This is a genomic window from Bacillus sp. FSL R5-0659 (assembly GCF_038008785.1).
GTDB classification, from domain to species: Bacteria; Bacillota; Bacilli; order Bacillales; family Bacillaceae; genus Bacillus; species Bacillus safensis.
Map to the genome: position 1 here is coordinate 1,037,437 of NZ_JBBOZU010000001.1, position 460,153 is coordinate 1,497,589.

The 460,153-nt window shown below is 41.2% G+C and carries 481 protein-coding genes, 1 tRNA gene, 4 pseudogenes, 11 riboswitches and 3 other annotated features (2 of these 500 running past the window's edge); of the genes and pseudogenes, 370 read left to right on the plus strand and 116 right to left on the minus strand.

All coding sequences use genetic code 11. The features are described 5' to 3' along the window. The 4 genes in view from addA to NSQ72_RS05155 are tightly spaced (at most 25 nt apart) and all read left to right on the plus strand, a layout consistent with a single transcriptional unit that may run on beyond the window. Window positions 1-571 carry the 3' end of a helicase-exonuclease AddAB subunit AddA gene (gene addA, locus NSQ72_RS05140; RefSeq protein WP_341083455.1) on the plus strand. The gene continues 3,134 nt to the left of window position 1, outside the view, so 571 of the gene's 3,705 nt are visible here — the last part of the coding sequence; its start codon lies off the left edge, out of view; it ends in the stop codon at window positions 569-571. 25 nt (window positions 572-596) lie between these two features. After that, window positions 597-1,772 (plus strand): exonuclease subunit SbcD, encoded by a 1,176-nt coding sequence (gene sbcD, locus NSQ72_RS05145; RefSeq protein WP_341083458.1) that lies wholly within the window; start codon window positions 597-599, stop codon window positions 1,770-1,772. Then, the gene (locus tag NSQ72_RS05150) at window positions 1,769-5,164 is read left to right on the plus strand and encodes an SMC family ATPase (protein WP_341083459.1); all 3,396 of its coding nucleotides are present in this window, start codon (window positions 1,769-1,771) and stop codon (window positions 5,162-5,164) included. Before sbcD ends, NSQ72_RS05150 begins: the two co-directional genes overlap by 4 nt. Before the next feature lie 19 nt (window positions 5,165-5,183). After that, complete coding sequence (locus NSQ72_RS05155; RefSeq protein ID WP_039177660.1) at window positions 5,184-5,483, plus strand: hypothetical protein; 300 nt, start codon at window positions 5,184-5,186, stop codon at window positions 5,481-5,483. A gap of 47 nt (window positions 5,484-5,530) precedes the next feature. Here the strand turns inward: NSQ72_RS05155 and NSQ72_RS05160 are convergent, their stop codons facing one another. From NSQ72_RS05160 to NSQ72_RS05195, 8 genes are all read right to left on the minus strand, one after another. Then, window positions 5,531-5,749 carry a spore germination protein gene (locus NSQ72_RS05160; protein ID WP_003211468.1) on the minus strand — a complete coding sequence of 73 codons (219 nt, stop codon included), beginning with the start codon at window positions 5,747-5,749 and terminating at the stop codon, window positions 5,531-5,533. A 22-nt stretch (window positions 5,750-5,771) separates the two neighbouring features. Then, on the minus strand, window positions 5,772-6,203 hold the full coding sequence (locus NSQ72_RS05165; protein ID WP_024425504.1) for a spore germination protein GerPE: 432 nt from the start codon (window positions 6,201-6,203) through the stop codon (window positions 5,772-5,774). After that, window positions 6,203-6,379 (minus strand): germination protein GerPD, encoded by a 177-nt coding sequence (locus NSQ72_RS05170; RefSeq protein WP_003210893.1) that lies wholly within the window; start codon window positions 6,377-6,379, stop codon window positions 6,203-6,205. Before NSQ72_RS05170 ends, NSQ72_RS05165 begins: the two co-directional genes overlap by 1 nt. Beyond that, the gene (locus NSQ72_RS05175; RefSeq protein ID WP_047202343.1) at window positions 6,376-6,990 is read right to left on the minus strand and encodes a spore germination protein GerPC; all 615 of its coding nucleotides are present in this window, start codon (window positions 6,988-6,990) and stop codon (window positions 6,376-6,378) included. Before NSQ72_RS05175 ends, NSQ72_RS05170 begins: the two co-directional genes overlap by 4 nt. Window positions 6,991-7,020: 30 nt before the next feature. Then, window positions 7,021-7,254 carry a spore germination protein GerPB gene (locus NSQ72_RS05180; RefSeq protein WP_003210877.1) on the minus strand — a complete coding sequence of 78 codons (234 nt, stop codon included), beginning with the start codon at window positions 7,252-7,254 and terminating at the stop codon, window positions 7,021-7,023. 14 nt (window positions 7,255-7,268) lie between these two features. After that, complete coding sequence (locus NSQ72_RS05185; protein WP_024425506.1) at window positions 7,269-7,490, minus strand: spore germination protein; 222 nt, start codon at window positions 7,488-7,490, stop codon at window positions 7,269-7,271. A gap of 126 nt (window positions 7,491-7,616) precedes the next feature. Further along, window positions 7,617-7,778 carry an aspartyl-phosphate phosphatase Spo0E family protein gene (locus NSQ72_RS05190; RefSeq protein ID WP_039177669.1) on the minus strand — a complete coding sequence of 54 codons (162 nt, stop codon included), beginning with the start codon at window positions 7,776-7,778 and terminating at the stop codon, window positions 7,617-7,619. 122 nt (window positions 7,779-7,900) lie between these two features. After that, window positions 7,901-8,995 (minus strand): CotH kinase family protein, encoded by a 1,095-nt coding sequence (locus NSQ72_RS05195; RefSeq protein WP_341083464.1) that lies wholly within the window; start codon window positions 8,993-8,995, stop codon window positions 7,901-7,903. 206 nt (window positions 8,996-9,201) lie between these two features. Here NSQ72_RS05195 and cotG point away from each other — a divergent pair, with 206 nt between their 5' ends. The 3 genes from cotG to NSQ72_RS05210 all read left to right on the plus strand — a co-directional run bounded on the left by cotG (window position 9,202) and on the right by NSQ72_RS05210 (window position 11,357). After that, window positions 9,202-9,864: a spore coat protein CotG gene (cotG, locus tag NSQ72_RS19325; protein ID WP_445285738.1), complete on the plus strand. Its 663-nt coding sequence runs from the start codon at window positions 9,202-9,204 to the stop codon at window positions 9,862-9,864. A gap of 126 nt (window positions 9,865-9,990) precedes the next feature. Further along, complete coding sequence (locus NSQ72_RS05205) at window positions 9,991-10,896, plus strand: fumarylacetoacetate hydrolase family protein (protein ID WP_341083470.1); 906 nt, start codon at window positions 9,991-9,993, stop codon at window positions 10,894-10,896. 92 nt (window positions 10,897-10,988) lie between these two features. Beyond that, window positions 10,989-11,357 (plus strand): YisL family protein, encoded by a 369-nt coding sequence (locus NSQ72_RS05210; protein ID WP_341083475.1) that lies wholly within the window; start codon window positions 10,989-10,991, stop codon window positions 11,355-11,357. Window positions 11,358-11,395: 38 nt separating this feature from the next. Here NSQ72_RS05210 and NSQ72_RS05215 read toward each other — a convergent pair whose 3' ends face one another. Then, window positions 11,396-11,923, minus strand: a complete 528-nt coding sequence (locus NSQ72_RS05215; protein ID WP_126682040.1) for a DUF2777 family protein — start codon at window positions 11,921-11,923, stop codon at window positions 11,396-11,398. Window positions 11,924-12,077: 154 nt separating this feature from the next. Here NSQ72_RS05215 and asnB point away from each other — a divergent pair, with 154 nt between their 5' ends. The 4 genes from asnB (at window position 12,078) to NSQ72_RS05235 (ending at window position 17,888) form a co-directional block, all read left to right on the plus strand. Beyond that, window positions 12,078-13,919, plus strand: a complete 1,842-nt coding sequence (gene asnB, locus NSQ72_RS05220) for an asparagine synthase (glutamine-hydrolyzing) (RefSeq protein ID WP_099663130.1) — start codon at window positions 12,078-12,080, stop codon at window positions 13,917-13,919. A 147-nt stretch (window positions 13,920-14,066) separates the two neighbouring features. Further along, window positions 14,067-15,584 carry a phytoene desaturase family protein gene (locus NSQ72_RS05225; RefSeq protein ID WP_341083478.1) on the plus strand — a complete coding sequence of 506 codons (1,518 nt, stop codon included), beginning with the start codon at window positions 14,067-14,069 and terminating at the stop codon, window positions 15,582-15,584. Beyond that, window positions 15,581-17,056: a phytoene desaturase family protein gene (locus NSQ72_RS05230; protein WP_126682037.1), complete on the plus strand. Its 1,476-nt coding sequence runs from the start codon at window positions 15,581-15,583 to the stop codon at window positions 17,054-17,056. The genes NSQ72_RS05225 and NSQ72_RS05230 overlap by 4 nt, the downstream gene beginning before the upstream one ends. Beyond that, complete coding sequence (locus tag NSQ72_RS05235; protein WP_099663133.1) at window positions 17,049-17,888, plus strand: phytoene/squalene synthase family protein; 840 nt, start codon at window positions 17,049-17,051, stop codon at window positions 17,886-17,888. The genes NSQ72_RS05230 and NSQ72_RS05235 overlap by 8 nt, the downstream gene beginning before the upstream one ends. A 228-nt stretch (window positions 17,889-18,116) precedes the next feature. On the opposite strand, the gene NSQ72_RS05240 is transcribed toward NSQ72_RS05235, so the two are convergent. Next, window positions 18,117-19,493 carry an MATE family efflux transporter gene (locus NSQ72_RS05240; protein ID WP_341083480.1) on the minus strand — a complete coding sequence of 459 codons (1,377 nt, stop codon included), beginning with the start codon at window positions 19,491-19,493 and terminating at the stop codon, window positions 18,117-18,119. A 113-nt stretch (window positions 19,494-19,606) separates the two neighbouring features. Between NSQ72_RS05240 and NSQ72_RS05245 the strand changes: the two genes are divergently transcribed. The 4 genes from NSQ72_RS05245 (at window position 19,607) to NSQ72_RS05260 (ending at window position 21,675) form a co-directional block, all read left to right on the plus strand. Beyond that, a complete protein-coding gene (locus NSQ72_RS05245; protein ID WP_341083481.1) occupies window positions 19,607-20,473 on the plus strand; it encodes an AraC family transcriptional regulator in 867 nt (288 codons plus the stop codon). Between the two features lie 14 nt (window positions 20,474-20,487). Beyond that, window positions 20,488-21,045 (plus strand): GNAT family N-acetyltransferase, encoded by a 558-nt coding sequence (locus NSQ72_RS05250; protein ID WP_339209276.1) that lies wholly within the window; start codon window positions 20,488-20,490, stop codon window positions 21,043-21,045. 62 nt (window positions 21,046-21,107) lie between these two features. After that, on the plus strand, window positions 21,108-21,383 hold the full coding sequence (locus tag NSQ72_RS05255; protein ID WP_059374898.1) for a hypothetical protein: 276 nt from the start codon (window positions 21,108-21,110) through the stop codon (window positions 21,381-21,383). Between the two features lie 34 nt (window positions 21,384-21,417). Continuing rightward, entirely contained in the window at window positions 21,418-21,675 is a 258-nt protein-coding gene (locus tag NSQ72_RS05260) for a hypothetical protein (RefSeq protein WP_339209278.1), read from the plus strand. On the opposite strand, the gene NSQ72_RS05265 is transcribed toward NSQ72_RS05260, so the two are convergent. Then, window positions 21,670-22,206, minus strand: coding sequence for a serine O-acetyltransferase (locus tag NSQ72_RS05265; RefSeq protein WP_339209280.1), 537 nt, complete (start codon window positions 22,204-22,206; stop codon window positions 21,670-21,672). The genes NSQ72_RS05260 and NSQ72_RS05265 overlap by 6 nt on opposite strands. 387 nt (window positions 22,207-22,593) lie before the next feature. Here NSQ72_RS05265 and NSQ72_RS05270 point away from each other — a divergent pair, with 387 nt between their 5' ends. Genes NSQ72_RS05270 through NSQ72_RS05295 form a run of 6 tightly spaced genes read left to right on the plus strand, consistent with a single transcriptional unit; the run spans window position 22,594 to window position 30,895 of the window. After that, window positions 22,594-23,940 (plus strand): aspartate aminotransferase family protein, encoded by a 1,347-nt coding sequence (locus tag NSQ72_RS05270; RefSeq protein WP_039177704.1) that lies wholly within the window; start codon window positions 22,594-22,596, stop codon window positions 23,938-23,940. Then, entirely contained in the window at window positions 23,927-25,414 is a 1,488-nt protein-coding gene (locus NSQ72_RS05275; RefSeq protein ID WP_341083488.1) for a pyridoxal phosphate-dependent decarboxylase family protein, read from the plus strand. The genes NSQ72_RS05270 and NSQ72_RS05275 overlap by 14 nt, the downstream gene beginning before the upstream one ends. After that, window positions 25,411-27,192, plus strand: a complete 1,782-nt coding sequence (locus tag NSQ72_RS05280) for an IucA/IucC family protein (protein ID WP_126682032.1) — start codon at window positions 25,411-25,413, stop codon at window positions 27,190-27,192. The genes NSQ72_RS05275 and NSQ72_RS05280 overlap by 4 nt, the downstream gene beginning before the upstream one ends. Next, complete coding sequence (locus NSQ72_RS05285; protein WP_039177712.1) at window positions 27,189-27,743, plus strand: GNAT family N-acetyltransferase; 555 nt, start codon at window positions 27,189-27,191, stop codon at window positions 27,741-27,743. The genes NSQ72_RS05280 and NSQ72_RS05285 overlap by 4 nt, the downstream gene beginning before the upstream one ends. Then, a complete protein-coding gene (locus NSQ72_RS05290) occupies window positions 27,718-29,067 on the plus strand; it encodes a lysine N(6)-hydroxylase/L-ornithine N(5)-oxygenase family protein (protein WP_064498280.1) in 1,350 nt (449 codons plus the stop codon). The genes NSQ72_RS05285 and NSQ72_RS05290 overlap by 26 nt, the downstream gene beginning before the upstream one ends. Before the next feature lie 13 nt (window positions 29,068-29,080). Continuing rightward, window positions 29,081-30,895, plus strand: a complete 1,815-nt coding sequence (locus NSQ72_RS05295) for an IucA/IucC family protein (RefSeq protein WP_144491068.1) — start codon at window positions 29,081-29,083, stop codon at window positions 30,893-30,895. 43 nt (window positions 30,896-30,938) lie between these two features. On the opposite strand, the gene NSQ72_RS05300 is transcribed toward NSQ72_RS05295, so the two are convergent. The 4 genes from NSQ72_RS05300 to NSQ72_RS05315 all read right to left on the minus strand — a co-directional run bounded on the left by NSQ72_RS05300 (window position 30,939) and on the right by NSQ72_RS05315 (window position 37,954). Further along, window positions 30,939-31,796: a GNAT family N-acetyltransferase gene (locus NSQ72_RS05300; RefSeq protein WP_341083492.1), complete on the minus strand. Its 858-nt coding sequence runs from the start codon at window positions 31,794-31,796 to the stop codon at window positions 30,939-30,941. A 134-nt stretch (window positions 31,797-31,930) separates the two neighbouring features. Next, window positions 31,931-35,359, minus strand: a complete 3,429-nt coding sequence (gene metH / locus NSQ72_RS05305; protein ID WP_341083493.1) for a methionine synthase — start codon at window positions 35,357-35,359, stop codon at window positions 31,931-31,933. After that, window positions 35,343-37,184, minus strand: coding sequence for a bifunctional homocysteine S-methyltransferase/methylenetetrahydrofolate reductase (locus NSQ72_RS05310; protein ID WP_341083494.1), 1,842 nt, complete (start codon window positions 37,182-37,184; stop codon window positions 35,343-35,345). Before NSQ72_RS05310 ends, metH begins: the two co-directional genes overlap by 17 nt. A gap of 78 nt (window positions 37,185-37,262) precedes the next feature. Then, window positions 37,263-37,381: riboswitch (SAM riboswitch) on the minus strand. Window positions 37,382-37,462: 81 nt separating this feature from the next. Continuing rightward, window positions 37,463-37,954: a YajQ family cyclic di-GMP-binding protein gene (locus NSQ72_RS05315; RefSeq protein ID WP_012009527.1), complete on the minus strand. Its 492-nt coding sequence runs from the start codon at window positions 37,952-37,954 to the stop codon at window positions 37,463-37,465. A gap of 237 nt (window positions 37,955-38,191) precedes the next feature. Between NSQ72_RS05315 and NSQ72_RS05320 the strand changes: the two genes are divergently transcribed. The 3 genes from NSQ72_RS05320 (at window position 38,192) to NSQ72_RS05330 (ending at window position 42,007) form a co-directional block, all read left to right on the plus strand. After that, window positions 38,192-39,040, plus strand: coding sequence for a CvfB family protein (locus tag NSQ72_RS05320; RefSeq protein ID WP_041089776.1), 849 nt, complete (start codon window positions 38,192-38,194; stop codon window positions 39,038-39,040). Between the two features lie 343 nt (window positions 39,041-39,383). Then, entirely contained in the window at window positions 39,384-40,361 is a 978-nt protein-coding gene (locus tag NSQ72_RS05325) for a BMP family lipoprotein (RefSeq protein ID WP_039177730.1), read from the plus strand. Next, complete coding sequence (locus NSQ72_RS05330) at window positions 40,358-42,007, plus strand: methyl-accepting chemotaxis protein (protein ID WP_341083497.1); 1,650 nt, start codon at window positions 40,358-40,360, stop codon at window positions 42,005-42,007. The genes NSQ72_RS05325 and NSQ72_RS05330 overlap by 4 nt, the downstream gene beginning before the upstream one ends. 47 nt (window positions 42,008-42,054) lie before the next feature. Here the strand turns inward: NSQ72_RS05330 and NSQ72_RS05335 are convergent, their stop codons facing one another. Then, window positions 42,055-42,906, minus strand: coding sequence for a DegV family protein (locus NSQ72_RS05335; RefSeq protein WP_144491072.1), 852 nt, complete (start codon window positions 42,904-42,906; stop codon window positions 42,055-42,057). A 139-nt stretch (window positions 42,907-43,045) separates the two neighbouring features. Between NSQ72_RS05335 and NSQ72_RS05340 the strand changes: the two genes are divergently transcribed. Next, window positions 43,046-43,888 (plus strand): YitT family protein, encoded by an 843-nt coding sequence (locus NSQ72_RS05340; protein ID WP_039177740.1) that lies wholly within the window; start codon window positions 43,046-43,048, stop codon window positions 43,886-43,888. Window positions 43,889-43,902: 14 nt separating this feature from the next. Then, window positions 43,903-44,358, plus strand: coding sequence for a BsuPI-related putative proteinase inhibitor (locus NSQ72_RS05345; protein WP_039177744.1), 456 nt, complete (start codon window positions 43,903-43,905; stop codon window positions 44,356-44,358). 50 nt (window positions 44,359-44,408) lie between these two features. On the opposite strand, the gene NSQ72_RS05350 is transcribed toward NSQ72_RS05345, so the two are convergent. From NSQ72_RS05350 to NSQ72_RS05360, 3 genes are all read right to left on the minus strand, one after another. Next, window positions 44,409-44,600, minus strand: a complete 192-nt coding sequence (locus NSQ72_RS05350; protein WP_024425070.1) for a DUF3813 domain-containing protein — start codon at window positions 44,598-44,600, stop codon at window positions 44,409-44,411. Continuing rightward, window positions 44,597-44,746, minus strand: a complete 150-nt coding sequence (locus tag NSQ72_RS05355) for a hypothetical protein (protein WP_024425069.1) — start codon at window positions 44,744-44,746, stop codon at window positions 44,597-44,599. Before NSQ72_RS05355 ends, NSQ72_RS05350 begins: the two co-directional genes overlap by 4 nt. An 88-nt stretch (window positions 44,747-44,834) precedes the next feature. Then, window positions 44,835-45,647, minus strand: coding sequence for a Cof-type HAD-IIB family hydrolase (locus NSQ72_RS05360; protein WP_064498287.1), 813 nt, complete (start codon window positions 45,645-45,647; stop codon window positions 44,835-44,837). Between the two features lie 137 nt (window positions 45,648-45,784). Between NSQ72_RS05360 and NSQ72_RS05365 the strand changes: the two genes are divergently transcribed. The 13 genes from NSQ72_RS05365 to NSQ72_RS05425 all read left to right on the plus strand — a co-directional run bounded on the left by NSQ72_RS05365 (window position 45,785) and on the right by NSQ72_RS05425 (window position 60,256). Then, the gene (locus tag NSQ72_RS05365) at window positions 45,785-46,570 is read left to right on the plus strand and encodes an alpha/beta fold hydrolase (RefSeq protein ID WP_024425067.1); all 786 of its coding nucleotides are present in this window, start codon (window positions 45,785-45,787) and stop codon (window positions 46,568-46,570) included. 46 nt (window positions 46,571-46,616) lie between these two features. Next, entirely contained in the window at window positions 46,617-46,925 is a 309-nt protein-coding gene (locus NSQ72_RS05370; RefSeq protein WP_024425066.1) for a metal-sulfur cluster assembly factor, read from the plus strand. Window positions 46,926-47,048: 123 nt separating this feature from the next. Continuing rightward, the gene (locus tag NSQ72_RS05375) at window positions 47,049-48,494 is read left to right on the plus strand and encodes an FAD-binding oxidoreductase (protein WP_106025278.1); all 1,446 of its coding nucleotides are present in this window, start codon (window positions 47,049-47,051) and stop codon (window positions 48,492-48,494) included. Next, the gene (locus NSQ72_RS05380) at window positions 48,491-49,039 is read left to right on the plus strand and encodes an MFS transporter (protein ID WP_064498289.1); all 549 of its coding nucleotides are present in this window, start codon (window positions 48,491-48,493) and stop codon (window positions 49,037-49,039) included. The genes NSQ72_RS05375 and NSQ72_RS05380 overlap by 4 nt, the downstream gene beginning before the upstream one ends. A 137-nt stretch (window positions 49,040-49,176) precedes the next feature. Next, complete coding sequence (gene argC, locus NSQ72_RS05385) at window positions 49,177-50,214, plus strand: N-acetyl-gamma-glutamyl-phosphate reductase (protein WP_064498290.1); 1,038 nt, start codon at window positions 49,177-49,179, stop codon at window positions 50,212-50,214. A gap of 22 nt (window positions 50,215-50,236) precedes the next feature. Beyond that, window positions 50,237-51,457, plus strand: coding sequence for a bifunctional ornithine acetyltransferase/N-acetylglutamate synthase (gene argJ / locus NSQ72_RS05390; RefSeq protein WP_039177764.1), 1,221 nt, complete (start codon window positions 50,237-50,239; stop codon window positions 51,455-51,457). A 14-nt stretch (window positions 51,458-51,471) separates the two neighbouring features. Then, a complete protein-coding gene (gene argB, locus NSQ72_RS05395; protein ID WP_039177767.1) occupies window positions 51,472-52,248 on the plus strand; it encodes an acetylglutamate kinase in 777 nt (258 codons plus the stop codon). Further along, complete coding sequence (locus NSQ72_RS05400; RefSeq protein WP_341083501.1) at window positions 52,245-53,396, plus strand: acetylornithine transaminase; 1,152 nt, start codon at window positions 52,245-52,247, stop codon at window positions 53,394-53,396. The genes argB and NSQ72_RS05400 overlap by 4 nt, the downstream gene beginning before the upstream one ends. A gap of 70 nt (window positions 53,397-53,466) precedes the next feature. Then, the gene (locus NSQ72_RS05405) at window positions 53,467-54,528 is read left to right on the plus strand and encodes a carbamoyl phosphate synthase small subunit (protein ID WP_341083503.1); all 1,062 of its coding nucleotides are present in this window, start codon (window positions 53,467-53,469) and stop codon (window positions 54,526-54,528) included. After that, a complete protein-coding gene (locus NSQ72_RS05410; protein WP_341083505.1) occupies window positions 54,521-57,601 on the plus strand; it encodes a carbamoyl phosphate synthase large subunit in 3,081 nt (1,026 codons plus the stop codon). The genes NSQ72_RS05405 and NSQ72_RS05410 overlap by 8 nt, the downstream gene beginning before the upstream one ends. Beyond that, window positions 57,598-58,548 (plus strand): ornithine carbamoyltransferase, encoded by a 951-nt coding sequence (argF, locus tag NSQ72_RS05415; RefSeq protein ID WP_341083506.1) that lies wholly within the window; start codon window positions 57,598-57,600, stop codon window positions 58,546-58,548. The genes NSQ72_RS05410 and argF overlap by 4 nt, the downstream gene beginning before the upstream one ends. 102 nt (window positions 58,549-58,650) lie before the next feature. Next, window positions 58,651-58,830 carry a YjzC family protein gene (locus tag NSQ72_RS05420; RefSeq protein ID WP_008348517.1) on the plus strand — a complete coding sequence of 60 codons (180 nt, stop codon included), beginning with the start codon at window positions 58,651-58,653 and terminating at the stop codon, window positions 58,828-58,830. Window positions 58,831-58,990: 160 nt separating this feature from the next. Beyond that, window positions 58,991-60,256 (plus strand): MFS transporter, encoded by a 1,266-nt coding sequence (locus tag NSQ72_RS05425; protein ID WP_024426491.1) that lies wholly within the window; start codon window positions 58,991-58,993, stop codon window positions 60,254-60,256. 125 nt (window positions 60,257-60,381) lie between these two features. Here NSQ72_RS05425 and NSQ72_RS05430 read toward each other — a convergent pair whose 3' ends face one another. After that, on the minus strand, window positions 60,382-60,576 hold the full coding sequence (locus NSQ72_RS05430; protein WP_003211779.1) for a YjzD family protein: 195 nt from the start codon (window positions 60,574-60,576) through the stop codon (window positions 60,382-60,384). A 212-nt stretch (window positions 60,577-60,788) separates the two neighbouring features. Here NSQ72_RS05430 and NSQ72_RS05435 point away from each other — a divergent pair, with 212 nt between their 5' ends. From NSQ72_RS05435 to NSQ72_RS05450, 4 genes are all read left to right on the plus strand, one after another. After that, window positions 60,789-61,529, plus strand: coding sequence for a hypothetical protein (locus tag NSQ72_RS05435; protein ID WP_341083507.1), 741 nt, complete (start codon window positions 60,789-60,791; stop codon window positions 61,527-61,529). 73 nt (window positions 61,530-61,602) lie between these two features. Then, window positions 61,603-62,178 carry a hypothetical protein gene (locus tag NSQ72_RS05440; RefSeq protein ID WP_059374928.1) on the plus strand — a complete coding sequence of 192 codons (576 nt, stop codon included), beginning with the start codon at window positions 61,603-61,605 and terminating at the stop codon, window positions 62,176-62,178. Between the two features lie 91 nt (window positions 62,179-62,269). Next, window positions 62,270-63,232: a BMP family ABC transporter substrate-binding protein gene (locus tag NSQ72_RS05445; RefSeq protein ID WP_058838840.1), complete on the plus strand. Its 963-nt coding sequence runs from the start codon at window positions 62,270-62,272 to the stop codon at window positions 63,230-63,232. A 13-nt stretch (window positions 63,233-63,245) separates the two neighbouring features. Continuing rightward, on the plus strand, window positions 63,246-63,443 hold the full coding sequence (locus NSQ72_RS05450) for a ComZ family protein (RefSeq protein ID WP_024425054.1): 198 nt from the start codon (window positions 63,246-63,248) through the stop codon (window positions 63,441-63,443). 10 nt (window positions 63,444-63,453) lie between these two features. Here NSQ72_RS05450 and NSQ72_RS05455 read toward each other — a convergent pair whose 3' ends face one another. After that, window positions 63,454-63,687 (minus strand): hypothetical protein, encoded by a 234-nt coding sequence (locus NSQ72_RS05455; protein WP_058838841.1) that lies wholly within the window; start codon window positions 63,685-63,687, stop codon window positions 63,454-63,456. A 171-nt stretch (window positions 63,688-63,858) separates the two neighbouring features. On the opposite strand from NSQ72_RS05455, the gene NSQ72_RS05460 reads away from it, so the two are divergent. From NSQ72_RS05460 to NSQ72_RS05500, 9 genes are all read left to right on the plus strand, one after another. Continuing rightward, on the plus strand, window positions 63,859-64,797 hold the full coding sequence (locus NSQ72_RS05460; protein ID WP_024425052.1) for a beta-ketoacyl-ACP synthase III: 939 nt from the start codon (window positions 63,859-63,861) through the stop codon (window positions 64,795-64,797). Between the two features lie 21 nt (window positions 64,798-64,818). After that, complete coding sequence (gene fabF, locus NSQ72_RS05465) at window positions 64,819-66,060, plus strand: beta-ketoacyl-ACP synthase II (protein WP_039177794.1); 1,242 nt, start codon at window positions 64,819-64,821, stop codon at window positions 66,058-66,060. A 77-nt stretch (window positions 66,061-66,137) separates the two neighbouring features. Continuing rightward, complete coding sequence (locus tag NSQ72_RS05470; RefSeq protein WP_039177797.1) at window positions 66,138-66,941, plus strand: DUF2268 domain-containing protein; 804 nt, start codon at window positions 66,138-66,140, stop codon at window positions 66,939-66,941. 149 nt (window positions 66,942-67,090) lie between these two features. After that, on the plus strand, window positions 67,091-68,071 hold the full coding sequence (locus NSQ72_RS05475) for an ABC transporter ATP-binding protein (protein WP_039177799.1): 981 nt from the start codon (window positions 67,091-67,093) through the stop codon (window positions 68,069-68,071). Next, window positions 68,068-69,090, plus strand: a complete 1,023-nt coding sequence (locus NSQ72_RS05480) for an ABC transporter ATP-binding protein (RefSeq protein WP_341083509.1) — start codon at window positions 68,068-68,070, stop codon at window positions 69,088-69,090. The genes NSQ72_RS05475 and NSQ72_RS05480 overlap by 4 nt, the downstream gene beginning before the upstream one ends. Before the next feature lie 85 nt (window positions 69,091-69,175). After that, window positions 69,176-70,810, plus strand: a complete 1,635-nt coding sequence (locus tag NSQ72_RS05485; RefSeq protein WP_144464925.1) for a peptide-binding protein — start codon at window positions 69,176-69,178, stop codon at window positions 70,808-70,810. A 216-nt stretch (window positions 70,811-71,026) separates the two neighbouring features. Continuing rightward, window positions 71,027-71,977, plus strand: coding sequence for an ABC transporter permease (locus tag NSQ72_RS05490; RefSeq protein WP_034621771.1), 951 nt, complete (start codon window positions 71,027-71,029; stop codon window positions 71,975-71,977). A gap of 33 nt (window positions 71,978-72,010) precedes the next feature. Continuing rightward, complete coding sequence (opp4C, locus tag NSQ72_RS05495) at window positions 72,011-72,910, plus strand: oligopeptide ABC transporter permease (RefSeq protein ID WP_080772319.1); 900 nt, start codon at window positions 72,011-72,013, stop codon at window positions 72,908-72,910. A gap of 157 nt (window positions 72,911-73,067) precedes the next feature. Then, window positions 73,068-73,820: a YjbA family protein gene (locus NSQ72_RS05500; protein ID WP_039177811.1), complete on the plus strand. Its 753-nt coding sequence runs from the start codon at window positions 73,068-73,070 to the stop codon at window positions 73,818-73,820. 35 nt (window positions 73,821-73,855) lie between these two features. Here the strand turns inward: NSQ72_RS05500 and trpS are convergent, their stop codons facing one another. Beyond that, on the minus strand, window positions 73,856-74,851 hold the full coding sequence (trpS, locus tag NSQ72_RS05505) for a tryptophan--tRNA ligase (protein WP_024425046.1): 996 nt from the start codon (window positions 74,849-74,851) through the stop codon (window positions 73,856-73,858). Between the two features lie 53 nt (window positions 74,852-74,904). Then, window positions 74,905-75,125, minus strand: a binding site (T-box leader). Between the two features lie 482 nt (window positions 75,126-75,607). On the opposite strand from trpS, the gene NSQ72_RS05510 reads away from it, so the two are divergent. From NSQ72_RS05510 to spxA, 8 genes are all read left to right on the plus strand, one after another. After that, window positions 75,608-77,245, plus strand: a complete 1,638-nt coding sequence (locus NSQ72_RS05510) for a peptide ABC transporter substrate-binding protein (RefSeq protein ID WP_330544940.1) — start codon at window positions 75,608-75,610, stop codon at window positions 77,243-77,245. A 116-nt stretch (window positions 77,246-77,361) separates the two neighbouring features. Further along, the gene (locus NSQ72_RS05515; RefSeq protein ID WP_142944506.1) at window positions 77,362-78,306 is read left to right on the plus strand and encodes an ABC transporter permease; all 945 of its coding nucleotides are present in this window, start codon (window positions 77,362-77,364) and stop codon (window positions 78,304-78,306) included. Window positions 78,307-78,309: 3 nt separating this feature from the next. Further along, window positions 78,310-79,227 (plus strand): ABC transporter permease, encoded by a 918-nt coding sequence (locus NSQ72_RS05520; RefSeq protein ID WP_047201796.1) that lies wholly within the window; start codon window positions 78,310-78,312, stop codon window positions 79,225-79,227. Window positions 79,228-79,239: 12 nt separating this feature from the next. Beyond that, complete coding sequence (locus NSQ72_RS05525; RefSeq protein WP_064498299.1) at window positions 79,240-80,319, plus strand: ABC transporter ATP-binding protein; 1,080 nt, start codon at window positions 79,240-79,242, stop codon at window positions 80,317-80,319. 1 nt (window position 80,320) lies between these two features. Continuing rightward, window positions 80,321-81,241 (plus strand): ABC transporter ATP-binding protein, encoded by a 921-nt coding sequence (locus NSQ72_RS05530; RefSeq protein WP_024425041.1) that lies wholly within the window; start codon window positions 80,321-80,323, stop codon window positions 81,239-81,241. Between the two features lie 102 nt (window positions 81,242-81,343). Further along, window positions 81,344-81,631, plus strand: a complete 288-nt coding sequence (locus NSQ72_RS05535) for a hypothetical protein (protein WP_330544941.1) — start codon at window positions 81,344-81,346, stop codon at window positions 81,629-81,631. Window positions 81,632-81,768: 137 nt separating this feature from the next. Then, window positions 81,769-82,347: a GNAT family N-acetyltransferase gene (locus NSQ72_RS05540; RefSeq protein ID WP_024425040.1), complete on the plus strand. Its 579-nt coding sequence runs from the start codon at window positions 81,769-81,771 to the stop codon at window positions 82,345-82,347. 192 nt (window positions 82,348-82,539) lie between these two features. After that, window positions 82,540-82,935, plus strand: a complete 396-nt coding sequence (gene spxA, locus NSQ72_RS05545) for a transcriptional regulator SpxA (RefSeq protein ID WP_003211421.1) — start codon at window positions 82,540-82,542, stop codon at window positions 82,933-82,935. A 39-nt stretch (window positions 82,936-82,974) separates the two neighbouring features. On the opposite strand, the gene NSQ72_RS05550 is transcribed toward spxA, so the two are convergent. Further along, on the minus strand, window positions 82,975-83,640 hold the full coding sequence (locus NSQ72_RS05550) for a TerC family protein (protein ID WP_058838847.1): 666 nt from the start codon (window positions 83,638-83,640) through the stop codon (window positions 82,975-82,977). 264 nt (window positions 83,641-83,904) lie between these two features. On the opposite strand from NSQ72_RS05550, the gene mecA reads away from it, so the two are divergent. The 4 genes from mecA to pepF all read left to right on the plus strand — a co-directional run bounded on the left by mecA (window position 83,905) and on the right by pepF (window position 89,541). Continuing rightward, complete coding sequence (gene mecA / locus NSQ72_RS05555; RefSeq protein ID WP_024425038.1) at window positions 83,905-84,570, plus strand: adaptor protein MecA; 666 nt, start codon at window positions 83,905-83,907, stop codon at window positions 84,568-84,570. An 86-nt stretch (window positions 84,571-84,656) separates the two neighbouring features. Further along, window positions 84,657-86,177, plus strand: coding sequence for a cardiolipin synthase (gene cls, locus NSQ72_RS05560; protein WP_144490913.1), 1,521 nt, complete (start codon window positions 84,657-84,659; stop codon window positions 86,175-86,177). 162 nt (window positions 86,178-86,339) lie between these two features. Continuing rightward, a complete protein-coding gene (locus tag NSQ72_RS05565) occupies window positions 86,340-87,500 on the plus strand; it encodes a competence protein CoiA family protein (protein ID WP_268465350.1) in 1,161 nt (386 codons plus the stop codon). Window positions 87,501-87,714: 214 nt separating this feature from the next. Beyond that, window positions 87,715-89,541: an oligoendopeptidase F gene (gene pepF / locus NSQ72_RS05570; protein WP_282960901.1), complete on the plus strand. Its 1,827-nt coding sequence runs from the start codon at window positions 87,715-87,717 to the stop codon at window positions 89,539-89,541. Window positions 89,542-89,647: 106 nt separating this feature from the next. Here the strand turns inward: pepF and NSQ72_RS05575 are convergent, their stop codons facing one another. The 5 genes from NSQ72_RS05575 to NSQ72_RS05595 form a co-directional block, all read right to left on the minus strand. After that, window positions 89,648-89,821: a hypothetical protein gene (locus NSQ72_RS05575; RefSeq protein WP_039177829.1), complete on the minus strand. Its 174-nt coding sequence runs from the start codon at window positions 89,819-89,821 to the stop codon at window positions 89,648-89,650. 296 nt (window positions 89,822-90,117) lie between these two features. Then, on the minus strand, window positions 90,118-91,029 hold the full coding sequence (locus NSQ72_RS05580; protein WP_041089848.1) for a ClpXP adapter SpxH family protein: 912 nt from the start codon (window positions 91,027-91,029) through the stop codon (window positions 90,118-90,120). Further along, the gene (locus NSQ72_RS05585) at window positions 91,026-91,424 is read right to left on the minus strand and encodes a globin domain-containing protein (RefSeq protein WP_163115280.1); all 399 of its coding nucleotides are present in this window, start codon (window positions 91,422-91,424) and stop codon (window positions 91,026-91,028) included. Before NSQ72_RS05585 ends, NSQ72_RS05580 begins: the two co-directional genes overlap by 4 nt. Window positions 91,425-91,698: 274 nt before the next feature. Beyond that, complete coding sequence (locus NSQ72_RS05590; protein WP_341083517.1) at window positions 91,699-92,466, minus strand: lytic transglycosylase domain-containing protein; 768 nt, start codon at window positions 92,464-92,466, stop codon at window positions 91,699-91,701. Between the two features lie 21 nt (window positions 92,467-92,487). Next, entirely contained in the window at window positions 92,488-93,066 is a 579-nt protein-coding gene (locus NSQ72_RS05595; protein ID WP_341083519.1) for a CYTH domain-containing protein, read from the minus strand. A gap of 236 nt (window positions 93,067-93,302) precedes the next feature. Here NSQ72_RS05595 and NSQ72_RS05600 point away from each other — a divergent pair, with 236 nt between their 5' ends. From NSQ72_RS05600 to NSQ72_RS05615, 4 genes are all read left to right on the plus strand, one after another. Further along, window positions 93,303-93,668, plus strand: coding sequence for a UPF0738 family protein (locus NSQ72_RS05600; RefSeq protein ID WP_024425029.1), 366 nt, complete (start codon window positions 93,303-93,305; stop codon window positions 93,666-93,668). Window positions 93,669-93,701: 33 nt separating this feature from the next. Next, the gene (locus NSQ72_RS05605; protein ID WP_039177834.1) at window positions 93,702-94,331 is read left to right on the plus strand and encodes a GTP pyrophosphokinase; all 630 of its coding nucleotides are present in this window, start codon (window positions 93,702-93,704) and stop codon (window positions 94,329-94,331) included. A gap of 63 nt (window positions 94,332-94,394) precedes the next feature. Then, the gene (locus tag NSQ72_RS05610; protein WP_039177835.1) at window positions 94,395-95,195 is read left to right on the plus strand and encodes an NAD kinase; all 801 of its coding nucleotides are present in this window, start codon (window positions 94,395-94,397) and stop codon (window positions 95,193-95,195) included. Between the two features lie 17 nt (window positions 95,196-95,212). Next, a complete protein-coding gene (locus NSQ72_RS05615; RefSeq protein ID WP_039183058.1) occupies window positions 95,213-96,109 on the plus strand; it encodes an RluA family pseudouridine synthase in 897 nt (298 codons plus the stop codon). 37 nt (window positions 96,110-96,146) lie between these two features. Here NSQ72_RS05615 and prpE read toward each other — a convergent pair whose 3' ends face one another. Next, the gene (gene prpE / locus NSQ72_RS05620; protein WP_058838852.1) at window positions 96,147-96,890 is read right to left on the minus strand and encodes a bis(5'-nucleosyl)-tetraphosphatase PrpE; all 744 of its coding nucleotides are present in this window, start codon (window positions 96,888-96,890) and stop codon (window positions 96,147-96,149) included. Between the two features lie 162 nt (window positions 96,891-97,052). On the opposite strand from prpE, the gene NSQ72_RS05625 reads away from it, so the two are divergent. The 10 genes from NSQ72_RS05625 (at window position 97,053) to NSQ72_RS05670 (ending at window position 106,036) form a co-directional block, all read left to right on the plus strand. Further along, window positions 97,053-98,894 (plus strand): monovalent cation:proton antiporter family protein, encoded by a 1,842-nt coding sequence (locus NSQ72_RS05625; RefSeq protein ID WP_058838853.1) that lies wholly within the window; start codon window positions 97,053-97,055, stop codon window positions 98,892-98,894. Between the two features lie 59 nt (window positions 98,895-98,953). Then, a riboswitch (TPP riboswitch) is annotated at window positions 98,954-99,063 on the plus strand. 78 nt (window positions 99,064-99,141) lie between these two features. Beyond that, entirely contained in the window at window positions 99,142-99,852 is a 711-nt protein-coding gene (gene tenA / locus NSQ72_RS05630) for a thiaminase II (protein WP_144464913.1), read from the plus strand. After that, on the plus strand, window positions 99,827-100,444 hold the full coding sequence (gene tenI, locus NSQ72_RS05635) for a thiazole tautomerase TenI (protein WP_341083522.1): 618 nt from the start codon (window positions 99,827-99,829) through the stop codon (window positions 100,442-100,444). The genes tenA and tenI overlap by 26 nt, the downstream gene beginning before the upstream one ends. Next, a complete protein-coding gene (thiO, locus tag NSQ72_RS05640) occupies window positions 100,428-101,540 on the plus strand; it encodes a glycine oxidase ThiO (RefSeq protein WP_341083524.1) in 1,113 nt (370 codons plus the stop codon). Before tenI ends, thiO begins: the two co-directional genes overlap by 17 nt. After that, window positions 101,537-101,740 (plus strand): sulfur carrier protein ThiS, encoded by a 204-nt coding sequence (gene thiS / locus NSQ72_RS05645; RefSeq protein WP_039177840.1) that lies wholly within the window; start codon window positions 101,537-101,539, stop codon window positions 101,738-101,740. Before thiO ends, thiS begins: the two co-directional genes overlap by 4 nt. 4 nt (window positions 101,741-101,744) lie before the next feature. After that, a complete protein-coding gene (locus tag NSQ72_RS05650; protein ID WP_039177841.1) occupies window positions 101,745-102,512 on the plus strand; it encodes a thiazole synthase in 768 nt (255 codons plus the stop codon). Further along, window positions 102,509-103,522, plus strand: coding sequence for a thiazole biosynthesis adenylyltransferase ThiF (locus NSQ72_RS05655; RefSeq protein ID WP_059374956.1), 1,014 nt, complete (start codon window positions 102,509-102,511; stop codon window positions 103,520-103,522). Before NSQ72_RS05650 ends, NSQ72_RS05655 begins: the two co-directional genes overlap by 4 nt. A gap of 16 nt (window positions 103,523-103,538) precedes the next feature. Continuing rightward, on the plus strand, window positions 103,539-104,345 hold the full coding sequence (gene thiD / locus NSQ72_RS05660; protein WP_058838857.1) for a bifunctional hydroxymethylpyrimidine kinase/phosphomethylpyrimidine kinase: 807 nt from the start codon (window positions 103,539-103,541) through the stop codon (window positions 104,343-104,345). 149 nt (window positions 104,346-104,494) lie between these two features. After that, window positions 104,495-105,271 (plus strand): enoyl-ACP reductase FabI, encoded by a 777-nt coding sequence (gene fabI, locus NSQ72_RS05665; protein WP_059374958.1) that lies wholly within the window; start codon window positions 104,495-104,497, stop codon window positions 105,269-105,271. Between the two features lie 114 nt (window positions 105,272-105,385). Beyond that, window positions 105,386-106,036, plus strand: a complete 651-nt coding sequence (locus NSQ72_RS05670) for a CotO family spore coat protein (protein WP_059374959.1) — start codon at window positions 105,386-105,388, stop codon at window positions 106,034-106,036. Between the two features lie 35 nt (window positions 106,037-106,071). On the opposite strand, the gene NSQ72_RS05675 is transcribed toward NSQ72_RS05670, so the two are convergent. The 5 genes from NSQ72_RS05675 to NSQ72_RS05695 all read right to left on the minus strand — a co-directional run bounded on the left by NSQ72_RS05675 (window position 106,072) and on the right by NSQ72_RS05695 (window position 108,724). Next, the gene (locus NSQ72_RS05675) at window positions 106,072-106,515 is read right to left on the minus strand and encodes a CotY/CotZ family spore coat protein (RefSeq protein ID WP_039177847.1); all 444 of its coding nucleotides are present in this window, start codon (window positions 106,513-106,515) and stop codon (window positions 106,072-106,074) included. Window positions 106,516-106,718: 203 nt separating this feature from the next. Further along, window positions 106,719-107,210, minus strand: a complete 492-nt coding sequence (locus tag NSQ72_RS05680) for a CotY/CotZ family spore coat protein (protein WP_003211658.1) — start codon at window positions 107,208-107,210, stop codon at window positions 106,719-106,721. 146 nt (window positions 107,211-107,356) lie between these two features. Next, window positions 107,357-107,860: a spore coat protein gene (locus NSQ72_RS05685; RefSeq protein WP_039177849.1), complete on the minus strand. Its 504-nt coding sequence runs from the start codon at window positions 107,858-107,860 to the stop codon at window positions 107,357-107,359. A gap of 88 nt (window positions 107,861-107,948) precedes the next feature. Next, window positions 107,949-108,284: a hypothetical protein gene (locus NSQ72_RS05690; RefSeq protein ID WP_024425013.1), complete on the minus strand. Its 336-nt coding sequence runs from the start codon at window positions 108,282-108,284 to the stop codon at window positions 107,949-107,951. A gap of 44 nt (window positions 108,285-108,328) precedes the next feature. Next, window positions 108,329-108,724, minus strand: coding sequence for a spore coat protein (locus NSQ72_RS05695; protein ID WP_341083529.1), 396 nt, complete (start codon window positions 108,722-108,724; stop codon window positions 108,329-108,331). 167 nt (window positions 108,725-108,891) lie between these two features. On the opposite strand from NSQ72_RS05695, the gene NSQ72_RS05700 reads away from it, so the two are divergent. The 5 genes from NSQ72_RS05700 to NSQ72_RS05720 all read left to right on the plus strand — a co-directional run bounded on the left by NSQ72_RS05700 (window position 108,892) and on the right by NSQ72_RS05720 (window position 110,372). Next, the gene (locus NSQ72_RS05700) at window positions 108,892-109,242 is read left to right on the plus strand and encodes a DUF1360 domain-containing protein (protein WP_039177852.1); all 351 of its coding nucleotides are present in this window, start codon (window positions 108,892-108,894) and stop codon (window positions 109,240-109,242) included. 71 nt (window positions 109,243-109,313) lie between these two features. After that, window positions 109,314-109,442 carry a hypothetical protein gene (locus tag NSQ72_RS05705; protein ID WP_254967544.1) on the plus strand — a complete coding sequence of 43 codons (129 nt, stop codon included), beginning with the start codon at window positions 109,314-109,316 and terminating at the stop codon, window positions 109,440-109,442. Between the two features lie 90 nt (window positions 109,443-109,532). Next, window positions 109,533-109,754, plus strand: coding sequence for a hypothetical protein (locus NSQ72_RS05710; RefSeq protein ID WP_025093421.1), 222 nt, complete (start codon window positions 109,533-109,535; stop codon window positions 109,752-109,754). Between the two features lie 84 nt (window positions 109,755-109,838). Then, window positions 109,839-109,976, plus strand: coding sequence for a YjcZ family sporulation protein (locus NSQ72_RS05715; protein WP_024426457.1), 138 nt, complete (start codon window positions 109,839-109,841; stop codon window positions 109,974-109,976). Window positions 109,977-110,114: 138 nt separating this feature from the next. Beyond that, window positions 110,115-110,372, plus strand: a complete 258-nt coding sequence (locus tag NSQ72_RS05720) for a stage VI sporulation protein F (protein ID WP_008348417.1) — start codon at window positions 110,115-110,117, stop codon at window positions 110,370-110,372. Window positions 110,373-110,388: 16 nt separating this feature from the next. Here the strand turns inward: NSQ72_RS05720 and NSQ72_RS05725 are convergent, their stop codons facing one another. Beyond that, the gene (locus tag NSQ72_RS05725) at window positions 110,389-112,701 is read right to left on the minus strand and encodes an ATP-dependent helicase (RefSeq protein ID WP_341083531.1); all 2,313 of its coding nucleotides are present in this window, start codon (window positions 112,699-112,701) and stop codon (window positions 110,389-110,391) included. Between the two features lie 126 nt (window positions 112,702-112,827). Between NSQ72_RS05725 and NSQ72_RS05730 the strand changes: the two genes are divergently transcribed. Further along, window positions 112,828-113,085, plus strand: a complete 258-nt coding sequence (locus tag NSQ72_RS05730) for a hypothetical protein (protein WP_003210759.1) — start codon at window positions 112,828-112,830, stop codon at window positions 113,083-113,085. Between the two features lie 82 nt (window positions 113,086-113,167). On the opposite strand, the gene NSQ72_RS05735 is transcribed toward NSQ72_RS05730, so the two are convergent. Genes NSQ72_RS05735 through NSQ72_RS05745 form a run of 3 tightly spaced genes read right to left on the minus strand, consistent with a single transcriptional unit; the run spans window position 113,168 to window position 114,917 of the window. Then, on the minus strand, window positions 113,168-113,602 hold the full coding sequence (locus NSQ72_RS05735) for a GNAT family N-acetyltransferase (RefSeq protein WP_039177857.1): 435 nt from the start codon (window positions 113,600-113,602) through the stop codon (window positions 113,168-113,170). Between the two features lie 6 nt (window positions 113,603-113,608). Continuing rightward, entirely contained in the window at window positions 113,609-114,124 is a 516-nt protein-coding gene (locus NSQ72_RS05740; protein WP_039177859.1) for a YjcG family protein, read from the minus strand. Between the two features lie 52 nt (window positions 114,125-114,176). Further along, complete coding sequence (locus NSQ72_RS05745; RefSeq protein ID WP_341083534.1) at window positions 114,177-114,917, minus strand: alpha/beta hydrolase; 741 nt, start codon at window positions 114,915-114,917, stop codon at window positions 114,177-114,179. 221 nt (window positions 114,918-115,138) lie between these two features. Beyond that, window positions 115,139-115,260: riboswitch (SAM riboswitch) on the plus strand. A 78-nt stretch (window positions 115,261-115,338) separates the two neighbouring features. Here NSQ72_RS05745 and NSQ72_RS05750 point away from each other — a divergent pair. From NSQ72_RS05750 to NSQ72_RS05760, 3 genes are all read left to right on the plus strand, one after another. Continuing rightward, on the plus strand, window positions 115,339-116,457 hold the full coding sequence (locus NSQ72_RS05750) for a methionine biosynthesis PLP-dependent protein (RefSeq protein WP_041089888.1): 1,119 nt from the start codon (window positions 115,339-115,341) through the stop codon (window positions 116,455-116,457). Further along, window positions 116,454-117,632 (plus strand): cystathionine beta-lyase, encoded by a 1,179-nt coding sequence (metC, locus tag NSQ72_RS05755; RefSeq protein WP_341083537.1) that lies wholly within the window; start codon window positions 116,454-116,456, stop codon window positions 117,630-117,632. The genes NSQ72_RS05750 and metC overlap by 4 nt, the downstream gene beginning before the upstream one ends. Before the next feature lie 132 nt (window positions 117,633-117,764). Next, a tRNA-Val gene (locus NSQ72_RS05760) sits at window positions 117,765-117,837 on the plus strand. Window positions 117,838-117,950: 113 nt separating this feature from the next. Here the strand turns inward: NSQ72_RS05760 and NSQ72_RS05765 are convergent. After that, window positions 117,951-118,346 carry a hypothetical protein gene (locus NSQ72_RS05765; RefSeq protein WP_039177866.1) on the minus strand — a complete coding sequence of 132 codons (396 nt, stop codon included), beginning with the start codon at window positions 118,344-118,346 and terminating at the stop codon, window positions 117,951-117,953. A gap of 441 nt (window positions 118,347-118,787) precedes the next feature. Then, window positions 118,788-119,774 (minus strand): YhdH/YhfP family quinone oxidoreductase, encoded by a 987-nt coding sequence (locus NSQ72_RS05770; protein WP_126681994.1) that lies wholly within the window; start codon window positions 119,772-119,774, stop codon window positions 118,788-118,790. Window positions 119,775-119,886: 112 nt separating this feature from the next. On the opposite strand from NSQ72_RS05770, the gene NSQ72_RS05775 reads away from it, so the two are divergent. Further along, the gene (locus NSQ72_RS05775) at window positions 119,887-120,306 is read left to right on the plus strand and encodes a MarR family winged helix-turn-helix transcriptional regulator (RefSeq protein WP_039177869.1); all 420 of its coding nucleotides are present in this window, start codon (window positions 119,887-119,889) and stop codon (window positions 120,304-120,306) included. A 182-nt stretch (window positions 120,307-120,488) separates the two neighbouring features. Continuing rightward, a pseudogene (locus NSQ72_RS05780) lies at window positions 120,489-120,650 on the plus strand (porphobilinogen synthase); the annotation flags it as partial. 200 nt (window positions 120,651-120,850) lie between these two features. On the opposite strand, the gene NSQ72_RS05785 reads toward NSQ72_RS05780, so the two are convergent. Together NSQ72_RS05785 and NSQ72_RS05790 are read right to left on the minus strand one after the other, a co-directional pair. After that, entirely contained in the window at window positions 120,851-121,792 is a 942-nt protein-coding gene (locus NSQ72_RS05785; protein WP_064498318.1) for an acetyl-CoA carboxylase carboxyltransferase subunit alpha, read from the minus strand. Between the two features lie 23 nt (window positions 121,793-121,815). Then, window positions 121,816-122,262, minus strand: a complete 447-nt coding sequence (locus NSQ72_RS05790; protein WP_341083540.1) for a MarR family winged helix-turn-helix transcriptional regulator — start codon at window positions 122,260-122,262, stop codon at window positions 121,816-121,818. A gap of 632 nt (window positions 122,263-122,894) precedes the next feature. On the opposite strand from NSQ72_RS05790, the pseudogene NSQ72_RS05795 reads away from it, so the two are divergent. The 3 genes and pseudogenes from NSQ72_RS05795 to NSQ72_RS05805 all read left to right on the plus strand — a co-directional run. Beyond that, a pseudogene (locus tag NSQ72_RS05795) lies at window positions 122,895-123,112 on the plus strand (family 1 glycosylhydrolase); the annotation flags it as partial. Between the two features lie 114 nt (window positions 123,113-123,226). Then, window positions 123,227-123,673 (plus strand): universal stress protein, encoded by a 447-nt coding sequence (locus NSQ72_RS05800; RefSeq protein ID WP_039177876.1) that lies wholly within the window; start codon window positions 123,227-123,229, stop codon window positions 123,671-123,673. A gap of 199 nt (window positions 123,674-123,872) precedes the next feature. Then, window positions 123,873-124,375: pseudogene (locus tag NSQ72_RS05805) on the plus strand (DMT family transporter); the annotation flags it as partial. Window positions 124,376-124,581: 206 nt separating this feature from the next. Here NSQ72_RS05805 and NSQ72_RS05810 read toward each other — a convergent pair. Together NSQ72_RS05810 and NSQ72_RS05815 are read right to left on the minus strand one after the other, a co-directional pair. Continuing rightward, complete coding sequence (locus NSQ72_RS05810; protein WP_341083542.1) at window positions 124,582-125,805, minus strand: CynX/NimT family MFS transporter; 1,224 nt, start codon at window positions 125,803-125,805, stop codon at window positions 124,582-124,584. Between the two features lie 87 nt (window positions 125,806-125,892). Further along, entirely contained in the window at window positions 125,893-126,690 is a 798-nt protein-coding gene (locus tag NSQ72_RS05815; RefSeq protein WP_341083545.1) for a dihydrodipicolinate synthase family protein, read from the minus strand. 298 nt (window positions 126,691-126,988) lie between these two features. Here NSQ72_RS05815 and NSQ72_RS05820 point away from each other — a divergent pair, with 298 nt between their 5' ends. Further along, window positions 126,989-127,903 carry a LysR family transcriptional regulator gene (locus NSQ72_RS05820; RefSeq protein ID WP_039177878.1) on the plus strand — a complete coding sequence of 305 codons (915 nt, stop codon included), beginning with the start codon at window positions 126,989-126,991 and terminating at the stop codon, window positions 127,901-127,903. 466 nt (window positions 127,904-128,369) lie between these two features. Here the strand turns inward: NSQ72_RS05820 and NSQ72_RS05825 are convergent, their stop codons facing one another. After that, a complete protein-coding gene (locus NSQ72_RS05825) occupies window positions 128,370-128,789 on the minus strand; it encodes a stress protein (protein ID WP_341083547.1) in 420 nt (139 codons plus the stop codon). Window positions 128,790-128,955: 166 nt separating this feature from the next. On the opposite strand from NSQ72_RS05825, the gene NSQ72_RS05830 reads away from it, so the two are divergent. The 6 genes from NSQ72_RS05830 to NSQ72_RS05855 all read left to right on the plus strand — a co-directional run bounded on the left by NSQ72_RS05830 (window position 128,956) and on the right by NSQ72_RS05855 (window position 133,664). Continuing rightward, window positions 128,956-129,786: a sialate O-acetylesterase gene (locus tag NSQ72_RS05830; protein ID WP_341083548.1), complete on the plus strand. Its 831-nt coding sequence runs from the start codon at window positions 128,956-128,958 to the stop codon at window positions 129,784-129,786. Window positions 129,787-129,898: 112 nt separating this feature from the next. Further along, the gene (gene catA / locus NSQ72_RS05835; protein ID WP_341083550.1) at window positions 129,899-130,558 is read left to right on the plus strand and encodes a type A chloramphenicol O-acetyltransferase; all 660 of its coding nucleotides are present in this window, start codon (window positions 129,899-129,901) and stop codon (window positions 130,556-130,558) included. A gap of 188 nt (window positions 130,559-130,746) precedes the next feature. After that, window positions 130,747-131,865: a Rap family tetratricopeptide repeat protein gene (locus tag NSQ72_RS05840; RefSeq protein ID WP_341083551.1), complete on the plus strand. Its 1,119-nt coding sequence runs from the start codon at window positions 130,747-130,749 to the stop codon at window positions 131,863-131,865. Continuing rightward, a complete protein-coding gene (locus NSQ72_RS05845) occupies window positions 131,855-132,031 on the plus strand; it encodes a hypothetical protein (protein ID WP_034621741.1) in 177 nt (58 codons plus the stop codon). The genes NSQ72_RS05840 and NSQ72_RS05845 overlap by 11 nt, the downstream gene beginning before the upstream one ends. Window positions 132,032-132,140: 109 nt before the next feature. Beyond that, a complete protein-coding gene (locus tag NSQ72_RS05850; protein ID WP_341083553.1) occupies window positions 132,141-132,971 on the plus strand; it encodes an SMI1/KNR4 family protein in 831 nt (276 codons plus the stop codon). A gap of 168 nt (window positions 132,972-133,139) precedes the next feature. Next, window positions 133,140-133,664 (plus strand): DinB family protein, encoded by a 525-nt coding sequence (locus NSQ72_RS05855; protein WP_039177893.1) that lies wholly within the window; start codon window positions 133,140-133,142, stop codon window positions 133,662-133,664. A 4-nt stretch (window positions 133,665-133,668) separates the two neighbouring features. Here the strand turns inward: NSQ72_RS05855 and NSQ72_RS05860 are convergent, their stop codons facing one another. Together NSQ72_RS05860 and NSQ72_RS05865 are read right to left on the minus strand one after the other, a co-directional pair. Further along, window positions 133,669-134,232: a GNAT family N-acetyltransferase gene (locus NSQ72_RS05860; RefSeq protein WP_341083555.1), complete on the minus strand. Its 564-nt coding sequence runs from the start codon at window positions 134,230-134,232 to the stop codon at window positions 133,669-133,671. Window positions 134,233-134,248: 16 nt separating this feature from the next. Next, window positions 134,249-135,139 (minus strand): LysR family transcriptional regulator, encoded by an 891-nt coding sequence (locus NSQ72_RS05865; protein ID WP_445285739.1) that lies wholly within the window; start codon window positions 135,137-135,139, stop codon window positions 134,249-134,251. A gap of 121 nt (window positions 135,140-135,260) precedes the next feature. On the opposite strand from NSQ72_RS05865, the gene NSQ72_RS05870 reads away from it, so the two are divergent. Continuing rightward, window positions 135,261-136,418 carry an MFS transporter gene (locus NSQ72_RS05870; RefSeq protein ID WP_059377839.1) on the plus strand — a complete coding sequence of 386 codons (1,158 nt, stop codon included), beginning with the start codon at window positions 135,261-135,263 and terminating at the stop codon, window positions 136,416-136,418. A gap of 80 nt (window positions 136,419-136,498) precedes the next feature. Here NSQ72_RS05870 and lpdA (NSQ72_RS05875) read toward each other — a convergent pair whose 3' ends face one another. After that, a complete protein-coding gene (lpdA, locus tag NSQ72_RS05875) occupies window positions 136,499-137,893 on the minus strand; it encodes a dihydrolipoyl dehydrogenase (RefSeq protein WP_341083559.1) in 1,395 nt (464 codons plus the stop codon). Window positions 137,894-138,057: 164 nt separating this feature from the next. Here lpdA (NSQ72_RS05875) and NSQ72_RS05880 point away from each other — a divergent pair, with 164 nt between their 5' ends. The 8 genes and pseudogenes from NSQ72_RS05880 to NSQ72_RS05915 all read left to right on the plus strand — a co-directional run bounded on the left by NSQ72_RS05880 (window position 138,058) and on the right by NSQ72_RS05915 (window position 143,703). Further along, the gene (locus NSQ72_RS05880; RefSeq protein ID WP_341083561.1) at window positions 138,058-138,627 is read left to right on the plus strand and encodes a TetR/AcrR family transcriptional regulator; all 570 of its coding nucleotides are present in this window, start codon (window positions 138,058-138,060) and stop codon (window positions 138,625-138,627) included. 31 nt (window positions 138,628-138,658) lie between these two features. Next, entirely contained in the window at window positions 138,659-139,084 is a 426-nt protein-coding gene (locus NSQ72_RS05885) for a GNAT family N-acetyltransferase (RefSeq protein WP_341083564.1), read from the plus strand. 207 nt (window positions 139,085-139,291) lie between these two features. Then, window positions 139,292-139,813 (plus strand): ClbS/DfsB family four-helix bundle protein, encoded by a 522-nt coding sequence (locus tag NSQ72_RS05890; protein ID WP_341083565.1) that lies wholly within the window; start codon window positions 139,292-139,294, stop codon window positions 139,811-139,813. Window positions 139,814-140,050: 237 nt separating this feature from the next. Beyond that, window positions 140,051-140,216: pseudogene (locus NSQ72_RS05895) on the plus strand (response regulator aspartate phosphatase); the annotation flags it as partial. Between the two features lie 113 nt (window positions 140,217-140,329). Next, window positions 140,330-140,716: a hypothetical protein gene (locus NSQ72_RS05900; protein ID WP_341083567.1), complete on the plus strand. Its 387-nt coding sequence runs from the start codon at window positions 140,330-140,332 to the stop codon at window positions 140,714-140,716. Window positions 140,717-140,776: 60 nt separating this feature from the next. Further along, on the plus strand, window positions 140,777-141,646 hold the full coding sequence (locus tag NSQ72_RS05905) for an NADH dehydrogenase FAD-containing subunit (RefSeq protein ID WP_341083568.1): 870 nt from the start codon (window positions 140,777-140,779) through the stop codon (window positions 141,644-141,646). Between the two features lie 712 nt (window positions 141,647-142,358). Further along, a complete protein-coding gene (locus NSQ72_RS05910) occupies window positions 142,359-143,051 on the plus strand; it encodes a hypothetical protein (protein WP_341083569.1) in 693 nt (230 codons plus the stop codon). A 13-nt stretch (window positions 143,052-143,064) separates the two neighbouring features. Beyond that, window positions 143,065-143,703, plus strand: a complete 639-nt coding sequence (locus NSQ72_RS05915) for an ABC transporter ATP-binding protein (RefSeq protein WP_341083570.1) — start codon at window positions 143,065-143,067, stop codon at window positions 143,701-143,703. A gap of 469 nt (window positions 143,704-144,172) precedes the next feature. On the opposite strand, the gene NSQ72_RS05925 is transcribed toward NSQ72_RS05915, so the two are convergent. Further along, window positions 144,173-144,529 carry a YunG family protein gene (locus tag NSQ72_RS05925; RefSeq protein WP_151284247.1) on the minus strand — a complete coding sequence of 119 codons (357 nt, stop codon included), beginning with the start codon at window positions 144,527-144,529 and terminating at the stop codon, window positions 144,173-144,175. Window positions 144,530-144,672: 143 nt separating this feature from the next. Here NSQ72_RS05925 and NSQ72_RS05930 point away from each other — a divergent pair, with 143 nt between their 5' ends. From NSQ72_RS05930 to hag (NSQ72_RS05950), 5 genes are all read left to right on the plus strand, one after another. Further along, window positions 144,673-145,284 carry a GlsB/YeaQ/YmgE family stress response membrane protein gene (locus NSQ72_RS05930; protein WP_341083574.1) on the plus strand — a complete coding sequence of 204 codons (612 nt, stop codon included), beginning with the start codon at window positions 144,673-144,675 and terminating at the stop codon, window positions 145,282-145,284. Window positions 145,285-145,465: 181 nt separating this feature from the next. After that, window positions 145,466-146,647, plus strand: coding sequence for an alanine racemase (gene alr, locus NSQ72_RS05935; RefSeq protein WP_341083576.1), 1,182 nt, complete (start codon window positions 145,466-145,468; stop codon window positions 146,645-146,647). 117 nt (window positions 146,648-146,764) lie between these two features. Then, window positions 146,765-148,288, plus strand: a complete 1,524-nt coding sequence (locus NSQ72_RS05940) for a Kelch repeat-containing protein (protein ID WP_341083578.1) — start codon at window positions 146,765-146,767, stop codon at window positions 148,286-148,288. Window positions 148,289-148,518: 230 nt separating this feature from the next. Beyond that, window positions 148,519-149,358, plus strand: coding sequence for a flagellin Hag (gene hag / locus NSQ72_RS05945; RefSeq protein ID WP_341083579.1), 840 nt, complete (start codon window positions 148,519-148,521; stop codon window positions 149,356-149,358). Window positions 149,359-149,646: 288 nt separating this feature from the next. Further along, entirely contained in the window at window positions 149,647-150,468 is an 822-nt protein-coding gene (hag, locus tag NSQ72_RS05950; RefSeq protein WP_041105914.1) for a flagellin Hag, read from the plus strand. Window positions 150,469-150,501: 33 nt separating this feature from the next. On the opposite strand, the gene NSQ72_RS05955 is transcribed toward hag (NSQ72_RS05950), so the two are convergent. Then, on the minus strand, window positions 150,502-151,974 hold the full coding sequence (locus tag NSQ72_RS05955; protein WP_341083581.1) for an FAD-dependent oxidoreductase: 1,473 nt from the start codon (window positions 151,972-151,974) through the stop codon (window positions 150,502-150,504). A 216-nt stretch (window positions 151,975-152,190) separates the two neighbouring features. Here NSQ72_RS05955 and NSQ72_RS05960 point away from each other — a divergent pair, with 216 nt between their 5' ends. Beyond that, window positions 152,191-153,015 (plus strand): methyl-accepting chemotaxis protein, encoded by an 825-nt coding sequence (locus tag NSQ72_RS05960; protein WP_212042925.1) that lies wholly within the window; start codon window positions 152,191-152,193, stop codon window positions 153,013-153,015. A 36-nt stretch (window positions 153,016-153,051) separates the two neighbouring features. Here the strand turns inward: NSQ72_RS05960 and NSQ72_RS05965 are convergent, their stop codons facing one another. Next, a complete protein-coding gene (locus NSQ72_RS05965; RefSeq protein ID WP_039177928.1) occupies window positions 153,052-153,423 on the minus strand; it encodes a DUF5412 domain-containing protein in 372 nt (123 codons plus the stop codon). Window positions 153,424-153,665: 242 nt separating this feature from the next. Here NSQ72_RS05965 and NSQ72_RS05970 point away from each other — a divergent pair, with 242 nt between their 5' ends. Beyond that, window positions 153,666-154,289 (plus strand): poly-gamma-glutamate hydrolase family protein, encoded by a 624-nt coding sequence (locus tag NSQ72_RS05970; RefSeq protein ID WP_341083584.1) that lies wholly within the window; start codon window positions 153,666-153,668, stop codon window positions 154,287-154,289. Between the two features lie 26 nt (window positions 154,290-154,315). Here the strand turns inward: NSQ72_RS05970 and NSQ72_RS05975 are convergent, their stop codons facing one another. Beyond that, on the minus strand, window positions 154,316-154,864 hold the full coding sequence (locus NSQ72_RS05975) for an ImmA/IrrE family metallo-endopeptidase (RefSeq protein ID WP_341083585.1): 549 nt from the start codon (window positions 154,862-154,864) through the stop codon (window positions 154,316-154,318). Between the two features lie 309 nt (window positions 154,865-155,173). Between NSQ72_RS05975 and NSQ72_RS05980 the strand changes: the two genes are divergently transcribed. Further along, on the plus strand, window positions 155,174-156,073 hold the full coding sequence (locus tag NSQ72_RS05980; protein WP_039177933.1) for an N-acetylmuramoyl-L-alanine amidase: 900 nt from the start codon (window positions 155,174-155,176) through the stop codon (window positions 156,071-156,073). Between the two features lie 218 nt (window positions 156,074-156,291). Here NSQ72_RS05980 and NSQ72_RS05985 read toward each other — a convergent pair whose 3' ends face one another. The 5 genes from NSQ72_RS05985 to NSQ72_RS06005 all read right to left on the minus strand — a co-directional run bounded on the left by NSQ72_RS05985 (window position 156,292) and on the right by NSQ72_RS06005 (window position 159,650). Then, window positions 156,292-156,462 carry a type II toxin-antitoxin system SpoIISB family antitoxin gene (locus NSQ72_RS05985; protein ID WP_024424961.1) on the minus strand — a complete coding sequence of 57 codons (171 nt, stop codon included), beginning with the start codon at window positions 156,460-156,462 and terminating at the stop codon, window positions 156,292-156,294. Further along, complete coding sequence (locus NSQ72_RS05990; protein ID WP_039177934.1) at window positions 156,437-157,207, minus strand: type II toxin-antitoxin system SpoIISA family toxin; 771 nt, start codon at window positions 157,205-157,207, stop codon at window positions 156,437-156,439. The genes NSQ72_RS05985 and NSQ72_RS05990 overlap by 26 nt, the downstream gene beginning before the upstream one ends. 146 nt (window positions 157,208-157,353) lie before the next feature. Then, the gene (locus tag NSQ72_RS05995; protein WP_017359158.1) at window positions 157,354-158,352 is read right to left on the minus strand and encodes an inorganic phosphate transporter; all 999 of its coding nucleotides are present in this window, start codon (window positions 158,350-158,352) and stop codon (window positions 157,354-157,356) included. Between the two features lie 15 nt (window positions 158,353-158,367). After that, window positions 158,368-158,985, minus strand: coding sequence for a DUF47 domain-containing protein (locus tag NSQ72_RS06000; RefSeq protein ID WP_024426775.1), 618 nt, complete (start codon window positions 158,983-158,985; stop codon window positions 158,368-158,370). Between the two features lie 206 nt (window positions 158,986-159,191). Next, window positions 159,192-159,650, minus strand: coding sequence for an ASCH domain-containing protein (locus tag NSQ72_RS06005; RefSeq protein WP_059376836.1), 459 nt, complete (start codon window positions 159,648-159,650; stop codon window positions 159,192-159,194). A 228-nt stretch (window positions 159,651-159,878) separates the two neighbouring features. On the opposite strand from NSQ72_RS06005, the gene ggt reads away from it, so the two are divergent. The 18 genes from ggt (at window position 159,879) to NSQ72_RS06095 (ending at window position 177,223) form a co-directional block, all read left to right on the plus strand. After that, entirely contained in the window at window positions 159,879-161,630 is a 1,752-nt protein-coding gene (ggt, locus tag NSQ72_RS06010; RefSeq protein WP_341083588.1) for a gamma-glutamyltransferase, read from the plus strand. 260 nt (window positions 161,631-161,890) lie between these two features. Continuing rightward, window positions 161,891-162,928, plus strand: a complete 1,038-nt coding sequence (locus NSQ72_RS06015; RefSeq protein WP_106025260.1) for a sulfate ABC transporter substrate-binding protein — start codon at window positions 161,891-161,893, stop codon at window positions 162,926-162,928. Between the two features lie 11 nt (window positions 162,929-162,939). Next, complete coding sequence (gene cysT, locus NSQ72_RS06020; protein WP_106025259.1) at window positions 162,940-163,785, plus strand: sulfate ABC transporter permease subunit CysT; 846 nt, start codon at window positions 162,940-162,942, stop codon at window positions 163,783-163,785. A 5-nt stretch (window positions 163,786-163,790) separates the two neighbouring features. Next, on the plus strand, window positions 163,791-164,660 hold the full coding sequence (gene cysW, locus NSQ72_RS06025) for a sulfate ABC transporter permease subunit CysW (protein ID WP_059376840.1): 870 nt from the start codon (window positions 163,791-163,793) through the stop codon (window positions 164,658-164,660). Between the two features lie 15 nt (window positions 164,661-164,675). Then, window positions 164,676-165,407 carry a sulfate/molybdate ABC transporter ATP-binding protein gene (locus tag NSQ72_RS06030; protein ID WP_185847123.1) on the plus strand — a complete coding sequence of 244 codons (732 nt, stop codon included), beginning with the start codon at window positions 164,676-164,678 and terminating at the stop codon, window positions 165,405-165,407. A 240-nt stretch (window positions 165,408-165,647) separates the two neighbouring features. Continuing rightward, the gene (locus NSQ72_RS06035; RefSeq protein WP_058838933.1) at window positions 165,648-166,115 is read left to right on the plus strand and encodes a PTS sugar transporter subunit IIA; all 468 of its coding nucleotides are present in this window, start codon (window positions 165,648-165,650) and stop codon (window positions 166,113-166,115) included. A gap of 53 nt (window positions 166,116-166,168) precedes the next feature. Then, window positions 166,169-167,542: a PTS galactitol transporter subunit IIC gene (locus NSQ72_RS06040; RefSeq protein WP_025093457.1), complete on the plus strand. Its 1,374-nt coding sequence runs from the start codon at window positions 166,169-166,171 to the stop codon at window positions 167,540-167,542. A 19-nt stretch (window positions 167,543-167,561) separates the two neighbouring features. Continuing rightward, a complete protein-coding gene (locus tag NSQ72_RS06045) occupies window positions 167,562-167,840 on the plus strand; it encodes a PTS sugar transporter subunit IIB (RefSeq protein WP_047203576.1) in 279 nt (92 codons plus the stop codon). Between the two features lie 61 nt (window positions 167,841-167,901). Further along, window positions 167,902-168,348: a hypothetical protein gene (locus NSQ72_RS06050; RefSeq protein ID WP_041085086.1), complete on the plus strand. Its 447-nt coding sequence runs from the start codon at window positions 167,902-167,904 to the stop codon at window positions 168,346-168,348. Further along, window positions 168,345-169,376, plus strand: coding sequence for an alcohol dehydrogenase catalytic domain-containing protein (locus tag NSQ72_RS06055; RefSeq protein ID WP_058838935.1), 1,032 nt, complete (start codon window positions 168,345-168,347; stop codon window positions 169,374-169,376). The genes NSQ72_RS06050 and NSQ72_RS06055 overlap by 4 nt, the downstream gene beginning before the upstream one ends. A 180-nt stretch (window positions 169,377-169,556) precedes the next feature. Continuing rightward, window positions 169,557-170,540 (plus strand): pyruvate dehydrogenase (acetyl-transferring) E1 component subunit alpha, encoded by a 984-nt coding sequence (gene pdhA, locus NSQ72_RS06060; RefSeq protein WP_039177954.1) that lies wholly within the window; start codon window positions 169,557-169,559, stop codon window positions 170,538-170,540. A gap of 31 nt (window positions 170,541-170,571) precedes the next feature. Beyond that, window positions 170,572-171,552, plus strand: coding sequence for an alpha-ketoacid dehydrogenase subunit beta (locus NSQ72_RS06065; protein WP_034281944.1), 981 nt, complete (start codon window positions 170,572-170,574; stop codon window positions 171,550-171,552). Between the two features lie 17 nt (window positions 171,553-171,569). Beyond that, the gene (locus NSQ72_RS06070) at window positions 171,570-172,895 is read left to right on the plus strand and encodes a dihydrolipoamide acetyltransferase family protein (protein ID WP_064498342.1); all 1,326 of its coding nucleotides are present in this window, start codon (window positions 171,570-171,572) and stop codon (window positions 172,893-172,895) included. Between the two features lie 12 nt (window positions 172,896-172,907). After that, a complete protein-coding gene (gene lpdA / locus NSQ72_RS06075) occupies window positions 172,908-174,290 on the plus strand; it encodes a dihydrolipoyl dehydrogenase (RefSeq protein WP_058838937.1) in 1,383 nt (460 codons plus the stop codon). A gap of 31 nt (window positions 174,291-174,321) precedes the next feature. Next, window positions 174,322-175,017 (plus strand): SDR family NAD(P)-dependent oxidoreductase, encoded by a 696-nt coding sequence (locus NSQ72_RS06080; RefSeq protein WP_058838938.1) that lies wholly within the window; start codon window positions 174,322-174,324, stop codon window positions 175,015-175,017. Next, complete coding sequence (locus NSQ72_RS06085; protein ID WP_058838939.1) at window positions 174,995-175,780, plus strand: SDR family NAD(P)-dependent oxidoreductase; 786 nt, start codon at window positions 174,995-174,997, stop codon at window positions 175,778-175,780. Before NSQ72_RS06080 ends, NSQ72_RS06085 begins: the two co-directional genes overlap by 23 nt. A gap of 93 nt (window positions 175,781-175,873) precedes the next feature. Then, a complete protein-coding gene (locus NSQ72_RS06090) occupies window positions 175,874-176,830 on the plus strand; it encodes a sugar-binding transcriptional regulator (protein WP_058838940.1) in 957 nt (318 codons plus the stop codon). A 63-nt stretch (window positions 176,831-176,893) separates the two neighbouring features. Next, window positions 176,894-177,223, plus strand: a complete 330-nt coding sequence (locus tag NSQ72_RS06095) for a hypothetical protein (protein ID WP_024426788.1) — start codon at window positions 176,894-176,896, stop codon at window positions 177,221-177,223. 13 nt (window positions 177,224-177,236) lie between these two features. On the opposite strand, the gene NSQ72_RS06100 is transcribed toward NSQ72_RS06095, so the two are convergent. Beyond that, entirely contained in the window at window positions 177,237-178,562 is a 1,326-nt protein-coding gene (locus NSQ72_RS06100; RefSeq protein ID WP_039177966.1) for an APC family permease, read from the minus strand. A 329-nt stretch (window positions 178,563-178,891) separates the two neighbouring features. On the opposite strand from NSQ72_RS06100, the gene NSQ72_RS06105 reads away from it, so the two are divergent. Beyond that, window positions 178,892-179,848 (plus strand): ring-cleaving dioxygenase, encoded by a 957-nt coding sequence (locus NSQ72_RS06105; RefSeq protein ID WP_047203045.1) that lies wholly within the window; start codon window positions 178,892-178,894, stop codon window positions 179,846-179,848. 31 nt (window positions 179,849-179,879) lie between these two features. Here the strand turns inward: NSQ72_RS06105 and NSQ72_RS06110 are convergent, their stop codons facing one another. Next, a complete protein-coding gene (locus NSQ72_RS06110) occupies window positions 179,880-181,166 on the minus strand; it encodes a S1C family serine protease (protein WP_268474495.1) in 1,287 nt (428 codons plus the stop codon). 168 nt (window positions 181,167-181,334) lie between these two features. On the opposite strand from NSQ72_RS06110, the gene proG reads away from it, so the two are divergent. The 10 genes from proG (at window position 181,335) to NSQ72_RS06160 (ending at window position 191,729) form a co-directional block, all read left to right on the plus strand. Continuing rightward, complete coding sequence (proG, locus tag NSQ72_RS06115) at window positions 181,335-182,159, plus strand: pyrroline-5-carboxylate reductase ProG (RefSeq protein ID WP_341083594.1); 825 nt, start codon at window positions 181,335-181,337, stop codon at window positions 182,157-182,159. Window positions 182,160-182,348: 189 nt separating this feature from the next. Next, a complete protein-coding gene (locus NSQ72_RS06120) occupies window positions 182,349-183,173 on the plus strand; it encodes a M55 family metallopeptidase (RefSeq protein WP_047203042.1) in 825 nt (274 codons plus the stop codon). Window positions 183,174-183,191: 18 nt separating this feature from the next. Next, window positions 183,192-184,127 (plus strand): ABC transporter permease, encoded by a 936-nt coding sequence (locus NSQ72_RS06125; protein ID WP_039177974.1) that lies wholly within the window; start codon window positions 183,192-183,194, stop codon window positions 184,125-184,127. Beyond that, window positions 184,124-185,086, plus strand: coding sequence for an ABC transporter permease (locus NSQ72_RS06130; protein WP_058838943.1), 963 nt, complete (start codon window positions 184,124-184,126; stop codon window positions 185,084-185,086). Before NSQ72_RS06125 ends, NSQ72_RS06130 begins: the two co-directional genes overlap by 4 nt. Window positions 185,087-185,093: 7 nt before the next feature. After that, window positions 185,094-186,104, plus strand: coding sequence for an ABC transporter ATP-binding protein (locus NSQ72_RS06135; protein WP_064498349.1), 1,011 nt, complete (start codon window positions 185,094-185,096; stop codon window positions 186,102-186,104). Continuing rightward, on the plus strand, window positions 186,104-187,726 hold the full coding sequence (locus tag NSQ72_RS06140; RefSeq protein WP_099663192.1) for a peptide ABC transporter substrate-binding protein: 1,623 nt from the start codon (window positions 186,104-186,106) through the stop codon (window positions 187,724-187,726). Before NSQ72_RS06135 ends, NSQ72_RS06140 begins: the two co-directional genes overlap by 1 nt. Window positions 187,727-187,836: 110 nt before the next feature. Then, a complete protein-coding gene (locus tag NSQ72_RS06145; protein ID WP_058838945.1) occupies window positions 187,837-188,778 on the plus strand; it encodes a S66 peptidase family protein in 942 nt (313 codons plus the stop codon). Beyond that, complete coding sequence (locus NSQ72_RS06150; RefSeq protein ID WP_058838946.1) at window positions 188,775-189,854, plus strand: dipeptide epimerase; 1,080 nt, start codon at window positions 188,775-188,777, stop codon at window positions 189,852-189,854. Before NSQ72_RS06145 ends, NSQ72_RS06150 begins: the two co-directional genes overlap by 4 nt. After that, complete coding sequence (locus NSQ72_RS06155; RefSeq protein WP_144464801.1) at window positions 189,854-190,771, plus strand: C40 family peptidase; 918 nt, start codon at window positions 189,854-189,856, stop codon at window positions 190,769-190,771. Before NSQ72_RS06150 ends, NSQ72_RS06155 begins: the two co-directional genes overlap by 1 nt. After that, complete coding sequence (locus tag NSQ72_RS06160; RefSeq protein ID WP_144495115.1) at window positions 190,761-191,729, plus strand: ABC transporter ATP-binding protein; 969 nt, start codon at window positions 190,761-190,763, stop codon at window positions 191,727-191,729. The genes NSQ72_RS06155 and NSQ72_RS06160 overlap by 11 nt, the downstream gene beginning before the upstream one ends. Window positions 191,730-191,768: 39 nt before the next feature. Here the strand turns inward: NSQ72_RS06160 and NSQ72_RS06165 are convergent, their stop codons facing one another. Continuing rightward, window positions 191,769-192,650 (minus strand): dimethylarginine dimethylaminohydrolase family protein, encoded by an 882-nt coding sequence (locus NSQ72_RS06165; RefSeq protein ID WP_341083598.1) that lies wholly within the window; start codon window positions 192,648-192,650, stop codon window positions 191,769-191,771. Window positions 192,651-192,829: 179 nt separating this feature from the next. Between NSQ72_RS06165 and NSQ72_RS06170 the strand changes: the two genes are divergently transcribed. The 5 genes from NSQ72_RS06170 (at window position 192,830) to NSQ72_RS06190 (ending at window position 195,713) form a co-directional block, all read left to right on the plus strand. Further along, window positions 192,830-193,351: an acyl-CoA thioesterase gene (locus NSQ72_RS06170; RefSeq protein ID WP_008346212.1), complete on the plus strand. Its 522-nt coding sequence runs from the start codon at window positions 192,830-192,832 to the stop codon at window positions 193,349-193,351. 114 nt (window positions 193,352-193,465) lie between these two features. Then, on the plus strand, window positions 193,466-193,792 hold the full coding sequence (locus NSQ72_RS06175; protein ID WP_047203033.1) for a PadR family transcriptional regulator: 327 nt from the start codon (window positions 193,466-193,468) through the stop codon (window positions 193,790-193,792). A gap of 4 nt (window positions 193,793-193,796) precedes the next feature. After that, complete coding sequence (locus NSQ72_RS06180; protein WP_341083599.1) at window positions 193,797-194,555, plus strand: HAAS domain-containing protein; 759 nt, start codon at window positions 193,797-193,799, stop codon at window positions 194,553-194,555. A gap of 105 nt (window positions 194,556-194,660) precedes the next feature. Next, entirely contained in the window at window positions 194,661-195,149 is a 489-nt protein-coding gene (locus tag NSQ72_RS06185; protein WP_039177994.1) for a small multi-drug export protein, read from the plus strand. 18 nt (window positions 195,150-195,167) lie between these two features. Beyond that, window positions 195,168-195,713 carry a GNAT family N-acetyltransferase gene (locus NSQ72_RS06190; RefSeq protein ID WP_341083601.1) on the plus strand — a complete coding sequence of 182 codons (546 nt, stop codon included), beginning with the start codon at window positions 195,168-195,170 and terminating at the stop codon, window positions 195,711-195,713. Window positions 195,714-195,731: 18 nt separating this feature from the next. Here NSQ72_RS06190 and NSQ72_RS06195 read toward each other — a convergent pair whose 3' ends face one another. Further along, complete coding sequence (locus NSQ72_RS06195) at window positions 195,732-196,775, minus strand: bifunctional transcriptional activator/DNA repair enzyme AdaA (RefSeq protein ID WP_268465285.1); 1,044 nt, start codon at window positions 196,773-196,775, stop codon at window positions 195,732-195,734. 172 nt (window positions 196,776-196,947) lie between these two features. After that, window positions 196,948-197,082 (minus strand): YrzI family small protein, encoded by a 135-nt coding sequence (locus tag NSQ72_RS06200; protein ID WP_341083603.1) that lies wholly within the window; start codon window positions 197,080-197,082, stop codon window positions 196,948-196,950. A gap of 220 nt (window positions 197,083-197,302) precedes the next feature. Then, window positions 197,303-197,411: riboswitch (guanidine-I (ykkC/yxkD leader) on the plus strand. Between the two features lie 67 nt (window positions 197,412-197,478). Here NSQ72_RS06200 and NSQ72_RS06205 point away from each other — a divergent pair. Together NSQ72_RS06205 and NSQ72_RS06210 are read left to right on the plus strand one after the other, a co-directional pair. Beyond that, on the plus strand, window positions 197,479-197,808 hold the full coding sequence (locus tag NSQ72_RS06205; RefSeq protein WP_075611303.1) for a DMT family transporter: 330 nt from the start codon (window positions 197,479-197,481) through the stop codon (window positions 197,806-197,808). Beyond that, window positions 197,805-198,119, plus strand: coding sequence for a DMT family transporter (locus NSQ72_RS06210; protein WP_024424636.1), 315 nt, complete (start codon window positions 197,805-197,807; stop codon window positions 198,117-198,119). The genes NSQ72_RS06205 and NSQ72_RS06210 overlap by 4 nt, the downstream gene beginning before the upstream one ends. A gap of 35 nt (window positions 198,120-198,154) precedes the next feature. On the opposite strand, the gene NSQ72_RS06215 is transcribed toward NSQ72_RS06210, so the two are convergent. Next, a complete protein-coding gene (locus tag NSQ72_RS06215) occupies window positions 198,155-198,340 on the minus strand; it encodes a hypothetical protein (protein ID WP_024719622.1) in 186 nt (61 codons plus the stop codon). Window positions 198,341-198,501: 161 nt separating this feature from the next. Here NSQ72_RS06215 and purU point away from each other — a divergent pair, with 161 nt between their 5' ends. From purU to NSQ72_RS06245, 6 genes are all read left to right on the plus strand, one after another. Continuing rightward, window positions 198,502-199,404, plus strand: coding sequence for a formyltetrahydrofolate deformylase (gene purU, locus NSQ72_RS06220; protein ID WP_039178002.1), 903 nt, complete (start codon window positions 198,502-198,504; stop codon window positions 199,402-199,404). 43 nt (window positions 199,405-199,447) lie between these two features. Next, window positions 199,448-199,666: a binding site (T-box leader), on the plus strand. A 56-nt stretch (window positions 199,667-199,722) separates the two neighbouring features. Further along, window positions 199,723-200,820 (plus strand): glutamate 5-kinase, encoded by a 1,098-nt coding sequence (gene proB / locus NSQ72_RS06225; protein WP_041085058.1) that lies wholly within the window; start codon window positions 199,723-199,725, stop codon window positions 200,818-200,820. A 12-nt stretch (window positions 200,821-200,832) separates the two neighbouring features. After that, on the plus strand, window positions 200,833-202,080 hold the full coding sequence (locus NSQ72_RS06230; protein WP_341083607.1) for a glutamate-5-semialdehyde dehydrogenase: 1,248 nt from the start codon (window positions 200,833-200,835) through the stop codon (window positions 202,078-202,080). A 124-nt stretch (window positions 202,081-202,204) separates the two neighbouring features. After that, on the plus strand, window positions 202,205-203,341 hold the full coding sequence (locus NSQ72_RS06235) for a Rap family tetratricopeptide repeat protein (protein WP_064498361.1): 1,137 nt from the start codon (window positions 202,205-202,207) through the stop codon (window positions 203,339-203,341). Next, window positions 203,331-203,465 carry a hypothetical protein gene (locus NSQ72_RS06240; RefSeq protein ID WP_024424642.1) on the plus strand — a complete coding sequence of 45 codons (135 nt, stop codon included), beginning with the start codon at window positions 203,331-203,333 and terminating at the stop codon, window positions 203,463-203,465. Before NSQ72_RS06235 ends, NSQ72_RS06240 begins: the two co-directional genes overlap by 11 nt. A gap of 171 nt (window positions 203,466-203,636) precedes the next feature. Further along, on the plus strand, window positions 203,637-204,065 hold the full coding sequence (locus NSQ72_RS06245; RefSeq protein WP_024424643.1) for an organic hydroperoxide resistance protein: 429 nt from the start codon (window positions 203,637-203,639) through the stop codon (window positions 204,063-204,065). A 34-nt stretch (window positions 204,066-204,099) separates the two neighbouring features. Here the strand turns inward: NSQ72_RS06245 and NSQ72_RS06250 are convergent, their stop codons facing one another. After that, window positions 204,100-204,546, minus strand: a complete 447-nt coding sequence (locus tag NSQ72_RS06250; RefSeq protein ID WP_039178012.1) for a MarR family winged helix-turn-helix transcriptional regulator — start codon at window positions 204,544-204,546, stop codon at window positions 204,100-204,102. A 161-nt stretch (window positions 204,547-204,707) separates the two neighbouring features. Here NSQ72_RS06250 and NSQ72_RS06255 point away from each other — a divergent pair, with 161 nt between their 5' ends. Further along, window positions 204,708-205,124, plus strand: a complete 417-nt coding sequence (locus tag NSQ72_RS06255) for an organic hydroperoxide resistance protein (protein ID WP_034281509.1) — start codon at window positions 204,708-204,710, stop codon at window positions 205,122-205,124. A gap of 237 nt (window positions 205,125-205,361) precedes the next feature. Here the strand turns inward: NSQ72_RS06255 and NSQ72_RS06260 are convergent, their stop codons facing one another. The 3 genes from NSQ72_RS06260 to NSQ72_RS06270 all read right to left on the minus strand — a co-directional run bounded on the left by NSQ72_RS06260 (window position 205,362) and on the right by NSQ72_RS06270 (window position 209,674). Continuing rightward, window positions 205,362-205,832 (minus strand): nucleoside deaminase, encoded by a 471-nt coding sequence (locus NSQ72_RS06260; protein ID WP_341083610.1) that lies wholly within the window; start codon window positions 205,830-205,832, stop codon window positions 205,362-205,364. 139 nt (window positions 205,833-205,971) lie between these two features. After that, window positions 205,972-208,260: a 5-methyltetrahydropteroyltriglutamate--homocysteine S-methyltransferase gene (gene metE, locus NSQ72_RS06265; RefSeq protein WP_341083612.1), complete on the minus strand. Its 2,289-nt coding sequence runs from the start codon at window positions 208,258-208,260 to the stop codon at window positions 205,972-205,974. 150 nt (window positions 208,261-208,410) lie between these two features. Further along, window positions 208,411-208,602: riboswitch (cobalamin riboswitch) on the minus strand. Between the two features lie 112 nt (window positions 208,603-208,714). Continuing rightward, window positions 208,715-209,674, minus strand: coding sequence for a S8 family peptidase (locus NSQ72_RS06270; protein ID WP_039178019.1), 960 nt, complete (start codon window positions 209,672-209,674; stop codon window positions 208,715-208,717). Between the two features lie 752 nt (window positions 209,675-210,426). Between NSQ72_RS06270 and NSQ72_RS06275 the strand changes: the two genes are divergently transcribed. The 8 genes from NSQ72_RS06275 to NSQ72_RS06310 all read left to right on the plus strand — a co-directional run bounded on the left by NSQ72_RS06275 (window position 210,427) and on the right by NSQ72_RS06310 (window position 217,020). Beyond that, on the plus strand, window positions 210,427-210,630 hold the full coding sequence (locus tag NSQ72_RS06275; protein ID WP_039178022.1) for a helix-turn-helix transcriptional regulator: 204 nt from the start codon (window positions 210,427-210,429) through the stop codon (window positions 210,628-210,630). A gap of 210 nt (window positions 210,631-210,840) precedes the next feature. Then, window positions 210,841-211,527: a response regulator transcription factor gene (locus NSQ72_RS06280; RefSeq protein ID WP_341083614.1), complete on the plus strand. Its 687-nt coding sequence runs from the start codon at window positions 210,841-210,843 to the stop codon at window positions 211,525-211,527. A 3-nt stretch (window positions 211,528-211,530) separates the two neighbouring features. Continuing rightward, window positions 211,531-212,880, plus strand: a complete 1,350-nt coding sequence (locus NSQ72_RS06285; RefSeq protein WP_341083615.1) for an ATP-binding protein — start codon at window positions 211,531-211,533, stop codon at window positions 212,878-212,880. A gap of 66 nt (window positions 212,881-212,946) precedes the next feature. Next, window positions 212,947-213,636, plus strand: a complete 690-nt coding sequence (locus NSQ72_RS06290; RefSeq protein ID WP_039178029.1) for a PepSY domain-containing protein — start codon at window positions 212,947-212,949, stop codon at window positions 213,634-213,636. A 93-nt stretch (window positions 213,637-213,729) separates the two neighbouring features. After that, the gene (locus NSQ72_RS06295) at window positions 213,730-214,248 is read left to right on the plus strand and encodes a PepSY domain-containing protein (protein WP_039178030.1); all 519 of its coding nucleotides are present in this window, start codon (window positions 213,730-213,732) and stop codon (window positions 214,246-214,248) included. Between the two features lie 76 nt (window positions 214,249-214,324). Continuing rightward, window positions 214,325-214,465, plus strand: coding sequence for a hypothetical protein (locus NSQ72_RS06300; protein ID WP_180272400.1), 141 nt, complete (start codon window positions 214,325-214,327; stop codon window positions 214,463-214,465). A 133-nt stretch (window positions 214,466-214,598) separates the two neighbouring features. Next, a riboswitch (M-box (ykoK) riboswitch) is annotated at window positions 214,599-214,763 on the plus strand. A 208-nt stretch (window positions 214,764-214,971) separates the two neighbouring features. After that, on the plus strand, window positions 214,972-216,330 hold the full coding sequence (gene mgtE / locus NSQ72_RS06305) for a magnesium transporter (RefSeq protein WP_039178033.1): 1,359 nt from the start codon (window positions 214,972-214,974) through the stop codon (window positions 216,328-216,330). 291 nt (window positions 216,331-216,621) lie between these two features. Next, window positions 216,622-217,020, plus strand: a complete 399-nt coding sequence (locus tag NSQ72_RS06310) for a hypothetical protein (protein WP_059376903.1) — start codon at window positions 216,622-216,624, stop codon at window positions 217,018-217,020. Window positions 217,021-217,085: 65 nt separating this feature from the next. Here NSQ72_RS06310 and NSQ72_RS06315 read toward each other — a convergent pair whose 3' ends face one another. Further along, window positions 217,086-217,949: a LysR family transcriptional regulator gene (locus NSQ72_RS06315; protein WP_047202741.1), complete on the minus strand. Its 864-nt coding sequence runs from the start codon at window positions 217,947-217,949 to the stop codon at window positions 217,086-217,088. A gap of 209 nt (window positions 217,950-218,158) precedes the next feature. Between NSQ72_RS06315 and NSQ72_RS06320 the strand changes: the two genes are divergently transcribed. After that, window positions 218,159-218,530, plus strand: coding sequence for a cupin domain-containing protein (locus NSQ72_RS06320; protein WP_341083617.1), 372 nt, complete (start codon window positions 218,159-218,161; stop codon window positions 218,528-218,530). A gap of 127 nt (window positions 218,531-218,657) precedes the next feature. On the opposite strand, the gene NSQ72_RS06325 is transcribed toward NSQ72_RS06320, so the two are convergent. Next, window positions 218,658-218,987, minus strand: a complete 330-nt coding sequence (locus NSQ72_RS06325; RefSeq protein WP_024424656.1) for a MerR family transcriptional regulator — start codon at window positions 218,985-218,987, stop codon at window positions 218,658-218,660. Between the two features lie 192 nt (window positions 218,988-219,179). Between NSQ72_RS06325 and NSQ72_RS06330 the strand changes: the two genes are divergently transcribed. The 3 genes from NSQ72_RS06330 to NSQ72_RS06340 all read left to right on the plus strand — a co-directional run bounded on the left by NSQ72_RS06330 (window position 219,180) and on the right by NSQ72_RS06340 (window position 220,360). Continuing rightward, the gene (locus NSQ72_RS06330) at window positions 219,180-219,335 is read left to right on the plus strand and encodes a hypothetical protein (protein WP_099663201.1); all 156 of its coding nucleotides are present in this window, start codon (window positions 219,180-219,182) and stop codon (window positions 219,333-219,335) included. A 38-nt stretch (window positions 219,336-219,373) separates the two neighbouring features. After that, on the plus strand, window positions 219,374-219,538 hold the full coding sequence (locus NSQ72_RS06335) for a hypothetical protein (RefSeq protein WP_024426818.1): 165 nt from the start codon (window positions 219,374-219,376) through the stop codon (window positions 219,536-219,538). Between the two features lie 357 nt (window positions 219,539-219,895). Next, the gene (locus NSQ72_RS06340) at window positions 219,896-220,360 is read left to right on the plus strand and encodes a MarR family winged helix-turn-helix transcriptional regulator (RefSeq protein ID WP_095408317.1); all 465 of its coding nucleotides are present in this window, start codon (window positions 219,896-219,898) and stop codon (window positions 220,358-220,360) included. Between the two features lie 234 nt (window positions 220,361-220,594). Here NSQ72_RS06340 and NSQ72_RS06345 read toward each other — a convergent pair whose 3' ends face one another. Beyond that, the gene (locus NSQ72_RS06345) at window positions 220,595-223,015 is read right to left on the minus strand and encodes a bifunctional diguanylate cyclase/phosphodiesterase (protein WP_341083620.1); all 2,421 of its coding nucleotides are present in this window, start codon (window positions 223,013-223,015) and stop codon (window positions 220,595-220,597) included. A gap of 246 nt (window positions 223,016-223,261) precedes the next feature. On the opposite strand from NSQ72_RS06345, the gene NSQ72_RS06350 reads away from it, so the two are divergent. From NSQ72_RS06350 to NSQ72_RS06365, 4 genes are all read left to right on the plus strand, one after another. Continuing rightward, window positions 223,262-223,876 (plus strand): DedA family protein, encoded by a 615-nt coding sequence (locus tag NSQ72_RS06350; RefSeq protein WP_039178042.1) that lies wholly within the window; start codon window positions 223,262-223,264, stop codon window positions 223,874-223,876. 77 nt (window positions 223,877-223,953) lie between these two features. Continuing rightward, window positions 223,954-224,124: riboswitch (yybP-ykoY riboswitch) on the plus strand. Window positions 224,125-224,157: 33 nt separating this feature from the next. Further along, window positions 224,158-224,949, plus strand: a complete 792-nt coding sequence (locus NSQ72_RS06355; RefSeq protein WP_064498365.1) for a TerC family protein — start codon at window positions 224,158-224,160, stop codon at window positions 224,947-224,949. Window positions 224,950-225,164: 215 nt separating this feature from the next. Further along, complete coding sequence (gene sigI, locus NSQ72_RS06360; RefSeq protein ID WP_039178045.1) at window positions 225,165-225,920, plus strand: RNA polymerase sigma factor SigI; 756 nt, start codon at window positions 225,165-225,167, stop codon at window positions 225,918-225,920. After that, the gene (locus NSQ72_RS06365; protein ID WP_341083622.1) at window positions 225,917-227,095 is read left to right on the plus strand and encodes an anti-sigma factor domain-containing protein; all 1,179 of its coding nucleotides are present in this window, start codon (window positions 225,917-225,919) and stop codon (window positions 227,093-227,095) included. Before sigI ends, NSQ72_RS06365 begins: the two co-directional genes overlap by 4 nt. A gap of 36 nt (window positions 227,096-227,131) precedes the next feature. Here the strand turns inward: NSQ72_RS06365 and NSQ72_RS06370 are convergent, their stop codons facing one another. Then, window positions 227,132-227,329, minus strand: a complete 198-nt coding sequence (locus tag NSQ72_RS06370; RefSeq protein WP_034281522.1) for an alpha/beta-type small acid-soluble spore protein — start codon at window positions 227,327-227,329, stop codon at window positions 227,132-227,134. Window positions 227,330-227,452: 123 nt separating this feature from the next. Then, the gene (locus NSQ72_RS06375) at window positions 227,453-228,169 is read right to left on the minus strand and encodes a DUF1836 domain-containing protein (RefSeq protein ID WP_144495079.1); all 717 of its coding nucleotides are present in this window, start codon (window positions 228,167-228,169) and stop codon (window positions 227,453-227,455) included. A gap of 279 nt (window positions 228,170-228,448) precedes the next feature. On the opposite strand from NSQ72_RS06375, the gene htpX reads away from it, so the two are divergent. The 5 genes from htpX (at window position 228,449) to NSQ72_RS06400 (ending at window position 231,792) form a co-directional block, all read left to right on the plus strand. Further along, window positions 228,449-229,348, plus strand: coding sequence for a protease HtpX (htpX, locus tag NSQ72_RS06380; protein WP_144464785.1), 900 nt, complete (start codon window positions 228,449-228,451; stop codon window positions 229,346-229,348). Window positions 229,349-229,492: 144 nt separating this feature from the next. Next, window positions 229,493-230,839, plus strand: a complete 1,347-nt coding sequence (locus tag NSQ72_RS06385) for a TrkH family potassium uptake protein (RefSeq protein WP_151284234.1) — start codon at window positions 229,493-229,495, stop codon at window positions 230,837-230,839. Window positions 230,840-230,936: 97 nt separating this feature from the next. After that, window positions 230,937-231,455 carry a DUF421 domain-containing protein gene (locus NSQ72_RS06390; protein ID WP_341083626.1) on the plus strand — a complete coding sequence of 173 codons (519 nt, stop codon included), beginning with the start codon at window positions 230,937-230,939 and terminating at the stop codon, window positions 231,453-231,455. 6 nt (window positions 231,456-231,461) lie between these two features. Continuing rightward, a complete protein-coding gene (locus NSQ72_RS06395; RefSeq protein WP_087975542.1) occupies window positions 231,462-231,626 on the plus strand; it encodes a hypothetical protein in 165 nt (54 codons plus the stop codon). Further along, window positions 231,619-231,792 (plus strand): hypothetical protein, encoded by a 174-nt coding sequence (locus NSQ72_RS06400; RefSeq protein WP_189292461.1) that lies wholly within the window; start codon window positions 231,619-231,621, stop codon window positions 231,790-231,792. Before NSQ72_RS06395 ends, NSQ72_RS06400 begins: the two co-directional genes overlap by 8 nt. A gap of 91 nt (window positions 231,793-231,883) precedes the next feature. Here NSQ72_RS06400 and NSQ72_RS06405 read toward each other — a convergent pair whose 3' ends face one another. Beyond that, entirely contained in the window at window positions 231,884-232,903 is a 1,020-nt protein-coding gene (locus NSQ72_RS06405) for an acyltransferase family protein (protein WP_341083627.1), read from the minus strand. Between the two features lie 293 nt (window positions 232,904-233,196). On the opposite strand from NSQ72_RS06405, the gene NSQ72_RS06410 reads away from it, so the two are divergent. The 3 genes from NSQ72_RS06410 (at window position 233,197) to NSQ72_RS06420 (ending at window position 236,127) form a co-directional block, all read left to right on the plus strand. Next, entirely contained in the window at window positions 233,197-235,407 is a 2,211-nt protein-coding gene (locus tag NSQ72_RS06410) for a PAS domain S-box protein (RefSeq protein WP_341083628.1), read from the plus strand. A 1-nt stretch (window position 235,408) separates the two neighbouring features. Next, the gene (locus NSQ72_RS06415) at window positions 235,409-235,900 is read left to right on the plus strand and encodes a methylated-DNA--[protein]-cysteine S-methyltransferase (RefSeq protein ID WP_126681741.1); all 492 of its coding nucleotides are present in this window, start codon (window positions 235,409-235,411) and stop codon (window positions 235,898-235,900) included. An 89-nt stretch (window positions 235,901-235,989) separates the two neighbouring features. Beyond that, on the plus strand, window positions 235,990-236,127 hold the full coding sequence (locus tag NSQ72_RS06420; RefSeq protein ID WP_180272401.1) for a hypothetical protein: 138 nt from the start codon (window positions 235,990-235,992) through the stop codon (window positions 236,125-236,127). A 24-nt stretch (window positions 236,128-236,151) separates the two neighbouring features. On the opposite strand, the gene mtnA is transcribed toward NSQ72_RS06420, so the two are convergent. Both mtnA and mtnK read right to left on the minus strand, forming a co-directional pair. Beyond that, entirely contained in the window at window positions 236,152-237,213 is a 1,062-nt protein-coding gene (mtnA, locus tag NSQ72_RS06425; RefSeq protein WP_341083630.1) for an S-methyl-5-thioribose-1-phosphate isomerase, read from the minus strand. Window positions 237,214-237,219: 6 nt separating this feature from the next. Next, entirely contained in the window at window positions 237,220-238,413 is a 1,194-nt protein-coding gene (mtnK, locus tag NSQ72_RS06430; protein ID WP_039178063.1) for an S-methyl-5-thioribose kinase, read from the minus strand. 80 nt (window positions 238,414-238,493) lie between these two features. After that, a riboswitch (SAM riboswitch) is annotated at window positions 238,494-238,651 on the minus strand. Between the two features lie 164 nt (window positions 238,652-238,815). Between mtnK and NSQ72_RS06435 the strand changes: the two genes are divergently transcribed. The 6 genes from NSQ72_RS06435 (at window position 238,816) to NSQ72_RS06460 (ending at window position 243,862) form a co-directional block, all read left to right on the plus strand. Then, a complete protein-coding gene (locus tag NSQ72_RS06435) occupies window positions 238,816-240,006 on the plus strand; it encodes a pyridoxal phosphate-dependent aminotransferase (RefSeq protein WP_341083632.1) in 1,191 nt (396 codons plus the stop codon). 44 nt (window positions 240,007-240,050) lie between these two features. After that, a riboswitch (SAM riboswitch) is annotated at window positions 240,051-240,152 on the plus strand. Window positions 240,153-240,254: 102 nt separating this feature from the next. Next, window positions 240,255-241,475 carry a 2,3-diketo-5-methylthiopentyl-1-phosphate enolase gene (mtnW, locus tag NSQ72_RS06440; RefSeq protein WP_341083633.1) on the plus strand — a complete coding sequence of 407 codons (1,221 nt, stop codon included), beginning with the start codon at window positions 240,255-240,257 and terminating at the stop codon, window positions 241,473-241,475. Further along, the gene (locus NSQ72_RS06445) at window positions 241,475-242,170 is read left to right on the plus strand and encodes a 2-hydroxy-3-keto-5-methylthiopentenyl-1-phosphate phosphatase (RefSeq protein ID WP_341040537.1); all 696 of its coding nucleotides are present in this window, start codon (window positions 241,475-241,477) and stop codon (window positions 242,168-242,170) included. Before mtnW ends, NSQ72_RS06445 begins: the two co-directional genes overlap by 1 nt. Then, complete coding sequence (locus NSQ72_RS06450; protein WP_341040538.1) at window positions 242,134-242,772, plus strand: methylthioribulose 1-phosphate dehydratase; 639 nt, start codon at window positions 242,134-242,136, stop codon at window positions 242,770-242,772. The genes NSQ72_RS06445 and NSQ72_RS06450 overlap by 37 nt, the downstream gene beginning before the upstream one ends. A 16-nt stretch (window positions 242,773-242,788) precedes the next feature. Further along, complete coding sequence (locus NSQ72_RS06455; protein ID WP_024426834.1) at window positions 242,789-243,319, plus strand: 1,2-dihydroxy-3-keto-5-methylthiopentene dioxygenase; 531 nt, start codon at window positions 242,789-242,791, stop codon at window positions 243,317-243,319. A gap of 300 nt (window positions 243,320-243,619) precedes the next feature. Next, window positions 243,620-243,862, plus strand: coding sequence for an aspartyl-phosphate phosphatase Spo0E family protein (locus tag NSQ72_RS06460; protein ID WP_039178071.1), 243 nt, complete (start codon window positions 243,620-243,622; stop codon window positions 243,860-243,862). A gap of 46 nt (window positions 243,863-243,908) precedes the next feature. Here the strand turns inward: NSQ72_RS06460 and NSQ72_RS06465 are convergent, their stop codons facing one another. After that, window positions 243,909-245,414, minus strand: a complete 1,506-nt coding sequence (locus NSQ72_RS06465; RefSeq protein ID WP_039178073.1) for an ATP-binding protein — start codon at window positions 245,412-245,414, stop codon at window positions 243,909-243,911. Between the two features lie 204 nt (window positions 245,415-245,618). Here NSQ72_RS06465 and NSQ72_RS06470 point away from each other — a divergent pair, with 204 nt between their 5' ends. Then, a complete protein-coding gene (locus NSQ72_RS06470; protein ID WP_034281539.1) occupies window positions 245,619-246,074 on the plus strand; it encodes a MarR family winged helix-turn-helix transcriptional regulator in 456 nt (151 codons plus the stop codon). A 195-nt stretch (window positions 246,075-246,269) separates the two neighbouring features. Here the strand turns inward: NSQ72_RS06470 and motB are convergent, their stop codons facing one another. From motB to NSQ72_RS06485, 3 genes are all read right to left on the minus strand, one after another. After that, window positions 246,270-247,040, minus strand: a complete 771-nt coding sequence (gene motB / locus NSQ72_RS06475) for a flagellar motor protein MotB (protein ID WP_039178076.1) — start codon at window positions 247,038-247,040, stop codon at window positions 246,270-246,272. After that, window positions 247,033-247,827, minus strand: a complete 795-nt coding sequence (gene motA, locus NSQ72_RS06480) for a flagellar motor stator protein MotA (RefSeq protein ID WP_024424680.1) — start codon at window positions 247,825-247,827, stop codon at window positions 247,033-247,035. The genes motB and motA overlap by 8 nt, the downstream gene beginning before the upstream one ends. A 379-nt stretch (window positions 247,828-248,206) precedes the next feature. Then, window positions 248,207-250,309: an ATP-dependent Clp protease ATP-binding subunit gene (locus NSQ72_RS06485; RefSeq protein ID WP_059376921.1), complete on the minus strand. Its 2,103-nt coding sequence runs from the start codon at window positions 250,307-250,309 to the stop codon at window positions 248,207-248,209. A 244-nt stretch (window positions 250,310-250,553) separates the two neighbouring features. Here NSQ72_RS06485 and NSQ72_RS06490 point away from each other — a divergent pair, with 244 nt between their 5' ends. The 6 genes from NSQ72_RS06490 to NSQ72_RS06515 all read left to right on the plus strand — a co-directional run bounded on the left by NSQ72_RS06490 (window position 250,554) and on the right by NSQ72_RS06515 (window position 254,879). Then, window positions 250,554-251,597 (plus strand): YkvI family membrane protein, encoded by a 1,044-nt coding sequence (locus tag NSQ72_RS06490; RefSeq protein WP_341083634.1) that lies wholly within the window; start codon window positions 250,554-250,556, stop codon window positions 251,595-251,597. Between the two features lie 71 nt (window positions 251,598-251,668). Continuing rightward, window positions 251,669-251,713: riboswitch (PreQ1 riboswitch) on the plus strand. Window positions 251,714-251,872: 159 nt separating this feature from the next. Continuing rightward, window positions 251,873-252,529 carry a 7-cyano-7-deazaguanine synthase QueC gene (queC, locus tag NSQ72_RS06495; RefSeq protein WP_059376926.1) on the plus strand — a complete coding sequence of 219 codons (657 nt, stop codon included), beginning with the start codon at window positions 251,873-251,875 and terminating at the stop codon, window positions 252,527-252,529. Next, a complete protein-coding gene (queD, locus tag NSQ72_RS06500) occupies window positions 252,530-252,970 on the plus strand; it encodes a 6-carboxytetrahydropterin synthase QueD (RefSeq protein ID WP_047202222.1) in 441 nt (146 codons plus the stop codon). Further along, entirely contained in the window at window positions 252,963-253,694 is a 732-nt protein-coding gene (queE, locus tag NSQ72_RS06505; protein WP_047202223.1) for a 7-carboxy-7-deazaguanine synthase QueE, read from the plus strand. The genes queD and queE overlap by 8 nt, the downstream gene beginning before the upstream one ends. Before the next feature lie 15 nt (window positions 253,695-253,709). Further along, window positions 253,710-254,207: a preQ(1) synthase gene (gene queF / locus NSQ72_RS06510; RefSeq protein WP_003211403.1), complete on the plus strand. Its 498-nt coding sequence runs from the start codon at window positions 253,710-253,712 to the stop codon at window positions 254,205-254,207. Window positions 254,208-254,660: 453 nt separating this feature from the next. Continuing rightward, window positions 254,661-254,879 carry a hypothetical protein gene (locus tag NSQ72_RS06515; RefSeq protein WP_039178087.1) on the plus strand — a complete coding sequence of 73 codons (219 nt, stop codon included), beginning with the start codon at window positions 254,661-254,663 and terminating at the stop codon, window positions 254,877-254,879. Window positions 254,880-254,980: 101 nt separating this feature from the next. Here the strand turns inward: NSQ72_RS06515 and NSQ72_RS06520 are convergent, their stop codons facing one another. Together NSQ72_RS06520 and NSQ72_RS06525 are read right to left on the minus strand one after the other, a co-directional pair. Further along, window positions 254,981-255,505 carry a GNAT family N-acetyltransferase gene (locus tag NSQ72_RS06520; protein WP_047203050.1) on the minus strand — a complete coding sequence of 175 codons (525 nt, stop codon included), beginning with the start codon at window positions 255,503-255,505 and terminating at the stop codon, window positions 254,981-254,983. 144 nt (window positions 255,506-255,649) lie between these two features. Continuing rightward, a complete protein-coding gene (locus NSQ72_RS06525) occupies window positions 255,650-255,838 on the minus strand; it encodes a YkvS family protein (RefSeq protein ID WP_003211747.1) in 189 nt (62 codons plus the stop codon). A gap of 167 nt (window positions 255,839-256,005) precedes the next feature. Here NSQ72_RS06525 and NSQ72_RS06530 point away from each other — a divergent pair, with 167 nt between their 5' ends. The 6 genes from NSQ72_RS06530 (at window position 256,006) to NSQ72_RS06555 (ending at window position 262,538) form a co-directional block, all read left to right on the plus strand. After that, window positions 256,006-256,200 (plus strand): hypothetical protein, encoded by a 195-nt coding sequence (locus NSQ72_RS06530; RefSeq protein ID WP_039178090.1) that lies wholly within the window; start codon window positions 256,006-256,008, stop codon window positions 256,198-256,200. A 306-nt stretch (window positions 256,201-256,506) separates the two neighbouring features. Next, complete coding sequence (locus tag NSQ72_RS06535) at window positions 256,507-257,157, plus strand: cell wall hydrolase (RefSeq protein WP_058837793.1); 651 nt, start codon at window positions 256,507-256,509, stop codon at window positions 257,155-257,157. Between the two features lie 113 nt (window positions 257,158-257,270). Further along, window positions 257,271-258,587, plus strand: coding sequence for a polysaccharide biosynthesis protein (locus NSQ72_RS06540; RefSeq protein ID WP_039178095.1), 1,317 nt, complete (start codon window positions 257,271-257,273; stop codon window positions 258,585-258,587). Window positions 258,588-258,641: 54 nt separating this feature from the next. Beyond that, the gene (gene stoA, locus NSQ72_RS06545; protein WP_039178098.1) at window positions 258,642-259,130 is read left to right on the plus strand and encodes an endospore biogenesis thiol-disulfide oxidoreductase StoA; all 489 of its coding nucleotides are present in this window, start codon (window positions 258,642-258,644) and stop codon (window positions 259,128-259,130) included. Between the two features lie 290 nt (window positions 259,131-259,420). Continuing rightward, window positions 259,421-261,340, plus strand: coding sequence for a heavy metal translocating P-type ATPase (locus tag NSQ72_RS06550; protein ID WP_047203057.1), 1,920 nt, complete (start codon window positions 259,421-259,423; stop codon window positions 261,338-261,340). Between the two features lie 103 nt (window positions 261,341-261,443). Continuing rightward, a complete protein-coding gene (locus NSQ72_RS06555) occupies window positions 261,444-262,538 on the plus strand; it encodes a M24 family metallopeptidase (protein WP_058837791.1) in 1,095 nt (364 codons plus the stop codon). Between the two features lie 54 nt (window positions 262,539-262,592). Here NSQ72_RS06555 and NSQ72_RS06560 read toward each other — a convergent pair whose 3' ends face one another. Continuing rightward, window positions 262,593-262,736, minus strand: a complete 144-nt coding sequence (locus tag NSQ72_RS06560) for a hypothetical protein (RefSeq protein WP_162842493.1) — start codon at window positions 262,734-262,736, stop codon at window positions 262,593-262,595. Between the two features lie 93 nt (window positions 262,737-262,829). Here NSQ72_RS06560 and NSQ72_RS06565 point away from each other — a divergent pair, with 93 nt between their 5' ends. From NSQ72_RS06565 to NSQ72_RS06610, 10 genes are all read left to right on the plus strand, one after another. Continuing rightward, window positions 262,830-263,819: a LacI family DNA-binding transcriptional regulator gene (locus tag NSQ72_RS06565; protein ID WP_058837790.1), complete on the plus strand. Its 990-nt coding sequence runs from the start codon at window positions 262,830-262,832 to the stop codon at window positions 263,817-263,819. A 55-nt stretch (window positions 263,820-263,874) separates the two neighbouring features. Further along, window positions 263,875-264,729, plus strand: a complete 855-nt coding sequence (gene glcT, locus NSQ72_RS06570; protein WP_039178106.1) for a glucose PTS transporter transcription antiterminator GlcT — start codon at window positions 263,875-263,877, stop codon at window positions 264,727-264,729. A gap of 201 nt (window positions 264,730-264,930) precedes the next feature. Further along, entirely contained in the window at window positions 264,931-267,030 is a 2,100-nt protein-coding gene (gene ptsG, locus NSQ72_RS06575) for a glucose-specific PTS transporter subunit IIBC (protein ID WP_144464751.1), read from the plus strand. A 93-nt stretch (window positions 267,031-267,123) separates the two neighbouring features. After that, complete coding sequence (locus NSQ72_RS06580) at window positions 267,124-267,390, plus strand: phosphocarrier protein HPr (RefSeq protein ID WP_003211078.1); 267 nt, start codon at window positions 267,124-267,126, stop codon at window positions 267,388-267,390. Beyond that, window positions 267,390-269,108, plus strand: coding sequence for a phosphoenolpyruvate--protein phosphotransferase (ptsP, locus tag NSQ72_RS06585; RefSeq protein WP_039178109.1), 1,719 nt, complete (start codon window positions 267,390-267,392; stop codon window positions 269,106-269,108). The genes NSQ72_RS06580 and ptsP overlap by 1 nt, the downstream gene beginning before the upstream one ends. Before the next feature lie 100 nt (window positions 269,109-269,208). Then, complete coding sequence (locus NSQ72_RS06590) at window positions 269,209-269,451, plus strand: transcriptional regulator SplA domain-containing protein (protein WP_044331928.1); 243 nt, start codon at window positions 269,209-269,211, stop codon at window positions 269,449-269,451. An 82-nt stretch (window positions 269,452-269,533) separates the two neighbouring features. Beyond that, window positions 269,534-270,562 carry a spore photoproduct lyase gene (gene splB, locus NSQ72_RS06595; RefSeq protein WP_039178111.1) on the plus strand — a complete coding sequence of 343 codons (1,029 nt, stop codon included), beginning with the start codon at window positions 269,534-269,536 and terminating at the stop codon, window positions 270,560-270,562. Window positions 270,563-270,678: 116 nt separating this feature from the next. Beyond that, entirely contained in the window at window positions 270,679-272,640 is a 1,962-nt protein-coding gene (locus NSQ72_RS06600; RefSeq protein WP_039178114.1) for a methyl-accepting chemotaxis protein, read from the plus strand. Between the two features lie 73 nt (window positions 272,641-272,713). Next, window positions 272,714-273,499, plus strand: a complete 786-nt coding sequence (locus NSQ72_RS06605; protein WP_058837788.1) for an SDR family oxidoreductase — start codon at window positions 272,714-272,716, stop codon at window positions 273,497-273,499. Between the two features lie 13 nt (window positions 273,500-273,512). Continuing rightward, window positions 273,513-274,385: an NAD(P)-binding domain-containing protein gene (locus tag NSQ72_RS06610; protein WP_064498379.1), complete on the plus strand. Its 873-nt coding sequence runs from the start codon at window positions 273,513-273,515 to the stop codon at window positions 274,383-274,385. A 111-nt stretch (window positions 274,386-274,496) separates the two neighbouring features. On the opposite strand, the gene NSQ72_RS06615 is transcribed toward NSQ72_RS06610, so the two are convergent. Further along, entirely contained in the window at window positions 274,497-275,297 is an 801-nt protein-coding gene (locus tag NSQ72_RS06615; protein ID WP_039178119.1) for a CAP domain-containing protein, read from the minus strand. Between the two features lie 337 nt (window positions 275,298-275,634). Here NSQ72_RS06615 and NSQ72_RS06620 point away from each other — a divergent pair, with 337 nt between their 5' ends. Further along, complete coding sequence (locus NSQ72_RS06620) at window positions 275,635-277,761, plus strand: peptidoglycan D,D-transpeptidase FtsI family protein (protein ID WP_144490626.1); 2,127 nt, start codon at window positions 275,635-275,637, stop codon at window positions 277,759-277,761. A 156-nt stretch (window positions 277,762-277,917) separates the two neighbouring features. Continuing rightward, window positions 277,918-279,747: a PAS domain-containing protein gene (locus NSQ72_RS06625; protein ID WP_341083636.1), complete on the plus strand. Its 1,830-nt coding sequence runs from the start codon at window positions 277,918-277,920 to the stop codon at window positions 279,745-279,747. 25 nt (window positions 279,748-279,772) lie between these two features. On the opposite strand, the gene NSQ72_RS06630 is transcribed toward NSQ72_RS06625, so the two are convergent. Next, window positions 279,773-280,942 (minus strand): aminotransferase A, encoded by a 1,170-nt coding sequence (locus tag NSQ72_RS06630; protein ID WP_064498382.1) that lies wholly within the window; start codon window positions 280,940-280,942, stop codon window positions 279,773-279,775. Between the two features lie 293 nt (window positions 280,943-281,235). Between NSQ72_RS06630 and NSQ72_RS06635 the strand changes: the two genes are divergently transcribed. Then, window positions 281,236-282,120, plus strand: a complete 885-nt coding sequence (locus NSQ72_RS06635; RefSeq protein ID WP_341083637.1) for a cation diffusion facilitator family transporter — start codon at window positions 281,236-281,238, stop codon at window positions 282,118-282,120. A 64-nt stretch (window positions 282,121-282,184) separates the two neighbouring features. Here the strand turns inward: NSQ72_RS06635 and NSQ72_RS06640 are convergent, their stop codons facing one another. After that, entirely contained in the window at window positions 282,185-282,337 is a 153-nt protein-coding gene (locus NSQ72_RS06640) for a hypothetical protein (RefSeq protein ID WP_180272403.1), read from the minus strand. A 301-nt stretch (window positions 282,338-282,638) separates the two neighbouring features. Here NSQ72_RS06640 and NSQ72_RS06645 point away from each other — a divergent pair, with 301 nt between their 5' ends. From NSQ72_RS06645 to NSQ72_RS06655, 3 genes are all read left to right on the plus strand, one after another. After that, the gene (locus NSQ72_RS06645) at window positions 282,639-283,178 is read left to right on the plus strand and encodes an RDD family protein (RefSeq protein WP_341083638.1); all 540 of its coding nucleotides are present in this window, start codon (window positions 282,639-282,641) and stop codon (window positions 283,176-283,178) included. Between the two features lie 123 nt (window positions 283,179-283,301). Then, window positions 283,302-284,612: an MFS transporter gene (locus NSQ72_RS06650; RefSeq protein ID WP_341083639.1), complete on the plus strand. Its 1,311-nt coding sequence runs from the start codon at window positions 283,302-283,304 to the stop codon at window positions 284,610-284,612. 73 nt (window positions 284,613-284,685) lie between these two features. Continuing rightward, on the plus strand, window positions 284,686-285,594 hold the full coding sequence (locus NSQ72_RS06655; protein ID WP_024424709.1) for a chemotaxis protein: 909 nt from the start codon (window positions 284,686-284,688) through the stop codon (window positions 285,592-285,594). A gap of 36 nt (window positions 285,595-285,630) precedes the next feature. Here NSQ72_RS06655 and NSQ72_RS06660 read toward each other — a convergent pair whose 3' ends face one another. Next, the gene (locus NSQ72_RS06660; RefSeq protein ID WP_008356877.1) at window positions 285,631-286,092 is read right to left on the minus strand and encodes a YkyB family protein; all 462 of its coding nucleotides are present in this window, start codon (window positions 286,090-286,092) and stop codon (window positions 285,631-285,633) included. A 234-nt stretch (window positions 286,093-286,326) separates the two neighbouring features. Here NSQ72_RS06660 and NSQ72_RS06665 point away from each other — a divergent pair, with 234 nt between their 5' ends. Next, a complete protein-coding gene (locus NSQ72_RS06665; protein ID WP_341083641.1) occupies window positions 286,327-286,503 on the plus strand; it encodes a hypothetical protein in 177 nt (58 codons plus the stop codon). A 92-nt stretch (window positions 286,504-286,595) separates the two neighbouring features. On the opposite strand, the gene NSQ72_RS06670 is transcribed toward NSQ72_RS06665, so the two are convergent. Beyond that, the gene (locus NSQ72_RS06670; protein ID WP_338594760.1) at window positions 286,596-287,513 is read right to left on the minus strand and encodes an AraC family transcriptional regulator; all 918 of its coding nucleotides are present in this window, start codon (window positions 287,511-287,513) and stop codon (window positions 286,596-286,598) included. Window positions 287,514-287,626: 113 nt separating this feature from the next. Here NSQ72_RS06670 and NSQ72_RS06675 point away from each other — a divergent pair, with 113 nt between their 5' ends. Continuing rightward, on the plus strand, window positions 287,627-288,532 hold the full coding sequence (locus NSQ72_RS06675; protein WP_341083643.1) for a DMT family transporter: 906 nt from the start codon (window positions 287,627-287,629) through the stop codon (window positions 288,530-288,532). A 112-nt stretch (window positions 288,533-288,644) separates the two neighbouring features. On the opposite strand, the gene NSQ72_RS06680 is transcribed toward NSQ72_RS06675, so the two are convergent. The 4 genes from NSQ72_RS06680 to NSQ72_RS06695 form a co-directional block, all read right to left on the minus strand. Continuing rightward, on the minus strand, window positions 288,645-288,860 hold the full coding sequence (locus NSQ72_RS06680) for a hypothetical protein (RefSeq protein WP_047203675.1): 216 nt from the start codon (window positions 288,858-288,860) through the stop codon (window positions 288,645-288,647). Between the two features lie 196 nt (window positions 288,861-289,056). Further along, entirely contained in the window at window positions 289,057-290,334 is a 1,278-nt protein-coding gene (locus tag NSQ72_RS06685) for an MFS transporter (protein ID WP_039178137.1), read from the minus strand. Between the two features lie 73 nt (window positions 290,335-290,407). Further along, window positions 290,408-290,905: a L,D-transpeptidase family protein gene (locus NSQ72_RS06690; protein ID WP_039178139.1), complete on the minus strand. Its 498-nt coding sequence runs from the start codon at window positions 290,903-290,905 to the stop codon at window positions 290,408-290,410. 156 nt (window positions 290,906-291,061) lie between these two features. Further along, entirely contained in the window at window positions 291,062-291,919 is an 858-nt protein-coding gene (locus tag NSQ72_RS06695) for a metallophosphoesterase (protein WP_039178141.1), read from the minus strand. Between the two features lie 138 nt (window positions 291,920-292,057). On the opposite strand from NSQ72_RS06695, the gene fadH reads away from it, so the two are divergent. The 14 genes from fadH (at window position 292,058) to NSQ72_RS06765 (ending at window position 302,717) form a co-directional block, all read left to right on the plus strand. Then, window positions 292,058-292,822 carry a 2,4-dienoyl-CoA reductase gene (gene fadH, locus NSQ72_RS06700; RefSeq protein ID WP_039178144.1) on the plus strand — a complete coding sequence of 255 codons (765 nt, stop codon included), beginning with the start codon at window positions 292,058-292,060 and terminating at the stop codon, window positions 292,820-292,822. A gap of 64 nt (window positions 292,823-292,886) precedes the next feature. Beyond that, window positions 292,887-294,107: an EAL domain-containing protein gene (locus NSQ72_RS06705; protein ID WP_024426863.1), complete on the plus strand. Its 1,221-nt coding sequence runs from the start codon at window positions 292,887-292,889 to the stop codon at window positions 294,105-294,107. A 423-nt stretch (window positions 294,108-294,530) separates the two neighbouring features. Further along, a complete protein-coding gene (locus NSQ72_RS06710; protein WP_024424718.1) occupies window positions 294,531-295,427 on the plus strand; it encodes a manganese catalase family protein in 897 nt (298 codons plus the stop codon). A 184-nt stretch (window positions 295,428-295,611) separates the two neighbouring features. Continuing rightward, a complete protein-coding gene (locus NSQ72_RS06715; RefSeq protein ID WP_003212254.1) occupies window positions 295,612-295,854 on the plus strand; it encodes a YkuJ family protein in 243 nt (80 codons plus the stop codon). Window positions 295,855-296,008: 154 nt separating this feature from the next. Next, the gene (locus NSQ72_RS06720; protein ID WP_039178147.1) at window positions 296,009-296,524 is read left to right on the plus strand and encodes a ribonuclease H-like YkuK family protein; all 516 of its coding nucleotides are present in this window, start codon (window positions 296,009-296,011) and stop codon (window positions 296,522-296,524) included. 149 nt (window positions 296,525-296,673) lie between these two features. Next, entirely contained in the window at window positions 296,674-296,865 is a 192-nt protein-coding gene (gene abbA, locus NSQ72_RS06725; protein ID WP_003210802.1) for an antirepressor AbbA, read from the plus strand. Between the two features lie 146 nt (window positions 296,866-297,011). Beyond that, window positions 297,012-297,455, plus strand: coding sequence for a cyclic-di-AMP-binding protein CbpB (gene cbpB / locus NSQ72_RS06730; RefSeq protein ID WP_039178150.1), 444 nt, complete (start codon window positions 297,012-297,014; stop codon window positions 297,453-297,455). A gap of 96 nt (window positions 297,456-297,551) precedes the next feature. Continuing rightward, on the plus strand, window positions 297,552-298,433 hold the full coding sequence (locus tag NSQ72_RS06735; protein WP_024424721.1) for a LysR family transcriptional regulator: 882 nt from the start codon (window positions 297,552-297,554) through the stop codon (window positions 298,431-298,433). A gap of 123 nt (window positions 298,434-298,556) precedes the next feature. Then, entirely contained in the window at window positions 298,557-299,033 is a 477-nt protein-coding gene (locus NSQ72_RS06740; protein ID WP_039178153.1) for a flavodoxin, read from the plus strand. Next, a complete protein-coding gene (locus NSQ72_RS06745) occupies window positions 299,023-299,916 on the plus strand; it encodes a WD40/YVTN/BNR-like repeat-containing protein (protein ID WP_034281596.1) in 894 nt (297 codons plus the stop codon). Before NSQ72_RS06740 ends, NSQ72_RS06745 begins: the two co-directional genes overlap by 11 nt. Window positions 299,917-299,932: 16 nt before the next feature. Then, complete coding sequence (locus NSQ72_RS06750) at window positions 299,933-300,391, plus strand: flavodoxin (RefSeq protein ID WP_039178158.1); 459 nt, start codon at window positions 299,933-299,935, stop codon at window positions 300,389-300,391. Between the two features lie 109 nt (window positions 300,392-300,500). Further along, window positions 300,501-301,211, plus strand: a complete 711-nt coding sequence (gene dapD / locus NSQ72_RS06755) for a 2,3,4,5-tetrahydropyridine-2,6-dicarboxylate N-acetyltransferase (RefSeq protein WP_039178160.1) — start codon at window positions 300,501-300,503, stop codon at window positions 301,209-301,211. A gap of 82 nt (window positions 301,212-301,293) precedes the next feature. Beyond that, window positions 301,294-302,424, plus strand: coding sequence for an N-acetyldiaminopimelate deacetylase (locus NSQ72_RS06760; RefSeq protein ID WP_341083645.1), 1,131 nt, complete (start codon window positions 301,294-301,296; stop codon window positions 302,422-302,424). A 50-nt stretch (window positions 302,425-302,474) separates the two neighbouring features. Beyond that, a complete protein-coding gene (locus NSQ72_RS06765; RefSeq protein WP_024424725.1) occupies window positions 302,475-302,717 on the plus strand; it encodes a YkuS family protein in 243 nt (80 codons plus the stop codon). 22 nt (window positions 302,718-302,739) lie between these two features. Here the strand turns inward: NSQ72_RS06765 and NSQ72_RS06770 are convergent, their stop codons facing one another. Then, window positions 302,740-303,549 carry a mechanosensitive ion channel family protein gene (locus NSQ72_RS06770; RefSeq protein ID WP_024424726.1) on the minus strand — a complete coding sequence of 270 codons (810 nt, stop codon included), beginning with the start codon at window positions 303,547-303,549 and terminating at the stop codon, window positions 302,740-302,742. 271 nt (window positions 303,550-303,820) lie between these two features. Here NSQ72_RS06770 and ahpA point away from each other — a divergent pair, with 271 nt between their 5' ends. From ahpA to rok, 3 genes are all read left to right on the plus strand, one after another. Further along, entirely contained in the window at window positions 303,821-304,363 is a 543-nt protein-coding gene (gene ahpA / locus NSQ72_RS06775; protein ID WP_003211758.1) for a biofilm-specific peroxidase AhpA, read from the plus strand. An 82-nt stretch (window positions 304,364-304,445) separates the two neighbouring features. Continuing rightward, a complete protein-coding gene (locus NSQ72_RS06780) occupies window positions 304,446-304,904 on the plus strand; it encodes a TlpA family protein disulfide reductase (protein WP_059376979.1) in 459 nt (152 codons plus the stop codon). A gap of 470 nt (window positions 304,905-305,374) precedes the next feature. Then, window positions 305,375-305,947 carry a transcriptional regulator Rok gene (gene rok, locus NSQ72_RS06785; protein WP_024426871.1) on the plus strand — a complete coding sequence of 191 codons (573 nt, stop codon included), beginning with the start codon at window positions 305,375-305,377 and terminating at the stop codon, window positions 305,945-305,947. A gap of 48 nt (window positions 305,948-305,995) precedes the next feature. Here rok and NSQ72_RS06790 read toward each other — a convergent pair whose 3' ends face one another. Next, window positions 305,996-306,913, minus strand: a complete 918-nt coding sequence (locus tag NSQ72_RS06790; protein WP_341083646.1) for a sigmaE regulated sporulation protein — start codon at window positions 306,911-306,913, stop codon at window positions 305,996-305,998. Between the two features lie 84 nt (window positions 306,914-306,997). Here NSQ72_RS06790 and NSQ72_RS06795 point away from each other — a divergent pair, with 84 nt between their 5' ends. The 6 genes from NSQ72_RS06795 to moaD are packed head-to-tail and all read left to right on the plus strand — an operon-like array spanning window position 306,998 to window position 311,133. Next, window positions 306,998-307,579 carry a molybdenum cofactor guanylyltransferase gene (locus NSQ72_RS06795; protein WP_341083647.1) on the plus strand — a complete coding sequence of 194 codons (582 nt, stop codon included), beginning with the start codon at window positions 306,998-307,000 and terminating at the stop codon, window positions 307,577-307,579. 30 nt (window positions 307,580-307,609) lie between these two features. Then, entirely contained in the window at window positions 307,610-308,626 is a 1,017-nt protein-coding gene (locus tag NSQ72_RS06800; protein ID WP_144495018.1) for a thiazole biosynthesis adenylyltransferase ThiF, read from the plus strand. A 9-nt stretch (window positions 308,627-308,635) separates the two neighbouring features. Beyond that, window positions 308,636-309,913, plus strand: a complete 1,278-nt coding sequence (locus tag NSQ72_RS06805) for a molybdopterin molybdotransferase MoeA (RefSeq protein ID WP_341083649.1) — start codon at window positions 308,636-308,638, stop codon at window positions 309,911-309,913. After that, on the plus strand, window positions 309,895-310,419 hold the full coding sequence (gene mobB / locus NSQ72_RS06810) for a molybdopterin-guanine dinucleotide biosynthesis protein B (protein ID WP_039183079.1): 525 nt from the start codon (window positions 309,895-309,897) through the stop codon (window positions 310,417-310,419). Before NSQ72_RS06805 ends, mobB begins: the two co-directional genes overlap by 19 nt. Further along, window positions 310,416-310,907, plus strand: a complete 492-nt coding sequence (locus NSQ72_RS06815) for a molybdenum cofactor biosynthesis protein MoaE (protein WP_151284253.1) — start codon at window positions 310,416-310,418, stop codon at window positions 310,905-310,907. Before mobB ends, NSQ72_RS06815 begins: the two co-directional genes overlap by 4 nt. After that, window positions 310,900-311,133, plus strand: coding sequence for a molybdopterin converting factor subunit 1 (gene moaD / locus NSQ72_RS06820; protein ID WP_039178180.1), 234 nt, complete (start codon window positions 310,900-310,902; stop codon window positions 311,131-311,133). The genes NSQ72_RS06815 and moaD overlap by 8 nt, the downstream gene beginning before the upstream one ends. Window positions 311,134-311,179: 46 nt before the next feature. Here the strand turns inward: moaD and NSQ72_RS06825 are convergent, their stop codons facing one another. Continuing rightward, a complete protein-coding gene (locus NSQ72_RS06825) occupies window positions 311,180-311,557 on the minus strand; it encodes a Rok-like winged helix domain-containing protein (RefSeq protein ID WP_034281609.1) in 378 nt (125 codons plus the stop codon). Window positions 311,558-312,074: 517 nt separating this feature from the next. Here NSQ72_RS06825 and NSQ72_RS06830 point away from each other — a divergent pair. The 8 genes from NSQ72_RS06830 to lepB all read left to right on the plus strand — a co-directional run bounded on the left by NSQ72_RS06830 (window position 312,075) and on the right by lepB (window position 320,358). Beyond that, the gene (locus tag NSQ72_RS06830; protein ID WP_341083650.1) at window positions 312,075-312,701 is read left to right on the plus strand and encodes a YIP1 family protein; all 627 of its coding nucleotides are present in this window, start codon (window positions 312,075-312,077) and stop codon (window positions 312,699-312,701) included. Window positions 312,702-312,710: 9 nt separating this feature from the next. Continuing rightward, window positions 312,711-313,808 (plus strand): efflux RND transporter periplasmic adaptor subunit, encoded by a 1,098-nt coding sequence (locus tag NSQ72_RS06835; RefSeq protein ID WP_341083651.1) that lies wholly within the window; start codon window positions 312,711-312,713, stop codon window positions 313,806-313,808. After that, window positions 313,805-314,506 carry an ABC transporter ATP-binding protein gene (locus NSQ72_RS06840; protein ID WP_341083652.1) on the plus strand — a complete coding sequence of 234 codons (702 nt, stop codon included), beginning with the start codon at window positions 313,805-313,807 and terminating at the stop codon, window positions 314,504-314,506. The genes NSQ72_RS06835 and NSQ72_RS06840 overlap by 4 nt, the downstream gene beginning before the upstream one ends. Then, a complete protein-coding gene (locus tag NSQ72_RS06845; protein ID WP_341083653.1) occupies window positions 314,493-315,686 on the plus strand; it encodes an ABC transporter permease in 1,194 nt (397 codons plus the stop codon). Before NSQ72_RS06840 ends, NSQ72_RS06845 begins: the two co-directional genes overlap by 14 nt. Before the next feature lie 318 nt (window positions 315,687-316,004). Next, window positions 316,005-316,760: a DeoR/GlpR family DNA-binding transcription regulator gene (locus tag NSQ72_RS06850; RefSeq protein ID WP_039178192.1), complete on the plus strand. Its 756-nt coding sequence runs from the start codon at window positions 316,005-316,007 to the stop codon at window positions 316,758-316,760. Further along, window positions 316,757-317,668, plus strand: a complete 912-nt coding sequence (gene pfkB / locus NSQ72_RS06855; protein WP_059376998.1) for a 1-phosphofructokinase — start codon at window positions 316,757-316,759, stop codon at window positions 317,666-317,668. The genes NSQ72_RS06850 and pfkB overlap by 4 nt, the downstream gene beginning before the upstream one ends. A 13-nt stretch (window positions 317,669-317,681) precedes the next feature. Beyond that, entirely contained in the window at window positions 317,682-319,574 is a 1,893-nt protein-coding gene (locus NSQ72_RS06860; RefSeq protein ID WP_058837767.1) for a PTS fructose transporter subunit IIABC, read from the plus strand. Between the two features lie 211 nt (window positions 319,575-319,785). Continuing rightward, window positions 319,786-320,358, plus strand: a complete 573-nt coding sequence (lepB, locus tag NSQ72_RS06865) for a signal peptidase I (protein ID WP_029706712.1) — start codon at window positions 319,786-319,788, stop codon at window positions 320,356-320,358. A gap of 63 nt (window positions 320,359-320,421) precedes the next feature. Here the strand turns inward: lepB and NSQ72_RS06870 are convergent, their stop codons facing one another. Next, on the minus strand, window positions 320,422-320,697 hold the full coding sequence (locus tag NSQ72_RS06870; RefSeq protein WP_039178200.1) for a hypothetical protein: 276 nt from the start codon (window positions 320,695-320,697) through the stop codon (window positions 320,422-320,424). Window positions 320,698-320,840: 143 nt separating this feature from the next. Between NSQ72_RS06870 and NSQ72_RS06875 the strand changes: the two genes are divergently transcribed. Further along, window positions 320,841-322,460, plus strand: coding sequence for an ABC-F family ATP-binding cassette domain-containing protein (locus tag NSQ72_RS06875; RefSeq protein ID WP_039178203.1), 1,620 nt, complete (start codon window positions 320,841-320,843; stop codon window positions 322,458-322,460). Window positions 322,461-322,495: 35 nt separating this feature from the next. Here the strand turns inward: NSQ72_RS06875 and NSQ72_RS06880 are convergent, their stop codons facing one another. The 3 genes from NSQ72_RS06880 to mreBH form a co-directional block, all read right to left on the minus strand. Next, window positions 322,496-323,728, minus strand: coding sequence for an aminopeptidase (locus tag NSQ72_RS06880; RefSeq protein WP_047203700.1), 1,233 nt, complete (start codon window positions 323,726-323,728; stop codon window positions 322,496-322,498). 107 nt (window positions 323,729-323,835) lie between these two features. Further along, window positions 323,836-323,967, minus strand: a complete 132-nt coding sequence (locus NSQ72_RS06885; protein WP_003210922.1) for a protein YkpC — start codon at window positions 323,965-323,967, stop codon at window positions 323,836-323,838. Window positions 323,968-324,041: 74 nt separating this feature from the next. Further along, window positions 324,042-325,049 (minus strand): rod-share determining protein MreBH, encoded by a 1,008-nt coding sequence (gene mreBH, locus NSQ72_RS06890; RefSeq protein WP_024424745.1) that lies wholly within the window; start codon window positions 325,047-325,049, stop codon window positions 324,042-324,044. Window positions 325,050-325,325: 276 nt separating this feature from the next. On the opposite strand from mreBH, the gene NSQ72_RS06895 reads away from it, so the two are divergent. The 5 genes from NSQ72_RS06895 to ade all read left to right on the plus strand — a co-directional run bounded on the left by NSQ72_RS06895 (window position 325,326) and on the right by ade (window position 330,602). After that, complete coding sequence (locus NSQ72_RS06895; protein WP_017359400.1) at window positions 325,326-325,604, plus strand: AbrB/MazE/SpoVT family DNA-binding domain-containing protein; 279 nt, start codon at window positions 325,326-325,328, stop codon at window positions 325,602-325,604. Between the two features lie 146 nt (window positions 325,605-325,750). Beyond that, window positions 325,751-327,061, plus strand: coding sequence for an ATP-binding protein (locus tag NSQ72_RS06900; RefSeq protein ID WP_047203701.1), 1,311 nt, complete (start codon window positions 325,751-325,753; stop codon window positions 327,059-327,061). 4 nt (window positions 327,062-327,065) lie between these two features. Further along, window positions 327,066-327,902 (plus strand): gamma-glutamylcyclotransferase, encoded by an 837-nt coding sequence (locus NSQ72_RS06905; protein ID WP_341083654.1) that lies wholly within the window; start codon window positions 327,066-327,068, stop codon window positions 327,900-327,902. A gap of 37 nt (window positions 327,903-327,939) precedes the next feature. Beyond that, window positions 327,940-328,608 carry a potassium channel family protein gene (locus NSQ72_RS06910; protein ID WP_008345123.1) on the plus strand — a complete coding sequence of 223 codons (669 nt, stop codon included), beginning with the start codon at window positions 327,940-327,942 and terminating at the stop codon, window positions 328,606-328,608. A gap of 263 nt (window positions 328,609-328,871) precedes the next feature. Then, window positions 328,872-330,602 (plus strand): adenine deaminase, encoded by a 1,731-nt coding sequence (ade, locus tag NSQ72_RS06915; protein ID WP_039178214.1) that lies wholly within the window; start codon window positions 328,872-328,874, stop codon window positions 330,600-330,602. 92 nt (window positions 330,603-330,694) lie between these two features. On the opposite strand, the gene rnjA is transcribed toward ade, so the two are convergent. Beyond that, window positions 330,695-332,362 (minus strand): ribonuclease J1, encoded by a 1,668-nt coding sequence (gene rnjA / locus NSQ72_RS06920; protein ID WP_012009818.1) that lies wholly within the window; start codon window positions 332,360-332,362, stop codon window positions 330,695-330,697. Between the two features lie 5 nt (window positions 332,363-332,367). After that, a complete protein-coding gene (locus NSQ72_RS06925) occupies window positions 332,368-332,577 on the minus strand; it encodes a DNA-dependent RNA polymerase subunit epsilon (protein ID WP_008345114.1) in 210 nt (69 codons plus the stop codon). Window positions 332,578-332,975: 398 nt separating this feature from the next. Between NSQ72_RS06925 and NSQ72_RS06930 the strand changes: the two genes are divergently transcribed. Then, window positions 332,976-333,755 (plus strand): Cof-type HAD-IIB family hydrolase, encoded by a 780-nt coding sequence (locus NSQ72_RS06930; protein ID WP_039178215.1) that lies wholly within the window; start codon window positions 332,976-332,978, stop codon window positions 333,753-333,755. Window positions 333,756-333,792: 37 nt separating this feature from the next. On the opposite strand, the gene def (NSQ72_RS06935) is transcribed toward NSQ72_RS06930, so the two are convergent. Continuing rightward, window positions 333,793-334,350: a peptide deformylase gene (def, locus tag NSQ72_RS06935; protein WP_039178217.1), complete on the minus strand. Its 558-nt coding sequence runs from the start codon at window positions 334,348-334,350 to the stop codon at window positions 333,793-333,795. 111 nt (window positions 334,351-334,461) lie between these two features. Then, the gene (locus NSQ72_RS06940) at window positions 334,462-334,641 is read right to left on the minus strand and encodes a YjcZ family sporulation protein (RefSeq protein WP_026050085.1); all 180 of its coding nucleotides are present in this window, start codon (window positions 334,639-334,641) and stop codon (window positions 334,462-334,464) included. 233 nt (window positions 334,642-334,874) lie between these two features. On the opposite strand from NSQ72_RS06940, the gene NSQ72_RS06945 reads away from it, so the two are divergent. The 5 genes from NSQ72_RS06945 to lpdA (NSQ72_RS06965) all read left to right on the plus strand — a co-directional run bounded on the left by NSQ72_RS06945 (window position 334,875) and on the right by lpdA (NSQ72_RS06965) (window position 340,914). Further along, a complete protein-coding gene (locus NSQ72_RS06945; protein ID WP_039178220.1) occupies window positions 334,875-335,543 on the plus strand; it encodes a YkyA family protein in 669 nt (222 codons plus the stop codon). 409 nt (window positions 335,544-335,952) lie between these two features. Continuing rightward, window positions 335,953-337,068, plus strand: coding sequence for a pyruvate dehydrogenase (acetyl-transferring) E1 component subunit alpha (pdhA, locus tag NSQ72_RS06950; protein ID WP_039178223.1), 1,116 nt, complete (start codon window positions 335,953-335,955; stop codon window positions 337,066-337,068). A 3-nt stretch (window positions 337,069-337,071) separates the two neighbouring features. Beyond that, window positions 337,072-338,049, plus strand: a complete 978-nt coding sequence (gene pdhB / locus NSQ72_RS06955; RefSeq protein WP_039178226.1) for a pyruvate dehydrogenase complex E1 component subunit beta — start codon at window positions 337,072-337,074, stop codon at window positions 338,047-338,049. A 107-nt stretch (window positions 338,050-338,156) separates the two neighbouring features. Then, window positions 338,157-339,497, plus strand: a complete 1,341-nt coding sequence (locus NSQ72_RS06960) for a dihydrolipoamide acetyltransferase family protein (protein WP_039178229.1) — start codon at window positions 338,157-338,159, stop codon at window positions 339,495-339,497. Window positions 339,498-339,501: 4 nt separating this feature from the next. Next, window positions 339,502-340,914: a dihydrolipoyl dehydrogenase gene (lpdA, locus tag NSQ72_RS06965; RefSeq protein ID WP_039178233.1), complete on the plus strand. Its 1,413-nt coding sequence runs from the start codon at window positions 339,502-339,504 to the stop codon at window positions 340,912-340,914. Between the two features lie 124 nt (window positions 340,915-341,038). Here the strand turns inward: lpdA (NSQ72_RS06965) and NSQ72_RS06970 are convergent, their stop codons facing one another. Further along, window positions 341,039-341,419 carry a hypothetical protein gene (locus NSQ72_RS06970; RefSeq protein ID WP_224929246.1) on the minus strand — a complete coding sequence of 127 codons (381 nt, stop codon included), beginning with the start codon at window positions 341,417-341,419 and terminating at the stop codon, window positions 341,039-341,041. 316 nt (window positions 341,420-341,735) lie between these two features. Between NSQ72_RS06970 and NSQ72_RS06975 the strand changes: the two genes are divergently transcribed. Next, entirely contained in the window at window positions 341,736-341,855 is a 120-nt protein-coding gene (locus tag NSQ72_RS06975) for a GapA-binding peptide SR1P (RefSeq protein ID WP_003212464.1), read from the plus strand. A gap of 44 nt (window positions 341,856-341,899) precedes the next feature. Here NSQ72_RS06975 and NSQ72_RS06980 read toward each other — a convergent pair whose 3' ends face one another. Further along, complete coding sequence (locus NSQ72_RS06980) at window positions 341,900-343,372, minus strand: aminotransferase class I/II-fold pyridoxal phosphate-dependent enzyme (protein ID WP_106025214.1); 1,473 nt, start codon at window positions 343,370-343,372, stop codon at window positions 341,900-341,902. A gap of 190 nt (window positions 343,373-343,562) precedes the next feature. Between NSQ72_RS06980 and NSQ72_RS06985 the strand changes: the two genes are divergently transcribed. Next, window positions 343,563-343,832 (plus strand): UPF0223 family protein, encoded by a 270-nt coding sequence (locus tag NSQ72_RS06985; protein WP_039178240.1) that lies wholly within the window; start codon window positions 343,563-343,565, stop codon window positions 343,830-343,832. 27 nt (window positions 343,833-343,859) lie between these two features. Here the strand turns inward: NSQ72_RS06985 and NSQ72_RS06990 are convergent, their stop codons facing one another. Then, a complete protein-coding gene (locus NSQ72_RS06990) occupies window positions 343,860-344,495 on the minus strand; it encodes a DUF1054 domain-containing protein (RefSeq protein WP_024426894.1) in 636 nt (211 codons plus the stop codon). 287 nt (window positions 344,496-344,782) lie between these two features. Between NSQ72_RS06990 and NSQ72_RS06995 the strand changes: the two genes are divergently transcribed. The 6 genes from NSQ72_RS06995 to NSQ72_RS07020 all read left to right on the plus strand — a co-directional run bounded on the left by NSQ72_RS06995 (window position 344,783) and on the right by NSQ72_RS07020 (window position 349,012). After that, window positions 344,783-344,971, plus strand: a complete 189-nt coding sequence (locus NSQ72_RS06995; RefSeq protein WP_039178243.1) for a hypothetical protein — start codon at window positions 344,783-344,785, stop codon at window positions 344,969-344,971. A gap of 133 nt (window positions 344,972-345,104) precedes the next feature. Continuing rightward, on the plus strand, window positions 345,105-345,911 hold the full coding sequence (locus tag NSQ72_RS07000) for an inositol monophosphatase family protein (protein WP_039178252.1): 807 nt from the start codon (window positions 345,105-345,107) through the stop codon (window positions 345,909-345,911). A gap of 111 nt (window positions 345,912-346,022) precedes the next feature. Beyond that, window positions 346,023-347,948, plus strand: coding sequence for a hypothetical protein (locus NSQ72_RS07005; RefSeq protein ID WP_341083657.1), 1,926 nt, complete (start codon window positions 346,023-346,025; stop codon window positions 347,946-347,948). Next, the gene (locus NSQ72_RS07010; RefSeq protein ID WP_058837754.1) at window positions 347,938-348,201 is read left to right on the plus strand and encodes a hypothetical protein; all 264 of its coding nucleotides are present in this window, start codon (window positions 347,938-347,940) and stop codon (window positions 348,199-348,201) included. The genes NSQ72_RS07005 and NSQ72_RS07010 overlap by 11 nt, the downstream gene beginning before the upstream one ends. Next, window positions 348,201-348,719, plus strand: coding sequence for a sigma-70 family RNA polymerase sigma factor (locus tag NSQ72_RS07015; protein WP_039183084.1), 519 nt, complete (start codon window positions 348,201-348,203; stop codon window positions 348,717-348,719). Before NSQ72_RS07010 ends, NSQ72_RS07015 begins: the two co-directional genes overlap by 1 nt. Further along, window positions 348,716-349,012: an anti-sigma factor family protein gene (locus NSQ72_RS07020; protein ID WP_341083658.1), complete on the plus strand. Its 297-nt coding sequence runs from the start codon at window positions 348,716-348,718 to the stop codon at window positions 349,010-349,012. Before NSQ72_RS07015 ends, NSQ72_RS07020 begins: the two co-directional genes overlap by 4 nt. Window positions 349,013-349,054: 42 nt before the next feature. Here NSQ72_RS07020 and NSQ72_RS07025 read toward each other — a convergent pair whose 3' ends face one another. Together NSQ72_RS07025 and NSQ72_RS07030 are read right to left on the minus strand one after the other, a co-directional pair. Beyond that, window positions 349,055-349,690 carry a hypothetical protein gene (locus tag NSQ72_RS07025; protein ID WP_024424766.1) on the minus strand — a complete coding sequence of 212 codons (636 nt, stop codon included), beginning with the start codon at window positions 349,688-349,690 and terminating at the stop codon, window positions 349,055-349,057. A 268-nt stretch (window positions 349,691-349,958) separates the two neighbouring features. Beyond that, the gene (locus tag NSQ72_RS07030; protein WP_024426900.1) at window positions 349,959-350,138 is read right to left on the minus strand and encodes a DUF5325 family protein; all 180 of its coding nucleotides are present in this window, start codon (window positions 350,136-350,138) and stop codon (window positions 349,959-349,961) included. A 113-nt stretch (window positions 350,139-350,251) separates the two neighbouring features. Between NSQ72_RS07030 and typA the strand changes: the two genes are divergently transcribed. Both typA and NSQ72_RS07040 read left to right on the plus strand, forming a co-directional pair. Then, entirely contained in the window at window positions 350,252-352,090 is a 1,839-nt protein-coding gene (gene typA / locus NSQ72_RS07035; protein ID WP_341083659.1) for a translational GTPase TypA, read from the plus strand. A 96-nt stretch (window positions 352,091-352,186) separates the two neighbouring features. Next, window positions 352,187-352,468, plus strand: coding sequence for a YlaH-like family protein (locus NSQ72_RS07040; RefSeq protein ID WP_044334035.1), 282 nt, complete (start codon window positions 352,187-352,189; stop codon window positions 352,466-352,468). Window positions 352,469-352,499: 31 nt separating this feature from the next. On the opposite strand, the gene NSQ72_RS07045 is transcribed toward NSQ72_RS07040, so the two are convergent. After that, on the minus strand, window positions 352,500-352,730 hold the full coding sequence (locus NSQ72_RS07045; RefSeq protein ID WP_024424769.1) for a YlaI family protein: 231 nt from the start codon (window positions 352,728-352,730) through the stop codon (window positions 352,500-352,502). 102 nt (window positions 352,731-352,832) lie between these two features. Continuing rightward, window positions 352,833-353,450, minus strand: coding sequence for a YhcN/YlaJ family sporulation lipoprotein (locus NSQ72_RS07050; RefSeq protein ID WP_268474422.1), 618 nt, complete (start codon window positions 353,448-353,450; stop codon window positions 352,833-352,835). Window positions 353,451-353,590: 140 nt separating this feature from the next. Here NSQ72_RS07050 and NSQ72_RS07055 point away from each other — a divergent pair, with 140 nt between their 5' ends. Beyond that, entirely contained in the window at window positions 353,591-354,913 is a 1,323-nt protein-coding gene (locus NSQ72_RS07055; protein WP_039178271.1) for a PhoH family protein, read from the plus strand. 15 nt (window positions 354,914-354,928) lie between these two features. Here the strand turns inward: NSQ72_RS07055 and NSQ72_RS07060 are convergent, their stop codons facing one another. Further along, window positions 354,929-355,411 (minus strand): peptidyl-prolyl cis-trans isomerase, encoded by a 483-nt coding sequence (locus NSQ72_RS07060; protein WP_341083663.1) that lies wholly within the window; start codon window positions 355,409-355,411, stop codon window positions 354,929-354,931. Between the two features lie 120 nt (window positions 355,412-355,531). Between NSQ72_RS07060 and glsA the strand changes: the two genes are divergently transcribed. The 5 genes from glsA to NSQ72_RS07085 all read left to right on the plus strand — a co-directional run bounded on the left by glsA (window position 355,532) and on the right by NSQ72_RS07085 (window position 363,346). Beyond that, a complete protein-coding gene (gene glsA / locus NSQ72_RS07065) occupies window positions 355,532-356,461 on the plus strand; it encodes a glutaminase A (RefSeq protein ID WP_341083664.1) in 930 nt (309 codons plus the stop codon). Window positions 356,462-356,583: 122 nt separating this feature from the next. Continuing rightward, the gene (locus tag NSQ72_RS07070; RefSeq protein WP_003212509.1) at window positions 356,584-356,865 is read left to right on the plus strand and encodes a YlaN family protein; all 282 of its coding nucleotides are present in this window, start codon (window positions 356,584-356,586) and stop codon (window positions 356,863-356,865) included. Window positions 356,866-357,074: 209 nt separating this feature from the next. Then, window positions 357,075-358,286 (plus strand): putative lipid II flippase FtsW, encoded by a 1,212-nt coding sequence (gene ftsW / locus NSQ72_RS07075; RefSeq protein ID WP_039178273.1) that lies wholly within the window; start codon window positions 357,075-357,077, stop codon window positions 358,284-358,286. 79 nt (window positions 358,287-358,365) lie between these two features. Then, entirely contained in the window at window positions 358,366-361,812 is a 3,447-nt protein-coding gene (pyc, locus tag NSQ72_RS07080) for a pyruvate carboxylase (RefSeq protein ID WP_341083665.1), read from the plus strand. A gap of 100 nt (window positions 361,813-361,912) precedes the next feature. Then, complete coding sequence (locus NSQ72_RS07085) at window positions 361,913-363,346, plus strand: cryptochrome/photolyase family protein (RefSeq protein ID WP_341083668.1); 1,434 nt, start codon at window positions 361,913-361,915, stop codon at window positions 363,344-363,346. Window positions 363,347-363,388: 42 nt separating this feature from the next. Here the strand turns inward: NSQ72_RS07085 and NSQ72_RS07090 are convergent, their stop codons facing one another. Beyond that, window positions 363,389-364,309, minus strand: coding sequence for a COX15/CtaA family protein (locus NSQ72_RS07090; RefSeq protein ID WP_341083669.1), 921 nt, complete (start codon window positions 364,307-364,309; stop codon window positions 363,389-363,391). A 393-nt stretch (window positions 364,310-364,702) separates the two neighbouring features. Between NSQ72_RS07090 and cyoE the strand changes: the two genes are divergently transcribed. The 6 genes from cyoE to ctaG all read left to right on the plus strand — a co-directional run bounded on the left by cyoE (window position 364,703) and on the right by ctaG (window position 370,876). Continuing rightward, the gene (gene cyoE / locus NSQ72_RS07095; RefSeq protein ID WP_003211774.1) at window positions 364,703-365,620 is read left to right on the plus strand and encodes a heme o synthase; all 918 of its coding nucleotides are present in this window, start codon (window positions 364,703-364,705) and stop codon (window positions 365,618-365,620) included. Window positions 365,621-365,899: 279 nt separating this feature from the next. Further along, the gene (gene coxB / locus NSQ72_RS07100) at window positions 365,900-366,967 is read left to right on the plus strand and encodes a cytochrome c oxidase subunit II (protein WP_039178282.1); all 1,068 of its coding nucleotides are present in this window, start codon (window positions 365,900-365,902) and stop codon (window positions 366,965-366,967) included. 176 nt (window positions 366,968-367,143) lie between these two features. Further along, window positions 367,144-369,015, plus strand: coding sequence for a cytochrome c oxidase subunit I (ctaD, locus tag NSQ72_RS07105; protein WP_039178285.1), 1,872 nt, complete (start codon window positions 367,144-367,146; stop codon window positions 369,013-369,015). Further along, on the plus strand, window positions 369,015-369,635 hold the full coding sequence (gene ctaE, locus NSQ72_RS07110) for a cytochrome c oxidase subunit III (protein ID WP_024424780.1): 621 nt from the start codon (window positions 369,015-369,017) through the stop codon (window positions 369,633-369,635). Before ctaD ends, ctaE begins: the two co-directional genes overlap by 1 nt. Window positions 369,636-369,637: 2 nt before the next feature. After that, window positions 369,638-369,967: a cytochrome c oxidase subunit IVB gene (ctaF, locus tag NSQ72_RS07115; protein WP_024426910.1), complete on the plus strand. Its 330-nt coding sequence runs from the start codon at window positions 369,638-369,640 to the stop codon at window positions 369,965-369,967. 30 nt (window positions 369,968-369,997) lie between these two features. Further along, the gene (gene ctaG, locus NSQ72_RS07120; protein WP_330545050.1) at window positions 369,998-370,876 is read left to right on the plus strand and encodes a cytochrome c oxidase assembly factor CtaG; all 879 of its coding nucleotides are present in this window, start codon (window positions 369,998-370,000) and stop codon (window positions 370,874-370,876) included. A gap of 67 nt (window positions 370,877-370,943) precedes the next feature. Here the strand turns inward: ctaG and NSQ72_RS07125 are convergent, their stop codons facing one another. After that, window positions 370,944-371,309, minus strand: coding sequence for a YugN family protein (locus tag NSQ72_RS07125; RefSeq protein WP_330545051.1), 366 nt, complete (start codon window positions 371,307-371,309; stop codon window positions 370,944-370,946). A gap of 161 nt (window positions 371,310-371,470) precedes the next feature. Between NSQ72_RS07125 and NSQ72_RS07130 the strand changes: the two genes are divergently transcribed. The 9 genes from NSQ72_RS07130 (at window position 371,471) to coaD (ending at window position 376,529) form a co-directional block, all read left to right on the plus strand. Beyond that, window positions 371,471-371,893: a CBS domain-containing protein gene (locus NSQ72_RS07130; RefSeq protein WP_260776087.1), complete on the plus strand. Its 423-nt coding sequence runs from the start codon at window positions 371,471-371,473 to the stop codon at window positions 371,891-371,893. Window positions 371,894-372,015: 122 nt separating this feature from the next. Then, window positions 372,016-373,059, plus strand: a complete 1,044-nt coding sequence (locus NSQ72_RS07135) for a CAP domain-containing protein (protein WP_047201767.1) — start codon at window positions 372,016-372,018, stop codon at window positions 373,057-373,059. A 111-nt stretch (window positions 373,060-373,170) separates the two neighbouring features. Next, a complete protein-coding gene (locus NSQ72_RS07140; protein ID WP_024424279.1) occupies window positions 373,171-373,584 on the plus strand; it encodes a YlbD family protein in 414 nt (137 codons plus the stop codon). Window positions 373,585-373,603: 19 nt separating this feature from the next. Further along, the gene (locus NSQ72_RS07145) at window positions 373,604-373,852 is read left to right on the plus strand and encodes a YlbE-like family protein (RefSeq protein WP_039178297.1); all 249 of its coding nucleotides are present in this window, start codon (window positions 373,604-373,606) and stop codon (window positions 373,850-373,852) included. A 69-nt stretch (window positions 373,853-373,921) separates the two neighbouring features. Beyond that, window positions 373,922-374,332, plus strand: a complete 411-nt coding sequence (locus NSQ72_RS07150; RefSeq protein WP_341083672.1) for a hypothetical protein — start codon at window positions 373,922-373,924, stop codon at window positions 374,330-374,332. 57 nt (window positions 374,333-374,389) lie between these two features. Continuing rightward, the gene (locus tag NSQ72_RS07155) at window positions 374,390-374,839 is read left to right on the plus strand and encodes a YlbF family regulator (protein WP_007499807.1); all 450 of its coding nucleotides are present in this window, start codon (window positions 374,390-374,392) and stop codon (window positions 374,837-374,839) included. Between the two features lie 65 nt (window positions 374,840-374,904). Further along, a complete protein-coding gene (locus NSQ72_RS07160; protein WP_003212137.1) occupies window positions 374,905-375,177 on the plus strand; it encodes a YlbG family protein in 273 nt (90 codons plus the stop codon). A 280-nt stretch (window positions 375,178-375,457) separates the two neighbouring features. Further along, on the plus strand, window positions 375,458-376,045 hold the full coding sequence (rsmD, locus tag NSQ72_RS07165; protein WP_257218367.1) for a 16S rRNA (guanine(966)-N(2))-methyltransferase RsmD: 588 nt from the start codon (window positions 375,458-375,460) through the stop codon (window positions 376,043-376,045). A gap of 1 nt (window position 376,046) precedes the next feature. Then, a complete protein-coding gene (gene coaD / locus NSQ72_RS07170) occupies window positions 376,047-376,529 on the plus strand; it encodes a pantetheine-phosphate adenylyltransferase (RefSeq protein ID WP_024426917.1) in 483 nt (160 codons plus the stop codon). A gap of 13 nt (window positions 376,530-376,542) precedes the next feature. On the opposite strand, the gene ylbJ is transcribed toward coaD, so the two are convergent. Beyond that, window positions 376,543-377,751 (minus strand): sporulation integral membrane protein YlbJ, encoded by a 1,209-nt coding sequence (ylbJ, locus tag NSQ72_RS07175; protein WP_059377052.1) that lies wholly within the window; start codon window positions 377,749-377,751, stop codon window positions 376,543-376,545. A 148-nt stretch (window positions 377,752-377,899) separates the two neighbouring features. Here ylbJ and NSQ72_RS07180 point away from each other — a divergent pair, with 148 nt between their 5' ends. Together NSQ72_RS07180 and NSQ72_RS07185 are read left to right on the plus strand one after the other, a co-directional pair. Beyond that, on the plus strand, window positions 377,900-378,679 hold the full coding sequence (locus tag NSQ72_RS07180) for a patatin-like phospholipase family protein (protein WP_041084940.1): 780 nt from the start codon (window positions 377,900-377,902) through the stop codon (window positions 378,677-378,679). Between the two features lie 4 nt (window positions 378,680-378,683). Then, entirely contained in the window at window positions 378,684-379,712 is a 1,029-nt protein-coding gene (locus NSQ72_RS07185; RefSeq protein WP_039178313.1) for a SepM family pheromone-processing serine protease, read from the plus strand. Window positions 379,713-379,748: 36 nt separating this feature from the next. Here the strand turns inward: NSQ72_RS07185 and NSQ72_RS07190 are convergent, their stop codons facing one another. Further along, window positions 379,749-380,996 carry a nucleotidyltransferase gene (locus tag NSQ72_RS07190; RefSeq protein WP_341083675.1) on the minus strand — a complete coding sequence of 416 codons (1,248 nt, stop codon included), beginning with the start codon at window positions 380,994-380,996 and terminating at the stop codon, window positions 379,749-379,751. 193 nt (window positions 380,997-381,189) lie between these two features. Between NSQ72_RS07190 and NSQ72_RS07195 the strand changes: the two genes are divergently transcribed. The 3 genes from NSQ72_RS07195 to gerR all read left to right on the plus strand — a co-directional run bounded on the left by NSQ72_RS07195 (window position 381,190) and on the right by gerR (window position 382,581). Next, window positions 381,190-381,708 carry a YceD family protein gene (locus tag NSQ72_RS07195; RefSeq protein WP_019743276.1) on the plus strand — a complete coding sequence of 173 codons (519 nt, stop codon included), beginning with the start codon at window positions 381,190-381,192 and terminating at the stop codon, window positions 381,706-381,708. A 21-nt stretch (window positions 381,709-381,729) separates the two neighbouring features. Further along, complete coding sequence (gene rpmF / locus NSQ72_RS07200; protein ID WP_008354700.1) at window positions 381,730-381,903, plus strand: 50S ribosomal protein L32; 174 nt, start codon at window positions 381,730-381,732, stop codon at window positions 381,901-381,903. A 138-nt stretch (window positions 381,904-382,041) separates the two neighbouring features. Continuing rightward, entirely contained in the window at window positions 382,042-382,581 is a 540-nt protein-coding gene (gene gerR, locus NSQ72_RS07205; protein ID WP_341083677.1) for a sporulation-specific transcriptional regulator GerR, read from the plus strand. Between the two features lie 45 nt (window positions 382,582-382,626). Here gerR and NSQ72_RS07210 read toward each other — a convergent pair whose 3' ends face one another. Continuing rightward, on the minus strand, window positions 382,627-383,106 hold the full coding sequence (locus NSQ72_RS07210) for an N-acetyltransferase (RefSeq protein WP_007499784.1): 480 nt from the start codon (window positions 383,104-383,106) through the stop codon (window positions 382,627-382,629). Between the two features lie 210 nt (window positions 383,107-383,316). Here NSQ72_RS07210 and NSQ72_RS07215 point away from each other — a divergent pair, with 210 nt between their 5' ends. The 59 genes from NSQ72_RS07215 (at window position 383,317) to NSQ72_RS07505 (ending at window position 445,749) form a co-directional block, all read left to right on the plus strand. Then, a complete protein-coding gene (locus NSQ72_RS07215; RefSeq protein WP_341083679.1) occupies window positions 383,317-384,216 on the plus strand; it encodes a 2-dehydropantoate 2-reductase in 900 nt (299 codons plus the stop codon). Window positions 384,217-384,281: 65 nt separating this feature from the next. Then, entirely contained in the window at window positions 384,282-385,901 is a 1,620-nt protein-coding gene (gene bshC, locus NSQ72_RS07220) for a bacillithiol biosynthesis cysteine-adding enzyme BshC (protein WP_341083681.1), read from the plus strand. Between the two features lie 128 nt (window positions 385,902-386,029). Further along, entirely contained in the window at window positions 386,030-386,461 is a 432-nt protein-coding gene (gene mraZ, locus NSQ72_RS07225; protein ID WP_003211163.1) for a division/cell wall cluster transcriptional repressor MraZ, read from the plus strand. 66 nt (window positions 386,462-386,527) lie between these two features. Next, a complete protein-coding gene (gene rsmH, locus NSQ72_RS07230; protein WP_341083682.1) occupies window positions 386,528-387,460 on the plus strand; it encodes a 16S rRNA (cytosine(1402)-N(4))-methyltransferase RsmH in 933 nt (310 codons plus the stop codon). 37 nt (window positions 387,461-387,497) lie between these two features. Continuing rightward, a complete protein-coding gene (ftsL, locus tag NSQ72_RS07235) occupies window positions 387,498-387,845 on the plus strand; it encodes a cell division protein FtsL (protein WP_039178324.1) in 348 nt (115 codons plus the stop codon). 7 nt (window positions 387,846-387,852) lie between these two features. After that, a complete protein-coding gene (locus NSQ72_RS07240) occupies window positions 387,853-390,003 on the plus strand; it encodes a penicillin-binding protein (RefSeq protein ID WP_059377115.1) in 2,151 nt (716 codons plus the stop codon). Window positions 390,004-390,131: 128 nt separating this feature from the next. After that, window positions 390,132-392,051, plus strand: coding sequence for a stage V sporulation protein D (locus tag NSQ72_RS07245; protein WP_039178327.1), 1,920 nt, complete (start codon window positions 390,132-390,134; stop codon window positions 392,049-392,051). Between the two features lie 211 nt (window positions 392,052-392,262). After that, window positions 392,263-393,738 carry a UDP-N-acetylmuramoyl-L-alanyl-D-glutamate--2,6-diaminopimelate ligase gene (locus NSQ72_RS07250; protein WP_341083685.1) on the plus strand — a complete coding sequence of 492 codons (1,476 nt, stop codon included), beginning with the start codon at window positions 392,263-392,265 and terminating at the stop codon, window positions 393,736-393,738. Window positions 393,739-393,873: 135 nt separating this feature from the next. Next, complete coding sequence (gene mraY, locus NSQ72_RS07255; RefSeq protein WP_003211854.1) at window positions 393,874-394,848, plus strand: phospho-N-acetylmuramoyl-pentapeptide-transferase; 975 nt, start codon at window positions 393,874-393,876, stop codon at window positions 394,846-394,848. Window positions 394,849-394,857: 9 nt separating this feature from the next. Further along, window positions 394,858-396,204 (plus strand): UDP-N-acetylmuramoyl-L-alanine--D-glutamate ligase, encoded by a 1,347-nt coding sequence (gene murD, locus NSQ72_RS07260; protein WP_052196550.1) that lies wholly within the window; start codon window positions 394,858-394,860, stop codon window positions 396,202-396,204. A gap of 59 nt (window positions 396,205-396,263) precedes the next feature. After that, on the plus strand, window positions 396,264-397,364 hold the full coding sequence (spoVE, locus tag NSQ72_RS07265; RefSeq protein ID WP_024424259.1) for a stage V sporulation protein E: 1,101 nt from the start codon (window positions 396,264-396,266) through the stop codon (window positions 397,362-397,364). A 199-nt stretch (window positions 397,365-397,563) separates the two neighbouring features. Continuing rightward, on the plus strand, window positions 397,564-398,658 hold the full coding sequence (murG, locus tag NSQ72_RS07270; protein WP_039178340.1) for an undecaprenyldiphospho-muramoylpentapeptide beta-N-acetylglucosaminyltransferase: 1,095 nt from the start codon (window positions 397,564-397,566) through the stop codon (window positions 398,656-398,658). A 31-nt stretch (window positions 398,659-398,689) separates the two neighbouring features. Next, window positions 398,690-399,601 (plus strand): UDP-N-acetylmuramate dehydrogenase, encoded by a 912-nt coding sequence (murB, locus tag NSQ72_RS07275; protein ID WP_047202109.1) that lies wholly within the window; start codon window positions 398,690-398,692, stop codon window positions 399,599-399,601. Window positions 399,602-399,728: 127 nt separating this feature from the next. After that, window positions 399,729-400,508, plus strand: a complete 780-nt coding sequence (locus NSQ72_RS07280) for a cell division protein FtsQ/DivIB (protein WP_341083688.1) — start codon at window positions 399,729-399,731, stop codon at window positions 400,506-400,508. Further along, window positions 400,505-401,194 carry a DUF881 domain-containing protein gene (locus NSQ72_RS07285; RefSeq protein WP_039178348.1) on the plus strand — a complete coding sequence of 230 codons (690 nt, stop codon included), beginning with the start codon at window positions 400,505-400,507 and terminating at the stop codon, window positions 401,192-401,194. Before NSQ72_RS07280 ends, NSQ72_RS07285 begins: the two co-directional genes overlap by 4 nt. Window positions 401,195-401,214: 20 nt before the next feature. After that, window positions 401,215-401,940 carry a DUF881 domain-containing protein gene (locus NSQ72_RS07290; RefSeq protein WP_039178351.1) on the plus strand — a complete coding sequence of 242 codons (726 nt, stop codon included), beginning with the start codon at window positions 401,215-401,217 and terminating at the stop codon, window positions 401,938-401,940. Continuing rightward, the gene (locus NSQ72_RS07295) at window positions 401,940-402,308 is read left to right on the plus strand and encodes a small basic family protein (protein ID WP_341083691.1); all 369 of its coding nucleotides are present in this window, start codon (window positions 401,940-401,942) and stop codon (window positions 402,306-402,308) included. The genes NSQ72_RS07290 and NSQ72_RS07295 overlap by 1 nt, the downstream gene beginning before the upstream one ends. Window positions 402,309-402,467: 159 nt before the next feature. Further along, window positions 402,468-403,790, plus strand: a complete 1,323-nt coding sequence (ftsA, locus tag NSQ72_RS07300) for a cell division protein FtsA (RefSeq protein WP_024424253.1) — start codon at window positions 402,468-402,470, stop codon at window positions 403,788-403,790. A 33-nt stretch (window positions 403,791-403,823) separates the two neighbouring features. Continuing rightward, window positions 403,824-404,969 carry a cell division protein FtsZ gene (gene ftsZ, locus NSQ72_RS07305; protein WP_024424252.1) on the plus strand — a complete coding sequence of 382 codons (1,146 nt, stop codon included), beginning with the start codon at window positions 403,824-403,826 and terminating at the stop codon, window positions 404,967-404,969. Between the two features lie 303 nt (window positions 404,970-405,272). After that, on the plus strand, window positions 405,273-409,589 hold the full coding sequence (locus NSQ72_RS07310; RefSeq protein ID WP_445285740.1) for a S8 family serine peptidase: 4,317 nt from the start codon (window positions 405,273-405,275) through the stop codon (window positions 409,587-409,589). A 250-nt stretch (window positions 409,590-409,839) separates the two neighbouring features. Next, window positions 409,840-410,769: a sigma-E processing peptidase SpoIIGA gene (gene spoIIGA, locus NSQ72_RS07315; RefSeq protein WP_039178359.1), complete on the plus strand. Its 930-nt coding sequence runs from the start codon at window positions 409,840-409,842 to the stop codon at window positions 410,767-410,769. Between the two features lie 58 nt (window positions 410,770-410,827). Continuing rightward, on the plus strand, window positions 410,828-411,547 hold the full coding sequence (sigE, locus tag NSQ72_RS07320; protein WP_007499746.1) for an RNA polymerase sporulation sigma factor SigE: 720 nt from the start codon (window positions 410,828-410,830) through the stop codon (window positions 411,545-411,547). A gap of 143 nt (window positions 411,548-411,690) precedes the next feature. Beyond that, window positions 411,691-412,470 (plus strand): RNA polymerase sporulation sigma factor SigG, encoded by a 780-nt coding sequence (sigG, locus tag NSQ72_RS07325; protein WP_024424250.1) that lies wholly within the window; start codon window positions 411,691-411,693, stop codon window positions 412,468-412,470. Between the two features lie 151 nt (window positions 412,471-412,621). Next, on the plus strand, window positions 412,622-413,560 hold the full coding sequence (locus NSQ72_RS07330) for a sugar-binding transcriptional regulator (protein ID WP_039178363.1): 939 nt from the start codon (window positions 412,622-412,624) through the stop codon (window positions 413,558-413,560). A 244-nt stretch (window positions 413,561-413,804) separates the two neighbouring features. Then, window positions 413,805-415,049, plus strand: a complete 1,245-nt coding sequence (locus NSQ72_RS07335; protein ID WP_039178366.1) for an NAD(P)H-dependent oxidoreductase — start codon at window positions 413,805-413,807, stop codon at window positions 415,047-415,049. Window positions 415,050-415,061: 12 nt separating this feature from the next. Then, a complete protein-coding gene (locus NSQ72_RS07340) occupies window positions 415,062-415,493 on the plus strand; it encodes a transcriptional regulator GutM (RefSeq protein WP_041084924.1) in 432 nt (143 codons plus the stop codon). An 18-nt stretch (window positions 415,494-415,511) separates the two neighbouring features. Continuing rightward, entirely contained in the window at window positions 415,512-416,039 is a 528-nt protein-coding gene (gene srlA / locus NSQ72_RS07345; RefSeq protein WP_047202115.1) for a PTS glucitol/sorbitol transporter subunit IIC, read from the plus strand. Between the two features lie 16 nt (window positions 416,040-416,055). Beyond that, a complete protein-coding gene (gene srlE / locus NSQ72_RS07350; protein ID WP_024426936.1) occupies window positions 416,056-417,066 on the plus strand; it encodes a PTS glucitol/sorbitol transporter subunit IIB in 1,011 nt (336 codons plus the stop codon). 26 nt (window positions 417,067-417,092) lie between these two features. Further along, on the plus strand, window positions 417,093-417,449 hold the full coding sequence (locus NSQ72_RS07355; RefSeq protein WP_007499733.1) for a PTS glucitol/sorbitol transporter subunit IIA: 357 nt from the start codon (window positions 417,093-417,095) through the stop codon (window positions 417,447-417,449). Between the two features lie 128 nt (window positions 417,450-417,577). After that, a complete protein-coding gene (locus NSQ72_RS07360) occupies window positions 417,578-418,354 on the plus strand; it encodes an ABC transporter ATP-binding protein (RefSeq protein ID WP_039178373.1) in 777 nt (258 codons plus the stop codon). Window positions 418,355-418,433: 79 nt separating this feature from the next. Further along, the gene (locus NSQ72_RS07365; RefSeq protein WP_008344958.1) at window positions 418,434-418,670 is read left to right on the plus strand and encodes a YlmC/YmxH family sporulation protein; all 237 of its coding nucleotides are present in this window, start codon (window positions 418,434-418,436) and stop codon (window positions 418,668-418,670) included. A 211-nt stretch (window positions 418,671-418,881) separates the two neighbouring features. After that, window positions 418,882-419,745, plus strand: coding sequence for a peptidoglycan editing factor PgeF (gene pgeF, locus NSQ72_RS07370; protein ID WP_039178375.1), 864 nt, complete (start codon window positions 418,882-418,884; stop codon window positions 419,743-419,745). 6 nt (window positions 419,746-419,751) lie between these two features. Then, window positions 419,752-420,441 (plus strand): YggS family pyridoxal phosphate-dependent enzyme, encoded by a 690-nt coding sequence (locus NSQ72_RS07375; RefSeq protein WP_039183105.1) that lies wholly within the window; start codon window positions 419,752-419,754, stop codon window positions 420,439-420,441. Between the two features lies 1 nt (window position 420,442). Beyond that, window positions 420,443-420,901: a cell division protein SepF gene (gene sepF, locus NSQ72_RS07380; RefSeq protein ID WP_003212271.1), complete on the plus strand. Its 459-nt coding sequence runs from the start codon at window positions 420,443-420,445 to the stop codon at window positions 420,899-420,901. 6 nt (window positions 420,902-420,907) lie between these two features. Next, window positions 420,908-421,189 carry a YggT family protein gene (locus tag NSQ72_RS07385; RefSeq protein ID WP_024424240.1) on the plus strand — a complete coding sequence of 94 codons (282 nt, stop codon included), beginning with the start codon at window positions 420,908-420,910 and terminating at the stop codon, window positions 421,187-421,189. 53 nt (window positions 421,190-421,242) lie between these two features. Further along, on the plus strand, window positions 421,243-422,019 hold the full coding sequence (locus NSQ72_RS07390; protein WP_039178378.1) for a YlmH family RNA-binding protein: 777 nt from the start codon (window positions 421,243-421,245) through the stop codon (window positions 422,017-422,019). A gap of 26 nt (window positions 422,020-422,045) precedes the next feature. Then, window positions 422,046-422,540: a DivIVA domain-containing protein gene (locus NSQ72_RS07395; protein WP_008344947.1), complete on the plus strand. Its 495-nt coding sequence runs from the start codon at window positions 422,046-422,048 to the stop codon at window positions 422,538-422,540. Window positions 422,541-422,599: 59 nt separating this feature from the next. Beyond that, window positions 422,600-422,837: a binding site (T-box leader), on the plus strand. Between the two features lie 59 nt (window positions 422,838-422,896). Continuing rightward, window positions 422,897-425,662, plus strand: a complete 2,766-nt coding sequence (gene ileS / locus NSQ72_RS07400) for an isoleucine--tRNA ligase (protein ID WP_144494979.1) — start codon at window positions 422,897-422,899, stop codon at window positions 425,660-425,662. Between the two features lie 161 nt (window positions 425,663-425,823). Next, window positions 425,824-426,198, plus strand: a complete 375-nt coding sequence (locus tag NSQ72_RS07405; RefSeq protein ID WP_039178384.1) for a TraR/DksA family transcriptional regulator — start codon at window positions 425,824-425,826, stop codon at window positions 426,196-426,198. Between the two features lie 94 nt (window positions 426,199-426,292). Next, window positions 426,293-426,760: a signal peptidase II gene (lspA, locus tag NSQ72_RS07410; protein ID WP_024424236.1), complete on the plus strand. Its 468-nt coding sequence runs from the start codon at window positions 426,293-426,295 to the stop codon at window positions 426,758-426,760. Further along, a complete protein-coding gene (locus tag NSQ72_RS07415; protein ID WP_039178386.1) occupies window positions 426,757-427,671 on the plus strand; it encodes an RluA family pseudouridine synthase in 915 nt (304 codons plus the stop codon). The genes lspA and NSQ72_RS07415 overlap by 4 nt, the downstream gene beginning before the upstream one ends. 170 nt (window positions 427,672-427,841) lie before the next feature. Continuing rightward, a complete protein-coding gene (gene pyrR / locus NSQ72_RS07420; RefSeq protein ID WP_024424234.1) occupies window positions 427,842-428,384 on the plus strand; it encodes a bifunctional pyr operon transcriptional regulator/uracil phosphoribosyltransferase PyrR in 543 nt (180 codons plus the stop codon). Window positions 428,385-428,539: 155 nt separating this feature from the next. Further along, the gene (locus NSQ72_RS07425; protein ID WP_039178389.1) at window positions 428,540-429,868 is read left to right on the plus strand and encodes a solute carrier family 23 protein; all 1,329 of its coding nucleotides are present in this window, start codon (window positions 428,540-428,542) and stop codon (window positions 429,866-429,868) included. Window positions 429,869-429,998: 130 nt separating this feature from the next. Further along, on the plus strand, window positions 429,999-430,922 hold the full coding sequence (locus NSQ72_RS07430; RefSeq protein WP_339209465.1) for an aspartate carbamoyltransferase catalytic subunit: 924 nt from the start codon (window positions 429,999-430,001) through the stop codon (window positions 430,920-430,922). After that, complete coding sequence (locus NSQ72_RS07435) at window positions 430,906-432,192, plus strand: dihydroorotase (protein ID WP_341083699.1); 1,287 nt, start codon at window positions 430,906-430,908, stop codon at window positions 432,190-432,192. Before NSQ72_RS07430 ends, NSQ72_RS07435 begins: the two co-directional genes overlap by 17 nt. After that, the gene (locus NSQ72_RS07440; protein WP_024424230.1) at window positions 432,189-433,283 is read left to right on the plus strand and encodes a carbamoyl phosphate synthase small subunit; all 1,095 of its coding nucleotides are present in this window, start codon (window positions 432,189-432,191) and stop codon (window positions 433,281-433,283) included. Before NSQ72_RS07435 ends, NSQ72_RS07440 begins: the two co-directional genes overlap by 4 nt. Continuing rightward, a complete protein-coding gene (carB, locus tag NSQ72_RS07445) occupies window positions 433,268-436,483 on the plus strand; it encodes a carbamoyl-phosphate synthase (glutamine-hydrolyzing) large subunit (protein ID WP_126681787.1) in 3,216 nt (1,071 codons plus the stop codon). The genes NSQ72_RS07440 and carB overlap by 16 nt, the downstream gene beginning before the upstream one ends. Continuing rightward, a complete protein-coding gene (locus NSQ72_RS07450) occupies window positions 436,480-437,256 on the plus strand; it encodes a dihydroorotate dehydrogenase electron transfer subunit (RefSeq protein ID WP_341083702.1) in 777 nt (258 codons plus the stop codon). Before carB ends, NSQ72_RS07450 begins: the two co-directional genes overlap by 4 nt. Further along, complete coding sequence (locus NSQ72_RS07455) at window positions 437,250-438,182, plus strand: dihydroorotate dehydrogenase (RefSeq protein WP_047202127.1); 933 nt, start codon at window positions 437,250-437,252, stop codon at window positions 438,180-438,182. The genes NSQ72_RS07450 and NSQ72_RS07455 overlap by 7 nt, the downstream gene beginning before the upstream one ends. Then, entirely contained in the window at window positions 438,154-438,858 is a 705-nt protein-coding gene (gene pyrF / locus NSQ72_RS07460) for an orotidine-5'-phosphate decarboxylase (protein WP_341083705.1), read from the plus strand. Before NSQ72_RS07455 ends, pyrF begins: the two co-directional genes overlap by 29 nt. A 7-nt stretch (window positions 438,859-438,865) precedes the next feature. Continuing rightward, on the plus strand, window positions 438,866-439,504 hold the full coding sequence (pyrE, locus tag NSQ72_RS07465; protein WP_341083708.1) for an orotate phosphoribosyltransferase: 639 nt from the start codon (window positions 438,866-438,868) through the stop codon (window positions 439,502-439,504). A gap of 162 nt (window positions 439,505-439,666) precedes the next feature. Continuing rightward, a riboswitch (SAM riboswitch) is annotated at window positions 439,667-439,769 on the plus strand. Between the two features lie 116 nt (window positions 439,770-439,885). Continuing rightward, complete coding sequence (locus NSQ72_RS07470; protein WP_369810469.1) at window positions 439,886-439,990, plus strand: DUF2292 domain-containing protein; 105 nt, start codon at window positions 439,886-439,888, stop codon at window positions 439,988-439,990. Between the two features lie 45 nt (window positions 439,991-440,035). Then, window positions 440,036-440,737 (plus strand): phosphoadenylyl-sulfate reductase, encoded by a 702-nt coding sequence (locus NSQ72_RS07475; protein WP_039178411.1) that lies wholly within the window; start codon window positions 440,036-440,038, stop codon window positions 440,735-440,737. 13 nt (window positions 440,738-440,750) lie between these two features. Further along, window positions 440,751-441,815, plus strand: coding sequence for an inorganic phosphate transporter (locus NSQ72_RS07480; protein WP_047202130.1), 1,065 nt, complete (start codon window positions 440,751-440,753; stop codon window positions 441,813-441,815). Between the two features lie 57 nt (window positions 441,816-441,872). Continuing rightward, window positions 441,873-443,009, plus strand: a complete 1,137-nt coding sequence (sat, locus tag NSQ72_RS07485) for a sulfate adenylyltransferase (RefSeq protein WP_039178416.1) — start codon at window positions 441,873-441,875, stop codon at window positions 443,007-443,009. A 14-nt stretch (window positions 443,010-443,023) separates the two neighbouring features. After that, window positions 443,024-443,617, plus strand: a complete 594-nt coding sequence (gene cysC, locus NSQ72_RS07490) for an adenylyl-sulfate kinase (protein WP_059377086.1) — start codon at window positions 443,024-443,026, stop codon at window positions 443,615-443,617. 29 nt (window positions 443,618-443,646) lie between these two features. Then, complete coding sequence (gene cobA, locus NSQ72_RS07495) at window positions 443,647-444,402, plus strand: uroporphyrinogen-III C-methyltransferase (protein ID WP_047202132.1); 756 nt, start codon at window positions 443,647-443,649, stop codon at window positions 444,400-444,402. A gap of 77 nt (window positions 444,403-444,479) precedes the next feature. Then, window positions 444,480-445,265, plus strand: a complete 786-nt coding sequence (locus NSQ72_RS07500; RefSeq protein ID WP_126681791.1) for a sirohydrochlorin chelatase — start codon at window positions 444,480-444,482, stop codon at window positions 445,263-445,265. Beyond that, complete coding sequence (locus NSQ72_RS07505) at window positions 445,246-445,749, plus strand: precorrin-2 dehydrogenase/sirohydrochlorin ferrochelatase family protein (RefSeq protein WP_047202134.1); 504 nt, start codon at window positions 445,246-445,248, stop codon at window positions 445,747-445,749. The genes NSQ72_RS07500 and NSQ72_RS07505 overlap by 20 nt, the downstream gene beginning before the upstream one ends. Before the next feature lie 34 nt (window positions 445,750-445,783). Here the strand turns inward: NSQ72_RS07505 and NSQ72_RS07510 are convergent, their stop codons facing one another. Next, window positions 445,784-447,493, minus strand: a complete 1,710-nt coding sequence (locus NSQ72_RS07510; protein WP_341083712.1) for an Rqc2 family fibronectin-binding protein — start codon at window positions 447,491-447,493, stop codon at window positions 445,784-445,786. A 165-nt stretch (window positions 447,494-447,658) separates the two neighbouring features. Here NSQ72_RS07510 and NSQ72_RS07515 point away from each other — a divergent pair, with 165 nt between their 5' ends. The 12 genes from NSQ72_RS07515 to NSQ72_RS07570 all read left to right on the plus strand — a co-directional run. Then, a complete protein-coding gene (locus NSQ72_RS07515) occupies window positions 447,659-450,334 on the plus strand; it encodes a calcium-translocating P-type ATPase, SERCA-type (RefSeq protein ID WP_151284272.1) in 2,676 nt (891 codons plus the stop codon). Window positions 450,335-450,417: 83 nt separating this feature from the next. Next, on the plus strand, window positions 450,418-451,293 hold the full coding sequence (locus tag NSQ72_RS07520; RefSeq protein ID WP_039178436.1) for a YicC/YloC family endoribonuclease: 876 nt from the start codon (window positions 450,418-450,420) through the stop codon (window positions 451,291-451,293). A gap of 76 nt (window positions 451,294-451,369) precedes the next feature. After that, window positions 451,370-451,639, plus strand: coding sequence for an extracellular matrix/biofilm regulator RemA (gene remA / locus NSQ72_RS07525; protein WP_008344898.1), 270 nt, complete (start codon window positions 451,370-451,372; stop codon window positions 451,637-451,639). Window positions 451,640-451,648: 9 nt separating this feature from the next. Further along, the gene (gmk, locus tag NSQ72_RS07530) at window positions 451,649-452,263 is read left to right on the plus strand and encodes a guanylate kinase (RefSeq protein WP_024424214.1); all 615 of its coding nucleotides are present in this window, start codon (window positions 451,649-451,651) and stop codon (window positions 452,261-452,263) included. A gap of 3 nt (window positions 452,264-452,266) precedes the next feature. After that, window positions 452,267-452,470, plus strand: a complete 204-nt coding sequence (rpoZ, locus tag NSQ72_RS07535; protein WP_003211647.1) for a DNA-directed RNA polymerase subunit omega — start codon at window positions 452,267-452,269, stop codon at window positions 452,468-452,470. 117 nt (window positions 452,471-452,587) lie between these two features. Next, a complete protein-coding gene (gene coaBC, locus NSQ72_RS07540) occupies window positions 452,588-453,805 on the plus strand; it encodes a bifunctional phosphopantothenoylcysteine decarboxylase/phosphopantothenate--cysteine ligase CoaBC (RefSeq protein WP_126681794.1) in 1,218 nt (405 codons plus the stop codon). After that, a complete protein-coding gene (priA, locus tag NSQ72_RS07545; RefSeq protein WP_341083713.1) occupies window positions 453,802-456,210 on the plus strand; it encodes a primosomal protein N' in 2,409 nt (802 codons plus the stop codon). Before coaBC ends, priA begins: the two co-directional genes overlap by 4 nt. Window positions 456,211-456,225: 15 nt before the next feature. Next, entirely contained in the window at window positions 456,226-456,708 is a 483-nt protein-coding gene (gene def / locus NSQ72_RS07550; RefSeq protein WP_039178446.1) for a peptide deformylase, read from the plus strand. Between the two features lie 5 nt (window positions 456,709-456,713). Then, a complete protein-coding gene (gene fmt / locus NSQ72_RS07555) occupies window positions 456,714-457,667 on the plus strand; it encodes a methionyl-tRNA formyltransferase (protein WP_039178449.1) in 954 nt (317 codons plus the stop codon). Continuing rightward, entirely contained in the window at window positions 457,654-458,997 is a 1,344-nt protein-coding gene (gene rsmB / locus NSQ72_RS07560; RefSeq protein WP_341083715.1) for a 16S rRNA (cytosine(967)-C(5))-methyltransferase RsmB, read from the plus strand. Before fmt ends, rsmB begins: the two co-directional genes overlap by 14 nt. A gap of 3 nt (window positions 458,998-459,000) precedes the next feature. After that, window positions 459,001-460,083: a 23S rRNA (adenine(2503)-C(2))-methyltransferase RlmN gene (gene rlmN, locus NSQ72_RS07565; RefSeq protein WP_024424208.1), complete on the plus strand. Its 1,083-nt coding sequence runs from the start codon at window positions 459,001-459,003 to the stop codon at window positions 460,081-460,083. Window positions 460,084-460,086: 3 nt separating this feature from the next. Beyond that, window positions 460,087-460,153: the 5' end (the start) of a Stp1/IreP family PP2C-type Ser/Thr phosphatase gene (locus NSQ72_RS07570; protein ID WP_029706534.1), read on the plus strand. It continues 704 nt past the right edge of the window; only the first 67 of its 771 coding nucleotides appear in the window; its start codon is at window positions 460,087-460,089; the stop codon falls past the right edge of the window.

Genomic DNA, 460,153 nt, shown 5'->3' on the forward strand with positions numbered 1-460,153 from the left:
CCGGCCGGCTTTCATGAAGAAAAAAGCACTCACTGCCGCAGAGCAAGGCACCGCAATGCACACAGTCATGCAGCATATTGTGCTTCCTTCTGACGAGCCCTACGATGATTCACGTATACAGCAGCTGCTCGATTCCTTACAGCAGCGAGACTTGCTAACAAATGAGCAAGTCCAGTCAATTGATCAAGAAGGAATTGCAGCCTTCTTCTCTACTTCTATTGGTCAAAAGCTGCGAAAAGCGGACTGGGTAAAACGAGAAGTGTCATTTAGTATGGTATTACCTGTTAAAGAGGTATACAGCCATATTGATGCAGAGGGGGAGCCTGTCCTTATTCAAGGGATGATTGACTGTTTATTTGAAACGGACGGAAAGCTATATTTACTAGATTATAAAACCGATAGAGTGCAAGGCAGATTTACAGACGGCCTTGAAGCAGCTGTGCCTATATTGAAAAAACGCTATGAAACTCAAATAGCGTTATATGCAAAAGCAGTAGAACGTTTAACAAACAGAACATTAGAGGAGAAAATTCTTTATTTCTTTGATGGGAATATAGAAATTTCATTATAAATGTTTCGAATGAGAGGTGAATCACATGAGGATTCTGCATACGGCGGATTGGCATTTAGGAAAAACCCTTGAAGGCCGAAGCCGGCTTGATGAGCAAGCACAGTTTTTAGATGAGCTGTATCAAATCGTAAAAGACGAACACATTGATGTCATTGTCATGGCTGGAGACGCCTTTGATACAGTGAATCCGCCTGCTAGAGCAGAGCAGCTTTTTTATGAAAGTCTATCCGCCTTATCTGATAAAGGAAAACGTCAGGTCGTGGTCATCTCAGGCAACCATGATAATCCGGATCGACTATCCGCCGCATCTCCTTTAACAAATGATCAGGGGATTCATTTAATTGGATATCCGACAAATGATATCATCCGCGTCGATGTTCCTTCTTCGAGTGAGCGTTTATCCATTGCAGCACTCGCTTATCCGTCTGAAGCGAGACTAAACGAGGTACTGGCTGAAACATTTGAAGAGAAAGTGCTTCGTGATCATTACAATTTAAAAATACAACAAGCATTCCAGCATTTAAGCACTCAATTTCAAGCCGATACGGTCAATATCGCGACGAGCCATATTTATGTGGCAGGAGGAAGTCAAACAGATTCAGAAAGACCGATTGAAGTAGGCGGTGCATATACCGTTGCGGCTGAAAGTCTGCCAGAAGCAGCCTGCTATGTGGCCCTTGGTCATTTGCACCGGCCGCAAACCATCAAGCGTGCCAAAACGATCGCCCGCTATTCCGGGTCACCTCTTGCTTACAGCTTTTCTGAATCAGGATATGCCAAATCAGTCACGATTGTTGAAGCAAAACCTAATGAAAAAGCAAGCTGGAAAGAAGTGTTGTTATCAAGCGGAAAACCACTTGTGAAATGGAAGGCGACTGAGGGACTTAGTCAAGTACACGAGTGGCTGGATGAAAAACGGGATCTTCAGGCATGGATTGATTTAGAGATTCATTTAACAGATCAGCTCTCTATAGAAGATATCCATCAGCTCCGAAAGCAGCATAGCGGGTTTGTTCATATTAGACCAAAATTTAAAGAACTGCAGCAATTGGAAGAACAAAAGCAAGTTGAAAAGCTCTCGATCGAAGAGCGGTTCGTGAAATTTTATGAGCGCCAGACAGGCGGCGGACTTCCTGATGAAAAAACAGTCAAGCTGTTTTTGGAGCTCGCCAATGAAATGCAAGAGGAGGAAGCGACTTGAAGCCGATTACGCTAACCATTAAAGGACTTCATAGCTTCAGAGAAGAGCAAACAATTGACTTTAGCTCATTATGTGATGCAGGTGTGTTTGGCATTTTTGGACCGACAGGAAGCGGAAAATCGTCCATATTAGACGCGATGACCCTGGCACTCTATGGCAAAGTGGAACGGGCATTAAATAATACACATGGTATTTTGAACCAAGCGGAAGAGAAACTGTCAGTTTCCTTTACGTTCGCTTTGCAGAAGGAACACCATATTTCTTATAAAGTCGAACGTGCTTTTAAGCGGGCGGATGAAATGAAAGTCAGAACGACACTATGCCGTCTGATTGAAATTGGTGATACGCAGACAGTCCTTGCAGATAAAGCGAGTGAGGTCAATCGTAAAATAGAGGAATTACTCGGGTTAACCATTGATGATTTTACGCGTGCGGTCGTCTTGCCCCAAGGGAAGTTTGCAGAATTCCTTTCCTTAAAAGGAGCCGATAGACGACAAATGCTTCAGCGTTTGTTTAACCTGGAAAAGTATGGGGATCAGCTCGTCAAACGTTTGCGTGCAAAGGCGCAGAATCAGTATGGACAAAAAAATGAACTGCTTGCTGAGCTGAATGGTTTAGGTGAAGCTGGTCCAGAGGCGCTCGCAAAGGCAAAGGAAGCGGCAGAGCAGGCAAAGGCTATTTTTCATGAGAAAAAACAAGCGCGGGATGAAGCGTTCACTGTTTTTACAAAGGCGCAAACAATTTGGCAGTATCAAAAGGAACAAGAAGCTTATGAGACGGAACTAAACCATCTGAATCAACTGGCACCATCAATGGAAGAAAAAAGGGCCAAGCTTCATATTGCTGAGCAGGCAGAGGCATTAAAGCCCTATGCGGATGCATTAACAAAGGCTGAAAATCAGCTTTCTCAAGCATTAAAAGAGAAGCAGGAAGCAGAAAATCAGCTTCTGCATCAACGAACGATCTATGATCAAATGACGCAGAACTATGAGCAAGCCAGACAAAAGAAAATAGAAACTGAGCCGGAACTTCTCCAAAAGAAAGAGCAGCTGATTCAGCTAAAGGAAATTGAACGAAAAAAAGAGGCGGCTCTTCAGGAAAAGACGGCAATCGAACAGAGAAAAAATAATACAGCGCAGCAATTATTACAAAAAAAAGAAGAAGCAGACAATCTCCAATCATTGTTAGAACGTGCACTGGCAAAACAAACACAGCTGAAGCGTGAGCTGGAGCCATTACAAGTCTCTGTAAAAGAACGGAAAAGTGTACAGGATGCTTTGCGATTAAGCGAAAATGTTCAAAGAATACATCAAAGCATACACAAGGAAGAACAAAAGATGGAGGAGCTCAAAAAGCGATCAACACAGACCGCAGCAGCATTTGAAAAGCTTCAAAAACAGCAAAAAGACCATCATGAAAAAATAGACCAATCGTTTCAAGCGATTGAACAGCTCTATTTCTATGTATGTGAATTCGAACGGGCTTTTACAGAATGGAGTAAAAGAGAACAAAGTCAGAAGCTCGAAAAATTAAAACAGCGTGATGCTGTTAGGGCGGCGGAATTAAGAAAAGAATTAGCGGCAGAGCTTGTAGATGGTGAGCCATGTCCTGTTTGTGGATCGGTTCATCATGACTCAAAGGCATTGGAAAACAATGACCATGAAGAAACAGTGGCACAAATCGATGAAGTGATTCAACGGATGGACACAGAGCTTAAGCAGGCAGAGGAATACACAAGAGACATGTATGCCGCCAAGCAGCTATTGGAAACGCACGCTAATCAATTAGTAAAACAATTTGCCTTTTTATCTCAGAAAGCTCCAGGTGCGGAAGTTGCGGCAGCAGTAGAAGCAGTGCAAAATCCGGAGTCCTTGCAGTATCTCATGCAAGAATGGAAAGGCTTGAAACAAGATATTCAAGAAGTTGATCGTAAACGAGCTCGTTTAATGGATGAAACACATGATCAAACAGCAGAGATAAACAAGATAAAAGATCAGATGACATTTGAACAGCAGCGTATCGAAGAATTAGACGGGCTGATCAAGGAGCTTCAATCTGAGCTTTCAGAGCAAACATCTCAATTTGAACAGGCCTTCCCGCACTTTACTTTGCATCAAGTACAAGAGATGCAAAAGCAAATAGATGAAAAGGACCAGCAAGCGGAAGGCTATAAAGAGCGGATTGAGAAAAGCATTTCATTTTTAGAAGAAAAACAGCAGGCAAAAGAACAGCTGCAAACAGTCATATACGATGTGGAGAAGGAACTTGATAAACTAGCGCATCAGCTGGAAAGTCAGCAAAAGCTCATTCATCAATATGAAACAGATTTAGGGCGATATCCATTAAAAGCTGTCTCCATTTCTGAAGAACTGATCGAGGTTGAACACACGCTTGCTCGTCTCAATGAAATGGAACAGCAATCGTACAAGCAATTACAGCATGCGCAGGAGCTCTTTAGTCAGGCACAAAGCTATTTTTCAAGCAGTGAGCGTCAGCTTCAAGAGGCTGAACGAAGAAAACAAGAAGCACGAGCAGCATGGGATAAAGAATCGGGGTCTTCTCCTTTTGATAAGCCTCAAGAGATTGAATTTGCTTTCCTGAATCAGGCAGTACGTCAATCAGTTAAACAAGAAATTGATGAATTTGAGGATAAAAGAAAGCAATGTGCTGCAAACTTAAAGCGAATTTCTGAACTGCTGAAAGATGAGTCACTAGATGAAGAGCAGTGGACTGATATTCAACTGAGGAAAGAAGCGGCAGAAAAGGCATTAGAAGAAGCAACAGTGATGAGCGGCTCTGCTTATGAACATCTGCGTGTGATGGAAGAAAATCACCAGCGATTTGCAAGTATTCATGAACGCTTAGCGGAGCTGCAACAAGAAATTGATCGGCTCGATAAGCTGCAAACCGTGTTTAAAGGAAATACATTTGTTGAGTTCTTAGCAGAAGAACAGCTGGAAAGTGTCAGTCGTGATGCATCTGCCCGTCTTGGTATTTTGACAAGACAAAGATATGCGATTGAGGTGGATTCAGAAGGCGGCTTTGTCATGCGCGATGATGCAAATGGCGGTGTCAGACGTCCAGTGTCCAGCTTGTCCGGCGGGGAAACCTTCCTGACGTCGCTTGCGCTTGCACTAGCTCTTTCAGCGCAGATTCAGCTGAGAGGTGAGTTTCCGCTGCAATTCTTTTTCCTTGATGAAGGCTTTGGTACCCTTGATCAAGACTTGCTTGATACGGTCATTACCGCATTAGAGAAATTACAATCCCAAAACTTAGCTGTTGGTGTCATCAGCCATGTGGAAGAATTGAAAATGCGGCTGCCGAAGAAACTGATTGTCCATCCAGCAGATCCAAGCGGGAAAGGGACAACAGTCTCAATGGAATTAATGTAAATATTGAGGTGATGACACGGTGGCAAAGCAAACAATTGGATTATGTGAGCTGTGCGGAAGACAAGATGTCCTGCTCACAGAACATCACTTAACGCCAAGAGAAGAGGGTGGTGCTTTTTTACCGACTGCCTTCTTGTGCATCCCTTGTCATAAACAAGTACATGCCCTTTTTACAAACCAGGAGCTTGCCGCACGTTTGAACACAATTGATGCACTGAGGCAGGATGAAAAGCTTGCTTCGTACATCAAATGGATTCGGAAACAGCCGGCAAGCAAGCTGGTTAAAACAAAAAAATCGAGACAGCGCAGAAAGAAATAAGCATAAAAAAGCGCTCCTCTATTTGAAATGGGTGTAGAGGAGCTGCTTCATGCATTGCCTACCATATTCTGATCGTTTAAGTCAGGATCCACATAGTTGGTGGCGCTAATGCCATTATTTAATATCAAGAAATCTCCGGTATTCCCCGCTCCAGAGCCTAAAGCAGATTTTGACGAACTTTTAGGCGACAGGTAGAATGAGTCACCGACGTTTACGACGCCTCCAGAAATAGAGTTAATGTAAATGGGTCCGACAATTGCTGGCATAATCGACATCCTTTATTCGAAGTCATATCACCATCATATGCGCAGGTAGGTCCATTTGTGAGTTTTGCGGACTTTCATCATTGCTAAATAGCTCCCTAATATGCTTCACTCGCGCAACGCCATTCATTCGACAAGTAGAGCCGATTTGATAGACAGAGGACGATGATACCCCTTCTACATGGATGGAAGACACTTTAATCACAGGCTTTTCATGGTAAAAGGCTGTTCTCACTGATCGTTCTGGCAGCATCAATGGAATAGGCTCATAATACACTTCAAATTCTTTCGCATCTAGATTTTCTGCTTCATAGCCATAAAACAAACTAATGGTTCGTTGAACAGCTAACACTTTGACTTTCGGACATAGCTCCTGAGTATCACCGATTTGAACCACACTCGAAATCCCGACAGAATTCACCTTTGAGAACTTCACTTGAGATGTGCGCTTGATCATTATCGAGGTGCTAGAGGAACAAACGGGCCAATAATCAGAGATTCTGGCGGTGTATCGAAAATTGAGGATAATTGTACATGATCTGTGTCCCCGATGATAAATAATGAAGAAGACGATACCCCGACTACTTTAATGCTTCCAGTCTCAATATTGCGGTTGACAACTGTGAAATTCATCCGTTTTCCTCTCCTTTCGTTTCACTTGGAATATGGGCTAAAAAGTGCTCAATCGCCCGCTTAACATCATGCTTCACATATTCAGCAATTTGCTCTGAACGCTGCAACGGTGTCATATCTTCCCGGTGAGGCAGCTGTCCCGCATAGTATTTGATCCTGCTGTCAATTTGCTTGCGAATGTCCTCAATGATATGGTGTTTGTTGCTTTCATCGAGGGACCCTTCATATCGCTGCTCTAGTTCTTCAAGAAGTTCTGGAGCTTCTTCATTTAAAAATGCATCGACAAGCTGCCGTGTTTGATTGAAAAATTGATCAGCCATTTCTTGTTGCATCATTCCAATTCCCGGGGTTGTTGTTTGGCCCACTTCAAAGTTTTGAACACTGTTTGGATCAGATGGGTTGAGGCCGATATTCAGCGTCCCTTCCAGCCGTTCGATTTTCAGTTGATCAAATTGATAATCAATCCGTTCTATATTCGTTGTCGGTTTATCTTTGATCATTTGCATTTCCTGCTGAAGCTCGTTAAGCCTTTTTTCAAGCATCATGATTTGTTGCGATTGTTTTTGAATGATGCCATATACTTGTGAAGCGTTGCTCTGATAATCGTACATTTACCTACACCTCCGGGGATTGCAGATGACTTAAGTTGTTGGTGACTGAAGCGGTACAAAAGGTGCTGTGCTTGCGCCTTGAGATTCTTCAATTCCTTGTGTACCTGCTGCGGCAGGCGCTGCTTCTACGTAGCTTCCCGTGTTATACAGGTTGGAAAGGGCTTTGATGGATCCAGCACTCCCAATTTGCAGAACAGAGGAGTTACTCACAGACTCCACACGTAAATAATTAATTTGTATCGCTTGATTAATATAGAAGTTCAACGGATCCTCACTCCTTACAAGTTACCAACAAGCGGTTGATCTATGACATCACTGTCGTACGTATTTGTCACACTTTTGTAGTTGCTAATTTGCAATTGATCACCTGTATTAAAACTGCCTGCGCCAGCAAACGTTTTAACCTGACTATTTGGAGAAATGGTGATACAGTCTCCAACATGAACGACTCCGCTCGTTCCGACGGCATTTACTTTAAAGGCTCCCACAATAGCCGGCATAGCGGTGCACATCCTTTATAAAATTAGGGCACTTTGTTTTGGGCGTTTCACCATAGCTTATGATGGGTCTTTTAATGTGTGATTGTCTTTTTGAAAGCTTTTCATGAGAGGAATTAGATGTATGGCTTACCCTTTTTTTGAGCAATCTTTAGAGGTGGATTTGATGCCTTTATTTAAGAGCATGTCAAGCTCTTGACTGCATCTGATGGTTTCTTCGGCATTCATCCCAAATTTTTTTGCAGTCTCAATTAAATGTAATCTTTTTTGTTCAATTTCATAATTGATCATAACGGACGCCAACTCTCACATTTTTTATCAAATAGAAGGATATGGTTAGTATACCCTATTTTTCTATAAAAAAAGCTGTTTCGTCAATATGAGTAATAAAGTGACAAAATTCGAAAGTGTTCTTACGTGCCAAATTTCTCTTTTCTGATCTCAGCCTGTAAATAACGTCGTCTTTTGTTGATATACTGCCGGATTAAGTCTCGTTCAGATGGCAGGATGTCTTTTCGATCTTTCGTATATGGATCATCTCCAATTCGGTCCGCAATCGATTCATGCCATTTCTCGATGATTGGGCAGAGCCGGTCTTCTATAAAATATGTGTCAATTACATGCTGGAAAAGTGTGTAATAGGCTCTTTTAAACGAAGGGATATCTAGTAATCTAGCAGTTAATGTATTAAAGCCGTTTACTGGGATATAATCAAACGCCATTTCTTCTCCATGAATGTCACGACCCCATGTTGCATCATAATCCCAAGGAAGTACTTGAAAACGCCCTTGTTCATTCACATAAAGAGCGTAGTTATGAACAAAACCATCAAAGTTTTGTGTGCATACCACACCGATGAGCCAGCGGAAATATTGTGTCACATCTAGGTATTGTTCAATTTTTTCTGCAAAAGTGTCATCTCTTGCTGTGTTGAGAAAGTAAATAAATTCACTCAGCTGCTGATCATGTTGAGACGTCCCCGTTTTTTTCTCGTATCCGAGAAGAAGGTGCTTTTTTGGCTTTTTATCAAAAGAACTCAAAAGGGAGAAGTTCGCGTCGTCATCAACCGCATAATAAATGCCGCCTCCTGAAAGCTGCCGTTTTTGAAGAAAGAACTCATCGACGGATTCTATTTTCAAATAAATTCCTTCTTTTCTTCCGTTTATGGTGAGAAACACATGAGAAGCGGCTGGACTAAGCACCCCCATCTGCTCAAAGAAATAAAAAGATAGTCTGTTTCGGATAAACGAAGGGTCATTGTACTCTGCATTTAAATGAAAGATGGATTCGCCTTGTCTTTGTTTTGGCTTTCGGTATTCAATTTGATAGGATTTTTTCTTAAGTTTTCTAATGTGTGAACCGCGGTATGAAGCATAAATATGTGATTTGGTTTGGCCTGTTTTCAGAATAGCTTCAACAGGTTCATCGTTCCAAATGTCTTTTTTTAGTTCAATCAGGTCCTTTGGATGAATCCACATATCAAGTTGTTTTAAAGATTCCGTGTTCATACGTTCATCAGCCTCCTATATGCTCTTCTTTACAATATGAAAGTGAAGGAATGTCCTGTACCAGCTGGTAGGTATTCATGGAGTTTTAAAGGAAAGAGGCATTCGTCACGAACACTTGTCTACCGAGTCTCGTAACATAAAGCAGAGAAGATAAACAGCTTTGTCTGTTTGTTTTGTCGCAGCATAGACTGGGAGGGGAATTGTTCGTGAGTACATTTGATCATTCACACATTGAACATGCAGTGGCTTCACTTCGAAGTGAGGGACGTGATCATCACTTAGATCGTGAACCAGAATCGAGACGTTCGCATAAGTCAGCTCGTTCTCGTCATTCAAATCGCGGTCATTGGTTCTTTGGTGGTGGACGCCGTAAATCACACCGCAGTAAAAAAAGCTACAGAAGCTATCGTTCAAAGAAAAGTTATCGCTCTAAGAAAAGCTATCGTTCGAAGAAAAGCATGAAGAGTAAAAAGTCATATAAAAGCAAGAAATCTTACAGAAGCAAAAAGAGCGAACCGAAAAAGTCATGTCGCAGCAAACACAGATCGCATCATAAGAAAAGCTGCCGCAAGTCACACCGCAGCAAGCACAGATCGCATCATAAGAAGAGCTGCCGCAAATCACATCGCAGCAAATGCAGATCGCATCATAAGAAAAGCTGCCGCAAGTCACATCGCAGCAAGCACAGATCCCATCATAAGAAGAGCCGCAAGTCACGCTGCAGCCATCGATCTAAACGTTCTCATCACCATAAACGCAGCCGATCTTGCCATAGATGTGGAAAGAAGAAGCATCGTTCTCAAAGAACAGGAAATGTTGAGCGTAAATGGGATCAAGGAAATATGTGGGAATACCGCCGTTTCCGCTAGGTATTCAATCATCATTTTTGAAACCCTTTTTAAAAGAGAGTATGATAAAAAAGGGTTTTTTTTATTTCATAGAGAAATAAAATGAGACATCATAACTTAGCGAAATGAAGATTGTGAGGGGAAGACATGAAGTTTTTTACAGGTGAGATACATAGCAGCATGTTTATTGGGGTAGTCATTGATGATGAATGGGTGATGGACGTCAAAAAGGCAGAAGCCAAATTATTTGAGCTTGAGACTCTGCCAAACTCTTTATCTGAGTGCATCAAAATGGGGGACAAGTTTGTAGAACATGTGGGGCAGCTTCTTGATTGGGCTGAGAAAAAAGAAGAAGACCGCGGTTCTTATGTATATCCGCTTTCGGACGTGAAACTCCATGCCCCGATTCCAAAGCCGTCTAAAAACATCATGTGTGTCGGTAAGAATTATCAAGATCATGTAATGGAGATGGGAAGTGCGGCGGATATTCCTAAAGACGTGATGATTTTTACAAAGGCACCTACTTCTGTCATTGGACACAAAGATGAGATTCTTCTTCATGAAGATGTGACAAGTGAATTGGATTATGAAGGAGAGCTTGCTATCGTGATGGGCAAATCAGGGAAAAACATTGCTCCTGAAGAGGTCCGAGATTATATATTCGGTTACACCATTTTAAATGATGTGACGGCAAGAGATTTGCAGAAAAAACATAAACAATTTTTCATTGGCAAAAGCTTAGATACAACCTGCCCGATAGGACCATATATCGTTCATAAATCAATGATCGAGGATCATGGTGCGCTCCATGTGGAAACAAAGGTAAACGGAGAGGTTCGTCAGTCTGCCAGTACGGAATTAATGATCTTCACAATTGAGAACATCGTCTCCACTCTTTCAAAAGGGATGACGCTAGAAGCAGGTGACATCATTGCAACAGGTACACCTTCTGGGGTAGGGAAGGGCTTTGAACCGCCTAAGTTTTTAGCTTCTGGAGATCGAATTGACATCACGATTGAACCGATTGGGACGCTGACAAATCACGTCAAATAAAGCTCGTGATGACACAGGATTGTCGCTTTGTGTTCGACTTATTTCGTGGTACGATGAGAAGGTACTTGTTCTGATAAAGGGGGAAATCACAAATGGGAACACATTTACATATCACAGCATGGGTGCTGGGGATTATTTTATTCTTCGTAGCCTTTGCTCTAGCAGGTAAAAACGACAAAGGCGCTAAAATTGTGCACATGATCGTTCGCTTATTCTACTTGGTCATTATCGCAACAGGCGTAGAGCTGTATGTTCGCACAGGAATGAAAATTCCAGGTTTCGGGGGCGAGTATATCGGAAAAATGATTCTCGGTATCCTAGTGATCGGTTTCATGGAAATGGTCCTAGTGCGCAAGAAAAAAGGAAAATCGGTGACTGGTGTGTTGATTGGTTTTATCGTATTTGCGATTGTGACCATTCTTCTCGGTTTACGTCTGCCGATCGGTTTCCATATCTTTTAATATAAAAAGGACATTGCTTATACGAAGCAGTGTCCTTTTTATGTGGCATCAAATTGTGAAACGATCCGTTGTCCATCTGAAGTGGTCCATTCAAAACGAATGTGACTGGAGGCAGGGTCATGGTGACATTGAAGTGCAAGTGATTGCGTATCTGCCGAAAACTGAAAGAAAGAGACGCGCTGCAATGAATGAAAGGAAGAGAAGACACAATCATAGACGGAAAAACCAAGCTGCTCTACCTGCTCAAGGATGTGATCAAAGACGTTCTCCGGTACGAACATGAGAAGATCGAGCCAGCCTTTGGCAAGGGACGCCGTATATTGAATTTTTTCTCCTCCTTGTACTTCTATTAGCTGCCCGTTTTCATGAAGAACCATGGAACCAAGCAATTCTCCTTTTGTCCATCGGTCATTTTCCTTCAAACAGATCATTGTGCTTTGAAGACTTTCTGGCAGCATGATCTCTCCTTCTTCATCTTCAATCAGACAATGCCCGTTTTCAATGAGCAAATACCCGTTACACCATCTTCTGCTACAGCGTTCAAGCTGCTTCATTCGATTCTCCATTTGCAAAAGCTCCTTTCCTCTTTCTTTTCTTACCAAATCAAGCCTGTCCTATACGCCGGGAAAAAAGGACAAATCAACTATCAAGGAGACGATGCATAAACTAAGAAAGGCTGAATGAGAACACTTGAGGAAAAACGGATGGGAGCTGATGATGATGTGTGGAATTACAGGCTGGGCAGACTTTAAAAAGCAGCTCATCCAACAGGATCATGTAATCAATCAAATGACAGATACATTATCTAAAAGAGGGCCAGATGATACAAATACGTGGAAAAGTGAGCATGTTCTTTTCGGGCATAAAAGGTTAGCGGTGGTAGATGTAGAAGGCGGAAAGCAGCCGATGACATATACACATCAAAACCATGCTTATACGATTGTATACAATGGAGAGCTCTATAACACGGAGGATATAAGAAAAGAATTGTTAAAAAGGGGGCACCGCTTTCTTGGGCATTCTGATACAGAAGTTCTTCTTCATGCCTATACAGAATGGAAGGAAGAGTGTGTCTCCCATTTTAATGGCATTTTTGCATTTGTGATCTGGGATAGTGAGCGTGAATTGTTATTTGCAGGGAGAGATCGGCTCGGTGTCAAGCCATTTTTCTATACAGAACGTCATCATTCCTTCTTATTTGGTTCAGAGATTAAAGCACTTCTTGCTCACCCTGATATCAAAGCAAAAGTCGATCATGAAGGGCTGTCGGAGATCTTTGGCTTAGGGCCGTCAAGAACACCAGGCCAAGGAGTGTTTAAAGGGGTAAAAGAGCTGAGACCTGCACATGCCTTGACCTTTTCAAAAGACGGCCTGCGCGTGTGGAGATACTGGAATGTCAAAAGCAAGGAGCATACTGACTCACTTGATGACACCGCACAGCACATTAAGCATCTCTTTACAGATGCTGTGACAAGACAGCTTGTCTCTGATGTGCCTGTATGTACATTTTTATCTGGCGGCGTCGATTCTAGTGCCATTACTGCCATTGCCGCTAAGCACTTTGAGAAAATAGGGAAAGCACCGCTTCATACGTATTCCATTGACTACGAAGAAAATGATCAATTCTTTGAAGCAAGTCAATTCCAGCCAAATGCTGACGGCCCATGGATTGATCAAATGACCAAAGCGTTTCAAACGAATCATCACAACTGTATCATCGGTCAAAAAGAGCTGGCTGCGTATTTGAAGGAAGCGGTTGAGGTTCGAGATTTACCAGGGATGGCAGATATCGATTCTTCTTTACTTATATTCTGCCGAGAAATTAAAAAGGATTTCGTTGTCGGTTTGTCAGGTGAGTGTGCTGATGAGATTTTTGGCGGCTATCCTTGGTTTCACATGGCAAATGAAACAAATAGTTTCCCTTGGATGAGATCGACAGAAGCGAGAACTCAGCTCCTGCAAGACTCGTGGCAAAAAAAGCTGTCACTTAAGGAATATGCGCAAAGCAAATATGAAGAAACGGTGGCAGAAACGCCTCTTTTAGATGGAGAAACTGGAGTCGATAAAGCCCGGAGAGAACTTTTTTACTTAAATATGATCTGGTTTATGACAACACTGCTTGATCGAAAAGATCGAATGAGTATGGGTGCTAGTCTTGAGGTACGTGTGCCATTTGCAGATCATCGCCTTGTCGAATATGTGTGGAATATTCCTTGGGAAATGAAAATGCATGGAAATCGTGAAAAAGGGGTTTTACGAAAAGCATTAGAGGGAATTTTACCGAATGAAGTGCTTTATCGAAAGAAGAGTCCTTACCCAAAAACACATCATCCAGCCTATACTCAGGCTGTGAAAGAGATGCTAACAAACTGTCTCGCACAAAAAGATTCTGTCCTACACGAATTTTTAGATCCGCATCAATTAAAGCAACTGATTGAAACGGAAGGAGCTTCCTTTCATGTGCCTTGGTATGGCCAGCTCATGAAGGGCCCACAGTTGATTGCCCATCTAGCACAGATTCATCATTGGTTTGAAACGTATCGAATTGATATAGAAGCGTAATACAGGGTCGGCTTTCTTGCAATTGTTGAAAGGAAGCCGGCTTTTTTGATACATAACTTGAGACTTTTTGAGCACATCAAAAGTTGATCTAGTCTTTCTAATTTGTATAATTAACTTAAAGTGAATTAATTTGGAGGAAAAAGGATAATGAAAATCATTGTGATCGGAGCGGGACCAGGGGGACTTGCGGCAGCTATGATGCTTCAAAGCAAAGGACATGAAGTTCATGTATACGAAAAACAGTCCTTTGTCGGCGGACGTAATGCTAAGTTTCAGCTTGGTGATTTCACGTTTGATACAGGTCCTACCTTTCTCAGCATGATTCATATTGCAGAGGAGCTGTTCACCTTTGCTGGTAAAAATCTTTATGACTATATCGATGTGATTGAATTAAAAGAGATGTATAGATTAATTTTTCAAGACAATCAGCTGGATATGATTCGAGATCGCGATGAAATGTACAAACGATTAGAAGCCTTTGCACCTGGTGAGGGCGAAGGATATCTAAGATTTATGAAGGATACAAAGCGCAAAATGGATCGGCTCACACCAATTTTACAAAGTAAAATGGACCGCTTTCATCATTACCTTCGCCCGAAGGTGATCAAAGCACTTCCACAGCTTTCGCTAAATAAAAGTTTGTATGATGTACTGTCAGACTATTTCTCGAATGAATCAGTGAAATATGCCTTTACATTTCAATCAAAGTACTTAGGAATGTCGCCGTGGGAATGCCCTGGTGCGTTCTCAATCCTTTCGTTTATGGAGCATGATACAGGTGTATTCCATCCGAAGGGCGGTGTCAATCAGCTGTCAGAAGCGATGGCAAAGGCGGCGGTTGAAGCTGGAGCAGAGATTCATCTGTCAGCTGGCGTCGAAAAGCTGCTCACGGAGGGAAGGAAAGTAAAAGGCATTCGTTTAGAATCTGGGGAAGAAATACAAGCAGATGAGGTTGTCGTCAATGGAGACTTTGCACATGTGATGACAAGGCTTGTTGAGCCAGATCTTTTAAAGAAATACAGTGAGAAAAAACTAAAAAAGAAAAAATTCTCATGCTCTACCTTTATGCTCTATTTAGGATTGGATACCATGTATGATGAGCCGCATCATACCATTGTTTTTTCCGATGATTATGCTAGATTCGTCAAAGGCATTACGAAAACATATGAGCTGCCAGATGATCCGTCTATTTATATACAAAATGCAAGCGTAACTGATGGCTCACTTGCTCCAAAAGGAAAATCAGCTCTTTATGTGCTTGCTCCAGTTGCCAATAACCAAAGCGGTATTGACTGGGAAGCGCATCAAGATGAATTTAGAGAGCTTGTGCTGGATACATTGGAGCGGAAAACCGGCTTTCAGAATGTCAGGCAGCATATAGAAGTTGAGCGGATGATCACACCGAAGCAATGGGAGGAAGACCTTTACGTATATGAAGGAGCTACATTTAACCTTGGCCACCAGCTGACGCAGATGATGGTCCTAAGGCCGCACAATGAATTTGATGAATTAAAGCACTGCTGGCTCGTTGGAGGAGGAACACATCCAGGAAGCGGACTGCCAACCATTTTAGAATCAGCGCGTATCACGACAAATGCCATTCTTTCAAAAGAGAAACATTCACACAAAACAATGCGGCATCAAGAAAAGGGGAGCGCCTCATGAAACAACATATATTGATTGCAGGTGGCGGTATTGGCGGAATGATCTCAGCGCTTTATTTGAAAAAAGCGGGACATGATGTCACCCTTGTCGAAAAAAATGAACGGCTTGGCGGGAGACTTGCTTTTGTACGTGAGAAAGGATATAAAGTAGATGAAGGTCCGACCATTGTCCTACTTCCTGACATGTTAAAAGGCATTTTACATGAGGTAGGAATTGACGAATCATCTCTTGATCTGCTGCAGCTTGATCCGCTGTACACAATTCAATATCAAGATGGAACCTCCTATACGAAATACTCTGATGCACGTCGTCAGCTAGATGAAATCAGACGTGTATTTCCAAAAGAAGATCAAGGGTTCCAGAGGTTTATGGAAGAAATGACGGACCGGTTTCAAGAAGGGCAGAAAGCTTTTCTAGAAAAATCATTTCACGAAAAACGTACATTTTTTACAAAAGCCAATATGAAGATTTTAATGAAATTAAAGGCGTATCGAACGGTACAAAGCGCTCTGAAAAAATATTTCTCAGACGAACGCCTGCGAGATGCATACGCACTTCAAACCCTCTATGTTGGGGGAAACCCGTATGAAGCATCGGCCATTTATTCGCTTGTTTCATATAGTGAGCACGCACATGGTATTTACTATTTAAAAGGCGGTTATGCAAGTTTAGTAGATATATTGGAAGGGCAGCTTATCAAAATGGGTGTGCATGTAAGAAAAAATGAAGAAGTCACGCAATTTGAGTTTGAGGGAAAACGGGCAGTCAAAGCAAAAGTGAATGATGAACATGTAGCCGCTGATGCATTTGTGATCAATGGAGATTATCCAGCTGCGTTAAAACAGTTTGGTTTAGACGAACAAGATCGCCGAAAATACGTGCCGTCCTCTGGCTGTATGATGGTGTATCTTGGTTTAAACAAGATGTATCAGGAAGCACCTGTTCATCAATTTTTTATGGGAGAACACTTTGATCAGCATATGAAAGAGGTTTTTCAAACGAAAACGATTCCTCAAGACCCGTCATTTTATACATTTAATCCATCGATCATTGATCCATCTCTTGCCCCAGATGGCTGCAGTGTTCTATACATGCTCGTTCCCGTTCCTTCAGGAGATCATATCAACTGGGAAGAGGAGACAGATTTTGTCGAGAACATGGTGGGTGTCCTTGAAAAAAGAGGTTTTCCGGGATTGCGAGAGTCGATTGTCTGGCAAAAGGTCAGGACACCAAATGATTCCCTGCGAGAAGGATTGTTTGAAGGCGGCAGCTTTGGACTTGCGCCTAATTTGTTTCAATCAGGTGTCTTCCGCCCGCAAGTGAAGGTCAGTGAGACAGACAATCTTTATGCGGCAGGTGCTTCCATCCATCCGGGCGGCGGGGTGCCGATCGTGATGCAAAGTGCGAAGCTCATGGCTTCTGTACTACTAAAAGATTTGAATGATAGAAAGGAAGTGAAGTTAAGTGGTTGATGTACAAACAGCATTAAAAGTGTGTGAGGAAACCATTCAAACCCATTCAAAAACGTTTTACCGGGCCTTTTCCATGCTGCCTAAAAAGAAAAGACAGGCCGTCTGGGCCGTGTATTCCTTTTGCCGGAGAGCAGATGACATTGTAGATGAGTCGCCTTCGCCACAAGAGGACCTTGCATCCTTTCGGAAGACGTTTGATCAATTTTTACAAGGTGAGGTAGACCGGAATGATCCGATATGGGTGGCGCTAGAGCATACATTTCAAGAGTTTCGGATGGATGAAGCCCCGTTTCGTGACCTGCTCCAAGGACAGGAGATGGATTTAGAGCAGCAGCGATACGAAACGTTAGATGAACTGCTCATCTATTCCTATCATGTTGCTAGTACCGTTGGACTCATGCTCCTTCCCATTATTGCACCGCGTAAAAAAGAGCAGCTAAAAGAAGCAGCCATTTCGTTAGGGATCGCTATGCAGCTAACCAACATTCTTCGAGATATCGGCGAAGATCAGGCTGAAAGAGACCGTATTTATTTGCCAAAGCAAGTGATGGATCAATTCGGGTACACAGAGCAAGAATTGAAGGAAGGGATTGTCAATCAAGCTTTTCAGCACGTCTGGGAGTACATTGCTTTTGAGGCAGAGGCATACTATGAGGAGTTTTTTGACCATCTTCATGAATTCCCGTTATATTCACGTATACCGGTGAAAGCAGCAGCCCACTTTTATAAAGCCATCTTAGATAAAACAAGAGAAAACGAATACCGCGTCTTTACAGAGCGAGCATTTATTTCAAAACAGGAAAAAGCACTTATTTTAGAAGATATTACGTAAAAAAGGACTGCACCCCGCAGTCCTTTCAGCGTGTAGACAAACCCTCGCATTCGTTGTCAGGTCTGCGCTCCGGTGCTCACGAATGTCAAATTCGCTCCACTCCGGTACTCGCCCTTCCTAGGGCTGCAAAGGTTTTCTATCACGCTGAAAAGAAGACAAAGGGCTAAAATTAAAATCATTTTAGCCCTTTGTCAACAATCTAAAAAGGACTGCACCCCGCAGTCCTTTTTATGTGGAAGAAAAACGATACTCCGTCCATACTCTGGAACGCCAGCGCCTATACATAAAGATGCCTCTGACCCATTCATCCACGATAAAAGAAATCCAAATCCCGATGAGCCCCATTTCAAGCTGAATGCCTAACAAGTAAGCGATCGGAAGCCCAATTCCCCACATTGAAATCATCGCCATATACACTGGAAACTTCGCGTCACCAGCAGCCCGCAATGAATTAATAATGACCATATTAAAAGAGCGTCCCGGCTCTAAAATGATCGTCAATAGGAGAAGTGTGGCGGCGATTTGAATGATTTCATGATTGCTAGTGAAAAACGTAAGCAAATGCGTCGATGATAAAGATAAAGCAGTGGAAGAAAGAAGAGAGATCGCAATGGCCCAGTATAAGCTTTTCATACATCTGCGGTAGGCCGCATCGAATTCTTTCGCTCCAATATGGCGCCCAATTAAAATCTGTGTCCCTTGGCTAATCGCTGCACCAAATAACATAATGAACATCATCAAATTTTGAGTGTAGACCTTTGCTGCTAAAGCCTGCGTCCCCATAAATGTAATAAACAATGTAATGATCATTTGAGAGCCGTTATAAGAAAGCTGCTCTCCAGCAGATGGAATGCCAATTTTCAGCAGCTTTTTTAAATGCGTCCGCTGGATGTGAAACATGCTCTTCAGCGAAAAACGCAATCCAATTCGGCGTCGGACAATGAGAATCATCGCCATCAATCCGATCAATCGAGCCAGCGAGGTTGAAAAGGCAACACCCATGACACCTAATACCGGAAAGCCAAACGGACCAAAGATGACCAAATAATTGCCGGCAACGTTTAGCAAATTCATTCCGATGGTGACATACATCGTGTCTCTTGTATATCCGTAGCTTTTTAAAATAGCACTATACGTCATAATAAGTGCTTGAATAAAAGAAAGCAGCCCGACAATTTGTAAAAAGACCGCCGCATCCGGCATGAGTTCACTTGATAAGCCCATCATGTGCAGAATTGGAACAGCTAACATAAACATGAGGAGACTAATGACAAAGCTGATCAAGAAGTTGGTCCCTAGTGAGACATAGGCGACTTGAGTCGCTTCCTGCTTGCGGTCAGCTCCTAGAAGCTGTGCAATGACAATGGTCGTTCCTGTTGTAATGAAGCTGAACATGACAATTAATAAATTCAGGAGCTGGTTGCTTACACCTACTGCGGCCACACTGTTATCAGAGTATTGGCTGAGCATAAGTGTATCAGCGCTTCCCATGAGCATATATAAAGAGATTTCGATAAAAATAGGCCAAGTTAATGCAAATAATGAAGGGTGCGTTTTCTCATCTTTGGCTTGAACCTTTTCATATGACAGGGTTTGAGATTTCATCACATAGCCCCCTTTCGTATAAATCCGATTTATAGTGTACCTTGCATCGACTATAATAAGAAGAGATGAAACCGAAACTTATTGGAGAAATACGACTTCATAAGGGGATGAATATGAATCGATTTATTACATTTACTGTACCGCCGTTTCCTATTTATATAGCTTCAGGTAAAGGGATATTTCATCAAGGAGAAAGACATATCTCAAGAACCTTCGCTGTATTTGATCTTCTCTATGTCAGAAAAGGTGAACTATGGATGACAGAGGACGAGGAGGCTTTTCACGTAAAAGAAGGTGAATATATGATTCTCTCACCGGGCCTGTCTCATGGCGGACATCTGCCATGTGAAGAGGATACCTACTATGAGTGGCTGCATTTCTCAATTGATCGATTTGAGCTGACGAACCGGCCGAGAGAACACTGGATTGATATGAAACAAAACCAAGCCACCTTCGAAAAGCCGGCAACATATGAATTTAGCCTGCCTCGTTTAGGAAAAGTGAAGGGACGAAGTGTGTTAGAAAAACACCTTTCAGCGATGAGCGCACTAAATCATCATGCATCTGAACTTCCGCTGAAAAAACAGCTTCTATTTGAGGAACTGCTCATTCACCTGCAAAAGGAAGCATTCCATATTCCAAGTGCAAAGGAGACTGTCGCATCAGAAGTGGTTCACTATCTTGAGCATCACTTTATGGAGAAATTGCATATGGAGCAGCTTTCAGAGAAGCTGCACTATCATCCTGACTACATGACAAGGTGTATGCAGACGGTGTATGGATTGACGCCAAACCAGTACAGCCATCGTCTCAAGATCGAAAAAGCTAAAAGCATGCTCGCCTCAACAAATGAAAAAATCGCAGCCATTGCAGAGCATGTAGGCATTGACGACCCTACTTATTTTTCTAAGCTGTTTCGGCAAAATGAAGGCATGACGCCGATTGAGTACCGTCATCTAGCAAAAAGAACGACAAAGTAAAGGAACGTGAACAGATGAAAAGAGAAAAGGAAGAGCTTGTGAACATACGTCCATTAACCGAAACGGACTTAGAGGCGGTGTGGCATTTAAAATTTAAAGCACCAGACCAGTCCTATCGAAATTGGAATGCCCCTTATTTTTATGAACACGAAATCCCGCTTTCTGCATTTAAGAAACGTTACTTACAGGATGAATCTATTCCCCAAAAGCTATATGGCATTGAAATAGACGGTGATATCAAAGGTACCGTATCATATTATTGGGAGAATGAACGTACACGGTGGCTTGAATGCGGCATTGTCATTTATGACTCACGCTTTTGGAGCGGGGGCATTGGGACAAAAGCATTAAATCTATGGATTGATGTATTATTTACGCATATTGATATCCCTCGAATTGGTCTAACCACTTGGTCAGGGAATGAACGGATGATGCGGTGCGCAGAGAAATGCGGATTTGTCCTTGAGGGGAGACTGAGAAAGGTTCGTTATTATCAAGGAGAGTATTATGATTCGATGCGCTACGGAATGCTGAGAGAAGAATGGCGAAGCCTCCCGCGCAATATCCTCTGAATCATTATTTTTTAGGAAAAAAGTATCATATAACGGAATAAACTGAAGAAGCAGGGTGGCAGATGAATGTGGGCTGGATAACTGGATGGTTTGTTTCTATTTTAGTCGCAATCTATCTATTGATAGATGCACCAAAACATGGGAAAAATAAATGGTTATGGTCTATTTTAGGTCTTTTATTCGGGCTCTTTGCATTTGGGATATACCTCATCAAAACAGGAAGAAAAGGATTGGGCTGGACAGTTCTGATCGTGTCCATCATCATCTATTCTATTGTTATGCTAGTCTATGTCTTTTACTTCCTGTTGCTGATCATCGGATACTCAAACGCATCATAGAGAGCGCGTATACATAATAAGGGGGAGTTTAATCTTGAGAATAACGGGTCTATTCGTTTCACTTGCTGTTGCTATCTATTTATGGTTTGATGCGCCAAAGCATCACAAAGACAAATGGCTGTGGGCCATTTTAGGCATGCTTTTTAGTACCATCGTACTCGGTATTTATTTGATCAAGACAGAGAGGAAGGGGCTGGGCTGGACGATCTTGATTTTAACCATCTTGTTTTATCTCATGCTGCTCATCTCTGTTTTGATCGGTGTTATTCTTTTTTATCAGGCGCCTTCATGAAGAAGAGCCTTTTTCTTTTACCTTTTGAGCCGGTACACCAGCAATGACGATCTGCTCTTCATGAAAGGAATGATTCACCACGGCATTTGCTCCAATTGAGATATGATTTGCGATATAAATGTCTCCAAACAGCTTAGCACCGGGTCCAATCCATACGTGATCTCCAATGGTTGGTACATCCTTTTCGGAATGGTTTTGACCAATATTCACCCCTTGATGAATATCACAAAATGCCCCAATTTTTGCGTGCTTATTTACAATTAAGAGGCCAGTATGATTGATTCTAAGGCCGGGGCCAAAGACGCCAATCGGGATATCAAAGCCAAGCTGCATCCCTTTCTTTTTATGTAAATAGCGGTAAAACCATTTGCGCAATGTAGCGCCGCTATTAGAATAGTATTCATATTTTCGTAAATACCTTTGATATTTCCATATATCGTCCCCAAACCATTTTGGCCTTCTGCGCGTGATAGCTAATGCTTTCTTATCCTGCGTTAAGTAATGGTGAAGATCGTGCTTTGTTAAAATCATCAAAATTCCCCTCTCCATCCCCTTATGTTTCAGAGAAATTATACCACCCAAACCATTTATATCAAGAAAAAACAGTGTGATTTCTTCAATTTTCTACCTTCATTTCATCCAAATTTCTGCATAAAATGAGCGCTTTGAATTGAATAGAACAAATGAACCAGGAAAAATGATTTGTAATTTTTTTCAATGTCAATCCGTCTCATGCGTTCCATCTCCTTATGGCAGTAAGGTTTGTAAAAATTACTCGAAAATACTCATTAAAAAGAGAATATTGTATTCATATGCTTTTCGAATCATCTTTTTGAATACAATTGACTTTCCTATCTCACATCCTCTAGGCTAGTAAATGAAAATGATAATCTTTATCAATTGGAGGAGTGTTTTATTATGTCCATCAAAACCGTTTCTAAAAATCAGCAATTTTTAGAGCAGCAAAGTCAAAGAGAATCTAATGCAAGGTCTTACCCGAGACGGTTCCCATTAGCCATGCAAAAAGCCGAGGGCATGATCGTGACAGATGCGGATGGCAGAGAGTTTTATGACTGTCTAGCAGGCGCAGGAACACTTGCACTTGGCCACAATCATCCGGTTGTGATAGAAGCGATTGAACGTATGCTTCATGAAAAAAGGCCATTGCATACGTTGGACATAACCTCAGAAATTAAAGAAGAGTTTGTGAATGAAATTTTTTCTCACCTGCCAGAAGAGTTTGCAAAGAGAGCAAAAATTCAATTTTGTGGACCAACTGGCGGTGATGCCATAGAAGCTGCGATTAAATTAGTCAAGACTGCGACAGGAAATCGTTCCATTCTTTCTTTCCACGGTGCTTATCACGGTGCGACACATGGCACGATGTCATTAAGCGGGAATTTGTCTCCAAAGGAAAGAGTGCAAGGGTTAATCCCAGATGTGCATTTCATGCCTTATCCATATGAATATCGCTGCCCATTCGGAATTGGCGGGAAAGATTCACACCGCATTTCCAGCTCTTATATTGAGCGTGTATTAAATGATCCTGAAAGTGGTATTCTTCCGCCAGCAGGTATGATCTTTGAAGCAGTACAAGGTGAGGGAGGCTCAATTCCAGCATCTATTGAATGGATGCAAGAAATGAGAAGAATCACAAATGAAAAAGGCATTCCGCTCATCATCGATGAGGTTCAATCAGGCATTGGCCGAACAGGTAAGATGTTTGCTTTTGAACATGCAGGAATTGTGCCGGACGTCATTGTATTATCTAAAGCCATTGGTGGCAGTCTGCCGCTTTCAGTTGTGATTTATGATAAAGATTTGGATCAATGGAATCCAGGGGCACACATTGGCACATTTAGAGGAAATCAAATGGCAATGGCTGCAGGAACCGCTACGCTTAAATTTATAAAAGAAACGAATCTGCTTGATCATGTTGACCAGTTAGGGAATCGCATGCAGGCTCATCTAAAAGACATTCAAAAAAATGTACCTGCTATCGGTGATGTTCGAGGAAGAGGATTAATGATTGGTGCTGAAATAGTTAATCCAAATGAGAAGCAGGATGTGGATGGAAGTTATCCAGCAAATCCTGAGCTAGCCAGTCTCATTCAAAAGAATTGCTTCGATAAAGGCTTAATTGTAGAGACAGGAGGCCGTTTCGGCAGCGTCATTCGATTCTTACCGCCATTGATCATGACTGAAGAACAGCTTGAACAAGTTATTGCTATTTTCAAAGAGGCCGTTTACGATGCAATCAACTAAAGCTTCTGTGGATTCATTATTTATCAATCAAAGCCAGCTTGGAAAAGAGTCCTTCCAAGCGGCTCTTCATACATCTATCGACAGCTTACTGGACCAGTGGCAAAAAGACCAAGGCCCATACAGTGGAATATTGCCTGGGAAATTAGCGGCTAGTGTCGAATCATTATTTCAGTTTCAACCGTCTGGCGAATCAATTGAATCTGTCTTTCAAGATATAAAGCAGCACCTTTTGCCACATCTGGTTGATGTATCGCATCCTAAATGCTTGGCACATTTGCATTGCCCGCCGCTTATACCTGCGCTTGCCGCAGAGGTGATAGTAAGTTCATTTAACCAATCAATGGATTCCTTTGATCAAAGCGGTATTGCATCTTTGGTTGAGGAGGAAATTTTAAAGTGGCTATGTGCGAAGTTTTCTTATGGAAATTTAGCAGATGGGACATTTACGAGCGGTGGAACCCAATCTAACTACATGGGGCTGCTTCTTGCAAGAGATGCTTTTTGTGAGAACACATGGCAATGGAATGTTCAGCAGAAAGGCTTGCCGAGTGAGGCTCACCGTATGAGAATTCTTTGCTCTAAGAATGCTCACTTCACTGTGAAAAAATCTGCATCCCAGCTAGGCTTAGGGGAGCAGGCGGTTGTTCTGATAGAGACAGATGAGCATCACCGCATGGACCTCAACGATTTGAAGAAGAAACTAGTTGAGTTAAAGGAACAGGATCTCCTGCCTTTTGCGCTAGTGGCGACTTGCGGGACAACTGATTTTGGCAGTATTGACTCGGTTCGAGATGTGTATGACATCGTCAAACCATGCGGTCTGTGGATACACGCAGATGCTGCCTATGGTGGAGCGCTTGTATTAAGTGAAAACTACCGAGATAAATTAGATGGTGTTGAGCTGGCTGATTCCATCACGATCGACTTTCATAAACAATTTTATCAGCCGATCTCCTGCGGAGCATTTTTGCTGAAGGATAAAAGGCATTTCGGCTTGATCAATTATCATGCAGATTATCTTAATCCAAAAGAAGATGAACTGGATGGAATACTACATCTCGTCAATAAATCTGTCCAAACGACGCGCCGTTTTGATGCACTGAAATTGCTTCTTTCTCTTCGTCTGATTGGGGAGGAAGGGTTTGGTGACATGATTGACCATACCATTGATTTTGCGAAGGATGTGGCTGCGCTTATCGAGAGCAATGATCACCTTGAAGTGATCAATCCTGAGCCAGAAATCAATGCAGTAGTGTTTCGATTTAAGGGTGCGGATGACATCAATAAAATCATCCATCGAACGCTATTCACATCAGGAACTGCTGTCATTGCAAAAACAGTGGTGGATGGTCAAACATGCTTGAAATTCACTTTGTTAAATCCGAGAACGACAATTACACATATTGAGGAAATCCTTTCTGACATCGTTGATATCGGGATCGCTCATATTCAATCCGGGAGGGTACTACGTTGAGTCAATATAAACAAATGGCTGAAAATGCAACTATGCAAAGTTTTTTAAACTGTTTTTTACGTGAAACAGGAATCGATCGATCTGCAAAAAAAGAGACGAAAGCAGATGGTTCGCTTGTATTCGTGGCAAAACTAGCAAAGCAAGACCTTGAGCTTGTGATTCCGATCCGATACTTTTCATCTGTAGGCCGCCATCTCTTTGATTTTCCGATTCGCTTTCGTCCGAGTGGAAGCGAGCAAGAGGGGACGATCGTCGATTACACGACACTTGTTGCTTTATGTTCAAAGGAGCTTCTCATTGCATATGGCCGCACAGATGCAGAGGATGAATTCATGCTTCGCATCATTTTAAGCTGCAGAAATATTGAACGATTCTTAAGGGAGAGAGAAATTGATCGAGCTGCTTTATCTCAAGCTGATTTTGAGTACATCGAGGCTGAACAGTCACTTCTCCTTGGGCATTTAACACATCCAACACCAAAAAGCAGACAAGGGATGACAGAAGAGGAGGAAGCCGTCTATTCTCCTGAGCTGAAAGGGGCTTTCCAGCTTCATTACTTTAAAGCGCACCATTCGATTGTGCTTCAGGATTCATCTATTTCACAACCTGCGGCAAGTCTCATGTTAGAAGAGCTTTCGCGTCAAGTGCCAGAAGAAACAGAGAGACTGAATAGGTTAACAGAAAACGGAGAATATGTGTTCATTCCAATTCATCCGCTGCAAGTCAAAGTGGTCATGGAGAAGGCATTCGTGAAGCGTTATATAGAGGAGGGGAAACTGACTTATTTAGGACCGCTAGGGTCTGAATACACAGCGACCTCATCCTTTAGAACGGTCTATCAAAAGGATTCTGCTTACATGCTCAAATTCTCTGTTCCTGTGAAAATTACGAACTCGTTACGCATCAATAAACAAAAGGAACTGGATCGAGGAGTAGAGATGTCCCGCATCTTAAAAACAGAATTAGGCGTTTCTTTATATGAAAAATTCTCTGGATTCCGGGTCATTGAAGATCCTGCATATCTATCTATTCGAGGAGATGAAGCGGAATCTGGCTTTGAAGTGGTCATTCGTCAAAATCCATTCTTGCATCGTGAAAAAGGCGCAAGCTTAATTGCTGGGCTATGTCAGGATCATGCGTACGGAGGAAAATCAAGATTAGCAGGAATTATTCATAAACTTGCAGATGCAGAAGGTCGGTCAACAGAAGCGGTCAGCCAAGATTGGTTTAAACAATACTTAACCATTTCGTTAAAGCCGATGCTCTGGCTATTTGAAACGTATGGTCTTGCACTCGAGGCCCATCAGCAAAATGCTGTTGTGCAAATGAAGGATGGTTATCCAGACACCTTCTATTATCGTGACAATCAAGGCTACTATTATAGTGAATCAAAAAAAGATAAGCTCGCAAATCTAGTTCAAAACTTGAGCGTAAGAAGTGAAACCATTTGTGCGGATGATGTAGCCGTTGAGAGACTCCGTTATTATTTCTTCTTTAATCATTTATTTGGTCTCATTAATGGCTTTGGCACAGAAGGTCTAGCAAAGGAAGAAGACTTGCTGGCACTCGTGAGAGATACATTGCTTGCTCATGAGGAGATGTACGGAGCTTCTGATCTGACAAACAGCCTTCTCCGTTCAAAAGAACTTCCTTCAAAAGCGAATTTGCTGACACGATTTGAAGATATGGATGAGCTGACAGGGTCTCTGGAAACACAGTCTCGTTACACAGCTGTCTTGAATCCGCTCTTTTTACATAAGGAGGCGCTGATTGGATGAGGCATCGTATTAGGTTTATTCGTGCTGAATATGAAAGAGACGTCCAGCTTGTTCATAAGTGGATGCAAGAAGAGTATGTTCACCCATTTTGGCATTTGAATATTCCTTTTCCTGATTTTGAAAAGCATTTTTATCAGGCAATACATGATCCGCATCAAACCCTTTATTTAGGCACGATTGATGGGACGCCAATGAGTTATTTTGAGGCTTACAACGTGAAAGGGGATGTCATTGAATCCTACTATGAGCCTTCTCCGCATGATCAAGGCATTCACCTGTTAATAGGGGAGCCGGATTATGTGGGAAAAGGATTTGCTGCGCCGCTCCTTCAGGCAATGACAGCATTTCAATTTGAGCAGAACAAACGAACAGAAAAAATCGTCGCTGAGCCGGATATTCGCAATGAAAAAATGATTCATGTATTTGAAAAATGCGGCTTTGAACGTGTAAAACCAGTCACTTTACCGGATAAAACAGGTCTTTTGATGTTTTGTGATCGAGAACGATTCGAAAGGAAGTATAACCATGACGCGGTTCAACAAGCAAAATAATATAGTGGATGTAATTGGGATCGGCATTGGCCCGTTTAACCTTGGACTTGCCGCATTATCTGAAGAGGTAAATGAAATCGACGCTTTGTTTTTTGAAAGAAGTGAAGCCTTTCACTGGCACCCAGGGATGCTCATTGAAGGAACGACACTGCAAGTCCCATTTTTAGCGGACCTTGTCAGCATGGCAGATGTGAAAAGCAAATATAGCTTTCTCAACTATTTGCAGGAACAAAACCGTTTGTATTCATTTTACTTTCTAGAGGACTTCCATATCCCGCGCAAGGAATACAGTCATTATTGCCGCTGGGTCGCTGATCAGTTAGACTCTTGCCGATTTGGCATGAACGTCGAATCTGTCTCACTGATTGAAAAGGCAGGGGAAAAGCGGTATGAAGTGCATGTCCGTCATGTGAATGACCAAACTGTAGAGGTGTTTGAAAGCAAACATCTTGTCTTAGGAATTGGCACGCAGCCGGCGGTGCCAGCATCGCTCCAGCCAGCTTTAGGAGAGAAGGTTTTTCACTCAGCTGACTATTTAAAACGAAAGAAAGAAGGCTGTTTCAAAGGGAAATCTGTCACAGTTATCGGCTCTGGTCAAAGTGCAGCAGAAGTGTTTTATGACATTTTATCAGATGATGAAGCGAAGGATATTCACTGGTTCACACGGTCAAAAGGATTTTTCCCAATGGAATATTCAAACCTAGGGCTGGAGTATTTCTCCCCTGACTATATTGATTTCTTTTATGAGCTTCCGCAAACAAAAAAGGATGCGTTATTAAAACAGCAAGACTTGCTGTATAAAGGCATCAGTTCGGCGATGATTCGTGATATTTATCATTTGCTTTATGAACGTTCTGCCTGCGGAACGCAGCTGAACACAGTGCTTCAAGCCATGACGGAGGTCAACTTGATTGAGGAAACAGCGGGCGGATTATCACTTTCCTGCACGCAATGGGTCAAGGAAGAATCCTTTACGCATGAGACGGATATTGTTGTATTGGCGACTGGCTATCAATCCGTTCTGCCGCCATTTATCAACCCTATTTCTCACCACATTCAATGGGATGATCAAGGACGTTTCCAAGTGGAACGTGAATATCGTTTGAAAACAAATACGATGGGTGAAAATGATATTTTTGTACAAAATGCAGAGCTTCATACACATGGGGTCGGCGCTCCAGATTTGGGGCTGGGGGCTTATCGAAACAGTGTGATCATCAATGAACTTGCTCGTCAAACCGTGTATCCACTTTATCAAAAGCACGTCTTCCAGACATTTGGTACACACAAGAACGCACACACATTTGAAGAAATCAAAGGTTAAGGAGGATGAAGCGATGAGTGTACAAGACGAATTGAAAAAAGCGGTGAATCCTGCTGCTTGGAAAAAGGCAAACCAGAGAATGGTGGCAAAAATGCTGTCCGAATACATGTATGAGGACATGCTTCATCCTGTCGAGTTAGATCGTAAGGATGGCATTGCCCAGTATGAATTAATCATTCATGAACATAAGAAATATCGTTATCTGGCAAAACCTCGGTTGTTTGATAGTTTTGATACAATCGCTGAATCAATTGAGTACTGTCAGGATGGAAAGTGGTCAAAGGATGTCAGTGCCATTGTGTTTTTACTAGACATTCAGCCGATCATTCCAATGTCCTCTGACACAACAGGCCATCTTATCAAAGAGCTTCACCATACTTTGTTAGCCGATGTCCATTTGCTGTCGAAAAAAGCACTTCGTGCGGATGAGCTGACAGATACGGATTATGCATGGATTGAAGGAGAAATGACAGGCCATCCTTGGATTGTGTATAACAAAGGGCGTATAGGATTCAGCTACGATGATTACTTAGCCTATGCACCAGAACGTCAAGAATGTGTGCAGCTGTCTTGGATTGCTGTTCACAGGGAGCTTGCGACATTCCATGCAGTCGATCATGAAAACTATGAACAGGTAATCGCCAAAGAATTAGATGAAGTCACGATTCGTCAATTTCAACGTGTGTTAAAGGATGAAGGACTGAATGCAGCTGACTATTATATGATGCCTGTTCATCAGTGGCAATGGACGCATATGATTATTCAGCATTTTCCGGAAGATTTGGCCTTGCGCCGGATTGTGTATTTAGGAGAGGGGCTGGATCAATATATCCCGCAGCAGTCGATCAGAACCTTTACAAATATCTCAAATAAAGGCAAGCATCATATTAAACTGCCAATGAGTATTTTAAATACACTTGTGTACCGTGGACTCCCATCAGAACGTACGGTCATTGCCCCGCGCATTACAGCACATATTAAAGGGATTGCGGATCAAGACTCATTTTTATCTGATGTGTGCCGCGTCATTTTACCAGGTGAGAATGCAAGTATCAATGTCGATCATCCATACTACAGCAAACTGCCTGGTGCGCCGTATCAATATCTCGAGATGCTCGGTGTCATTTTTAGAGAAAGCATTTATACGTACTTAGAAGAAGGGGAAAGCCCTGTTACACTTGCGGCACTCACATATGAGGATCATGAAGGAGAGCCGTATATCAAGCAGCTGATTGAAAAATCAGGTCTCTCCGCAAAAGAATGGATGGCGAAGTTTTTCCATGTCGTGATGCCTCCGCTTTTGCACTTTATGTATCAATACGGCACAGTCTTTTCACCGCATGGTCAAAATACGATTCTTGTGTTAAAAAATCATCAGCCGCATCGTTTAGCGATCAAAGATTTCGTGGATGATGTGAATATAAGTGACCAGCCGCTGCCTGAATTAGCTTCACTAGAAGAAGATTTAAAAGAAGTGCTGCGCAGTGAGCCGCCAGAAGGTCTAGTACAATTTATCTTTACAGGATTATTTATTTGCAATCTGCGCTATGTATCCAACGTATTAGACAATCACGATCTGTTAGATGAAACGACTCTTTGGCGTTTGCTTGCTGATGAAATTCAGCAGTATCAAAATCAATTCCCACAGCTAAAAGACCGTTTTGAATTATTTGATCTATTCCAGCCGAAGCTGACAAAGCTTTGCTTAAATCGTAATCGAATGATTGATTATGGCTATGGAGATGGAGATGACCGCCCGCATGCATCAGAGCATGGGAAGGTCACAAATGCACTCGCTCATGTTCTTTCGTCAGTTGGAGAGAAGTAATAAAAAAGCTGTAGACATCAAGTGTCTACAGCTTGTTTGTTTTTTAAGAAAATGCTTGAGAGGCAAGGAAATAGAAAAGGGCGGGATCATTTAGTTTTTCTTTTCCGCGAATCATCATGAAATGGGCTACGTTTGTTTTCGTAAATCCTGCTTCAACAAGTGGTTCATGAAGGCGTTCAGCAGTTTCTTGCTGCATATCTAAACGAATTGCCCCTGAATAAGACGAGATGAGTGATTGGATGAGCGAGAGAGCGGTTTGTTCATCGTTTGCTGCAAGCGGCCCAATCATGAGATTAGCAGGGGTTTCGATGCCAAATGCAAAGCCAGTTGTTTCATGATGCTCATTCTGTGCGATCAGCCGGAACGATGCTCGATCCATTCGCTTTCTTATAAAGCTAGATCGATTGGTGCCTGCACCTTTTTCGTCAAGTGCTTCAATAGTCGGAAGGTCCGCTTCATCAGCAGGAGAAAGGTGAATCCCGCCTGACACACGAAAAGCCGATGGATTCGTGGTCTGTGCTTTGTATGTATGAATGTAGCCGGCCGTTTGAAATCCGATTTTTTTGTAAACGGGCTGTCCTTGTACAGTAGCGGTTAAAACGACAGGAACGCTTTGATTGCTCCGGCGAAGCAGGGTGTCAATCATTTTCCGTGCAAGGCCTAAGCCGCGATGCGTCTCAGATACAATCACAGCACCAATTGATGCTGCTTTTTCATATTGGAAAAGTCCCGCACATGAGATGACTTGTCCATCCGTTGTTGAAAAACCAGTAAAATATCCGTTTGTTAAAAGAGATGTAAGCTCATCCGCATTGTAATCAGGCCAGTCGACCTCTTTTGACAATGCGATAAGATCGGGTATGTCATCGAGTGTTAATGTTCGTTGTACAACGTTTTCCAATACACGCAACTCCTTCTTAGCTGATTTCATCTATATGTATCGTACCATAAGAAAGCATAAGAAAAAGGAAAAGGGAGATCCTTTTCCTCTCAGCGTGTATCAAAAAAGAACCCCCAATCACGGAGGTTCTAATCTTAATGAACATTAAAATATCGAGCTTCAGGGTGGGAGACGACGATCGCTGAAACAGATGCTTCAGGTTCCATCATGAATCCTTCTGTCAGGTGGATGCCGATTTTTTCAGGCTGAAGCAGCTTGAACAGCTTTTCTTGGTCCTCAAGATTTGGACACGCTGGATAACCAAAGGAATAGCGCTGCCCTTGATATTTCGCTTGAAATCGTTTTTCCATTGTAAAATCGACTGGGTCAGGGAAGCCCCATTTGTCACGAATCAATTGGTGGGTTCTTTCAGCTAATCCTTCTGCAAGCTCAAGTGCCAGAGCTTGGACAGCATGCATTTTTAAATAATCTCCTTCCTGCTTAAATTGCTGCGCGACTTCACGTATACGCGCGCCGGCTGTGACGGCGAATAAGGCAATATAATCTTTCTCGTTTTCATCACTTTTCCATACATAATCAGAAATGGAGCGGTACGGGAGCTTCTCCTGCCTTGGAAATTGGAACGTTTCAATGATGCGGTCAGGCTTTTCGGGTTCATAAATATGCAAATCATTTCCGTCTGAACCGGCAGGGAAGAATTGATACACAAATGCTGGCGCAAACCAGTTTTTCTCTCTGCCTTCGTTTAGAAGATCTGTGACAAGCTGTTTTAATTCCAATGCTTTTGGGTGCTGTTCAGCTAATAAGGTTTTGACCTTTCCCTTTAAGCCGAGATGATGACCAATGAGCATTTGTTCATTCACATAAGGCATAATATGATGCAAATCGATGTCCCTCACATAATGGCGTGCGGTATCTTCTGGCGTAAATACCGGTGCCTGAGGAAGGGCTGCGCGTTTTTCTAGTAATTCAATGACAGCTTTCGGCTGCTTTCCTTCTTTCTCCTTGAAAGGTGCCACTGGCTCCTCTTCGGGCTTCGTTTGAAATTGCAGTGGATTCGCTTTTAACTCATTAGCTAATGACAGACCGTCCATGGCATCTTTTGCATAAAGAACAGGTCCATCATAATGAGGCGAAATTTTCATTTTCGTAAATTTGCGAGAAAGGGCAGCACCGCCGACCAAAATAGGAACAGAAATATTGGCCTTTTGTAAATCCTGAGCGGTTAATACCATTTGCTGTGCGGACTTTACAAGTAAGCCTGATAATCCGATCATATCTGGTTTTTCCTTTTGCACAGCTTCAATCAATGTTTGAGGTGTCACCTTGATGCCGAGGTCGACTACTTGAAAGCCGTTATTGCTCAAAATGATGTCGACAAGGTTTTTTCCGATATCATGGACGTCTCCTTTTACGGTTGCAAGAAGAATCTTTCCTTTCCCGCTCGCATGTTGCTTTTCCATATATTGCTCAAGGAAAGAAACAGATGCTTTCATGACCTCTGCCGATTGAAGCACCTCGGCGACAATCAGTTCGTTTTGATTAAAAAGACGACCAACCTCAGCCATTCCCTGCATTAACGGACCATTGATAATATGAAGCGGCGATTCATATTGCTCCAAAGCAAGGGATAGATCATCGATGAGACCTTCTTTCGTTCCTTCGACGACGTAGAGCGCCAGCCTTTCATCAAGTGATAAGGAGACCTTTGGTTTTTTCTCCGTTTTCTTTTTGCCGCGGTAAAATTGGGTGAATTCAGCCAGTGTTTGGTCATTTGTTTCATAAAGTAAGGTTTCAGCTAGTTTGATTTCTTCCTTTGGAATGGATGCGAAGCGCTCAAGCTTTTCCGTATTCACGATGGCATAGTCAAGCCCTGCTTGCACGCAGTGATACAAATAGACGGCGTTTAAGATTTCTCTGCCAACAGGCGGAAGTCCGAAAGATACGTTGCTGATGCCTAAAATGGTGAGGCATTCAGGCAGGGTTTCCTTGATCATTTTAATGCCTTTGATCGTTTCTTCAGCGGCGCCAATATATTGCTCGTCTCCAGTGCCTACGGGAAAGACAAGCGGATCAAAAATAATGTCACTTGCAGGAATTCTATATTTCTTCGTTAACAAATCATGCGAACGTATAGCAATTTCAAGCTTTCGTTCTGCTGTCACAGCCATTCCTATTTCATCAATTGTGCCAACAACAAGTGCACCGCCATATAGCTTCACAAGAGGTAGAATCTCTTCAAAACGTTCCACGCCATCCTCAAGATTAATAGAATTGATGATGGCTTTCCCTTGAGAATAGGTGAGTGCCTTTTCAATCACGTGTTTATCCGTTGAATCAATGACAAAAGGAGCTTTCACCTTTTTCATGGCTTCTTGTAAAAAGCCTTCCATGTCTGCTGCCTCATCACGGTCTGGATCAGCCAGACACACATCAACGACGTGAGCGCCATTTTTCACCTGAGCACGAGCAATTTCTGCTGCTTCTTCAAACTTTTGTTCCGCAATGAGCCGTTTGAATTTGCGAGAACCAATGACATTGGTCCGTTCACCTACAAAAAGAGGACGCATTGAATCCTCATAAATAAGGGGCTCAATTCCTGATACGGTATGCTGCGGTGATTCGCGAGTGATATGACGCGGCTGAATCGTGCGTACTTCATCTGACAATGCTTGAATATGTGCAGGTGTCGTTCCGCAACAGCCGCCGACAATATTTAACCAGCCTTCCTTAGCAAAGGCGGCAATTTTTTTAGCAAGAGAAGCAGGGGATTCATGATATTGGCCTTCTTCATCTGGGAGACCAGCATTCGGATAGCAGCTCACCGCTGACTTTGCGATGGAGGAGAGCGTGCGGATGTGGTCTGTCATAAATTCTGGACCAGTCGCACAGTTCAGGCCCACACTGATGGGTTTCATATGCTCAAGAGAGATATAAAAGGCTTCGATATCCTGACCAGCAAGGGTGGTGCCCATCGGTTCAATCGTTCCTGATACCATGAGTGGTAATTGAATGCCCGTCTGCTGAAAGGCTTCCTGAATTCCTTTGAATCCAGCTTTTACATTCAGCATGTCTTGGCTTGTTTCTAAAAGAAGGGCATCACACTTTCCGTCAATTAGAGCGCGGGCCTGTTCTTCATAGTTTCTGACGAGCTCACTGAAGGTTGTGCCGCCTGTTACAGATAATGTTTTCGTTGTTGGGCCCATTGCGCCTACAACAAAACGTGGCTTATCCGGTGTGGAGAAACGGTCTGCTTCAGCCTTTGCCAGCTGTGCAGCTCGAACATTGAGTTCATAGGCAAGGTGGCCAAGCCCATATTCATCAAGGACGAGCTTTGTCGCGCCGAACGTATTTGTTTCAATGAGATCGGCACTTGCTTCGAGGTATTCCCTATGGATCGCACGGATGATGTGAGGGGCTGTCACATTCAAATACTCGTTACAGCCCTCATACTCTTCTCCGCCAAAGTCCTCTGCTGTCAGGTTGGCGTTTTGAATCATTGTGCCCATTGCACCATCAAGGACGAGGATGCGTTTTTTGAGCTGTTCAGTGATAGTTGACATGGACGTTAGACTCCTTTTCTTTCTGATGGATGTAGGTGGTCAGTTCTGCTGTTAAATCTGATCGAAGGAAAGGAGTAATTAAATAAATGCCATTAAACAATTCGCAGGCTGTATCTAATAAAGAGCGGGCAATCGCTAAACCTTCTGCTCGCTGCTTTTCTTTATCCTCGCCAGCCTTAGCCATAATGTCACGAATAGAATCAGATAATTTGATGCCGGGAATTTCGTGATGAATAAACTCTGCATTTCGGCTGCTTGTTAACGGCATAATGCCGATGTAAATCGGTTTATCCAAGTGGCGGCTTTCCTCATGAATTTTCACAAGCTGTTCCTCAGAATAAACAGGCTGTGAAATAAAATAATCAGCACCATATTCGATTTTTTTCTCAAGACGTTTGACTGCTTTATCAATATGACGCACATTTGGGTTAAACGCGCCAGCCACTGAAAAATTGGTCTTTTTGCCAAGAGGCTTTCCTGAGAAAGAAAGGCCTTCATTAAATTGTTTGATGAGACGAATCAAATCAAAGGAGGTTAAATCATAGACAGATGTTGCACCTGGGAAGTCTCCAATTTTAGATGGATCGCCTGTGATCGCTAAAATATCGGTTAATCCAAGGGTGTCGAGCCCCATTAAATGGGATTGTAGCCCAATCAAATTACGGTCGCGGCATGTGATATGAACAAGAGAACGCATATCAAGCTGCTGCTTTAATAATGCGCCGCAAGCGACATTGCTAATGCGCGGAGTCGCAAGAGAATTATCGGCTAATGTTAACGCATCAATGCCAGCATTTTTTAATTCATTTGCAGCGACGAGAAATCTTTCGAAGTTCAGCTTCTTCGGTGGATCGAGCTCTACGATAATCGATCGTTTTTTCACAGCCAGCTCATCAAGACCTGGTTCAGTGCGCTGATCTTGGATGGAAATGATTTCTTCTTTTAACACTTTCACTTCTTTTTCAGTGATAGGTGCTAAACCTTTGACCGCTTCAGCCATTGCGCTAATATGCTGAGGTGTTGTTCCACAGCAGCCTCCGATAATGCGTGCGCCCTGATTTCTAAATTCAAGTGCACTTTTTCGGAAATAATCGTTATCTGTATCATAGACGAGTCTGCCTTCTTCAAGAGAGGGGAGACTGCTGTTAGGATAGACAGATAAATGCGAATTTTCTAAAAGTGGAACGCCTTCGAGTGCCTGAATCATGTGATAAGGGCCCAGCCTGCAGTTGATGCCGACAACATCTGCACCAAGAGATGATAACTCAGATAAACCACCCTTCAGCGGGGTACCATCCTGCAAAACGCCTTGTTCATGCATAGAGACATTCATGACAATCGGGAGAGTCGTTTCTTTGCGAGCAATTTGGAGAACAGCCTTTGCTTCTTCTATGTCATAATACGTTTCAAGCAATAATCCGTCAGGCTCTTCATTTAATAGGATGTACAGCTGCTCTCTAAAGCTTCGTTTGATTTCTTCTATAGAGTAGGCATTTTTGTTAAACGTTCGAATGCCGCCAATTGTTCCGAGTACATAGGCAGAGCCAGCGGCTGCTTTTGCAATTTGTACCGCTTTTGTATTGATGCGTTTCGTTTCTTCCTCTAAGCCGTAGCGGGACAGTTTAATATAATTCGCACCGTATGTGTTCGTTTGGATGATGTCAGCGCCTGCCTGCACATATGCTTCGTGCACGCGTTTCACTTCATCCTCTTTCGATAAATTTAATTCTTCAAAACAGCGGTCAATGCCGTAAGAGTATAAAAGTGTTCCCATCGCTCCGTCAGCTATTAGTACACGGTTTTGTAAGTCTTGTAATAGGCCCATTGTATTCCTCCTTATTTCTATGTAACAAAAAAAGCCTTCTGATAAGAAGAAGACTTTTTGGCTGTATCGTAATTCTTCTCCTTATCTTCCAAGCAGTTGCTTGCTGGATTTAGCACCTTGGTCATAGAAAATATATTTCTACTACACCGGTTGCTGAGGCTTCACAGGGCCAGTCCCTCTGCCTCTCTTGATAAGAAAGCAATATGAACATGTCAATGAATTGAACTTCCATCAACTGTAACGAAAAATACAGAATTAATCAATGGAAAATTTGAAATTTATCGAAAATTTATAAATTGGACATCAATCGGCAAATCAGCCTTGCGCATAAGAGAAATAACCTCTTGTAAATCATCTTTATTTTTCCCTGTCACACGCACTTGGTCATCCTGAAATTGTGATTTCACTTTGATGCCAGACTGCTTGATGAGTGCGTTAATCTTTTTGGCGTTGTCTTGATCAATCCCGCTGATCAGCTTCGCACGCTGGCGTACTGTACCGCCAAGAGCATGCTCGGTTTTTCCGTAATCGATGTTTTTAGTTGGCACATTTCGTTTGATCAGCTTTGTCACAAGTACATCTTTTAGCTGCTCAAGCTTGAAGTCATCATCAGAAATGAGAACAAGTTCTTCTTTCTCGAGAGAAATGTCACTTTTACTTCCTTTAAAATCATAACGGTTTTTAATTTCTTTTAGCGCTGCTTGAACAGCGTTTTGCACCTCAGGCAGTTCGACCTTTGATACAATGTCAAATGAGCTTTCTTTTGCCATCACACATGACCTCCAAGTATTGATATTGCGTCTATTTTATCATGCCAATAGCCGAAGAAGAAACTTTATCGAAGAGATGAGGCAAAGAGTTCAGCCGGCTGCGGTATAAATCGTGTCCAGTTTGTCCACTTTAGCTAACAGAACTAGAGATGTTCATGCGGGAAGAAGTATAGTAGAATAAAGTGAATCAAAAGTTGAACGAACGCTCTTTTATGGGCAGATAGGAAGGAAGAGAACATGAGACCAGGTGAGCAACTGACCTTGCAAATAGAGAACGAAATGGAATACGGCTACTTTTTGACAGATGGTGAAGATTCGGTCCTCTTACACCGCAGTGAAATGACAGAGGATCTTGATGACCGAGATGAAGTAGAGGTCTATTTATATGTAGATCATGAAGAAAGACTCGCTGCCACAATGAAAATTCCTACAATTAACGCACATACATATGGCTGGGTAGAAGTTGTAGACGTGGTAGAAGACATGGGCGCATTTGTCGATGTTGGACTGTCAAAGGATGCACTTGTGGCAACAGAACACCTTCCGCCATTTGAGGAAGCATGGCCGAAAAAAGGAGACAAACTCTACTGTATGCTGAAAGTCACAAGCTACGGCAGAATGTTCGCAAAACCAGCCACAGAAGACGTGATCAGTGAATTGTTTACTGAGGCACCAGAAACCTTAATGAACAAAGAAATTACTGGAACAATCTATCGTTTAATTGCGACAGGTTCTTTTATGCTGACAGATACAGGCGTGCGAGGGTTTATTCACCGCACGGAACGAAAGGAAGAGCCAAGACTAGGTTCGACCGTTACAGGACGCGTTATTGCAGTGAAAGAGGATGGAACCGTGAACGTTTCTCTGCTTCCTAGAAAACAGGATGCATTATCTGTCGATGCAGAAGAAATTTTAACCTATATGAGAACAAGAAACGGCGCTATGCCTTATGGAGACAAAAGTGATCCAGAGGATATCCGTGAAAGATTTCAAATGAGCAAAGCAGCCTTTAAACGAGCACTAGGTCATCTGATGAAAAATGATCTCGTTTACCAAAAAGAAGGCTGGACATACGAGAAAAAGTGAGCATTTGCTCACTTCAGCGTGCAGACAAACCCTCGCATTCGGTGTCAGTCCTGCGTGCCGGTGCTCACGAATGTCAAATTCGCTCCGCTCCGGTACTCGTCCTTCCTAGGGCTGCAAAGGTTTTCAGGTCACGCTGAAAAGAAGACAAAGTTCTAAAATAAAGTTCATTTTAGCCCTTTGTCAATGATCTAAAAGTGAGCATTTGCTCACTTTTTTATTTTTGTCTTAAATAATGGATTTTTTCTATGAAAAAAGTCATGAAAACCTTCACTATAGCATTGAAACAACGCCCCTCAAATCCGATAAAAAAGGAGTAAGGATGATAAAAGGAGTGTGTTTTTGGATGAAAGTGAAGATTTCATTACTTCTGATGGCAGCCATGCTTATGGTGCTCGCCGCATGCGGTAATCAACAGGAGGGGTCGCCAAAATCAACTGCGAAGCATATTGGCGTTATGCTCACAGATGATGGTCTTGGTGATCAATCATTTAACGATTCATCATTTAAAGGATTAGAAAAAGCACGTGATGAGCTTGGCATTGAATTTGATTATAGAGAAATTGCAGAAACTGATACATATGAAAAAGGGCTGACAGAACTCGTAAAAGATGGTAATGATCTCATTATCGGTGTAGGTTTTAGTATGCAAGAAGACCTAGAAAAAGTCGCAAAGAAATATCCGAAGAAGCAGTTTCTTCTGATCGATGCCGTATCTGAGCTGAAAAATGTGACCTCTGTGACGTTTAAAGAAGAGGAAGGCAGCTATTTAGCAGGTGCACTTGCTGCGATGACAACGAAAAGCGATGTCATTGGATTTGTTGGCGGTGTTGATGCGGACGTCATTCATCGTTTTGAAAAAGGGTTTCAAAAAGGCGCCAAATCAGTCAATCCAAAAATCAAAATCTTATCTACCTATGCCGGTACATTTAGTGATGCAGGCAAGGGCGGTAAAATAGCCAAAGATATGATCAAAAAGAAAGCAGACGTTTTATATGCCGCAGCCGGTTATTCAGGTGTTGGTGTATTAAAAGAAGCGCAATCGCAAGGCAAATATGCCATTGGTGTTGACAGCGATCAGTACTATACTGCAGAAAAAGCTGTGATTTCATCTATGGTAAAAAAAGTCGATGAAGTGGTCTATCAATTCAGCGAACAGGTCGTCAAGAACAATCAAATTAAAAGCGGACATGTTGTCTATGACTTAAGCAATGATGGAATCGATATGGCAAAAATCCGGATCTTGAAAAATGCTGAGACACTGACCAAAAAATTAAATGGTCTGAAGCAGACGCTTCTAAAAGAAGAGGGGGGCGCATCATGAGTTTACGCGTCAAAATTTTACTCAACTCACTTATCTCACTTCTTTTAGCAGTTGGCGTCATCGCCTTTATCATTGTCAGCATGACAAAGATTCAATCATCAAATGAAGCAGATGTCCAAACCTTATTAAACGTACAAAAAACGAAGGCAAGCTTTGAAAGTGTCGAGCAAGCGATGACCAATTATTCGATGACACTTTCAGATGAACAGCTAGAGATCGTTCAAAACGATATTTCTACAGCAAAAAAACAGCTGCAAACGTTAAACAAGCATGCAGGAAATTTGAACAAAGAGGCATTAACAAGGTTAAATTCAAAATATGACACATGGACCAAAGAAGCCAACAATGCCATTGGTGAAAAAAACGCCTCGGATGCAAGACGTGTGGCAGCAAGAATTGATGGCGTTTTAAACGATGTGCATACGATGAATAAAAGAGCAGAAGAAGCGTATAAACAAAATCTAGAGGATGCAGCAAACAATGTACAATGGATTATTACAAGTGCACTCGTCTCAGCCCTCACACTGATTGTCATTGCCGTCTTTTTGAATATTGGACTAACGCGATCCATCGTGACACCTATCAAATCACTTTCCTACAGAGCAAAGCAGATCGCAGAAGGGAATCTTGCTGTGGAGCGGACAGATATTCAGCGTAAGGATGAAATCGGCGGCTTGAATGAATCCTTTAATCAAATGACAGATCAGTTGATTAGTTTGATTAAAGAAATCAGCCATGTCTCAAGCCGAGTAGAGACATTCTCGATCCACCTGAATGATGAAAATAAAAAGATGATGGAATCTGCCAATCAAGTATCTGTCTCAACAGACGAAATGGCCAATGGGGCACAAGCGATTTCAGAAGATCTCCAGCATGGCGTCAGCTTGATTGAAAAAATGGATCAGCATGGACGTAAAAATTCCGAACGCTCACAAACGGTCATCCGCAGTACAGAGGATGCCATCGAAGCCGTAGAAAGCGGAAAGCACACGTTAACAGAAACAAAATCAGCGATTGAAAAAAATACACATGCCACGAGACAAATCGAAGAATCAGCAGGAGAATTCACGCAATACGCCAGCGGAATCTCGGCCATGGCCAAAACGGTTTCTGACATTGCGGACCAAACAAACTTACTTTCCTTAAACGCAGCCATTGAAGCGGCAAGGGCAGGCGAAGCTGGAAAAGGCTTTGCCGTTGTAGCAGATGAAATTCGCAAGCTTGCCGATGAATCGTCTAATGCAACAAGACAAATTTTTGACATGGTCAGTCATATTGAAAGAGGGATTCAATCCATTAGTCAAACGGTTCAAGAAGGGGTCAAGCTTTCACTTCAGCAGCAGGATGCGATGGACAAAACCTCACACTCCTTTGAAGATATAGAAACAAAAGCGCAGCATATTAAACAAGAAATGGCGGTCTTAAATGACCAAATTATCCAATCAACAGAACTTGGCGGACAAGTACTGCACTCGATTGAAAATATTAGTGCAGTAGTAGAAGAAACAGCAGCTGGCAGCGAAGAAATTTCTGCCTCAGCCAATGAACAGCTGCAATCGTTCCATCAAATGAACAAACAAGTCGAAGAATTGATGAGTATGACGGCAAGGTTAAATGAAACCGTCCAGCGATTTAAACTTTCATAAGAAAAGCACCCTTCCCGTGTTGTGTCAGGGAAGGGTGCTTTTTATGATCATTTGCCTGTAAAAAAGATCGCAAGCGTGCTAGGTCCTGAATGGGACCCCACAGCGGCGCCGATGATATGAACATCAATTTCTTTAGGATGAAATTCGTCTTCAATCAGTTGTTTCATGTCTTCTGCAAGTGCAGGATCATCACCATGACTAATGCCAACCGTTTGATTAGGCCAATCCGTTCCGCGTTCTTTCATTAGTTCAATAATACGTTTCAGCAGCTTTTTACGTCCGCGGATTTTTTCTAGTGGGATGAGTTTTCCATCTTCGACATGTAAAATGGGTTTAATGCTTAACAAACCGCCAACAAATGCGGACGCTTTACTGATCCTTCCGCCTCTTGCTAAATACGTTAAATCGTCTACAGTAAAAATATGTTGTAAAGATTCACAAAAATGCTTTACAGACGTTTCAATTTCTTGTATTGTATTTCCGTCAATGGCAAGTGATTGAGCGTGTTTGACAGCAAGCCCATAGCCGAGTGAAGCGCATTTAGAATCAATGATTCGTAAATCAAAATCAGGATATTCTTCCTTCACTTCATTTGCCATCATCATAGCTGTCTGATATGTACCTGAAAGCTCTGATGAAAAAGCGACATAGATGGCAGATGTATGGGTTTGAGCGGCAGAGACAAAGGCTTCCTTGATTCGGTTTGGTGAAGCCTGTGACGTTTTTGGACTGGCTCCTTGTCTCATCGCATCAAATACTTGTTTTGGTTCAATGGTGATCAAATCCTCAAATTCCTGCTCGCCAAGCAACACGCGGAGCGGAATGAGTGTTATGTTATGTTCATCATAATAAGAAAGAGGCAGATCAGCAGCACTGTCTGCTATGATATGAACAGTCATATAAATCCCTTCTTTCTAAAAAATAAGCCATATTTTACATCTTTTTAGCCTAACTATATCATAGAAATCATCTTTTCGTGTTCAAATTCTAAATTTTAGGGAAAACCATAGAGAGAATGGTAAGTGGAGGAATGACAACATGTTCATTGGAGAAGCAAAAAAACTCATTGTCGTCGTTATTGGTGCATTACTCAATGCGATTGGACTGAATTTATTCTTAATCCCAGCTGACGTATATGCGAGCGGTTTTACAGGGGTAGCCCAGCTGCTATCCAGCTTAATCGATCAATATGCGCCATTTTATGTATCAACAGGGATTCTATTATTTATTTTAAACATTCCAGTCGGCATTTTAGGCTGGATGAAAGTTGGCCGTTCCTTTACTTTGTACAGCATCATCAGTGTTGCACTAACAACCATTTTCCTTGGCGTTTTACCAGAAACGAGTGTTTCCCATGATATTTTATTAAATGCTGTGTTTGGCGGTGTCATATCCGCCGTAGGGATTGGGATCACGCTCAAATACGGGGCATCGACAGGTGGACTCGACATCGTTGCTATGGTATTAGCAAAATGGAAAGACAAACCAGTTGGCACGTATTTCTTCATTTTAAATGGAATCATCATTTTTACAGCAGGATTATTACAAGGTTGGGAGAAAGCATTATATACACTTGTCACATTATATGTGACCACAAGGGTCATTGATGCCATCCATACAAGACATGAGAAGCTGACCGCGATGATTGTGACGAAAAAAGCAGATGAAATAAAAGAAGCCATTTACGGAAAAATGGTCAGAGGTATTACGACTGTACCTGCAAAAGGTGCATTCACCAACGAGCAAAAGGAAATGATGGTGATCGTCATTACAAGGTATGAGCTGTATGAACTTGAACAAATTATTAAAGAAGTCGATCCAAAAGCCTTTACAAATATTGTGCAGACAACCAATATTCTTGGATTTTTCAGACGAGATTAAAAGGTGGGTAGCAGATGAAAAAAGGGTTGGTACTTCTTCTCATTCTATTGTTTTTAGCCGCTTGTGGACAACAAAAAAAGGATGAACCAGACAAGGAGGTTTCCGGTCAAATGGGAGAAAAAACGGTTGTACTCACAGTAGACCCCGTCCAGAAAGGTTCTTCAGTTCAATTTAACATGTCACTGAAAAATGAATCAGATCGAGATATTGAATTTACCTTTAACACAAGCCAAAAATTCGAGCTCAGTGTGTATGACGAAAACGGGAACGAACAATATCGCTATTCGAAAGACCGTATGTTCACACAGGCCATCCAAACTTTTGTGCTGAAAAAAGGCGAGGCCTATGATTTTCAAGACACGTGGTCAAACGGTGTAAAGCCCGGAACGTACGAAGCGGTTGTAACGTTTAAAGGAAAAGCAGAAGGGCTGAAACAAATCACGGAGAAGAAAACATTCCAAGTCAAATAAGCAAGGGAATTAGAAAAAGCTGTCCATCAAATGTGGACAGCTTTTTTATGTCAGAGATCATCAAGCAAGTCTTGGAAGGTATGCAGCTGGTTTCTTTCTGCATCTGTCGAATTGGCAAATGCAGAGGATACGGCATTTTTCGCTCGTTTGACTGCCTGTTGACGCTCTAACCCAGATGAAAATGAAGAAGTAAGAGCTTCTTCAGTAAATGATTTGGCTTGATCAAAAAGTTCGTTTCTCACAATGAACCTCCAGAAGCATCAGTCTTCATATTTCCTCTGTCTGACGCTTCTTCAAGTGTCGAACGGTAAGGAAAACGTGCATCATGAAGACTGACTGAATCTTTACCTTGTTGTATAAAGCGTTTCGATTTGCTTCTTTTACCCATTCGGAATCCGCCCCTTTACACAAGCTGACAGGACAACCTGTCTAACGGTAGTATGCCCGTTTCCATCTGCTATGTATGAATGGAAAAATTAAAGCGAGAAGTAATTCGTTAGAAACTTTGCAATCCCGTCTTGTTCATTCGTATCAGTGACTTCATTTGAAACACGTTTCACGGCATCAATTCCGTTGCCCATTGCCACACCGCATCCAGCAAATTCAAGCATTTCTAAATCGTTGTCTTCATCTCCGAATGCCACAATCCGCTCCTTAGGAACACCGTAATAATCACTGATCTTTTGCAATCCAACAGCTTTGTTCATGCCTGTTTTAATGATTTCAATCACGTGCCACGGGGCAGCCCAGCGTCTGTGATCAATCACTTCTGCATGAACATCTGATAAATAGCTTCGAATAGCTCCGACGTCCTCTTCTTTTGCATGAATTAACACGCTCGTCACATTCTCTCCAAGGTTGTCCCTTAGGTCCCCAACAGTGACTTTGTTTGCATTCATATTAAAGACATCAATGAGTTTTTCATCATGATAATGGAAATACAAATCGTCTAACACTTCAGCTAACACATTGTGCACTTTATACTCTTCACTAATGTCTACAAGCTGTTTGACCACTTGAAGATCAAGTGACGTATGAAATCTGCCCCATTTCTCATCAAGAGGATGATGGACAAACGCTCCGTTAAAATTCACAATTGGTGAATCAAGCTGTAATTGCTGATAATAAGGAGAGCTGGATCGAAATGGCCGGCCTGTTGATATACAGACGTGATGCCCGCTGTCTCTCACTTTTTGAATGACGTCAAGTGTGTGCGCAGAAATGGTTTTATCATCTTTTAATAATGTGCCATCCAGGTCAAGTGCGATTAGATAAGGTTTAGTCTCCATAAAATCTCCTTTGATCTGTAAGTGATAGGAGGCAATTCATGTTAGCGCCTCTTTCTATAGTGTATCTTTATCACATCTTTGTTGTCTACATGTTAAAATAAACAAAGACGGGAATGATAAAGGAGGATTCATAGGCTGTGATCACCATTGATGAGCAAATTACGCGCGATATTCCATTTTTACATATCGTAAAAGCTGAAAATAAAGACAAACCGCTGCCGCTTGTATTTTTTATTCACGGATTTACAAGTGCACGAGAGCATAATTTACACTTCGCCTTCCATCTGGCGGAAAAAGGCATGAGAGTCATTTTGCCTGACTGTGCTTATCATGGTGTAAGATCAGAAAACCTCAGCTTAGAGGAACTGGCATCAAAGTTCTGGGAAATTGTCCTGAACGAAATTCGTGAAATCGATATACTCAAAACATACTTTCAAGAAAAACAATTGATTGAAGCCGATTTGATAGGCGTTGCAGGTACTTCCATGGGCGGCATCACCACCTTTGGTGCACTTGCCAAGCATGATTGGATCAAAGCCGCTGTCAGCCTGATGGGGAGTCCGAACTATACGACGTTTCTAAAAGCACAGATCATGGACATGCGTCACAAAGGGTTGATGAAAGACATTACAGACGAAGAGGTTCATCTGCAATTAGACGCCCTGCGCCCATATGATTTAACGCTGCAAACGGATCGATTAAACAAAAGACCGCTGTTATTCTGGCATGCAGAAAATGATCCTGTGGTCCCGTACAGGCACGCAAAATCCCTATACGATGAGTTAGCGGCCACACAATATAAGCAGGATCCGCACCTGATTCGCTTTATCACTGATGGACAAGCTGGCCATAAGGTCTCAAGACAAGCGATGTTTGAAACGATTGACTGGTTTGTGACTCATCTGAAAAGCACAAACGTTTAGTCATAAGAAAAAGTACGTTATACTAATGGAAAAAGGAGTGGATATCATGGATGAAGCATTGAAAGAAAATATTTTAGGCGCCCTAGAACAGGTGATTGACCCTGAGCTGAATGTCGACATCGTCAACCTTGGACTTGTCTATGATGTCGATCTTGATGAGAATGGAAAAGCGGATATCACCATGACCTTAACATCAATGGGTTGTCCTCTTGCACCAATTATCGTGGATGAAGTCAAAAAAGCATTAAGTGATCTTCCAGAAGTAAAAGAAACAGAAGTTCACATCGTATGGAATCCGCCTTGGACACGAGACAAAATGTCAAGATACGCAAAAATCGCGCTCGGTATTCAATAAGCACAAAATGAAAAATGCCTGGTATGAGATAAACTCATGCCAGGTTTTTTTATGAAAAATTAAGGTGGAGGAAGAGAATGGCTTGATATAATGGATGTAATTTTATAGAACGGAGTACCTATCATGAAACGAAAATGGCTATGGGTCGTTCTTTTGATCGTATATGCTGCTGCATTTTTTGTATCAATCACTATACGAGAAGGCCAAACACACAAAAAACAGGATCTTGAGGCTTTTACTGATGTTAGTCATCTCATGCCTGTCAAAATCAAAAAAGTTGTTCAAGGGAAAGAAATAGACACGTTAAAAGAAGTATTGAAAGAAGCAAAAGCAAAACACCTGCCGATTTCTATTGCCGGTAAACAGCATAGTATGGGCGGTCACACATATTATGAAAACGGCATCGTGCTCGATATGACGGAATTCCGCCAGATTTTAGCGTTTGATCCTAAAAAGAAAACGATTCGGGTTCAAAGCGGCGCTACATGGGATGATATACAAAAATATGTGAATCCATATGGTCTTGCTGTGAAGGTAATGCAATCGCAGAATATCTTTACAATTGGCGGATCTTTAAGTGCAAATGCACATGGACGTGACATTCGTTACGGGTCACTCATTGACACAGTTCGCTCATTCAGGCTGTTAAAAGCAGACGGTGAGATTGTCACAGTAAAGCCAGGCGATGATTTATTTACTGCCGTCATTGGGGGATACGGTTTGTTCGGTGTCATTTTAGATGTGGAGCTTTCTTTAACAAAAGATGAACTATATAAAATGGAGACAACCTCTCTGGGTTACGATGAGTATACGGATTATTTTCAAAAGCATGTCAAACACAATAAAGAAGTACGCATGCATCTTGCCAGAATCTCAACAGCGAAAACAAACTTTTTGAAAGAGATGTATGTGACGAATTATTCACTTACTTCACAACAAGGGATTGAATCATATCAAGAACTGAAAGAAGATCAACTCGTCATGCCTTTGAAATTTATGCTCGGCCTTTCAAGAAGATTTGATATGGGAAAAGATCTGCTCTGGAATTTGCAAAAAAAGTATTTCTTAAGTCAAAATGATCAGCTGATCACAAGAAACAATGTGATGCGTTCTGACTCTGCCTTTTTAGAATATGAAAATGAATCTGACACAGATGTGCTGCAGGAATATTTTGTCCCAGTTGACCGTTTTCGTGCGTACATTGATGACATGAGATCCTTTTTACAACAAGAAGATTTGAATCTAATGAATATCACAATACGTTATGTACAAAAAAATGAAAAAGCGGATCTTTCATATGCGAAACAAGATATGTTTGCACTTGTGCTTTTAGTGAATTACGGGTTCGAAAAAGAAGAGAAGGCGGAAGCCGAGCGAATCATTCGAAAAATGACAGATATCACGCTGCAGCACGATGGAAGCTATTACTTACCGTACATGCCCTATCAAACGAAGGCACAAATGAAGCGGGCGTACCCTAAAACCGATGTATTCTTCCAAAAGAAAAAACAAGCAGATCCAGATGGCACGTTCACCAACTACTTTTATGAGAGGTACAATACACAATGAATGCAAAAGCAATGAAATGGTTCGTCTACTCACAAAGTCTGCTGTTTTTCGCCAGCAGTTTGATTTTCCCTTTTTACATTCTTTTTATTAAAAATATAGGGTCAAGCTATTCACAGTTTGGTCTTGCCTACGGCCTGTTTGGTTTAAGCGGAGCATTCATTCATTTACTTTTAGGAAAACTGCCCGAAACCACCGACAGGCGGATCTTTTTAATCATTCATTCGTTCGGTATGGCGATTCTTTTGCTGCTTTTTCCGCATATAACAGAAGTGGAGCAAGTGTATATGATTCAGCTGGCACTTGGTGCGCTAGGCGGCTTTCAAAAGCATGGGGAAAAACTGCTCGTCACTGATCTGACAACAGAGAACAAAAGAATGAAAGAAGTCGGTCACTATCATTTTTGGACAGCCCTTTTTTCATCCATCGCTATTATGCTTGGAGGCCTGTTTGCTGATTTCTTTACCGTTTACTTCATTTTTTATGCAAGCTCTATATTATATTTATGCAGTGCGCTCATGGTCATCTATATCAAAAACGAAAGATAAATCCGCATGTCTCATGAAGATATGCGGTTTTTTTGTTGAAAAAAAATGAAAACAAATATTAAATATACAATTGAATTAATTTTTATACATGTTATAATGTTAAATAATTTCACAAAGATCAAGAGGGTGTATTGACGTTGAAAATAGGTATTATAGGTGCTACAGGGTACGGTGGTGCGGAATTGGTTCGTATCTTCAAACATCATCCGCATGTGGAGGAATGTATATTGTATTCATCAAGTGGTGATGGGCAATCATACAGTCAATCTTATCCGCATCTAACAACGATTACTGACCAAACATTAAAAGCCATTGACCCGGCTGCTATTGTGCAAGAGACAGATGCTGTGTTTTTAGCGACTCCAGCAGGCGTATCAAGTGAACTGACGCCAAAGCTTATGAATCAAGGAGTGCCGATCATTGATTTATCAGGTGATTTGCGCATTCAAGATGGAGACACCTATGAAGCTTGGTATAAACGAAGGGCAGCGGATGAAGCATCTGTTCAACAAGCGGTGTACGGTTTATCCGAACTGAATCGAGACAAAATTCAACAAGCTGAAGTGATTGCCAATCCGGGCTGCTTTCCTACCGCAGTTCTTCTCGGTTTAGCACCGCTCATCAAACAGAATGTCATCGATGAATCTATGATTATAATAGATGCAAAAACAGGGGTGTCCGGTGCCGGACGATCTGCCTCACTTGGAACGCATTTTTCAGAACTAAACGATAACTTTAAAATTTATAAGGTGAATGAGCATCAGCATACGCCAGAAATAGAGCAAATATTAAGAGAATGGAATCCGCAGACGGCGAACGTCACATTTTCTACGCATCTTGTCCCGATGACAAGAGGGATTATGGCGACGATGTATACACAGTTAAAAACGGATGTCACAAAAGAAGAATTGATGAAGCGAATGAAAGGCTTTTACGAAGATTCCTATTTTGTCAGAGTGAGAGATCACGGCGTTTATCCACAAACGAAAGAAGTATATGGCAGTAACTTCTGTGACATTGGCTTTCATTTAGATGAGCGAACAGGGAGACTTACAATCGTGTCGGTCATAGACAATCTCATGAAAGGCGCGGCCGGCCAAGCGGTTCAAAACTTCAACATCATCAAAGGCTTACATGAAGAGGCGGGCCTCACAATGACACCTCTTTATCCATAAGAGAACAGGGGAGACAACAAACATGATCGAATTGAATGAAAAAAGCATTGTCAAAATAGACGGTGACGTATCATCACCAAAAGGCTTTGAAGCGAAGGGGATTCACATTGGCTTGCGCTATTCAAAAAAAGACCTTGGCCTCATCGTCAGCGAAGTACCAGCAGCAAGTGCAGCGGTCTACACACAAAGTCACTTTCAAGCTGCGCCTCTCAAAGTCACACAACAAAGCTTAAAAAAGACAGGACAATTAAAAGGTGTCATTGTCAATAGTGCCATCGCCAATGCATGTACTGGTGAGCAGGGATTAAAAGACGCATACGACATGCAGGCAGCCTGTGCAGATATGTTAGGTGTAGCACCTGATTACATTGCTGTTTCTTCTACTGGTGTCATTGGGGAATGTCTGGAGATGGATAAAATCAAAAAGGGCATCGCCGAGTTAAAAGAAGCAAAAGCCGAAAAAGGCCATTTTGAAGAAGCGATCTTAACGACAGATACTGTCATTAAAAATACAACATACACCCTTACGATAGACGGAAAAGAGATCATCATTTCAGGCGCAGCAAAAGGCTCTGGCATGATTCACCCGAACATGGCGACAATGCTTGGCTTTGTCACAACAGATGCAAATGTCGAACAGGAAGCGTTACAGCAAGCGCTTCGTGACATTACGGATGTAACCTTTAATCAAATTACCGTCGATGGAGAAACGTCGACAAACGATATGGTGCTCGTGATGGCAAATGGCATGGCAGAAAACGATGTACTCAATGAAGAGCATCCAGAATGGCCATTGTTTAAAGAAGGATTAAAACTAGCTTGTGAGGATTTAGCCAAAGAGATTGCGAGAGATGGAGAAGGTGCAACGAAATTAATTGAAGCGAAAGTCGCTGGTGCTAAAAATAATTTGGAAGCCGGCATCATTGCGAAAAAAATCGTTGGTTCAAGTCTTGTCAAAACCGCCGTATATGGTACGGATGCTAACTGGGGCCGAATCGTTGGAGCCATTGGTCATAGCGCAGCTTCCGTCACTCCGGAAGAGGTAGAAGTTTATTTAGGCGGACAATGTTTATTCAAACACAATGAACCGCAGCCATTCTCAGAAGAGGAAGCAAAAGCATATCTAGAGCAGGATGAGATTACGATTTTCATTCAAATGAGTGAGGGAAATGGTGAAGCAGCAGCTTGGGGCTGTGATCTCACCTATGATTATGTGAAAATTAACGCGAGCTATCGCACATAAAGAAGGAGATAGACATGGATAAAACGATCGTGTTCAAGTGTGGAGGCAGTGTCATTCGAGAACTTTCAGATACCTTCTATGAAAATGTCCGCTCACTTCAAGCTGCTGGGTTTAAGCTGGCTATCGTGCATGGCGGAGGACCTGAAATCACCGACATGCTGCAAAAATTAGAAGTGAAAACAGAATTTGTTGACGGTCAGCGTAAAACAACGAAGCCTGTGTTAGAGGTAGCCGAAATGGTTCTCTCGGGAACAGTCAATAAATACTTTGTGTCAGAGCTCGCAAAGCATGATATACCATCTGTCGGCGTATCCGGTAAAGATGGGCAGATGCTTGTCGCCGATTTCCTTGATCAAGACGTTTATGGGTACGTTGGCGAAATCAAAGAAGTTCATCCAGAAATGGCGGAAGCACTCATGGAGAAACAATTCATTCCTGTAATTGCGCCGCTGTCTATGACGGAAGAATGCCAAACCTTAAATGTGAATGCTGATTTAGCAGCATCAGCTGTCGCCGGAGCCATGAAAGCTGATAAGCTCATGTTTGTCACAGATGTTGAAGGCATTTTAAAAAATGGTGAACTATTAGATGTCGTCACCGAACAAGAAGCCCTTTCACTCATTGATGAAGGCATTATTTCCGGGGGAATGATTCCAAAAGTACAATCCGCTTTGAGTGCTTTATCAGGTGATGTAGATGAAGTGATGATCGTAAATGGCAAAGGCAGTATCTTTACAGGAGAAACCTTTAAAGGCACAAGAATCGTAAAACAAAAGGAGGCGGTCCTGTGAGTCATCTTTTTCAAAATTATGGACGGTGGAATGTTGAAATTAAAGAGGCAGCAGGTTCTTGGGCAGTCGATACAAATGGGAAAAAATATTTAGACTTTATCCAAGGCATTGCAGTAACAAATTTAGGCCACAATCATCCAAAGGTCAATCAAGCCATTAAGGAACAGCTTGATCACGTCTGGCATGTGTCGAATCTGTTTGAAAATGGTCTGCAAGAAAAAGCAGCAGAAAAGCTGGCAGCAAACAGTTCAGGGGATCTCGTATTTTTCTGCAATAGCGGAGCTGAGGCAAATGAAGGTGCCATTAAATTAGCACGTAAAGCGACAGGGAAAACAAATATCATCACATTTTTGCACTCTTTCCATGGGCGCACGTATGCTGGTATGGCTGCCACAGGTCAAGATAAAATCAAAACTGGCTTTGGTCCTATGCTAGAAGGCTTTCACTATGTACCGTTTAATGAACCAGACGCTATGTCAGCCTGTGCAGTCGATGATGTGGCAGCGGTGATGCTGGAGGTTGTGCAAGGTGAAGGTGGAGTGAATCCAGCGACACCAGAATTTCTAGAAGCAGTTCAAGCATTTTGTGAAAAGCATGAAGCACTGCTGATTGTAGATGAAATTCAAACGGGCATTGGTCGTACAGGAACAGCATTTGCGTACGAAGAGACGTGTCTTGATCCTGATATTATCTCAGCAGCAAAAGGGTTAGGAAACGGCTTTCCAGTTGGTGCAGTTATAGGGAAAAAAGCTCTAGGAGATGCATTTTCCCCAGGTTCACATGGTACAACATTTGGTGGAAATATGCTTGCCATGGCCGCTGTGAATGCGACACTCGATCTAATTTTCAAAGAAGAGTTTCTTTCAGAAGTGAAAGAAAAGGGTAATTACTTGTTAGAAAAGCTGCAAAATGTCAAACAGCTGAATATCGTAAAAGAAGTGCGGGGAAAAGGATTGATGGCAGGTATTGAATGTGATCAGCCAGTCGGTGACTATATCTCAGCTCTTAGAGAACAAGGGTTGCTGGTGCTTCCAGCTGGTCCTAATGTCATTCGTTTATTACCTCCGCTGAATGTGAAGAAAGCAGAGCTGGATCAAGCGATCGAAGCAATTGTTCAAGTATTAGCCAATAAAACAGTTTCGGTGTAAATTTTTTTACAAAGAAACGTATAAAAATACATTTATATCATTAATTATTCAATTTTGGGGTGACATAAGCATGAAAGGTTATTTAAATTTAGAAGATGGAGCCTCTTTTGAAGGAGATCTGACAGGAGAAGCTGGCATCACAGGTGAAGTGGTCTTTTTTACAGGTATGACAGGTTATCAAGAGGTGCTCACAGATCCTTCCTATAAAGGTCAGATCATTGTTTTCACATATCCGCTGATCGGAAATTACGGCATTAATCATGAAGACTTTGAGAGCAAAAAGCCTCAAGTAAAAGCGGTGGTTGTTTACGAGGCAGCAGAGCATTTTTCACATCATCTTGCAGCGGTCAGCTTAAAAGATTATTTACAAAAGTGGAATATTCCGCTTCTGACACATACAGATACGCGCGCAGTCGTGCAAAACATCCGGGCAAATGGAACGATGAACGCTGTGCTCAGTGTAGACGAAAACGAAACGCCGCCTGCAATGAAACAAGACAATGTCGTCGCACAGGTGACAGATAGCGAGATCTACACACAAGGCAGCGGTGAGGAACATGTGGCGCTCATTGATTTTGGCTTTAAAAAATCCATTGCAGATTCGCTTGCAGCGCGCGGCTGTAAAGTAACCATCATTCCATATAAACAAATGGAAAAGGTGTTTGAGATCAAACCAGATGCGATCCTGCTGTCAAACGGACCTGGAGATCCGAAAACCATGACACCGTATTTAAAAACGATTCATGACATCATGATGACATTTCCGACACTTGGAATCTGCTTAGGTCACCAATTAATCGCTCTTGCACTTGGCGGAGATACGTATAAGCTGCCATTTGGCCACAGGGGAGCGAATCATCCTGTACAGGATACAGAATCCAAACGTGTCTTTATGACAAGTCAGAACCACAGCTATGTGGTGAATGAAAAAAGCATGAATGACAAAGAAGTGGATGTGAAATTCCTTCATGTCAATGATGGATCTGTAGAAGGGTTCATTCATAAAGAAAAGCTGATTATGTCAGTTCAATTTCATCCAGAAGCACACCCAGGGCCTGCTGAAAGTGAATGGGTATTCGATGATTTTATTGAGAAAGTGAAACAAGCAAGGAGAGAAGTCGCACATGCCTAAAGATCAAAGCATACAAACCATTCTAGTCATCGGGTCTGGTCCAATCATCATTGGTCAGGCAGCAGAATTTGATTACTCAGGAACACAAGGATGTATGGCCTTAAAAGAAGAAGGCTACAAAGTCATCTTAGTGAATAATAACCCAGCAACCATTATGACAGACGAGTCATTTGCTGATGAAATCTATTTTGAACCGCTTTCAGTTGATTCAGTGACAAGAATCATTGAAAAGGAAAAACCAGATGGTCTTTTAGCCAACCTTGGCGGACAGACGGCTTTAAACCTTGCTGTCGAGCTAGAAAAAGCCGGTGTGCTGAAAAAGCATGGGGTAACTCTGCTCGGAACGTCAGTTGAAACAATTGAAAACGGTGAAGATCGAGAGAAATTCCGTGCTCTCATGAAGCATTTGAACGAACCTGTGCCAGATAGTGAAATTGTGGATAATGCGGAAGATGCCCTTCAATTTGCAAAAGAAGTCGGCTTCCCAGTCATCCTAAGACCAGCATACACACTTGGCGGTAAAGGCGGCGGAATCGCTCTAACAGAAGAGGCATTTAAGCCGCTCATTGAAGGAGCTCTTTTAGCGAGTCCGATTCACCAGTGTTTAGTTGAAAAAAGCATAGCTGGCTTTAAAGAAGTCGAATATGAGGTCATGAGAGACCGTCAAAATACGTGTATCACGGTATGCAACATGGAAAATATTGATCCAGTTGGTGTGCATACAGGAGACTCAATTGTCGTTGCACCTTCCCAAACATTAACGGATCAGGATTATCAAATGCTCCGTTCAGCGAGCCTGAAAATCATTTCAGCGCTGGATGTAGTCGGCGGCTGTAACATCCAATTTGCCCTTGATCCACTCAGTAAAGAATACTTTGTCATTGAGGTGAATCCTCGGGTCAGCCGTTCATCCGCTCTTGCATCAAAAGCAACAGGCTACCCGATTGCGAAAATGGCAGCTAAGCTTGCGGTGGGGTATACGCTAGACGAATTGAAAAACCCGCTCACAGGCACAACCTATGCTAGTTTTGAGCCGGCACTCGATTATGTTGTCGTGAAATTCCCGCGCTGGCCGTTTGATAAATTTAAACAGGCAGACCGTCAATTAGGCACAAAAATGAAGGCTACTGGCGAAGTCATGGCGATTGATCGGAATTTAGAATCAGCCATCCAAAAAGCAGTTGCATCCCTTGAAATTAAAACGAAGGGCTTCCACCTGCCAGAACTGAAAGAGCAATCGACAGAACAATTATTTGAACTCATCAAAACACCAGACGATCGCCGGTTTTTCGCTGTTATGGAGCTTCTTTCAAGACAAGAAACGGTTGAAACGATTCATCAAACGACGAAAATCGATCGATTCTTCTTACATGTGTTCCAGAATATGATCACGCTCGAACAAGAATTGAAAGATCATAAGGGGACGCTATCAAAAGATACCTTGAAAAAGGTAAAAGAAAAAGGCTTCCTTGATGAAACGATTGCTCTTCTTACGGGTCAAACGGAAGAGTCAATCAGGCAGCTCCGTCAAGAGTACGGGATTGCTGCTTCATTTAAAATTGTCGACACATGTGCGGCGGAATTTGATGCAAAAACGAATTACTTCTATTCCACCTACTTTGGCAAAAGTGATGGTGAGCATCAAGAAAAAACAAAGCAGCGTGCTCTTATCATTGGCTCAGGTCCGATTCGAATCGGGCAGGGGGTCGAGTTTGATTATAGTGCTGTTCATGGCGTTCTTACTTTGCAAAAGCTTGGATTTGAAACCATCATGATGAACAACAATCCAGAAACAGTCAGTACTGATTATGAGATTGCAGATCGTTTATATTTTGAACCGATTACATTAGAGCACATCCTAAACGTTGTGGAAGCAGAACAAATTGATTTTGTCATTGTCCAATTTGGCGGACAGACTGCGATCAACGTCGCAGAAGGCTTAGAAAAAGCCGGTGTCACGTTGTTAGGTACGTCCTTTGCTACGCTGGATGCACTTGAAGACCGTGATTTATTCTATCAGCTTCTTGATGAACTGAACCTTCCTCACGCAAAAGGAGATACGGCTCATTCAAAAGAAGAAGCACTTGTACATGCGAAAAGCATCGGTTACCCTGTATTAATTCGCCCATCGTATGTCATTGGCGGAATGGGAATGATCGTTGTTCAGTCAGAAGCACATTTGGCGTCACTGCTGGATCAGCCAGATCATTTGCCATACCCAATCTTAATTGATGAGTACGTCACTGGAAAAGAAGTTGAAGTGGATCTTATTTCTGACGGAAAAACAGCCTTCATTCCAACGATCGTAGAACATATTGAGAAAGCGGGCGTGCACTCAGGTGACAGCTTTGCCATTTTACCAAGCATCTCGATCAGTGAAGATATCAAACAGCAGGTGCATACCGCGTCTGAACAAATAGCGAAGAAATTAGTGTTCAAGGGCATTATGAATATCCAATTTGTCATCAAAGGTGATCAGGCGCTTGTATTAGAGGTGAATCCGCGGGCAAGCCGGACTGTTCCAGTCGTCAGTAAGGTAATGGGCATTGATATGATCCCAATGGCCACTCAATTATTAGCTGGTGCGGCGCTTGAAGAGCTAAACCCTGCAACGAAAAACAAAGGGGGGACAGCGGTCAAATTCCCAGTGTTCTCATCCCATGCCATTCAAGATATCGACCTCAAGCTGACACCTGAAATGAAAGCGACAGGAGAAGGAATGTGTGTAGGCAAGAACGCCGAAAGCGCCTTGAAAAAAGTGTTTGCACCGATCTGGAAGAAACAAGGAAGCCTCTTTATACAAGGCAGTGAGCAATTGATCGATGAAGCGAAACATGCAGGCTTTGACGTCTGGACTGGCAGCTTTGAATCCTGGCTGCAGAATGAAGATAAATCCCTTCATATTCATTTAGGAGAAGATGAAGAGGCAAAAGAGCAGCGTGTAAAAGCACTCACACACGGCGTTCAAGTCCTAACCGAATATGAAACTGTTCAAGCATTCCTGCAAGGGAAAAATGGAGATGTGTCACCAGTATCGCTCCATGAATTATATAAAAAGGAAGTGACGGCATGAGTCAAATCGACGTGCAACCGGCATTATACGGAAAAGACTTTTTATCATTAAAAGATTTCTCAATCCATGAGATTGCTTATTTAATTGAAAAAGCGGAAGAAATGAAACAAAACCCATATCAAGATTTATTCAAAGGGAAAACGTTAGCAATGATTTTTGAAAAATCTTCGACTAGAACCCGTGTCTCGTTTGAAGCGGGAATGACGCAGCTAGGAGGACATGCGCTCTTCCTCAGTTCAAATGATTTGCAAATTGGCAGAGGGGAAACCATCAGTGATACAGCGCAGGTGCTGTCTGGCTATGTCAACGGTATTATGATTCGAACCTTTGAGCATGAGAACGTTGAAGAGCTTGCACAATACGCGTCTATTCCAGTCATTAATGGATTAACTGACTACTCACATCCATGTCAGGCCCTTGCTGATTTATTAACGATTAAAGAAACAAAAGGCACGTTAAAAGGAATCAAAGTCGCCTATATCGGTGACGGAAATAACGTGGCGCACTCCTTGATGGTCGGCTGTGCGCAGCTAGGCTGTGACATTGCGGTTGCATCACCAAAAGGCTATGAACCACTTCAAGAAGTAACAGACACTGCCCGTGAGTTTGCGAAACAATCAGGCGCAGAAGTGACCGTGACGACAGATCCTGTCGCAGCTGTAAAAGATGCAGATGTTATTTATTCAGATGTGTTTACAAGCATGGGACAGGAAGCAGAAACAGAGAAACGTCTTGCTGAATTTAAAGAATATCAAATCAATGACGAACTGATAAGTCATGCTGCAAAGGACTATATTTTCCTTCATTGTCTCCCGGCACATCGCGGCGAAGAAGTGACGGCAGATATTATTGACGGGCCGCACTCAAAAGTATTTCAGCAGGCAGAAAACCGCCTGCATGTGCAAAAAGCGTTAATGAAAGAACTTATGTATCAACCATCCAAATAAATCAAAGTGTCCCTGACTCGTATGAGCAGGGACTTTTTGCATAAAGGATTGGAGAGGCAAGGGACGGGACATAATAACATCAATCGAGAAAGGAGGATGAAAATGGGTCAGCAGCATCAATTTAAATCAGGGAATAAAGCACCAAATAATGGTGTGTATATCGAGATCGGTGAAACTGGCAGTATGGTGAAAGATCCTTTAAAGATTAAGCTTAAAGCAGGCGATGTCTTTCCTGATAACTCGAACCATAATCGTGTTTGGACTTACCAAAGAAAGCCGTAAGCAATTGACTAAGAGTCATAAGGAATAAGTCTTTAGAGGCATGTGTCATGCCTCTTTTTTCTTTATAATAAAAAGCAATTAAGTTCCAATTTTCAAATAAATAGTATGGAAATTAAACTAAAATGTGTAATTGGAAAATATTGTTGAAAGGATTTGTGTGATGGAAAAGATGAATCTCAGTGAAAGTGTTTGGAATAAACGCTTCACCTCATTATTCATATCAAGACTCATTAAAAACACAGGGGAAAGTTTTGCTTTTACATCCGTCCTTTGGCTATTGATTTTAAGAGGGGATGGAGCGCTCGGTACAGGACTTCTTCTAGCAGTAACTGTTCTCCCTTCATCTTTGTTAGCCCCAATATTAGGACCTCTTATGAAAAAGCATCATTTGTCTAAATGGATGTTCGCTTCAGATGTTGTTCGAGCAACAATTGTACTCATTATTCCACTTCTGCACTTTTCGCATCTATTGCCTCTATGGTTATTGATCTCATTAATGGTTATTCAATCGGCAACAGGTGCAGCATATAATCCAGCTTCGGTGGCCATCTTACCGCAGATTGTTCCAAAGCATCTCATTCAAAAAGCTAATGCGATCCTGCAATCTTCTTTTGAGATTGTTGCACTTGCAGCAGTCATGGTGGCTGGTCTTTTGGTTAAATTAATTGGACCTGCTGATACCCTGCTGATCACCACTGCTTTATTTGTTATTTCTGGTCTGTTTATTATCGGGGTTAAGCTGAAGAAAACCGATGAAGAAAAAGCAGCAGGCATTAAACAAGCGAAGAATACATATTTGTATAACTTAAAAAGAGGGTTTCTCGTTGTCAAAAACCATCACATTTTATTTGCACTCACACTTTATTGTATCTTAATGAATGTCGCAGCAGCTCCGTGGCAGGCGCTCTCAGCGGTATACGTAGCAGAAGCGCTGCAAAGCGACTCCATGGTGTATTCCATTTTAAGAGGCGTTGCTGCAGTTGGCGCGTTTATGATGGGCTTTGCTCTAGCGAAGGTCAAAATTAAGAGATTTGGTTTGTTCTTTATTGTCGCTGGCATGATTGAAGGGGCTGCGTTCTTTATTACAGGAATGAGTACATGGCTGCCGGTCGTTCTCCTTGCTTCCTTTATTTTTGGAGCTGCTGTCAGTGCGATCAATGTACCGGAAATGGTCATTATTCAAACGTCTGTTGACCAAGAGGATCAGCCGCAAGTATATGCTGTGATCAATGCGTCATCAAATGTCTTTCTCCCGCTTGCAGCTGTCGTATCAGGCGTTCTGGCAGAAAGATTTGGAGCGGGACCTGTCATTGCTGGCGGAGGAATCCTTGAAATTTTATCAGGTATCGCGATCTTCCTGTTTACAGGGCTTGCGAAAAGCCATTTGACAGCGGACAAACAAAAGTCCGAAACTGTCGAGGTGTGAACAATAAAAACCCCCTGTATGTTATAGACAGGGGGTTTTAGCATGCCGCTTTTCAATCACGCAGAAAAAAAGAAAAAGAGCTAAACATCATTTTAGCTCTTTTTCACAAATCGATTTCTTGCATATTAAGAGTGTTTTGTTGAACTTTCCGTTTCTTTCATTGGACTTACTTCAGCAAAGATGAATAAAATAACCGTAAACACAACTGCAAGAATGGAAGTGAGCGTAAAATCATAAGCAGCTCCATTCATAGAGGCAACGATGTAACCGGCCATATGTGTCAGCAGAAAAGTCCAAATGAGGGTGATAATATAATGCATAATCCCACCGTCCTTTATGTAACAATCTATTGATTATCATACCATAGATGCAAGTGAAGGGAAAAGAGTGTTTTCCGCCTTTATGTGACCATTTTTAGACCTTCTGCTATAAAAATAAAAAGAATTCTTCTGTCTTTAGGGGATTTCCTTATTCCTACAAGAGTTGTTGTTCATATCATAGAAAGCAGAATCACTGAAAGGAGGCTGGCCATATGGGTGTAAGCGAACGTTTTTTCCAGCTTGGTTCCCAGTGGAACATCATTCACCTTCCTCAAAAACCAAATGGCTTTGGCATTCTAATCCTCGGTGACCGAAATCACTTTGTGCAGGAAGATACATCATTCTGGCTTCAGCATTATGGAAGAAACCAGCTTTTAACTGCCTTAAAGGATGAAGGATATACATTGTTTAATAGTCAACTTCATGGGAATCACTGGGGATGCGAAGATGCTGTTTTTAGTGCCAAGCAGCTCGTGCATCACACATTAAAACAAGAAATATTAAACCGGGAAATTCATGTGCTCGCAGAGGGAATGGGCGTACTTGTTGCCATGAGCCTTGCTGAGGAGATGCCTGAAGTGTTAAGGTCCATTGCGATGATGAATCCATGTCTGAATTTGGATGCACAACGAGAAAGAGAAAAGGAACACAAATTCTTTTACAAGCAGCTGATCAAAGAGTTAGCAGAGAGCTATGGCTGTTCTGAAAAGGAAGCTGAAACGTATGCACTGCCTTCTTGCCCTGTTCATTCTGCTCATGTGCCGATTCATATATGGCAAAGACTAAACGGCGCACCTTATGCATATGAACTTCACGCAAAGCCTTTTATTGATCAGCATATGAAAAATCCAGAACATTGTCAGATCGATCTCACACTGCATATGTTTGATCATCCGAGAAGAATCTTTCAATCCATTCACAAGTTTTATAAATCGCATGAAAGAGAATTGTGATGAATAGGATGATAACAGCCCTTCATAGAAAGGGCTCTTCTTTTTATTCGATATTAAAAAAGGGGACATGAACATGGAAACAGGACTGATCATAGGGGCAGATGAGTTTTTTGGCCTGACACTTTGTGAATATATGATGAAAGAGGGCATTCAAGTGGATATCACGCGTCCTCATGATCTTAAAGAAGAACAAAAAGGACTGTTAGAAGAGCGGATGATGTGGCTGGGCAGAAATGATCTCGTTCGTGTCATTGACCTTCAGGATAGCAAAGACACGTATGATCTCATTTTTATTCAATCAGAGGAACCGCATAACAGGCAGGAAGACATCAAAGCAAAGCATGGCATGTACCGGATTCTTTTTGATAAACCTGAAAACGAATCAGCAAAACAGAATGTGCCGGCAGTGATTCTTCCTCACATGTTCGGACCATGGACACTCAATGAAGATCAAACAAAGCGTGCAGATTCATTTTTTGTAGAAGATGTGGCGAAGAACTTGTTACAATGGGCATCAGACACAGGTCAAAGACAGGACATGACGTATGAATTGAAGGTAGAAAGCGAAACAGATGACAAAAAAGCAGAAGATATGATAGCTGAATGGAAAAGACAAAACTCAACATTTTTCGACAAAAAGCAAGAATGATCTTCCATCTTATCTTTTTTCAGTATAAAATAAACCTATATTTAACATACAGGTTCATCACTGCATGTTGCAAAAGGGAGTTGAACATGGCATGAAGTACCAGCGGCTTGTCATGATCTTTTCGTTCCTTCTTCTATTATCTGCCTGCTCGCAGGCGCCTTTAAAAGGAAAAATTGAGAAGGTGGGTTTACTCGTCCCCGATACGATCAATGATCAAGTTTGGGGAACGAAAGGTTATAAAGGCTTATTAAGTATCCAATCAACATTTGGTGTAGATGTTTATTATAAGGAAGGAATGGTCGACAAGGAGAAAATCGTTGATGCCATTGAAGAATTCCATAAAAAAGGAGTCAATTTGATTATTGGCCATGGCAATGAATACAGTGAAATTTTCAACTTGATCAGTGAAGATTATCCAAACATACAATTTATTACGGTCAATGGAAACAAGCCTCAGGCGGACAATGTCACAAACGTGACATTTAAAGGTGAAGCGATGGGCTTTTTCGGAGGCATGACAGCTGCACATATGTCTAAAACAAAAAAGATTGGTATTCTTGCTACATATGATTGGCAAAGTGAGGTAGACGGCTTTATCAAAGGGGCAAAATATCAAGATGAACATGTACAAGTGTTAGCAGAGTTTGTCGAAAACTGGGATGATGCTGACAAAGCGGTGGAGCTCTATCAAAAATTAAAAAAGCAGGGCGTAGATGTTGTGTATCCCGCAGGTGATGGTTATAATATCCCTGTCATTGAACAAATCAAAGCCGATAATTTATCAGCGATCGGGTACGTGACCGATCAATCCAACCTCGGAAGTCATACGGTTTTAACGAGCACTGTCCAGCATGTTGATAAAGCGTACAGCATCATTGCAAAGAAATTTAATGAAGGCAAGCTAAATGAACAAGGTGAGTACTCCTTTGATTTTAAAGAAGGAGTGATCGAGATGGGGAAATTTAGCACCACCATTGACGACGCTTTTGTGAAAGACATTGAAAGTGATATTGCGTCTTACAAAAAAACTGGCAAACTGCCAAATGAAAAGTGAGGAGACGACGATCATGCAGCACGAAAAATCGATGGAATTTTTACAAATTGCCATGAAGTATTTTCCGCAGGCAAAGGAAGAATTAGATAAAGCAGGGATTCAGCTTGAGCCTGAAGCGCTTCAGCCGCTGCTAACATTATTTACATCTGTCATGCAGGAAGCATACGAGCTTGGAAAAGCAGATGCAGAATCAGAAAAAGCCACAGAATAGTGGCTTTTTTTTATGATAATTTTTTCTTGAAGGCACTAATCATAGGACCAACATCTTTAAACACAGGCTTCAGCTCATCGATGGAGTTCATAATGTTCCCAATTTGATTCATGACATGCATGTAGTCAATTGAGTCATCACTTGAAGATGTCTCCGCACGTTCCTCCTTTGCCTCTGACTTGGTTTTCTCCTTTTCAATCGGCTGTCCAAACATCATTGCTGAGAAAATATCTTTTTGCGCCATATCACATGTTCCTTTCTACTATTGGTATATATCATTAATCTATGAAAAAAGTGAGAGGAAAGGTTAGACGTTTGTATTGCCAAGAAGAAAAAAATAAGGTAAAATTAGTACCAGATACTAATATAAGATCACAATATCACATGCTCGTATGAGTAAAAGGAGTCTTATTCAATGAATGCTGGAATTATTGGCCTTGGCCGCTATATACCTGAAAAAGTATTAACAAATCATGATTTAGAAAAAATGGTTGAAACTTCTGACGAGTGGATTCGTACTAGAACAGGTATAGAAGAAAGAAGAATTGCATCTGATGATGTCAATACATCTCATATGGCGCTTGCTGCTGCAAAAAAAGCATTAGCTGACGCAGATGTGGCTGCAGAAGATATCGATATGATTCTTGTAGCGACAGTCACGCCAGATCAAGCATTTCCGACAGTCGCTTGTATGATTCAAGAGCAGCTCGGTGCACATAAAGCATGTGCAATGGATATTAGCGCTGCGTGTGCTGGCTTTATGTATGGGCTTGTTACTGGAAAACAATTTATCGAATCAGGAACTTACAAACACGTGCTTGTCGTCGGTGTTGAAAAACTTTCTCGCATTACCGACTGGGATGACCGCAATACAGCTGTTTTGTTTGGAGATGGAGCTGGAGCTGCTGTGCTGGGAGAAGTCAGCGAAGGCAAAGGAATTCTATCATTTGAACTCGGAGCAGATGGAAGCGGCGGGAAGCACTTGTACTTAGATGAAAAAGATCATACAATCATGAATGGACGAGAAGTATTTAAATTTGCTGTAAGACAAATGGGCGAGTCAAGTGTAAACGTCATTGAAAAAGCTGGACTATCAAAAGAAGACGTTGACTTCTTGATCCCGCATCAAGCAAATATTCGCATTATGGAAGCAGCACGCGAACGATTAGAGCTGCCAGTTGAAAAAATGTCGAAGACTGTCCATAAATATGGAAACACATCAGCAGCTTCTATTCCAATTTCACTATGTGAAGAAATCGAAGCCGGAAAAATTCATGACGGCGATGTGATTGTAATGGTTGGTTTTGGCGGCGGATTAACTTGGGGCGCAATCGCTATGCGATGGGGCCGATAAAAGAGTGGGGTGCACAAATTAATGGATAAGAAACGAGTAGTTGTTACAGGATTAGGTGCTTTGACACCACTTGGCAACGATGTAGAGTCAACATGGAAAAATGCTTTAGCGGGTGTATCAGGGGTTGGACCGATTACACGTGTCGATTCAAGTGAATATACCGCAAAAGTAGCAGCAGAACTAAAAGATTTTAACATTGAAGATTACATGGAGAAAAAAGAAGCGCGAAAAATGGCACGCTTTACGCAATATGCAGTCGTTGCTGCTCAAAAGGCGCTCGAAGATTCACGTCTTGAAATCACAGATGAAATCGCACCGCGTGTTGGTGTATGGGTTGGGTCTGGTATTGGCGGACTTGAAACATTTGAAGAGCAGTTCGAAGTGTATTCAAATAAAGGGGCAAGACGCGTAAGTCCATTCTTCGTCCCAATGATGATTCCTGATATGGCGACAGGTCAAATCTCTATTGCACTTGGTGCAAAAGGAGTTAACTCTTGTACAGTGACAGCATGTGCAACAGGTACAAACTCAATTGGTGATGCATTTAAAGTCATTCAGCGCGGAGATGCAGATGCAATGATCACAGGCGGAACAGAAGCGCCGTTAACAAAAATGTCGTTTGCGGGTTTCTGTGCGAACAAAGCCCTTTCGACAAATCCTGATCCAAAGACAGCAAGCCGTCCGTTCGACAAAAACCGTGACGGATTTGTCATGGGTGAAGGTGCAGGGATTATTGTTCTTGAAGAACTTGAGCATGCGTTAAAACGTGGTGCGACCATTTATGCTGAAATCGTTGGTTATGGTTCAACTGGAGATGCCTACCATATTACGGCGCCAGCTCCAAACGGTGAAGGCGGCGTCCGTGCAATGCAAGAAGCGATTCGAGATGCAGGTTTGTCTGTGGAAGACATTGATTATATCAATGCCCACGGAACAAGCACACCTTACAATGATAAATTTGAAACAATGGCGATTAAAGAAGTGTTCGGAGAGCATGCGAACCAGCTTGCAATCAGTTCAACAAAATCAATGACAGGTCACTTACTTGGCGCAGCGGGCGGAGTAGAAGCTATTTTCTCTGTTCTTGCGATTAAAGACAGCGTCATTCCTCCGACCATTAATCTTGAAACACCGGATGAAGAATGTGATCTTGATTATGTAGCAAATGAAGCACGTTCAAAAGAAGTACAAGTTGCTTTAAGTAACTCACTTGGTTTTGGCGGGCATAATGCGACAATAATTTTCAAAAAATACGAAGCGTAATACTTCCTGAGAAAGCGGCGGTCGATAAACAGATCGCCGCTTTTTTGCATATGATGAAAATGGAGGTGTTCAGCGGTATGGGTCTGATCAATACACAATATCTCATTCATCAATCATCATCATTTCAGGAGCTTGCGGCGCGCTTTATTCCTTATTTTAAAGGGGCAGAGGAAAAAGAATGGTCGTCTATCCTCGCTCACCTGCAGCATCACGGGATGGTTCGGTCTTGGAGCTCGTGTAAAAACATGATCGACAAGCTCAAAGAAAAAGGGTACTTCAAGCTTGTCATGAAAGAATACCAAACGCTTCAAAAAGAGTGGGAAGGTCCTGACATCCCTGTGTTTATTTTACCTGTCAACGAGAGCAGCAGAGAAATCAGAGAGCAATTTTATTATCAATCCGGCATGGCATTTGATGACAAGGTCTTTCTTTTTTTGTCTCCAAATACCCCGAAGGAGCGAATCGGTACATTGCTGACTCACGAGTATCACCATGTATGCAGGCTGCATTTTCTCTCAAAAGAAGAAAAAGACTTTACATTCCTCGATACAATCATGATGGAGGGGCTCGCTGAATATGCTGTGTATCATAGATATGGTGAAAGCTATACAGCGAAATGGACCACCTTCTATAGCGAATCCCAGCTTCAGCGCATGTACAAGAAATGGGTATCCAGTCATCTTGATCAAAAAGTCCAGGACGACGAAAGGCTGATACAGAATCTTCTTTATGGAAAAGGGAACTACCCTAAAATGCTTGGTTACGCCACCGGGTTTTATATCGTGAAAAAATATTTTAATGAGCACCGAATCAGCGAGGAGTCTATGATTGCAGAGCCGTCAGAAACTTTTTTAAAAGCGATAGAATCAAAAAGTGAGTAATTCACATAAAAAGAGACATATTACAAATTTACTAAATACTTCTTGATTTCGTCATAGCGATGTAATAATATACAAATAATTCTTTTTATTTTAAAAAGACGGAATATTCAGGTTCGATTCTATTGATCTATGGAGAAAGGGGCGAATGAATGAGCACGCTGCTTGAAGTGCAAAACTTAAAAACATATTTTTTTCGAAAAAAGGAACCGATACCTGCTGTTGATGGCGTTGATTTCAGCATCAACAGAGGAGAAACTGTCGCATTAGTCGGTGAGTCTGGATCTGGCAAAAGCATTACGTCCTTATCCATTATGGGTCTGATTCATGGAACTGGTGGGAAAATTATGGACGGTTCTATCAAACTTGATGGAAAGGACCTTGTTACATATAGTGAAAAGGAATTATGCAGCATCCGTGGTAATGAAGTATCTATGATCTTTCAGGAACCCATGACCTCACTTAATCCCGTCTTAACCATCGGAGAACAAATAACAGAAATCCTCATCTATCACAAAAAATTTTCAAAAAAAGAAGCGGTCAAAAAAGCGGTTGATCTGCTGAAGCTTGTTGGTTTTTCCCGTCCGGAGCAAATCATGAAAGATTATCCGCATCGATTATCAGGCGGCATGCGGCAAAGAGTAATGATTGCCATAGCGCTCAGCTGTGATCCGAAGCTTCTCATTGCAGATGAACCGACAACAGCCCTGGATGTGACCATTCAAGCACAGGTCCTCACATTAATGAAAGATTTATGCTCTACCTTTGGTACTTCTATTCTTCTTATCACACATGATTTAGGTGTCGTGTCTGAAGTAGCAGATCGAGTGATTGTCATGTACTGCGGACAGGTTGTTGAAAATGGAACCGTGGAAGAGTTGTTTGAACAGCCGCTTCATCCTTACACAGAAGGGCTGCTTGAATCAATTCCTGTCATTGACGGAGACATCCAGCCGTTAACAGCTATCAAAGGAAATGTTCCTGCGCCAGATCAGCTTCCAGCCGGCTGCCGCTTTGCTCCTAGATGTCCGCAAGTGAAGGAACGCTGCCTGGGTGAACTGCCTAAGCTGAGAACATTTGAAGATGGCAGAAGCGTCAGATGTTTCTTATATGAGGAGGCAGATCAAACATGACCCTTGCTCAAAATCAAACACAAATAACGGAATTACCAGAGAAAGAAACGATTCTTGAACTGAATCAGATTCGAAAACATTTTCCGATTAAAGCGGGTGTCTTTCAGAAAAAAGTCGGTGCAGTAAAAGCTGTTGACGGCATAGACTTGAAGATTTATAAAGGTGAAACGTTAGGTATTGTCGGGGAGTCAGGATGCGGTAAATCCACATTAGGACGGACGATGATTCGTCTATATGAACCAACTGACGGTCAAATCTTTTTTAAAGGGCAAGACATCACGCGCGTATCAGAATCAAAGCTAAGACAATCTACACGAAAAAACATCCAAATGGTTTTTCAAGATCCCTTTGCATCACTCAACCCTAGAAAAACACTTCGAAGCATCATCAAAGAACCCTACAAAACACATCACTTATATTCCTTAAAAGAAAGAAATGAAAAAGTAGAACAGCTTTTATCAAAGGTAGGTCTACATCCAAGCTTTGCGAACCGCTATCCCCATGAATTTTCAGGCGGGCAGAGGCAGCGAATCGGCATCGCTCGTGCGCTTGCCATGAATCCCGACATGATCATCGCAGATGAGCCTGTATCGGCACTTGATGTATCCATTCAGGCGCAGGTCATTAATCTAATGGAGGAGCTTCAGGAGGAATTTGACCTTACCTATCTATTTATCTCTCACGATTTAAGTGTGGTCAGGCATATTAGCGATAGAGTCGGCGTCATGTATCTCGGCAAAATGATGGAGCTTGCCGATAAACATAGTCTGTACGATGAACCGCTCCATCCATATACACAGGCTCTGCTTTCTTCCGTTCCTGTCACCCGTAAAAAAGGGCAGGTGAAAAGAGAACGCATTATGCTGCAAGGCGACCTGCCGAGTCCTGCAAATCCGCCAAAAGGCTGCGTATTTCACACAAGATGCCCGCATGCGAAAGAAATCTGTAAAGAAAAAGTACCAGCATTTCAGGAGTTAAAAACGAACCACTTTGTTGCCTGCCACCTCTACAACGCTTGATCAAGCTTGTATGATCTCATCTTTGAGAGGGGGGATGACACAGGATTCTGTCATTATTTTCAAAAAAGAATAGGGGGAATTGTCTATGAAAGTTAGAAATAGAAAGTCCATATTGGTCAGTTTACTGCTGATTTTCACATTAATCCTAGCTGCTTGTTCTGGTGGAAATAAGACGTCAGGAGACAGCGAAAAGAAATCCACAGGTAAACCGGTACAAGGCGGAGATCTTGTCATCGGTTCAATTGCAGAGCCAACATTATTTAACTCTCTGTATTCTACAGATGTGGCAAGCTCTGATATTGAAGAAAGAATCTACAGCTTCTTACTTCAAACAGACGGAAAGCTGAACCCTCAGCTATCGCTGGCAGAGGATATTAAAGAATCGGATGACGGCAAGCAGTTTGATGTCACCATTAAAAAAGGTGTGAAGTTTCATGATGGTGAAGAACTGACTGCTGATGATGTTGTGTTTACATACAGCATTCCAATCAATAAGGACTACAATGGGGAGCGCGGATCAGGCTTTGAAGTATTAGAGTCTGTTAAAAAGACAGGGGATTACTCGATCGAATTCAAACTCAATAAAAAAGATCCCTATTTTTATAATGTCACACTAGGAAGCTACGGTATTTTACCTAAGCATATTTTAGGTGATGTGCCTATAAAGGACCTCGGTGAAAACGAATTTAACAGAAAAAAACCAATCGGTTCAGGTCCATTTAAATTTGCAGAGTGGAAAGAAGGAGACTACGTCAAACTAGAAGCCTTTGACGATTATTGGGATGGACGTCCATACCTTGATACCGTCACGATTAAAACGATTCCTGACCAAAATGCAGCCATTGCTCAGCTGTCGGCAGGCGATATTGATTTCTTTGCTGTACCAGGAGCGGAGCTGCAAACAGCTGAAAAAGTGAGCAACATTAAAATTGAATCTGACTTAGGCCTGAATTATTCATACATTGGCTGGAACCAGAAAAATGATCTTTTTAAAAGTAAAAAGGTCCGCCAAGCGCTGACACATGCCATTGATCGTCAAACGATTGTTGACCAAGTGTTAGATGGAGACGGCAAAGTAGCTAACATTCCAGAAAGTCCGCTGTCCTGGAACTATCCAAAGGATGAAAGTGTTCCAGTATTTGAATTTGATCAAGAAAAAGCCAAAAAGATGCTGAAAGAAGAGGGATGGGAGGATACAGATGGAGACGGCTATCTTGATAAGGATGGCAAGAAATTCTCCTTTGTCATAAAGACCAACCAAGGAAATAAAGTTCGTGAAGATATCGCTGTCGTTGTCCAGCAGCAGCTCAAAGAAATTGGTGTGGAAGCGAAGCCGCAAATTGTGGAATTCAGTGCACTCATTGAGCAGACGACACCGCCTAAATGGGATTATGATGCACTGCTGCTCGGCTGGAGCCTTGCGACATTCCCTGATCAATTCAGCATCTTCCACTCAAGCCAGTCAGAAAAAGGCTTAAATAACATCTGGTATAAAAATAAAGAGGTCGATAAGCTGTTAGTCGATGCTAAAAAATTAAGCGATCGAAAAGATTATTCAAAGGCATATGAAAAAATTTATAAACTGATCGCAGAGGATCAGCCATATACGTTCCTTTACTATGCTAACTCACATCGCGCTATGCCATCTAATCTTCAAGGCTATTCTTACCACCCGAAAGATGAGTATTACAAAATCGAAAAATGGTGGCTTGAACAGTAGGCTGATAGTGAAGAGGGGGAGGATTCTCCCCATTCACCGTGAGAACAATTCCTTGCATTTGGTGTCCGGTCTTTGCGTGGTGCTAATCGCGCTCTGCATCAGCACGAGAATTCAAGGGGGGTTATATCACGCTGAAAAGAAGACAAAGGGCTAAAATAACTTCATTTTAGCCTTTTTTTCACAGAATGGCGATCCGATGAAAAAGGAGTTGTGCATATGGTTACATATATCATTAGAAGGACATTGCTCTCTATTCCTATTTTATTAGGGATTACCATTTTGTCCTTTGCCATTATGAAAGCAGCACCAGGCGATCCGATGTCACTCATGATGGACCCTACCATTAGTGCGGCAGACCGGGAAGCATTTATTGATAAGTACGGCTTGAATGATCCGGAATATGTGCAATATATGAAATGGCTTGGCAATATGCTTCAAGGTGACTTTGGCACATCCATTGTCAAAAAGGGAACGCCCGTGGCTGATTTGATTTTTGCCCGGCTGCCAAATACCCTCATCCTCATGATTTTTTCTACATTAGTTGCCCTGCTGATCGCCATCCCATTTGGTGTTCTTTCAGCAAAACGTCCGTATACAAAGCTTGACTATGGGATTACGGTTACATCTTTTATCGGACTGGCTATTCCAAACTTTTGGTTTGGTCTCATCCTCATTATGGTTTTATCCGTGAACCTAGGGTGGTTCCCGACTGGCGGAGTCTCTACCTTGAATGCTGATTTTAATGTGTTTGATCGGCTCCATCACATTATTTTACCTGCCTTTGTTTTAGCAACGGCTGATATGGCAGGGCTGACCCGGTACACAAGGTCGAGTATGCTTGATGTCATGAGGCAGGATTACATTCGCACCGCAAGAGCGAAAGGCTTTAGAGAAAACAAAGTTATTTTTAAACATGGTTTACGAAACGGTCTTATGCCTGTCATAACGATTTTCGGATTGATGATACCATCCTTTATTGGCGGCGCGGTTGTGGTGGAACAAATCTTCACCTGGCCTGGACTTGGAAAGCTGTTCATTGATTCTGCCTTTTCGAGAGATTATCCGGTCATTATGGCGATGACCGTTATTTCCGCAGTGCTCGTGGTGGTGGGAAATTTAATAGCGGATATTTTATATGCGATCGTTGACCCGCGTATTGAATATTAGAAGGGAGCTGAAGGACAATTGGCACAGCCTAATATGGGAACACCTCCTGTTGATATCAAATTAAAGGAGGGCCTTCCGCCAAAGCCAGAGACAATGCTGCGTTTATTTTGCGAGAAATTTTTCAAAAATAAATTGGCAGTTGCCGGCTCCGTGATCTTATTGGTCATTATTTTTTCTGCCATTTTTGCTCCAGTGATCGCTCCATATGCACCAGAGCATCAAGATTTATTGAAGCGGCTCCAGCCGCCAAGTGCTGAGCATTTTATGGGCACAGACAAGTTTGGCCGCGATATTTTCTCAAGGGTACTATATGGCGCGCGCGTTTCTTTATTGGTCGGTTTCGTCTCGGTGGTTGGTGCAATCACTATTGGAACTGTCGTTGGCGCGGTCGCGGGGTATTTCAAAGGGTTTGTTGATTCCTTGTTAATGAGGTTTGTGGATGTCGTGTTGTCGATTCCAGACATTTTTTTATTGATCACGCTCGTCACCATTTTCAAACCGGGCATTGATAAATTAATTTTAATCTTTGCTTTGACAGGCTGGACAACAACCGCCAGGCTCATTCGCAGTGAATTCTTATCACTTCGAACAAGAGAATTCGTACTCGCGGCAAGAACCATTGGAACGAAAAATCATGTCATCATCTTTTCGCATATTTTACCGAACTGTATCGGTCCTATTATTGTGTCAGCTACATTAAAAGTAGGCTCTGTCATTTTAGCTGAATCAACGCTCAGCTACCTTGGCTTTGGTATTCAGCCGCCAACGGCAAGCTGGGGCAACATGCTGCAAGATGCACAAAATTTCTCGATTATGGTGCAAGCGTGGTGGTACCCGCTTTTCCCAGGCTTACTCATTTTGCTGACTGTTTTATGCTTTAATTTTTTAGGAGATGGGCTGAGAGATGCGCTTGATCCTAAAAAGCTGAAGTAAGGTTTAAAGGGGCTCTGCGTGCGCTCTCCGTTTCCTGAATGAAATAAAGACACGAAGCCGTCATTCATCCAGCTTGAAGTTTTGATAAAGTTGGAATAATTTCTCTATCCCTTGCCCATACTGTGGACAACAGTTTTTATAAAGTGAGGGATTGGTTATGTTATTTCTTCATGACGTATGGGTGAATTGGTTTGAAGGGGAAGAAAATGGCTACAATGTGTGTCATTTTCATGAGTGGCGTAAGGAGGACAGCGTTGAGCTGTTAGATCAAGTGCCTTTACTTAAGGTGCAGAGTCCTTTGTTTGATTACATAGAGAATGATCTTTCAGAGCTGCCAAAGACGCTGCTAGAGTCTGTATTTGAGAAATCATATATTCGAAAAAATCATGAGCGCCGTAAATTAGAGTATTGCTTTGTAGTCACAGATGGCATACGAATCATTGCCGTGGATACGATTGGGTATTCCATTCCTGTGAGAAAAAGCCGCTTGATCCCAAGGCAGGAGCAATTGGTCTATGAAATGGTGAAAGATGTGAAAGCAGAAGAATATGAATTCTCTAAGGACAGTCTTGAATCGACGAAGGAGTACCACATTCTATCACTGCCGCCGCAGCATATCAGCGGATTAACGAGAAAAGAAAGACAGCTGAAGCAGCTGATGTTTATGGCGCTCGATCAATTAAAGGGGCTCCAAAACAGGGCGGAGATTGCGTATTGGTATACGGAATGGAACCCGCGCATGTACAACCAAATCAAACGAATGTCATTCGAAGAGATTTGGAACATGCTTTACAATGAAACGATTGATGGGTGGTCAGAGAATCATTTAGCCTTCTGTGAAAAAATGATTAAAGGACAGCCATTTTTCGAAAAGCTTTGGGAAATGGAAAACGAATCAAAAGTAAATTAGAAAAAGCTTGCAGCGGGTAGTGCTGCAAGCTTTTTTTATTTGCGTTTTCTGCCAAGACCCATCGCATTCTCCATTTTTTTCAGCATTTTGTTTGCTGCGCGGTTTGCTTTTTCAGCACCTTCGTCTAGAATACGGTCAAGCTCGTCTGATTCAATCAGTTCATAGTAACGATCTTGAATTGGTTTTAAAGCATCAACGACAACGTTCGCAAGATCTCCTTTAAACTCACCATATCCTTTGCCTTCGTACTTTTGCTCCAGCTCTGCAATCGATATGTTGCCTAATACAGAATAAATCGTCAGCAAGTTGGCAATTCCAGGCTTGTTCTCTTTGTCATACTTGACGATGCCTTCTGAATCCGTCACAGCACTTTTGATTTTCTTTTCAAGCTGCTTTGGTTCATCTAATAAGGTAATGAAGGATTTTTGGTTCGGATCGGATTTGCTCATTTTTTTCGTTGGATCTGTTAAAGACATTATCCGAGCGCCTTCTTTTGGAATTTTCACTTCAGGCACAGTGAAGATGTCATTGTATTTTCGGTTAAAGCGTTCAGCAAGCGTTCTAGTCAATTCAAGATGCTGCTTTTGGTCTTCTCCAACAGGGACTAAATCAGTACCATATAATAAGATATCGCCTGCCATTAATGGGGGATACGTTAATAGGCCTGAAACAACGGCTTCCTTACCAGCGGATTTGTCCTTAAATTGGGTCATTCTTTCTAATTCTCCAATATAAGCAACACATTGCAGCATCCATCCTGCCTGGGCGTGAGCAGGTACCTCTGATTGGATAAACAATGTTGCCTTCTCTGGATCAAGTCCAACGGCTAAATAAAGAGCTGCTAAGCTTCTAATATTTTGGCGGAGAGCTAATCGGTCCTGACTCACTGTAATCGCATGCTGATCTACGACACAAAAATAGCCATTATAGTCATGCTGCAAATCGACAAATTGCTTCATTGCTCCAATATAGTTCCCTAATGTGACAGAACCGCTCGGCTGAATGCCTGAAAAAATTGTCTTCTTTGTCATACTAAAACCTCTTTTCTTCAATATAAAAAGGCCCACCCATCACTTTTCAACAGAAAAGGGACGAATGAACCGTGGTACCACCCTTGTTATTTCACATAGAAATCACTCAAGACGTTGATAACGGAGACTGCTCCGTCTAAGCCTACTCACTTTTTTAGAAGTGTTCGGTTAGCTGCTCCAAAGCCCATTCCATAAATGCCATTATCTGCTCACACCGGCCGCAGACTCTCTGTAAATGGTGAATATATGTACTCTTCTTTTTCATCGCAACAATATGTCTATCTATTATAAAGGATGCCCATGAAAAAGTCACGAAGCCATTATGTGACCTTCTCATCATGCCTATTGACACTTAAAATTTTAGATAAAATAACAAATATCTGTCAGAATTTTTTAAAAAAGGATGATTAATTATATGTATAAAACATTATTCCTGCTGAATTTGTTAAATTATTTTAATCAATTTACGCTTTAATTTGTTGAAGTGATTGAGACTTTAGTTTATAAAAATCCCTCTTTATCCCCATTTACGTTTTTAAAAAATATATGAAATTGATATTGCAATAAATTATTCTATTCATTATAATGAATTTGTTCACACGTTTGTGCTAGGCTCTTTACATAGTGAAAATTCAGAAAAAACAAAAGAAATAGAAAGTAAGCTATTCAGGGACTTTTTTACGCTATTTCTTAAATCTGAATCTCATCTTCTATCGAGACCTTTGAACTAAAAACATATTATAAGGGGGAATACAGTTGAAAAAGCGTTGGTCTGTTGTTACTTTAATGCTTATTTTCACACTTGTATTAAGCGCTTGTGGTTTCAGCGGAAACAAATCAGGCGACAGCACGAGCAGTTCTGGAGAGGCTAAAACAACATTAAATGTGAATATCTCCACTGAGCCTTTTTCTCTACATCCGGGATTGGCAAATGATTCAACTTCAGGTAGTGTCATCCGTCAGACTTTTGAAGGATTAACACGAATTAACGCTGAAGGAAAGCCAGAAAATGCAATGGCTTCTGATATCAAAACAAGTGCTGATGGTAAAACATACACATTCACACTTCGTGATGCAAAATGGTCTAATGGTGACCCTGTTACAGCTAAAGATTTCGAATATGCTTGGAAATGGGCATTAGATCCTAAAAATGAATCTCAATATGCTTACCAGCTTTACTATATTAAAGGTGCTGAAGCAGCGAACAAAGGGAAAGCGAAAGTTGCTGATGTTGGCATTAAAGCTAAAGACGACAAAACGCTTGTAGTTGAGTTAGAGAACCCAACACCGTTCTTTACTGAACTAACTGCATTCTATACGTATATGCCAGTCAACAAAAAAGTGGCTGAAAAGAATAAAAACTGGTACACAAATGCTGGTGAAAACTACGTATCTAACGGACCATTCGTTCTTTCTAAATGGAAACATGGCGGTTCTATCACGCTTGAAAAGAACAATGAATACTGGGATAAAGATACTGTGAAATTGAAAAAAATCAACATGTCTATGATCAAAGATACAAACACTGAGCTTAGCATGTTCAAAAAAGGCGAGCTTGACTGGGCTGGTATGCCAACTGGAAGCCTTCCAACTGAGTCTTTAAAAACATTGAAAAAAGAAGGCGGTCTGAAAATCCAAACGATCGCTGGTATCTATAACTACAAATTCAATACAAAAGTAAAACCTTTAAACAATGCAAACATCCGTAAGGCCCTGACATACTCAATCAACCGTCAAGCGATCGTTGACAAAATTACGCAAGGTGAACAAGTTCCAGCAATGGCAATTGTTCCACCAACAATGGATGGTTTCGAGGGCAACAAAACTGGCTACTTCAAAGATCATGATGTAGACACAGCTAAAAAACTTCTTGAAAAAGGTGCGAAAGAATTAGGTTATAAATCTGTTTCTGATCTTCCAACATTGAAACTTTCTTACAACACTGATGAAGGCCACCAAAAGATTGCACAAGCAATTCAAGAAATGTGGAAAAAAGATTTAGGTGTGAAAGTTGAACTTGATAACTCTGAGTGGAACGTATACATCGACAAAATCCACAGCGGAGACTACCAAATCGGACGTATGGGCTGGTTAGGTGACTTCAACGATCCAGTGAACTTCCTTGAGCTTTACAAAGATAAAGACGGTGGAAACAACGATACTGGATGGGAAAGCAAAGAGTACAAACAATTGTTGAATGATTCTGCAAAAGAAACAGATAAAACAAAGCGTGAAGAAATGCTGAAAAAAGCAGAAGAAATTCTCATCAATGATATGCCTGTAGCACCAATTTACTTCTACACTCAGCCTTGGGTACAAGATCCAAAACTTAAAGGTGTAGTTGTATCTGGACTAGGTGATGTTCAATACAAATGGGCACATTTCGAAAAGTAAGAGTTATAGTGTAAGAGATCTACGGCAAGGATCTTAAGGTATATGGAGGATGTCTCTCCATATACCTTTCTTGCTGATTAGAGAATTTGTTGTAAAATCATGGAGGTGCAATTCCGTTGCTTAAATATATCGGTAAGCGATTAATATATATTTTAATCACACTGTTTGTTATTGTAACTGCAACTTTCTTTCTCATGCAGGCAGCACCTGGTGGTCCATTCTCTGGTGAGAAGAAACTTCCTGCTGAAATTGAAGCAAACCTAAACGAGCACTATGGATTGGACAAGCCCTTATTTGTTCAATATGTAAGCTACCTAGGTTCAGTTGCAAAATTAGATTTTGGTCCCTCATTTAAATATAAAGGACAAACCGTAAATGACTTAATCAGTTCTGGATTCCCCGTTTCCTTTACCCTCGGAATTGAGGCAATTCTCCTCGCATTAGCATTTGGTGTATTGTTTGGGGTCCTTGCAGCGCTCTATCATAACAAGTGGCAAGACTATACGATTGCCATTTTAACGATCTTTGGAATCTCAGTTCCAAGTTTTATTTTAGCGGCGCTACTACAATATGTATTTGCATCTGAGGCAAGCATTATAGCGATCTTCCCAGTTGCAGGATGGGAGTCTTGGGCCAGCACCGTACTACCTTCTATTGCACTTTCCTTCATGCCAATGGCATTTATCGCTAGACTTGCACGGTCAAGTATGCTTGAAGTACTAAACAGTGACTACATTAGAACGGCTAGAGCAAAAGGATTAACAAAATCAGCTGTGACGATCAAACACGCGATCCGAAACGCATTGTTACCTGTTATCACATACATGGGACCAATGGCTGCTTCAGTTTTAACAGGTAGTTTTGTCGTTGAGAAGATTTTTGGTATCCCTGGCTTAGGCTCTCACTTTGTCACAAGCATTACAAACCGTGATTACACCGTCATTATGGGTGTAACAGTCTTCTACAGTATTATTCTATTAATCAGTATTCTAGTCGTTGACGTCCTTTACGGTATTATCGATCCTAGAATTAAACTGACGAAGGCGAAGAAAGGGGTCTAACACATGGAAGAGATGAGAAAAGATTTATTTGTGCCTGCGACAGCTGACGCAGCAGAATCTGAAAAAATTTCTAAACCTAGTCTATCTTTATGGAAGGATGCTATGCTTCGCTTCCGTGCCAATAAACTTGCAATGGTTGGACTCACAATCATTTTTATTATTGTGATGCTGGCCATCTTTGTTCCGATTTTTTCTAAATATGATTACTCTACGACCGATTTATTGAATGCTGACCAGCCGCCTTCAAAAGAGCACTGGTTTGGTACAGATGATTTAGGACGTGACATGTTTGTCCGTACATGGGTAGGGGCAAGAATTTCGATCTTCATCGGTCTTGCTGCAGCGCTCCTTGACGTAATCATCGGTATTATCTGGGGAAGTATTGCTGCGTTCAAAGGCGGCCGTACAGATGAAGTGATGATGCGTATTGCAGACGTTTTATGGGCAATTCCAACACTATTAATGGTTATCTTAATGATGGTTGTTCTGCCAAAAGGATTATTAACGATTATCCTCGCCATGACAGTCGTAGGCTGGATTAACATGGCACGTATTGTTCGGGGACAGGTTTTACAATTAAAGAGTCAAGAATACGTTCTTGCAGCACAAACATTAGGTGCGAAAACATCTAGACTTTTATTTAAACACTTAATTCCAAACTCAATGGGACCAATTCTTGTGACGATGACATTAACGATTCCTTCTGCTATCTTCACAGAGGCGTTCCTAAGCTATCTAGGGCTTGGTGTACCTCAGCCATTAGCGAGCTGGGGAACAATGGCATCTGACGGAATTCCAGCCATGACGTACTACCCTTGGAGATTATGGTTCCCAGCCGCATTTATCTGTATTACAATGTTTGGTTTTAACGTGGTTGGAGACGGACTAAGAGACGCTTTAGATCCGAAGTTGCGTAAATAAGGAGTGATTAGGATGGAACGTGAACGTATTCTAGAGGTGAAAGACCTTGCAATCTCATTTAAAACATATGGTGGAGAAGTTCAAGCCATTCGTGGTGTGAACTTCCACTTAAATAAAGGCGAGACACTTGCTATTGTAGGTGAATCTGGCTCTGGTAAAAGTGTGACATCACAAGCTATCATGAGACTAATTCCGATGCCGCCGGGTTATTTCAAGCGCGGACAGATCCTGTTTGATGGCCAAGATATTGTCAAGAAAACCGAGAAACAAATGCAAACCATTCGAGGAAAAGACATCTCAATGATCTTCCAAGATCCGATGACGTCTTTGAATCCAACGATGAAAGTCGGGAAGCAAATTACAGAAGTGCTGTTCAAGCATGAACAAATTTCAAAAGAAGCGGCTGAAAAAAGAGCCATTGAACTATTGGAGCTTGTAGGAATTCCAATGCCTGAAAAAAGAATTAAACAATATCCGCACGAATTTAGTGGCGGGATGAGACAAAGGGTTGTCATCGCCATGGCGCTTGCAGCAGATCCAAAGCTGTTGATTGCTGATGAGCCGACGACTGCGCTTGATGTAACAATTCAAGCACAAATTTTAGAATTAATGAAAGAAATTCAGAAAAAGGTTGACACTTCGATTATCTTTATTACGCATGATCTAGGTGTTGTGGCCAACGTCGCTGATCGTGTAGCTGTTATGTATGCAGGACAGATTGTGGAGACAGGGACTGTTGATGAAATTTTCTACAATCCAAAGCATCCGTATACATGGGGACTTTTAGCATCAATGCCGAGTCTTGACACTGATGGCGGAGAAGAAGGAAAGCTGACTGCCATTCCAGGAACACCACCAGATCTGACAAACCCGCCGAAAGGAGATGCATTTGCACTCCGCAGCGATTATGCAATGAAAATTGACTTCGAACAAGAACCGCCAATGTTCAAAGTATCAGATACGCATTATGTGAAATCATGGCTACTTCATCCAAATGCACCTAAAGTTGAACCGCCTGCTTCTGTAAAGGCGAGAATGCGTGAACTAGAAGGTAGCTACGAAAAACCTGTATTAGTAAAAGAGGGTGAATAGCATGGCAGAAAAACTGTTAGAAATCAAAAATTTGAAGCAGCATTTCCATACAGCAAGAGGAACTGTGAAAGCAGTTGATGGGGTTTCATTTGATATTTACAAAGGTGAAACGCTTGGTCTTGTAGGTGAGTCTGGTTGTGGTAAATCCACTACGGGTCGTTCAATCATTAGACTTTATGATGCGACAGATGGTGAAGTTCTTTATAAAGGGGAAAATGTACACGGGAAGAAATCAAGACAAAAAATGCTTGAGTTCAACCGTCAAATGCAGATGATCTTCCAAGATCCATATGCTTCACTCAATCCTAGAATGACAGTGCTTGATATCATTGCAGAGGGCATCGATATTCATGGTCTTGCGAAAACAAAACAGGCGCGTAAAGAGCGTGTGTATCAATTACTTGAAACTGTTGGATTGAACAAAGAGCATGCGAACAGATACCCGCATGAATTCTCAGGCGGTCAAAGACAGCGTATCGGAATTGCACGTGCATTAGCAGTAGAGCCTGATTTCATCATCGCCGATGAACCAATCTCTGCATTAGACGTGTCGATCCAAGCGCAGGTCGTCAACTTATTGAAAGAGCTTCAAGAGGAAAAAGGTTTAACGTACTTATTTATTGCCCATGACCTGTCCATGGTAAAATACATCAGCGATCGTATCGGCGTGATGTATTTCGGAAAATTGGTTGAGCTGGCACCAGCGAATGAATTATACGAAAACCCGCTTCATCCATACACAAAATCATTGTTGTCTGCGATTCCGCTTCCAGATCCTGATTATGAGCGTAACCGTAAACGAATCAAGTATGATCCATCTGTTCACAAAGGAACAAATACGGAGTTCCGTGAAGTGAAGCCAGGTCACTTTGTGAGCTGCACAGAGGAAGAATTCAAAGAACTTCAGGCGAAACAATCATAAGAAGAGAGAAGCACTGCTAATGCAGTGCTTTTTTTTTATTTTACAAAAAAACAAGATGATGGTAATTTTTAGTTAAGTACAAGCAGAACCGGAGGAAATCAAATGTCCAATTGGAAAACCTATCGTTATTCATTGCTTCATGTTCTCATTGTATTCATACTATTTTCAACGTCTTTTTTCAGGAAACCAAACGGAGGAAAGTGGATGCTCTTGTTTATGGTGCTCATTGGGATTGTGTCTTTTTTAGTGGAATATATGCTTAACCGAAAGACAAGGGGGCAGAAACAAGAAGCACGGCGTGTAAAATATCTTTATTTCATCATGTTGCAAATCACGATGACACTGATCTTGTTTGTCTGTATTCAACTCGTCATGAATCGTTCGTTATAAAACTTTTTTTACGTTAATTGAAAAAAAGTGAAACTACTGAAGACTTTGCTGCGTCTTACTAGTACAGGCGTTTAAATAGCAGGAAATCGGGAATATCTAAGGAAGTGGTTCTTAACTATAGCATAAGGAGCAGATCCATGAATTGGTATGAAAAGCTCAGTGAATACTTCCCGATAGAAGAAATGAAGTCAAAAGAGCATATGGAAGCTTTATTAAAGGAAAGAAGTGATATTTATCATAAGGAGGAAGGACCTCATCATGTGATGATGTACGCCGAATTTGATTCTTTCATCTTTATTGATTATTTATTTGTTTCCAAAGATGCAAGAGGTGAAGGCCTCGGATCAAAGCTGATCCATAAGCTGAAGGAAAAAAAGAAACCGATCTTGCTTGAAGTCGAGCCTGTAGATGAAGATGATGCAGATACTGCAAAACGCCTAAAGTTTTACCAAAGAGAGCACTTCAAGCATGCAGAATCAATCGGTTATAAACGCAGGTCACTTGCAACAAATGAAGTGAACCGCATGGAAATTCTTTATTGGTCGCCTCTTACAAATCATGAGGAAGAGATCATGGAAGCCATGAGGAAGACCTATGAACGAATCCATACGTATAAAGATGAAGAATGGTATGGACAATCGTATGAGGATGTTGATGATGTATTGAAGATCATTGAAAATAGAAAGCAAAAAAATATTTTCGATCATCTCGACTAAATGAGAATGTTCTGACATCAAGCAGCACACAAAATGAATGAAATTGTCTAGTTTTTGTCACAAAAATTGCAAGAAAATCTGTTCACACTTACTTTTTTATAGTATAATCACTATAAAGATTACTTATTTAGAACAATTTTAATTTAAGAATACAGATCAATATTCATTCTACAAATTGAGGAGTGAAGATTTATGGTAACATTATACACATCACCAAGCTGTACATCATGTAGAAAAGCAAGAGCGTGGTTAGAAGAGCACAATATCCCGTATCAAGAGAGAAACATTTTTTCTGAGCCTCTTTCAATCGATGAAATCAAAGAAATTCTTCGAATGACAGAAGACGGTACAGACGAAATTATCTCAACACGTTCAAAAGTATTCCAAAAACTAAATGTCAATGTTGAGACAATGCCGCTTCAACAATTGTATAAACTAATCAATGAGCATCCAGGTCTTTTACGTCGTCCAATTATCTTGGATGAAAAAAGATTACAAGTTGGGTACAATGAAGATGAAATTAGACGTTTCTTGCCAAGAACGGTTCGTACATTCCAACTAAGAGAAGCTCAGCGACTTGCTAACTAATAAAAACACGAAAAGCTGCCGATCATTTGGCAGCTTTTTTTATTTGTTTTCAGCCGTTTGTTCGTAAAAGAGGCTGGCTAATATGACCACTATGACTGTTAAAAACGGAAGCAACAATTCAAGCGTGGCATGCTGTGACATAAATTCAGTCAATTTCACATCACGCACAATCATTTCTCCGCCAGTAAAGGCCAAAAGCGCACTTCCTCCGTATAAAAGAAACGGAAATTTGGTCAAAGCTGCATGAATCAGCTTGCTTCCCCAAATAATAATCGGTACAGAAATCATGAGGCCAAAAGCGGTCAGAAGCATGTTGCCTTTTGCCGCACCTGCAACTGCGATGACATTATCAAGTGACATAAAGAGGTCGGCAATCACAATGGTTTGCACCGCACGCCAAAGGGAGCCGCTGCTCTTAATCCGAATCGATTCCTTCTTTTGTTCAATTAACAGATTGTATCCTATATAAAGGAGAAAAAGACCGCCAATAAACTGCAAATAAGGGATAGTCAATAAATAAACGGCGGCACCAGTCATTGTAATTCTCATCAGCACGGCTAAAAGTGTGCCGATCCAAATGGCTTTATTGCGTTTATCATGTGATAAATTTCGACTGGCCATTGCAATGATGAGCGCATTATCTCCGCCTAAAATCAGGTCTATGCCAATAATCATCAGTAAGGATACGATCCACTCTGTTTCCATCCATTTCACCTCATGTCCCAAATAGAGCTCGTACAACCAATATATGAAGACAATTCAAATATATGTTTCTGCAAGTTTTCTCTGCAAAAAATGCGTTTTTATTTCTTTTATTCATGTTTTATCATAAAATAGACAGTACGAAGCAATACCTCAATTCTTTAAACGGTTAACATGTAGACGGAACGGGTAAAGTGTAGTAAAGTACTATTAATTGGGAGCTTGTATGTCCCTTCAACATCTTATATAGAAGGGAAGGTTGGCAAAATGGAAATCGAAAGAATAAATGAACATACAGTAAAATTTTATATTTCCTACGGTGATATTGAAGATCGCGGATTTGACCGTGAAGAGATTTGGTATAATCGTGAGCGCAGTGAAGAGCTGTTTTGGGAAGTAATGGACGAAGTGCACGAAGAAGAAGAATTTGCAGTAGAGGGACCGCTTTGGATTCAAGTACAGGCACTTGACAAAGGTCTTGAAATTGTCGTGACAAAAGCCCAACTTTCTAAAGATGGACAAAAGCTCGAATTGCCGATTCCAGAAGATAAAAAAGATCAAACAGATGAAGAAAGCTTAGACGCACTGCTTGATGATTTTCATAAAGAAGAGCAAGATCAAGAAGACCATAATGAGAAGGACAAAAAGCTTCAACTTCAATTCGTGTTGAAAATGGATGATTTTGAAGATTTGATTGCACTTTCTCAATTAAATATGCAGGATTTTACCACAAGTTTATATTCGTTTGAAAACCGTTATTATCTATATGTTGACTTCCACGAGGATTTGTCAGATGAGCAAGTGGAGAATAAGCTCAGCATTTTGCTTGAATATGCTCATGAATCAGTTGTCAGCATCTACAGACTGAAAGAATACGGTCAGCTGATTATCGAAGGGAATGCCCTTGAAACGATTCAACAGCACTTCTCGTAACTAACAAAAAGTCGATTTCTATAGAGGAATCGGCTTTTTTATCTGAATGAATAGGTAAATAAAGAGATCGGCAAGGAGAAAATGAAATGAGAAATTTAGTCAAAGTTCTATTTTTTCTAATCATTACGATAGGTGCTTATTTAATCGTCCAATTGATTGCCGGTGATTTAGCGGTAAGTGTATTAAGTTCAGTCAGTGTTCTATTTACTTTATCGATTATTTTCATCGGATTTGTTATTTTCTTGGAGAACCGGAATCCGTCTCACACGATTACATGGCTTGTCCTGCTGGGCAGCTTTCCGTTATTCGGCTTTTTGTTCTACATTTTCTTTGGACGCAATATCAAAAAGCGCCGGCTGTTTGAAAAGAAAGCGGTATTGGATGAGCAGTTAATCCAGGAAGATGAACGTATTCATAGAGAAGCAATTGAAAAAATGACGCATATGGGTGATCATCAGCAGCTCTTATTTAAGCTGGCCCACAGACTTGGACATACTCCTATTACATATCGCACGTCCTCTAAAGTCTTAACCAATGGTGAAGAGACATTCTCTCATATTTTTGAAGAGATCAAAAAAGCAACACATCACATTCATTTAGAATATTACATTCTCCGCCACGATGACCTTGGCCAAGAATTAAAGGACATTCTAATTGAAAAAGCGAAAAATGGCGTAATTGTCCGCTTTTTATATGACGATGTAGGGAGCTTAAAGCTTTCTCGTCAATATATTGCTGACCTAGAAAAGGCTGGCGTTCAGATCGTTCCATTTTTACCAGTAAGGCTCCCTCTTTTAAATAATAAAATTAACTTCCGAAATCATAGAAAAATTGTTGTTATTGATGGAGAAGTGGGGTTTGTCGGCGGGCTTAATATCGGAGACGAATACATGGGCAGAAGTAGACAATATGGATTCTGGCGTGATACACATCTGATGATTAAGGGCGAAGCTGTTCGTGACCTCCAGCAGATTTTCATGCAGGATTGGTATTATATGACGAATGAAAGATGCTCAGGTGTGGACTATTTCAAAGATTTCAGTCACCTTGAGAGTACAACAGAAGGCGTACAAATGATTGCTGGCGGGCCTGACAAGCAGTGGGAGGTCATTAAAAATCTCTTTTTCTCTATGATCATCTCCGCTAAAAAGTCCATCTGGATCGCTTCACCGTATTTTGTCCCGGATGATGATATTTTGTCCGCATTGAAAATTGCCGCATTGAGCGGAGTAGATGTCCGGATTATTGCTCCAAAGAATCCAGATAAACGGATTGTGTTCCATGCGTCTCGTTCATACTTCCCAGAGCTTCTTGATGCAGGGGCGAAGGTGTACGAGTATGATCAAGGCTTTATGCATAGTAAATTTATTATTGTGGATAATGAACTGGCTTCAATTGGAACGGCAAACATGGATATGAGAAGCTTTCATTTGAACTTTGAAGTGAATGCCTTCCTCTATAAAACGAAAAGCACAGAGAAGCTTGTCAACGATTTCTTAGGTGATTTAGAGCAGTCACATGAAATTGTGTCAGAAGAGTTCGCAAAGAGACCTTTGAGGGTCAGACTGTTTGAATCAACTGCAAGATTATTATCACCACTTTTATAAAGATTGTATTTTCCCTCTTTTCTATAAGGGGGATTTTTTATTTTACGGAAGTTATGATCGGTAAAATCATTTTTTGACACGGTAAAAATTCATTTTCCCTTTTCGCTTTCTTATAGACGAACAAGCTATAATACGGGCATCAAAGAGCGAGGGGCGAACTGAATGAATGCAGCAATGATGGATAACGGTAAGCTTATCCGAATTACACATCATCTATCGAAAAGCCGGCTGGAGCATGTAAGAACGACGTGCAAATTTTATTGTCCTGAATGTAGGGAGGAGGTGCAATTAAAGCTAGGGGAGCATCGTGTCTATCATTTTGCGCATAAACAGCTGACAGCATGTTCGTTAGCCTCAGGCGAAACGGCTTATCATCAGGCGGGAAAGGAAGCCATTATGAATTGGCTGAAGCGGCTTGGACATAAACCTGCGCTGGAAAAGTATTTGTCAAAGGTTCATCAGCGTCCTGATGTGACCGTCTCTATAGGAAATGAAACCTATGCAATCGAATTTCAATGTGCTAATATTTCCCGGCAGGAGCTGCGCAGAAGAACAGCAGGTCTCCGTGAAGCAGGTCTCTTTCCAATATGGATGATAGGGGCAAATCGTTTGAAACGAAAATCTGCCCAGCTTTTTTCTTTCTCCTCCATTCATTGGGGAATTTTAAGGGAATCAGAGAAAAGGCGGTTGATTTTTTTCTGCCCGCTTCAAAATAAGTTCATCCATCTTGATCAATTTCTCGTGTTTCAACCAACGAAAATATGTGCGGCAATGACTGTCAGACCACCTTCCGCATACAGCAAAATTCCTGCACTCCTATCTCCGCCCTCAAGCAAGTGTCAAGTAAACCAACAATGGCTTAAATGTATACAGCAATTTAGGCAGCGTCCTCCTCGCATTTTATCAAATGAAAGCAAACGTTTGAGAGATGTTTTTTATGAGCATCATCAAACGGCATTCCCTTTTTTGCCGACTGCATTATTTATCCCGGTGCAAGAAGCGTATATCTTTACAAGTCCCGTATATGTTTGGCAAGGTTGCCTCTATGATTGGATGATGAGGAAAAAGGGAAGCAGGCGAGTAACGATTCAACAGCTCATGAAAGAAATCAACCGGTGTGTGCAGATGAAAGAAGTGAAACTCCGATATAGTGATGTGTCAAGAGAAGAAATAAAAGGGGTGGTCACTGCATATGTAAAGGCGCTTGTAAGACAAGGGTTTTTACATATGACGAAAGAGGGTAATTATGAAGTATCGTCGAATCAAATGCCAATACAAACACTTGATGAAGTGCTAAAACGAGATGCTTTCTTATTTCATTAGCATGTTTCATGACCACTTTGATCATGATAAGAAAAAGGTGGTGCTGCTATTGAATCGAAAGAAACGCTTTTTTCTCATTTTTTTAGTCTGTTTGGTATTTATTTCTGCATATGATTTGACAAATATAGTTCAAAACAAAGAAGATAAATACAACACCAATTTCTTTCACTTTCCGAAAGGTTGGTTCAACACAACTCATGCAAGGGGGATTCATATGACTTCACAAAACAAAAACAATCATCTACCAGACAGAAGCGAAGTAAAAGAAGAAAACAAATGGCGCCTTGAAGATATTTTTGAAAGCGTCGATGCATGGAACAAGGAATTCGAAGCGGTCAAAAAAGAAATTCCGAAGCTGGCACAATTTAAAGGCAAGCTGGCCCATTCTGCTGATGTCCTGTATGAAGCCCTAACCTTTCAGGATCAACTTTCTGAAAAGCTTGGCAAGCTTTATACATATGCGCACATGAAATACGATGAAGATACAACGAACTCATCCTTTCAGGCGTTAAATGATAAAGCCTCGAATCTATTTACACAGCTGTCTAGTACATCTGCTTATATTGTTCCAGAGATTTTATCAATTCAAGAAGATAAATTGCAGCAATTTATTCTGGAAAAAGAAGAATTAAAACTGTATTCTCATGCTCTCGAAGAAATTAATAAAGAGCGTCCACATATTTTAAGTGAGGAACAAGAAGCTTTATTAGCTGAGGCCTCTGAACCACTTTCATCTGCATCTACTACTTTTAGTATGTTTAACAACGCCGATATTTCGTTCCCTTCTGTAAAGGATGAGAATGGGGAGGAAAAGAAAATTACCCACGGCAACTTTATCACATTTTTGAATAGTGATGATCGTGAAGTGAGAAAGAATGCCTTTAAAGCTGTGTATAAAACGTATGATCAGTATAAGAACACACTTGCTTCTACACTAAGCGGTTCAATTAAAAAGGATAATTTTTATGCAAAAGTACGAAATTACAAATCGGCAAGAGAAGCAGCACTATCACGAAACAGCATCCCAGAAGAAGTGTATGACAATCTAATTGATACAGTTCATCAATATTTACCGTTGTTACACCGCTATATTGAATTACGCAAAAAGGTATTAAAGCTTGATGAAGTGCACAATTACGACTTGTATACACCACTTGTGAAAGATGCTGGCATGAAGCTCACCTACGATGAAGCAAAGGATTATATGCTGAAAGGGTTAGCGCCATTAGGAGAAGAATATGTGTCCGTGTTAAAAGAAGGACTCGAAAATCGCTGGGTAGACGTTTATGAGAATAAAGGGAAACGAAGCGGTGCTTATTCATCAGGAAGCTATGGTACAAATCCATATATCCTCATGAACTGGCAGAATAACATTGATAATTTGTTTACGCTGGCTCATGAATTTGGGCACTCTGTACACAGCTACTACACGAGAAAACACCAGCCATATCCGTATGGAAACTATAGTATCTTTGTAGCTGAAGTGGCTTCCACTACAAATGAAGCGTTACTAGGCGAATACCTGCTTAATCATTTAGACGATAAAAAACAGCGCTTGTATGTATTAAACCACTTGTTAGAAGGATTTAGAGGAACAGTATTCAGACAAACGATGTTTGCTGAGTTTGAGCATCTTATTCATGTGAAAGCACAAGAAGGAGAGGCTTTAACGCCAGAATTTATGACGAACCTTTATTATGACCTGAACAAGAAGTATTTTGGTGACGGCATGGTGGTTGATAAGGAAATTGGATTAGAGTGGACGAGAATTCCTCATTTCTATTACAACTATTATGTGTATCAATACGCGACAGGCTATAGTGCGGCGCAGGCATTAAGCAAGCAAATCTTACAAGAAGGAAAACCAGCGGTAGAGCGCTATACAGATTTCCTTAAAGCAGGAAGCTCTGATTATCCAATCAATGTGCTGAAAAAAGCTGGTGTTGATATGGCTTCTAAAGAACCAATTGAAGCAGCATGCCAATTGTTTGAAGAAAAACTAAAAGAAATGGAAGAGCTCATCTCCAAAACAGGTGAGTAATGAAAAGACTTCTGTCAGACGTGTGAGTGCCAGCTCATCTTTTGACAGGAGTTTTTTTCTCATAAAAAAGACCTCTTCAGATGTAGAGGCCAATCCTTTTTAATGATCAACCTTTAAAACCTCTAAAGGTCTTACGGTGATTCATTCGATAAAGCGTAAAAAGAATCGCAGCAAATAAGAGTGGAGACGTCAAATAAAGAGGAAGCATTTTCATTAAGCCTAATATATTTAAAAAGAAACATAAGCCAATGGCAACAAGTCCAATAGTTGTGCTGCGCATGCAGATCCCCCCATTTTTTTGTTACTTTTACTATATGAAAGTGACAACCCTCTTATGTTTTGTGACAAAAATATGAACATATAGTATATCTGTTGTCATAAGTCGACAAAATTTGATATACTACAGATGTGAAATTAATCACATACAAACATTACCCCTTTGTTTGACCGTGAAAAATTTCTCCCATCCCCTTTGTTGTCGTTAAGACATAGTGAAACCGCGCTTATCCCGGCGCGGTTTCTTCGTGTCTATAAATAGAACAAATGTTCCTTTTTGAATTAAAGAAAAAACATGGGTCAGCACCCATGTTCATTTTCACAGCGATATACATCAAGATCTGTATGGTGGTCATTCTCTTTATAGCGCCAAAACATTTCTTGCTGCACTTGTACACGTTCTACCTTTTGAGCGAAAGCTAGCTTCTTCATTTCTCGTTCAACTTCTTCAAGCGTCAGGTCATAAACAACGGCTATCTCTTTTGCGGATGCAAATTGAAAGTATGCAATAAACCATTCAATTGGAGGCCGTTCAGATGGTGTTGGTTTTTCACCAATCATTTCAAAAAGAATTTCCTCGTATATATCATAAGAGTAGGCACCTGAAATTTTTAATCCTTCATCTCCATTTACGGTATTAAAAAAGGCGAAGGTCGGAAGCTCAGATACGTCCATTTCAGCTGCAATTTTCATATCACATTGCAGTGCTTTCACCGCACTTTGAGAATGAATGTCGCGCTGGAATTCCTCGATGTCCAGACCAGCACTTTTTGCATTTTCTATCAGCACCTGCTCACTTGTGACATCTTGCTGATGGCAAAAAAGCGATTCTTGAATGAGACGCAAAAATTTCATTCCGCATTTTCTTCCTTGAAGCTCCGCTGCTTTTAATGCGAGTGAGGCGAGGTAGGGTGATGTCACAATTTGTTCAGACAGCATTTGTTCTTTTTTGGTCTGCGTTTTAGTGGCAAATTTCCCCCATGCTTCAGTCAGTAAATGTTTCTTTCTTTTCCGATTCAATGCATTAATACTAGAACTTGTTACCGTTCGTAAAGTGAAAAAACGGCCATATTTCATTTTTAATTTTTTAATGGATGGCTCTAATAACCAGCAGTCTGGGCTTAGAGGATCAATGAATACATAGATTTCAATCGGCTTTTGAGGATGTCCGTGACAGTGTGAGAAATATTGATCGTGCGAATTGCAGCTCAAGATCGTCCATCCTTTTCAGGTGTTTGGTTGACCATATGACGAGCCGTCAGAGAAAGCCGTTCAAATAAAAAGTCACGAATATCGCCGGTTAGTCCTACTTGATTCATTGCATCCTCCATGCATTCAAGCCATGCGTCCGCCCGCTCCTCAGTAATCGGAAAAGGGAGATGTCTCGCCCGCAGCATTGGGTGGCCATGCTCCTCTGTATAAAGCGGTGGTCCGCCTAAATATTGCGTTAAAAACTGTTTTTGTTTTCTTGCTGTTTCTTTTAAGTCATCCGGAAAAATAGGATGAAGCAAAGGATGACACTTTACATTTTCATAAAAAGTATCAACAAGTTGCGATAGAAGTTCCTCTCCAACCGCTTCGTAAGGTGCGTTAAACGATTGTACCATGTTGACTACTCCTTTTACTCGTAGTTAATAGGATGACTCACCCTATTGCGCATTTCATTTATTTCAAAAGTGATATTCAGTTTGTTCTATTTTATTGTTTCTATTCTTGTACTTATTTTAACAACCTCATCTCAATTCCACAAACAAACAGCTTTGGTCTGCTCGAAATAAAGAGTGGGTTGGTTCCGTGATCAATTGACCATATCATAACACATTCAGTCAAAAAAGGGGGAAAAGCGACATACAAAAAACCGAAGAGGTTATTCTCTTCGGTTTAAGCGAAATATTGAGCTGTGATTTTCTTTACATAATTTTGTGTTTCTTTAAATGGAGGAATGCCCCCGTATTTATCTACATTTCCTGAACCTGCATTATAGGCAGCTAAGGCGAGTGAGATATTTCCGTTATATTTCTGAAGCATTTGTTTTATATACTTCGTACCGCCTTCAATGTTTTGTGCAGCATCAAAGGCATTGTTGACGCCAAGTGATTTAGCTGTAGATGGCATGAGCTGCATGAGACCAAGCGCACCTGCATGGCTGACAGCATTCGTGCGATAGCCGGATTCCTGCTTAATGACTGCGTGAATCAGCTTTTCGGGAACCCCATGCTTTTGAGCCATTTGTGACACGATTTGATTAATCTCTTTTGATGATGAGCCGCTGGAGACAGCTTTTTGAAGCGGCGGTGTGTAGCTGTTGTTTAAGACATTTCCAATGCCATTCGCTGTATTTAATTGATTGTCATTTGCATACAAAGATTGAGCCTCAAGCCGATCACTGCCGGCAATCGCAGATAAATATGGGTTTGTACGCGCATATTGCGTGTTCGGAGCCGTTGATGGGTCCGTGCCCATAAAAGCAGAAATGGATAGCGGGAGACGTGATAATTCTGATCCGCCTAAAAAATCTTGCAGCAGCGACTGAAATGAAGCTTGGGCATTCGATTCTTGACCCGCAGACATTTGCGTTTGTGCTGGATCTGTTTGTAACGTTTTAAGCGCTTGAAGCTGCATAAAGGATTGAAGTTGATTAACGTTCATCATGTTCCTCCTTCAAGGAATTCATCTATTCTGTGTTTTCATTTTTTCTTCATAAAAACGAACGACTTTGTTTTTCGTGTTTCGTACTGGGATATGAAATTTGCGGAGCAATGCGGAGAAAGCGGCTTGTCCGATTTCCAGGTCGCTCACTTCAAATTCAAGTTCATAGTCCTCTACTGTTAAATATCGGCTGTGATCCAAAACAATTAAGCCTTCTTGGATCATTTTTTCTGCTCTTGACGTTTCAAGTGAACCAAAGTACACAATTTGATCCTTTTGAATGTTCAGGTGGTCTAATCTGTCCGCAACTTCACCTTCTGGCAGCTCAAAATCGTTAAGTTGTGATGGGGGAGCGATCGTTTGGTGGGTTTCAAGCAAGCCTATCTCGTGCGGTTCCTTTAATGTGAGCACCCATTGACCGTTTTTTTCTCTCATTCTTAATGCAGCCAATTGAGATTTTATATCAAATTGAGGTGTATCAAAATAATAGTTGGTTTGCGTGTGGAAATCCGCATCCTTCAATTGAAAATGCAGTTTCAGCTGTTCAAATTCTTCTTTCATTAATAATTGTTTTAGTTCTATTTCAATTTCCTGTGCCATTTTGACATCAACCTTTCATTTAGAGGAAATATGATTATTGTACATGAAGTGTGTTCACCATGTAAAAGACTGTTTTTTTCTCTTTATTTTCTTTAGGTGTGGACCAAAATGAATGAAGAATCGTGTGAAAGGATCATTTAAAAGAGAAAAACAGGATTTTCTCCAAAAGTTCGGTTTATCAATATTGAACTTGATATGATAAAATAAAGCTGTACTTTGTTGTAAAGGAGATCATGATGCAAAACAGAATTGAAATCACAGAAGCAACTTTAAAAGAAGACAGGCTGATTTTGACAATCCAGTCAGAAGAGCAAATCCAAAAAGCAAAAGCATCAGGACAAATGCTTGTTGATTCTGATCACTTTGCGTTCGTTTACATACTTGAAACCGAGGAGTCCTTTTCGTATCTTATTTTAGGGGAACATACATGGGCTCCATTAAAAGAAGCAATGAATCGTGACATCCCTGTCTATTTGGCATCGGATGAATATTCGCTGGAACTCATTCAGCTTCAACAGGAATTACATTATTTAATCGACAATATTAAAGACAATGCCAATTACGGAGATATGGAAGAGAAAGTGAAAAGCACATTCCTCTGAAATAATTAGGTATATGGAATTGGGGGAAGTTTCATGGACAAAAAACAATGGGATCAATTCCTCGCACCGTATAAACAAGCAGTCGAAGAATTAAAAGTGAAACTAAAAGGCATTCGAAAGCTGTATGAATTCGAGGATGACCATTCACCAGTAGAATTTGTCACAGGCCGAGTGAAACCCGTTGCCAGCATATTAGAAAAGGCAAAGCGTAAAAACATCCCGATGCATGAGATTGAAACGATGCAGGATATTGCTGGGCTTCGCATTATGTGCCAGTTTGTAGAAGATATACAAGTCGTGAAAAAAATGCTCCAGTCACGTAAAGATTTTGTGGTTGTAGATAAACGCGACTATATTGCAGAACATAAAGAAAGCGGATACCGCTCTTACCACCTTGTTGTGTTATATCCGCTGCAAACGATCAACGGAGAGAAGCAGCTCCTTGTCGAAATCCAAATTCGTACGCTTGCGATGAACTTTTGGGCGACCATTGAGCATTCTCTGAATTATAAATATAGCGGGAATATCCCGGAGAAGGTCAAGCTGCGCCTTCAAAGAGCATCTGAGGCAGCATCTCGTCTCGATGAAGAAATGTCCGAAATTAGAGGGGAAATTCAAGAAGCACAAGTGGCATTTTCCCGGAAAAAGAAAAACGACAGCTGAGCCAGTTTGATCAAATATGATGCTGCCCTCTCATAGCAGCAAGGTGAAAAAGGAGAAGAATTCATGAAATTTGCAGTTTCTTCAAAAGGGAATTCTGTATCTGACACGCTCAAAAGTAAAATTCAGACCTACTTATTGGATTTTGGCATGGAACTAAATGAAGAGGAACCGGATCTTGTCATTACGGTTGGTGGAGACGGCACCCTTCTTTATGCCTTTCACCGCTACAGCAACCGTCTGAATGAAACAGCCTTTGTCGGTGTTCATACAGGTCATCTTGGCTTCTATGCTGACTGGGTGCCGAGTGAGATTGAAAAACTCGTCTTAGCCATTGCGAAAACGCCTTATCATATTGTGGAATATCCGATCTTAGAGGTCATTGTCAGATACAACGACGGCGGCAGAGAAGAGAAATATTTAGCAATGAATGAATGTACGATTAAAAGCATGGAAGGGACACTTGTGGCAGATGTTGAAATCAGAGGCCAGCTGTTTGAAACATTCAGAGGTGACGGCCTTTGTTTGTCTACTCCATCAGGCAGTACGGCCTATAATAAGGCACTTGGAGGCGCCATTATTCATCCTTCCATTAGAGCCATTCAGCTGGCAGAAATGGCTTCAATCAACAACAGAGTGTTTCGGACGGTCGGTTCACCGCTTATTTTGCCTGACCACCATACTTGTGTGATTAAGCCGAGGAATGATGTCGATTTTCAGGTGACGATTGATCATTTGACGCTGCTTCATAAAGACGTCAAATCCATTCAATGCCGGGTGGCAGATGAGAATGTCCGTTTTGCTAGATTTAGACCGTTTCCGTTTTGGAAAAGGGTGCAAGATTCCTTTATCGGAAAAGGAGAATAAGAAAGAGGTTGTTCTCGCTGGAATACTTTACGTTAAACAAAACCATGACAGCCAAAGAAGAAGGGCTGTTTTTAAAGGAATATTTAATTGATCTTGGTATTTCGAAAAGAATGCTGACGGATATTAAGTTTGATGGCGGTGACCTCCTCATTAATGGAGAGCATGTTACCGTGAGATATGAGCTGCATGAAGGGGACAGGCTCACCATTTTATTTCCCGAGGAAAAAGTGAGTGAAGGGCTGAAGCCTGCACCGATTCCGCTTGATATTATATTTGAGGACGAGCATGTCCTTGTGCTGAATAAAAGGCCGTATATTCCTTCGATCCCTTCTCGGGAGCACCCCGAGCACAGTATTGCGAATGGATTACTGCACCATTATGCCAAGCAGTCTGTTCGGCATACGGTTCATTTAGTGAACCGTCTTGATCGTGATACATCTGGCGTTATGCTTGTGGCGAAGCATCGTTTTGCCCATAGCCTTTTATCTAAGGCACAAAAGAGTGGAGCGGTTAAGCGAACATACAGAGCGTTTACACATGGCATGATCACAGAAAAACATGGAACCATCGCTGCAAAAATTGCCCGAAAAGGGGATAGTATCATCGAGCGGATGGTTGATGATACTGGGCAGGAGGCAGTGACGCATTATACCGTGCGAGCAGTAATCGCTGAGTTAAATATGTCGGATGTGTCTCTCTCGCTTGAAACCGGGAGAACACATCAAATTCGTGTGCATATGCAATTTCTTGGGCATCCGCTCATCGGAGATACGCTGTATGGCGGAAGGGCCGAGCGGATAGACAGGCAGGCACTGCATAGTGAAACCCTTGTGTTTCCTCATCCGATGACAGGTGAGCAAATGACATTTTCAGCTCCGCTTCCTGATGATATGAAATCCTTGCTTTTTAATTAGAGAAACCCGGTCACCTGCATCGCAGGGCCGGGTTTTTTTATAATGTGAAATGCTGAAATCTTGAATCGTCATAAGGCATAGATGAGGGAACGGAGACCGTTTTAAGCTCAGGGTATGTGAGGGCAGACAGTTTGTTGCCAAATACGCAGCCTGTATCAATATTGACGGTTCTGCCAACGAATCGAGGCTCTTTCACAGGTGTATGGCCGTACACAATCCACGGTTTTCCGTGATATTCCTTTGCCCAGTCCTTGCGAACAGGCCGTCCATCTGGCCATGTTTCTCCTGTGACGGCACCAAATAATAAATAGGACCGCATCTGTTTATTCGGCTTTTTTCCAATATCCTTTTCCTTCATCGCTGCGTGTGCAATGATCAGCTCATCAGGAATGAGTACATCATAAAGTGGAGCCTTCTCGAATAACTGCTTAAATTCATGTGACAATTTGTTTTGTTCATGAGTTGGCAGTTTTTTTATTTCGTTCACTGTCGTTTCGATGCCATGAAGCAATTTGACGGGATTTCCTTTTAAATAGCGATAAAGCTTAAAGCAATGGTTGCCAGGTACATAGCGGATTGCGCCGTGTGAATAGGCATGAATGACAAATCGCATGACGTCTACTGACTGAGGCCCTCGGTCTGTTAAATCACCAACAAGGGCCAGCGTTCTCTTATCAGGATGGACGGGTAATCCATGTTTGAGTTCGTATCCTAGTTTGTGTATGAGGGTAAGCAGCTCTTCGTAGCAGCCGTGGATATCGCCAATGATATCGAATTTCATAAGGTTTCCTCCTGATTTTTTTCATCCATTCGTCGGATATAAAGAAGTTTGAATTTTAGAAAATATAACGAATGGCTTTCATTTCATTTAGGCAATTGTTAGAATCAATCCTTTAACGTAAGACTTATAAAATTAAACATGAATGTTAGGAGGCTTTAGCCAATGGAGCATACATCTGTTTCATCACTCGTTGTCGTTATTATTGTCGCCTTTTTCACCCCTATTTTATTGCACCGATTTAAGCTGACCATTCCGGTCGTTGTAGCTGAAATCATTATGGGGCTCATCATTGGGAAAAGCGGTCTTCAACTGGTTGTCGAACATGATGCGTGGTTAGATACATTATCCATGCTCGGTTTTATTTTTCTGATGTTTTTAAGTGGACTTGAAATAGATTTTTCTTCTTTTGAGTCAAAGAAGAAAGCACGAGAACTTCCAAATGGTTTAAAAGAACCAAATACATTTAAAGCGGCCACCATTATTTTTCTTGGGGTATTTTGTATTTCTTTTATCCTGTCCTATGCGTTTGTACTCGCAGGGTTTATCCAAAATGCCTTTTTAATGACGCTCATTATCTCTACCATCTCATTAGGCGTAGTGGTGCCAACCTTAAAAGAGGAAAAGTTGATGCAGACGAATATCGGTCAAATCATTCTGCTTGTAGCTGTCATTGCTGATTTGGTCACGATGATTTTACTTGCTGTGTTTTCCTCCATTTATGGAGATGGAACAGGGAACATGTGGCTTCTGCTCTTATTATTTGCTGCAGGCATTCTTCTTTATTTATTTGGCCGCGTATTTAAAACAAAGTCAATTTTTCAGTCGATGTCAAAAGGAACTGTGCAAATTGGGACAAGGGCAATCTTTACTCTCATTATAGTCTTAGTTGCCTTATCTGAATCACTCGGGGCTGAAAATATTCTTGGGGCGTTTTTAGCTGGCGTACTTGTGTCCCTTCTTTCGCCAAATAAAGAGCTCGTTCAGCAGCTGGACTCATTTGGCTACGGATTTTTAATCCCGATCTTTTTTGTGATGGTCGGAGTGGATCTGAATATATGGGCACTGTTTAAGGATCCAACCATCATGATCATGATTCCGCTGCTGTTTATTGCGTTGCTTATAAGTAAGCTCATCCCAATTCTTTATTTGAAAAAATGGTATGACATGAATAAGGTCATCGGCTCAGGCTTTTTATTAACTTCAACATTATCTCTCGTCATTGCAGCTGCGACGATTGGTGAGCGGCTCGGTGTCATTGATCATAAAATGTCTGGAGCGCTGATTTTAGTTGCTGTGCTAACGAGTATTTTAACACCTGTTTGGTTTAAAGCGCTCTTTAAAAAAGAACAAGCGGCGAGCCATAAGAAGCGTGTGACCTTTATTGGTGCAAATCAGCTGACCTTACCCGTCACACTTGATTTGCATCAGGATGAATATGACATTCGGATTTTGCATGTGTTTCAAGAAAATAAGGAAGCGCTGCTGGCAGACTCTATCTTTGAAGTCGAATCAATTGAACAATACGACGATGAGACGCTGAGAAAGGCAGGCGTCGGCCAAGAAGATGTCCTTGTCGTCGCAACAGGCAGTGAGACAAAAAATAAGGAAATTGCTTTATTTGCAAAAGAAGAAGGAGCAAAACAAGTCATTGCAAGTGTCAACAAAGCTGAGGCAGAGCTGACATTGAAGGAAGCGGGCATTGATACGTTTTCTACTTTCCTTTCATCTAAAACGGTGCTAAGAGCTTTGATTGAAGCACCTGATGCGATTCGTTTGTTAACAAATGAGGATTCTTCTTTGTATCAAATTCAAATGAACAATCATCGTTATCATAATGTCATGCTGAGAGAATTTCCTTTCACCGGTGATTTGGTATTTGTCCGCATTTTCAGAGGGGTAGACAGCTTAGTACCGCATGGAGATACGACACTTAGAAGCGGCGACCGTGTGCTTGTATCGGGCTCCCGGGAGTATGTAGCAGGACTAAGAGCCCAATTAGAATGACAATGAACCCTTGACCAATGAACAATTCCTGATTAAGATAGAGGTACAACATCATATATTTGATCCACTAGGGGAGTCCTTTAAAAGGGCTGAGATAAAAGTGTCGACTTTTAGACCCTCATTACCTGAACAGGTTCATACCTGCGTAGGGAAGTGGTGCGGTTTTTGACTATGCTTTTTACAAATTCCAAGCCACTTTCCACGCGGAAAGTGGCTTTTTTATATGGAAAAACAGGAGGAGAGGAACATGACGTTTTCAACAGAATGTAAAGAGGCTGCAGCAACATGGTGGAATGGAAGCTTTACGCATCCTTTTGTCAAAGGGATTGGGGATGGCACACTTTCACTCGATCGTTTCACCTATTACGTGATGCAGGATTCGTATTATTTAACTCATTTTGCAAAGGTGCAGGCATATGGAGCGGCGATTAGTGAGGACTTACATACGACGGGCAGAATGGCGTATCATGCCCAGGGCACGTACGAAGCAGAGCTGTCGCTGCATAGGAAATTTACAGAGCTTCTGCAAATTTCTGATGAAGCCATTGAGAACTTTAAGCCTTCCCCGACTGCTTATGCGTATACCTCTCATATGTATCGATCTGTAAAAAGCGGACGGTTTGAAGAGATTTTAGCCGCGTTATTACCGTGTTACTGGCTCTATTATGAGGTAGGTGAAAAGCTAAAACAAACAACACCTGACCATCCAATTTACCAAGAATGGATTTTGACATATGGAGGCGATTGGTTTAAGGAACTCGTTTTCGAACAGGTGAACCGCTTTGATGAACTAGCAGAAATAGCACCAGAACATGTACGCGCCAATATGAAAGAAAATTTTGTGATTTCAAGCTACTACGAATATCACTTTTGGGAGATGGCGTATCAAAAAGAATTGTGGCAAACAGCATGCTTAGATGGGGTTGGTGCAAATGGAACTCCACGCAGTGACAAATGATTCGCTTCCTGCGGGTGAACTGATCAAACAAATAAAAGCCATTGCGTCTGAAGTGGATTTTATTCATATTCGGGAACGGTCTAAAACAGCAAGTGAGCTTGTTGATCTCGTGAAGAATCTCCTTTTAGAAGGTGTGCCGAAAGAAAAGCTCGTGATCAATGACCGAGTAGACGTGGCGCTGCTAACCAATATTCACAGGGTGCATCTTCCGGGCCATAGCTTTTCGCCGAAGGAGCTGCGAAGAAAATTCCCTCACCTTCATGCAGGGGTGTCTGTCCATTCGATAGAAGAAGCGAAAGCAGCAGAGAAAAATGGAGCGGAGTATGTCATGTTTGGGCACGTATATGACACCTCTTGTAAACCAGGACTCCAGGCAAGAGGTGTACAGCTTGTGAAAGAACTGACTTCTGCACTAACAATTCCAGTGGTGGCCATCGGCGGGATGACCCCAGAACGAGTTCCAGAATTGAAACACGCTCATGTGAAAGGAATCGCTGTCATGTCTGGGATATTTACTCATCATCAGCCGCGTATGATGGTACAAGCATTTTCTGAAAAGGTAAAGGAGAATCCTTATGAAAAAGCATTATGACGTTGCAATCATTGGTGGTGGAATCATAGGGATGTCAATCGCCTATCACCTTGCAAAAGCAGGAAAACAGGTGGTCTTATTTGAAGCGAATGAGATAGGGAAGCAAACGACAAGTGCGGCTGCCGGGATGCTCGGGGCACATGCTGAAGGAGAGGGGCATGAGGATATTTTCTTTCAGGCAGGCAGAGCAAGCCAGGCATTATACGAAAAATTAAAGGTCGATCTTTTGCATGAATCAGGCATTGATATTCGGACTTCAGCAGGCGGCATCATGAAGGTCGCCTTTACTGAAGAAGAGAAGCAGGCCCTTTGCCGGATGCAGCATTTGTCTACATTTAAGTGGCTTAATGCAAGCAGCGTAAAAAAATGCATGCCTCAAGTCACAGATCACATGCTGGGAGCAGGTTTGATTGCAGAGGATGTGCATGTGGAGCCTTACGCTGTATGCAGGGCTTTGTGGCAGGCAGCGGTCCGCTACGGAGCAGATGTGAAAGAGTGTACACCTGTGATCGAAGTGAAGCGGGAGAAAGAAGTGTTAACTGTCAGAACAACGAAGGGCACATTCACATGTGATGACCTGACAGTTGCAAGTGGTGTATGGTCTGGCCGTTTTTTTGAAGAGCTCGGATTATCTCATTCTCTTTATCCAGTAAAAGGAGAATGTGTGTCTGTATGGAATAACGGTCCAGCGCTCGCACACACCATTTATCATGATCATTGTTATATCGTTCAGCGAGATAGTGGAAAGCTTGTTATCGGTGCAACGATGAAGCCAAACGAGTGGCAGGCTGTTCCAACGCTTGGCGGCATGGAAGCTGTGATTCAAAAGGCGTCTCAGCTTATGCCTTCTATTAAAGAGATGCCGATTGAAGAGTGCTGGGCAGGCCTTCGTCCGGCGACAAACGACCGGCATCCCTATATCGGAAGACATCCAGAAGACAAGCGTATTCTTTTTGCTGCAGGGCATTACAGGAATGGCATTTTACTTGCGCCGATTACTGGAGAAATCATTCGTGACCTCATATTAGACAAACCGGTCAAAGAGGAATGGCTTCACGCATTTCGTATTGGACGAAAGGAGGCACTATTCGTATGAAGATTCAATTGAATGGCAGAATCGTTGACTTCGATCAAGAGAATGGAACGATCTATGATCTGCTATCAGCCTATCAGCTTGAAAACCGTGTGGTGATCGTTGAAAAGAACCAAGAAATCATTGATAAAGAAGCGTTTCAACAAGTAGTGATTCAACCAAATGACACGATTGAAATCGTTCATTTTGTAGGAGGAGGATGATCCAATGCTGCACATTGGCGGAAAAACATTCACATCAAGACTATTACTCGGAACAGGGAAGTACCCATCATTTGAGGTTCAAAAAGAAGCGGTGAACGTATCGGAAGCCGAAATTTTAACCTTTGCTGTCAGAAGGATGAACATATTCGAAGCATCTCAGCCTAATTTTCTAGAGCAGCTTGATTTATCAAGATATACGCTGCTTCCGAATACAGCTGGTGCAAGTACAGCAGAAGAGGCAGTGCGTATTGCCCGTTTAGCAAGGGCTTCTGGGCTGTGTGACATGATCAAGGTAGAAGTCATTGGCTGTTCAAGGTCTCTTTTGCCAGATCCAGTTGAAACATTAAAAGCATCTGAAATGCTGCTCGAAGAAGGATTTATCGTGCTGCCATATACATCTGATGATGTGGTGCTCGCAAGAAAATTAGAAGAACTCGGTGTCCACGCCATCATGCCAGGTGCTTCTCCGATTGGTTCAGGCCAAGGCTTACTAAATCCTCTGAATCTCTCATTTATTATCGAGCAGGCGAAGGTGCCGGTCATTATTGATGCTGGCGTAGGTTCTCCGAAGGATGCAGCTTATGCGATGGAGCTTGGAGCTGACGCAGTATTACTAAATACCGCTGTCTCTGGTGCAAAGGATCCTGTGAAAATGGCAAAAGCAATGAAACTGGCGATTGAATCAGGAAGACTAGGCTATGAGGCAGGACGTATTCCCCTGAAAAACTATGGGACAGCGAGCAGTCCACAGGAAGGAATGCCGTCATTTTGAGCACTCGTTATTCACGCCAAGAGCTTTTTCAGCCAATTGGAACAGAGGGACAAAAGCGGCTAAATGACTCAAAGGCGGTCATTATTGGAGCGGGGGCACTTGGAACGGCTAGTGCAGAAATGCTCGTTCGTGCCGGCGTTGGATCTGTCACCATTTTGGACCGAGATTATATTGAATGGAGCAACCTTCAGCGCCAGCAGCTTTACACGGAGCAAGACGTGAAGGATCGGCTGCCAAAGGCTGTGGCGGCTGAAAAAAGACTCAAGCAAGTAAACAGTGACGTTTACGTCAAAGGCATCGTGATTGATGTGACTGCTCACAATATTGACGAACTGGTCAGCGGGGCTTCGATCATTGTCGATGCAGCGGATAATTTTGAGGTAAGAATGATTGCAAATGATGCTGCTGTCAAACATCAAATTCCGTTCCTTTATGGGGCCTGTGTAGCCAGTTATGGTATTCAATTTACTGTGATTCCTGGTGAGACGCCGTGTTTACACTGTCTGCTTGAACATTTACCTGCACAAGGCATGACATGTGATACAGCAGGTATCATTAGTCCAGTTGTGCAGCAGGTGGCCGCATATCAAGTGGCAGATGCACTTAAATATTTAACAGGACATCAAGTGACGCCAATATTAAAATCCTTCGATTTATGGAAAAATGAACGGTCTGACATTCGGTCGGTCGCGTCTTTAAAGAAGCAGCAATGTCCAAGCTGTGGACTTAAGACGTATCCATTTCTTTCATATGAGAAGAGTGCGAAGGCAGATGTACTATGCGGCCGTAATACGGTACAAATCCGCAGTGCAGCAGAAACACCGCCACCTTTACATGAAGTAGCTCTTCGGTTAAAGAAAGCAGGGATGGATGTGCTTGAAAATCCATATTTGCTTTCATGTCAAAAGGATGAATTTAAGCTTGTCTTATTTAAAGATGGCAGAGCGCTTGTTCATGGAACCAATGATATTGCCAAAGCAAGAACTATTTATCATCAATGGATTGGCTAATGAGAGGTGTGAAGAAATGACGATCAAAAAAGCATTCACAATCGCGGGTTCTGATTCTGGCGGCGGAGCAGGCATTCAGGCAGATTTGAAAACTTTTCAGGAGCTCGGTGTGTATGGAATGTCTGCAATCACAGCGATTACTGCGCAAAACACACTAGGTGTTCATGGGATATATCCGCTTTCAATTGAGGCGTTAGAGCGTCAAATAGATGCAGTGGCAGAAGATTTACTGCCAGATGCCGTCAAAACAGGGATGCTGTGGAGTGCAGACATGATCAAGATCGTAGCTGAAAAAACGGTTCAATATGATATGAAGCTGATTGTAGATCCAGTCATGATCGCAAAAGGGGGAGCCTCTTTATTAAATGAAGATGCGGTCGCTGCGATGAAAACACACTTGCTGCCTGTGAGCTATGCTGTAACGCCGAATCTTCCTGAGGCAGAAGTACTGTCAGGTTTACGTATTCAGACGAAAGAGGATCGCTATCTGGCAGCAGAGCGCCTTTATGAGCTCGGTACGAAACATGTCGTGATCAAAGGCGGCCATGGTCCATCTGATGGGATGATTACAGACCTGCTGTATGATGGAAAAGGCTTTATTGAAATCACAAATGAACATATTGATACACCACATACACATGGCACAGGCTGCACGTTTGCAGCAGCATTAACAGCTGAAATTGCGAAAGGTTATTCGATAAAGGAAGCCTTTGAAACAGCAGAAACCTTTGTCCATGAAGCGATCAAATTCCCTTTACGAATTGGATCTGGACACGGGCCTACGAACCATTTTGCTTATCAGCAAAACAGAATCAAACGTTAAGGGAATCGAACCGCCTTCCTTGTGAGGGCGGTTTTTTTGCGAAAATGAAACTTTCTTTCAGAGGAAATTGTCATTCTCTTATGATCTGTGATAATATTATGATCAGGTACTAATACTATGTCTTGAAAAAATAGGAGGCTTTATTACATATGAACTTTTCTTTAGAAGGCCGTAATATCGTGGTGATGGGTGTTGCCAATAAACGAAGCATCGCTTGGGGAATTGCCCGTTCACTTCATGAAGCTGGAGCTCGTTTGATTTTTACTTATGTTGGAGATCGTCTTGCTGAATCGGTAAAAGAGCTTGCAAGCACACTTGAGCGTGATGATTCAATTATTCTTCCGTGTGATGTGACAAGTGATGAAGAAATCGAGAAATGTTTTGCTGAAATTAAAGAAAAAGTACAAGTCATTCATGGCGTTGCGCATGCCATTGCATTTGCAAATAAGGAAGAGCTTGTTGGCGAATACTTGAACACGAATCGTGAAGGTTTCCTTTTGGCGCACAACATTAGTTCATACTCATTAACTGCTGTAGCAAAAGCAGCACGTCCATTAATGACAGAGGGTGGAAGCATTGTGACGCTTACATACCTAGGCGGAGAACGTGTTGTATCTAACTACAACGTAATGGGTGTAGCGAAAGCATCACTTGAAGCAAGTGTGAAATATTTAGCAGCTGATTTAGGCGCAGAAGGCATCCGCGTGAACAGTATTTCTGCTGGTCCAATTCGTACGTTATCTGCAAAAGGCATCAGCGGCTTTAATACCATTCTGAAGGATATTGAAGAGCGTGCACCACTTCGCCGTACAACAACTCCTGAAGAGGTTGGCGATACAGCTCTATTCTTATTCAGTGATCTATCTCGCGGCATGACAGGTGAGAATCTGCATGTTGATTCTGGCTTCCATATCATTGCCCGCTAAACGAATACATGACTTGCAGCATACCGATGAAAGGTATGCTGTTTTTTTATTTTTCTTCTGATTTGAGGCCTCCGTTCATATATATAAGGAATGAATCATTCGGGAGGGATTAGTATGTCAAATAAAGGTGATGAGAATCAAAAGCCGCTGATGTATATTGTTCAGCCGAGCTATCAAGAATCAAAGCCGGCCATGCAAAATATTGTGAGAAAGCGAAAAAAATCAGAAAAACAGCCAGAAAGTGATCATAATGCAAAAGGCGAGATCGAAGAAAGCACGCAGCAGGAGCCTGCGATTCAAGAAATAGAGCAGAAAAAAGAAGCCGAGCCACCTGCACACCAGCAAGATCGAGATATAAAACAAGAAGCCGAATTTACAAAAGAACAAGATATCGCACAAGAGGCTGAGCTTGCACAGGAACAAGAGAACATACAAGAACCAGAGCTCATACAAAAGCAAGAGCCTCAGCAAGAAGAAGGAAACCAGCCAGAAGGTGTCTTTCATGAAACAAAAGAAGAACCAAGAAGAAAACGAGTGAAAAAGCCTTTAAGTCAGATGAGTATTGATGAAAAAGTCGATTTTCTCACAAGACTGCCTCATAATATGCCAAGGGCTCTTTGTCTGATTGAAGCTGATGGTAAAACATATAGAGGAATCATCATGGATCGAAAAGATGATACTGTGATCATTCGTACAGCAGGCGGGGGAAATCCAGTCGAATTAGCGATTGCTGAGATTTCTTCCATCCACCCGCTTGGTTTTTAACAAAGAAAAAAAGTCCCATATAGGGACTTTTTTTGTTAGCAGTTACGGTTGATGAGTCTTGGATTTAGGCATTCGATTGCGCAGAAGCAGTCAAGGTCTACTTCAATGCAATATTTTGATTTTTCTAATCGGAACACATCACATAAGGAATCTTTATCTGTAAAATCTAAAATATGACGGTCTTTGTCAAATGCGATAAGCAAGCTGAGAGTTGCGCAGTGATCAGAGATGTGTTCGACTCTGAAAAATGCAGTGCTGAAGCAAGGGCCTGGATCTACTTCTCCGACATTTCCGAATGCGACGAATGGTTTTGATTTGGATGTAAAGAGAACAAATGGGACAGTGTCACCTAAAGAATGTGATGGAGAAAGGAGATTGCTGTAACAGCTGGTCGGGCAATCTTCTTCGACGGCATTTTGTAAGTCGTGAATGTTTTCAACAGCCTCTGCTACACAGTTCCATGAATGTTTGCGGCTCATATTCAACCCTCCTATACTAGGAAATTTGTTTGAGTGTTTGAGCACTGTTATCATCTACAAGCTATTTTTGCCGGTTCGTGCATCTACTTTTAACCAATGCGGAAGCGGCCGCTACTTATGCCGACTGCTCCGCATAATTGGCTGTCATTCGTAAGGAAGGGGATGCTTTGACTCATGACAAGTTAGATGATCGGCCTGTTGATTTAGCCGTGGTGATGATGCTTTTTATCTTTCGATGGCATGACTCTGTCGACAAGCTCTGGGTTTAAGCATTGGATTGCGCAGAAGCAGTTTAAATCAACCTCAATACAAAAGTCCGTTTTTTCTAGACCAAAGAAGTCAGGGTCACAAGGGTGACACACGCTTAGCGTATGTCCGTGTACATCAACAGGTCTTAATACAGATAACGTAGCACAGCAGTCGTGTAATTTTTCAACCCGGAAGAAAATAGATTCGAAGCATTGGCAATCGTCAACGAATCCTCCAATATTTCCGAAAGTAGAGAACAACCCGCCCTTTTTATCAAAAAGTAAAAACGGAATCGTATCTTTTCCAGAAACTGTTGGGCTTAATAAATTACTGTAGCAGCTCGTAGGACATTTATCTTCTACAGCTTCCTGCTCTGCTAAAATCTTATCAACCGCATCGCATACACAGTTTTCATCATGTCGGCCATGGTGTTTTCCGCAGCTCATGGATTTCAGCTCCTTTAACAAGGTATTTGACTTTAGTCCTTAACAACATATGTATGCGCCCTCTAGTTGGTGTGGGTAAATGACCATTTATATTTGTTGTATTTTTATAAAAGGAAAAGCAGAGCTTTTCGCTCTGCTTTTGGACATTAGAGGATGCCGATTGCAACGATTGTCGCAACAAGAGTTTGTGTAAGTGTTTGGATTGCGATAGAGATGTCCGCATCGATTGTAGATACTGTAACGTTTCTTGAATTTTCGATGACAAGTTTTTGGCGGTTTGTTTGTTTGTGAGTAGCAGCTTGTAAGAGATCCTGCGTGACGCGGTCTGCCAAATCACCGTCTGCGATTGAGATGTTTGTAATGGTGATGATCGCTGTTTGAATCGCTACTTGGATAGATGCTGCAACCTGTGCATCGACAGAAGATACGTTAATGTCACAAGAGTCCCTAACGATAATGACCTCTTCAGATGTCTGCTTTGTGAAGCTTACTTGATCCAAATCTTGTAAGACATCTTCGTCATCATAATAATCGTCACAAAGTGCTTTTCTTTCATAGTTGCAATCGTCGTGGTGTTCGTGGTATCTGTGGTGTCCGTGGTGTGAACAGTTACGATCTAGAGCGACCCAAGAATATGGTTTAGAATCCATTTCTATTCCTCCTTCCGTTTACTTTATTAAATGCTGGAATGCGTTGTTTTGTCTCGGGCATTTACCCTAGCAGGCAACCCATTTTTATTTAATCGTTATTACGCTGAGCATTACGACGCTGCTGAATACGATTTCGAAGTGAATTTCGATTTGGACGTACTTTTGGTTCAGGCACTACTTCTTCTGGCTGTTTTGCTGCCTCAGCCTGCCTTTTTTTCTCCTGCTGCTGTTCTACGAAATCATTTGCTTTCTTTTGTAAGTCCTCGACTAATTTCAAAATCATTCTTCTTTGATCATCTGAAATTTTTGCTTTCTGATCATCAGTGATATTGTTTTTGTTTAACACATCACTGACAAGAAGACTTGTTAATGGATCAATATCCGTATTGATTTGAAATTCCTTTTTTTCGTTCTCTTCAGCCACGATGATTTCACCTCTTTCATACGTCATGTTAGAAAAAGAAAGGGTCAAAGAATGCCGGATTCAACTAAGAGCACATTCAATGTTTGAGTGAGAATTTGGACGGAGTTCATAATGGATGCATCTGATAATGTAATCGTAATGTTATAGCAGTTGATGATTTGAATCACAGTTTTCTTTTGTACTTCCACTTGTTGCACAGCTAAAAGCTGATCTGTGATGTCAGCAGCCACTTCATCGTCTGGTACAAGAATTTGGATTAAAAGAGTAATGATTGTCGTTACGGTCGCTTGAAGGGAGAGTGCAGCTGTTACATCTGTTTTATGAATTGTGACATTTTCCGAATCTTTGATCTCAATGAAATCATCATAATTGCTGATTAATTCGTTTAACAGTTGTGTATATAATATTTCAGCACTTTCTTCAATAGACAATACTTTCACTCCTTTCTTATCTATACATTATTTAATGCAGCAACGACTCAAGGTGGAATCGGAAAGTGTGAAAAAGTACAACCCAATTTTATTTCCACTCGATTCATCATGACAGTCTTTTTTCTTGCATATATAAAGAAAGGACGGAAAAAGAAGAAAGAAGGAGGTGGAGGCTTCTGAGCGGTGCTTTGTCATTTGTCGTGTTTGCCCTCGCATCCTTTAGACTGACGAGACTGATTGTGTTTGATACCATTACTGCCCCTTTCCGCCGTCTATTTCATGAAGAACAGGAAGAGGTAAATGAACAAGGTGAAGTCGAAACATATATCATCATTAAAGGGGAAGGACTGCGGTCCTGGGTTGGAGAACTGTTAAGCTGTTATTGGTGTACTGGCATGTGGTGCACTGCTGCCTTACTTCTGATATACATACTTTTTCCTGTCATCAGCATGTGGCTTAATTTACTATTAGCGATTGCCGCAGCAGCAGGCATCATTGAAGCGGTCGTCTCGAAGCTTGTGAAATAAACAGGCATTCTGATCAGACACGCTTTCAATAAATGCATATACTATCATGGAACAGGAAAGGAAGGGTTGCGATGAAACCAACTGAAACGCCGTCACATATGCTTCAAGGTTATCCAGCGCAGTCAAATCAACAATCTGTATATACGAAAAAAATCAAGAAAACTGGCTGCGGCTGTGGAAACAAAAAGAAACCTCAATAATAGAAGAGAAAAACAAAAGCCGGATTTATCCGGTTTTTTTGTTGCCCTTTTTTTGAGTGGTGCATATGTAAGAGAGAAGGGGTGACCAGAATGGATGCATTCGAACAATTAATCGGTTCCTTGTTCACTAAACCCCATGATGGGAAAGAACAAGCGCACGAAAAGGCTGAAATGGATCTATCGGATAAAGCGCATGATCTTGAGGAGCACTTAAAAGCATTTGGCGTGAAGATGGAGGCTTTTGCAAAAGAAACAGAAGCATTCATGATGCGTCATACAGAGGCAGATTACGTCTTTAAACAGCAGAAATAAAAATTCCGCACTTTTTTATGTGATCGTCCAAACCATTTCTTGCATTTTTCATACTTTGTAAGGGAGAAGAGGAGGTGCTTAAATATGAGTTACGGTTACGGTGGCGGTTCTTGCGGCGGCTACGGTGGAGGCTACGGCGGCGGATATGGATCAACATTTGTTCTTGTTGTCGTGCTTTTCATCCTTCTAATCATCGTTGGTGCTTCTTTCTTTAACTACTAAAAAGTAAGAAGGTGAGGGAAGCAAGGGGGAAGCCTTTTGCTTTCCTTTCTCTTTGGTCAAACAAGGTTTTAGGATAGGCACATATCCCGCCTATTTTCATATAGTAAGGTGATTACTCCACAAAGAGGAGGCAAATGAATGGATAATAAATTCTTTAAAAGCGTAGAAAACAAAACCGGTGTGAATATGAATGATGTGTTTAAACTTGCAGGTTCTTTGCAAAATGCCAACTTTAAAGATGAGAATACCGTTCGAGGTGTCATTAAAAAAGTAGCGCAGCTTGCGAACAAACGTGTACCTAAAGAAATGGAAGACAAAATCGTTCAATCGATTACTAGTGGAAAAGAAAAGCTTGATTTCAATACAATCGCTAAAATGATGAATAACAAAAAATAAACAACAGGCTCTCCGTTTAAAGGGGGGCCTGTTGTTTTTTTGTAAATAATTCACGGTTTTTCTTTAGAAGAGGATACAAAAAGCGAGAACGATGAGCCGTTTTGCCTCGTCTAAATGAAGGAACAGACAGATAAAGAGATTGTTCAGCTCTTGTCATGGCCACGTATAATAAACGGCGCTCTTCTTCCAGCGCTTCTTCATCACCGTTTCTGAGTTCATCCAGTGAGAAATCATGAGGCAGTGCCCCGTCGACCACACAAGTGATGTATACTGTCTGGAATTCAAGACCCTTTGCGCGGTGGATCGTCATGAGCTGAACACCGGGTTCATCTGTTTTTTCCTTTTCGGCAGATTTCATATGTTCGGCATGTGCGAGAAAGGCTTCAATCGTTTCAAAGCGTCTGGCAGCTGTTTTCACATCACGTACATCATCTGTCCCTTTTTCAAGTACATTCGTATCGTTCACCCGTTTTTTTAAGTAATCACCGAGTCCCATCTTTTGTTCAATAAATGTCACCGCGTCCGATGGCTTTAATGTTCGTAACGTTCGGAACAAAGGAACGATTGATTGCAGCTTTTTCCGTTGAAACGGCTGTATATCTGTCAGCTTTCCGAGCGCATCTACCATTGAACAATCCTCTGTGATGGTCAGTGCCTTTAGTGTATTCAGCGTTTGCTGCTTTAAAAAGAAAACCGGCAGCAGCTGTTTCATGGCGGCCACATCATCTGCATCCTGACTTAAGGAAAGAAAGGCGAGGAGTACCCGAACAATTCGTCTGCTGTAGAAGGCTTTGACGCCAGCATCCGTTTCATACGGAATGGCCGACTGATGCAGCCGTTCATAAATCGCACGGCCGCCTGTATTCGTACGAAACAGCACGCAGAAGTCATTCGGCTTTGCGCCGTTTTTAATTTTCTCCTGAATATCTGCGACAATCATCGTCGCTTCCTCTTCTTCATCATATGGATAAAAGAGCGTCGGCGGAATTTTCTCCGCTCGAACGGCTTTTAACGTCTTCTCATAACGATGCTGATTTTTCTTAATAATCGCATCTGCACTTGCGACAATTGTATGATGAGAGCGGTAATTCGCATGTAAATGGACGATCTGAGCCGAAGGATAATCCTGTTTGAATTCAAGGATGAAAGCAGGATTGCTACCCCTAAATGCGTAAATGGCTTGATCATCGTCCCCTACACAAAATAACTGCTCTGATTCTCCGGCTAAAAGTTGAATCAAGCGATATTGCACTGGATTAATATCCTGAAATTCATCCACTAAAATATAATGGAATCGTTCTTGATACCGTTTTAACAGTTTAGGCTGTTCTGTCAGCATATGTAAGCAGGCCATCGCCATATCATCAAAGTCAAATTGCTGATGATCTCGTTTTTGCTGTTCATATGATTGATAGATCGTCCACATGTGTTTTTCCTTTTCATCCTTCAAATCAGGAATTTCATCTGGCAAAAAGGCATTTTTCCAATAGCCGATGGATTGCAGCACTTGATCAGTAGGGTAGTCTTTCTCATCAAGTCCTTCATTCATTATGGCTTTTCGAATGTATTGCTCCTTTTGCCAGTCAAACTTGATCAGATGCTGGCCGTTCCATTTATTTGCGTCATCGTGAAGCAGCATTTTATAAAAAAGACTGTGGAAGGTGCCTGTCACCACTTGGCTGGCTTGTGAAGGATGAAGCTGGTATTGCTTGCGCAGTCTTTCTTTCATCTCACTGCTCGCTTTTGTAGTAAAAGTTACGAGTAAAATATGGTGAGCAGGAATATGATGATGGGACATGAGATAAGCCGCTCTAGCCGTCAGGACTCTTGTTTTTCCGCTGCCGGCACCAGCCAGCACAAGCATCGGACCATCTAAATGTGTGACAGCTTGAAGCTGCGGTGTGCTAAAGGTGATATGCGGGAAGAGGTCGATCGTATGAACTTGTTCATTCTCTTCTAAATGTAAGGCGTCGCTAAATTGAATCGACTTTGGTTCCTGCCAGTCATATGATTCGCTAGTTTGCGAGATGATCTGTTTGCCGGTTGGAAAACGGAAGCCGCCAAGTTCTTTATAGGAAGTCTTTTCCTCTTGTTCAGCCGTTTGATTATGATCTGCTTGATCTTCAGCTTGTTCACAAATCTCTTGCTGAGACATGTGCTTATGAATAAAGGCAGGTTCATCATGTATATTTAATCTAAAAAAGACCGGTTGTCCGCAATATGGGCAGAATAATTGTCCTTTTTTTCCCTCGTCATGGAGGAATTGATAATGTTCTCTCGAATACGTATGTAATGAGATCGTTCGATCATGTCGTCGTGCGCATTTCAAAGCTAGTCCTCCAATAGTCAATCAATCTTAAAATGAAACACATCTAATCATATCAAATGAGGCGTGTTTCAAACAGTCATAATTAGGGAATAGTAGAGTAAGAGAGAAGCAAAGGAGGCGTTCTTGATGGGATATATAGCCCCGATTCAGCCGGATCTGTATTTTCAATATATCAATCGTCCAGCTCCTCAGGATAAAGAAGACTATGCGAAAGTAACAAAGGTTACTCGCACCTTTCATGACAAGATTTACAGAGAGCTGGAGAAAAAAGAGGACTTAGTGACAGAAGCGGAAACGAAAGTACAGCAAAAAAAGCGGGAACGCTTTGTACGAGATATGTTTATGGAGGAAGGTAAGGGCGTTCATATCAATACGTATATATAAATGATTGCGCTTTCTTCCATTGGCGAACGATAATGAAAAAGAAAAAGCCAGGGCATCTTGAATGCTCTGGCTTCTCTTTTGGTCAAACAGACAGTGTTTTTGTCATTTTGACATGTGTGATTCCCGCTTCTTCAAACGGTTCAGAAACCGCTTTGTAGCCTTTCTTTTCGTAGAAAGGAAGCGCATGGACTTGGGCATGCATCACCGCTTCTTTTGCTCCATTAGCAATTGCTTCTGTTTCTAGCGCCTCTAATAGCTTAAGGCCAAGGCCGAAGGAGCGCGCCTCTTTTAACACACAAATTCTTTCTAGCTTTGCCTTTGATCCCTCAATGATCCGCAGTCTAGCGGCCGCCTGAGGCTTTTTGTCATCATTGTAAATGACAAAATGGGTGGCTTTGTCCTCTAGTTCATCTATTTCGATCTCTACTGGAACTTCTTGTTCTTTGACGAATACTTCTTTTCGAACGTAATATGCATCTTCTCGTTGTGTTTGTTCTGTTGCGATGACTGTTTTCAAATGTCTTTAACCCTCTTCTCCTAAAATAAATGTTTCATAGACGGTCCAAGATCCGTTTTCTAATTGATATAAAAGGTGGAAGCGATCCACTGTTTCTTCATGGTCAATCTTTCTCAGCTTTAATGTGCCAAGTACGTCTGAATGCTCATCATCTGATAGTTTTTGAGCCACTGTGACATGCGGAACAAAGGCATATTCAGGTGTACCAGCCAGTGGCTCTGCGTACAATCTTTCATTGAGCGCCATGATGTCCTCGTTCGGTTCTACTTTCATATAAATGACGTTGTTTACAGGAGCGAATGAACTGAATTTTTTAATACGTAACGTAATAGGAGAAGCATTTTTTGCATAATCTCTTAACGTTGAGACGACCTCAGCCGCTTCTAGATCCGTTAATTCAAAAGGTGTTCTTAATGTTAAATGAGGCGGTATGAGTGCATAGTTCGGATCATAACGCTTCCGGTAAGAGTTCGCAATATCTTGCAATTTTTTCGATGGAAATATAACAACTCCGTATTTCATCATGTTCCCTCCTGAATAAGAAAGTATTTATTATTGTTTATTATAACAAAATTCAGTTGATTAACGAATATGGGAGCATTCTTTTTAACGAAGGCGCAATGAGCGGCTGCCAAAACGTCCATTTATGATCCCCTTCGAATGTCTCAAATAAATAATCCGCTCCAGATTGTTCAAGAAGGGCCTTTAAATCATCATTCGGTTGAACAAAATCAAGCACCTGGCCATCTGTTGTTTTCACAGCGGTTTCCTCAAGCCCAATTTGATGGATAATAGCATAATGAGAAAGGGCTGTCGATTGTTTGACGGCTTCTAGAACCGACTCGTCAACATAAGGGGACTGCAAAATCAGCCCGCCAAATAAAGAAGGATAATCAATGGCTGTCATGAGGGAAATCGTCGCACCCAGTGAATCACCAATAAACGTACGCCCTGATCCAATTTGATAGGTTGGATAGTGTTCATCAATATAAGGAACCAGTTCATTAGCTAAAAAGCGTTTATACGCTTCAAACTTTGTGCCGTCTGGATGATACGTGTTCCGTCTTTCCGTAACATTTTCATAAGGGACACCAATGATAATCGAGCGTTCCATTTTTTTGTTCTGCATCAATTCTTCTGCCTGTCTGCCTATTTTGCCTAGGCGGAAATAATCATGACCATCCTGGGCAATGATGACATGATATGTATAAAGGGGGGAATAATTGACTGGCAAATAGATCAAAATGGTCATGTCCGCCCCAAGTTCTTTTGACTGTAAGGTTTCTTCTTGAATGATTCCTGTTTTCTTCACCATAATCCATTCCTCCAGCTAACCAAATTCATCATAAAGTGAAACGTTTCCATTCATTGTAACACGAAAAACAGCGTTGTTCCTATATGCTAACATGCAATCAAACCGTATAACATCGATTCTGTTATAAAATACAGAAAATTTTAATTAATCATGACATTCCCCCTTGAAAAATGAGATTTAATGGGTTACAGTATTAAAAATTAGAACAGACAGACAACACATTCTTATCGTGAGAGGTGGAGGGACTGGCCCTTTGAAACCTCAGCAACCGGTATGCATCACTTCATGTGATGTACCAAGGTGCTAAATCCAGCAAGCAGCTTTTTTGCTTGGAAGATAAGAGGAAGCGATTAAACCCCTTCTTCTTATGAAGAAGGGGTTTTCTGTTTTGAAATCAGATTTTTACTTAGGATGGTGTCAAATGACAGAACATGTGGAAACGAAATTAGCGCAGATTGGAAACCGTAGCGAAGAGGTGACTGGCACTGTCAGTCCTCCCGTTTACCTTTCGACAGCATACAGACATAGAGGTATAGGGGAATCTACAGGATTTGATTATATTCGAACGAAAAACCCAACAAGACAGCTCGTAGAGGATGCAATTGCTTCACTCGAAGAAGGGACGGCCGGTTTTGCCTTCAGTTCGGGAATGGCTGCGATTCAAACGATCATGGCTCTATTTGAAAGCGGAGATGAACTCATCGTCTCATCAGACCTATATGGCGGTACATACCGTTTGTTTGAAAACGAATGGAAAAAGTACGGCTTACGTTTTCTTTATGATGATTTTGCAGATGAAGACTGTTTACGCTCTAAAATCACGCCAAACACAAAAGCGGTCTTTATTGAAACACCGACAAATCCATTGATGCAGGAAGCAGATATTCAAAAAATAGCGAAGATTGCAAAAGAATATGGCGCTTTGGTCATTGTCGATAACACCTTTTACACACCAGTCTTGCAAAAGCCAATTACGCTTGGAGCAGACATTGTCATTCATAGCGCAACCAAATATTTAGGCGGACATAATGATGTTCTTGCAGGGCTTGTGGTGACAAAAGGAGAGCAGCTGTCTGAAGACATGTTCCAGCATCAAAACGCGATTGGAGCGGTTCTATCACCATTTGACTCATGGCTTTTAATGAGAGGAATGAAAACACTGGCTCTTAGAATGCGCCAGCACGAGGCAAATGCGAAGGAGCTGGCTGAGTTTTTAAAGAAACAGCCAGAAATTCAAGATGTGCTTTATCCAGGAAAGGGAGGCATGCTGTCATTTCGAGTAGCTAAAGAGGACTGGGTCAATCCATTTTTAAAGCAGCTAAAAACGATTTGTTTTGCTGAAAGCCTTGGCGGAGTCGAAAGCTTCATTACGTATCCTGCAACGCAAACGCACATGGATATCCCAGAAGAAATTCGCATTGCAAACGGTGTATGTAACAAGCTGCTCCGTTTCTCTGTTGGCATCGAGCATGTAGATGACCTGAAAGCAGACCTGAAACAGGCACTATCACAAGTAAAAGAGGAGGTACACGCCAAATGACCACACATGATTGGACACTCGAAACACAACTCGTTCATAATGCGTTTAAAACAGACCGTTCAACAGGTGCAGTCAGTGTACCGATTCAGCATGCATCCACCTTTCATCAAAGCAGCTTCGATGAATTTGGTCAATATGACTACTCGAGATCGGGGACTCCGACACGTCAAGCATTAGAGGATACGATTGCAGCGCTGGAAGGAGGAACGAGAGGGCTTGCCTTTGCATCAGGCATGGCAGCCATTTCAACTGCTTTTCTTCTATTATCTAAGGGAGATCACGTGCTTGTCACAAGAGATGTGTATGGTGGGACTTTCCGAATGATCACTCAAGTTCTGTCGAGATTTGGAATTGAGCATACCTTTGTGGATATGACGGATTTGAATGAAGTCAAAAGAGGTATTCAATCGAATACAAAGGTCATTTACATGGAAACACCGTCAAATCCAACACTAGGCATTACAGATATTGAAGGTATCGTACAAATTGCGAAAGAGCATGACTGTTTGACATTCTTAGATAATACGTTTTTAACGCCTGCTCTTCAGCGCCCGCTGGACCTTGGTGTGGATGTTGTTCTGCACAGCGCAACGAAATTTTTAAGCGGCCATAGTGATGTGCTGTCAGGCTTAGCCGTGGTAAAAGATGAGAAGCTGGGAGAGGAACTCTATTCACTGCAAAACTCCTTCGGTGCGGTCCTTGGCGTGCAGGATTGCTGGCTCGTGTTAAGAGGGTTAAAAACCCTTCAGGTCAGATTAGAGAAAGCTAGTCAAACGGCCTTCGAGCTAGCTTCATTTCTTAAAGAACATCCTGCGGTCAAAAAAGTATACTATCCAGGCTTAGATGATCACCCGGGTGCAGATATTCAGCGAAAGCAAGCGAGCGGAGCAGGGGCTGTTCTCTCATTTGAACTAGAAAACCAAGCGGCAGTCAAAGAATTAGTGGATGCCGTCACATTACCTGTATTCGCCGTCAGCCTCGGCGCCGTCGAATCCATTTTGTCCTACCCAGCCAAAATGTCACATGCCGCTATGCCAAAAGAAGAAAGAGAAAAAAGAGGGATTACAGATGGGCTGCTTCGATTAAGTGTAGGAGTCGAAAACGGAGAAGACCTAAAACGCGACTTCAAACAAGCACTCGATCAACTAAAGCCCGTTCTTGTGAACCAATCATAAAGAAGGAGAGAAAAAAGCCGGCACGGCCGCCGGCTTTTTGACCTTTTTTAAACAAAACCATTGACGGCTTAATATGATGGTTATATAATAGAGACTGTCAGTAATAGAAAGCCCAGAACTGATACATAACCCGATTCCGTAGCTCAGCTGGGAGAGCGCTACCTTGACAGGGTAGAGGTCGCTGGTTCGAGCCCAGTCGGAATCATCGTTGAAACCCTTGCGTAGCAAGGGTTTTTTGTTTTTATCTTTCTTCATGAAAACGTATGAAATTTGTATCGCAACGCCTTTTGAGTCACCTAATAAATGGATCAGTAACTTTTAAATCCTATATGATTTTATTTCCTTTATCTTTCCAGACTTTGCAGCACTACTAAAAATATATACATCACAGAAATCAATTTTTAAACCATTCGCTAGTAACATCACACCATTTATTGAAGCAAATTTCCCGTGTGTGATTACTTGGCAAATTTCAAGTTCGCTAACGATTTCTCTGTCCTCTTTGTACAAAGTGGAGATTAAGGCATTTCGTCCTTCAAGCTTTGTATTATCCTTTAACTGATACCAGATAATAGATTCATCCGCATATTCCTTAATAACTTCAGTCTGCCGCGTTAATATAGCTACTGTAAAATCAATGACTATTTGCTTCCTAGGAGCATTGTCACATCCTGTTGGAATGATAAGCTTTATTTCATTGAGGGAACTGTCCACTAATGTTAACCTCCTAAAAATACGTTTTATAAAAGCTTTTTGTGATGTAATTTGGATCGTCTGTTAAAGTTCAAAAAAGGCATTTTTAAACTGATATTGAATTATATCATAAAGAATTTATAGTTCATTATCTAAGATGGGAGAGATTAATTTAGAAAAACAATTAAATCCTCCCTTAAAAAGGTAGAGTAATCCACATTTTCAGGATAGAGGTCGCTGGTTCGAGCCAGTCGGAATCATCGTTGAAACCCTTGCCTAGTGTTCTGCAGTGTTAAATTCTAATTTGTTTGTGACATGACTATAAATACCTGAGGTTGTTTTAGCACTAGCATGTCCCGCTCTTTTTTGAATAGATGTACCCCACCTGTTTGGGATGGGGTATCTGCATCAATACATTCAATATTTGTCTGGTGTAATTTAAATAAATAAAGTTCGTTTATCTTAATATTTAATAATGGTTCTTCCTAAATGTTGGCCATTTTTAATGGCTTCAATTTTTTCAGGTAACGTATCGAGCGTAATCTCATTGACTAGAGTCGTTTGGGAGATATTCCATTCGTTTGCTATCTCGTTCCAAATTACTTTGCGTTTATTGATTGGTACATTTACAGAATCAATCCCTAGAAGGTTGATCCCTCTTAGAATAAAAGGTAACACAGTTGTTGTTAATTTAATTCCGCCTGCATTCCCGCACATGCTCATGCTTCCACCATAAGAAATTTGAGGAATGATCACAGAAGCCACATCTCCTCCTACGGTATCTAAGACGAAGTCAAATTTTTGCTTGTTTAATGGTTTTTTTAGCTCTCCTAATTCGTTTGCAAAAATGACATCAGTTGCTCCTAAAGATTTTGCTATATCAACTTGATTATCTTTACGCACTAAAGCAAAAATATTGTTGTACCCAATTTTAGATAATAATTGTATAGCAATGCTACCAACTCCACCAGTTGACCCTGTAACGAGTATATTAGGTTGATTTTTCGTACTCATACCATTTTCCTGTAAAGCCATGATAGAAAGAGCTGCGGTAAAGCCTGCTGTTCCAAAAATCATTGCTTCTTTTAAAGTCAAGTTATTTGGCAAAGGAACAATCCAATCCGCAGGTACTCTAGCATATTCAGAAAAACCTCCAGTGTGGCTCATGCCCATAGCGAAACCTGTGACAATCACTTGTTGACCCTCTACGAAACGATGATCTGTTGTATGAACGATAGTCCCACTTAGATCAATTCCAGGAATCATTGGATAGTTACGAATAACACCTCCATTTTTTTGAACAGCCAGCATATCTTTATAATTGATTGAAGAATATGCTACTTTAATTAATACTTCTCCTTCGGATAAATCATTAACACTTACATTTTGAAGATCATAACTAACTTGATCATTTTTTTCTGTAACTAGAATCGCTTTAAATGAATCCATTGTGTATCTTCCTCTCTAAAAATATATTACAACAAAATATTTCTGTTACAAAAGTATTTCAATTAAAAAACTACCATGATATTATAGGTGAAGTCAATGTGGGGGAGATAAAATGGAATTATCAGAGTGCATAAATTTTTTACTAAGTGTTAGTCAAAATAAAGTGTTCAAGTACTTTAGTAAACTTTTAGAGGAAAGTGATTTGACACCCGCTCAATATGGTGTGTTGAACTGTCTATGGAGAGAGGGTCAGTTATCTCCTAAACAAATTGGAGAACTTGTATATTTAGAAGCCTCAACCGTTTCTGGAATATTAGATAAAATGCAAAAAGCTGACTTAATTGAACGCACAATAGATCCAAACAATCGAAGAAATATATTAGTAGAGGCTACTCAAAAATCTTTAGTCATTAGAGATCAAGTTGAAGCAGCAACAATTGAGCTGAACAAGACAGCGCTTCAAAACTTGTCAAATGATGATAAGGTTGTACTAAAGAAAGCATTAAGTACCATTATAAATAATTTTCAATGATGTACTTTTATAAACAAGTTTCATATTAAATCGATAACTATCACAAGGCTCCTTTACAGGAGCTTTTTTCAGTTTCTTTTCGGTGCTTTGTAAATCCTTGGATGTGATAATAAATATAATATTAAGTTTTTTATGGAAATTAGGTAAGGAATGGACAAAATTCTTTCTTCAGTGGAGAAGATTCAATGTTGATGGCAGCTATTCAGAATGGTTGGCTTGATGTAAATGTTGTAATTGAAGAATTATTAATGTCGTTCAAACGCGCCGGATGCGCTGGCATTTTGACTTATTTTGCTTTAGATATGGCTCCGCGACTGAGAGATGGAGAATCTCAAAACATATAGGCAAAATGAAAACAGACCATGCAGGGTCTGTTTTTTTATGAGGAATTATTTGAGGACCTTCAGAAAAAGTATTGATGGAAGAAATCCTTTTTCATACCGATCACACATCTTTTAATAGTATCAGCATATTCAGTTTAAGAGGTTACTTACAAAATATTTAGAACTATCTTGTAAGAATCCTCCTAAATGTAATACGGACTTTACATATTTTCTATTTGTCTATACCTTTCATATCTCTGTTTGATAAGCTCTTCTGAGGATAATGGTGTCAATTTTTTTAGAGATGATTCGATCACAGATTCAATCATTTGTGCCTGTGATTTTATATCATTTTGTGCTCCACCTTTTATTTCAGGGATGATTTCATCAATAATTCCTAAATGCTTTAAATCTTTTGCTGAAATTTTCATATGTTCCGCAGCTTCTGGAGCATACTTAGCGTCCTTCCATAGGATAGATGCTGCTCCTTCTGGTGAAATTACCGAGTACCATGAATACTCTAACATATGGATATGGTTACCGACACTAATGCCAAGAGCTCCACCACTTGATGCCTCTCCAATTACAATACAAACAATTGGCACTTTAAGCGTAGCCATTTCCAATAGATTTCGAGCTATCGCTTCAGAAATTCCACGTTCTTCAGACCCTTTCCCTGGATAGGCGCCTATAGTATCAATAAATGTAATAATAGGGCGATTAAATTTATCAGCTTGTTTCATCAGTCTTAGCGCTTTTCTATATCCTTCTGGATGAGCCATTCCAAAATTTCTTTCTATATTTTCCTTTGTACTTCTACCTCTTTGATGACCTATAACCGTAACGGGCATTCCTTTAAATTTTGCAATACCACCTATCATTGCTTTATCATCACCATATAATCGATCACCATGAAGTTCGAAAAAATTTGTAAACAATAAAGGTATATAATCCAATGTCGTGGGCCGGTTACGTAGCCTTGCAATTTGAACTCGTTGAAAAGCTGTAAGATTAGAATAAACTTCATCTTGCATTTTATTTAAACGTTTTTCTAATAAATGAATTTCTGACGATAAATCTACATTATTTTCTTTCATCATTTTCTTTAATTCATCAAATTTCTCTTTTAGTTCAATAATAGGACGTTCAAAATCCAAACTCATTTTATCCTCCAAAGGTTATGACCTCATTCAAAAGACTTAGAAATAGAATCATTAAATAATTCAAAACCATCCACAACTATTTTTTGTTCTGATTCTGATAAATTATTGAGGATACGTTGATAAAATGTAAGGGATTGTTCTCTTAAGCGATTAACAGTAATGTGCCCTTTTTCTGTGAGGTGCAGAAAAAGTTCTCTTCTATTTTTTTCATTTACTTCACGATAAACAAGCCCCATTTTTACTAACTTATCTATCAACCTACTTACAGTTGAAGTCTCTAATCTAAGTTTATTGGATAGTTGCCAAACAGTTAATTTTTCCATCTCTAGTTCCTCTAACGCCATCATTTGAGAAGTTGGTAGAGGTTTTTCAAATGGTCCATTCGGCAAATTTTGAGATTCGAAAACCCCAGTTAATATAATCATTTTCTTAATATCTGTTCTTAGTTTTAAGGCATCTTCTCTTTTCAAAAGGTCAACCTCCTACAATTCATGCATCATACATCAATTGTATTATACATCAATATGATTTTTTCACAAGCTTAACATAAGCCAATAAGACAACATGGACGAGATATTTCTTCTTGTTAAAATGGTTTAGGTGGATTGTTTTCTACAAATGGCAGAACATCAATTATGTATCAGGGACCTTTATGGGGTACCGCTCATCGCAATCAAGCTAAGAAAATGAAAGTATCTCAAAAGGTCGATTTGAAGAAGCTACAGCTGCTTATTAAAAGATATTAGAAACACAACTCAAAATTTAGAGAGAGGATTGTTTGTATGATTTTTAAGAAGGATTTTACGATGATCGCTCTTACAGTGATTTCAGCTGCAGGAATGTACAGTATTGCAGCTGATCGAAACACGACGATGATTGATCCAAACTCAACATTTTAAAAAGGGGACGAACCCTTTCAGTTTTCTTTAGAAATGCACATTTTTTATCAGAAAGGCTCATCATAGAACCTTATTTAAATCAGTCTTGTTCAGGGAAGGTCTGTTTGCTTCGGATGAAGTCATTCACCTTGACAGGGTAGAGGTCGCTGGTTCGAGCCTAGTCGGAATTATCGTTAAAACCCTTGCGTAGCAAAGGTCATCTTGTAGACAAAGTTGAAAAGGACGGTATCATTGCGGACGGCGTTGACTTAATCGGCTACATATCATGGGGACCAATTGACCTTGTCAGCGTATCCACTGAGGAAATGAAAAAACGCTACGGCTTCATTTATGTAGATCGAGACAATGAAGGAAACGGGACGTTAAAGCGCATCAAGAAAAAAGCTTCAACTGATATCAGCTAGTCATCGCCACAAACTGAGAGAGTATCTGACAACTTTTTGAAAACTGACGTACTTCAATTGACAATAATCGGAAGCAGGAGGACAATAAAAGAGAAAGATGAACCAGCCACATTCCGAAAGGCGGGAAGAGCATGTTTAACAAAATGTTAGTTGCGATTGATGGATCAGACATGAGTGAAAAAGCGTTTGATGCCGCAGTGCATTTGGCTAAAGAACAGCAGGCCGAACTAAGCATCCTTCATGTGGGGAGAGAAGCCGTCGTCGCGACTTCTTCTCTGACGGGAATTGTCTATGTGCCCAAACATTTTATTGATGAAATTAGGGACCAGGTTAAAAAAGAAGGCCTGAAAATCCTTGAGAACGCAAAAGAAAAAGCAGCCGAGAACGGTGTTCAAGCTGAAATCATTTATGCGAATGGCGAGCCGGCACATGAGATATTAAATCATGCAAAAGAGAAAGGCATCAGCTTGATCGTAGTCGGAAGCCGGGGCATCAGCGGCCTGAAAGAAATGATGCTTGGAAGCGTCAGCCATAAAGTGTCGCAATTATCACCTTGCCCGGTTTTGATTGTTCGATAGATTTGTAAAAAAGCGCCCTCGGGCGCTATTTTTATCTGTTAGAAAAGGTAACTAATAAGATATCTCGATGTGCCCCATCTGCATTGGCAGTGTCGACCGGTGTTACCGCATGAAAAACCTGTTTCAAGCGGTTAATTTTCAATAATCTGAATACTACAGTTTGACAATCAATGCAGCAGGAATAAGGGAAAAATCACCCCTGTCCGGGATTAACGGCAGCACCTCATTGACACAGCTGATGGGATCTGGCATCATTTGGGCAGTTCTCGCTGCACTGTTTTATGCGTTAACAACTTTAGTGGGAAAAGGCATTCAAAACCTCAGCCCTTACACGACCAACTTCCTGCAAACTGGTTTAGGGGTTATTATCCTGATTCCGTTTATTCACTTCGGCGCTTTTACCAACCTGTCTCAAGGAAACTGGATCATGGTGGTATCTACTGGTATCATCCATACAGGTATGTGTATTTGCTGTTTTTTGATAGTTTGCGATTTTTATCAACGAAGTTTATTTCAATCATTGTCTTCCTAGACCCGGCTGTCGCGATCGTGCTGGATACCGTCTTCACAGGCTTCCGCCCAGACCTCTATCAAACACTGGGTATCGTAATGATCTTTGCAGGTATGACTTTGACGCTTGTCAGGAGTCGGGGAAAGGCAGATATGGTTGCTGAGGATAAGGATATTGAGCAAATTCACTAATAAAAAAATGTAAAAAGGCCTAAGCGGCCTTTTTTTTGATTCTTAAAATAAAATAAACATTCCAGAAAACATATTGTAATCATATTTTAATGACGATAACATGTTAAATCAATAATACACTTATTTCAAATTGCGAGGTGAATCATTGAATCACTTGTTAAGGATTTGATGCAAGTATCATAAAGGTTTTTATTGGATTTTACCATTTATTTAGCAGAAGTAACATATACGTTCTTACCAGAATTCACACCAGTAATTAAAATAATGACTGAAATGAAGATTAGCATTAACAGAGGCACAGTCCAATGATAAGTAACGTCATGTAACCAACCGAATAAAATAGGACCTATAGCTGCTAATAGATAGCCTAAAGACTGTGCCATACCAGATAATTCTGCTGCTTCTTGTATATTTTTGGTGCGTAAACTAAAAAACATCATGGCTAAGCTAAAGGCCATTCCAATGCCAATCCCAATCATTATAATCCACAGAGGTATAAAGAAAGACACTCCAAATAAAATTCCCAATAAACCAACAACAAGCAAGAGAAAAGAAATCAATACTAATATCTGTTGCTTGCTAAAATGTCCAGCTAAAATAGGTACAATAAATGTAGCAGGAAGCATTGAAAGTTGCATTAATGAAAGCATCCATCCACCTTCATTAGTATTTAGCCCTTTAGTTTCAAGAATTTCAGGAAGCCATGAAATTACTGTGAAAAATATGAAGGACTGAGTCCCCATAAACAACGTAACATTCCATGCTATCTTTGAACGCCAAAGGCTGATAGAATTTTTCTTATTTTCTTTTTGAAAAAAATCCACAGATTCTGGGTTGTTCTTTAATTGTGGTATCCAAAATATCATGGTAAGAAGAGTTAAGAATCCCCAACAACTCAGGGAGCCTGACCACTCGAAACCTAATGATGAAGAAATAGGGACGCTAATCCCTGAACCAATAGCTCCAAATAAATTCATAGAAACTGCATATACGCCAGTCATCAAACCTAATTTTTTTGCAAATTGATGTTTAATGAAGCTAGGTAATAAAACATTACAAACCGCGATAGATGAACCTATTATGATGGTACCTAAAAATAACGTGTCCACTCTACCAACAGAGCGTATTCCAATTCCAACTAATAATAATGTTATTGCTATAAACAGTGTTGATTCTATGCTGAAATGACGAGTGATCTTAGGGGCAAAAGGAGAAAACAATGCGAATGTGAATAAAACGGCTGTAGGAATTGTACCAGCTAATGTGTTAGAGATCTCAAGATTATCACGAATGGAAGATAATACTGGACCAACTGCTGTAATTGGAGCCCTAAGATTTGCTGCAATTAGAATAACACCAACAACAGTTAATATCCTCTTTTTTGTCTGCATACTCGATCTTTGCTCTTGCTCTGTTTGTGGAATTCTCATGACAGCTAAGGCCCCCCTCCAAATCTCTTATGGTTAATTGGGACAAGCAGGATTAAATGATTTGAACCTGCTTGCAAGAAATAATAACTATCGAATTGGAGAACGACAACTACCTACTTTTATTCCTAAAGCATTGTAATGATTTTTAATATTTACAACTGCGTGTCCACGTGTAACTTTATCGATTAATTTATTTATTTTTTGAAGGTTCACAGGCTTTTTTGCAACTAAGTCAGTAAAAAATTTTTGAATCTCTTTTGGATAAACATTTCCTACCATACTAGAAAGCCCATTACATCCGTTTAATATTTTTTCAGTGATATTTACATCTCCTCCAGCGAACATGATAAAGTCATCTGGTAAAGTTGTATTTTTATGGCGTCTAACATCACTCTCTTCTTTCATACCAACCAATGTAGCGTGTTTTTGATTAATAAGAGTCTGAAATGAGTCAGCACTCAATTCAAACCCTGTGCGAGAAGGAGTGTTATAAAGAACAATGTTTTTTGAGGTTTGCTCTAATAATTCATTAATGTAAGACATTGCTTGTTCTTGAGTTGGTTGAATATAAGGAGGAAATTGAATTAGAATGGAGTCGAAAACTGAATCCTCGAGACGTTCAATTAATTTTATTGCATTTTTTGTCGTTGTAGCTGATACACCAAACATTAGTTCAACATTTTTAAAATCTTGCTGATTGAAAAAATCAATAATGTGTATCCTTTCTTCAATACTCATTGAGTTTTGTTCACCTGTAGTTGCAGATACGAGTAGTGAGTCAATACCATTTTCAGCTAAATATTCAACAATTGGTTTAAATCCATCCAAGTATAGACTTTCATCTTCGTGAAACGGGGTTGGAATTGCTACATTTAAATTCTTCACTTGATTTAACCTCCTACAATAAAATTTCTATAACTTATAAAAAATGTTACTTGTTCTTGTTATATCTACTGACCTCCTTTACACGATCTGAAGGATTTCTTTGTATAAGAATTTTGCATTTAAGTCTGGCCTTCATGTAATAGTCTAGGACACTTTTTTTAATAGAACAATTCAATTATTTATATAATAACTATAGTTTGTAACTATGGTATAATTTGTATAATGATGTATATTAGATGACAATATTTAAAAATCATAAGGTTTGTACTTATAAAAAATATAATTGGGAGTCGAAAGAATGGAATTAAGACAATTGGAGTATTTTTATGCAATGTGTCAGGAACTGCATTTTACAAAAGCTGCAGAAAAGGTTGGAATATCTCAACCATCTTTAAGTCAGCAAATCAAACTTTTAGAGTATGAAATAGGAACACCTTTGTTTGATCGTATTGGTAAGAAAACGACTCTTACTGAGTCTGGAAATCTTCTGTTAAAATATACTCGCAATATTTTTCACGAAATTGAACAGGCGAAAATATCGATCAATGAATTGAATGGACTTCAAAGAGGATCAATCTCTATTGGGACATTACTAACAGTAGAGAATTATCTTATTCCACCAGCATTATTTAAATTTCATCAGCAATACCCAGCTGTTAAAATTTCTGTACTAGGTCTGCGTACTGGGGATATTCAAAAACACTTAATAGAAAATAAAGTGGACTTAGGGATTGTCTTTTTACCAATGAAAGGGGATGAATTTGAAACAATCTCTCTATACACTGAAGATATGGCTTTTGCAGTACCTGTTAAACACCCCCTAGCACAAAGCGAAATGCTGGGGCTAGAAGTATTAAAGGAAACCGCTTCAATTTTGTTTCCTGAGCAATTTTTCATCAGACAATTTATAAACAAAAATTGTAAGGATATCGGTTTTGCACCGAATCCTATTTTTGAAGTAACAACTATGCAGTCATTAATTAATATGGTGGTAGATGGCATAGGGATAACGGTCTTACCGACCCCTTATCTTGAATATCTAAGCGAACCTCAATTAAAGATTATTCCTATAAAGAACGCTCATCTTATTAGAAGTGTAGGAATCGTTTATAGGAAGGACAAACATCTAGGAGCAGCCATTCATATTTTCATTGATATATTAAAAGAGATTGCTTTTGGTTTGAACTATGTTTATGAGTCGAGAAAGAAGTAATGGATTTTTTTGGAAGTAAAAAGACTCTTAGAGAAAAAAACAGCTCTTAAGGGTCTATTTTTATATGAGGACGAGCTGATATTTGCCAGAAAAAACGATGACTAAGATTGATGATTAGGAAATCATCACCTGAAAATATACTGACAAGTCTATGTACCGTAATGTTAGAAGAGCAACTCCTATGCAGAAGTTGCCCCGTATGTCATTCACTAATTCAATGACTCAAGGTGCTAGTCATAATTTAAGTCACTGCTGTTGCAACTGATTGTGCCGATTTCTAGTTATTCCTATATCAATAAGAAAACCTTATTAGCAATAGATAATACTTAAGAGCATGAAAATAGCTGAAAATCCATACTGTAAAGGTGCAATTTTTCTCTTGAAGATTAGAGAAACACTCATATAATGCAAACTGTCAGTAGCCAGTATGGCATTGTTTACTTCTTTGTAGAAAAGAAATAAGAAATTATTTTATTTCCTCATCCATCACTTTCTTATATTTTTCAAACTCAGAATCCTTCATTTCTCCGTTCATTTGAAGCAGGAAGTTCCCTTTTGAATATGTGTGAGAGAAGAACATAGATCCAGCATTGCCCAACTCATCATAATAAGATTTTGCCTGGTTAAGGTCAGTTTCATTTCCAAATTTAAAAATCCTTCCACCAGCATTTTCGCCTAAAGAAGGAATGAGAATCCTTTTTCCTTCTTTTCTTATATTTCCAAACTCTTTTTGTTCAAGATCAGTTGGTTTTTCTGCTTCAAGTCCAGCACTTTTGAAAGCTTCAATCACGTTGTCTGTTGTGAGCTGTTTTTTAGTAGATGCTGCATTGCTACAAGCTGTTAAAAATAATAAACATGTAAAAAATAATACAAAATATTTCTTCATAGTCGATCCTCCTGATTGATAGATGCATAAGGATCTTACACTAAGTAATTTCTGTTTACTATCCTTTCGACAAAAGTAGACAAATGTGAAAAAATAAAGGAAGGGTAAAATGATAACGTTCAGGTGAATATATATTTGATAAAATATTTAGCGAGGGTAGAAAGATATGAAGTCATTTTTACTAATTGGACAATCAAATATGGCGGGGCGCGGCTTCAAACATGAAGTGCCTCCGATTTATAATGAAAGAATTATGATGCTGCGAAATGGTAGATGGCAAATGATGACTGAGCCCATTCATTTTGATAGGCCGGTAGCTGGCGTAGGACTAGCGGCTTCCTTTGCGGAGGCTTGGTGTAAGGATCATGAAGGAGAGAAGATTGGCCTTATTCCTTGTGCAGAGGGTGGAAGTTCCATTGATGAGTGGTCGCTGGATGGAGCATTATTTCGTCATGCTATAAGTGAAGCTAAATTTGCAAAGGAAAATAGCGAATTGGCAGGGATATTATGGCATCAAGGAGAAAGCGACAGCCAAGATGGGAAATACAAAGAATACTATGAAAAAATAATAAGATTATTTCATGAACTAAGAACTGAATTATCTGTGCCTAACATTCCGCTTGTAATAGGAGGTTTGGGCGATTTTTTGGGAAAAGCGGCATTTGGCGCAGGGTGTGTGGAATATCAACTGATTAATGAGGAACTACAAAAATATGCACATCATCATGAAAATTGTTATTATGTTACTGCGAAAGGTCTTATACCTAATCCGGATGGAATTCACATCAATGCGATGTCCCAGAGAATATTTGGTATAAGATACTATGAAGCATTTCGAAAAAAAGAACATATACATAAGCCATTACCAAATGAACATGAGTTAGTGTATGAATGTCATAATAGAATGAATACCTCAGCGGAGAAAACATATATAGCACTAGAAAAATTCACGTTGGGCAAGATGACTTACGAAGAGTTGTTGAAGGTTTTATCGTAGGCTAAGTGATAGACTGAAACATAATATATCTCTTGAAAGGATGATTGTGGTGGTGAAAACAGATAAAGTCTCCTCCTGAATACAGTAAATCACATTCAGGAGGAGATAAAAAATGTTTAAAAAAATAGATGGAAATTATCCGAGAAAAGAGCACTTTCATCATTATATGAAGGTAACCCGATGCTCATATAGCCTAGTTATCGATTTAGATATCACGAAATTGCATTCAATATTAAAAGAAAAAAAGCTAAAAGTATATCCTGTGCAAATTTATTTGTTAGCAAGGGCTGTGCAAAAAATACCGGAGTTTCGGATGGATCTAGTGAATGATGAACTTGGTCACTGGGATCTTCTCCATCCTAGTTATACGATTCTAAATAAAGAAACAAAGACATTTTCAAGTATTTGGACGCCTTATGACGAAAATTTTGCTCGGTTTTATAAAAGCTGTGTAGCTGATATTGAAGCTTATAGCGAAAGTAACAAACTATTTCCGAAACCTCATATGCCAGAAAATATGTTCAATATTTCAAGCCTGCCTTGGATTGATTTTACTTCTTTTAACCTTAATGTATCTACAGATGAAACTTATTTACTGCCGATATTTACGTTAGGCAAATTTAAGGTGGAAGAAGAAAAAATCATCTTGCCAGTCGCCATTCAAGTACATCATGCTGTTTGTGACGGCTATCATGCCGGTCAATATGTGGAATATTTGAGATGGCTGATAGAACATTGTGAAGAGTGGTTAAGCGATTCATTGTATACTTAATTTTCAAAGGTATAGTCATTTGATAGAAAAAGGCAGACTTAGTAGAGTCTGCTTTTTCTGTTGTGAGCAGAAATGTGTAAAGTCACGTTATGAACTGTTCTTTTTGCGGTTTCTTTTCGGTGCTTTGTCATCTCTTACATGTGATAATAAATGTAATATAAGGGAAATTAGTGGAAGGGGAATGAGGGATGGAGAAAGTGATTTCTTCACATGTTGGTGTGAAAATTAATGAATGGTATAAAATGATTCGGCAATTCAGTGTACCCGATGCAGAGATTTTGAAAGCTGAGGTAGAACAAGAAATTGAACGGATGGAAGAAGATCAGGATTTACTGATTTACTATCAACTAATGTGTTTTCGCCATCAGCTTATGCTTGATTATATTAAACCTTCGGAAAAACGATCACCTTCTGTTTCTGATTTGGTTGATAAAATCGAAAATTCAAATCATCAACTTTCTGGTATGTTGCAATACTATAATGCTTTTTTTAGAGGAATGTATGAGTTTAGTAAGAAAGAATACATACAGGCTATTCAATATTATAAGATCGCTGAAAGGCAGCTCGCACTGGTTGTCGATGATATTGAGCAAGCGGAGTTTCACTTCAAGGTAGCTGAAGCCTACTATATTATGAAACAAACTCATGTTTCTATGCATCACATCATAAAGGCCTTAGACATCTATAAGCAGCATGAACAATATAAAGTTCGCCAAATACAAAGCTTGATTGTTATTGCAGGAAATTATGATGATTTCAAGCGATATGACAAGTCATTAGAGCACCTAAATACAGCTTTTTCTATAGCAGAAAAGCTCGCCGATAATATGTTAATTGCTAAAATTCTATTGAACATAGCGAATACATATGATCGACAACAAAAGTACACTGAAGCAATCATACGCTACAGAGAAGTTTTAGACATTATTACACCACGAAGTATTGATATAAAACCAATCACCCTATTTAGTTTAAGTTGGTCGTTGTATAAGTCTAGTCACCATGAAGAAGCCGCTTCACTCGTAGAAGATGGTCTTAAGTGCTCCTTAGAGAGAAATGATTCGTTGTGTTTGATGTTATTTAAAGCTTTAAAAGCGATTTATATAAATGCTAATGAGAAAGCAATTCAGGAAGTGCTAGATTATTTTGAGGAAAAGCAACTATATGTCTATGTCGAGGCATTTGCTCAAAGTATCGGATTATCTTCTGAAAAAAAGGGGGAATTTGAAAAAGCTGCCGAATATTATAGAAAGGCTCTTAAAGCTCAAAATGATATTCAAAAAGGAGAGTGTCTGTATGATTATTAAAAAATTACTAGTCATTGTATCCATTGTATTGTTAAGTGTTTCAACAGCAGAAACTTTGAAAATCATTGGAACAAAATCAATTCGGAATACAACAATGGAGGAACAACAAAAATCAAATCGAAATACGACTATAATTGATCGAAATACAACCTCTGAAAACGTATAGACAAGATTAAAACAGACTTTAATAGTCTGTTTTTTTATGAAGTAGAATGAGCAATTGAACAGTTTGTCAATGTTATACTAACCTCAATAGATATAGGGAGGTATCCACTTTGAAATCATTCTGGGAGAAAAAAGAAGAGAGTCCTTTCACGTTAGAAAAGGTAGATGAGGAAAAAATTCGTGAAGCAGAGGGGACACTTGGTGTCACTTTACCTGCTACATACAAAAAGCTCATTTTAGATTGGAACGGTGGTTTTACAGTGCGTAATGCTTTTCCAACCGAAAAACCGAACTCATGGGCAGATGATCATGTTCAATTTGACCATCTAAGAGGAATCGCCAAAGGTAATGGAATTATGACTAGCCCTCAGTTAAGTGATGAATTGGAGTTGCCGGAGGGGCTTGTGATCATCAGCGGAGAGGAAGATACATGGATCGCAATGGATTATCGAGAAACGAAGGAACACCCGCCTATTCACTATTTTGATTTAGAGATGGGAGTCGATTTTAAACTGGCGGATATTTTCGATGATTTCATTGAGCAGTTATATACAGCTGAAGATGCGATGATCGAGATTGTAGAGATTGATGAGGAATCTTCGGATTTGTATGTCAGTAAAGAAGAGCTTGAACAAATTTTTGAGAGACAAGACCTTCGTCAGCAGAACCTCTTTAAAATGGCACATTATCCAATGGAAGACATTGAAGAGATTGAATGGTTTTTCGATCGCATGAAACAAAGCATCAAACATATAAAAGATCAGAATGTTTTGTATGAGGCGGCCACGACGGTTCACTCCATTCTTTTGTTAAATCCAGATATGCCGAGGAATGACCGTATCAATCAAGAGCTGAAAGAAATTGCTGAGTTTCTAGAAAAGAGTGGAGAGTCTCTTACCGTCCTTTTGGGAGAAGACATTCATCCAGTGAAAAAACGATAGTGAAAGAATAAAAGCCCTTAAAAGGCAATTAGCCAGCATTATAGAAAAGTTCTATTTGAAGGTTGATCAAAAACGCTTTTTATTTTCTTCTTTATCTGTCTTGAGGTATGAGTTACAATCTATCCAAAATCCATTAAAATAAAGAAAAACTGATAAAGGAGCAACCACATGAATTTTAATTTAAATGAAGCTTTGGATATGTTGAGTCGAACTCCTCACACGTTAGAAAGTCTTTTGTCGGGTTTATCGAAGGATTGGCTTCACAGCCGTGAAGGGGAGGGGACGTGGAATCCAGTTGAAGTCATTGAACATTTGATTGAAGCAGAGAAATTCAACTGGATTCCTCGATTAAATGTGATTCTAGCTGATGGAGAGAATACACCATTTCCTGCGTTTGACCGCTACTCTCATTTGAACCAATCTGAAAGACAGATAGAACAAGCATTATCTGAGTTTCATCATATGCGGATGGAGAATGTGGCATACATTCAGCGTATGACACATTCAGGCCTTGATTTAGAAAAAAAGGGCGTTCACCCGGAGTTTGGGGTCGTGAAAGTGAGCGAATTACTTTCTGCGTGGGTTGTCCATGATTTCACACATATGTCCCAGATTGTTCGGGTCATGGCGGAACGATATCGAACCGATGTGGGCCCATGGAGCGCTTATTTAGGGATTTTGAATAGGAAATAAATGTTTAATGGTGCTTGGCGGCCCACTCAGATTGAAGCATGGCATATTGATATTCATCGACCCAATGTCCCTTCGACATATAATTTTGCAGCAAATGTCCTTCGCGTCTCATATCTAAACGTTCCATCACTCGAATGGATTTTTCGTTGCGCACATCTGTAAAGGCAATGATTTTATGTTTGTTTAGTGTTATAAAAATATATTCGAAAATTGCACTCAGAGCTTCATGAATATAGCCCATTCCTTGGTATTCAGGCGCGAGTGTAAAACCTATTTCAACAATTCTCGGCTCACTGTCAAGTGTATGAATGGCGCAATCTCCTATCAGCTGATTGGATTCAGATAAGGCAATAGCGTATTGAAACCACGTCCCCGGTTGATTAGGTTTTTGTGTCATTTGATGTTGAACAAATGATTCAGCATCTTCGTACGTGTAGTTTTCCCAAGATTGAAATTTTGCAATAGAGGGATTTGCTCGGTATTGATAAAATGCTTCAATATCCTGCCTGTCAAATTGGCGAATAACAACCCGGTTTGTTCTTGTAAATATGCTGTTTGCATTCTTCATGTGTTAACCTCACTTTTTAGTTTGTTCTTGATTTGAAAAAGTCTATCAGCCATTCAGATAGCTGCTGTTGTGCTTTGCTGACAAATCGATCTGCATAATAAATTAATTCCAAGTGCCGGACAGGTGCTGGCTCAGCAATAGGAATTGAAACAATATTGGACCACGTCGAATGTTGTTTTAGTAATCCTCTTGGCTGAATGGTTGCACCGATCCCGGCTTCAACCAGCTGCAATAGCGAAAATGCGGATCCAACCTCCATGGCAGTGTCTAGTTCAACACCCTGTTCTTTACATACGTCATCTACTAAATCCCTTCCTAGATATCCCTTCGGATACATGACCAACGTATGCTGAGTCAGCTCTTCCAATGTCACTTCACTCTTTTGGGCTAAATCACTTTTTGAATGAACAAATAATTCGTATGGCTCACTCCCAAGTGGAATTTGAACGAGACGCTTATCTGCAGGCCCTCGCAGCCCGATGCCGAGATCCACTTTATGCGAAAGGACTTCTTCACGCACGAAGATATTTGAATATGCCTTCAGATTGGTTTCGGGATAAAGGGTTTTAAATTCTACAAAAAGTGGAACCAGCTGAAAATCAAGATCGGATGGGAGTACTGCGAGACGAACGGTTCCTCGTTTTTCCGATAATAGTTCTTTCATCGCATTTTTTGCATCTCTTTCAGCTTGAAGCATTTTCATGCCATATTGATAAAGCAGCGAACCGGCTTCGGTAGCCACGACTTTTTTGCCGATTCGATCAAAGAGCGGCATCCCAACTTCTGCTTCAAGCAGTCGAATTTGCTGGCTAAGTGTCGGCTGTGAAATGCCTAGCTCCTCAGCAGCCTTTGTAAAATGCAAATGATGATATACAGCCATAAAATAGGTAATATGCCGGGTATCCATTTGTCCTCCTTTCATAAATGATAGCCTTTTCCTATCATCATAATACGATTTATTGTATTGATCAATGGATGCAGCAGTTTTATACTCAAAGTAACCTTAACGAGAGGAAAGAAGGGTATTGATGAAAAAAATATATTATTTAGCCGCTTTATTTTTAGCAGCATTAAACTTACGTCCCATCATTACGTCCGTGGCTTCCATGATGAGCATGATTCAATCAGAGCTTGGTGTAAACGCACTGACAGCAAGTCTTTTGACCACTTTGCCTGTCCTTTGTATGGGGGTATTTGCTCCTGTTGCGACGATACTCAGCCGGCGTTTTGGTTTAGAAAGAACGCTGTTTTTCTCAATTCTTCTTATCACGATTGCCACCGCACTGCGTGGTACAAGCCAATCGGTTGCTATCCTGCTCATGACTGCGTTCGCAGGAGGGGTAGGGATTAGCTTTGCGGGTCCTTTATTGTCTAGTTTTATTAAAAAATATTTCCCGAGAAATCCTGGTATTGTTAGTGTGTATTCAATTTCGATGACAATAGGTGCAGCGCTCGCTTCCGGCTTCACCATTCCGATTTATCTACGCAGTCAGCATCACCTTACGTTAGCTTTGTCCTGCTGGGCGATTCTAGGGGTGATTGCCCTTATTCTATGGGTCGGTTTAGTTCGCAAAAATGAGCAAAGTGATCATGTAACCTTGCCGTTAAAATTGCCGCTGAGAAACAAAAAGGCAATTCAATTCACCTTGTTCTTTGGCTTTATGTCTAGTATGTTTTATTCTTTGACGGCATGGATTTCACCGATTGCTCTTAGCTTTGGAAACAGTCCGCAATATGCTGCCATGCTGCTGACCATATTTACACTCATTCAGATTCCAGTGGCACTACTCGTTCCAGCGGTCGTTACTCGATTAGGAAAACCGAAATTATTTCTCATCTTATGCAGTCTGTCTGAACTCATTGGCCTTATCTTTCTTCTTCTGCCAATGCCGATCTTGCCAGCCGTCATTTTCCTAGGTATGGGTGCAGGTGGATTATTTCCTTTAGCGCTTATGCTCCCGATTATGGAGACGAATACTCCAGAGGAAGCCGGAACCTGGTCAGCGATGTCGCAGATGGGCGGGTACATTGTAGGTGGATTCGGTCCATTTTTCATTGGCTTGGTTTTCGATCTAAGCGGACATTTTTATGCTTCTATTGTGGCAATGGTTGTCATCGTCATGCTGATGATTGGCGTTCAGTTATCCATGAACCTTGGTAAAAAACGCGAAGTGGGATCCAATTAAAGATAAATTGAAATCGCCATAGCCTATTCCTAAATAAATAGGCTATGGCGATTATTTTTTAGAAGCTGCACCTGAATCATTTATCGTGCAAGATATTTTTCAACTTTACGGGTGGCCATTTCTGCAGCTTCCATGATCATTTCACCTAATGTTGGGTGAGGATGAATCGTCATTGCTAAATCTTCTGCTGTAGCGCCAATTTCAATAGAGAGAGCTAGTTCTGATATAAGAGTAGATGCTTCAGCCCCTACGATTTGTGCCCCTAGAATAAGACCAGATTCAGCATGGGCTACAATCTTCACAAAACCCTCTGGTTCTTTTAATGCCAGCGCTCGACCATTTATGGAGAACATTGCTTTCCCAATGACAGTCGGAATGGATTTTTGCTTGCAATCCGTTTCGCTTAGTCCAACACTCGTCAATTCTGGGCTGGAAAAAACAACAAGTGGGATCGCTTTATAGTCTATCATCGAAGGTTTACCAGCGATTGCTTCTGCTGCAACTTTTGCTTCATAAGAAGCTTTATGAGCCAAAGCAGGCCCCTCTGTGATATCACCAATCGCATATATGTGCGGGATGGATGTTCTGCATTGTTCATCAATTTCAATTCGTCCGTGAGAAGGGATCGACAACCCGATAGAATCAAGTCCTAAAGTTCCATCTGTATTCGGTTTTCTTCCGACAGTAACCAATGCATATTCCGCTTTCACCGTGTAGCTTTCTTTCTGTTTCTCATAATGAAGATCAATTCCGCTCATACGCTGCTCGGCATCTGTGACGTTTGCTCCTGTAATCAGCGTGATTTTATCTTCTTTCAATTGACGAACGACAGGCGAGACAAGCTCACTTTCAAAGCCAGGCAATACTTGATTGCCGCCTTCCAAGATGGTGACATTTGTTCCAAACCTAGCAAACATCTGTCCTAATTCAACCCCAATATAACCACCCCCAACTACGACAAGGCTTTTAGGGATCCCGGGAAGGGATAGTGCTTCAGTGGAAGACAATATACGACCGCCGAAAGGGAGTGATTTAATTTCAATTGGACGGGAGCCGGTTGCTAGTATAAGGTGTTTGAAGTTGATTTGCTTTTCACCTTTTTCTGCATGTTGAATGACCGCTGTATGCTGATCGATCAAGCTTGCATCGCCTTCCAGTATGGTAACTCCCGCTGACTTTAATAAAAATTGTACGCCTCCCGCTTGTTTGTCCACAACCGCTTTTTTGAACGCTTGAGCTTCCTTGAAAGAACCGCCTTCTTGAAAACCACCCCATTGTGTGCGGAGCTTGAACCGCTCTGCTTCTGCTATTAGCGCCTTAGAAGGGATACAGCCTACATGGGTGCATACTCCACCTAACTGATCACGCTCTACAATCGCTGTCTTCATGCCGAGATGAGCTGAACGTAATGCCGCCACATAGCCTCCCGGACCTGATCCAATTACTAATGTATCTACTGTGTCTAAATGAATCATTTCTTGCACCTCCAACTTCAAAATATGATGATCATAATATATTATAGTCATCATATTTTAATGAAGTCAATCCCATCTGAGTGTGGAAAGATGGATTTCAGTCAATTGACACAAGATAATATGATGAATATAATATTTTGATAAGAAGGAGGTTAGGTAGAGGGATGCCTTATCCAAAAGGTCATAAGTCAAAAGTGAGAGAGCAGATCATTGCAAGTGCTGCACGAGCATTTCGAACAAATGGCGTTCGTAATATCAGTTTGCCATTCATTATGAAAGGAGCAGGCCTAACTCATGGAGGGTTTTATGCTCACTTTAAGAACAAGGATCAGTTGGTGATAGAGACTTTTCATTTTGCTATCACTGATACGATCAAGCTGCTGCAAAGTGTTGCAGACAAGAAAGCAGACCAGCCTCGAATTCAGACGATCATTGAATTCTATTTAAGTTCGGTTCACCGTGATCAGACGGAGGTCGGCTGTATACTGCCTGCGCTGGCAGGAGAAATTGCTCAATTATCGCAAGAGGTACGGAATGCTTATACCGATGAATTGAAACGATTTATGGAGTTTATAGCTGATGCTGGAAACATAGATCTCTTTACGAGTTACGCACTAGTTAGCAGCATGATTGGTACAATTGCTCTTGCACGTGCTGTCAATGATTCGCAGTTCAGTGATCAATTGTTACTGGTAGGCTTAATACAGGCAAAACGCGTTCTAGAGGCGAATTAACATTCAAATAAAAAACATAGGGGATGTTGCGATGTTGATTAGAGAAGCAAGCATAGAAGATTATCCAGAATTAAGACAAATCTATTTAGAATCCCGGCGCCAAAGCTTTCACTGGCTCAATCCAGAAGAACTCAATCTGCAAGATTTTGATCAAGATACGCAGGAAGAGAAAATTTTCTTAGCTGAGGAGAACAATAAAATCCTCGGATTCATTTCTCTATATGTACCCGATCGATTTATTCATCTCTTGTTTGTACATCCAGAAGCTGCGGGCCAAGGGGCTGGAGATCTGCTGCTCAAACAAGCGATCAACGTTTTGGGAACACCGGTCACCCTCAAATGTGTCTCCGAAAATCACAAAGCTTTATCTTTTTATCAAAAAAGAGGCTGGAAGGCTGTTGTAGAAGAAGGAGAACCTGGGGAGAGATACTGGGTGCTTGTTTATGATGGAACGTAAACCGTAAAGAGTGTCTTCATTTTTCGTATCCGCTTTTATGGCTTTAATTTATTGAGCTATTGCTTTTTCTAAGTGTTTGATTTTCATAGAGACTGTAAAACACAAAGCAATAGAATCATTCAATATCATGAGCTCCACTTCCTTTTTTGTACTTTTCAAGATATGTTCCGAGAAAAATTTGCACAAAAAGAACTTGAGGTGAATCATATGATAAGTTATAAGTCTAAAGCCGTTTTAAAGCAAGCTATCATGAAATCGTATAATCAATACGATGAAGAATTCGATATAATTCCAGAAGAAATGAAAGATGATCAAATAGAGGATGTAAGCCGAACTCCTGCAGAAAATTTGGCCTATCAAGTTGGTTGGACAACCCTGCTACTTCAATGGGAGCAAGCCGAATCTGAAGGAAAGGTTGTCCATACGCCAGCAGAAGGTTATAAATGGAATCAGCTTGGCGTATTATATTCTCTTTTTAATGAGAAGTATGCTTGTCAATCACTAGCCGCATTAAGAGCTCAGCTCAAAGAGAATGTGTTAACTATTTGTAATATGTTAGATCGTATGAGTGAGGAAGATGTGTTTGAACCTCATCAACGAAAATGGGCGGATGACGCTACAGCAAAGGCTGTTTGGCCCGTTTATAAATTTATTCATGTGAATACCGTTGCCCCTTTTAAAAATTTCCGTACTCAAATTCGTAAATGGAAACGATTAAAACAAGTATGACGTGAAGGATATACTAGATACATATATTTCGGTAGACCTGAAGTTATCATCATATTTCAGAGAGTACAGAGGGCACTGATTCGAGCTCAGTTATTCCTCCTTCTCAAAATTATGATCACTCACATGGCTTCTTTCAAGAAGCTTTTTTTTCTTTTGCGGTTTCTTTTCGGTGTCGAAAGGTTCATAAAATGATAATATATGTCATTATAGGGAAAATAGAGGAAGTAGTAAGGGCTGATGGAGAAATTGCTTTCTTCTCACGTCGGTTTGAAAATCAATGAATGGTATTATCATATTCAAAGATTTAACGTACCGGACGCCGAAGCATATAAAGAGGAAATCAATGCTTGATCGTATGGAAGAAAATCAAGATTTATTATTGTATTTCTCACTCATGGAGTTTTAAGTATAATACAAAAATAGCCTTAATTAAGAAAAAGATGTTGACTAAGAATAATTTACCACTTATAATCTATTTGTACCATAATTTGAGATAATAGGAGATGAAGACAAAAAATGAAAAAAATTCTTGCAGGAGTCTTAGCACTTAGCTTAATAGTTGGTATCGGTGGAATAGCACAAGCAAAGAACTATAATTTTTCAAGAGTTTTACCTAAACTTCAAAACTGGGGAGATGTAGCGAAAGGTGTAAAAAGCACCAGTAAAAAAGCTAGCATTAACTTCTCTGTAATTGCAAGTGATTATAAGGTAAATGTAGGTCATTGGAAAGGTAATACACAAGTTTCAGCAAAAGCATATAATCTTAAAAAAAATGATAGACGCAATTTTACTGTTGATTCCAGTGCAGAAAAAAAGACTATTAAAGCGGGAGCACAAACGTCTAATTGGACGATACATGGTGTGGAAGTTTCAGGAAAGTGGAATCCAGATTATAAATATTAATCTAAAAAAACAATACGACTATAGTCGTATTGTTTTTCATAATTAAGAGGGAGAAAACTTATGCGTGAGATAAGAAAACTTATAAAAAACAAATTGTTATATATTGTATTATTGATATCAATTTTGATCACTGTAGCTAATGCAATTATGGGCTCCATACAATATCATACGGATTACGCACTTTATAGTCGATTATATAGTGAATTTCCAGACGCTATTGCAATGGTATCAGCCCATCAATATTGGATGGGCTTATCAGATTCTTTCTTTTCTTCATTTTTTTATTTTATATTTCCTTTACTTATTGGCATACCAATTGTCGATTCCATCTTTAGAGAAAAGAGTTCAGGGAATGTAGAATATATCTTAGTAAAAGAAAGTAGATTAAGCTATTATAGCAGGAAATTTATATTTACATATTTTTCTGGTGTTATTTTATTTGCACTCCCCTTACTAATCGGAATTTTAATATCTAATTTAATTAGCGGACAATGGGATTTTGCAGCATATACGGATGTGTATAAGAAAATGATTAACGGTACGGCTTCTTTTGCTGATAATGTATTTGACGGTCAAAAGAAAGAAATGTTCTCTGATATACTAGCTAAATCTCCTTATCTGTATATTTTTATATATTACTTAATAGGTTCATTATATGCAGGAATGTATGCTTGTTTTGGTTTAGCAATTTCTTTATTTTTAAAAAATAGATATCTTGTTATTCTTTCTCCTTTAATGCTCTATCTAGGATTTTGGCTTCTTTGTAGTTTAATAGGGAAAGTATCTATTGATCCATTTAATTTCTTAGATCCAAGACAACCAGTAAACAATCTATCTTATTCTTCTTTTTATATTAATTTTATTATTGGAATGTTGACAATAGTGATCATTTATATATTAGGAGTGAAAAAAAATTCGGACACAATTTAAGTATGTTCTTATAGATTTAAAAAAAGATTTTATGAAGTTATTAATTTTTATGAGTTTGCTTCTGTTCATATTAAGTATATCTGTAACTCCAATATCCTCATACAGCATTGGGGGATTTTCTAATTTTATAGAAATACTTACTTTTTTCAGATATGATTTTATATTTGGACCGATTTTTCTATTCTTACTGGCAATGTCTAAATCATATCAATTGAACGCTTGGATAATTTTAAGGAGGTTTTCTTCTAGGAAAGAAATTATTTCTTTTAAGGTTACAACAGTTATCGTTTATTCGTTTTTATATACTCTGTTAATCAGTACATGGGCAATTATTGTTACTAAGTTGGCTAGTTATCTACACATCAAAGGGATAAGCTACACAGCTTTGTTAAATTATATTCCTTCAGTAGAAAGCGATAATATCTTTAGTGGGGTTTTCTTCTTCATCATATTTTTTCTTATTACCCAATTAATGGGATTGGTGTATGTTTTTTTTCAAGAGCTATTTAATAATAAGTCACTAGTTACTCTTTTTTGTATTTTTTTAATGATAATAGATAGAACACTAACTGGCTTTGTCTCATTTTATCTTGTGTATGGTTATAAACAAATTCCTTTTCAATCTGTCTTAGAGCTTTTAGTCCTCATCTTTATATTTTTCTTATTAACAAGATGGATGTCTAATTCATCAGACTTTGGGGGCCTCAATTAAATGAGAATACTAAAGCTTGAATATTTCAGACTGAAAAATACCATACTTAAAAGTTTAGTCATTGTACTAGTGTTACATGCTATAAATACAATGATTTTCATCAATAATATTAAAGGTTTGGAAAGCTCTAAAGATTTCTTCACTTTGCTTTTTAGTTCTTCAAATGGAACTTTTATTAGTTGGATGTATTGGCTGTCATTTTCTGTAGGATATATTGTTTTTCTTCAAATGCTTTGGAAAAATCCTATATATATGTTTGAAATGCAAATGATTTTAAGGTTGCGTCAGTGGAGGATTCTGTGGATAGCTAGATTTATTATTGGTATATTATTTACCTTTTATTATGTGATAACTGCACTCAGTGTTGCTATAATTTTATTTAGTTTTCTTCATGTAAGCATTCAATTTGATTTGGGCTGGATTTTTATTTTTATCTATATCACTATCAATCTATTATTGCATGGAACAATATGGTTAATTTTGAAAAATCACTTAACTGTTGAAGTGGCTAACATTTGTGTGCTGGGTATGTTTTTTGCTGGTATTAAAATAGAAAATAAATATGTTCCCCTATACTATGGTATGTATGAGCATGTCCAAGGACAACCGCTTTTTATTCTTTTTGAACTTACAATCATTGCATGTCTCATGATATATGTTGTATATCATTCTTTTAAAAACGATTATTTATAAAAGGAGCTTTATCATGTCTATAATTGAATTGAATGCAGTTACGAAAATAATTAGAAAGCAAACTGTATTGGAAGATATAAATTTGTCATTAGAAAAAGGAAAAATCATTGGCTTTGTTGGGCATAATGGATCTGGAAAAACGATGCTTTTTCGAGTGATAGCTGGTTTGGTGAAACCAAGTGCTGGTGAGGTTATAGTATCTGATCAAATTTTGCATAAACAAATTTCGTTTCCTAAAAGTATTAGCGTGCTTTTAGAGAAACCCGCTTTTTTAGAACAATACAGTGGTTTTGATAATCTCAAGTTTCTTGCAGATATTCAAAAGAGAATAGATGATCAACAAATTAGACAGGTTATTGAAAGTGTCGGACTGAATCCTGATGATAAAAGAAGTGTTAAAACATATTCTTTAGGTATGAAACAAAAATTAGCAATTGCTCAAGCTATTATGGAAAAACCAGATATTATCTTATTAGATGAACCGATGAATGGACTGGACGAAGATTCAGTGGAAAATGTATATCATTTGATTAAAGCAGAAAATGAAAGAGGTGCAACTGTTTTATTAACTTCTCACCATAAAAAAGATATAGAGGAATTATGTCATGTTGTTTTTAAAATGAATGCTGGAAAAATACAACCTACTGATTAATGTCTTTTTATAAATATTCTCTCAGATTCTAGACAAACCCTACTTTTACTTCAAGTAAAAGTAGGGTTTTCCTTTATTTTATAAAATAGTTCAGTTCCACTATGCTTAATAGAATGCTGGTGATCTTAGTTTTCTAGATTCATGTCAGCTAAAGTTGAGCATCATCTTTTGAAACTCTTTTTAATCCAATAAATATTGTCAAACGTATACCTGTCTTTCTTTTTGCATAGATATTCTAATTCATCTAAGTGAGGAAAGTATGCTGTGTTTACAGTGACACATACAACCGAAAAAGTGAGTTTGTTTTGGAGACAATTGCCTCAAATGATCCAACACAATCAATTGAACACGCGTCAGGCACCTATTATGGAGAGATATAGAGAAGAAGAAGGCGTGTGTGAGTTCTTACTACCTATCTTTTAAACACTTTATCAAACTTCAATGAAAACAGACCTCTTATGGTCTGTTTTCATGAATATGATATGTGTAAATATTCTACGACTCGTTCCTTTAAATATCGATACTGATCCTCATTCGTATCTTGAAATGCTTCTTCTCGATTTGAAGGTACATCCATATAAACGATTTCCTCAGAGAATTGTGAAGAAGTAAAGTCGATTCTTGTTCCATTCACTACGTTATAAAAGTGCCATCCGTTGGGTAACGCGGTCTTGTTTATTTTCCCGCCTAAAAGATCATGGACGACTAAAGAAGTAACGCCACATTGTCCATTGGCTGGGTTGTCTTTACTCCATTTTGAACTAGATTGAGAGGACCAGGCTTTATAAAGAGCATCAATGATTCTGTCTGTCGTGTAGAGGTTCATCATAAAAATCCTTTCTATTTTAAAAGTGAAATGAATGTAGTATCTGTTTAGTCTATAGTAGATTTTTTTTCGATCAAAATCCAGATGCTATACTATGGCTAAACCAATATAACAATGAAGGTTTATGACAGGAGGAGCATAGAGTGATATTCATCATAGGCATTGTAATCGCTTTAATTGTTGCTATTTTAGGCTTTACTGTTTTCGTAGATATAGGTAATGGATTGGGAACAGTTTTTAGCATCATTGGCGCGATGGTTATTTTATGGATAGCGGGAAGGCTGCAAAGACAAAAAGAAAAGAATGATCCAAACATATTATTAGATAAAATGATGATGCTTTTTCAAGAAGACGGATTTCAGGCTTCAACATACATCTTTTCGCAAAATGTGGATAAAGGCTTTGCGATTGATGATGTGCGAAAGGTCATGCGGTTTATTACCCATCAACCTGACGGCTCATCTCGAAAATTCAGGTTTGAGGTTACTGAGCTTTCCTTGAAAGAGTTGAAACAAGTTGACATGTTAGAAGATGGTGTGCCGGTTGAACAATCTGTTGAGAGTGATAATAATGAAGAGATCTCGACACTTGAATTGAGATTAACTATGAATGATCAGGAATCATCAACGATCACGCTCACCTTTCTAAAATTTGATGTGCCTGTTCGTAAGAGCACCGCCGAATATTTGACTGAACGAGAAAATCTGGAGGAGATTTATCATGAAATTGATTCAATGATGAAATCTGCGGATTAATGAAATGACTGTTCATAAAGAAGAAATCACAGTTTGAGGTGGTTTCTTTTTTTATGTCAATCAAGTCAAAGCTGGTCCAGTCATTGCGGTTGAATGTTTTTCTCAAAAATGAATAAAGATAGACTAGATAAGAAACGAACATTGATATCGAAATGACTCATGTGATGAGGAGGAAACATACATGCAAAAGCTTTGCAGGGAAGTCTGGATCGAGGTCAATCTTGACGCGATTAAAAGAAATATCGAAGCCATTCAAGCGCATATTCCAAAGAAAAGTAAGATCATGGCTGTCGTGAAGGCGAATGCATATGGGCACGGTTTCGTGGAGGTTGCGCGGCAGGCATTAGAAAGCGGTGCGACAGAGCTTGCAGTTGCCAGCTTGGAAGAAGGCATTGTATTGCGGAGAGCAAAAATTGAAGCACCGATTCTCGTCCTTGGATTTACCCCGCTCGACTGTGTGAAAAGGGCTGCAACCTGGAGAATTGACCTCTCCGGCCTTCGTGAAGACTGGATTGTTCAAGCAAATGAGATCTTAGCGGAAGAAGAAAGTCTGCCCCGGCTTGGGATTCATGTCAATGTCGATACGGGGATGGGACGATTAGGTGTACGGACAAAGGAAGAGCTGTTAGCAGTAGTGGAGGCGCTTGAAAAAAGCGAAAACCTGAGATGGGATGGAATATTTACGCATTTCTCCACTGCGGATGAGCCTGACCCTGATTTCACACTGCTTCAGCACAGCATTTTTATTGATTTTCTTCGTTTCTTAAAAAAACAAGGCATTACATTGCCTACGGTACATATGAACAATACAGCAGCTGCCATCGCATTTCCTGAATTTAGTGCAGATATGATTCGGCTAGGCATCGGGCTATATGGATTGTACCCCTCGCAATACATTGAGAGTTTAGACGCTGTTAAGCTAGAGCCCGCTCTCAGTTTAAAAGCAAGGATTGCGTTCGTGAAAGAAATGGTGACGAAGCCAAGAACCGTCAGTTATGGGGCAACCTATGTAGCAAAGCCTGATGAAGTCATTGCGACCATACCGATTGGTTATGCAGATGGGTATTCACGTGCTTTATCCAATAGAGGATTTATGCTTTTCCGCGGAAAACGAATGCCGATTGCTGGCCGCGTCACCATGGATATGACGATGATCAGTTTAGGAGATATAAAAGCAAAACAAGGCGAGGAAGTCGTTATTTACGGCCGTCAAAAAGGCGGAGAAATTTCTGTCGATGAAATCGCCGAAATGCTCAATACGATCAACTACGAGGTTGTTGCCACCTTAAGCCGCCGCGTTCCTAGGTTTTATCGTCGGGGCGGGAAGATTATTAAAATATCGACGCCGGTGATGTATGTGTGAGGGTAAATAACAGTGCAATTTGAGGATATTTGTTCTGGCGTACAATGATAAAAATTAAATTTTATTACAAATATGTCGATAAAAGGAGGGATATTTAAGATATGGAGGAAAGAAACGATGAAAAAAAGTTTATGTTTAGTGCTTTTGACTATTTTTATGATGGTCACAATTCATCCGTTAAAAGCTCATGCAGCTGAGACAAATGGGTGGACGAAGCGAGCAGACTTACCGGAAGAGCGTATCGGAGCAAGTGTAGGAGTAGTTGATGGGAAAATATATGTATTCGGTGGAGCAAGTCAACAGTCTAAATTCAATGATTCAACATATATGTATGATCCTAATACTGATTTGTGGACAGAAAAAGCAAGTATGCCTAGAGAAAGAACGGGCGCTGCTTACGCGACAGTAGGAAAAAAAATCTATGTCATTGGCGGCCTTACTGATACAACTAAAACAGTTCACAAAACCATTGATGTTTATGATACGGAACTAGATCAATGGACAGAAGAACCGATTAAGATTCCTGAGAAATTTATATATAAATCCTATATAAATGGTTCCTTAAGAGCAATTACGGTTGGAGAAAAAATTTATATAGTAGCATCTTTATCAAGCTCTCAAGTAAATTCCTATAATACGGTAAGTGGAGAGTGGGAAAGTTTAGATAATTCTCAATTAGCTTCTCGTCAGGGAAGAAGTATTTCAGAGATAAATGGAAAGTTATATATTGCTGGTGGTGAGGCTAATGTTAGCCGAGCGAAAGATAAAGACATTTTAGAATATGATATGACGTTAGGTAAGTGGCAACGCTTAAAGGATATTCAATTAAATTCTTTTGCTTATGAAGCTGCTTATGCGACATACAATCATAAATTTTTTATGATTGGCGGTCAGCAAATTGGAGATAGATCTAGCAAATTACTAAAACAAGTTCAAATATTTGATCCACAAACTAGTCAAGTCAAAGATTCCTTATATGAAATTCCTGAAGGTAGAGTTGGATCTGTAGCAGCTATTGCTGATGATCAATTATATGTGATTGGTGGAAGAGATTATGCTGAAACAATTGGTAGTCATTCTGTCAAAAATAATTTTAAATCTGTAATCTCTATTTCATTAAAAGATCTGCAAAAAGTGTCAAAGGATCAGGATGAAACAAAGCCAGATGATGGAACAAGCGAAGAACCGAAAGATCAAGACGGAACAAAGCCAGGTGACGGCACAACCGAAGAACCGAAAGATCAGGACGGGACAAAGCCAGGGGACAGCACAACTGAAGAACCGAAAGATCAGGACGGAACGAAGCCTGGTGACGGCACAACAGAAGAACCAAAAGATCAAGACGGAACAAAACCTGGTGATGGCACAACCGAAGAACCGAAAGATCAAGACGGGACAAAACCTGGTGAAGAATCAACAAAAGGTATACTTTCAATTACCATGATAAACGGGCTGCAAAAGGATTATTTGCTTTCAATGAAAGAAATCAACGATTTTCTTAACTGGTACAAAGAAAGAAGTTTTGGAATTGGCATGAACTTCTATGAAATCAATGATGAACACAATAAAGGACCTTTCACAAGTAAGAAGGATTACGTGGTGTACCAAAATATATTAATGTTTGATATCAAGCAATACTGATATTCATAAATTGTAAAGCTGCTGATAAGAGATCAGCAGCTTTATTTTTATAGAATTCTCAAAGTTAGGATTAACGTCATGATAAAAATGCGATATTTTTTTAAAAATCTGCTAAACATCCTATAATCACGTCCGATAATAGAATTGTCAGGGTTGATAAGCCCTAGAATAAAGGACTTTTTTCAGACAAGGACGTCTGTCAGGTCCCACATACATGGAGGTAATAGGAAATGAGAATTAACCACAATATCGCAGCACTTAACACATTAAACCGTTTGTCTGCAAACAATGCTTCAAGTCAAAAGAACATGGAGAAACTTTCTTCTGGTCTTAAAATTAACCGTGCAGGGGATGACGCAGCTGGTCTTGCGATTTCTGAAAAAATGCGTGGACAAATCCGCGGATTAGAAATGGCATCTAAAAACGCACAAGACGGTATCTCTCTTATCCAAACAGCTGAAGGTGCATTGACTGAAACTCACTCAATCCTTCAACGTGTTCGTGAACTAACTGTTCAAGCGGGTAACACTGGTACACAAGATGCAACTACAGATCTTAAAGCGATCCAAGATGAGATCGACAACCTTTTAGATGAAGTAGATGGTATCTCTAATCGTACAGCATTCAACGGTAAAAAATTACTTGATGGTACAGCAACAGATGGATTTACTTTCCAAATTGGTGCTAACAAAACTCAACAATTAAAAGTTGATATTGGTAATATGAGTACTGCTGCTGCTGGTCTTGATATGTTAAAAGCAGATTATGATGTAACAACTGCTACAGCTGCTAACACAGATGCTTTGTTAGACAAAGTAGATGCTGCAATCAATAAAGTATCTTCAGAGCGTGGTAAACTTGGTGCAGTCCAAAACCGTCTAGAGCACACAATCAACAACCTTGGTGCTTCTGGTGAAAACCTAACAGCTGCTGAGTCTCGTATCCGTGACGTTGACATGGCGAAAGAAATGAGTGAGTTCACGAAGAACAACATTCTTTCTCAAGCGTCTCAAGCAATGCTTGCACAAGCGAACCAACAGCCACAAAACGTACTTCAATTACTACGTTAATGAAAGGCCCCTTTATGGGGCTTTTTTTTATGTTGTTTTTTCTTCGAATTTCCTCCACTCTTATGATTCTTAAATCCCTATGATAAATCATGAAAAATGACCTTTAAATTTGGCATACTCTAGCGAAACGATCATATTGAATGAGACTTTATCCTTATTTATCCCTTTTTTGTTAAACATATTCCAGTTAAGTTCGATAAATGGATTGTAAGGCTTACAAAAAAATTCTAATTTAGAACTTTTGGATAAGGACGTCCAATTGGTTCAAACACACGGAGGTCATTTAACATGAGAATTAACCACAATATCGCAGCACTTAACACACTGAACCGTTTGTCCGCCAACAATGGTGCAGGGCAAAAGAACATGGAAAAGCTTTCTTCTGGACTTCGTATCAACCGTGCAGGAGATGACGCAGCAGGTCTTGCTATCTCTGAAAAAATGCGTGGACAAATCCGCGGATTAGAAATGGCATCTAAAAACGCACAAGATGGTATTTCTCTTATTCAAACTGCTGAAGGTGCATTAACTGAAACTCATGCGATTCTTCAACGTATGCGTGAATTGACAGTTCAAGCGGGTAACGTTGGGACTCAACAAACAGAAGATTTAACAGCTATTCAAGAAGAACTCACTGCTTTGGTTGATGAAATTGATGGTATTTCTCAACGTACAGCATTTAACGGAAAGAATCTGTTGGATGGTAGCGTTGAGGAAGGATTCCAATTCCAAATTGGAGCGAACATTACGCAAAATATCAACGTAAAGATCGGCAAAATGGACGCTGAAACATTGACTGTCAAAGATATTTCAGTAAATGAAGATGGTTTTGACTTTGACGTCGAAGTAGCGAAAATTGATGAAGCAATCGGCGCCGTATCTAAACAGCGTTCTGCGCTTGGTGCAGTCCAAAACCGTCTAGAGCACACAATCAACAACCTTGGTGCTTCTGCTGAAAACTTAACAGCTGCTGAGTCTCGTATCCGTGACGTTGACATGGCGAAAGAAATGAGTGAGTTCACAAAGAACAACATTCTTTCTCAAGCATCTCAAGCAATGTTAGCACAAGCAAACCAACAGCCACAAAACGTACTTCAATTATTACGTTAATGAAAAAGCCCCTTTAAAGGGGCTTTTTTTAGTTCAATTAAATGACAGCAAGTGCTCTAGACGAAAGTCAGGAACCGCTTCATGGAAAAAAGCTCGGTTGCCTTCATCGTTCTTTTGATCCCATTGCTTCCACCATTCGGCTGTTTCTCCAGAGGGGTCAGCTTGAATCATGTCGTGCAGCTGTTCTAAGTTGATGATGTCTCTCGGTTCTGTTAAGAAAGAATGCATCCGGTGATACGCCTCAAGACATTCAGGCTGTTTTGTGACAATGGCGTATTGTACGTAGCGATTTAAAAATTCCTGTACGAATGTCAAGTGGGGAATGGTTGTTTCTCCTTTTAACTCGACGCCGTCCCACGCCATATCAGCAATGGCACAAAGCCACCATCCAAGTTCACTCGCTTGCTGCATTTGTTGTAATGTGTCCTTTTCAAAAGATAGCCGCTCATTTTTTTGTGCTTGTTTGAGCATACGGTCAAGTGTTTGTGCTTCAAGAGCGGCCTTGGTCATGCCCTGCCCATGAATGGGATCTAACGTACACAAGGCATCGCCCATCACCAATAATCCACTTGGCCAATCCTGCATGTGTTCATAGTGATGTCTTACGCAAGAAGGGACTCTAAATCCTTTTGGTTTTGTATAGGGCGTTAAATGGGTGATGGCTTCTGCTATTGCGGGATGGGTCAGTGCAGTGGTTTCTGAATCGAATTGAGCATCATCCGTTGTTGGATAATGTGAACCGCCAGCTGCAGAAAGAAGAACAGCCACTAAATCATGATCTACCCGTTCAAACAGACCTGTTGGGATTTGTTTATGAGGCTGTCCAACTACGACCATTGATTGCATGTATGGCGCACCTGGTGGTATTTGGTAGTATCTTGTACTGTAGCCTAGAAACACACGTAACTCATCAGTCTGTGGTAAGGTGAGTCCAGCGTCCTTCAGCCATTTTGGCAATTTAGACATTCTTCCAGACGTATCAATTACTAAGTCTGCTTTCATTTCGTGAATGCTTCCAGGCTTTACTTGCCGGTCCTTCACGATGAGCCCGATGACTTGATTTGTTCCTTCTTTAAACTGAAGCGAGATGGCTTCATGTTTTTCTAAAAACTGCACACGGTCCTCTTTTACCATTCTTTGCATCAGCACCCACTCTAGCATCGCGCGTCTTGTGACGGCGGTTTCTTCTGTATCAGTGAGCGTTAATTCGCCATCTTTTGTGATAAATCGAGAGGTTTGATCCCTTGTATTAAATCCGCCCATTGCCAGTAATTCTTTTGTATAACCAGGGAATAGACGTTCAACGATTTGCTTGCCAAGTGGCAGCATTCTATGTGGATGAAAGGCTTGAGGAGTGCCGAGACGATTCTCAGGAGAGTCTGGCAGTTCATCCTTTTCAATAATTAAGACTTGATCATAAAACGTTGATAAAACTTTTGCAGCGAGCATTCCGGTGATGCCTCCGCCAATGACGATTGCCCGCTCATATTTCATGGGTTGTGTCACAACATGCGCCTCCAATAATATATAAAATGGCTACATGACCATTTCATCATATGTCGATTCATTAATTATATCAAATTTACGTTTGAATATATAAAGTAAATGCACTACTTATTGCTCGTAAATATGAAGAATTTCTTCAATTATCATCATTATTTTTAAAAAGTAACTATTAATTTAAGAAGAACGACCGATAAACTATATAAGGGGGTAGAGAAATTGGATATACTACAGAGTATTGTGACAGCAGCACCTTATATGATGCAGATTTTAAAAAACGAAGTGACGATGGGTGTCATTGATCGAGAGAAATTCTTGCTGTATTTGCCATCGAAAGATGTAGATTTTCAAATTCGTGCTGGAGAACTTATTAAACCAGATGATTTAAATATGAAAAAAGCGCTCAGAGGTGAAACATCAAGTACGTTTGTACCTGAATCGGTCTATGGAATACCGTTAAATGCAATGGGTTTGCCAATTTTTGATGAAAATCAACAGGTTATTGGTGCACTCGCTTTAGGTTTTCCGCTTAAAAATCAATTAGAGCTTGAAGCATATATGGAGTCATTAAATGACATCATTCATAGTATTCAAGAAAAGGTGCATGTGGTGGCGGCGCATTCAGAAGAGCTTTCTGCGACAAGTGAGGAAATGACCTTACAAACGCAGCAAACACTTGAAAGCTCGAAAAAAACATCCGATATTACAAAAATGATTAAAGGGATTTCGAAACAAACGAGTTTGCTAGGATTGAATGCGTCAATTGAAGCAGCCCGGGCAGGAAAAGAAGGGGCTGGCTTTAGTGTTGTAGCCAGTGAGGTTCAAAAGCTTTCAAGTGAAACTTCACGTGCAACAGAAAATATCGAAAGCTCTTTGCAAGGAATTTCCTCGAATATACATACATTACTTGAGAGTATGGGTCATATGAAAGGTTCATCAGCAGAGCAAGCTTTACTTGTGACAGAGTTTAGCGAAATCGTGGAACGATTGACGATTGTAAGTAAAGAAATGAAAGAATTTATGCAGCATGTGATGTCAACGTAAAAAACGAATCCAAGAGGGATTCGTTTTTTTAATACGCTATTTTCTTTTGTTCCGATCAAAGCGATAATCGTATGTTTCACCCTTTACCACATTTAAAAATTCATGCCCGATTTGAACAAGTTGTCCATTTTTCCATTTGATGAGGGGGTCTTTATCAGGGTATTTCCAGTAAATCGTTTTTTTTCGGTGGGTGAGTTTGTTTTCAATTTCTGCTCTAACTGCGTTCTCCTTTAGTTTCCCTCCGCTATGTCGATAGGTGTTGATGATATATGTTCCGTCAGGTGATGTCATCGAGCGGATAAAGGTTCCGTGAGATACGCCTTGAAGAGAAAAGCATTTCCAGTAAATGATGCCAGCGAAGCTAAGGAATAAGATGACAAGGGTGATGGTGGTTTTCTTTTTTAACATGAATTCCTCCAGATGTAGATCACAATATTTCTAATTTATGAGAGAGAATGCAAAAAGATTCATATAGTCCAAAAGTTCTATTCATTTCAATTATCGGTCATTTTTTCTCAAAATTCAACAGATAGCCGTAAAGATAAGGAAAATTTAAGGATGTTTCATGTCGATAGGTCATTCGAAATCCCTTTACAAAAGAATTTAAGATCAGTAGACTTATGCTCATATAGAGAAATGGGGAAGATGGAATGACGCAAATCATTGATACATATCAAAGTTATGAAGAGCTTTCCGCTCATGAAAGAGAAGGAATCGATTATCAAATTCTTCACAAGCGGAAAGGTGACCAGCTTTTGGTTTTATCCCCTCATGCCGGAGGAATTGAATCTGGCGTGAGTGAGCTCATTCATGAAATCGCAAGTAATTATTCTATGTATTTATTTGAAGGCCTTAAGGTGAAAGGCAATCATGTGCTTCACATTACAAGCACACGTTTCGATGAGCCGGTCTGCCTTTCTCTAGTGCATACCCATCATTACACGTTTGCGCTCCATGGCTACGGGGAAACGGAGAGGCTTCAAACATTAGTGGGCGGGACAGACAGAGAAAGAGCGGCAGAAACAGTGAAACGTTTAACGCTTAATGGCTTCCAAGCAGTGCTGCTATCTGAATCTGATCGTTATTCTGGAACACATCCTCACAATATTAATAATCAATGTCTGACGGGAAAAAGTGTACAACTTGAAATCAGTCAGGCGCAAAGAAGAGCATTCTTTCAAGACTTCAGACGGCGCTATCGCCGTGAAACGCAAAATGAGCAATTTTATCGGTACACAAATGTACTCAAGCAAGTATTACACCTGTATGAATAAACGCCTGCTCTCCTATGCAGAAAGGCTTACGTTTGATAAACAGCTTCTTTTTCCGCGACCTTTTCAGCTTTCATTAAATAAGATGTAAACTCTTGTTGAAAGCGTATGCCTGCTTTCCGCTGTTCGAATAAGGCAAGCCGCTTTTCAGCGAAAGCCCAGGTGACGTGAAATGTTTGCGCAATCTGCAAAATGGCTTGCTGCCGAAGGTTTGGAAGCTTCATTTGCATCAGCATAAAGGTCGGTACACAAAAGTGATACATGAATTGTTTAGCCTGAAACTCTTGCAGTTCTCGAAAGAGTTTGTTCATCTTGAAATGATTGCCTGCATGCTTCAGCACATGACAAAGCTCGTGGGCAAAATCCTGCCATTGTTCCTCTGATGATAGAGATCTGTTTAATATAATACTGTAAAGACCTTGATGTTTGATCATCATGCTGCCAGTATCCTCATAGTGGACCCATACATGAAATTCAGAAGCGATCCTTTGCATGTCTCTATAAGCAGGACCGCTTATTTGTAATTTGGCATATAACCGCTTAATCTCTTCTTCTAAATGGGTTAAAAATCCAGTCATTTAAAAACCTCCAAGCAAACGTATGTTCTGTTTTTGGCGTAAAAGAAAAGTCCATATAGGACTAAATAGCTAATTGAGCCATTGCTTACTTTTAATATCGGCTTATTTTTAACAATTTTAACATAAAATCAAGGAAAAATGGAATTAATTCCTGTTTTTTTCTGCATTTTTACGTTTTCCACTACTAAAAAGAGTGGATTGAATTCAAATTTTACCATAGTCTTATCACTAAAACAAACTCATGTGTCTTACGAACGCCACCAATTGATGAGAAAGATCAATTCAATCTAGCAAAAGGGAGTGCAGAACATGGTAGAAATTTATCAAGATTTTATTCCAGTTGGAAACGGAAACCGCCCAGGATACGCCATGACACCGATGTATGTGACGGTGCATAACACAGCAAACACATCAAAAGGAGCGGATGCGAAAAGTCATGCGGCATATGTGAAACGCCCAACGACAGAGGTGAGCTGGCACTTTACAGTGGATGATCATGAAATCTTTCAGCATCTGCCGTTAAATGAAAATGGCTGGCATGCAGGGGACGGACAAGGCAATGGTAACCGAAAGTCGATCGGCATTGAAATTTGTGAAAATGAAGATGGGAATTTCCAGCAAGCGGTCAAACATGCGCAATGGCTCATCCAAAAGCTGTTGAAAGAACATAACATTCCACTAGCTAACGTGGTTACACATCAGCACTGGTCTGGAAAAGCATGTCCGCGCCTGCTTCTTGCTACATGGGATGAATTTAAAAAAGGAATTGAAACGGCAGGAGACCCTGAGACGGTCATCACGTATGTCGTCAAAAGCGGGGATACGTTAACGAGTATTGCTAAAGCTCATGACGTCACAGTTCAGGATCTACAGAAGTGGAATAACATTAGCGACCCGAACAAGATTCAAATTGGACAGGTTCTTAAAATTTATCGAAATGATGGAAAAATGATGTATGAGCTGCCGGATGGGATTTTAAAGGTGACTTCGCCTCTAACGAAGGGAGAGCACGTACGCCTCGTCCAAAAAGCGCTTGCTGCCGTTTATTTTTATCCTGATAAATCGGCTGCAGATAAAGGCATCGATGGTGTTTACGGGGAAAAAACGGCGAATGCCGTGGCACGCTTTCAGCTGGTGAACGGTCTGACAAGTGATGGGGTATACGGTCCTAAAACGAAGGAGAAGCTGCTTAAACTGTTAAATCAGTGAGTGTTTCTGTTTGTATGATTGGATGGCTGTTTCACTTTTTTCAATTAATCGCCTAGTATATGGGGATGGCTGATATTCGGCAAACTGAACATACCTTAGTTGTTTGATTTTCTTTTTCATTTTGGCACCTCAATCGTTGCAGCGTATAGCATATTGTATGCAAGTCTATGTAAAAATGGAATCAGGACGCGGATTTCGTTCCGCGTCCTTTAGTGTAATCAAGCCTTTTTATTTTTATACTCATCCAGAAGCTGTTCATTCTTTTTAAAAATTCGCTCAGTATGGGGGCTTACCTTATAATCGGCCATACTGATATGGCGTTTTTTCTTTAAAATCTTAAAAGGGTTTTTCTTAGGATTGTTGTTATCCCCTTGAAGTGCGTGGTCCATCTTCATCACCTTCCTCTTCGTCAGGCAAGATTAGGTCATAAATTGTTGTAAGTGATGTCATTAATAAATAGTCGAACTCCGTGACAATCTCATCGGAGGTGAGCTTAATGACAAAATGAGCATCTGCTACAGAAAATGGGATGAGCACCAAATGACCGAAATCATCATAATATACTTCCTGCCTGTCAAGCTTCGCCTGAATGAGAGCCCGCTGGTCAAGTGTCCGAAGCAGGTCATCTTTTTGTTCCTGCGTATCGTATGGACAAAGCACCGCTTGAATATTCATCTTGTCGGCAAAAGAATAAATTAGCCGCTCAATTCCCTCTATATATGCCTCTACACTTCCATAATATACATGGATCGGTTCATTTTTCAATAGGTATTGGTACGTTTTTAGTTTATTAAGGTAAGAATGAAGCAGATCGTTATTTTGTTCAAGGAGTTGATGGGTGTCGGTTTCCAGCTCATGATTTCCGAGTTTCTTAATATAGGAGCTAAGAAAGATGAAAGCATCGGTTAATGCGAAAAAAACGGCAATGATCAAGTAGTGCATCCAATCAGTGAAGATAGAAGAAGGATCATTTGTCCAGTACACGACAGCACCCGCTACATAAATCCAATACCACGTTTTACGAATGGCAAACATCTTTTCTTTTACTTTTTGTTCAAAGCGCCATACCGCAAATACATACACAGCAAGAGCACCTAGCAATAACCATACAGTCAATTGAAAAAATAATAGCATGTTCTTCTCTCCCATAGACAGATGAATACTTGTTTATTTCTATGGATATGATTGGAAACCCTGCTTCATGAAAAAATGTCCTGCGGGGAAAGGATATTTAAGTGTGCAGACAAATAAAAAAAGACCTGTCAGACAGGTCTTTGAAATTAGAGAATCGCATTTAACACAAAGTATATAAGAGCTCCTAGAGTGCCTGAAATCGGTAATGTAATCACCCAAGTGACAAGCATACGTTTTGCCGTACCCCAGTTTACCCCTTTGACTCTGTGTGCAGAACCTACACCTAGAATAGAAGATGAGATCACGTGAGTGGTACTAACAGGTAAGTGAATAAACGTCGCACCGAAGATAATAGCTGCACCTGTTAAGTCGGCAGATACTCCGTTTACTGGACGAATTTTCATAATTTTACCGCCGACTGTTTTGATAATCTTCCAGCCGCCAATAGAAGTACCGAGTCCCATTGCAAGCGCACAAGAGAATTGTACCCAGAAAGGAATATCGTCTGTTGTATGCAAATTACCTGCAATTAAAGCCATCGTAATAATACCCATCGCTTTTTGCGCATCGTTTGTTCCATGGGTATACGATTGCAGTGCAGCCGTTAAAATTTGAACACGTCGGAATTGTTTATTCGTTTTTGCGAGATTGTTGTTTCTAAATATAATTTTGATAATGGTATACACGATATATCCCAATACGAAAGCTAGGATAGGTGAAAGCAAAAGGGCTTGAATGATTTTAATGAATCCCGAATAGTTTAAAGCGCCAAAACCGGCAGAGGCAATAACCGCTCCTGCAATTGATCCGATTAGTGCATGTGAAGAACTACTCGGAATCCCGTAATACCAAGTAAGCAAGTTCCATGTGATGGCGGCAATTAAAGCAGCCAAGATCACAACAGAGCCGTTTTGAAGTGTAAATGGATCTGCGATATCTTTTGTAATGGATTTTGCCACACCTGTAAATGTCATTGCTCCTAAGAAGTTCATGAACGCTGCCATGATAATCGCATGTCTAGGCTTTAATGCCTTCGTTGAAACTGAAGTCGCAATGGCATTTGCTGTATCGTGGAACCCGTTAATGAAATCAAAAGCAAGTGCACAAATGACAATAAGTATGGTAAGGATGAGTAATGTGTCCATGTTTAACTAACCCCGTTACGCATTCTTCATAATGATTGTTTCTAGATTGTTGGCAACACTTTGACAGGAATCAGCGATTTCTTCAAGTGTTTCGTAAATTTCTTTGTATTGAATCACCTTAATTGGATCTGTTTCTTTTCCAAACAAGTTCTTTAATGATTTACGATGAAGATTGTCACAATTATGTTCAATCTCTTTAATCTTGATTGCGTGCGGATGAATATCTTTCAAGCGATTTTCAGCTAGTAAATCAATTGTGATTAAAATTTCTTTCGCACACTCTCTGATGTAGTGGCTGAATTTGTCGATATGTTCGTCAGAGCTTGTGATTGAGTAAATTTCTAATGTTGCGGAAAAATGCTCAATTCCATCTAAAACATCATCGAGGCTATTCGTTAATTGAAGAATGTCTTCACGTTCAATCGGTGTAATAAAGGCTTTGTTCAGCTCTTTAATCATGGTATGAACATGATTATCACCTTTTGTCTCATATTCCTTCAATGTGTCAGAAAATTCTTTCAGAGTGGTTTGATTTGTTACTTTATAGCTAACAAAATACTCAGCAGTTTCATCTAAATTTTTAGCAATTTCCGTTAACAAGACGGAAAACTTGTCTTTTTTCCTTTTTAACATGTAAAAACCCTCCATTGTATAAATGAGACAATGCACACATCAAATAATTATATATTCTTTTGTCGAAAAAAAACAGGTGTAGTCGAAAATTTCTTCACTTTTTCTATTTGATCTTATTCTGACCTAAAGATGTGATCTCAACACACCTTTTTCTAAAAGGGGAAAAGCAACGAAAAAAGCGGGCCATTTTTGGCACCGCTTATAGGCTAAGAAGCCGAATGAATCAGCTTAAACCTTTCACAAACAAGAAGCATATCCTCTTTGAAATCTAATCCGTATGATTGGAGTGCTTCTGTGAAAAATTCTTTATGTTCTCTATACCAATAGTCATAAGATAAATCGCCTTCACCTTCTGCTTTTGCAAATGATTCGGGGACTTCATTCATTGGCATGACATCTACATCTGTAATTTCAATGATGGCTTTTGGCTCTTCCTGGCTATCCAAAATGACCGCATATTGTCCGGGTTTTGGAAGCGGCTCATGTTCCTTTTCATAAAACAGGTGACCAGAACAAGTGGCTGTTTTCTTTCCTTGCTTGACAAGATCAAGTAAATGATCTGGATCTGATCCGAATGCCCACGCCGATACAAATGCGTCAGCGGGTGCTTGTTCTGATTTCTCTTTCCAATAGTCTTCCCAAAATAATCTGCTTTTGTTGTTCACCGTTTTTTCCCCCTCTTTGTTGTATTTATTATACCTTGAACCCGAATCGTTGGAAATGCTGTGTCTTTATTCCTAATGATCGAGTGCGTCATATGTTTTGAAAAACAATGTCCGATTTGGGAAATGTAGGATGATAGGATGAAAATTTTAGAAATTTTAGAATAATCTATTGTATTCTGGTCAAGAAGTCGGTAAGGTCAAAGTAAGAATATGGAAGGGGTGTTGTTCATGAAACGCATTTCTCTAACTGTTTTGTCCATATGTCTGTTTGTTTTCTCGTTTTTTCTGCCTGTCAGCCAAGTCAATGCGAACGAATCTCATGGGAGTAAAGTAGCTGTTGGTAAAGATGGCATGGTTGCTACTGCTCACCCGCTGGCATCAGAAGTAGGTGCTGATGTATTGAAGAAAGGTGGAAACGCAGTGGATGCTGCTGTTGCCATCCAGTACGCACTGAATGTGACAGAGCCAATGATGTCTGGAATTGGCGGCGGTGGTTTTATGATGGTTTATGATGGAAAGACAAAAGAAACGTCCATCATCAATAGTAGAGAACGAGCACCACAGGGCGCAACACCTGACATGTTTTTAACGGACGAAGGAAAAGTCATCCCATTTGCTGAGCGGTCTACACACGGTAATGCGGTTGGTGTTCCAGGGACAGTAAAAGGTCTCGAGGCAGCATTGGATAAGTGGGGGACCCGTTCGATGAAGGAATTGATTGAGCCTTCCATTCAGCTTGCAGAGGATGGATTTGAAATCGATTCTGTTCTGGCACAAGCCATTGAAGATCATCAAGGGAAGCTGAAAAAAACGGCTGCAGCGCCAATCTTTCTTCCAGATGATCAGCCGCTCAAAGAAGGCGATCTGCTTGTACAGCCAGGTCTTGCCAAAACATTTAAGCTCATTGCGAAAAAAGGAAGTAAAGCATTTTATGAAGGAAAAGTAGCAAAGGCACTTGCAAATACAGTCAAAGATTTTGGCGGAACGATGACAACTGATGACATTGGTCGTTATGAGGTCAAGACTGACAAGCCTATCTGGGGGGACTATAAAGGATACCAGCTTGCAAGTATGCCTCCACCAAGCTCAGGCGGTGTGTTTATGCTGCAAATACTCAAAATACTAGATCACTTCAATCTATCACAATATGACCCCAAATCATTCGAAAAATATCAGCTGCTTGCTGAAACAATGCATCTCTCCTATGCTGACCGTGCTGCATATGCAGGCGACCCCGAATTCGTAGATGTTCCACTAAAAGGACTACTAGACGATGATTACATTTCAAAAAGAGCTTCTCTCATTCAATTAGATCAAATGAACAAAAACCCGAAAGAAGGAGATCCATGGGCTTATGAGGATGAAAAAAATCCATCCCCGATTGTCCCGCAGCCAGAAGATAAAACCATTGGTGAGACCACTCATTTTACTGTTGCCGATCAGTGGGGAAATGTCGTGTCATTCACAACAACCATTGAACAGTTATTTGGTACAGGGATTCTTGTTCCGGAATATGGCTTTTTCTTAAACAATGAACTAACAGATTTTGACGCAAGACCAGGCGGAGCAAATGAAGTCCAGCCGAATAAACGTCCATTATCCAGTATGACCCCGACGATCATATTCAAAGATAACGAGCCGGTCATGACTGTTGGCTCACCTGGAGGAACGACCATTATTGCTTCTGTTTCACAAACCATCCTAAACTTGCTTGAATACGATATGGAGCTTCAAGATGCAGTGGAAGAGCCGCGGATATATACAAACAGTCCAACTTCTTACCGTTACGAAGTAGGAGTTCCCCTTGATGTGAGAACGAAGCTAAATGATATGGGTCACCGTTTTGGCAGTTCGCCTATTGATATAGGAAATGTGCAAGCCTTACTCATTGATCGAAAAGCAGGGACTTTTACTGGAGTTGCTGACTCCTCGAGAAACGGAACCGCTGTTGGTGTCAATTTAAAGCTATCTGCCGATTAAAACCATTTCCCGGGAAAAGAAGCGCCTCTGCAAGATGGCGTTTCTTTTTTTGTTTAATTAAAAAACATAGTTGACACCTGTGAATAGTTTGAATAATATATAGACTAACATCAATCATACATAGCTGATCGGACAACCGAAGGCTCTTGGCAATTTGAAGTACAGGACTGTAATGTATTTCAAGTGGCTAAGGGTCTTTTTTGCGTATGAAACGGCAAGGTTGGTGTCACTATTATTTGATAACAGGGGAGCGGGATAACGTGAAAAAGTGGAAATGGGTCTCGGTTGTAACCATCGTAGTGGTCTTGGCTGTGACGAGTGCTGCGTGCTCAAACGCAAACGAATCCTCAAAGCAAAAGGGGAAGGTTGAGCTGTTAAATGTTTCGTATGATCCTACACGTGAATTGTATCAGGAATACAATCAAGCCTTTCAGACGTATTGGAAAGACAAAACAGGTGAGGATGTCACGATCAAGCAGTCTCACGGTGGATCAGGAAAGCAGGGAAGATCGATTATTGATGGACTCGAGGCAGATGTGGCAACGCTGGCTTTAGGGTATGACATTGATGCGATTGCAGATCGCGGACTGCTTTCGAAAGATTGGCAAAAAGAATTTCCAAATCAGTCAACTCCGTATACATCGACCATTGTGTTTCTTGTGAAGAAAGGGAACCCCAAAAATATTAAAGACTGGGACGACTTGATTAAACCAGGTGTGTCCATCATTACACCAAATCCGAAAACGTCCGGCGGTGCGAGATGGAATTACTTAGCTGCATGGGCATATGCCGATAAAACATTTCATGGGAATGAAGACAAAACAAAGGATTTTGTCAAAAAGCTATATGAACATGTCGAAGTCCTTGATTCAGGTGCACGCGGGGCCACAACGACCTTTGTTGAACGCGGTCTTGGAGATGTGTTAATTGCATGGGAAAATGAAGCCTATTTAACACAGCACGAACTAGGCAAAGACAAATTTGAGATTGTCACCCCATCGATTAGTATTCTAGCAGAGCCGCCTGTTGCGGTCGTCGATCAAAATGTGAAACGTAAAGGAACAGAGAAAGTGGCAAAGGCTTATTTAGATTATTTATATTCTAAAAAAGGGCAGGAAATTGCGGCGAAAAACTATTATCGTCCTAGAAATCAAGAAGTCTTAAACAAATATAAAGACCAGTTTAAAAAGATTGATATGGTGACGATTGATCAAGCATTTGGCGGGTGGAGAAAGGCGCAGAAAAGATTTTTTGATGATGGCGGCTTATTTGATCAAATATACAGCGGACAAAAATAGGGGGCGATGTGATGAAGAAAACACATGCAGCCGCCAATAAAAGAAAACGTATATTGCCTGGATTTGGGCTGAGCCTTGGGGTGACGCTCGTTTATGTAAGTGCGATTGTCGTCATTCCTTTATCCATGGTATTTATTTGGACGGCTTCATTAGGAGCAGAGGGGATCTGGAAGGTGTTTACCGATGCAAGAGTATTGAAGTCGCTCCAGCTGACCGTGACGACTTCCTTTGCAGCTGCTCTCATCAATGCAGGGTTTGGTGTACTGATTGCCTGGGTTCTCGCCAGGTACACATTTCCCGGAAAGAAAATTTTAGATGCTCTCATCGATTTGCCTTTTGCGCTCCCAACGGCTGTTGCGGGTATCGCTCTCACCACCCTTTATTCTCCAAATGGGTGGATTGGTCAATTTCTGCATTTAAAGGTGGCATACACACCGATTGGGATTATTTTGGCACTTATTTTTATCGGCATACCATTCGTTATCCGAACCGTTCAGCCTGTGATAGAAGGGCTGCAGCAGGAAGTGGAAGAGGCTGCGGCGATTCTTGGTGCGACAAGGAGACAGACCTTTTTTCACGTGCTGCTACCAGCCTTGTTTCCTGCGGTGATGACTGGATTTTCACTTGCGTTTGCAAGAGCACTAGGGGAATATGGCTCTGTTGTGTTTATTGCTGGAAATATTCCGTTTAAAACAGAAATTACACCGCTGATGATCATGTCCAAGCTTGAACAATATGATTATCATGGTGCAGCAGCGATTGCATGCTTGATGCTGATTCTTTCGTTTTTCATCCTGTTATTGATTCACGGCATTCAGTGGTATGTTGAGCGGAAAAAACAAGTATACGTGAGGTGAAACCATTGGAGAGAGAGCTTAGTCATCGGCATCATGTTCAGTATAAAAGTCCTGTAACCGAATCTAAAGCGGTGAAAATCCTATTAATTACGGTGGTGTATGCTTTTTTGATTTTATTTTTACTCATACCGCTGATCGCCGTGTTTTCAAAGGCCTTTGAGAAAGGGTGGAGTTCATACCTTCTGGCCATCTCACATCCAGATACACTAGCGGCAATCAAATTGACCGTTTTCATTGTCGTCGTCACCTTGCCGCTTCAAATGATCTTCGGGGTGAGTGCTGCATGGCTTATCACAAAATTTAACTTCCGCGGCAAACGTTTGTTAACGACTGTAATTGACCTCCCGTTTGCCGTTTCGCCTGTGATTGCTGGACTTGTATTTGTGCTTTTATTTGGTTCAAACGGGCTTTTAGGACCTTGGCTTATGGAGAATGGATGGAAAGTCATTTATTCTGTACCAGGCATGATTCTAGCAACCATATTCGTGACATTTCCGTTTATTGCTAGAGAATTAATCCCGTTTATGCAGCATGAAGGCATTCATGAGGAGGAAGCATCACTCACACTTGGTGCAAACGGATGGAAGACTTTTTTTCTTGTGACACTCCCAAATATCAAATGGGCTCTTTTTTACGGCGTTATTTTAGCCGGGGCAAGAGCGATTGGTGAATTTGGTGCTGTGTCGGTTGTATCAGGTCATATTCGAGGGATGACCAATACGATGCCGCTTCATATCGAAATTTTATACAATGAGTACCAATTTCAAGCCGCTTTTGCTGTGGCGTCTCTTATGGCATTTGTGGCAGTCATTACTTTAATCATTAAACAAATCATTCAGCAGAGGGATCACCGGCTTGGCAAGCGGTCAACATAAATGGAGGGATCGGCCTTGGGGATTACAGCAAAACAAATATCAAAACAATTTGGTCAGACAAAGGTTTTGCAAAACGTGGATTTATCGATAAGAAATGGTGAATTGATTTCTTTATTAGGACCATCTGGCTCTGGAAAGACGACGTTATTAAGAATCATTGCAGGTCTTGATTACGCCAATAACGGGCAAGTTTTATTCGGAGATCAGGATTACACACACATTCCAGTACGAAAACGGCAAATCGGTTTTGTGTTTCAGCAATATGCGCTTTTTCGAAATATGACGGTTTTTGATAATGTGGCATATGGGCTGAAAATTAAACCTAGAGGAGAAAGACTGCCTAAAAAAGACATCAAAGAGCGGGTGCATGAGCTTTTAGAGGTTGTTCAGCTCACGCAGTATGAGCAGCGTTATCCAGAGCAGCTGTCAGGCGGACAAAAGCAGCGTGTAGCACTGGCACGAGCACTTGCCGTTCAGCCGAAGGCACTCCTCTTAGATGAACCCTTTGGCGCTCTTGATACAAAGGTGAGGAAAGAATTAAGGCATTGGCTGAAAAAAGTTCATCGTGACTTTCAAATGACCACTATTTTTGTGACACATGATCAAGAAGAAGCATTCGATATTGCTGATCGTGTCGTGGTGATGAATGAAGGAAGAATCGAAAAAATTGGCACAAAGGAAGAAATGGCAGTACAGACAGACAATCTATTTGTATCTGAATTTTTAGATATAGGAAGCCACATTTAACAAGAAGTATAGAAGGCGAGTAGAGAAAGACGCAGTGATCACTGCGTCTTTTTTTTATAAAAATTTCCCTAGGAACATTGACTTATAATTTTGAATATTATAATATCTTTACAAAGGTAACAACATTGAACATTTTTCAGAACGCATAATTGTAAGCGCTTTATAAAAGGTTCTTTTCTAAAATGTTCATTCTTTTTGTTACATGTGTTCATATTTATACCAAATGAAAGGGGTGGTTGTTTGAATAACTTGTTTGAGTTAAATGAACAACTGATTACGCTGCAGTTCGAAGCATCTTCGAGAGAGGAGGTGACGACATACTTAGCAGACAGGTTAGAAGCTGGAGGGTACATTAAATCGAGCTATTTACCTGCAGTGCTTGAAAGAGAAAAAACATATCCTACAGGTCTCCCGCTTGCAACTTTTGGGGTAGCGATTCCGCATACAGATCCTGAGCATGTGAACAAACCGGCGATTAGTGTTGCTACATTAAAGGAACCTGTCGTGTTTCATAAGATGGGGAGCCCCGATGAAACAGTGCAAGCCAAAATTGTGTTTGTCCTAGCAATCTCTGAGCCTAGTAAGCAGCTTGTGATGCTCGAGAAGCTGATGACACTTTTTAGAAAAGAAGAAGTGATGACAAAGCTGTCTCACATGACCTCTTATGAAGAAGCGGCTCACTTGCTTCAACAAGAGCTAAACCAATAATCATTCATGAAATAATGTAAGCGCTTTATCTGAAAAATTCAGGAGGTGGATGTATGATCAAGCAAGCCGTCGATTTTATATTAGACCTTGGACCAACTATTATGCTCCCGATTATTATGACGCTTTTCGGTATGATTTTAAGGCAGGGCTTTAAGAAATCTTTCCGAGCCGGTATTACGATCGGAATTGGATTTGTCGGTGTCAATCTTGTCATTAATTTGCTCGTGAGCGGTCTTGGGCCAGCAGCGAAAGCTATGGTTAATTCCCTTGGGCTAAAGCTCGACATTTTGGATGTTGGATGGCCGATTGGCGCTGCCATATCCTTTGGTACACCTGTTGCCCCGCTCATGATTCCTCTTGTGCTTTTGTTAAATGTGATTTTATTGTCCGTAAACTTCACGAAAACACTGAATGTGGATATTTGGAACTTCTGGCATTTAATTTTCGCAGCCTCTGTTACTTACTACGCTTATCATAATATGTTCTTGGCTCTTGCTGTTGGCTTGATTGTTTCTGCGATCACGCTTAAATTAGCCGATTGGACAGCGCCGACAATCGAACACCATTTTGGATTAAAAGGCGTATCGATGGCTCATGCTGAAACGGTCAACTTCGCACCGCTGATGTATGCGTCCAACCGCGTCATTGATAAAATTCCTGGTTTAAACAAAATTCATGCTGATCCAGAAACATTAAAGAAACGCTTTGGCATCTTTGGTGAACCGCTTGTGATGGGTCTCATACTTGGTATCATTATTGGTCTTCTCGGCGGCTATGATGCAAAAGGCGTGATGACACTCGGGATTCAAATGGCAGCAGTTCTTGTCTTAATGCCAAGAATGGTTGCGTTATTAATGGAAGGACTGATTCCAATCTCTGAGGGCGCTCGTTCTTATATTCAAAAGCGTTTCCCAGGGAAAAATGTCTATATTGGTTTAGATACAGCAATTGTCATTGGTCATCCAGCGAATATGGCGGTAGCCCTTTTAATGGTGCCGATTACGATTTTGCTCGCTGTTGTTCTGCCTTACAATGGCATGCTTCCGTTTGCTGACTTATCGGTTCTGCCATTTACAGTTGTCTGGGCAGTAGCAGCCGCTCGTGGAAATATTATTCGCGGCCTTATTAACAGTATTTTTACATTAATGATTGTCTTCTTTATCGCAACGAACCTTGCACCGCTTGCAACGACCATGGGGAAAGCCGTCGGCTTTGATTTCCCAGAAGGGGCAAACATGATTTCAGGTATTGACCTTGGTTCTCACGTCATTCCTTGGATCATGGTGAGACTTCTTGATCCGAGCAACCCTTACTTTATTGCAGCGATTATCTGTGCTCTGGCTTATGCGCTTCTATGGTACTGGGTGCGAAATGATATTAAAAAGCAGTATGCAAAAGAAATGGGTTTAGATCAGAAAGAACAATAAATGAGCTGGAGGGATTCTAATGGCGAAGAAAATATTAGTATCATGCGGAACGGCAGTTGCAACATCAACGGTTGTGGCTAAAAAGGTAGAAGAGACATTAAAGGAAAAAGGATATGATGTCGTGGTGGAACAATGTAAGGCATCTGAAGTCCCGCAAAAAGCAGAGGGCGCCGATTTAATTGTGACAACAACGCCTGTGAGTGATACAAAAGGGACACCTGTGATTCAAACATTATCCTTTTTAACTGGATTTGGCATTGAAGATGATATCGAGAAAATCATAGAGCATATCAAGTAGAGGGCTATTTTCTGAAGGAGCTTTCGCGGCTCCTTCTAGTGATTTGAAAGGAGGAAGTCTCATGCAGCATCATGCTTATAGCCGAACGTCGGCAGTGTTGTCTATTTTTCTTCCGGCTGTGCTCATCTGTCTGTTTTTTCTCTGGTCTCTTTATACGTTATGGTCAGCAGGACCTGAGCCGTTAGCTGTGCTGGGCGTTTATACACTGCCGATTCTCATGCTGTCTAGTATCACAGGACTGAACCAGCCGACAAATGTCGTCATTAGTGAAGATCAACTGAAGATAGGGGCTTTTGGCAGATGGCACACATATGCTGTGTCTGATATTAAAGGAAAGCTTTTTTTAAAGCCATATCCTCATATCGGGAAAGTCTATGTCAGGGTGGGACCAGCCCGGATATTCGGAGGGCGTTACTGGATATCAAGTGAGATGAGTGAGTACAAACAGCTTGTGCAAACGTTACAGGATTTTGCGAAGGGTGATGAAAAGGAGGATGCAGCTACATGAAATCAGCTGTCTTTTATTCTTCAGAGGACATTCGGTATGAGGAGCGGAACCGGCCAGTCATCGGTGATGATGAAGTTCTGTTAAAGCTGCGAGCCTGCGGCTTATGCGGAACGGATATTTATAAAGCAACGCATGAGACAGTACCTCCTGGGACCGTGCTGGGACATGAAATCGCTGGTGATGTTGTCGAGACCGGCACACGCGTGACAAATGTCCAGACGGGAGACAGGGTCTATGTGGCGCATCATGTGCCTTGTTTCACCTGTGACTTTTGTCAAAAGGGATTCTATACGATGTGTCCGCAGTTTACAGCCACAAATGTAGAGCCAGGAGGGTTTTCAGAATATATCCGTATACCTGCTTTGCATGTCAAGCACACGATGGGCAAGCTTCCAAAAGACGTATCCTATGAGCAAGGGGCGATGGTAGAACCCGTTGCCTGCTGCCTGCACGGGTTTGAACGAGCACCTGTTCATCCAGGAGATTCCGTCTTGATCCTTGGAGCGGGGCAAATTGGCTGTATTCAATTGCAGCTTGCCAAATATTATTTAGCTGGAAAAGTGATGATAACAGATGTGAATGAGAATAGACTGCTGCGTGCGAGAAGTTTAGGTGCAGATGCCGCTTTTCATCCAGCAGCTGAGCCAGTGGAAAACCGGGTGATGAAAGAAACAGATGGTAAGGGAGCAGACCTCGTTATTATTTCTGTTGGGAGCAGTGCGCTTTTAAAAGAGGCGTTTCAAGCTGTAGCGCGAGGCGGGACGATTTTGGTGTTTGCTCATTTTCCAAAGGGAGATGTGGCCATTCCTGCTGAACGATTTTTCAATGATGAAGTGAAGGTAGTAGGAGCCTATTCATCGCATCCATATCATTATCGTGAAGCCCTTGAGCTTCTGAAAGCAAAAGTGGTCAACACTGAAAAGATGGTGACGCACCGTTATCCGTTAAGCCAGCTGCTTCAGGCGATAGAATGTGCAAGGAATCCTGAGGGTGAGAGCGTCAAAATCATGATGTATCCAGATGAATGAGTGTAGGAGATTAAAAGAGAAAGAGAAGTTCTTTGGAAAAGGGCTTTGCCTTTCTCTTTTTTTCTGACAAAAGATGAAAACGCTTAAAAATGAGAGAGAATTGCTTGACTTCGTTGACACTTAAACGTATGATAATTACAAATGTAACATACAAGAACAAATGTAAAGGGGAGAGAAGAAATGCAAAAACAAATCACTTTGCCTGAACAGATTAGTCATGAGAAATTAGCAGATTTATATAAACAAATGTGGTTAGTGAGATATTTTGATGAAAAGGTCGATCAATTCTTTGCAAAAGGACTTATCCATGGCACCACTCATTTATGTGTTGGACAGGAAGCATCAGCTGTTGGATCGATTGCCGTATTAAAAGATAAAGATAAGATCGTCAGCACACACCGAGGACATGGTCACTGTATTGCAAAAGGGGCCGAGGTCAATAAAATGATGGCTGAATTGTTTGGACGTGAAACCGGTTATTGTAAAGGAAAAGGCGGCTCCATGCATATCGCGGACTTAGAAAAAGGAAATCTTGGGGCAAATGGAATTGTTGGCGGCGGTATCCCGCTGGCAACAGGTGCAGCGCTCACATCTAAAATGAAGCAGGAAGGCTTTGTTGTTCTTTGTTTCTTCGGAGATGGTGCCACAAATGAAGGCAGCTTCCATGAAGCTTTAAACCTCGCATCCATTTGGGATTTACCGGTTGTGTTTATTTGTGAAAACAACCAGTACGGTATGTCTGGTCCTGTGAAAGAAATGATCAACATTGAAGATATTTCAACAAGAGCAGAAAGCTACGGAATGCCAGGGAAAACAGTTGATGGAAATGACATGGTTGAAATTATGAACACAGTTGATGAAGCAGTCAGCCGTGCGAGAGCGGGAGAAGGCCCATCACTTATTGAAATGAAAACGTACCGCTGGAAGGGTCACTCTAAGAGTGATGCGAAAAAATACCGTACACGTGAAGAAGAGACAGAGTGGAGACAAAAAGACGGCATCAAACGCTTTAAGTCTCTCTTGATTGAACTGAATGTTTTGACAGAAGAGCAGGCAGCAAGCTTACAGGAAGAAGCGAAGCAGGAAATTGAAGCGTCTGTAGAATTCGCCAAAAACAGTAAAGAACCGTCAATTGACACACTATTAGAGGATGTATACGCCTAATTAGGAGGGGAATCACGTGACAAAAACAACAGTGAGAGAGATTTCATATTTAGAAGCTGTTCGAGAGGCTATGAGTCAGGAAATGAGAGAAAACCAAGATGTCTTCATTTTAGGTGAAGATATTGGCGTATATGGAGGTGCTTTTGGGGTCACGCGCGGCATGATTGAAGAATTTGGTCCAGAGCGCGTTCGCAATACACCTATCTCAGAGGCTGCCATCGCAGGTGGGGCAGTCGGAGCGGCTTTAACCGGTATGCGTCCGATTTTAGAACTTCAATTCTCTGACTTTATTACAATCGCAATGGATCAGCTTGTGAACCAAGCAGCCAAAACACGATACATGTTTGGCGGAAAAGGGAAGGTGCCGCTTGTTGTAAGAACGCCAGCAGGATCGGGAACGGGTGCAGCGGCGCAGCACTCACAAAGCTTAGAAGCGTGGATGGCACATATTCCAGGACTCAAAGTGGTTCAGCCTTCAACAGCCTATGATGCAAAAGGTCTTTTAAAAGCAGCGATGGATGATGACAACCCTGTCATTTTCTACGAGCACAAGCTTTTATATAAAACAATCGGTGAAGTGCCTGAAGAGCAATATTCAATTCCTCTAGGAAAAGCAGATGTGAAAAGAAGCGGGAAAGACGTCACGATTGTAGCAACAGCGATTATGGTTCACAAAGCGTTAGAAGCGGCGAAGGAACTAGAAGCAGAGGGAATCGATGTTGAAATCATTGACCCAAGAACACTTGTCCCATTAGATGAAGAAACGATTATCGAATCTGTGAAGAAAACAGGTAAATGTATCGTGGTTCATGAAGCGGTAAAACGAGGCGGCTATGGCGGAGAGATTGCAAGTATGATAGCGGAAAGTGAAGCCTTTGACTACTTAGATGCTCCAATTAAACGACTTGGCGGTCTTGCGGTTCCAATACCATACAACCCGACGCTGGAAAAAGCGGTCATTCCACAAGTGCCAGATATTATTGAAGCAGCAAAAGAGCTTGTGCGCTCTTAAGTAAAGGGGAGAAGATCATGCCAAAAGAGATATTTATGCCGAAGCTAAGCAGTACGATGGAAGTCGGCACCTTGCTTCAATGGTTTAAAGAAGAAGGAGATTCGGTTGAAATCGGTGAGCCTCTTTTTGAAATTATGACAGACAAGATCAATATCGAAGTGGAAGCCTATGATGATGGTATTTTTCTAAAGAAATATTATGAAGCCGATGATCAAATTCCAGTCAATGCTGTCATTGGATATATCGGAGAGGCAAATGAACAGGTGCCAAGCGAACCGCCAGCACAATCAGATGAAGATTCATCCGGGAGCAGCGAATCGGCTTCATCAGACACGGCTTCATCCAGTTCTACTGAAGCCCCAAAAACACCTAATGAAAAAGTGCGTGCCACTCCTGCGGCGAGAAAAACGGCAAAGGATCATCATGTGGCGATTCATGAGGTATCTGGCACAGGACCTAAAGGCAGAGTTCAAAAGCGGGACGTCGAGGCGGCTGTCCACTCTAATGAGAAAGATCAACGCGTGTCACCTCTAGCAGAGAAAGTGGCTGCTCGTGAAGGAATCGATTTAGCGAATGTTGCTGGATCTGGTGCGCACGGAAAAATTATGAAGAGTGATGTAACGGCAGCAGCTGCACAAACAGCTGAGTCTTCTCCAGTCAAAACACAAAAACTAGCTGGCATGAGAAAAGTGATCGCTGATCGCATGTCACAAAGTGCCTTTACAGCACCGCACGTGACATTAACAAGTGAAATCGATATGACAAAAGCAAAAGAAGTACGCAAACAGCTATTGCCAGCGATTGAAAAAGAGACAGGCTACAGACTGTCGTTCACAGAAATTATCATTCATGCGGTTAGCAATGTACTCACGAGACACCCGCATATCAATATGACGTTTGAACAAAATGAGCTCCATTTCCATGATGATGTGCACATTGGTCTCGCTGTCGCTGTAAAAGATGGCTTAATGGTTCCAGTCATTTCTCATGCGAACCAAAAAGGATTAAAACAGCTGACAAAAGAGGCGAAAGAAATCGGCCGAAACGCACGTGACCAAAAACTGCTGCCAGACCAGCTGAAAGGGTCCACTTTTACCATTAGTAACTTAGGTATGTATGCCATTGATACCTTTACCCCGATTATCAATCAGCCAGAAGTGGCGATCTTAGGCGTTGGGCGCATTCAAGAAAAACCTGTTGTGGTAGATGGAGAAATTCAGGTGCGGCCGATGATGGGCGTTAGTTTATCGTTTGATCACCGAGTGGTAGATGGCGCACCAGCGGCTGCCTTTTTAACAGACCTTAAAAAAGTGCTTGAACAACCATTTGAATTGCTAATGTAGGAGATGAATCGGATGACGAAAACGTATGATCTGACAGTCATTGGCGGAGGGCCTGGCGGGTATACTGCCGCCCTTCAAGCAGCTGAGCGTGGACGGAAGGTCGCATTGATTGAAGAGGATTTTCTTGGCGGTACTTGTTTAAATCGGGGCTGCATTCCTTCAAAGACACTGCTCAAACATGCAGAAGTCATTGAATCAATTGAGAAGGCGAAAAGCTGGGGAATTGAAACAGGTGATTTGGTCCTTTCCTTCGATAAAATGAGAAAGCGCAAAGATGACGTCATTGAAAAGCTCAGAGGCGGAATTGCCTTTTTATTAAAGCAAGGAAAGATTGATGTATATAACGGCAGAGGTACAGCTGTGACAAGACACCAGATTGAGATTGAAAAACAAGATGGTTCAGAATTGATTGAAACGAAAGAGCTTATGATTGCCACTGGATCTTCACCCGCTATTCCGCCAATACCGGGCCTTAAAGACATTCAATTTGACACAAGTGATACGATCTTTGACATCCCAGATATTCCTGCTTCTGTCGTCATCATTGGCGGCGGTGTCATTGGACTTGAGCTGGCTTGTATCTTCCAGAGCCTTCAATCAAAAGTCACGATTATTGAAGCAGCTCCGTCCATTATTCCGCAAGAAGACGAGGAAGCATCTAAGCTGCTAGAAAGAGAATTAAAGAAAAAAGGCATCCATATCGCGAAGAAAACCACTGTGACAGAGGTAACGGAAAGCGAAGGAGTCAAAGCGGTTCATGCATCAGACGATAAAGGGGAGACGCATATCTTTACGGCTGAAAGACTGCTTGTTTGTGTAGGAAGAAGACCTGCTGTTTCTGCTGTCAGCCAGCTTGATCTTCAGCTGGATGGTCCTTTTATCAAGGTGAACGACAAGATGCAGACAAGCGTTGAAGGTGTCTATGCAGTTGGGGATGTTGCGGGCGGCTATCAACTGGCTCATGCAGCGATGGCAGAGGCCGCTGTTGCGGTCAGTAATATTTGCGGTGTGTCTGAAAAAATGAATGCTGATATCATGCCTAGATGTATTTATACATTACCAGAGGTAGCAAGTGTCGGTCTGACTGAGAAAGAGGCAAAAGCCAAAGGACTTAACGTGCGGGCAGAACGATTTGATTTAGCGGCAAGCGGTAAAGCACTAGCGGCAGGTGAGCAAACAGGCTTTATTAAATTGGTATACGATACAGCCTATGGTGAAGTGATTGGCGCGACGATGGTTGGCCCGCACGTCACAGAGATGATTTCAGAAGCTTCCTCCTTTATGTATTTAGAAGGAACAGCAGAAGAGATGGCGAAAATGATTCATCCGCATCCGACCATCTCAGAAGGTTTTTATGAAGCAGCACTTGATATCGTGAGTAAGCTGAGAAAATAATGGCCAAACAAGGGATAGGGAGGAGATACGTGTGCACGTCCAGCTTCATCAGAAAGCGGCACTTGTGACAGGTAGCACAGATGGATTTGGAGAAGCCATCTGCCTGGCTTTAGCCCGGGCAGGTGCACATGTTTTTTTACACACGTTTCATGATGAATCAAAGGCTAAAACCATTCGTGAAGACATTCAAAAAATGGGCGGTCAAGCGAGTATTATTCAGAACCCGCTGGAAACGCCGCATGATGCGACACGGATGCTGAGGCAAGTGATTGATACATGCGGTAAACTGGATATTCTGGTCAATCAAGCAGAGCAAGGAGCGTGCGCAGAGCTTGATGACGTGAGCCCTGATGGATGGGTAGATGAAGTGGAATCGGCTGTGAATACCGTCTTTCTTTCCAGTCAGGCTGCCGTATGGCATATGGTTGATCAGAAGCAAGGCTGCATCATTAATATATCGTCATCAGGCAGTATCACAGGAGATGGCGGGATCTCGCATGCTACTTCGAATTCTATGCTGAATGCCATGACAAAAGGGTTAGCGAGAGAATTTAAAGACAAAGGCATTCGGGTGCTTGCGCTGCTGCCTCCGCCTCTCGATTTGGTTCCTGATACAGAGCAAATCAAGGAGACTGTGGCACATATGACGGTGTTCCTCAGTACATCCTATGGTGCATTTACAGATGGCGTGGCGATTATGCTTGATGGGGGTGAGAGCGCTGGCTAATGATCAAAAACCAGTTCTCATCGTTGGCGGAGCACAAGGGATCGGAAAAGAAATAGCTGAGCGTTTTTTAAAAGAAGGACAGCCAGTTGCTGTGTCAGATATAGATGAAAAGGGACTTTCGCTCTTAAAGACACAGTATCCTCAGCTGCTGATATTTCAAGCTGACGTTTCATCGTGGGAAAGTGTTCAGCAAATGATATCAGCAGCTGAAAGGGAGCTGGGCGGTATTGCTCATCTTGTGTATTCAGCAGGAATGACAAAATCTCTGCCTTTTTTAGAAGTCGATTTTTCACTTTGGAAGAAGACACTGGCTGTGAACTTATATGGTCTTTACTATTGCATCAAAGCGTTGGCACCCTATATGTGTGAGCGGCAGGAAGGCAGTGTTGTCATTATTGGATCGGGATCGGCCATCACCGGCTCAGGCGGCGGTATTCAATATTATGCATCAAAAGCAGGTGCTTTTGGATTGATGCGATCGCTCGTAAAGGAACTAGGCTCCCATCATATACGCATCAATGTGATTGCTCCCCGCGTGATTGAGTCTCAAATGCTTGATACACTCTATCCGACTGTTGAGGAGAAAAGGCAGCTGCAATCACTCATTCCCATCGGAAGGTTAGGAAAGCCTGATGATATTGCAGGACTCACTTTATTTCTCACACGTGATGAGGGGAGTTATTTGCACGGACAAATTATCTTGTTAGACGGTGGGAGAACGTATCAGCCGAAATATACTGAGGGAAAAAGAGCGGAGAGTTAATCGCTCTTTTTGTCATTTTCATAACAATTGTTCCAATTGGAAACGAATGTTTGATATACTGGTAATCATAGTATATTAAAAGGATGATGTCACATGCTGAATTGGGAAGAAAGACGACAGCTCGTCAAAGTTGCTCATCTTTATTATACAGACGGGTGGACGCAGCAAGAAATTGCAAAAAAGCTCAATGTCTCAAGACCAGTCATTTCAAAGCTCTTACAAAAAGCAAAAGATGTGGGAATCGTTGAAGTGTACATTAAAGACGAAAGCATTCATACAGTGGAACTTGAGAAGCAGCTGGAAACAACCTTTCAATTAACAGATGCGGTCGTTGTCCCAAGTGTTGGGACAATGTCCGAGATGGTGAAGCGGGCAGTCGGTCAAGCAGGCGCCTATTATTTGTCTAAAAACATGAAAAATGCGGAGAAAATCGGTATTTCATGGGGGACGACGCTTGCTGAGCTTGTCAAAGAATATCCGTTTGAACGAAGAAACGATGTGAAGGTCATTCCTTTAGAGGGCGGAATGGGCAGGCAGGCAGTCGATATTCATGCCAATCAGCTGGCATATGAGCTGGCAAAGAAAATGAACGGCACGTGTTCCTATTTATATGCCCCTGCGATTTTAGAAACAGAAGAATTAAAAGAACGGCTAATGGCGATGCAGGACATAGAAGCTGTGCTTGAAGAAGGCAGAAATGTGGATATTGCCCTCATCGGTATTGGCAACCCGCATAAAGGGTCGACTTTAAAAACAGTCGGTTATTTAAAAGAAGAGGATTTATCTGGTTTAAGGCAATCAGGGGCTGTTGGTGATATTGGTTTTCGTTTCTTTGATGGAGCAGGAAAACCTGTCCAAGATGAACTGAATCAAAAGGTCATAGGCTTATCGCTGGAACAATTAAAGAGCGTCAAAACGGTCATCGCTGTTGTAGAAGGAACCCATAAAGCTGAAAGTATTTTAGGGGCTTTAAATGGTGGGTTCATCCAAGTACTGGTGACAGACGAACTAACGGCGGCAGCCATTTTAAAGGAAGCATCCGTGCAATAAAAGGCTTGCAGCGTTCGAATGGTATAACAAGAGCAACATCAAACGAGAAAGGAGCTGTGTATCTTGAAGAAAACCGAAATGGAAGCAAACCTACATTGTACTCGGTGCCAAGAAGAGACCCTCCACAGCATCGTTTATGTGAATGATCAGATGAAAAGCGTTGAGTGTACAGAGTGTCATCAAAAGATCAGTGTGCAAGTCGACATCATGAAGGAATTTTACAAAGAAGTATATGAAAAAATAGCGACAAAGCCAAAGCGGATCACGCAGGAATATAAGTCGAACCTGAATGGATTTATCTCAAGGCTCCCAATCCGCGTGCTTAGTAAGCCATACCGGCTCATGAGATATTTAAACGAATCATACAAAGTAATCAAACAATATAAAAAATGAAGCAGAGCACTGATTAGTGCTCTGCTTTATTTTGTGTTTTTTTCATATAATAATAAATAGGCAGTCCAGCCATCCCGATCAGCATGGAGATCAGGCAGCTTTTCCAATCGGTGATCATGGTGCTGATTAAGACGAATAATGAACCGATAATCGCAATGATTGGTGTCAGCGGGTAAAGTGGTACACTGTACGCACGCTTCATTCCGCTGTTTTGTTTTCTCAGCTTAAAGACGGCGAAAAAGGCCATGACATAAAAGATGTAAATCATGAAAATCGATACTTCAGAGAGCTTCTCGGGATTACTGACGATCATAAACACAATGGCGATCAAAATTTGCACAAATACAGCGATCCAAGGTGTTTTAAACGTTGGGTGAATACGGGAAATCGCGTTGGCGAAAGGAATCTGCTTTCGTTCTGCCATTGCAAAAATCACACGTGGGAATGAAAGAACCTTTCCGTTCAAACAGCCAAAGATGCTGATGATGATCCCAATACTAATGATTTTCCCGCCAATTGGTCCAAAGAGCATGGTAGCAGCAGTGCTCGTCGCATTTTCACCTAGCTGGACGATTTGATCAGCTGGGAGCACGTGCAAAAGTGCGACATTAATAAAGAGATAACAAGCCGTCACAATTAAAATTCCGCCTGCCATCGCGCGAGGAAGCAGTTTCTCAGGGTTTTTCATTTCTCCACCAAGCGCAGCAAGTAAAATCCAGCCATCATAAGCAAATAACGTAGCCAAAATCGCTGCACCGAAGTTCATTTGAGCGATACTATCGTTGACAGCCATGAAGATGTTTTCGTTACCCTTCCATATGCCAAACACAATAATAGCGGCAATCGGGACAAGCTTTCCAATAGTGGTCAGCCCCTGAACAAATCCGCCGTATTTTGTTCCCATGATGTTGATGATACATAAAAATAAAACGGTGATAATGCCGATCGTTGTAGACCATAAAGTCGAAAGCGAAAATAAATTGGCTAATAATGAACCAAAATAAAGACCAAGTGCACCAATGATGGCGGGTCCGTAAATAATAATCTGTACCCAGCCGCATAAGTAGCCCCAAAATTCACCATACACTTCTTCAAGATAGGCGTATAAACCGCCGGTTCTCGGGATTTGTGTACCAATTTCAGCGACAGTCAGTCCGCCTGCAAGGGTTAAGATTCCACCTAACAGCCAAGCGAATAATGCGATGTCTGAGCTCCCTGAATAGGAAAGGACGTTGCCTGGCTTCATAAAGACGCCTGACCCGATAATGGTCCCGATGACAAGAGATAGGGCGAAAAATAAGCCGATGTCTTGTTTTAACGCTGGTTGTTCTTTGTTCATTACACACGACCTCCTGCATCACTTTCGTACGTTACTGTGACATGTATTTTGTTCATTGTAATACGATTTTAGGAAAACAAGAATTAAAAAAATTTTCTGATTTTCGTATTTGTGATTGAAAGTGTTCGTTTATTGGAGATATTAGGGTGAATGTTGTGTTAAAAACGAACAATAAAAGATTATTTTCGATTTAATGTTAATTTAATGTCCAGAAACCGAACATCCAGTAAACGTACAGTTAAATGGTTGACTTTTCTTGAAAAATGAACTATTTTATTCATAAGGATATTATCTCGAATTCGAGATAATTAAAAATAGGAGTGAAAATAATGAAAATCAATGGGATTCACCACGTATCTGCGTTAACAGCCAATGCTCAGAAGAATGTTGATTTCTATCGCCAAATTCTTGGCTTGAAACTTGTAAAGAAAACAGTCAATCAAGATGACCCGTCTATGTATCACTTGTTTTATGGAGATGAGGTTGCTTCACCAGGAACAGAGCTTACATTCTTTGAGATTCCAATGCTTGCCCGCCGTTTGGAAGGGACAAATGCGATCACAAGCACAGGCCTTCTCGTTTCTTCTGAAGAGGCACTCACGTTTTGGGAAAAGCGGTTTGAAGATAAAGGCGTACAGCAAGAAACAGCTTCCTTGAGAGGCGGAAGACCTGCCTTGCGTTTTAAAGATCCAGAAGGGCAGCAGCTGTTTTTAACAGTAGAACCGAACGCACAAGAAGAAGGCTCACCGCCAGTGCATGACGATATCCCTGCAGAGTATGCGATTAGAGGTTTAGGTCCAGTTGAATTAACTGTTGCAGAAGCTGATAAGACGATCCGTGTTTTAACAGACATCCTTGGTTTCACCGAAAGAGCACGTGAACAATCAAATGATGGTGAGATCGTGACCATTTTTGAGTCAGGAAATGGCGGTGCTGGAACAGAAATTCATGTGATTGAAAAAACAGAAGGGCCTTCTGAACGTTCCGGCAGAGGAAGTGTGCATCATGTCGCATTCCGCGTGAAGGATGCAGAAGAGCTTGAAAAATGGTATGAAAAAATATCAAAAGCAGGCTTTACGAACTCTGGTGTTGTAGAACGCTTTTACTTTAAAGCTCTTTACTTTAGAGAGCCAAATGGTATTTTATTTGAAATTTCAACAGATGGTCCTGGGTTTACAGTTGATGAAGGGGTGGATGTACTTGGCGATCAATTAGCCCTTCCGCCATTCCTAGAGCATAAACGAGCAGAAATTGAACAAAGATTAACGCCAATTCAATCGTCATAAAAAAACAGCTCATAACTGAGCTGTTTTTTCATTAGGAACTGACTTGCTTAGATTCAGATTGTGTTAATGTGACCTGTTTCGTTTCTTGTTTTCCGTTTCGAATGAGGGTGATGCTCACGGTGTCTCCTACTTTTGTATTCGTGTATAGCTCGTGACGTAATTCGCTGCCAGTTTTGATTTGTTTTCCATTGATGGCGGTAATGACATCCTCTGACTTTAAGCCTGCTTTGGCGGCAGGTGAGCCAGCGGCGATTTCTTTGACATACACGCCTTGATCGAGCTGACTGCTTTTAAGTCCGAGTGTTTCTTTCTGATACACATCTGGAACTTGTTCGAGATCCAGCATGCTGATGCCGATATATGGACGTTCAATTTTTCCTTTTGCGAGAAGCTGATCAGCGATTGGTTTGACATCATTGATTGGCAGCGCGAATCCAATGCCTTCCACACCTGTTTCAGAGATTTTCATACTCGTGATCCCCACAACCTTTCCGTCTGTCGTCAGAAGCGGGCCGCCGCTGTTACCTGGATTAATGGCTGCATCTGTTTGAATGACATTAATGCTGCTTTCGCCTGCTGATGTGTTCATAGAGACTGTTCGATCGACACCGCTGACAATTCCTTGTGTCACCGTTCTTGAAAGGTCTTCACCAAGCGGGTTTCCGATTGCGATGACAGTTTCTCCAGCACGCAGTGAGGAGGAATTGCCTAATGCCGCCACCTTGGTCACATGACTGCTGCTAATTTCCACAACAGCTAGGTCAGTGAGCGGATCAGCTCCGACCAGTTTTCCTTCAATGGTTTTGCCATCGTGTAAGGATACGGTTAGTTTGTTTGCCCCTTCAATGACGTGGTTGTTTGTTAAGATATAGGCTTTATTGCCTGATTTTTTGAAAATCACTCCTGAGCCTGTACCGGTTTTTTCCTCTTGACTGCTTTTGTTTTGCTGTGATTCATCGAAAGGGTTACTGAAATCGCCAAAGCTCGTGTCTGTTTGAGTTTGTGCTTGGTAGTTTGTAATGCCGACAATTGCTGGTGATACATTTTCGACCATGCTGGAAATGCTGCTTGATGAATTTGATGTTTGGACGGCTGTTGTTTTTGACAAATTCGTGTGATTTGTCGATACTGCTTCTGTTTTCGCTGCCGAATCATTTGCAGTGCTGTCTGATGAATGCTGAGCATATGGCGTAAGAACATAGACACCTAACGCTAATATACCGCCCACAACACCGCTGACGAATGGTTTAAACCAGCCATTTGGCTTCTTCTGTTTTTGAGGTTGTTCAATAGTTTGTTTGTCATCTTTGTGAGTCATCCGAATCACTCTCTTTCATTTATTTTTTCATGTATGTGTTCAAGGTGTTTTACCGTATGTGGTGGTGACTGATTTTATCGTAAGAAAAAAGTGTGGGATAAAAATGAAAACATTGTGGGAAATTGTTAAAATAAGTAGTGAATCTTAGCAAATAGAGGAGTTTAAACTGTGGAGACAATCGGAATTATTGGATATGGAAGTATGGCTGATATGATGGTGCAAAAGTGGTTGGAAAATGGGGTGCTAGATGCTCATCAAATCATGATCCATACAAGAAGTGAAACGGAACGCCTGCATCAGCTTCAAGAAAAGCATCAAGAAATCAGCATTTGTTCATTAGATGAACTTTCTGCGTCATGTGATATATTGTTTGTCTGCGTGCCGCCGCTTGCTGTACTAGATGTTCTAGATCAGCTGCCATCTAAAGCGAAAGCGGTACATATTGTGTCAGTAGCAGCAGCTGTGACATTAGAAAAGTTACAAGCGCATACAACACAGCCAGTGTCTAGATACATCCCAACACTCACGTCAGCTGTTGGCACAGGCGTATCCCTTGTTGCGCATGGTGCAGCCGCAGGGCGTGAGAACAAGGAGCGTTTACACCGTCTGCTTTCAGCTTTTAGCATCGTCAGGGAGGTAGAGGAAGACCGGTTTGATGCGGCGAGCAATTTGACAAGCTCATCTCCTGGTTTTATCGCCGCTCTGTTTGAAGAAATGGCGAAAGCGGCTGTGAGAAATAGTGATCTTTCCTTAGAGGAAGCGAATGAATTTTTAACGTATGCCCTTTTAGGGACAGGCCAGATCCTTGTAGATCGAGGTCTCACCTTTGCTGAAACTGTCGATAGAGTGGCGACAAAAGGGGGAATTACAGGAGAAGGTGCTGAGGTCATTCAACAGCAGGCACCTCAGATGTTTGATGATTTATTTACACAAACCATGAAGAAATATGAACAGCTGAAATCGCAGATTAATGAAGCGGATAAACACCACTAAAGACATAGTTAGTGGTGTTTTATTTGTTAAAAAAATCCTTTCTGAAATAGTCTTTTGACCTGTATTATCTGAGTCTAAATTCCTTATTTTCAGACATTGTATTGAAAAATCAATCAAGTTCTCATATAATTTTTTAGAAAATTTAGAAAAATATACACAAATTTTATGTTTAATTAAAGGGGGATGGGAATGAAGCTCTATCTATCTGTCGATATGGAGGGAATTACTGGTCTAGCTGATCATACATTTGTTGATTCACGCCAGCATAACTATGAGCGGGGCAGACGTATTATGACAGGTGAAGTGAATGCCTGTGTAGAGGCGCTTATTCAGCATGGTGCCACCGACATTTTGGTGAATGACAGTCATTCTAAAATGAATAATCTTTTGATCGAAGAACTGCATGAAGAGGCAGTTCTCATATCAGGTGATGTAAAGCCTTATTCAATGGTGCAAGGGTTGGATCAAACCTATGATGCCGCTGTTTTTTTAGGCTATCATGCAAGAGCATCAATGAAAGGTGTGATGTCGCACAGTATGATTTTTGGGGTCAGACATTTTTACATAAATGATCATCCAATTGGTGAAATGGGCTTTAATGCGTATGTTGCAGGCTACTATGGTGTTCCAGTGATTCTTGTTTGCGGGGATGATCAAGCAGCACTAGAGGCAGAAAAGCTGATGCCTGGTGTGAAAACAGTAGCGGTGAAAGAGACCATCTCAAGATCTGCTGTGAAATGCTTACCCCCTGCCAAAGTCAATAAACAAATCTCGCAGCAAGTGGAAGCCGCGATGAAACAGATTGATCAAATGAAGCCGCTGACGCCTCCTGATCAGCCGCTGCTTAAGATTGAGTTTGCCAACTATGGACAAGCTGAATGGGCGAATTTAATGCCGGGTACTGCCATCATAGAAGGAACAACAATGGTGACGTACCAAGCAGAGAATATATTAGAAGCCTATCAAGCGATGCTTGTCATGACAGAGCTTGCCGCACGTACAACATTTTGTTAAGCGAGGGGGAGACAGTAGATGGCCAGCTTTTTGCTCAAGCGTTTTATTGCGATGATTGCCACGATCTTAACGATTACGACTTTAACGTTTATTTTAATGAAGGTCATCCCAGGATCGCCTTTCAATGAAGAACGAAATACAAACGAAACCGTCCAGCGAAACCTCGAAAGCTACTATCACTTAGACGAACCACTCTATGTTCAATATGTCATCTATTTAAAATCCATTGTTACCTTTGATTTTGGTCCTTCCATTAAAAAGCCTTCTGAAAGTGTCAATGATCTATTGGCGAGAGGCTTCCCAGTCTCATTAGAACTTGGTCTTATCTCAATATTGATTGCTGTCATCTCTGGCATTCTGCTAGGGGTCATGGCTGCCCTCCGGCATAATGGTTTGATTGATTACATCGCTATGACCATTGCTGTTTTCGGTATATCCATTCCAAACTTTATCTTTGCTACCTTATTAATTCAGCAGCTTGCTGTCAATTTGAAGCTCTTTCCTACAGCGATGTGGACAAGTCCAATGCATATGGTGCTGCCTACAATCGCCCTTGCTGTCGGGCCAATGGCCATTATCGCCAGGTTAACGAGATCGAGCATGATTGAAGTGCTGTCGCAAGACTATATCCGTACTGCCAAAGCAAAAGGACTTTCTCCCTTAAAAATTGTATTTAAGCATGCGCTTCGGAATGCACTTTTACCCGTTGTGACCATTCTTGGAACACTTGTCGCAAGTATTTTAACAGGAAGTTTTGTCATTGAAAAAATATTTGCCATTCCTGGAATGGGAAAATACTTTGTCGAGAGCATTAACAATCGTGATTATCCTGTCATCATGGGAACCACTGTTTTTTACAGCATTATTTTAATCACACTTCTCTTCATTGTCGATGTGGCGTATCGTCTCCTTGATCCAAGGATTCAGCTGCATCAGAAAGGAGGAAAGGCATGAGTATACACCTTCAGCATGATCCACCGAACAGGCATCCTGAAGTCCCGGACGAATGGTTTTCTCCTCGAGAGCAAAAGAAAACGGAAGCCCATGCCATTAAAAGACCCTCTCTTTCCTATTGGGCTGATACATGGAGGCGGCTGAAGCAAAATAAGCTTGCGATGTTTAGTCTATCGGTCCTGATTTTTCTTTTTGTCATGGCAATCTTAGGCCCATTGCTTGCGCCAAACAGTGTGACAGAGCAGCGTCTTTCGATGCAAAATCTGCCGCCCTCTGCTGCTCACTGGTTCGGAACAGATGAGCTTGGGCGAGATGTGTTTACACGTACTTGGTACGGAGCACGCATTTCGTTATTTGTGGGTGTCATGGCAGCCCTGATTGATTTTGCCATCGGTGTGATTTATGGGGGCATAGCCGGCTATAAAGGCGGACGCTATGACCATATCATGATGCGGATTGTCGAGGTGCTCTATGGACTTCCTTATTTACTTGTCGTCATTTTATTGATGGTGCTCATGGGACCAGGGCTTGTCACCATTATTGTAGCGCTCACTGTCACCGGATGGATTGGAATGGCAAGAATTGTGAGAGGTCAGGTTCTTCAGCTGAAAGGCCAGGAATATGTCCTTGCCTCAAAAACCTTTGGTGCCAAAAGCCTGCGGATCATTCGCCGCAACCTTCTGCCGAATACGATGGGGCCGATTATCGTCCAGATGACCCTCACTGTGCCGACCGCGATATTTGCTGAAGCGTTCCTAAGCTTTCTCGGTTTAGGTATTCAAGCGCCGTTTGCAAGCTGGGGCGTGATGGCCAATGATGCTTTGCCGACTGTGCTGTCAGACAATGGACATTGGTGGCGTTTATTTTTCCCGGCATTTTTTATTTCACTCACGATGTTTTGCTTTAACAATTTAGGTGATGGCTTGCAAGATGCGCTTGATCCAAAGATGAAGAGGTGATGGTGCTGTGAAAAAAGTTCTGCAAATTATCGATCTGCACGTCAGCTTTCGAACATACGGCGGTTCAGTTCAAGCAGTACGCGGAGTGAATGTCGATGTTTATGAAAAAGAAACCTTAGCCATTGTAGGAGAATCAGGCTGCGGAAAAAGTGTGACATCACAAAGTATTATGAGGCTTCTGCCTGCATACAGCGCGCATGTTGATCAGGGAGAAATCTGGTTTCAAGACCGCAACTTGCTGTCATTATCTGAAAAAGAAATGCGCGCCATACGAGGTGTCGATATCTCGATGATCTTCCAAGATCCGATGACGGCACTCAACCCAACCTTGACAATAGGAGATCAGCTGATGGAAGCAGCGAAGGAACATCAAAAGCTGACGAAAAAAGAAGTGAAAGAAGCCGCCGTACAGATGCTTGATTTGGTTGGTATTCCGCAGCCGAAGGAGAGGTTAAAGCAATACCCGCACCAATTCAGCGGAGGAATGAGGCAGCGGCTCATGATTGCAATGGCACTGATTTGTGAGCCAAAGGTGCTGATCGCAGATGAACCGACGACCGCGCTGGACGTGACCATACAGGCACAAATTTTAGAGCTGTTTAAAGAGATTCAGAGGAAAACAGGTGTCACCATTATTTTAATCACACACGACTTAGGGGTCGTAGCCCAAGTTGCCGACCGAGTAGCAGTCATGTACGGAGGGAAAATGGTTGAAGTCGGAACAAGACGAGATATTTTTTACAGTCCGCAGCATCCTTATACTAAAGGGCTCCTGCAATCCGTTCCAAGACTTGATATGAAAGATGAACTGATTCCGATCGAAGGAAGCCCGCCTGATTTATTTGCGCCGCCAAAGGGCTGTCCGTATACCGATCGCTGCCCGGTGGCCATGAAAGTGTGTGATCATATCATGCCGCATGAAACGCGGCGATCACCTACTCATACAGTGCATTGCTGGCTCCAGGATGAGCGAGCGAACCAAGCGATGTTATCTTCAACACAAAGGGGGAGTTTTTGATGAGAAAAAAAGGGTGGATCATCAGTGTTTGTTTGTTCATCATCATGCTGCTCGCAGGATGTACAGCGAATGAGCAAGCAGGTAAAGGATCATCAAGTAGTAAAGGTGAAAAGAAAATATTAACCTTAAATAACGAAAACGAACCGACGTCATTTGACCCGCCGATTGGTTTTAATAATGTATCGTGGCAAGGGCTGAATAACTTAATGGAAGGATTAACGAGACTGAATGAAAAGCACGAACCATCTCCTGCAATGGCTGAAAAATGGGAGATTTCAGAGGATGGAAAAACGTACACGTTTCATTTAAGAGATGGTATCAAGTGGTCGAATGGTGATCCAGTGAAAGCGAGTGACTTTGAATATGCGTGGAAGCGTCTGCTCGATCCGAAAACAGGCTCCTCTGCATCGTTCTTAGCTTACATGATTGAAGGCGGAGAGGCATTTAACAGCGGAAAGGGAAAGAAAGAGGACGTAAAAGTCAGTGCTGAAAATGACAAAACGCTAAAAGTCACACTGGCATACCCGCAGAAGTCATTCTTAAATATGACCGCAAACCCTGCCTTTTTCCCTGTCAATGAGAAGGTAGCTGAGAAGGACCCAAACTGGGCAAAGGATGCCAAAACCTTTGTTGGGAATGGACCGTTTCAGCTGACAGAATGGAAGCATGATGAGAGCTTCACTATGGAAAAAAGTGAGACGTATTGGGACAAAAAATCAGTTAAGCTGGATCAGGTAAAGTGGCTGATGATCAGTGATCGCAACACTGATTATCAAATGTATCAATCGGGAGATTTAGATACTGCCTTCGTCCCAGCAGAACAAAGTGAAAATTTGCTGAAAAATAAAGATGTGCATATTGAAGATCAGGCAGGACTGTTCTTTTATCGTCTGAATGTGAACATGGAACCTTTTCAAAATAAGAACATTCGCAAAGCCTTTCAAATGGCGATCAATCCGCAAGATATCGTGGATTATGTAACAAAGAATAAAGAGAAGCCTGCCCGCGCCTTCGTTTCACCGGGAATTCTAGATTCAAAGGGTGAAGATTTCAGAGAAGCTGGCGGCGATCTTGTCAAACAAGATACGAGTGAAGCTGCGAAGCTATTAGAAAAAGGGCTGAAAGAAGAGAACTATTCGAAGCTGCCGCCCGTCACATTAACATATAGTACAAAGCCTGAGAACAAGAAAAAAGCTGAAGCCATCCAGCAGCAATTAAAAGAAGCGCTGGGTGTAGACGTGAAGCTTGCGAACATGGAAGCCAATGTATTTGCAGAAGATCAAAAGGCACTGAAATTCCAATTCTCGCAAAGTTCATTTTTAGCAGACTATGCAGATCCGATCAATTTCCTCGAGAGCTTTCAAACAGGGAATGCGATGAACCGGACGGGATGGTCAAACGACACCTATGATCAGCTGATTAAAAAGGCGAGCCAGGAAGCAGATGAACAAAAGAGAAACAGCATCCTTCATGAGGCAGAGGCACTTCTCATGGAAGAAGCACCGATCATTCCAATTCATTTTTATAACCAAGTCCATTTACAAAAAGAGGGCGTAAAGGGGATTGTCCGCCATCCTGTTGGGTATATCGATTTGAAATGGGCACAAGTAGATGGAGAGTAGTAAATGAGAAACACGGACGCTTTGGAAAAAAGCGTCTGTTCCTTTATTCGTTCATGTTATGGAGAAGATGCCCATAGATTGAAAGAAACAAAGAGAAAGAGGGGATTGGCATGAACCAGCTGCCAGCAGCGCTTCAAACAGGGGATACGGTGGGGATTATTGCACCAGCAAGCCCGCCTGATGAATTGAAATTAGCAAAAGGAATTGCCTTTTTAGAAAGCCTCGGGCTGAAGGTGAAAAAAGGGAAGTATCTCGATTCTCGGTACGGGTATTTAGCGGGGCGTGATCATGAAAGAGTGGAAGATCTTCATGGCATGTTTCAAGATCCAGAAGTCAAAGCAGTTATTTGTGCCTGCGGAGGGTACGGAACTGGAAGACTTGCGGAAGCCATTGACTATGATCTCATTCGCCGGAATCCGAAAATCTTTTGGGGTTATAGTGACATTACGTTTTTACATACGGCCATCCAGCAGCAGACCGGCCTTGTGACCTTTCATGGTCCAATGCTTTCCTCTGATGTAGGACTTGAAGAGGTTCATCCGTATACGAAGGATACCTTTTTGCAGCTGTTTGCCCCGAAGGCCTTTACGTATACGCATCACTTGTCACCTCTTCATACCTTCTACCCCGGCACTGCTTCAGGTGACATCATAGGAGGGAATCTTGCCCTCATCGTGACAACACTTGGTACACCTTTTGAAATTGATACGAAGGGAAAGCTGTTGTTCATTGAAGATATTGACGAAGAGCCGTATAAAATCGATCGCATGATGCAGCACCTCACCTCTGCTGGAAAACTGGATGATGCGGCTGGATTTATCATTGGAGATTTTCATCAATGTGAACCAAAAAAGAAAGACCAGTCCTTAACCTTGGAACAGCTGTGGGAAACCTATATTGTGCCGCAAAAGAAACCTGCACTCGGCGGCTTTCGGATCGGTCATTCATCACCGAACTTTGCCATTCCAATGGGCGTGCAGGCTGCACTAGATGCGGAGGGGAAAAAACTGCACATTTCTCCAGGCGTTGCTGCGAAAGAGGCGATCAAATGAAAATCGTGGATGTTCATACATGCAGAACGAGTGTACCGCTAAAAAAGCCTTTCAAAACCGCTTTAAGAACGGTGTATGACGCAGCATCTCTAATCGTCATCATCACATATGATCAAGGTGACGTCAGCTACGGAGAGGCAGTTCCCACGGCGGTGATTACAGGAGAAACGCTGGAAAGCATCGACTATGCTATCTGTGAAGTGATCAGACCCATTTTGCTCGGGGCTTCCTTGGCAGAGTATGAACAAATCTTTTCTGCTATGAACCGTGTGCTCGCAAGCAACACAAGCGCAAAGGCTGCAATCGATATGGCCATTTATGATGGGTTAGCAAAGCAGGCAGGACTTCCGCTTTATCAATATCTTGGCGGATATCGTCATCAGCTCGAAACCGACTATACGGTCAGTGTAAACCGTCCGCTCGAGATGGCAGAAGATGCGAAACAATACGCAGCCGAAGGCTTTCAGACGTTAAAGGTGAAAGTGGGGAAAGATGACATACACACGGATATTCAGCGGATCAAGCGGATTCGAGAAAAAGTCGGACCGGACATTCAGATCAGGCTCGACGCAAACCAAGGATGGACGTGGAAGGAAGCGATCACAGCCATTCGAAAAATGGAAGCACTGAATATTGAATTAGTAGAACAGCCAGTGCCGAAAGAAGATATCGAAGGTCTGCGCCGTGTGACAGAAGCAACTGATACATTGATTATGGCAGACGAAAGCATTTTTAGTTTTCATGATGCAATCAAAGTGCTTGAAACGAGAAGCTGTGATCTGATCAATTTAAAACTAATGAAATCGGGCGGCATAAAAGAAGCACTAAAAATCAATGCCCTAGCTGAAGCATACGGTGTTCAGTGCATGGTTGGCAGTATGATTGAGTCAAAGCTTGGCATTACAGCAGCGGCACATTTCGCCGCAAGTCAGCCGAATATCACCCGCTGCGATTTTGATGCGCCGCTTATGCTGAAAGAAGACATGATAGACGGAGGAATCGTGTACAAAGGAAAAGACATATTTTTACCGCTCGATCATGGGTTAGGCATTCAAGGGGTGAAAGGAGTCTCGTGATGATATATGAATCAAAGGTTCCAGTCGCTAACGTATGGACAGCGCCGCAGTCTCCGAGAGAAATCGATCGAAATGTACTTCAGGACTCCATCAACATCAAAGAGTGGATTGACCAGCAAACATATGAAGAAAAGTTGGCTTTATGTGAAGAAAATTTGATTCAATCTCAAGTACTGCTCGGCGGGCGAGTGATTGGATTAGAAGAGGCAGATGGCTGGATGAAAGTTGTCATACCGCAGCAGGCCAGCCGGAAACATCCGCAAGGCTATCCAGGCTATATACCTGTTGAGCAATTAAACCAAGTAACAGAGGGAAGTGCGTCAGCAGCATCTCTGATTGTTTGTCAGAAAAAAGCCACGCTCTATCAAAACGGGGAACCCGATATGGAGATTAGTTTTTTAACAGAGCTGGCAGCAGCCAAAGAAACAGATGATCAATTTTATGTTGTCACCCCAGTAGGAATAAGAGAAATCAACAAAGCGGATGTACGCCCAGTTTCACATGCTTACTCTTTGACCGGCAAAGATGTCGTAGACACAGGAAAACAATTTATTGGACTTTCGTATTTATGGGGAGGCATGAGCAGCTTTGGCTATGATTGTTCAGGCTTTGCTTACAGCATGTACAAAGCGTGCGGATATCTTTTGCCGAGAGACGCAAGTGACCAAGCAGTTCAAGGAACGCCGGTGACATCAAGCCATTTAGAACCAGGCGACTTGTTGTTTTTTGCAAATGAAAACGGAAAGGGAGCGGTCCGCCATGTAGGGATCTACGCTGGGGACGGGAAGATGCTTCATTCGCCTAAAACCGGCAGACAAATTGAACTGCTCTCCCTTTCTGGCACTTCATATGAAAAGGAATGGGCAGGTGCAAGGCGGTATTTACCAAGCGAGAGGAGGAGCGATCATGACAGTTGAACCACTTTTACAAGTAAACAACCTCAAAAAACATTTTCACCTATCAAAAGGGAGAACGTTAAAAGCGCTGGATGGTGTCTCTTTTCAGCTGAAACAAGGTGAAACCTTTGGTCTCGTTGGTGAATCTGGCTGCGGCAAATCCACACTTGGAAAAGTGCTCATGCGTCTTTATGAACCAACAGATGGTGAAGCCTTATATGAAGGGAAAAGCCTTCACCGCCTTTCTAAAAAAGAATCATTTGATTTCAACCGGCAAATGCAAATGGTCTTTCAAGATCCGTATTCCTCCTTAAATCCGAGACTGTCAGTAAAAGATATTATGCTGGAGCCAATGGAGATTCATCAGCTTTATGGCAGTCAAAAGAAAAGGATTGCCCGCGTAAAAGAACTGCTCGAAGCGGTAGGGTTAAGCTATGATTTTGCCACCCGGTATCCGCACGAATTTAGCGGAGGACAGAGGCAGAGAATCGGCATTGCAAGAGCACTTGCCTTAGCGCCAAAGTTTATTGTGGCAGATGAGCCAATTTCTGCACTAGACGTCTCCGTTCAAGCGCAGGTCGTGAATCTGCTGAAGAAACTGCAAAAAGACGAAGGATTAACTTTTCTTTTTATTGCACATGACTTGTCGATGGTGAAATATATTAGCGACCGAATCGGTGTCATGTATTTAGGCCATCTCGTTGAATTGACGACGAGTGATGCATTATATCAAACACCGCTTCACCCATATACACAAGCCTTGCTGTCTGCCATCCCCATTCCAGATCCTGACGTAGAGGACAAGCGCAAAAGGTTTATTTTAAAAGGAGAAATTCCAAGTCCAGTGAACCCGCCAAGCGGCTGTGTATTTCGAACAAGATGTCCTGCCGCGATGGATGTGTGTGCTGAAAAAAAGCCAGTATTACAAGCAGTGGAAGAAGGACATGAAGTCGCCTGTCATTTATATAATAGAAAATAGGACAAGCCAGATAAAAAGCCAGCAAGTAGACAGGCTGTTCTACACGCTGGCTTTTTTAATAGATGAACGCCGAATAGGTAATGTGCAGCATCTGAACGAGCCGCCAGATTTAATAATTTCAGAAAAGTCCACTTCAATAACGGTGTACCCGTGAGAGATTAATGCAGCATTTGTTTCTTGGTTGCTTGGCAAGCTGATCACTTTTTTCTGCCCAATGGATAAAACATTTGGTCCAAGTGTGAATTGCTCTTGTTCACTGATTTCAACAAAATGATAATACGTTTTGAGCAGCTGGAGATCCTTTTGCTTGAACGCTTCAGGATAAATGATTATCTCGTCATGAGACAGAATATTCATCACACAATCGAGATGCAAAATGTGAGGAGGAAGGTGAATTGGGATGATGTCGTGATCCGGCAGTTCCTTTTTGAGCTGGTAGATAGCGGCTGGACTAGTTCTTTTGCTCGTGCCAACAAACACACGGTTCTGATCCACAAGCACATCGCCGCCTTCAATCGTTCCGTCTGTCAAGGTGACAGCTGATAACCCGTTTGCCTGTGCCCACTCTTTTAGACATTGTTCTTCTCCTTGCCGAACCGGAGCAGCCATCTTTGAAACAAACAGTGTATGTCCAATCGTAAACCCAATATCCCGAGTGAAGACTTGCTCAGGGAAGCGGTCATTCGCTGGGAGCAGGATGGGCCGTACTTGATGATCTTTAAGTGTTTGGATCAATTGCTTATGCTGAGCGACTGCTTTCATTTGAGAAATATTTTCTTTCGCAAAATGTTTCTGTGTTTCGTTGATAATTTGTTTGATTTCCATATAAATAGGACTGCATAAAAGAACTTCTTCTAAATCGTCGTATTCACTCATGCATTGCGGCATTTTGTATAATTGCTCTGCTCTCATCGAATCCATCAAATGGCCTCCTTGTTCGTTCATAGTTCTATTATTCCTTCTTCTTGTCATGGTTGAAACATTTCCGAAAGAAAATCTCTCACATAAGACTAAAGCAAAAAGTTTAGACAAACCTAAAAGAATAGTGTTTAATAAAAGTCGTTCCGCATCTACGAAAACAGCAAGAAGGAGCTATGATGATGAGTGAAGAAAATTTCAAATACTGCAAGGAATCGAAAGTTGTTAAAACCAGCAGGGTATTCCCTCTCGATACGAATAACCACCAAACGTTATTTGGCGGGAAATTAATGAGCTATATAGATGACATTGCCTCTATCTCGGCAGCAAGACACAGCCGCAGTGAAACGGTCACAGCTTCAATGGATTCTGTTGACTTTTTAGAGCCGATTGGACAAAAGGAGTCCGTATGCTTGGAATCCTATGTCACATGGGTCGGCACGTCTTCTATGGAAGTGTTCGTCAAAGTCATTAAAGAAAACTTGATGTCTGGAGAACGCAGGCTCGCAGCGACTTCATTTCTGACATTTGTCTCATTAGATGAAAACGGAAAGCCTAAACGAGTCCCGCAGGTGATGCCGGAAACAGAAGAAGAGATCATGCTTCATCAAACAGCGAAGCAGCGGGCAGAGGAAAGAAAAAGCCGCCGAAAACATAGTAAGGCGCTTGCTGACGCACTTGGGACAGATAAACCTTGGGCGTAAAAATCACCCTTTAAGCGGTGATTTTTTTCTAGTACGGTATCTTGCATGGCAAGATAGTGTATGGTAAGATGAAGCTATCTTGTGATGCAAGGTACTGGAATCGGAGGAACTATCATGACAACATCCACACAAATGCTAAAAGGGATTTTAGAAGGCTGTCTGCTGTCGATTATTTCTGAGGGTGAAATTTATGGGTATGAAATGACGAAGAAGCTCGCGCATTATGGGTTTGATCAAATAAGTGAAGGCAGTATCTATCCAATTTTGCTGCGAATGCAAAAGGAACAGCTGGTGACCACTGTCACAAAAGCGTCAGCAAGCGGGCCGAAAAGGAAATACTATACGCTCACACAAGCGGGGGAACAAGCGCTCACACAGTTTATTGCCCGCTGGAATGAGCTTTCGAAAAATGTAAACTGCTTATTACTAAAAGGGAAGTGAGATTATGGTATCAAAAGAAACACGACACATTCTACTAGAGCTGCAACTTTATCTCATATCAAAGGGAAAAAATCAGGATGAGATTGATGAGCTGATGGACGAATTGACCACACATGCAGTTGAGGCTGAAAAAGACGGCAAAACAGGAGAGGATGTGTTCGGCGGAGATCCGCGGAGCTATGCTGATGAACTCTCAAAAGAGCTGTCAGGAAATCATAAAGACTGGGTGCCGTTTGTCAGTGCTTTTTTAATTGGGTCACTTTTTTACATGATGTTAGCAGATGCCATCAGTCAAAGTTTATCGTATTCTTGGTTTGCTTTGATTGGATATCCAATCGTTTTAGTGGCCAATGTTATCATGATCATTGTGATGTTTAGAGCGACCGCTTTTCAAACAAGCCGCAGGGCATTTCTCTATTTTTGGATATTAGGAATTTTCCAGCTGACAGCAATGGTGACAATCAAACTTTTGGATCAAAAACTTGGCACGCCATTACTTGTACTTACTTCAGGACAAAGATGGGGCGTCATTCTGCTCATGCTGCTATGTATCGTTGTATTCAATGCAATCTTAAAGGCGAATGTCGTTTCATTGATTCCGCTCATCTTTTTCGGACCGCAGCTCATATTCGAATGGATTGGCTGGACGTCACCAAGTGTGATTTTACTGCAAAGTCTGCTGTCTATTGTGATTTTAATAGGGCTTATGCTCATTGTCCTGCGCCGGGCAAATAAGAAAAATGAAAATACGAATGTAAACTGAGCACATCCGATCAGATGTGCTTTTCTTTTTCTAAAAAAATGTAGAAATGGAATTGTGTTTTTCATTACAATGGGGAGAGGACAAAAATGAAAAGGGGTTCTGTTTTTGGATATCGTATGGGGGTATGTACTCGTTTTTGTATTGGCTGCTTTGCCTTTTTTTGAAGTGATTGGTGTCGTTCCATTCGCAATCTTAAGTGGACTGCATCCTGTGACAACAGCTGTGATTGGATTCATCGGCAACTTTCTCACAGTCTTGTTTCTCATTGTGTTTGTGGACCGGTTTAAAGCATGGTGGTTAAAGAGAAAGGAAGAGAAAGGTGATGAAAAAGGAGAGAAAAAGCAGCTGCGGGCGAGAAAAATTTGGGAACGATACGGTCTGCCTGGATTAGCGCTCATTGGTCCTTTTATCATCGGCAGTCATTTAGCGGCCCTGATGTGCATGAGCTTTGGAACGAAAAGAAAGCAAGTCGCTGTGTGGATGACCGTCAGCTTAATGATGTGGACAGCGCTGGCTGCTAGTTTAACTGGTGCGGGCTTCCATTACTTTGCCCCAGATTCAAATGGGTTGTTCGGAGATATTTTTAGCAAGTAAAAAAAGGGAGGATCATCAATGGCATATCAAACAAGAACAGTACTAGAAACAGAGCGCCTGAAACTGAGAACGATGAATGAACATGATGCGTCATTTTTATATGACGAGCTGTTTCAAGACGAAGAAGTGATGAAGTATTATCCTTCTTTGAAGGATGAACAGCAGACAAAAGAGTGGATTGCATGGAATCAAAAAAATGACCGCACGTACCACACCTCGCTATGGATCATTGAAGATAAAGAAACAAATGAACGACTTGGACAAAGTGGAATTGTTCTGCAAAACATTGAAGGGCAAACCGAACTTGAGATCGGCTATATGCTAAAGAAAGCGGCGTGGGGGAATGGCTATGCTGCGGAGGCTGCAAAAGGCTGTCTTACCTATGGATTTGAAGAAATGAAGGTCAGACGGATGGTCAGCCTAATTCGTCCTGAGAATGAAGCATCGGTGAAGGTCGCTTTAAAAATGGGCATGAAAAAAGAAAAAACCATTTCAAAATGGGACCAAATCATTGATGTATACAGCATCACCCGTAACGAAGAAAACGGCTCGCTTACCGAATAAGCAGAGCCGTTTTCTCTTTTATTCGCGTTGTTCTAACTGAAGCAGATATTTCTTCCGTTCAATCCCACCGCCGTAGCCTCCAAGTTCACCACTTGTTTGAATCACGCGGTGGCAGGGAATGATAATCGCCAATTGATTCGCACCATTTGCATTACCAACGGCACGAACCAAATGCGGATCGCCCAGTATTGTGGCTAGATCACGATAGGATCTCGTTTCGCCTGCTGGAATGAGTGAAAGTTGCTCCCACACCTTCATTTGAAAAGGGGTGCCATGTAAGGAAAGGGGTACAGTAAACTTGGTCAGCTTTTTCTCAAAATATAAGGCCAATTCCTTTGCTAATTGCTGATGGACGTTTGTTTCTCCAACTAAAATACGGGCATGATGCTTCTTTCTTAATGTTTCAATTTCTTTTTCGAGTCCCCGCCTGTCCATAAACTCCAGTAAATACACATGTGTGGCATCTGTCACGCTGATCATCCGCCCGATCGGTGTGGAAATAAAATTAGCATAGAGAATGTGAATCTGCGCTTTTTTAGGGGGATTTCCCATGATTTTCGTAAATGCATCATTGAAGGCGCTTGAAGATTCATAGCCGAAGGTGACCTGCTGATCGATTACTTTTTTTCCGTTCAAAATTTCTTTAAAGGCAAGTCCCATTCGGCGTGATCTTGCATATTGAACAAAGGTCATGCCGTAAATGTCTTTAAACTTTCTTCGAGCTGTGGCAGAGTGAATCCCTAATTGACGGAAGTCCTCTTCCTTCCAGCGTTTCTCAGGATTTTTTTCTACTGCTGAAACGAGTGTTTTGACTTCTTCAGGAATACTGTTAGGGTATGTTAATGGTGTGCAGCGTTTGCATGGGCGATACCCTGCCAGCAGTGCCTCCTCCGCTGTAAAGAAAAACTCACAGTTTTCATATTTTGGCTTTCTGGCCGTACATGTGGCATGACAGAAGATGCCGGTTGTCTTAATACAGGCAAAGAATGTGCCGTCATATTGCGGATTCTTGTCAACAAGTGCTTGATAAAATTCATGTTTTTGTTCATCGGTCATCATCATATGAATCCACCTCTTGATTTTCTATAAAATGTTTTTCAGCATTCTAAAGTTGATCGTTCATCACATCAATCTTATTTCATTATATCAGCGATGTGATCGTTGCCGTACCCGCGCTTTAAGGAAATTTCTTTCTCGTATGCAAGCATGATAAATATGTCGATCTCCTCCTGTTTTAGTTCATATACTTTAGCTGCTTCTGTTTCATTTCTTCATAAAATGCTTCAACTTCTTGTTCGTAAAGTACGGTCTCCATGTCCTTGTATTTACGCTTGATCGTCAATGTCATAAAAAATAAATTGATTGTCATATACGCTCATTTCCCTTCAGTCCGCAGCACGCGAAACAGCCTGTAAATCTTCTTGATCAGTTAACCTGTTTCTAACACTTAGTATACGGCGGTCCCATAAAAATTCTTTCGAAAAATGAACAAGTATATTTGCCTGAGGAAAGCAAAGTGATAGACCAGTATTTAGGGGTGTGATACAATTTTGACACAGAATCTGCTCTAAGTCAGATCTGCTTATCATGAATTGGTTTTCTAGGGTTCCGTGCGGGTGGCGCAGTCTGGACCGAGAGAAAACACATAGGGTCTAGACAATAGACCATATGACACGGAGGGATAAAAGCCCGGGAGATTTGATCAAACGATCGATTTCCAGGCTTTTTTTTGTTGGTTGGAATCGTTCAGAAAGGAAGGGATCTAATGAAATGGGGAAATGTCTTGATTGCGGCGGTCTTTGAAGTCGGCTGGGTGATGGGATTGAAATATGCTGACTCTTTATTGGAATGGGCCGCAACCATCGTTTGTATTGTCGTCAGCTTTTATTTACTACTGAAAGCTACGACTGTACTGCCAGTTGGCACACTTTATGCCGTTTTTACCGGACTTGGGACAGCAGGTACTGTCATAGTAGGTATGGTCATGGGGGAGCCGGTACAGCTAGTGAAATTACTTTTAATCATGGTGCTTTTAAGCGGTGTATTAGGGCTCAAACTGACCACAGGAGAAAAGAAAGGAGAGACTGAATCATGAGCTGGCTTTTACTCATTGGGGCAGGCATTTTAGAAATGCTTTGTGTCACCATGATGAATCAATTCCAGAAAGACCGGCATGTCAAATGGATTTTATTTATTGCAGCTGGATTTTCGCTGTCCTTTCTCATGCTCTCTCTTGCGATGAATACAATTCCGATGGGAACGGCGTACGCCATTTGGACAGGTATTGGAGCTGCTGGAGGAGCCATTGTCGGCATGCTGTTTTATGGTGAGTCGAAAGACGCAAAACGTATTTTCTTTATCGCATTGATTTTATCTGCGGCGGTCGGGTTAAAGATTATTGAATAAGAAAAGGGCTGGCATCTGTCTGCCAGCCTTTTTTATTACATCGAATGATGATTGGAATCGTTTTCATTTTTGCGGTAAAGCTGACTCACTAGCAGAAAACAGACACCAAATGTGAGCAAAGGAATGAGTCTCTCACCGGTCATAAATAGATAAATACCTGTGATCAGACATACGATGCCGAGCCAAAAGCTCACTTTACCAAACAAAGTCATGCTTTTCATCTCCATCACTCCTTTTGTGATAAAAGGTCTACTCACATTATATCATGCTAGGTGCAGAATTGAATGAATATTCAATAAAAAATGGACTCTTCATTGCTTTTTCTCTTTCCAGTCCAGTATAATATTTCATTAGAATGAAAACGTAAATGAGGTCATGATACATGAGAACATTGATTACAGAGAAACTTGAATTACACAGACAAAAGCACGAGCAAAAAGGCAGACTGCTTGTCAGTTGCCCGGATCAGCCTGGTATTGTATCAGCTGTTTCTTCCTTTTTATTTGAGCACGGAGCGAACATCATTGAATCCAGCCAATATACAACAGATCATGAAAGCGGCCGGTTCTTTTTAAGAATTGAATTTGATTGGAAAGACATTTCGGCCAACTTAGATCAGTTGAAAAATAGCTTTGAGCCAATTGCCGCATCATTTCAAATGACATGGAGCATGTCACGTGCAAGTGATCTGAAAAAGCTGGCGATCTTTGTATCGAAAGAGCTTCATTGTTTAAATGAACTACTATGGGAATGGCAAAGCGGAAATTTAATGGCTGAAATCGCAGTTGTGATTAGCAATCATGAAACGGCAAAGGATACGGTCGAAGCACTCGGCATCCCATTCCATTTTGTGAAGGCGAATAAAGACATTCGTCAAGAGGCAGAAAAACAGCAGCTTGCTCTATTAGAAAAGTACGACATTGATGCCGTTGTGCTTGCTCGATACATGCAAATTTTAACGCCTAAATTTATTGAAGAGCATCCGAATAAAATCATTAATATTCATCATTCCTTCCTGCCAGCGTTTATTGGTGCAAACCCATACAAGCGGGCATATGAACGAGGCGTCAAATTAATTGGTGCGACTTCTCATTATGTGACCAATGATTTAGACGAAGGACCGATCATTGAACAAGATATTGAGCGTGTAGATCACCGGGATGATGCGGAAGCCCTAAAAAATATTGGCCGGACAATTGAGCGCAGTGTGCTTGCACGTGCTGTCAAATGGCACTTGGAAGATCGAATTATTGTTCATGAGAATAAAACGATTGTCTTTAATTGACCGCTTGACTTTTCTTTAGCAATTGGTGATAATATAAAAAAATTAACGAGCGTTGAAAAGGAATAGTAAGCAGGAACTGATGCGTAAAGAGAGCAAATGATATGCTGAAACATTTGCCGCAGACAGCTGCTGAACCTGCCCTTTGAGCCTTAGAGGAAAAATCTAAGCGCGTGCCTGGCGTTACAGGAGTTGAGTGGAATAAGCATTTCGCATGCTTATTCAATGAAGGTGGTACCACGGAAAATCCCTTTTCGTCCTTTACATAAGGAGAAAAAGGGATTTTTTTTGTGCCTAAAGGTATAGCGGAGGGAATCAAGGATGAAAAAGCAAAGGATCGTCATAAAAATTGGCAGCAGTTCATTAACAGAGCAAAAAGGAGCCATTGATGAACAAAAGATGCAGGATCATGTAAGAGCCATAGCAAAGCTCAAAGAAGCAGGGCATGAAATCATTTTAATTTCATCAGGAGCCGTTGCGGCAGGATTTGGCAGCTTAGGCTATCCATCAAGACCTGTGACCTTAAAGGGGAAACAGGCAGCCGCTGCCGTTGGTCAGGGCTTGTTAATGCAAAAATATACAGAGCTTTTTTCACAGTTTCACATGACACCTGCTCAAATGCTTTTAACACGTAATGACTTTTCAGATCGAACAAGATATCGAAATGCTTACGCAACGATGATGGAGCTGCTGGAAAGAAAGATTTTGCCGATCATAAACGAAAATGATTCAGTTTCCATCGAGGAGCTTACCTTTGGGGATAATGACATGCTGTCAGCTCTTGTCAGTGGATTAATCCATGCAGACCAATTGATCATATTAACAGACATCAATGGCATTTATGATGCAAATCCAAATGAGCATCCTGAGGCGAAGCGGTTTGATGTCCTGACTCACATTTCAGAAGAATTGTTTTCATATGCAAAGAGCACTGGTTCAAAGGTTGGAACAGGCGGAATGAAATCGAAGCTGTCTGCTGCACAAACGGCACTTTCACTTGGTGTGAAAGTCTTCATTGGTACAGGCACTGGGGAAGACAAACTGCTTCGCATTCTTGCGGGTCAAGGTGACGGAACGTATATCGGTGAACAGGATTTATCAGCCGTGAACAACCGCCGTCAATGGATTCAATTCCACTCACCGGTCTCTGGAAAGATCATGATTGATGCAGGAGCGGAAGCGGCGATTTTGCATAATGGCAGAAGTCTTCTTCCGGCAGGAGTCATTGATGTCGCTGGTGACTTTTCTAAAGGAGAGGTTGTAGAAGTCGTCGGGCCAAACGGATTAGTTGGTAAGGGACAAACCTTGTACGCATCCGATGAGCTTCTTGGCATTAAAGGAATGCGAAGTGACGAGCTTTCAAAAGAGAAGCCTGAGGTCATACACCGAGATCACTGGGTACAGCATGTACAAAACTGAGGAGGGAATACGATGAATGAAGTTCTTGAAAAAGCAAAAAAAGCAAGTGTAGCTAAAGATCAGCTGCTTCTAAAAACGACGGAACAAAAAAATGCTGCCTTGCACGCCATTGCAAGTGCACTAAAAGCATCTTCAGCTTATTTAATAGAGGAGAACCAAAAGGATGTTCAAGCGGCTGAGGAAAAGCAGTTCACGCCATCTGTCATTGACCGGATCACACTCACGGAAGAGAGAATTGAAGCCATTGCAGACGCGACCCTTCAACTCATTCAGCTAAAAGACCCAATTGGTGAAACGTTAGAAACCATTCAAAAAGAAAACGGTCTATTCATCGAAAAGGTCCGTGTACCGCTTGGAACGGTTGGCATGATTTATGAAGCAAGACCAAATGTGACAGTCGATGCTGCGACCCTTTGCTTGAAAACTGGGAATGCTGTGATTCTGCGCGGAAGCTCATCTGCTATTCATAGTAATAAAGCGATTGTAAAGGTGATTCATGAAGCGCTCCATACGACGGATATTCCAGTAGACAGTGTGCAATTGATTGAAGATACTGGCCGTGAAACGGCGAAAACGCTGTTCACCTTAAATGAATACCTCGATGTCCTCATTCCGCGCGGCGGGAAGAATTTAATTGATCTTGTAGTGAGAGAGTCAACTGTGCCGGTGCTTGAGACAGGTGCAGGAAATTGTCATATCTACATTGATGAAACAGCGAAAAACGAAATGACTGAGCGGATTGTGCTGAATGCCAAAACACAAAGACCATCTGTTTGTAATGCGATTGAGAGCATTGTCATTCATGAAACATGGGCAAAAACATACGGCGCTTCGTTATTTGAAGCCCTTCAATCAAATGGGGTAGAAATACGCGGTGATGAAGCTGTTTGCGCGCTTGCTCCTAGTGCTGCATTAGCGACAACTGAGGACTATGCAACGGAGTTTTTAGCACCGATTGTCAGCATTAAAATAGTAAAAAACATAGAAGAAGCGATTCAGCATATTCAAACTTATAGCTCTAAGCACTCTGAAGCGATCATTACGGAAAATGATGAACATGCAGCCCTTTTCTTAACAGCTGTCGATGCTGCCGCTGTTTATCATAATGCTTCTACTCGTTTCACAGATGGATTTGAATTTGGTTATGGAGCGGAAATAGGTATTAGTACACAAAAACTTCATGCAAGAGGACCAATGGGTCTGCCAGCCTTAACGTCTGAAAAATTTGTCATTCGTGGTCAAGGACAAATAAGAGAATAACGAATTCAAAAGAGAGTCTTGTGACAACAGGCTCTCTTTTTCCTTTCATTTTTGTATTTCTCCGGTCAAGTATGATAAAATATGGTAATGTTTTATATTTTGAGAAGATTGGAGAAGGCAACGTATGGCGAAAATCATTCCCTCTTCGGATATTGGAGTGAAAATCAACAAGTGGTATGAATTAATCCGCAGATTTGATTCAGAACAAGCAGAACAGTTAAAACAGGAAATTCGCACCTCTCTTGATTCAATGGAAGAAGATCAGAATTTGCTTCTCTATTTTTCTTTAATGGAATTTCGGCATGAGGTCATGCTCGATTATTTAAAGCCATTAAAGGAAGGAAAGCTTCGCGCCAACTTTTCCGAGCTTTCGAAAGAAATAGATGAGCATCAAACGCATGTCACAGGCATGCTTGAATACTACTATCATTTTTTCAGAGGCATGTATGAATTCGGACGGAGGGAGTATATTGCTGCCATATCGTCTTATCAAAAGGCAGAGCACAAGCTTTCTTTTGTATCAGATGATATTGAACGTGCGGAATTTCATTTTAAAATGTCAGAAATATATTACCACATGAAACAAACGCATATCTCGATGCACCATGCTAAACTAGCGCTGGATGTTTATGTTCAGCATGAACTGTATGCGCTTCGCACCATTCAGTGTCAATTTATTGTGGCCGGTAACTACGATGATATGAGAAGGCATGAAAAAGCATTACCACATCTCGAAAGAGCACTTGCGAGATCAAGAGAGTTTCAGAATGTGCGTTTTATTGCCTCCTCTTTATTTAATATGGGCAACAGTTATTACCGAATGGGAGACTTAGGCCGCGCACTCGAATTAATGAAAGAATCCATCTCGTTATTTGATCAAAATCAATCCGATCATCTTCGTCGATCTATAGACCCTCTTTATACAGCCGCTCAGATATTATACAAACAAGGAAAACACGAAGAAGCATTACACTACAGAGAAGAATGTATGAAGCGAGCAGAAGCTCTTCAAGATGACATTCATATTCAGAAAACCATATTTCTAGAAGCTTTGTATTTAAGACAAGATGCGGAGCATATGAAACGAATTTTCCATTTTTTAGAGTCTGCCTATGCATATCCTGATATAGAGGAGCTGGCATTAGATACCGCAAAGTATTATAATGAAATGGGGGATTATGAAAAATCTTCCATGTTCTATGGGGAAGCGGAACATGCGCGAATCTATATTCAGAGAGGGGATTGTTTATATGAATTTTAAAAAATGGGCAGTCGTCTGTACAAGCATCACCATCATGGCATTGTGGCTGGCAGCAGCAAATGCCGATCCAGATAACAGAAACCATACGCTAGAACAACCGAATCCACAGCATGACACGATCTAAAAGCCCTTGTTAAAGGGCTTTTTTTTTATGTCTAACAATTTTGGGACATGCTCATAAAAAGGGTTCAGGGAGGAAAACTTAAAAAAGAGTATTTATTGATTGACTCCGCAATTTAAATTGTGTACAATTCAATTGTAGAAAATATTATTGGAGAGAAAGAGGGTTATATTCATGTCAGACGTTTTATTTACAGCAACGGTATCAGCTGTCGGAGGAAGAGAAGGAAAGGTTGTTTCAACAGATGGTGTACTAGAGCATGATGTAGCAATGCCTGGAACACCAAGAGCAAAAAAACTTGAAAAAGCAACAAATCCAGAGCAATTATTCGCAGCAGGCTACTCTGCATGTTTTGATTCAGCCCTTCAAATGGTAGCAAGACAAGAGCGTATCCGTTTTGAAAGTGAAGTAACAGCACATGTCAGCTTATTAAAAGACAGTTCAGATGGCGGCTTCAAACTAGGCGTTCAATTAGAAGTAAAGGGAACTGGCATTGAGCAGTCAGCATTAGAAGAACTTGTTCATAAAGCACACGGTGTATGTCCATATTCAAAAGCAACTCAAGGAAATATCGAAGTAGAACTAGTAGCAGTCGCACAATAATTAGACATCAATAAAAGGCTGAGGGAATGTTCCCTCAGCCTTTTGGTTGTGTTAAATTTTGCAAAAGCTCATGTAAAGAGGCGCGCAGTATTTTTAGCTCTTCTTCTGATCTGCCTGTCCCAGTCAGCATGTGAGATGGAATCGCAGTGGCCTTTTCTTTTAGCTGTTCTCCATATTCCGTTAAACGAATTTGCACAGACCGCTCATCCTCTTTCGAGCGTTCTCGGATAATGAGTCCGTTTTGCTCCATTCGTTTCAGCATGGGTGTGAGTGTACCGGAGTCTAAATAGAGAAGTTCTCCCATCGTTTTCACATTTAATGTTCCATGCTCCCACAATAAAAGCAGTGCCAAATATTGCGGATACGTAATGTTTAATTCTTCTAATAACGGTTTATACTGCTTCGTCATCTCTCGTGAACTTGCATATAACAAGAAACAAAGCTGATTTTCCAGCTTCATATGTTCAAATTCATTTGTCATGTCAGTCACCAACTATTTTTTGTCATACTTATCATTGTATAAGATTTTCTTCCTTTTTAAAATAAATACAGACGAAAAATAAAAAATTCTTCAATGTGCGATAAATGTTTGAGAAATGAATAGAACGTGAAAAGGATCAATAGATAAAGGAGGAGATGAAGATGAAACCATTATTCACAGCAAAAGTAAAGGCGCAGCATGGAAGAGCTGGACATGTTCGTTCAGAAGATGGTGTGCTCGATCATAACATAGTCATGCCTAACGCAAAGAAAGATGGAGAGACTGGTACAAACCCAGAGCAATTATTTGCAGCAGGCTATGCAGCTTGTTTCGGAGGAGCACTTGAACAGGTAGCCAAGAAGCAAGGGATAGAAATTGAATCGGAAGTAGAAGGACATGTCAGTCTTTTAAAAGATGAAAGCGACGGCGGCTTTAAGCTTGGCGTAAAGCTGATTGTGTCTGCGAAAGGTCATGATCATGACAAAGTGAAAGAGCTTGTCCATGCTGCACATGAATTCTGTCCATATTCAAAAGCAACAAGAGGGAACATTGAAGTAGAGCTTGAAGTGGCGGAGTAATAGTAGAAGACACCTGCTTACGAGCAGGTGTCTCAGCGTGTAGACAAACCCTCGCATTCTTTGTCAGGTCTGCGCTCCGGTGCTCATGAATGTCGAATTCGCTCCGCTCCGGTGCTCGCCCTTCCTAGACTTCAAAGGTTTTCTATCACGCTGAATAGAAGACAAAGGGCTAAAATAAAAAATATTTTAGCCCTTTGTCAACAATTCGCAACACCTGCTTACGAGCAGGTGTCTTTTTTAATATTCTTTCTTTTTATCGTATGTTTCCCATGCTTCAAATGGCGCAAGGGTTTTTTGAGGTGTCAGCTTGTAAAATGGTATATTTCTTGATTCGTATTCTTTGTTGATTTCTTCATAAATAAACGAGTCATCAAAACCAGCATCCGCTGCATCCCGATGTCCAGCAGCAAAATACACCGCCTTTGGTCTAGCCCAGTAAATAGCGCCAAGGCACATCGGACAAGGCTCGCAGCTTGTGTATAGAGTGCAATCTTCTAATTGGTATGTATGTAGAGTTTGGCATGCATTTCGAATGGCTGTGACTTCTGCATGTGCGGTAGGGTCATTACTCGTTGTCACATTGTTGCTTCCCTCTGCAATAATCTGACCATCCTTGACAATGACTGCTCCAAAAGGGCCGCCAGTTCCACTATTGACTCCTTCTACTGCAAGATCAATTGCGCGTTGTAAAAAATCTTCGTGATTCATTGTCTTCCTCCCTTTGTTCGACTGACTTCTCTAGTATAAACGAATCATGCTAGAAAAGAAATCGTCATAGAAGAAGATCGAACAGGCCAATTTGCACATAAAAAACCCCTGCCACGTTCAGCAGGGGAGAGGCATTCGATTATGCGTGCTGCGCCAGCTTTTTACGAGCGACTTCAGCAGCTGTGACCATGTTTTTCAAAGCAGCAATGGTTTCAGGCTCTTGTCTAGTTTTTAGCCCACAATCCGGATTCACCCAGAAACGATCTGTTGGACAAACGTTTAGCGCATCATCAATGATTTCGCTCATTTCTTCAACAGATGGAACGCGCGGGCTATGGATGTCATAAACGCCTAGTCCAAGTCCTTTCAAATACGGGTGCTTTTCTAAGTAATCGAGGAATCCGCCATGACTGCGTGAATGTTCAATTGTAATCACGTCAGCATCCAAGTCTTCGATCGTATCGACAATATCCTCGAAGTTACTGTAGCACATATGTGTATGAATTTGTGTGTCATTTTGAACGGATGATGTGGATAAACGGAATGACTCTGCTGCCCAGTTTAAATATTCTGCCCAATCACTTTCTTTGAGCGGAAGTCCTTCTCTTAGCGCAGGCTCATCCACTTGGATCACTTGAATACCAGCTGCCTCTAAAGCTTCTACCTCTTTACGCAAAGCGAAAGCGATTTGGAAAGCAATGTCTTTTCGAGAGATATCCGTTCTTGGGAAAGACCAGTTTAAGATGGTAACAGGTCCTGTCAGCATTCCTTTAACTTTTTTCTCTGTTAAACTTTGTGCGTAAACTGTCTCTTTCACTGTCATTGGCTCTGTAAACTCTACATCTCCATAAATGATTGGCGGTTTCACGCAGCGTGATCCATAGGATTGTACCCAAGCAAATTTTGTAAAGGCAAATCCGGCTAGCTTTTCACCGAAGTATTCAACCATGTCTGTCCGTTCAAATTCTCCATGTACGAGCACATCCAGGCCAATTTCTTCTTGAATATCAATCCATCGTTTTGTTTCTTTCTTAATAAATTCATCATACTCTGCATCTGTCCACTCATTTTTGCGCCACTTTTGACGAGCACTGCGCACTTCGGCAGATTGCGGGAAGCTGCCAATCGTTGTGGTTGGAAGAAGCGGGAGCTCAAGAGATTCGTTTTGGATACGCAGGCGTTCTTCAAAGGCAACTGGACGTTTAAAATCTTTCGATGAAAGATTGTTGCGTTCCGCTGTGAGATCCGCATTTGTTCCTTTTGCGAACTCTTTTAAGGTAAGAAGTGCTTGTGCTGCTTCGTTAATGTCGGCATCAATGGCAGCTGCTCCTTTTGTTAAACCTTCTTTTAATAATGTCAATTCAGCCAGCTTTTCAGTGGCATAAGACAGTCCGTTTAATAGTTTTTCTTCAAGCTGTTCACTTGGGTGTTTGGCAACTGGTACATGCAGTAAGCTGCTTGATGGCTGCAGCCACACTTCTTTCGGCTGAACGTCAGCAATGACTTCAGAAATAAAGGATAATCTTTCCCCAAGATCTGATCTCCAAATATTTCTTCCATCAATGATGCCAGCTGCTAAAATTTTATCTTTCGGGAAGCCGTGCTTTTTCACTTGATCCAGGTTGCGCCCTTGATCATGGACAAAATCAAGACCGATTGCTTCAACAGGATATGTGACAAGCTCTTCATACGCATCTACTGAATCAAAGTAGGTTTGAAGAAGAATGTTCAAGCCAGGTACGGCTTCTTTGATCGTTTGATAAATTTCTTTTACAGATTTTACGTCTTCACTTGAAGCTGTGACAAGTGCAGGTTCATCAATTTGAACCCATTTGACGCCGGCTTCTTCAAGTTCTTTTAAAAGCTGCGTATAAAGCGGTACTAGTCGCTGCTGAATTTCTTTCACTTCATTTGCTTCATAACCTTTAGAAAGTGAGACAAATGTATAAAGACCGAGTACAACTGGTTTTGTTTCAACACCAAATGCCTTTTTCACCTTTTCGTAAGCTTCAAGCGGTTTGTTGTGTGTGAGTTTAAATTCTGTGCTTTTTTCGTATTCTGGAACGATGTAGTGATAGTTTGTATTAAACCATTTTGTCATTTCACTTGAGACGGCATCTTTTGTTCCTCTTGCCATCGCGAAGTATGTATCTAGCGGGTCTTTTAAGCTGCGGAAGCGCTCTGGAATCCAATTGAACATAACAGCAGTATCCAGCACGTGATCATAGAAGGTAAAGTCTCCAGAAGGTACAACATCAATTTGTTGATCGATTTGTGTTTTAATGGCAGTTAAAAATTGTTCATCCAGTGTGCCTAAGAGGGTTTCGCGGTCTGTTTGACCTTTCCAGTAAGACTCAAGTGCTTTTTTCCATTCTCTGTTTAAACCAATTCGCGGAAAGCCTAGATTACTTGTTTTAACAATTGTCAATTCCAATTCCTCCTCTAAATATAAAAAGACATTTACGCTCATGATCAAGATTGATGAGGTAAATGTCTGGTTTAAAAGACAAAATGTGTGTGCGAAATAAGGCGTGAGTATCACTGACGCTTTTCCGACATCTCCTATCAACCGTAGGGGGTTTGATGTGATAGAGCGGCTGGTATCCTGGCTGGTGAATCTGCAAGCTTTTCATCCTTCCCATCTTAATGACAGTGGATTACAGAGAAAAGCTCTCCTCACTCACAGTGGCGGGACCGCGCCGGATTTTCACCGGTCTTCCCAATTAAAATTCGACGTGTAATCGAATTACCGACTCTCAAACTATGAATTTATTGTGTTCGATTATATAACGTTCACTTCATTTCGTCAAAGTAAATTTTGAATAATTTTAATTAAAAAAATCCTGAGAAAATTCTTACTTTTCTCAGGACCTCTATTTAAGCTATAGAGATAAAAGATCTGCTTCCAATGTTTTTTCTAAAAGGACATCAGGCGCAGTTAAATATAAAAATCCATTCCCTACAAGGGCTTTCGACTGTTTTAATGGAAGGGTTCTTCTGACAAGCTGAGCATAGATCTCAGGCTCTGTCAGCTTGCGCTGGAACGCTTCTTCTTCGGCATTTTTAATAATGGCTAGTGCACCGCTTACGTGAGGGGCAGCCATTGAAGTCCCTGTGAGCCTGCCATATTTATGATTAGGGAGAGTGGATAAAATGTCTTCTCCTGGAGCGACGAGGTCGATTTCTTTATTGGCATTAGAAAATTCAGAGGATTCTCTAGCAAGGGAAACAGAACCGACGGCAATGACCTCATTGTATGCTGCTGGGTAGGAGAACTCTTCCGTACGCTCGTCCCCGTCCCCTTCATTTCCTGCTGCGCAAACAACAAGCACACCGCTTTTCACCGCATTTTGAATGGCTTCCTGCAGGGCTGGCTCATTGCTTGGACCACCGAGAGACATGGAGATAATATCAACCTTCTGCTCTGCAGCATAGTTGATGCCATCAATGATCCATTCATATTTTCCGCTGCCATTTTCACCGCCAAGAACTTTCACGATGAGCAGCTTGGCTTCAGGGGCAACCCCTAAAATTCCGCCATTTTGATCTGTTGCGGCAATCGTTCCTGCTACATGGGTACCATGCCCATTGTAGTCTTTGACATTTTCAGCATCTCCATCGTCATCATCGGTAAAGTTCTTTCCTCCGATAATCTGATCTTTTAAGTCGGGATGCTCTGTGTCACAGCCTGTATCAAGGACAGCAATGGTTATGCCTTTTCCTTTGAAGCCACTTGACCAAAGTTCGGGTGCTTTAATCTCCTGAATACTTTCCGGCGTCTCTTTCGCTTCCATCACATTGGCTTTTACTTCATACGGAATTAAGCGAATTTCACCTTTCATAAGAAAGCCCTCCTTATTTTGTTTTCAAAGTAGATTCAGGCTGCGTAATGTTATTGTATAAAAGAAACTTTTGATCGGAAAGGGTCAATTGTAATAATTTTTCAAATAATCAATCTATTATCAAAAGTGCAGTTCTCCTCACTTATTGACGAAAGAGCTCACCTTTTGAAGAAAACTCTTGATATCATATGAAAAAGAAGGAAATGCTGCATAGTGAGGTTGCACCTGTACAGATGAAAATGGGTGAATAGAACTAAAATAGGCAGATTGTAAAAGAATCAATAGATGAAAGAAGAGAAGAAAATAGATAAACCATGAGAGCAGATTATTGCTTTTCAATGATAACTTTATAAAGAATAAGAAATGTAAAAAGTATTTGACATTTAAGGGACTAATGCTATGATTATAAATGTAAAGACTATTTGACATTTTATTTGAAAGGGGACTAAAGATTGGATTATGTAAAGGTTGTCTATTCAGTTATAATATTATTGATCGGATTGTTCATTTTGATCACTTCGATGATTCAAAAGGGTGATGAACGAAAGAGATTTATTTACTCGAAAGCTCAATCTTATGCGTTTATTGTGGTTTTCGGTATGCTTTTATTAGAAGTCGCACAAAATATCTTTCTAACGATTCAAGGGAACTCAAATCAGGGTATTGGGATTTCACCTATCGCGTTCCTGTCTGTGGTTTCAATAATATATGTATTCACATTCCTCATTTACAGAAAAAAATATGGTGATTAAATGCAGAATCATATTAGAGAGCTAAGAAAATCTAATAAATTGTCTCAAGAAGAATTAGCTAAACTTTGTAAGGTGTCGAGACAAACCATTAATGCGATCGAAAATGATAAATATGACCCCACTTTGCAATTAGCTTTTGACATAGCTTTTGTTTTAGGAACTTCAGTAGATCAGCTCTTTGTCAGCAGACCTATAAAAAAGTAAACAGGCCTCAAGATGAGGTCTTTTTTTGAGTGGTTAGCCGTTTTATTTTCCTTTCAATTGATGTGCGGTTACTGTGTTAAAAAACAACTTCATTCAATATATTTCTTCTTTTATGAAAAAACAGATGTGAAGATTGTGACTGTTCCAAATGAGAAAGGCAACATATAATAATGGAAAGACAAGCTTGCCTTTCAGATAGGAGAGATAGAGATGAACAAAGGGAAGATACTCGTAGTCGAAGATGAAAAGAAAATCGCAAGGGTGCTGTCACTTGAACTTGAATATGAAGGATATGAGGTGACAGTCAAAGAGACAGGAATGGCCGGCCTTCAGGCTCTTGAAGAAGACAGCTTTGATTTGGTGCTGCTTGACGTCATGCTTCCAGAGTTAAGTGGTCTTGAAGTGCTGAGAAGGGTTCGAAAGACAAATACAGCGACACCTATTATTTTGATTACAGCAAGGGGGAGTGTCCCTGATAAGGTAAGCGGGCTCGATCTTGGGGCGAATGATTATATAACAAAACCTTTTGACATAGAAGAATTATTAGCACGAATTCGCGCGCAGCTAAGGTTGAATATACATGCACAAGAAGAAAAGGAGACAGAGCTGAGCATAGCAGATTTAACGGTCAACGAGAAAACAAGAGAAATACAAAGGGGTGGGCAAATGCTTGAACTCACGCCGAGAGAATATGATCTGCTTGTCCACTTACTGAACCATCAGCAGCAAGTGCTCACAAGAGATCAGCTTTTAACAGCGGTTTGGGGTTTTGATTATTTTGGTGATACAAACGTGGTAGATGTCTATATCCGTTATTTAAGGAAAAAAATCGATTACCCATTCGAAAAACAGCTGATTCACACAGTGAGAGGTGTGGGTTATGTGATGAAAGGATAAAGAATGAGATTAAAAAATAAGATTCAGCTTTATACGTCGTTGTCTTTGTTTTTAATGGTGCTCTTGTTTCATACAGCCATTTATTTTATTTTTTCGATGACCTTGACGCAAAAAGATATGTCCCGTTTGTCTGAGGTGGCTGAAAATATTGCCATTGCTTTAAAAAAATCAGAGGAAGAGGGTCTTCCGTCCTCGGAGCTGCTGAAGGCGTACCTGCCTCAAAATGGCATGATCCGTGTCGTGACAGAATCGGGAGAGTCAAAACTGACTGTCACAAAGGAATCAACGTTTAGCTCACTGCCTTTTACATACGAATCTGGCCAGACGGCTGAAATCAAAGAATACAATAAGCATATGATTGCGTTCGCTGCTATTCCGGTCATTTGGACAAATGGTGAGATTATGTCGCTTCAAGTATATGAAGAAATCGAAAATACGGAAGAGAACTTAGCGTTATTAAAAATGATTTTAATCACAACCGGCGTTTTGTTTATTGTGCTTTCCTATTTTGCAGGCCACGTGTTAACAAAGCAAATTGTCCGGCCGATTAGCAGAATAACGAGTACCATGAAGGCAAGTATGAAAGAGAAGGCGTTTAAACGAATTGAATTAACAGGCGATTCAAAGGATGAACTATATCAAATGGGACAAACCTTTAATGAAATGTCCGAGATTCTCGAGAAGCATTATGAAAAAGAACAGCAATTTTTGCATGATGCCTCTCATGAATTAAAGACTCCGATTACCGTCATTATGAGCTACAGCAATTTACTAAAACGCTGGGGGCAAACACGTCCAGAGGTTGTAGAAGAATCTTCCCAAGCGATTCATGATGAAGCGAAAAAAATGAAAAGACTGACAGATCAATTACTGACATTGGCGAAAAACGGTCAGCCGTTATACTTGGATATGAAGCCGGTTGATCTTGGTCATTTGTGCAAGCAGCTATGTCATACACTTGAAGTGGCCACCAATCGAACGATCCAATTCCATGTGCAGACAGATCAGCCGCTGATCGCAGAAGGAGACGAAGAGAAAATCAAACAGCTTTTGACCATCTTAATTGATAATGCGGTCAAATATAGTAGAGAGCCAGTTGATGTGACCTGCGGATGGGCAGGAGACAAGCCGTTTATTTCAGTGATTGATCAAGGAATCGGTATAAAAGAAGAGGATCTGCCGAAAATCTTTGACCGCTTTTTCCGTGTGGATGAAGCGAGAAACAGCGAGACGGGCGGAACCGGTCTTGGTCTTTCAATTGCGAAGCAAATTGCAGAAGAACATGGGGCCGAGCTGAAGGTAGACAGCCGTATCGGCGAAGGGACAGCCATGACCATTCTTTTTCAGAAATGAATGGGTCTTTTCTCATCAATTTCTCATTTCCTCCTTATAAAATAGGAAATAGGAAGGAGGCGCTGCATGTCTAGAAAAACGAAAATGGTGCTTGCGCTCGCAGGATGTCTTGCAATTCTTGCGGCCTTTGCAATGCTCATGATCCAAACCATTGATCATAAAATATTAAGTGAAGCAGAAATGAAAAAAATGATCTCAAAAGACTACAATGGAAACATTACACATATTGATCTAATCAACCATAAACAGGACTATACATTGACGCTGGAAAATGCAAATGGCATCTACCAAATCATTGCATCTTCTTCAAGCGGTCAAATGAAAGAAATTAGACAGTTAAAAAGCTATCAGAAGCCGAATGAAAAAAATGCTGAGCTCCAGGCAGAAGAGGCGGCTGTTAAAAAGGTGAGCGGAACCGTCATTCAAAAAAAAGAGACGACAGATCGTTTTATTTTTACCATCCAATCAAAAAAAGAATTGTATCAAGTCGAGGTCGACAAACAGTCATTCAAGGTGCTTGAAGCAGAAAAGAAAAAACCAACCTCTAAAGAAAAGAAGCTCACAAAAATCACTGTCGAGGAAGCCATCCAAATTGCCGTCAAAGAAGTTGGCGGAACAGTGGATGATGCCGATCTTGAAACATTCAGCGGTATGCTCGTTTTTGAGGTGGAGCTGGATTTGCCTGACGGCAGAGAGGCAGAGGTGCTTGTGAACGCCTATACAGGAGACATTGAGGGCATTACGTACGAAAACTAATCCTTTTCTCATGATATTCTCATGTTTCTTTCCTTCCTTTATCATCTTGTTTTCTTAAGATATAGAAGAAATCAAAAAGAGGAGGAAATGAACATGATGAAAAAAGTACTAGTAGCTACTGCATTAACGGGAACTCTTGTCGCAGGTGGTTTCACACTTCAAGCGCAAAATACAAATCAAACAGCAAACGCCGAGCAAGTCGTGCAAAAGAAATCGTCTTTTGTTTCAAAGAAACAAGCTGAAAAAGCAGCCTTAAAAGTGGTGAAAGGCTATGTAGACGATGTGGATCTTGAGCGTAAAAAAGGAAAATGGGTGTATGAGGTCGAGATTAAAAAAGGCGGCTTTGAATATAAAGTATATGTCGATGCAAAAACTGGAAAAGCGCTGAATGATCCAGTCAAAGAAAAGAAACAGAATGTGAAGATCACGAAAAAACAAGCTGAAAAAATTGCTCTTGCAAAAGTAAAAGGCACAGTCACCGATTCTGATCTAGATAAAGAAAATGGTGTGTACATCTATGAAGTTGAAATCACAACACCTAGCGGCGAAGAAGTTGATTTTGAGATTTCCGCTAAAACGGGCAAAATCCTGAAGCAAGAATGGGATGATTAAGCCATCACCAAACCTTACACTTTCATGTGTAAGGTTTTTTCATTGGGACAAACTACGGGAAAGGAGGCGAGAGAATATGAAGAAAAAAGAAGAAGAGCAGACAATGGATTATGCGGAATACGTTCCGCATCCTGATGGAGAAGGATATGCTTTGTTTTTGCATGATTCCTTTCATCTCCTCTCCCAAGAGGATATGAATCAGCCGGAAGAGGAATAAAAAGACAGGAAAGGGCGATGGCAAGAGCTGTCCATCGCTCTTTTTTTAAAAAGTAAGCGAATACATAAGAATACTTGGCATCTTGCTTATTGACATCATTCCGCTTTTTCTGTAATCTCAGTGTGTTAACAATATGAGACTTCGTTAGGTGAGGCTCCTGTATGGAGATACGCTGCTGCCCAAAAATGTCCAAAGACGCCAATGGGTCAACAGAAATCATCGACATAAGGTGATTTTTAATGCAGCTGGATTTTATCCTATGCCATACAGTGCTAAAGCTCTACGATTGAAGGAGCAAGTGTTTATTTTGTCATGCTTACAAAGCGCCTTCATTCGGTTGAAGGTGCTTTTTTATGAGAAAAGGAGGTGTGGGGATGGATCATCCCGATTCGAGACACATAGAGAGTATGTCAGAAGATCAGATTGACGCATCAGACAGAGGAGATCCTGACCCCCGCACATTCTAAGGGATTCGGGTATCTCCTGATTTTGGGGAGGTAACAGCGATGATACAGAACATTACGTACGATGAACTCATTTTAAGAATCATTATTTTGTTAAGAGATGGCAAACGCAAAGAATTCAAAAACATTATGGAAGAACTTCAGCCATATGATATGGCCTATTTATTTAAAGAACTTCCAGAAAAACACCGCGGCCGCTTCCTTAGCTTTTTAACAGTCGATGATGTGACGGAAATGATGGGTGAGCTTGAGCGCGAGTACCAAGAAATTGTGCTTGAAAAAGTAGGGAAAGACAAAGCCACCTTCGTCACAAACAAAATGGATAACGATGACCTAGCCAACTTGTTTGATGAAATGGATGATGAGCTGAAAGATCAGCTTTTATCAAACATGGAGGCAGAGGAATCAAAGGCCGTCCAGCTTCTCATGAATTATCCTGCTGAGACAGCAGGCCGGATTATGACCAACCGGTACGTATGGATTCCTCAGCACTATACGGTTCAGGACGCAGTTGTGAAGCTGAAAAGCTTTGCTGAAATTGCAGAATCGATCAACTATTTATATGTTATTAACGATCAAAAGCAGCTTGTAGGGGTTCTGTCGTACCGCGATCTCATTTTAGGTGAACCAGATGAAAAAGTGCAGGATCTTATGTTTACAAGAGTCATTGCCGTTGGGGCCTTTCAGGATCAGGAAGAAATCGCCAAGCTGATTGAACGGTATGATTTTCTTGCCATTCCTGTTGTGGAAGAGAACAATGTCCTCGTCGGAATCGTCACAGTCGATGATATCATTGATGTCGTCATCCAAGAGGCAGGAGAAGACTATGAGAAGTTCGCAGCCTCCGGTAAAGATATTACATTCGACACGCCCGCTTTTGTTGCAGCATACCGCCGTCTCCCGTGGCTCATTTTACTTTTATTCATTGGGCTGATTTCAGGCAGTATTTTAAATTACTTTGAAGATACCCTTCAGCAAGTCGTCGCCTTAGCTTTCTTCATGCCAATGATTGCTGGGATGACAGGGAATACAGGGACACAGTCGCTAGCGGTCGTCATTAGAGGACTTTCAAAAGAAGAATTAACAAAAAAAACCATTATGCGCCTAATTTTTAGAGAGCTCCGGACCAGTATTTACATTGGGATTGTCTGTTCCATCATTATTACAGTCGTCGCAATGGTGTGGCAGGGCAATATGATTTTAGGTTTTGTTGTCGGGTCCTCACTACTTGCCACACTGATTATTGGAACGATGGCAGGTACGATCGTGCCTATTATTTTACACAGATTAAACGTCGACCCTGCTATTGCATCTGGGCCGCTCATTACAACATTGAATGATATTTTATCACTGCTCATCTATTTTGGAATTGCGACAGCATTCCTCCATACACTTATGTAGCAAGAAGACTGTAAAACATGACGTTTTTACAGTCTCAGCGCGCTGACAAACCCTTGCATTCGGTGTCAGTCCTTGCGTGCCGGTGCTCACGAATGTTCAATTCGCTCCGCTCCGGTACTCGTCCTTCCTAGACTTCAAAGGTTTTCAGATCGCGCTGAACGGTAGACAAAGGACCATCCTTTGTCCACAATCTAAGACTGTAAAACATGACGTTTTACAGTCTTTTTTTGTATAAAGATTGCATATAGCGCTTCCATCCTTTACATTTTAAGGAGAAGGTGGGAGAGAAACATGAAGAAGTTTTTATTCATTTTGATGTGTTTGCTTTTGCTGAATGCATGTCAAAGGGAAGACGAGGGGAAAGACCGGAGGCTAGTGGCTGCAGAGCATATGCTTGAAGCCATCACTGAAGGAAATAAAAGAAAAATGGAAGACGTCTACGTCGAAGGTGCGGTCCCGAGCCCAAATGACATTCTGAAATTGAAAAAAGAATGGGGCATAGACACACTTTCTTATGAGGACTTTCAATTAGAAGAAGCCAGCATTCATGTGTTCCATGCGAATTATGAAGATGCAAAAACCGGGAAGAAAAAGGCACTTGCCCTGCGGGTGAAAGAAGATCCAGAAAGAGGCGGTGTGCGAATTGACTTTGTAGGGGTTGTTGAAGGGTCTGAGGCATCCTCTAAATAAAAGTCAAGGTATATTTAAAAGGATAGAAGAGCCGACAAAAATTAGCTCTCCTATCCTCTTTTTTATCACAAATCAGTTATACCCATTAACTCCATAAAGTGTGAGAGGGCACTGGTCATGTAAGAATCGCGGCGCCTTATAAACACAGTGGGTACTATTCTATGTGGCTCCGGTAATGGATGACAGGTAAAGCCGCCTTGCACCCGGGATTCAACCATAGATTTTGGTAATACGGTAACTCCCAGACCGTTTTCAACGCATTTAAGCACGCCCTCTAAAGTACCATATTCCATTACCTTCATAGGAGGATAGCCACTGCTCTCTAGCCATTGCTGCCAACGGCCTAAATAGATGCAATGAGCGAATGACGAGAGCAATGGTTCGTGTAAAATTGATTCTACCTGGAATTGCTCCGAGGAGTAGCTTGTAATCAGGACCAGGGATTCGTCCAATACAGGATACTCCATAATTTCCGGATGAAGAATGGGCCCATCTACCAATGCGCCGTCTACCTTGTAGTTGAGAATAGCATTAACTTGATCTACTGTAGGTGCCATATACATACTCAATTCTACTTGTGGAAAATTCTTATGATATTCGGCAAAAATTTTTGGCAATCTTGTAGAAGCGGTTGACTCTATAGATCCAATGTGTAAAGTTCCCCGCGGAGTAGAGGAAAGCTTTACTGCCTCTATCGCTTCTTCGAAATCGTAGAGTAATTTGTTTACATAGGGCAATAGTTCGCGTCCTGCAGGTGTTAAAGATATCTTCTTATGATATCGATAGAGAAGAGGAACTCCTAATTCTTGTTCAAGACGTTGGATTCGTGCAGTAACATTGGACTGCACATAATTCAATTTCTGTGCCGCTTTTGTGATGCTTTGTTCAATTGCAACGGCTTTAAACACTTCCAAAGATTTAATATCCAAAATAACTCTCCTTTTTGCATCACAAATTGTGATCAACTATACATTATTTTTTGATTTTACGTGATCCAATGGAATAAGTAAACTTAAAGATATAAGAGGTTGATGCTAATTGTGTCCCTTGGTATCTGATCATGAGGAGGATGGTGAGGTAGGGAATTTTATCTAGGAAAAGAAAAACAAACGTTTCCAATGAATGAGGAGGGAATCTATTGATTTCAAAGACGAATGTCCAAGAGAAATTTTTGCAAATAAATGATTATTGGAATCCTAGAATAAGCGGAGAATTGAACGATTCATACATTAAAATGGTAAAAGTTAAAGGTGAATTCATTTGGCATCACCATGATGACGAGGATGAAATGTTTTTTGTATGTAAAGGGAAGCTGGTCATCCGTTTCAGGGATAAAGAAATAGCTCTTAATGAAGGGGAGTTTATTGTGATTCCTAAAGGAATTGAACATCAGCCAATTGCTGAAGAAGAAGTTCATTTGTTATTAATTGAACCTAAAACAACTCTAAACACTGGGAATGTGGTCAATGAACGAACCGTTTCGATTCCTGAGCGAATCGATGAACACTAACTCGTTGCACTTAACAGGTGCGTTAGTTAAAAAAGAGGCAGCAATCGCTGTCTCTTTTTCATTCAGCAATTGCAACAATCAATACGAACAAAGCTTTGATTTTAAAGAATAAGCGATTCTTTTTTGTTTAACGATTTTTATACCGAAAGTGTGCATTAATCTGGCCTTCCAGCATTTTTTTCTTAAATTGTCCGCTTTTTAGCGCTTGTTCTTTTTTCTTCATGTCTTTTAAAATTTCAGCTGTCTGCACACCGTCTTCTCGTTTATTGGCGATGTCCATTAAACGTTCAACATCTGCAAAAGAATATTTCCGTGTGCCTCTTGTTGAGCGCTGGGGGTAAATGAGTTTGCGTTCCTCATAATATCGGATTTGCCTGACGGAAAGCCCTGTTAACTCACTGACAATCCCGATTGAAATGACTTTTTTATCTTTATAAGATACATCTTCCTGCGTCATATACTCACCCCTGCAAGTCTTTTCTTCATATTATATAGAACGAGAAGTAAAAAAACCTATCGTTTGTTAGAAAATATAACACAAAAACGAAAAAAATGAAAAAACTATGGAAGGAAAGATAACAGGAAATGTGCAATGCATCTTACGTCGGCATATAATCATGGTGAGTTGACATAGGAGGAGGAGCATATAATGGAGCAAGCACAGATCATTCGTATGGCAAAAGAAATCATCGCATTAGATGTGAAGAGGGATGAATTGCTCGAGCAATTCATGCAGGCTGCGGGTCAGAATGCACATGCGCTTCTAAGAGCCATGCAAAATGATTTGTATAAGAGGTCTTCATAAGCACCCGATCCAAATCACTTGATAGGAGGGGATAATCGGTGCGGCGTATATTAAAGGAAGCTTTAGCAAAAGAAAGACATTATTATACGAAGCAGCTATGTTCATTAGGGGTTTACAGCCCTGATGCGGCCAAGAACATGACAATTAGTGACTTAAAAAAAGAGTATCATTTCTTTTTCAACAAAACAGAGCGCTGTTTGTAAAAATCCCTTGAAATGTGCGTATGTCACATAAAGGGTTCTTTTTTTGTGTTTAATATTATAGCAATATTGAATTTTGTAGAAATTTGGCGAATGAAGTGCGAGAAACCATAGATTCTTTACAGATTATGTTAAAGTGTGTCGCATCTTGATGGTTTGCTGAAAAAGCTTTTTTTCGAGATGATTGTGAAAAATAAGAAGGATTTTAAAAGTTTATATCGAAAACTTATACATAACACGAATGGAGTCACTTATGTGGTTGAAAGGGTTTTCAAAAACGTACTTCTATTTTTTACGAAAGGCTCCAACTGCACCGCAAGACAGCCTTGAAGTTAAAAAAATATTATAAGAGGTAGATATGTGATGAGACTATCGTTTAATGAAGAAGAAGTAGAACGCTCAATGACGCTTTACAAGGTTTTTGCAAGAGCATTTAAAAGCGTTTCAGAACACAGTATTAGAGACAGCAAAGAGCATGGGTTTAATCCAACTGAATTTGCCGTACTTGAATTACTGTACACGAGAGGTGCTCAAAAGCTTCAGCAAATCGGCTCAAGACTCCTGCTTGTCAGCGGGAATGTGACGTACGTAATTGACAAATTAGAACGAAATGGTTTCATTGAAAGAGAACAGGACCCTAAGGATAAACGTTCGGTTTATGCCCATTTAACGGATAAAGGGCGAAGTTATCTTGACAAGATTTATCCGATCCACTCTCTTCGGATTGCGCGTGCATTCTCTGGTCTGACGCGTGAAGAACAAGAGCAATTGATTAGTCTATTGAAAAAAGCAGGTATTCACAGTCAGCATTTATTATTTAGATAAAACGAAAAGGTGCCATGATTGGCACCTTTTCAATTGTGGACAAAGGGCTAAAGTGATCTTTATTTTAGCCCTTTGTCTTCTTCTCAGCTCAGCGTGACAGAAAACCTTTGAAGTCTAGGAAGGACGAGTACCGGAGCGGAGCGAATTGAGCATTCGTGAGCACCGGCACGCAGGACTGACACCGAATGCGAGGGTTTGTCTGCACACTGGAAGGTGCCATGATTGGTACCTTTTTTATGTATCAAGATGCGCCGGATAGGCGATGAATTTTTCAATATCGCTTGCTGGCAGCGGCTTGGCATAATAGAACCCTTGCAGGTCGTCACAGCCCTGGGCAGATAATAGCTGGGCCTGTGCAAATGTTTCAACACCTTCTGCTATCACTTCGAGAGATAATTGGTGTCCCATCGCTATAATAGCCCCTGTAATCTGTTCTGACTTTGAATCACTTAAAATATCCTCAATAAAGGATTTATCAATTTTCAGTCGATGAATAGGTAAGTCCTTTAAATAGCTTAATGAGCTGTGGCCTGTACCGAAATCATCAATACTAATGCGGACGCCAAGCTCTTTTAGCGATGTTAGCACTTGTTTTGATTGCTTGATATTGTCCATTGTCATACTTTCTGTGACTTCAAGCTCCAAAAGGGACGGTTTCAGGTCGTATTTTTTCAGTGTCAGCTTGATCAAATCAATTAAGTCTTCAGAATTGAATTGTTTCGCAGATAAATTCACAGCCACAGGGATCTTTAGCCCATCGTCATACCACCTTTTTGCCTGCTTGCCAGCCGTATCAATGACCCATCTGCCAATATCGATGATCAGTCCTGATTCCTCTGCCAGCTCAATAAAAGCCTCAGGTGACTTTAAGGAACCATCTGGTGCCTTCATTCTTAAAAGGGCTTCAACCCCAGTCATCTTTCTTGTTTTGGCACTGACTTGCGGCTGGTAGTGAAGGACAAATTGTTCTCTTTGAATGGCATCCCTCAGTTCCAGCTCCCGGTTTAACCTGTCCTCACTCAATCTTTCCATGGATTCGGTAAAGAACTCATAACGGCTTTGCTTATGTTTTTTGGATAAATACATGGCCATATCGGCTTTTCTCATCAGCTCCATTCCGTCTTTGCCATTTTGCGGAGAGATAGCGATCCCAATGCTGATCGATGTAATGAGTTGATGGTTCTGGATGAAAAAAGGACGTTCAAATTGATGAATGATATTTTTAGAAAATTGTTCGACTTTATATGTATCATGATCCATGTGAGGAAAGATCATTAAAAATTCATCGCCGCCAAGTCTTGCGATAAAGCCATTGTCCGGTAAACATTGCGTCAGTCTATTTGCGGCAGCTTTCAGCAGTAAGTCTCCGATGTTATGCCCAAGTGCATCATTAATAATTTTAAAACGATTTAAGTCAAGAAACAGAACCGCTGTTGATGTTTTTGACTTTTCTTGAGCGGAGAGAACATCATTTAAATGATTAATGCCGTGGCGGCGGTTAGGAAGCTCTGTTAATGCATCATAATGTGCCATCACATGAATTTCTTTTTCTGCTATCCGCTGCTGCGTTAAATCTTTTAAAACAAGATAAATGCTGTCGAGTGAATTGTTTACATGGACAGGTATGTAAGTGACATGATAATAATAAAAACGATCTGCTGCTTTCAGTTCTGCTTCGCGTGTAATGGCTTTTTTTGACTGAGAAATAAATTCTTCCCACAATTCAGTAGGCATCACATATTGGCTGACATCATCACCAATCTTAGAATTGCACAACTCTAAGATTTGTTTACCTGAGTCATTTGCAGAAAGCACCTTTCGATGGACAGATAACACGATAATACCGTCTATATTATGCTTGATCAGCGATTGAAACCGCTGTTCATTTTCCTTCAGCTGATCTGACTGTGTCATGATCCGGTGATCAATATAGGCACCAAAGATCATCAGCGTTTGGACAATCAGTGTCATCAATCCGATGAAAAGCGACAGGCTGAATGGCGACATTTCAAAAAAACCACCTTCAGCGGTCTGTCCATTTGTATGATAAAACATGGTAGAGGCAGCCATACCAGTATAATGCATACCTGCTATAGCACCGCCCATCAACATTGAACCAAGACCCTTTAAAAGATAATTCTCCCGTTTACTTTTAGTGCGGTCAACACGAAAGAAGAGCTTCAGTGAGAAGTAGGAGGTAATGGCAGCAATGAAAAACGAAAGAAAAAAGAGGACTGGATCATAGCTGATTGAGACATTGGCCATTGATTCCATTCCAAGATAATGCATGCTGCAAATAGCTGAACCCATGGTGATTGAACTAATGAGCAGCCGTCTTCTAGAGAGCTGCTTTTGAATGCATATTGAAAAAGCGATCAAGGATCCGATAAATGAGGCCAAAATCGATAAAATCAGTAAGTATGTATCATATGTGATGCCAACACGCATTTGAAATGCCATCATGCCAATAAAATGCATCGACCATATCCCCATTCCCATGATCATTGCACCAATGAGCAGCCATACCTTTTTCTTTGCACCGCTTGATTGTGCTACCCTGCTGGCTATATGAAGAGCTGAGTAGGAGGCAACAGCGGCGACAGCGATTGACAGAAAGACAAGCCATCCATTGTAGCTTCCTGTTAAATGGGTCATGTAAGAAAACCTCCAGTACTTTAAAACAGACATATACTTAATATATCGGATCGAATGGCTTCTGTGTTCACCTTTCCTTCACTTAAATACAATAATCAACGTTTTTTTCACCCTTCTTTTATAGTAAAATCAAATTTAATGTAAAAAAACGACGAAAAGCGAATCGTTTCTTCGGTTTTATTCGTTTAATATATGGTGTGATTCTAAAAGAGATAGAATCAGTCAAATGATTATGTTTGAAAGGGATTGATAAACATCGAAGATTTTATTATTTCTTTAGCTGATGCCTTTAAGAACTTGTCATACTTTGGCATCTTCCTCGCATTATGCATTGAATTTGTACCTGCTGAAGTGGTTTTGCCCCTTGCGGGTTACTGGGTCTCAGAAGGGGACATGGCTTTTATCGGTGTTGTGGCGGCCGGCTCCATTGGCGGCGTGGCTGGTCCTTTGACCTTGTACTGGTTAGGACGTTATGGCGGCAGACCCTTTTTAAATAAATATGGAAAGTACTTTTTTATAAAACCTGAGTCGCTTGATAAATCGGATGCTTTCTTTGAAAAGCATGGCGGATTCGTCGCATTCAGCGGCCGGTTCATACCAGGAGTCAGAACACTTATCTCCATCCCGTGCGGTATTGCCAAGATGAATGTGTGGGTCTTTTGCCTGTATACGTTTTTGGCAATTACACCAATTACGTTTGTGTATGTGTATCTTGGATTTATGCTCGGAGAGAACTGGAAAGAGGTTGGCGCCATCTTAGATCCATATCTTTTACCAATTGGGATCGGTGTGGTGTTATTGTTTGTTCTCTACTTATTGCTAAAACGAAGAAAAAGAAAAACAGAAACGCCAACTGCCTAATCAATGGATCGAAGTGAATTTCACCTGTTGACAATCCAGTGTCTATTGATTAAGATATAAGTAATCTAAATATTCTAAATCCCGCCAAAGGGGAGTAGCGTCCGGTTTTTACCGGAAACAAAGTCGTCATTACATGGACTGATGTTCATCGGCTTTGTTGGCATGATTCTACATATCACATGTCTAGCAAGACCTTTGCCATTACAGGCAAAGGTCTTTTTTGCATTCATAAGCCTTTGTCTGTTGTGGGACAATAGATAAAAAAACAAGGAGGAATGATGATGGATGCAGCCATTATTTTAGAGTACGGGTGGGTTCTGCTCGTACTTATTGGATTAGAAGGGATTTTAGCAGCTGATAACGCGCTGGTCATGGCCGTGATGGTCAAACACCTTCCTGAAAAACAAAGAAAAAAGGCACTGTTTTACGGACTTGCAGGTGCGTTTGTCATGCGGTTTGGTTCTCTGTTTCTTATTTCGTTTTTAGTGGATGTATGGCAAGTTCAAGCCATTGGTGCAATTTATCTTCTTTATATTTCCATTCACCATATTTTAAAATCGCACGTATTTAAGAAAAAGGAAACTGAAACAAATATGAAGCAAAGCGGTTTCTGGGCAACAGTCGTGAAAGTAGAGCTTGCCGATATTGCTTTTGCTGTTGATTCCATTTTAGCAGCCGTTGCTTTAGCTGTGACATTGCCGAAAACAAGTCTTCCGCAAATCGGTGGACTCGATGGCGGTCAATTTATTGTCATTCTTTTAGGTGGTATTATTGGTCTTGTCATTATGCGATTTGCAGCAACGGTCTTTGTGAAACTGCTCAAAACAAGACCGAGCCTAGAAACAGCAGCATTTGTCATTGTCGGATGGGTGGGTGTGAAGCTCACGCTTTATACACTGTCACATCCAGCTATTGGAGTCGTATCATCTCATTTTATCCATTCAGCATTATGGAAAATCATTTTCTGGACCGTGCTTCTCGCAATTGCAGCATTTGGCTGGTTTTTATCAAGTCCATCAAGAAAAGGCGGGCAGGAAAACGAGGAGAAACAAGAGGCGCGCCTGGGAGAGTAGTTTTTTTGAAAGAAATATCATTTCATTTTCATAACACGTATATTACAAATAAGGGGGAGATACCCCCTTATTTCTTTGCTTTTAGACGAAACATTGTAAAGTAGATGATGACATACATGTCATAATTGAGTAACAGGAAATGAATTCCTCATTTCTTCCTTTGCGCTTCCCTCATAAATTAGCTATCATAAATGAGTAATATAGGGAGAACTGAGGTGAAACCATTGCTTAGCCTTTTGTTTAAAAAAGGAAAGAAAAAGCAAACATTAGAGCAGTCGGCTATCAGTATTCAACAAGGTGATAGCGAACTGCAAAATGCATTAATAGAGCAATACAAACCATTTGTCGCTAAGACGGTTTCATCCGTTTGTAAACGATATATAGATGAAAAAGATGATGAATTCAGCATAGGCTTAATTGCCTTTAATGAAGCGATAGAAAAATACTCTGCCGAAAAAGGAAACTCACTGCTTGCTTTCGCAGAATTAATTATTAAAAGAAAAGTGATTGACTATATTCGTAAAGAAGCAAGAAATGCGCCAACGGTTCAAATGGACCTGCAAGAAAGTGAGAATGGCGAATACTCTCAAAGCATGATTGAAGCAGAGCTCTCTGCAAATGAATATAGGCGTTTAATTGAACAAGAACATAGAAGAGAAGAGATTGAACATTTTAAAGAACGACTGAAAGTATACGGTCTCACGTTTCAAGAGCTGCTTGAGCATTCACCAAAGCATGCCGATGCCAGGCAAAATGCGATTAAAGTAGCCCATACACTCGTTGAACACGATGAGCTGAGAACGATTTTATTTCAGAAAAAACAATTGCCGGTCAAACAGCTGGAAAAGCTAGTGGAAGTCAGCCGCAAAACGATTGAGAGAAATAGAAAATATATCATTGCGATGGCGATCATTATGACAGGTGATTATGTGTATTTGAAAGATTACCTTAAAGGGGTGCTTAATTCATGAGAAGAGGCATTATAGTAGAGAAAAACAAAAAATATGTCACGCTGCTGACCCCTGATGGACAATTTCTGCGGACAAAATATGAAGAGCAAAACTATGAAATCGGCCAAGAAGTGACATTTCCAAATGAATCACGTCTTGAAAGAAAAAGAGCCGGTTTTTTTGACCTGCTTCGTTTACGTCCTTTAAATGCAGGAATCCTATCAATAGCAGCGATTATTGTCGTAATTTTTACTATGATGCCATCTTTCTCAAGTCAAAAAGCATATGCGTATATGACAATTGACATTAACCCAAGCTTTGAGCTGAAGCTTGATCACAATTATCAAGTGATCGGTGTCACACCGCTGAATAAAGATGCGAAGCAAGTACTGGCGAGTATGAAGGATTTAGAAAAAAACGACATGACCAAAGTCGTGCAGGAAATTATAGATGACTGTGACAAAAAAGGATATGTGAACGACTCTAAAAGTATTTATATTTCAACCGTTTATGAAAACAAGCAGGACAATACATATAAAACAAACGTAAAAAGCAAAATTAACACCATTTCTGGTGAATATCAAAAACGCAATTATAAGCTGGAAACTGTGGAAAGTGACCTGGAAACAAGAGAAAAAGCTCAAAAGGCAGGCATTTCAACAGGAACATATATTAGAAATCAAGAATTGCAAGACAAAGAACATGAAGATATCAAAAAGGATGAAGACGCAGCAGAGAACGATGCTGTGAAGGAAGAAGATCCTAAGAAACATGATGAAGAACAAGCAGATCAAGACAAACAAGAAGACGTAAAAATAGACGATAGCAAAGAGATGCAGCCAGATCAAGAGGCTCCAGAAGCTGAGGACAAAGAGCAGAAGGAAGCAGAGAGGGAAGAGCAAGGATCTGTTCAAAAGCCTCAAAAACCTGAGGATGAAAGCAAAGACAACAAAATAAAGGAAGAAAAGGTTCCTTCTTTTGATAAAGAGCAAAAAAAAAATCACTCAACTGATCGTGATGAAAGAAGACACTGGAACGGTCCATCACGTGGTGATGCGGAAAAACACGCAAAAAAAAACGGCAGGGATCTGAACAATCCTTCCGCTGAACAAAAAAGAGAACATGCAAAGCAAAAAGGGAAAGGTGCACCGTTTCCTTATCGCGAGAACCGGCATGAGCACACATATGAACAATAAAAAAACGCCAGAATAGCTCCGGCGTATTTCACCATGTCATGATTTAGATTGATTGCCCATTTGTGATTGAGCTTGTTGAACGAGTCTTTTTGTGATTTCACCACCAACAGAACCGTTAGCACGTGAGACTGTATCTGAACCGAGAGTGACGCCAAATTCTTGCGCGATCTCGTATTTAAATTGATCTAAAGCTTGTTCTACTCCAGGAACAAGAAGTTGATTTCGATTTGCCATGTCATATTCCTCCTTTCACCTCATGTTTGTTGCGCCTTCTTATTTTGAAAAAAACGGCGTGCAATTATGCTGGCAATTGCTGTACAAAAAAGCCGAGGTGATGGAAGTCACCTCGGTTGTTATTTATCCCTTATTCAGCTGCAGCGTATTATACATCATTTCTTGAGCTGTGCTTTGCAAATGAGAAGTAAAGACAGAGAAGACGGTAGAACTGATAATCCCTTTAATCAAATGCCATTGGCTCTTCGTCAATTCTGTAAACTCGTCATGGAGCTTGTCTGTCTGCTCTTCGGTTATTTCTCGTAAATTTGTTTCCTTTAATGGAAATTGTGTATGGTGATAAATAAAATCAAGGACGTGCGCATATGCTTCATAAAAACGGATTGGACTAATAATATCATCTGTTCGATCTGTGATGGTGTTAAATAAGGCAGATAAGATCATACGAATGGTATCGAAGTCAAAAACTGATTTTAAATCCCTGACAATTAATAAAATAACGACCTGATCAATAGAGTATTTTTTGCCAAGCTCTGGATGGCCAATCATATCTTTAATATCACGTTTGATCCAATTTTGAATCGCCGTCGATTTAAGAGAAGTCAGCTCACACAAGTTGCCAAGCTCAACAATTTCATTTGTAGAAAGACCATGCTCTGATTTTTGCTTCCGCCGTTCAAGCTTCTCAAAAAAAGACGGGATCTTTAATTCATCATAGTCATGATCCTTGCCATTTTTTACAGATAGTTTCAAAAGCTGAAGCGGAGTCAGATCTCCCTCTCCTTTTAGAGAATACAGAAGTCTTGTCATGTCAATTCTCGTTAATTTAAAAGTAACCATGTTCCACCTCATTTGTACGTCAAAACGTGATTATTGATCTAATTCAACATCATAGTCTCTTTTTGATGAAAATGCAAAATAAACTCAAAATCAAAGCCGGCGCGTCACAATTTGTTCACTTTTATGCTGGGGAAAATGTCGTAAATATTGATGTGACGGGGCTTTAGCCGTTATGATAAACAGAGAAAGTGATTCCTTTTTCCTTGCAATTTGAGACGTTTATTTTTATAATTTTATTAATAAGTTCATTTGAACTTAATATGACAGCGGAGGTTATGTATGGGTAAGAGAATATTTCTGTTTATATTAACGAACATTCTTGTTATCACTACGATTGGTATTGTACTGTCGGTTATTAGTGCAGCAACTGGTGTTGGTTCTTATATAGGAGCAGACGGAAGACTTGATATCCTTTATCTTCTTGTATTCAGTGCAGTTGTTGGTTTTGTTGGCTCGTTTATGTCACTTGCAATGTCTCGTTGGATGGCAAAAATGATGATGGGTGTACGTGTGTTAAATCCAGAAAAGGATTCATTAACATATGATGAGCAGCAGCTTGTTGACCGCGTGCACAGACTTTCAAGAGCAGCAGGCCTTTCTAAAATGCCTGAGGTTGGTATTTATCAATCATCTGAAGTAAATGCATTTGCAACAGGTCCTTCTAAGAGAAGATCACTTGTTGCGGTATCAACTGGATTGCTTCATGAAATGGATGATGCAGCAGTTGAAGGTGTAATCGCCCACGAAGTTGCTCACGTTGCTAATGGTGACATGGTGACGATGACGCTGCTTCAAGGAATCGTCAACACGTTCGTTGTCTTCCTTTCAAGAATTGCGGCATGGATCGCAAGCCGTTTTGTTTCACGTGAAGAACTTGTGCCGATTGTTCACTTTATCGCTGTGATTGTTTTCCAAATCATTTTCTCTATCCTAGGAAGCCTTGTCGTGTTTGCATATTCTAGACACCGTGAATTCCATGCAGACCGCGGCGGAGCCGACCTTGCAGGTAAAGATAAAATGATTCATGCGCTTCGTTCACTTGAGGCGTACACGTCAAGAATCAAAGATGATGATCAAACAGCAGTCGCTACGCTGAAAATCAGCGGTAAACGAAAAGCTTCTCTTTTCTCAACACACCCTGATTTAAACGAAAGAATCAGAAGACTAGAAGCAAAATAAGAAGGACGAAAAGACATTCTTTTACAGGATGTCTTTTTCTTTTTGATGAAAAAGAAAATAAAGCATAAAATAGCTTTAAAATCATGTCTCTTTTCATTAAAATGATAAAGGTATTCGAAAAGATAGATAAAAGAAGGAATGACGATGAATCCTATAAAAAAGCTAATTGACCGGCTGTCAGCGTTTCAGTTGATTGCCCTTTATTATTTTCTTGCTGTAACCGTGTCGCTTATTCTTCTCAGCCTTCCAGTGGCTCATCAAGAGGGAGTCAAATGGACATTCATTGATGCCTTATTCACAGCGGTGAGCGCTGTAAGTGTCACAGGACTGACTGTTGTCGACACCTCACAAACATTTAGTGTGACAGGGATGTGGATCCTTGCGTTTGTTCTGCAAATCGGAGGCATTGGCATTATGACGCTCGGTACCTTCGTATGGCTTGTCATGCGAAAAAGAATTGGAATTAAAGAAAGAAAACTTATCATGGCAGATCAAAACCAGAGCAATTTATCTGGAATTGTGAAACTAATGAAGCAGGTCTTATATTTAATTTTACTGATTGAGTTTGTCGGCGGGCTGATATTAAGCATGTATTTTCTCAAATATTATGATGTGCAAGGAGCTTTCTTACATGGCTTCTTCTCGAGTATTAGTGCGACAACCAATGGGGGCTTCGATATTACGGGGAGCTCGCTTATCCCTTACAAAGATGATTATTTCGTCCAGTTTATTACAATGCTGCTGATCATCTTTGGAGCGATTGGTTTTCCTGTGCTCGTGGAAGTGAAGGATTATTTGTTCAATCAGGACCGAAAGCACGCATCGTTCTCATTGTTTACAAAAATCACAACGCTCACGTTTGGCGGTCTTGTCGTTGTTGGAGCGCTTGGAATCTATGCACTTGAAGCCGGGTTTAGCTTCGTAGGGAAAAGCTGGCACGAAATCTTGTTTTACTCTTTGTTTCAATCGACTGCAACAAGAAGCGGGGGGCTGACAACGTTAGATATTACGCAGCTGACCGAACCGACGCTTTTATTTTTATGTATGCTCATGTTTATAGGGGCTTCCCCAAGCTCTGTGGGGGGCGGAATTCGGACAACTACGTTTGCCCTTAATTTACTCGCATTGTTTCATTATGCTAGGGGAAATAAGTCCATAAAAATCTTCAAGAGGGAGCTTCATCAAGCGGATATTAATAAATCCCTTATGGTGACCATGATGGCCTTTATTTTGGTTTTTGGCGCTACGTTCCTGTTATCCTTAACAGAGCATAATACACTTCTTGAAAATTTATTTGAAGTTTGCTCTGCTTTCGGAACAACGGGACTGTCGCTTGGGATTACCTCAGATCTCACTGTGTTTGGTAAATGTATCATCATGATTGTCATGTTTATTGGACGGATCGGTATTCCAAGCTTTTTATATTTAATCGGCCGAAGAGAAAGCGAAGCGAATTATCATTATCCGAAAGAGCGCGTCATCATTGGCTAAACAGCATTCAATTTGAATGCTGTTTTTTTATTTCCATTATCTAACTGGCTAAATCACATGGGATGTTCGCAATCTATAGGTAAGAGGTGAACGAGACGTGCTGGATGTGTTATGGAAAGCAATTGTCATGCTGCTAGTTGGTACCTTGCTGCTGAGAATAGCAGGACCTAAATCCATTAGTCAATTAACTGTACAACAAACAGTCATTATGATTTCAATCGGATCGATTATTATCCAACCCTTTATTGAGCATAGTTTACTTGAAACCATTTATGCAGCTACCATCTTTATTGTGGCACTTGTCATTATGGAAAAGCTGTCGATTCAATCTGATTTCTTTGAAAAGTTACTTTCTGGAAAATCAGTCGTGATTTTACAGGATGGCGAAATGCTTGATCATAAGCTGAAGAAAATAAGGCTCACAAGGGATCAATTTAAAATGCGTTTAAAGCAGCAAGGCATCACTGACATCAGCTGTCTCAAAAAAGCCACGCTAGAAGCCAATGGACAAATTGGCTTTGAGTTAAAACCTGAGGAAAAGCCAGTGACGGTCAAGCAAATGAAGGAACTCCTTGACCAATTAAGAGAAGAAATAAACCTGACAAAAAAGGAATGAATTCAGATGAAAAGAAAAGCAGCGAAAAATGAAGCATTAACAAATAATATGACGCCGACAGAAAGCATGGCGCATGATCAAGGTCAAACCCAATTTGACGAACAATCAAGAGATCGTCAGGCAAACCGAAATTCTCATAAAGGGAAACAAGGGGGAGCCTCCCGTGACTAAGAAGCATGTGAAGAGCAAAGAGATGAAGGATCATAAAAAGCCGATGGACCCAGATATTTTAGAAGAGGAATTTGGCAGTGAGCTTGGAGATATCAACAGCAGCAAATGGATTGATACGTTGATGAAGCCAAAGAAAGATGCTGCATGTAAGCAGAATAAGAAATAGAAAAAACGATCCAATAAGGATCGTTTTCAGCATGTAGACAAACCCTCGCATTCTTTGTCAACAATCTGAAACGATCCATTAGGATCGTTTTTTATTTGATATAACTCCCCTGCCTGCCGGTGATCGTTCGCATGAAGTTGTTCATTTTGAGCTCAATCACTGGCTGTGCAACGGTTTTAACAAAAGTACTAGACAGGATAAAGGTTAACAGAATGGTCAGCAGCAATAAAATAAGAACACTTGCTGCATTTAGCGCCCAGTCATCAAACCAAGTGGTTCTTAGCAGCTTGATCACAAAGCCATGTAATAAATAAACATATAACGTTCTTGTTCCCCATTTTGTAAAGAAGAAACGGCGTGTTGGAACTAATGCAAAGAAGCTGAATGTAGCACCAAATGCAAGCAAATACCATGCCATTCGTTTCATCGCCGCAATCATTCCTTCATCTCCTAGTGAAGCATACGACTTTGAGCCAAATAAGAAGGAATAATCAAATTCATAGAAGTAGCAAAACAGGAAGACAGCCATTAATACAAAAAGTGCTGCCAGTTTTCCTTTGCTTGTACGAATGAATTCAAAATGCTGCTTTTTTAAATAAAATCCAGCTAAAAACATAGGCAAAAAGACAAACGTACGTGATAAGCTGAGTGTATTGCTGATGCTGTCCACATAACCGACAAGTAATGCAATCGATAAACTGACGATCATTGCCCAGTGGAACGGTAGTTTTGAAAAAGGAATAAGCAGCAAATTCCAAAAGAATAAACTAATTAAAAACCATAAGGACCATTGCGGATCAATTGGATTTAAATTGGTTATGCTTTGATCCTGTAATAGGTAATAGTAAACCGAATAGATCACCTGAAAGATTAAATATGGGATGATCAGCTTAACGGCGACTTTTTTCATAAAGCCCGGTTTTCTAAACCCCTTTGCAAAAAAGCCAGAAACTAAAATAAAGGCGGGCATGTGAAAGGTATAAATAAACTTGTATAAATAGAGCATCCAGTCATTATCGTGAATGAATGATCGTAACAAATGACCAAAAACAACTAGAAAAATCAGAAGGAATTTTGCATTATCAAAATAACTATCTCGTGAAGATGCCATAACATCACCTTTCCTGCTCGATTTCAAACATAAATGTTCTAAGTGCACTGTTCCCTTATTTGCCCCATTCTAAAATACATTTTCGCTTAATTCGCTATTTGATGTGAAATTGTAGAACGGTTGTAAAAGAAGCGTAAGAAAAGTGAATTGTTATACAATCCTGTCATCCAAATGAAATAAATGAGACAGTCTTCGTGTAAAAAGTTATCTTTTTTTATGAGTCGAATGAAGGAACAATGAAAATATTGTAGAAATATTGTAGAGGAATGAGGCTGGAAAAGGAGTGTAAGAGAATGACTGAAACGCTCGATGGCAATAGATTAACCCCTGCAGGAGATATCAGAAAATTAGAAAAAGAGAACGAATATTTGCGAACTGAGTTGATGCAGCAAAAAATGCTGTTAAATAAGACGCTAGATGCCATTTTTATATTTGATCAACACCTCAACATCATCCAAGCCAACGAAGCAACATGCAGGCTTGTACAGACACCGAAAGAAGACCTCCTCAATAAATCCGTTCTAGATTTCCTATACGGCATCCCGAAAGATAAAGTTGAATGCTCACTCGATCAATTTTTTCGAAAAGGTACGTTAAAAAGAGAAATCTCCATTCAGCTTGAAAGTGGTGAAACAAAATACATTGAATTTGTTGCAGAGCATGACACCATGAATCAGCAATATATAGTGGTCATGCGAGACATTTCTTCAAAGAAAATATTAGAACGAGAACGCTCCATGAATGAGCAGCTGTTCAAAGATTTGTTTGACCGAGCCATTGACGGGATGGTCATATTTGATCAGGATGGCTGCATGATTGATGCGAATCATTCTTTTTGTCAGAGCTTTGAACTGCAAAAGACGGATTTAACCGATCGCTATTTACATGAATTTGTTGAAGGAGATAATCTTCCAGCTTTGCAGCATCTTTTAACGTCACTTAAAGAAACAGGGAAAGCAAAAGGGGAGCTTCCTGTTACCCTTCAATCTGGCCAGCAAAAATTATTCGAACTCACCATTACATCAAATGTGATGAGTGGTTTTTATATGTCCATCATGCGGGATATTACAGAAAAAAGACTGATGGAAGAGAAGCTGTTAAAAAGTGAAGAACGCTTTAGAGAAATTTTCGAAAATGCAATGGATGCCATCATTATATGGGCGGACGATGGAGAGATTGTGAGAGCCAATGAATCAGCCTGCCGAATTTTTGAATTACCGATGCACTCGCTGATTGGCAAAAAGCTCACCGACTTTCTCGTCAAATCTGATAAGAGATATAGACCAACAAGAAGACGTTATATCCGCAATCATGAAATAAGGGAAGAGCTATTGTTCAAAATGGCAAATGGGCAGTATAAAGAGCTTGAGTTTACATCAAAGCATGCGGTATTAGAAGGACAGCACTTAACCATTTTACGTAATGTAAGTGATCGAAAAAGAATGGAGCAGGAGCTGCGCGAAAGTGAGCTCAAATTCCGTAAAGTATTTAATGGGTCAATGGACGGCATTGTTCTTTTTGATAATCAATACCGAATCATTGAAGTCAATCCATCTGCAAGCGAGCTGCTTCAATTGAAGGACGATCATTTAACAGAAATGAATCTTTTCCACATCCTTGCCCCTTATCAAATTGAAAATTTGGCTCAACCAGCCGAGGCGATGTCATTAGATGAAATGGACAATGAGGTTCCATTTGTACTGAACCATCCAGATCAGCGTATACTGGAATTCTCTTTTAAACGCAACATTATCCATAATATGAATTTGGCGATCTTTAGAGATGTGACAGAGCGGAAGGAATTAGAAGAGCGGGTGAGAAAATCAGATACCCTTCATGTGGTCGGAGAGCTTGCTGCTGGAATTGCTCATGAAATTAGAAACCCGATGACAGCCTTAAAAGGCTTCATTCAGCTGTTAAAAGGAAATATAGAAGGAGAGTATTCGCTCTATTTTAATGTCATCACATCAGAGCTGAAAAGAATTGAATCCATCATCACCGAATTTTTGATTTTAGCGAAACCGCAAGCTATTGTATATGAAGAGAAAAATGTGGTGCAAATTGTGAAGGATACGATGGATCTTCTGCACGCACAGGCTAATCTTGGCAATGTTCAAATGCATCTCAATGTGCTGGACGAGATACCACTGATATATTGTGAACAAAACCAATTAAAGCAGGTCTTTATTAACATTTTAAAAAATGCAATTGAAGTCATGCCGCGCAAAGGAAATGTCTATGTGAGCATTCAGCGAAAGGGCGAGGAGCATATTGTCATTTCCTTGCGTGATGAAGGCTGCGGAATGGCGGAGGATAAGCTAAAGCGTCTAGGTGAGCCTTTTTATACAACGAAAGAAAGAGGAACTGGACTTGGGTTAATGGTTAGTTATAAAATTATTGAAGAGCATCAAGGAACCATTGAGGTAGAAAGTGAGGAAGGCGTAGGAACCGTCTTCCATCTCACGCTTCCACTAAGGCAGCAGAAACAAGAAGGAGAGCAGTAACGTGTATTATACCGTCTATCACGCACCCATTGGGGCATTATACATACTAGAAAAGGACGATGCCATCATCGAGGTGATGTTTGATGATGAGCCGTTTTTAGCAAAAAAGCAGGCAGTGAATTTAAAGCAAGCAGATACGCCTGTCTTACAAGAAGCGAAAAAGCAGCTGGATGAATATTTCAAGGGAGAGCGTCAAGTATTCGATCTCCCGCTCAAGCAAACAGGTTCTCCGTTCCAAGAGCAGGTGTGGGGAGCATTGTCGGCCATTCCATATGGTGAATCAAAAAGCTATGCAGACATTGCAGAGGCGATAGGCAATCCCAAGGCTGTAAGAGCCATCGGACAAGCTAACAGACGAAATGCATTACCTATTTTTATTCCGTGTCACAGGGTGATTGGAAAAGACCGGTCTCTGACGGGCTATGCAGGATCGAAGACAGACATGAAAGCGGTCCTCCTTGAATTAGAAGGCATCCCATTTGTTCAAAAATAAATCGATTGACCTGTTCCGAATTTTTCCTGAGCAACATATCCTTTTATTAAGCTAAAAAAGTTGGTTGAGGGAAAAAGGAGGGCGCTGGCATGTTTTGGGGCAAAAAAGGTAAAGTGTATGCAGTTACGTCACTATGTGTCAAAATGAACGTTTTGACGGAAGAACAGAAAGAAGAAATCTTAACAAAAACGAATCAAGAAACAAAAAAGCGCGGTGCTCTTAAATGACAAGAACACGGCGCTTTTTTGCGATCATTGGGAGATGCTTTCGGCGAAAAGAGCATCAATCTCTTCTGCATAGTTCGATGTGATAATTCCCTTTTCTGTAATGATGCCTGAAATGAGATGATGAGGAGTGACATCAAAGGCGGGATTGAATACTTGAACATCGGGCGGTGCAATGGGGACACCGTTTAATTCCTTTACTTCCAGCGGGTCGCGCTCTTCAATTGGGATATCTGACCCGTCATGGGTGGATACATCAAAAGTGGAAAGCGGTGCTGCTACAAAAAACGGAATGTGAAAATGCTTGGCTAGAACGGCAAGACCCAACGTTCCAATCTTATTCGCTGTATCTCCATTACGAGCGATACGGTCAGCTCCAACAATGACAGCAGAAATTTGCTTTTCTTTCATCGTATGGGCGGCCATGTTATCTGTAATGAGTGTCACATCCACGCCGCCTTGCATGAGCTCCCATGTTGTCAGACGAGCGCCTTGAAGAACAGGGCGTGTTTCACATGCATAAATGTGAAGGTCAAGATTTTTCTTTTTGGCTAAATAAAAAGGAGCAAGGGCTGTTCCGTACCGGCTCGTTGCGATGGAACCTGCATTACAAATGGTTATGATACGGTCACCTGATTTAAAGAGCTGGAGTGCATTTTGACCGATTTGCCTGCATGTTTCTTCATCTTCAATTTGAATTTGAATGGCTTCATGGACAAGATCTGTTTTAGCTGCATTCACTGACGCTGCACGCTGAATGCGCTGCAGCAGCCGGTCTAAAGCCCAGGCAAGGTTCACAGCGGTTGGACGAGCACTGTTTAAATATTCTTTGATTCGAATCACTTCTTGTTTAAAAACATCGATTTCTTCTGTCTCAATGGCTTGCGCACTAAGCGCCAATCCAAATGCTGCTGTAATGCCAATCGCAGGTGCTCCGCGTACTTTTAATGTCACAATTGCATCATACACATCTTCTTTCGTATATAAATGCTCAAAGACGGTTTCGGTCGGTAATTTTTGCTGATTTAAAATGTTAATACGGTTTTCTTCCCATTCGACAGAACGGGGGACTTCAAATTCTTTTGACAAAACCCGTCACTCCTTTACAGATGGCTGGAATAATGCGACGAGGTCAGACGCTGTTTCCACTGCATGATATTGTTTGATAAATGTTTTTCCAAGTGTCAGTGCTGCTTTTTTCTGCTGAATCCGTCTAGTTGGTGATGGAATCGCATCAAGATCAGCGGCATGAGCAAGACCAATTGTTCGGCGGACAAGCTCACAGCCGGCAAAGCCTGTCGCTTCTTTTAAAATCCGGTCAAACGTTGTTTCTAAAAAGCTGTCCGATACACTAAATGCTTCAATGCTGTCCTCTTTCCAAGCTTTTGTGAACACTTCTTTGAATGTTGCCCATACATTGACGACATGGTCAAAAAGGTGCTGCTGCTCGTGTTCATTCTCGCGAGATAAAGCATTCAGGAACAGATTGGCGATAAAGTGGCCGATATCGAATCCAAAGGGACCGTAAAACGCGAATTCTGGATCAATGATTTTCGTTTCAGTCTCATTTGCAAAAATACTGCCTGTATGAAGATCTCCATGAACCAATGTTTCAGCTGATGTCAGGAATATACGCTTCAATTCTGCTGCTTTGGCCTGCACTTCAAGATCTGCCCAAAGCGCTTCTGCTGATTCTCTTAATTCTTCTTCGAAGTCATTTGTTTCACTATCAAAGAAAGGGTCTGTGAAGACGAGTTTTTCTGTGATATCACACAGGTCAGGGTTCGTAAATTGCTTCACAAATTGTTTTTTGATTTTAGGATTTGTCGCAAAGTCAGACGTGTAAAAAAGTGTTTTTCCTAAAAATTCTCCAACATGATCAGATAAATGCGGATATTGTTTTCCGGCAATTAGCCCTTTTCTGACGATTTCTAAGTGTGAGAGATCCTCCATGGCTGTCACTGCAAGAGCTGTATCCGAGTAATAGACCGCTGGTACGAGATGCGGAGCATATTCTGACTGTTTGATCAGGGCAGCACTTTCAATTCTTGCCCGGTCTAATGTAAGAGGCCAGCTCTCACCAACCACCTTTGCATAAGGTAGCGCCTGCTTGATGATCAATCCTTTTTCTTGTTTGTGATCATAAATATGAAAGACGTAATTTAAATTCCCGTCGCCGATTTCAGTACAAGTCAAATGACTGCTTTCTTGGATTAAGCCAAGTCTAATTGCGAGTGCAACTGCCGAGCTTTCTGTTAGTTCTTCATATGATGCCGTAAGTGTAACCAATTGCTTCCCCTCCAAATCATATAAAAAAGCCTCTTTCTCCTGAGAGAAAGAGGCTTGATGGTGTGTATGCTCAAAGCCTCTCTTATCTCTCAGCACATACGTCTGATGGAATTAGCACCGTGCCCTATAAGACAATTGTCTTGGCGCGTTACTTGCTGCGCCCCACTTCACAGTGGTATTAACGGTCGGTTGCTGTTGGGGTCAAAAGGCCAAATCCCTCGCCCAACTCTCGATAAGAGAAATCAATATGTAATTGTTTCGTGTCTGTTTGCATTTCTTAATTCAAGATATTATCAGAGCTGCGCTTTACATGTCAATCTTTTTTCAAAATTGCTTTACAATTCATAAAACAATCCATTACAGTGATTGTATTGTCACGTAACTTGAATAGAAGGTGAAGAAATGGAATTCCAGCAATCAGATGTGTTGAAACAATTACCGAAACAATTTTTTGCGTCTCTTGTCCAAAAGGTGCAGAAAAAAGTGCAGGAAGGGGCAGATATCATTAATTTGGGGCAGGGAAATCCTGATCAGCCAACTCCTCCGCACATTGTAAAAGCCATGCAGGAAGCGGTAGCAAAACCTGAAAATCATCGATACTCCTCATTCCGTGGAACAGCGAAATTAAAAAAGGCCGCTGCCGCTTTTTATGAAAGAGAATATGGCGTTACGCTTGATCCAAAGACGGAAATTGCGATTTTATTTGGCGGGAAAGCAGGGCTTGTTGAACTGCCGCAATGCCTGCTGAATCCGGGTGATACGCTTTTAGTCCCTGACCCTGGTTATCCTGATTATTGGTCAGGTGCTGTACTTGCTGGAGCGCATATGGTGACCATGCCACTTCTTGAAAAAAATGATTTTTTACCTGACTACGATTTGCTGCCTGAGGATGATAAGAAAAAGGCAAAATTAATGTATTTAAATTACCCCAACAATCCGACGGGGGCTACGGCAAGTCGTTCATTTTTTGAAAAAACCGTTACATTTGCGAAAGATCACAAGCTTTGTGTTGTTCATGATTTTGCATATGGCGGCATTGGATTTGATGGGGAAAAGCCGATCAGCTTTCTGCAAGTAGATGGAGCGAAAGAGGCGGGAATAGAAATTTACACATTGTCTAAAACGTACAATATGGCAGGGTGGAGAGTAGGATTTGCGGCAGGGAATCCGTCTGTTATTGAAGCGATTGAGCTTTATCAGGATCATTTGTTTGTGTCGTTGTTTAAAGCCACGCAGGATGCAGCAGCGGAAGCCCTATTAAGCGATCAAACGTGCGTACGGGTGCAAAATGACCGATATGAGAAAAGGCGGAATGTGTGGATAACTGCCTGCAAAGAAATTGGCTGGGAAGTCAGTGCACCAAAGGGATCATTTTTTGCTTGGTTAAAGGTGCCAGAAGGATATTCATCTGAAGCCTTTTCTGATTTATTATTAGAAAAAGCGCATGTTGTTGTAGCGCCAGGTAATGGCTTTGGTGCTCACGGTGAAGGGTACGTGAGAGTAGGGCTTCTAACAAGCGAGGAGCGGTTACAAGAAGCTGCTCAGCGCATCGCTGCCTTGAAGTTGTTTGAAAAAAAGCCATTGACAACATAAAAAAATGGTGCGATAATTCAGGCAATATTTAAGAAAATTGAATATTCTTATCAAGAGTAGGCAGAGGGACTAGCCCAATGAAGCCCGGCAACCGACTTCCATGAAGCACGGTGCTAATTCTTGCAGCAAGCGCTGAGAGATAAGATTCGGATGAATGACACGAAACAACCTCTTTAAGGCGCTCAAGAAGCACTTGAAGAGGTTTTTTTATTGAACATATGCATGACGCAATCGAAAGGGGATTCCTAGTGAGTGAATTACTGGCAACATACGTATTAACACATCGAGAGGATGAACAAATAAATCGAAAAGCGGAGCAGATCGCGCTTGGTTTAACAGTTGGATCATGGACGGATTTGCCGCAGCTCAAAAAGGAGCAGCTTCAAAAGCATAAAGGCCGAGTTGAAAAAGTATTAGAAAAGGCTGCTCCAGTCGAAAATGGCCTTTATCAATCAGAGGTGACCATTGCTTATCCTGAGGCAAACTTTTCAGCAGATTTACCTGCTGTTTTCACGACGATTTTTGGAAAGCTTTCACTAGACGGAAAAGTGAAGCTAGTCGATATCCAATTTTCTGAAGAATTTAAAAAAAGCCTGCCAGGACCGGTATTTGGAATTGATGGCATACGAAATAAGGTAAATGTATTTGATCGTCCATTATTGATGAGTATTTTTAAAGGTGTTATCGGCCGTGATATGCAGGATTTAAAAGAGCAGCTCCGTTTACAGGCATTAGGCGGGGTTGACCTCATCAAAGACGATGAAATTTTATTTGAAAGTCCATTAGCTCCTTTTGAAGAGCGAATCAAAGAAGGAAAAGAGATTTTAAAAGAAACCTATGAAGAGACAGGACACCGCACGCTGTATGCTGTCAATTTAACGGGCAGAACCTTTGACCTGAGGGATCGAGCGAGAAAGGCCGCTGAACTTGGAGCAGATGCGCTCTTATTCAATGTCTTTGCTTACGGTCTTGATGTCATGCAAAGCTTAGCTGAGGATCCAGATATTCCACTGCCTATTATGGCGCATCCCGCAGTGAGTGGTGCATTGACATCCTCTACTGAATATGGATTCTCGCATTCTCTTCTTTTAGGCAAATTAAACCGATATGCTGGCGCTGATTTGAGCCTCTTTCCCTCACCTTATGGATCGGTTGCACTTCCGAAAAAGGATGCCCTTGGAATCTATGAAGCTTGCGTGAAAGAGGATACGGTTCAAAAAACATTCCCTGTCCCGTCAGCAGGCATTCATCCAGGAATGGTTCCAGTATTGATCAAAGATTTTGGAATTGATCATGTGATTAACGCAGGTGGAGGCATTCACGGACATCCGCGGGGAGCCATCGGCGGAGGGAAGGCATTTCGTTCGATCATTGATGCCGTTATACAGGAAGAGTCTATCCAAGATAAGGCGGCTTCCTGCCAAGACTTAAAAGCGGCACTTGATCTTTGGGGAAGGGTAGCAGAATAATGAAAAAACCAATTGTGTGTTGTGATTTTGATGGAACAATTACAAAAAATGATAATATCATCCGCATCATGAAACAGTTTGCACCGAGTGAATGGACGACACTGAAGGATGGTGTCCTGTCAAAGGAAATTACCATTCAAGAAGGCGTCGGGCAGATGTTTCAATTACTGACAAGTGATCAGAAGGAAGCCATTCAATCATTTATTTTAGAGGATACAGAGATTCGAGAAGGATTTAAGGAATTTGTGGATGAGGTAAAAAAAGCAGACATTCCTTTCTATGTACTTAGTGGGGGGATGGACTTTTTTGTCTACCCCATCCTCGAAGGCATTGTCGATCGAGACGATATTTATTGCAATCATGCATCATTTGGGGAAGAGCATATTCAGATTGAATGGCCGCATGCCTGCGATACGCAATGTCAAAATGGATGCGGATGCTGCAAGCCCTCAATCATTCGAAACCTGACTCATGAGGATGATTTCATCATCATGATCGGAGATTCAGTGACTGATGTGGAGGCGGCGAAACATGCAGATCTTACGTTTGCGCGCGACTACTTGCTCAATGAATGTCAAGAGCTCGGGCTCGTACATAAGGAGTTTGACACATTTGTTGATCTACACGCGCAATTTGTTCAAATAAAGGAAGTGAAGGAATGGCAGACGCAAAGAGCAAACGCTGGCAGGAGCTAGCAGACGTTAAACGTGAACTGGCCCAAAGAGACTGGTTTTTCGGAACAAGCGGTAATTTATCGATCAAGGTGTCGGATGATCCAACCACGTTTTTGGTGACGGCAAGCGGCAAAGATAAACGAAAAGAAACAAATGAAGATTTTGTGCTAGTAAATGCGGCAGGCCAGCCCCATGATCCGAACGAGACGCTTAGGCCATCAGCTGAAACACTGCTTCACACGTACGTGTATGAACGGACGAAAGCAGGCTGCTGTCTCCATGTCCACACCATTGATAATAATGTGATGTCAGAGCTGTATGGGGATAAGGGAGAGATTCGTTTTAAAGGCAACGAAATCATCAAAGCGCTTGGTTATTGGGAAGAGGATGCAGAAGTGTCGATTCCGATTATTGAAAATCCAGCTCATATTCCGCATCTTGCAGAGCAATTTGCCAAACATCTGACACTAGAGGCGTCATCTGGTGCTGTACTCATTCGCAATCATGGCATCACGGTCTGGGGAAAAACAGCCTTTGAAGCAAAACGAGTATTAGAAGCATATGAATTTTTATTTAGCTATCACTTAAAATTAGCGCTGTATCAACAGCAGCTTGTAAGATAAAAAGGAGGAAAAGCACATGGCGACGATTTTGATTCACAATGAAGAGAACACATTACTTGAGAACGAGCAAGAGGTTGCATCATATTTAGAAAACCAAGGGGTTATTTATGAGCATTGGGATATTGAAAAGCTGCCAAACCGTTTATCAGAAAAGTATGATTTAACCGATGAGGAAAAGGAAGAGATTTTGACTGTTTTCCAAAAGGAAATCCAAAGTATTTCTGAAAAAAGAGGGTACAAAGCGCAGGATGTGATTTCATTATCTGATGCCACGCCAAATCTTGATGAGCTGCTCCAAAACTTTAAACGTGAGCATCACCATACAGATGATGAAGTACGCTTTATTGTGAGCGGGCACGGAATCTTTGCTATTCAAGGCAAGGATGGCGTCTTTTTTGATGTGAGATTGAACCCAGGTGATTTAATTTCTGTTCCGCCAAACATCCGTCATTACTTTACACTTCAAGAGGATCGCAAAGTGGTCGCAGTTCGCATATTTGTCACAACTGAGGGCTGGGTGCCAATTTACGAGGAAGAAACGGTTTAATGATAGAGCTGATCATTCCGCATGAGGCGGAAGATCAGCTTTTTTTTAGGAAATTAGACATAAAATGTGAAAGAAAATAGTTGATTTTGATCTTCTGTATAGGATAAAATTCTGTTTAATCAATGTGACAGTCCTGTCCAAATTTGAAGTTTACCCCCAAATTTGATTGGGTAAAAGGTCTTTAGGCTGTAAAAAATTAAATAAAATAAGCATATTTAATTTAATTTACAAATAAAGTATAATTTTGGTGTCGGATCATTTTGAGCATAGACAGTCGAAATCATTGCGGGAGCTGAGATCATGAATATTTATGTAAGGAAAGAACAATTGCTGATGTCCATTGATGAGAAGAGAAAACAGATGGTAGAAGCTGCTCAAGTGGAAGGGTACACTGGTGAGATGACAATTAAATATAGTCAAGAACTGGACAACCTGATGAATGAGTATCAGCATCTTCTTTTTCATGAGAAACAATCTGCCCCCTCCTTTCATGATCTTGTGTCTCAAATGAGTCTTTTATCTGTGAACCGCCCCTCTTATTGACATGAAAAACCGGTCTTGCATAAGCAAAACCGGCTGACATCTTCAGCTATGCTGAGTGAGCAGAAGGAAGCATGATCATAACAGTCGTTCCTTTATTCACTTCGCTATGAATATCAATTGTTCCGCCATACATCGAAATGATTCGTTTACACACGACAAGCCCGAGACCCGTGCCTTTTTCCTTCGACGTAATAAAGGGGAGGAAGATGTGCTTTAACATCTCTTCTGGTATGCCTTCACCTGTATCCGCTACTTTAATGATGACATGTTCTTTTTCAGCTTCGATCACAATCTTCAAATGACCGCCGTTTGGCATCGCTTCTAAAGAGTTCTTTGCTACATTTAAAACGACTTGTTTAATATGATCCTTCGTGCAATACACGCCCACATCTTGAATCGTATTGATTTGCAAATCCACTTCGACATTATAAAGGTTTGCCTCAGAGAAAACGATCGGCATAATCTCACTTACAATTTCTTTTACAGAGTTATTCTGCCATTTTTCTGCCGTTGGTTTTCCTAATACAAGAAATTCACTGACGATTTGGTTTATCCGTTTAATTTCTTCCTCGATGACAGAAAAATAGAGCTGATCTTCTTCTGAATGATACTTCTTTTGCAATAGCTGGATAAAGCCGCTAATCCCTGTTAATGGGTTACGAATTTCGTGTGCTGTACTTGCTGCGAGTGTTCCGATCAATTCAAGCTTTTGCGCTTCGTTTTGATGACGCTCCTGCTGAGTTTGCCGCCTTAACACGATATATTGGACTAGTGTGAATAAAATATTTAATAAAATAAACGCACTGGATAAAGGAATGAGCATCACAGACAGCACTTCACTTGTTGAAGCACGCTGCGGAAAGACCTCTAGCTTCCAGCTGTTTTCGTCTAAATATGTAGACACGGTGCTGCCGCCCTCGGATATTGGCTGTGGACCACTTGTAAACACGACATGTCCATTTTGATTCAGCATTTTAAAATGAAGATCAGGATTCAATACATTCATAATATTTCTTAAATAATCAATTTGAATGGCTGCAATCAGCACATTGGTGACCTCTTCATTTTCATCGAGAACAGGCACACAAATGGAGAGAATCCGCTGTTTTGTAATTCGGCTCACATAGTTGTCTGTGATCACGGTCTGCTTGGTCACTTGAATGCGTTTAAAGTAATCTCTGAATGATAGGTTGATTTTTTCCTTTAACGGGGTGGTGCTTGCTGTTACATTTCCTTTTTTGTCTAGGAGATACAGACCTGAAAAACGAGGTTCTTGTTTATAGATTTTCTCTAGGATGTTTTGTACTTTTTTCGTCTCAAGTGGCTGGTCAAATCCCATGGCAAGGGAAGTTAATCTCGCTTCTGTTTCACTTATTAAATAATTCATTTGGTTTTTGTGAATATTTAACATAAGTGTAGCGGTTTGTTTGTTCTTTAAATCGATTTTTTCAGTTTCTTTTTCGTAGATAAAATAACTAATGATTAGGGTTGGAAGCATGACCAAAATAAGGTAAAGTCTGATCTTCTTCCAAAACCCTTTGAGTATACTCATCATTCATCGCTCCAACGTATTACCTAATAGACTTATTATAGCATTGAACCTATCTTTATTACGATGACTTGTGTGATTTTTAAAAAATTAGGTGATTCGTTCTGGTCTCATTTTCGTGCTAAAGATGGATCAAAATGTTGACATTTTACTTATTGTTTATTAATGTCACATTAGTGGGTTGCATTTCATAAAGGATGATAAAAAATGGAAAATCATAATGTTGAAAAATCATTGAAATTATTTATTGTATTATCACGTGCCTATCGCTCAATTAATCATCACATGAACAAACATATTGTGAAGCACGGGCTGAATCCAACTGAATTTGCTGTGCTAGAATTGCTGTATCATAAAGGTGATCAGCCGCTTCAGCAAATCGGTGATAAGATCTTACTTGCAAGCGGCAGCATCACGTATGTGGTCGATAAATTGGAGAAGAAAGAACTCCTCAGCCGGAAGGCTTGTGCAGAAGACCGCAGGGTGACATTTGCGCATATTACAAAGCAGGGACGAGCTTTGCTTGATGACATCTTCCCAGATCATGCGAAAGAAATTCATGAGATGATCAGTGTCCTGAGCGAAGAAGAGAAAGATGCCTGCATCGATATGCTCAAACATGTAGGGCTGCGTGCAAAGCATTTATATGATCATCAAGAATAAATAAAAAGGAAGTGCTGGCTTCCTTTTCAGCGTGCAGGCAAACCCTCGCATTCGGTGTCAGTCCTGCGCTCCGGTGCTCGTCCTTCCTAGGGCTGCAAAGGTTTTCTATCACGCTGAAAAGAAGACAAAGGGCTAAAATAAAGATCATTTTAGCCCTTTGTCAACAATCTGAAAGGAAGCCGCTGGCTTCCTTTTTTATTTCGCTTTTTTCTCAATCGGTAAAATGAGTACTTCTACACGCCGGTTTTTACTTCTGCCTTCTGCTGTATCGTTTGAGGCAATCGGTTTGAATTCGCCGTATCCTTTTGTACTAAAGTTCTCTTGGTCTAGGTTGCTGTTTTCAAGAAGAATATTTAAAAAGTTCACAGCACGAATGGCGCTTAAATACCAGTTTGATTCAAATTCTGAATTTCTGATCGGTACATTATCTGTATGTCCGCTAATGACGATGTCACGAGCGGGATTAATGACGAGCAGCTTTGAGATTTCTTTTGCTAACGGGACATCCTGAGAGCGAATAACTGCCCGTCCGGAATCAAAGAAGATACTGTCCTCAATCGTAATGAGAAGTCCTTCATCCGTAAGCTTTGTTTCGAGCTTGGAACCAAGTTTTTTATTTGCAATGAATGAATCGACCTGCTGTTTGACCTTTGTGAGAACCGCTTGGTCTCGAGCCTTTGCTTTGGCTTCTTCATCTTTCTCTTCCTCGGCTGCTTTCTTGACTTGGTTGCTATGTTCAGTTTCTTCCGTGCTTTGCATGCTGGATTGATCCATGACACCAGTACCGCCAGTAAAAACAACATTAAAAGACTTAGCCATCTGTTCATATTTTGCCGCATCAATCGAACTAGATGCAAAAAGCACAATGAAGAGGGCGAGAAGAAGCGTCAGAAGATCGGCATAAGGGATAAGCCAAGATTCATCTACATGGTCTTCATGATCATGGTTTTTACGTTTCCTAGCCATTTTGATTTTCTCCTTCTTCAATGACAAGATTTGCACGTTCTTTTGCTGGTAAGTACATAAGAAGTTTTTGTTCAATGACTTTTGGAGATTGACCTTCAAGAACAGAAAGAATACCTTCGATCATAATCAGACGAAGCTTTACTTCTTCCTTTGATTTACGCTTCAATTTGTTGGCAAATGGGTGCCATAATACATACCCGGTAAAAATCCCAAGCAGTGTGGCGACGAAGGCAGCACTGATTGCATGTCCAAGTGCTTCAATATCTCCCATGTTGGCTAGTGCTGCAATAAGTCCGACAACGGCGCCAAGTACCCCTAGCGTCGGAGCGTATGTACCAGCTTGTGTAAAGATTAATGCGCCTGACTGATGTCGTTCAGACATGGCATCAACTTCTTCTGTTAAAACGTCTCGAATAAATTCAGCACTTTGGCCGTCAACTGCCATGCTTAACCCGTTCTTTAGAAAATCATCATCGACTTCCTCAAGACTTGCTTCTAATGCCAAAAGGCCTTCACGACGCGCAATTTGTGCCCAGTTGGAAAATAGAGGGATCATTTCTTGAATCGTTGGAAGCTGGCTGTCTTTGAAAATTTTGCCGAACAATTTTGGTGTTTTCTTAATTTCACTAGAAGGGAATGCGATGACAACAGCTGCAACCGTCCCAACAATGATGATTAATATAGCCGCCGGGTTGAGAAGAGCAGTTAGACTCACACCTTTCAAAACCATACCGACACCTAGTGCAATAAATGCTAAAATAATACCAATTAACGATGTTTTGTCCATTATCTCACCAAATCCTTTAACTATCTTTTTCTATAGTTAATATCGGTGTGTTCCAGAAGGGTTTTAGTCAGAATATAAAATTAAGACAGTTTCTGTGAAGAATTTTTGACGAAAGCGCTTTCTGTATATGTAAAAAGAAGAAACTCCCTCTCATATAAAGGGAGTCTCCATTTAATCATTTTGTGCTGGTTCATCTAAATGAAGCAGCTCTTTTAATTTTTCTTCATACATGATTTTGACAAGATCGTAGCTCCAATTCATCATGTGATCCACCTCTTTTTCTTTTATCGTAAAGGAAAAGAGGCGGGGGAGCGTCAGCGTTCAGATGGAACTTAGCCGCCGCAACATGATGGAGGTGCATATCATCCTGAAGGTGTAGTTATCCTTTTTTTACGACGATTTCGTCATGTTCAACATCCACAGTAAATCCAGAAAGCTGCTCCTCTTCAAGCAGGATCTCTGTCATTTGATCTTCAACGTGCTCTTGGATGGTTCTTCGAAGTGGACGAGCACCAAATGCAGGGTGATATCCAAGCTCTGCGATTTTTTCTTTCGCTTCATTTGTGACATGGACTGTTAAATTCTGCTCTTTTAATTGCTCTGACAGCTCATTAAGCAGAAGATCAACAATCTTCACTAAGTCCTCTCTGTCTAGTGAATCAAATTGAATGATGCTATCAAAACGGTTCAAAAATTCTGGTTTGAAGTAGCTGCTGAGCGAATCAATGAGTGATTGTTCCTCAATCGCTTCGTCCTGATCAGACTGGAAGCCGACCTTGACCGTTTTATCTGCGCTGCCTGCGTTACTTGTCATGATGATGACTGTATCTTTAAAGCTGACAGTTCTGCCTTGGCTGTCTGTTAAACGCCCATCTTCCATGATTTGAAGGAACATATGCTGTACATCTGGATGTGCTTTTTCGATTTCATCCAGCAAAATGATGCTGTAAGGTTTTCTGCGCACTTTTTCAGTCAGCTGGCCAGCTTCATCATGTCCAACATAACCAGGAGGAGAACCGATGAGTTTGGACACAGAGTGTTTTTCCATGTACTCACTCATATCTAAACGAATGATCGCATCTCTGGAACCGAATAATTCTTCAGCCAGCGTTTTAGACAATTCGGTTTTCCCGACACCTGTTGGTCCAACGAAAAGGAAGGAGCCTGTCGGTCTATGTTTCGATTTTAATCCAGCTCTGCTTCTTTTCACGGCTTTCGCCACTTTATCAACCGCATGCTCCTGCCCAATTACTCGTGCTTTTAGACGGACATCAATTTCTTTCATTTTGGTTTGTTCGTCTGCTTGTAGTTTGCCGACAGGAATGCCTGTTTTTTGTTCCACAATGGCCTGAATGTCCTCTGCTGTGACGATATGCTCTTTGTCAGTTGTTTTGTTTTGAAGTCTTGCTTCAATGGCTTCTTCTTCATCGCGAAGCTTCGCTGCTTTTTCATATTGTTCTTCTTTTAGCGCAGCCTGTTTTTCTGCGGCAATTTGCGCAAGTCGGTTTGTCAGTTCATCTTCACTTGCAGCATCAATGGAGAGGTTCGCTTTTGAACCAGCTTCATCCATTAGATCAATGGCTTTATCCGGCAAATGACGGTCTTGAATATACCGGGAAGATAATTGAACGCACGCTTTGATGGCTTCATCTGAATAGGTGACACCATGATAGGCCTCGTACTTATCTTGAATACCTTTTAAGATGTCGATCGCTTCATCTGGTGTTGGCTCATCCACGATAACGGGCTGGAAGCGTCGTTCGAGTGCAGCATCTTTTTCAATTTGGCGATATTCTTTTAATGTCGTCGCACCTACTAGCTGCAGTTCGCCTCTTGCAAGGGCTGGTTTTAAAATGTTTCCAGCATCCATTGATCCTTCTGCAGATCCTGCGCCCACAAGAAGGTGGATTTCATCTACAAACAAGATGATATTTTTACGGCTTTGCAGTTCTTTGATTAACTGCTTCATTCTTTCCTCAAATTGACCGCGTACACCTGTGTTTGCGACAAGTGAAGAAACATCTAATAAATAGATTTGTTTGTTCTTTAATTTATTTGGTACATCGCCGCTCGCAATTTTCAGTGCGAGTCCTTCTGCGATCGCTGTTTTCCCAACACCTGGTTCACCAATAAGAACAGGGTTATTTTTATTTCTTCTATTTAAAATCTCAATGACTCTTGCGACTTCTTCATCACGGCCAATGACTGGATCAATTAAGCCAGCATTTGCTCCATCTGTTAAGTTACGGCCAAGCTCATCGAGTAAGCCTTTTTGTTTTGGCTGCTCCATGTTTGGGGCATGACCTGCCTGTTGAGAGAAGAATGAACTTCCTCCAAAAAGCTGAGGTCCCATTTTCATTTTTGACTGCTCCATCAAAGAGGTATAGCAGTCTTCACATAAAACCATTTGGCTCCGGGACGAATTTACTTGCATATTCAGGCGAATAGTTGCTTCATTTACTTGACAATGTTGACAACGCATTTGCCATGACCTCCTTAAAATAAAGTTTGACTTTATTTGACCAATGAATGTTAAAGAAAATGGTCTGTTGTTTGACCATCTTTGACTATAGTATACTCTGACCTATTTTGACTTTCAACTGTTTTGCTCAAAGACGGATAAAAATCCTTTTTTGCATTTAATCATGGTTTGTCCTTCTTTTCAAGGAACTTGTCTCATAGGATAAAAAAGAGACAATCGAAAGTGATGGGTGCGGAGGGGTCACATGAAACGTTCAAATGAATCCGCTTTTCAGCTTGCCTTTGTATATGTAGGAACAGTGGTTGGAGCTGGGTTTGCGACAGGAAAAGAAATCGTAGAATTTTTTGTTCGTTTTGGCTGGGTTGGACTATTAGGAATCCTGATTAGCGGTGTTATTTTTACTGGCCTTGGTGCAAAAATGATGCTGATTTCGAAACGAATCAAAGCAGAATCTTATCAAGATATGAACCGGTTTTTATTTGGCGCAGCTGCGAGTCGATATATTAATATTGTGATGTTTTTTATTTTACTCGGTGTTACCTCAGTCATGATTTCAGGCGCAGGGGCTATTTTTGAAGAACAGCTTGGCATTTCGAAGGAGTATGGGATCTTTTTGACGATCATTCTGAGCGTCATTGTACTCTTTAAAGGTTCAAAAGGACTATTTGGTGTTAACGTCCTTGTCGTTCCAATGCTGATTTTCTTTTCATTGATTGTGTTTCTTGATTCATTTGTTTTTAGCAGCAGTGAAAGTTATGTTCTTGCGCTGCAAATGGGTGAGGGCGAGTGGATACTATCAGCAGTGTCCTATGGTGCCTTTAATTTAGCACTGTCACAGGCAGTGTTAGTACCCGTTGCAAATGAAATGACCTCTGAAGCAGTCATTAAAAAGGGAGCGGTGCTTGGGGGCGTCATGCTGACACTCATTTTGCTTGCTTGCTTTTTATCTCTTTCTTCATTAGATATGCTGGAGGCGTTTGATATTCCAATGGCCCAGGTGGTGTATCAAGTTGCAAACTCCATTCATCTCATTTATTTATTTGTCATCTTCGGTGAAGTTTTTACATCCGTCATAGGCAATTTATACGGGCTGGAGAGACAAGTAAGGGCATATATCCGAATGAACAGCATCTTTACGATATCCCTTATTCTCATATGCTGCTATGTGATTAGTAAAATTGGTTACGGTACACTGATTTCAACGGTTTACCCGGTTTTTGGCTATGTCAGCATCTTTTTTATCCTCTTTCTTTGTCTAAAAAAAGTGCCTGCACCGCTAGATAAGTAAAGAAAGGATAGCCTGCATGAAAAATATGTGGTACACTATCCTCTGTGAAAATTGAACAAAAATCCGTGAAGACGGGAGAGGTTCTAGCAAAACCCTCTATAAAAAACTAAGGACTTGCCGTATCCTTGGATGTGGCATTTTTTATTTTTTATGGCTGGGACACCTCATACACATGTAAAGGTGTCTTTTCTTTTGAGAAAAATAGGGGTTTTCAGGAGCCTTTCAGATGCAGTGTTGTACGGTTGTACGCATCTGCAAAAGGAGGAGAACAGAAAATGAAAAATGAAAAAGCAGTCGTTGTCTTTAGCGGGGGACAGGACAGTACGACATGTTTATTATGGGCACTTCAACAATTTGAAGAGGTAGAAACAGTGACCTTTCATTATAATCAGCGTCATCAAGAAGAAATTGATGTCGCCAAAAGAATTGCTGACAAGTTAGGTGTAAAGAATCATCTATTAGATATGTCACTTTTAAATCAGCTGGCACCTAATGCTTTAACAAGAGATGACATTGACATTGAGGAAAAAGAAGGAGAGCTTCCTTCCACATTTGTGCCAGGAAGAAACTTAGTGTTCTTATCCTTTGCCTCTATTCTGGCGTATCAAATTGGAGCAAGACATATTATCACAGGTGTTTGTGAAACAGACTTTAGCGGCTATCCAGATTGCCGTGACGAGTTTGTGAAATCTTGCAACGTCACAGTGAACTTAGCAATGGAAAAACCATTTGTGATTCATACACCACTGATGTGGTTGAATAAAGCAGAAACATGGAAGCTGGCAGATGAGCTCAATGCACTGGAATTTGTGAAAAATGAAACGCTCACTTGCTATAACGGCATCATCTCTGATGGCTGCGGAGAATGTCCTGCGTGTAAGCTGCGGAAAAACGGCTATGACACTTATATGGAAATGAAGGAGGCAAAATAAATGCTTTCTCAAATCTATCCACAAACCGATCATCCATTTTCATTTGAATTGAACAAAGACATGCATGTATCGGCTGCCCATTTCATCCCGCGAGAAGATGCGGGCGCATGCAGCCGTGTTCATGGTCATACGTACACCATCAATATCACAATTGCGGGCGACGACCTAGATGAATCGGGTTTCCTTGTCAATTTCAGTACATTGAAGAAACTCATTCATGGGCAGTACGATCACACGCTACTCAATGATCATGAGGAATTCTCATCAAACGATCGATACGCGATGCCAACCACTGAGGTGGTGGCAAAGACCGTATATGACAAAGTCGCAGCGTATTTATCGACTTTAGCGAACAAGCCAACATGTGTTCAAGTCTTTGTCAGAGAAACACCAACAAGCTACTGCATTTACCGTCCGAAACGAGTTGAGATCAATGGCTAAAGCGATTCCTGTATTAGAAATCTTTGGTCCAACCATTCAAGGAGAAGGAATGGTGATTGGACAAAAAACGATGTTTGTCAGAACGGCTGGCTGTGACTACTCTTGCAGCTGGTGTGATTCATCCTTTACATGGGACGGCTCAGCGAAGCATGATATTCAGTGGCTTGAGGCAGAAGACATTGTCAAAGAATTAAAAAGAATAGGCGGACAGGCTTTTTCTCATGTCACCATTTCAGGAGGAAATCCTGCGCTTTTAAAACAAATGGAATCCCTCATTGATTTGCTGCATGAAGAAGGGATTGATACAGCGCTTGAAACACAAGGGACGATGTATCAGGAATGGTTTTTGAAAATTGATGACTTAACCATTTCCCCTAAGCCGCCAAGCTCGAATATGAAAACAGATTTTACGAAACTAACACGTATCATAGATGAGCTGAAAAACGGAAATAGATTGCAGCATGCAAGCCTGAAGGTCGTGATCTTTGACGATCGTGATCTAGCGTATGCGAAGGATGTTCATGCGAAATACCCTGAGCTTCCTTTTTATTTGCAGGTAGGAAATGATGATACGACGACAGGTGATGATGCGTACTTATTGACGCATTTATTAAAGAAATATGAAGCGCTTGTAGATCAAGTTGCACAAGATCCAGACTTAAACCGCGTAAGAGTGCTGCCTCAGCTGCACACGTTATTGTGGGGAAATAAACGAGGCGTATAGAAAGGAAGAGATGTCATGACGACAAGAAAACCAGAAGAATTAGAAGGTGTCACGTTACTAGGAAACCAAGGAACCAATTATTTGTTTGATTACGCACCACAAGTGCTTGAAACGTTCCCAAATAAACATACAAATAGAGATTACTTTGTGAAATTCAACTGCCCAGAATTTACATCACTATGTCCGCAAACAGGACAACCGGATTTTGCAACAGTTTATATCAGCTATATCCCAAATGAAATCATGGTCGAAAGTAAATCCCTAAAATTATATTTGTTCAGCTTCCGTAACCACGGTGACTTCCATGAGGATTGTATGAACATTATTATGAACGACTTAATCGAATTGATGGACCCAAGATATATTGAAGTTTGGGGCAAATTTACGCCAAGAGGCGGTATTTCAATTGATCCGTATACGAACTATGGGAAACCTGGGACAAAGTATGAAGAAATGGCATCGTATCGTATGATGAACCATGATATGTATCCAGAAACGATTGATAATCGCTAATAAATAGGAAAAGACATTCCGGATGCATGTTTCAGCGTGTAGACAAACCCTCGCATTCGCCCGCAGTCCTGCGCTCCGGTGCTCACGAATGTCAAATTCGCTCCGCTCCGGTTCTCGTTCTTCCTAGACTGCAAAGGTTTTCTATCACGCTGAAATGAAGACAAAGGGCTAAAATCAAGCATTTTAGCCCTTTGTCAACAATCTGAGACATGACGGATGCATGTCTTTTTTTTATGGGATTGTAGCGATTCAATCATAAAAAAGAGAAGAGTCATGTCACTCTTCTCATACGAATGGGAATAGAACTTGCTAGGACGGCTGGGGGCTACCAGCTCGTAAATATATTATACATGACAGAACGTATGTTTGTAAAGGTGAATCATGCTTTTTTTGCTTATCACATTTGATTTAAGATAAAATAGGGGTATTGAATGGTAAATGGAGGCGTTGGATTTGGCAAACAAAGAAGAGCGGGCAGAGCAGCTGCTAATGGAGCTTAGAGAAGAGCTTCAAATGCTTGAACATCAAAACAAAGAACGGTATAAATGGAGTGCCTCCACATTGCTTGGAGTGATTGCCCTCTTGATTGATAAAGGAGTGATCACCCCTGAGGAAGTCGAGATGTACAAGACGAAGGCGGAAATGCAAACCTTTCATACGCAAAAAGACTGATGCTTACTGATATGATGTATGGTGAGAAAAAGAAAAGGACATAACAAATTGATGACTCAATTGATATTATGTCCTTACTTCTGCAATTCGTTTTCACAGCATTAAACCAGCTTATACATTAAAACATCATCCCAGTATTCATGATCATTTATTTTAAATTCTTTTATTTTACGTCCTTCTTCTATAAACCCCATCTTTTTGTACAAAGAAATGGCCTTTTGATTTGTAGAGAAAACGGCTAAACTAACCTTTTCAATTGAAGGATTCTTTTCTGCCCAATGTAATAAAGCTGTTAGTAACTTTTCCCCTACGCCTAAACCTCTATAGCTCTTATGCACCATCAGCCCGAATGATCCCGTATGAGAAGTTCTTTTTCTATTTGATGAATGTTCAAAGGCTAACCATCCAATGACTTTCTCATCAGTTTGAGCAACTATGTACGTCTCGTTTTCATTTTCAATTCTTTTCTGTATCCATTTCCTGTGTTCTATGAGGGTTTTTTTGTTTTCTTCAGGTGATGTAAGTAGATAATCTGATTCAGCAATAACTGATTTCTGTATTTCTAAAGTCATTTCAGCATCTTCCATTTTTCCAAAACGTACAATGATATCATTGGAATTTTGCATATTAGTTTCTCCTGTCTAGAGCTAATACGGCATCTTATCATTTTTTAAAAAATGAAAAAGAAGGGTATTGAAATAGAAATCACCATTTGGTCAAATCGTGATATATATACGTATGTACCGAGCGTCTGTATTGAGGATTGCAAATTAATGTACGGAGTCTTTGATGATTTTATAGTTTTTATGATTAACGACTGTTAGTGAATCCAGTTCTAAATCTCTATAGTTGTCCATAATGGTGACATCCACAATGACAGAGTTTTCATTCACTTTTTCAACTACACCTGTTAAACCATTTCTAAATTCGATCACATTTCCAATTTTTGCAATCTTCAACCGATCCCTCTCCTTTAAAAACAGATTTCATTCCCTATTAAAAAGTATTTTGCAATATTTTCATACCAATGTAAAGGATAAAGACGTTTTTGTTTTGTTTTCGTTGTATGCTCTTCTAACGAATGGTATATTTAATATTTGATCATGGCTGAAAAGGAGCGGTTTTTTTGACTGAAGAACAAATCCTCACAATCATCGAATCTTTACGGAATGGGACGGAAAAACAGGTGACCATCCAAAAAGATGACTTTTTAACGTTTCGTTCTGTATTGGTGAATCAAGATGATTTTAAACATTTTCGCGGAATCGCCAAACATGGTGGAGATGTTATTTTTGAATATCTTACAGAAGCAAGAAGCTAAAGCTTTTTCTCATTGATGAGAGAAAGCTTTTTTATTTTCGTTCTTTTGTCACACTTCAAACCACTTTGATACATATGAAAAGAAAATGTAATAACCCATAAACAGGAGCATAAGGATGATGATAGGTGAAAAAGGGACCTTTTTAAGCGCTAACAATTCCATTTTATGTGCACAAAACTAGGACATGCCATTTAATGACGGAATTTGGACAGGCATGTAAATCTTTGTGCGTGAAAATAGAATGAGGTCTTGTTAGAGTGGACAAGTATCTTACAGCCTACTTTAATTAAAGGAGGAAAAAGGCGAATGATTAAAATTCATACAGCTCTTTTTGTCATCCTTATGCTGGTTGCAGCAATGAAGATGGACAATATACAAGAGCAGCAAGGCACATTAAGTCACGAACTTTCACAAGCACCTGTTAAACATCAGCTTTCATATATAGATCAAGGTCACGATCAAGTCATCCCAGCATTTTCTGAAGAGAAGCGTCAGCCAAAAGTGAAAATGCTAAGTACGTCAACAGAAGAAAAGTCTTCAAAACCGAAGCAAAAGAAAAAAGTAAAATCTGAAACGACGAATAAGGCAAGTGGTAAACAGTATTCTAATGAAGAAATGGACTTGCTTTCTCGATTGGTTCACGCTGAAGCGAAAGGTGAATCTTACGAAGGGAAAAAAGCGGTAGCAAGCGTTGTTTTAAACAGAGTAGAGCATCGTTCTTTTCCTGACAGCGTGAAAGGTGTGATCTATCAGCGAAATGCTTTCCAGCCAGTATCGAATGGAAGTATTCATGATAAGGCAGATCAAGATTCCATTAAAGCTGTGAAGCAGGTAGTAAAAGAGCATGACAGAACAACAAAGGCTATTTATTTTTATAATCCAAAAACGGCAACAGATCATTGGATTCGTTCCCGCAAAATTGTAGAACGCATCGGACGTCACGTATTTGCCGTATAAAGAAAAAGAGCGATCAATGAGATTGCTCTTTTTTTGTCTTCAATTATTAAAATATTTTTTGGACTTGTCTCATAGAATGTGAAAAGAATTTGCTTTAGACAAGGGGAGGCTACATGAATCGATTTGTAAAAGGGGTCATTCTGCTATCTGTCGCAGCTTTTATTGCGGAGTGTATCGAGTTTTTAGTCAATATGATTTTAGCGAGAGAGCTTGGAGAACATGGAATGGGTTTATATATGAGTATCCTTCCAATCATCATGCTTGTCCTTGTGATCGCCAGCTTAGAGCTGCCAGTCTCCATTTCTAAATTCATTGCAGAATCACATGAGCGTCTCCACAAAAGTATGCTCCGTCATGCCTTTAAAATGACGCTTGTGGTGACAAGTACAACAACAGGTATAGCAGCCATTGTACTGCCTTTCATTCCAGTGTTTCAGTCGTATCATCCGCTTATGAAGGGCCTAGTGCTGTCACTTATCCCGATTATTGCGTTTACCTCCATTGCCCGCGGCTACTTTATGGGAAAGCAGCAAATGGGCAGAATCGCTCTAGCCAATATGATGAAGAAAACAATCCAGCTGATCTGCTTATTTTTGTTTTTTCATTGGTATTCGTTTGATATTGAAACAGCAGTACTCATCGCCATCGGTGTCATTGTTGCGAGTGATCTTGTCGTCTTTATTTATTTATACTCCCAATACGTCATGGCGAAAAATGCTGTGAATGTCAGGTCTGTTGAATTAAGAGGGATTGATGTGCGAAAGCGCCTATTAGCCGTTTCTATACCGACAACGGGCATGCGCATCTTTCATGCGATCGCTAATGCGGTTGAACCATTTTTAATCAAAGGAGCGCTCGTTGCAGCAGGCATCTCTGGAACACTTGCTGTTGATCATTACGGCATGCTGGCTGGTGTCGCGATGTCGATCGGTTTTTTCCCAGCGTTTATCGCTCATTCGATCATGATTGTGATGATTCCGAGTGTCTCTGAAGCCTATGCTTTAGGTCAGTATGATCTTGTGAAAAAACGGGTCAGACAGGCGATTCTCATAACGTTTGGATACGGGGTGCCGGCAGTGATGGTCATGTATTATTTTGCTTACCCGCTCACACAGCTCTTTTTTGATTCACCGCAAGCTGCTGTCTATTTACAGCTGCTTTGGCCATACTTTTTATGCCACCTGTTTGTGATGCCGTTTCAAGCGTGTTTAATCGGTATGGGGCTCATCAAAGATGTGTTCCTACATAATATATGGGTGCATGTCGTTTCTTTTTCTATGGTGTATTTCCTCGGTTCAATGGAAAGCTTGAATATGATGGGGGTCATTTTAGGGATGAACACAGGCATGCTGCTTTTGACTGCCCTGCATTATGCGACGATTTGTAAGGAGCTCGGCGTTTCAATGTTTCTTACATTGAAAAAAGCTTGAATGTCATCGCCATCGAGAGGGCAAGCTATAAGAAAACTGGGAAGGAAGATCCTGATGAATCGTAAACATCTACCCGCCAGTCTTCTAATGATGACCATGCTGCTATTTCTAATGAGCGCAGCAGCGGAAGCAAAAGAGCCTGTGATGGCGCCAAGAATAGAGGCACCGACATTAACTGGTGAAATGCAGATGGTTCCCGCAAAAGGGAAAAAGACCATTTTGCATTTTTGGACAACATGGTGTCCGTCCTGCAAAATGGAGCTGCCCGAATTTGAACAGATTGTGAAAGAAAATCAGAGTGATGTTGACATATTGACCGTGAATTTACTAGGTGCTGAACAAAGTAAACATGCTGTTGCCCAATTTGTGAAAGACAGAAGGTTTACATTTCCGATCATACTAGATGAACACGGAGAAATGATGAAGAAATATCAAATTATCACCATTCCAACGACCTTTTTGATTAATGAAAAAGGAGAAGTGGTGAAAAATCATGTAGGTCCACTGACGAAAAAACAAATTAAAGAGTGGACGAATTCTTAGAAAGAATCCTTTCTGTTAAAGAACCAATTCTGTTGGTTCTTTTTTTGTGTTCATTTGCTTTTCATCTGAATACACTGTGCTCAGAAGAAGAAGGAACGGTCTATATCAATAATGATAATTATTATCAAAAAGAAATTATAATAATTATTAATTGAAAATTGTTCAGAACCTGTTATAATGAGTTACAGACCAATAAAAAGCTTGAAATAGCAGAAAATATAGATGGAATAAGAAACGGGCAACGATTGATAATGTGAAAACGATTATCAATTAGAGAGGAGAAAACAATCATGAATGAGAATACAGCACTTTACCAAACGACAAATCAAAAGGAATCGAAATGGTCCTTACATAAATGGGCTCAGCACGGAGAATTAATTGCAGCAGGGATATCGGGGATTCTCATTTTAATTGGATGGATTCTAAAGGATGAGAGCATGTGGAGCATTCCTCTTTTCATCCTGGCATTTGTCATTGGTGGTTTTGCAAAGGCGAAAGAAGGAATTGAAGAAACGATTTCGTCTAAGACCTTGAATGTGGAACTTTTAATGATTTTCGCAGCAATAGGCTCAGCTCTGATCGGCTATTGGGCAGAAGGCGCTATTTTAATTTTTATTTTCTCACTGAGTGGTGCGCTAGAAACGTATACGTCAAATAAAAGCAAGAAAGATTTAACAGCATTAATGAGCATTGCACCAGATGAAGCAACTTTAATTGAAGAAGATGGTACGACCATTCAAATCGCCGCTTCATCATTAACACCAGGTGACCGTATTATGATCAAAGCCGGGGAACGCATTGCGGCAGATGGTGTGATTTTAAGCGGGAGAACAAGTGTGGACGAATCTGCACTTACAGGCGAATCTGTTCCACAGGAAAAAGGGCAGGGGGAAGACGTCTTTGCAGGAACAGTGAACTTAAATGGTTCCTTAACAGTGGAAGTCACTAAACATAATGAAGAAACGCTTTTCCATAAAATTATTAAACTTGTCGAATCCGCTCAAGAAAGTGTTTCGCCAAGCCAGGCATTTATTGAAAAATTCGAGGGTGCCTATGTAAAAGGTGTGCTGATCACCGTTGCGATTTTAATGGTTCTGCCTCATTTTGTACTCGGCTGGAGTATGAGTGAAACCTTCTACCGAGCAATGGTGTTTATGGTCGTTGCTTCACCTTGTGCTCTAGTTGCATCCATAATGCCGGCAGCACTGTCATTGATCTCAAATGGCGCGAGAAATGGAATGCTTGTCAAAGGTAGTGTCTTTTTAGAAAAACTAGGCACAAGCAGTATGATTGCTTTTGATAAAACGGGGACAATTACAAGCGGGAAGCCAGCCGTAGAACAAGTCGTCATCGCTAAAGGGCAGGATGAATCTGCTTTTTATCAGGCACTCTATCAAATTGAGAGCCAATCAAACCACCCATTAGCGAAAGCAATTTCTGATATGGCAAAAGAGCACCAAACAGAAAGATCAGTCCATGTCACCATTGAAGAAACCTCTGGATTTGGTGTGAAAGCACAATTAAATGGGGAAACGTGGCGGATTGGGAAGAAAGACTTCGCTGGTAAGGCGTCAATCGACCGCGAGATGGAAGAGACCGGTGATGACCTTTCAGCGCAAGGATACACAGTGGTCTACGTTCAAAAGGGTGAAGAAGTTGTTGGCTGTCTTGGTCTTAAGGATCAAATCAGACCTGAAGCCAAAAAAATGATTCAAGAACTAAATGATTTAGGCATCCAAACCGTCATGCTGACAGGAGATCAGCAAAAAACGGCTGAAGCGATTGCGCAGGAAGCCGGTATCCAAGCTGTCGTGGCTGAATGTCTTCCAGATGAAAAGGTACATGAGGTCAATCAATTAAAAAAACAAGGTAATTCAATCATCATGGTAGGAGACGGAATCAATGATGCGCCAGCACTCGCCACAGCAGATGTTGGGGTTGCGATGGGCGGAGGTACAGACGTTGCTTTAGAGACTGCGGATCTCATCTTAATGAAGAACAATTTAAATAACCTAACAAAGATGATCCGTCTTTCAAGAAAAATGAATCGAATCATTAAGCAAAACATTGTTTTCTCATTAACGGTGATCTGTCTGTTAATTTGTGCGAATTTCTTACAAGTGCTTGATTTGCCTTTTGGCGTCATCGGGCATGAAGGAAGTACGATTTTGGTCATTTTAAATGGTCTGCGTCTGCTTCGTGCATCTTAATTAATCATCAAGGCGCACTGGATCCATGCCAGTGCGCTTTTGTGCGAAATACAGGAAAAACTGATACAATGGATCAGTAGTAAAACGTGTGAGGAGGATCATGATGAACCGAATGAAGAGCTTGTCTTCTTGGCTTAAGAAAGAAGACATTCAAGGTGCATTTATACATACAAAGGAAAATGTGTTTTATCTATCTGGATACTTCACAGAGCCGCATGAAAGAGTGATGGGGCTGTTTGTGTTTCAAGAGGCAGAACCATTTTTTATTTTGCCTAAAATGGAAGTCGAGCAGGCAAAAAATGCAGGATGGTCCGGCGATATCATTGGATATGAAGATCATGAGAATCCATTTGATTTCATTCAATCAGCGATAGAAAAACGAGGTGTTCATGCCGCGCGTCTTGCGATTGAAAAAGAATCGATACCGCTTCAAAGAGCAGAGCAGCTCCAAGCTGTCACGGGGGCAGAAATGTTCGTCCGGGCTGAAGGTGAGCTCAATCAGCTCAGACTGATTAAAGATGAATCTGAAATTGCTACACTCAAAAAAGCGGCACAATTAGCAGATGAAGGTGTAAAAATTGGAGTTAACGCCTTAAAAGAAGGAATCACGGAAACAGAAGTTCTCGCTGTCATTGAATATGAACTAAAGAAAAAAGGCATTCAAGGCATGTCCTTTTCAACCATGGTTCTCTTTGGTGAAAAATCAGGCGAGCCTCATGGAAATCCTGGGCAGGCAGCCTTAAAAAAAGGCGATTTTGTGTTATTTGACCTTGGTGTCATTGTCGATGGATATTGCTCAGACATCACAAGAACATTCATCTATCAGGAAGCTTCTGAAAAACAAAAGGACATTTATCAAACCGTCTTAAATGCAGAAATGGCAGCACTTGAAATGAGTAAGCCTGGCGTTAGAATCGGTGATCTTGACTTAAAAGCCCGCGGGCTCATCACAGAAGCGGGATATGGTGAATATTTCCCGCATCGCCTCGGACATGGGTTGGGGGTTTCTGTTCATGAGTTTCCTTCAATGAGTCAGGCAAATGACGACCTTCTGCAAGAAGGTATGGTGTATACGATTGAACCAGGAATTTATGTCCCGGGAGTCGGCGGCGTAAGAATTGAAGATGATGTTCTCATTACGGCAGATGGTCCAGTCACTTTAACCAATTATCCGAAAGAGCTGACAATCATTAAGTAATGAAAAAAATCACGATGAACGTCCAGGTCTTGGAAGCGTCATCGTGATTTTTTATCACTCTTCTCGATCCTTATCAACAAAAAAATCATCAATTGATTGAAACGGTTTGATTTTATGTTCTTTTCCTAAAGGATGTAATGCAAAACGAGCAGAAAACAAAACAGTCATACATAATATAATCCATATGATGAAACCCATCTTGAATTCCCCTTTCCATCCAGTGATTTGTTCAGCTCACATACATCTTAAAGTATGAAACGCTTACCATATCAAGAGAAAGTAGGAGAAAAAATGGCAAACATAAGGGAGATTGCGAAAAGAGCGGGCGTATCTGTGACAACCGTATCACGTGTGTTGAATGAGCATCCTTATGTTAAAGAAGAAAAAAGGGAACGTGTTCTACAAGCGATGGAGGAGCTCAAGTATACGAGAAACATCCAGGCGGTCCATTTAGCGAAGGGCTATTCGAATATGCTTGGCATCGTCCTTCCAAACATTGAACACTCTTATTTCAGCGCACTCGTCACAGGTATTGCAGAAAAAGCACAGGCGCGCGGCATGCATTTTGCTTTATTTCAAACAGGATACGATCCATTAAAAGAAAAAGAAGCGTTAATGAGTTTAAAAGAGCGCCGTGTGGATGGTTTAATATTTTGTTCAAATGCGTTAAGTGATAGGCACATTTTAAAGTGGCAGGAATCAGGACCGATTATATTTTGTCATCCTGCGCCGCACGATCAATGCTCAACCGTGTCGATTGCGCATGACCAAGCATTTAAGGAGGGCCTGCATCATTTGGCGGCATGCGGACATCAACGAATTGCGATCGTTCTTGCGAGAACAGAAGGAGCGAATAGCGAGTCGCGCCTTCAGGCCTATCAAGACATGATGCAATCCCTCGGGCAGACCATTGATGAGGAATGGATCATCGAAGGGAAGTTATCACTGCTTGATGGGAAGCACTTATTTGCAGAATGGCAGAAAATGAAAAATCGTCCTACAGCTTTATTCATTACAAATGACGAAGTCTCTGCAGGCTTTTTATTAGAGGCGCAGCGTCATGACATAAAAGTAGGAGAATCACCAGCCATACTCAGCTTTCAAAATAACCAATTGAGTGAGGCGCTAGGGATTTCCAGCATTCATATTCCCCTCAAACAAATGGGGCAGGAAGCGTTTGACTTGTTTGACCGAGCATTAAAAGGAGAGAAATCAGAGAAAAGAATGCTGCCATTTCGTCTGATTGAGCGAACAACTACCGTTTTGAAAAACAATCGTTGACGCACGTTTCATCTGTTTTGTACGATAAGAGGGATTGAATAAGAAGGAGGTGGGGATGTTCATGGAATCCTTCACCGTTGATAAAGCGTTAAATAATAATGTCATCATCGCAAGGCACCCTTCTTTGGGCGAAGTAGTTCTGATTGGGAAAGGGATTGGCTTCGGTAAAAAATCGGGGGATGTTCTCGATCAAGACGTGTTTGAAAAAATGTTTGTGTTAAAAAACACGAAAGAACAAACAGAATATAAACAACTGCTTCATCATATTGATGAGAACATGATCGAGCTTGCCAATGACGTCATTTATCATATACGAGAAAAAATGGGACAACGCTTGAATGAGCATATTCATGTTGCACTGACCGACCATATTGCGTTTAGTTTTAAACGGGTGCAGCAAGGCTATGATATCACGAACCCTTTTATGCTTGAGACGCAATCGCTATACCCGAAAGAATACGAGGTCGCAAAGGAAGTCGTTGAACTGATTAACGAGCGGCCAGATGTTAAAACGAAGCTGCCAGAAGGAGAAATTGGCTTTATAGCGCTCCATATCCATTCAGCTTTGACGAATCGGCCTTTATCTGAGGTGAACCGTCATTCGCAGCTGATTACACAAATGGTCCAAGTTATAGAAGATTCATTTCATATGAAAGTAGACAGAGAAAGTATTCATTATTTACGCTTATTACGCCATATTACGTTTTCAATTGAGCGTATTAAACGGGGAGAATCTTTAGAGGAGCCAGAAAAATTGCTTCATCTATTGAAAAATGAATATCCTTTATGCTACAATACTGCTTGGAAAATGATCAAAATTTTGCAGCATGCATTGAAAAAGCCTGTACAGGATGCTGAGGCTGTCTACTTGACACTTCATCTGTACAGATTGACAAATAAAATTTCATAGTTTCCTTGAAACGTGTAACTGATTCGATCAGGCATGAGTGACTTAAGGTAAATACAGGATAAGATCCTGTTATTTGCGCAACCTTATATCACCATGCCTTTTTTGCATTTGAAAGTGAAATGTAAACGGTTAATTATGAAATGTACGTCAGGGAGCAGCCCAAATGTATGTTGTAAGCGAAAACAAAAGGAGGTTCAACCAGTGTTTAAATCACTTTTTGGTGTGTTGCAAAAAATTGGACGAGCTCTTATGCTTCCAGTTGCGATCCTTCCTGCTGCCGGTATTTTACTAGCACTTGGGAATGCGATGCAAAATCCGCAGCTGATTGATGTAGCTCAATTTTTAAGCAATGATACAATTCAGCTTGTTGCAAGTGTCATGGAGAATGCGGGGAACATCGTCTTCTCGAATCTTCCGCTATTATTTGCTGTAGGGGTTGCCATCGGTCTTGCTAATGGAGACGGAGTGGCAGGGATTGCCGCTATCATCGGTTACCTTGTCATGAACGTAACGATGAGTGCCGTATTAATGGCTAACGGATCTATTCCATCCGATTCGATCAAATTGGCTAAGTTCTTTAAGGAAAGCCATCCAGCATATGTGAATATGCTCGGTATACCGACCTTGTCTACCGGCGTTTTTGGCGGGATTATCGTCGGGGTATTAGCCGCTTATATGTTTAATAAATTTTACAAAATTGAGCTCCCGCAATACCTTGGTTTCTTTGCTGGTAAGCGTTTTGTTCCAATCGTCACTTCTATTTCAGCACTTATTTTAGGGCTTTTGATGCTAGTCATTTGGCCGCCAATCCAAGGTGCATTGAACTCATTTTCAACAGGACTGCTTGCAGCAAATGAGCCGCTGGCTGCCTTTGTATTCGGAGTCATTGAACGCTCATTAATTCCGTTTGGTCTACACCACATATTCTACGCACCATTCTGGTATGAATTTTTTAGCTATAAGAGCTTATCAGGAGATATTATCCGTGGTGACCAGCGTATTTTCATGGCGCAAATCAAAGATGGTGTTCAGCTGACAGCTGGTACATTCATGACAGGGAAATATCCGTTCATGATGTTCGGTCTTCCAGCAGCAGCTCTTGCGATTTACCATGAAGCAAAACCAAAGAATAAAAAGCTTGTAGCAGGAATTATGGGATCAGCAGCCCTTACTTCTTTCCTAACAGGGATCACTGAACCGCTTGAATTCTCATTCTTGTTTGTAGCACCGATATTATTTGCGATTCACTGTGTATTTGCTGGATTATCCTTTATGATAATGGATATTCTAAATGTGAAAATCGGGATGACCTTCTCAGGAGGGTTAATCGACTTCTTCCTATTTGGTATCCTGCCGAATAGAACCGCTTGGTGGCTTGTCATTCCAGTAGGTCTCGTACTTGCTGTCATTTACTACTTCGGATTTAGATTCGCCATTCGCAAATTTAATCTGAAAACGCCAGGCCGCGAGGATGAAGCAGCAGACGGAGCAAGTGAGGCGAAGTCTGAAAAAGGGAATGACTTGCCTTATGAAATCCTTGAAGCAATGGGTGATCAAGAAAACATTAAGCACCTTGATGCTTGTATCACGCGTTTACGTGTTACTGTCAATGATCAGAAGAAAGTGGACAAAGACCGCTTGAAAAAGCTTGGCGCTTCTGGTGTTCTCGAAGTAGGGAACAACATCCAGGCAATTTTCGGCCCGCGTTCTGATAATTTAAAAACACAAATGCAGGACATCATTGCAGGCCGCACGCCTCGTCCAGCGAAAGACCCTTCTGCAAAAGAAGAAGTCAGCCAGCAGGTCGAAGAAGTCATTGCAAAGCCGCTTCAAAATGAACAAGGGGAAGAAATTTTTGCTTCACCAATTACAGGGGAGCTTCATCCAATTACAGATGTACCAGATCAAGTATTCTCAGGGAAAATGATGGGTGACGGTTTCGCTATCTTGCCAACAGATGGAACGGTTGTTTCACCGGTAAGAGGGAAGATCTTAAATGTGTTTCCGACGAAACACGCCATTGGCCTGCAATCTGACGGTGGACTTGAAATTTTAATCCACTTCGGAATTGATACGGTCGGCCTCAAAGGAGAAGGATTTGAAGCATTTGTACAAGAGGGAGATCAAGTAGAAATCGGTCAAAAACTTTTAGAGGTTGATATTGATAAAATTAAGTCTGAAGTACCATCTTTGATGACACCAATTGTATTTACCAACTTAAGTGAAGGACAATTTATTGACCTTCTAGAATCCGGTGAAATCAAAGCTGGACAAGAAAACATCATGAAAATTTCAAAATAATTTTCATAACTGCCGTTCTTGTTAGATGACAAGCTCGGCAGTATGATATAATATTGTGGATGTATTAATTGTATAAAAAGGAGATTGATAAAAATGGCTCAACAAACATTCAAAGTAACTGCAGATTCTGGAATTCACGCACGTCCTGCAACAGTTCTTGTACAAACTGCTAGTAAATATGATGCTGATATCAACTTAGAATATAATGGTAAAACAGTGAACCTGAAATCTATTATGGGTGTAATGTCTCTAGGAATTGCGAAAGGTGCTACAATCACAATCTCTGCTTCTGGTTCTGATGAAAATGATGCACTTGCTGCGCTTAAAGACACAATGAAAAGTGAAGGCCTAGGCGAGTAATGCAACAACTGAAAGGAATCGGTGCTTCAGCAGGCGTTGCAATTGCAAAAGCATATCGTCTGGAAGAACCAGATTTAACAGTTCACCAAAAAGACATCAACGATCCAGAGACAGAAGTGAAGCGTTTTGAAGAAGCAATTCATGTTTCTAAACAAGAACTTGAAGCAATTAAAGAACATGCGCTAAAAGAACTTGGCCAAGACAAAGCAGATATCTTTTCTGCCCACCTTCTTGTGTTAAGTGATCCTGAACTGCTTAACCCAGTAAAGGATAAAATTAGTGCTGACAAAGTAAATGCTGAATTTGCTTTAAAAGAAACAGCGACAATGTTTGTCACAATGTTCGAAGCAATGGACAATGAATACATGAAGGAACGTGCAGCGGATATTCGCGACGTCACAAAACGTGTTATTGGGCATTTGCTAGGCGTTGACATTCCAAATCCAAGCATGATTTCTGAAGAAGTCATCATCATAGCTGAAGATTTAACACCTTCTGATACTGCTCAGCTGAACAGACAATTTGTTAAAGGCTTTGCGACAGATATCGGCGGTCGTACTTCTCACTCAGCGATCATGGCGAGATCTATGGAGATTCCAGCAGTTGTTGGGACAAAAGAAGCAACAAAAACGGTGAAAAACGATGATCTGATCATTGTGGATGGTATTACTGGAGACGTCATCATTCAGCCTTCTGAAGATGAAGTGAAAGCGTATCAAAAAAAGCATGAAGACTACTTAGCTCAAAAAGCGGAATGGGCGAAACTTGTTGACCAGCCAACGGTAACAAAAGACGGCGTTCACGTAGAGCTAGCTGCAAATATCGGAACACCTGAAGATGTAAAAGGTGTACTTGAAAATGGCGGCGAAGCAGTCGGATTGTACCGTACTGAATTTTTATACATGGGCAGAGACCAGCTTCCTACAGAAGAAGAGCAGTTCGATGCGTATAAAACCGTTTTAGAGAAGATGGAAGGGAAAGCAGTGGTTGTTCGCACACTAGATATTGGTGGCGATAAAGAACTTCCTTACTTGCAGCTTCCAAAAGAAATGAACCCGTTCCTTGGCTATAGAGCTATTCGCCTTTGCCTGGAAGAGCAGGAGATTTTCAGAACTCAACTACGCGCCTTACTTCGTGCAAGTACATATGGAAACTTGAAAATCATGTTCCCTATGATCGCGACATTATCAGAATTTAGAGAAGCAAAAGCCATTTTACTTGAAGAAAAAGAAGCATTGGTTGCCGCTGGTACAGACGTTTCTGATTCCATTGAAATCGGAATGATGGTAGAAATTCCATCAACGGCTGTCATCGCAGACCAATTTGCAAAAGAAGTAGATTTCTTCAGTATTGGAACGAATGATTTGATTCAATACACAATGGCTGCTGATCGAATGAACGAACGAGTGTCTTATCTTTACCAGCCTTACAACCCAGCGATTTTACGTCTCATTACGCTTGTGATTGAAGCAGCGCATAAAGAGGGTAAATGGGTCGGCATGTGCGGTGAGATGGCAGGAGATGAAATCGCAATCCCGCTTCTACTCGGATTAGGATTAGATGAATTCTCAATGAGTGCAACATCCATTCTTCCAGCTAGAACACAGCTAAGCAAGCTATCTAAGGAAGAAGCTGCATCATTTAAAGAGCATATTTTATCACTTAGCACAACAGAAGAAGTGGTTGATTTCGTCAAGAAAACATTTCAACAGAACTAAGTGAATGAAAACCAGACAGGTGAAACTGTCTGGTTTTTTTGTCGAATTTTATCATATTGAGTCATATTGGGCAGTGAGAAGGGCACCCTATTATTAAAAAATGGAGGTGACCAGATTGCCTTTCTCAGACTATAAACCAGGTGATCAAGTATATGTCATTTATCGAAATCCACATGCTGCAAACGTAGCACAAATTAAAGAAGCAGAAATTGTTTCACATCCATACAACGAAGAAGAGCTTGCCCTCTTTTTACTTGAAACGTATCATCCACTAGCACCTGATGATGCTGTTTTTCCAACATATGAAGAAGCAGAAGCACTTTATCAAGACTTATTTGAATAAGGGAGATTTTAGAAAGGATAAAAGCCATCCTGTGCGGTTAAAGTAACGGTATAAAAACGTTAAAGGTAAGGATGTGCTTAATATGATCAAACCTTTCGTCCCCCAGCTTGTTTACATTGAACCCCGGGCGTTAGAGTACCCGTTAGGACGAGAGCTGAAGGAAAAGTTCGAGGGTATGGGAATCGAAATAAGAGAAACGACCTCACACAATCAGGTAAGAAATATTCCGGGAAAAAATGACCTGCAAAAATATCGTAACGCGAAGTCAACGCTTGTCATTGGTGTGAGAAAGACATTGAAGTTTGACTCCTCTAAACCATCTGCAGAGTATGCGATCCCATTTGCAACAGGATGTATGGGACATTGTCATTATTGCTATTTGCAAACAACAATGGGAAGTAAGCCTTACATTCGAACGTACGTCAATGTAGAAGAAATATTAGATCAAGCTGAGCAGTACATGAACGAGCGAGCACCAGATATCACAAGATTTGAAGCATCATGTACTTCAGACATCGTAGGAATTGACCATTTGACACATACACTCAAACGAGCGATTGAATACTTTGGGCAAACCGACTTAGGAAAGCTTCGATTTGTCACGAAATTCCATCATGTTGATCATCTGTTAGATGCAAAGCATAATGGCCGGACAAGATTCCGTTTTAGTATTAATGCCGATTATGTCATTAAATATTTCGAGCCTGGCACATCACCGCTTGATCAGCGGATTGAAGCGGCTGTTAAGGTCGCAAAGGCAGGCTATCCTCTTGGCTTTATTATTGCTCCCATCTACATCCATGAAGGCTGGCAGGAAGGATATAAAGTTTTATTTGAAAAGCTCGATGCAGCTCTTTCTGATGATGTGAGAGACGATATCACCTTTGAAATGATTCAGCATCGCTTTACAAAACCAGCAAAGCGTGTGATTCAAAAAAACTACCCGAAATCTAAATTAGAATTAGATGAAGAAAAAAGACGATACAAGTGGGGGAGATATGGGATTGGGAAATATATCTACCAAAAAGATGAGGAACAAGAACTAAGAGAGACGTTAGAATCATATATTGATCAGTACTTTCCGTCTGCAAAGATTGAATATTTTACTTAAAGCAAGCCTATAGGGCTTGTTTTTTCTATTTAAATTTTCTTACAACTATTGAATGCTTTACCCATTTTGCCGATATATAAAATAAGGTGTGAAAGTAGATGTAGGGGTGTGAGGAGATGTTTAAGAAACTTCAAGTGAGAATAGCTGTTTTCATCTCAGTTATTTTAATTTTAACCGTCGTGGCTGTTCAAGTGGGTTCTAACTTAGTGTTAAGACCACTTATTGAACGAGATGCAAAAACCACCGCAGCAGCAACGGCAGAAAGCCTGAAAGACATTATTACAGAAAAGCTTGATAATTACGGCAATACCATTAACAAAGTGGCAACAAGTACAATGACTGAAGAATTTGCGCAAAAACAAACAAAACAAACATTAGCTTATGAAACAGATGCACTAAAAAAATTGCAGGAACAGGATAAACTCATTTCGTTTACCTATATTGGAACAATTGATGGCAAAATGCTCGGCTTCCCAGAGTTCGATCTTGGCGAAGGCTATGATCCATCTAAACAAGGCTGGTTTAAACAAGCAGCCGAAAAGCCTGATCAGGTCGTTTGGACAGATCCATATGTAGATGAAGCAACGAAAAAAGTGATTGTCTCAGCCACGAAGGCGATTGTCAAAGATGGAAAGGTCATTGGGGTCGCTGGACTTGATTTGAAGCTGTCCTCGATTCAGTCCTATATCAATGAACAAGAGATTCCTTATAAGGGGACCGCTTTCTTAGTTGATGGCACAGGCACCCTTTTGGCGCATCCAACAGAGCAAGGAAAAAATATATCAAAGGTCGCTTCTGTGAAAAAAGCGATCGACAACTCAGGTATTGATGACAGTAAAGAACTGACGGTCACATCTAAAATCAAAGAAGCCGATTGGACGGTTGGTGTCAGCTTTGAGAAAAAGCAACTGCTTTGGATTACAGAAAAAATGAATCAGACAAGCATCATTATATCCGTCATTGCCATTATTCTTGCGATGATCCTCAGCTTCTTATTGGCAAGAAGCATAACTACGCCAATCAAGCGTCTAATAGAGCACGCTCGTAAGGTGTCAGAAGGCGATTTAACAAGCACGCTTGAAACGAAGTCTCAAGATGAAATTGGTTTCCTTACGAAAAGCTTTAATCAAATGACCGAGGACATCAGGGAGTTAATTGAAAAAGTGAAAGGGGCTTCAGATCAAGTTGTGGAATCAGCGGATGAAGTGACCCAAATTTCAAATGAGACCTTGCTGTCTAGCGAACAGATTGCAACCGCGATTCAAGAGGTGGCAACAGGGGCGACTAAGCAGGCGTCGGATGCAGAAACGATTAATGAGAAATCAGAGCAATTGTATGAGAAAGTGCGCCATATGGGTGAACTCGCCACACAAATGCAAACCAACTCAAAATCATCTGAAGATGCAAGCTATAAAGGGCTTGATGCACTTGGTGTGCTCGTCCAAAAATCAACACAAGCGAGCGATGAATCGAAAAAGGTTGAGCAAATGCTGCTAGATCTTGAGCATAAAACGAAAAATATTGAAAACGTCGTGACTGCTATCTCTGAAATCTCTGATCAAACGAATTTACTTGCACTGAATGCAAGTATTGAAGCGGCGAGAGCAGGAGAAAGTGGACGAGGATTTGCTGTAGTTGCAGAAGAAGTCAGAAAGCTTGCTGAACAATCTGCACAGTCAACAAAACACATTAGTGAAACCGTCAAACTCATTCAAGATGAATCGAAGAAAGCGGCGGAAGCGATGACAGCAGCAAGTAGAATGAATGAGGAACAAGGTGATGCCATTAATGCAACAGGTGAGGCACTCAGCAGCATCACAATGGAAATGCAGGCACTTGTCGGTTCAATCGATAGCATTCATACACAGATCAATGAAATGACAGAAGAACAGCAGAAGATGAGTGAATCCATTCAAAGTATTGCTGCTATTTCAGAAGAATCTGCTGCCTCAGCTGAGGAAGTGCATGCGTCTACAGATGAACAAGTTCAAGCGTTAGAAAGAACGAAAACCTCAACTGAAATGCTAAACGAATCAAGCCAGGCACTGCGTCAGGCGGTTGACCGATTTAAGGTGTGATTCGCGGAAAGGAACCTTGCGACGTGAGCAAGGTTCTTTTTGTATGATAAAATGAACGAGAGGAGGTGCTTACATGGATGTCAAACTAACTGGAAAAAAAGCATTGGTCGCTGCAAGCAGTCAAGGTATCGGAAAAGCGATTGCCTTTGCTCTAGCAAAAGAGGGAGCGGATGTAATGCTCTCGGGAAGACATGAACAAACGCTGAAAGAAACAGTCAATGAGCTGTCTCCATTTGCCAAAGGACAGCTGACTTATCAAGTATGTGACGTATCTGACGCCAGGCAAATCAAGGCGCTTGTTCAAGCGGCGGCTGGCGATGAGCAACGTCTAGACATTCTTGTGAACAATACAGGCGGACCTAAAACAGGAACGCTTGACACCTTAACAGATGAAGATTGGATCGAATCATTTCAGCTTCATTTACTCAGCTATATTCGATTATTAAAAGAGGCATTACCTTATTTGAAAAAACGTGGTGCACGTGTGTTAAACATTGCGTCAATGTCAGTGAAAGAACCGATCCCAGGCTTGATGCTGTCGAATACATTTAGACCAGCTATAGCCGGCTGGACAAAAACAGTCGCTCAGGAGCTTGCAAAGGATGGTATTTTGATCAATACGTTAGCACCCGGAAAAATTGAAACAGACCGCGTCAAACAGCTGGAAAAGCACCGCGCACAAAGAGAGAATCGAACGGTTGAAGAAATCAAAGCACAGGCTGAACAAGCGATCCCGCTTGGCCGCTATGGACAGCCAGAGGAATTTGCAGCATATGCAGCTTTTCTTTTATCTGAAGCCAATACATATATGACAGGTCAAACACTGATCATTGATGGTGGCTTGACAAAGTCTCTTTAAGGAGGAACAAGTGATGGCACAAATCAAAACGGTTGGTTTTATAGGAATCGGTGTAATGGGGCGCAGTATGGCAGGACATTTAATGGATGCAGGCTATGAAGTTCTCGTTTATACAAGAACGAAAGCAAAAGCAGACGCATTGATTCAAAAAGGGGCGTCATGGAAGCCGGCAGTAAAGGACATTGCAGAAAATGCAGATGCTGTCATCACAATGGTGGGATATCCATCTGATGTAGAAGAGATCTATTTAGGTGAAGATGGGCTTGTGGCACATGCCGCACCTGGAACATATCTCATTGATATGACGACCTCGAAGCCTCAGCTTGCAAAAGAAATTGAGTTGAAAGCGAAGGAAAGAGGTGTATTTGCATTAGATGCACCTGTATCAGGGGGAGACATAGGAGCTCAAAATGGCACGCTGGCCATTATGATCGGCGGAGAAAGGTCTGCCTATGAAGCCTGCCTGCCGGTATTTGAGCAAATGGGTAAAAATATTCAATATCAAGGACCGGCAGGAAGCGGTCAGCATACAAAAATGTGTAACCAAATTGCCATCGCAGCGGGGATGGTCGGTGTCGCAGAGGCAATGGCCTATGCCGAAAAATCAGGGCTTGATCCAGAGCAGGTGCTCAAAAGCATCACAACAGGTGCAGCCGGCAGCTGGTCATTGTCAAACCTTGCACCAAGAATGCTGAAAGGCGATTTCGAGCCAGGGTTTTATGTAAAGCATTTTATCAAGGATATGGGCATTGCACTTGAAGAAGCAGAGCTGATGGGAGAAGAAATGCCAGGGCTCTCACTTGCGAAGTCACTTTATGAAAAGCTGAGTGAACAGGGCGAAGAAAACAGCGGGACACAGAGCATCTATAAATTATGGGTCAAATAAAAAACTGCCCGCCTATGTGGAACAGTTTGCAGCGTGTAAACAAGCCCTCGCATTGCTGAAAAAGTAGACAAATTAAAAACCTGTCCCAAATAGGGACAGGTTTTTTTGATATTATTTTCCGATGAATTGCTGCGTCCAGTAGTTTCCAGATTTCACATAACCAACACCGATATGTGTATAGCTTTTGTTTAAAATGTTCGCTCTGTGGCCTTCACTGTTCATCCATGCTGTCACAACTTCTTGAGGAGATCTTTGACCTTGGGCAATGTTTTCACCTGCTGATTTGTAAGTGATACCGAATTGCTTCATTTGATCAAATGGAGATCCATAAGTTGGGCTTGTATGAGAGAAATAGTTTTTATCTTTCATATCTTGAGATTTTGCGCGAGCAGATTTGCTTAATTTAGAATCCACAGAAAGTGCCTTTAAGCCCTGTTTTGCACGCTCTTTATTTGTAAGCTCAACCACTTCTTTTTCAAATGCATTTAAGCTGCTGTCTGCTTTTGATGCATTTGTGTCTTTTTGGTCAGCTTTTGTGTTGCTATTGCTGTTTGTGTTTTCTTTTGCTGGAGTGCTTGGTTTAGAAGCAGTTGGTTTTTTCACTGATTCTTGTTTTTGTTCTTGTTTTGCTTTGTTTACTTCTTTCACTACTTTTGTTCCAGTAACAGGTTGACCGCTTTTGATCAGCTTGTTTAATAGAGCTTCGATCTCTTTTTGATTTGACTTGCTTAGCTTGTTTACATCTGAAGAGATATGTAATTTTGCTGCTAATGTATGAAGATCAATGGCTTGATGCTGTACGTTTATCACTTGTTTCAGGTTAAGCTCCTTCGCATCAGCCGAATGTCCCCCAGTGAATGTGATGAGTGCAGCAGCTGTCAGCGCTGAAAAAAAGAATGATTTCTTCTTCATATTGTAACTCCTCCTAAAATCTTTGTTTTGTTTTCTCACAAAAAATCATACCATGGACTTTTTGTTATAAACGTACCAGCATCCTCCATTGACAATGCCAGTTTGTCATTTTTGTTAAAGTCATAGTAAGAGCCGCTTCATATCAAAGGATAGGGAATTCTTCCATTTAAAGAAAACGACATAAACATACCAATATTTTAAAGTGTTAGTATATTTTTTTGCAGATTAGGGATTGACAGCTTTTTTTCACTCGTTTCGCTGTAACAACTATTACAAAAGTGTTACAATAATGAGTGGTAATTGTAAAAGATTGAAAAGGATGAGAGGAGCTACATAAGTGGGAGAGAAACAGCATCAAGGTGCTGCCGAGCAGAAAAAAATGAAGCGCCGGAACGCCTGGAGGATTAATCTCTTTTTCTTCGCTGTATTTAGTTTATTTGCTGGACTTGTGATCAAGCTTGGTGTGCTGCAAATCGTCAATGGTGAAGATTATAAAAAGCAAGCCAACCGAACAGAGGTCAAAACGGCATCATACCCGTCTCCAAGAGGAAAAATGTATGACGCGAGAGGAAGAGTCGTCGTTGATAACGAAAGTGTACCTGCCATCGTTTATACATCAGAAAGCGGTGTGAAAGCGAAGGATAAAATTAAGGTAGCAAGAAAGCTTGCGACTTATATAAAAATGGATACTGATTTTTTGAGAGAGCGTGACATTCGGGATTTTTGGCTGGCGAGCCATCCGAAAGAAGCGGATAATCTCATTTCAAAAGCGGAGAAAAAGGATATCGATGCAAAGGATGTCTATCCGCTTCAAGTAGAGCGTGTCCCAAAGAAAGAAGTCAAAGCGATCGAAAAGGATGCGGAGGAAAAAGCTGTTGCAGCGATCTACCGTAGATTTACAGGCGGATATGCCTTTGAACCTCAAATCGTGAAGGCAATGGACCCAAACGAAGAGAAAAAAGGGGACGAAAAAGTTGCTTTACTCGATGAAACAAAAGAATCAAAACAGACTTCATCCGTGAGTTTGACATATGAAGAGATTTCACTTGTCTCAGAGCATCTTGATGAACTGCCAGGTGTGAACGTCATCAATGACTGGACAAGAAAATATCCGTATGAAAAGACCCTTTATAATGTACTTGGCGGTGTGACCACACCAGAGCAAGGAATCATTAAAGAGCGCGAAGATTACTATATGGCAAGAGGCTATTCGCGAAATGACCGTGTAGGGAAGAGCTATTTAGAATATCAATATGAGGATTTTCTGAACCCAGAGAAAGCAACCGTTCAATATACACAGGTTGGCGGGAAGCTGCTTGATGAAATCAAGCGGACAGAAGGACGAAGAGGACTTGATCTTGCGCTGACATTTGATATGGAGCTGCAAAAGGAAGTCGACAAAATCGTCGAATCAGAGCTTAGATCGGCCAGTGCGAGAAACTATATGATGGATCGTGCCTTTGTCGTCATGATGGATCCTCACACAGGGGATGTTCTCGCCATGTCGGGCAAGAAAATGGACGGCAGAGACGTCACAGATTATGCGATCGGAACATTTACGACTCAGTATGAAATGGGCTCTGTTGTCAAAGGAGCCACAGTACTTGGCGGTTATCAGGACGGGATGTCACACAACCAAGCCTATATGGATACACCGCTCTTTTTTGCAGGAAGTAATGGAAAGCCGAAACAGTCTTACAAAGTTCTTGGATGGGTTAACGACATTCAGGCACTCCAAAAAAGTTCCAACGTCTACATGTTCCAAGTAGCGATGAGAATGGCGGGCATCACCTATCAAAAGGATGGTCCGTTACCTGCAAGGCCTGAGCACTTACAAAAAATGAGAAACTACTATGCGCAATTCGGTCTTGGCGTAAAAACAGGGATCGATCTGCCGCAGGAATCAAGCGGGATGCAGACGCATCCAAAGACGGTCGGCGGACTCTTGCTTGATGAAGCAATTGGTCAGTATGACACGTATACACCGCTCCAAGTGGCGCAATACATGTCGACGATCGCCAACGGAGGCAGCCGTATTCAGCCAAGAGTAGTGAAAAGTGTTCATCTTCCAACGAAGAAGGATGAAGTAGGCCCAGTCGTAAAAAAATATGAGCCGAAGGTGCTGAATACGATTAACAACTCGAAAGCAGATATTGACCGCGTAAAAACGGGACTGAAAATGGTCACATCAACAGGCGGAACTGCCGCTGGCCGATTTGGTCAGCATGATGTCGCGGGAAAAACGGGTACAGCGCAAACCTTCTACTATGGCGCCAACCGCAGCTGGTGGGGAAATGCCACGTACAATTTAACCTTTGGAGGATATTATCCTTCTTCTAATCCAGAGGTAGCGTTTAGTGTCGTGACACCTTATGTCTCAGATAAAGATCCTGTCATTAAAAATATCCCAAGTAAAATTGTGGATAAGTACGTAGAATTACAAAAGAAATATGAAAAACAATAAACCGCAGGGAGCACAGCAGCAGAAAGTGCTCCCTTTTTGCTGAAAATATGGACGTTTCCCTCGATGACAGAAGGAAAATACGGGTTTTCTAGCGAATCTTTTTTATACATCAATCTAAGGACAACCCTAAAAAATGAAAAGGAGGGTCGGACGACGATGGAACAACAAATGAAAGATTCGAATCAATTGTATTCGAACATCGATTTACATGCCGTTCTTTCTTCTAATGGCCGCTTTCTCTACATTTCTTCCAACTGTAAGCAGCTTTTGCTCTATGAACAAAAGGATTTACTAGGGTGTTTTTTGAAAGACTTTGTTCATACCGAAGATCAATTTCTCGTCGAAAGTTATTTTTACAATCAGCACATGCTAGAGGTTTGCCACTTTAGACTGCTAAGAAGTGATCTGACAGCTGTATGGGTCGAAGCAAGCATTGATTTTGTTGCTTGTGATGGGTTAGACAACGAAGTAAGTAGAGAAATGATCCTGAAAATGAGGGTGCTGGATACTAAGCCCCAAAAAGCAGCATTTCAAGAAGCATCAAAAGTAGCAGAACAGTCGCTAGGCAGTCTGCCGGCTTTCCAAAATGTTAGTGAAGCTGAACAATTGATTGCCATGCTGCCAAATCCGTTATGTATTACGACTTTAGGGAAAATTGTGTATGCGAATGATGCGATGCTGCAATTAATGGGGGTAAGTGCAAGAGATGACATGATCGGCAAGTCCGCGTTTGATTTTATTGCTGAAGAGTACCATGATATTGTCAGAAGCCGCATAACAAGGCTGCAGCAAGGCCTTCCAGTCGGAATGATTGAACAGATATGGAAGCGTCAAGATGGGAGCAGTATTCATATTGAGGTAAAGTCATCACCGACGATTTATCAAAATCAGCGGGCAGAGCTTTTGCTGCTCGTGGACATCTCATCCCGTAAAAAATTCCAAACTGTTCTTCAAAAAAGCCGGGAAAGGTATCAGCTGCTCATTCAAAACTCCATTGACACGATTGCGGTCATCCATGATCACAAATGGGTGTTTATGAATGAATCAGGTATTAAATTATTTGAAGCCGAGCATTACGATAAATTAATAGGAAAGGATATCTTTCATCAAATTCATTCCTGTGATCAGCAGAAGGTCAAAAACAGCTTATCTCGTATTATTGAAAGAGCATCAGATTCCGAGATTGTCACGATGAGCTGTCATACATTTAAGCATAAGCTGATTTATACAGAAATGGTCTGTATCCCAACTACATTCTTTGGAGAAACAGCGGTTCAAATTATTTTAAGAGATATATCCGAACGTAAGCAGACAGAAGAGCTCATGCTCCGCTCAGAAAAATTATCGATCGCAGGTCAATTGGCGGCTGGCATTGCACATGAAATCAGAAACCCATTAACCGCCATCAAAGGCTTTTTACAGCTCATTAAACCGAAAACAAAAGATCGCGATCAATACTTCGAGATTGTTTTCTCTGAGCTGAGCCGAATAGAAATTATTTTGAGTGAGTTGCTAATGCTGGCGAAACCGCAGCAAACGTCCTCAATGCAGACGCTTGATTTGAAAAAAATCATCAGCGAAGTTACGGCTTTGTTAGAAACACAAGCGAACTTAAATGGCATTTTAATGAACACAAGTGAGATAGAGGAAGGTCTCCTGATGAACGGGGATCAAAATCAGCTCAAGCAAGTGTTTATCAATTTAATCAAAAATGCCGTAGAATCCATGCCGGACGGAGGAAAGGTAGACATCACAGCTAAAGCAGAAAGTGATGGAATACTTGTCACCATTCGTGATGAAGGGGTCGGCATTCCTGAAGCGGTGATGAAGCGGATTGGAGAGCCCTTTTTAACCACAAAGGAAAAAGGAACTGGACTTGGCCTTATGGTCACATTTAATATTTTAGAAAATCATAATGGGACGATCCGTGTGGATAGTCAGCCTGAAAAGGGCACCGTATTTCACATCATGTTTCCTGCAAAATAAAAACAACGGCAAGAGAGCCGTTGTTTCAATCTAGCGAATGAATGGAACGTTTTTCAAGTACAAATTGTTCTAGCCGGTCAAGTCCTTCTTTCAGCGTTTCAAGTGAATAAGCATAAGACAGGCGCACATACCCTTCGCCGAGTGGAGAGAAAGCAGAGCCTGGGACGACCGCAAGTCTTGTACTTTCTAACAGCTCCATGCAAAAATCAAAGGAACTCATCCCAAACGATTCAATGGATGGAAAAATATAAAAAGCGCCAGAAGGTTTAATCACCGGAAGCCCCATAGAAATGAGCCGATCATATACATAATCGAGTCTTTTCTTATATTGCTCTCTCATGATCAGTGCATCATCCACACCATTTGTCACAGCTTCAAGTGCCGCCTTTTGTGAGACAGCCGAGGCACAAGACACGTTATATTGATGTACTTTTAATACATGTTTAGCAATTGGAGCTGAAGCAAATAAAAAGCCAATTCTCCATCCAGTCATGCTATGAGATTTAGACAGTCCATTGATGACAATGGTCTGTTCTTTTAAGAAAGAGGCAATTGAATGATGCGGCCGGTCAAATGTCAGCTCACTGTAAATTTCATCGGATAAAATAAAGATGTCTTTTCCTTCAAGGAGCTGGGCAATTTCTTTCAATTCTTCTTCTGAAAGCGTGACACCAGTCGGGTTTGAAGGGTAAGGAAGAACCACACACTTTGTCTTTTCCGTTAACGCATCCTCAATCAGCTTGGCATTCAATTTAAAGCCGGCATTCGTTGTGTCAATATGTACAGGTACTGCACCGCACATTCGAATGATCGGTTCATATCCGGGGTATACAGGTCCAGGTAAAATGACCTCGTCTCCTTCTGTTAAAATGGTTCGAAACGCAGCATCAATTGCTTGACTTGCACCTGTTGTCACAATGATTTCTGACTCTGCATCATAATCAAGATTCACTTTCTTCTTGATATAATGCTGGATCGCTTGTCTTAGCTCTAAGAAACCAGCATTGTGAGTGTATGAGGTGAAATTCTCGTCAATGGCTGCTTTGGCAGCTGTTTTGACATGATGCGGCGTATAAAAATCGGGCTGGCCTATCGTCAATGAAACGACATCCTCATATGACGATACGAGATTTGAAAATGTTCGAATGCCTGAAATTTCAATATCCTTTACTCTTGGATTCAGCAAATGCTCCATTTCTCATCACCTTAAAAATTTATGTTTTTATCCTATTTTACCATTCACTGCATAAATGTCACCTGCGAAAGGCACTGGATAGCGTTATATGTAGTCTATTCTCCTATCCATCACCGCATGAGTGATATATTGAAGAAAGAGCAACATTTATTATAGCGTAACCTCAAGAGAAAATACAGGCTGTGATGAGAATGATTAGAAAACGGCAAAACTGCGTAAACTGAAAGAACGTGAGAATCATGGTCATGGGAATGGCTTTCATAGACATACGATCTCCTAAAGGAGGACGATAGATGGAACAATCAGCGAAGACATCGAAAATCGCGTTTCTATCCGTGCTGAGCAACACATTTGTTGTGATCTTAAAAATCATTGTAGGTCTCTTAACCGGATCTGTTGCGGTTTTATCAGAAGCTATTCATTCGTTTCTCGATTTAATGGCGTCGTTTATTGCATTTATTTCTGTTCGTATTTCAAGAAAGCCAGCAGATTCTAAACATCCTTATGGACATGGAAAAGTCGAAAATATTTCTGGAACGATTGAGACCCTGCTGATTTTCGTTGCTGGCATTTGGATTATATACGAATGTGTTCACAAATTAATGCATCCAGAGCCAGTTAAGCTGCCCGTGCTTGGCATTGTGGTCATGTTGCTAGGCGCGCTCATCAATTTTGTTGTATCGAGAATTGTGAACAAAGAGGCTGAGCGAGTACATTCAGTCGCCATGAAATCAAATGCATTGCACCTTTTAACGGATGTGTATACGTCACTAGGGGTGGCATTCAGTTTATTGCTTGTAGCATTAACCGACTGGTATTTCCTAGATCCGATCATTGGAATGATTCTTGCCCTCTTTATTATGCGTGAAGCGTTTAAACTCATGAAGGAAGCCTTCCCGCCGCTTGTTGATGCTCGTTTAACACCAGAGGAAGAACAATCAATTGAATCGATCATTCAAGGATTCAGTCAAGAATTTATTGAATATCATGACTTTCGAACAAGGCGGTCTGGTGCAGAGGAATATATTGATTTCCATTTGATTGTAAATGGAAAGACAACCATTGAAGATGTTCACCAATTATGTGATCGAATTGAAGAGAAGATTCAGCTCGAATTTCCGCATGCGCAAATCTTTATTCATGTGGAACCTGAAAGTGAAAGAAGCTCACAAACGTAAAAAAGGCGATCAACCTATTCTCAGGTTGTATCGCCTTTTTTTACGCTTCATCTATGAAATGAAATCAATATCCATAAGCAGTATCGTAGTCTTCGTACCAAGAGATATAAGCTGTGTCATCGTTTGACAAACCATGCTTCATATCTAAATAATCAGCTTCGCAAATATCTTCAATTACAGTCATTTCGTTGTTCTTTAATAATACGACAGTTCCCATCATGAACACCTTTCTTTAAAAAATCCTTGACTATTGTACCATTTGAAGAATCATTGTCAACAGAAGAATGGAAACAAGACGAAAATATCACAAAATGTTAAAAAATCAGGAGGTAAAAGAACTAGAAGTGCCATGATTTTGACAAATTTTCAGTATTTATTCACATAAATCATTTAGATCAAACTGATCTAAAATGTATGTAAAAGTGTAAAGCTGCATTGATCTTGCTATATTCATAGGATATAATAACGAATGATTATAAGAAATTTATAGAAAACATACATAATAAAGGAGAAATAGGATGGAAACCAACATAACAGAATCACACATTCAAGAAAAGAAGCATCCTGAGCTAGCAGGCGTAGGCTATCGTTTTCTTGCACATCTTTTGGACGGTATCATTATTAGTGTACCATTTTCATTCATTGTATTTATTCTGGCAACACTCTTTTTTGTCTCAAGCCCTGAGGCGGCATTTTTAATGTATGATGATAGCTATTACTATTCTTCAACGGTGATTACGGATGAAGAATGGGCAGTCATTATGGGCCTTATCTTTTTCTATGGCGTAACGATCTTAGTCGGTATCGCGGTGACTTGGCTGTATTATGCGATCATGGAATCATCAAAGCTGCAAGGAACTCTTGGCAAGATGGCTCTTGGAATTAAAGTGACAAAAGTAACGGGTGAAAAAATAACATTCGGGCGCGCGACAGGCCGATTTTTTGCAAAAGGCTTTTTGTCTCCAATCTTATGTATTGGCTACATCATTGCGTTTTTCACAGAAAAAAAACAAGCACTTCACGATTTGATTGCAAGTACCATTGTTGTAAAGAAATAATGAAAAGAAGCACCTCTGCTATATAGTAAGGGGTGCTTTTTGTATAGATGCTTGTATGGAAGAGGGAAACGTCACATAAAGTAGAATGATAGTGAAAATAAAGCAGAGAAGGGAGTCAATCTATTGAAAAGAGGGAAAATGACTGTTCAGAAAAAAGGGGCAGGCTTCGGGCTGTTTTTGACAGCACCTGTGCTGGCCTGGGCTTTGTATGATTTTGCAAATACGATCTTTTCATCAAATATGATCACCATTTTCTTCCCGTTTTACTTGCAGGAAACGATCGGGGACAGTGCGAGAATGGACCAGATCGCAAGTACCTTTATTTCTTATGCAAACGCATTAGCCAGCTTTTTTCTCGTCATTTTTACACCTTTATACGGAGTGCTGATTGATCGTACAGGAAAAAAGAAACGCTACATTACGGTGTTTACGTTCATATGTATTGCTTGTACGGTGTTGATGGGGATTTTTGCTGGGATTGATTTCTCAAGTGAATGGTTTGGGCTGCCTGTTTCTTTATTGGTCGTGGTTACCTTGTTTGTGATCGCAAAGTTTTTCTATCATTCTAGTCTTGTTTTCTATGACACCATTTTGCCCGATCTTGGGACAAAGGATGAAATCCCGCTTATTTCTGGATTTGGTATCGCCGTTGGCTATTTAGGAACACTTGTGGGTCTCTCTGTTTATTTACTTGTCGGCAATGACCAGTTTCATGAAGCATTTATCCCAACAGCCCTTTTATTTCTTCTCTTTTTCCTACCTTTTCTCTTTTTTGTAAAAGATCCTCATCCGCTGCCTCAGCAAGAGAAAAAGGCATCTTTTTTCAGCGGGTATAAAGAGATTGTTCACACGTTTAAAGAGATGAAAAGGTACAAGCCAGCTTTTATTTTTATGATCGCCTTCTTTTTTATGAATGATGCCTTACAAACAGCAATTGCGATGATGGCTGTTTATGCCAAAATCATTATTGGCTTTACAGCTGGGCAATTTATTTTACTCTATCTTGTGTCGACCATTTCAAGTATCATTGGCTCCTTTCTGTTTGGTTATATCACAAAAGCGATAGGGGCAAAACGCTCGATTACCGTCGTGTATGTCATTTTAATTGTGGCGCTCATTCTAGCTGTGACAGCGGCAACCGAATGGGTCTTCTGGGTAGCTGGCAGTTTATTTGGGATTTCACTTGGCGCAAGCTGGGGGGCATCACGAATCTTGATTATTGAACTGACCCCGAAGGAAAAACGAGGACAGTTTTTTGGCCTCTTTGCCTTCTCAGGAAAGGTGTCTTCCATTATTGGGCCCATTATTTATGGCTCAGTTACCCTGCTGTTTGCAGACTACGGAAATCTCGCAAGCCGCCTTGCACTAGGGTCTTTGCTCATCCTTGCAGCGATAGGACTTGTGATTCATCAATTCGTTCGAGAGAAAGCGTAAAGAAACGTCAACTTTTTACCTATGCTGCCGATATAAAAAGTACAATCTAATATTGAAGAATAGAGGGATTTCCGTGGCTTTAAATAAACAAGAAATTTTACTTGACTCTGGTACCAATGAATTGGAAATTGTGAAGTTTGAAATTGGTGCAAATCAATTCGGCATTAACGTCATGAAAGTAAGAGAAATCATTCAGCCGGTTGAGGTGACGGTTGTACCGCACTCTCACCAAGATGTAGAAGGGATGATTAGTTTACGAGGCGAGATTTTACCAGTCATCAATCTATTTTCCTTTTTTAATGTCGAGTCAGATCAGTCGGAACAAGAGAAATATATTGTGACTGAATTCAACCAACGGAAATTTGTGTTCCACACAGGAACAGTATCACAAATTCACCGCGTCAGCTGGGAAGAGATTGAGAAGCCGACTGCACTGAATCAAGGGATGGACCGTCATTTAACTGGCATCATTAAGCTTGATGAAAAAATGATTTTCCTTCCAGATTACGAAAAAATCATTTATGATATTGAATCCGCTTCAGGTGTTGATACGTATCATATGTTTGACGGTGAGAAAGACGAGAGAAGAACAGGGAAGAAGCTGTATGTCGTTGAAGATTCTCCGCTTCTCATGCGTTTATTAACAAATGAATTAACCGAAGCAGGCTATAAAAACATTGTGACCTTTGAAGATGGCAAACAGGCATATGATCATGTCATGGATCTTGTCAGCAAAGGAATCAGTGTGACAGAAGAAATTGATATGATTATTACGGATATTGAAATGCCTAAAATGGATGGCCACCGGCTAACAAAATTGCTCAAGGACAATCCTTTAACAAATTCCATCCCGATTCTTATCTTCTCTTCATTAATCACTGAAGATTTGCGTCATAAAGGGGAAACGATCGGTGCAGATGATCAAATCAGTAAACCAGAAATTCATCAGCTGATTGAAAAAGTCGATCATTTTATTATCTAAACAAAAAACCACTCGGCATGAGTGGTTTTTTTCTGTTTAAAAATAACTTTCCCCGAGTCGTTTGAAGACGGGCTTTGTGTAATGTGATTTTTGTTTTGTGGCGGCAGGTTTTTCTTTTAAACCGACATACGTTTGAAGTATTTGCTTTGCTCGGTTTAATGACATATTCGCTTTCGGATTGCGATATGATTGATTTAAATTTCCTAAGTGTGGCAAAAATTCGAAGTCTTCTTTCGTTGGTGGCAGGTGAAAATAATAATCTCCAATTTCAATCAGCACGTCGGACTGTTGTTGACTATACTTGGGATTGTTAGAGAAATGTAGGCCCACTTTTCTTCCTTTACCTTCTTGCAATAGTTTTTGCAGCGCGCGTTTTTTCAAAAGATAAAGAAACTTTGGGTTTGGTGCGGTTTTAGCATGGCGGTTAACAGTATAAATGGCTTTTGCGATGTTTTCTGCTGTAGGTTCTATGTCTTTAGTATGAGCATAATCGTCCATTTTTTCTCTCCTTTGTCTTTCGTCTTCCTGTGCTTAGTATAAATTATACGTTTTTATTAGTAAATTGCAAATAGAGATATTGTAAAAAGAAAACCTTTGGTATAAAGGGATTATGGAGGGTTAAAAATTTTGTGTGTTCGAATCCCCCAATCTCCCCCAAAAAAACTTCAACTGATTCTATTTCTGTTGATTATATAGTATGTATATAAATTATTAATGAAAGGAGGTAATATCATGACATTCAAAAAAGCATTCAATATAGGTTATCTTGTGTTGCTTTTCTCTTTTGTTGTCGTATATTTCTTGCTTCCAGCCGATCAATTATTTACAGCAATTATGATCCTCACCGTACTATTCGGAGTATATCAATTTGTGATTTTTAAGAAACTAAAAGAACAAAAACAGCAATAAAAAACGCCCTTGTCTGCATTAGGCGAGGGCGATTGAAATGTAGCCATTCTCATCGTTTGTATTTACAAAAGCCATTTAAGACGCCTTCTGCATTATTTTTCTTCTATCCATTTTATCTGGAGAGAATCCAGCTGTTTTAATTTTCTATATGCTAAAGGTGTCGTATTTTTTATTCTTTTAAACAAATTGATAAAATAACTTGTGCTGTTAAAGCCTACTTGGTAGGCGATTTCTGTAATATTGAAATCCGTTTCTTGGAGCAGGACGAGGCTTTGCTGAATTCTATATTCATTTACATAATGCATGGGTGATTTCTTTAAAATGTCTTTGAAAGATCTGCAGCATTCTGAGCGACTTAACTGTCCTGCACGAGCAATATCTTCGAGAAGGATCTTTTCATAATAATGCTGGTGAATCCAATTCAGCATAAGTTTCATCCGTTCATTTTTATCGTGTTTACGCGCATCATGTTTCATTTGGAAGCCGTTTTGTAATAAGCATTTCCAAATGGTGATAAGCTGAATATTGAGTTCAAGTTCATAATATACCGGAGTTTCATCAATTAATTGTTGAATGATTTGAATGCATTGATAGATCTGCTTTGGCCAATGATCTTTTCGGTTGAATAAAATATAAGGTGTCTGGCTCGCACGCATATATGGATGGACAAATGTGGTGAATAATTCATTCGCTGTGATGAAAGAGGGAGAGACATTTAAACAAACATAAGTACATGCCGTCCCATTCGCATCTTTTGCCATGTGCAGGCAGCCACTATTGATGAAAATGCCATCTCCTTGCTTTAAACATAATGTTTCTTCATTGATATGAAATTCAGCTTCACCCTCTAAAATAAAGACAAATTGAAACTCGTCATGCCAGTGAAGAGGGATATAGCCGCTTCTATGATGACGAATTTTTGTATGATAAATAGCAATAGGCCATGTTGTCGTAGAATGCTCCGTCAATTCTTTCAGGTTGTAGTCAATCAGAAAATGATGGTTGTGCATAATTCTCCTCAATATTCTTTTATTTTTATGTTCAATTGATATATCAATATGTAACAAAGTGAACTACTATCAACTATATTATCATGATTTGTTGAGAATTGAGGAGAATGAAAATGAATAGGAGAAAGGGAATTTTACTTGTACTCATAGGCGCTATCTGCTGGGGAGTAGGAGGAACAATTTCACAAAAATTGTTTCAGCAATATGGGATTGATGTCAATTGGCTTGTGACGGTCCGGCTGCTCATTTCAGGGGGATTGCTTTTATTTGTTCATGTGATGACAAAAGAAAAAACACATCTGTTCGGTGTGTGGCAAAAGAAGAGGACAGCGATGCAAGTCCTTCTATTTGGGCTAATGGGTATGCTGGCTGTTCAATATACTTATATGGCATCCATTCAACATGGAAATGCTGCTGTGGCAACGCTGCTGCAGTATACAGCCCCTGTCATGATTATCGTGTATTTGGTCATTCGCAGGCAATCAACCTTCACTAGAAGAGATTTGATTACAGTGGTATTGGCTTTGGCGGGTATGTTTTTCTTATTGACGAATGGTTCTATTTCAACATTAACCGTTCCATTTGTGGCAGTAATTTGGGGAATACTATCGGCTGTGGCGCTCTCGTTTTATACGTTATATCCGATCAGCCTGTTAAAACAATTCGACTCTCTAGTGGTTGTCGGCTGGGCGATGCTTATAGGAGGAGGCGCCCTTAGCTTGATCCATCCTCCATGGAAGGTCAATCTCACTCATTTACCTTTTGAAGCGTATGTCTATTTATTGTTTGTGGTCATATTTGGAACGATGATCGCTTTTTGGTTTTACATAGAAAGTTTGCAATACTTATCACCAAAAGAGTCGAGCTTAATTGGAAGTGTTGAGCCCCTTGCAGCAGTCGTCACGACTGTTTTCTGGTTAAAAGAGCCATTCGGACTTTTCCAATGGATAGGGACAGCTTGTATTGTCTATATGATTTTATTCTTGGCATTGTATCAGCCGAAAAATGAGTATGGGTGATGAACAATAGAAGAAATGATAAGAATAATTGACTGAATGAAATATAAATAAAGTGAACTATTGGTTCGTGATAACTACCTATTTATCAAAATGGGTAGTTTCTCAAGATGAATTATTTTGTATGAATAGAATAAGCGCAATAAAAACAACCATTAAAGTCGGTTTCATTCGTCATTTGTTTGGCTTCATCAATGGCGCCTTTACCATCCATGTGCAGGCCAATCAACGTACGGCTTGCAGCATCGCCTAAAAATGCACAATCTTCTGTATGTACAACAAACTGTCCCTGTTCATTTTTAGTATGAATAAAATAGTAACTTTTTAGCATTTCTTTCACCTCCAACCTGACTATCCTACTATAAAACGTTTAAAGATGTAAAGGAATTTAATTGTGAAAAACAAGAAAAAATGGATCAATAAAGCAAGCCTTCAAGCAGATTCTCTCAACAGAGGAAATGCATGAAGGACGTTTCATCCATGCAAAAAGGACTTTCCTGAAAAAGAAAGTCCTTTTTGTTATTTACTTATTGAACTCCCTGCCCCTTTAGTTCACGCTGCACGTCTAAGTCGTCAGCTTCTCTGCTGAACTTTGGCAGTGTAATGAAGTAAAAAAGGAAGACAAGTAAAATAATAAAGCCCATTCCGTAATAAATATAAGAAACATTTGTGATGAGTTTTGGAAATAATACAGCAATCAGACCTAATGTCATCGATTGAGCAAACATAGTGAGCGGGTCAACCCATCCTGACACACGACCCATCAGTCGAGGATGGACGATTCTAGGCAGCCAGCCTCCAATGACAATGTTGACTGGGCCGATGCATGTACCAATGACAAATGAGGTGACATAAAACAACCATAATGTATGGGTAGAACCAAGGACAAAAATCAAAATACCTGCGACCAAAATTGGAATCGACATGAGATATTGCATCTTTACCTTTTTAGCGAGGACAGAGCCCATTAAGCTTCCAACGAGCAAGCCTGCACCGATCGCAATGGTAAAGAAGGATGTATGCAGTTCAAAATGGTCTGGTGAAAGTCCATATTTCATTGTAAACATCGGCAGAACGGCAAATGCGCCATTAACTAGACCGAAAACAAAAAAGCCAAAAATTAAAGAAGCCAATAATTTATTTTTTAAAATATATAGGATGCCTTCTTTAAAATCTTTCAGAGACGTTTTGATGGTCATGCCTCTCCAGCCAGCTTGTCCATTTGGCTGACGCGCTTCAATTGGAATGTTACATGAACGAATCAGGATGCCTGAAATAATAAAGCTGACCAAATCAATTGTAATGGCACCGTGAAGTCCAATCGTCTTATACATAATGGCACCGAGTCCAACGCCAAATACCATAAATAAACTAAACAGCATTTGATTTAAGCCAGCGGCTTTTGCATATTGATCTTTATTTAAAATCGCCTGAACGAGAGAAGCTTCAGCTGGATAGAAGAACTTCGTAATAGCACTTCGAATAAACAAGATCAAGAAAATAAGTGGCAGTGAATTAAAATAAATAACGATGAATAATACAATCGTCAGCCCAGCTCGTATCCAATCACAATTCTCTGCGACTTTTTTACGATCAAAACGGTCTGCGACCACACCGACCATAAAAAAGACAAAGACGGTAGGAAGAGAATACATAAGTTCAGCCAATGTGGCGTATGCGGGCTGATGACTAAAATGGTCGAGCAAATAAAAGGCAAACGCCATATTGCCTACTGTTGTCCCCATTTGCGAAGCAAGTGCCGCAAAAAAGAGACGAACAAAATTTCTGTTTTTAAAAATATCCATAAATACGCTCCTTAACCTGAAGATCCCACTTTATATCATATAAAATTTTAACCATTCGTACAATTGATTTCATCTACTGGCTAATGGTCACAGGTGTTCCGTTTGGAACGAGTGAAGCAAGCTCGATGACATTCTGATTATACATGCGAATGCATCCTCTAGAAACAGCTTTACCAATTGAAGACGGGTTATTCGTACCGTGAATGCCGTAATGAATTTTTGAGAGGCTCAGCCAATAAGCGCCAAAGGGACCTCCTGGGTTTGGCTGTCTGTTGACAATATAATAAGAACCTGTCGGTGTCATATTTAAAATTTTCCCTGTTGCAATCGGATACGAACGAATAAGCTGTGATCCAGAAAACAAAACGAGACGTTTCGTTGAAATCGAAACAAAGATGCGGTAAGGGATCGTATTAGGATCTGGCAAACCAGGTATGATGATGACCTCATTTTGTTCAGGCTCGCGAGCTTGAAGTGACGGATTTGCAGCCTTTAAGGCATCTGTTGTTGTTCGAAAATCAAGCGCTATAGAAGCAAGAGTTTCTCCTCTTTTCACCGTATATCGCAGCACCAAAGTACACTCCTTTTACTTAAATAAAAGAAGCCATGATGCCGTCACTTGACATACTATATGGACGGAATCAGGCTCAGTAAGGTTTCTCCTAACATTTGTCATGAAAAAGTACTTTGATTATACATATGCAGGAGAGGGCGGTTTGGCTTCTATTTATACACGAGATGTAAAGGTAAAAAAGGTTAACTCCGGCTTGGCTAAAAACCGAAGCGGGAGACGTGTTGTCCCAAGTCCACGGTTGACATAGATGCGGTGCTGACCGCTTTCGTATAAACCTTCTACATATGTACGGCCGTAAGGTGCTGTGAGAATCGGTCCATAGAAAGGCAGCTGCACTTGACCGCCATGCGTATGCCCGGAAAGCTGCAAGTTAATAGGTGTTGTTTTCAGCTCTAATGCTGCATCAGGCTCATGGACGAGCAGCAACGTAAATAAATCAGATGATACTTCCCGTTTGATCAAATCGTAATCAGGCACGCTCATCATAAGATCATCCAGTGCAGCAATCTGAATATGTGCATGATCTTTTTCTAATAGAAACACATCATTTTTACATAATGTAAATCCACAAGCCTCCATTGTTTTCTCATAAAGCTCCACTCCGAATGGTCCGTAGTCATGATTTCCGTAGATGGCTAGTTTACCGAACGGAGCATGAAGCTTATTCAAATAAGTCTTCGCTTTTTCATGCTCTTGGGTGGATGCTTGAAAATCAACGAGATCACCTGTGAACACAATGAGATCTGGAGATGCAGCATTGATTTTCTGAACGATGGCTTCTAGGTCCTTCGCAGGAAATGTATCACTCAAATGAACGTCACTAAATTGGGCTATTTTAAACTGGTCAAATGAAGCTGGAAGCTGAGCATCTTGAATGGTCAGTGACACGGTATCGATCATGCGCGGCTCAATGTACCTGGCATATCCATATCCACAACTTGTAGCCAAAAAACCGAGAATACTCGCACCAGCTGCTCCTTTTAAAAATTGTCTGCGGGAAAGCTGCTTCATATAAGACTCCTTTATAAATAAAATTAAGTATAGCATCATATTTGGATAATCTCCCATATGGTGCACCGAGGGTCAATCATGATATGATAGACAATAATGAATGAATAGTCATTCAAATCATACAAAGGGGGAGAACAAATGACGAAGCAAACAGTGATTGTCACAGGGGGATCAAGCGGTATGGGGAAGGCAATGGCTGCCCATTTGGCAGCTGAAGGCTGGAATGTTGTGATTACTGGTAGAACGGAAGAGACGCTGGAAAAGACGGCAAAAGAAATGAAGCAGAAGGGCGGAGCAGTCGCTTACTTCCAAATGGATGTGCGAAACCCAGAGGATGCTGACCAAATGGTCAAGTTTGCGGTGGATACATTTGGTGATGTCGATGCCCTCATTAACAACGCAGCAGGAAATTTTTTAGTGCCAGCAGAAAAGCTGTCTCCTAACGGCTGGAAAGCTGTGATTGATATTGTGTTAAATGGTACATTTTTTTGCAGCCATGCAGTGGGCAATTACTGGATTCGGCAAAAGAAAAGGGGCAGTATACTTAACATGGTGGCTACCTATGCATGGGGTGCTGGTGTAGGCGTGGCGCATTCGGCGGCAGCAAAGGCCGGCGTGTTGTCCCTGACTCGAACGCTTGCTGTTGAATGGGGGAGGCAATATCGAATTCGCGTCAATGCCATCGCACCAGGCCCAATCGAGAGAACAGGCGGAGCAGATAAACTATGGGAATCAGAAGAAGCAGCGCAAAGAACATTAGATAGCGTTCCTCTTGGCAGACTGGGCACACCTGAGGAAATTGCAGCGCTTGCGAGCTTTTTATTATCGGAGCATGCGTCGTATATAAATGGAGATTGTATTACGATGGATGGGGGACAATGGCTCAACCAATCACCATTTTGATTGACGATGTAAGACCTGCTTTTGATGTGGTATAATCACACAAAGAGAGAAGCAGGTGATGAAAATGGTCGATCCATTGGATATTTTAACGAATATTGAAGATGTTTTCCCGCACTATCAAGCAATATTCAGTGCGGAAGAGCAAAAAGTGATAGGCTATGAGATTCTAGGAAGAATGAAGCTTGAGTCAGAAACGGTCAGCCTAGGCTCCTTCTTTACGGATTCATCTATTCCTGACGAATATAAATTGGAAGTAGATCACAAAGTACTGACTCAAGCACTTGATCTCTTCACAACAGCAGATGACGATTTGCTCATTTTTATTAATCATGATGCCAATATCCTCATGCTGGATCACGGGGAAAGCTTTTTAGAACTCTTAAAGGAATATGAAGCAAGGGGCATTCAGCTTAACCGGTTTGTTATTGAGTTTGCAGAGCATACGTTTAGCGGCGACATTGAACAGCTTTACCATACGTTAACGTATTATCGTACATATGGGATTAAAATCGCCGTCTCAAATATAGGAAAAGAAAGCAGTAATCTGGACCGGATTGCCTTGCTTTCACCTGATTTATTAAAAATAGATTTACAGGCATTAAAGGCATCGGCTCCATCTCCTTCCTATGAATATGTCTTGTACAGCATTTCATTGCTTGCAAGAAAAATAGGAGCTGCTTTAATTTATGAGGACATTGAAGCAAATTTCCAGCTACAGTATGCTTGGAGAAATGGCGGGAGATATTTTCAAGGGTTCTATCTTCATGAGCCTGCAGGAGAATTAATCGATCGAAGCCACCGAAAAGATCAGCTTAGAGAAGAATTCCAGCAATTTATTGCCCATGAGAAAAAGAAGCTGCAAGCTGTCTACGAACATTCTGAAACATTTTATAAACGAATTCATCAAGCTGTTACGACTTTAAAGAAATCGTGCAGCACAAATGATGAGCTCATTCAAAAACTGGCACTTGAACTAACAGATTGCAGCTTTCGGATTTATATGTGTAATGAAGAAGGCTTTCAAATCACTGGAAATGTGTTCAAAAAAGAAGAAGAATGGTTGTTTCAGCCGGAGTATATAGAAAAAAACTGGAGCTGGCGTCCTTATTTCCTAGCAAATATTCTTCAAATGAGAATTAGCGGAAAAGGATTTTTCAGCGATATTTATAGTGATTTAGAAACAGGTGAGAGGATACGTACGTTTTCTTATCCTTTAGAGGGAGATATGTATTTGTTTATAGACCTTCCATATGCCTATTTATATGAGCAAGATGGATTAATTTGAAGACGCGGCGTGAAGACTAATCCTCGCATTCTTTGTCAGTCCTGCGTGGCAGTGCTCACGAATGTATAATTCGCTCCGGTACTCGTCCTTCCTAGACTTCAAAGGTTTTCTATCACACTGAAATGTAAACAAAAGGAATTTCAGCTTTTTGTCATCAATCTGAGCAGCCTCGTAGGCTGCTTTTTTTGATAGAAAAAAGAAAATAAAAAATGGTTGACAATGAAACTGATAATCATTATCATTTAGTTATAGAGAGAAGCTACTCTCTGTTCCCCAACCCCTCTATCAGATCAAGATCCAAAAAACTTGGCGCTACCCCCGCCAAGTTTTTTTTGTGCTTCAATCTTTCCCTTCATGCATAGGACAGCCCAAACCCTCCATACATCTTAAGTGATGATAGTTAGACAGTAGGAGGGAAACATCATGATCAAACGTGACACGCGGCTGCTCATTGATTTGCCAAGACCAGATCACCCAGATGCAAATGGTGCCGCTGCTGTGCAAGAATTACTCGGCGGAAAATTCGGTGAAATGTCCACATTAAATAATTACATGTTTCAATCCTTTAACTTTAGAGGGAAACGAAAACTCAAACCGTTTTATGACCTCGTATCCAGTATTACAGCTGAAGAATTCGGTCATGTTGAGCTTGTGACCACAGCCATCAATCTCATGATTACAGGAACTACCCATGGAGGAGATCCAGATACGACGCCGATGAAGGCAGCTGTCGATAAACGAAATACACAGCATTTTATTCAAACAGCCCAAACAGGCTATCCGTTTGATTCAATGGCAAAACCTTGGACAGGAGAGAATGTGTTCTCAAGCGGCAACCTGATTCTTGACCTCCTTCATAATTTCTTCCTTGAATGCGGAGCACGTACGCACAAAATGCGTGTATATGAAATGACGGACCACCCTACAGCAAGAGAGATGATCGGTTATTTACTTGTCAGGGGCGGCGTGCATATTGTGGCATATGCAAAGGCACTAGAAGTCGCTACAGGAGTAGATGTAGGGAAGATGCTCCCAATCCCAAATCTCGATAATAAATACTTTGATTCAGCGAGAAAATTTGAAGACCAGAATGTTCATACAAAGCTGTATACATTTAGTGATACGGACTACAAGGATATCAATAAAATTTGGAAAGGGAGCCACCCGATTGATGGAAAACCGCTCACAGTCATTGAAGGCACCCCGCAAGGTGCACCTGTGCCAGATTATAGAGAATTACCGGAAGAGTTTGCTCCAGGCATTTCAAAAGAGGATTTTGATGAAATTGCGAAACGGCTGATGAGATCTGCTGGTTTATAAAAATCATGGTGCATGAGATTAGAAAAAAGACTCAAACTAAAAAAACAGATTCTTTTTCTTTTTTTGAATTCAAGAGGAAAAATATCATCTGAGAACACTTTATGGTATGATGCTTTGTAGGACTTGTGTATAATCAATACGGGTTCATCTTGAGTTGTTTTTTTGAAAGGAGTCTTTTTTTAGAATGTCACAATTAATGGGTATCATTACAAGGCTGCAAAGTCTTCAAGAGACAGCAGAAGCTGCAAACGAGCCGGCACAGCGTTATTTCGAAGTGAACGGTGAGAAAATCTGTAGTGTTAAGTATTTCGAAAAGAATCAAACGTTTGAATTGACTGTTTTTCAACAAGGGGATAAGCCAAACACTTTCCCATTTGACAACATTGATATGATTTCGATTGAGATTTTTGAGCTTCTACAATCCTAAGCTGAATCGTATGAAATGTTTTTTCTGAGGATTCCTTCGTTTATTGCGGCAGCATACATGGATCATCATAGATGATATGTACAAATGGAAGATGATCAATCAGTTAATCAGCGCATTTTTCGGATAAGAGACCATTAAAAAGGAGTTCCTTTCTGTGAGTGATTCTTTTTTCTACAATCTTTCTGAAGATCGTTTAGCGTTTTCTGATGTCGTCATGAGAATGAAAGACTTTATTCGAAAAGACCCTAGGTCCGCCTATGTGTTATCAATTGGTACGGACTCTCAGGTCAATCAAAATGTCACAACATTTATGACTGCAATTCATCTCCACCGGATTGGCAAAGGAGCTTGGGGCTGCCTCACACAACAAGTGATTGAAAGACCCGTGCAAAGTCTTAGAGAAAAAATTTCATTAGAGACAGCGTTTAGCCAAAAGGTATGTGCAGACATCCTTGAGGGGCCTTTAACAGAACTGATGGATTTGCTTCTTCCGTTTGCTGAGGAAGGGGCAGACCTTCGTTTTGAAGCCCATCTGGACATTGGCAAAAAAGGAAGTACAAAAGAGCTGATCCAGGAAATGACCGGAATGATCACAGCTATGGGAATTGAAGCGAAAATAAAACCCGACTCATATGCAGCATTTTGCTATGCCAATCGATATACAAAATAAATTCCGTCATTTTTCTCCAAACCTTGTCGAAACGTGCGGTTGACGATTCGATTCTAGTTCCTTATTCTAGCTGTATAGAGAGGAAGCAGACATTCAAAAGCCTGCTAATCAATATAAAAGCATATATGAAACAGGGGGCCTGATGTTGAATGAGCGTCATCGAAAATCGTTTTAATGAAGAAGAGAAAAAGCTATTATTAAACGTATTGCTGAATCAGGAATATGCTGTCGAATTACTAAGCAGTGAGATCAATGATATAGAATGTGGAACAAAAAATGTCGACGACAATACGTATAAGCAATTGATCACATTGTATGACAGAGTAAGGTTTGAGAATTAATATTGCTTTAACATTCTATTAGATACTCGGGGGCTGAGTATCTTTTTTATGCAGAAAAAATCTTTCGACAAAATTCGTTTTAGTTTATGCTTAATCGTAATGGGGAATGTATGATTGATGATTGAGAGAAAAGGGGTCGAAGAAACATGATAGAGATAGAGCCGACTCAATTGCTTGAGTCCACAGTAGCCGAGCATATGATTGATGCAGATAAAGTCGCACATGTTCAAATTGGCAATAACCTTGAGCATGCCCTATTGGTCCTAACCAAAACAGGATATACAGCTATTCCGGTATTAGACGCTTCTTATCATTTACACGGGTTAATTGGAACGAATATGATTATGGATAAAATCTTCGGTTTAGAACGAATCGAATTTGAGAAGCTCGACCAGTTGAAGGTCGAAGAGGTTATGCTGAAGGATATTCCGAGACTCAAAACGACAGATCCTGTAATAAAAGGCGTTCACGCTGTGACGAATAATGGATTTGTTTGTGTAGTAAATGAGGAGCAAGTCTTTGAAGGCATTTTTACTCGACGAGTTGTATTAAAGCGCTTAAATGAGGTCATTCATTCCGCGAAAAAATGAGCTGCAGCCCAGCTTATTTTTTTTGCCTTCATAAGTTAAAATTTATATAATGAGCATATGAAATAAGAAAAACTTATAGAGAGAAAGGGGACGCCCATGCAGCTTCAGGAGTTACATATGCTTGTTGTGCTAAGTGAAGAATTGAATATGAGGAAGGCTTCGGAACGGCTCTTTGTCTCTCAGCCTGCATTATCGCAAAGATTGCAGACGATCGAAAAGGAATGGGGAACGAAAATCTTTTTTCGTTCACAAAAGGGGCTGACCGTGACTTCAGCAGGTGAACAGATTATCCAATTTGCAAAAGAAGTAACGGTTGAACAGGATCGAGTGAGAGAACGAATTGATGAACTTGAGGGTGACATTCACGGTACACTCAAGCTTGCGGTGGCGTCGATTATTGGACAGCACTGGCTGCCAAAGGTGTTAAAACGGTATGTCGAAAAATATCCAAATGCCAAGGTGTCACTCGTTACCGGCTGGAGCAGTGAAATGCTCAAAAGCTTGTATGAAGACCATGTGCACATAGGAATCATTCGCGGAAACCCTGATTGGAAGGGGACAAAGGAATACTTGATGACAGATCATTTATACTTAGTCGATTCCGTGATCAAGGACGTAGATGAATTAATCAAGACTGAACGGCCATTTATCCAATTTAAAAGCGACAGCACGTATTATCAGGAAATCCAGCACTGGTGGCATCAAAAATTTAAAGTATCTCCAAAGCAGACGATTTTAGTAGACCAAATTGAAACATGTAAACAAATGGCCTACCACGGCATCGGCTACGCCATTTTGCCTTCTGTTACTCTATATGACCACGAAAAAAGTGTTTATAAAACACCGCTTGTTGATGTGAACGGAGAGCAAATCGGCCGTGACACATGGCTGCTAGGCTATGAAGCGTCTTTTCAGTTAAAACAGGTACAAGCATTTGTTGGTGTGGTTAAAGAAATGCTTGAAAATGATGCCGTGTAAGTACCTTCTTGGAATAGGGAGGTACTTTTTTTTATGAAATCATTTGACAATGAAAATCATTATCATTTAAAGTGTACATATAATAATTGAAAATGATTATCATTTAGATGAGGTGACCGATAGATGAAAGCACTAATTGCATTTGCGAGTATGTCTGGAAATACGGAAGATATGGCAGCGATCTTAAAGCAAACACTTGAAGGAAAAGGGATAGATACAGAGATGATGGAATTTGATGATACGAACGCAGAGGACCTATCCTCATACGATTACGTATTCATTGGTTCTTATACTTGGGGTGATGGAGATTTGCCATATGAAGCAGAGGATTTTTATGAGGAGGTCTCTACTCTTGAACTTAGTCACATAAAAGCAGCTGTCTTTGGATCGGGTGATTACAGCTATCCAAAGTTTTGCGAGGCTGTCCATACATTCCATGACATGCTGAAATCAACGGGTGCATCTGTTTTTCCTGAAACATTAAAAATGGAGCTTGCACCGGATACAGATGAAGATGTGGCGTGCTGTCAGGAATTTGCTGTGAGCTTTTTAACGTGGGCCGCTTTGTCTGAGAAACGAGTTGAAAATCATGTTTCATAAAGGAGCAACAGCCGTTGCAGCATCTAAAAGTGGTGGATACTTTGTTGCTGTAAAACGTGAAGGTATTTTTCACTATAGTGTGGAGAGCGGATGGCAGCAGCTATTTAAGCTCAAGCATAAAATTCATGCGATCAGCTATATTGGCCCTTATTTATTCGGTGTTGGTGAAAATGGCACAGTGATTAGATCAGGAGATGAAGGCAATACATGGGCGTTATCTTCATTTCCAACAAACGCAGTCGTCTGGTCTATTACAGGACGCAAAGATGGGTTTGTATGTGCGCATGGAAAACATAGTATCTATGTGTCAAATGATTTCGGAATTTCCTGGGAAATTATGAAGCCATTTGCTCATGTGAATCATCCGCCGGTCATTCGTTCTTTATGTGCTGCAGGTGACCACCTTTATATTGGAACACAGATTCATGAAGTTCACGGAGGAATATGGGTGTATGACTTGCAGAGTGAACAAATTTTTCTTCTAAACAGAGAGGAGCACCGAATGACAGCTTCTATGCTTCTCTGTCATGAACATCTTCTTGTTTGTGCATTAGGTTCAAAAAAAGGCAAAAAAGGATCTGTTCAAATTTTAGATTTACATACAAATATTCTGCATGATATTCAATCACAGGCCTTTGCTAGAGAAGAATCATTTTTGGATGTATCAGAGGATAATGGCATTGTGTATGTGACTACCTCACAAGACGAACACGGATTTTCTAAAGTGTATCAGCTTGATATTGAGCAAAAAGAGCTCAAATGGTTTGATACGATCAAAGGACACGGTTTTCGTGTAGCCAATCAAAACGAAAACTTTTTCTGTGCGGGTTTATATGAAAGTAAGTTTGTCAGGCCGTATGAGGAGCCTGCATTGATTCATTGATAAGGAGGAAGAAAAAGTGACAGAAAAGGTTTTATTGGTGTATGCCACGATGTCTGGAAATACAGAAGCGATGGCAGATTTAATTGAAAAAGGTATAACGGAAGCAGGAGCCAGCGTGGACCGGCATGAAGCGATGGATATTGATGCGGAGCTGCTTAATGATTACTCGCACATTATGTTAGGTGCGTATACATGGGGAGATGGCGATCTTCCGGATGATTTTATTGATTTATATGAAGAAATGGAAGAGCTTGATTTAACGGGAAAAGCATTTGCAGTATTCGGTTCTGGCGATACATCTTACGAACATTTTTGCGGAGCTGTTGACCTAATCGAAGAAAAAGTGAAGGAGCTTGGCGGTGACATTGTCCTCCCATCAGTTAAAATTGAGCTGAATCCAGAAGGAGAGGAAGAAGACGAATTAATTTCTTTTGGTAAACAATTTGTTCAGCTTCACCAGCAAGAAGCGGGATAATCGGTCCCGCTTGTTTTATTTTCCATTGAGGAGATGACTCTTTCACTTGTCATTAAAACACTCCTTTGGTACAGTAATGAAGTATAAATTAAGAGGAGGACATACATACATGAAACAAATGGACGCTAATGAAATTATTTCATTTATTCAAAATAGTACAAAATCAACACCTGTCAAAGTCTATATTAAAGGTGACTTAGAAGGTATTGAGTTTGGTGAACATGCAAAAACATTCATCACAGGAAACACTGGAGTTGTTTTCGGTGAGTGGAGTGAAATTCAAGAAGTGCTAGCATCAAACAAAGACAAAATTGAAGATGTTGTCGTGGAAAATGACCGCCGCAACTCTGCAATTCCGATGTTAGATTTGAAAAACATTAAAGCCCGTATTGAGCCAGGGGCAATCATTCGTGACCAAGTTGAAATCGGTGATAATGCAGTCATTATGATGGGTGCTTCTATTAATATCGGTTCTGTAATCGGCGAAGGTACGATGATTGACATGAACGTGGTGCTTGGCGGCCGTGCGACGGTAGGTAAGAACTGTCATATCGGTGCTGGATCTGTTCTTGCAGGTGTTATTGAGCCGCCGTCTGCTAAACCAGTTGTGGTAGAAGATGACGTTGTCATCGGTGCGAACGCTGTTGTTCTAGAAGGCGTGACAATTGGTAAAGGTGCAGTAGTAGCTGCAGGTGCGATCGTTGTGAACGATGTAGAGCCTTACACAGTTGTAGCAGGTACACCTGCTAAGAAAATCAAAGACATCGATGAAAAAACAAAAGGTAAGACTGAAATCAAACAAGAACTGCGTCAGCTTTAATTCATATAATTCGCAGCTGAAGACAAAGACGTGGATGAGATATCCACGTCTTATTCGTATAGAAGAAAGGAAGTGAGTTCACTTGTTAAATCGTGAGCAATTAATATCCATTCGAAGAGATTTACACCAAATCCCTGAGCTTGGTTTCCAAGAATTTAAAACACAAGCGTATCTTATTCAGCATTTGGACACCTATTCAAAAGATCGAGTTGAGATTGAAACGTGGCGAACTGGGCTTTTTGTAAAAGTGAAAGGGACAAATCCAACGCGCGTATTTGCTTATCGTGCAGATATGGACGGCCTGTCTATACCCGAGGAAACAGGGTATCCATTTGAATCTGTGCATGAAGGGAAGATGCATGCATGTGGACATGACCTTCATATGACCATTGCACTTGGTATCATCGATCATTTCGTTCATGAACCGATCAAAGAAGACGTATTATTTATCTTCCAGCCGGCAGAAGAAGGTCCAGGCGGTGCCGAACCAATGCTTACAAGTGATGTTCTCAAAAAATGGACGCCAGACTTTATTACAGCGCTGCATATCGCACCTGAATATCCTGTTGGAACAATTGCTACAAAGCCTGGTTTGTTATTTGCCAATACGAGTGAGCTTTTGATTGAGCTTGAAGGAAAAGGCGGACACGCAGCATATCCTCATTTAGCAAATGATATGGTTGTTGCTGCAAGTGCTCTTGTAGGTCAGCTGCAATCGGTGATTTCGCGTAATGTTGATCCCCTTGATAGTGCGGTCATTACAGTGGGCACGATTACCGGCGGAACGGCTCAAAATATTATTGCGCAGCATGCAAAGCTTGACGGTACCATTCGCACACTTTCGCCAGAGTCTATGGACAAGGTGAGAAAGCGAATTGAAGCATTGGCAAAAGGAATTGAAATTGGCTACGAATGCAAAGCAACTGTTCGTTATCCTTCGTCTTATTACGAAGTGGACAATTCAAAGGATTTGACAGAGGAATTTATGTCATATGTAGCCGAAGAAGGGCTTGCGAATGTGATTGAATGCAGAGAAGCCATGACAGGAGAAGATTTTGGCTACATGCTGAAAAAATATCCCGGCTTCATGTTTTGGTTAGGGGTCGATTCAGAATACGGCCTGCATCATGCAAAGCTCCAGCCGGATGAAAACGCGATTGAAACAGCTGTGAATGTCATGACGGCTTATTTTAAAAAGCAAGCTGGTGAATGAATAATCGAGCTGCCTCCTGTACACCTTATGAACAGGAGGTGTTCTTGATTATGACAAGAATTGGTGTAGAACAATCTTTATCCGATGTAGAAGAACTATTGAAGCAAAAAGGGTATGATGTCGTACGTATTCAAAATGAACAGCAAATGGATCAGTGTGACTGTTATGTCGTCACAGGATTAGATTCAAATGTTCTTGGCATTTCAGACACAACAACAAAGGCATCTGTTATTACAGCATCAGGTATGACGGCTGATGAAATTTGCCAAGAAGTAGAACAGCGTGTTCAATAAAACAAGAAAAAGAACCGGTAGATTATGATCCCGGTTCTTTTTGCTCTTTTTCTATATCGAGTACTTCTTTCATTTTTTTGCGCAAGATTCGTTCTACCCGCCATTGCTCCATTGTTTCGGTTTTCGCTATGATGCGCAGCACAAGAGAGGAAGAACCGAACGCCTCCACGCCGACAACTTGAGGACCTTCGATAATTTGAGGAGTTTCCTCCCGCACCTCATCACAGGCAGCTTGAAGGGCTGTGATCATCTGATCCACATTTTCATCCGGAGACAGCTCAATATCAACGAGTGCCTGCATCGTCCCTCTTGAATGATTGCTCACATTTAGTATGCTGCGATTAGGAATAAAATGAAGGGTGCCGTCAAAGCTTCGAAGCTGTGTGGTTCTTAGTCCAATTTGTTCAACAATCCCATCAAAGCCGGCGACCGTTATATATTCTCCTACATCAAATTGTTTTTCCAATAGTATAAAGAATCCGGTCACAATATCACTCACTAACCCTTGAGCGCCAAAACCGATCGCAAGTCCTACAACGCCTGCACCTGCCAGCAAAGCAGTCGGGTTATAATGAAATAAGTCGAGGATCATCACAACTAGAATAAAAATCAATAAGTAGGCGAAAATATTTAACGTCAGACTTTGCAGCGTCTGTGCTCTTGATAAAGAGACTTCATGCTTTTCAGCGAATGTGGAATAGGCTCGCTTAATCATCTTGTTTCCTATGGCTCTGATGATAAAGTAAATGGCAAAAATGGCGACTAGTTTTAGCAAAATCATACTGCTATTGAGGATAATGGAAACCCAATCTACTTGTTGAAATGCTCTCATGATCTTCAAAACCTTTCTATGTATGCTCTAAAAGAGAAGCTAATCATTTGTTCCCTTATGCAAGTCATGTTAAACTTTTGATAGGTGAAGCAGGAATTGTGACAAATCGTTAATTAAATTTATTATTAATTAATATTGACTAAAAATCGCATAAGTATTATAATTGTAATTGTGAAGTTATTAACTAAATGAGAATTTCAAGTTTCGATTCTCATTTTATATACAGCTAAGAAGACTGTATAAAGATATTATTTTTTGGAGGGATTTACATATGGCAGAGCGTTTTGTAGGAAAACAAGCTCCACGTTTTGAAATGGAAGCAGTACTTGCTAACAAGGAATTTGGTAAAGTAAGTTTAGAGGAAAACATGAAGAATGACAAATGGACAGTTCTTTTCTTCTATCCAATGGATTTCACATTTGTTTGCCCAACTGAAATTACAGCAATGAGCGATCGTTATGACGAGTTCGAAGATTTAGATGCAGAAATCATCGGTGTATCTACTGATACAATCCACACGCATCTTGCTTGGATCAATACAGACCGTAAAGACAATGGTCTAGGTGAATTAAAATACCCGTTAGCTGCTGATACTAACCACACAGTGTCTAGAGAATACGGCGTTTTAATTGAAGAAGAAGGAATTGCTCTTCGCGGTTTATTCATCATTAACCCAGAAGGCGAACTTCAATACCAAACAGTATTCCACAACAATATCGGTCGTGATGTAGATGAGACATTACGTGTTCTTCAAGCATTACAAACTGGTGGACTTTGCCCAGCGAACTGGAAACCTGGTCAAAAAACACTTTAATTGATAACTGAAGAAACAGGAGGGTCTAACTGATGTTAGACCTTTTTGTTTCGACACATACAATGGATGGAGGCGCTTCATAATGAAATTACGTCAACCAATGCCAGAACTAACTGGTGCAAAAGAGTGGTTAAATGGAGAAGTAACAAAAGAAAATTTGATTGGTGACAAACCAACATTGATTCATTTCTGGTCAGTCAGCTGTCATCTTTGTAAAGAGGCAATGCCTCAAGTCAATCAATTCCGTGATGAGTACAAGGATCAACTAAACGTTGTAGCAGTTCATATGCCTCGTTCAGAAGATGACCTAGATCTAGAAAAAATCAAAGAAGTTGCGAAAGAGCATGAAATCACGCAGCCAATCTTTGTGGACAGTGATCATCACCTAACAGAAGCCTTTGAAAACGAATATGTACCTGCATATTATGTATTTGATAAAACAGGTGCTTTGCGTCACTTCCAAGCCGGCGGAAGCGGAATGAAAATGCTTGAAAAACGTGTCAATCGAGTGCTTTCTGAGTCTGAAAAGGCTGCAGAATAGGCTTTCCCCCATAAATGGGGGTTTTTTCATGGGCAAAAACAGGCGGCGTATTGCACTGGACGAGTTTATTATTCCTAAGAAAAGAGAAAATGAGGGAGTTTATTAAAAAATATCCCTGAAACAAAAAGGTATAACGACCTATTTACATTTTTGTTTTGAAATGAAATTGTAAAGATTTTAACTTTTTACTATTCAGAACGTTTTTGCACAAAAGAAATTTCAGTTAGGTAAATAACTATATAAATCAAGTAGTATAAGCGTTTATTCAATTTTTTTACAATATTTTAAGGTTTGTCAAAAGCCTATGGTGTCAATGAAATGGGTGCCGATTTTTCCTCCTTGGCAAAATTTTAGTTGAAAATACCTATCTGTTAGCAAACTGTAAAATGATAAAAAAATAGTTGATAAAATTAGTTTTCTAATCTAATATTTACTATAGAATATTTTTTATATGATGAGGGGGAAATCCATTGTTTAATGAGAGGGAAGCGTTACGTTTACGATTGGAACAATTAAACGAGGCAGAAGTAAAGGTCATCCGTGAATATCAAATTGAGCGCGATGCGATTTATGCAAAATTAAGAGAATTAGACCGTCAAGGAACAGGTCTAGTGTCAGATACAAAAAAAGAAGTACGTACAGAAAGAAAGACAGATTCACTGCCTGTATTAGCTGAGCTTGCTGCGCAAGAAATGAGAAGCTACCAGCAGCCGGCACAACCACAATCATCATCTTTAGGAACAGGACAGCTAAACGGTGCACCTGTAGGTATTCCTGAAGGATCGACAAGACGCAGAAGAGGCACAGCTCGTCCTGGCTCAAAGGCAGCGAAGCTTCGTGAAGCTGCGATTAAAACGTTAAAACGTCATAATGCAGCGATTAAAAGCTCAGAACTTCAAAAAGAGATAGAAAAAGAGAGCGGTCTTGAAATCCCAAATATGACAACGTTTATGCAAAGCTTAATTAAAATGTATCCTGAAGTGAAGAAGCCTTATCGCGGACAGTATATTTTAGAAGGCGACATTCAAACAGAAGACGAATAACTAAAAAAAACTGCTGGGCGTCAAGCCAGCAGTTTTTTTATTCGAGAATTACTTCTTTTGATCAACTGTATAGACAATTTTGCGTTCCTTAGGCAGGTGATCACGCTGTTTTTTAAAGCCGTCGATTTTGACTGTCATGACTTCTCCATTACGCTGCACAGCATCGACTTGTTCCTGAAGTGTTTGAACTTGTTCGTTGAGTTTCTTCAAAATCGGTTCGATTTCTTCTGTCGTTTGCAGGATGCGGTCTCGTGAGAATGGCTGTGAATTTGTTTGTGCTGACTGGTCAATATCAGCAAAATGAGATGCGATCCATTCCTCGCTTTCTGCTAACTGTTTTTGATAGCTCGTGAGCGTTTCATAAAAAATCGCTTCTTTTGCTTTTTCAATTTGCAGTAATTTCTCCTGCGTTTCATAAAAACGCTCTTGAAGGTGTCTGACGCCTTCCTGTAATACATGGAGCTCTGCGTTTTTATCGCCCAAATTTTGCTGCAGCTTTTCAATCACTGCGGATAAAGTATTTCCTTTTTTCTCCTCTTTTTCAAGTCGTTTATCTTGATCTTCTATCCGTTCATTTAATTGTTGCGAGATTTCCTTATATTTGACAACTTTCAAATGCAGCCTGTGTTTTTCTTCGGTTTCTTTTCTTCTATGATAGGTTTCCTTTTGCAGCATCTCATGGAGAAGGACCATTTTATGTAACAATTCTGTTTTGCTGTAAGAGAGATCCTGTATTTTTGAGGCAGCATCATGTTGATCATTGGTTATTTCATCCAGTTGTTGTTTTAATTGCGTGTAATCCTTTTTTATCTCATGATATTCTTGAGTTAGCTTCTTATTTTTAGAATACGTATATGAGGACTGTAAATCAGAGATCATTTGTTGATATTTGGCAGTTTCAGCTTTTAAGTATAAATTCTCTTGAGATAGATCATGGAATAGGGGAGAAGCATGGCGCCTGTTCATCGATAGACCCTCCTTATTCATGTTACCAATAAAGTATGCGAAAGGAGTGCGATTAGAACAACCATATCAAAGGAGGATGAGAGGATGCACGTAGTGAATGTGATTTTAGCTGGAGGAGCTTCCAGACGTTTTGGAGAGCCAAAGGCAAGTCATATGTATCAAGGGAAACCATTATATGAGCATGTGAAAGAGCAGCTTTTAGACGGGCAGACTGTCATCATCAGCCATCCATCGCTTCTTCCTTTTTTCAAAGCAAGAGGGGAACAAAGTGTGTGTTTAGATGATGAAGAGGTGCGCGGATGCGGACCGCTTGCCGGCATATATACAGCGATGCAAAAGCAAGAAGCAGAATGGTATTTAGTGACGGCGTGTGACATGCCTTTCATACGGAAGAAAACGGCGGAAGTATTATCGTCCTATTGCAGTGAGCACGCAGATGCCATTATCCCGCTTGTTCAGGGCAGATTACAGCCTTTATTTGCACTTTATCACCGCCGCTCTCTGCCGTTTATTCGCGCGTGTTTAAAAGAGAATCAATTAGCCATTAAAGATTTGCTTCAAAAGCTTCAGGTGCACATCGTTTCAGAGGAAGAACTGAACGTAACATCTAACGAATTTCGTAATATCAATAAAAGAAGCGATTTACCTGAAAACGGTATGATATGATACATAAAAAACGGTGAGGAGAGAACAGCATTGAATGACCGATATTCAAGACAAATCTTGTTCCCTCCGGTTGGGGAAAAAGGACAGAATGCGCTGGCTGAAAGTCATGTTCTGATCGTTGGAGCCGGTGCACTTGGTACCGCTTCTGCGGAAGGGCTTGTCCGGTCTGGCATCGGTACGCTTACGATTGTCGATCGTGATTATGTGGAATTTTCAAATTTACAGCGGCAGCAGCTCTACACGGAACATGATGCAAAGGCACATGTACCAAAAGCAGCTGCGGCACAAAAACGTCTCGAGCAGATCAATCATGAAGTGACCATACACGCTCTGATTGAAGATGCAGGGGCGGAGCTGTTAAGGCCGTTATTCCAGAGAGCAGATATCGTCATTGATGCAACAGATAATTTTGAGACAAGAATGGTGATGAATGACTTATCACTAGAAACGAAGACGCCGTGGATATATGGCGCTTGTGTGAGCAGTCAGGGGATGTATATGACCATATTGCCGGATAAAACGCCATGTTTATCATGTGTGTTCACGGCAATGCCTGTTGGCGGCTTGACGTGTGATACAGCGGGGATTATTTCACCTGCTGTTCAAATGGTTTCTGCTTATCAGCAAACAGAGGCACTAAAATATTTAACAGGGCATGAAGATCAAATCGAGCGGAAATTTGTCACGTTTGATCTTTGGCAGTCCACATCATTTAAAATGGATTTATCTCTAACTAAAGAGAAGAACTGTCCAACTTGCGGCATCGCAAGAACCTATCCTTATTTACATGATCAGCGTAAAAAATCGACGGTCCTTTGCGGACGTGACACTGTTCAAATTGTTTCAAAGGATTTAGCAGAACTCTCATTTCAGCATATGAAAGAGCGGCTCTCATCTATTTGTGAGGTGGAAGTAAACGACTTCTTAATCCATGTACGCTACGAAAATTACCGGATGGTCTGTTTCAAAGGAGGACGTGCATTAATCCATGGAACAAATGATGAAAAAGAAGCCAATTCATTACTAGCAAGACTGCTAGGGATATAGGAGTGAAGTGTGATGGAAAGACGGCAGCCAATACCAGTAGAAGAGGCCATAAAGAAAGTTCACCAATACGAAAAACATGGAGAAATAGAATGGGTCCCTTTAAAGGATAGCCTTGGAAGGTTTATTGCAGAAGATATTTTGGCAGACCATGATGTTCCGGCATTTGATCGTTCTCCGTATGATGGATTTGCGCTTCGGGCAGAAGATACAAAAGAAGCGTCAAGTGCGCATCCAGTTGAATTCGAGGTCATTGATCATATTGGTGCAGGAATGGTCTCAGCAAAAACCATCGGTCCCTTTCAGGCCATCCGTATTATGACAGGGGCAAAAATTCCAAATGGAGCTAATGTCGTCATCATGATCGAGCTGACGAAGACTTTCGAAAAAGACGGCAAATCATTCATGTCACTGAAAAGACCGCTGAAAAAGGGAGACAATATTTCTCGTCAAGGAGAAGAGGTTCTCAAAGGAAACGTGATGGTCAAAAAAGGAACAGCTGTCACTTCTGGCGTCACGGCTCTATTGGCGACATTTGGATATGCGGTAGTGCCAGTTGTCAAAAAACCGGTGATTGGCATTATCTCTACGGGCACAGAGCTTCTTCAAGTAAGTGATGCCATGGTAGACGGCAAGATTAGAAATAGTAATCTGAGTATGGTCTATGCGCAGGTACTTGAGGCCGGAGCTGATCCGCTAGATTTAGGCGGAGTCTCCGATGATTTTGACAAAAGTTATCATGCAGTAAAAGAAGCCATGAGCAAGGTAGACATTCTGATTACAACAGGCGGTGTGTCTGTGGGTGATTTTGACTTTCTGCCTGCCATTTATGAAAAGCTGGGAGCCAAGGTACTGTTTAATAAAGTAGCCATGAGACCTGGAAGTGTGACGACTGTGGCTGCAATGCCGAATGGTCAATTGCTGTTTGGGCTGTCTGGAAACCCTGCTGCCTGTTTTGTGGGCTTTGAATTATTTGTGAAACCGATCATTTATAAATGGTATATGAAAGAAAATCCGTTTCCTGCTTTTGCTGAGGCGAAACTCACACATGATTTTCCAAAAGCCAATCCGTTTACTCGTTTTGTCAGGGCGGCTCTTCAATTCACTGGGAGTCAGATCAGTGTGACTCCGACAGGTCTTGATAAATCAAGTGCAGTGACCTCTATTGCAGAGGCTGACTGTTTCATCATGCTGCCTGGGGGAACAAGAGGTTTTCAAGCAGGTGATCAAGTTGATGTTCTGCTGTTTCAGCACAAAGGCGGTGGGTCTCCATGCTGGATGACAAATTAAGCATATTACAGGTGGTCGGTTTTCAAAATAGCGGCAAGACCACATTGATTGAAAAGCTCTGTCAGCTGGCCGAACGTGAAGGACTGAAGCTAGGCTGCTTTAAACACCATGGACATGGCGGGACACCAGATCGTCTTGTCAAAGAAAAAGATACTGATCGATATATTCAGGCAGGTGCCTATGCCGCAGGTGTGGAAGGAGAAGGTGAATTTCACTTTTCGATGCAGGACTTCACGTTAGAACAGCTGCTCAACATGTGTCAGCATCTTCCGTTAGACGCTGTTCTCATAGAGGGGTACAAACAGGCGCCTTATCGCAAAATCGTTTGTGTAAAGAATGAAGAGGAGCTTATTGACCTTTCCACTCTTTCCAATATACAAGCAGCTATTTATTTTTCTCAAGAAGATCAATTAACCGAAAATTACCCGTTTCCTGTGTTTTCAGCTTTTGATAAGCGCGGGATGACATTTGCTTTTCACTTATTGAAGGGAGGCGGCACGTTTTGAGCGAACTTTTTAAAATAACAAAAACGCCGATTGAGGTAAACGAATTGATTCAGCATGTGACAAGACGAAAGGCAGGGGCGATTACGACGTTTATTGGGACGGTCAGAGAATGGACAAACGGCAAGAAAACATTGCGTTTAACCTACGAAGCATACATACCAATGGCGGAAAGCATGCTAATGCAGATTGGACAAGAAATCAAGAATCGATGGCCTGACACTGAAGCAGCGATTGTGCACCGGATTGGAACACTTGAGATAACGGATATTGCTGTTGCGATCGCCGTTTCGTCTCCTCATAGGAAGGCTGCCTATGAAGCCAATGAATATGCCATTGAACGAATCAAGGAAATCGTTCCCATTTGGAAAAAAGAATATTGGGAAGACGGAGAGGCCTGGATAGGTGATCAGCTTGAAACGGTTTCATATCCAGAAGGTAAACCTAGCAATCTTCAACTTGCAGAGAAAGAAGGTGATCAGCATGATTAATGTATTATTGTTCGCCGGCCTTGCTGAGAAGGCCGGTAAACAACAAATCATCATTCAAAAAGATCAAACAACGGTTGATGAGATTAAAATAGAATTACAGGAGGTATATGGTGTTGATGCTGCACAAAACGTAATGGTTGCAGTCAACGAAATATATACGAGGGAAAATGCTGAAGTGCGTAGCGGGGACACTGTTGCACTCATTCCTCCTGTAAGTGGTGGATAATAGATATTAGAGGATTTGGTTATGGCCAACGGCTGTAACCAATTTTTTATGTGTGAAAAGTTTGTAGAGGTACTTGGGTGTGATCTTCGTAAATAAAACATCCCCTTCTTGCTTTAGAAATGTGAGGATCGAGCTGCTGAATGAGATCATACAATTCGCTGATTCTTCTCACATTGAAATCTGTTTGGGCTTGAAGCTGTTCCTTTAATTCTTTTGTGCTCACAATGCTTCCCTTTTTCTCTTTGATAATATCTACACATCTTGCAGCGTAGTATATTTTGTCATTAGAAGGTCTGCTTTCTTTCATATCAAGTAATTTGAGCTCATGATAAATCGATTCTCTTTCCTTTCGAAAGTATTGCCATGCTTCTTGTTCCTTTTCATACAGTAAAATCAATTGCATTTTCAATTTTTCTCTTAACATTCACTTGACTCCATTTCCACTATCATTTAACCTACCTCTATTTTACATTATATGAAAAAATAACTTTTGATCAAGTAAAATCCCTTTATTTTTAATTTTTTAATATGAAAGTATTGATACTAAAGACTTATTTGTTCTGTAAAAGAAACCAATCATAGTCCTATAAAGCCGGGATTTGTCGAAATTACTAGGATTATTTTAACAAAAAATTGTTGTGTCTATCTAAGACCATGCGAATCCAAAAGAAAAGGATATTTATTCCGAAAGACATATTGTTTACTTAATAAAATGTTTTTAGGTCAGTAAAAGCACGATTCTTGGTATGAATATGGTCGGATCATGAGGTCATTTGAAGGGTTTCTTTCGTGAAAATAGAATAATAGATAAAATTTTTTCTCAACGAAAATAAGAAAATCAAATGTTCGATCACTTATTGGCAATCTTTTGATAAAATAGAAAGAAAAAGAGCGTTATTGTGCGTTTGCATACTTGCTTGACATAGAGAGGATGACATTTGATGAAAGAAAACATGGAAAAACCTACGATCATTGGAGTGAGTACAAGACCATCAGAGCACCTGAAAAGAGTATGGGAAAATCCAGTTGTTTGGTGGCCTTTATCTTGTGTGCTTATTTTAACAGTCGTTGTAACTTATTTGTCTGAGCTCGTAAATAGGGGAATGTGGGCAGATTTAAGTTTGCCGGTACCTGTTGTTTATGTGGTGACGCTCATTGGTCTCGTATTTGGAATTGTCATCAATGCGGCTATATATAAGTTCATCGTTTTTTTAGCGAAAGGTGATGCATCATTTCGGCAGCTTTTTTCAGCGGTCCTGTTCATTACACCCGTTACGATCATTGGGACAATTATTTCTCATTTGGCAGTCATCCTTTTTCATGTTCCAAAAGACATCACGGTTACCTCGTTAAACGCGCTCATTCGAATTTCTGGTCCATGGCAGGCGGTGTTAGCCAATATCGATCTATTTGTGATCTGGAATCTTGTTTTAACTGGCTTTTTATTCATCCAAGTTGGGCGTATATCACCGAGAATTTCTTGGGTGATTATAGGCGTTTTTTATATCTTAACGTTAATTTTTCAATATGTAGGAACAGCAATTAACATATCAGTAAGCTGGGGGTAGAAGGTTTTTATGAGAAAGAAAATCATCATCGGATCTATTTTAATTATTGTGATTGGACTATTTATTGGATTTAATATTGCGAAAAACCAAGCAAAGCCTGCTTCTACAGCAGCGATTAAAACAGTCAAACTCACGCCAAAAGAAATCACCTCTACCGTGATGACACCGGGGACACTTTCATTCTCTGAAGAGCAGTTCATCTATGAAGAAGAGGAAAAGGGGAAATTGAAGGGAATTGCTGTGAAAGAAGGGGAAAAGGTAAAGGCTGGAACGCCGCTTCTTACATATGAAAATAAGGAACTGGAGCTTGAGGAGCAGCAGCAAGCACTAGCCGTAGAATCAAGTACATTAAAACTGGAACAATTGCAAAATCGGCTGAGTGAATTAGAGGAGAAAAAAGCAGGCGCTAATATCAAAAGCGAGCGAGATCAGCTTCAATTAGAACTGAAAGCGGCTGAATTAGAACAAAAGCAAGCAGAGATCAGCCAAGAAAAAGTAAAGGCTCAAATAGAAGATTTAACCGTACATAGTAAAATTGATGGAACAGTGATTTCCATTGAGCAAGAGGCAGGGGCAGGGGGGGCGGAAGAAAGGCAGCCGATCATCCATATTGGTCATGAGAAAAAAATGATCGTGCGAGGTTTGATCTCAGAGTATGATGCCATAAAAATCAAAAAGAAACAAAAAGTGAAGGTAACGTCTGATGTCATTCGCGGGAAGAGCTGGCAAGGAGTCGTGAAAAAAGTAGGCGCTGTTCCTGTCCAGACAGCAGCCGAAACAACTTCGAGCGATCAAACGGTTCAATATCCTGTTGAGGTAGAAATAAAGGGAAAGAAACCTGAGGCGAAGCCTGGTTTTAAAATGATCATGGAAATTCAAACAGATAAGCACCAAGCGCAAACAATTCCTGAAACAGCGGTAAAAAAAGAGACTGATGGACAATACGTTTATGTTGTTCGAAAAAATGTACTGAAAAAAGTAAAAGTGGTCATAGGGGAAACGTCAGGTCATGATCTTGAAGTGACAAAAGGTATCAAGGCAGAGGATCAAATCATTGCTCATCCAACAGATGACATGTATGACGGAATGGAAGTGAATGCTGAATGATTCAGCTTTCCAACGTGACAAAAAGCTATGAGGTCGCACACGAAACATTTGATGTATTAAGTGATATGAATCTTGTCATTGAAAAAGGCGAGTATATGTCCATTATGGGCCCGTCCGGCTCTGGAAAGTCAACGTTAATGAATATTATTGGCTGTTTAGACCGCCCAACGAGAGGACAATATCATTTTCAAGGCTCAGAGCTGTCAGGAGCAAAGGATCAGGAGCTTGCGGTCATTCGAAATCAATCCATTGGATTTGTTTTTCAGCAATTTCATCTGCTGCCAAGGTTAAATGCGAGGCGCAATGTGGAACTGCCGATGATTTACGCTGGGATCAGTCAAAAGGAAAGAAAAGAACGTGCGGAATTGGCACTGGAAAAGGTTGGTTTGGCAGATCGAATGAAACATATGCCAAGTGAGTTGTCAGGAGGACAAAAGCAAAGGGTGGCAATTGCACGTGCGATTGTCAATAAGCCTCAGCTGATTTTAGCAGATGAACCGACTGGTGCTCTCGACTCAAAAACAAGCATCTCAATTATGGAACAGTTTACACAGCTGAATGAGGAAGGGACAACGATTGTGCTTGTCACCCATGAAGAAGAAATAGCTGCGTATACAAATCGGACTGTCGTTGTGAGAGATGGACGGCTTGTTGAAGATAGATGGATACAAGGGGACGCTATGAATGAAACTCTTTGAAAATATCAAAATAGCGCTGAATTCGGTTTTAGCTCATAAATTACGTTCTATTTTAACGATGCTTGGGATTATTATTGGTGTTGGATCAGTCATTGCAGTCGTGGCGATCGGTCAAGGCGGTGAGCAAATGTTAAAAGGATCGATTTCAGGTCCAAACAATACCATTGATATGACATATACGCCTTCTGACGAAGAATTAAATGCAAATCCAAATGCCTTATTCGAAGCATCATTTACTGAGGAAGACATAAAAAGCATTAGGACAATCAACGGGGTGGAGCAGGTCGCCTCCTCGACTGCACAAGGAATGCAGCTGAGGTTTCAAGATACGACAGTTGATGCGACAGTTAACGGTATAAATGAAGGGTATACAAATGTACATTCATTACAAATCGCAGAAGGACAGGATTTAAGAGATATTGATTTTAGAAGCGGCAGAAGAGCTGCTCTTATCTCAGATGGCTTACAAAAAGAACTATTCAACGGACAAAAGGCATTAGGCGAACTGATTTGGATGAACGGACAGCCAGTTGAAGTCATCGGTGTGTTAGCAAAACAGAAAGGGATGTTTTCATTTGATATGAATGAAATCTATGTCCCATTTGCGATGCTCACCTCCACATTTGGTATGAATGAATATGATAAGTTGTCTATTCAAGTCGCACATGCTGATCAAATGAAGGAAGTAGGAAAGAGCGCGGCTGCCATATTAAATGAAAATCATCATACAGAAGATGCTTACGAAATGATCAATATGGAAGAAATCGCAGAAGGGATTGGTCAAATAACATCCGTTATGACAACGATCATTGGCTCAATAGCCGGGATCTCTTTACTTGTGGGCGGAATCGGTGTGATGAATATTATGCTCGTTTCTGTGACAGAGAGGACAAGAGAAATCGGTATTCGAAAGGCGATGGGAGCAACAAGGGCTCAAATCCTCGTCCAGTTTTTAATTGAGTCTGTTGTTTTAACACTCATTGGCGGGTTGATGGGGATTGCACTTGGCTTAGGCGGAGCTTCGTTAGTATCACTATTTGCCGGCTGGCCGTCTCTTGTATCTTGGCAAGTAGTATGTGGAGGCGTACTGTTTAGTATGCTCATTGGTATTGTTTTTGGGTTAATTCCTGCGAATAAAGCAGCGAGACTAGACCCTATTGAATCGCTCAGGTATGAATAAATCGGAGAGGAAAGAAGCATACAAACAGTTTACATTCGCCTTCATTACCCATCAAAAGCTTTTATGCAAATTGCATAGAAGCTTTTTTTAGTTCCATTGAATGAAATAAAAAATGATAGAAATGCTAATATCATGACTTTCATCTTATTGTCACATATTTTTCAGTTTACAAATGGTACATATAAAGGTAAGATGACCATGGTGAAAGATTTTGATAGTTATTGAATGTATTTGATTGTTTTGTATTGATAATGTTGAAAAAAGCGATTACAATAAAGGTGCGCGCAAAATGAATACGTTTTCAAAAGGGGTGTTCGCATGTTAACACCGGAAAGACATCAACTCATAATCGACAGCTTGGAAGAAAATGATGTCATTAAAATACAGGACTTAACGATGATGACGGATGCGTCTGAATCTACAATTAGAAGAGATTTATCAGCCCTTGAAGAAAAAGGATTTCTTAAAAGGGTTCATGGAGGAGCAGCCAAGATTTCGAGTATTCGCCTTGAACCAGATGTATTTGAGAAATCTGCCAAAAACCTTCAAGAAAAGTCATTGGTAGCAGAGGCGGCGGCATCTCTTTTAAAACAGGGCGACTGTATTTATTTAGATGCTGGTACAACCACACAGCAAATGATTGAATATATCGATCCAGATCAAGATATTGTCGTGGTGACAAACGGTGTGATGCACATTGAAGCCCTCATGAGAAAAGGTATTACCTTTTACTTGATAGGCGGATCAGTGAAACATCGAACAGGAGCCATGGTTGGAGCCGCAGCTTTGACAGCGATGGAGAATTATCGTTTTGACAAAAGCTTTGTTGGGACAAATGGCATTCATCCCGAGGCGGGTTTTACAACACCTGATCCAGAGGAAGCACTCATGAAAAAAAGAGCCATGAAACAGGCGAAAAAAACCTATATCTTATCAGATGCCTCAAAGTTTGGCGAAATATCGTTTTCAACCTTTGCTAGTTTACAGGAAGCCACCATTATCACAAACGACGCAAAAGAAGATTCATTCGATAATTACCATGAAAAAACGGTTATAAAGGTAGTGAAAACATGATTTATACAGTTACTTTAAACCCATCAGTTGATTACATCGTACATGTGGAGGATTTTGCAGTCGGCGGTTTAAATCGTTCAACCTATGATCAAAAATATCCAGGTGGTAAAGGAATCAATGTCTCAAGGCTATTAAAACGTCATGGTGTTGAATCGAAAGCACTTGGATTCATTGGTGGATTTACAGGCAAATATATTCAAAATTTTTTACAGAACGAACAATTACAAACAGCCTTTCACGAGGTGTCAGAAGATACAAGGATCAATGTAAAACTAAAAACAGGTGAAGAGACAGAAATCAACGGACTCGGCCCATCTATTACTGAAGCGCAATTTGAGTCGTTTCTATCTCAATTTTCTTCATTGACTGAAGGAGATGTCGTTGTTTTAGCTGGCAGCATTCCTTCATCATTACCTCATAACACATATGAGCGTATTGCTGAAGTTTGCCAGGAGCAAGGTGTAAGAGTTGTTCTTGATATTTCTGGCGAAGCGTTAAAAAAAGCAGCAGACATGAAACCGTTCTTAATGAAGCCAAATCATCATGAACTGGGTGAAATGTTTGAGACGAGTATTTCATCAGCAGCAGAAGCCATTCCTTATGGGAAAAAGCTGTTAGAACAAGGTGCTGAGCATGTCATCGTCTCCATGGCTGGTGATGGCGCCCTCTTATTCAGTAAAGAAGGAATCTATCAGTCCAATGTTCCAAAAGGAACGCTCGTTAATTCAGTTGGAGCAGGGGATTCAGTCGTTGCAGGGTTTTTAGCCGGCGTTTCAAAAGGCCTTTCAATTGAAGAGTCATTTAAGCTTGGTGTCACTTCAGGAAGCGCTACAGCCTTTTCTGAGGAGCTTGGCACAAAAGAGCTTGTCGACACACTATTACCACAAGTAAAAGTCACACGCATTTAAAGGAGGAGTCATCATGAAAATTACAGAACTACTCACGAAGCATACCATTAAGCTTCAATTAGACAGCCAGCAGAAAGAAGCAGTCATTGAAGAGCTTGTCACTGTTTTAGATACAGCAGGCAAGTTAAATGATAAAGAGGGCTATAAAGAAGCTGTGATTAATCGTGAAAAACAGAGCTCTACTGGTATTGGTGAAGGAATTGCCATCCCGCACGCTAAAACAGCAAGTGTAAAAGAGCCTGCCATTGCATTTGGCCGCTCCACTGCTGGTGTAGATTATGAATCACTGGACGCTCAGCCGAGTCATCTTGTCTTTATGATTGCCGCAACTGAAGGCGCAAACAACACGCACTTAGAGGCACTTTCTCGTTTATCTACACTTCTTATGCGTGAAGAAATTCGAAAGCAGCTTCTTGAAGCGGCGACTGAAGATGAAATCATTGAGATCATCAATACACATGATCAAGATGATGAAGAAGAAGAGGAAGTTCAAGAAGAGCCGGCTGCAGAAGGAAAACCTGCTAAAATTTTAGCGGTAACAGCTTGCCCGACCGGCATTGCACATACATTTATGGCAGCAGATGCTTTGAAAGAAAAAGCAAAAGAAATGGGCGTTGACATTAAAGTTGAAACAAACGGCTCTGGCGGTATTAAACATGCCCTTACAGCAAAAGAAATTGAAGAAGCACCAGCCATCATTGTGGCAGCGGACAAGCAAGTTGAAATGGAACGCTTTAAAGGCAAACATGTCATTGAAGTCCCTGTAACAGCTGGTATTCGCCGTCCGCAGGAATTAATTGAAAAAGCCATCAATCAAGATGCGCCGATTTATAAAGGTTCAGGCGGCAGTTCTTCTAAAGACGAAACTGAATCATCTGGCAAAGGAAGAAGCGGATTTTACAAGCACTTAATGAGTGGTGTAAGTAACATGCTTCCATTTGTTGTCGGAGGCGGTATCTTAGTTGCGATTTCATTCTTCTGGGGAATTAACTCAGCAGATCCTAAGGATCCTTCATTTAATTCATTTGCAGCTGTCTTAAAAGGAATTGGCGGCGATAATGCGCTTGCCTTGATCGTTGCGGTATTAGCTGGATTTATTGCCATGAGTATTGCAGATCGTCCAGGTTTTGCGCCAGGTATGGTCGGTGGATTTATGGCGTCAGCAGCAGGTGCAGGGTTCTTAGGTGGACTGATTGCTGGTTTCCTAGCAGGTTACATTGTTGTACTGCTCAAAAAAGTATTCACATTCGTACCGCAGACACTCGACGGGATTAAACCGGTTCTGCTGTATCCATTGTTCGGTATTTTCTTTACAGGCATTATCATGCATTATATTGTCAACACACCAGTGAAAATGGTGATGGACGGATTAACACATTGGCTTGAATCATTAGGTACTGGAAACCTTGTTTTAATGGGTATTATTTTAGCTGGTATGATGGCAATTGATATGGGTGGCCCAATTAACAAAGCGGCTTACACATTTGGTCTTGCAATGATTGCTGCTGGCAACTATGCACCGCATGCTGCAATTATGGCAGGCGGAATGGTTCCACCACTAGGTATTGCACTTGCAACAACGATCTTTAGAAATAAGTTCTCAAAACGTGACCGTGAAGCAGGGATTACATGCTACTTCATGGGAGCAGCCTTCATCACTGAAGGGGCGATCCCATTTGCGGCGGCAGATCCTCTTCGTGTGATTCCTTCAGCTGTTATTGGTGCAGCAGTTGCTGGTGGATTAACGGAATTCTTTAGAGTGACGCTTCCTGCACCGCATGGCGGACTATTTGTTTTCTGGGTAACAAATCATCCAGTTCTTTACATCATCAGCATCTTAATCGGTGCCGTTGTGACAGCGATTTTACTGGGTATTTTGAAAAAACCGGTTCAACAAGAAGCGTAATGCAGAAGAGAAGCATCGTGAAAAACGGTGCTTCTTTTTGTTTAATCATCAGTGAATTAGGAAAAAATATCTAATTAGATGGTTGTCTTGTGAATTTTTAAATGACATATGATAAAGTAAAGTTATTCAATTCACGTTTCAAGTCTTTTAGCAGAAAGTCTTAGGAGGAAGCAGTATTTTGAACGAAGAAAACAAACAAAACGAAAATGACATTCAATCTGATGCGAAGCAAGCCAAAACAGAGAAGAAAAGTTCACTGTTTGAATGGATCAAAGCCATTTTAATTGCACTTGCGCTCGTCTTGCTCATCCGTACATTTATATTTGAACCGTATGTGGTGGAAGGAGAGTCAATGGAACCGACACTTCATGACGGGGAAAAGCTGTTTGTCAACAAAACCATTAACTATCTCGGTGGTGTGAAACGCGGTGACATCGTGATTATTAATGGAAAAGATGGACAGAAGATTCATTATGTCAAACGATTGATCGGCCTTCCAGGTGATACGATTGAAATGAAGGATGATACGCTTTACATTAATGGTAAAAAAGTAGATGAGCCTTATTTAAAAGAGAACAAGGCGCATGCGAAAGAGTATGAAGTGCATTTAACTGGAGATTTTGGTCCAGTGAAAGTACCGAAAAACGATTACTTTGTGATGGGGGACAATAGACTCAATTCCATGGACAGCAGAAATGGACTTGGCCTCATTGAAAAGGATCGGGTTGTCGGGACATCAGAATTTGTTTTCTTCCCGTTTGGCGACATTCGACAGACAAAATAAAAGCACCTTCTCAGAGGCAAGAGAAAGGTGCTTGAACGAGCGACCCTTACAGAAGGGTCGTTTTTAATTTGGCGTGAGCACTGTAACAATGATCACAATGGCTAGTACCGAAGCGAATACAGATCCGGTAATGGCTAATACGGATCGAAACAATCCGATTTTTTTGTTTTCTTTTCCCCGCTTTTGTAAAAAGCGTTTGGAAAAGATGTGGACCAGTGTGTAAATGAGGACAAGCCCAATATAAAGGCCAAAGTCCTTCGCATTAAAGCCTGTTGCAGATAAATAAATGCCCATAAAGAAAATCAATAAACAGTATTCCATCAGTGTGAGTAATCTCAAATCGCCCGAACTCCTTCAATCAATCATTCCCGTTTATTATACCATAATGGACAAAAAGCCTTCGTTCTTAGCGAGAGACGTTTCTATCAAACGTTATTCATGTTATACTTCATAATGATGAATGAGTGATGGAGGATTAATAAATGATTGCAGTAAATAATGTTAGTTTGCGCTTTGCTGATCGTAAACTATTTGAAGAAGTAAATATTAAATTCACTCCTGGCAACTGCTACGGATTAATTGGTGCCAATGGAGCTGGTAAATCAACGTTCCTAAAGATTCTTTCTGGAGAAATTGAGGCTCAAACGGGTGATGTTCATATGAGCCCTGGTGAGCGTTTAGCGATTTTAAAACAGAACCACTTTGAATACGAAGAGTTTGAAGTGCTGAAAGTCGTCATCATGGGTCACAAACGTTTATATGACGTGATGCAGGAGAAAGATGCGATCTATATGAAACCTGATTTCTCAGATGAAGACGGGATTCGTGCAGCCGAGCTTGAAGGTGAGTTTGCTGAATTAAACGGATGGGAAGCTGAAAGTGAAGCAGCGATTCTACTAAAGGGTCTTGGCATTCCAGAAAGCCTTCAATCGAAGAAAATGTCTGAGCTTGGCGGTTCTGAAAAGGTAAAAGTACTTTTAGCTCAAGCTTTATTTGGCAAGCCTGACGTTCTTCTTCTCGATGAGCCAACGAACCACTTGGACTTACAAGCGATCCAGTGGCTCGAAGAGTTCCTCATTAACTTTGAAAATACCGTCATCGTCGTTTCGCATGATCGTCATTTCTTAAACAAAGTATGTACACATATTGCGGACCTTGATTTCGGAAAAATCCAAGTATATGTCGGTAACTATGATTTTTGGTATGAGTCCAGCCAGTTAGCGCTGAAATTAAGCCAAGAAGCAAATAAGAAAAAAGAAGAACAAATTAAGCAGCTTCAAGAATTCGTTGCCCGGTTTAGTGCGAACGCTTCTAAATCGAAGCAAGCGACATCAAGAAAGAAATTGCTTGATAAAATCTCTTTAGATGACATTAAGCCGTCTTCACGTAAATATCCGTATGTTCATTTTGCGCCAGAGCGCGAAATCGGAAATGATGTCCTTCAAGTAGAAGGTCTATCAAAAACAATTGACGGTGTGAAAGTACTTGATAATGTCAGCTTTATTATGAACCGCGAAGATAAAATTGCGTTCTTAAGCCGTAATGAACTTGCTGTGTCCACTTTATTTAAGATCCTTGCTGGTGAAATGGAGCCAGACAGCGGATCATTTAAATGGGGTGTCACAACGTCACAAGCCTTTTTCCCGAAAGACAATAGTGAATATTTTGAAGGAAACGATGTTGATCTCGTTGATTGGCTTCGTCAATATTCTCCGAATGATCAAAGTGAAAGCTTCCTGCGTGGTTTCTTAGGACGTATGCTTTTCTCTGGGGAAGAAGTGAAGAAAAAAGCAAGTGTCTTATCAGGAGGAGAAAAGGTTCGTTGTATGTTATCAAAAATGATGCTGTCTGGAGCGAATATTTTGCTGCTGGATGAGCCAACGAACCACTTAGACCTAGAATCCATTACAGCGCTGAATAACGGCCTCATGAGCTTTAAAGGAGCAATGCTCTTCTCATCTCATGACCATCAGTTTGTTGAAACAGTCGCAAACCGAATTATCGAAGTGACGCCAAATGGCATCGTCGATAAACAAACAACATATGATGAGTTCTTATCAGATCAAGACATCCAAAAAAGACTTCAAGAGCTTTACGCATAACAAAGAAAAGACATCCTATGGATGTCTTTTTTTGATTAAATCGCCCAGTTTCCATTTCGGAAGATCGGTTCGCGTTTCCCGTCTTTTGTAATCCCGTCAATATTCATTTCCTTTGAACCAATCATGAAATCAACGTGTGTAATACTGCTGTTCACACCCGCTGCATCCAATTCTTCTCGTTTCATTTCTTTTCCGCCTTCGATATTAAACGCATATCCGCTGCCGATCGCAAGGTGATTTGATGCATTTTCATCGTAAAGTGTATTGTAATAAAGAATATTGGAGTTAGAAATTGGTGAATCATCTGGTACGAGGGCAACCTCACCTAGATAATGAGAGCCTTCATCTGTTTCAACGAGAGATTTTAAAATATCTTCGCCTTCTTTTGCTTTCACATCCACAATCCGGCCATTTTCAAAGGTTAATGAAAATTCATCAATGATGTTTCCGGCATAGCTGAGCGGCTTAGTGCTTGAGACTGTCCCATTTACACCGTCTTTTTTCGGTACGGTAAAGACTTCTTCTGTCGGCATGTTGGCCATGAAGGAAACGCCGCGTTCACTTACGCTGCCAGCACCTACCCAAATATGCTGCTCTGGAAGTTCAATCGTTAGGTCTGTGCCCGGTGCTTCATAATGAAGCTTGTGGTAGTGGCGTTCATTGAGTATTTTGACCTTTTCATTTAATGACGCATCATGCTTTTTCCAAGCCTCAACAGGATCTGCTTGATCAGCGCGTGCGACTTTAAAGATTTGATCCCACAATAAAGTGACAGCTTCTTCATCTGTATGATCAGGGAAAATCTTTTTCGCCCATTCTTTTGATGCAGCACCTACGACCGTCCAAGCGACTTTGTCAGATTGAACGTATTGACGATATGTATGTAGTGCTGAACCAGCAGCTTTTTGCTGTGCAGCGATTTTTTTCGAATCAATGCCTCGCAGAAGGTCAGGGCTTTCTGACAGGATGGTAATAAAAGCACCGCCGCGTTTTGCGATGGTTTCCATCATCTGTGCTTCCCATTCTGGGAATTGCTCAAAGACATCCTGTGGCGCATGTTCAAATTTTAAACGGGTGAGAACACCATCACTCCAGCGGATATGTACGTTTTTCGCCCCGCGCTCATACGCGTGTTTCGCGACAAGACGAACAAGGTGTGCAGATTCAGTAAATGCGGATACAACCACTTCCTGCCCCTTTTGTACATTCACACCGACTTCAACGATGGTCTTGGCATATTGATCAAGTTGTTTTTCAAATGAACTCATAAAAAACCCTCCTTTAGTCATGTTCATCATATCAGATTTATGACCGAAAAGGAAAATGGGGAGCACGCTTAAAGCCAAAATAAAAAAGCCGCTTTCGTGCGGCTTTTTTAGCGGTTCAGTTGTTTCACAGGCTGTGCATTAGAAGGCGGCATATGTGAAAACGACAGGCTCATTCCTCCTAAAATAATACCCGTTAAAATGACTGTGACAACGACCCGTTTACCTAAATCAAGCAACATGTTCTTCCTCCTTCACGTTTATCCATTTCTCACGATATGATCGAAATGACGAAAAAAGAAGTAGAACATGAAGATTATTTTAATGTTTTTTGCAATTTGTCGATGACTTCTAATGAACGACCTGTTCCAATGGCAACAGACTCAAGTGGATTAGCTGCAATATGAACTGGAACAACAATCTCTTGAGAGAGCCATTCTTGAATTCCATTTAACAGAGCGCCTCCGCCAGTTAAAATGACGCCGCGGTCTACAATATCTCCGCTTAGCTCTGGAGGGCTGTCCTCTAATGTGGCACGAATCGCTTCTAAAATATGAAGAAGTGATTCTCGCATAGCGCCTTGAATTTCATGAGAGACAAGTGTGATCGTTTTTGGCAGACCTGTCACAAGGTCGCGCCCGCGCACTTCTAATGATTCAGGCTCATGCTCAATAAGACCATACCCAATTTCCATTTTCACCTGCTCGGCAGTCCGTTCGCCGATTAATAGGTTATATTTCTTTCTGACAAACGTAATGATATCTTCATCCAGCTGATCGCCGCCAATTCGGATCGAATGACAAGAGACAACACCGCCAAATGAAATAATCGCAACTTCTGTTGTTCCGCCGCCAATATCGACTACGACGTTCGCAACAGGCTCGTCTACCGGAAGATCAGCACCGATTGCAGCTGCAACAGGTTCTTCAATTAAATGCACATGTTTTGCTCCACAGTTTTTCACAGCATCGCTGATGGCGCGGCGCTCAACAGCTGTTGATCCAGAAGGTGTACATACAACGACAGTTGGTTTTCTAAAGGTAAACCCGATATTTTTTCCTGCTTTTTTCATGATCTGTTTAAGTAAATCTGTTGTCATATCATAATCAGCGATAACACCGTCTTTCATCGGACGGATCGCAACAATTTTCCCAGGTGTTTTCCCGATCATTTCTTTTGCTTCTGATCCGACGGCAAGTACAGTCTTTGTTTCTGTATCGACTGCCACGACGGACGGTTCATTTAAAATAATTCCCTTATTTTTACTATAAACCAATATGTTAGCTGTTCCTAAATCAATTCCAATTTCGGCATTTTGAAACATGTTTTCACCCAATCTCTATTTTTGCTGTTTTAAACAATTTTACATTTAAAAGTTCAGAGGGTTGATGTCATTTGTGGGGGTTTGTGATCACCTTGAAATGAATCTGTAAAATTCAAGTATCATTTTGACAATCACAATAAATTTTCCCTTTGTTTTTTCTTTTATGAAAAAAATTTTTATAGAGGAGAAACCTTTTAAGAATCTCTTACGTCTACGATATATCAATTGGTGAAAAACAGATTGATCTTGAGCTAATGAAAGAAAGAGGGAACGAAATTGAAATCTATCGGAGTCGTAAGAAAAGTAGACGAACTAGGGCGTATTGTCATGCCAATCGAATTGAGAAGAGCACTTGATATCGCTATTAAAGACAGTATGGAATTTTTTATAGATGGAGATAAAATCGTCTTGAAAAAATATCAGCCAGAGGGTGTTTGTCTCATGACTGGTGAGATTACATCAGAGAACCATGAATACGGAAATGGTCAAATTACATTAAGCGCTGAAGGCGCAGAACTGCTGTTAAAAGAGCTGCAAGAAGCTCTTCAGCAGTAATCGAAATAGCCTGCTCTCTTCCTTTGTGCTGAGAACAGGCTATTTTTCTTTTAAAAAAAGTTCCTTAAAAATGCCCCATCTCCCTCAAAAAATAAGTGGAAAATGGTACAATTGACAAAGAATCTCAGGGCGGCAGGTGGAATCATTTGAACAAAACATATCAAGTGCGGATCGTGTTATCTGTTCTTGCATTTATCTTAATCATAAGCTGGGATTTCTTTTATTATCTAGGCGGCTATCAAATTAATTGGCCGCTCGATTTAGCCTTTACAGTCGTTGTGTTAGCAGGGATCTGGGTTGTCTCTGGATATGTAGACCGCTTGACTTTGCTTGTGTCAGATCTAAATAAGAGAGAAAAAGAAGCACACGAACTGACAGAGCGGCTAAATCGAATTACAGATAACTTGCAAGAAATCGTCTTTGAAACAGATGAAAAAGGGCAAATCATTTTCTTAAATCAAGCATGGAAACAAATGACCGGCTATGACATAGATGAATGTCTAGGTACGATGTACAATCAGTACTTTGATCAAGAAGAAAGAGTTATTCAGCATTTGTCATCTGTCATCAAAGAGCATAAAGATTCAGGACGGATCGAGCTCCAGCTTCTTCATAAAGAGGGGAAGAAAGTATGGGGAGACGTTCATTATAAGCTCTACTTTGACGAAGAGCACCAGTTTACTGGAGGTATAGGAACAGTTGCAGATATTACAAAACAAAAGCTGGCAAAGCTTGAGCTTGAAAGGTCAAATCAACAATTGCAAATGCAGGCGCAAAAGCTGGCCGTTGCAGGACAAATCGCCGCTGGAATCGCCCATGAAGTCAGAAATCCGCTGACCTCAGTAAACGGCTTTTTGCAGCTGATGAAAACTCAATATCCTGAAAGAACCGATTATTTTGACATTATCTTTTCCGAAATTAAACGGATTGATTTTGTTTTAAGTGAACTGCTTGTGCTGGCAAAGCCGCAGTCGGTCCATTTTCAAGAAGTTCAGCTTCATGGACTGTTAGAGCAGGTCATTACATTGCTAAAAACCAATGCAGTCCTTTCGAATATTGATCTCAAACAGCCATTTAAAAAGCAGGATGCCGGCGCTATATTAGCAGACGCTAACCAAATGAAGCAGTTGTTCATTAATTTAATCAAAAATGCCATTGAGGCAATGCCTGAAGGCGGCAGCATATACATATCAACAGAAAAAGTGATGAACGAATGGAAAATTACCATTCAAGATGAAGGAAAAGGGATGTCTGAAGAGGATATTCAGAAAATATATGATCCTTTCTTCTCCACGAAAACAGAAGGGACGGGACTTGGCCTCACCATCTGTGCAACGATTTTAAAAGATCATCACGGGAGAATGGATGTGGTCAGTGAGCTGGGAAAAGGTACAACTTTTCATATCTATTTACCTGTGTGTCAAAAAAGCAGACAGCAGCAAGGCGAGAGGACGTGATTTCATGAAGGCGAAAGCTTTATTTGTATATGGGACGCTTCTGCAGCATGAAGAACACCACGAGACGTATATGAAAGAAAGCAGACCATTAGCTAAATCAGCTTGGATCAGCGGCAGAATCTATGATACAGGTCAAGGATACCCTGCGTGCGTTCCAGAAGAAAAAAGCACAGTATATGGAGAATTGTACGAGGTAACCGCAAGCACGCTGAATAAGATAGATTTACTTGAGGAAGGGTATGACAAGCAGGTGGTCAATGTCATGACAGACCGGGGGCTGGTGGCGGCTATTACATACACTTTACCAAAACAGAAGGCATCAGCGCTGAAGGAAATCGAGAGCGGCTGCTGGAAGGAATATAAACTATGGCAGCAGAAGCCGGCATCCTTCTATTATTTTGCCTATGGCTCTTGTATGGATGATGCAAGATTTAAACTGGCAGAAGTCGATCATTATTTTAAACAAATCATCGGCGGTGGTGCTCTGAACGGCTTTACAACTAGATTTACATTGGTGAGGCCTGATGGGTCAAGAGCCGATATGGTAGAAGACGGCGGAGAAACAGAGGGCGTTTTATATGAGGTTCCTTTTGATGCCATTCGATATTTGTACAAACGAGAAGGCGTATATGAGGGCACATATCGTCCAGCTTTTGTCGATGTCAAAATAGGTGATCAAATATATGAGGACTGTTTAACCTTTCTTGTTCTTCAAAAGAGCGAAGAAATTGCTCCACCAGGTCATTACCGCAGTGAAATTGAAAAAGGAGCAGACCTTTACTTAAGTGAAGCGTTCCGTAAAAAAATTCGCTCGCATATGGATTCATTAATCAAACCGTAGTAAAATGCATGGTAAGTGAGATAAAAGGAGTCTGAACATGAAAAAGGAATATGCAGTCATTGGTCTTGGACGCTTTGGCGGAAGTATTTGCAAAGCGTTGAGCGAAGAAGGACTTGAAGTCATGGCCATGGATATGAATGAAGATCGAGTGAACGAATACGCGAAAATTGCTTCACATGCGGTCATTGGCGATTCGACAGACGAATCGGTTTTAAAAAATCTCGGTATTCGTAATTTTGATCATGTCATCGTTGCGATTGGTGAAAACATTCAGGCCAGTATTTTGACGACGATTATGCTGAAAGAGCTTGGCGTCAAAATGGTCACAGTAAAGGCGCAAAACGACTATCACGAAAAGGTACTAAATAAAATTGGGGCTGATCGCATCGTTCATCCAGAGCGAGACATGGGCAGACGAATTGCACATAAAATCATCTCCAACAACGTATTAGATTATCTTGAGCTGTCAGATGAGTACAGCCTCATTGAAATCGTTGCTAACAGCAGGCTTGCAGGGCATTCTCTTTTAGATCTCGATATTAGAGCGAGATATGGCATTAATATTGTGGCGATAAAGCGTGGAAAAGAAGTGATTGTTTCACCACTCGCAGATGAAATGATACAAAAAGAAGATATTCTCATTGTCATCGGGGCAGTAGCCGATATTGGACGCTTTGAAAAACGAGAAATGCAGAACGATTATTAAACACTCCGGAGCGGGGTGTTTTTTTATATTGTTGTGTACACACAGGACGGACAATGAAGAGAGAAGAAGACACTAAAAAAGGGCTGTTTTGTTCTGCATAAACAGCAAAAGTCAATCATCATATTTTTCGTGCAATTATCACTATTCAGAAATAAAAATCTGCCTTTTTATCTGGATGATTTTCTCTAAATGTCATTGACTGGGCAAACAGATTCGTTTACGATAAGAAACATTATATTGTTTACTTGGAGGAGGCAGTGTCGTTGGATAAGGAGCTTTTCAGACATCAAATTGAAGTAGCTGCAAAGAGAAAAAAAGCAGCCCTAGTGATTAAACATGCGAAGGTTATGGACGTGTTTAACCAGGAATGGATAGACGCTGATGTCGCTGTTGAAAATGGACAAATAGTAGGGATTGGAGAGTACGAGGGAGAACAGGAGCTGGATGCAGCAGGTCAAATGCTTGTACCCGGTTTTATTGATGGCCACGTTCATATCGAGTCCTCTATGGTGACCCCTGCTGAATTCTCCAAAGCTGTCGTCCCGCACGGTGTGACAACTGTCGTAACAGACCCGCATGAAATTGCCAATGTGTCAGGGATCTCAGGCATCCGTTTTATGCTGGAAGAAGCGCGAAAAGCTGCCTTAAATATTTATTTCATGCTGCCATCCTGCGTACCGGCAGTTAGTTTTGAACGATCAGGTGCTGTTTTAAAAGCGAAAGATTTAAAGCCTTTGTATCAAGAGAAAGAGGTTCTTGGTCTTGCTGAGGTGATGGATTACGTCGGTGTAGAGCAGGCAGAAGAAGATATGCTTCAAAAGCTGCTTGATGCACAAAACGAACATAAACTGATTGATGGCCATCTAGCAGGCTTAACAGACCGATTAATAAACGTTTACCGCACAGCAAGTGTCCAAACAGATCATGAGGTAACAACAGCCAGCGAAGCCCTTGAACGTGTAAAACGAGGCATGTATGTCATGCTAAGAGAAGGCTCTGTTGCCAAAAACGTGAAAAACGTTTTACCAGCTGTGAATGAAAAGAATGCGAGACGCTTTTTCTTTTGTACCGATGATAAACATTTAGATGATTTAATGTCGGAGGGAAGTATTGACGAACAAGTACGTATGTCTATAAAAGAAGGGTTAGACCCATTTTTAGCGTATCAAATGGGAAGTTTAAACGCAGCAGAGTGTTTTGGCCTCAAAACAAAGGGAGCCATTGCGCCAGGCTTTGATGCTGATTTTATGCTCGTCTCTGATCTTCATCAAGTCGACATCACTAGCGTATTTATCGCAGGAGAATTGGTGGCGCAGCATGGAGAGTACAAGCCAAGTGTCGAAAAAATTGCACCGAGTCCAGCATTATTACAATCTGTTCATACTATAGACGTTCAAGAGCAAGATCTGGCACTGCCTATCACAGCTCATCAAAAAATGAATGTGATCCGCATTATTCCGAATCAGCTAGAAACAAAATTAGAACAAGTCTCTCCTTCAGAAACGAACGGACAATTCACTAGTGATACAGAAAGAGATGTATTAAAAATGGTGCTTGTCGAACGCCATCAAGGCTTATCTGAAATGGGGATAGGGGTTGTCAGCGGCTTTGGATTAGAAAAGGGCGCAATTGCAACAACGGTTGCGCATGATTCTCACAATTTAATTGCGGTTGGCACAAATGATGCTGATATCGTAAAAGCCATTGACGTGTTAAAAGAAGCAGGCGGCGGTTTGACTGTTGTCAAAAATGGCGAGTCTCTTCATACGCTGCCATTACCGATATCTGGTTTACTTTCAGATCAGCCGGCACATCTTGTAAATGAAAGCCTTCATGCGCTCCATGAAGCGTTAAAAGAAACAGGCTTTACTTTAGATTTTAATCCATTTTTGACGCTGTCCTTCTTGGCACTCCCAGTCATTCCTGATGTGAAAATGACGACAAAGGGTTTGTTTGATGTCAGAAGCTTTCAGCATCTCCCAATTCAATCATAAAAAAGAGAAACCGCATATGTATATATGCGGTTTTTTTAATGAATGGTGAAAAAAAGAGACACAGCCAAGCGGCTTGTGTCTCTTTTTTGTGATTACACTTCCATAATAATCGGTAAGATCATTGGACGGCGTCTTGTTTTTTCATAAAGGAAAGGTGCAAGAGTGTCAGTAATTTCGTTCTTGATTTCAGACCACTGAGTTGTCTTACGTTCCATTACTTTTTCAAGATGCTTTGAAATTAAATCCTGTGCATCGTTGATAAGGTCTCCAGATTCTCTCATGTAGACAAAACCTCTTGAGATCAAATCAGGTCCAGCAGAGATTTTGAATTCTTTCATGTCCATGCTGACGACTACAATGACAAGACCCTCTTCAGAAAGAATGCGGCGGTCTCTTAGAACGATGTTTCCGATATCGCCAATACCGCTTCCGTCGATATACACGTTGCCTGATGGAATTTTGCCAGCGACACTTGCTTCGTCACCTTTCAGTGCAAGAACTTCACCGTTATCCATGATAAAGCAGTTTTCCTCAGGGATGCCGCAGTCATTCGCAAGCTTGATATGCGTTTTTTGCATGCGGTATTCACCGTGAATCGGCATAAAGAATTTTGGTTTAATTAAACGGAGCATCAGTTTTTGTTCTTCTTGTCCGCCGTGACCAGATGTATGAATATTATTAAGCGAGCCATGAATGACCTCAGCGCCTGCACGATAAAGCTGGTTAATGGTGCGGCTTACGCTAATATTGTTACCTGGGATTGGTGAAGATGAGAAGACAACAGTGTCTCCAGGGTTAATCGAAATCTGGCGGTGAGTACCGTTCGCAATACGAGAAAGAGCTGCCATCGGTTCACCCTGGCTACCAGTACAAAGAATGGTTACTTTGTTTGCTGGAAGGCGGTTGATTTCATTATGTTCAATAAACGTGTTTTTTGGACATTTAATATAGCCAAGATCTTGTCCAATATCAATAGCAGACTCCATACTGCGTCCAAATACAGCGACTTTTCTACCGTTGGCAACAGCAGACTCAATCACTTGCTGAAGTCTGTGAATGTTTGAAGCAAACGTGGCAAAGATGATACGTCCGTCGACTTTTCTAAAGATGTCATCAATGCTTTCACCTACACGTCTTTCAGACATCGTAAATTCTGGGATTTCACTGTTTGTACTATCAGATAAAAGACAAAGTACGCCTTCTTTTCCGATCTCAGCCATTTTGGTTAAATTGGCAGGCTCGCCAACAGGAGTAAAGTCAAACTTGAAATCACCTGTATGTACGATGTTACCAGGAGGTGTCTTGACGACAATTCCATAAGAATCTGGAATACTGTGTGTCGTTCTAAAGAAAGACACAGCTGTTTTTCTAAATTTGATGGTATCTTCTTCTTCAAAAATGTGAAGTTTTGTTTGTCTCAAGAGACCATGCTCTTCCAATTTATTACGAAGTAGGCCGATTGCGAGTTTGCCGCCGTAAACTGGAATATTCACTTGCTTGAGAAGGTAAGGGATACCGCCGATGTGGTCTTCATGTCCGTGAGTGATGAAAAGACCTTTGATTTTATCTTCGTTTTTAACTAAGTACGTATAGTCAGGGATGACGTAGTCAATTCCAAGAAGCTCATCTTCAGGAAACTTAATACCAGCATCAATTAAAATGATTTCATCTTGAAATTGAACGCCATACGTGTTTTTACCGATCTCGCCTAAACCGCCGAGCGCAAAAACTGCCGCCTGATCGTTTTTTACAAATTTCATTCCTCTCATAGCTCCAATACTTTAAAATTTTCACTTTCTCGTTCATAGTCTAAAAAAGCACCGTCTACAGGCTGAATGAATTCAATGTTGTAGTTATGTTTTTTCAACTTATCGCGTACGTCTCTTTCAGAAACCGCTTCAACGTATAGTGAATCTGTGTGTTCTCTTACAGGTACCTCAGTAGTACTTGCCTGAAAAAATACCTTATATATCATCCAAATCTCTCCTTAAATACCGTATGTTACACTCGCTTATTCTATTATATTAAAAAAACGCGCATAAGAAAAGTCTCTGAGAAAAAAGGACCTTCGGCAAATGTGCGAAAGATCCCTTTAAGCAATCGATTTTTTACGAAGCATGTCCTTCCATTGTCTTCGAATTTTCTTGCGCAGACGACGAAGCATCACAGGCCGCCTCCTTTCAGTTTAAAGTAAGCTTAAACAGCGTATTCCGATCTCTCTATATACTTGTATTATATGATGTTTCCAATGAATGTTACATGGATATATGTGGGAAAATAGGCGTTTTCAAAAGGATTTGGTTTCGAAAGCGAAAATCTTTCTGTATGATGAAAGGGAGTGTGTATACATAACAAAGGGCAGGAGGGCGAGATATGAATAAAAAAGTCATCTTCTTTGATATCGATGGTACTTTATATGATCATGATAAAAAAATACCTGAGTCAACGAAGCGAGCGGTTCATTTATTAAAAGAAAAAGGTCATCATCTCTTTATTGCATCTGGGCGTTCTCCTTTTCTGATTCAGCCCATTTTAGAAGAATTAGGGCTTGACTCATTCATTGCTTATAACGGTCAGTATGTCATGTATGAGGGAGACGTTATTTACGGTAATCCGCTGAAGCAGGAGCTGATGGAGCGGATTTATGAGACAGCGGATCGTCATGATCATCCGCTTGTTTTTATGGGAGAAGAAACGATGAAGGCGTCTGTACCGAACCATCCGTTTATCCATGAAGGAATCGGTACTTTAAAAACAGAGCATCCTGAGCACGATTTGTCTTTCTTTAAAGAAAACGACATTTTTCAAATGCTGTTATTTTGTAAGGCAGAAGAGGAAGAGCAATATAAGGCATTCTACGATGAGATTGACCTTGTCAGATGGCATGAGCTGTCAACAGATGTTCTGCCAAAAGGCGGATCAAAAGCTGAAGGAATCAAACGAGTCATCGAAAGACTTCCTTACGATCAAAAGGATACCATTGCCTTTGGAGACGGACTGAACGATAGAGAAATGATTTCGTTTGCTGGAACAGGCGTTGCGATGGGAAATGCTGTGAGTGAACTGAAAGCATTGGCTGATTTTGTGACAAAGCCAGTAGATGAGGACGGCATATTCCATGCAGTGACCCATCTTGGCCTTATTGAAGAATAAAAAAGAAGACCCTTAGATGTGGGGTCTTCTTTTTATGTTATGATCTGCCAATCGCAACAGAGTTTTCTGGCTCAGCGAAAGGTTGATCCTTTTGAATATGATCATAAAACATAATGCCATTTAAATGGTCAATTTCATGCTGAAAGACAATAGCAGGGAATCCTTTTAGACGGATATCAATGTCCTCTCCTTCAAGCGTTGTGGCCTTCACCCTGATTTTTTGATATCGAGGAACAAATCCAGGGATGGCTTCATCAACTGATAAGCAGCCTTCACCAGTAGCTAAATAAGCTCTTTTAACTGAATGACTGACAATGCGCGGGTTGAACAGAGCATAGCTGTATTCTTCTCCGTCTTCATCCTCACAGTGAACTGCGATCATCCGTTTACTAATATTGATCTGCGGAGCAGCTAATCCAACGCCTGGTCTTAGTCCGTATTTTTCAGCAATGTCAGCATCTTGACTGTTTTTGACGAATTCGATCATGTCAGTTAATTGCTGTTTTTCCTCTTCTGTCGGCGGGAGCTCGACCGCTTCAGCTGTTTGTCTTAAGACGGGATGTCCGTCCCTTACGATATCATCCATGGTAATCACAAAACTTCACTCCTATTTCCTTTGTATGTAAAGTATATAAAATGATACACAACATATGCAATGAAATAAAGAAGACCGGTCCTTTGAGACCGGTCAGAGGCTTAAACAGCCTTAGCAGCAGCCACCGCCGCCTAAGAATGCTGCGCCAACGATGATTAATAGGATGAAAAGCACAACGATTAAAGCGAATGTACGTCCGCCGCCGTATCCGCATCCGTATCCACCGCCATAACTTGGGTAACAACAGCCGCCGCCGTATCCATACCCGTAACCGCCGTATCCACCATACATACTTCCATGACTATAATTAGACATACTTTTGACCTCCTTTGGAAATACACTCGGCCTTTCATAAGTGAAGGCGAAGCGTGTAATATAAACTATGTATGAATGCACTATTTGTATAGTCATGAGCCTATTGCTTGAAAAAAATCTTCTCCGCCTCATCTGACTGACCTCTTTCCTTGTCACAAACGCCTATAAAAATTATAGTGGTATGTGGAGATGTAAAGGGGGACCTTGTGATGAGACAGATGAAAAGAAGCATGAAAGCAGGTGCTGCTTTAGCGGGGATATGTACCCTTTTGCTGACAGGATGCGGAGGTCAAAATCCATTCAATGACATGCAGGATGCGATGATGAAAATGAGTGAAAAAGAAGCATCCTTCGAAAAAGAGCAAGGTACACTGCAAAGCTATGAGAAAAAAGAACAGAAGCTGTACACAAAAATGATTCAAACAACAAAGGACCATACAAAAACAGTGTCAAGCCTTTCTAATCAGGCGTTAGCATCGGCAGCGAAACGAGAAGAACATTTAAAAACAGAAAAAGACAGCATGGATGAATCGAAAAAAGAATTGAAAACGGTAAAGGAATCTGCTGCACGATTGCAAGATGCCGAGTTAAAAGAGAAAGCAGATCAAACAGTCAAATCGATCGAGAAACGATATGCATCATATGATCAGCTTTACAAGGAGTATCAAAAGGCGCTGAAACAAGATCAGCATTTGTATCAATCTTTAAAGAAAAAGGATCTAGGATATGAAGAGCTGAAGTCTAAGCTGAAGACCGTCAATCGTTCATATAGCAAAGTCAGAAAAGAAAGTAAGAAGTTCAATCGATATACAGATCAATTGAATGATCATAAAAAGGCTTTGTATAAAGCAGCAGAACAAGAGTCAAAAAAGAGCTGAAAAACAGCTCTTTTTTTATTTTTCGACAAAAACAAACATTTTCTATTGTAGTACAGTAGTACACTCTATACTAGTACAGATTAGGTTGTTTGTTAAACAGATTGATACAGTTCACCATAAAAAGTAAAGCGAATACATTTATTTAAATAAAGCCGTTAAATCAATTGACGGACTATTTTTCTTGTTGTAAACTATTCCTTGTTAACAGAAGTTGTATTAGTTTTTTGTGAACTATCGTTAATACAGTTAGAAGGACTCAAAAAAGAGTGGTCAACCTATGTTTCGACAACGATCTTAGTGGCTATTATATACAGGAGTCATATGAGTATTTTGGGTTATCCTATATCTGTATGTATAAATGGATTCACGACAAATGGACTGTTAAAAGAAAGGAAGAGGTGACTTTAGAATGGCTGCAAAAACAAAAAAAGCAATTGTTGATAGCAAAAAGCAATTTGATGCCATCAAAAAGCAGTTTGAAACGTTTCAAATTTTAAACGAAAAAGGCGAAGTCGTAAACGAAGCGGCAATGCCGGATCTTTCAGATGACCAATTAAAAGAATTAATGCGCCGTATGGTGTTTACACGTGTATTAGATCAACGTTCAATTTCATTGAACCGTCAAGGACGTCTTGGCTTCTATGCGCCAACAGCTGGACAAGAGGCTTCTCAGCTTGCAACTCACTTTGCACTTGAGAAAGAAGATTTCATTCTTCCAGGATATCGTGATGTACCACAATTAATCTGGCATGGTCTTCCGCTAACAAAAGCATTCTTGTTCTCTCGCGGACACTTTGTTGGTAACCAAATGCCTGATGATGTGAATGCACTTTCACCGCAAATCATTATCGGTGCACAAATCATTCAAGCTGCTGGTGTAGCTCTTGGTTTGAAAAAGCGCGGTAAAAAAGCTGTTGCAATCACTTACACTGGTGACGGTGGAGCTTCACAAGGTGATTTCTACGAAGGTATTAACTTTGCAGGGGCTTACAAAGCGCCAGCGATTTTTGTTGTCCAAAACAACAGATATGCGATCTCTACACCTGTTGAAAAGCAGTCTGCTGCACAAACAATTGCACAAAAAGCAGCTGCAGCTGGTATCGTAGGCGTACAAGTTGACGGTATGGATGCATTAGCTGTTTATGCAGCAACTGCTGAAGCTCGTGAGCGCGCTGTAAATGGTGAAGGACCAACATTAATCGAAACTCTTACATTCCGTTACGGCCCACATACAATGGCTGGTGACGATCCAACAAGATATCGTACAAAAGAAGATGAAAACGAGTGGGAGCAAAAAGATCCATTGGTACGCTACCGCAAATTCTTGGAAAACAAAGGCCTATGGTCTGAAGAAGAAGAGAATAAAGTGATCGAAGATGCAAAAGAACAAATCAAACAAGCGATCAAAGAAGCTGACGAACAGCCTAAGCAAAAAGTCACTGACTTGATTGAAAACATGTACGATGTGAAACCATTCAACTTAGTTGAACAGCTTGAAATTTACAAACAGAAGGAGTCGAAGTAAGCCATGGCGCAAATGACAATGATTCAAGCGATCACTGATGCGTTACGCACAGAACTGAAAAATGACGAAAACGTTCTCGTTTTCGGAGAAGACGTTGGTAAAAACGGCGGCGTATTCCGTGCGACTGAAGGATTGCAAAAAGAGTTTGGTGAGGATCGTGTATTCGATACTCCACTTGCTGAATCTGGTATTGGCGGTCTTGCAATTGGCCTTGGACTACAAGAATTCCGCCCAGTAATGGAAATTCAATTCTTCGGATTCGTTTACGAAGTATTAGATTCTGTTTCTGGACAAATGGCTCGTATGCGTTACCGTTCTGGCGGACGCTGGCATTCTCCAGTGACAATCCGTTCTCCATTCGGTGGGGGAGTTCACACACCTGAGCTTCACGCTGACAGCTTAGAAGGTCTTATCGCACAACAGCCTGGTATCAAGGTTGTCATTCCTTCAACACCTTATGATGCAAAAGGACTTTTAATTTCTGCAATTCGTGACAACGATCCTGTAGTGTTCCTTGAGCATATGAAACTTTATCGTTCTTTCCGTCAGGAAGTTCCTGAAGAAGAGTACACAATTGAAATCGGTAAAGCTGACGTGAAACGTGAAGGTACTGACCTTTCAATCATCACTTACGGTGCAATGGTTCACGAATCACTAAAAGCTGCTGAAGAGCTAGAAAAAGAAGGCGTTTCTGCTGAAGTTATCGATCTTCGCACAGTAAGCCCGCTTGATATTGAAACAATCATCGCTTCTGTTGAAAAAACAGGCCGTGCGATCGTTGTTCAAGAAGCACAAAAACAAGCTGGTATTGCTGCAAACGTAGTAGCTGAAATCAATGACAGAGCGATCCTTAGCCTGGAAGCACCAGTACTTCGTGTAGCTGCACCTGATACTGTATTTGCTTTCTCTCAAGCTGAGAGCGTATGGCTTCCAAACCATAAAGATGTACTTGAAACAGCGAAAAAAGTTCTTGAATTTTAATTAAATGACAGAGGGGAAAAGAATTTATTTCTCTTCCCCTTTATCAATTACATGACCGTGTAAACATACACAACAAGGGTTCAACAAAATCTAGGAGGCGAAAAACAGTGGCATTTGAATTTAAACTTCCGGACATCGGAGAAGGTATCCACGAAGGTGAGATCGTTAAGTGGTTTGTTAAACCAAACGACGAAATCAATGAAGATGACGTTTTAGCAGAGGTACAAAATGATAAAGCAGTTGTAGAAATTCCTTCACCTGTTAAAGGAAAAGTATTAGAATTAAAAGTTGAAGAGGGAACAGTTGCAACTGTAGGACAAACAATCATTACGTTTGATGCACCTGGTTACGAAAATCTTCAATTTAAAGGCAGCGAAGAAGAAGGCGAAGCAAAAACTGAAGCTCAAGTACAAGGTACTGCTGAAGCTGGTAACGAGCCAGAGAAGAAAGAAGTAGCACAAGAAGAAGCGGCAGCAGCAACTGGTGCAGGCGCACAAGAGCAAGTAGATGCTGATCCAAACAAACGCGTGATCGCTATGCCATCTGTACGTAAATATGCTCGTGAAAAAGGCGTTGAAATTTACAAAGTTGCAGGTTCTGGTAAAAACGGACGTGTGTTAAAAGAAGATATCGACAGCTTCGTTAATGGTGGTTCTGCAGCTCCAGCAGCAGCACCTCAAGCAGCTGAAAGTGCGAAAGAAGAAGCAGCTCCTAAAGCGGCAGCAGCTCCAGTTCTTGAAGGAGAATTCCCAGAAACTCGCGAGAAAATGAGCGGAATCCGCAAAGCAATCGCGAAAGCAATGGTGAACTCTAAGCATACAGCTCCTCACGTAACATTAATGGATGAAGTTGATGTAACAAACCTTGTTGCACATCGTAAACAATTCAAACAAGTTGCAGCTGATCAAGGAATCAAGTTAACTTACTTGCCTTACGTTGTAAAAGCTCTAACTTCTGCTTTGAAAAAGTACCCAGTACTTAACACTTCTATCGATGATAAAACGGATGAAGTTGTTCAAAAGCATTACTACAACATCGGAATTGCAGCTGACACTGAAAAAGGCTTGCTCGTTCCAGTTGTGAAAAATGCAGATCGCAAAGCGATTTTCGAAGTTTCTAACGAAATCAATGAGCTTGCAACAAAAGCACGTGATGGTAAATTGGCTCCAGCTGAAATGAAAGGTGCATCTTGCACAATCACAAACATCGGTTCTGCTGGTGGACAATGGTTTACTCCAGTCATCAACCACCCAGAAGTAGCGATCCTTGGTATTGGCCGTATCGCTGAAAAAGCGGTTGTTCGTGATGGCGAAATCGTTGCAGCTCCAGTCTTAGCTCTTTCCCTAAGCTTTGACCACCGTATGATTGACGGAGCTACTGCGCAAAATGCCCTTAACCACATCAAGCGTTTATTGAATGATCCACAATTAATTTTAATGGAGGCGTAATGTCATGGTAGTAGGAGATTTCCCAATCGAAACAGATACTCTTGTCATCGGTGCAGGTCCTGGTGGATATGTAGCTGCTATTCGTGCTGCACAGCTTGGACAAAAAGTAACAATCGTTGAAAAAGGAACACTTGGCGGTGTATGTCTAAACGTTGGTTGTATTCCTTCAAAAGCATTAATCAATGCTGGCCATCGTTTCGAAAATGCTAAGCATTCTGAAGACATGGGTATCAAAGCTGAAAACGTAACAGTTGATTTCACAAAAGTTCAAGAGTGGAAAGCTTCTGTTGTAAACAAATTAACAGGTGGAGTTCAAGGTCTTCTTAAAGGAAATAAAGTAGACATCGTTAAAGGTGAAGCTTATTTCGTAGACAGCAACTCTGTACGTGTAATGGATGAAAATTCAGCACAGACTTACACTTTCAAAAATGCAATTCTTGCTACTGGATCTCGTCCAATCGAATTGCCTACTTTTAAATACACAGACCGCGTGATCAACTCAACTGGTGCTTTAGCGCTTAAAGAAGTACCTAAAAAGTTAGTTGTCATCGGTGGTGGATACATCGGTACTGAGCTTGGTACTGCTTATGCAAACTTTGGAACAGAAGTTGTGATCCTTGAAGGTGGAGACGAAATCCTTCCAGGTTTCGAAAAGCAAATGAGCTCATTGGTTAAACGTAACCTGAAGAAAAAAGGAAACGTTGAAATCCATACAAACGCTCTTGCAAAAGGCGTTGAAGAAAAATCTGATGGTGTCACTGTTACATTCGAAGTAAAAGGTGAAGAAAAAACAGTTGATGCTGATTACGTACTTGTGACTGTTGGGCGTCGTCCAAACACTGATGAGCTTGGTCTTGAGCAAGTTGGTGTTGAATTGACTGACCGCGGAGTTGTCAAAACAGACAAACAATGCCGTACAAGCGTATCTAACATCTATGCAATTGGTGACATCGTTGATGGACCACCACTTGCACACAAAGCTTCTTACGAAGGTAAAATTGCAGCTGAAGCAATCGCTGGAGAGCCAGCTGAAATTGATTACCTTGGTATTCCTGCTGTTGTATTCTCTGAGCCAGAACTTGCAACTGTTGGATACACTGAAGCAGAAGCAAAAGCAGAAGGAATCGAAATCGTTGCAGCGAAATTCCCATTCGCAGCGAACGGACGTGCACTTTCTCTTGATGCAACTGATGGCTTCATGAAAATGATCACTCGTAAAGAGGATGGTCTAGTTATCGGTGCTCAAATCGCAGGTGTTGGCGCTTCTGATATGATTTCAGAGCTTAGCCTTGCAATCGAAGCTGGAGTGACTGCTGAAGACATCGCTATGACAATTCATGCTCACCCAACATTAGGTGAAATTACAATGGAAACGGCTGAAGTAGCAATTGGAAGCCCAATCCACATCGTAAAATAATGAACCTATGAAACCCTCTCCTTGATGGAGAGGGTTTTTTTGCGCCCTGAACACCATATGAAAAACCCCTCATGAGGTGAGGGGTTTTTTCATATGGTTATATATAAGTGCAAGGAAAATATCATTAGTTTGTATTGACGCGGTCTAAAGCATGGCATAAGGGCGATAAGATCTCCTGTTTACTGCGAACATTTCCTTCAACCTTCACGATGACTTTTTCATCATTGACAAGTAAAATAGCCGGCAGTTCATCAACTTCATTTTTCCAGCCTTTACGATCTTCTTTCACAATCATTTTTGACATTTCCTTAGGGTATTCATTCTTTAAATCGAGGACTGCATCATAATAAGGGCTTTCTTTATCAAGGTTTTCTGCATCAGTAAAGAAGAGAATTCTCGGTTTTTGAATATGACTGACTTGGTCGGTCTGAGTCGGTATGATATACGCAAATGAGCATGAACTAAGTACAAAGAGCATGGGGAATATAATGAGAAGTGTCCTCATAAAATTCAATCTATTCACCTCAAAATCATTTGGGGTTGTCCCAACATTTTTAGGAGCTTGTTCCCTGTTAGTCACTCTAGTGTATCATGTCCCTTTTGACAATTTTCGATTGTTACTCAATTGTTACAGAATTGATATGAAGCAAAATACAATTGAAACGTTCCCTCAATATGATGAGAAAAAAGCACATATTTATAAAAAATGATTAAATGTGTCATACAATTAACCGTTGACAACTTAAATGTGACATCATATTATAGAGATAAGAAATAGATCAAACGCTTTCAAACTATGAATGAAGAAAAGGGGAATGTACGTGGGTACAATTATTTGTCAAGATTGCAATGAAACCATTGATCAATTTGAAAATGAAAAAGTGACAACGCTATACGGAACGTGCGGTCACTGTCATTGCTGTGATGAAGCCTCTGAATAAATAAAAAAAGCATGCAGCTCCATTTGGGGCTGCATGTTTCTTTTTTATAAAATTGGTTTTTGTTCCTTAATCACACGGATCATTTCAAGCGTTGAATCTTCAGGTCCTTGGACAGGGAGGCCAATTTCAATATTTTTAAAGATATACGATATATTTTCTTCTGTGATAATTTCACCTGGTATAAAAATTGGAATACCTGGCGGATATACCATCACAAACTCTGCGGTGATGCGGCCGACTGCTTCCTTAAAAGGAACGACTTCAGTTGTGGCATAAAAGGCGTCACGCGGCGTCATAGCAAGCGATGGGATATCAGGCAGCAGTACCTCTGTTACCGCTTGTTTGCCGCCGTCACGAGTAGACGCTGCGGCAATTTCCTGCATCGCCGTCACGAGCGTATCAATTGTCTCATCTGAATCACCAGGGGTTACGATACATAAGATATTGTAAAGGTCAGAGAGCTCTACTTCAATTCGATAGCTTTCTCTCAGCCATTTTTCGACATCATGTCCGTTTAACCCAAGGTCTTTAATGGAGATAATTAATTTCGTTGGGTCATAATCGTAAGTAGAAGCTGAACCGAGTATTTCCTTGCCGATGCAGCTAATACCGTCAATTTGATTCAAGCGGTCTCTCGCTGATTCAGCCAAACGAATGGCTTCGTCAGCAAGTGCCTTTCCTTCAGTGGCTAATCGTTTTCGAGCGACATCCAGTGATGCTAAGAGCAAATAAGAAGTGGATGTTGTCGTCAGCATACTCAAAATCGATTGCACGCGGTCTTTTGAAACAAGCCCTTCCTTCATATTTAAAATAGAGCTCTGCGTAAGAGAGCCGCCAAGTTTATGGACACTTGTTGCTGCCATGTCGGCACCTGCCTGCATCGCAGAGAGGGGAAGCTCATCATGAAAATGGATATGCACACCGTGTGCTTCATCGACAAGGACAGGCACATCAAATGAATGGGCAATGTCTACGATTGATTTTAAGTCTGCTGAAATACCAAAATACGTTGGATTAATGACAAGTAAACCTTTCGCATCTGGATGCTTAGTGAGCGCCTTTTTGGCTGATTCAGGTGTAATACCGTGAGAGATGCCAAGCTCTTTGTCTATTTCTGGGTGAATAAAAACAGGAATGGCGCCAGAAAATACAATCGCGGACATAATTGATTTATGAACGTTACGAGGAACGATAATTTTATCTCCAGGTCCGCATACCGTCATCACCATTGTCATGATGGCGCCGCTTGTTCCTTGAATAGAGAAAAACGTATGATCAGCACCGAAGGCTTCAGCAGCAAGCTCCTGTGCTTCTTTTATCATCCCTCGTGGTGAATGTAAATCATCGAGAGGTTCTATATTAATGAGGTCAATGCTTAATGCATTGTCGCCAATGAATGCTCTAAATTCAGGATCCATTCCGGCTCCTTTTTTATGGCCTGGAATGTGAAATTGGACTGGATTGGTTGCTGCGTGTTTTTTTAGTCCAGTGTATAAGGGTGTATCATGTTGTGACAATTGCTTTCCCACCTTCATCGAAATACCTGCTATTATTGTGCCAATTACAGCAGATTTCATTGCATAAAACAAAAGAATTATATTATGAACTGATCGGAATGTAAAGCATAAAATCAATCGGTTTCTTAACAAACAGATGCTATAATAAAAGTTCAAATCAGAAATGAGTATTAAAGTGAGGGACAAGTAAATGGAATATCAATATCCAATGGATGTCGACTGGACGACAGAGGAAAAGATTGCGGTCATTTCATTTTTTCAGGCTGTTGAAAAAGCCTACGAAAAAGGAATTGCGAAGCAGGAGTTATTAGACGCATATAAACGATTTAAAGAGGTTGTGCCATCAAAAGCAGAGGAAAAAACGCATTGTGCGGCGTTTGAAAAGGGAAGCGGGTATTCCCCTTATCATGCAGTAAAAACCGCAAGAGAGGCAGAAGAGACTGCTATTATACGCATGTAAAAAACGAGCCTAAAAGGGCTCGTTTTTTCATACAGATTCTTTCTGTGTAAAACGGTATAGATACGTCAGCGTGCGGAAGGCATTTTCAATTTTCGAGAGGAATTCTTCATTATTCATTTGCACGACTTCTTCTCTCGGTAGCTGAATGCCGCAAAGAAGCTCGGCTTTCTTGACTGTTTGAACACGTTCAAACAGCGTTTTCAGCTGTTCTGAATCTAGTTCGCTGTGACGCATGACATCTGGTTTCATATGATCTTTAGACCAAACAAAATCTTGCGGTATTTTCTGCTGAATGGTGTCTAGTTCTTTTTCAAATAGCTGGCCGTACTCACCTTTTACTGGAGATTCATAAATGAGTGCAAACCAGACAAAGACATGTGTTTTCCAAAGCCCGATTTGAAAATGAGGGAGTTTTTTATATCCGCGCTTACTGTTTGCAAAAGCAACCCACGTATCATTTGGCGGGTTGACAGATCTTCTAGCATGCTTTGCGACGTGTACAAACATTTCGTCTCCTGTAATAGAAGAAAGAAGTGGTGCAAAATGTTCGCCAAGTGCCTCAAGCTTTGGACGGACTCTTTCTTTTAATACAGTCATTCGTTCATCTAAACCATCAACTGTGAATGTTTCAAAATCTTCATCTCTAAAACGCATTTCACTCATGTTATGCCTCCTGTATCTTTTCGCTGATCATATTTTATCATAGCTTGGGTCAAGCTCAAAAAAAGATGCACCGTTAGATCAAAGTTTATGAAGGTCGTGTCGCAGCGTTTAAAATCATCAATTTTGTGGTACATAATAAATAGGTAAAGACACAATTTTCAGAATGTCGTTGCGGTTATGCGATCGCTTCATACGATATAAGCAAGAACCATTTCTCTTATCGATTGAATTTTTTATCAATGAAAACTGACAAGGAATGAATCATTCTCTGGAAGGGGCGTTGACCAATGAAGCAAATCGTGAAGCAGGGGTATAGGCAGGAGAAGAAGAATCGCATCGCTGTGTGGAGATTAGAGGTTGATTATGAGCTTTCTACGCTTCATGAAGCCATCGAGCATAAAGATGACATCCAAATCGAACGCAGCAAACGAAAGCTTGAGCGCCTAAGAAAAGAATGGGAGCAGCTTCAAGGGTAAAACAGCGTGAGGTAAAAACGAACCAATTCATCGGTTCGTTTTTGTATGAAGCTGCTTTTTTCTTGCTTTTACGTACATAATATCAGTATGCTATTACAAATAGGTCCTACATAGAAAAGAGGTTTACAATCTGATGACAAACTGGGTGGAAATTGACCGTCTTGCAAAGCTCTGGGTAAAAGAAGCAGGGAGCCGTATTAAAGCGTCCATGCAGGAAGGTCTATCAATTGAAACAAAATCAAATCCAAATGATCTTGTCACGAATATCGATAAAGAAACAGAGCGTTTTTTTATTGAAAAAATACAGTCGACATTTTCAGACCATCACATTTTAGGAGAAGAGGGACAAGGGGAAGAGGTGACCTCACTCGATGGGATTGTGTGGATTATTGATCCGATCGATGGCACAATGAACTTTGTCCATCAAAAACGCAACTTTGCCATTTCAATCGGGATATTTGAAAATGGTGTTGGGAAAATCGGTCTTATTTATGACGTTATTCATGACGAGCTCTACCATGCCATCAAAGGAGAAGGAGCTTATATGAACGATACCCTGCTCCCTCGATTAAAAGATGTGGAAATTGAAAAAGCCATTGTGGGGATTAATCCGACATGGGCGATCGAAAGCCCTTATTTTGACGCCAAACCATTTGCCCGTCTTGTGCGTGATGTGAGAGGGACACGAACGATTGGATCCGCTGCCCTTGAGCTTGCTTATATTGCAAGCGGCAGAAGTGACGCATATGTCACGTTAAGGCTTGCGCCATGGGATTATGCAGCGGGCTGCGTACTGCTTGATGAAGTAGGGGCTGTTTACTCAAATATTCACGGAGAGCGTCTTACGTTCCTAGATAAAAACAGCATAGTCGCCGGAAATCGATCCATTTGTGAAAAAATCTTGCATGATTACATAAAAGGAAGCGGAAATAAAAAATAATCGGAATCACTTCATGAGAATGAAGTGATTTTTTGTTTTTCCTGAAACTTTTTGGTAAGGCGAATGTCTATACGAATGAGGCCTTAATTTTATGTAAAGGATTGTGTATCAATGTTTGATTTGTTTAGTGATTTATCGCTCCATTTTGAAAGGTATTTTATTTTAAATGAGTATAGTATCCGCATCATTCAATGGTGTGTACTTGGACTATTTGTTCTTTTCATGACACTTCCGCTATGGAAAGAAAAGAAGAGTGGTTATGTATTTTATGCTGGAATCGTATTAAGAGTTGTTCTGCTTGGCGGAATAACAGTTGAAATGATCCACCAAGTCCTAGCTAGACAGTATACGATCGAAACATTTGAAGTGCTGACAGATTTCATGCAATTTCTCATTTATGGGTATGTTTTGCTTGCATCACTGTACTATGTGATTACTCTTCCTTATTTAAAAAATAAAGGCATGTTTTTTGCTTTTGATTTATCTGTATTACTTCTGCCTTTATGTCAAACCGTGTTTATTGTGTTTGCTGAAAGCAAAAAGTTCTTTCTTAGCGGTGATATGGGGCTAGTATGGAGAGATCTGATCACCATTTTGGTTATGGCTGGCTTTGCCGCTTTAGTACTGCATCTTTTCTTTCGCTTGTTTTGGCACTGGAAGTGGAAGGGATTGCTGTTGTTCTATGGCCTAATTTTTGCAGCCCTGCTTTATATTTTTTATCCTTCTATTTCGAAGTATGAACTTCAATCTACATTTAAATCGATTGTCATTTTAGGGGCAGCAGCAGGAAGCTTTATGACGATTTATTTGTTATCTGCTTTACTGCGGGACAAAGTGAGATTAAGGCAGTGGGGCGCTGGTTGTATAGCTGTCTTTTTTCTGCTATTACTCAATCCGATTATTAATATCCCTCATACCATGTTCCAATTCACCAAAACGGAATTGGTAGATACTTTCTCGGAAGAATATCGCCCTTTATCAGCAGCAAGTGCAAAAGCATTCGCTTCAAAGTTTGTACCGGAGAATCAATCGCTGTATTTAAATGCTAGTCATCAGCCTATCCCTTATCATTACGTGTTTGCAGATGATCAGTATGAAGTGAATATTTCTCCGTTTACAGGTGAATTAAGCGAATATTCTTATCGAGGTCGTGTAGAGGGAAAGGAACTGACCGATAAAGAATATAGGCAAAAGACCATTGAATTTTTCGAAAGAAGCGGAAGGTCAATAGATCTCAATCGCATTCAATTGACTGTACAAAAAGAGGATGGAGAGACGAACGTTCTTCTTCTGCCAAAAATGTCTCAGATTGAAGAGGACAGTTTAGCGTCTGCCACCTGGGAAAAAGGGACGCTTCGACAAGCGCAATACGTAAACGCCATCTTTCAATTAAAGGATATTGACGGAATCCATTTAACAGAAACGGAGATAAAAAACAGGATCAACAGTATTTATAAACATTTAAACCTCAAGCCGCCAGCTTATCAAATCACAGGCATTGATGAATTTTATTTTGATTGGCAGCATGAAGTGAGGGTCACAACAAAAGATCAATCGGAGTTTCTGTTTAATGGCTCATTAAATGAAGTCATCAGCTTCAAGCTGTCAAAAGCGTTTCTTCAACAGAAAAAAGGGAACGTCAGCGATGAAGATTTGTTAAAGATCATAGGGAAAACACCAAAAGACATAAGGAAAGAAATAGGCACTAGTGAAAGTAAACAATATACATTTAAACGCTCCTCTCATGTCGTCAATCTGTTTAAAGGGGATGATGGAATTGAGTTGAGAGTGCAAGTTGCTTCTTCTATCCCGCACGCAGTATCTAATCAAGATCGTGAGGACGTCTATCAGCAAGTACTTAAAAGGTATAAACCATATACGATCTATAAAAAGCAAATAAAACCTGTGAGAATGATCGACAAAGAAGGGAACATCGACATTTCATGGCTTGTCATCATACAAACCTTCGGATCAAATGAGCATAAAATCTATGAAGTGAATGGACGAACAAAAGAGGTGCATCGTTTTGACAGATAAAGAAAAACAAGCCATCTTTCAAGACTTATATGAACTGTATCAAGAAGGGGATCTGGGAGACGAGGCAGCTAGCTGGATGAAGGCACACGAACAGCAATTTCAGCATGCGGTCACGGGTGAAAAGCAGCCCTCAGCGCCGATGGAAGGTCAGAAGGACTATGACGAGTTAAAACGCATGAAAGGGTTTATTTACTCGTTATACTTCTTTTTTATCGTTTTATCGATTTGGATGACTGTGTGGTTTTATTTTTGATGTCCAGACCAGCAGAGCAAATTGAAAAAATCTATCAAGAATATTTTCAGGAAATCACTAAATATTTATATCGCCGGACGGGAAATATGGAAACAGCCAAGGACCTTGCACAGGACGTATTTATGAAGGCACTGCATGGGTTGTCCTCCTTTAAGGGACATTCAAGTATGAAAACATGGCTTTATACCATTGCGTATCACACATTTGTGAATGATTATCGCCGAAAAGTAAAATGGACTTTTACGAACGTAGAGGAAATGGATTTCTTAGAGCAGCAGTCGTTCACGACACCAGAAGATCACATTGAAAAACAAGCTGATATAGAAAGGCTGTGGCATCATATTTATCAGCTAAAGGATTCCTACCGGGAGGTCCTCATTTTAAGAGATATTCAAGAATTGTCATATGAAGAAGTAGCAGAAATTTTGAATTGGACTTTATCTAAAGTCAAAACAACCCTTCATCGAGCCAGATTAGAGCTGAAGCGAATGCTACATTGTGAGGAGTTCAATAAATGAGCTGTTATTTGATTGAAGAATTGTTACCACTTTATATAGAGGGGGACACAAGTGCAGAAACAAATAAAATTGTTGAAGAGCACTTACAATCCTGCGAGAGCTGCCAACACCTTTATCACGAAATGAAAGAGCCAATCCCCCTTATACAGACTCCTGATCTCATGCCATATATAGATGAAAAGGAAGAAAGAAGAAAATTTGAAAAGCGCTACTATGGCAAGCTGTTATATCGAGCAAGTATCGCATTTGGTATAGGATACGCCATGATGATCATTCTTTATTGGCTGAAATAAAAAACCCCCATCTGGATAAACCAGGTGGGGGTTTTTCTGAGCTTAGCTTAATTTTTCTTTCGCAATTTGAACTGCATCATAGAACGTTTTTAATTGCTCTTGAGGAATTTTCTTAAGCATTTGGTTGAAAACAAGTAATTCAGTAGAGCTGAATCCAAGACCTTTTGCGATTTTTGAATCAATCACAACGTTTCCTTTTTTGTCTAGAACAAGGGCATCACCAGCAAGATCAGCAATTCTGATCACTGATTTGAAAAGCTTTTCGAATTTAGCCGCTTCTTCTTTTGTAAGACCAAGTTCAACAGCTTTTGCTGCATCAAAAACCAATTTCCCTTTTTCGTTTTTAGTGATGCTTTCACTGAAAACGATTGTAAGAACAGCTGCGCGATCTAAGAATTTCTCAGCAGTCGCCGCTTCTTCTTCAGTTAGTCCGAGCTCAACAGCTTTTTTCACATCAAATGTGTAGTTGTTGTCTTCCTCAACAAATGAATTGATGAGAATGTTGATGACACGCTCGTTTTTCTCCAATAATTCTTTAATGATTTGCTGCTGTTCAAAAGGAATGCCTTTGAAAGTTGCAGCGCTTGCTTGCCCAGGAGCTACTGTTGTGAAAGTAAGAATAATAGCTAAAGCGAAAAATACAACAGAGCTGAGCGATTTGCTCAAAAACTTCTTCATGCTTCTTTTCTCTCCCTTTTCTGTTAAATTTTGTTGCAAGAAAAGCATACCATGAGAAACTTTGTGGAAGAATAGGGAAATTGTAACTTTATGTTTGATTTTGGAGAACTATAAAAGTTCTTGTCGAAAAATGGAGGGGTTCAGATTGCTTATTTTTGTCAATCCTTCAAGATACGTTTCGTCTGATGAATGGAGCTTTCATAGGTGAATTGTCTTGTTTTTACTCAAAATAAAAAGCCTTCTACATGTAGAAGGCTTTTACCTAATTTTATGATTGCACGTTTAATTTTCTTTTTAATGTAAATCCTGTACCCATGAAAATCATGGCGAATACAATGCTTAGACATATGCCCAGTATGTTTTTTTCTGCAAGAGTTACCCCAATAAACGCCATACTGACAACTGCAAGTAATGCACATAATAATAGAAGCCATTTGATTTGTTTCATATGTCCCCATCCCTTTTTTTAGAGTTAATATAAGTTTACAGAAAAACGATCGGCATTTAAAGGGGATTGTGATATAATATGAAAGTTATCTAATTATTTTAGGAGATGAAAATGTGAAACTTCGAAAAGACCTTCGCAACATCGCAATTATTGCCCACGTTGACCATGGTAAAACGACGCTTGTTGACCAATTGCTCCATCAAGCTGGTACTTTCCGTGCGAATGAAAATATCGCTGAGAGAGCCATGGATTCAAATGATTTAGAGCGAGAGCGCGGTATTACGATTTTAGCTAAAAATACTGCGATAAATTATAAAGATACACGCATTAATATTTTAGATACACCAGGACACGCCGATTTCGGTGGTGAAGTTGAGCGTATCATGAAAATGGTAGATGGTGTACTCCTTGTTGTGGATGCTTATGAAGGCTGTATGCCTCAAACACGCTTTGTGCTGAAAAAAGCACTTGAGCAAAACTTAACACCAATCGTTGTCGTCAATAAAATTGACCGCGACTTTGCTCGTCCGGCTGAAGTAGTCGATGAAGTGATTGACTTGTTCATTGAATTGGATGCAACAGAAGAACAGCTTGAGTTCCCAGTTGTCTATGCATCAGCAATCAATGGTACAGCAAGTAACGATGCGAGCAAGCAAGATGAAAACATGGAATCTTTGTTTGAAGCTATTGTGAACCATATTCCTTGCCCGGTTGATAACCATGAAGAGCCGCTTCAATTCCAAGTGGCGCTACTTGATTACAATGATTATGTTGGCAGAATTGGAATTGGCCGTGTATTCAGAGGAACAATGCAAGTAGGACAGCAGGTAGCCTTGATGAAAGTCGACGGCACTGTGAAACAATTCCGTGTAACAAAGATCTTTGGTTTCCAAGGGTTAAAACGAGTGGAAATCAACGAAGCGAAAGCGGGAGATCTTGTCGCTGTATCTGGAATGGAAGACATCAACGTAGGTGAAACGGTTTGTCCGGTAGAACACCAAGAGGCACTTCCAATCCTTCGTATTGATGAGCCGACACTTCAAATGAAGTTTGTTGTAAACAATAGCCCATTTGCAGGCCGTGAAGGAAAATACGTGACATCACGTAAAATCGAAGAGCGCTTAGAGCAGCAACTTCAAACAGACGTCAGTCTTCGTGTGGATCCAACTGATTCACCTGATGCTTGGGTTGTTTCTGGACGCGGAGAGCTGCACTTATCCATTCTCATTGAGAATATGAGACGTGAAGGATTTGAATTACAAGTATCGAAGCCAGAAGTTATTGTAAAAGAAGTTGATGGTGTTCGATGTGAGCCTGTAGAGCGCGTTCAAATTGATGTACCAGAAGAGCATACTGGCTCTGTTATGGAATCAATGGGTGCAAGAAAAGGTGAAATGATTGACATGATCAACAATGGTAACGGTCAAGTTCGCCTGATCTTTACAGTGCCATCACGTGGTTTAATTGGATATACAACTGAATTTCTTTCATTAACTCGTGGTTTTGGTATTTTGAACCATACGTTTGACAGCTACCAGCCAATGCAGTCTGGTCAAGTCGGCGGACGCCGTCAAGGTGTACTTGTTTCAATGGAAACAGGTAAAGCGACTGCTTACGGAATCCAAGGTGTTGAAGAGCGCGGTGTGATCTTCGTTGAGCCAGGTACTGAAGTATACCAAGGGATGATTGTTGGGGAGCATAACCGTGAGAACGACCTTGTTGTAAACGTAAGCCGTATGAAACAACAAACAAACGTACGTTCAGCGACGAAAGATCAAACGGTTAGTATGAAAAAACCTCGTATTATGTCACTTGAGGAATCTCTTGAGTACTTGAATGAAGACGAATACTGTGAGGTTACTCCTGAATCCATTCGTCTTAGAAAGAAAATTTTAGACAAAAACGAACGTGAGAGAGCAGCGAAGAAGAAAAAGCTAGCAGGATTATCTTAATTCCATGAAGAATTAAAAAGATAGAACCCTGAATGATAAGGGGAGGGAATCTTTTTGAATGATCAGGAAGTAAGTGAAAATCTATCTTTTTTCGCGATGCTGTTTCGTGTCGATGAAAATCCGCAAACAGGGATGTGGCTTCTATATGGCACCATCCTTGTTTTAGCGATTATTGTTTTTAAGCTCGGCTTTGCAAGACGTTTACCGATTTTAAAAGCGCTCGTGATTTACTTGTTTTTGATTTTTGGCTGCACGTTTCTCACATTTCTAGGAATCTTCCTGCCAGTAGCGGAAGGCCTTGTTGTGGCAGCTGCCATTTTGATTATTTATAAAATACGGCTGCATCGTGCGAAAAAAGAAGGAACAGTCAATACGTAAAAAAAGACCTGAACATGTGTCAGGTCTTTTTTTATGTCTTTTGTTCTTTCTTTCCTTTTTTCTTCTTTTTCTCTTTTGTCGCAGGATCCTGATAAAGAGAGAATCTGCCGGTTTTGATGCGAGCTTCTGTCTTTATTTTAATGCGTTCTTGACAGTCATCGCACATATATGTATGAATTGGCCGGTTTCTTAACCGTTTCGCAACGAGTGTATCATCATCAATGGTTTCAAGCTTTTCACATAATGAGCACTTCACTCTCATCATTTTCACCTCACTTTATTGCATTTATTATAGCATGTTTTCCAGCCACTTAAAATCAGCGTAGAAAAAGGCTTATATCACAGGAGATATAAGCCGTTCTCATTATTTCTTCTGATTCATATGATGATTTGATTGGTCGTTTTGATTTTTTTCTAACTGTTTTTGATCTTGTTCTTTGAGCTGATTATTCGGATCATTTGTCGGATCCTTTTCGTTACGGTCGATCTCATTTTTCGGCATCTCTGGCATCACGCGGCCGACAATGGCAGCCAGTTCATCCATAATACCGCTTACAGGACGGCCTGCTTGAATTTCTTTGCCCATTTCTTTTAAACGGCTGACTGTATCCGGATCAGCAACCACAACAGCATTTGCACCTTCCGGGTCATTTCTCAGCGCTTTTGCAACTGAATATTTAATGGTTTCTACTTTGCTTCTATCTAAATCATCTTTTACATCAATACCAACAACAGCATATCGGCCGATGACGATTGCTGTTGCATCATTGACATCTGCTACGTGCTCTGTCACATTGACAAGATGCTGCGCAACATCTGTGGATGGGCGGGCTTGATCTGTCTTTTTCTTCGATGAGTCTGATACCCGTACTAAGTGCTGGCGTCCATCTTGCTTGTTCAGCGCCTCTGGCTTTTCCTGCTGCTGGCAAGCGCCTAACAGAATGATCGTTTGAATCATGAATAATGTTAAAAATAGTCGCATCTAAATTCCCTCCTTCACAAACTGCATGATTTATTTTATTGTTGAATTAACCTTCTAACTTTATTCATGAAAACATATATTTTAACAATCGTTTTGGGAAAGACAAGGATGAATGAAACCCCGATCAGGAGGCGAAGGACCTGAGTAAAATTTATGTATTAGACACAAATGTGTTATTACAGGATCCGAATTCAATCTTTTCATTTGAAGACAACGAGGTCGTCATTCCGGCCGTTGTGTTAGAAGAAGTAGACTCGAAAAAGAGATACATGGACGAGGTTGGGCAAAACGCTCGGCGCGTCTCACGTTTAATCGACGGTTTGAGATCGAAAGGGAAACTGCATGAAAAAATTACGCTAGAGTCAAAAGGAACGCTGCGCATCGAGCTGAATCATCGCTCTTTCCATGAACTTCAAGAAATTTTTATTGAAAAAACGAACGATAATCGGATTTTGGCTGTCGCGAAAAATTTGAGCTTAGAGGAAGAAACAAAGCCTCACGGCCGGCCAGTTATTTTGGTCAGTAAAGATGTCTTAGTCCGGGTAAAGGCAGATGCTATAGGCCTCCAAGCTGAAGACTTCTTAAGTGACCGTGTGCTGCAAAACGAAGACATTGATAACGGCTATCATGAGCTCTATATTCCGACGGAGCAATTGAATACATTTTATAAACAAAGCCAATTGCCGATAAAAGAAGTCACGAGTGTACCATTAAACCCTCATCAGTTTGTCATTATGAAGGGGAATGAAGGCGGCTCTGCTTTAGGAATGCTTGATCAAAAAGCAGAGAATGTGAAACGGCTCATTTATGATCAAGAGCATGTTTGGGGAATTCGTCCGAAAAATGTTCAGCAGACGATGGCACTAGAACTGCTATTGCGCCGTGATATTCCGCTCGTGACATTGATCGGAAAAGCGGGAACTGGTAAAACACTCCTTGCGCTGGCTGCCGGATTAATGCAGACAGAGGATCTCGGCATGTTTAAAAAACTGATCGTAGCCCGTTCAATTGTTCCTGTCGGCAAGGACTTAGGCTACTTGCCAGGTGAAAAGGAAGAGAAACTCAGACCATGGATGCAGCCGATCTATGACAATTTAGAATTTTTATTTAATACAAAAAAACCTGGTGAACTTGATGCGATTTTGGCGGGAATTGGTTCGATTCAAGTGGAAGCTTTAACGTATATCCGCGGAAGAAGTATCCCTGATCAATTTATTATCATTGATGAGGCGCAGAATTTAACGAAACACGAGGTGAAAACATTATTAACGCGAGTCGGAGAGGGAAGTAAAATTGTGCTGATGGGAGACCCAGAGCAGATCGATCATCCTTATTTAGACAGCTTAAATAATGGGCTTACGTATGTCATTGAGCGGTTCAAAGGACAGCAAATATCTGGACATGTCAAGCTTGTCAAAGGAGAAAGGTCTGGACTTGCACAGCTTGCAGCTGATTTGCTATAGTCCAGACCCTCTGTCTTATGTAATGATGAGCTCTTTGACACCTTTTATCGGCTGAGTGAGGTTGGACTGATCCGCGAAATAAACGTGGATTGGTCCTTCTTCAGTCATAGGCTTCCCATTTTGGCTGAAGTGTGCAATGCTTTCCATTGCCTGAGAAAGCGGAACAGCAATTGTCCCTGTATCTGTGACAAATTCGCATGTGTCTGCATGTTCAAACGGTTCTGCATTTTTCAGCATATCACCAAGCTTCATTCCGAAGCTGCCTGTGACGAGTCTTTCCTTTTCATACTTCTTCTCTGTTTTTAAAGTGGGTGGAAGTGTTTGCCCTTCTCTGATCACCCGCTCTTGGTCAAGCTCCTGATCCAGCTGACTTTCTTCGATTGCTGTACTTTTTTCAAAAAATGAATCCATTAAAAATTTACGGTCATCAAAAATCCATACACTTGGATCAATGGTGATCTTGTACTTTACGTTCCCCTTAATTTGAATGATGCTCATGTTCAAGACAACCCCTTTCCACCATAAATTATAGAAGTTTTCGCCTGCTTTGTCACTTTCATAAACATGCATCTCCTTGTACACACTAATCTTACATGAAAGATAGGGAGGATATTGGGCATGGCATGTCGCGACAATGAAGAGCTTCAGCGATTTGTAGAAGAAGCAAAAAAAGTGGCCAAAGATGGCAAAGTAGCATCCTATATTCCCGCTCTCGCCAAAGCGGATCAGACGGATTTATCTGTGGCTGTGTATCATGTGAGTAATACTTGCCACTCGGCAGGAGATGTAGATAAACGCTTTACCCTGCAAAGTATTTCAAAAGTATTAGCACTTGCGCTCGTACTCTCAGAAGAAGGGCCAAAAAAAGTTTTTCAATTTGTTGGACAAGAGCCTACAGGTGACCCGTTTAATTCAATGATTAAGCTGGAAACAGCAAGTCCAAATAAGCCGCTGAATCCAATGATTAATGCAGGAGCGCTTGCAGTCACAAGCTTAATAAGAGGCGCGACGCCACAAGATCAGCTAAACCGCCTGCTTGGCTTTATTAGAGAGCTTGCAAATGACCAAAGCATTACATACTGCAAGGAAACAGCCGCATCCGAATTCGAGACATCTATGATTAACCGGGCAATGTGCTATTATATGAAGCAATATCATATTATTAGAGGGAACGTAGAAGAGGTCATGGACGTGTATACGAAACAATGTGCCATCATGATGAACAGCTTAGATTTGGCGAAAATTGCTTGTGTTTTTTCATTAGATGGCAGACATCCAGAGACGGGGCAGCAAATTCTTTCAAAAGATGTCGCTAGAATTTGTAAAACCTTTATGGTGACGTGCGGCATGTACAATGCAAGCGGGGAATTCGCCATTAATATCGGCATACCAGCTAAAAGCGGTGTTTCAGGCGGGATTATGGGAGCGGCTCCATATGATTTTGGGATCGGAATTTTTGGTCCTGCACTGGATGAAAAAGGGAATAGTATTGCTGGGATTAAGCTGCTTGAGCTCATGAGTGAAAAATATGAGATGAGTATCTTTTAATGATGAATGTCTTCTTTTTATTTTTACAAAGCGAACTGTACAAATCTGCTTGCAATTTTGGGCGTTTCGCTTTATGATAAATAGAAGAATTAGGTACTCGCCTGGGGAACGGAGGGATACTTTTGGCGTCAGAAATTTTAGTCGATCATCGGCAAAAAGCACTGGCTTTATTAAAATTGGATGCAGATAAAATTTTAAAATTGATCCAAGTGCAAATGGACAACTTAACGATGCCGCAATGTCCTCTTTATGAAGAGGTTTTAGATACTCAAATGTTCGGATTATCGAGAGAAATTGATTTCGCTGTCCGGCTTGGATTAGTTGATCAACATGAAGGTAAGAAACTACTCGATAAACTTGAGAGAGAGCTTTCCGCACTTCATGATGCGTTCACAAAAAAATAACGATTGAAAACTCAAACTTCCACAACTAAGTTTGAGTTTTTTTGTCCTCTATTTTCTTTTGATGGATTGACGGCAAACGGACTTGATTCTTTCATGAATGACGAACAATATAAAAGAGGTAAAACGGGATCAAACGGAGAAAATGTAGTAGAATAAGAACAGCTAAGAAGATATCAAGCAGTAGAAACAGACGTTAGGAAGAGGATTATATGTTAAAGAGAATGCTAAAATCGTATGACTACTCATTATTGTTCGCCATTATCTTAATCAGCGCATTCGGTTTGGTTATGGTGTATAGCTCAAGTATGATTACATCTGTTATCAGATACGATGCCGCGCCAGATAACTTTTTTAAGAAACAGCTCTTATTTATGATTGTTGGAGCAGCCATCTTGATCTTTACAGCATTAGTTCCATATCAGCTGTTTTCAAATAAGAAATTCCAGATTGGTATGCTGCTGCTTTCAGTTTTTTCCCTCATCTATGTATATTTTGGCGGTCATATTGCAGGGAACGCAAGAAGCTGGATCAAATTAGGACCTTTTAGTCTTCAGCCAGCTGAATTTGTGAAGATTGTCGTCATCATCTATCTTGCTGCGGTGTATGCCAAAAAGCAGCATTATATTGATCATATTTTAAGAGGTGTTACGCCTCCGATCGTGATTGTCTCTATCCTGTGCGGATTTATCATTTTGCAGCCAGACTATGGGACAGCCTTTATCATTGGCATGATTGCCCTTGCGATGATTTTATGCTCAGGTTTTAGCGGCAAAACGCTAGCGAAGCTGCTCGCGCTATTTAGTGCAGTAATGGTCGTCGTGACCCCATTTATTATTCTTTTTTGGGATAAAATTTTCACGCAAAATCGTCTCGGACGTTTTGAGAGTTTCCAAGATCCATTTAAAGATGCAGGGGCTACTGGGCATCAATTGATTAATTCATATTATGCCATTGGATCAGGCGGCTTTTTTGGACTCGGTCTAGGAGAAAGCGTTCAAAAGTACGGATATCTGCCAGAACCGCACACAGACTTTATCATGGCAATTATCTCAGAAGAGCTTGGTTTTTTCGGCGTGTTTTTCGTTATCGCTCTTCTTGGTTTCATCGTCGTGAAAGGTTTTTATATTGCGAGAAAGTGTGAAGATCCGTTTGGAAGTTTGCTTGCAATAGGAATTTCCTCCATGATTGCGATCCAAACTTGTATCAATTTAGGCGGCGTTTCAGGTCTTATTCCAATCACTGGGGTGACACTTCCGTTTATCAGCTACGGGGGATCGTCCATCATTTTACTTAGCATCTGTATGGGCATGCTGCTGAATATCAGCATGTTTACTGAATATAAAGAGCGTTATAAAAAGAAAAAATCAATGAGCAAACCATCGGTTGAAAAAAATGGATTGCAGAAAACTTTGAATCTTTAGAAAACAAAAGTGTACAGTTTTCATTTCTTCCTTTATTATAGAGTACATATAAAATTTTAAGGGATATGGAGGAGTGAGAATGTCACAGAGAACAATTCAAAAGGTTCTAGTTGCAAACAGAGGGGAAATCGCTATCAGAGTCTTCAGGGCCTGTACGGAGCTCAACTTACGTACAGTGGCCATTTATTCCAAAGAAGACTCTGGCTCTTATCATCGCTATAAAGCAGATGAAGCATATCTAGTTGGAGAAGGAAAGAAACCGATTGATGCCTACCTTGATATCGAGGGGATCATCGAAATTGCAAAACGAAATGACGTGGATGCGATTCATCCAGGCTACGGATTTTTATCCGAAAACATTCATTTTGCAAGACGATGCGAAGAGGAAGGCATTCAATTTATCGGTCCAACTTCTCAGCATTTAGATATGTTTGGAGATAAAGTAAAGGCGAGAGAAGAAGCGAAAAAAGCTGGTATTCCAGTCATTCCAGGAAGTGACGGACCAGTTGATTCGGTCGAAGAAGTCGAAAAATTCGGTGAAGAATACGGTTACCCGTTTATTATTAAAGCTTCACTAGGCGGCGGCGGCCGTGGTATGCGGATTGTCAGATCAAAAGAAGAGCTGAAGGAAGCCTATGACCGTGCGAAGTCAGAGGCAAAAGCTGCTTTTGGAAATGACGAAGTATACGTTGAAAAGCTGATTGAGAATCCAAAACATATTGAAGTGCAGGTGATTGGTGACAATCACGGCAATATCATTCATTTATATGAGCGTGACTGCTCTGTTCAAAGGCGGCATCAAAAGGTCATTGAAGTGGCGCCAAGTGTGTCTCTAACAGATCAATTGCGTGAAGACATTTGCGAAGCAGCTGTTCAGCTGGCCCAGAATGTATCGTACATTAATGCTGGGACTGTAGAATTCCTTGTTGCAAATGGAGAGTTTTACTTTATTGAAGTTAATCCAAGGGTGCAGGTAGAACACACGATCACAGAAATGATCACAGGTGTCGATATCGTCCAAACCCAAATTCTTGTTGCAAAGGGGCATAACCTTCACAGCAAAGAAGTTGGTATTCCAAAGCAGGAAGATATCTTTACACACGGTTTTGCCATTCAATCAAGGGTCACAACAGAAGATCCTCTCAATGACTTTATGCCAGACACAGGAAAAATTATGGCCTACCGTTCAGGTGGGGGATTTGGTGTACGTCTTGATACAGGGAACAGTTTCCAAGGTGCGGTCATTACACCTTATTACGATTCACTATTGGTCAAGCTGTCCACATGGGCGCTCACATTTGATCAAGCGGCTGCTAAGATGGTCCGAAATTTACAAGAATTCAGAATTCGCGGGATTAAAACAAACATCCCATTTCTTGAAAACGTAGCTAAGCATGAGAAATTCTTAAAAGGAGAATACGATACATCGTTTATCGACTCAACGCCAGAGCTATTTAATTTCCCTAAGCAAAAAGACCGCGGAACGAAGATGTTAACTTATATTGGTAACGTTACCATTAATGGGTTCCCTGGTATTGCGGAGAAAAAGAAGCCTCATTTTGACAAGCCAGACGTACCGAAGCTTCCTCTCAATCAAGAGATCCCGTCTGGGACAAAACAATTGTTAGATACGCATGGACCTGAAGGACTTGCCAACTGGGTGAAAGAACAAAATAACGTCCTTTTAACTGATACAACCTTTAGAGATGCGCATCAGTCTCTGCTTGCGACACGCTTTAGAACTCATGATTTAAAGAAAGTTGCCCAGCCAACAGCAGGTTTATGGCCAGAGCTGTTTAGTATGGAAATGTGGGGCGGTGCTACATTTGATGTCGCGTACCGTTTCTTAAAAGAAGATCCGTGGGAACGATTGAAAGAGCTTCGTCAAGAAGTGCCAAACACACTGTTCCAAATGCTATTAAGATCATCAAACGCTGTCGGATATACAAACTATCCGGATAATGTGATCAAAGCATTTGTAAAAGAATCTGCCGAGGCAGGCATTGACGTGTTCCGTATTTTCGATAGCTTGAACTGGGTCAAAGGCATGACGCTTGCCATTGATTCTGTTCGGGAATCAGGCAAAGTGGCAGAGGCGGCCATTTGTTATACGGGGGACATCCTTGATCCGTCTCGTCCAAAATATGATCTTAGGTACTATGTATCTCTTGCGAAGGAGCTTGAATCTGCCGGCGCACATATTTTAGGTATTAAAGATATGGCGGGGTTATTAAAACCGCAGGCAGCCTATGAGCTAGTCTCTGCTTTAAAAGATGAGCTTACAATCCCTATCCATCTTCATACGCATGACACGAGTGGAAATGGACTGTTCACCTATGCAAGAGCGATTGATGCAGGTGTTGATATTGTGGATGTTGCCGTCAGCTCTATGGCAGGACTCACATCGCAGCCAAGTGCAAGCTCACTTTATTATGCTTTAGATGGACATGAAAGAAAGCCAGACATGAACGTCCAATCTGTCGAACGCCTTTCTCAATACTGGGATTCCGTCAGAAAATACTATCATGAATTCGAAAGCGGCATGAATTCGCCTCATACAGAAATTTATGAGCATGAAATGCCTGGGGGTCAATATAGTAACTTGCAGCAGCAGGCGAAAGGTGTCGGTCTTGGCGAACGCTGGAATGAAGTAAAGGAAATGTACAGACGTGTGAATGACATGTTTGGTGATATTGTAAAGGTAACACCATCCTCTAAAGTAGTTGGAGATATGGCACTTTATATGGTGCAAAATGATCTAACAGAAGAAGATGTCTATGAAAAAGGAGCAACATTAGACTTCCCGGATTCTGTTGTGGAATTATTTAAAGGCTATTTAGGCCAGCCGCATGGCGGATTCCCAGAAAAACTGCAAAAGCTGATTTTAAAAGGGGAAGAGCCTCTTACTGTCAGACCTGGTGAGAAGCTGAAGCCAGTGGACTTTGAAGACATTAAGAAGCAGTTCAAAGAATCTCATGACCTGACGTTAACAGAGCAAGACGCAATTGCGTATGCCCTATATCCAAAAGTCTTTTCTGAATTTGTCCAAACAGCAGAAAGCTATGGTGACATCTCTGTTCTTGATACACCAACGTTCTTCTACGGGATGAGACTTGGAGAAGAGATTGAGGTAGAAATCGAAAAAGGAAAAACCCTTATTGTCAAACTCGTATCAATTGGCGAACCGAATCCAGATGCCACAAGAGTTCTTTACTTTGAGTTAAATGGCCAGCCGCGTGAAGTGGTGATTAAGGATGAAAGCATCAAATCCTCCGTTCAAGAAAAATTGAAGGCGGACCGCTCGAATCCAAATCACATCGCCGCGTCGATGCCAGGCACTGTCATTAAAGTACTCGTGGAAAAAGGGCAAAAAATTTCACAAGGCGAGCATTTGATGATCAATGAAGCCATGAAAATGGAAACGACTGTACAAGCCCCATTTTCTGCGGTCGTAGATGAAATACATGTGACAAATGGAGAACCGATTCAAACCGGTGATCTGCTCATTGTATTAAAGCCTGAATAAGAAGTGAGACACATCCATCGTGATGTGTCTTTTTTTTGAGCGCATTAAAATGTGCAGCAGCAAGTGAGAGTGATTACACTATAGAGTGAGGTGAAGAAGGTTGGACAAAATTGTTGTGATTTGGTTTCGCCGGGATATGCGTTTAGATGATCATATCGCCTTATCAAAAGCGATCATATATGCAAAAAAACACGAGTACAAATTATTTGCTCTTTATCATCTAGATCCATTTTTTACAGAAATGGATCTAGATTTAAACAACGAACATTTTTTTCAAAACTTGGCGCATTTCGTCAAGGAAGCAAGAGAATCTCAAATGTATGTTCACCTTCTCTATGGAGATGTCTTGCGTGCCTTTCAGCAAGTGATCGATGTGTATGACATCAAAGCTGTCTTTTTTAATGAAGATCAAGTGGGAATCGGACAAAGGCGTGACCATCACGTAACCGATTTTTTAGAAAAGAAGGGCATTCATGTGTCAAAATGGCAAGATACACACCTTCACGGGGCGCATGATATTTTAAAAGCGGATGGCACTCATTATCAAGTGTTTACTCCATACTATCAATCATGGCGAAAGCAAGAGAAGCAGCCTGTGATAAAAGTTGACAAATCATTTCTCAGCAGCGCTCATACGATTTGTGATGAGTCACTTTCGCATGAAGGGAATGACAAACTACGCAGCATGATCAAGAAATGCTCAAGGAAATTTGATCAAATCGGCTCACACAAAGCGATGAACACGCTGCATGACTTTATCCAAAAAAGATTAACACGTTACCATGAAAAACGAGATATTCCATCTGTTTTTGGAACGAGCAAGCTGTCACGTTTCTTGAAAACAGGGGCCATTTCGATTCGAACGATCTTTCATGCGGTTCATGAGGAAGCGCTTGAAGACGAGGGCAGAGAAACCTTTATCAAAGAGCTAGCATGGCGAGATTTTTACCATATGATTTATGCTCATTATCCAGAGATGAAAGAAAAAGAAATTAATTCGGCGTTTCAAGGAATGAAATGGAATGAAGATGAGAAGCTCTTTAACGCATGGTGTAAAGGTGAGACAGGCTTTCCCCTCGTTGATGCAGGGATGCGGCAGTTAAATGAGGAAGGCTGGATGCATAACCGTTTAAGAATGGTCACCGCCTCATTTTTAACAAAGGACTATTTGATTGATTGGAGAAAGGGAGAAGCGTATTTTGCAAAAAAGCTTGTGGATTATGATGAGGCTTCGAATATCGGAGGATTTCAGTGGGCAGCTTCTGTTGGGACAGATGCCGTTCCATACTTCCGTATTTTTAACCCAACGACTCAGTCGAAGCGATTTGATCCGAGCGGGGAATATATTAGAAGATATGTACCAGAGCTTAAGCATGTCGATGAAAAATGGATTCATGAACCAAGTAAAATGCCGATCGATGAACAACTGAAATCGAGCTGTGTACTAGGGGATACATACCCGCTGCCAACAGTTGAGCACGGGGAAAGACGCAAAAAAGCCATCTCGCTATTCGAAGAAGCAAAACAACAATAAAAAAATCCCCCTTTCGGCATGAAAGGGGGATGTAAATCTTATTTAAATTTGCTCTTTGCTTTCATATTTAAACCGGGCAATAAGTAAGCAGAAGTAGCATAGTACCCCAAACAAACAAGAAATAAAGAATGAATGAGCCAGCGCGTAACCAAGTGCAAGCTGAGAATAAACAGACATCACACCTGAAATGGCTTGAAGTGTAATCAGAATGGCTGAGATGATCCATCCATAATACAGCTGCTTCTGTTCTTTATAATGTTTCATGGCATGGAACATAGCGACAAATATCCAGACGAATAAAAGAAGTGCTGCTGCTCGGTGAGACATTTGAACCCACTGATTAAAATAAGTTGGAAGCGCACCGTCTTTTGAACAAAACGGGAAGACAGAGCAGGCAAGGCTTGACTTTGTATGTCTCACATAAGCACCCGTATAGACAACGATATACGTATACGTGATCAACCCATAAATATGGAACTGCATCTTTTTGCCGATATGAAGCGGCTTCACAAGCTTTGTTTCAGATCTGGTTGCTTCAAAGACAAGAAGGGCAAGCAGTAATACTGAAGCAAATGAAATGAGTGAAATACCGAAGTGCAGTGCCATCACAAGTGCGTTAGAACCAAATACGACGGCAAGAGCTCCTAAAAGCGCTTGAAGCACTAAGAATATAATGGACATGATGACCAAAAATTTGGTTTCACGGAATACTGGACTAATTTTTTTCCAGCATAAGACCGCTAGTGCCAGAACAAGAATGGTGGAAACCCCTGTTGACATGCGGTGACTCCATTCGATGATGGAAGCGGGATTCATTTCAGGAAAGAAACGACCGTGGCAAAGGGGCCACTGTCTACCGCAGCCAAGACCCGAACCGGTTTTCGTCACAAGCGCACCGCCAATCAATACGATCAGCATCACAAACGTTGTGATCACGCTCAATAGCCTTAAAGCAAATTTCATCAAATTATTTCACCTTCTCTAAAAAACTTCTGATGTAAATGAAAACCTCACATGCTCTCAAGTTTAAGCCAAATGCGTGTTCTGTTGCAATTCATAATGACCAAAGTTCACAAAAAAATGATATGTTAGTTCACAAAGTTTACAGATTTAGAGTGCTTGATCTTTCTTTGACAGTCTGATAGAAATAGAGGAGAGAATATTTCATTTTGCACCGCCTTCTGAAACACACATATATCCTAATAAATTCACGAAAAGTTCACAAATAACTTCAAGTTTGTCGTTTATTATTTAATAGGATGTTTTTTTACAGCTGTTTATCTTGTATGATAGAGTTGTAATGATTTTACGTGTCATTCGTTCGTTTGAAGGTTTGGGCAAGGGAGGTTATACACATTGGCAAATTCCAAAACAGCCGCGGAAGCAGCTATTCATGGACAAATAGAAGAAACAACAGCGTGGAAAGATTTTCTTGCTCTGATTAAAATGGGCATCGTCAATTCCAATTTCATTACGACATTTACTGGAATGTGGCTTGCTTTTTATTTTACAGGTATGAGTTTTCTTGGAAATCTTGATATTGTGCTGTTAACAATGATTGGTTCTTCTCTTATTATTGCCGGTTCATGCGCGATTAATAATGCGTTTGACCGTGATATTGATATATTAATGGAAAGAACAAAAACAAGACCGACGGTTACAGGTAAAATTCAGCCGGGGCAAGCGTATGCATTTGGCATTCTGCTTGTTGTATTAGGACTCATTATGCTTCTGATGACAACCATTACATCAGCAGTGATTGGATTTATTGGAGTCTTTACTTATGCGGTTCTTTACACCATGTGGTCTAAACGCCATTACACCATCAATACAGTTATCGGAAGTGTATCTGGCGCGGTTCCGCCATTAATTGGCTGGACAGCTGTCACAGGTACAATCGACACAACGGCTTGGGTTTTGTTTATGATTATGTTCATTTGGCAAATCCCGCACTTCCTATCACTTGCGATTAAGAAAACAGAAGATTACCGTAAGGCGGGCATTCCAATGCTGCCAGTTGTTTACGGCTTTGAAGTCACAAAACGCCAAATCATCATTTGGACAGCATGTCTTCTTCCACTTCCATTTTTCTTAGGTGGATTAGGATGGCCGATTGTCGCACTTGGTACACTGCTTAATATTGGATGGCTTGTTATTGGCCTTATGGGCTTTAAAATGAAAGACGTCATGAAGTGGTCAACGCTCATGTTCGTTTATTCATTAAACTACTTAACCATCTTTTTCGTAGCGATGATTATTATTACACTATTCTAGAGTGAAATACACTTTGATCACATCAAAACAATGGCTATATCTTATAACACAACATTTTCTAACAACTATGAAAGCCGCCTGATATTCAGTTCTATTTAGGCGGCTTTCTGTTTATACATAGATGGTATTTTGAGTAAAAACATCATTTTTTTATGAAAAGAGGAAATGTAAGTGCTTTTATAAGAGGCGGAGGTTATAGATGGGTGAGAAGTGATTTTATAAATAAGAGGTAAAAAGCGAAAGGCAAAGGAGATCAAGCAAAAGGGGTTGGGACAAATTATGATAAGAAAATGGCGTGTTTATTCACTGTTTCTCTTACTGACGCTCGTTTTGGCGGGCTGTGGTGAACCATACTTATCAACACTCAAGCCAGTTGGGGAAGTAGCAGATAAACAGTTTTTCCTAACGGTACTGAGTACACTTATTATGGTTCTTGTCGTCATTGTTGTATCGATCATTTTCTTTTACGTCATCATTAAATTCAAACGTTCTAAAGTGGGAGAAGATACGATTCCAAAGCAGGTGGAAGGGAACCGCAACTTGGAAATCACGTGGACAGCGATTCCGATTCTTCTACTCATTATTCTCGTTGTACCTGTTGTGGCATACACGCTTGAACTAGGGGATACAAGCGCTATGGATAAGAAAAAACGAGATCCTGAAAAAACACTTGTTGTGAATGTAAGGGCCAGCTTATATTGGTGGGAATTTGAATACCCTGATTATGGGATTGTCACAAGTCAGGAATTGATCGTACCAACAGATCAAAAGGTGTACTTTAAGCTAAAAGCATCCGATGTCAAACACTCATTCTGGGTTCCATCGGCTGGCGGTAAAATTGATACAAACACAGATAATGAGAACAAATTTTATTTAATCTTTGACTCGAAACGAACGAAAGATGCAGGGGAATATTTCTACGGGAAATGTGCGGAGCTTTGCGGACCGTCACATGCTTTAATGGACTTTAAAGTTAAAACGCTTTCTCAAGATGAGTTCTTAGGATGGACGAAAAAAATGGCTGATTACAAGAAGCCTGAATCCACAAAAGATCTCGCTTTAGAGGGTGAAAAGCTATTTAAAGAGAAAAACTGTTTAAGCTGTCACGCAGTAGAGCCTGGTGACGAACGGCCGGAAGCAGCAAGGACAGCACCAAACCTTGCGACCTTCGGAGAACGGACGAAAGTAGCTGGAATCAAAGACATGAACAAAGAAAATGTGAAAGCATGGCTGAAAGATCCAGAAAGCTTTAAACCAGGTAATAAGATGACAGGAACGTACCCTAAATTAAATGACTCAGAAGCAGATGCACTTTACGAGTATTTAAAAGGTCTTAAAGTCGAGTAACAACTAGAAGCAGATATGCAAGAGGGTATGTGATCGATGTGAAGTTTTTGTTAAGAGCTCCCGAATATGTCTCTACAACCGAGAAGTCGTCATCTGTCAGACATAGTCTGTTTAAAGGATCGTGAAGAAAGACATCTATATGAAAAGGGGCAAATGGGAGATAAGAGGGGGATTTCATGGTGAGTACAATAGCTAAAAAGCGGGGGTTTGGCGCTGTCTTATGGGATTACTTGACAACGGTTGACCACAAAAAAATTGCCATATTATATTTAGTGGCAGGGGGATTTTTCTTTTTGGTTGGCGGAATCGAAGCGATGTTTATCCGTATTCAGCTAGCCATCCCTGAAAGTGATTTTGTCAGTGCAGGGGTTTACAATGAAATCATGACGATGCATGGAACGACAATGATTTTCCTTGCAGCTATGCCGCTTTTATTTGCATTAATGAATGCGGTTGTACCAATTCAAATTGGTGCACGTGACGTAGCATTTCCGTTTGTGAATTCACTTGGTTTTTGGTTATTCTTTTTCGGAGGAATTTTCTTAAACCTTGGATGGTTTATGGGCGGAGCACCTGATGCAGGCTGGACTGCATACGCTTCGCTCACGTTGAATTCTGAAGGGCATGGAATGGATTTCTATATTTTGGGTTTGCAGATTGCGGGTATTGGTACGCTGATTGCCGGGATTAACTTTCTTGCAACGATTATAAATATGAGAGCGCCTGGTATGACGTATATGAGAATGCCGCTCTTTACTTGGACGACATTTGTCGCCTCCGCACTTATTTTATTCGCATTCCCGCCGCTGACAGCAGGGCTTGCGATGCTGATGCTTGATAGAATGTTTGACACGAGCTTTTTCAATCCAGAGCTTGGAGGAAATACAATCATCTGGGAGCATTTGTTCTGGATTTTCGGACACCCGGAAGTATATATCTTGATCCTGCCGGCATTTGGAATCTTCTCTGAGATCATTCCTGTGTTTGCAAGAAAAAGACTGTTTGGCTACTCGTCCATGGTGTTCGCTACTGTATTGATTGGTTTCCTTGGATTCATGGTGTGGGCGCATCACATGTTCACAACAGGGCTTGGACCTATCGCCAATGCGATCTTTGCCGTAGCGACCATGGCAATTGCGGTGCCAACAGGAATTAAAGTATTCAACTGGTTGCTCACGATATGGGGCGGTAATGTGAAGTTTACAACGCCGATGCTTTATTCTGTTGCCTTTATTCCGTCGTTCTTACTTGGCGGGGTAACCGGAGTCATGCTTGCGGCAGCTGCAGCGGATTATCAGTTCCATGATACGTATTTTGTTGTGGCGCATTTCCATTACGTCATTATCGGCGGGGTTGTATTCGGTATTTTAGCAGGTGTGCATTACTGGTGGCCGAAGATGTTTGGAAAGATACTGAATGAGAAACTTGGAAAAATTGGCTTTGTGCTGTTTTTCATCGGTTTCCACTTAACTTTCTTTATCCAGCATTTTCTCGGTCTATGGGGCATGCCGCGCCGGGTCTTTACGTTCCTGCCAGGTCAGGGTCTCGAGCTTGGGAACTTGATCAGTACGATTGGGGCACTGTTTATGTTTGTAGCTGTTGTGATCATGCTGATTAATATCATCTGGACAACAGCAAAAGGGGAGCGTGTATCGAGCGATCCTTGGGGAGATGGAAGAACACTTGAATGGGCAGTGTCTTCGCCTCCGCCAGAATACAACTTTAAACAGCTTCCGCTTGTGAGAGGACTAGATCCATTATGGATTGAAAAAATGGATGGTAAAAAAGGAATGACAGCATCTGAACCGCTCGATGATATTCACATGCCGAATAATTCCATTTTGCCTGTCATTATCTCATTCGGTCTATTTGTGTCAGCGTTTGGTTTCATGTATCGTCAAGAGCACGACTGGGGGCTTCCAGTGATCTTCATTGGTCTTGGTATTACGTTTGCGACCATGCTCGTTAGGTCTCTGAAAGATGATCATGGATACCATATTCACAAAGAAGATTTGACCGACGACGATGATAAAGGGGTGAAAGCATAATGGAACCACAAAAAATGACGGCGGAAACCTTTCCGGCTTCTCCTGAGAAAGCCACGTTAGAAGGGAAGAATAAGTTTGTCGGGTTCTGGCTGTTTCTTGGAGGAGAAACCGTTCTGTTTGCATCGCTTTTCGCCACGTATTTGGCACTGAAAAACTCAAATGCAGGCGGAGCAAAAACAACTGATATGTTTGACCTCACACTTGTCTTTATTGCCACAATGCTTCTATTAACGAGCAGTTTAACGAGTGTGTATGCCATGTATCATATGAAAAACTTTGCCTTTAAAAAGATGCAGCTTTGGCTTGGTATCACGGTCCTTTTAGGTGCTGGATTTTTAGGGGTTGAGATTTATGAGTTTTATCACTACGTGCATGCGTATGAATTTACGATTACCAGCTCAGCTCTTGGTTCTTCCTTCTATACACTTGTAGGAACTCACGGAGCTCACGTCGCCTTCGGACTTTGCTGGATTACCGCTCTCATGATTCGAAATATGAGACGCGGACTCGATTTATACAATGCACCGAAATATTATGTGGCAAGTCTCTATTGGCACTTCATTGATGTTGTGTGGGTCTTCATCTTTACCGTTGTATATTTAATGGGAATGGTGGGATAAGAATGGGAAATAAAAACACAAATCAGTCCAAAGTCGACCTTGTATATCGTAAAAAGAAAAATGCCGAAGAAATGAAGCATCAGCTCATTTCTTTCGGCTTGATGATTGGATTAACATTTGTTGCGTTTTTAACGATCGCCTCAGAAGACGTTGGAAATTGGTTCGCTGTACCATTTATTTTACTGCTTGCAGGCATTCAGGTGGCTTTTCAGCTTTATTATTTTATGCATATGAACCAAAAAGGGCATGAAACACCCGCCTTGTTTCTATACTCAGGTGTGTTTGTTGCGTTTATTACCGTATTAGCCTTTTTGACCATTATATGGTGGTAAACCCGCTTTGCCCTTGAAGGAGGCGCAGCAATGGAGAACTTAGAAATATTCGGATTTCGGGCATTATGGAGCCCTTATTATTTGACTTGTATTGTGATAGCAGCTGCTCTTTATCTGCTTCTTGTGACAAAGGGGAAGCACCGTGCGACGGTGAAAGAGAAAACGTTATTTCTGACGGGGCTTGTTCTGTTATATGCTGTGAAAGGGAGCCCAATTGATTTAATGGGGCATATTATGTTTAGTGCACATATGGCGCAAATGGCAGTGCTCTATTTAGTCATCCCGCCTCTCCTTATTACAGGATTGCCTGCAACCATCTGGGAGCGGATCATTCAAACACCAGGTATTCAAGCCGTTTTCCGTTTGTTTTCCAAGCCTTTAATTGCACTGCTTGGGTTTAACGGCTTGTTTTCGCTGTATCACATTCCACTTGTGTTTGATTTTGTGAAAACAGATCCGTTTTACCATGCATTGATGACGGTTGTTATTTTTATCGCTGCCTTTTTCATGTGGTGGCCGCTTGTCCATAAAGTTCAAAGTCTGCCGCAGATCACAGGCATTTTGAAGCTTGGATATATCATGGCAGACGGGATATTGATGACTCCGGCCTGTGCACTCATCATGTTTAGTGAGGCACCGATCTATGCAACCTATTCTGATGCAGGTGCATGGATACAAGCACTGCATTTATGTGTGCCAAGTGATATGCTTGCAGGCCTTGCTCTCACTGGCCCTGATATGTTCCACACCTTGCCGCTGCTAGAGGATCAGCAGCTAGGTGCCATTTTGATGAAAATTATTCAAGAAATTGTGTACGGCTCTATTCTTGCTGTTGTCTTCTTTGACTGGGCAAGAAAAGAAAGAGCAAAAGATGCTGTACCAGATGCGCTTATTCCGAAATATGAATAAAAAAGCACAGCCGACTGGCTGTGCTTTCATCTTAGAAAAAGGGCTAAAAGATCATTTTAGCCTTGTTTTATGCTTCAGCCGTGATGGCTTCTAGTTTTTCCTTCAGTTGTGCAAGTGTTTTTTTGCTTGATTGGATGAGAGACTTAGGGAATTCTTCGCCTTCGCCATATTCAACGCCATGTGGATAATAGTGTTTTCCAAGTAATGGTGTTAGAAGCTGGATGTGTGCCTTTTTGGAACCGACATCTCCTTCAGTGGCGTAGCCGGAAATTCGTAAATAAAAGGTCCCCTCTACCATGCTGTACTTTCTGTCGTACGTCACACGCTCATAATCCCATTGATCGGCTCGTACAAATCCTTCACTTTCCATAATGAAATCTAATTTATTTAAGTCAGCTGATACCTCTTCAATCCCCGTACCTTCAAACTTCACCCAAAACCCCTCCTTATAAAATTTCCCTTTACTGACAATCATAGTATGAAAGCGTTAAACTTTCAACTGTGAAAGGTATGTTCTTTTATAAGCTGGTTACAGTAATAAAGAAAATAACGGATGGAGGAATCAACGTGAAAACGAAAAAAATCAAAGATATTATGACAAAAAAAGTAGTGACATGTCAGCAAGATGACAATACGTATGAAGCAGCAGTCAAAATGAGAGATGCTGACATCGGTGCCATTCCAGTAGTTGACGGAGATCAGCTCGTTGGAATAGTGACAGACCGTGACCTTGTGCTTAGAGGCATTGCGGAAAAAAAGCCAAATTCACAGGAAGTGGGTTCGCTGATGACAAAGGAAGTACTAACAGCTGAAGAAGATGCAACGCTTGAAGAAATTGTCCGGCTCATGTCAGAGCATCAGCTCCGCCGCATTCCCGTTGTGAAAAACGGCTCATTAACAGGGATTGTCGCTCTTGGAGATTTATCAGTCGAAGATTTATCAAATGATCGCGCGGGAGATGCACTGACAGAAATCTCTCAACAGGATCAAGATCATGGACAAGGATTTCTTCATTAAGAGGGGCATATTTTAAATTCGTGTTAAATAGGCTGTATTGTCGTTGATAAATGGAGCAAGTTTTGTTTAAATGACAGTAGAAGGTACTTTTTGTACCTTGCCAATTTAACGGAGGTGTTTATTTGAAAACTGTGCTCAAAACACTCCTCATCCTCCTGATTATATCTGGAACGTACGTTCTGTTTATTCAATATGGATCTTCACCAGAAAAAGAAAACAGCAATGAACCGAAGGTGTCTAATGAAGAAACATCTAGCGATAAGCCGATCAATATCCCAAAGAAGGGGCTCATGTCCTTTATGGGGAAATCTTCAAACGAAGTGCTTAAACAGCTGGGAGAACCAGATCGCATTGATCCTTCCGCATATGATTATGACTGGTGGATTTACAACCAATCGAAGAAGCACTATATTCAAGTAGGGGTAAAGGATAGTAAAGTGGTGACCTTGTTTGCAACAGGAGACGGACTGAATGTAGAACCATTTAAAATCGGTCAAGCCACAAGTGAAGTATTTAAGAAAACACAAATTGCACCTTACATTCATGTAGAGGATGAACAAAATTCATACCGCTTTGAATTCTCAGAAGATGATATGAATACAAGACCCACTGTGAAAGTGGGAGATGATGTGTATGTTCAGCTTTACATGGATAAGTTTGAAAGCACCCTTTCAAGTATCAGGGCCTTCAACGCAGATACATTTGTGAAACAAAAGCCATATGAGGTCGTCTACCGAGGTCAATTGGTAGAACCTGAGCCGATATCGGGCGAAAAGTGGAAAGACATTGAAACATCCAGTCAAAAACAAATTTTTGATATGACCAATATTATCCGACATAAGTACAACCTGCCGATCTTAAAGTGGGATGATGAAACCTCTGAAGTGGCCTTTATGCATAGTGAGGACATGAAAGAGAATCATTATTTCTCCCATGAATCTAAAAAATACGGTACGCTGAAAGACCGGTTAGAAAGAGGCGAGGTGGGCTTTCAGCTCGCAGGTGAAAACATTGCCTATAACTATGTCGATGGACCTGCAGCGGTAGAGGGCTGGCTCAATAGTGAAGGTCACAGGAAGGCGTTATTAAATAAAGATTACACGCATCTTGGCGTAGGGGTGAAAGAAAAATATTACACCCAGAATTTCATCAAGAAAACATCTTAAACGAAAGCAGCTGCATAAGTCGCAGCTGTTTTTTTGATGTTTAAAAAGAGGCTCACCAAAATAGATGCTGGTGTATATAGTATAGTAGGCATTTGTATGGGGGGTGAGGATATGACAAACAAGCAAAAACAAACATCCATTGATGAATTTAAACAATTCGTCAGACGCCATCCGAAGTTAATTCAAGAAGTGCAAACGCAAGAAAAAAGCTGGCAAAGTGTCTACGAGAATTGGGTCATGTTTGGTGAGGAAGATGAGATGTGGTCACCTTACCGGCAATCGAAATCTGAAGACGCTAAAGAAGAAAAAGCCTCTAAGCCAAGTGAAGCAGGAAAAGCAGATTTTATGTCTAAAATGGTTTCTGCTGTGAAAAAAATGGACGCTGATCAAATGAATGAACAGATTAACAAAATGAGCCAGTCTATTTCCTCTTTACAAAGCTTACTCGGCCAATTTTCATCCAATGGTTCAAAGAAAGGTTCATCTGGAGGCAGTCAGCACCCATTCTCCTTCAGGAAAGATTAAGTGAAAGGGGATGCTTCTGGTGCGAAAAGAAGTACAGGAATTTGTCATGGCCGAAGAGGATCGAATCAAATTCATAAGGCAGCGTCCTCTCTGGTACAGACAGCTTACGCGACATCCTGAAAATCTATCGTCCTTTGAATTAGATAAAATGAACTTTTACGAAAAAACCATTCCTCATCGTGTAAGTCAGTTGAGCAATAGCGTCCAAATGGCTGAAATGATGATTCAAATGTTCCAAGCAATGCGCAATCAAAATGGAGCCGGTTGAGGCTTTTTTGAGTTGATTAAGATGTCTATTTCCTGAGCATCCTATAAAAGTAGATGAAAGGAGAATCAGATGATGAAATGGATGCTGTCAATAGGCGCATTGCTTTTTCTTGTTACCGGGTGTCAAAGTCAACATGGAGAAGAGCAAGTGATCAAGCAAGACCCAGCATTACCAGTCATGCAGCAAGCCAAAAGCGAAATGAAGCAGCAAGGCTTTTTGAAATACAAAGTGCAGGGATCGTCGGTCTATATAGAAAGTACACTTCAAGATTTTCATCTTCAGCCAGAGCGTCTAAAAAAGAACGAGAAGGCGGGATATTTCACAGTGTATGTAGACGGGAAACGTGCAGGGAATGAGTATACTGCGGCATTTGTGGTCAAGCACCTTTCAAAAGGAAAGCATAAAATGACCGTTGTGCTGAATTCTCGTCATCCAGAATATAAACAGAAAAGAGAAACATGGGATGTATTTGTCACGTAAAAGCATTTTCTGATCCATAGGTTTCGTGGTAAACTATGAATTGGAGGTGCAACATTTATGTATGCGACAATCGAATCTGTGGAGCTCCAAGAGGAAGCAAATCAATTGGCTGCCATGATTCTTCAGTCGGAGGAGGCTGAACATTACCGCAACTGCTTTAAGCGTCTCCAGCAAGACGAAGAAGCCCAACAAATTATTGCCCATTTTACAAAAGTAAAAGAGCAATATGAGGATGTGCAGCGGTTCGGCAAATACCATCCGGACTATAGAACGATCTCAAAGGAAATGCGTGAGGTCAAAAGAAAGCTAGATCTTCACGATACAGTGGTTGATTTCAAAAAAGCAGAAACAGCGATTCAATCCATCTTAGATGAGATTAGTATTGAAATCGGTCAAGCTGTATCAGCATATATTAAAGTTCCAACAGGGAACCCATATTTTGATGGTCTATCATCATGCGGCGGTGGCTGTGGATCAGGTGGCAGCTGCGGCTGTAAAGTATCTTGACGAGACTTGAATGTCTCGTCTTTTACATAATGAATGAAAAGAATTGAAAAGCGGCAGGTGAAAAGATGGAAACCAAACGTCAAGGGATGGTCGTCTGGCTGCATTCGTTAAAGCAGTCAAAAGCGCTAAGAAAATTCGGGAATGTTCACTATATTTCAAGGAAAATGAAATATGCGGTGATCTATTGTGATATGAATGATCTTGAGCGCCATATGGCTAAGCTCAGCTCGTTACCATTTGTGAAACGTGTTGAGCCTTCATATAAACCTTTTATTAAATTAGAGTACGAATCCAAATTGGACAAAGCAAAAGAGTATGATTATAAGGTGGGCTTTTAAAGACACAAAAAAATCCCCGCGGCATCACCCGCGGGGTCCTTCTATTCTTAATGATTCATTAAGGAGAAGGCAAAGGGAGAGGAGAAACCGGAGGAAGAACTTATGGGGAAACGTAAGTCTTCTCCGCGGTTGGCAACAGCACCACATCAGATGCTGTTAAAAGTAGTATGACCCCGGATTTCTTGATCTATACATAGAAAATGAATGAAAATCCGCGCATTGTTCCTTGAGGGGTGATGTGGTAAGATAATGTTGAATTTTTTGTCATCAACAATGACCAATAGAAGCAAGCAGAAAAAGTGGTGGAAAAATGAGAGTCATCTCTGGAACGAGAAAAGGCCGCACACTTAAAGCGGTACCAGGTCAATCAACAAGACCGACGACAGATAAAGTAAAAGAATCAATATTTAATATGATCGGCCCGTATTTCGATGGCGGATGGGCTCTTGATTTATTTGCAGGAAGCGGTGGTTTAGGAATTGAAGCGCTTTCTAGAGGATTCGATCATTGCATATTTGTTGATCGCGATATGAAGGCGATTCAAACGATTAAAGGCAACCTGAATCAATTGTCGCTAATGGATCAAAGTGAAGTGTTTCGAAATGAAGCAAAGCGTGCACTCGCAGCTGTTGTGAAACGAGAGGAATCCTTTCAAGCCATCTTCCTTGATCCGCCCTATAAAGATCAACAGCTAAAAGCACTTCTTGAAATGATTGACGAGCACGCCTTGTTAACAGATGACGGCGTGATCGTGTGTGAGCACGACAAAGATGTGAAGCTGCCAGAAGAAGCAGGACAACTTCACATCACAAGACAGGAACTGTACGGATTGACTGGTATTACGATCTATAGAAAGCGGGGAAATTAATATGGGGAACATAGCCGTTTGTCCGGGCAGCTTCGATCCAGTCACATTGGGGCATTTGGATATCATCAAAAGAGGTGCAAAGATTTTTGATGAAGTGTATGTATGTGTATTAAATAATTCATCTAAAAAACCGTTATTTACTGTTGAAGAACGGTGTGAACTTATTCGCCAAGCGACGAAGGAGCTGCCAAATATCAAAGTTGAATCCTTTCACGGCCTGCTCGTTGATTACGCAAAACAAAAAGAGGCCAAAGTTATTTTACGCGGACTAAGGGCTGTGACGGACTTTGAGTATGAGATGCAAGGCACCTCAATGAACAAGGTGTTAGACGATGAAATTGAAACGTTTTTTATGATGACCAACAATCAATATTCCTTCTTAAGCTCCAGCATTGTCAAAGAAGTAGCGAAATATCATGGGGCAGTCAAAGATCTTGTACCAAAAGAGGTAGAAGCAGCGCTGAAGGAAAAATTTAATGGATGAGTGCACCCAGCACTCATCCATTTTTTAATTTCCGATAGTATAGCGCGATATACACAATTAAGCTGCAAAGTGTGATTAAGGGACCAGCTGTCACAAGTTGATTCCAAAGCACGCTGCTGAACATGACGACCTGCTGGCCTGCATCAAAGGCACCCGCCGGGAGAGCGATGTCTGATCGAGAGACATAAAGAGGCTTGAATAATAAAAAGGCAAAAACAGCTGCATAAATCCCGTGAAGCAAACGGGCGAAGAAAAATGGTTTAAAGCGGATATCGGTTGCCGCTAGAATGCCGGCGACTTGGGCTTGAACAGAAAACCCGCTGAATCCTAAAATAAAGCTGACCACAATGGTTTTAGCGAGAAGGGTGACTTCCTGTGCCCCCGTCATCTGGCTTCCTAATGTGATTTCAAATAAACCAGCAATCATGGCAAGGTCTAATTCTGGCGGAAGGTGCATCGTTTGCAGCATATATCCGAGCCCTATGGATAAAAGGTCTGTCACATGGACAACTGACAGCATTTTGCTAAACACAGAAAATAAGATAATAAAGCCGCCAATCATAAAGAGTGTTTGGACTGATGACATGACTGCATCACTTAAAATTTGGCCGAGCGGTCTTTTCTCTGCGAGTCTTGCTGTATGAAGAGCATTGAATGCCTCTTTAAACGGCGGGAATAAAAATTTCTTGCCGCTTCTTAGATGCGCATCATGCCTCGCTTTATATCCCCGCATCGTCACACCAACAGCAAGGTTCCCTAAATAATGTGCGCTTGCCAATACAATGCCTAGAGCTGGGTGATGAAAAAAACCAACAGCCACCGCACCGAAAATAAACAATGGATTCGATGAATTTGTAAAGGAAACGAGACGCTCTGCTTCGATTCTCGTCAGCTGCCTTTCCTGCCTCAATCTTGTCGTTAATTTCGCACCGGAAGGAAACCCTGAAGCCATTCCCATTGCTAGGACAAATCCGCCTACACCTGGCACCCGGAAGATGGGGCGCATAAATGGCTCTAATAATACCCCGACAAATCTGACAATCCCAAAACTAATTAATAGCTCGGACAAAATAAAAAAAGGAAGCAATGATGGAAACACAACCTCCCACCACATTGCAAGTCCATTTTTCGACGCTTGCAAAGAGGCTTGTGGGTGTGTAATCACAGTGGCTGTTAAAAAAATAAAAAAAGCAGCGATGAACAGAGTGTTCCATTTTTTCATGGAGATTTCGCCCCTTGCCGTTATGATCTATTGGCGTGCTCGTGATAAGAAATTTGCCGAGCCTGTCTTCTATTACTATACGAGCAGTAGGGGCATGTTTAGACCTATAGATTCGTATATATGCTTAGAAAGAGGAGGGTGGATTTTCATGAAGCGACCGATCATCGGGCTTGCATTAGGCTCCGGGGGTGCGAGGGGAATGGCGCATATCGGGGTTTTGTCTAGTCTTGAGAAGCAAGGGATACAGGTAGATATGATCGCAGGAAGCAGTATTGGCGCACTTGTTGGGAGCTTTTATGCGGCAGGACAAGACGTAGAAAAAATGAAAAAACTTGCACTTGTCTTCAGAAGAAAGTATTATGCTGACTATACACTGCCAAAAATCGGTCTTTTAAAAGGAAATCGAATTTTGCAGCTGATTCACACGTTTACATATGGGAAAACATTCGAAGAATTAAGAATGCCCCTTGCGGTGGTCGCCTGTGACCTCGAAACAGGGGAAAAGGTTGTGTTTAAAGAAGGATCTGTCTCACAAGCAGTCAGAGCAAGCATCAGCATTCCAGGCGTGTTTGTTCCTCACGAAATGGGCGGCAGACAGCTAGTGGATGGAGCGGTTGTTGACCGCATTCCTGTGTCTGTGTTAAAAGAAATGGGCGCAGACCTTATCATCGCCTCTGATGTATCAAGGGTGAAAAAAACAGAAAAGGCGACGAGATTATCGGATGTGATTATGCAAAGTTTGGACATCCTTCAAAATGAATTGGTCCGTCATCAAACCATTCATGCAGATCTCATGATTCGGCCAAGGCTTGAAACATTTAGCTCTAGTTCGTTCACACAGGTTCAGGAGATGATTGAAGCTGGGGAGCTCGCCGCAGACCAATTAACAGGTAAACTGAAAGATGTCATTGATAAATGGGAGTGTTAATCGAATGAAAAAATTGAATATTCGCTGGCTCAGCTTTTTTGTCGTTGTTCTTGTCTTATTTGGCTTAACTTTTGTCAAACTGCCGTATTACGTGACAAAGCCGGGTGATGCAACAGAAATTGCCCCACACATTCAAGTGGACGGTGGATACGGTGAGAAGGGCAGCTTCTCTCTTATGACGATTAAAGTAGGTCCAGCCAATCCGTATACTTATTTGCTTGCAAAAATGAATAAATATGACGAAATCGTCCCAGAAGAAAACATTAAAGCGGACGGAGAGTCGGATGAAGATTATATGAAAAGACAGCTTCAGCTAATGAAAAGCTCTCAAGAAAATGCCATGATTGCAGCGTATACAAAAGCAGGTAAAAAAGTAGATTATACGTTTAATGGGGTATATGCGAGCTACGTCATGAAAGGCATGCCTGCTTACGGCAAAATTGAAGTGGGTGACCGGATTAAAAGCGTTGATGGCAAGACGTATGACTCAGCTGATAAAATGGTGTCGTATATCAGTCGTCAAAAAGCAGGTACATCTGTCCGTTTTGTTCTTGAACGAAACGGCAAGGATATCACGCAGCAAGTGAAGTTAAAACCTTTTAAAGAAGAGCCGAACCGAGTCGGAATTGGCGTGTCATTATTTACAGACCGAAATGTGAAAGTCTCGCCGTCTATTAAGGTGGATATTGAAAATATCGGCGGCCCGTCGGCAGGTTTAATGATGTCACTTGAAATTTATAACCAGCTGACAAAAGAAGACGAAACACATGGCTATGCGATTGCAGGAACTGGAACGATTGACGCTGATGGTACGGTCGGGCCAATTGGCGGAATTGATCAAAAGGTCGTCGCAGCAGATAAAGCAGGAAAAGATATCTTCTTTGCACCAAACGATAAAGGTGATCCAAATTCAGACTACAAAAATGCAGTGAAAACAGCGAAAGATATTAAAAGTGATATGAAAATCGTTCCTGTAGACACAATGCAGGACGCACTGAACTATTTAAACAAGTTAAAAGAGAAAGCATCTTAATCAAAAAAGAGCAGCCTTCATCAAGGCTGCTCTTTTTTATCGAGATTGGAAGAGACCCGTCTCTTCATCGTAGCGGATTGGTGAGGTTTTAAACTCTGCTTCCGTTAACTCTGTTTGCATGGGTTCGCTGATGGGAAGGCTGAAGACGCGGGAAGCACGAATGTCAAGATCAAGGGCAGGGTGTGAAAAGGAAGACAGCTTGCTGATGAGCGGTACGTCCAATTCTTTTTTGACAAGTGATAAGTATTGCTGTCCTTTCTTTGACATACCAAGTAAACGAATGTATGGCGTGTGTTTCTCGTTTAGCAGTTCATGCATGACAGTTTTCTTTACCCTCATTAAAAGGTGCGTATTCATCCGCTGCAGCCTTGTCCACGTATATCGTTTTGTTTTCAAAAGTGATAGATATTCCTCGTAGGAGGACGCATGTGTGATCGCCTTTTGCATGCGGTGTTCAATGCCTTCTTCAATTTCATAGATGCCTTCTAGTTCTGCTGTACCCATGGTGTGAAACACATGTTTTAAGAAGCTGAAATAGTCTTCTTGCGTATGTAAAAGATCATAAGAAGAATAATAGTCATGTAATTGCTTAAGCGAAGCTTCCGGGAGATAAGAGGCGACAGTTTCAAATGACCCATTCTCTTTTAACGCTTTTCGGATGCTTGTTGCGCTTGCGATTTTCTGATGTTTAGGAAGCTCTTGATCATGATAACCTGATGCAATTCTTTGAGAGGTAAAGGGCTCTATGTGAGGAGATCTCTCTAAGATCGCTTTGACATAATGGAAGCCTAAAATGTTATTGGGCTTAGACAGATCCAGTAAGTGTTTAGGATCAATGATCTCTTGAAACGCAGCGGCAGAGGCAGCTGGATAACTAAGCCCTTCTTTGACCTTTGCTTTTGTGAAAAGATCAATTTCTTCTTTTTTCTCATGCCAAGCGTGAGCTGTTCGTTCAAATGTTTTGATATCTCCATCCTCGCTTCCGAAAAAAAGGGAGCGGCATTTTAAAGCGTCTAAAATGGACACAGCGCCGTTTGCAAAGATTTCTGCCTTTTGCACTGCATAGATGTATGGAAGCTCACATACGATGTCTACACCGTTTTGTAATGCCATTTTAGTACGTGCCCATTTGGAGACGATGGCAGGCTCTCCGCGCTGGAGGAAGGAACCGCTCATGACGGCAATGGCTACATCTGAGGAGGTATGTGTTTTCGCCTGACGAACATGATAGGCATGTCCATAATGAAATGGATTGTACTCGACAACAACTCCTGTTGCTTTCAATAGATGTTCCGCCTTTCTTGCTATGGTTAAATGGTCTATGCTACAGTAGCATAGACCATTTTTTTCAGTGTAGGCATTCCGTGAACTGATGTCAAACAACGCTCTGACATCACAAAGGACTGTAAAGAAAAAATATTGACAAATAGCATGATGAAAGCTATAATCATGTTTGTTGCTCTTAGAGGTGATACAATTGAAATGGACAGTTTATCAGTTACATCAAAAAGCTAAAAACAGCTTCGATTTTCATGAGACGGTTGACTTAAATGAACTTACTAGCCTTCATTCAGATATACGTCGCATTTCACCAGTAGAGGTGAAAGGGACTGGAGTGATCGAATCAAAGCAAGTCGCATTTGATTTAACCATCACAGGTGAAATGACATTGCCTTGTTCAAGAACGCTTGTTGATGTAAATTATCCATTTGCGATTTCAACGAAAGAACTATTTGTACTTCATAAGACAGACGATATAGAAGATGAAGACGTATCTGTTGTAGAAGACGATATCATCGACTTAACGCCTATAGTCAAGGAAGAAATTCTTCTTGAAGTGCCGATGCAAATCTTTTGCGACCAAACAGACGTAAAAGGTGCTGCACCACAGGAAGGGAATGACTGGGCGGTCATTTCGGAAGATGCACATCAAAACCGAATTGATCCGCGTCTGGAAGGCTTGAAGAAGCTCTTAGAAGAAAATAATGAATCTTAACTCTTTAAGGAGGTGGGAATAATGGCTGTACCTTTTAGAAGAACTTCTAAAATGAAAAAAAGATTGCGTCGTACGCATTTCAAACTACAAGTACCTGGTATGGTAGCTTGCCCAGAATGCGGTGAAATGAAAATTTCTCATCGTGTCTGCAAATCTTGCGGAACATACAAAGGCAAAGACGTAAAAAGCAACTAATGCTTGATAAAAAAGCGTAAGGGAATCTTCCCTTGCGTTTTTTTATTTGTCTATTTTTTAGGTTTCTCTCCTGCAAATAGTCTATCTACTCTAGTAAGCGCATATGATGTGGTATTCAGATTCAGGGGGGATGATCAATTGACGATTACAAGGCAGGATGCATGGACACAAGATGAAGATTTACTTTTAGCAGAAGTCGTCTTAAGACACATTCGTGATGGAGGAACGCAGCTTTCCGCATTTGAGGAAGTCGGGAAAGCCTTGTCAAGAACAGCTGCAGCATGTGGATTCAGATGGAACTCATACGTCAGAAAACAATATCAGGCAGGCATTGAGCTGGCGAAAAAACAACGAAAAGAACTGCGTAAAAAGATTGGGATCCATTCCTCAGGTTTACCGCAAAATACGTTAACGATAGAAGAGAAGACATCTTCAGATCAGGCTGAATTAACCTTGCGAGAAGTGATTCAGTTTTTAGAGCAGCTTGAAAAAGAACCTGCTGGCTCTGCTTATTTACGCGAAGAACTAGCGGATGCACAGAATCAACTAAAGTCGCTCACGGAAGAAAATGAACACTTGAAGCGTCAATTAAAAATGACAGAAGAAGATTACCGGGCACTCATTGGGATTGTTGAAAGAGTCAAACAGAATATCAACTTAAAAGAATATGCTAAATAAGAAAACGCCCCTCACAGAGAAAGGAGGGGCGTTTTGCCATCAGTATTAAGCGGATTCACCTGTATTCTTTTGAATATGGGCGGGCTCCCAGATGAGTGGATTTTCACCTTTATCGCGTTCCATATCATATTTCACTGCTTCAAAGCCCATTTTATCCCAAAAACCGGCAGATTTGACGCGTGGATTGGTTCGGATTGGCAACCCGAAAGATTTGGCGAAATCAACAAGTGCCTCGCCGTACCCTTTACGCTGATACCCAGGAAGCACTTCCAGCTTCCACAGCTCTAAATAATCATGATTGTGGTCAAAATACGTTGTCGTCGAGCCGTCCACTTGATAAAGGCTCATACGTGCAACCAGCTTATCTCCAAAATAAATCCCGTAAAATGGAGAGTTGCTGTCATTTTCTATCATATTACTTTCAAGGTCTTCAAGCATGGATAGTTCTTGTATGCCATATTCCTTAAATTGTTTAAATTCCTCTAAAGTTTTGTAATTGATTAGAAGTCGCTTTACTTGTGTCATATGATCTTCCCCCTTACACACATAATGTTGACAGTGATGTCGTTGAAGGCGTTTTCATCCCATCCGCCTCAAAAAGTTTTTACACTTATTATTATAGTTTTTAAATTAAAAAAATTCAATCACGGCGCGCCATCTGCTTTTTGCATCGCGGCATGAAACTGTTAAAATGGTTGATATGATGAAGTAAACAGAAAAAGGGAAGTGCGGCAGTTGAACATTGGAATCATTGGCGGTGGTGCGATTGGTCTGCTTTGTGCTAGTTATTTATCACAGCATCATGACATCACTGTTTTGACAAGAAGAAAAGAACAGGCAGAGGAGATTCAAACATCAGGAATTAAGCGAACGGTAAAAGGAGAGACATTCCGGTCGTCTGCCAAGGCACAGGCAGGAATTACAGGAGGATTTGATCTGCTGATTGTGACGGTGAAATATCATCATTTGCAAGAGGTGCTTGATGACCTATCGACATTACCTCGTCAGCGAATCTTATTTTTACAAAATGGCATGGCCCACTTATTAGATTTAGAAAACTGGAAAACGGCGCATACAATATATATAGGTGTCGTAGAGCACGGTGCGATGAAGATATCAGATCATGCAGTAAACCATACAGGAATTGGTGTCATCAAGTGGGGGGCTTTTCATCCTGAGGATGCAGATGATGTGAGAAATGCTTTAAACGAAACGCCGGATCATTTTCAGATGATTTATACGGATGAATGGAAAAAAGTGCTGGAGGAAAAACTGCTAGTCAATGTATGCATTAACCCGCTCACGGCTTTATTGCATGTGAAAAATGGGGAATTGATCGCAAATCCTTCATATGAATACATGATGAAATGTGCATTTGAAGAAGCATTGTCCATTTTAGGTCTGGCTGAAAAAGAGCAGCTCTGGTCACACGTCGTTTCAATTTGTAAGAAAACGGCCGCCAATCAATCGTCGATGCTTCAAGATATCGTCAAAGGCCGTGAAACCGAAAGAAAAGCCATCATTGGCTATCTTTTAAAAAAGGCTCAAGCTCAAGAGATTCTGGCGCCACATCTTACTTTCTTCAATCGAAGCTTGGAAGTATTGGAAAAAAAGCAAACAAAATCTTTTGAGTGAGCTCATTTACATGCTATACTTTTTTCGGGAAACTAACTATTTATTGAAGAAAGGAAGTTCTAAACATGCAATTGACTGAACTTTCCATCCGAAGTCAGAATTTATTCATACGTGATTATATAGAAGAAAAAAAAGAGATGACTGCTTTTTTTGATTATGATATACATTCTGAGCACACATGGAAAAAGAGATACAACGATCTCATGGAAATGAGCTTCCCGCGCGAGGCTTTAGCAGATTATATGAGCGCATACCACGCAAAGTTTGAATCGGCAGCGATGCGACAGAACATTGAAAAGATCCGTGACAAGCGGAGTGTCATGGTGGTTGGAGGGCAGCAGGCAGGCCTACTTTCAGGACCGCTTTATACCATACATAAAATCATATCCATTATTCAGTTCGCAAAAGAAAAAGAATCAGCGCTTGGCGTTCCTGTGATTCCAGTCTTTTGGGTAGCAGGTGAGGATCATGACGTAGATGAAATTAATTTTGTCTACACATCTGGCGAAAAAGGTCCAGTCAAGCAAAAGCTGCCATTACATAACGTTAAAAAAACTGCTGCAAAAAGAACACCGCTGCATCAAGAAAAAACAGAGAAATGGCTACGTGATGTGTTTTCAACGTATGAGGAATCTGCATATACAAATGACTTGCTTGATCAGCTTCTTCGATGTTTACGCAAATCACAAACGTTTACGGATTTCTTTGAATGGATTGTATGCGACCTTTTTGAAGAAGATGGACTTCTTCTATTTAATTCAGGAGACTTAGGCGTTAAACCACTTGAGCGTACGTTGTTCAAGCACATTGTCGAGACAAATGATGCGGTCACAGCTCGTTTGAATGAAACGCAGGCTGCCATGAAACGAGCGGGATATCAGCCAATCATTGAAGCTGGTGACAATCAGGCGAACCTGTTTTACGAATATGATGAGGAGCGTTTCCTTATTGAAAAAGAAAACGGCCAGTTTTCTATATCAGAAGTGGGGCTTACATGGACAAAAGAAGAGATTTTGCAGGAAATTGAGGAGCACCCAGAACGGTTCAGCAACAATGTGGTGACGCGTCCCTTAATGCAGGAAACCCTTCTCCCGACACTTGCTTTTATGGCAGGACACGGTGAAGTCAACTATTGGGGAGAGCTGAAAGGAATCTTTGAGCATTTTAAATTAAAGATGGCACCTGTTCTTCCAAGACTGCACGTGACCATTCTTGAAAGACATATCGATAAGAAGCTCCCGGTCAGAGAACTTTCTGTAGAAGAAGTGCTCACAAGCGGAGTAAAAGAAAAGAAAGAGGCTCACTTTGAGCAAAGCCTTCCAGACAGCTTTGTTCAAGCCGTTGATCATGCGAAACGTGAATTAGCGAAAGTTCACGGTGTATTGAGGCAAGAAGCACTGGAGGTTGAACCAAACTTCGAGCAGCTGCTAGATAAAAATGCCAAATTTATCGAAGACCAGCTTCAATTTGTTTATCAAAAGGTGGCGCAGCGTGTGGAACAGAAGGAAGGATATATCCTTCGGGATTTTGAACGGATTGAAAACAGCTTAAAACCACTAGATGCCCCGCAAGAAAGAATTTGGAATATCATGTACTTTTTAAACAAATATGGTCCAGAATTCTTCAAAACGTTCAAAAATCTGCCATTTTCATTTCAAAACAAGCAGCAAATTGTCAAACTTTGAAATAAAGTTTTAATGAACCCTGACTAGTTCAGGGTTTTTTTTTATGTAGAAACAGTGTAAAATAAGTTTTGTGGAGAGAAGTGGTGGATAGTGGAGAGTAAGGGTGAGAAAGTGGGGCTCTGATTATCATGTTCATGGGTGAATACCAACATACGATTGATACAAAAGGGCGCATGATCATCCCTGCTAAATTTAGAGACGGTCTCGGAGAACAGTTTGTGCTGACGAGAGGGCTTGATCAATGTTTATTTGGCTACCCTATGAGTGAGTGGAAACTAATTGAAGAGAAACTCAAAGCACTGCCGCTAACGAAAAAAGATGCACGTGCGTTTACCCGGTTCTTCTTCTCCGGCGCAGTTGAATGCGATTTGGACAAGCAGGGGCGCATTAACATCGCATCAAACCTACTCCAATATGCAAAACTCGAAAAAGAATGTGTGGTCATCGGCGTTTCAAATCGAATTGAGTTGTGGAGTAAGTCGATCTGGGAACAATATACAGAAGAGCAAGAAGATTCTTTTGCTGAAATTGCTGAAAACATGATTGGGTTTGATATATAATAATCCCTTGTGCAGCAAGCTTTCTACACATTCATTTCTATTTGAAAAAGGTGGGACCATAACATCATGTTTCAACATGAGACAGTATTATTAAAAGAAACAGTTGACGGTTTAAACGTCAAAGAAGACGGTACATATGTAGACTGCACGCTGGGCGGAGCAGGTCATAGCTCATATTTACTATCTCAACTATCAGAAAAAGGTACATTGATTGGATTTGACCAAGACGATGCTGCACTGGATCATGCACGAGAGAAGCTCGCGGATTCTAAAGCGAACATTCTTTTCATAAAAAGCAACTTCCGATATTTAAAAGAACGTCTGAATGAACAAGGCATTACAAGCGTAGACGGTGTGATTTTTGATCTTGGGGTTTCATCTCCTCAGCTCGACACACCAGAGAGAGGCTTTAGTTATCACCATGATGCACCTCTTGACATGCGAATGGATCAAACAGCCGCATTGTCGGCAAAGCAAGTGGTGAATGAATGGCCATTTGAAGATCTAGTTCGGATTTTCTACAAATATGGGGAAGAAAAATTCAGCAAGCAAATCGCACGCAAAATTGAAGAAGCTAGAAAAAAAGCGCCAATTGAAACAACAGGTGAGCTTGTCGACATTATCAAAGAAGGAATTCCCGCACCTGCAAGACGAAATGGCGGACATCCAGCAAAAAGAGTGTTTCAAGCGATCCGAATTGCCGTAAATGATGAATTGAAAGTTTTTGAAGAAGCACTAGAACAAGCAATAGAGTTACTCAATCCGAAGGGGAGAATTTCTGTCATTACATTCCATTCACTTGAAGACCGGATTTGTAAAAGTACATTTAAAGAAATGTCTTCTCTTCCAGAACTTCCGCACGGACTACCAGTGATTCCAGAAGGACTTGAACCAAAGCTGAAGCTGATCACGAGAAAACCAATCGTTGCATCAGAACAAGAGCTGGAACATAACAACCGTGCCCGTTCAGCGAAGCTCCGAATTGCAGAAAAAAAGTAAAACGACACCATAGATGATGATAAAAAGGAGGTTTCTTATGAGTAATTTGGCTTACCAAAGAGAAGTAAAACAATATCAAACAGAGCAGCAAGGCCAATCGGTTGTTATTAAAAGAAGAGGTTCTATAACACTTGGTGAAAAAATCTTACTTGTCATGTTTGTCATGGCTCTTATGTGCAGCTCTATTCTCATCATTTCTAAAGCCTTTGCTGTCTATCACGCCAATATCGAGGTGCAGAAATTAGAGCAGCAAGTATCTTTAGAATCGAAGAAGATTACTGAGCTTCAAAAGGAAAAAGACTTGCTGAGTGAACCAGAAAGAATCATCGAAGCTGCGAAAAAAGCTGGCTTAAGCATTTCGAAAGATGTTAAGAAGGTCGATTAAGATGGCGATGCCTAAAAAGAATAAAATGATGAACAGAGGCGCGGCAATTGCGAGTATTTGCTTCGCCCTGTTTTTCTTTATCATCCTTGCACGTTTTATTTATATTCAGATTACAGGAACGGTCGATGGTCAAGTGTTAGCCGCAAAGGCAAATGAACAATATCAATCGAAAAAAACACTTGAAGCCAAAAGAGGGTCTATTTTAGACCGAAATGGGAATGTGATTGCCGAGGATACATCTGTCTATAAACTCATTGCGATCATGAGCAAGAAAATGACGGTCGATCCAAAGCACCCAATGCATGTCGTCGACAAAGAAAAGACAGCAAAAGAGCTGTCAAAAGTAATTGATATGAGCGAAAGCGAAATTTTAAAGCGTCTGAATACAAAAGATGCGTTCCAAGTTGAGTTTGGTAAAGCTGGGAAAGACATCAGTTTTTCAACAAAGGAAAAAATTGAAAAGCTAAAGCTGCCAGGAATCGCATTTGAAAAAGACACGAAGCGATATTATCCAAACGGCATGTTTGCTTCAAATCTGATCGGTTATGCAAGATTAGATGAGGCAACGAAGGACATGTCAGGCGCGATGGGACTTGAGAAGGCACTGAACAAATTTTTAAAAGAAAAAGACGGCTATGTGACATATAACAGTGACAGAAGCGGATGGGCTCTTCCAAATAGTAAAGAAGACATTGTCGCTCCGAAGGATGGGAAAAACGTCACGCTGACCATCGATCAAAAAATCCAAGCGTTCCTTGAAGAAAGTATGACGCAGGTTGCTAAAAAATATAAACCGAAGAAAATCATTGCTACAGTCGTTGACCCAAAAACGGGAAAGGTGCTCGCGATGGGACAACGGCCAAGCTTTAATTTAAATGAATTAGACATTACGAATTATAACAATGATGTCATTTCATATGCGTTTGAACCAGGTTCAACGATGAAAATCTTTACACTTGCTGCGGCAATCCAAGAAGGGGTCTACCAAGGCAATGATAAATATCAATCTGGTACTTATAAGGTAGGCGGCGGCCTTGTAAGAGACCATAACAACGGAAATGGCTGGGGGAAAATTGACTTTCATGAAGGTGTTCTCCGTTCGTCAAACGTAGCCTTTGCAAAGCTGGCAAAAGAAAAGTTAGGCTTCACGCGCTACGAACAATATTTGCAGAAGTTCCATTTTTACGACAAAACAGGTATTGACTTGCCGAACGAAGCGTCTAGTAAAATCAATTACAGATACGAATATGACAAAGCATCGACAGCTTACGGTCAAGCGTCTGCCATTACACCGATTCAACAAATTGAAGCAGCGACAGCGATAGCAAACGGTGGAACGATGATGAAGCCATATGTCATTGATCATATTACAGACCCGAACACAAACAAAACGATTTTACAGCACGAACCAACAGTAGCTGGAAAACCAATTTCCTCAGATACAGCAAAGCAAGTACGTGACATTTTAGGTGAGGTTGTTTCCTCGAAGATTGGAACAGGTCAGCCTTACCAAATCAAAGGCTTTGACGTTGCTGGAAAAACAGGAACAGGACAAATCGGTGGTGCCGGTGGTTATCTCCAAGGAAGAAATGATTACGTCTTTTCATTTATGGGAATGGCGCCGAAAGATGATCCAAAGCTGCTCGTTTATGTAGCTGTACAGCAGCCGCAGCTGTCTGACACAGAAACTGGCTCTGCCCCAGTTGCACAAATCTTTAACCCAGTGATGAAAAATAGTCTGCTATATTTAAATATTGCACCAACAAAAACAGACGATAAAAAATCAGGCGAACAAAAAGTGAAGCAAGAAACAATGCCTTCACTCTTAGATTTAGAAGTGAAGCAGGCGGAAACAGAAGCCAAAAGCAAAAACTTAACGCCTGTTGTCATCGGCGACGGCCTCTCCATTAAACGACAGTGGCCAAGTGCAGGCTCTGAATTCTCTGAAAGCCAGAAAGTTTTCTTGAAAACAGCAGGAAAAACCATCAAAATGCCTGATATGACAGGCTGGTCGAGAAGAGAAGTCCTTCAATATGCATCCATTTCCGGTGTGCATATCGAAACAAAGGGACAAGGATATGCTGTCAAACAAAGTGTGAAAAGTGGAGCGGAGATTTCAGATAAAGTTGTCACTGTGACATTTAAAAGCCCGAATTAATTGCAAAACCTAGCAAACGACTTGCTAGGTTTTTTCTTTTGCCGAGCGGGATAGACGAGACGTTCTACATAAGGACGGGCCTGCATATGATGGAAACAAGCCATATGTATGTAAGGAGTGAACCGGGCGTGCGAGTATCAAGTGTAACAGTGAGAAAACGATTGCTTTTCGTGCTGCTGATTGGGGTGATCATTTTTTTCATCATAGATACTAGATTAGGATATGTACAGTTTATTATGGGTGAGAAGCTCACAAGTTTAGCAAAAGATTCATGGAGCCGTAACCTCCCGTTCGAACCAGAAAGGGGAGATATTTTGGACCGAAATGGGGTAGAGCTTGCGACGAACAAAAGTGCCCCATCTATATTGGTCGTTCCGCGTCAAATTAAAGATCCCGCAGAAACAAGCAAGAAACTGGCGGCAGTACTGAATATGTCAGAGGAAAAAGCGTACAAGCACGTCACAAAGAAAACATCGATCGAACGAATTTCTCCAGAGGGAAGAAAAGTATCTCATGAAAAAGCAAAAGAAGTCAGAGAGCTTGATTTAGATGGCGTTTATGTTGCGGAAGACAGCATCAGACACTATCCCTTCGGCAGTTTTCTTTCTCATGTGCTTGGCTTCGCTGGAATTGATAATCAAGGGTTACTTGGACTGGAAGCCTATTATGATGATGACCTAAAAGGTGAAAAAGGCTCTGTAAAGTTCTATTCCGATGCAAAAGGGCAGAAAATGCCAGATGAAGCAGATGATTATACACCGCCTAAAGATGGCCTTGATATGAAGTTAACTGTCGATGCGAAAGTACAAACCATCATAGAACGGGAATTAGACAACGCGCAGGCAAAATATAACCCAGACGGCATGATTGCAATTGCGATGAATCCGAAGAACGGTGAAGTGCTTGGGATGTCGAGCAGACCGGATTTTGATCCAGCGGATTATCAATCAGTTGACTCGAAAGTGTTTAACCGAAATCTACCGGTGTGGAGCACATATGAGCCAGGTTCGACGTTTAAAATAATTACACTTGCAGCAGCCCTAGAAGAGAAAAAAGTCAATTTAAAGCGCGATCATTTTTTTGACAGCGGATCTGTAACAGTAGATGGTGCAAGGCTTAGGTGCTGGAAAAAAGGCGGGCATGGATCACAGTCATTTTTAGAAGTGGTGCAAAACTCTTGTAACCCCGGCTTTGTTGAACTAGGCGACCGTCTAGGAAAGGATAAATTATTTTCCTATATTAAAAATTTCGGGTTTGGCCAAAAAACAGGGATTGATCTTCAAGGGGAAGGGCGAGGCATTTTGTTCCCGCTGGACCGGGTTGGTCCTGTAGAGCAGGCGACAACTGCCTTTGGTCAAGGTGTATCTGTTACGCCGATACAGCAAGTAGCTGCCGTAGCCGCAGCGGTAAATGGTGGAACACTTTACACGCCGTACATTGCAAAAGAATGGATAGATCCAATCACAAAAGAGGTTGTGAAAAAGCAATCGCCGATTGCCAAAAAGAAAGTGATTTCAGCAGAAACATCAAAAGAAATCAGATATGCGCTTGAAAGTGTAGTCGCTCAAGGAACTGGGCGAAATGCATTTGTTGAAGGATATCGTGTTGGCGGAAAAACAGGGACAGCACAGAAGGTAAAAGACGGCAAGTACATGGAAAATAACCACATTGTGTCGTTTATCGGGTTTGCGCCTGCTGATGATCCAAGTATCGTTGTATATGTGGCTGTAGATAATCCGAAAGGCACCATTCAATTTGGTGGGACAGTTGCTGCGCCAATTGTGGGTCATATTATGCGGGACAGCCTGCCTGAAATGGGTGTGAAAAAAAGAAAAGGACAAATTGAAAAGAAGTACCAGTGGCTGGACACAAAAACGATTGAAGTACCGAATCTTGTAGGAGGATCTGTTTCAGACCTTGAATCCCTCCTGATTAATCTTAAGATCGATGCTTCTGGAACTGGCAGTAAAGTGGTGAAGCAATCACCTGCTGCTGGGACGAAGGTCAAAGAAGGCTCCACCATCAGATTATACTTAAACGATGAATAATAAAGAATGAACAGAGGGTAGCCGCACTCATTCGGCTGCCTCTTTTTGTTGAAAGAGAAGGTCTGTTTGAAAAAAAGAACCTAAAGTGTGTTTTTTCCAAGAGAAACTTAAGGAATACGCTGGATGTATCCTTTTTTTTACGATAAAATATAGACTGTGTGTTTTTTTCGCAAGACATACACGTGAACGAATTTGAGAGGTTTGATATGAAATGAAATTACAAGAACTCCTTACATACTTTAAAAGTGAAAACAACGAATTAATAAACGAAAATCCTGATATCACTTCCATCGAAATGGATTCTAGAGAGGTGAAAAAAGGAAGCCTTTTTGTCTGTATAAAAGGCTATACAGTAGATGGACACGATTATGCTGAAAAAGCGGTGAAAAGCGGGGCTGCAGCGATTGTAGCAGAACACCCTCTTAACATAACAGATGTACCAGTCATTATTGTGAAACACTCTCAAAGAGCTCTTGCAAGAATAGCTGATGCGTTTTACGAACAGCCAACTCATAAGCTGAATCTCATCGGGATCACAGGCACAAACGGAAAAACTTCCACAACACACATGATTGAACAAATGATGAGAAAAGCCGAAAAGAAAACAGGCTTAATCGGTACGATGTATATGAAGGTGAATGATGACATTCTCGATGTGAAAAACACGACACCTGAAAGTGTCACACTTCAGAAGACCTTTAAACAGATGCTTGATCAAGATGTAGACACAGCCATTATGGAAGTATCATCACACGCACTGCATCTTGGCAGGGTACATGGATGTGATTATGATATTGCCGTTTTCACAAACCTTTCGCAGGACCATCTTGACTACCACAACACAATGGAAGAATATAAACATGCGAAAAGCTTGCTGTTTTCACAGCTGGGCAGTGCCTTTCATCACGATAAGCCAAAGCATGCGATTTTAAATGCGGATGATGATGCTTCGAGTTACTATGAAAAAGTGACAGCTGCTGAAGTCATGACATATGGCTTAGAGCAAAAAGCAGATGTCATGGCAAAGAATATTCAAATCAAGCCGAAGGGAACTCAATTTGATTTAATCACTCCAATTGGGATCAAAAATGTGACAGTTGCCCTCATCGGTAAGTTTAATGTGTACAACATCCTAGCAGCTGTATCAGTAGGGATCGTATCTGGCTTAACATTTGAAACGATTGTAAGTGCTATTGAAGAGCTGGAGGGAGTCAAAGGCCGATTTGAACTTGTGAACTGTGATCAAGATTTCCCTGTGATCGTCGATTACGCCCATACACCTGACAGCTTAGAAAATGTCCTGACAACGTGTAGAGAATTAACAGCCGGCAAAATTTTCTGTGTGATAGGCTGCGGCGGCGACCGTGATAAAACAAAGCGTCCTCAAATGGCCCAAATCGCTGTGAAGTATGCAGATGAGCCTGTATTTACATCAGACAACCCAAGAAGCGAAGATCCTTCAGCTATCTTAAAGGATATGGAAAATGGTGTGCCAGACGCATATTATCATAGCTTTGTGAATCGCAAACAAGCCATCTTTTTTGCAATTGCCAATGCGAAAAAAGGCGATACAGTCTTAATAGCGGGTAAAGGCCATGAGACATATCAAATCGTTGGCGATCAAGTGTACGATTTTGATGATGCAAAGGTTGCAATGGACGCTATTTTAGATCTAAACAAATCTTAAAATGATGAAAAGAGTGTAATGAAATGAAGCATTTTGTACAAAAACAACATACGAAGAACGCGAATGAATACCTTAATAATGAATGCAATTTTCTGATGGAAAACGGCTTTGGAAATTCGGAAGGAGTAAAGAACGATGCTTGAACAGGTGATATTGTTTACAATCATAATGGGATTTTTAATCAGTGTTCTTTTATCCCCGATTTTTATTCCGTTTTTAAGAAGACTTAAATTTGGTCAAAGTATTAGAGAAGAAGGACCACAGTCTCATCAAAAGAAATCAGGTACTCCGACAATGGGCGGAATTATGATTATCTTTTCTATCACAATTACGACGATTGTGATGATCAACAAATTTTCTGAGATTAGTCCAGAAATGTTTTTATTGTTATTTGTCACGCTTGGCTACGGTCTATTAGGATTTTTAGATGATTATATTAAAGTAGCGATGAAACGAAACCTAGGTTTAACATCAAAACAGAAATTAATCGGTCAAATTGTGATCGCAGTGATTTTTTATGCAGTCTTCCATTATTATCAGTTTGCAACGACGATTCGCATTCCAGGAACAGATGTCAGCTTCGATTTAGGATGGGCTTACTTTATCCTTGTCGTTTTCATGCTTGTCGGGGGTTCAAATGCTGTGAACTTAACGGATGGACTGGATGGTCTATTATCTGGTACCGCTGCTATTGCCTTTGGAGCCTTTGCTATACTGGCTTGGAATCAATCACAGTACGATGTAGCGATCTTTTCAGTAGCTGTTGCTGGAGCCGTTCTTGGGTTTCTTGTGTTTAACGCGCATCCTGCAAAAGTATTTATGGGCGATACAGGGTCGCTTGCTTTAGGCGGAGCGATTGTAGCGATTGCCATTTTAACAAAGCTTGAAATTTTACTTGTCATTATTGGAGGAGTATTTGTTGTCGAAACGTTATCCGTTATTCTTCAAGTGATCTCCTTTAAAACAACTGGAAAAAGAATCTTTAAGATGAGTCCGCTTCACCACCACTATGAGTTAGTTGGCTGGTCTGAGTGGAGAGTAGTTGTCACCTTCTGGACAGCTGGTTTATTACTTGCTGTTTTAGGAATTTACATCGAGGTGTGGTTATAATTGAATAAGATGCAAATGTTAAAAAACGAACATGTACTAGTATTAGGTCTTGCAAAAAGCGGATATGCGGCAGCTTCAATTCTTCATGAGCATGGAGTAAATGTCATAGTAAATGACCAAAAGCCGTTTGAAGAAAATGAACCTGCTCAGCTTCTTTCTGAAAAGGGGATTGATGTCATTTGTGGCAGCCATCCTCTTCGTATGTTCGATGATAATGAAATAACGATTTTAATTAAAAATCCAGGAATTCCATATGAAAATGTGATGGTTCAAGAGGCGATTCGCCGCCAAATTCCAGTTTGGACGGAAATTGAATTAGCTTATCATTTAACCTCAGCTCCTTTTATTGGGATTACTGGATCAAATGGAAAAACCACTACCACGACTTTGATTTATGAAATGCTGAAAAGCGATAGTCAAAAAACTTTAGTGGCAGGTAATATTGGCACAGTTGCCAGCGAAGTCGCTGCAAAGGCAGCTGGCGATGAGTGGATTGTAACTGAGTTGTCTTCTTTCCAGTTAATGGGAACGGTTGATTTTAGACCTAAAATCAGCTTAATATTAAATATTTTTGATGCACATTTAGACTATCACCACACTCGTGATGAATATGAAAAAGCAAAGCAGAAAGTATACGCACATCAACTTGAAGATGACATAGCTGTCATTAACCTTGATGATCCATCAGTTGTAAAACTGGCCGAAGCTTCAAAAGCAAAAAAAGTATTTTTCTCGGTAAAAGAGCAAGTAGAACATGGTGCTTATATTAAAAATGGTGCGATTTACTACATGAATGAACATATCATTGATTTAAAGGATGTTGTTCTTCCTGGTGAGCATAACCAAGAAAATATTTTAGCAGCTATTTGTGTTGTGAAAAATACTGGCTGCTCAAATGAAGCAATCGCACACGTTCTCACGACTTTTAGTGGAGTGAAGCATCGTCTCCAGTTTGTAGATACAATTCAAAGCAGAAAATTCTATAACGATAGTAAAGCCACCAATATACTGGCAACAAGTAAAGCATTGTCAGCTTTTAAGCAGCCGACCATTTTACTAGCCGGCGGGCTTGATCGCGGTAATGAATTTGATGAATTGAAGCCTTTTATGAAAAATGTAAAAGGAATCATCACATTTGGTGAGACGGCACCTAAGTTTGTGAAGCTTGGTGAAGAACTGGGAATACATCACGTAAAACATGTCGATAATGTTGAACAAGCAGTACCTGCGGCGTTTAACATTTCTGAAGAAGAAGACGTGATTTTATTATCCCCGGCTTGTGCAAGCTGGGATCAACATAAAACATTTGAAGAACGTGGAGACATGTTTGTAAACGCCGTGCATATGCTTAAATAAGGGCTTGTCTCTCATAATGACTGACAGCCCAAATGAATTATGCTTGGGGTGTCGGTCTCTTGACGAATAAGAAAACTTCTCCGGACTTTTTGCTTGTTGTCATTACGTTACTTTTATTGACGATTGGTTTAATTATGGTGTACAGCGCTAGTGCTGTGTGGGCATCGTATAAATTTGATGATTCGTTTTATTTTGCAAAAAGACAGCTTTTGTTTGCCGGAATCGGAGTTATCGCGATGTTTTTCATTATGCGAGTCGATTATTGGACGTGGCGGACTTGGTCAAAGATATTGATTGCTGTTTGTTTTCTCCTTTTACTGCTTGTACTTATTCCAGGTATCGGTATGGAGAGAAATGGATCAAGAAGCTGGATCGGTGTCGGTGCGTTTAGTATTCAGCCCTCTGAATTTATGAAGCTTGCGATGATTGCGTTTCTTGCAAAATTCTTATCTGAAAAACAAAAAAATATCACATCCTTTCGTAAAGGTTTCGCACCAGCATTAGGCATTGTGTTTTCTGCATTTGCCATCATAATGCTGCAGCCAGATTTGGGAACAGGGACGGTAATGGTTGGAACCTGTATTATTATGATATTTGTTTCAGGTGCGAGAATTGCTCACTTTATATTTCTCGGTCTTTTAGGGCTCAGCGGATTTGCTGCACTCGTCTTATCAGCGCCCTACCGCATAAAACGAATTACATCGTACTTAAATCCTTGGGAAGATCCACTAGGCAGTGGGTTTCAAATTATTCAATCCTTATACGCTGTTGGTCCAGGCGGTCTGTTCGGAATGGGTCTCGGTCAAAGTAGACAGAAATTCTTTTATTTACCTGAGCCTCAAACAGACTTCATCTTTGCGATATTGTCTGAAGAGCTTGGCTTTATAGGAGGATCACTCATTTTGCTGCTCTTTAGTGTTCTATTATGGAGAGGCATACGAATAGCACTTGGAGCCCCAGACTTATACGGAAGTTTCCTAGCAGTTGGCATTATTTCAATGGTTGCCATTCAAGTGATGATTAATATCGCAGTTGTTACTGGACTCATCCCTGTGACAGGGATCACGCTCCCATTCCTAAGTTATGGCGGCTCATCACTGACATTAATGCTGATGGCAATTGGCGTACTTCTGAATGTAAGCAGGTACGCTAGATATTAATGTGCTGCTAGTTCATGAAACCATGATGACATTTATTTTGCAAAAGTACAAAAAAATGATTTGAAGAGTGAAAAAGACAGCTTTCGTATTGAAAACATGTTTTTTTGACTCTTCTTTACAGGTTTTAACGGAGCCCTGTTGTTTAAAACAGGGTTTATACTTTGTTCAGAGCAGAAAAAAATTGAGGGGAAATGGTATAATGCGTATAGTAATCAGTGGAGGCGGAACAGGCGGACATATTTATCCGGCCTTAGCTTTTATTAAAGAAGTGAAAAGACTGCATCCTAATGTAGAATTTTTATATATTGGTACTGAAAATGGACTTGAAAAGAAAATTGTAGAAAGAGAAAATATCCCTTTCAAGTCCATAGAAATTTCAGGTTTTAAAAGAAAGCTTTCCTTTGATAACGTAAAAACGGTGATGAGATTTCTAAAGGGCGTTCAAAAAAGTAAATCTTACTTAAAAGAATTCAAGCCAGATGCGGTCATTGGAACAGGTGGTTATGTGTGCGGCCCTGTTGTTTATGCAGCTTCTAAGCTGAAAATCCCGACTATTATTCACGAACAGAACAGTCTGCCTGGAATCACAAATAAGTTTCTGGCGAGATATGTTGATAAGGTAGCCATCTGTTTTGAAGAAGCAAAGGCACATTTTCCTTCTGAAAAGGTTGTATTTACGGGAAACCCTAGAGCCTCTGAAGTCGTCTCTATAAAAGAGGGGAAATCTCTTAAAGAGTTTGGGCTGGATGAAAAGAAAAAAACAGTTCTTATTTTTGGCGGGAGCCGGGGGGCTGCACCGATTAATAGAGCAGTCATTGACATGCAAAATGAATTAAAGGCTAAGAACTATCAGCTTTTATATATCACAGGTGAGGTTCATTATGAAAAAGTGCTGAACGAACTAAAGGAAAAAGATGCAGCACCTAATATGATCACAAAGCCTTTCTTGCACCAAATGCCGGAGTACTTGAAATCAATTGATGTGATTGTTGCAAGAGCAGGTGCCACAACGATCGCTGAAGTGACAGCCCTTGGAATCCCAACTATTTTTATTCCAAGCCCATACGTGACAGCAAATCACCAGGAAATTAATGCAAGATCATTAGAAAAGCATGACGCTGCAATCGTTTTAAGAGAATCAGAGCTTTCTGGAGAGAGCCTCCTTCATGCCATTGATGAAATTGCTGGTAATGAAGAAAAATTAAACGAAATGAGCCGCTTAACAAAAGAACTGGGAGTACCAGATGCGGCTGGACGTTTATATAATGTATTAAAAGAAATTACGACTACATGATGGAATGATATTAGGTAAGGCGGAGGGTAATATGGAGAACTTGAAGAATGAATTATTAGAAGCGCAAGTCGGTAAAGTGCTTGAAAATGAGCCGCTTGCAAATCATACGACAATGAAAATAGGCGGGCCGGCAGATCTATTGATTGTTCCTAAAGATATCGATGCAGTTAAAACGATCATGGATCAGATAAAAAAACACCACGCGGACTGGACGGTTATTGGGAGAGGATCGAATTTACTCGTACTTGATAAAGGAATACGTGGCGTTGTCCTGAAGTTAGGCGCTGGACTTGATCATTTAACTATAAATGATGAAGAAATTACAGTTGGCGGCGGCTATTCTGTTGTAAGGCTTGCAACGTCTCTTAGTAAGCAGGGTCTTTCAGGGCTGGAGTTTGCAGCTGGTATCCCGGGATCTATTGGCGGCGCTGTTTATATGAATGCAGGTGCGCACGGATCTGATATCAGTAAGATCCTTGTGAAAGCGAGAATCTTATTTGAAGATGGAAGCATCGAGTGGCTAACAAATGAGCAGATGAACTTTAGCTATAGAACATCTGTCCTTCAAAAGGAACGACCAGGCATTGTTCTCGAGGCCGTGTTTAAGCTCAAACAGGATGATCGCGAGAAAATCACAAAGAAAATGCAGCAAAATAAAGACTATCGTAAGGAAACACAGCCTTACAATCGACCATGTGCCGGAAGTATTTTTCGAAATCCGCTGCCTGAATATGCAGGACAGCTTGTAGAAAAAGCGAATTTAAAAGGGTACCAAATTGGCGGAGCAAGAATCTCTGATATGCATGGCAACTTTATTGTGAACGCTGGCGGGGCTACTGCTCAAGACGTGCTGGACTTAATTCAATACATCCAAAAGAAAATTAAAGATGACTACAATGTAGATATGCATACAGAAGTAGAAATTATCGGTGAAGCAAATTAAAAACTAGTTTTTATGAATGATGGCATCACAGGAAAACAAACGGCATGAAAGAATGCCGTTTGTTTTCTCATCAAAATGATGACCCAAAGGTGTGGACAAGCAGCTTTGAATGGGGTGAAGAATATACATGCGGCCTGATCATGAAAATGAAAAGATCGTCAATATAGAAGAACGAATTCCTAAAATTAAAGAACAAAGGAAGCAGAAAGCGAATCGGAGACTAATCTCTTTTATTCTACTGTTTTTTATCATGGTTTTAATCATTATTTATTTGCAGACACCAATCAGTAAAATTTCTTCTTTAACTATTACGGGTAACGAGCATGTCCCTACAAAACAACTTGTGAAACTTTCCCAAATTAAAGAAGGCGAAACAGAGTTTTGGAATTTAAATAAAGATTTAACAGCAGATCATATTAAACAAAACAAACTGATTAAAAGTGTTAGTATCAAAAAACATTTTCCGAATAAGGTCAGTATTGCTGTCAAAGAATATGCCAATATTGCGTATCTTCAAAAGGGAAATCTATACTATGAGCTTCTTGAAAATGGGACAGCATTACCAGAAGAAGTCACACCAAGTCATGCAGGACCTATTTTTGTGGATTGGGACAATAAAGAGAAGCTGAAGCAAACTGTAAGATCTTTAAATCAGCTGCCAGCCTCTATTCAGGAACTCATCTCTGAAATATATTATGTGCCGACAAGCTCAAACCAATGGCTCGTTAAATTTTATATGAATGATGGGAACACTGTGATTGCATCAATTAAAACATTCGCTGATAAAATGAAAACTTATCCTGCCATTGTAAAAGAACTTTCACCTTCTGAAAAAGGCACAATCCATATGGAAGTCGCGACGTATTTTGAAGCGTTTAAATCTGAGAAAAAGGAAGATGAACGTTGAGAGGCAAAACAGTTATATTCTCAATTGTAATGCTTGTTCTTGGTTTTCTGATTTCTTTTTCATACCAATATACTAAACAGCATCAGGCAGAGGTCATTCGCACAGAGCAATGGAAAAAAGAATACTCCTTGAAAAGTCAGCTGACAAAGCAAGAAAAGGCGAATCAGAAACTTGAAAAAGAATTATACAGCCTTCAATCACAGGTTCAAGCCACTGAGTCCAATTTGAAAAATGAAAAAGAGCAGTATTTTAATGTATTGGAAGATGTTGAGAAATACAGGATGTTTACAGGAGAGATCGGCGTAAAAGGAAAAGGGGTAAAAGTATCCCTTGAAGATGCATCTTATATCCCGAGTGGACAAAATGTCAATAATTACATTGTTCATGAGAGCCACATTTTTCATGTGATAAACGAACTATTTATATCAGGAGCCTCTGCCGTATCTATTAATGGACAGAGAATTACACACCAATCATACATACATTGTAACGGCCCAGTTGTCACAGTTGACGGTGTACAGCATCCAGCGCCGTTTGTCATTTCTGCTATCGGTGATCCGGCTGTGTTAATACCTGCATTAAATATTGCAGGAGGAGTGGTCGATCAGCTGACAAGTGATCATATTTCGATGACGATTGAAAAAAAGGATATTCGTATGAATCCTCTTTTAAAACACAAAGATTAAAAGTGAAAAGGTGAGTGGTGTTGAGGAAAAAGAAGCCTTTACTTAGTTTGACAGTCTTAATGGTGATATTCGGCATCATGGTCTCCATCCAATTTAACTCATTGCAAAAGCCCAAAGTTCGTGATACTCGCGATGTGTGGGAGCTAAGAGAGGATTTATCTGCGTCTAAAAGTAAAGAATTGGATTTACTGAAAGAAATTGATAAATATGATGAAATGCTGAAAAAGTATGGTCATCAAGGTGATCAATCAAAAGAAGCTCAACTAACGAAAACATTAAAAGATTTAAAAGAAAAGGCTGGTTTTACAGAAGTGACAGGGGAGGGAATAGAAGTTGACATCTCTCAGCTCTTCTCTAAGGATCTGACTGGAGAAGAAGTGAAAAATATCCCGCCTGATCTTCTGAAAAAGTTAATCAACGAAGCCAATATGTATGGAGCAAAGCATATTTCCATTAATGACCACCGTGTGATTAATACTAGTGTGATTCGAGATATTAATGGCACGACGAAAATGGATGGCTACAGCTTAGATGGTGATGAAGTGACCATCAAGATGATCAGCGACCAGGCCGACAAATTATACAGCCGTTTAAATGTATCAGATATTGGTGATTTGTTTGCTCAGGAAAATTTCGGTTTGAGTATTAGCCAGCCAAAGCAACAAATTCAATTAAAAGCATATGACGGTGCAATTCAGGTAAACGAGTTGAAGCCTCTTGACGATGTAAAGGAGGGAAAATCTTAATGTGGCTTCCTGTACTTGGCTTAATCATAGGAGTTGCGATCGGTTTCTTAACAAATTTTACGATACCGAATGAGTATTCTAATTATCTTTCCCTCGCTGTACTTGCTGCACTTGATACATTGATTGGTGGAATCAGGGCACATCTGCAAGAGGCATACGATGAACTAGTGTTTGTATCAGGCTTCTTCTTTAATATTATACTTGCAATAAGTTTAGCTTTTCTGGGCGTCCATCTTGGTGTAGACTTGTACTTAGTCGGAATGTTTGCTTTCGGCGTTAGATTGTTTCAAAATATAGCAGTTATTCGAAGAATTCTACTAACTAAATGGACAATTTCTAGAGAAAAAAAGAAAAAAAGTGAGTCATAAAAAAGGATATACATATGATGTAACGAATATTTTCAGTAATCCTAATAAAAAATGTTGATTTTTTAAGTTTTGTTACACACTTGTAAAAACACATTCATTGTATTGTTGTTCAGCAAATAATAGAATAGAAAGTATTGATATGTGAGGAGGTGCCATAGAATGAACAACAATGAAATTTACGTCAGCCTTGACATCGGTACATCCAATATAAAAGTCATCGTCGGAGAAATGGCGGATGATTCGCTTAACATTATAGGTGTTGGAAATGTCCCTTCAGAAGGGTTAAAAAAAGGATCGATTGTTGATATAGATGAGACAGTTCATTCTATTAGACAAGCATTTGAACAGGCTGAAAGAATGGTAGGTTTTCCTTTACAAAAGGCGATTGTCGGAATTAACGGAAACCACATTCATATTCAGAATACGAGCGGCGTGGTCGCAGTATCTAGTGAAAACAAAGAAATACATGCTGAAGATGTGAGACGTGTCTTAGATGCTGCACAGGTAGTATCTATTCCTCAAGAACATCTCGTCGTAGACGTCATCCCGAGGCAATTTATCGTCGACGGAAGAGATGAGATCACTGATCCGAAAAAAATGCTTGGTGTTCGGCTAGAGGTGGATGGATCGTTAATTACAGGTTCTAAAACGATTCTACATAACTGGCTCCGATGTGTAGAGAGAGCTGGAATTGAAATTATGGATATTTGCTTGCAGCCGCTCGCATCGGGCTCAGCAGCATTATCGAAAGATGAAAAAAATCTAGGGGTAGCTCTCGTCGATATTGGCGGCGGATCTACAACGATTTCCGTATTTGAAAACGGGCATCTCTATTCTACTCACAGTATCCCTTTGGGCGGAGAGAACATTACAAAAGATTTGTCTATAGGACTTAGAACTTCTACTGAAGAAGCTGAACGAATCAAAAAACAATTTGGACATGCGTTTTATGATGAGGCATCGTCTGAGGAAACATTTGAAGTTTCTGTCATCGGTACCGATCAGAAACAGACGTATACACAGCTTGAAGCGGCCAATATCATCGAAGCTCGGCTGGAAGAAATCTTGCTCTTTGTGGCAGAGGAATTAAGAAATATGGGTGTCCATGATTTGCCTGGCGGATTCGTTCTAACAGGTGGACAGGCAGCTATACCAGGTATCCTTTCTCTTGCACAAACGGTCTTGCAAAACAATGTTAGAATTGCAAGTCCGAATTATATTGGGGTGAGAGAACCTCAGTATATGACAGGAGTGGGTCTGATCCACTTTGCTTATCGCAATGCAAAGATTCAGGGCAGACAGGTTGGATTCCAAATGCCGGATGAGGCGTTTCATGAAGTAGGCGCATCCATGGAGCCGGTTTCTTCTGCACCACAAGTGAAAGAAGCGCAGCCAAGACCGAAAGTAAAACAAAAAGCACAAGAAGAGACAAATAAAAAACCGGGCAAAATGAAAAAACTATTTAATATGTTCTGGGAATAGAATTAGATTTTCGACGGATTAGGAGGATTCAGCATGTTGGAGTTTGAAACAAATATAGACGGCCTAGCATCAATTAAAGTAATCGGAGTAGGTGGAGGCGGAAATAACGCTGTCAACCGAATGATTGAAAATGACGTACAAGGTGTCGATTTCATTGCAGTTAATACAGATGCACAGGCGTTAAATCTATCAAAAGCAGAAACGAAAATGCAAATCGGTGCTAAGCTGACAAGAGGGCTTGGAGCAGGTGCGAATCCTGAAGTCGGTAAAAAAGCTGCTGAAGAAAGCAAAGAACAGATTGAAGAAGTATTAAAAGGCGCTGACATGGTCTTTGTAACTGCTGGTATGGGCGGTGGAACTGGTACGGGTGCTGCACCTGTCATTGCAAAAATCGCAAAAGATTCTGGTGCATTGACAGTTGGAGTCGTGACTCGTCCTTTCACATTTGAAGGAAGAAAACGTCAGCTTCAAGCAGTAGAAGGAATTGCTTCTATGAAAGAAGCAGTTGACACATTAATTGTGATTCCAAACGATCGCTTGCTTGAAATTGTTGATAAAAACACGCCAATGCTTGAAGCATTCCGTGCAGCAGATAACGTACTACGACAAGGTGTTCAAGGGATCTCAGATCTTATTGCTACACCAGGTTTAATCAACCTTGACTTTGCTGACGTGAAAACGATCATGTCTAATAAAGGTTCTGCTCTTATGGGTATTGGTGTCGCAACTGGTGAAAATCGTGCTGCTGAAGCTGCGAAGAAAGCTATTTCTTCACCACTTCTGGAAACGGCAATCGATGGTGCACAAGGTGTCATCATGAATATTACTGGTGGTACGAACCTAAGTCTTTATGAGGTACAAGAAGCAGCGGATATTGTTGCTTCTGCATCTGACGAAGATGTAAACATGATTTTCGGGTCTGTCATTAATGATAACTTGAAGGATGAAATTGTGGTGACGGTTATCGCAACTGGATTTATTGAGCAAGAGCCAGAAGTGACAAAACCACAAAGAAATCCATTAGGACAAGGATTAAAGCAAAATCAATCCATTCCTCAAAAGCGTGAAGTGAAACGTGAGGAACATCAGCAGCCATCATCTCAGCCGAGACAAAATACACAATCTAGCGATGATACGCTGGATATCCCAACTTTCTTGCGCAATCGTAATAAACGCTAGTCGAGTATCACTCATCCCCTTCCATTGGAAGGGGATTTTTTTCATGTCTCAAATATAATCAAACCAGCATCTCTTCTGAATAAAAAGTCTTGAATGTGTCTGGATCACTTCATTTAACATGTGTATTTTGGCTTAGGGTGATTAAGTAAAAAGAATCATTTTTAAATCCTATTACAAAAAGCGACAAAATGATGATCTTTATTTGACTACATTAAATAGAACACCATGAATCTTGTCATGAACAAAGGAAAGGGAGGAGTGAGACCCGCACTCTGTTTGACCATTTGAGGAGGAGGGATTTGATTGAAAGTGAAGTTTCGCAAAACCGCCGGCTATCGTTTGATGAGTCTTTTGGTGATTGGTACTTTAACGATGACAAGCTTTGGGATGGTTCAAGCAAAATCGACTTCTACCTCATATCAAGAGGAAGCTGTTTCCTCCAAGAAAACAAAAGCAAAGATCTCATCTAGATTAATGAAACAGTTTCAACAAGAAGACAAGGTGACCTTTTTAGTCAAAATGAAGGAACAAACAAATGTCAAAAAAGTGGCGAAGGATGCTGTGTCAAAAGCCAAAAAACAGAAGTTAACAGCTGCTAAAACGCAGTACACAAAAAGATCAGCTGTTGTATCAGAACTAAGAGCAACATCTGAAGAGACGCAGGAAGCGCTGCTTGCTTATTTACAAAAGGCACAAAAGAAAAAGCAAGTGAAGGATATTCATTCGTACTATATTGTGAATGGTCTCGCTGTGACGGGAACGAAAGAAGTCATGGAAAAGGTTGCTTCCTTCCCAGAAGTAGATCAAGTACTGCCAAATGAAATCCGTCAAATTCATCGTCCTGTTGATTTGAAGACTTCAAAGCCGAACAAACAAATCAAAGCAGCAGATGGAATCGAGTGGAATATTTCTCAAGTTCATGCCCCGGAAGCATGGGCTTTAGGCTATGACGGTACTGGTACCGTTGTGGCAAGTATTGATACAGGTGTGGAATGGGATCATCCTGCATTAAAAGAAAAGTACCGCGGATTTGATCCTGCACGTCCGAATGAACCTTCACATGAATTCAATTGGTACGATGCAACGACAGGTTCTGAAACGCCATACGATGATTTAGAGCATGGTACACATGTGACGGGAACGATGGTTGGCTCTGAGCCAAATGGAGAGAATCAAATTGGCGTCGCACCAGGTGCAAAATGGATTGCGGTGAAAGCTTTCTCAGAAGATGGTGGATCAGATGCTGATCTGCTTGACGCAGGTGAATGGATTTTAGCCCCAAAAGATGAAAATGGGAACCCTCATCCGGAAAAGGCACCTGACGTAGTGAATAATTCTTGGGGCGGCGGGCCTGGTCTTGATGATTGGTATAAAGATGTGGTCAATGCTTGGAGAGCGGCAGACATCTTCCCAGAGTTTTCAGCTGGTAATACGGATTTATTTAACCCTGGCGGTGAGGGATCTATTGCAAATCCTGCGAACTATCCAGAAGCCTTTGCGACGGGTGCAACAGATCAAAACAACAAATTGGGTTCTTTCTCTTTGCAAGGTCCCTCTCCATATGGCGTCATGAAACCAGATATTGCGGCCCCAGGGGTAAACATTCGTTCTTCTATACCTGGAAAAGGGTATGAGGATGGCTGGAATGGAACCTCGATGGCAGGTCCGCATGTTTCAGCTGTTGTGGCTCTTCTTCGCCAAGTACAGTCAGATCTGTCTGTGGAAGAGATCGAAGAAATTCTCATTGATACTGCAAAGCCGCTGACAGATCAGCAATTCCCGGAATCCCCTAACAATGGCTATGGGGCAGGATTAGTTGATGCAAGAGAGGCGATCACAGCATTAACAGATGGAATTGGCAAGATTGAAGGACAGGTAACAAAAGAAGGAGAAGATACAGAACCACCTGTTTTTTCTCATAAAGGACCGAATGAAATTTTTGCCTCTACGCCAACTCCTCTAAGCATCACAGCCGAAGATGAAGTAGCTGTGACAAATGTCTCCTTGAGCTATCAAGTGGATCAAGGGAAAAGGGAGACGCTGCAAGCAAAACGTACGGATGGAAATCATTTAAAGGGGACATATGTTGTCCAGCTGCCAGAACTTGAGGGAGAAAACGTCACGTACCGATGGATTGTGAAAGATTTTGGAGAAAATGAAGCCGCATCAGAACCGTATACGCTTCCGATTAAAACATCCATCACGACTGGCTACTCGCAAGATTTTGAAGCGTGGCCTAGTGGATGGTTCAGTGGTGGAACAAAAGATCCTTGGCAGTGGGGAAAGCCGACCACAGGTCCGAAACAAGCCTTTACTGGAGATCATGTCTACGCCACGAACCTAGACAGTCCTTATGAAAATCAAACAGATGCTCATTTATCCATGCCGATGATTGCTGTACCTGAGTCAGGCTCCTCCTTTTTACAATATCAATACTGGCATGACCTTGAAGCAAATTATGACTATGTGCATATTCATGTGCAGCCTGAGGGGGAAGATGCTGTCCAGGTGGCAGCCTATACAGGTAAAACAAGTGCATGGACAAAAGGAGAAGTTGATTTATCGGCCTACAAAGGTCAAAATGTGAGGGTTATTTTTCAGCTCAGAACGGATGGCAGTGTGACAAAAGACGGTTTTTATTTAGATGATGTGAAAATAACAGATCAAGCTCTGCCTCAAAAGGCAAAGAAACAACTTGGCATCATCAAAAAAGAAAAGCCTGCACAGGAGCAGAAGAAACCCGTCGATCCAAAAAGGGCAAAGCCTGCTAAAATAAAAGAAAAACATGTCCAGATGAAAAAGGAAAAAAGCTTAGATGCTCCGTCTATCAAAGCTCTTCCGATGAAGGCAGAAATCAGCGTTCTTGAAAGCGGCAAGTCCACGTACACAGATGAAGCGACAGGGAGATATCAGCTTTCTCATGGTGCAGGGGAGTTTACAGTGAAAGCTGAAGCATATGGATTTGAATCACGCACCCAAAAAGTCAATATTTCCTCAAATGACACGACAGAGGCGAATTTCTCTTTGCAGCCACTTGAGAAACGAACGATCTCCGGCACAATTGTAAACGAAACAACGGGTGAAAAAGTCAAGGATGCCACGGTTTATCTTGTAGAAGATGCGAAAATTGAGCCGGTCAAAACAGATGAATCTGGCGAGTTTTCTCTAGAGGCATTGAGCGGTGTGTATACAGTCAAAGTATTTGCGAAAGGGTTTAAAGGATATTCGTTTACAGCGGATGTGACAGAAAAGCCGCTTGAAAAAGCAATTAAGCTTGAACCTTTCATCGGTTTTGCTGGCGAAATTGGCTACGATGACGGAACAGCTGAAAATGCGCGGGCGTTCTATGATCCTGGCAATGGCTGGGCGGTGAAATTTTCATTAGAAAAGGGGAAGAAACAAGCGCAAGTCACAGGTGGGCTTTTCCGTTTCTGGACAACAGAGTGGCCAGCCCCTGGCGGGAATGAATTTGCGGTTGAAGTGTATGATGCGTCCGGGAAGGACGGCGCTCCAGGTGAGAAAATCGCTGGACCTTTCAAAGCGAATGCGCTGCGCAATGGTGAATGGACAAAAGTAGATTTAGTAGATCTAGCCATTACGGTGGAGGGAGATTTCTACCTTGTCTATATTCAAACGAAAAAGAATACGGAATCTCCAGGCCTTGCAACAGATGAAGATGGACCAAATGCTGAAAGAAGCTGGCAGCTGACAAGCGGTGCCTTTTCTCCTTCTCCAAAAGAAGAGGGAAATTATATGATTCGTGCGCTTGTCCAATATGAAGCAGATGTACCAGAAATAACGTCTCCAAAAGCAGGAACGATCACGAACAAAGATGAACTGGAGATTGAAGGAAAAGCCTCTCCAGGTCTTGATGTAGCGATCTATCAAAATGATGAAGAGGTTGCCAAAGTGAAAGCAGACCAGTCAGGTGTTTTCAAAGAGAAGGTCACAGTTTCAAGCGGAGAGCATGTATTCACGGCTGCTACTGTTACGGATAAAGGCGCAACGAAAAAATCCAAATCAGTAAAGGTGATCATTGATCAAACAGCCCCGGCGTTAACGATAGATACACCGAAAAAAGGGGAAAAGTCTAACAAAGAATCTCTCACTGTAGAAGGAAAGGTAACGGATGATCATCTTGATCAAGTCACTGTGAATGGAAAAAAGGCAGGAATAAAAGATGGGAAATATTCTGCAAGAATACTGCTTGAAAACGGGAAAAATACGATCAAAGTAACAGCGAAAGATGCAGCAGGAAACAAAACGACTAAAAAAGTCGATATCGATGTTCAATACGAAACACCTGAAATTTCGAAGCTGACACCAGCAGAGAATGTCAATCTATCATCAGGTGAGTCTGTTAAAATTTCATTTAAAAGCAGAGAAAAGTTAGACGCAACGTTTGTCATTCATATGCCGCTGACAAACGTTAGATCAAAGCTGCAAAATACAACAGAGCTGCCGCTTCGCGAGGTAGCTAACGGAACGTATGAAGGCTACTGGACAGCTACTTCTACCGCCAAAGCAAAAGGTGCAGTCATTGAAGTGATTGTGCGGGATGATTATGGAAATATCACACGACAAAAGGCTCCAGGCACATTAAATATCAATGAAAAATGACCCTTGAAAAAAGGCACGACTCCTAGGAGCGTGTCTTTTTCATTTCGAACAATTGTTTGAAGGCTTGTCCAGGAGCACACTCCCTTGCTTTGCGCTCTCATTCCTCGACAAAAACAATAACAATCCACCAAAAGTTCTCTATCATCCCCAACAAGAATTGACAGACTTCCATCTCATGGCTGTTTTATACTGGTACAAACAAGTGCAAGTACTGCTTTTGATTCTTTGTTTCAGATGAAAGGAGCAGAAGGTGGTCATTTATTTAGATGTGATTTGGCTGTTAAACTTTTGTTTTGATCTATTGCTTCTCTTACTCACTGCATTTATTCTCAAACGACAAGTAAAAAAAAGGCGATATATGTTAGGAGCTCTGATTGGATCGAGCATTGTTCTCTTGCTCTTTACACCATTTGCAATGTTTGTGTCACACCCTCTAGGCAAACTGCTTTTTTCTGTCTTGATCGTGCTTGCAACTTTTGGATTTCAAAGATTTCGTTCCTTTTTTCAAAACCTGTTTGCTTTTTACTTTGTCACATTTTTGATGGGAGGAGGCATGATCGGGGTTCATTCGTTTTTACAAACCAATACTGTTATTCAAAACGGGCTGCTGATTTCACAAAATGATGGATTTGGTGATCCCATTAGCTGGCTTTTCGTTTTAACTGGCTTTCCTGCGATTTGGCTCTTTTCAAAGAAAAGATTAGGAGAGGTCGGTGCGAAAAAAAGACAGTTTGATGAACAAGTACTTGTGGAGATACACATTCACGGAGAGACCATCCGGCTAAAGGGACTCGTCGATTCTGGCAATCAGCTGTATGATCCTATGACGAAAACACCTGTGATGATTGTTCAGGCCGATCAGCTCATGTCCATTTGCGGAGAGCCTTTTATAGAGCTTATGAAGCAGTCTCATCCTGTTGAAGTGATGCAAAAGCTAGATGATCGATTTCCGCTTCTTGATCGTTTAAGACTTGTTCCATATCGAGCGGTCGGTCATGATCACGGGTTTCTTCTATGCTTAAAACCAGATACGGTCATCATTTATTCAAAAACACATATGATCCAGCCAGCCAAGTGTTTTGTAGGCATGAGTCTAAGCGGTTTATCAGCAGATCAGGAATTTCAATCCATCATTCATCCAGATATGTTAGACGGAAAAATCATCCAAGGGGTGTCTTAAGTTTTGGTGATGTCTTTTATCTTACGAGGTCAACTTGACATTTAGAAGGGAGAAGAAGATGAAAAAATTAAAATTTAAACTCACTTACTACTGGTATAAACTCCTCATGAAGCTAGGTCTAAAGAGTGATGAGATTTATTATATTGGTGGTAGTGAGGCGCTGCCGCCGCCATTATCAAAGGATGAAGAGCAGGAACTGCTTGTCAAATTACCAAAAGGTGATCAAACAGCAAGAGCCATCCTGATCGAAAGAAATTTGCGGTTGGTGGTCTACATCGCAAGAAAATTTGAAAACACAGGGATTAATATAGAGGATTTAATTAGTATTGGAACCATTGGCCTGATTAAGGCGGTCAATACATTTAACCCAGAAAAAAAGATCAAGCTCGCGACATATGCTTCGAGATGTATTGAAAATGAGATTTTGATGTATTTGCGCCGGAATAATAAAATTCGTTCAGAAGTGTCGTTTGATGAGCCGCTCAATATTGATTGGGACGGAAATGAACTGCTTTTATCAGACGTCCTTGGAACAGATGATGATATTATCACGCGGGATATTGAAGCAAATGTAGATAAAAAACTTTTGAAAAAAGCGCTGGAGCAATTAAATGACCGCGAAAAGCAGATCATGGAGCTCAGGTTCGGTTTGGTCGGCGGCGAAGAAAAAACCCAAAAAGATGTCGCTGACATGCTAGGAATTTCTCAATCGTATATTTCGAGGCTTGAAAAAAGAATTATTAAACGATTACAAAAAGAATTTAACAAAATGGTCTAAAAAAATTTTTTTGAAAGCTCTGTCCCTTTGCTGTCAAAGGAATCAACTTCTTTTCTCATGATTCTCATCATCACTCGTGCATATTTTTCCATCCCAAGGAGATACTGAACTTTGTACAACAGCTCCTGTAGGGAGGGAAAAAAGTGTCCAGAAATAAAGTGGAAATCTGCGGAGTCGACACCTCCAAACTGCCTGTTCTGAAAAACGAAGAGATGAGAAAATTGTTCAGACAGCTGCAAGATGAAGGTGACGATACAGCAAGAGAAAAGCTAGTCAATGGCAATTTGCGGTTGGTTTTAAGTGTGATTCAGCGTTTTAACAACAGAGGCGAGTATGTGGATGATCTCTTCCAAGTAGGCTGTATCGGATTAATGAAATCAATTGATAATTTTGATTTAAGCCACAATGTCAGATTTTCAACTTATGCGGTCCCTATGATCATAGGAGAAATCCGTCGATACTTGCGTGATAACAACCCGATTCGGGTGTCTCGTTCACTAAGAGATATTGCCTATAAAGCGCTTCAGGTCCGTGAGAGGCTGATTAGTGAGACAAGCAAGGAGCCAACGGCAGAAGACATTGCCAAAGTGCTGGAAGTGCCTCATGAGGAAATTGTCTTTGCCCTAGATGCGATTCAAGATCCTGTTTCTTTGTTTGAACCGATTTATAATGACGGAGGAGATCCGATTTATGTGATGGATCAAATTAGTGATGATCGGAACAAAGACACACAATGGGTAGAGGAATTAGCCTTAAAAGAGGGAATGCGCCGATTGAATGATCGAGAAAAAATGATTCTCCGCAAACGTTTCTTCCAAGGAAAAACGCAAATGGAAGTCGCTGAAGAGATCGGGATTTCTCAAGCACAAGTCTCAAGACTTGAAAAAGCAGCCATCAAACAAATGAATAAAAATATCTTTTAAAGCCGCCGCTTCATGTGCGGCTTTTTTCATTCTTGTGAGAGAGCACGTCTCTAGTATTGACTCTGTTATTTTTTTCATTTAATCTGTTTTTAACAAATGTTATTTTAGATATCATTTGTTAGGGAACACTTAAGCGGAAAGAAGGGTTATTATGACATTCCATGATGAAAGAAGGCTGCTCATAAAGGTTGCGCATATGTATTATGAAGAAGGCGCCACTCAATCTAAAATAGCTGAAGCTGTTGGGGTTAGCCGTTCGCTCATATCGAAATATTTGGCAAAAGCACGTGAAGCAGGAATCGTGGAAATCATTATTCATGATGAAGTGAATCAACAATATGGATCATTAGAAAGAAAAATAGAGCGGAAATATGGGCTGCGAGAAGTCGTCTGTGTGGAAACGCTCAGCCAAGAAACAACCAAAAGCCGAATCGGCGCTGCAGCGGCAGGCTTTTTGTTAAAAGTAATAAAGGATGGACAAGTTATCGGTTTTTCCTCAGGAACCACTTTGCATGAAATGGCGAAAGCGCTTACGTCAGTTCAGCACTTTCCATCCGTGACATTTGTTCCGCTTGTCGGGGGTGTGGGAAACGAAGATGTTGATATCCACGCCAACTATATTATTGCAAGGTGCACAGAAGCACTCAAATCTAAATGTGAGTTTTTACATGTGCCTGTTATGCTTGATACGAAAGAAGCGAAGGACGTACTAATCCGGCAGCCATCAATCAAAAAAGTGATTAAACTAGGAGAATCATCAAATATTGCGGTTGTCGGAATTGGCGGGGTTCCGCAGCATTCAACGATGGTGAAATCTTATATGACAAGCGGTGAGGAGGATATTCTTCAAGCGAAGGATGTGGCGGGTGACATTTGCTATAACTTTATTGATCATCAAGGGGAAGTGTATCCCCACCCGTGGAACGACCGGGTAATGGGCATAAGCCCGCAAAAGCTGAAGGAAATCCCGCTAGTCATTGGTGTCGCTGGAGGCGAAGAGAAAATTGAAGCGATCAGGGCAGCATTAGAAGGTGGATTAATTCATGTATTAATTACGGATGAACGAACAGGAGATGCCTTGTTAAAGTAACTACCTAATCATATTAGGTAGTTTTTTTGAGTCTTTAGACTCAAAAAGATTGAAAATTTTATCGATTTTAGCTTGACACAAAGTTGACACATCATATAAACTAAGTTCATAACAAATGATAAATAAAATAACAAATGTTACAAGGAACAGATTTTTGTTAATTTTTATAACATTTGTTAAAAGTTTCAGATTATTTTTCTAGCAATCTACCCGAGAAGCAAGAAAACCTGAAAGGATGATTTTTATGTCAATCTATCAACAATTGTTAGCTCGAGAACGCAGTGGAGATCCAATCAAAGTAGGAATTATTGGGGCAGGCCAAATGGGCTTTGGACTCATTTCACAAATTTCTAAAATTCCTGGCATGATTGTAGCAGGTGTTTGTGATATTCACCTTAGTGCAGCAGAGAAGGCAGCGAATTTTTACAAGCAGCATGCGAAGCCGCATCAAATGGTCGTCACAAATGATTATAGAGAAGTGATTCAATCAGATTTTGTGGAAGTAGTTGTAGATGCAACAGGTGTTCCAGAAGTCGGAGCAAACATTTCTTTGGAAGCGCTTAATTCAAAAAAACATCTCGTTCTTTTAAATGTAGAAGTTGATATTACCATCGGTTTGGTGATGCATAAATTATTCACAAATGCAGGACTTGTTTACTCTGGATCAGCTGGTGACGAACCGGCAGCAACACTAGAATTATATGAATTTGCGAAAACAATGGGACTTGAGGTGCTCGTTGCTGGGAAAGGCAAGAACAACCCATTCTTCCCAGAAGCAAATCCAGATACGTGTAAAGCAGAAGCAGATAGTAAACATATGAGTGCACATATGCTCGCTGCCTTCCAAGACGGAACAAAAACAATGGCAGAAATGAACTTATTAAGTAACGCGACAGGGCTTTTGCCAGATAAAGTCGGTATGCACGGAGTCGAAGCAAATTTAGAGAATGTAGCAGATAAATTGAATCAAAAACAACAAGGCGGCGTGCTCGATAACTTCGGAGTCGTTGAATATGTAAATGGGCTAGCACCAGGCGTATTCGTTATCGTCAAGAGTGATCTTGAGCCAGTAGATGAAGAGCTTCGTTACTTAAAAGTTGGAAAAGGTCCTCACTACACGCTTTACCGTCCCTTCCATTTAGCGAGTCTTGAAACACCTGTTACCATCGCCAAAGCGGTCTTACAGCATGACTCATCGATCCACCCGATTGGTGTACCAGTGTCAGAAACAGTTGCTGTAGCGAAAAGAGATATTCAAGCAGGAGAATCACTTGACGGAATTGGCGGATACTCCGTAAGAGGTGTACTTGAAACGCATCAAGACATGAAATCGAACGGTCATATTCCGATTGGCTTAATCAGCGGAAAAGTCGTAGCGAAAAAAGACATCAAATTAGGACAGTTCCTCACTCATGATGATGTAGAGCTTGATTCAAACACAACCGTTTGGAAGCTGCGTTCATTACAAGATCACTTATTTCAATCATAAGGACGTGAAGCTATGGAAAAATTAGCAATCGTACTTTGTATCATTCTCATCGTGCAGTATGGATTATCTTTTATTCAAATCAAGTATTACCGCAAAAGCATGGACTCACTAATTGATGACTACAGAGGGAAACAGGGCTATCACTTATTTTCAGGAATGGAACGGCGCAAAGTTGGCCCTGGGGCTATTGCGCTCATCATTGTGGATGAATCGTATATCATTCAAAAATGTCATGTGCTTGGCGGCGTGTCGATCTTATCTAAATTTAAAGAAGTTCCTTCATATGAAGGAAAGCATGTAGGGGCTGTGCTGGACGAGCACCACATGATGAAGAAAACATTGAAAAAACGTAAAAAGGCGCCAGCTGTCATGCAAGCACTATCCATGGCGGCTGAGCAGGCACTTGTCTCGATTTCGAAAAAAAATATAACAAATGTGAACTAAAGAAAGGGGAGATGAAACATGGAATGGATTCAATGGTTTGGAGAGCACTTTATCGGAATGTTTGAAGCCGGCGGAAAGCAATTCATGGGTCTTGTTACAGGTATCGTTCCAACGCTTGTTGTGTTACTTACTTTCACTTATGCTGTCATGAAATTTATTGGAGAAGAGCGAGTGAATAGAGCCATTCAGTTTGCAGCGAAGTATACCATTTTGCGCTACACGTTAATGCCGATCTTATCCGTTCTTATTTTGACAAACCCAATGGCTTATACGTTTGGCCGCTTCTTACCTGAAAAACAAAAACCAGCATTCTATGATTCAGCTGTTTCATTTGTTCATCCGGTGACATCACTTTTCCCGTATGCCAACGCAGGAGAACTATTTGTCTACTTAGGAATTGCGAACGGGATTAAAGAAGCTGGATATTCAATGTCAGAGCTTGCTGTTCGTTACTTCTTAGTCGGGATCGTCGTCATTTTACTACGCGGAATCATTACTGAATGGATTACAAAATATTTAGCAGGAAAAATGAAAGCGAATTCATAATAGGGGAGGGTTAGACATGACAAACCACAAAGTATTTGTTGCAAAAGGTGCTGGCGGATGGGGAGAAGGCTTAGAGCTTGAACCAACTGGTAAAAGAAGAAAGGTTGTTTCCATTACAGGGGGAGGCATTCACCCGGTTGCACGTAAAATTGCAGAAATGACAGGGACAGAAGCATGTGACGGCTTTAAAAACTCCATACCAGAAGATGAAATGATGTGTGTTGTCATTGACTGCGGAGGAACAGCGCGAATCGGACTTTATCCAATGAAACGCATTCCTACTGTAGACGTTTTGGCATCCTCTCCTTCTGGACCGCTTGCTAAACATATTACAGAAGATATCTTCGTATCAGGCGTAACAGAAAAAGATATTTCCTATGCAGAAGCATCTGATGGTGAGGCAAAAGCAGAAGGTCAGGAAAACAGTGAGTCGATTGACAAAGAGAATTTCAAAGAGACGTATGCAAAGCTTAAAGAGGAAAATATCGAGCGGCAGGAAAAAGGCAATTTCCTGATGAGATTCTCGCGTGGAATTGGGAAAGTCACCGGTACGTTCTACCAGGCTGGCCGTGATTCTGTTGATATGCTTTTGAAAAACATTATTCCATTCATGGCATTTGTCAGTATGTTAATTGGAATTATCAATTATACAAAAATTGGTGACCTGATTGCCCATTTTCTATCACCTTTGGCAGGATCTCTTTGGGGGCTCTTACTGCTCGTAGTGGTCTGTACATTGCCGTTCCTATCACCAGTCTTAGGACCTGGAGCAGTCATTGCCCAAGTTATCGGCGTTCTGATTGGTAGTCAAATCGCACTAGGAAACATTCCGCCTCAATTTGCACTTCCTGCACTATTTGCCATCAATGGTCAAGTAGGGTGTGATTTTATTCCAGTGGGGCTGTCACTTGGTGAAGCGAAGCCGGAAACGGTACAATATGGGGTACCAGCTGTTTTGTATAGCCGTCTCATTACAGGGGTTCTATCTGTTGTGATCGCATACGTTGCCAGCTTCGGTATGTATTAAACGTATTAAAGGAGGAATCGAGATACATGGTAACACAATCTGTCGTAAAAGAAATTGGGATCTTAGTCCCGCAATTTAAAGAAGATAAGCTGATTGTATTATTTGGACCCGCAGCGCCGCAGGAATTAAGAGATATGTCTGTCATTCATGAGTTCGAACATCTAGAAGAAGAGCCGCTGAAGCTGGGCGGAACCATTCAAGTGGGCGATCAAACGTACACGATCACAGCCCTCGGCAATAAAGCAAATGACAACTTTAAAGAGCTCGGTCATATTTCGATCTACTTCCAAGAGCCGTTTGATGATGTATTACCAGGAGCTGTATTTGCATCCCCGCACACGTTTCCTGATATAAAAGAAGGCGTACGAATTGAAATTTCGTAACCATAAAAAAAGCTGTTCCTAAAAAGGAGCAGCTTTTTTACATGAGGTTTACCAGAAAGAGCATTTGCGATATGCTGTAAACATTCATTATTTGTATATTCAGAATTTTTACTCAGGAGGAAGTTATCGTGTCACTTGAATTGAAGAATGTTTCATTAAAACGAAATGGGAAATGGCTGCTTGAGTCTATTGACTGGCAGGTGAACAAGCAGGAACACTGGGTACTTTACGGTTTAAATGGTGCGGGGAAAACCGCATTATTAAATATGCTCTGCTCTTATTATTTCCCCACGTCAGGCGAGATGACAGTGCTGGGACATGTCTTTGGCAAGGAGGCTCTTGGTGAAAAGCTCAGGAGGAAAATTGGACTCATCTCAGCAGGACTTGAAAAGAAATTGCACAGAGACGACAATGCTTTTGAAATTGTGCTGAGCGGCGCATTTGCTTCTATCGGGCTTTATGAAACCCCGACAGATGAAATGAGAGAGAAAGCCATTGATCTATTAAAAGCATTTGGTTCATTCAAATATGCCAACAGAACTTATGAAACACTCTCACAGGGAGAGAAGCAAAAAGTCTTGATTGCGAGAGCTTTAATGAATGATCCGCAGCTCTTGATTTTAGATGAACCTGTGACGGGTCTTGATTTTCTAGCAAGAGAGCAAGTGCTGGAGACCATCTCATTGATTGCAGCAAAGCCTGATGCGCCTACTTTGCTCTATACGACCCATCATGCAGAGGAGATTCTGCCTGTTTTTCAGCATACCTTATTATTAAAAAATGGATCTGTTTTTGATCAAGGAGAAACAAAAGAGATGATGACAAGCGGCCTGCTTTCTTCTTTTTTTGAATGTCCGGTAGATGTCATGTGGAGAAATGGCCGTCCGCATTTAAGTAAATTGTAGATAAAAGAAACTATTGGTCTGCGTCCCTGCTTTTCCATCATACATATTATAGTAGAAAACGAAAGGCGGGGAAGGACAGATGATCAGCATTTCTGAATTCCAAATCAAGGATGTCGTCGATGTATCCAGCGGGAAAAAACTAGGTACCATTGGGGACATTGATATTAATGTCACAAGCGGCAAAATCCAAGCGATTATTATTGGCGGCACAGGTAAAATGATGGGATTTTTCGGAAAAGAAGAGGAAATGATTGTCCCATGGCGAAATATAGTAAAAATTGGCGAAGATGTGATACTTGTCCGCTTGTCTTCTTAATTCGTATAACTCCTCAATGAATCATTCAATTTTTCCTTAAAATAAACTCTTCATTCTTAGCAAACAATGTCTTTTTCGGGTAAAAAGATTACGTTTTCATATCAATTTGAAAAAAAACCTGCAGAAAGGGCACATTTGAGTGTAATATTTAATGAATCCCACTAACTGTCTATGTATGTCTTGTGGTAAAATAGGAGCGAAATAAAGAGAGATGAATGAAAGGTGGGAGGCAGCTTTGACACACAAATATGACCCCTTTCAGCAGAAATCACCATATGCAATGACCATTCATGATTGGACGAACATGACATGTTCTGGTAAAGAGGTATTGGCCGGATTTACAACAAAAAATGGCGGCTTCAGCCTTACTCCATATCAATCATTGAACACTGGACTCCATGTAGGAGACGATGCTTCTAGTGTTCAAATGAATCGTCAAGTCATAGCAGATGCTGCTGCTGTGCCGCTCTCTGATTGGGTGTTTGCAGACCAAACACACGAGGATCGCATCCTGAAAGTCACCAAGGAGCAAAGAGGAAGAGGAAGTCTTCATTATGATGAGGCACTGCCAGGTACAGACGGTTTATATACGTCTGAGACGAACATGATGCTCGCTCTTTGTTTCGCTGATTGTGTTCCGCTTTATTTTCTAGCTCCGCAAAACGGATTAATTGGAACGGCTCATGCCGGCTGGAAAGGAACCGTCAAGCAAATTGGTGCAAAGATGGTTGATGTATGGGTCAGCCAAGAAGGTGCCAAGGTCGATCAGATTCAAGTCGTCATTGGACCATCCATTGGCAGCTGCTGCTACATAGTCGATGACGTCGTCATGGATCAAGTGAAACAGCTTCCTTTTTCAACAGAGGATGTGTATTCCGAGATTTCACAAGGACAATATAAAATTGATTTGAAAACACTAAACAAAAACGTATTGCTTCATGCAGGAATAAAAGAAGAAAACATACATGTCAGTTCGATGTGCACAAGCTGCAATGATCAGCTTTTCTTCTCACACCGGCGTGATCAAGGGAAAACAGGACGTATGATGTCTTTTGTCGGGTTTAAGGAGGCATAAGTGCAATTGAATGTACGAGAGAATCTCAGACAAATAAATGAACAAATAAACGAAGCATGTAAAAGAGCCGGTAGACAACCAGCAGATGTATCAGTCGTCGCTGTGACAAAATATGTCTCGATTGAACGAGCACTAGAAGCCAAGGAAGCAGGGATTGTGCACTTTGGTGAAAATCGAGACCAAGGGTTACTTGAAAAGCAGGCGGCCATAACCGATGAAAACATTAACTGGCACTTTATCGGCAGTTTACAAACACGAAAAGTGAAATCAGTCATTCAGACAATTGACTACTTACATTCGCTCGACAGAATGTCTCTTGCGAATGAAATTGAAAAAAGAGCGGATCACACAGTTCGCTGTTTTGTACAAGTGAACACATCACTTGAGGAGTCAAAACACGGCTTGAAAAGTGAAGACGTCATTCCATTTGTGAAACAGCTCGCTGATTTCAAACAGATTGAAATTGCAGGACTGATGACGATGGCTCCATTTACAGAGGATCACACTGTGATTCGCAACTGTTTTAAAGCATTAAAAAACCTTCAAGAAGAAGTAAAACATCTTAACCAAGTAAATGCACCTTGTCAGCATTTATCGATGGGCATGTCAAATGATTTTGAAATCGCAATTGAAGAAGGTGCGACATTCGTTCGGATTGGCTCTTCACTTGTTGGAAATGAAACAGGAGGTGCGTGACATGAGCATAAAAAATAAGTTTAAAAGCTTTTTCACTCTCGACGATGAAGAGTATGAGTACGAATATATTGATGAAGAAAGAGAACCCGTTCAAGAAGAAAAAGGAACGAAGGACAAAGCAGCATTTCAAGAGCGCCCGCAGACAGGAAAACAAAATGTTGTCAGCTTGCAAAGCGTGCAGAAATCCTCTAAAGTGGTGTTAAGTGAGCCGCGTGTTTATGCAGAAGCGCAGGAGATTGCAGACCATATTAAAAACAGACGTGCAGTCGTCGTGAATTTGCAGCGCATACAGCATGATCAAGCAAAGCGAATCATTGACTTCTTAAGCGGAACCGTTTATGCAATTGGTGGAGACATCCAGCGTATTGGCTCGAATATATTCCTCTGCACACCTGATAATGTAGATGTATCTGGCACAATATCAGAGCTATTGACAGAGGAAGAACCTCAGAGGTGGTAAATCATAGTGATTCTAAATTTCATTTTTAATATTTTAGGAACGGTATTAACGATTTACTCATTCGCGATTATTATTTACATCTTTATGTCATGGGTGCCATCTGCAAGAGAAACTGTGTTTGGCCGTTTTCTGACAAATATTTGCGAACCGTATTTAGAACCATTTCGTAAAATTATTCCGCCAATCGGTATGATTGACATCTCGCCGATTGTGGCATTGCTTGTGATTCGCTTTGCATCATCATATGGACTAACTGGTCTTTACAATATGATTGTGCGCTTCATGTAAACAGGCTGCCGGGCTTGGCACTGCCAGGCCCTTTTACATAAGAGGGGAACAAAATGAGCGATATCTATCAGCATTTTAGAAAAGACGAACAGCCATTTGTCGACCAAGTGTTAGGCTGGAAAAAAATCGCACTCGACCAATATCGAATGAAATTAACAGACTTCCTTGATCCGCGTGAGCAATTTATTACCGAGTCCGTCATCCAGCATGCTGAAGAACTTGGAATCATGTTTTTTGGCGGGTATGAGGGAGCCGAGCGCAAAAGAGCTCTCATTTATCCTGATTATTTAGAACCTTCTATTGAAGATGTTGAGCTGTCATATTTTCAGGTGAACTATGCGAAAAAGTTTATTTCCTTAGAACACCCGAAACTTCTCGGCTCATTGATTGGGACAGGCTTGAAGCGTCAAAAATTCGGAGATCTATTATTTTCAGAGGAAGATGTGCAGTTTATTTGTACAAGTGATGTCGCTGATTTTGTGCGGGCGCAGCTGACACATGTCGGCAGAGCCTCCGTTTCATTAGAGGAAATCACGCAGGCAGAAATAAAGCCAGTGATGACGAAGACTGATATCAAAGAAGATACCATTTCTTCACTTCGGCTTGATGCTGTATGTGCTGCTGTCAGCCGTCAGTCTCGGCAAAAAGCACAGCTTTTAGTCAAAAATGGACTTGTCAAAGTCAATTGGAAAGTCACTGAGGACCCTTCCTTTACAATCGGTGAAGGTGATCAGCTCTCTGTTCGGGGATTTGGCCGCTTTAGCCTCAAAACGATTGATGGGAAGACCAAAAAAGATAAATTCAAAGTAACATTTGAGCTTATGACATAACGAACTTGAATCTGGAGGTGGCGAGGTTGCCATTAACACCTAATGATATTCATAATAAAACGTTCACAAAAAGCTTTCGCGGCTATGACGAAGACGAAGTAAACGAGTTTTTAAGCCAAGTACGTAAAGACTACGAGATCGTACTCCGTAAAAAGAACGAGCTTGAAGACAAAGTAAACGAGCTTGACGAAAGACTAGGTCATTTTGCAACAATTGAAGAAACATTAAACAAATCGATTCTTGTGGCGCAGGAAGCAGCAGAAGACGTTAAGCGTCATTCTGATAAAGAAGCAAAATTGATTATTCGTGAAGCAGAGAAAAATGCAGACCGTATTATCAACGAAGCGCTGTCAAAATCAAGAAAGATTGCAATGGAAATTGAAGAGCTGAAGAAACAATCGAAGGTCTTTAGAACTCGTTTCCAAATGCTCATCGAAGCTCAGCTTGATCTTCTGAAAAATGATGATTGGGATCATTTACTGGAATATGAAGTGGACGCTGTCTTTGACGAAAAAGAATAAGCGCATCATCTTGACATGACGTGCTCATGTTGCATATAATACCATCATAAATTAACAAGAGATAAACGTTTGAAAGGGACACTCGCAGCTGTCACATGCGTAATTAAGCGAATCAGGGATGGTGGAAGCCTGACATTACGAGACGCTGCAATGAGATCACCCCTTTAGTTCCTTTTCTGAAAAAAACAGTAAGAAAAGGCGTCTGATCACGTTACGATTTTAGAGTGGATAAGCGGCTGCTTAAATAGCGCTTGTCTAAAAGGGTGGTACCGCGAGACAAGCCTTCTCGTCCCTTATGGGATGAGAGGGCTTTTTTTATTGTTTTTTAATCAGAATTTGCATGTGGAGGAATGGGTATGAACTACAAAGACACCTTATTAATGCCGAAAACAGAATTCCCGATGAGAGGGAACTTGCCGAACAAAGAGCCTGAAATCCAAGAGGAGTGGGCAGAGAAAGACATCTATCAAATGGTTTTAGAGCGGACAAAAGGACGCCCAACGTTTATTTTGCATGATGGGCCTCCATATGCGAATGGTGACATTCATATGGGGCATGCACTCAATAAAATCCTAAAAGATTTTATCGTCCGTTTTAAATCAATGAACGGGTACCATGCTCCGTACGTACCGGGCTGGGATACACACGGGCTGCCAATTGAAACAGCTCTTACTAAAAATAAAAAAGTAAAACGCAAAGAAATGTCTACAGCAGAATTCCGCAAACTGTGCGAGGAGTATGCTTGGAAGCAAATTGAAGGTCAGCGCAATCAGTTTAAGCGCTTAGGCGTCAGAGCAGACTGGGACAATCCATATGTCACATTAAAGCCTGAATACGAAGCGCAGCAAATTCTTGTCTTTGGTGAAATGGCGAAGAGAGGCTATATCTATAAAGGATTAAAGCCAGTTAACTGGTCTCCTTCAAGTGAATCAGCTCTTGCTGAAGCGGAAATTGAATATAAAGACAAACGTTCACCATCGATTTACGTTTCGTTTAAAGTAAAAGATGGCAAAGGCGTTCTTGAAAACGGCGAACAATTCATTATCTGGACAACAACACCATGGACGCTTCCAGCAAACCTTGGCATTTGTGTTCATCCGAACTTAGAGTACAGTGTTCTTCAAGTCGGTGCTGAGCGTTATGTCGTTGCATCTGAACTGGTTGAACAAGTGGCAAAAACACTTGGCTTTGAAGAGTATGAAGTGGTGAAAACGCTAAAAGGAAAAGAATTAGACAACATCGTTGCAGAGCATCCAATCTATGGTAGAGATTCTCTTGTGATGCTTGGCGATCACGTGACAACGGATGCGGGAACAGGCTGTGTTCACACTGCACCAGGCCACGGGGAAGATGACTTTATTGTCGGTACGAAATACGGTCTTGATGTGCTCTGTCCAGTAGATGAAAAAGGTGTGATGACAGATGAGGCACCTGGTTTTGAAGGACTATTCTACGAGGATGCCAATAAAGCCATCACAGAACAGCTTGAAGCAAAAGGCGCGCTGAAGAAGCTCGACTTTATCACGCACTCTTATCCGCATGACTGGAGAACGAAAAAACCAACGATTTATCGTGCGACAGCTCAGTGGTTTGCATCCATTAAAGATTTTAGAGAAGCGTTATTAGACAATATTAAAGAAACGAAATGGGTTCCAGCATGGGGTGAAACACGCCTGTTCAATATGGTGCGTGACAGAGGTGACTGGTGCATTTCAAGACAGCGTGTATGGGGCGTTCCAATTCCGGTGTTTTATGCGGAAAATGGTGAGCCGATCATCACGGACGAAACCATCCAGCATGTATCTCAATTATTTAGAGAGCATGGCTCGAATATTTGGTTTGAAAAAGAAGCGAAAGAGCTATTGCCAGAAGGCTTTACACATCCAGGCAGCCCGAATGGTGAATTTACTAAAGAGCAGGACATCATGGATGTATGGTTTGATTCCGGTTCTTCTCACCAAGCCGTTTTAGAAGAAAGAGATGACCTAGTCCGTCCGGCAGATCTTTACCTTGAAGGCTCTGACCAATATCGCGGCTGGTTTAACTCCTCTTTATCAACAGCTGTTGCTGTCACTGGAAAAGCACCGTATAAAGGTGTCCTAAGCCACGGCTTTACGCTTGATAAAGAAGGACGTAAGATGAGTAAATCATTAGGCAACACGATTGACCCAACGAAGGTTGCGAAGCAGCTCGGTGCAGAAATTCTTAGACTTTGGGTATCTTCTGTCAACTATCAAGCCGATCATCCAGTGTCTGATGATATTTTGAAACAAGTAGCAGAAGTCTATCGTAAAATCCGTAACACCTTCCGCTTCCTGCATGGAAACCTATTTGACTTTGATCCAGCAGTAAATGCCGTGCCGGTAGAAGAGCTTCGCGAAGTGGATCAATACATCTTGATCAAATTAAACAAATTGATTGATAAAGTGAAAAAAGCTTATGATGATTACGAATTTGCGGTCGTCTATCATGCGATTCACAATTTCTGTACGATTGAGCTCAGCTCTTTCTATCTCGATTTTGCAAAGGATGTCGTCTACATTGAGCATGCGGATCACCCAGACCGCCGCAGCATGCAGACTGTCTTCTACGAAACATTAATGGCATTAGTGAAGCTGACTGCACCAATTCTTCCGCATACAGCAGATGAATTATGGAGCCACTTAAGCTTTGTTGAAGAGCCAAGTGTTCAGTTAACAGATATGCCAGAAGGTGTGGCAGTTCCTCAAGCTGAAGCGACAGAAGCGAAGTTTGACCGCTTTATGGAGGTACGTGACGATGTGCTGAAAGCGCTGGAGATTGCGCGTAATGAGAAAGTCATCGGACGTTCACTTGAAGCAAGTGTGACGCTTTATGCGACTGACGAAGTGAAAAACCTTCTTGCATCCATTAAAGAAGATGTGAAGCAGCTCTTTATCATCTCTGAATTAACGGTAGAGGATAAGCAGCATGCAGATACATCGGCGCCTGAATATACATCAGGAAGAATTGTGGTTCAAAAAGCAGAAGGAGAACTGTGCGAACGTTCCCGCATTATTTCAAAAGATGTTGGTGCAAATCCGAAATACCCAACATTGTCGCTGAAAAATGCTGAAATCGTGGAGAAATATTACCAAAATTAACAGTGCGATAATCACAAGCTGGCGCCCCGTCATATGCGGGGCGTTTTCTTTTTTGAGAAAATGACAGCGTTTAGAACGAAAGGAAAAATCTTATGGCTTTAAAGTAACCAGGCAGGGCAACAATATGATTATCACGACAGGGCAGGAGTTGAAATAGCGACATGAATGGCGATTTAGAGACGATTTACACGGAACTCCTTCAAATAAAAGAAGAGCTGCAATCTAAACTGTTTGAATACGCATCATTTCGTTCACCCGCTGAGCATGTCTCGTTGAATGACGTTAAAACGACCACACTTCTTTATCACATCAAAGAAGAGCTGCAAGATGTGTCTCTCGCTATTGCAAAGATCGAACAAGGGACCTATGGCATATGTGAGGCGACAGGTAATATGATTCCGCTTGAACAAATGAGCATTCTTCCTACCGCCCGCACGGCTGACGACTTTTTATATCATAAGCAATACGAGAAAAAAGCATTCACTCCTTATCCTTCCGAATCAAATGATTCTCATTTTGAAGCCTTCCACATGTAGGGAGGTTTTTGTCTGTCAACTAAAGTTTCTTTACTCCTTCCTGTTTTCTTGATAAAATGCTTAAAGATCAAAGTATGAAGATGGAGGAACGTGTGTGTTCTATTACATAATCGCATTCGTTATCATTTGTTTAGACCAATTAACAAAATGGCTCATTGTCAAAAATATGATGCTCGGAGATTCTGTTCCAGTCATTGATGGATTCTTTTATATCACGTCTCACCGAAATTCAGGAGCTGCATGGGGAATTCTCCAAGGGCAAATGTGGTTTTTCTATGTGATCACACTCGTTGTTATTGCGGGAATTGTTTATTACTTACAAAAACATGGACAAAAGGACAAGCTGCTTGGAGTAGCGCTGGCCTTAATGCTTGGCGGAGCGATCGGAAACTTTATCGACCGTATTTTCCGTCAGGAAGTGGTTGATTTTGCTCATTTCGTATTTGGGGATTATCACTACCCAATCTTTAATATTGCAGATTCTTCTCTCTGTGTAGGGGTTATTCTGCTCTTCATTCAAATGCTGTTAGATGGAAAGAAAAATAAGGAGTCAACTACATGAATCAAGTAAATATTGCCGTTTCAGAAGAACAAACGAGTGAACGGCTAGATAAATTTCTAAGCACAACAGAACCAGAATGGTCAAGAACCCAAGTCCAGCAATGGGTAAAAGATGGGCTGATCGAAGTAAACGGGAAACAAGTAAAGGCCAATTACAAAGTACAAGCTGGGGATCAAATCAAAGTGGAGATTCCAGATCCGGAAGCGTTAGATGTAGAAGCAGAACCAATGGATCTTGATATTTATTATGAGGATGCAGATGTGTTAGTCGTAAATAAACCACGAGGAATGGTCGTTCATCCAGCGCCAGGTCATGTGTCAGGTACACTTGTAAATGGCCTGATGGCACATTGTACGGATTTATCAGGGATTAACGGTGTGATGCGTCCTGGAATTGTCCACCGAATCGATAAAGATACGTCTGGGCTGTTAATGGTCGCAAAAAACGATATCGCACATGAGTCACTCGTCAATCAACTGGTGGCTAAAACTGTCACAAGAAAGTATACGGCTGTTGTCCACGGTATTATCCAGCATGATACAGGCACAATTGATGCACCAATTGGCAGAGACAAAAAAGACCGCCAAAGCATGACGGTCACAAAAGAAAATGCAAAACAGGCTGTCACTCACTTTGATGTGATTGAACGCTTTAAAGACTTCACAGTTGTCGAGTGCCGTCTTGAAACAGGAAGAACACACCAAATTCGTGTTCATATGAAATATATCGGTTACCCTCTTGCAGGAGATCCGAAATATGGACCGAGAAAAACAGTCGATTTTAATGGACAGCTTCTGCATGCAGGTGTTTTAGGATTTGATCATCCTAGAACAGGAGAATATATCGAGTTCACAGCACCAATTCCAGCTGATATGCGGGGCTTTATCGATTCATTAAGAAATAACGATTGACAGACCGTTCTTTTTCTGAAATAATAAACGAAGAAATTGAGATTCTTTAAAACAGTCCAGAGAGGCTGAGAAGGATAACGGATCAATTTGTGTACGAGTATGCACAAATGAACGCCCCTCTCTGCCCTTTGCAGAAGGGGCTTTTTATTTGTCAAAAAGAGGTGTAAAAGATGGAACAAAAAGCAGTCATTCTTGATGAACAAGCGATCAGAAGAGCGCTTACCCGCATTGCACATGAAATGATTGAGCGCAACAAAGGGATGAAGGATGTCATCCTTGCTGGGATCAAGACAAGAGGCATACATCTTGCAAAGCGCCTTGCAGAGCGCATCGAGCAAATTGAAGGAAATCCAGTCACTGTGGGTGAACTTGATATTACGCTATACCGTGATGACCTGACAAAAAAGACAGACAACCAAGACCCGCTTGTAAAGGGTGCAGACATACCAGCTGACATTAATGACAAAACACTCATTGTCGTTGACGATGTTCTGTTTACAGGCAGAACCGTCAGAGCAGCTATGGATGCCCTTGTGGATGTAGGAAGACCATCTTCCATTCAGCTGGCTGTGCTCGTCGACCGAGGACACCGGGAGCTGCCAATTCGAGCGGATTATATCGGGAAAAACATTCCGACATCAAAAGCAGAGACCGTTATGGTTCAACTGAATGAAGTAGATCAAAACGACCTTGTCGCTATATATGAAAAATAACCTTTTTAAATGCATTCCAGAGAGTTTGCAAAGAGGGCAATATCAGAGACACCGAGCACACGGCTAACATGACGTGTCTGGTTTTTCTAGGCCTCTTTGCGCATACTCGCAAAGAGGCTTTTTTAATGAAAAAGGACACATCTAGGAGGAAAATCATGAGTCAGCAAAAAGCCAATTTAGGCATTCGAGATATCCCAAAACCATTCACATGGCTATCACTTAGCCTGCAGCATTTGTTTGCGATGTTTGGTGCAACCATTCTTGTACCAAAAATCATTGATATGAGTCCAGCCGTCGCGCTCATCTCAAGCGGTGTGGGAACGATTGTTTACTTAATCATCACAAGAGGACAAATTCCGGCGTATCTTGGATCGTCCTTTGCCTTCATCGCCCCCATACTGAATGTGAAAGCAACGGGCGGACCCGGAGCCGCAATGGTTGGCGCCTTCATGGCGGGTGTCGCTTATGCGCTCATTGCCCTGTTCATTAAATGGCTCGGCACAGGCTGGCTGATGAAGCTTCTGCCGCCGGTCGTCGTAGGACCAGTCATTATGGTTATTGGACTTGGACTCGCTGGAACAGCAGTCAACATGGCGATGTATGTTGATCCGAATGCAACCGAGCTTGTTTACAGCCTCAAGCACTTAATGGTCGCTGGCTTCACACTGGCTGTCACGATTATCAGTATGATTTTCCTAAGAGGATTCCTTAGTTTAATCCCAGTATTAATCGGCATTATCAGCGGCTATCTCTTTGCCTTAACACAAGGCATTGTGAACTTCCAGCCGGTCATTGACGCAAAATGGTTTGCTGTCCCAGACTTCGTCGTGCCATTTGTCGACTATACACCTGCTGTGACTTTAAGCATTCTCACAGTGATGGTGCCGGTTGCCTTTGTCACAATGTCTGAGCATATCGGCCACCAAGTGGTGTTAAGTAAGGTCGTAGGACAAGATTTTATTAAAAAACCAGGTCTTCACCGCTCCATTTTAGGAGACAGTGCGGCGACCATCTTCGCTTCACTTATTGGCGGACCACCAACAACAACTTATGGAGAGAACATTGGCGTACTTGCCATCACAAGAGTGTTCAGTATCTTCGTCATCGGCGGAGCAGCAGTGTTTGCGATCTGCTTCGGTTTTGTAGGGAAAATTTCAGCATTAATCAGTACAGTGCCGTCCGCGGTGATGGGAGGCGTTTCGTTCCTGCTCTTTGGAATCATTGCCTCAAGCGGCCTGAGAATCCTGATTGATCATAAAGTGAATTTTGAAGAAAAGCGTAATCTCATTATCGCATCAGTCATCCTAGTCATCGGAATTGGCGGGGCATTTATTGAGGTGAAACAAATCAATCTCACTCTATCTGGAATGGCACTTGCTGCGATTACGGGTGTCCTGTTAAACCTGATCCTGCCGCATCAAAAAGCGGAAGATGACGAGTCAAATGAATCAAATACAGAAAACCTTTTAAAAGAAGTCCAGTGAGGCTGACAAGGGTTCTAAATGGAGCAGAATGCACGAAAGTGCCGCTGCTTCTTTTGGAGAACCCTAAGCTGCCGAGGCTTAGGGTTTTTTTGAACCTGAAAGTGATGAAAAACTAGAGGGGGAAGAAAAAATGAATGATTTATCGACAATGAGCAGCTTGTCTAAAGAAGAGATTTTACAGCTGATTGAAGAAGCAGCGGCACTCAAAAAGGGGAAACAAGAACATGGATTAGCCGGAGAATTTGTGGCAAACCTCTTCTTTGAACCAAGCACAAGAACACGTTTTAGCTTCGAAGTAGCAGAGAAGAAATTAGGGATGAATGTCCTGAGCTTAGATGCAGCAAGCACCTCCGTTCAAAAGGGCGAAACACTTTACGATACGGTAAAAACACTGGAATCGATCGGAGTAAAGGCATGTGTGATCAGAGACAGCACCGATGAATATTATAACGAGCTGATCGGGAAGGTTGGAATTCCCATCATCAATGCAGGTGATGGCTGCGGACAGCATCCAACCCAATCACTGCTTGACCTCATGACCATTTTTGAAGAGTTTGGCGGCTTTGAAGGCTTAACGATTTCGATTCATGGAGACATCAAACATAGCAGGGTAGCAAGGTCAAATGCTGAGGTTCTCTCAAGGCTGGGAGCGACAGTCCTCTTTTCAGGACCTGCTTCCTTCCAGGATGAACAAAACCCTCACGGAACGTACGTTCAAGTAGATGAAGCCATCGCACAATCTGATGTAGTGATGCTGCTCAGAATCCAGCATGAGCGGCACGCTGAAAAAATGGGCAGTGAAGATTACTTATCAACTTATGGATTAACAGTAGACAGAGCAAACAAAATGAAAGAATGCGCGATTATTATGCATCCAGCACCAGTAAACAGAGGTGTTGAAATAGATGATTCATTAGTAGAGTCCAAGCAGTCAAGGATTTTCAAGCAAATGGAAAATGGTGTTTATATCCGAATGGCCGTATTAAAAAGAGCTTTTCAAAATAGCACACTACATCAAAAAGGGAGAGATTCTGTCTATGTCATATCTCATTAAAAATGGTTTTATCTTAACAAGCACAGGTGAAAGAGTGCAGCAGGATATTAGGGTAAAAGGAAAAGTGATTCAAGCGATTGGTCACCTAGAAAGAGAAGACGGAGAAGAGGTTATTGATGCAGCAGGGCTATTTGTATCACCAGGCTTGATCGATCTGCATGTGCATTTAAGAGAGCCAGGCGGAGAGAAAAAGGAAACAATTGAAACAGGCTCTAAAGCAGCCGCAAGAGGCGGATATACGACGATTGCAGCGATGCCGAATACAAGACCGGTTCCAGATACAAAAGAGCAAATGGAATGGCTGATGAATCGAATCAAAGAAACCTCATCTGTGAGAGTGCTGCCATACGCCTCCATCACAACGAGACAAATTGGGGAAGAGATGACGGATTTTGCAGCACTAAAAGAAGCAGGCGCCTTTGCTTTTACAGATGACGGTGTCGGCATCCAAACAGCAGGCATGATGTACGAAGCGATGAAACAGGCAGCAAGTCTTGATCAAGCAATTGTGGCGCACTGTGAAGATAACTCGCTCATTTACGGCGGGTGCGTTCATGAAGGAGAATATTCAAAAGCAAATGGGTTAAACGGAATACCGTCAATCTGTGAATCGGTGCATATTGCAAGAGATGTTCTTTTAGCAGAAGCAGCGAACTGTCATTATCATGTATGTCATATCAGTACGAAAGAATCTGTGCGGGTCGTACGCGATGCAAAAAAAGCGGGCATCCGTGTGACGGCTGAGGTGTCACCGCATCACCTGCTGTTGTGTGATACGGACATTCCGGGTCTTGATACAAACTATAAAATGAACCCGCCGCTCAGAGGAAAAGAGGATCGCGAGGCATTGATCGAGGGACTGTTAGATGGAACGATTGATTTCATCGCAACAGACCATGCGCCGCATACAGAAGAAGAAAAGAACGAAACCATGCAGCGTGCCCCGTTTGGAATTGTGGGACTTGAAACAGCGTTTCCGCTTCTGTATACACGATTTGTCAAAACAGGCGAATGGACATTAAAAGAACTCGTTGATTATATGACAATCAAACCAGCAGAAGCCTTTTCCCTTCCATACGGAAAGCTTGAAGAAGGACACATAGCTGATATTACACTCATTGATTTAAACAAAGAAACGACAATCGATAAAACAAGCTTCTTATCAAAAGGACAAAATACACCGTTTGACAAATTGACTGTATCAGGATGGCCGGTCATGACACTTGCATCTGGGAAAGTCGTTTATGAAGAGGGGAGACTAGTAAAATGAAGAGACGCTTAGTGCTAGAAAACGGAACAGTATTCGAAGGAACAGGCTTTGGCAGCTTAGAACCATCAGTCGGAGAAGTCGTCTTTAATACAGGGATGACGGGCTATCAAGAAATTTTATCTGATCCATCATACTGCGGACAAATTGTCACACTGACTTACCCGCTTATCGGCAACTACGGCATTAACCGTGATGATTTTGAATCGATCACACCGTTTGTGAAAGGGCTGATTGTGAAAGAGCTTTGTGAAAAGCCCTCAAACTGGCGCTCTTCATACTCACTTGATGAATATTTAAAAATGAAAAACATTCCGGGGCTGAGCGGAATCGATACACGGAAGCTGACTAGAATGATTCGAAGTGCAGGGACTTTAAGAGGGGCGTTTGCAGGACCTGATGAACAAGTGGAAGACGTTGTCCGCCGCCTTCAAACATTGCAGCTGCCAACTGATCAGGTGAGTCAAGTATCTGTGAAAAATGCGTACCCAAGCCCAGGCAGAGGAAAAAGAATTGTCCTTGTCGATTTCGGCATGAAGCACGGCATTTTGCGCGAGCTCAATAAACGTGATTGCGACGTCATTGTGGTGCCATACAACATCACTGCAGATGAAGTGCTGCAGCTAAAGCCTGATGGGATCATGCTTTCAAATGGACCTGGAGATCCTGTGGATGTACCAGAAGCCGTTGAGATGATTCAGCAATTGATTGGAAAGGTGCCGCTCTTTGGAATTTGCCTCGGACATCAATTATTTGCTCTAGCGTGCGGTGCAAGTACAGAAAAAATGAAATTTGGTCACAGAGGATCAAACCATCCGGTGAAAGAACTAGCAACTGGCAAGGTAACACTGACGTCTCAAAACCATGGCTACACGGTTAGCAGTATTAACGAAGACGTGCTCGAAGTCACACATATTGCCTTAAACGACAATACGATTGAAGGATTAAAACATAAAGAAGCACCAGCATTCACTGTTCAGTACCACCCAGAAGCATCACCGGGTCCAGAAGATGCAAACTACTTATTTGACCAGTTCATGGAAATGATTCATACGACTGAGAAAGAAGGGGAAGAAGTATGCCAAAACGCGTAGACATCAAAAAGATTTTAGTAATCGGATCAGGTCCTATCATCATCGGTCAGGCAGCGGAGTTTGACTATGCAGGCACACAGGCTTGCTTAGCACTAAAAGAAGAGGGCTATGAAGTCGTTCTTGTGAACTCTAACCCTGCGACCATCATGACAGATACAGAAATGGCCGACAAGGTATACATCGAACCACTGACACCAGAATTTTTAACACGAATCATTCGAAAAGAACGCCCTGATGCGATCTTGCCAACACTTGGCGGGCAAACTGGATTAAACCTTGCTGTTGAATTATCAGACCTTGGTGTATTAGCTGAATGCGGCGTTGAAGTACTCGGTACAAAGCTGTCAGCCATCCAAAAAGCAGAGGATAGAGATTTATTCCGTAATCTGATGAATGAACTAAATGAGCCTGTACCAGAAAGTGAAATCATTCATAACCTGGAAGAAGCAATGGCGTTTACGGATCAAATCGGTTTCCCTGTCATCGTCAGACCAGCCTATACATTAGGTGGAACGGGCGGCGGAATTTGTACAAACGAGCAAGAACTGAAGGAAATCGTTGAAAACGGCCTGAAGCTAAGCCCAGTTACACAATGCTTACTTGAAAAAAGCATTGCAGGCTTTAAAGAAATTGAATATGAAGTCATGCGAGACAGCGGTGACCATGCAATCGTTGTTTGTAACATGGAAAACTTTGACCCTGTCGGTATCCATACAGGTGACAGTATTGTTGTAGCACCAAGCCAAACGTTAAGTGATCGTGAATATCAGCTGCTTCGCAATGTGTCGCTTAAGCTGATCCGCGCACTTGGCATAGAAGGCGGCTGTAACGTTCAGCTGGCACTTGATCCAAACAGTTTTCAATACTATATCATCGAAGTAAACCCGCGTGTGAGCCGTTCCTCTGCGCTTGCGTCAAAAGCGACAGGCTATCCAATTGCCAAATTGGCAGCGAAAATTGCAGTCGGCTTAACGCTTGATGAAATGATGAACCCAGTCACAGGTAAAACCTATGCAGCCTTCGAGCCGGCACTTGACTATATCGTTTCAAAAATACCGCGCTGGCCATTCGATAAATTTGAATCTGCCAACAGACGTCTTGGTACGCAAATGAAGGCAACTGGTGAAGTCATGGCGATCGGCCGCACATTAGAAGAGTCTCTTCTAAAGGCTGTACGCTCACTTGAAGCCGATGTGCATCACATTGAATTAAAAGATGAAGCAGACATCACAAATGAAGTGCTTGAAAAACGGATTATCAAAGCGGGAGACGAACGATTATTTTATATCGCTGAGGCGCTTAGAAGAGGCTATACAGTCGAACAAATACACGAATTCTCAAAAATTGATTACTTCTTCCTTCATAAACTGGAAGGCATCATCGCCTTTGAGAAGACATTAAAAGAAAACAAAGGCAATACAGACGTATTAAAAGAAGCGAAAGAAAAAGGCTTCTCAGATATCTACATTAGCCGCGAGTGGAATATGAACGAAGCGGATGTCTACAAGCTAAGACAAGAAGCAGGCATTGTACCTGTATACAAAATGGTGGATACATGTGCGGCAGAATTTGAATCAGAGACACCTTATTTCTACAGCACGTATGAAGATGAAAATGAATCAGAACGTACAGACAAGAAAAGCGTTATCGTATTAGGTTCAGGTCCTATCCGAATTGGACAAGGGGTTGAATTTGATTATGCGACCGTTCACTCTGTGTGGGCAATTAAACAAGCAGGCTATGAAGCGATCATTATTAACAACAACCCTGAAACGGTCTCAACAGACTTTAGTATTTCAGATAAGCTCTACTTTGAACCACTCACTGTAGAAGACGTGATGCATATCATCGACCTTGAACAGCCTGAAGGAGTTGTCGTTCAGTTCGGCGGGCAAACGGCGATTAACTTAGCAGATGAATTATCAAATAGAGGGGTTAAAATTCTTGGAACTTCTCTAGAAGACCTAGACCGCGCAGAAAACCGGGACAAGTTTGAACAAACGTTAGAAACACTCGGCGTGCCGCAGCCTAAAGGGAAAACAGCAACGTCTGTGCCTGAAGCAGTAGCGATTGCCAATCAAATTGGCTACCCAGTCCTTGTCCGTCCTTCCTATGTATTAGGCGGCCGCGCGATGGAAATTGTGTATCAAGAAGCCGAGCTTCTTCACTACATGGAGAATGCGGTGAAGGTCAATCCGCAGCATCCAGTGTTAATTGACAAGTATTTGACAGGAAAAGAAATTGAAGTAGATGCCGTGTCTGATGGCGAAACTGTCGTGATCCCAGGCATTATGGAACACATTGAAAGAGCCGGAGTTCACTCTGGTGACTCGATTGCGGTCTATCCGCCGCAAACATTGTCTGAGGACATCAAAGCGAAGATCGCAGAATACACGATCAAGCTTGCAAAAGGACTCAACATTATTGGGCTTTTGAACATCCAATTTGTCCTATCAAAAGGCGAAGTGTATGTACTTGAAGTGAACCCGAGATCAAGCCGGACGGTTCCTTTCTTAAGTAAAATCACAGGCATCCCGATGGCCAACCTTGCGACAAAAGTCATCTTAGGAGACAAGCTCAAAAATTATGGCTACGAAGAAGGGCTTCACACAGAGCAAGAAGGAGTGTACGTTAAAGTCCCAGTCTTCTCTTTTGCTAAATTAAGAAGAGTCGATATTACACTCGGACCTGAAATGAAATCAACAGGTGAAGTCATGGGGAAAGATGTCACGATCGAAAAAGCCCTATATAAAGGATTGATTGCCTCAGGTATTCAAATTCCTAATGACGGAACAGTACTTCTGACAGTGGCTGATAAGGATAAAGAAGAAGGACTTGAGATCGCAAGAAGATTCCATTCGATCGGCTATCATATTTTAGCGACAGAAGGAACGGCAAATTATTTAAAACAAGCCTCCATTCCATCAAGTGTGGTCGGCAAAATCGGAGAGGAAGGCAAAAATCTTCTCGATGTCATTCGAAACGGGGAAGCCCAATTTGTCATCAACACTTTAACAAAAGGAAAACAGCCGGCGAGAGACGGCTTTAGAATTAGACGTGAATCTGTTGAAAACGGAGTGGCCTGCTTAACGTCCCTAGATACAGCAGAAGCCATTTTAAGAGTGCTTGAGAGCATGACATTTAGAGCGGATGAAATGCCAGAAGTGAAAACGAATGCTGAGGTGACAGTAACGATATGAAAAAAGCATACTTGACGGTCGTCTCGAACCGAGAGATCGCTGATCATATTTACGAAATGACATTAAAAGGTGACCTTGTGGACTCCTTTCAAACGGCTGGACAATTTCTTCATCTAAAGGTCAGTGAATCCATGACACCGCTGCTGAGAAGACCGATCAGTATTGCCAACATTCATGCCGAGCAAAAAGAAGCAACCATCATTTACCGCGCAGAGGGAGAGGGCACAAAGCTCCTCTCCCAAAAGCGGGAGGGAGAATCAGTCGATGTATTAGGGCCGCTTGGAAACGGGTACGATCCTTCAGTCGTCCAACCCGGAGAGACGGCTTTACTAGTCGGCGGCGGAATTGGCGTACCGCCTCTATATGAACTGTCCAAACGTTTAACGAAAAAAGGTGTCATTGTGAAGCATGTGTTCGGCTTTCAATCGAAAAAGGATGTATTTTACGAGGAGAAATTTCAAGCACTCGGTGATACGTTTATTGCAACGGTTGATGGCACATACGGTGCTAAAGGCTTTGTAACAGATGTGATAAAAGAGCAAAACCTGAGCTTTGATGTGCTGCTTTCATGCGGTCCAACACCTATGCTAAAAGCGCTGAAAGATACGTATCCTGATAAGCCCGTCTACATTTCGATGGAAGAACGAATGGGCTGCGGAATTGGTGCGTGCTTTGCATGTGTCTGTCATACCGATCAGCTCGACAAACCTTACGTCAAAGTCTGTCTTGATGGACCTGTTTTTAAAGCAGAGGAGGTGGCATTGTCATGCTAAACGTTGAGTTACCGGGATTATCTTTAAAAAATCCAATCATCCCTGCATCAGGCTGCTTCGGGTTCGGGAGAGAATTTGCATCCTTATATGACCTATCATTGCTAGGCGGTATCATGATCAAAGCCACAACCCTTGAACCGAGATTTGGCAATCCCACGCCAAGGGTAGCCGAGACAGGAGCTGGTATGCTTAATGCAATCGGCCTTCAAAATCCGGGTCTAAAAGGCGTGCTTGAAAATGAGCTGCCTTGGCTTGAACAATTTGATACACCTATTATTGCGAATGTTGCTGGCTCACAGGTTGATGATTATGTGGAAGTAGCCAAGCAAATCAGCCAAGCAAAAAATGTTCATGCCCTTGAACTGAATATTTCTTGCCCAAATGTGAAAACAGGCGGGATCGCCTTTGGTACAGATCCAAATATGGCGGCGTCATTGACAAAAGCGGTCAAGGAAGTCTCTTCTGTACCTGTCTATGTCAAGCTGTCACCTAACGTAGCCAATATTGTGGAGATTGCTCAAGCGATTGAAGCTGCTGGAGCAGATGGACTCACCATGATTAACACATTAATCGGTATGCGTTTAGATTTAAAAACAGGGAAACCCATCCTTGCCAATAAAACAGGCGGATTATCAGGACCAGCTGTCAAACCGGTCGCTGTGCGCATGGTACACGAGGTGAGTCAAGCGGTTTCTATCCCGATTATCGGGATGGGCGGAGTGCAAAGTGCTGAAGATGTACTTGAATTTTTACTAGCAGGTGCAAGTGCAGTAGCTGTCGGCACAGCCAATTTTGTGAATCCATTTATTTGCCCGGAAATTATTGAAGAGCTACCAAATGTGTTAGCAGCATATGGTTATTCATCTGTAGAGGAATGCATCGGAAGGAGCTGGAAACATGAAGCACTTGCCCATCATCGCGCTTGATTTTCCATCAGGGAAGGACGCGATTGCCTTTTTAGACCCTTTTGAAGGGACACCATTATTTGTGAAGGTAGGCATGGAGCTGTTTTACCAAGAAGGTCCTGCCATCATTGACGCACTAAAAGAAAAAAATTGCCGTATTTTCCTTGATCTGAAGCTTCATGATATTCCAACAACCGTGCAAAAAGCGATGAACCGGCTTGCTGCACTTGGTGTTGATTTGGTCAATGTGCATGCTGCTGGCGGGAAACGAATGATGCAGGCTGCGTTAGAGGGACTTGAAAGCGGAACCCCTGCCGGACAAAACCGCCCGGGCATCATTGCAGTGACCCAGCTGACTAGTACGTCAGAAGACATGATGAGAAATGAATTACTCATTGACCGTCCGCTGCAAGAGACTGTTATCCGGTACGGACAATTAGCATATGAAAGTGGGCTAGACGGGGTTGTTTGCTCTGTTCATGAATCTAAAGCACTTCATGAACATATTTCACCATCCTTTCTCACTGTAACGCCAGGAATTCGCTTACCGAATGATCAAACCGATGACCAACAGCGCGTGGCGACACCTGCCTATGCAAAGAAGCAAGGTGTTTCACAAATCGTTGTCGGAAGATCAATCACAAAAGCTGATAAACCAATAGAAGCCTATCATCAAATTTTGAAAGAGTGGGAGTGACTGCCAGATGAAATCAAAAATCGCGAAACATCTATTACAAATCAAAGCGGTCTCATTAAAACCAGACGAACCGTTTACATGGGCGAGCGGTATAAAATCACCGATCTATTGTGATAACCGCCTGACATTGTCATATCCAGAAGTGAGACACGACATTGCTGAAGGTCTAAAAAATTTGATTCTCACTCATTTCAAGGGAGCAGAGGTTGTCGCGGGTACTGCAACAGCAGGCATCCCTCATGCGGCATTAGCAGCAGACCGCTTGAACATCCCGATGTGTTATGTCAGAAGTAAGCCGAAAGCACATGGAAAAGGAAATCAAATTGAAGGGGCCGTATCAAAAGGCCAAAAAGTTGTCGTCGTAGAAGACCTTATTTCCACAGGAGGCAGTGTGCTTGAAGTCGTCGCTGCTCTTCAAGATGAGGGCTGCGAGGTACTAGGAGTAGCCGCGATCTTCACATACGGACTGCCAAAAGCAGCGGCAGCATTTCAAGAAAAAAATATTCCATATGTCACCCTAACAGACTATGACACATTGACAGACGTGGCACTTGAACTGAAAGCGATTGAGCCTGCTGCGATGAACAAACTAAAACGCTGGAGACAAGATCCTTCCTCAGAATCTTGGATGGAAGAAACGGTCTGAAAAGTCAAAGCCCATCATTAACAAAAGCTGTGCCTGCCCGCACAGTTTTTTGATTTAGGTAAAAATAGTAAAATAGACTCAAATTTTAATAAAAACTAATCCTATCAATAAAGTCGGGTTGACTTTTGTTTGAATTGTGTTAATATTTAAGACAAATTGAAACTCTTATCCAGAGAGGTGGAGGGACTGGCCCGATGAAACCCGGCAACCTGCGATTCGCAAGGTGCTACTTCCTGCAAAATGATTCTATTTTGAAAGATAAGGAAATCGTGAGCTTCCTCATCTTTCTTTCGGACTGAAAGAAAGTTTTTTTATTTTAACGGTGAGGAGGAAGAGGAGATGGAAGTGAAACAAAATCAGGATGAGGACTTAGTAAAGCATATGCAAGAACTGATTGGGGATATGAAATTCGGTTCAATTACGTTAATTGTTCAGGACGGTCAAGTGATTCAAGTGGAAAAGAACGAAAAAATTAGATTGAAGTAGTGCGGATAAAAGCAATATGAGCTGTACTCCGGAAGGGGAGAAATCATGTTAACTTATGAAAATTGGCAAGAGCCGTCCATTACATTTCAAGAAGATGATTTGTATAAAGGAGCCCTGTCTGTACTGAAATGGGCGTACGGTCATTATGGTGACCAGCTCGTATATGCGTGCAGCTTTGGGATTGAGGGCATCGTTCTGATTGATCTGATTGCAAAAGTAAAAAAAGATGCGAAAATTGTCTTTTTAGATACAGGTCTGCATTTTAAAGAAACATACGACACAATTGATGCAGTAAAGGAAAGATACCCGGGTTTAGACATTGAACTGAAAACGCCTGAGCTGACGGTTGAACAGCAAAATGAGCAGCACGGTGATCAATTATGGAAAACAAATCCTCAAAGCTGCTGCCATATGCGTAAGGTCATTCCTTTGCAAGAAGCCCTATCTGGTTATCCAGCTTGGCTTTCCGGTTTAAGAAGAGAGCAGTCACCAAAACGAGCAGGGACGAATTTCTTAAATAAGGATGAAAAATTCAAATCAGTGAAAGTATGTCCGCTTATCCATTGGACGTGGAAGGACATTTGGAGATATGCATCTAGAGAGGAACTTACTTATAATCCGCTGCACGACCAAGGATATCCAAGTATCGGCTGTGCACCGTGTACACAGCCAGCATTTACTGCAGATGATCTGCGTTCTGGCAGATGGTCAGGCACAGCAAAGACAGAGTGCGGATTACATGAGTAAGGGAGCATAATGTATGGAAATCGCCGCAATTTTATTTAGTCTATTCTTTGCTTTAAACATAGGCGCAAGCGGAGCAGCTGCTTCTATGGGCATTGCGTACGGGTCAGGCGCGATTCAAAAGCCCATTTATGCGCTCAGCGTTTGTGCAGTTGGGATTTTAGCAGGTTCAGTGATTGGCGGCGGTGAGGTCGTCAAAACGATCAGCTCTGGTATTATGCCAGAATCAGTCATTACACTTGAAATCGTTTGTATTATCATTGGTTCTGCTGCACTATCACTTTTCATAGCGAATCTGATGGCGATCCCTTTATCAACAAGTGAGGTCACAGTAGGGGCTGTGGTTGGTGTGGCCGTCGCGTATAAAGTATTGTTTGTGAAATCCATTTTAGTGATTGTGGCATTTTGGGTGATCATCCCGATTTTCGCCTTTCTTTTTACCTTTGCTGTCGTCAAAATCATCAGAATGTTCCCTAAACGGAAGCTGTCTAAAAAAGGCACAGCTATTTTATCTGTCGTGTTAATCCTCAGCGGATTTCTAGAGGCGTTTTCAGCTGGTATGAACAATGTCGCAAATGCGGTCGGTCCGCTTGTCGCGTCAGGCGTTTTGTCAGTCGGGCAAGGAACTCTTTACGGCGGGATCTTTGTTGCACTTGGTGCGCTTTTGCTTGGGAGAAGGGTACTAGAAACAAACGGAAAGAAAATCACCCGCTATCAAACGGGCGAAGGGATTTTACTTTCGAGTACCGGTGCCGGGCTTGTCATCGTCAGCTCTATTTTTGGGCTGCCTGTTCCGCTTACACAAATCACCTCCTCGTCTATTATCGGGCTTGGAATGGCAAAAGGCGGGCCAAACATTTTTCACAAACATGTTGTGAAAAAAATGCTGAAAGTGTGGGTGGTGTCACCCTTCTTATCACTCAGCCTATCGTATTTGCTGGTGAGCCTTTTCTTAAAAGGAGACTATTACTCTATCTTTATCATGATGAGTGTACTGCTTGCCTCACTTGGTGCGCTGAGTCTGATGAAGGCAGTCAAAAATGAGAGCAGCTCTATTCATGAACAGGGCGGCGGGATTTAATCACAAATCCGACTATTAACATCTAATAAATATGAACATTGAGAGGAAGATGAACAAATGAGTTTAACACCACATGGTGGCGTATTAATTAATCGAGTAAATGAAGAATATGATCTCAGCACAGCTGCAAAGGAAATTGAACTAGATGCGATCTCCTTTGCAGACCTTGAACTCATTGCAATTGGCGGATATAGTCCAATTGAAGGGTTTTTAACAAAAGCTGATTATGAAGCAGTTGTGAGCAGTATGCGGCTAGCAAGTGGTGTCGTTTGGTCTCTTCCTATTACACTGCCAGTGACAAAAGAAAAGGCGGCGGAAATCCATCAAGGCGATATCGTGCGCTTATCTTATAATGGAACTGTATATGGGGTCATTGAAGTAGAGGATCAATACACACCAGATAAGGAAAAAGAAGCGGTAAATATCTATAAAACTGATGACCGCAATCATCCAGGCGTGAAAAAATTATTTGAACGCGGTGATACTTACATTGGCGGGAAAATTACACTGACGAAACGCAGTGAAAAACCATTCCCTCAATTTACGTATGAGCCAGAAGAAACAAGACGTCATTTTAAAGAAAATGGCTGGAAAACCATTGTTGGTTTCCAAACGAGAAACCCGGTTCATCGTGCGCATGAATATATTCAAAAAACAGCATTAGAAACGGTCGATGGTTTATTTTTAAATCCGCTTGTCGGTGAAACAAAATCTGACGATATCCCGGCAGATGTGAGAATGAAAAGCTATCAAGTGTTATTGAATGGTTATTATCCAAAAGACCGCGTCTTTTTAGGTGTTTTTCCTGCTGCAATGCGTTATGCTGGACCAAAAGAAGCGATATTTCACGCGCTTGTTCGTAAAAATTATGGCTGCACCCATTTTATTGTCGGAAGAGATCATGCAGGTGTTGGTGACTATTACGGCACATACGAGGCGCAGGAACTATTTGATCAATTTACAAGCGAAGAAATCGGTATTACTCCATTAAAATTTGAACACAGCTTCTACTGTAATACATGTGAAGCGATGGCCACACCAAAAACGTGTCCTCACGACAAAAGCGAGCATGTCATTCTTTCAGGTACAAAAGTTCGAACGATGCTGAGAAACGGTGAATTACCACCAAGCACGTTCAGCCGAAAAGAAGTCATTGAAACATTAATCGAAGGATTAAAAACGACGGTATCTTAAAGGGAGGGTATGACATGAGCAACGAACATATCGTGTGGCATGATGCATCTATTACAAAAAAAGAATATCAACAGAAAAACAAGCATAAAAGCGGCATTATCTGGCTTACAGGTTTAAGCGGATCAGGTAAATCAACGATTGCAAATGCAGCTGCAAGAGAGCTGTTTGAACAAGGCTATCAAGTCACCGTTCTTGACGGCGATAACGTGCGGCACGGACTCAATAAAGATCTAGGGTTTTCAGATGACGACAGAAAAGAAAACATCCGCCGAATCGGAGAAGTGGCGAAATTATTTGTGGAACAAGGTACGATTGTCATCACTGCTTTTATTTCTCCATTCCAAGAAGACCGCCACATTGTCAGACAGTTAGTCGAAGATGGGGAATTTCACGAAGTGTTTGTCAAATGTGATCTGAACGTGTGTGAAGAGCGTGATCCAAAAGGGTTATATAAAAAAGCGAGAAACGGCGAAATTCCATTTTTCACTGGAATCGATTCACCATATGAAGAGCCAGCTGAGCCTGAGCTCGTCTTAGATACAGGGGAATTATCCCGTGAGGAATCCAAACAGCGTCTTGTAGATTATGTAAAAGCAACAACGAAATAATCGCCTGATGGCAGGGGGAGAAAAGCAAGATGGGGAAAGTATACATTGTGGGTGCTGGACCCGGAGACCCAGATTTAATCACATTAAAGGCCCATAAGGCGATACAGCAGGCAGATGTCATCTTATATGATCGTCTTGTCAATCAAGACATTCTCGCCCACGCCAAACCAGAGGCGGAATTGATTTATTGCGGAAAACTGCCAAATCATCATACAATGAGACAGGAAGCCATCAATGAAGCGCTTGTGGCTCATGCAAAGGAAGGGAACGTTGTCGTTCGGCTGAAAGGCGGCGACCCCTTTGTCTTTGGCCGCGGCGGTGAAGAAATCGAATGCTTAGCTGAGCACGGAATTCCGTATGAGGTTGTCCCAGGAATTACTTCTGGTATTGCAGCGGCTGCTTATGCGGGCATCCCTGTGACACACCGTGAATTCAGCTCAAATGTTGCTTTTGTCACGGGTCACTATCAAAAGGATGAACATTTTGAAGAAAAGTGGGAGGCGCTGGCTACAGGGATTGATACTCTTGTGATTTACATGGGTGTCAAAAACGTGGAAAGAGTGCAGCGCCTGCTTTTAAAAAATGGACGGGATCCAGAAACACCCGCTGCATTTATACACTGGGGAACCACGACGAGGCAAAAGACAACTTGCTGCACTGTGGCGACACTGTCTGAAACCGTTGAAAAAGAAGGGATCGAGCATCCAAGTTTAATTGTTGTTGGAGATGTCGTTCATTTTCATCAAAAACTGAACTGGTTTGAACCCGCATTAATCGAGAAATGAGAATGATAGAGAAAAGACACGTACGTACATACATCGTGTCTTTTCGTCTGATGAAATAAGTGAGAGGGAGGAGCCGCATGAAACAAGCTGTCCTTTATGTTGGGCATGGAAGCCGAGTAAAAGAGGCGCAAGATAAGGCCATTTCTTTTATGAAAAGCTGTATGCCGTTAGTGAAAGCAGATATACAAGAAATTTGTTTTTTAGAGCTGACGGACCCTTCTATAGAAGAAGGATTTGAGGCCTGTGTGAAAAAAGGAGCGACACACATTGCCATCGTCCCGCTCCTCCTTTTAACTGCCATGCATGCCAAATCGGATATACCGGTCGAAATTGATAAAGTGCGCGTGCGATTTCCGCAAGTGAAGGTCACATATGGAAAGCCAATCGGGGTGAATCAAGAAGTAACAAAAGCGGTTGCCGCGAGAATTGAAGAAGCAGGATATCAAGGCGAGCGGGCGCGGATTCTTTTAATTGGCCGCGGGAGCTCTGATCCGGATGTGAAGCGAGATGTGTTTGGCATTGCAGACGATGTCAGAAGTCTGCTTCCACATGCAGAGGTTTTTCCGTGTTTTATCACAGCATGTGAGCCCAATTATCGAGATGTTCTCGCGCAGTTATCAGCAGATGATGATGGGCCTGTCTATATCGTTCCTTACTTGCTGTTTACCGGAATTTTAATGAAAGAAATTGAAAGTGAAGCCGCTCAGGCGAGAAAGCGGCTGAAAGATGTCCGGGTATGCCGGTATATTGGCTTTCATCCGCATGTTAAAGCAGCTTATATTGAACGCGTGCAAGAAACCATGTTAAACAAAGACGATGCGTTTCGTTTCCGAGGAGAAAGCCATGCTTCCAGTCCATCTTGATTTAACCAATAAACAAGTGGTCATTGCCGGCGGCGGATCTGTGGCGTTAAGAAGAGCAAAGGCGCTGTGCACGGAGCCTTGCCATATAACCGTTGTCAGTCCTAATCTTTCTGAAGAGATGGCACACTTCATTGATACATACCAATTGAATTGGAAGGAAAAGAAGGTAGACGCTGAAGATTTGAAGGATGCATTTTTCATTGTAGCTGCGACAAATGACCCTTCGGTAAATGAATGGATTGCACAAACAGCACAGCCTCACCAGCTTGTGAATTGTGTGAGCCAATCAGAGCTAGGCAATGTGATGGTGCCGAAGGTTGTCAAAGCAGGAAAAGTGACGATTTCAGTCTCTACAAGCGGTGCAAGCCCCGCCCGGACAAAACAGCTGGCGGCGGCAATTGAATCCTTGCTTGAACAAGAGGATATTGACGCACTTGATGCCCTTTACATCGAAAGAAAAAAACGACAAAGAAAAAGCCGATAAATCCTCATGTCAGGATTTTATCGGCTTTTCTTATTTATTTTCTCAGCTTGAGCACAAGATCTTGGTCAGGCGTGACAAATAATGTTTGCTGCTGATCATACGTAACAAAGCCAGGCTTTGCTCCGTTCGGTTTTTTCACATGCCGGATTTTTGTATAGTCGACAGGAACGGAGCTGGACTCTTTTGCTTTCGAAAAGTAGGCGGCAATTTGAGCCGCTTCAAGCAGCGTTTGTTCATCAGGTGCTTGGTGACGAATGACGACGTGTGATCCAGGAATATCCTTTGTATGCAGCCAAATATCATCACGAGCAGCTGCCTTTGTAGTCAAATGCTCGTTTTGTTTGTTATTTTTTCCAACTAAAATCGGAATACCTTGGGACGATTCATACGTTTCGAGCTGAATGGCCGCCGTTTTTTTCTTTTTGGCGTGACGCTTTTGTTTGGCGCGCAAATATTTTCCTTCAACAAGCTCTTCTCTCATTTCCTCTAAATCCTTCGGAGAAGCAGAGGACAGCTGCTGAATCAGCTCTTCAAAATAAGCAATTTCTTCATGAGTTCGCTCAATTTGTTCATTTACAGCTTCTACAGCATTTTTTGCCTTTTGATATTTTGTAAAATATGCTTGTGCATTTTCAGAAGGGGTTTTGTTTGTTTTAAGCGGGATTGTAATTTCTCCGCCGTCTTCATCGTAATAATTGATGACAGTCGCTTCTTTATCCCCTTTTTTGATCGCATATAAATTGGCTGTTAACAATTCGCCATAGAGCTGATACTTGTGTGCATCCTGAGATTCTTCAAGGGTTCTTTTTAGCTTTTTTAGCTTGTTTTCATTTTTCTTTTTTTCATTGACGACAAACCGTTCAAGGTCAGCCGCCTGCTGTTTGACTCTGTCTCTCTCAGCTTTTCCAAAATAAAAGCGGTCAAGCAGCTGGCTGAGTGAGTTGAATGTCTTCATCTCGCCTTGGACATGCTGAAGCTCTAATAAATAGAAATACTCTTTCCCGTCTTTTCTTGTAAGCTGCGGCGTAAAAGAATGCATGCGAATGAGCTGGAACATGTCGAGCAGTGTATTTGGGATCGTTTCTTGATTGGCAAGACCGGCCCGGTGTACTGCTTCCTTTGCAAAAAGCGGGGAAACCCCAGAGAAGGTATCGACAATTTGATTGGCGATCTTTCCTTCTTGAAAGCGTAAATGCTTCAAAATATCATCCTTTGTCACGTCAAAAGGATTCAATTTTTGCTGAGCAGGTGGCAGTAGGTATTCATAACCAGGGAGCACCGTTCGATAGCTGTTTACAGATGGAGAAAGGTGTTTCAGACCATCAATGATCTGCTGCGTTCCATCCTCTACAAGAATGAAGTTGCTATGACGTCCCATGATTTCAATGTAAAGCTTACGCGTCTGCTCATCGCCGATTTCGTTTCGGCTTCGCACGTGAAGCACAATGACCCTGTCAAATCCAATCTGTTCAAAACGTTCAATGAAGCCGCCCTCAAGATGCTTTCTGAGTAGCATACAAAACATTGGCGGCTCACTTGGATTATCGTATTGATGCTCGGTGAGCTGCACTCTTGCATAGCTCGGATGAGCCGATAAAAGGAGCTTATGATTTTTCCCGTTTGCTCGAATATGAAAAATCAGCTCGTGCTTATATGGCTGATGGATTTTTGAAATCCTTCCGCCAGTTAATGCCTTTTGCAATTCATTAGTCATACCATATGTAAAAATGCCGTCAAATGACATGTTGGATACACCCTCTTCTTTCACACAAATCTACTGAAAGAACCTTCCGTTTTCTCGTTCTTTAGGCAGTCTTATTATTATAGCATGATTTAGGACGAGTCTGAATAAACTGGCTTATAGAACACTGCATATGAGAGAGAACAAAAGAGGAGTGGACGAGGTCAAATGAATTGGCATGAACTGAACCAAACCGATTTATTAAAAACAATGAATACATCGATAGGTGACGGACTGTCAGAAAAAGATGTACAAAAGCGGCTTGAAAAACACGGGCCAAATGAATTGCAGGAAGGAAAAAAGGCGTCGGCTCTGATCATTTTTTTAGCACAGTTTAAAGATTTCATGGTGTTAATCTTGCTTGCTGCAACAATCATTTCTGCCTTTTTAGGAGAATACATTGATGCTGTTGCGATTGTGGCCATTGTTTTGATTAATGGTGTACTCGGCTTTTATCAAGAACGCCGGGCGGAAAAATCCCTTCAAGCGTTAAAGGAATTATCAACTCCGCACGTGTATGCAAGGAGAAATAATGAATGGGTCAAGATCCCGTCTAAACATCTCGTGCCAGGGGATATTGTGAAATTTTCAAGCGGAGACCGGATTGGGGCAGATATTAGATTACTAGATACAAAGAGCTTAGAAATTGAGGAGTCCGCCCTCACTGGTGAGTCTATCCCAGCAGTCAAACACGCAAGTCCACTTTCAAGCGGCCATGTTTCGCTCGGGGATTTGACGAACATGGCATTTATGGGGACGCTTGTTACTAGAGGCAGCGGCGTAGGGGTTGTCATTGGTACAGGAATGAATACAGCGATGGGACAAATTGCCGGCATGCTGGATGCAGCAGGTAATATGGAAACGCCGCTGCAAAGGCGTCTCGAGCAGCTTGGAAAAATTCTGATTGTGGCTGCTTTATTTTTAACGGTGCTCGTTGTTGTTCTTGGTGTAGTGCAAGGACATGAATTGTATCATATGTTCCTAGCGGGTGTATCTCTTGCTGTGGCGGCGATTCCAGAAGGACTGCCGGCGATCGTCACTGTCGCCCTTTCCCTAGGGGTACAGCGGATGATCAAACAAAAATCGATTGTCAGAAAGCTCCCGGCAGTGGAAACACTCGGCTGCGCGTCAATCATTTGCTCTGATAAAACAGGAACCATGACGCAAAATAAAATGACTGTGACCCATGTGTGGGCAGAGGGAAAAACGTGGAATATTTCTGGCACAGGCTACGAGCCATCCGGTGACTTTACCTTAAACGGGGAAATCGTCCATGCCGACAAGCATCCAAGCCTGCAAAAGGTGTTATTATACGGGGCGCTTTGTAATACATCGACTATCGTTGAAAAAGACGGGGAGATGAGGCTGGATGGGGATCCGACAGAGGGAGCGCTCCTTACCGCAGCACGTAAAGCGGGTTTTACAGAGCAATTCATTGAAGCTGGATTTCATGTTATTGAGGAGTTTCCTTTTGACTCAGAAAGAAAGATGATGTCAGTCGTCGTTGAAACAAATCAAAAAGAGCGGTATGTCATTGCAAAAGGTGCGCCGGATGTACTAATGAACCGTTCAAGTCATATCATGCAAGGCGGACGCACAGCTTCTTTTTCAGCCACTCACAGGCAAGAAACAGAAGCTGCGATTCAAGGTTTAGCAAGACAGGCGCTTAGAACCATTGCCATTGCGTATAAAAAAGTCGGTCTGACAGAAAAAATCACCTCTGTACAGCAGGCTGAAGCTGATTTAACATTTATCGGATTAGAGGGCATGATCGATCCACCGCGTCCTGAAGTCAGACGAGCGATTAAAGAGTGCCGGGATGCTGGCATTAAAACGGTCATGATTACAGGGGATCACGTGGAAACGGCCAAAGCGATCGCAAAAGATTTAAGCCTTTTACCGAAGCAAGGACAGGTGCTCGACGGAAAAGCACTTGATCAAATGAGCGACAAAGAGCTTGAGCAAACGGCTGAAAATGTATATGTCTTTGCCCGGGTTTCTCCTGAGCATAAGCTGAGAATTGTCAAAGCCTATCAAAAAAATGGTCATGTTGTAGCGATGACAGGTGACGGGGTCAATGATGCGCCTGCCATTAAACAAGCAGATATCGGCATCTCCATGGGCATCACTGGTACAGACGTAGCCAAGGAAGCGTCTTCTCTTATTTTACTTGACGACAACTTTGCGACCATTAAATCCGCCATTAAAGAAGGCCGAAATATTTATGAAAACATTCGTAAGTTTGTCCGCTATTTGCTGGCATCAAATGTCGGAGAAATTTTGGTCATGCTGTTTGCGATGCTCCTCGCGCTTCCGCTTCCGCTCGTTCCTATACAAATCTTATGGGTAAACCTTGTCACAGATGGTCTACCGGCTATGGCACTTGGCATGGATAAGCCAGAAGGCGATGTCATGAAGAGAAAGCCGCGGAATGTGAAAGAGGGCATTTTTGCAAGGGGGCTTGGCTGGAAGGTCATCTCAAGAGGATTCCTCATCGGGCTTGCGACCCTTTTGGCATTTATATTTGTGTATCACCGCGATCCAAACAACCTGCAATATGCACAGACTGTCGCATTTAGTACGCTTGTTTTGGCGCAGCTCATTCATGTATTTGACTGCCGCAGTGAACGGTCCATTTTTGAACGTAATCCATTTGGGAACCTTTATTTGATCGGTGCGGTTTTGTCATCACTTTTACTCATGCTTGTGGTCATTTATTACCCGCCGCTTCAGCCAATTTTCAAAACGGTCGCGATTGCACCAATTGATTGGCTGCTGATCATCGGGATGTCTGCACTGCCAACTTTTTTACTGGCAGGATCACTTTTGACAAGAAAAAAATAATTCATTATGGTATAATTTTGAGGTAATAGTGTCTGCTATTACCTTTTTCATTTTATTAATATGAAAGAATTGGGTGTTTTAACATGATACGCAGTATGACGGGATTCGGCCAAGCGAGTAAAACGGATGGAGAACTGACAGTGTCAGTTGAGCTAAAATCGGTCAATCACCGTTTTAAAGAGGTTCATGCCCGTTTGCCGAGGCCGCTTTTATATTTCGAAGATACATTAAAAAAGATCATTCTTCGTCACGTGCAGCGCGGTAGAATTGAGCTGTTTGTCACGATTGAAGGCGGTAAACTAGCAAGCCGGTCCTTACAGATCGACTGGCCGCTGCTTGATGAATACATGAAAGCCGCAAAAGACCTCGAGGAACGCTATCACATTTCAGGCATTCAGCATGCACATGACTTATTGGGGCTTGAGCTTGCCGTTCAGGTGGAAGAGTCAGCCAGCCGAAATGAACAGCTAGAGCAGCTGCTGATGGAAGCTTGCGAGGATGCTGTCAAGGAGCTTTGCTTCATGAGAGAGCAAGAGGGAGCATCACTTCAAAAAGACTGTGAACTGAGGCTTTCTGAACTAGAGGCCTATACAGAAGAAATCAAAGTCTTTGCACCAGAGGTTGTGAGTCAATACAAAGAACGATTGAATCAGCGATTGCAAGAATGGATCGGAGAGGCGCTTGACGAGAGCAGACTGACAACAGAGGCTGCCATCTTTGCTGACCGGTGTGACATTACAGAAGAGATGACGAGATTAAAAAGTCACTTTCAGCAATTTCAGCAAATCTTGCTGCAAGGCGGTGCTGCCGGCCGAAAACTTGACTTCCTTGTACAGGAGCTCAACCGTGAAGTGAACACCATTGGATCAAAAGCGAACCATCACCATTTAACAAAGCTGGTGGTTGAAATGAAAAGTGCTATTGAAAAAATAAAAGAACAAGTGCAAAATATAGAATAGTCATTGTGTATGCTGTTTACAGTGCGTCTCTTTCGGCGAGACTAGAGACGTTTATATTACAGGGGGACGAAAGAAGATGACCATAAAGTTGATCAATATCGGATTTGGAAACATCATTTCAGCGAATCGGATGATTTCGATCGTCAGTCCGGAATCAGCACCGATTAAACGAATGATACAAGACGCAAGAGATCGAGGCATGCTCATAGATGCTACATACGGAAGAAGAACCCGTGCTGTTGTCATTATGGACAGTGACCATGTCATCTTATCTGCCGTTCAGCCTGAGACTGTCGCGCAAAGACTTTCTGTAAAAGAAGAAATCATAGATGAAGGGCAGGGGTAATACGCCATTATGAAAGAAAGAGGACTATTAATCGTTCTCTCTGGACCTTCGGGAGTTGGAAAAGGAACGGTCAGACAAGCCATTTTCTCCCAGGAAGATACGAAATTTGAATACTCTATTTCTGTGACGACACGCAAACCGCGTGAAGGTGAAAGAAATGGTGTCGATTATTTCTTTAAAACCAGGGAAGAATTTGAACATATGATTGAAAACAAAAAGCTGTTAGAATGGGCAGAGTACGTCGGGAATTACTACGGCACGCCTGTTGACTATGTTGAACAGACATTAAGCGAAGGAAAAGATGTTTTCCTTGAAATTGAAGTGCAAGGTGCACTTCAAGTAAGAGAAGCATTCCCGGAAGGTCTATTTATTTTCCTTGCACCGCCTAGTCTTTCAGAACTTCAAAACCGCATCATTACACGCGGTACAGAATCTGAAGAGCTCATTCGAAACCGAATGGCCGCTGCGAAAGAAGAAATTGAAATGATGGATGCTTACGACTATGTCGTTGAAAACGATGATGTCGAGCTTGCTTGTGAAAGAATCAAAGCGATCGTCCTTGCAGAACACCTGCGCAGAGACAGAGTCGCACCAAGATATAAAAAAATGCTGGGGGTAGAATAAACCATGTTAGATCCTTCAATTGACTCATTGATGAACAAACTTGACTCAAAATATACACTTGTAACAGTGTCTGCACGCCGTGCACGTGAAATGCAGATCCACCAAGATCAGCAGATTGAAAACACAAAGTCTTACAAATTCGTAGGCAAAGCACTAGAAGAAATCGACGCTGGTCTTTTGACATTTGAAAAAGAGGATCAAGAATAACACATCGCTTCTGCTATGCAGATACGATACGTTCAAAAAAGTCAAAACTATGATTGGTTTTGACTTTTTTGAATTGTAGACGAATTTGTGAAAAAGGCCGTTAAGGGGGACAATCAAATGTTACAGTCAAAAAATATTTTGCTCGGTGTCAGCGGAGGAATCGCCGTATATAAAGCAGCAGCACTTACTAGTAAACTCGTACAAGCAGGCGCAAATGTCAGAGTGATTATGACGGAATCTGCTCGTGAGTTTGTGTCTCCGCTAACCTTCCAAGCTCTGTCTAGGCATGAGGTATATGTGGATACATTCAAAGAAAACAATCCAAGAGTCATTGCGCATATTGACGTAGCTGACTGGGCCGATCTCATTCTTGTTGCCCCTGCAACAGCACATACAATCGGTAAAATGGCCGCTGGACTTGCAGATGATATGCTGACGACGACTTTGCTTGCTTCAACAGCGCCTGTATGGATCGCTCCAGCGATGAATGTGCATATGTACGATCACCCGGCTGTGAAACGGAACATTCGCATATTATATGAAGACGGGTACCGGTTTATTGAGCCAAGTGAAGGTTATTTAGCCTGCGGATACATTGGAAAAGGGCGATTAGAAGAGCCTGAAAAAATTGTTGAACACATCCGTGCTTTTTTTGATGAGCCAAAAAGCTTACCGCTCTCAGGAAAAAAAGTCGTGGTGACAGCAGGTCCTACACGTGAAGTCATCGATCCTGTCCGATTCTTTACAAATCGTTCTAGTGGAAAAATGGGCTATGCGATCGCAGAGGCTGCTCAGCAAATGGGGGCAGATGTTACGCTGATTTCTGGACCTGTTTCTTTAACTGAACCTGACCATGTGCATGTAGTGCACGTTGAATCAGCTGAGGAGATGTATCAAGCTGCGCTAGATGTATACGGAGAAGCTGATCTTGTCATTAAATCAGCAGCTGTCGCCGATTACACCCCTGTCACGACATATGCTCATAAAATGAAAAAACAGGACGGCGCTCTGGACATTGAATTCACCCGGACAAAAGATATTTTAAAAGAGCTCGGGAAAAGAAAAGAGCATCAAGTGCTGGTCGGCTTTGCAGCTGAAACGCAGGATGTAGAATATTATGCGAAAAAGAAAATTGAATCCAAGCATCTAGATATGATTGTCGCCAATAACGTCACAAAAGAGGGGGCAGGCTTTGGCACAGATACCAATGTGGCAGCGATGATCAAAGCAGATGGAACGAAAAAAGAGCTGCCGATGATGAGCAAAAAAGACCTCGCTTTTGAAATTTTAAAGGAGGCAATACAGCTGCTTCCAGAAGAGCGTGATCGAGCATGATTGCTGAAGTCATCGTAGATGTCACAACGAAAGCCATTGACCGGCCATTTGATTACCGTGTACCAGATCGATTCAAAGATCTCGTCAAAGCGGGAATGAGGGTGGTCGTTCCCTTTGGCCCGAGGAAGATTCAAGGGTTTGTGACAAAAGTCAAAGATGAAACAGACATCAAGACAGGAAACATCAAAGAGATTGTCGATTTATTTGATTTATCACCTGTTCTGACAGATGAGTTATTGGAGCTTTCCCACTGGCTGACGGAAAAAACATTGTCCTATCATATCACGGCACTTCAATCGATGCTGCCCGCAGCCATGAAGGCAAAGTATGAAAAAGAAATTCAAGTGCTTTCAGAGGAAGAACTTCCGCAGTCATTGAAAGAGCTTTTCGGTCAGCGAGAAAGCATTCTTTATGCTGACATCCCGGCTGAACAATTAAAACAAATTCAAAAGCATGTCCAAAAAGGTCATCTAGAGGTGAGATACCATGTCTCGCAAAAATCTGGAAAGAAAAAGGTCCGCATGCTCCAGGTGGCTGTATCGAAAGAAAAACTTGCAGAAAAACAGCAGCAGCTAAAGAAAAATGCGGTAAAACAAAAAGCACTGATCTCCTATCTGCTTGAAGCGGGAGAGACAACCTTTTTAGCGAAAGACTTGCAGCAACAAACAGGCGCAAGTTCTCAAACGCTTAAAACCTTTATTCAAGAAGGGCTGTTAACAGAAAGCTATGAAGAGATCTATCGAGATCCTTATCGTGACCGGGAGTTTACACCATCTGCTCCACTAGATCTCACGCCAGAGCAAAGAGAGGCGGCCACGCATATTCATCAAGCAGTGAGTGATGATCAGCACGAAACTTTTCTTTTGCACGGAGTGACAGGAAGCGGCAAAACGGAGATTTACTTGCAGACAATCGATCATGTTCTTCAAAAAGGAAAAGAAGCGATCGTTTTAGTTCCTGAAATTTCGTTAACCCCTCAAATGGTGCAGCGATTTAAAGAACGATTTGGCTCAAATGTGGCCGTTCTTCACAGCGGCTTATCGACAGGAGAAAAATATGATGAATGGCGGAAAATCCATCGCAAGGAAGTCAAGCTTGTCGTTGGCGCAAGATCTGCTGTTTTCGCTCCATTTGAAAATCTAGGCATGATTATTATAGATGAAGAGCACGAATCCTCTTATAAACAAGAAGAAATGCCTCGTTACCATGCCAAGGATGTCGCCATTGAACGAGCAGGGCGGCATCAATGTCCAGTCGTATTAGGCAGTGCAACACCTTCACTTGAAACCTATGCACGTGCGAAAAAAGGCGTCTATACATTGCTGTCGCTTAAACACCGCGTCAACCAGCAGCAGCTGCCGCACGTTTCGTTAATTGATATGAGAGAAGAACTAAGAAATGGCAACCGCTCCATGTTTTCAGAGGAATTAATGCTTAGGTTAAAGGAAGTGCTTGAAAGAAAAGAACAAGCCGTTTTATTTCTGAACAAAAGAGGCTATTCATCCTTTGTCATGTGCCGTGATTGCGGATATGTAGAGCAATGTCCTCATTGCGAAATTTCTCTCACCTATCACCGCTATCAAAAACGGCTGAAGTGCCATTATTGTGGTCACGAAGCACCAGTACCTGCTGAATGTCCAGAATGCCACAGTGAGCATATTCGCTATTTTGGTACGGGGACGCAGCGTGTAGAAGAAGAGCTGACAAAAGTACTGCCAGAGGCAAGAGTCATCCGAATGGATGTGGATACAACGTCTCGTAAAGGTGCTCATGAAAAGCTTCTTACCTCTTTTGGCAATAAAGAAGCGGACATTTTGCTCGGGACGCAAATGATTGCAAAGGGACTGGATTTCCCAGATGTCACACTTGTTGGTGTTCTCAGTGCGGATACATCCCTTCACATCCCTGATTTCCGTTCAAGTGAAAAAACATTTCAGCTTCTCACGCAGGTCAGCGGCAGGGCAGGGCGACATGAAAAAGCGGGCTCGGTTATTATTCAATCGTATACGCCTTCTCACTATAGTATTGAATTAACGAAGCAGCATGACTACGAAGCCTTTTATGAACAGGAGATGCTGCATCGCCGCCACCAGTCCTATCCGCCGTATTACTTTTTGGCGATGGTGACAGTATCACATGAGGAAGTGACGAAGGCAGCACATGTGACTGATCAAATTGTTCAGTTCCTAAAAATGAATTGTGCACCGAATACGCGAATCCTTGGTCCGGCTGCATCACCAATCGCTAAGATCAAAGATAGATATCGCTATCAATGCGTGATAAAATACAAAAGGGAAAATGAACTGGCAAGTTTACTACGGAAAATACAAGACCATTATCAAAAGGAAATGGAACAAAAACAATTGATGATTTCAATAGATATGAATCCATATATGATGATGTAAAACGGAGGGCTATAAGTGGCAGTAAAACCAATAGTCATACATCCGGCAGAAGTGCTTGAACAAAAGACAGAGCGTGTCGATACGTTCGATAAAAAGCTGAAAAAACTGCTGGATGATATGTATGATACAATGCTTGAGCTGGATGGAGTTGGACTAGCAGCACCACAAATCGGTGTTTCAAAAAGAATCGCTGTTGTAGATATTGGAGAAGAATCTGGCAGAATTGATTTAGTGAACCCCGAGGTGCTTGAAGTTGAAGGAAGCCAAACAGATATTGAAGGCTGCCTGAGCTTTCCATCTTTATACGGCACTGTAGAAAGACCAAACTATGTGAAGGTAAAAGCCTTTGATAAGAAAGGCAAACCATTTACAATAGAAGCAGACGGATTTTTAGCAAGAGCCTTATTGCACGAAATTGATCATTTAGACGGCATTTTATTTACGTCAAAAATCATTGAAACCTATACAGAAAAAGAACTTGCGGAAATGGAAGGGTGAAGAAAATGGCACGTATCGTATTTATGGGAACCCCTGATTTCTCAGTACCTGTGCTGCAAACACTGATAACAGAAGGATACGAAGTGGTAGGGGTCGTCACGCAGCCAGACCGCCCGAAAGGAAGAAAGCGAGTGCTCACACCGCCTCCTGTGAAAGTGGAAGCCTTAAAGCACGGCATTCCTGTGTTGCAGCCTGAAAAGGTACGCCTAGATGAAGAAATTGATAAAGTGCTTGCATTACAGCCGGATTTAATCGTCACAGCGGCATTTGGACAAATTCTACCTAAACGGTTACTCGATGAACCTAAGTTTGGCTGTATCAATGTTCATGCCTCGCTCCTGCCAGAACTAAGAGGCGGCGCGCCGATTCATTATGCGATCCTTCAAGGCAAAAAGAAAACAGGCGTTACGATCATGTACATGGTGGAAAGGCTCGATGCAGGTGACATGATCAGTAAAGTAGAAGTGGAAATCGATGAATTAGACAATGTTGGAACACTGCATGACAAATTAAGTACAGCTGGTGCCGCACTGCTAAAAGATACGGTGCCAAATGTTCTGAGTGGATCTATTTCTCCGATTCCGCAAAATGAAGAAGCGGCCACATACGCGCCAAATATTAAGCGGGAGCAAGAAAGATTAGACTGGACAAAAACCGGTGAAGAGCTTTACAACCAAGTTCGCGGGCTAAATCCATGGCCAGTTGCCTATACTGAATGGAACGGTGCTCATCTAAAAGTATGGGAAGCGAAAAAGGTTCCGCTGCAAGCGCAAGAAGAACCTGGGAAAGTGATTGAGCTTCAAAAAGAAGGTCCGGTCATTGGAACGGGGAATAAGCAAGGCCTCTTATTGACAGGTGTGCAGCCGGCTGGTAAGAAAAAAATGAGCGGTGAAGACTTCTTAAGAGGCGCAAATATCGAAATTGGGCAGAAATTAGGGTTAATGAATGAAGAAAAGTAATGTGAGAGAAGTAGCGCTGGACGCTTTAATCAAACTCGAACAAAACCAAGCTTACAGTAATTTGCTTTTGCAGTCAGTCATGAAAGATAAAGACTTAGCTGATCAGGACAAACCGCTGTTAACAGAGCTTGTGTATGGTACACTGCAAAATAAGCTGGCATTAGATTATATGCTTACGCCCTTTGTGAAAAAACCGCAAAAGGTGGCTCCATGGGTGATGCAGCTTTTACGGATGTCACTTTATCAAATGGTGTACCTTGAAAAAATCCCAGATCGTGCAGCCATTCATGAAGCTGTCGAGCTAACGAAAAAGCGAGGGCACAAAGGCATTTCTTCACTTGTGAACGGTGTTCTTCGTTCCGTACAAAGAGAAGGCATTCCGTCATTTGATGTGATCAAAGATCCAGTAAAGCGGCTGTCCATTGAGACAAGCCACCCATTATGGCTTGTGCAGGAATGGGTTCAGGCGTACGGATTTGAAGCGGCAGAAAACATGTGCCGCATTCATTTAGTCCCGCCAAAGCAAACCCTTCGCGTCAATCGAATGAAAACTGACCGGACGGCACTGCAGCAAAAACTAATGGATGCAGGCATCGAAACGGAGCTTGGCGACTTATCTGAAGATGCACTTAAGCTCATGAAAGGGTCCATCGTCTCAACCCCTTCTTTTCAAGAAGGCTATGTTACGATTCAAGATGAAAGCTCGATGCTTGTTGCAAGAGCGCTTGACCCTCAGCCAGGAGAAACGGTGCTTGACGCCTGTGCGGCTCCTGGCGGAAAATCAACTCATATTGCAGAACGTATGAATGATGAGGGGAAAATTGTTTCACTCGACTTACATGAACATAAAGTGAAACTCATCAAACAAGCAGCAAAACGTCTGAACCTTACTCACATTGAGGCAAAAGCACTTGATGCAAGGAAAGCGGCAGACTATTACAGCGAAGCTTCGTTTGACCGTATTCTCATTGATGCGCCGTGTTCCGGTTTTGGCGTCATTAGACGAAAACCAGATATGAAATATACAAAGTCACAAGAAGACTCAGCAAGGCTTGCAGCTATCCAGCAGGCCATTTTAAAGGAAGCGGCCCCGCTTTTAAAACCGGGCGGAACCCTTGTATACAGTACATGTACAATGGATCCAACAGAAAATCAACAAGTGATTCATGCGTTTTTACAAGAACACCAAGACTTCGAACCCGATCTATCTCTTAATGAACGGCTGCCTGAGCAGGTTGCTCCGTTTGTTCAAAACGGAAGTGTACAAATTCTTCCTCATTATTTCGGAACAGATGGTTTCTTTATTTGCAGCATGAGAAAGAAGGGATAAAAAATGACAGAACAAAAAGTAAGAAAAGAACTGAAGACAGAAATGCCGTCGATCTACTCATTTGAGCTTCACGAAATGAAAGAATGGTTAAAAGAACAAGGCGAAAAGCCTTTCCGCGCAGCTCAAATTTTCGAGTGGCTTTATGAGAAACGTGTGACATCCTTTGACGATATGTCTAACCTTTCAAAGGATTTAAGAGAAAAATTAAAAAATCAATTTGCGATCACCACATTAAAAACCGTGATCAAACAAACGTCTCAAGACGGAACGATCAAGTTTTTATTTGAATTACATGATGGTTATACCATTGAAACAGTGTTGATGCGCCACGAATACGGAAACTCTGTCTGTGTTACAACTCAGGTTGGCTGCCGAATTGGCTGTACATTCTGTGCATCTACACTTGGCGGGTTAAAACGAAACCTTGAAGCAGGAGAAATCGTTGCTCAAGTATTGAAAGTGCAACAGGCACTTGACGAAACAGATGAGAGAGTCAGCTCGGTTGTTATCATGGGAATTGGAGAACCATTTGATAACTTTGACGAAATGCTTGCTTTCCTTAAAATCATCAACCATGACAACGGCTTAAATATTGGCGCGCGTCATATTACAGTGTCGACAAGCGGAATCATTCCAAAGATCTATCAATTCGCTGATGAGCAAATGCAAATCAATTTTGCCGTCTCCCTGCATGCACCAAACACAGAAATCAGAAGCCGTCTAATGCCGATCAATAAGGCATATAAGCTGCCGAAATTAATGGAAGCCATTGAATACTACATTCAAAAAACAGGAAGACGTGTCAGCTTTGAATACGGCCTGTTTGGCGGAGTAAATGATCAAGTTCATCATGCAGAAGAGCTTGCAGACTTATTAAAAGGAATCAAGTGCCACGTGAACCTCATTCCGGTGAACTATGTACCGGAAAGGGATTATGTAAGAACACCGAGAGAACAAATCTTCCTATTTGAAAAAACGCTGAAAGAACGCGGCGTAAACGTAACGATTAGACGAGAGCAAGGCCATGATATTGATGCTGCTTGCGGTCAGCTAAGAGCGAAGGAGCGTCAGGAAGAGACGAGGTGACGAATGTTGATAAGGGCAGCCTTTCAAACCGATACAGGAAAAGTCCGTCAGCATAATGAAGATGATGCAG

Excerpts from the sequence above, each read along its gene's own strand:
- NSQ72_RS07005 (WP_341083657.1), top strand. The coding sequence starts at position 346,023 with ATGTTTGATTTGTTTAGTGATTTATCGCTCCATTTTGAAAGGTATTTT.
- NSQ72_RS06460 (WP_039178071.1), top strand. The coding sequence starts at position 243,620 with ATGAATATTTATGTAAGGAAAGAACAATTGCTGATGTCCATTGATGAG.
- rlmN (WP_024424208.1), top strand. The coding sequence starts at position 459,001 with ATGACAGAACAAAAAGTAAGAAAAGAACTGAAGACAGAAATGCCGTCG.
- NSQ72_RS06365 (WP_341083622.1), top strand. The coding sequence starts at position 225,917 with ATGAGAAGAGGCATTATAGTAGAGAAAAACAAAAAATATGTCACGCTG.
- NSQ72_RS06170 (WP_008346212.1), top strand. The coding sequence starts at position 192,830 with ATGAGTGAAGAAAATTTCAAATACTGCAAGGAATCGAAAGTTGTTAAA.
- NSQ72_RS06520 (WP_047203050.1), bottom strand. The coding sequence starts at position 255,505 with ATGCAAAATTCCAATGATATCATTGTACGTTTTGGAAAAATGGAAGAT.
- NSQ72_RS05375 (WP_106025278.1), top strand. The coding sequence starts at position 47,049 with ATGAAACGAAAATGGCTATGGGTCGTTCTTTTGATCGTATATGCTGCT.
- NSQ72_RS06580 (WP_003211078.1), top strand. The coding sequence starts at position 267,124 with ATGGCTCAACAAACATTCAAAGTAACTGCAGATTCTGGAATTCACGCA.
- priA (WP_341083713.1), top strand. The coding sequence starts at position 453,802 with ATGATTGCTGAAGTCATCGTAGATGTCACAACGAAAGCCATTGACCGG.
- NSQ72_RS05335 (WP_144491072.1), bottom strand. The coding sequence starts at position 42,906 with ATGACTGTTCATATCATAGCAGACAGTGCTGCTGATCTGCCTCTTTCT.
- pyc (WP_341083665.1), top strand. The coding sequence starts at position 358,366 with ATGTCACAGAGAACAATTCAAAAGGTTCTAGTTGCAAACAGAGGGGAA.
- NSQ72_RS07050 (WP_268474422.1), bottom strand. The coding sequence starts at position 353,450 with ATGCGACTATTTTTAACATTATTCATGATTCAAACGATCATTCTGTTA.
- srlE (WP_024426936.1), top strand. The coding sequence starts at position 416,056 with ATGACAAACCACAAAGTATTTGTTGCAAAAGGTGCTGGCGGATGGGGA.
- NSQ72_RS05880 (WP_341083561.1), top strand. The coding sequence starts at position 138,058 with ATGCCTTATCCAAAAGGTCATAAGTCAAAAGTGAGAGAGCAGATCATT.
- metH (WP_341083493.1), bottom strand. The coding sequence starts at position 35,359 with ATGTCAACTATCACTGAACAGCTCAAAAAACGCATCCTCGTCCTTGAT.
- ggt (WP_341083588.1), top strand. The coding sequence starts at position 159,879 with ATGAAACGCATTTCTCTAACTGTTTTGTCCATATGTCTGTTTGTTTTC.
- NSQ72_RS07425 (WP_039178389.1), top strand. The coding sequence starts at position 428,540 with ATGAGTCAGCAAAAAGCCAATTTAGGCATTCGAGATATCCCAAAACCA.
- NSQ72_RS06680 (WP_047203675.1), bottom strand. The coding sequence starts at position 288,860 with ATGCTAAAAAGTTACTATTTTATTCATACTAAAAATGAACAGGGACAG.
- NSQ72_RS07430 (WP_339209465.1), top strand. The coding sequence starts at position 429,999 with ATGAATGATTTATCGACAATGAGCAGCTTGTCTAAAGAAGAGATTTTA.
- NSQ72_RS06000 (WP_024426775.1), bottom strand. The coding sequence starts at position 158,985 with ATGTTAAAAAGGAAAAAAGACAAGTTTTCCGTCTTGTTAACGGAAATT.
- NSQ72_RS06070 (WP_064498342.1), top strand. The coding sequence starts at position 171,570 with ATGCCAAAAGAGATATTTATGCCGAAGCTAAGCAGTACGATGGAAGTC.
- NSQ72_RS06765 (WP_024424725.1), top strand. The coding sequence starts at position 302,475 with ATGACAAGAATTGGTGTAGAACAATCTTTATCCGATGTAGAAGAACTA.
- ptsP (WP_039178109.1), top strand. The coding sequence starts at position 267,390 with ATGCAACAACTGAAAGGAATCGGTGCTTCAGCAGGCGTTGCAATTGCA.
- NSQ72_RS05745 (WP_341083534.1), bottom strand. The coding sequence starts at position 114,917 with ATGGTGAAGAAAACAGGAATCATTCAAGAAGAAACCTTACAGTCAAAA.
- NSQ72_RS07515 (WP_151284272.1), top strand. The coding sequence starts at position 447,659 with ATGAATTGGCATGAACTGAACCAAACCGATTTATTAAAAACAATGAAT.
- motB (WP_039178076.1), bottom strand. The coding sequence starts at position 247,040 with ATGGCTAGGAAACGTAAAAACCATGATCATGAAGACCATGTAGATGAA.
- NSQ72_RS07000 (WP_039178252.1), top strand. The coding sequence starts at position 345,105 with ATGACAAACTGGGTGGAAATTGACCGTCTTGCAAAGCTCTGGGTAAAA.
- NSQ72_RS05595 (WP_341083519.1), bottom strand. The coding sequence starts at position 93,066 with ATGGCACAGGAAATTGAAATAGAACTAAAACAATTATTAATGAAAGAA.
- rsmB (WP_341083715.1), top strand. The coding sequence starts at position 457,654 with ATGAAGAAAAGTAATGTGAGAGAAGTAGCGCTGGACGCTTTAATCAAA.
- NSQ72_RS06710 (WP_024424718.1), top strand. The coding sequence starts at position 294,531 with ATGATCAAACGTGACACGCGGCTGCTCATTGATTTGCCAAGACCAGAT.
- NSQ72_RS06085 (WP_058838939.1), top strand. The coding sequence starts at position 174,995 with ATGGGGGTGAGAGCGCTGGCTAATGATCAAAAACCAGTTCTCATCGTT.
- glcT (WP_039178106.1), top strand. The coding sequence starts at position 263,875 with ATGTTCATGGAATCCTTCACCGTTGATAAAGCGTTAAATAATAATGTC.
- NSQ72_RS05520 (WP_047201796.1), top strand. The coding sequence starts at position 78,310 with ATGGAAGAGATGAGAAAAGATTTATTTGTGCCTGCGACAGCTGACGCA.
- NSQ72_RS06270 (WP_039178019.1), bottom strand. The coding sequence starts at position 209,674 with ATGAAAGGTGAAATTCGCTTAATTCCGTATGAAGTAAAAGCCAATGTG.
- NSQ72_RS07295 (WP_341083691.1), top strand. The coding sequence starts at position 401,940 with ATGTGGCTTCCTGTACTTGGCTTAATCATAGGAGTTGCGATCGGTTTC.
- NSQ72_RS05970 (WP_341083584.1), top strand. The coding sequence starts at position 153,666 with ATGACGCAAATCATTGATACATATCAAAGTTATGAAGAGCTTTCCGCT.
- NSQ72_RS05195 (WP_341083464.1), bottom strand. The coding sequence starts at position 8,995 with ATGAACACGGAATCTTTAAAACAACTTGATATGTGGATTCATCCAAAG.
- NSQ72_RS05910 (WP_341083569.1), top strand. The coding sequence starts at position 142,359 with ATGAGAATACTAAAGCTTGAATATTTCAGACTGAAAAATACCATACTT.
- NSQ72_RS06130 (WP_058838943.1), top strand. The coding sequence starts at position 184,124 with ATGAGTATACACCTTCAGCATGATCCACCGAACAGGCATCCTGAAGTC.
- NSQ72_RS05535 (WP_330544941.1), top strand. The coding sequence starts at position 81,344 with ATGTCCAATTGGAAAACCTATCGTTATTCATTGCTTCATGTTCTCATT.
- NSQ72_RS07090 (WP_341083669.1), bottom strand. The coding sequence starts at position 364,309 with ATGAAATTTGCTTTAAGGCTATTGAGCGTGATCACAACGTTTGTGATG.
- sat (WP_039178416.1), top strand. The coding sequence starts at position 441,873 with ATGAGTTTAACACCACATGGTGGCGTATTAATTAATCGAGTAAATGAA.
- NSQ72_RS06050 (WP_041085086.1), top strand. The coding sequence starts at position 167,902 with ATGCAGCATCATGCTTATAGCCGAACGTCGGCAGTGTTGTCTATTTTT.
- NSQ72_RS05245 (WP_341083481.1), top strand. The coding sequence starts at position 19,607 with ATGAATCGATTTATTACATTTACTGTACCGCCGTTTCCTATTTATATA.
- NSQ72_RS05405 (WP_341083503.1), top strand. The coding sequence starts at position 53,467 with ATGAAAGGTTATTTAAATTTAGAAGATGGAGCCTCTTTTGAAGGAGAT.
- rpmF (WP_008354700.1), top strand. The coding sequence starts at position 381,730 with ATGGCTGTACCTTTTAGAAGAACTTCTAAAATGAAAAAAAGATTGCGT.
- mreBH (WP_024424745.1), bottom strand. The coding sequence starts at position 325,049 with ATGTTTCAAAATGCCGAAATTGGAATTGATTTAGGAACAGCTAACATA.
- NSQ72_RS06120 (WP_047203042.1), top strand. The coding sequence starts at position 182,349 with ATGAAGCTCTATCTATCTGTCGATATGGAGGGAATTACTGGTCTAGCT.
- NSQ72_RS06330 (WP_099663201.1), top strand. The coding sequence starts at position 219,180 with ATGGAGCAAGCACAGATCATTCGTATGGCAAAAGAAATCATCGCATTA.
- NSQ72_RS05450 (WP_024425054.1), top strand. The coding sequence starts at position 63,246 with ATGCAGCACGAAAAATCGATGGAATTTTTACAAATTGCCATGAAGTAT.
- NSQ72_RS05455 (WP_058838841.1), bottom strand. The coding sequence starts at position 63,687 with ATGGCGCAAAAAGATATTTTCTCAGCAATGATGTTTGGACAGCCGATT.
- NSQ72_RS05980 (WP_039177933.1), top strand. The coding sequence starts at position 155,174 with ATGGTAGAAATTTATCAAGATTTTATTCCAGTTGGAAACGGAAACCGC.
- NSQ72_RS06565 (WP_058837790.1), top strand. The coding sequence starts at position 262,830 with ATGGCAAACATAAGGGAGATTGCGAAAAGAGCGGGCGTATCTGTGACA.
- NSQ72_RS06100 (WP_039177966.1), bottom strand. The coding sequence starts at position 178,562 with ATGAACAAAGAACAACCAGCGTTAAAACAAGACATCGGCTTATTTTTC.
- NSQ72_RS06450 (WP_341040538.1), top strand. The coding sequence starts at position 242,134 with ATGGCAGACGCAAAGAGCAAACGCTGGCAGGAGCTAGCAGACGTTAAA.
- NSQ72_RS05445 (WP_058838840.1), top strand. The coding sequence starts at position 62,270 with ATGAAGTACCAGCGGCTTGTCATGATCTTTTCGTTCCTTCTTCTATTA.
- NSQ72_RS05985 (WP_024424961.1), bottom strand. The coding sequence starts at position 156,462 with ATGGACCACGCACTTCAAGGGGATAACAACAATCCTAAGAAAAACCCT.
- NSQ72_RS05585 (WP_163115280.1), bottom strand. The coding sequence starts at position 91,424 with ATGGTACAATCGTTTAACGCACCTTACGAAGCGGTTGGAGAGGAACTT.
- remA (WP_008344898.1), top strand. The coding sequence starts at position 451,370 with ATGACCATAAAGTTGATCAATATCGGATTTGGAAACATCATTTCAGCG.
- NSQ72_RS07450 (WP_341083702.1), top strand. The coding sequence starts at position 436,480 with ATGAAAAAAGCATACTTGACGGTCGTCTCGAACCGAGAGATCGCTGAT.
- NSQ72_RS05420 (WP_008348517.1), top strand. The coding sequence starts at position 58,651 with ATGGGTCAGCAGCATCAATTTAAATCAGGGAATAAAGCACCAAATAAT.
- pyrF (WP_341083705.1), top strand. The coding sequence starts at position 438,154 with ATGAAGCACTTGCCCATCATCGCGCTTGATTTTCCATCAGGGAAGGAC.
- NSQ72_RS06110 (WP_268474495.1), bottom strand. The coding sequence starts at position 181,166 with ATGACTCACAAAGATGACAAACAAACTATTGAACAACCTCAAAAACAG.
- NSQ72_RS07155 (WP_007499807.1), top strand. The coding sequence starts at position 374,390 with ATGTATGCGACAATCGAATCTGTGGAGCTCCAAGAGGAAGCAAATCAA.
- thiS (WP_039177840.1), top strand. The coding sequence starts at position 101,537 with ATGAAGATTCAATTGAATGGCAGAATCGTTGACTTCGATCAAGAGAAT.
- NSQ72_RS05320 (WP_041089776.1), top strand. The coding sequence starts at position 38,192 with ATGAGACCAGGTGAGCAACTGACCTTGCAAATAGAGAACGAAATGGAA.
- NSQ72_RS06145 (WP_058838945.1), top strand. The coding sequence starts at position 187,837 with ATGAACCAGCTGCCAGCAGCGCTTCAAACAGGGGATACGGTGGGGATT.
- NSQ72_RS06125 (WP_039177974.1), top strand. The coding sequence starts at position 183,192 with ATGGCCAGCTTTTTGCTCAAGCGTTTTATTGCGATGATTGCCACGATC.
- NSQ72_RS05740 (WP_039177859.1), bottom strand. The coding sequence starts at position 114,124 with ATGAAATACGGAGTTGTTATATTTCCATCGAAAAAATTGCAAGATATT.
- NSQ72_RS05820 (WP_039177878.1), top strand. The coding sequence starts at position 126,989 with ATGGAATTAAGACAATTGGAGTATTTTTATGCAATGTGTCAGGAACTG.
- NSQ72_RS05170 (WP_003210893.1), bottom strand. The coding sequence starts at position 6,379 with ATGAATTTCACAGTTGTCAACCGCAATATTGAGACTGGAAGCATTAAA.
- argF (WP_341083506.1), top strand. The coding sequence starts at position 57,598 with ATGAGTCAAATCGACGTGCAACCGGCATTATACGGAAAAGACTTTTTA.
- cls (WP_144490913.1), top strand. The coding sequence starts at position 84,657 with ATGAGAAATTTAGTCAAAGTTCTATTTTTTCTAATCATTACGATAGGT.
- NSQ72_RS07210 (WP_007499784.1), bottom strand. The coding sequence starts at position 383,106 with ATGACACAAGTAAAGCGACTTCTAATCAATTACAAAACTTTAGAGGAA.
- NSQ72_RS07440 (WP_024424230.1), top strand. The coding sequence starts at position 432,189 with ATGAAGAGACGCTTAGTGCTAGAAAACGGAACAGTATTCGAAGGAACA.
- NSQ72_RS07045 (WP_024424769.1), bottom strand. The coding sequence starts at position 352,730 with ATGAGAGTGAAGTGCTCATTATGTGAAAAGCTTGAAACCATTGATGAT.
- NSQ72_RS07390 (WP_039178378.1), top strand. The coding sequence starts at position 421,243 with ATGAGCGATATCTATCAGCATTTTAGAAAAGACGAACAGCCATTTGTC.
- NSQ72_RS06695 (WP_039178141.1), bottom strand. The coding sequence starts at position 291,919 with ATGAAGCAGCTTTCCCGCAGACAATTTTTAAAAGGAGCAGCTGGTGCG.
- NSQ72_RS06215 (WP_024719622.1), bottom strand. The coding sequence starts at position 198,340 with ATGAAAAGCATGACTTTGTTTGGTAAAGTGAGCTTTTGGCTCGGCATC.
- thiO (WP_341083524.1), top strand. The coding sequence starts at position 100,428 with ATGAAAAAGCATTATGACGTTGCAATCATTGGTGGTGGAATCATAGGG.
- queF (WP_003211403.1), top strand. The coding sequence starts at position 253,710 with ATGACGACAAGAAAACCAGAAGAATTAGAAGGTGTCACGTTACTAGGA.
- NSQ72_RS07250 (WP_341083685.1), top strand. The coding sequence starts at position 392,263 with ATGAAATTACAAGAACTCCTTACATACTTTAAAAGTGAAAACAACGAA.
- NSQ72_RS05310 (WP_341083494.1), bottom strand. The coding sequence starts at position 37,184 with ATGGGCCTATTACAAGACTTACAAAACCGTGTACTAATAGCTGACGGA.
- NSQ72_RS07480 (WP_047202130.1), top strand. The coding sequence starts at position 440,751 with ATGGAAATCGCCGCAATTTTATTTAGTCTATTCTTTGCTTTAAACATA.
- NSQ72_RS07030 (WP_024426900.1), bottom strand. The coding sequence starts at position 350,138 with ATGAAACAAATCAAATGGCTTCTATTATTATGTGCATTACTTGCAGTT.
- NSQ72_RS06660 (WP_008356877.1), bottom strand. The coding sequence starts at position 286,092 with ATGGACGATTATGCTCATACTAAAGACATAGAACCTACAGCAGAAAAC.
- NSQ72_RS06485 (WP_059376921.1), bottom strand. The coding sequence starts at position 250,309 with ATGCGTTGTCAACATTGTCAAGTAAATGAAGCAACTATTCGCCTGAAT.
- murB (WP_047202109.1), top strand. The coding sequence starts at position 398,690 with ATGGAGAACTTGAAGAATGAATTATTAGAAGCGCAAGTCGGTAAAGTG.
- purU (WP_039178002.1), top strand. The coding sequence starts at position 198,502 with ATGAGAACATTGATTACAGAGAAACTTGAATTACACAGACAAAAGCAC.
- NSQ72_RS07475 (WP_039178411.1), top strand. The coding sequence starts at position 440,036 with ATGTTAACTTATGAAAATTGGCAAGAGCCGTCCATTACATTTCAAGAA.
- srlA (WP_047202115.1), top strand. The coding sequence starts at position 415,512 with ATGGAATGGATTCAATGGTTTGGAGAGCACTTTATCGGAATGTTTGAA.
- NSQ72_RS07335 (WP_039178366.1), top strand. The coding sequence starts at position 413,805 with ATGTCAATCTATCAACAATTGTTAGCTCGAGAACGCAGTGGAGATCCA.
- NSQ72_RS07505 (WP_047202134.1), top strand. The coding sequence starts at position 445,246 with ATGCTTCCAGTCCATCTTGATTTAACCAATAAACAAGTGGTCATTGCC.
- NSQ72_RS06405 (WP_341083627.1), bottom strand. The coding sequence starts at position 232,903 with ATGGCATCTTCACGAGATAGTTATTTTGATAATGCAAAATTCCTTCTG.
- NSQ72_RS07140 (WP_024424279.1), top strand. The coding sequence starts at position 373,171 with ATGACAAACAAGCAAAAACAAACATCCATTGATGAATTTAAACAATTC.
- ftsL (WP_039178324.1), top strand. The coding sequence starts at position 387,498 with ATGAGTAATTTGGCTTACCAAAGAGAAGTAAAACAATATCAAACAGAG.
- NSQ72_RS07355 (WP_007499733.1), top strand. The coding sequence starts at position 417,093 with ATGGTAACACAATCTGTCGTAAAAGAAATTGGGATCTTAGTCCCGCAA.
- NSQ72_RS06830 (WP_341083650.1), top strand. The coding sequence starts at position 312,075 with ATGAAAGAAAACATGGAAAAACCTACGATCATTGGAGTGAGTACAAGA.
- NSQ72_RS06875 (WP_039178203.1), top strand. The coding sequence starts at position 320,841 with ATGATTGCAGTAAATAATGTTAGTTTGCGCTTTGCTGATCGTAAACTA.
- NSQ72_RS07160 (WP_003212137.1), top strand. The coding sequence starts at position 374,905 with ATGGAAACCAAACGTCAAGGGATGGTCGTCTGGCTGCATTCGTTAAAG.
- NSQ72_RS05270 (WP_039177704.1), top strand. The coding sequence starts at position 22,594 with ATGTCCATCAAAACCGTTTCTAAAAATCAGCAATTTTTAGAGCAGCAA.
- NSQ72_RS06945 (WP_039178220.1), top strand. The coding sequence starts at position 334,875 with ATGAGACAGATGAAAAGAAGCATGAAAGCAGGTGCTGCTTTAGCGGGG.
- NSQ72_RS05205 (WP_341083470.1), top strand. The coding sequence starts at position 9,991 with ATGAAGTTTTTTACAGGTGAGATACATAGCAGCATGTTTATTGGGGTA.
- NSQ72_RS06375 (WP_144495079.1), bottom strand. The coding sequence starts at position 228,169 with ATGGTTACTTTTAAATTAACGAGAATTGACATGACAAGACTTCTGTAT.
- ctaE (WP_024424780.1), top strand. The coding sequence starts at position 369,015 with ATGGAACCACAAAAAATGACGGCGGAAACCTTTCCGGCTTCTCCTGAG.
- NSQ72_RS06200 (WP_341083603.1), bottom strand. The coding sequence starts at position 197,082 with ATGACAATCAATTTATTTTTTATGACATTGACGATCAAGCGTAAATAC.
- NSQ72_RS06205 (WP_075611303.1), top strand. The coding sequence starts at position 197,479 with ATGAAATGGGGAAATGTCTTGATTGCGGCGGTCTTTGAAGTCGGCTGG.
- NSQ72_RS06090 (WP_058838940.1), top strand. The coding sequence starts at position 175,874 with ATGCTGAATTGGGAAGAAAGACGACAGCTCGTCAAAGTTGCTCATCTT.
- carB (WP_126681787.1), top strand. The coding sequence starts at position 433,268 with ATGCCAAAACGCGTAGACATCAAAAAGATTTTAGTAATCGGATCAGGT.
- lpdA (WP_341083559.1), bottom strand. The coding sequence starts at position 137,893 with ATGATTCATTTAGACACAGTAGATACATTAGTAATTGGATCAGGTCCG.
- NSQ72_RS05360 (WP_064498287.1), bottom strand. The coding sequence starts at position 45,647 with ATGGAGACTAAACCTTATCTAATCGCACTTGACCTGGATGGCACATTA.
- NSQ72_RS05730 (WP_003210759.1), top strand. The coding sequence starts at position 112,828 with ATGGGATATATAGCCCCGATTCAGCCGGATCTGTATTTTCAATATATC.
- pgeF (WP_039178375.1), top strand. The coding sequence starts at position 418,882 with ATGAATGAAAGGTGGGAGGCAGCTTTGACACACAAATATGACCCCTTT.
- NSQ72_RS06995 (WP_039178243.1), top strand. The coding sequence starts at position 344,783 with ATGAAGCAAATCGTGAAGCAGGGGTATAGGCAGGAGAAGAAGAATCGC.
- NSQ72_RS05550 (WP_058838847.1), bottom strand. The coding sequence starts at position 83,640 with ATGGAAACAGAGTGGATCGTATCCTTACTGATGATTATTGGCATAGAC.
- NSQ72_RS07040 (WP_044334035.1), top strand. The coding sequence starts at position 352,187 with ATGCTGTTTCGTGTCGATGAAAATCCGCAAACAGGGATGTGGCTTCTA.
- NSQ72_RS05175 (WP_047202343.1), bottom strand. The coding sequence starts at position 6,990 with ATGTACGATTATCAGAGCAACGCTTCACAAGTATATGGCATCATTCAA.
- NSQ72_RS05865 (WP_445285739.1), bottom strand. The coding sequence starts at position 135,139 with ATGGATACCCGGCATATTACCTATTTTATGGCTGTATATCATCATTTG.
- NSQ72_RS05230 (WP_126682037.1), top strand. The coding sequence starts at position 15,581 with ATGAAACAACATATATTGATTGCAGGTGGCGGTATTGGCGGAATGATC.
- NSQ72_RS05480 (WP_341083509.1), top strand. The coding sequence starts at position 68,068 with ATGACCCTTGCTCAAAATCAAACACAAATAACGGAATTACCAGAGAAA.
- NSQ72_RS07185 (WP_039178313.1), top strand. The coding sequence starts at position 378,684 with ATGAAAAAATTGAATATTCGCTGGCTCAGCTTTTTTGTCGTTGTTCTT.
- NSQ72_RS06190 (WP_341083601.1), top strand. The coding sequence starts at position 195,168 with ATGGCATATCAAACAAGAACAGTACTAGAAACAGAGCGCCTGAAACTG.
- NSQ72_RS06045 (WP_047203576.1), top strand. The coding sequence starts at position 167,562 with ATGGCGAAGAAAATATTAGTATCATGCGGAACGGCAGTTGCAACATCA.
- gmk (WP_024424214.1), top strand. The coding sequence starts at position 451,649 with ATGAAAGAAAGAGGACTATTAATCGTTCTCTCTGGACCTTCGGGAGTT.
- NSQ72_RS06195 (WP_268465285.1), bottom strand. The coding sequence starts at position 196,775 with ATGATGATGACCGATGAACAAAAACATGAATTTTATCAAGCACTTGTT.
- NSQ72_RS06740 (WP_039178153.1), top strand. The coding sequence starts at position 298,557 with ATGAAAGCACTAATTGCATTTGCGAGTATGTCTGGAAATACGGAAGAT.
- coxB (WP_039178282.1), top strand. The coding sequence starts at position 365,900 with ATGATAAGAAAATGGCGTGTTTATTCACTGTTTCTCTTACTGACGCTC.
- alr (WP_341083576.1), top strand. The coding sequence starts at position 145,466 with ATGCAAAAGCTTTGCAGGGAAGTCTGGATCGAGGTCAATCTTGACGCG.
- moaD (WP_039178180.1), top strand. The coding sequence starts at position 310,900 with ATGATTAATGTATTATTGTTCGCCGGCCTTGCTGAGAAGGCCGGTAAA.
- NSQ72_RS06630 (WP_064498382.1), bottom strand. The coding sequence starts at position 280,942 with ATGGAGCATTTGCTGAATCCAAGAGTAAAGGATATTGAAATTTCAGGC.
- NSQ72_RS05265 (WP_339209280.1), bottom strand. The coding sequence starts at position 22,206 with ATGATTTTAACAAAGCACGATCTTCACCATTACTTAACGCAGGATAAG.
- NSQ72_RS05610 (WP_039177835.1), top strand. The coding sequence starts at position 94,395 with ATGAAATTTGCAGTTTCTTCAAAAGGGAATTCTGTATCTGACACGCTC.
- asnB (WP_099663130.1), top strand. The coding sequence starts at position 12,078 with ATGTGTGGAATTACAGGCTGGGCAGACTTTAAAAAGCAGCTCATCCAA.
- NSQ72_RS07455 (WP_047202127.1), top strand. The coding sequence starts at position 437,250 with ATGCTAAACGTTGAGTTACCGGGATTATCTTTAAAAAATCCAATCATC.
- NSQ72_RS05315 (WP_012009527.1), bottom strand. The coding sequence starts at position 37,954 with ATGGCAAAAGAAAGCTCATTTGACATTGTATCAAAGGTCGAACTGCCT.
- NSQ72_RS05410 (WP_341083505.1), top strand. The coding sequence starts at position 54,521 with ATGCCTAAAGATCAAAGCATACAAACCATTCTAGTCATCGGGTCTGGT.
- NSQ72_RS05500 (WP_039177811.1), top strand. The coding sequence starts at position 73,068 with ATGTTATTTCTTCATGACGTATGGGTGAATTGGTTTGAAGGGGAAGAA.
- sepF (WP_003212271.1), top strand. The coding sequence starts at position 420,443 with ATGAGCATAAAAAATAAGTTTAAAAGCTTTTTCACTCTCGACGATGAA.
- NSQ72_RS07130 (WP_260776087.1), top strand. The coding sequence starts at position 371,471 with ATGACAAAAAAAGTAGTGACATGTCAGCAAGATGACAATACGTATGAA.
- NSQ72_RS06165 (WP_341083598.1), bottom strand. The coding sequence starts at position 192,650 with ATGGATTCGATGAGAGCAGAGCAATTATACAAAATGCCGCAATGCATG.
- pdhA (WP_039178223.1), top strand. The coding sequence starts at position 335,953 with ATGGCTGCAAAAACAAAAAAAGCAATTGTTGATAGCAAAAAGCAATTT.
- NSQ72_RS05225 (WP_341083478.1), top strand. The coding sequence starts at position 14,067 with ATGAAAATCATTGTGATCGGAGCGGGACCAGGGGGACTTGCGGCAGCT.
- ahpA (WP_003211758.1), top strand. The coding sequence starts at position 303,821 with ATGGCAGAGCGTTTTGTAGGAAAACAAGCTCCACGTTTTGAAATGGAA.
- tenI (WP_341083522.1), top strand. The coding sequence starts at position 99,827 with ATGGAACTCCACGCAGTGACAAATGATTCGCTTCCTGCGGGTGAACTG.
- NSQ72_RS06615 (WP_039178119.1), bottom strand. The coding sequence starts at position 275,297 with ATGAAGAAGAAATCATTCTTTTTTTCAGCGCTGACAGCTGCTGCACTC.
- NSQ72_RS05290 (WP_064498280.1), top strand. The coding sequence starts at position 27,718 with ATGACGCGGTTCAACAAGCAAAATAATATAGTGGATGTAATTGGGATC.
- NSQ72_RS06880 (WP_047203700.1), bottom strand. The coding sequence starts at position 323,728 with ATGAGTTCATTTGAAAAACAACTTGATCAATATGCCAAGACCATCGTT.
- ctaF (WP_024426910.1), top strand. The coding sequence starts at position 369,638 with ATGGGAAATAAAAACACAAATCAGTCCAAAGTCGACCTTGTATATCGT.
- NSQ72_RS05995 (WP_017359158.1), bottom strand. The coding sequence starts at position 158,352 with ATGGACACATTACTCATCCTTACCATACTTATTGTCATTTGTGCACTT.
- NSQ72_RS06780 (WP_059376979.1), top strand. The coding sequence starts at position 304,446 with ATGAAATTACGTCAACCAATGCCAGAACTAACTGGTGCAAAAGAGTGG.
- NSQ72_RS06885 (WP_003210922.1), bottom strand. The coding sequence starts at position 323,967 with ATGTTGCTTGATTTAGGTAAACGGGTCGTTGTCACAGTCATTTTAACG.
- NSQ72_RS05490 (WP_034621771.1), top strand. The coding sequence starts at position 71,027 with ATGGTTACATATATCATTAGAAGGACATTGCTCTCTATTCCTATTTTA.
- NSQ72_RS06410 (WP_341083628.1), top strand. The coding sequence starts at position 233,197 with ATGACTGAAACGCTCGATGGCAATAGATTAACCCCTGCAGGAGATATC.
- NSQ72_RS05925 (WP_151284247.1), bottom strand. The coding sequence starts at position 144,529 with ATGAACCTCTACACGACAGACAGAATCATTGATGCTCTTTATAAAGCC.
- NSQ72_RS06640 (WP_180272403.1), bottom strand. The coding sequence starts at position 282,337 with ATGGGAACTGTCGTATTATTAAAGAACAACGAAATGACTGTAATTGAA.
- NSQ72_RS05650 (WP_039177841.1), top strand. The coding sequence starts at position 101,745 with ATGCTGCACATTGGCGGAAAAACATTCACATCAAGACTATTACTCGGA.
- tenA (WP_144464913.1), top strand. The coding sequence starts at position 99,142 with ATGACGTTTTCAACAGAATGTAAAGAGGCTGCAGCAACATGGTGGAAT.
- NSQ72_RS07510 (WP_341083712.1), bottom strand. The coding sequence starts at position 447,493 with ATGTCATTTGACGGCATTTTTACATATGGTATGACTAATGAATTGCAA.
- NSQ72_RS05885 (WP_341083564.1), top strand. The coding sequence starts at position 138,659 with ATGTTGATTAGAGAAGCAAGCATAGAAGATTATCCAGAATTAAGACAA.
- mgtE (WP_039178033.1), top strand. The coding sequence starts at position 214,972 with ATGATACAGAACATTACGTACGATGAACTCATTTTAAGAATCATTATT.
- NSQ72_RS05255 (WP_059374898.1), top strand. The coding sequence starts at position 21,108 with ATGAATGTGGGCTGGATAACTGGATGGTTTGTTTCTATTTTAGTCGCA.
- bshC (WP_341083681.1), top strand. The coding sequence starts at position 384,282 with ATGCAATTGACTGAACTTTCCATCCGAAGTCAGAATTTATTCATACGT.
- NSQ72_RS05470 (WP_039177797.1), top strand. The coding sequence starts at position 66,138 with ATGGGTCTGATCAATACACAATATCTCATTCATCAATCATCATCATTT.
- pyrR (WP_024424234.1), top strand. The coding sequence starts at position 427,842 with ATGGAACAAAAAGCAGTCATTCTTGATGAACAAGCGATCAGAAGAGCG.
- NSQ72_RS06625 (WP_341083636.1), top strand. The coding sequence starts at position 277,918 with ATGGAACAACAAATGAAAGATTCGAATCAATTGTATTCGAACATCGAT.
- lpdA (WP_058838937.1), top strand. The coding sequence starts at position 172,908 with ATGACGAAAACGTATGATCTGACAGTCATTGGCGGAGGGCCTGGCGGG.
- NSQ72_RS06645 (WP_341083638.1), top strand. The coding sequence starts at position 282,639 with ATGGAAACCAACATAACAGAATCACACATTCAAGAAAAGAAGCATCCT.
- NSQ72_RS06665 (WP_341083641.1), top strand. The coding sequence starts at position 286,327 with ATGACATTCAAAAAAGCATTCAATATAGGTTATCTTGTGTTGCTTTTC.
- NSQ72_RS06230 (WP_341083607.1), top strand. The coding sequence starts at position 200,833 with ATGAATGAAGTTCTTGAAAAAGCAAAAAAAGCAAGTGTAGCTAAAGAT.
- sbcD (WP_341083458.1), top strand. The coding sequence starts at position 597 with ATGAGGATTCTGCATACGGCGGATTGGCATTTAGGAAAAACCCTTGAA.
- NSQ72_RS06675 (WP_341083643.1), top strand. The coding sequence starts at position 287,627 with ATGAATAGGAGAAAGGGAATTTTACTTGTACTCATAGGCGCTATCTGC.
- NSQ72_RS05355 (WP_024425069.1), bottom strand. The coding sequence starts at position 44,746 with ATGGGTAAAAGAAGCAAATCGAAACGCTTTATACAACAAGGTAAAGAT.
- pepF (WP_282960901.1), top strand. The coding sequence starts at position 87,715 with ATGACTTCACAAAACAAAAACAATCATCTACCAGACAGAAGCGAAGTA.
- NSQ72_RS05940 (WP_341083578.1), top strand. The coding sequence starts at position 146,765 with ATGAAAAAAAGTTTATGTTTAGTGCTTTTGACTATTTTTATGATGGTC.
- rnjA (WP_012009818.1), bottom strand. The coding sequence starts at position 332,362 with ATGAAATTTGTAAAAAACGATCAGGCGGCAGTTTTTGCGCTCGGCGGT.
- NSQ72_RS05330 (WP_341083497.1), top strand. The coding sequence starts at position 40,358 with ATGAGTTTACGCGTCAAAATTTTACTCAACTCACTTATCTCACTTCTT.
- NSQ72_RS06930 (WP_039178215.1), top strand. The coding sequence starts at position 332,976 with ATGAATAAAAAAGTCATCTTCTTTGATATCGATGGTACTTTATATGAT.
- NSQ72_RS05705 (WP_254967544.1), top strand. The coding sequence starts at position 109,314 with ATGAAACCAACTGAAACGCCGTCACATATGCTTCAAGGTTATCCAGCG.
- NSQ72_RS07340 (WP_041084924.1), top strand. The coding sequence starts at position 415,062 with ATGGAAAAATTAGCAATCGTACTTTGTATCATTCTCATCGTGCAGTAT.
- htpX (WP_144464785.1), top strand. The coding sequence starts at position 228,449 with ATGGGTAAGAGAATATTTCTGTTTATATTAACGAACATTCTTGTTATC.
- NSQ72_RS05720 (WP_008348417.1), top strand. The coding sequence starts at position 110,115 with ATGGATAATAAATTCTTTAAAAGCGTAGAAAACAAAACCGGTGTGAAT.
- mraZ (WP_003211163.1), top strand. The coding sequence starts at position 386,030 with ATGTTCATGGGTGAATACCAACATACGATTGATACAAAAGGGCGCATG.
- pdhA (WP_039177954.1), top strand. The coding sequence starts at position 169,557 with ATGCAAAAACAAATCACTTTGCCTGAACAGATTAGTCATGAGAAATTA.
- NSQ72_RS06245 (WP_024424643.1), top strand. The coding sequence starts at position 203,637 with ATGTCAGACGTTTTATTTACAGCAACGGTATCAGCTGTCGGAGGAAGA.
- NSQ72_RS06240 (WP_024424642.1), top strand. The coding sequence starts at position 203,331 with ATGAATTTTAAAAAATGGGCAGTCGTCTGTACAAGCATCACCATCATG.
- NSQ72_RS05825 (WP_341083547.1), bottom strand. The coding sequence starts at position 128,789 with ATGAAGAAATATTTTGTATTATTTTTTACATGTTTATTATTTTTAACA.
- NSQ72_RS05425 (WP_024426491.1), top strand. The coding sequence starts at position 58,991 with ATGGAAAAGATGAATCTCAGTGAAAGTGTTTGGAATAAACGCTTCACC.
- catA (WP_341083550.1), top strand. The coding sequence starts at position 129,899 with ATGTTTAAAAAAATAGATGGAAATTATCCGAGAAAAGAGCACTTTCAT.
- argB (WP_039177767.1), top strand. The coding sequence starts at position 51,472 with ATGGATAAAACGATCGTGTTCAAGTGTGGAGGCAGTGTCATTCGAGAA.
- NSQ72_RS05525 (WP_064498299.1), top strand. The coding sequence starts at position 79,240 with ATGGAACGTGAACGTATTCTAGAGGTGAAAGACCTTGCAATCTCATTT.
- NSQ72_RS06590 (WP_044331928.1), top strand. The coding sequence starts at position 269,209 with ATGGAGGTGACCAGATTGCCTTTCTCAGACTATAAACCAGGTGATCAA.
- NSQ72_RS06385 (WP_151284234.1), top strand. The coding sequence starts at position 229,493 with ATGAATCCTATAAAAAAGCTAATTGACCGGCTGTCAGCGTTTCAGTTG.
- NSQ72_RS05840 (WP_341083551.1), top strand. The coding sequence starts at position 130,747 with ATGGAGAAAGTGATTTCTTCACATGTTGGTGTGAAAATTAATGAATGG.
- NSQ72_RS06160 (WP_144495115.1), top strand. The coding sequence starts at position 190,761 with ATGACAGTTGAACCACTTTTACAAGTAAACAACCTCAAAAAACATTTT.
- cysC (WP_059377086.1), top strand. The coding sequence starts at position 443,024 with ATGAGCAACGAACATATCGTGTGGCATGATGCATCTATTACAAAAAAA.
- NSQ72_RS05380 (WP_064498289.1), top strand. The coding sequence starts at position 48,491 with ATGAATGCAAAAGCAATGAAATGGTTCGTCTACTCACAAAGTCTGCTG.
- NSQ72_RS05345 (WP_039177744.1), top strand. The coding sequence starts at position 43,903 with ATGAAAAAAGGGTTGGTACTTCTTCTCATTCTATTGTTTTTAGCCGCT.
- NSQ72_RS06825 (WP_034281609.1), bottom strand. The coding sequence starts at position 311,557 with ATGTTAAGAGAAAAATTGAAAATGCAATTGATTTTACTGTATGAAAAG.
- NSQ72_RS06715 (WP_003212254.1), top strand. The coding sequence starts at position 295,612 with ATGTCACAATTAATGGGTATCATTACAAGGCTGCAAAGTCTTCAAGAG.
- NSQ72_RS07365 (WP_008344958.1), top strand. The coding sequence starts at position 418,434 with ATGATCAGCATTTCTGAATTCCAAATCAAGGATGTCGTCGATGTATCC.
- NSQ72_RS06345 (WP_341083620.1), bottom strand. The coding sequence starts at position 223,015 with ATGACCCATTTAACAGGAAGCTACAATGGATGGCTTGTCTTTCTGTCA.
- opp4C (WP_080772319.1), top strand. The coding sequence starts at position 72,011 with ATGGGAACACCTCCTGTTGATATCAAATTAAAGGAGGGCCTTCCGCCA.
- dapD (WP_039178160.1), top strand. The coding sequence starts at position 300,501 with ATGAAACAAATGGACGCTAATGAAATTATTTCATTTATTCAAAATAGT.
- NSQ72_RS05240 (WP_341083480.1), bottom strand. The coding sequence starts at position 19,493 with ATGAAATCTCAAACCCTGTCATATGAAAAGGTTCAAGCCAAAGATGAG.
- NSQ72_RS05600 (WP_024425029.1), top strand. The coding sequence starts at position 93,303 with ATGCAAAACAGAATTGAAATCACAGAAGCAACTTTAAAAGAAGACAGG.
- ftsZ (WP_024424252.1), top strand. The coding sequence starts at position 403,824 with ATGTTGGAGTTTGAAACAAATATAGACGGCCTAGCATCAATTAAAGTA.
- NSQ72_RS07280 (WP_341083688.1), top strand. The coding sequence starts at position 399,729 with ATGCGGCCTGATCATGAAAATGAAAAGATCGTCAATATAGAAGAACGA.
- cobA (WP_047202132.1), top strand. The coding sequence starts at position 443,647 with ATGGGGAAAGTATACATTGTGGGTGCTGGACCCGGAGACCCAGATTTA.
- mecA (WP_024425038.1), top strand. The coding sequence starts at position 83,905 with ATGGAAATCGAAAGAATAAATGAACATACAGTAAAATTTTATATTTCC.
- NSQ72_RS06735 (WP_024424721.1), top strand. The coding sequence starts at position 297,552 with ATGCAGCTTCAGGAGTTACATATGCTTGTTGTGCTAAGTGAAGAATTG.
- NSQ72_RS06355 (WP_064498365.1), top strand. The coding sequence starts at position 224,158 with ATGGATGCAGCCATTATTTTAGAGTACGGGTGGGTTCTGCTCGTACTT.
- NSQ72_RS06370 (WP_034281522.1), bottom strand. The coding sequence starts at position 227,329 with ATGGCAAATCGAAATCAACTTCTTGTTCCTGGAGTAGAACAAGCTTTA.
- NSQ72_RS05770 (WP_126681994.1), bottom strand. The coding sequence starts at position 119,774 with ATGGATTCATTTAAAGCGATTCTAGTTACAGAAAAAAATGATCAAGTT.
- NSQ72_RS06465 (WP_039178073.1), bottom strand. The coding sequence starts at position 245,414 with ATGAGTATACTCAAAGGGTTTTGGAAGAAGATCAGACTTTACCTTATT.
- fmt (WP_039178449.1), top strand. The coding sequence starts at position 456,714 with ATGGCACGTATCGTATTTATGGGAACCCCTGATTTCTCAGTACCTGTG.
- NSQ72_RS06985 (WP_039178240.1), top strand. The coding sequence starts at position 343,563 with ATGGAATATCAATATCCAATGGATGTCGACTGGACGACAGAGGAAAAG.
- NSQ72_RS06555 (WP_058837791.1), top strand. The coding sequence starts at position 261,444 with ATGAACCGAATGAAGAGCTTGTCTTCTTGGCTTAAGAAAGAAGACATT.
- coaD (WP_024426917.1), top strand. The coding sequence starts at position 376,047 with ATGGGGAACATAGCCGTTTGTCCGGGCAGCTTCGATCCAGTCACATTG.
- NSQ72_RS06560 (WP_162842493.1), bottom strand. The coding sequence starts at position 262,736 with ATGGGTTTCATCATATGGATTATATTATGTATGACTGTTTTGTTTTCT.
- NSQ72_RS05905 (WP_341083568.1), top strand. The coding sequence starts at position 140,777 with ATGCGTGAGATAAGAAAACTTATAAAAAACAAATTGTTATATATTGTA.
- hag (WP_341083579.1), top strand. The coding sequence starts at position 148,519 with ATGAGAATTAACCACAATATCGCAGCACTTAACACATTAAACCGTTTG.
- NSQ72_RS06540 (WP_039178095.1), top strand. The coding sequence starts at position 257,271 with ATGAATCGATTTGTAAAAGGGGTCATTCTGCTATCTGTCGCAGCTTTT.
- pdhB (WP_039178226.1), top strand. The coding sequence starts at position 337,072 with ATGGCGCAAATGACAATGATTCAAGCGATCACTGATGCGTTACGCACA.
- NSQ72_RS06490 (WP_341083634.1), top strand. The coding sequence starts at position 250,554 with ATGAAACGTTCAAATGAATCCGCTTTTCAGCTTGCCTTTGTATATGTA.
- NSQ72_RS06860 (WP_058837767.1), top strand. The coding sequence starts at position 317,682 with ATGAAAATTACAGAACTACTCACGAAGCATACCATTAAGCTTCAATTA.
- NSQ72_RS05965 (WP_039177928.1), bottom strand. The coding sequence starts at position 153,423 with ATGTTAAAAAAGAAAACCACCATCACCCTTGTCATCTTATTCCTTAGC.
- NSQ72_RS06055 (WP_058838935.1), top strand. The coding sequence starts at position 168,345 with ATGAAATCAGCTGTCTTTTATTCTTCAGAGGACATTCGGTATGAGGAG.
- NSQ72_RS06180 (WP_341083599.1), top strand. The coding sequence starts at position 193,797 with ATGGTATCAAAAGAAACACGACACATTCTACTAGAGCTGCAACTTTAT.
- NSQ72_RS05855 (WP_039177893.1), top strand. The coding sequence starts at position 133,140 with ATGAATTTTAATTTAAATGAAGCTTTGGATATGTTGAGTCGAACTCCT.
- NSQ72_RS06250 (WP_039178012.1), bottom strand. The coding sequence starts at position 204,546 with ATGACAAATGAATTTGAACATATGAAGCTGGAAAATCAGCTTTGTTTC.
- NSQ72_RS07470 (WP_369810469.1), top strand. The coding sequence starts at position 439,886 with ATGCAAGAACTGATTGGGGATATGAAATTCGGTTCAATTACGTTAATT.
- NSQ72_RS05590 (WP_341083517.1), bottom strand. The coding sequence starts at position 92,466 with ATGAACGTTAATCAACTTCAATCCTTTATGCAGCTTCAAGCGCTTAAA.
- ftsA (WP_024424253.1), top strand. The coding sequence starts at position 402,468 with ATGAACAACAATGAAATTTACGTCAGCCTTGACATCGGTACATCCAAT.
- NSQ72_RS06905 (WP_341083654.1), top strand. The coding sequence starts at position 327,066 with ATGAAGGCGAAAGCTTTATTTGTATATGGGACGCTTCTGCAGCATGAA.
- ylbJ (WP_059377052.1), bottom strand. The coding sequence starts at position 377,751 with ATGAAAAAATGGAACACTCTGTTCATCGCTGCTTTTTTTATTTTTTTA.
- NSQ72_RS05475 (WP_039177799.1), top strand. The coding sequence starts at position 67,091 with ATGAGCACGCTGCTTGAAGTGCAAAACTTAAAAACATATTTTTTTCGA.
- NSQ72_RS05715 (WP_024426457.1), top strand. The coding sequence starts at position 109,839 with ATGAGTTACGGTTACGGTGGCGGTTCTTGCGGCGGCTACGGTGGAGGC.
- NSQ72_RS05430 (WP_003211779.1), bottom strand. The coding sequence starts at position 60,576 with ATGCATTATATTATCACCCTCATTTGGACTTTTCTGCTGACACATATG.
- NSQ72_RS06850 (WP_039178192.1), top strand. The coding sequence starts at position 316,005 with ATGTTAACACCGGAAAGACATCAACTCATAATCGACAGCTTGGAAGAA.
- pyrE (WP_341083708.1), top strand. The coding sequence starts at position 438,866 with ATGAAATCAAAAATCGCGAAACATCTATTACAAATCAAAGCGGTCTCA.
- NSQ72_RS06610 (WP_064498379.1), top strand. The coding sequence starts at position 273,513 with ATGGCACAAATCAAAACGGTTGGTTTTATAGGAATCGGTGTAATGGGG.
- NSQ72_RS05675 (WP_039177847.1), bottom strand. The coding sequence starts at position 106,515 with ATGAGCCGCAAACATTCATGGAACTGTGTAGCAGAGGCTGTTGAAAAC.
- ftsW (WP_039178273.1), top strand. The coding sequence starts at position 357,075 with ATGTTAAAGAGAATGCTAAAATCGTATGACTACTCATTATTGTTCGCC.
- stoA (WP_039178098.1), top strand. The coding sequence starts at position 258,642 with ATGAATCGTAAACATCTACCCGCCAGTCTTCTAATGATGACCATGCTG.
- rpoZ (WP_003211647.1), top strand. The coding sequence starts at position 452,267 with ATGTTAGATCCTTCAATTGACTCATTGATGAACAAACTTGACTCAAAA.
- NSQ72_RS07415 (WP_039178386.1), top strand. The coding sequence starts at position 426,757 with ATGAATCAAGTAAATATTGCCGTTTCAGAAGAACAAACGAGTGAACGG.
- NSQ72_RS05860 (WP_341083555.1), bottom strand. The coding sequence starts at position 134,232 with ATGAAGAATGCAAACAGCATATTTACAAGAACAAACCGGGTTGTTATT.
- NSQ72_RS07015 (WP_039183084.1), top strand. The coding sequence starts at position 348,201 with ATGTCCAGACCAGCAGAGCAAATTGAAAAAATCTATCAAGAATATTTT.
- NSQ72_RS06435 (WP_341083632.1), top strand. The coding sequence starts at position 238,816 with ATGGAATTCCAGCAATCAGATGTGTTGAAACAATTACCGAAACAATTT.
- NSQ72_RS06685 (WP_039178137.1), bottom strand. The coding sequence starts at position 290,334 with ATGGATATTTTTAAAAACAGAAATTTTGTTCGTCTCTTTTTTGCGGCA.
- NSQ72_RS05800 (WP_039177876.1), top strand. The coding sequence starts at position 123,227 with ATGTTTAACAAAATGTTAGTTGCGATTGATGGATCAGACATGAGTGAA.
- NSQ72_RS05810 (WP_341083542.1), bottom strand. The coding sequence starts at position 125,805 with ATGAGAATTCCACAAACAGAGCAAGAGCAAAGATCGAGTATGCAGACA.
- NSQ72_RS05275 (WP_341083488.1), top strand. The coding sequence starts at position 23,927 with ATGCAATCAACTAAAGCTTCTGTGGATTCATTATTTATCAATCAAAGC.
- NSQ72_RS06300 (WP_180272400.1), top strand. The coding sequence starts at position 214,325 with ATGAAGAAAAAAGAAGAAGAGCAGACAATGGATTATGCGGAATACGTT.
- ctaD (WP_039178285.1), top strand. The coding sequence starts at position 367,144 with ATGGTGAGTACAATAGCTAAAAAGCGGGGGTTTGGCGCTGTCTTATGG.
- NSQ72_RS05460 (WP_024425052.1), top strand. The coding sequence starts at position 63,859 with ATGAATGCTGGAATTATTGGCCTTGGCCGCTATATACCTGAAAAAGTA.
- spxA (WP_003211421.1), top strand. The coding sequence starts at position 82,540 with ATGGTAACATTATACACATCACCAAGCTGTACATCATGTAGAAAAGCA.
- NSQ72_RS05775 (WP_039177869.1), top strand. The coding sequence starts at position 119,887 with ATGGAATTATCAGAGTGCATAAATTTTTTACTAAGTGTTAGTCAAAAT.
- NSQ72_RS06770 (WP_024424726.1), bottom strand. The coding sequence starts at position 303,549 with ATGAGAGCATTTCAACAAGTAGATTGGGTTTCCATTATCCTCAATAGC.
- NSQ72_RS06940 (WP_026050085.1), bottom strand. The coding sequence starts at position 334,641 with ATGTATGGTGGATACGGCGGTTACGGGTATGGATACGGCGGCGGCTGT.
- ileS (WP_144494979.1), top strand. The coding sequence starts at position 422,897 with ATGAACTACAAAGACACCTTATTAATGCCGAAAACAGAATTCCCGATG.
- NSQ72_RS06470 (WP_034281539.1), top strand. The coding sequence starts at position 245,619 with ATGGAAAATCATAATGTTGAAAAATCATTGAAATTATTTATTGTATTA.
- NSQ72_RS07180 (WP_041084940.1), top strand. The coding sequence starts at position 377,900 with ATGAAGCGACCGATCATCGGGCTTGCATTAGGCTCCGGGGGTGCGAGG.
- murG (WP_039178340.1), top strand. The coding sequence starts at position 397,564 with ATGCGTATAGTAATCAGTGGAGGCGGAACAGGCGGACATATTTATCCG.
- NSQ72_RS06745 (WP_034281596.1), top strand. The coding sequence starts at position 299,023 with ATGTTTCATAAAGGAGCAACAGCCGTTGCAGCATCTAAAAGTGGTGGA.
- NSQ72_RS05685 (WP_039177849.1), bottom strand. The coding sequence starts at position 107,860 with ATGGATTCTAAACCATATTCTTGGGTCGCTCTAGATCGTAACTGTTCA.
- NSQ72_RS06670 (WP_338594760.1), bottom strand. The coding sequence starts at position 287,513 with ATGCACAACCATCATTTTCTGATTGACTACAACCTGAAAGAATTGACG.
- NSQ72_RS05185 (WP_024425506.1), bottom strand. The coding sequence starts at position 7,490 with ATGCCGGCTATTGTGGGAGCCTTTAAAGTAAATGCCGTCGGAACGAGC.
- NSQ72_RS07060 (WP_341083663.1), bottom strand. The coding sequence starts at position 355,411 with ATGAGCATCATTCAAATTAAGGGGAACGTAAAGTACAAGATCACCATT.
- NSQ72_RS06255 (WP_034281509.1), top strand. The coding sequence starts at position 204,708 with ATGAAACCATTATTCACAGCAAAAGTAAAGGCGCAGCATGGAAGAGCT.
- proB (WP_041085058.1), top strand. The coding sequence starts at position 199,723 with ATGAAAAAGCAAAGGATCGTCATAAAAATTGGCAGCAGTTCATTAACA.
- abbA (WP_003210802.1), top strand. The coding sequence starts at position 296,674 with ATGAGCGTCATCGAAAATCGTTTTAATGAAGAAGAGAAAAAGCTATTA.
- NSQ72_RS07025 (WP_024424766.1), bottom strand. The coding sequence starts at position 349,690 with ATGAAGAAGTTTTTGAGCAAATCGCTCAGCTCTGTTGTATTTTTCGCT.
- metC (WP_341083537.1), top strand. The coding sequence starts at position 116,454 with ATGACCACACATGATTGGACACTCGAAACACAACTCGTTCATAATGCG.
- queD (WP_047202222.1), top strand. The coding sequence starts at position 252,530 with ATGCTTTCTCAAATCTATCCACAAACCGATCATCCATTTTCATTTGAA.
- NSQ72_RS05565 (WP_268465350.1), top strand. The coding sequence starts at position 86,340 with ATGAATGCAGCAATGATGGATAACGGTAAGCTTATCCGAATTACACAT.
- NSQ72_RS07330 (WP_039178363.1), top strand. The coding sequence starts at position 412,622 with ATGACATTCCATGATGAAAGAAGGCTGCTCATAAAGGTTGCGCATATG.
- mraY (WP_003211854.1), top strand. The coding sequence starts at position 393,874 with ATGCTTGAACAGGTGATATTGTTTACAATCATAATGGGATTTTTAATC.
- NSQ72_RS07150 (WP_341083672.1), top strand. The coding sequence starts at position 373,922 with ATGATGAAATGGATGCTGTCAATAGGCGCATTGCTTTTTCTTGTTACC.
- NSQ72_RS06925 (WP_008345114.1), bottom strand. The coding sequence starts at position 332,577 with ATGATATATAAGGTATTTTTTCAGGCAAGTACTACTGAGGTACCTGTA.
- NSQ72_RS05915 (WP_341083570.1), top strand. The coding sequence starts at position 143,065 with ATGTCTATAATTGAATTGAATGCAGTTACGAAAATAATTAGAAAGCAA.
- NSQ72_RS06290 (WP_039178029.1), top strand. The coding sequence starts at position 212,947 with ATGTCTAGAAAAACGAAAATGGTGCTTGCGCTCGCAGGATGTCTTGCA.
- NSQ72_RS05830 (WP_341083548.1), top strand. The coding sequence starts at position 128,956 with ATGAAGTCATTTTTACTAATTGGACAATCAAATATGGCGGGGCGCGGC.
- cbpB (WP_039178150.1), top strand. The coding sequence starts at position 297,012 with ATGATAGAGATAGAGCCGACTCAATTGCTTGAGTCCACAGTAGCCGAG.
- splB (WP_039178111.1), top strand. The coding sequence starts at position 269,534 with ATGATCAAACCTTTCGTCCCCCAGCTTGTTTACATTGAACCCCGGGCG.
- NSQ72_RS06295 (WP_039178030.1), top strand. The coding sequence starts at position 213,730 with ATGATGAAAAAAGTACTAGTAGCTACTGCATTAACGGGAACTCTTGTC.
- NSQ72_RS05435 (WP_341083507.1), top strand. The coding sequence starts at position 60,789 with ATGGGTGTAAGCGAACGTTTTTTCCAGCTTGGTTCCCAGTGGAACATC.
- fadH (WP_039178144.1), top strand. The coding sequence starts at position 292,058 with ATGACGAAGCAAACAGTGATTGTCACAGGGGGATCAAGCGGTATGGGG.
- NSQ72_RS05900 (WP_341083567.1), top strand. The coding sequence starts at position 140,330 with ATGAAAAAAATTCTTGCAGGAGTCTTAGCACTTAGCTTAATAGTTGGT.
- rsmH (WP_341083682.1), top strand. The coding sequence starts at position 386,528 with ATGTTTCAACATGAGACAGTATTATTAAAAGAAACAGTTGACGGTTTA.
- NSQ72_RS06395 (WP_087975542.1), top strand. The coding sequence starts at position 231,462 with ATGAAAAGAAAAGCAGCGAAAAATGAAGCATTAACAAATAATATGACG.
- NSQ72_RS05340 (WP_039177740.1), top strand. The coding sequence starts at position 43,046 with ATGTTCATTGGAGAAGCAAAAAAACTCATTGTCGTCGTTATTGGTGCA.
- NSQ72_RS06795 (WP_341083647.1), top strand. The coding sequence starts at position 306,998 with ATGCACGTAGTGAATGTGATTTTAGCTGGAGGAGCTTCCAGACGTTTT.
- NSQ72_RS06105 (WP_047203045.1), top strand. The coding sequence starts at position 178,892 with ATGAAAATCAATGGGATTCACCACGTATCTGCGTTAACAGCCAATGCT.
- NSQ72_RS07435 (WP_341083699.1), top strand. The coding sequence starts at position 430,906 with ATGTCATATCTCATTAAAAATGGTTTTATCTTAACAAGCACAGGTGAA.
- glsA (WP_341083664.1), top strand. The coding sequence starts at position 355,532 with ATGGCATGTCGCGACAATGAAGAGCTTCAGCGATTTGTAGAAGAAGCA.
- NSQ72_RS06835 (WP_341083651.1), top strand. The coding sequence starts at position 312,711 with ATGAGAAAGAAAATCATCATCGGATCTATTTTAATTATTGTGATTGGA.
- NSQ72_RS05990 (WP_039177934.1), bottom strand. The coding sequence starts at position 157,207 with ATGCTATTATTTTTTCAATTGACTGTATGGTTATTGCTAGGTGCTCTT.
- hag (WP_041105914.1), top strand. The coding sequence starts at position 149,647 with ATGAGAATTAACCACAATATCGCAGCACTTAACACACTGAACCGTTTG.
- NSQ72_RS05165 (WP_024425504.1), bottom strand. The coding sequence starts at position 6,203 with ATGATCAAGCGCACATCTCAAGTGAAGTTCTCAAAGGTGAATTCTGTC.
- NSQ72_RS05670 (WP_059374959.1), top strand. The coding sequence starts at position 105,386 with ATGTCAAATAAAGGTGATGAGAATCAAAAGCCGCTGATGTATATTGTT.
- NSQ72_RS06840 (WP_341083652.1), top strand. The coding sequence starts at position 313,805 with ATGATTCAGCTTTCCAACGTGACAAAAAGCTATGAGGTCGCACACGAA.
- NSQ72_RS07520 (WP_039178436.1), top strand. The coding sequence starts at position 450,418 with ATGATACGCAGTATGACGGGATTCGGCCAAGCGAGTAAAACGGATGGA.
- NSQ72_RS05975 (WP_341083585.1), bottom strand. The coding sequence starts at position 154,864 with ATGACTGGATTTTTAACCCATTTAGAAGAAGAGATTAAGCGGTTATAT.
- NSQ72_RS06140 (WP_099663192.1), top strand. The coding sequence starts at position 186,104 with ATGAGAAAAAAAGGGTGGATCATCAGTGTTTGTTTGTTCATCATCATG.
- NSQ72_RS06445 (WP_341040537.1), top strand. The coding sequence starts at position 241,475 with ATGAAAAAACCAATTGTGTGTTGTGATTTTGATGGAACAATTACAAAA.
- NSQ72_RS06910 (WP_008345123.1), top strand. The coding sequence starts at position 327,940 with ATGAAAAAGGAATATGCAGTCATTGGTCTTGGACGCTTTGGCGGAAGT.
- NSQ72_RS05440 (WP_059374928.1), top strand. The coding sequence starts at position 61,603 with ATGGAAACAGGACTGATCATAGGGGCAGATGAGTTTTTTGGCCTGACA.
- NSQ72_RS05295 (WP_144491068.1), top strand. The coding sequence starts at position 29,081 with ATGAGTGTACAAGACGAATTGAAAAAAGCGGTGAATCCTGCTGCTTGG.
- NSQ72_RS06535 (WP_058837793.1), top strand. The coding sequence starts at position 256,507 with ATGATTAAAATTCATACAGCTCTTTTTGTCATCCTTATGCTGGTTGCA.
- NSQ72_RS05605 (WP_039177834.1), top strand. The coding sequence starts at position 93,702 with ATGGACAAAAAACAATGGGATCAATTCCTCGCACCGTATAAACAAGCA.
- NSQ72_RS06040 (WP_025093457.1), top strand. The coding sequence starts at position 166,169 with ATGATCAAGCAAGCCGTCGATTTTATATTAGACCTTGGACCAACTATT.
- NSQ72_RS05215 (WP_126682040.1), bottom strand. The coding sequence starts at position 11,923 with ATGGAGAATCGAATGAAGCAGCTTGAACGCTGTAGCAGAAGATGGTGT.
- prpE (WP_058838852.1), bottom strand. The coding sequence starts at position 96,890 with ATGAAATTCGATATCATTGGCGATATCCACGGCTGCTACGAAGAGCTG.
- NSQ72_RS05710 (WP_025093421.1), top strand. The coding sequence starts at position 109,533 with ATGGATGCATTCGAACAATTAATCGGTTCCTTGTTCACTAAACCCCAT.
- fabF (WP_039177794.1), top strand. The coding sequence starts at position 64,819 with ATGGATAAGAAACGAGTAGTTGTTACAGGATTAGGTGCTTTGACACCA.
- NSQ72_RS05625 (WP_058838853.1), top strand. The coding sequence starts at position 97,053 with ATGGAGCATACATCTGTTTCATCACTCGTTGTCGTTATTATTGTCGCC.
- NSQ72_RS05210 (WP_341083475.1), top strand. The coding sequence starts at position 10,989 with ATGGGAACACATTTACATATCACAGCATGGGTGCTGGGGATTATTTTA.
- NSQ72_RS07500 (WP_126681791.1), top strand. The coding sequence starts at position 444,480 with ATGAAACAAGCTGTCCTTTATGTTGGGCATGGAAGCCGAGTAAAAGAG.
- NSQ72_RS05785 (WP_064498318.1), bottom strand. The coding sequence starts at position 121,792 with ATGAGTTTGGATTTTGAACGTCCTATTATTGAACTAAAAGAGAAATTT.
- cysT (WP_106025259.1), top strand. The coding sequence starts at position 162,940 with ATGAAGAAAACACATGCAGCCGCCAATAAAAGAAAACGTATATTGCCT.
- argJ (WP_039177764.1), top strand. The coding sequence starts at position 50,237 with ATGATCGAATTGAATGAAAAAAGCATTGTCAAAATAGACGGTGACGTA.
- NSQ72_RS06275 (WP_039178022.1), top strand. The coding sequence starts at position 210,427 with ATGCAGAATCATATTAGAGAGCTAAGAAAATCTAATAAATTGTCTCAA.
- NSQ72_RS06605 (WP_058837788.1), top strand. The coding sequence starts at position 272,714 with ATGGATGTCAAACTAACTGGAAAAAAAGCATTGGTCGCTGCAAGCAGT.
- NSQ72_RS06550 (WP_047203057.1), top strand. The coding sequence starts at position 259,421 with ATGAATGAGAATACAGCACTTTACCAAACGACAAATCAAAAGGAATCG.
- NSQ72_RS06970 (WP_224929246.1), bottom strand. The coding sequence starts at position 341,419 with ATGAGGACACTTCTCATTATATTCCCCATGCTCTTTGTACTTAGTTCA.
- NSQ72_RS06420 (WP_180272401.1), top strand. The coding sequence starts at position 235,990 with ATGTTTTGGGGCAAAAAAGGTAAAGTGTATGCAGTTACGTCACTATGT.
- NSQ72_RS05870 (WP_059377839.1), top strand. The coding sequence starts at position 135,261 with ATGAAAAAAATATATTATTTAGCCGCTTTATTTTTAGCAGCATTAAAC.
- NSQ72_RS07020 (WP_341083658.1), top strand. The coding sequence starts at position 348,716 with ATGAGCTGTTATTTGATTGAAGAATTGTTACCACTTTATATAGAGGGG.
- NSQ72_RS06285 (WP_341083615.1), top strand. The coding sequence starts at position 211,531 with ATGAGATTAAAAAATAAGATTCAGCTTTATACGTCGTTGTCTTTGTTT.
- NSQ72_RS05680 (WP_003211658.1), bottom strand. The coding sequence starts at position 107,210 with ATGAGCTGCGGAAAACACCATGGCCGACATGATGAAAACTGTGTATGC.
- NSQ72_RS05190 (WP_039177669.1), bottom strand. The coding sequence starts at position 7,778 with ATGATCAATTATGAAATTGAACAAAAAAGATTACATTTAATTGAGACT.
- NSQ72_RS06635 (WP_341083637.1), top strand. The coding sequence starts at position 281,236 with ATGGAACAATCAGCGAAGACATCGAAAATCGCGTTTCTATCCGTGCTG.
- NSQ72_RS06155 (WP_144464801.1), top strand. The coding sequence starts at position 189,854 with ATGATATATGAATCAAAGGTTCCAGTCGCTAACGTATGGACAGCGCCG.
- NSQ72_RS05845 (WP_034621741.1), top strand. The coding sequence starts at position 131,855 with ATGATTATTAAAAAATTACTAGTCATTGTATCCATTGTATTGTTAAGT.
- trpS (WP_024425046.1), bottom strand. The coding sequence starts at position 74,851 with ATGACAAAGAAGACAATTTTTTCAGGCATTCAGCCGAGCGGTTCTGTC.
- NSQ72_RS06210 (WP_024424636.1), top strand. The coding sequence starts at position 197,805 with ATGAGCTGGCTTTTACTCATTGGGGCAGGCATTTTAGAAATGCTTTGT.
- NSQ72_RS06235 (WP_064498361.1), top strand. The coding sequence starts at position 202,205 with ATGGCGAAAATCATTCCCTCTTCGGATATTGGAGTGAAAATCAACAAG.
- NSQ72_RS06325 (WP_024424656.1), bottom strand. The coding sequence starts at position 218,987 with ATGACGCAGGAAGATGTATCTTATAAAGATAAAAAAGTCATTTCAATC.
- NSQ72_RS06455 (WP_024426834.1), top strand. The coding sequence starts at position 242,789 with ATGGCGACGATTTTGATTCACAATGAAGAGAACACATTACTTGAGAAC.
- NSQ72_RS06150 (WP_058838946.1), top strand. The coding sequence starts at position 188,775 with ATGAAAATCGTGGATGTTCATACATGCAGAACGAGTGTACCGCTAAAA.
- NSQ72_RS06260 (WP_341083610.1), bottom strand. The coding sequence starts at position 205,832 with ATGAATCACGAAGATTTTTTACAACGCGCAATTGATCTTGCAGTAGAA.
- NSQ72_RS06845 (WP_341083653.1), top strand. The coding sequence starts at position 314,493 with ATGAAACTCTTTGAAAATATCAAAATAGCGCTGAATTCGGTTTTAGCT.
- NSQ72_RS05530 (WP_024425041.1), top strand. The coding sequence starts at position 80,321 with ATGGCAGAAAAACTGTTAGAAATCAAAAATTTGAAGCAGCATTTCCAT.
- NSQ72_RS06705 (WP_024426863.1), top strand. The coding sequence starts at position 292,887 with ATGGTCGATCCATTGGATATTTTAACGAATATTGAAGATGTTTTCCCG.
- fabI (WP_059374958.1), top strand. The coding sequence starts at position 104,495 with ATGAACTTTTCTTTAGAAGGCCGTAATATCGTGGTGATGGGTGTTGCC.
- thiD (WP_058838857.1), top strand. The coding sequence starts at position 103,539 with ATGACGATCAAAAAAGCATTCACAATCGCGGGTTCTGATTCTGGCGGC.
- NSQ72_RS06175 (WP_047203033.1), top strand. The coding sequence starts at position 193,466 with ATGACAACATCCACACAAATGCTAAAAGGGATTTTAGAAGGCTGTCTG.
- NSQ72_RS07240 (WP_059377115.1), top strand. The coding sequence starts at position 387,853 with ATGCCTAAAAAGAATAAAATGATGAACAGAGGCGCGGCAATTGCGAGT.
- NSQ72_RS05325 (WP_039177730.1), top strand. The coding sequence starts at position 39,384 with ATGAAAGTGAAGATTTCATTACTTCTGATGGCAGCCATGCTTATGGTG.
- NSQ72_RS05485 (WP_144464925.1), top strand. The coding sequence starts at position 69,176 with ATGAAAGTTAGAAATAGAAAGTCCATATTGGTCAGTTTACTGCTGATT.
- ctaG (WP_330545050.1), top strand. The coding sequence starts at position 369,998 with ATGGAGAACTTAGAAATATTCGGATTTCGGGCATTATGGAGCCCTTAT.
- NSQ72_RS07405 (WP_039178384.1), top strand. The coding sequence starts at position 425,824 with ATGAATGGCGATTTAGAGACGATTTACACGGAACTCCTTCAAATAAAA.
- NSQ72_RS05575 (WP_039177829.1), bottom strand. The coding sequence starts at position 89,821 with ATGCGCAGCACAACTATTGGACTTGTTGCCATTGGCTTATGTTTCTTT.
- NSQ72_RS06600 (WP_039178114.1), top strand. The coding sequence starts at position 270,679 with ATGTTTAAGAAACTTCAAGTGAGAATAGCTGTTTTCATCTCAGTTATT.
- NSQ72_RS05250 (WP_339209276.1), top strand. The coding sequence starts at position 20,488 with ATGAAAAGAGAAAAGGAAGAGCTTGTGAACATACGTCCATTAACCGAA.
- NSQ72_RS06790 (WP_341083646.1), bottom strand. The coding sequence starts at position 306,913 with ATGAACAGGCGCCATGCTTCTCCCCTATTCCATGATCTATCTCAAGAG.
- queE (WP_047202223.1), top strand. The coding sequence starts at position 252,963 with ATGGCTAAAGCGATTCCTGTATTAGAAATCTTTGGTCCAACCATTCAA.
- motA (WP_024424680.1), bottom strand. The coding sequence starts at position 247,827 with ATGGACAAAACATCGTTAATTGGTATTATTTTAGCATTTATTGCACTA.
- NSQ72_RS05160 (WP_003211468.1), bottom strand. The coding sequence starts at position 5,749 with ATGCCAGCAATTGTCGGACCCATTTACATTAACTCTATTTCTGGAGGC.
- coaBC (WP_126681794.1), top strand. The coding sequence starts at position 452,588 with ATGTTACAGTCAAAAAATATTTTGCTCGGTGTCAGCGGAGGAATCGCC.
- lpdA (WP_039178233.1), top strand. The coding sequence starts at position 339,502 with ATGGTAGTAGGAGATTTCCCAATCGAAACAGATACTCTTGTCATCGGT.
- NSQ72_RS05890 (WP_341083565.1), top strand. The coding sequence starts at position 139,292 with ATGATAAGTTATAAGTCTAAAGCCGTTTTAAAGCAAGCTATCATGAAA.
- NSQ72_RS06310 (WP_059376903.1), top strand. The coding sequence starts at position 216,622 with ATGAAGAAGTTTTTATTCATTTTGATGTGTTTGCTTTTGCTGAATGCA.
- queC (WP_059376926.1), top strand. The coding sequence starts at position 251,873 with ATGAAAAATGAAAAAGCAGTCGTTGTCTTTAGCGGGGGACAGGACAGT.
- murD (WP_052196550.1), top strand. The coding sequence starts at position 394,858 with ATGCAAATGTTAAAAAACGAACATGTACTAGTATTAGGTCTTGCAAAA.
- NSQ72_RS05750 (WP_041089888.1), top strand. The coding sequence starts at position 115,339 with ATGACAGAACATGTGGAAACGAAATTAGCGCAGATTGGAAACCGTAGC.
- NSQ72_RS05285 (WP_039177712.1), top strand. The coding sequence starts at position 27,189 with ATGAGGCATCGTATTAGGTTTATTCGTGCTGAATATGAAAGAGACGTC.
- NSQ72_RS05540 (WP_024425040.1), top strand. The coding sequence starts at position 81,769 with ATGAATTGGTATGAAAAGCTCAGTGAATACTTCCCGATAGAAGAAATG.
- sigE (WP_007499746.1), top strand. The coding sequence starts at position 410,828 with ATGAAAAAATTAAAATTTAAACTCACTTACTACTGGTATAAACTCCTC.
- NSQ72_RS05370 (WP_024425066.1), top strand. The coding sequence starts at position 46,617 with ATGGATGAAGCATTGAAAGAAAATATTTTAGGCGCCCTAGAACAGGTG.
- pfkB (WP_059376998.1), top strand. The coding sequence starts at position 316,757 with ATGATTTATACAGTTACTTTAAACCCATCAGTTGATTACATCGTACAT.
- NSQ72_RS06280 (WP_341083614.1), top strand. The coding sequence starts at position 210,841 with ATGAACAAAGGGAAGATACTCGTAGTCGAAGATGAAAAGAAAATCGCA.
- NSQ72_RS06990 (WP_024426894.1), bottom strand. The coding sequence starts at position 344,495 with ATGAGTGAAATGCGTTTTAGAGATGAAGATTTTGAAACATTCACAGTT.
- mobB (WP_039183079.1), top strand. The coding sequence starts at position 309,895 with ATGCTGGATGACAAATTAAGCATATTACAGGTGGTCGGTTTTCAAAAT.